Here is a 363,674-nt window from a genome sequence, read left to right as displayed (position 1 = left end):
TTTATCTTTTTAAATCAGTAAATTAATCTAGCTCGACCTAAAAGTGCGGTCAAAATTTCGATTTATTTTACAATAAAATGGTTGAAAGATCTCCCCAAATGGATCAAAAAAATCACTTGAGATTTTTGCTAAAAAACGTATAATTTGGCACGCTTTTATGGCATAAATTCAGCTGAATGACAAAAAATGTAAAATAATTGTCTGATTTTAGCTATTCTGATTTGACGAATGCTGATTTTATAAGTAAAATCCGCTTCCTTATTTTGAATAACCTTGTTTTCAAGTAATTTGTGTTTTGTTCGCTTTTGCCACTCGCATTTGTGAATAAAGCGATCAATAAACAATTTTGATTTAGGTAGATTTAATATGAAACGTACATTTCAACCTTCTGTATTAAAACGCAGTCGTACTCACGGTTTCCGTGCACGTATGGCAACTAAAAACGGCCGCCAAGTTTTAGCTCGTCGTCGTGCTAAAGGTCGTAAAAGTTTATCAGCTTAATTTTTAACACCTTGTGTGATTAAGCTAAACTTTTCTAGGGAGTTACGTTTGCTAACTCCCGAACATTTCAAATACGTCTTCCAACAGCCGCAACGCGCTTCCACGCCTGAAGTAACAATTCTTGCTCGACAAAATAGCCTAGATTATCCTCGTTTGGGATTAACTGTTGCTAAAAAACATTTAAAAAGAGCACATGATCGTAATCGTATTAAACGTTTGTGTCGTGAGAGTTTCCGTACTCTACAACATGAATTACCTCATTGTGATTTTGTTATTGTTGCTAAAGCAGGGATCCATAAATTAGATAATCAAACCTTTACCCAGAATTTGAGTAAATTATGGCAACGTCATATTCGTTTAGCGAAAAAATCCTTATCCGATTAATTCGTTTTTATCAAATTGTTATTAGTCCATTGATTGGACCACGTTGTCGCTTTGTGCCAACCTGCTCTTGTTATGGTTTAGAAGCAATAAAAGTGCATGGAGCTGCAAAAGGTAGTTGGCTTACGCTTAAACGTATATTAAAATGTCATCCTTTGAATGCTGGTGGATTCGATCCTGTTCCGCCAAAAACTAATAACCATAACTACAAAGAGAACAACAAATGAATTCTAGTCGTAGCTTATTAGCGCTTGCGTTACTTTTTATTTCTTTTCTTGTGTATCAACAGTGGGAAATTGATAAAAATCCAAAACCAGTAGTGCAACAAACTGCCGTATCACAACAAACAGATACACCAACAAGTTCTAGCTCTACTGCGACTGTCGATAATCAAACTCAAGGTCGTATTATTACCCTTAAAAATGATGTATTTAGCTTAAAAGTAGATACATTAGGCGGTGATGTGGTTGAAAGTAGTTTACTGAATTACGCTGCAGAATTAGATAGCGAAGCGCGTTTTTCTTTATTACAAAATCAAGCAGATAAAACTTATGTCGCGCAAAGTGGTTTAGTGGGTAAAGACGGTATTGATAGTGCAGCAGGTCGTGCAGCTTATCAAGTGGATGGAGATCATTTTGCTTTAGCCGAAGGTCAAAATGAATTACGAGTACCATTAACATTTGAAAAAGATGGCGTGATTTTCCGCAAAGTATTTGTATTAAAACCAGGTGCTTATGATGTAGAAGTCAATTATGAAGTACAAAACCAAAGCGCATCAGCGATTGAAGTACAGCCTTATGGTCAATTAAAGCATACTTTAGTTGAAAGCTCTGGTAGCATGGCAATGCCAACCTATACTGGTGGTGCTTACTCATCTTCTGAAACAAACTATAAAAAATATAGCTTTGATGATATGCAAAAAGATAATTTATCTATTGCAACAAAAGCTGGCTGGGTAGCCATTTTACAACATTATTTTGCATCAGCTTGGATCCCTAATCCAGATATGGATAACCAACTTTATACTAGCACCAACAATGGCATGGGATTCATCGGTTATCGTGGTCCAGTAATTACGGTACCTGCTGGTGCAACAGAAACTATCAAAAGCACACTTTGGACAGGTCCTAAATTACAAAATAAAATGGCAACTGTAGCTAACCACCTAGACTTAACAGTTGACTATGGCTGGGCTTGGTTTATTGCGAAACCATTATTTAAATTACTTACCTTTATCCAAAGTTTAGTACACAACTGGGGTCTAGCGATTATTGGTGTAACCTTAGTGGTTAAAGCGATTTTATATCCATTAACCAAAGCACAATATACCTCAATGGCAAAAATGCGTATGTTGCAACCAAAACTTCAAGAAATGCGTGAACGTTTTGGTGATGATCGTCAACGTATGAGCCAAGAAATGATGAAATTGTATAAAGAAGAGAAAGTAAACCCATTAGGCGGTTGTTTACCAATCTTAATTCAAATGCCTATTTTCATCGCATTGTATTGGACATTTATGGAGGCGGTTGAATTACGTCACGCTCCATTCTTTGGCTGGATTCAAGACTTATCTGCACAAGATCCATACTATATCCTGCCATTATTAATGGGTGGATCGATGTTCTTATTACAGAAAATGTCGCCAACGCCAATGACCGACCCAATGCAACAAAAAGTAATGAACTTTATGCCTGTTATGTTTACAGTGTTCTTCTTATGGTTCCCAGCAGGCTTAGTGTTATATTGGTTAGTGTCTAACTTAATTACGATTGTTCAACAACAATTAATTTATCGCGGTTTAGAGAAGAAAGGATTACATTCTCGTAAATAGTTGATTAAATAAAAGGAAAAGGTATCAGTAAAATGATACCTTTTATTTTATGTGAAAATAAAATATTGTAATTTCTTGTTTCATGGTTACAATCTGATCTTGTAAAGATTTTGCTGTTGAGTGTATTTTTATATCCAACTAAGGAGATCTAATATGAAACTAAAAACATCTTTAGCCGTTATTATGTTATCCACCGTTGCTTTTAGCCAAATGGCTTCTGCAGAAGCAGCTGAGAAGAAAGAATACGATCGTAGCATCCAGCTTTACAAGAAAGCTGAACTTGCCACATGGGATCGAGAAAATGCGGGTGGCGGAGAAGGTCCTTTATTAGGTAAATTTGCTTATACTCGTCATGATACTGGTAGCCAAGATGCGTTCCAAGAAGTAGGTTGGTTAACTTTACCTAAAGGCGCTTCGATTGGTAAACATAAACACAATGATAATGAAGACGTATATATCATTGTTTCCGGAAAAGGCTTGTTCGTCGATAGTAATGGCAAAGAGTCCATTGTTGAAGCTGGCGATATTACTATTGCACGCCCAGGGCAATCTCATGGTTTAAAAAATATTGGTGATGATCCGTTAATTTTCATTAATACCGTTGCTAAACGAGATCAAACAACCAAATAGGTAAAACTATATTAAAATCAATGAATAAAAGGTATCATATTGATACCTTTTATTTTGGGAGCAAAATATGGATTTAAATGACCGCACTTTTTCCTCAATCAGCAATTCAGAAAGTGGCGAAGTGAATGGAAACACATTCTTCTATTATCATCAAGATAATCGATTGATTTGGGCAGAATATGAAGGTGGTGAAATTATAAAAGGTTTTCTAATTGGCAAATTTATTGCGGAAAATAAAATTGCATTTACTTATCAACATGTTAATCAATCATTAGAAAATCGCCTTGGTAAATGTGTAAGCCAAATTGAAGTGCTGCCGAATGGGAAATTACGTTTACATGAAAATTGGCAGTGGTTGGATGGCGAGCAAAAAGCTGGACAATCCATTATTGAAGAAATTTAGTAAAAATTGACCGCACTTTGATCAAAAAGCGCGGTGCATTTTAGGAATATTTTATGACAAAAGAAACAATAGTCGCTCAAGCAACGCCGATTGGTCGAGGTGGCGTGGGAATTTTACGTGTATCTGGACCTTTAGCACAGGACGTCGCGCAAGAAGTGCTAGGCAAGACCTTATCTCCACGTATGGCAAATTACTTGCCTTTCAAAGATGTAGATGGCTCGGTATTGGATCAAGGCATTGCCTTATTTTTCAAAGGTCCCAACTCTTTTACGGGTGAAGATGTCTTAGAGTTTCAAGGACATGGCGGACAAATTGTATTGGATCTGTTATTGAAACGCATTTTGAAAGTAAAAGGCATTCGTTTAGCAAAGCCGGGCGAATTTTCAGAGCAGGCATTTTTGAATGATAAATTGGATTTAGCACAGGCGGAAGCTATTGCGGATTTAATTGATGCAACTTCAGAACAAGCGGCACGTTCCGCATTGAAATCGCTGCAAGGCGAATTCTCTAACAAAGTGAATCAGTTAGTTGATTCCGTCATCTATTTGCGAACCTATGTGGAAGCAGCAATTGATTTCCCAGATGAAGAAATTGATTTTTTGGCTGATGGCAAAATTGAAAACCATTTGGTTGATATTATCCGTCAATTAGAGCAAGTGAAGGCAGAAGCAAAACAGGGATCGATTTTACGCGAAGGAATGAAAGTGGTGATTGCAGGTCGCCCTAATGCAGGTAAATCTAGCTTACTCAATGCCCTTGCCGGACGAGAAGCGGCGATTGTAACGGATATTGCAGGAACAACCCGAGATGTCTTGAGTGAGCATATCCACATTGATGGCATGCCATTGCATATTATTGATACGGCAGGTTTGAGGGAAGCAACGGACGAAGTAGAACGTATCGGGATTACGAGGGCTTGGAACGAAATTGAACAAGCAGATCGTATTTTATTAATGTTAGATAGCACAGATCCTGACAGCCAAGATATGCAAAAAGTGCGGTCAGAATTTTTACAGAAATTACCAGAGAATTTACCTGTTACGCTAATTCGTAATAAAACTGATTTAAGCCAAGAAGGTGAATCTATCTTAGAAGAAAATGGTTATACTACGATTCGTTTGTCTGCGCAGACCCATAAGGGTATTTCATTATTGCGTGAACATTTAAAACAGTCCATGGGATACCAAACAAGTACGGAAGGCGGCTTTTTAGCTCGTCGTCGCCATTTAGAAGCATTAGAAAAAGCAGCAGAACATTTACAACTAGGTTATGTGCAATTAACAGAATTCTATGCAGGCGAACTGTTAGCGGAAGAACTGCGTTTAGTCCAAACCCATTTGAGTGAAATCACAGGCCAATTCACTTCTGATGATCTACTTGGCAATATCTTTAGTTCATTCTGTATCGGTAAATAACTAATAAAAAAGTGCGGTGTTTTTCACCGCACTTTTTGTTTCATTAAGTTGAATTACCAACCTTTTACTACACCGTCTTTAAAGAATTTGACGGCTTCTTGGTAAACTTCTTCAGTTTGATATGCTTTCACGAAGTTTTGTACTGCTGCACTGTCTTTGTTATCTTGACGAGCAACAATGATATTTACATAAGGACTGTCTTTGCTTTCAACAAATACACCATGCTCAGTTGTATTTAAACCAACTTGACCTGCATAAGTGTTGTTTACTACTGCTAAATCAACATCATCTAATGCACGAGCTGCAACTGCGGTATCAACTGGTGAAATTTGGAAGTTTTTCACATTCTCAACAATATCTAATGGCGTCGCTAATAAATTTGTATTGTCTTTTAATTTGATTAGACCTTGTTTTTCTAACAGAATTAACGCACGACCTTGGTTAGATGGATCGTTTGGTACAGCAATTTTGGCACCTTCTTTTAATTCTTCTACTTTCTTAATAGTTTTAGAATAACCAGCTAATGGGTATACGAATGTATTACCTACAATCACAAGATTAGTAATATTATTCGCTTGTGTATTGGTATCTAAATAAGGTTTATGTTGCATTGCATTGATGTCTAAGTCGCCTTTACTTACTGCTGGGTTTGGTAATGCATAATCGTTAAATTCAACGAATTCAACATTTAAGTTGTATTTTTCTTTTGCAATTTTTGCAGCAATTTCAGCAACTTGGTGTTCAGGACCTGACATTACACCCACTTTGATTGTTTGTGGTGCAGACGCTGCTGGTGCAGCTTCAGCTTTTTTCTCTTCCTTACAAGCTGTTAATGCAAATACAGATGCAAGTGCGGTAATAGTAAATAATTTTTTGAAATTCATGGAGCTTCCTTTTTTATTGATAATGATATTAACGATGATCGAAATGATCAGCGAGTTTGTTTCCGTACCTTTCGCAAATCATTACGATCAATACGATGATAATAGTTGCCACCCAAAGCACATAAGGCATATTGCGGTGTAAACCATAAGAAATCGCAGTGTTACCTAAACCACCGCCACCAACAGCACCAGCCATAGCGGAGTAGCCAATGAGTGTTACCAAGGTTAAAGTGGTTGCTTTAATCAGCATTGGTAAGGCTTCAGGTAAATAGAATTTTGTAATTAATTGCCATACGCTTGTTCCCATTGCTTTTGCGGTTTCCGTTAAGCCACTAGGAATATCACCCAATGCATTGGCTGTTAAGCGAGCAAAAAATGGCATGGCTGCAACGCCTAATGGAATAATAGAGGCGGTTGTACCCAATGTGGTTCCAACAAGGAAACGTGTTACAGGCATTAAATCGAATAATAAAATAATGAAAGGAATAGAACGTCCTACATTAATAAATGCTTCTAAAATGCGATTGATTCGGCGGTTTGCTAAGGTTTGACCTTGTTGAGTTAAAAATGTCCACACACCTAAAGGTAAGCCGAATACAACAGCAAATAGAGTAGCGGCAAAACTCATATAAATGGTTTCGTATGTACTTAAACCGATAAGTTGCCAAACTTGCGGTGTAATTTGAGCGTTGAAGCTAGTAATAAAATTATCCCACATAACCTAAAACCTCCACGCGGACATTATGTTCCATCAAATAAATTTTCGCTTGCGTTATGGCATCTTCATCACCTTCCATTTCGGCAATGACAAAACCAAATTTCACCCCGCCTGCATAGTCAATTTGCGATGTTAAAATACTTAAATCAATGCCAAACATTTTTGATGCTTGAGAGAGAACTGGCGCATCAACTGTGCGACCAGTAAATTCAAATTTCACAATCGGCCAAGAACGATTATGTTTTGGCGTGTCAGAAAGTTGTTCTAAATATTCTTCAGGCAAATTGATATGTAATGTTGAGCTGATGAATTTTTTTGCCAATTCGGTTTTTGGGTTTGAGAAAATGTCGCTGACAGACCCTTGTTCAACTAATTGGCCTTTATCAATCACCGCAACTTGATCACAAATACGTTTTACAACTTCCATTTCATGAGTAATCAATAAAATAGTAATGCCCAAACGTTGATTGATTTCTTTTAATAGTTTTAATATTGATTGTGTTGTAGCCGGATCTAAGGCACTGGTTGCTTCATCGCAAAGTAAAACATGCGGATCGCTTGCTAAAGCACGCGCAATGGCAACACGTTGTTTTTGACCACCAGAAAGATTTGCAGGATATACATCTTTTTTATCTGATAAGCCGACCAGCTCTAAAAGTGCGGTGACTTTTTGATGAATTTTCTCTTTTGCGGTTTTTTCTAATTCAAGTGGTAACGCAATATTGTCAAAAACAGTGCGCGAGCTCAGTAAATTAAAGTGTTGGAAAATCATCCCGATATTACGGCGTTCAGCAATCAGTTGCTTGTCACTCATCTCGGTTAATTCTTTTCCATCTACAATGACATGACCAGACGTTGGCCTTTCTAATAAATTGACACAACGAATTAATGTACTTTTACCTGCACCAGAAGCGCCTATGACGCCACAAATATGGCCAGCCGGCACCTCTAATGACACATTGTCAAGTGCGGTTAATTTTTTTCCAGAAATATCAAATATTTTAGTTATATTTTTTAGCTTAATCATATAAGCCCTTTGTTAAGTAAATAGTTGAGTAAATAAAAATGATTTCTTTCGTATTTTAGACGTCTATATGGCTATGTCAACAACTATTCGCTTTGTTTTTCATAATAAATAGGTAAAATTGCAAATGAATAACACCATAATTTGCGTTGTGATTGGGAGAGAATAAATGAAAAAAGCGATTTTTTTAGATCGAGATGGCACTATTAATATTGATCATGGGTATGTGCATCAAATAGATAATTTTCAATTTATAGAAGGGAGTATTGAAGCATTACAACAATTAAAAGCCATGGGCTATTTATTGGTGTTAGTCACAAATCAATCAGGAATTGCACGAGGTTATTTTTCAGAAGAGCAATTTTTGCAATTAACAGAATGGATGGATTGGTCGTTGGCGGATCGAGGTGTTGATTTCGATGGCATCTATTATTGTCCTCATCATCCACAAGGATTGGGTGAATATCAACAGGATTGTGATTGTCGTAAACCCAAATCCGGCATGTTGCTACAAGCCATCAAAGAGCTAAAAATTGATCCGACTAAATCTTTTATGGTCGGCGATAAAATAGAAGATATGCAAGCAGGTATCGGGGCGAATGTAAAATATAAAGTATTGGTAAAAACGGGTAAGCCCGTTACAAGCGAAGGAATGGCAAAAGCAGACTATACGATTGATTCAATTGTTGAATTACCGCGGTTGATAAAACAGTTAAAAATTTAACCGCAGTTTGTTGTGGTTTTCATCGTTAAGATTAAAAAAGCATCGCTTAACAAAAAAGTATAAAAAAATACGAAAAAAGACTTGCAAAGATTTGTTAAATCTCTATAATGCACCTCCACAACGACGCCGTTGTCAATTTTGTAAAAAGCAACCTGCGTCGTTCTTTTTTGCTCTTTAAAAAGATATCAGACAATCTGTGTGGGCACTTGTTGAAGATTTGTTTAGAAGAAATTAAATAAAGACTGAATAAGTGCTTAAACTAGAAATTCATTATAGTTTCGATGTGATAAAAATTATGTTGAAACGAATGTAAACTAAGCTAAGCAGTTTATTGAGCGATTAAACTTTTTAAATTGAAGAGTTTGATCATGGCTCAGATTGAACGCTGGCGGCAGGCTTAACACATGCAAGTCGGACGGTAACAGGAGAAAGCTTGCTTTCTTGCTGACGAGTGGCGGACGGGTGAGTAATGCTTGGGAATCTGGCTTATGGAGGGGGATAACTACGGGAAACTGTAGCTAATACCGCGTAATGTCTAAGGATTAAAGACTGGGAACTTCGGTCCAGTTGCCATAAGATGAGCCCAAGTGGGATTAGGTAGTTGGTAAGGTAACGGCTTACCAAGCCCGCGATCTCTAGCTGGTCTGAGAGGATGACCAGCCACACTGGGACTGAGACACGGCCCAGACTCCTACGGGAGGCAGCAGTGGGGAATATTGCGCAATGGGGGGAACCCTGACGCAGCCATGCCGCGTGAATGAAGAAGGCCTTCGGGTTGTAAAGTTCTTTCGGTAGCGAGGAAGGCGAGTTTGTTAATAGCAAGCTTGATTGACGTTAACTACAGAAGAAGCACCGGCTAACTCCGTGCCAGCAGCCGCGGTAATACGGAGGGTGCGAGCGTTAATCGGAATAACTGGGCGTAAAGGGCACGCAGGCGGTGATTTAAGTGAGATGTGAAATCCCTGGGCTTAACCTAGGAATTGCATTTCAGACTGGGTCGCTAGAGTACTTTAGGGAGGGGTAGAATTCCACGTGTAGCGGTGAAATGCGTAGAGATGTGGAGGAATACCGAAGGCGAAGGCAGCCCCTTGGGAATGTACTGACGCTCATGTGCGAAAGCGTGGGGAGCAAACAGGATTAGATACCCTGGTAGTCCACGCTGTAAACGCTGTCGATTTGGGGATTGGACTTTAAGTTTGGTGCCCGAAGCTAACGTGATAAATCGACCGCCTGGGGAGTACGGCCGCAAGGTTAAAACTCAAATGAATTGACGGGGGCCCGCACAAGCGGTGGAGCATGTGGTTTAATTCGATGCAACGCGAAGAACCTTACCTACTCTTGACATCCAGAGAAGCTTGCAGAGATGCGAGTGTGCCTTCGGGAGCTCTGAGACAGGTGCTGCATGGCTGTCGTCAGCTCGTGTTGTGAAATGTTGGGTTAAGTCCCGCAACGAGCGCAACCCTTATCCTTTGTTGCCAGCGATTCGGTCGGGAACTCAAAGGAGACTGCCAGTGATAAACTGGAGGAAGGTGGGGATGACGTCAAGTCATCATGGCCCTTACGAGTAGGGCTACACACGTGCTACAATGGTGCATACAGAGGGCGGCGAAAGGGCGACCTGGAGCGAATCTCAGAAAGTGCATCGTAGTCCGGATTGGAGTCTGCAACTCGACTCCATGAAGTCGGAATCGCTAGTAATCGCAAATCAGAATGTTGCGGTGAATACGTTCCCGGGCCTTGTACACACCGCCCGTCACACCATGGGAGTGGGTTGTACCAGAAGTAGATAGCTTAACCTTTTGGGGGGCGTTTACCACGGTATGATTCATGACTGGGGTGAAGTCGTAACAAGGTAACCGTAGGGGAACCTGCGGTTGGATCACCTCCTTACACAAAGACAAGCTTGATAAGTGCTCACACAGATTGTTTGATATGAAATAGAAGAAACCAACTCCTTTTGGGTCTGTAGCTCAGGTGGTTAGAGCGCACCCCTGATAAGGGTGAGGTCGGTGGTTCAAGTCCACTCAGACCCACCACTCGAGAGAGTGAAAGCTAAAAGGAAGTCATGATATGGGGATATAGCTCAGCTGGGAGAGCGCCTGCCTTGCACGCAGGAGGTCAGCGGTTCGATCCCGCTTATCTCCACCAACATCATGACAAAGTAAATTATAAGCAGTTTATTTTGTCATGATGTTTTATCGAAAGATGAATATCTTGAAAATTGTTCTTTAAAAACCAGGAAACAAGCTGAAAAACTGAGAGATTTTCGAAAGAAAGTCTGAGTAGAGAAAAAATCTTAGCTGAGAAAGGCAGCTAAGTGTTTAGTGATGAGACGTCTCAAGAATAATTGAGGTTGTATAGTTAAGTGACTAAGCGTACAAGGTGGATGCCTTGGCAATCAGAGGCGAAGAAGGACGTGCTAATCTGCGAAAAGCTTGGATGAGTCGATAAGAGGCGTTTAATCCGAGATATCCGAATGGGGAAACCCAGTAGATGAAGAATCTACTATCATTAACTGAATCCATAGGTTAATGAGGCAAACCGGGAGAACTGAAACATCTAAGTACCCCGAGGAAAAGAAATCAACCGAGATTCTGTGAGTAGCGGCGAGCGAAAGTGGAAGAGCCAGTAAGTGATATCAGCGATGACAGAGGAATGTGCTGGGAAGCACAATCACAGAGGGTGATAATCCCGTACTCGAAGTCATGGTTGAAGTACTAAGCTTACGATAAGTAGGGCGGGACACGTGATATCCTGTTTGAAGATGGGGGGACCATCCTCCAAGGCTAAATACTCCTGATTGACCGATAGTGAACCAGTACTGTGAAGGAAAGGCGAAAAGAACCCCGGTGAGGGGAGTGAAATAGAACCTGAAACCTTGTACGTACAAGCAGTGGGAGCCCTTATGGGTGACTGCGTACCTTTTGTATAATGGGTCAGCGACTTATATTTTGTAGCGAGGTTAACTGAATAAGGGAGCCGAAGGGAAACCGAGTCTTAACTGGGCGATTAGTTGCAAGGTATAGACCCGAAACCCGGTGATCTAGCCATGGGCAGGTTGAAGATTGGGTAACACTAATTGGAGGACCGAACCGACTAATGTTGAAAAATTAGCGGATGACTTGTGGCTGGGGGTGAAAGGCCAATCAAACCGGGAGATAGCTGGTTCTCCCCGAAATCTATTTAGGTAGAGCCTTATGTGAATACCTTCGGGGGTAGAGCACTGTTTCGGCTAGGGGTCCATCCCGGATTACCAACCCGATGCAAACTGCGAATACCGAAGAGTAATGCATAGGAGACACACGGTGGGTGCTAACGTTCATCGTGGAGAGGGAAACAACCCAGACCGCCAGCTAAGGTCCCAAAGTACTAGTTAAGTGGGAAACGAAGTGGGAAGGCTTAGACAGCTAGGATGTTGGCTTAGAAGCAGCCATCATTTAAAGAAAGCGTAATAGCTCACTAGTCGAGTCGGCCTGCGCGGAAGATGTAACGGGGCTAAATTAGTCACCGAAGCTGCGGCATCAATGGAAACATTGTTGGGTAGGGGAGCGTTGTGTAAGCGGAAGAAGGTGAATCGAGAGGTTTGCTGGACGTATCACAAGTGCGAATGCTGACATAAGTAACGACAAAACGAGTGAAAAACTCGTTCGCCGGAAGACCAAGGGTTCCTGTCCAACGTTAATCGGGGCAGGGTGAGTCGGCCCCTAAGGCGAGGCTGAAAAGCGTAGTCGATGGGAAACGGGTTAATATTCCCGTACTTGGATAAACTGCGATGTGGGGACGGAGAAGGTTAGGTTAGCAGACTGTTGGATGTCTGTTTAAGGCGGTAGGTGGAGAGTTTAGGCAAATCCGGACTCTCTTAACACCGAGAACTGATGACGAGGTGCTACGGCACTGAAGTAACTGATACCACGCTTCCAGGAAAAGCCACTAAGCTTCAGGTTTATCTAAACCGTACTGAAAACCGACACAGGTGGTCAGGTAGAGAATACTCAGGCGCTTGAGAGAACTCGGGTGAAGGAACTAGGCAAAATAGCACCGTAACTTCGGGAGAAGGTGCGCCGGCGTAGCTTGTAGTCCCTTGCGGACGAAGGGTGAACCGGTCGAAGATACCAGCTGGCTGCAACTGTTTATTAAAAACACAGCACTCTGCAAACACGAAAGTGGACGTATAGGGTGTGATGCCTGCCCGGTGCTGGAAGGTTAATTGATGGTGTTATCGAAAGAGAAGCTCCTGATCGAAGCCCCAGTAAACGGCGGCCGTAACTATAACGGTCCTAAGGTAGCGAAATTCCTTGTCGGGTAAGTTCCGACCTGCACGAATGGCATAATGATGGCCAGGCTGTCTCCACCCGAGACTCAGTGAAATTGAAATCGCCGTGAAGATGCGGTGTACCCGCGGCTAGACGGAAAGACCCCGTGAACCTTTACTATAGCTTGACACTGAACATTGAATTTTGATGTGTAGGATAGGTGGGAGCCTAAGAAGCAGTCACGCCAGTGATTGTGGAGGCGTCCTTGAAATACCACCCTTTAACGTTTGATGTTCTAACGAAGGACGTGGAACGCGTTCTCGGACAGTGTCTGGTGGGTAGTTTGACTGGGGCGGTCTCCTCCCAAAGAGTAACGGAGGAGCACGAAGGTTTGCTAATGACGGTCGGACATCGTCAGGTTAGTGCAATGGTATAAGCAAGCTTAACTGCGAGACAGACAAGTCGAGCAGGTGCGAAAGCAGGTCATAGTGATCCGGTGGTTCTGAATGGAAGGGCCATCGCTCAACGGATAAAAGGTACTCCGGGGATAACAGGCTGATACCGCCCAAGAGTTCATATCGACGGCGGTGTTTGGCACCTCGATGTCGGCTCATCACATCCTGGGGCTGAAGTAGGTCCCAAGGGTATGGCTGTTCGCCATTTAAAGTGGTACGCGAGCTGGGTTTAGAACGTCGTGAGACAGTTCGGTCCCTATCTGCCGTGGGCGTTGGATGATTGAGAGGGGCTGCTCCTAGTACGAGAGGACCGGAGTGGACGCATCACTGGTGTTCCAGTTGTCTCGCCAGAGGCATTGCTGGGTAGCTAAATGCGGAAGAGATAAGTGCTGAAAGCATCTAAGCACGAAACTTGCCTCAAGATGAGTCATCCCCGACTTTAAGTTGGTAAGGGTTGTTGTAGACTACGACGTAGATAGGTGGGATGTGTAAGCGTTGCGAGACGTTGAGCTAACCCATACTAATTGCCCGAGAGGCTTAACTATACAACCTGAATTGTTTTTGGGTTGGACTTAGACGAGAGAGAAGAGATTGAAAGTTTGAGGCTTGTTTTTGGTTTTTGATAAAGAATGATAGAAAAGAACGATAAATAGATAGATAAAGACATCGAAGGAATAATCTTGGCGGCGATAGTGCAGTGGACCCACCTAATCCATGCCGAACTTAGAAGTGAAACGCTGTAACGCCGATGGTAGTGTGGGGTTTCCCCATGTGAGAGTAGGACACCGCCAGGTTTTTATTTAGTTAGTTTATTCAATGAGTAAATTAACTAAATAAAAATTATTTTGGCAGCAACAGTGCAGTAGCACCACCTGATCCCATGCCGAACTCAGAAGTGAAATGCTGTAACGCCGATGGTAGTGTGGGGCTTCCCCATGTGAGAGTAGGACACTGCCAAATATCAAATTTAGCGGAGTGGTAGTTCAGCTGGTTAGAATACCTGCCTGTCACGCAGGGGGTCGCGGGTTCGAGTCCCGTCCATTCCGCCAATCTTTTCCATACCAATAGGGGCGTAGTTCAATTGGTAGAGCACCGGTCTCCAAAACCGGGTGTTGGGAGTTCGAGCCTCTCCGCCCCTGCCATTTAATTCTTTCTTTATCATTTCCCCAAATTTATTTTTTATAAAATTATTCAATTTTACACCGCACTTTTATTATTTTTCTCCTCTATAAATTAAGTAAAAATAACAACTTATTTTTTTACATTGATATATGTCAATTTTATGCCATTTTTTTGCCTTGAATTATTAAAATCATCTATATATAGTGCCTTATCTTTTTAATGATACTATATATGGTGTTTTATGTCCTTTAATGTGATTAAGCGTGATGGCTATAAAGTTTGTTTTGATTTGCAACGAATTATCAATGCGATGAAAAAAGCTGCTCAGGCAGTTGATATTGAAGATGAACGTTATTTTTATTCTCTTGGTCAGCAAATTTGTGAGGTAATTTTTTCTCAACACCAACAAGAGATTGATATTAACCAGATCCAACACATCGTTGAAAATCATTTGATGAAAAGCAAATACCCACAGGTTGCAAGGGCTTATATTGAATATCGTCATGATCGTGATTTAGCAAGGGAAAAACGTAGCCACTTAACTCAAGAAATTGAGGGACTGATAGAACAGAGCAATGTGGCATTACTGAATGAAAATGCAAATAAAGATGCCAAAGTTATACCTACTCAGCGTGACTTATTAGCAGGCATTGTGGCAAAACATTATGCTAAGCGCTATATTTTGCCTAAAGATGTTGTAGAAGCCCATGAAAAAGGCGAAATTCATTATCATGATTTGGATTATGCTCCTTTCTTCCCGATGTTTAATTGCATGTTAGTTGATCTAAAAGGCATGCTAACGCGAGGCTTCAAAATGGGGAATGCGGAGATTGAACCACCTAAATCCATTGGTACTGCAACAGCGGTTACTGCACAAATTATTGCCCAAGTCGCTAGCCATATTTATGGCGGAACAACGATTAATCGTATTGATGAAGTACTTGCTCCTTATGTTCAACTTAGCTATGAGAAACATCTCAAAACTGCACAACAATGGCATATTGCTGCAGTAGAAGATTATGCTCGCGCTTTAACAGAGAAAGATTGCTTTGATGCTTTTCAATCTTTAGAGTATGAAGTGAACACGCTACATACATCTAATGGGCAAACGCCTTTTGTTACTTTTGGTTTTGGTTTAGGGACTTCTTGGCAAGAGCGATTAATTCAACAATCTATTCTTAAAAATCGTATTCGTGGGCTGGGTAAAAACCACAAGACGCCTGTTTTTCCTAAATTAGTGTTTACTCTTAAAAGAGGCGTTAATCAGTCTAAAAGTGATCCAAATTACGATATTAAACAATTAGCGTTAGAATGCGCTTCTAAACGAATGTATCCAGATATTCTCAATTATGATCAAGTTATTCAAGTAACGGGATCCTTTAAAGCCCCAATGGGATGTCGTAGCTTCCTTGGTGCTTATGAAGAAAATGGCGAATTAATACATGATGGGCGCAATAATTTAGGCGTTATTAGCTTAAATCTGCCCCGTATCGCCTTAGAAGCTAAAGGATGTGAAGATAAATTCTATCAATTATTGGATGCCCGTTTAAACATCGCTAAAAAGGCCTTGATGACTCGCATTGCTCGCTTAGAAAATACAAAAGCACGTGTCGCCCCTATTTTATATATGGAAGGCGCTTGCGGTGCACGTCTAAAAGCAGAAGATAATGTCGCCCAAATTTTTAAAAATGGGCGGGCTTCAATTTCTCTTGGATATATTGGCATACATGAAACTATTAATGCGCTATATGGGCAACATATTTATGATAGTGATAACTTACGTCAAAAAGGCATTGATATTGTTCGATATTTAAGTGAAGCCGTACAACGATGGAAGCAAGAAACGGGCTATGCATTTAGCTTATATTCCACACCAAGCGAGAATCTTTGCGATCGTTTTTGTCGTTTAGATACCAAATTATTTGGTGTGATTGAAGGGGTAACTGACAAAGGTTATTACACTAATAGCTATCATTTAGATGTGGAAAAGAAAGTTAATCCTTACGATAAATTGGATTTTGAAATGCCATACCCGTCTTTAGCTAATGGTGGTTTTATTTGTTATGGCGAATATCCAAATATTCAGCACAATCTCAAAGCATTAGAAGATGTATGGGATTATAGCTATGATCGCGTACCTTACTATGGCACCAATACACCGATTGATGAGTGCTATGAATGTGGGTTTACTGGCGAATTTAAATGTACCAGCAAAGGTTTTGTTTGCCCTAAATGCGGTAACCATGATAGTGATAAAGTATCTGTTACAAGACGTGTCTGCGGCTATTTAGGCAGTCCAGACGCACGCCCGTTTAATGCAGGCAAACAAGAAGAAGTGAAACGTCGAGTAAAACATTTATAAAATTAACCGCACTTTAGATAAATGAACTATCTTCAATATTATCCAGTGGATGTTGTGAATGGCGAAGGAACGCGTTGCACCTTGTTTGTGAGTGGCTGCACACATGCTTGCAAAGGTTGCTATAACCAAAAAAGTTGGTCTTTTACAGCTGGTGTTCTTTTTGATCAAGTGATGGAACAACAGATTATTAATGATCTCAAGGATACGCGGATTAAGCGTCAAGGCTTAACCCTAACAGGAGGTGATCCGCTTCATCCACAGAATCTTGAAATGCTTTTACCTTTTGTTCAACGCGTTAAAGCTGAATGTCCAGATAAAGATATTTGGGTTTGGACAGGCTATAAATTATCGGAGTTAGATGATTTCCAACAAAAAATTCTACCTTACATTGATGTGCTTATTGATGGTAAATTTGAACAAGAAAAAGCCGATCCAAGCTTAATTTGGCGAGGATCGGCGAATCAGGTGATTTATCGACTAAAAGAGTAAAACTGTTAGTTCAAAGTGCGGTTTATTCCATTAATGTTTTGAAATTATCATAAGGTAACCCCAATTGACTGCGAGCATCTCTCGCTTGTGGACAAGGGTAATAATTTGAAACCGCCTCTCTTTCTTTATATTTCTTCCAGTTATCGCCGATTTCAGCTAAACGTTTTACGCATTGATTATAATCTTGCTTTAAGCCATCATAATTTTGTACATAAGCGTTAATAATCTCTTTTCCTTTTTGCTTTTTTACTTTTTCAAAAATATGACATGCGGCTAATCTTCGACCATCATAAACACAAAATTTATCGTTTATTTTCTCTAGCTCTTGGAAAGGAATTGCATCGAAATGTGATTTACCCACTTCTGTGATCGCTTCTTCCCACACTGAGCAAGCGGAGAATTTACGTTGATCTCGCCCACAGTATTGTTTTTCTTGCCCAAGCAAGTCTGCAAACGTCAATTTTGTTAATTCCGCTTTAGCTTTTGACGTTTTTTCATCGTAGATCGATTTTAATGCACGACAAGGATAGTCGTCCTCACGAATATAATTTGTCGCACATTGAGTATTAACAAATTGACGAGTAAATTCTTGCCAATCTAACTGCCCAAATTCTTGATCTAATTTTTGTCTTGCTTCCTCAATAGCGGCTTTTTCTTTCGCTTCTTTCTCTAAACGTTCTTGTTCTTCCTTTTGCTTACGCAATTCTATGATTGCTTCTCTGCTTGCTTTACATTCAGGATCCTTCTCCGTTTTTTCAAAAGAGGATTTATCATTGCTCATAAAAGCATTGTCCATTGCTTTTCTACATTGCTGCCATTTTTGTTCAGCTTTATCTGGATTAGCTAAATAGTATTCTTTGTTCTTTTCTGAACAAGCAACCACTCCAAAGCATAAAATAAAGAGTATGATTTTTTTCATTTTTTATTCCTTTTAAATTATTGTGCTAAGCCATACTACCTAAACCAATCGCTGCCAATAGAATTGGAGAAGTAAATAAACCGACGAGAATTAAAACCCATGCCAAAATATTGACACCAATGCCTGCTAAGTTTTTATTTTTAAAAGCAATGATAGATCCTATTAATGCAGTGATCGCAGCAAGTGGGACAAATACAATGCCTAGGAATAAGATACCAAGTACCGCGAGAACACAAGCAATGATGCCTGCGACCATACCTGATTTAGCGTTGTTTTCCATTTTATTTTCTCCTCTGTATATTGTTGGCAAACCTAAAACAGGTTCAATTATATCTTGCACCTAAAATAGGTGCAATGACAAATTTAAGACTATCCATTCATTCAGAGCAACATATTTGGTTAAGGCAGCGCTTAATTAACCGACGTGTCGAGCTTAATCTTTCTCAACGTGCATTGTGTGAAAAAATGGGCGTGGTATCTTCTTTTGTAGGAAAAGTTGAAACTGGCGATCGGCGTTTGGATTTATTTGAATTTGTGGCTTATTGCAAGGGATTGGAACTTGATCCGATAGCGATTTTACGCGAAATCGAGCAGAGATTTGGTTAAAACATGAAAAAAATCCACCGCACTTGTAGAAAAAAGTGCGGTGGATTTTTGTTGAGTTTTAGAGTTTTTCGACTAATTGAACCGCGGCACCAATGTAGGTTGCAGGGGTTAATTGTTGTAAACGTACTTTTTCCTCTGCAGGAATATCTAGTTTTTCGATAAACTCACGCATTGCTTGTTCATCTACACGTTTACCACGCGTTAACTCTTTTAATTTTTCGTATGGTTTTTCAATGCCATAGCGACGCATTACGGTTTGAATTGGTTCAGCCAACACTTCCCAGTTTTGATTTAATTCATCACGTAAATGTTGCTCATTGACTTCTAATTTGCTGATACCTTTACGGGTTGCTGCATAGGCGATTAAGCAATAACCTAAACCAACGCCGAGGTTACGTAATACGGTTGAGTCGGTTAAATCACGTTGCCAGCGAGAAATTGGTAATTTTTGACCTAAATGTGTCATCACTGCATTCGCAACGCCTAAGTTACCTTCTGAATTTTCGAAGTCGATTGGGTTAACTTTATGGGGCATTGTGCTTGAGCCAATTTCCCCTGCAATTGTGCGTTGTTTGAAATGGTTTAACGCAATGTAGCCCCATAAATCGCGGTCAAAATCAATAATGATTGTATTGAAACGTACTACGCAATCAAAGAACTCTGCAATATAGTCGTGTGGTTCAATTTGAGTGGTGTATGGGTTCCAGGTGACGCCTAATGAAGTCACGAATTCTTGGCTGAATTTGTGCCAGTCGAGATCGGGATAGGCTGATAAGTGTGCGTTATAGTTACCCACTGCACCATTGATTTTACCAAGAATATCAATCTGTTGTAATTGTTTGTATTGGCGACGTAAACGATAGACCACGTTCGCCATTTCTTTACCCATTGTGGTCGGCGAAGCGGGTTGACCATGAGTACGAGAAAGGAGCGGAATTTCTTTATATTCGTTTGCCAGGCGAGTAATTTCATCAATTAATTTTTGCCATTCAGGTAAAATCACTTCTTCGCGTGCTGTTTTGAGCATTAAAGCATGGGATAAATTGTTGATGTCTTCTGAAGTACAAGCAAAGTGAATAAATTCACTGACAGCTTCAAGCTCAGGAAGTGCGGTGCTTTTTTCCTTTAAAAAATATTCTACAGCTTTTACGTCGTGGTTTGTGGTGCGCTCAATTTCTTTAATACGCTCCGCATCTGCCAAGCTGAAATTGGCAACGATTTGGTCGAGGTAATCGTTTGCTTCTTTTGATAAAGCTTTGACTTCTTCAATTTGTGTAGTTGCTGCTAATTTTTGTAACCAACGAACTTCAACGGTTACGCGGAATTTTAATAAACCAAATTCGCTAAAAATGCTGCGTAATGCAGTCGTTTTATCTTGATAGCGACCATCAATAGGGGAAAGTGCTGTTAACGCATTGAGTTGCATATAAATTTTACTCCGTTAAAGTGAATCGTAAATTTGTTGTGCCGCATCAGCGATTTTGCGGCGAGAGAAAAGTAATTGCCATTTTGAGCCACCAAGTTGCTGCCATAAAATCGCAGAACGAATACCTGCTAACAAACAGGCTCGAATACGATTTTGTATACTTGATTGCTGTAAATAAAGGGACGATCCCATGATTTGTAATCGTTTACCTAGCGGACTAATTATATCGGTATACATCATTGCCAGCTTTTCTAACATTTCATCATCAAATAAATGGAAATGTTCAAGCTGAGTAGGTAAATATTGAATACGACGCGCTAGTTCTGCTTTATTTTGTGGCTGTTTCTCAAGTTTGGCAGCCAAGCCCAAAAGCCCCAGCCAATAGCGTGCTAGCTCAGGATTTTGCGCATTAAGTTGTTCTAATAGTGTGCTGAGACCTAATTTTAAGTTTTTTTCTGTCCCGCCATAGATAGACAATACATTTTCAGGTTGTGTTTGTAGCAAGCTGTAAAGGCTTGTTTCTAATGCCTCTGTATCAGCTTGTCCATTATGAGCAAATTGTTGAACTAATTTTGCACTTTGACATACGCCAGCCAGCGCTAAAGTAATATCGTAGTAATTCGTCGCCATTATTGGTATTAAATGCCTTTAAAATAGGCGCTTAATATAGCATTTATCTATTTTTTTTTAAAGTTAAACTCTAGTTATAATGTCGTCTAGTATTTAGCATGATAAAACAATGCGGTTATTGAGTGCTTAATGTTCATTAATGGCGCCTAATTTTTTATCTAATTATCTATTTCTTGATTTATCTCATATTTTTCTACTTATATCTGCATTGACCTTGAAGTTACTTCATATTTTATTATCACAATCACCAATAATTTGTTTAACAAGGAGAATGACAATGAAAAAAATGGCTGTTGTTTTAACCGCACTTTTTGCAAGTGCTATGGCGAGTGCACACAATGTATGGCTTGAACCAGTGAAAGGGGAAGCGGATCAATATGTTGTAAAATTTGGGCATGAGGAAACTGAAAGCTATCCAGAAAGCAAGTTAAAAGCAGTTAAATTGTTGGATGCGATGGGTAAAGTAACACCTGCTAGTGTACAATTTAAACAAGGTGAAGCTTATTTTGCTGCACCAAAAACATCAATTGTATTTGTGAAGTTTGACAATGGTGTTTGGTCGAAATTACCAAGTGGTAAGTACGTAGAAAAAACGAAAAAAGAAGAACCTACAGCGGTGCTTAGCATTAATCCTGTGAAATTTGGTAAAGCTATTTTAGCTTGGGATGATTTAGCTTATAAAGCACATCAAATGAAATATGAGTTAGTTCCTCAAGCAATGCCAAAAGCAGGTCAACCAATGGATATTTTGGTGTTAGTTGATGGTAAACCAGCGAAAGATATTAAAGTGGGTTTAGGTGAAGATCATCCTTATAATCTCACTAACGAAAAAGGTATTGCACAATTCACACCAACTGCGGGTTACAACAAAGTGTGGGCTGAATTCGAAGAAAAAGTGGCAGAGAATCCAGACTACAACGAACGTAGTATTGAATATATGTTAACTTTTGATGTGAAATAAATGAAAAAAGTTTTAATTATTTTAACCGCACTTTTGGCTGTTTTCAGCCAAAGTGCGTTATCACATAGTTTGTATGTGATCGCCCAATATGATGGCAAACAAATTACGGGTAAAGCCTATTATTCTGATATGACACCCGCTGCGGAAACCTATGTAGAAGCTTATCCTCAAGGTCAGCAAGATAACATAGTGAGTGGCAAAACAGATGAAACGGGTCGCTTTAGCTTACAGGCTTCGGGTGAACATCTGTTTAAAGTCGTGGTTGAAGGAGAAGAAGGCCATCGAGCTACTGTGATCGCTAACCGTATTCATCAGCAAGCGGCAAATAATGATAACGCTTTGATTTTATTACGCGAAGATATTGCTCAATTAAGAGATAAAATTTATTGGCGTGATGTGATCGGCGGTATCGGCTATATTGTTGGCATCATTGGTTTATGGGCGTTGTGGCAGTCACGCCGCACATTAACCTCAGGCAAGAGAGACTAATATGCATTTATCTGAAGGTGTATTACATACCCCAACATTGATCACTGGTGCTGTACTTGCAGCTGTTGGTGTATTTGTTGGTTTACGCCAAATTAAAGCAGAACAATTTTCCTTAACTGCGTTGTTTTCTGCCGCTTTTTTTGTTGCTAGTACAATACATATTCCAGTGGGGATTGGCAGTGTTCATTTAATTTTAAATGGCATGGCGGGATTATTTCTCGGTTGGGCTGTGTTTCCTGCATTTTTAATCGCCCTATTATTACAAGCATTATTTTTCTCATTCGGTGGTTTGGCTGTATTAGGTGTGAACTTGTGCATTATGGCTTTTCCTGCCGTCTTAGTGTTCTATTTATGTCGCCCTTTGGTAAAGATAGAAAGTTCTCGTCAGCAGAAAATGATAGCCGGCATTTTAGCGGGTATTCTTGGTGTGGGTGGTGCTGCACTTTTTGCTTCTCTTGTGCTGACCTTTGATGGTGGAAAAGCGTATTACGATTTAATTGTGCTGCTACTGGTTTCCCATTTACCTGTATTTATTGTGGATAGCATAATTAGTCTTGTAGTGATTTTATTATTAGCCAAAATGTCGCCTGCAATTTTCTGTACGAACCAATGAAATTTCCTTTTTTTCAACCGCACTTTCGCTTAATTTATGCTTTTTTGTTAAGCTTGCTCATAAGTGCGGTGCAACATATTCCACTTTTAGTGGCACTCAATGGAGTGGCACTAGTTCTGTTTATTTCATTGATTTTTTATTTCCGTAAATCATTAATGACTTATGTGAAATTGTGGTCAAAATTACATATTTTTACTCTCTTACTTTGGCTGACATTAAGTTGGAAAATTAGCCCACAAGGTATCATCCTCAATCCAAAAGGTATCAATCTCGCGTTATTAATGAGCTTGCGTATTAATTTAATTCTGATCTTATTGTGGACTTTGTTGCTCAACATCAATGACAGCATTTTACTGCAAGCTATTCAACGGCTTCCTCTACCAAGAAAATTGGTTTATTTATTCGTTTTAACCGTTCGTTATATTGCGGTATTTAAAGAATTACATCAAAATATGGATATGGCAATGCGAGCGAGAGGTTTCCAAGCGAAATTTAACGCTCGCACATTTTATGTCAGTGCGCAGCGAGTGGCGTTATTACTCATTCATGCCATGATGAGAGTGGAACGGACGGAAATGGCATTGAAAGCGCGTGGCTTCCAACTTCAGCAAATAACAAAAAAGAATGGCTAATATTTTACAAGTAAATCAACTTCATCTTCATCGCAATGGACGAGCGATAATTTCTGATTTAAGTTTTTCATTAACCTCACAACAATGCCTGTTTTTGCAAGGCGAAATTGGTTGTGGTAAATCCACTTTATTACATGCATTATTGGGATTTTTACCTATTTCTCAGGGCGAAATTCAGTGGTTTGGTAATCATTGCCAGAAAGAAGCTGATTTTGTACCGCTAAGAGGCAAAATTGGCATTTGTTTTCAAAATGCTAGTGAACAATTATTTGGACCAACCGTATTAGATGATGTGGCTTTTGGCCCTTTAAATCAGGGAATGGATAAGCAACAAGCCTATGATATTGCATTACAACAATTAGAACGACTTGATATTACTAGATTGAAAGATCGCTCAGTGAATACGCTATCGGGCGGTGAGCAGAATTTCACTGCTTTAGCTGGCGTATTGGCAATGCAACCGCAAGTATTGCTGTTGGATGAGCCGACAAATGGTTTGGATAGCAAAAATATCCAAAAATTGACCGCACTTTTGAAGCAATTACATCTTCCTATGATTATTGCTTCACATGATCTTAATTTTACCGATCAGCTGGCGGATAGCCGATTGTATTTCACAAGAGAAGATTAAATGATAAAAAAGCGACTTAAGTCGCTTTTCTTATGTGAGTTTCTCGAAAAAGTGCGGTGAAAAATCAGATCTTTTTGACCGCACTTGAAACAGATTATTTAATTTGTGATTCGATAATCCCACCGCCAAGACAAATCTCGCCTTGATAGAATACTGCTGATTGCCCTGGTGTAACCGCAATTTGAGGCTCATCAAAACGGACTTCAATGCAATCATCATCAATCGGCGTAATTTGGCAAGGAATATCTGTCTGACGATAGCGAGTTTTTACCGTACAACGTAAGGGCTCACGAATAGGTTGACGATTAACCCAATGTAATTGTTGTGCAATCAAACCTTGAGAAAGCAATGCCGAATTATCTTGCCCTTGGGCAACGATCAGTTCGTTATTGATCAAATCTTTTTCCACAACATACCATGCGTTCTCGCTCATTCCTTTAATTCCGCCGATACCAAGCCCTTTGCGCTGCCCTAATGTGTGATACATTAAGCCATCATGACGACCAATAATCTGTCCATCAATGGTACGAATATTGCCTGATTGTGCAGGTAAATAACGCGCTAAGAAGTCTTTAAATTTACGCTCGCCAATAAAGCAAATACCGGTTGAATCTTTTTTCTTTGCAGTTACTAAGCCGAGATCTTCCGCGATGGCGCGCACAACTGGTTTTTCTATTTCACCTACAGGGAATAAACTTTGCGCTATCTGTGTTTTACTTAACGTATAAAGAAAGTAGCTTTGATCTTTATTATTATCTAAACCGCGTAATAATTGACATTCGCCATTTTGTTCGCCACGACGCACATAATGACCCGTCGCAATATAATCTGCACCTAAATCTTCCGCTGCATATTCTAAGAAAGCTTTAAATTTAATTTCTTTATTACAGAGAATATCAGGATTTGGCGTGCGACCTGCTTTGTATTCAGCAAGAAAATGCTCAAACACATTGTCCCAATATTCCGCTGCAAAGTTGATTTTATGCAGTTTAATGCCTAATTTATCACATACAGCTTGAGCATCAGCTAAATCAGCTGCCGCAGTGCAATAATCCGTATCATCATCTTCTTCCCAATTCTTCATAAACAAGCCTTCCACTTGGTAGCCTTGTTGTTGAAGAATAAAAGCAGACACTGAAGAATCCACGCCGCCTGACATACCACAAATAACTTTCTTTTTGGCATTTTCTGCCAACTCAAGTGCGGTTAATTTTGGAAAATTTTTTTCGTAGGTTTTTGACTTCATTATTATTCTCGCAAATATCGTTTTGCTAATTGATTAGATAATTCTTCTATCTTATCTTTCTTAGCTAACTGCTCGATCCACTCTTTTGGGATTTCATTAAAACCATATAATAGAGCTGCTAATCCACCCGTTACTGCTGCGGTTGTATCTGTATCTTCACCCAAATTCACGGCTTTTAACACTGCTTCTTTATAGTTGTTTGTGGTCAGTAAACACCAAATACTTGCTTCTAAAGTGTGCATCACATAACCACTGCTGTAAATGTCGTCTGAAGAGAATTTCCAGATGTCATCGCTTAATAAACGAGAGAAATGTGTAAGTTCTTTTGTGGCTCCAATGTGATGGATAAACGCTTGAATTGGATTTTTTAACTGTTGGTAAATTTCAAATTTATCTTTTCCATCAAGCAGGAATCTAGCAAACTCAATGTAGTATAAACAAGCCAGGTGGCTACGAATATGCCCGTGAGTAAATCCCCCAACATCACAAACCTTGGTGAATGTGTCATCTAAAGATGTGTTTTTGACTTCAAACACCAATGGTAAAATTCGCATCAATGATCCGTTGCCATTATCTGTTTCTGCTTGACCACCCGAATCTCTAGGAGAAATGCCTTTATCTAATTTCATTAATGCTTGCAATGTGCCTCTACCAATATCGAAAACCTCTTCATATGGTGTCCAATAAGCTTCATTCATCCATTTAAATGAAGTTCGGGCAATATCATCTAAATCATATCCTTTAGAAAGGGACTCTGCTAAGCAAAAAGTCATTGAACTATCATCAGACCAAGTGCCTTTGGGCTGATGATAAGTGCCATATTCCAACATTTTCGTCACAGGGTTTGACTGTAAATACTCACGGCTTTCAAATTCAACAGGCACACCTAAAGCATCCGCCACAGCAACACCAAATAATACAGCTTTCGTTTGTTCGAAAAGAGAATGTTCTGAATTCATATCGATTCTTGCTCTGTCAGTTATTTCACTTCATAAAACTGCGGTTGTTTTTTAGCGAATTTTTCTTCGTATTCTGCTTTTGCTGCTTCATCGCCTGCGTCTAATTTGGCTTTAAGATTATCGCAAGGTTCATCGCAATCGCAGACTTTCTTCATACCTAATGCTGAGATACCGCCACAGCTACCTGCAATTTTTTTCTTCTGGAAAATATAGCCGATTGCCATACCAAGAATAACAAAGATAAAGATAGCAAATGTGATTAAAAAAAGTTTCATAATCTGACCTTATTGTTGATTAATTAATTGACTAAATGCGGATGACATTTTGTTTTCAAATCCTTTTTCTGTTTTGACGGTTAAGTAGATTGGGATTTTGTGCTGTTCTGCCACTTGCAATGCTTTTTCTGCGCCTAAGACATAAAGTCCTGTGGATAAGCCGTCTGCTGTCATAGAGCGGTTTGCCAATACGGTAATAGAGGCTAAATTATGTTGAATTGGCCGGCAAGTGTTTGGATCTATTTCATGTGAGAAACGTTGCCCGTTATCTTCAAAATAGTTACGATAATCGCCAGAGGTTGCCATGGCAAAATCTTTTAATCCAATCACTTGAGAAACGCTGCGTGAGCCATCAAAATTTGGTTTTTCGATCGCAATTTGCCAATCTTTTCCTTCCGTATTTTTGCCATGAGCACGAATTTCGCCACCAATTTCAACCAGATAGTTTTCGGCTCCCATGGACTGAATATAATCAGCAACGAGATCGACGCCAAAACCTTTGGCAATAGATGACAGATCAATATAAAGTTGTGGCACCGATTTTGTGAGGAAAAACTTGCCGTTCTGTTCGGTGAGCTTGACTTTATCAATACCTACCCAAGCCTTACGTTCTGCAATTTGCTCCGCTGTTGGTGCTTTTTCTACACGTTTTTCAGGACCAAATCCCCATAAATTCACGATAGGGCCCACAGTTACATCCAATGCGCCTTGTGTCACCGTATTTAATTCAATAGCTTCCGCGACAACTCGAGCTAAATCCGCGGATACCTCAATGGGTTGATTGGTTAAGGGATTTTTATTAAATAAGCTCAGCTCTGAGTCGGGAATATAGGTAGACATTTTGGCATTCACATCTTTCAAAATTGCTTCAATGCCTTGGTGCATTTGTTCTGCATTTTGTTTTAATTGGGGATTATCCATATATTTTATATGGTAAGTTGTGCCCATGGTTTTGCCTTCAAGGGCAATTTGTTGTGCTGGTTTTTCGCAAGCAATTAATAATAAGCTGAGAAGGCTTGCGTAAATCCAATGGGGTATCTTTCTCATGTTCACTGAGACTCCTTAAAAACTAAGAAAATAAATGAAAAGATAGGGAATACATTTTCATTTATTTTCTAACGTGGAATACAAGCGGTCAGATTCTGCAAAACTTTACAAAATCTGACCGCACTTTTTTAGATGTTATGAGGGATTAACCACCGAAATCATCTAATAAGATGTTTTCATCTTCAACGCCTAAATCTTTTAACATATTGATTACCGCGGCGTTCATCACTGGTGGTCCACACATATAGTATTCACAATCTTCTGGCGCTTCATGATTTTTCAGGTAGTTTTCATAAAGGACGTTGTGAATAAAGCCTGTGTAACCATCCCAATTATCTTCTGGAAGTGGATCAGAAAGCGCCACATGCCATACGAAGTTGTCATTTTCAGCTTGTAAGCCGTCAAAGTCTTCGACATAGAACATTTCACGTTTAGAACGTGCACCATACCAGAATGACATTTTACGTTTTGATTTCAAACGTTTTAACTGGTCAAATATATGTGAACGCATTGGCGCCATACCTGCACCACCACCGATAAATACCATTTCATTGTCTGTTTCTTTGGCGAAGAATTCACCGAATGGACCAGAAATAGTGACTTTATCGCCTGCTTTTAATGACCAAATATATGAAGACATTTGACCTGGCGGTACATCTGGATTACGTGGTGGTGGCGTTGCAATACGCACGTTTAGCATAATGATACCTTTCTCTTCTGGGTATGATGCCATTGAGTAAGCACGCACAATATGCTCGTCCACTTTTGATGTATAACGCCATAAATCAAATTTATCCCAGTCTTCATGATATTCTTGTGGAATATCGAAGTCTTTGTAATGCACTGTGTGTGGGTCAGCTTCAATTTGAATATAACCACCCGCGCGGAATGGTACTTCCTCGCCTTCAGGAATGGCCAATTTAAGCTCTTTGATGAAGGTTGCTTTGTTGTCGTTAGAAATAACAGTACATTGCCATTTTTTTACACCAAAGATTTCTTCTGGTAATTCAATATCCATGCTGCTTTTCACGTTTACTTGGCAAGCAAGGCGATAGCCTTCTTTCGCTTCACGTTTAGTAATGTGTGAAAGTTCTGTTGGTAGGATTTCACCGCCGCCAGATTTTACTTTAACGATACATTGACCACATGAGCCACCGCCACCACAAGCAGATGAAACAAAAATCCCTTTGCTTGCTAATGCGCCTAATAATTTGCCGCCAGCAGGTAAAGTAATAGCTTTTTCTGGATCTTCGTTGATCGAGATAGTGATATCGCCAGAGTCCACTAATTTAGATTTAGCGAATAAGATAACTACCGCAAGTACCAATACAAGGGCAGTAAATACGCCAATACCGAAAATAAAATTACTATCCACGATATGCTCCTTATAATTGAATACCTGAGAATGACATGAAACCTAATGCCATTAAGCCTACGGTGATAAAGGTAATACCTAAACCGCGTAAACCAGCTGGTACATCAGAATATTTCATTTTTTCTGTTAAACCAGCTAATGAAACGATAGCTAGCATCCAACCTGTACCGGCACCGATACCGTAAACAACAGATTCAACGAAATTGTATTCACGTTGCACCATGAAAGATACGCCACCGAAAATTGCACAGTTTACTGTAATCAATGGTAAGAAGATCCCTAATGCACTGTATAAAGCAGGGAAGAACTTATCCAAGATCATTTCAAGGATTTGTACTAATGCAGCAATAACACCGATGAATGTAATAAAGCGTAAGAAGGTTAAATCAATACCTTCAACAAGTGCGCCATCTTTTAAAATATGGGTATAAACAAGTTGGTTTACAGGCACAGCAATACCGAGAACAACAATTACTGCAATCCCTAAACCAAATGAGGTGGATACTTTCTTTGATACCGCTAGGAATGTACACATACCTAGGAAGAAAGAAAGAGCCATATTTTCAATAAAGATAGACTTTACAAAAATACTTAATAAATGTTCCATGGATTATTTCTCCACCTGTTCAGGTTTCCAAGTTCTTAGGCCCCAGATTAAAAAGCCGATAATAAAGAACGCACTTGGTGCTAATAAGAATAAGCCGTTTGCTTGATACCAACCACCATCTTGAACAGTTTGGAATACGGTAATACCGAAAATCTTACCTGAACCAATCAGTTCACGTAAGAATGCCACAATGACTAAGATCACACCGTAGCCGATACCATTACCTAAACCATCAACAAAGCTGGCTGCTGGTGGCTCTTTCATTGCAAAAGCTTCTGCACGTCCCATTACGATACAGTTAGTAATAATTAAGCCAACGAATACCGATAATTGCTTAGAAAGTTCGTAAGCAAAAGCCTGTAATACTTGGTCAACAAGTGTTACTAATGAAGCAATGATAGCCATTTGAACAATAATTCGAATGCTATTTGGAATATAGTTACGAATAATTGAGATAAAGCAGCTAGAAAATGCGGTTACTAAACTTACCGCAATTGCCATTACCACTGCGGTCTCAAGTTTGGTTGTTACTGCAAGTGCTGAACAAATACCCAAAATTTGTAACGCAATTGGGTTACTATCCGCGATAGGCGATAGTAATAATTTTTTCATATTTGAATTAGCCATTAGTTTGCCCCCGCTTTAATTTTGGCAAAATATGGACCAAAGCCGTTTGGACCAAACCAATAATCAAATGAACCTTGAACACCATTTGTGGTTAAAGTTGCACCTGAAAGACCATCAATACCGTGTTCTGCATCTGCTGAAGCATTTTTACCGATTTTGATCGCCACTTGGTTTTGTGCGTCGTAAAGTTTTTTACCCACAAAGTATTTTTGCCAGTTAGGGTTAGCAATTTCACCACCTAAACCCGCGGTTTCACCTTGTTCATAGTAGGTAATCCCTTTTACAGTGTTTAGATCTGGTTCAACTGCAACAAATCCGTACATCACAGACCATAAACCGTTGCCATACATTGGTAATACATATTGAGTTACTTCGCCTTGATCATTTTTCACTAAATACACTTCAGCAAAATTTGCACGTTTTTTAATACCTGCTTTATCATCAGCTGGTGCAATATCAATATGTTGTCCTGCAACTTTAACTGCATTTTTTGCGTCAAAGTTAGTTACATTGTCCAAATATTCACCTGTGGCTAAATCAACGATTTTAGGTTCAATATTTTTAGCATAGATTGCTTTAATATCTGTACTTTTTGCTTTAGCTGGTAATAGACCTGTAACACTTAAAATATTTTTTTGCTTATCTAGCAACTTTTGCTCATCTTGAGTCGATTTTAAACCTACTGCAGTAGCAGCTACGATAATAGAGCAAACTAAGCTGACAAGCACAACTACGAGAATTGTACCGCCAACACTATCTTTATTGAATTTAGCCATTGCGTGCTCTCCGACGTTTGATATTTGCTTGAACCACTAAGTAGTCGAAAATTGGAGCAAATAAGTTTGCGAATAAGATAGCTAACATCATCCCTTCTGGATATGCTGGGTTTACAACACGAATTAATACCGCCATAAAACCAATTAATAAGCCATACCACCATTTACCTGTATTGGTGAATGAAGCTGATACAGGGTCGGTTGCCATAAAGAACATACCGATTGCAAAACCACCTAATACAAGATGCCAATGCCATGGCATAGAGAATAATGGGTTTGTAGCTGAGCCAATTAAGTTAAATAGGGTAGAAGTTAATACCATACCTAAGAATACGCCAGCAATGATACGCCAAGAAGCAATGCGAGCAAAGACGATGATTGCACCACCAATGATTAATGCTAAAGTTGATACTTCACCCATAGAGCCAGGGATATTACCTAAGAACGCATCCATCCAAGTGATTGGTTGACCCGTTGCAACGTGTTTTAATGCTGCTTCGCCACCTTGTGCCCATTGTGAAAGTGCGGTTGCGCCAGAGAAACCATCTGCAGCCGTCCAAACAATATCACCAGAAATTTGACCTGGATAAGCAAAGAATAGGAATGCACGGCCTGCTAATGCTGGGTTCATGAAATTTTTGCCTACACCACCAAACACTTCTTTTGCTACAACTAAACCAAAGGTAATACCTAAAGCCGCCTGCCATAATGGTAATGTTGGCGGAACGATAAGAGCAAAAAGAATAGTAGTAACGAATAAACCTTCGTTTACTTCATGGCCACGAACAACGGCAAACACAACTTCAATTAATGAACCTAATGCAAAAACTGTGAGGTAAATCGGTAAAAAGAATACCGCACCTAATGCCATTTTGCTGCCAATGCCTGCTGTTGTCGAAACATCAATACCTAACAATTGCACAAGTGCATAGTGCCAGTCATTTGTTGCTAATGCCTCAACTGTTGTACCTAAATGTGCAATGGCATTAATAGATTGTTGACCTACGTTATACATACCATAGAAAACTGCTGGGAATAATGCTAACCAAACAGTAATCATCATACGTTTTGAGTCAATCGCATCACGCACGTGAGTGGTGTTTTTAGTGACTGTCCCTGGTGTATAAACTAATGTAAACATTGCCTCAAATAGAGGGTAAAGTTTCGCATATTTGCCACCAGGTAAAAACGCGGGTTCCATTTTTTCAAAAAGATGTTTTAAACCCATTTTTAACCTTCCTTCTCAATCTTATCTAATGCTTGACGTAAGAGTGAACCGTAGTCGGTTTTACCCGGACAAACAAAAGTACAGAGTGCTAAATCTTCTTCTTCTAACTCTAAACAACCGAGTGCTTGAGCTGAGTCTGTATCGCCCGCAGCAAGATCACGTAATAATAAAGTTGGTAAGATATCTAATGGCATAACACGCTCATAAGAGCCAATTGGTACCATTGCACGATCGCCACCATTAACTGCGGTGGTAAAATTGAATAATTTACGACCAAAGTGACCTAAAACGGTACGTGTAATTGAGTACTTACTTGCTTGTGGTGTAATCCAACCCATAAATTCTTTGTCGCTACCTTCTGCAATAACAGAAACTTGTAATGCATAACGACCTAAATAGTTATGTGGACCTTCCGCTTTCTTACCATGTAATACAGAACCAGAGATAATACGATTTTGTCCTTCATTTAATTCATTTTCTGTTAATTGAGAAAGATTCGCACCAAGGTGTGTATGAATTAAACGAGGCGATTTGACTTGTGGACCTGCTAATGAAATAACACGTGTTGTATAGATCTCACCAGTGGTGAACAATTTACCGAATGCGATGACATCTTGATAGTTTAAATGCCATACCTGTTTAGTTACGCTAACAGGATCGATAAAGTGAATGTGAGTACCCACTAAACCCGCTGGATGTGGACCGCCAAAATCATGAATTGCAAGGTTTTCAATATCTGCTGTTGGGATATTTGTGTCGCCAGCTTTACATAAATGGATTTTGCCATTTGGATGTAGGCGGCTTAACACAGTCAAACCATACACAAAATCTTGCCAATGTTCTTTTAGGACTACTTCTGGGTTTGCTGATAATGGATTGGTATCCATTGCATTTACGAAGATTGACGCAGGAACTGCATCAACTGCGGGTACTTTACCAAATGGGCGCGTACGTAATGCTGTCCATAAGCCAGAGGCTTGTAAATTTTGACGCACTTGTGTTTCGCTTAATTGGCTCAATGCAGCAACATCGTATTTATCGAAAGTAACTTGTTCATTACCTTCAACACGAATTACCACAGATTGTAATACTCGCTTAGCACCGCGATTAATCGCAGAAATAGTACCGCTAGCAGGGGCAGTAAATACAACGCCAGGATTCTTTTTATCTTCAAAAAGTACCTGACCTTTTTTCACTACATCACCTTCACGTACCTTCATTGAAGGACGCATACCTACATATTCTTCGCCAAGCAAGGCAACTTCAGTAACGGCATTGCCGCTACGGATTACTTGTTCTGGTTTCCCTGCAATAGGAAGATCCAAGCCTTTTTTAATCGTAATCATTGTTTGCACTACTTTTCGTTAGGTTTAAAAATTAAGCCACTATTTATAAAAAATTAAAAATAATGACCACACATTGAGTAATGGTTTTGTAAAACCATAAAAATAAAAACTCAAATTCTGTATTTGCCCCAAAATAAAGACAAAAATAACAACCTATTCTAACTAAAAATCGACATTTCTTCTACTTTAACACCGTATTTTTAGTGATATTTGGCTAAAAAATGAGAGTTTTTGCAAAAATACTTCTAAAGAGTTATACGCCAATTCCAGTACAATTTGGTGATTGTGGATATTGTTGGCCTAACGCTTGCCATTCTGCTAGCGTATAAGTATGTAAAGCAAGGGCGTGTATGCCATTTTCGAGATCTGCGGAAAGAAATTGATAAATTAAACGATGGCGCGCCACTTTGCTGATATGATCGAATTTATCGCTTACTAGGACAATTTTGAAATGTGAATCACCGCCGCGTCCTGAACGGTGCATGTGGCTTTCATTCTCTACATGAACAAAGTGCGGTGTAAATTCTTGCGTTAATCTATCGATCAGCTCTTGTTGTTTGGTCATTTGATTCTCCATGAATAAAAAATTTGCTAAGAAGGCTATACATTATAAAGTAAGTTTGCAAGAATAATGCGACGATTATTTTACATTGAGGACATATTATGAAATTACGCAAACCATTTTCGTTGGTAGCACTGGTGGCAAGTAGTGTTTTATTGGCTGCTTGTGCTGATAAACCGAGCAATACGCTTCATTTTTCGCCAGCATCGCCAACAGCAACCGTTGCATTTAACACAATGAATCAAAAAGCCATTGTTAATGTGGTCACAAAAGATGAGCGTGCGCAGCCGGAAATATCTAGTTACACATCTTCTGGTTCATTATTAAAATTATCTGCTTCGCCAGAAGTGGCTAAACTATTTCAACAGGTGGTACAACAAGATTTAAATGCGAAAGGCTTCCGCTTAGCTAGTGCAGAAGCGAATACGCAATTGTTAGTACGAGTAAAAGAGTTTTACGCTCAGGTTGATGAAGGCAATCTTCGTCATAAAATCTCTTCACGCGTACAATTAGAAATTCATGTGCAAGGCGTGAAAGGCAATTTCACCAAAAATATTGGTGCAAGTCGTGTCGATGAAGGTGTGCTAGGTGTGAATAATCTCGATATCCAAAAAAGTTTGACCTTAACCTTACAGGATGTGGTGAGAGGATTGCACAAAGACAGAGAAATTGCTGATGCGATTTATCGTTATAGTAATTAATGAAACCTAAAAAGAAAAATGGACGCTTAACGTCCATTTTTTTATTACAAAAACTGTTTTATTTTACACCGCGGTTTTGTAGGCTAGGTTGAACAAAATATTGCTTATCTTCCCAACGAAGTAACGTCATTCGATTGCCCCAAGCACAGCCTGTGTCTAACGCATAAATATTATTTGGAACAGGCGTATCCACTAAACTTGCCCAATGTCCAAAAATAATCTGCTCTTGTTTAAATAATGGATTATCTAAGTTGAACCAAGGGCTGAGATAGTCTGGGGCTTGTGAAACAGGCGATTTACATTCAAAATCCAAACGATGATCGCTATAGCAAAAACGCATACGCGTGAACACATTGATGATATAACGTAAACGAGAAATGCCTTGTAAATCCGTTTGCCAGCGATCTGGTTGGCTATCGTACATTTGAGCTAACAAATCAGGGTATTGCTCTGAACTGAGCACTTGTTCAACTTCTTTTGCGCAATCCATCGTAGTTTGCAAATCCCAATCAGGTGAAATACCCGCATGAGCAAGACAGAACCCTAATTGTTGTTGATGAATAAATAGTGACTGGCGGCGTAACCAATCCATTAATTCTTCGAAATCTTCCGCAGCGAAAATCGCATCGACTTTATCCCAAGGTTTGACTTTTTTTATACCAAGTGCGGTGGAAAGTAAGTGTAAATCATGGTTGCCAAGCACTGTTTGTGCTGCATTACCCAAGGATTTAACAAAGCGTAAACATTCCAAAGATTTATCGCCTCTTGCCACTAAATCACCAGTTAAGTAGAGATGATCTTTTAGAGGATCAAATTGGACTTTTTCTAATAAAAGTTGCAATTCGTCATAGCAACCATGTAAATCACCAACAATATAATTCGCCATAATTAGTCTTCGGAGTCAATTATTTCTGCATTGTCCATTTCGGGAGGATTATCATATAACCAATTTGCTAAGCGTGCATAATCTGCAATGCTGAGATTTTCTGCTCGTGCATTCAAATCAATATTAAGTGCGGTTAAATTTTCCGCAGAAATTAAACCAGATAACGCATTACGTAAGGTTTTTCGTCTTTGGTTAAAAGCTTGGCTGGTTACACGATTAAGCCAATATAAATCCTTAACAGGATGAGGTAAGGTTTCATGTGGAATTAAGCGCACAACCGCAGAATCCACTTTGGGTGCAGGTTTAAACGCTGTTGGTGGCACTTCTAATACAGGCATCACTTGGCAAAAATATTGCGCCATAATCGTTAAGCGGCCATATGCTTTGCTATTTGGCGCTGCACATAAGCGTTTTACCACTTCTTTCTGCAACATAAAGTGCATATCTTGAATTTTGTCGTGGAACTTAAATAAATGGAACATCAATGGTGTAGAAATATTATAGGGGAGGTTACCAAAGATTCTTAATTTCAGTCCTTTCCCTTGACATTCTTCTTTCTCGTAAAGTGAGCCAAAATCAAATTGCATCGCATCCGTTTCAATTACGGTTAATTTTTGATGTAAGAAAGGATGATGGCGTAATCGCTCAGCAAGATCGCGGTCCAATTCGACAACGGTTAAATGATCAATTTGATCCGCAACTGGTTCGGTTAAAGCACCTAAACCGGGACCGATTTCAACTAAAAATTGATTTTTTTGTGGATAAATGGCAGCAACAATGCCCTGTATGACATTGTCATCATGTAAGAAGTTTTGCCCAAATCGTTTACGGGCGGTATGACCTAAATGTTTTTTGGAATTCATAATAATGTATGTATAAAAATAAAAAGGGTGGGCATTGCCCACCGAAAAATTATCTTACTAGATATTTGATTTCAGCACCTTTACGTAAGGCTTTAACCCAATCTTTTGCTTCATCTTGAAGTTGCTGATTAACTAAGGTTTCATAGGCTTTTTGGCGGAATGCATTTTCGCTTACCTCGCCATCACGACTATCCATTACTTCTAAAATATGCCAACCAAACTCGGTTTTAAAAGGCGCAGAAATCTGTCCTTTTTTGGTTTTTCTAATGGTATTGGCAAATTCAGGTACATAGCTATCTGGTGCTGTAAAACCTAAGTCACCGCCATTTGCACCTGATAAGTAATCTTTTGAATAATCTTTCGCTGCTGCAGCAAAAGTTGTTTTACCCGCAAGGATATCAGAACGAATTTCAGTTAATTTTGCTTTAGCTTGTGCGTCATTTAACATTGGATTTAATTTTAACAAAATATGGCGCACTTGGTAATGCGTTGTTGTTAACGCTTTTGTATTACCACTATTTTTTGCATTTTCCCACATTTGTTTGCTGAGTGCTTCAACGTCTTCTCGGCTAACATCAATGTGTTTGCCAATGCTACGGTTACGCACTTCAGACATTAAAATTTGGTTACGAATGTTGCTACGGAATTTTTGTAATGAAATACCTTGGTAGTCTAAAACATCAAGGAATTGTCCATAGGTTAAGCCATTTTGTGCGGCAATATTACGCACAATTTGATCAATTTTTGCCGCGCTGACATTAACGCCAGATTCTTTAATAGCTTTTTGTAACAGCATATCATCAATAATGCTGTCCAATGCTTTCATTCGGTTTTCTTCTGTATTTGCACGTTTTCCTAAAGCACGTTTTAGTTGGCTTTCTAAGATTGGTGCGCCATCAACGGTGGCCACCACTTGTTCTACCGCTTGTGCAGAGGTTGAAATAGCAAAGGCACTGATCGCCACTACAAAAATTGATTTTAAAGACATAAGTTTCATATTTATCCGTTGGTACAGTTAATTAAAGACAATGGGTTAGATTATGTACTTCAAGAAAAGTTCCTTATTTTGACAATAAAGCCACTTCATAGCAACTGTCAAATTTCATGGTACGAACTTGAACTTTCTCACTGCGACTGGTGGGTACATTTTTACCCACATAGTCAGCTCGAATTGGCAATTCACGATGACCTCGGTCAACAAAAATCACTAATTCTACCTTTGCAGCACGCCCAAAATCCGCTAAAGCATCTAATGCTGCGCGAATGGTGCGACCGGTAAAAAGTACATCATCAATTAAGATTACCGTTTTATTTTGCACGCTAATATAGTCAGAAGAACCATGATAAATTGGTGCTTGGCTTGGTTCTGCATACTCTAAATCATCACGATAAAAGGTGATATCTAAATCAATAGAGGGCAATTCTTTCTGTGTTAAATCGGTAATTTTACGCTTGATCAATTCGGCAATTTCAGCACCGCGACGCTTAATGCCAACGATCACAATATCGTCTAAATTTTGATGTTTTTCGATGATTTCATGTGAAATTCGCGAAATAGTGCGAATAAATTGGTCTTCATCAATAATGATCTTTTCCATAAAACCCTTCTTTATTGGCGAGGAAAATTAAATTGGTGTTACTATAACAAAAATTAGTAAAAAATGACCGCACTTTCATTAAAAAACTTTATAATAATGCCAATTTAGCCAAGAAATAAGGAAAAATAAATCTTATGAAACAAAAAATTGTGCTTGCGACCGGCAATAAGGGGAAAGTCAAAGAGATGTCCGATGTGTTAGCAGAATTCGGCTGGGAAGTTATTGCACAAACAGATTTGAATATTGAAAGCCCAGAAGAGACAGGTTTAACTTTCGTGGAAAATGCCATTTTAAAAGCAAGATATGCTAGCAAAATGTCAGGTTTGCCAGCAATTGCTGACGACTCAGGTTTGGTTGTAGATGCATTGAATGGTGAGCCCGGCTTATATTCTGCGCGCTATGCGGGTGTTGATGGCGACGAGGCAGACGCCAAAAATCGTCAGAAGCTGCTGGAAAAATTACAAGGCGTAAGTGCGGAACAGCGTAAAGCAAAATTCGTGAGCTGCATTGTGTTATTGCAACATGAAAAGGATCCGTCCCCAATTATTGCTGAGGGGGAATGTTTTGGTGAAATTGGTTTTGCAGAAAAGGGCAGTAATGGCTTTGGTTATGATAGCTTATTTTTTAGTCCTGAAGTGAATTGCACCTTTGCTGAACTTGAATTAGCGGAAAAGAAAAAGATCTCTCATCGCGCCAGAGCATTGGCGATCTTAAAAGCCAAGTTAACCGCTTAAAACTTCGTAAAAACACACCGCACTTTTAGGAGAAAGTAGATGATTGTGACGACAACCCCCAATATTGAGGGAAAACAAATTATTGAATATAAACAAATGGTTTTTGGCGAAGTGGTCGCGGGCGCTAACTTTATTCGTGATTTCTTGGCAAGTGTAACGGATGTTTTCGGTGGGCGTGCTGGCGCTTATGAATCAAAAATTACACGTGGGCGCTTAGATGCTATTGAAGAAATGAAGCAGCACGCACAAAAATTAGGTGCGAATGCGATTGTTGGGGTGGAAGTGAATTATGCCTCTATTGATGGTGGCAAAAGTATGTTTATGATTGTTGCTAGTGGCACAGCGGTTGTGGTGCGTTAATGGCTCAACTTGTTTTACCACCACTTAGTTTGTATGTGCATATTCCTTGGTGTGTGCAGAAATGCCCTTATTGTGATTTTAATTCGCACGCACAAAAAGGCATGATTCCTGAACAAGATTATGTTGACCATCTACTAAAAGATTTAACGCAAGACTTGCAACGTTTTACGGACAGCGTAAAAGATCGTCCATTACATTCCATTTTTATTGGCGGTGGTACGCCGAGCTTATTTTCTGCTTCCAGCATTGAGCAGTTATTACAAGGCATCCAAGCACAAATTCCCTTTTCACAACATATTGAAATTACTTTGGAAGCCAATCCGGGAACAGTGGAAGCCTCACGTTTTAAAGGCTATGTTGAAGCGGGCGTAACCCGTATTTCTATGGGAATCCAAAGTTTTGATGATGATAAATTGCAGCGCTTAGGGCGAATTCATAATGCTGAGGAAGCCAAAAGTGCGGTGAATTTAGCGCAAGTTTCTGGTTTGAACAGTTTTAATTTGGATTTAATGCATGGTCTGCCAGAGCAGCGTTTAGAACAAGCTTTGAATGACTTACGCCAAGCCATAGCGCTTAATCCGCCTCATTTGTCTTGGTATCAATTAACTATTGAGCCAAACACTATGTTTGCTTATCGTCCACCTCAATTGCCTGATGATGACGAACTTTGGGATATTTTCGAACAAGGGCATTTGTTGCTTACTGAAGCAGGTTACCAACAATATGAAACTTCCGCCTATGCGAAACCGAACTTCCAATGTCAGCATAATTTAAATTATTGGCGCTTTGGCGATTATTTAGCCATTGGTTGTGGTGCACATGGTAAGCTGAGTTTTGAAAATGGCGATATTATTCGGTATAGCAAAACCAAACATCCTAAAGGCTATATGCGCGGAGAATACCTATACGAACAAAAAAATGTCGAAGCAATAGACCGCCCATTTGAATTTTTTATGAATCGTTTTCGTTTGTTGGAACCAGTGCCTAAAATTGAATTTGAGCAATTGACTGGTTTACCCCAAAGTGCGGTGCAAAAACCAATAAATTGGGCATTAGAAAAAGGTTATATTCAACAGACAGATCAGTATTGGCAAGTGACGGAACAAGGCAAGTTATTTTTAAATGAATTGTTAACGGAATTTTTAGCAAAATAACTTGATTTCTGCTCAGTATTGGGATTAAAGTAGTCGTTTATTGCGCAAACGTTTACCTAAATAAAACAAAGGGATAAAAATGAATCAACTCGAAATGAAAAAAATGGCAGCCCAAGCTGCATTAAAATATGTTAAACCAGATACGATTGTTGGCGTGGGTAGTGGTTCAACAGTCAATTGTTTTATTGAAGCATTAGGTACAATTAAAGATCAAATTCAAGGCGCAGTTGCTGCGTCCAAAGCATCGGAAGAATTGCTACGCCAACAAGGCATTGAAGTTTTTAGCGCTAACGATGTTTCTAGTTTAGATATTTATGTTGATGGTGCAGATGAAATCAATCCACAAAAAATGATGATTAAAGGTGGTGGCGCGGCGTTGACGCGTGAAAAAATTGTGGCTTCATTAACCAAAAAATTCATTTGTATTGTGGATAGCTCCAAACAAGTGGATGTATTAGGATCAACCTTTCCGTTGCCAGTTGAAGTGATCCCAATGGCGCGTTCGCAAGTGGCACGTAAATTAGTGGCATTAGGCGGATCACCTGAATGGCGTGAAGGCGTGGTAACGGATAATGGCAATGTAATTTTGGATGTACATAATTTTAAAATTATGAATCCAGTGGAAATGGAAAAAGAATTAAATAACGTTGCTGGTGTGGTGACGAATGGGATTTTTGCCTTAAATGCTGCCAATATTGTGATTGTTGGTACGCCGGAAGGGGCAAAAATTATTGAATAATCCACCGCACTTTTAGCCGAATTTATAATATACAAAAGGAAAGCAAATATGACTAAGGTATCTCTTGATAAATCAAAAATTAAATTTCTCTTGTTAGAAGGCGTTCACCAAAGTGCGCTTGAAGTATTACGTGCAGCGGGTTATACCAATATTGAATATCATAAAAAGGCGCTAGATGGCGAAGAATTAAAAAATGCCATTAAGGACGCGCACTTTGTAGGTATTCGTTCTCGTACCTTTTTAACGGAAGAAGTTTTAGCTTGTGCGCCAAAATTAATCGCCATTGGTTGTTTCTGTATTGGTACGAACCAAGTGGATTTAAAAGCGGCTGAAATGCGTGGTATCCCTGTGTTTAACGCGCCTTTCTCCAATACGCGTTCTGTGGCTGAATTAGTGCTAGGCGAAATTTTGTTATTAATGCGTAATGTGCCACAGGCGAATGCAGATGTGCATCGTGGCTTATGGAATAAATCAGCAGACGGTTCTCATGAAGTGCGTGGTAAAAAATTGGGGATTATTGGTTATGGTCATATCGGTTCGCAATTAAGCGTTATTGCCGAATCTTTAGGCATGAGAGTGTACTTTTATGACATCGAAAATAAATTACCACTAGGTAATGCACAGCAAATTCGTAGCTTAAATGATTTATTGTCATCATGTGATGTTGTTTCATTACACGTGCCAGAAAATTCCTCAACGAAAAATCTGATGAATGCGGAACGTATTGCTCAGTTAAAACAAGGTGCTATTTTAATTAACGCTGCTCGTGGTACGGTTGTGGATATTGATGCACTTGCAAGCGCATTAGAAAGCGGACGTGTTCGTGGCGCTGCATTAGACGTGTTCCCAGAAGAGCCAGCTTCGATACAAGAAGAATTTAAATCACCATTGCGTAAATTTGATAATGTGATTTTAACCCCGCATATTGGTGGCTCAACCTCTGAAGCACAAGAAAATATTGGTGCGGAAGTATCAGGTAAATTTGTGAAATATTCCGATAATGGTTCAACCTTATCTGCGGTGAATTTCCCAGAAGTTTCATTGCCTGAACACAGTGGTGCAAACCGTTTATTACATATTCACCATAACCGCCCAGGTATTTTGAACAAAATCAACAAAGTGTTTGTGGACGCTAACGTGAATATTGCTGCGCAATATTTACAAACCAACCCAAATATTGGTTATGTGGTCATTGATGTTGAATCGGATGACACCTTAGAGTTGTTGCATCAATTAAAAGAAATTGAAGGGACTATTCGCGCGCGCGTGTTGTTCTAAAAAACTAGTCGAAAAAAAACCGCACTTTTATCAGTGCGGTTTTTTTATAGTTGTAAAATTTCTTTCACAAAAGGGATCGTCAACTTGCGTTGTGCTTGTAATGAGGCTTTGTTGAGTTTTGCCAATGTCATAAAAAGTGTTCGCATATCGCGATCTAAGCGTTTAATCAGGAAATGCGCTGTTTCTTCGGGTAATTCCATTCCCAATTGATGTGCGTTTTGTTGTAAGGCGGCGATTTTTTGTTGATCATTGAGTGGATGTAATTGATAGATTTCACCCCAACGTAAGCGAGAGGCAAGATCTGGCAATTTAATTGGCAAAGCATTAGGTGATTGATTCGCACTGATCAATAATAAGCAGTCGCCTTTTTCTTTTACCCGATTAAATAAATCAAAAATCGCTAATTCCCATTCACGATCGCCAGCTACCGCTTGTAAATCGTCTAAACAAATCACTTCTTGTTGTTCTAAATCAGTTAAGACTTCCGTTGAAAAATGAGCTTGTTTGTTTAATGGTACATAAATACAACTACGGTATTGGTGAAACAAATGGTTCGCAACGGCTTTGAGTAAATGGCTTTTTCCACTTCCTTGTTCTCCCCAGATATAGAAAAATGGCTGTTGTAGTTGGTGGAAATTCTTGTGCAACGAATCCAATAGCAATAAATTATTATTACCATAGAAATTCTCAAAAGTATCATCATCAAGTTGATGGATGGGTAATGATAGTTGTTGCAAAGCAATCCCTTAGTTTGAAAAAGTGCGGTTAAGCATAGCGGAAAAAAAGTGGGTTAGGCAAGACCTAACCCATTTTATTTTTAATCTTCGAGGTTATTTACAGCTTTAGGTAGAACTAAATTGAGGATAATAGCAACGATAGCACAAAGGCTGATGCCTTTTACAGAAAGCTCGCCCACATTGACGAACATACCGCCGATACCGAAAGTCATTACCACAGAAATAATACATAGATTGCGAGCTTCTGTGACATCAACTTTCGCGCGGATTAAAGTGCTCATGCCCACCACTGCAATTGAGCCGAATACTAACATCATAATACCGCCCATTACGATAGTTGGAATGGTCGCTAAGAATGCACCGACTTTTCCACAAAATGAAATCGCAATTGCCCAAATTGCCGCCCAAGTCATAATGTTCGGATTGAAGTTGCGAGTTAGCATTACCGCACCAGTTACTTCTGCATATGTGGTATTTGGTGGCCCACCCAATAATGATGCAGTAGTTGTAGCAACACCATCACCAAGTAAAGTGCGGTGTAATCCAGGATTTTTTAAGAAATCTTTTCCTGTTACAGAACTGATTGCCATAATGCCGCCTAAATGTTCTACAGCAGGTGCAATGGCAATGGGTAATAAGTAGAGGATGGCTTCAAGTTTAAACTCTGGCGTAGTTAGTTTTGGTAAGCTAAACCAAGGTGCATCTATTACGGGTTGGAAATTGATTAATCCTAAGAATAAACATAAGACATAGCCCACTGCGATACCAAACATAATTGGGATCAATTTCATAATGCCTTTTGAGAATACCGCAACACAGAGCGTGGTTAATAAGGTAATCAATGACACTAAAATTGCTTGGCTATATTCATAAACTTGGGCGTCACCTTGTTTACCTACTGCCATGCTCACTGCAACTGGTGCTAGTCCCATACCAATGATAATTATTACTGGACCTACAACAACTGGCGGAAAAAGGCGTTCTAATATGCCGACACCACGTAATTTTACTAGGGTGCTTAATGCTAAATATACTAAGCCAGTACAGGCTAAGCCGCCCATAGTGGTGGAAATACCCCAAGTTTGGACGCCATATTGAATAGGTGCAATAAAAGCGAAAGAAGAAGCAAGGAAGATAGGGACTTGTTTACCAGTACAAAGTTGGAATAATAATGTACCTATACCCGCAGTAAGCAATGCAGTATTGGAATCTAAGCCAGTGATAAGTGGTACCAGCACCAATGCACCAAAGGCAACGAATAACATTTGTAAACCAACAAAAGCTTGTTTAAATGTGCTTTGGTTGGTGTCTGTTGGAAGCGATTGTTTCGTCATAAAAGTTTCATCTCTCAGTCTGAATTAACTTAAAAGTGCGGTGAAAAAACAACAAGTTTTTCCGCAGATTTCATAAAAATCCCTTTACTTTGTTGTAAAGGGATAAGGATTATTTTGTACCAAAGATTTTATCGCCAGCGTCACCTAAACCTGGAATGATATAACCATGCTCGTTTAAATGACTATCAATAGAGGCAGTATAAAGTTCGATATCAGGGTGTGCGGCTTCTAATGCTTTGATACCTTCAGGCGCTGCAACTAATACTAATACTTTAATATGTTTACAGCCTTTTTGTTTTAATAAATCGATAGTAGCAATCATTGAGCCACCTGTTGCTAACATAGGATCGACTACAATGGCGAGTCGTTCTTCTAAATCACTCGCTAATTTTTGGAAATAAGCAACAGGTTCAAGAGTAGTTTCATCTCTATACATCCCAACAACACTAATGCGTGCGCTTGGAATATGTTCAAGAACACCATCCATCATACCTAAGCCCGCACGTAAAATAGGCACGACAGTTACTTTCTTCCCTTTTATTCTATCGACCTGTACAGGCCCACACCAACCGTCAATGGTTACGTTTTCTACTTCTAAATCTGCTGTTGCTTCGTAAGTTAGTAGGCTGCCGACTTCGGTAGCTAATTCTCGGAAATGTTTAGTACTGATATCAGCCATACGCATTAAGCCGATTTTGTGTTTTACAAGTGGATGTTTAACTTCAATAATTTTCATAGAATCCTCACTTAAAGTTGGCAATATAGTAGGACAAAATCAATGTTGCGAATTTTAAAACAGATTGCGTTTGATTAACAGTATTAACTTTGAGTTTAATCATTCTTTTTTTTATAAAAAAGTATTAGAATTGACCGCAGTTTAGTTGAGAGAGGAAAAATGATGTCCTTATTACTTGTTGATGATGATAAAGAGATCCGTTCCCTACTGGTCGATTTACTTTCATTGGAAGGATTTGAAACAGATGAAGCTGAAAACGGCAAAGAAGCCTTATTCAAGTTGGCTAAGCAAAAATATAGTTTGATTCTGTTAGATGTGATGATGCCGGTAATGGATGGAATTGCTACATTGAAAGAAGTTCGTCGTCATTATGATACGCCTATTTTAATGTTAACAGCACGTGGCGATGATTTGGATCGTGTGCAAGGTTTGGAGTTAGGCGCAGATGATTATTTAGCCAAGCCTTTTAATGATCGTGAACTTATTGCGCGTATTCGTGCGATTTTGCGCCGTACGGAACAAAGTTCCCCATCCTCAAAAGGTAATAATGATCATAATCTTTTGCAATTTGAGGATTTTGTTTTAAATAAAGTGAGCAAGCAAGCTTACTATAAAGGTGAATCCTTGGGATTAACCATAACGGAATTCGGTTGTTTGGAATTGATTATTTCGCAAGTGAATAATGTGGTGACTAGGGATGAGCTAAGTATCAAGGTGCTAGGAAAACCGCTTTCGCCTTATGATCGCTCTGTTGATGTGCATATGTCTAACTTGCGTAAGAAATTGCCTGAACGAGGCAATGAACATTTATGGTTTAAAACCTTGCGTGGACGTGGCTATATTATGATTTCGACGGATTATTTAGATTCTAGTCTGCATGATATGCATATTTAAATGATAATTTGGATTGCTTATGTCTAAGTCAGTGATTAGCTCGCTTTCAGCTAAAATTTTCGTCTTATTTTGGCTTATTTTAGGCGGTCTATTATTAATTGCATTTTTTATTCCTCAGCTGGATTCGCGTACATACAGAGAATTGTCTTCCTCTGAAATTAAGTTCTATCACAATGAACTTATCACAGCGATGAAAGACCGAAAGTTTATCCGCGTGTTGTTGCTACCTCGTGATGTTTCTGCTGAATATATCAAGTTGCCTCATCCTATCTTGGTTGATCAACAAAACAACATTATTGGTGCAAGCAAGGAAGAACTGCCATTTGTACAAGAATTTATTAAATTCGCTAACGATCCGCTAAACCCTCAAACTAAACTGTTTAATCATTTTTCGTTGGCTGGGCCTTTTACCATCCATTTAAATGACGATAATGGACAAGCGGTTTTTTCAAGTTATTTTATCGATAATGCTGACCCACAAACACGCGTGATCAGTTATATATTCGATCATCCTCTGTTGTTGATGTTTGTTGTGTTATTCCTATCAACGCCTTTGCTTGCCTTTGTTGCTTATAGTTTAGCCAAGCCTATTCAACAACTAAATAATGCCGCAAATGCGGTTGCATTGGGTGATTTTACCGTTAATAAAGCATTAGAAACCAAAGGTATTGCGGAATTACGTCAAGTGGGCAAAAGTTTTAACCATATGTCGCAATCTTTGGGGGATTTGATTACACATCAACGCAAATGGCTATCCGCTATTTCTCACGAATTGCGCACGCCATTAACACGTTTACAATTATCGGCGGCGTTAATACGGCGTAAAATGGGCGATAGTGTTGAATTGGAACGCATTGATAATGAAATCCTTAAATTAAATAAAATGATTGAAGAGCTGCTGATTGTTTCGCGTAATCAAATGATGAATACGGTGTCCTATTCGGATATTTGTTTGCCAGCCATTTGGGACAGCATACTGGAAAGTGCTCGTTTTGAAGCAGAACAAATGAAGCTGGAGATGACAGTCAATAATCATATTCAGAAACCCGATACTTATCGGGTTAAAGGAAACCTAAATCAGCTTGAAAGTGCGGTGGAAAACATCATTAGAAATGCGATGAAATATACCCATTCCGCATTGGAAATTAATTTATCCCTGAAAGATAAAAAGGTAATGATTTCGGTGGATGATAATGGGGCCGGCTTGCCAGAAGCTGAATATAGCCGTATTTTTACGCCATTTTATCGTGTTGATGAAGACAGAACGCGAGAAAAAGGCGGCGTGGGGTTAGGTTTAGCTATCGTGCAAAGTACGATTCAGTCACATAAAGGACAAGTTTGGGCAGAAAAAAGTCATTTAGGTGGCTTAAGAGTGGTGATTCAATTGCCTTTATGGGAAACTTGATTAACATAAAAAAACAAAGCCTCTCATCGTTGAGAGGCTTTTTATTTTAATAATAACTTAATTAAGGTTTCGGTTCTTCATCCTTATTTTCATTAAAATCTTCGCTTTTTTCCACCGCACTTTGAATGGTCATATTAATTTCTGTGGAAATTAAACGGGCGAATAAGTCGGAAAGTTCTCTTAATTTATTGATGTCCGCATTGCCATCTTCAGCAAAGTAACCATTGTCTTTTAAGCTATTTACAAAGCCTGTAAATATGGCTTTATCAAAGAATTCTGGCGCGTTAATGCCATGTAATACGGATAAACGTTGCGCAATGGACTGACTTTCTTTTTCTAAATTTGCACGCGACATAGCTGGCTCATTGCGGAGTAGGCTGACAGAAATTTGATAGCGTTGCAAAATTTCTCTTATGCTAGCCGCCCAAATTTGTAAACCTCTGACTTTAGGGCGATTAATACTCACCAAATTGTCGTTGTATTTAATCAGTTGTTGTCGAGCAAGTTCTTGGATAATTTGTTCCACTTGATGTGGTAATTCTTCCTCGCTGAAATGTAAAAATAACTCATTGCGTAGGAACGGATAAATTTTTCTTACCCCTTCAAGCACTAAATCTTTTTGCGTTGCTTCATAATGCAGAGCAATGCTCGCGACTAATGATGGCAGCACGAATAAATGCTGAATGTTATTACGATAATAGGTCATTAATACCGCAGAATTACGTTCTAAACGGATGATTTCGCCAAAATTATCTTTTTCTACTAAAATGCCAACACGATCTAAACTCAGCACATGATTTAGCATGTTTTCTGCACTTTCAGCAGGAATAATGGCATCTTGTGAATAAGGCACATTTTGTAAGAATTGTTGATAGCTTTCCAACTGTTCTAACAATTGTTCTTTGGTTAATGCACGTTGGCGAGAAGACAGCAATGCCATACCTGTTAAGTTCATCGCGTTCACCGCGGCGGCGTTATTAATGTTCACCATCACTTGTTTTGCAACCTGATCTACAGCTTGGTTAAACCAAGTTGGGCGTTCTTCGTTGGTTTGCTTCCATTCAGGATAATGTTGGTTTAAGTAATTATTTAATGCGATAGGCTCACCAAAATTCACATAGCCTTTGCCAAGATTACGCAATTTCTTAATCACTCGTAACACTAGGCCTGCATTTTCTTTCTCTTTGGTTGCGCCGCGTAGTTCTTTGGCGTAGGTGTCCACTTCAAGAACGTGTTCATAACCCACATACACAGGCACAATAGAAATCGGGCGACTTAATCCTTGTTGTAAGGCTTGTAAGGTCATGGAAACCATGCCTGTTTTCGGTGCTAATAATCGACCTGTGCGAGAACGTCCCCCTTCAATGAAGAATTCAACTGAATAACCGCGGTGGAATAATTCGGCTAAATATTCGCGGAAAATGGTGGAATAAAGGCGATTACCTTTGAATGTACGGCGGATGAAAAAAGCACCGCCACGACGGAATAATCCACCCACAGGCCAAAAGTTGAGGTTAATCCCTGCGGCAATGTGTGGTGTCACTAAACCTTGATGATAGAGCACATAAGAGAGTAATAAATAGTCAATATGGCTACGGTGGCAAGGAATATAGACAATTTCATGTCCGTCCAATGCTAATTTGCGCACGCGATCAGCATTCTGCACATCAATCCCTTGATATAATTTATTCCATAACCAACGTAAGAAGCGATCGGCAACGCGCAAGCCTTCGTAGCTTACATTAGCTGCAATTTCTTCTAAAATTTTATGTGCTTCTTTGGTTGCTTTTTCGTGGCTGATATTTTTGCTTTTTACTTCATCTTCAATGGCTTGCAAAATAGCAGGGGATTGCAACAATTTGTTAAACATTGCTTGGCGATTCGGTAAACGCGGACCCGTTGCAGAAATACGTTGTTTAGCAAAATGCATTTTGGCAACACGCGCCAATTTTTGTGCAATTTTTTCATCTGAACCATGTTGGTTAACCATATAACGTAATGACACCGCTTGGGAAAAACGCACAAAGGTGTCTCGACCAAACCAAATCGCAGCAAAGGTTTTTTGAATACCATTGAGTAAACGTAATTTAGGCAAGCCATTTTTATCTTCTTTGCCCGGTGCGCGTCCCCAGAGGATAGAAACGGGGATTAATTGCACATTTAATTCAGGTAAAGTGCGGTGTAATTCTAGGTAGTTATAGAACACTTTTTCCGTTTCTTTTTTTGCCCCTTTCGATTTAAAAAAACTATGTCCTTCATCTAAAAAAACATAGCGAGGGAGCTTTGTACCATTGATTTCATTTGCTTCCAGCGGATCTGGCAAACCGACATGTAAACAATTACGCTGAAAGATGACTAAGTCCGTTTGTGATGTATAAGGTAAAACATACATCATCGGTTGTTCGGTATTTAAACCTAATTCTTCGATAGGGTTTTGTGGAATAGGATTATTTTTAACTAAAAAAGAGAGCGGAAAATGAAGAATTTTTCGATATAAATTAGCGAGACCTGACATAAATAAGTCCTAATTATTGATATTTTATAAATTTTGCTTAGTTTAGCATAGCAAGCGAAAACCTTCCAAAAATACTTATTGTTAACCCCAAGAAAGCATATTATTATGCATAAGACTATAATAAAAAATGAGCAAAACAATATAATAACAAGGACTTGAGTATGAGAGATTTCTTACAAAATTATCAAAAGCATGTGGATGAACGTGCAGCGTTAAATGTCGTACCAAAACCTTTGGATGCCGAGCAAACCGCACAATTAATTGAATTATTGAAAAATCCACCTGCTGGACAGGAAGACTACTTATTAGATTTATTTGAAAATCGTATTCCAGCTGGGGTGGATGAAGCGGCTTATGTTAAAGCCTCATTTTTAGCCGCTGTAGCCAAACAGGATGTCACTTCTCCGTTGATTTCCCCTCAGAAATCGGTGCAAATTTTAGGCACAATGCAAGGGGGCTACAATATTGAACCGTTGTTAAGTGCGTTGGATAATGATGCGCTGGCGCCTATTGCCGCGAATGCCCTTTCTCACACCTTATTAATGTTTGACAATTTCCATGATGTGGCAGAACGTGCCAAAGCAGGCAGTGCCTCTGCACAGCAAGTGTTGCAATCTTGGGCAGATGCGGAATGGTTTTTATCTCGTCCGAAACTGGCTGAAAAATTAACCGTTACCGTGTTTAAAGTCACGGGGGAAACCAACACGGATGACCTTTCGCCTGCACAAGATGCATGGTCTCGTCCCGATATTCCTTTGCACGCATTAGCAATGTTGAAAAATGCCCGTGATGGTATTGAACCTGATGACGTAGGCAATGTGGGACCGATTAAACAATTGGAAAAATTAAAAGAAAAAGGCTTTCCATTAGCCTATGTGGGCGATGTGGTGGGAACGGGGTCTTCTCGTAAATCCGCCACCAACTCAGTGCTTTGGTTTATGGGCGAAGATATTCCGCATATTCCGAATAAACGTGCAGGCGGCGTGGTGCTAGGGGGCAAAATTGCACCGATTTTCTTTAACACCATGGAAGATGCGGGCTCGCTTCCCATTGAAGTGGATGTCAGTGCATTAAATATGGGCGATGTCATTGATATTTACCCTTACCAAGGCAAAATTTGTCGCTATAATTCAGATGACGTGTTGGCAGAATTTAGCCTAAAAACCCATGTACTTTTAGATGAGGTGCGTGCTGGTGGACGTATTCCTTTAATTATTGGACGTGGATTAACCCACAAAGCCCGTTGCGAACTGGGCTTGCCAGAAAGTGATGTGTTTGCCAAACCGCAAAGTGCGGTGGAAAATCAAAAAGGTTTTACCCTTGCACAAAAAATGGTGGGACGTGCCTGTGGCGTGGATGGCATTCGTCCAGGGCAATATTGTGAGCCTCGAATGACCTCTGTGGGTTCGCAAGATACCACAGGACCAATGACCCGTGATGAGCTAAAAGATCTTGCTTGCCTTGGTTTCTCCGCCGATCTGGTGATGCAATCTTTCTGCCACACGGCGGCGTATCCAAAGTCTGTCGATGTGGTAACACACCACACCCTACCTGATTTTATTATGAATCGAGGCGGTGTATCCTTACGTCCGGGCGATGGCGTGATTCACTCTTGGCTTAACCGTATGTTACTGCCAGACACTGTGGGAACAGGGGGCGATTCTCATACCCGTTTCCCGATTGGGATTTCTTTCCCAGCAGGTTCTGGCTTAGTGGCGTTTGCTGCCGCCACAGGCGTTATGCCATTGGATATGCCCGAATCTGTGTTGGTGCGTTTTAAAGGGGAAATGCAACCTGGCATTACCTTGCGTGATTTAGTGCACGCCATTCCTTACTATGCCATTAAGCAAGGCTTGCTCACCGTTGAGAAAAAAGGCAAGAAAAACATTTTCTCTGGTCGCATTTTAGAAATTGAAGGTTTAGAACACTTAAAAGTGGAACAAGCCTTTGAGCTGTCCGATGCCTCAGCAGAACGTTCTGCAGCGGCTTGTACCATTAAACTTGCCAAAGAGCCGATCATTGAATATCTCAATTCCAATATTGTGTTATTGAAATATATGATCGCAGAGGGCTACGGTGACGCCAGAACCCTTGAGCGTCGAATTAAGGGCATGGAACAATGGCTAGCTGATCCGCAATTAATGGAAGCAGATCCTGATGCAGAATATGCCGCAGTGATTGACATTGATTTAGCGGAAATTAAAGAGCCGATTTTATGTGCACCGAACGATCCTGATGATGCCCGTTTATTGTCTGAAGTTCAGGGCGATAAAATTGATGAAGTCTTTATCGGATCTTGTATGACAAACATTGGGCATTTCCGTGCCGCAGGGAAATTACTCGCCAAATTCAAAGGCATGATCCCGACTCGTTTATGGATCGCCCCACCGACCAAAATGGATGCTGCCTTATTAAGCGAAGAAGGTTATTACAGCATTTACGGCAAAAGCGGTGCTCGCATTGAAGTGCCGGGTTGCTCATTGTGTATGGGTAACCAAGCACGTGTTGCCGATGGTGCTAGTGTGGTGTCCACCTCCACCCGTAACTTCCCGAACCGTTTAGGGCAAGGGGCAAACGTCTATTTAGCCTCCGCTGAATTAGCCGCTGTGTCTGCGATTCTCGGTAAGCTCCCGACACTGGAAGAATATCTTGCCTTTGCACAAGATCTGCAACAGGATAAAGACGATACCTACCGCTATATGAACTTTGACCAAATTAACAGCTACACCAAAAAAGCCGATAACGTGATTTTTCAAAGTGCGGTGTAATTTAAGATAAATTTTAGCCCTCTGTATTGAGGGCTTATTTTTGAGGATAATCAAGTTGGAATTTCGTTATTATGTGATTTTCACTGTGGTGGCATTGTCATTACAATTGTTATTATGGATTTTTCACCGCACTTTGCGTTGGTTATTCGCTGATAAATGGCAAAAAAATGGTGGTTGGATTCTTTCAGCCTTAATTGTTGTCGGAGCAAATACCATTGTGTTATTAACTGTTTTCCGAATTTATCCTCAATTCAGATTGAGTGCAGGATTATTAGTATTCCTTCTTTATGCAGCTTATAGCAGCGCGATTGTCTGGTTTATTCAATTCATTTTGAAAAAATATGGTAAAAACTCGGTGAAATTACACCGCAGTTTACGCATTTTTTATCCTTTCCTACTATCCACATTCTTTGGCTTGAGTTTATATAATGCTTATGTTCCTCAAGTTATTCATTATCAAATTCAATTGGATAAGCCGACAACGCCTTTCCGCATTGGTATGGCGAGCGATTTTCATTTGGGTAAATTCTTTGGGGCCTCGCAATTGGATCGCTTGGCTCACATTTTTGAGCAACAAAAAGTAGATGTGATTTTGCTGCCTGGCGATATTATGGATGATAACGTCAATGCTTATTTAGCCGAAAAAATGCAGCCACATTTGGCAAAATTAAAAGCACCACTAGGTGTTTATGCTACTTTGGGTAATCATGATTTATTTGGTGATGAAGTCCGCATTGAAAATGAAATTCGCCGAGCGGGCATTATTCCTTTGGATAATAAAGTACAGAATATTGCTAACCGTTTTATATTAATTGGACGTAATGATGATTTGGATCGTAATCGTCCAACAACGGAAGTCTTATTACAACAAGTGAATAGCGATTTGCCTGTTATCTTGCTAGATCATCGGCCAACAGATATTGAGCAACATGCAAAATTGCCTATTGATATTCAGGTGTCTGGTCATACCCATAAAGGACAAATTTTCCCTGCGAATTTGATAACCAAATTGACTTATTTTTTCGACTATGGCTATAAAAAAATAGGCAATGGGCATTTTTTCGTGACTTCAGGCTATGGCTTTTGGGGCGTACCTTTCCGTTTAGGTTCACAATCAGAAGTGGTTATCATTGATGTGAAATAAGGGAAATTTCTCTTTTATTCGAGAAAATACGCTGTCATTTTTTGATGCAGTTCACAAATTTGAAAAAAAATTGATTACATTGCGCCTTTCTTTGTCAATTACGCATAAAATTTTCTTAGTAGATTTTTATGGTAATTAAAATAAAAGGTAACAACATGAAGAAAAGTGCGGTGTTAAATGCACCATTATCTCAAGTTATCGCAACCTTGGGGCATACCGATAGCCTCACTATTTGTGATGCAGGTTTACCCATTCCTTCCTCTGTCAAACGCATTGATTTAGCCTTAACTGCAGGTGTGCCGACATTTTTGCAAACTTTAGAAACCGTTTTAACGGAAATGTTTGTGGAGCGTGTGATCATTGCTGAAGAAATCAAACAAAAAAATCCGCAAATTTTGACCGCACTTTTAGCTCAATTTTCCCGTTTGGAACAAGAGCAAGGAAATAAAATTCAAGTGGAATATGTGAGCCATCAAGTATTTAAGCAATACACACATTCAAGCAAAGCCATTGTGCGAACTGGAGAATGTTCGGCTTATGCTAATGTGATTTTATATTCTGGCGTACCTTTTTAATTATAGGTAATGGCTGTTGAATTTTATAATGAGGCTGATATGAAAAAATTAACTGTATTAGGAAGTGTAAATGCGGACCATGTGATTTCGGTTCCACATTTTGCTAAGCCCGGCGAAACTTTAATGGGCAACCATTATCATATTGCTTATGGTGGCAAAGGGGCAAATCAAGCGGTGGCTGCCGCCCGTTTAGGTGCCAATATTGATTTTATTGCCTGCATTGGCGATGATGATATTGGCCGGGCAATGAAAGCGACTTTTGCTAAAGAAGGAATAAATACCGAAGCTGTGGTTGAAATTGAGCAAACCATGACAGGAATTGCGATGATCCAAGTTGCACAGAGTGGTGAAAATAGCATTGTGATTTCAGCTGGCGCAAATGCCGCGTTAAATGAAGAAGTTGTTACAACTTTTGCGGATAAAATTACGCAGTCTGATGCCTTATTAATGCAACTTGAAACGCCTTTAAATGCGGTGATTTTGGCTGCGAAATTAGCGAAAAAGTCGGGAACAAAAGTGGTGTTAAATCCTGCGCCAGCTCAGGCATTGCCCGACGAGTTATTAAGCCAAGTTGATATGATTACCCCGAATGAAACCGAAACAGAAATCTTAACGGGAATAAAAGTAATTGATGAAAAAAGTGCGGTCAATGCAGCAACAGTTTTTCATAATAAGGGCATTGAAACAGTATTGATTACCTTGGGTTCAAAAGGTGTTTATGTCAGCCAACGAGGACAAAATGGGCAAATTGTGGCGGGTTTTCGTGTCGATGCGAAAGACACTACCGCAGCAGGCGATACCTTTAATGGTGCACTAATGACTGCGCTTTTAGAAGATAAATCTCTTGCGGACGCAATTCGTTTTGCACACGCAGCGGCGGCAATAAGTGTCACTCGTCAAGGTGCGCAACCTTCCATTCCAACTCGAGAGGAAACTCTTGCGTTTTTAGCAGAACAGAGATAAGTAAAAATCCACCTTCATAGAAGGTGGCTTTGAATGACGCCCCATAGGGGCGTTTCTAAATTCCGATTCTGAGAATCCGAATTTTACATTGAAGATAGCTTTAACTGCTTATCTTCCAATTCATGTTTCTCTTGATATTTCACATATCTACGTATCATTTCTGCATTGACACCTACGGTGTCTACGCAGTAACCTCTCGCCCAAAAATGATTGCCCCATAATTTATGTTTTCTTAAATACGGAAACTTATTGAACAATCTTATCGCTGTTCGACCTTTTAGGTGACCCATCACATCTGATACCGATAATTTCGGGGGGATCTTTACTAAAAGATGAACATGATCTTGCTGAACATTCAGTTCAACTATCTCTATTTTCAGCTGCTCACAAAGGATTCTCAGCTGTATATACACTTCTCGACCTACTTTATCTTTCAAAATCCGAAAGCGACATTTCGGTGTCCAAACTAAATGATATTGACAATGCCAAATCACATGCGATGATTTCTTAAATCGACTCATTGTTTTTTCCTTATGTTGGTTATGGGGATAACTTCCACAAGGATTTTCTATGAGTCGATTTTTTCAGGCAAAGCCTTTTTAGCCGATAACCACCTTCAGAGAAGGTGGTTTTTAGTTAGCAATAAAATGCCAGTCAATACTGGCATTTTTTATGTTTATTTCGTTAGCACTACCATATCATCACGATGAACAGCGGCAGCGCCATATTCATAGCCCAATATCTGTTCGATTTCTTGCGATTTTTTACCTTGAATCTGTAATAGAGCATCGCTATTGTAACGAGGCATACCGAGCGCAATATCTTTACCTGATTGTGTGCGGATTTTTACCACTTCTCCGCGAGAAAAACGCCCTTCCACTTTGCTAATTCCAGCAGGCAATAAGGATTTATGCTGAATAAGCACCGCACTTTCTGCGCCTTCATCAATGGTTAATATACCAGCAGATGGCGCGGCAAATAACCATTGTTTACGACTTTCCAGATGATCTTTGGCGATAGTAAATTTGGTGCCAATGGTTTTTCCATAAGCTAAATCAACAATCACATTTTGTTGATTGCCAGGAGCAATGATGGTTTCAATGCCGGAACGAGTCGCCACATCGGCTGCGGCAATTTTAGTGGACATACCGCCGGTGCCTAAATTTGTGCCACTACCACCTGCAATGCTACGAATATGATCGGTAATTTGTTCCACCACAGGAATTAATTTTGCTTCAGGATTTTTGCGAGGATCACTGTCAAATAAGCCTTGCTGATCGGTCAATAAATAGAGCTGATCTGCTTGGACGAGAATGGCGGCTAAGGCGGATAAATTGTCATTATCACCTACTTTAATTTCTGCAGTCGCCACAGCATCATTTTCATTAATAACAGGAATAATGCGGTTGTCGAGTAAGGCTTGTAAAGTGTCGCGTGCGTTTAAAAAGCGTTCACGATCTTCAATATCAGCACGCGTTAATAAAATTTGCCCAATATGAATATCATAAATGGCGAAAAGCTGTTCCCAAGTTTGAATTAACTGACTTTGTCCTACTGCAGCCAGTAATTGCTTTGAGGCAATAGTGGGTGGTAATTGCGGATGATTTAAATAATCACGACCCGCAGCAATAGCACCAGAGGTAACAATGACAATACGAAAGCCTGCTTGGTGAAGTTGTGATAATTGGCGCACAATTTCAATCATGTGGGGGCGATTAAGTTTTGGTGAACCTTGCGTAAGGGTGCTAGTCCCAAATTTAACAACAATAGTTTTATCCATTATTTTATTGTTTTGCATAGAAAATCTCAGTTAATGTTAAATGAGAATTAAATTAGCATTAAAACGTGAAAAAATCATTAAATTTGTACCGCACTTTTTGTTGATTTAAGACAAATTATGAGCAGCTTAATGGGTATATAATCATCAACCTGATTAAAATTTGTATAAGCAGGACATGAATGATGATGGAACCCGATGAAAACCAGCGCGAAATGACAAGGCTGTGTATGCTGGTGGCGCAGCTTTTGCTGCAACATGGCGTCGAAAGTAGTGTAGTGGTGCAAAGTGCGGTGCGTTTAGGCAAAGCTTTGGGCGCGGAAAATGTACAATGCGGTTTGACTTCAAGTGCAATTATGATCACGACGATTCAAAATGGGCATTGCATAACGACAATTCGCCAAAATGCTGATAAAGGCATTAATATGCAAGTGGTGACCGAAGTGCAGCGTATTGTCGTTGCTGCTGAACATCGCATTTATGATATGCAATTGGTGCGAGAGAAGTTAGAAAAAATTAAAGCACTGAAATACAATCGCTGGTTAGTGGTGTTTATGATTGGATTATCTTGTGCTTGTTTCGCTCATTTGGCAGGCGGCGATCATGTGATTTTTATGCTGACATTTCTGGCTTCTAGCGTGGCAATGTGGGTGCGACAAGAATTGGGGAAACGGCATTTTAATCCGATGATTGTGTTTTGTGTAACGGCATTTGTGGCTTCTTTGATCTCAGGCTTAGCTTTGACCTTTAATTTAGGCAATCATCCGCAAATTGCACAAGCTTCTAGCGTTTTGTTATTGGTACCGGGATTTCCACTCGTCAATGCCTTAGCAGACTGCTTAAAAGGCTATATCAGCATGGGCATTGCGCGCTGGACATTAGCCACTTCACTGACATTTGCTGCTTGTTTAGGCATTGTTCTCGCCTTGAATGTCTTACACTTGGGGCATTGGGGAGGTTGATATGGAATTATTAGGTTTATTATTGGATGACATGATTTTTGCAGCGATTCCAGCGGTGGGATTTGCCCTAATCTTCAATGTACCGCCAAAAGCGTTGATTTATTGCGCAATTTTGGCTGCATTGGGTCATGGTTTGCGCACGCTATTGTTGCATTACCATTATTCCCTTGTACTTTCTACATTATTGGCTTCTTCTTTAATTGGATTTATTGGAGTGCATATTTCACAACGATTTTTAGCACATCCCAAAGTTTTTACGGTTGCGGCAATTATTCCTATGATTCCGGGAATTTATGCTTACAAAGCCATGCTTGCCATTGTTGAAATTCATAATGAAGGTTATTCGGCGGCGCTTGCGGAACAAATGGTCAGCAACTTTTTACAAACAACCTTTATTTTAGGCGCTTTGGTGCTGGGTTTAGCTTTGCCACGTTTGTTGTTCTATCGTAATCAGCCAGTGGTGTAGTGCCATAAAAACAGTATTAATTTTGACCGCACTTTTCTTAAAAAATGGAAAAGTGCGGTTATTTTATTAACCATTTCCAAAGGAAATAACAAATGCACCCCGACAATGGAGGTAGAACCGCTAATATCAATACGCCATAGGTTGTGCCGCCTCCTAATGTTTCGCCTAGTTGGGTGAGGTAGCCAATAAATTGGTCATTAGGCAAGGTAAAGCTAAAGTAGGCGATGAGCGCAAGTACGATTGCACAGGTAATCCCTGCTACACGCATAGCTGAAATCTCGTTTTTCATATTAATTGTCCATAATTGAATTTAAATCTGTCATTGCCCAACGCGGTTTCACCTCAATAGCTAAATCCGATTGTTCGCCATGTTTAAGGCGTAAAAAACCAGTATAAGCGATCATGGCACCGTTGTCGGTGCAAAATTGCGGCGCAGGATAAAATACCTCGCCTTTTAGCTCTTGCATGAGCTCAGCTAAACTTTGGCGTAATTGCTGGTTAGCACTCACACCGCCAGCAATTACCAGTCGATTGTAGCCTGTTTCTTTTAATGCTCGTTTACATTTAATTGCGAGGGTTTCCACTACCGCAGTTTGGAAGGCTAAAGCAATATCCGCTTTAGTTTGTTCTGTTAATTCGCCTTCTTGTTGGATCGCTCGGTTGATTGTATTGGCGGCAAAGGTTTTTAATCCTGAGAAACTAAAATCTAATCCTGGGCGATCTGTCATGGGTTTAGGAAAAGTAAAACGTCCTTTTTGTCCTTGTTGTGCCAAGCGTGCTAGTGCTGCACCGCCTGGATAATCTAAGCCCAATAATTTCGCTGTTTTATCAAATGCCTCGCCAGCCGCGTCATCAATGCTTTCGCCCAATAATTGGTAGTTGCCCACATTTTTTACTTGCACTAATTGCGTGTGTCCACCAGAAACTAGTAAGGCAACGAAAGGAAACTGCGGTCTATTTTCAGCAAGTTCTAACATTGGTGCGAGTAAATGCCCTTCCATATGGTGAACACCAATGGCAGGAATATGCCAAGCATAAGCTAATGAGCGAGCGATCGTCGCACCTACTAATAATGCTCCTACCAAGCCGGGACCAGATGTATAGGCTATCCCGTCAATGTCTTCAGGTTTAAGTTGAGCTTCTTGTAATGCTTGTAGAATGAGCGGAAGTGTTTTGCGAATATGATCACGTGACGCTAATTCAGGTACGACACCGCCATAATCGGCATGCAATGCAATTTGTGTATAAAGCTGATTTGCGATTAAGCCTTGTTTCTCATCATAAATTGCCACACCAGTTTCATCACAGGAGGTTTCAATCCCTAAAATCTTCATTTTATTCTCTTTTATCTGACTATTTCTAAAAAATTGAGCCAGATTTTACCGCACTTTGCGCATTTTGCACAGAAAAGATCAAAATGAGGCTTTACTTTTGGGGCGAAGTTAGATTAAAATTGCGACCCTTATTGAGTAAGTTACTCAGTAATTTTGCAAAATTAACTTAAACTTATTTATTCAATTTTATTAGAGGTGATGGCTTATGCCAGTAATTAAAGTTCGTGAAAACGAATCATTTGACGTAGCATTACGTCGTTTCAAACGCTCTTGTGAAAAAGCAGGTATCTTAGCTGAAGTGCGTGCGCGTGAATTCTATGAAAAACCAACAACTATTCGCAAACGTGAAAATGCAACTCGTGCAAAACGTCACGCTAAACGCGTTGCTCGTGAAAATGCGCGTAATACACGCTTATATTAATTAGAGCTTATTCTGATTAAAACTCGAGTTAAACAAACCGTGAAACCTTTTGGAATCACGGTTTTGTTCATTCTGTTCTGATCTTCGTATAAGGACGCATTATGTCAGGTATGATTCCTCGTTCATTTATTAACGATATTATTGCGAAAGCGGATATTGTTGATGTGGTGAGTTCTCGTATCAAATTGAAAAAAGCAGGTACTCATAATTACCAAGCGTGCTGTCCTTTTCATCATGAAAAAACACCTTCATTTTCCGTAAGTAAAAACAAACAATTTTATCATTGCTTCGGTTGCGGTGCCCATGGCAACGCAATAGGTTTCTTAATGGAATACGATAAATTGGAATTTGTTGAAGCGGTGGAAGAATTAGCTTCCATGCTCGGTTTAGATGTACCAAGAGAAGAAAGTCGCAAAGATGGTAAACCCGCTATTAGTTATCAAACTAAGCGTGATTTATACCAATTAATGCAGGAAATCACCGCACTTTATCAAGCGCAATTACCTAAATATCCAGAGGCACAAGCTTATTTACAACAACGTGGTTTATCATCAGAAATTATTCAGCGTTTTGCTATTGGTTTTGTCCCTGATCGTTTTGATTTAGTTTTACGACAATTTGGACAAAATCAAGAAGAACAAACGCGTTTATTTGCCCTTGGTATGCTAAAACGTAGCGAGCGTGGCAAAGCCTACGATACTTTTCGTCACCGTATTATGTTTCCTATTCGTGATAAACGAGGCCGTGTCATTGCCTTTGGGGGACGAGTTATTGGTGAAGGTACACCAAAATATTTGAATTCATCAGAAACCGTGACTTATCATAAAGGAAATGAGCTTTACGGTTTATTTGAAGTCTTACAATGTAATGATGAACCAGAAAAGTTATTGGTAGTTGAAGGATATATGGATGTGGTGGCTTTGGCGCAATTTGGTGTTGATTATGCGGTTGCTGCTTTGGGAACGGCTACAACACCTGAACAAATTAACCAAATGTTTCGAGTGACAGAACAAGTTGTGTGTTGTTATGATGGCGATAATGCGGGTAGAGCAGCGGCTTGGCGTGCATTAGAAAATGCTTTGCCTTATTTAGAAGATGGGCGACAGTTGAAATTTGTCTTTTTGCCTGATGGGGAAGATCCAGATACTTATATTCGTCAATATGGTAAGCAACAATTTGAAGAATATTTAGAGAATGCGCAATCTTTAAGTGATTTTTTATTTGAACATCTATTATTAGATGTCAAATTGGATAGTAAAGAAGGGAAAACGAAGCTAGCTGCTCTAGCAATTCCTTTAATTTCCCGTATTCCAGGCGAAATGTTACGCATTTATTTACGCAATATTTTGGCAAATAAATTAGGCTTGATCGATCCAAATATGATTGATTCATTATTGCCAAAAGCGCAAGAAACAAAAAGTGCGATTAAAAAAATGCCAGAAGTTAAACGCACACCAATGCGAATTCTGATTGCATTATTATTACAAAAACCCGCATTAGCCAATTTAGAATATGACGTGTCGATTTTCAGTAGTTTAAATGAGCCTGGCTTGGAATTATTTGATAATTTGACCGCACTTTGTCGTGAAAATTTAGGGATAAGCTTAGGGCAGATATTAGAATATTTTCGAGATTCTGAATATTACCAGCCTCTTGAAATTCTTGCGACTTGGGATCATTTAATCAGTGAACAAAATATTGATGAAACCTTTTCTGAAACACTCGCATTTTTGTTTGCCAAAATTGTCAATACCAGAGTGGAGCAATTAATTGCAAAACAGCGAGAACAAGGTTTAGATGAAACAGAAAAATTAGAGCTTGTTCAATTATTAAAGAATCTTCCAAATAAATAATTAGTGAAACTATCACAACAATGATAAAATCCACAAAATTTTATTTTCTATTTTAACGAATTTAATACAAGTAAAGGCGGAGCCATTATGGAGCAAAATCCACAATCACAATTAAAATTGTTAATCGCCCAAGGGAAAGAGCAAGGCTATTTAACCTTTGCTGAAGTAAATGACCATTTGCCAGAAGATTTGGTCGATACGGATCAAATTGAAGATATCATTCAAATGATCAACGACATGGGGATTCAGGTTTTAGATGTCGCCCCAGACGCAGATGATTTGATTTTAAATGAAAATCTTGAAAATATTACGGATGATGATGTTGTAGAAGAAGCGACCCAAGTGCTTTCAAGTGTAGAATCTGAGCTTGGACGTACAACAGATCCTGTGCGTATGTATATGCGTGAAATGGGGAGTGTGGAGTTACTCACACGCGAAGGCGAAATTGATATTGCTAAACGTATTGAAGATGGTATCAATGAAGTGCAAAGTGCAGTTGCAGAATATCCAGAGGCGTTGGTTCATTTACTTGAGCAGTATGAACAAGTGGAAGCAGGTGCAGTACGTTTAGCTGATTTAATTACTGGTTTCGTTGATCCTAATGTGATAGCAGAAGAAGAACTTTCTGATATTGAAGAAATGGAAGATGATGATGAAGAAAGTGATAGCGAGGTTGAATTAGAAGACGATGACGAAAATGAAGAGAGTGAAGAAAGCGAATCTAGCTCTGATGATAGTGATAATGCCATCGATCCTGAAGTTGCTCGTGAGAAATTTACTTTATTAAAAGAACAACATAAAAAAACAACAATTGTTATTGAGAAACATGGACGTACTAATAAAAAAGCGCGTGCAGAAATTCAAGCATTGTCTGATATTTTCACTCAATTCCGTTTAGTTCCTCGTCAATTTGATTTATTGGTGATCTCTATTCGCGATATGATGAAGCGGGTTAGAACAGAAGAACGTAAAATTCAACGTTGGGCAACAGATTATGCAAAAATGCCTAAAGACGATTTTTTGAAAGCTTTTACTGGTAAAGAAACAACAGATAGTTGGTTGGTTAAAATTTTAGATGGCAAGAAACCTTATGCTGAAAAACTAGCGGATTATGCTGATGATATCAGATTATCTATTGCGCGATTACAACAAACGGAAGTAGATACGAAATTAACTATTGCACAAATTCGCGAAATTGGTGAACGTGTTGCACAAGGTGAATTAAAAGCTCGTCGTGCGAAAAAAGAAATGGTCGAAGCCAACTTACGTTTAGTGATCTCAATTGCTAAGAAATACACGAATCGTGGTTTACAATTTCTTGACTTAATTCAAGAAGGTAATATTGGTTTAATGAAAGCGGTGGATAAATTTGAATATCGCCGCGGATATAAATTCTCTACTTATGCAACTTGGTGGATTCGACAAGCTATTACACGTTCTATTGCGGATCAGGCGCGTACTATTCGTATCCCTGTGCATATGATTGAAACTATTAATAAATTAAACCGTATATCACGCCAAATGCTACAAGAAATGGGACGAGAGGCGTCACCTGAAGAATTAGCAGAACGCATGGGTATGCCAGAAGATAAAATTCGTAAAGTGTTAAAAATTGCTAAAGAGCCGATTTCAATGGAAACACCGATTGGCGATGATGATGATTCACATTTAGGAGATTTCATTGAAGATAGCACATTAGAATTGCCATTAGATTCTGCTACGGCACAAAGTTTACGTGCAGCAACGCATGAAGTTTTGGAAGGACTAACTCCTCGCGAAGCGAAAGTATTACGTATGCGTTTTGGTATTGATATGAATACAGATCATACTTTAGAGGAAGTGGGTAAACAATTTGATGTAACTCGTGAGCGTATTCGTCAAATTGAAGCAAAAGCATTGCGTAAGTTACGCCATCCGAGTCGTTCAGAAACATTGCGTAGTTTCTTGGACGAATAATTGCTTAAATTTTATGAAAGAAGTATCAATAAATGTAAAAGCCCTGTATAATAGCGGGGCTTTTTTGTATCCCGTTTTAGCGTGCGGCTATCAAAAGTGTTTTGAAGTAAGCTAAAAGTGCGGTCAAAATTTAGAACATTTTTGCTAGTCGCAAATTGGACGCAAAAAAGAAATGAAATCATTTAGTTAGAAAAGGAAAACATTGTGAATCCAATTGTAAAACAGTTTAAATACGGTCAACATACCGTAACATTAGAAACCGGTGCTATTGCTCGTCAAGCGACAGCTGCAGTTATGGCAAGTATGGATGATACAACGGTATTTGTTACTGTTGTTGCTAAAAAAGATGTGAAAGAAGGTCAAGATTTCTTTCCATTGACAGTTGATTATCAAGAACGTACTTATGCAGCAGGTCGTATCCCAGGCGGTTTCTTTAAACGTGAAGGTCGTCCTTCTGAAGGTGAAACCTTAATTGCGCGTTTAATTGACCGTCCTATTCGCCCATTATTCCCAGAAGGTTTCTTGAACGAAATTCAAATTATTGCCACCGTGGTGTCTGTTAATCCACAAATCAGTCCTGATTTAGTTGCAATGATCGGTGCTTCTGCTGCCCTTTCTTTATCGGGCGTACCATTTAATGGTCCTATTGCTGCAGCACGAGTTGGTTTTATTGATAACCAATTTGTATTAAATCCAACGATGTCAGAACAAAAACTAAGCCGTTTGGACTTAGTGGTTGCTGGTACAGACAAAGCTGTATTAATGGTTGAATCTGAAGCAGATATTTTAAGCGAAGAGCAAATGCTTGCGGCGGTAGTATTTGGTCATCAACAACAACAAGTAGTGATCGAAGCCATTAAAGAATTTGCTGCAGAAGCAGGTAAACCACGTTGGGATTGGGTTGCGCCAGAACCTGATACAGCTTTAATTGGAAAAGTAAAATCAATCGCAGAAACACGTTTAGGTGACGCTTATCGTATCACTGAAAAACAAGTGCGTTATGAGCAAATTGATGCAATTAAAGCCGATGTGATTGCGCAAATTACTGCTGAAAACGAAGAAGTCAGTGAAGGAAAAATTATTGATATTTTCACCGCACTTGAAAGCCAAATTGTACGTGGACGTATTATCGCAGGTGAGCCTCGTATTGATGGCCGTACGGTTGATACAGTGCGTGCATTAGATATTTGCACTGGCGTATTACCTCGTACCCATGGTTCTGCGATTTTCACTCGTGGTGAAACCCAAGCATTAGCCGTTGCAACATTAGGTACTGAGCGTGATGCACAAATTATTGATGAATTAACTGGCGAAAAAGCGGATCATTTCTTATTCCATTATAATTTCCCTCCATATTCTGTGGGCGAAACTGGTCGTATTGGTTCACCAAAACGTCGTGAAATTGGTCACGGTCGCTTAGCTAAACGTGGTGTGGCTGCAGTTATGCCAAGTATCACTGAGTTCCCTTATGTGGTACGTGTGGTGTCTGAAATTACTGAATCAAATGGTTCTTCATCAATGGCATCAGTATGTGGTGCGTCACTTGCATTAATGGATGCTGGTGTACCAATTAAAGCAGCGGTTGCAGGTATTGCAATGGGCTTAGTGAAAGAAGAAGAGAAATTTGTGGTGCTTTCCGATATTTTAGGTGATGAAGATCACTTAGGTGATATGGACTTCAAAGTGGCTGGTACACGTGAAGGGGTAACAGCATTACAAATGGATATCAAAATTGAAGGTATTACACCAGAAATTATGCAAATCGCATTAAATCAAGCTAAAAGCGCACGTATGCATATTTTAGGTGTGATGGAACAAGCAATTGCCGCGCCTCGTGCAGAAATTTCTGATTTTGCACCTCGCATTTACACGATGAAGATTGATCCGAAGAAAATCAAAGATGTAATTGGTAAAGGTGGCGCAGTAATTCGTGCATTAACAGAAGAAACTGGCACATCAATTGATATTGATGATGATGGTACAGTGAAAATTGCTGCTGTTGATGGTAACGCAGTAAAAGCAGTAATGGCTCGTATTGAAGATATTACTGCAGAAGTAGAAGCTGGTGCTATTTATAAAGGTAAAGTAACTCGTTTAGCTGATTTTGGTGCTTTTGTTTCTATCGTTGGCGGCAAAGAAGGTTTAGTTCATATTTCTCAAATTGCTGAAGAACGTGTTGAAAAAGTGAATGATTACCTTGCAGTAGGACAAGAAGTTCAAGTGAAAGTAGTGGAAATTGATCGCCAAGGTCGTATCCGTTTAACCATGAAAGAGCTTGTAGCAAAAGAAAATACTGCACCAGCAACAGAAGAAGTTGCTGAACAAAACGTATTTGTTGAATAAACATAATTTGTAGAAAAAAGACCGCACTTTGTTGTTCTTAAGCAAAGTGCGGTTAATTTGTGGCAAATTATAAAGGTCTAATAAAGGCATTATAGGCAATGATACCGTTAAACTGGTTGATTAGATTAGGTAAATTTGGCTCGGGTTTATTTTTTATTTTATTTTTATCTGGCTGCGTCAGTAGCAATGGGTTTGTGTCTAAAAATAAAATTACCTTAGCCGAACAGTATCCGAATGTGCATTTTGATCAAGAAGTGATGATTGCACGTTTGAGCCAAATGTTAATTATTGGGCAATTGTCAAAAGAAGAACGCGCGAGTTTACATTTTGAACGTGGCGTTCTCTATGACAGTTTAGGGCTTTGGGCATTGGCACGCTACGATTTTACCCAAGCTCTGTCACTGCAGCCGAAAATGGCGGCGGTGTACAATTATTTAGGTTTATATTCATTATTGGATGAAAACTATGATAGTGCATTAGAAGCATTTAATGTGGTGTTTGAATTAGATCCGAATTATGAATATGCGCATTTAAATCGTGGGTTGAATTTTTATTACACTGCTCGCTATGCAGTTGCACAACAGGATTTTATGCAGTTTTATCAAGCAGATAAACAAGATCCTTATCGTGTAATTTGGTTGTATTTAAATGAGCTTAAATTTAAACCCAATGAAGCAGAACAGAATTTAGTGCAGAGAGCCGAAGGGCTTTCCACTGAATATTGGGGCACTTTTGTTGCTCAATATTATTTGGGCAAATTATCACTGCAAGATTTATTAGACAAAGCGAAAAACTTTGTGGATCCGCAATCTCCTCAGTATGCAGAGATTTTAACAGAAACCTATTTTTATCTAGCAAAACAACAACTCAATCAGGATAATTTGGCTGAAGCGGAAACGCTATTCAAATTGGCTGTGGCAAATCAGGTGTATAATTTCGTTGAGTATCGTTTTGCATTGTTTGAGTTAGCAAAATTGAAAAATATTGACGCTAATGATCAAACGGAAGTGGCGAAGCAGCAAGAATAACCCAAATTATTGGGCGTATCGCATAAAAGTGCGGTGTATTTTTGCATAATTATACAACTGGAAGCGATTGAGCTTTCCTTATTTACAATTCGAGTATTTTAATGACTGAAACAAAAATGACTTTTGGCGACTTAGGCTTGCCAGAATTTATCCTTTCTGCTGTTGCAGAAATGGGATTTGAAACCCCTTCTCCAATCCAACAAGCTTGTATTCCCCATTTATTAAATGGACGTGATGTGCTGGGTATGGCGCAAACGGGAAGTGGTAAAACTGCGGCGTTTTCATTGCCTTTATTGGCGCAAATTGATGCCGAAGAAAAATATCCGCAAATGTTGGTCATGGCACCAACACGTGAATTAGCCATTCAGGTGGCAGACGCTTGTGAACAATTTAGTAAAAATGCCAAAGGCATGCGTATTGTGACCTTATATGGTGGTCAACGTTACGACATCCAATTGCGCGCTTTACGTCAAGGTGCACAAGTGGTTGTTGGCACACCAGGACGTATTTTAGATCATATTAATCGTGGAACCTTAGATCTTTCTGCGTTGAAATTTATCGTGCTTGATGAAGCAGATGAAATGTTGCGTATGGGCTTTATCGAAGACGTAGAAACCGTAATGGCTGAGCTACCAGAACAGCATCAAACGGCATTATTCTCGGCAACAATGCCAGAGCCAATTCGTCGCATTACCAAGCGTTTTATGACCGATCCACAAGAGGTAAAAATCCAATCAACTCAGCGCACTAACCCAGACATTAGCCAAAGTTGTTGGTATGTGCGCGGTTTCCGTAAAAATGATGCCTTATTACGTTTCTTAGAAGTAGAAGATTTTGATGCGGCAATCGTGTTTACTCGTACCAAAACAGGCACATTAGATATTACCGAATTATTAGAAAAACATGGCTTCCGAGCGGCAGCATTGAATGGTGATATGACACAACAAGCGCGCGAACAAACGTTAGATCGCTTACGCAATGGTAGCTTGGATATTCTTGTGGCAACAGATGTGGCAGCACGTGGTTTAGATGTTGAGCGTATCAGCTTAGTGGTGAACTATGATATTCCGTTAGATGCGGAAAGCTATGTACACCGCATTGGACGTACGGGACGGGCAGGTCGTTCAGGAAGTGCGATTTTATTTGTTGAGCCAAGAGAACGCCGTTTATTAAGCAATATTGAACGCTTAATGAAAAAGCCAATTGATGAAGTGGATTTACCAAATCATGAACAATTGCAAGAATGTCGTCGTACTAAATTTGTGCGCAACATTACTAAGCAATTAGAACATCATGATTTGGAACAATATCGTGGTTTGATTGAAGATCTTTTCACCGCAGATCAAGATTTAGAAGATATTGCCGCGGCAATGTTAATGTTATTGCAAGGCAAACAAAAACTGATCCTTCCGCCAGATCCTCCAATGGAAAAATCAAGTCGTCGTGAGCGTGGAGAACGTCGTGGTGATAGACGTGAGCGTCGTGAAGAACGTCGTGGCTATGGCAACCCAATTCCAATGGATTTATACCGTATTGAAGTAGGACGTGCAGATGGCGTGGACGTGCGTCACATTGTTGGTGCAATCGCTAACGAAGGTAACATTGACAGCCGCAATATTGGTCATATTAAATTGTATGATGATTATTCCACTATTGAGTTGCCAAAAGGCATGCCGAAAGAGCTATTACAGGTATTCAACAAAACACGTGTTCTAAATAAACAAATTCGTATGACATTTGTAAGTGATGGCGGAGAACGCAGTGGTCGTGGTCGCGATGATCGTCGAAGCGGACGTCGTAATGAGGGTGATTTTAAGGGCGGACGCAAAAACTCCTCAAAAAATGACCGCACTTTTAAAGAAAATGGACGTCGAGAGTTTCGTGAAGACTCGAAAGGAAAACGTCGTAGATAATAAATAAAATAGGCACTGTTTAGTGCCTATTTTTGTTTTAGATTAAAGAATATCTAACAATTCTACTTCAAATACTAATACGCTAAATGGTGGGATTGAGGCGCCTGCGCCACGTTCGCCATAGGCAAGGTTGTGTGGAATGGTTAAGCGCCATTTTGAACCCACTGGCATAAGTTGTAAGGCTTCTGTCCAGCCTGCAATAACGCCACTCACTGGGAATTCAGCTGGTACGCCACGTACAACCGAGCTATCAAATGTCGTACCATCAGTTAATGTACCAGTGTAATGTACGCGTACTTTATCTTGCTTAGTTGGTTTTGCACCGTTTCCTTCCACTAGAACTTCGTATTGTAAGCCGCTTTCAGTCACTTTTACGTTATCTTTTTTCGCATTTTCAACTAAGAAATTTCTGCCTTCTTCTTCAATTTGTTTAAATTTGGCTTGTGCAGCTTCTTCCGCTTTTTGTTGTAATTGTTGTAATGCTTGAGAAACTTCGTTTAAGTCTAAAGCTGGTGGATTTTGGTTTAAGACATCATAGATACCTTTTGCTACCGCTTCAGCTGAAACGCCAAGCCCACTATCAGCAAGCTGTTGACCGATTTGTAAACCGATACCGTAGCCGCCTTTCTGTTCTGTACTTTCTAATTTGATTGAATCAAAAATTGACATAATGTTTCCTTTTATTTTTTATAAGCTAAAATTTCGCCAACACGCGTTTCGCTATCGACAGTTAAATCCTGTGGGAATGTCACACGATCTTGTTGGAACAAGTTGATCACAGTCGAACCCAATTGGAATGCGCCCATTTCTTGTCCTTTGCTCAATTTGATTGAGCCATCGTAATGCCATGTTTGTACGCTATTTGGACGTGGCGGATTGATAACCCCCGCCCAAGCGGTGCTAATACTTGCCGTAATGGTTGCTCCAACTAGAATTTGTACCATTTGACCAAATTCAGTATCGAAGACACAGATAACGCGTTCATTACGCGCCAGTAAATTTGGGATATGTTCATTTAAAAATGGGTTAACGGAGAACAAATCGCCGGGTACATAAATCATTTTGCGTAAGGTCGCATCACAAGGCATGTGTACGCGATGATAATCGCGCGGCGATAAGTATATAGTGGCGAAGTCTCCATTTTTAAAGGCCTGTGTTAATTCTTCGTCGCCAGCTAGCAAATCTTTTAGGCTAAAACTATGCTCTTTGGCTTGTAGCATGGTCTCATCAAAAATATGGCCACATTGGCTGATTTTCCCATCAGCAGGGAAGCAAAGTGCGGTGGAATCTTCATTAATTTTTCGTACACCTTCTTTTAACGGGCGAATAAAAAATTCGTTAAAGGTGGCGTAATCACTAAATTCTGGCTTCGCTGCTTCTTGCATATTAATTTGATATTTTTTAGCAAATAATTTAATGATGAAATGTGTCACAACACCCCATTGCTGTTTTGCCAGCCAACCTGCTGCTTGCGTGAGGTATTTTTGTGGCATAACATATTGAAAGGCAATTTTGACACGCTTCCAATAGCTGAGATTTAAGGTTTTTTCTAATAAATTCATCATGTTCCTTTATTTTGTAATATGAATTGATGGGCGATTATAGCAAGTTATGCTAGGGTTTTTAATAAAGATTTTTCATTTTAGGTCAATTTTAGTGTAAAAAATGATAATTTCCTTTGACTATTTTACTCGCAAAAGGTAATATTGCCGCCCTATGCAAAAGGTAAAACTACCCCTCACTGTTGACCCAGTAAAAGACGCTCAGCGTAGATTAGATTATGAAGGCTATTATGCCGCTGATCAGCTTAAGCGTTTATCTGCGTTAGTAGTAAAAGTGCTCAGCGATGCACAGGTAACATTATCGTTTTTCATTGATCCACAAAAATTAGTTGTGATGAAAGGACGAGCTGTTGTCGATGTTGAACTTGAATGTCAACGTTGTAATCAACCTTTTATTCAAACCTTGGAATGTGAATTTAGTTACAGCCCAGTGGCTAATTTAGATAAGATTGATGAATTGCCAGAAATTTATGAACCCATTGAATTTAATGAATTTGGGGAAATAGATTTAATTGGTACGATTGAAGATGAACTAATTTTATGTTTGCCGATTGTGCCGATGCATGATTCTGAACACTGTGAAGTGTCCGTGGCTGAACAGGTTTTTGGCGAATTGCCAGACGATTTGGCAAAAAAACCGAACCCGTTCGCTGTATTAGCTAGTTTAAAGCAAAAATAACTTAAATTTAGGAGTATAGCCAATGGCTGTTCAACAAAATAAAAAATCTCGTTCACGTCGTGATATGCGTCGTTCACATGATGCGTTAACTACTGCTGCTGTATCTGTAGATAAAGCAAGTGGTGAAACCCATTTACGTCACCACGTTACTGCTGACGGTTTCTACCGCGGTCGTAAAGTGATCAACAAGTAATTCCGATTATAAGGAAATAACTTGAGCCGTCTAACCCTAGCGTTAGATGTGATGGGCGGGGACTTTGGTCCCCGTATTACTATCCCCGCATCCATTCAAGCGTTGGAAAATGATCCAATGCTCACTTTGCTTTTATTCGGCGATAGCCAGCAAATTAATCCCTTACTTGATTCCCTACTGAAAAAGAAATCTCACTTAAAAGAACGTTTAGTGATTTGCCATTGTTCTCGCGTGATTGGTAATGATCAAATGCTTTCCTCTGCTTTACGTCATAGTAAAGGTTCTTCCATGCGTTTAACTATTGAGGCAGTGCAACGTGGTGAAGCTCAAGGTTGTGTAAGCGCAGGCAATACAGGTGCATTAATGGGATTGGCAAAGGTAATTTTACAGCCATTAAAAGGCATTGAACGCCCAGCGTTAATTGCGCTATTGCCTTCTCTGAATGGCGGAAATAGTGTTATGTTGGATTTAGGGGCAAACATTGAATGTAGCGCAGAAAATCTTTATCAATTTGCGTTAATGGGTGCAATTTTTGCAGAAAATCGGCTAAACTTAGTTTATCCTAAAATTGCCTTGCTCAACATTGGCGTAGAAGAGATTAAGGGGCATCAATCTATTCGTGATGCGGCGAAAATGTTAACAAAAGACACCGCACTTAATTATATCGGCTTTATTGAAGGCAATTATTTATTAAATAATAAAGCGGATGTGATTGTAAGTGATGGATTTGCTGGAAATGTGGCGTTAAAAACCTTAGAAGGTGCTGCAATTAATGTGATTAGCCTACTAAAAGGAAAGTCACGCAATTATTTGTTGAAACCTTTGTTTAGTTGGCTAATTCGTCGATTATTTAAGGACAGTTACCAACGGTTAAGAGAAATTAATCCAGATCAATACAATGGTGCATCTTTAATTGGATTGACTGCTGTGGTTGTTAAAAGTCATGGTAGTGCCAATATTGAAGCCTTTGCTAATGCAATTAAAGATGCTGCATTACAAGCCCGTCAGCAGATTCCACAAAAGATTTTGGACGGTTTACAGCGATATTAGAATTTACTGAATTGAATGAAGACGAGAAAGATATGTATAGCAGAATTTTAGCCACAGGAAGTTATTTACCAAGTCAAATTCGTACGAATGCTGATTTGGAAAACATGGTTGATACCTCTGATGAGTGGATTTTTACCCGTTCAGGTATGAAGGAAAGACGCATTGCTGCTCAGGATGAAACTGTTGCAACAATGGGTGCCAATGCTGCGCAAAAAGCCTTACAAATGGCCAATATTGATGCAAATGATATTGATCTCATTGTGGTAGGTACAACTACAAATTCCCATGCTTATCCAAGTGCAGCTTGTCAAATTCAAGGGATTTTAGGCATTAAAGATGCGATAGCTTTCGATGTAGCTGCAGCTTGTACTGGTTTTATTTATGCTCTTTCTGTTGCGGATCAATTTGTGCGTAATGGTCAAGCGAAAAAAGCGCTTGTTGTTGGCTCAGACTTAAATTCTCGTTATTTAGATGAAACCGATCGTAGTACCGTAGTGCTATTTGGTGATGGTGCTGGTGCCGTTATTCTTGAAGCGAGCGAACAACAAGGTATCCTTTCAACACATCTCCATGCTTCCGCTGATATGGACAATATGCTGTCTTTACCACAACAAAAGCGCGGTCAAGAACGTTCAGGTTTTATTGAAATGCAAGGCAATGCCACTTTTAAACTTGCGGTTCGCCAATTATCTAGCGTGGTTGAAGAAACCCTTGAAGCCAATCAGTTACAAAAATCAGATTTGGATTGGTTAGTTCCTCATCAAGCGAATTTACGTATTATTAGTGCAACAGCACAAAAATTAGAAATGGATATGTCACAGGTTGTGATTACTCTTGATCGCTACGGTAATAATAGTGCAGCAACTGTGCCAGTAGCGTTGGATGAAGCTGTTCGTGATGGACGAATTCAACGAGGACAATTATTATTGCTTGAAGCCTTTGGTGGTGGTTGGACTTGGGGTTCAGCATTGGTACGTTTCTAACAAATTAGTTATAATCTTCAAAATTGGTGCGGTAACGCACCATTTTCATCATTAAAAAGGATCAAATATGAAAAAATTTGCAATGGTTTTTCCAGGACAGGGTTCACAAGCAGTTGGTATGTTAGCTGAACTGGCAGATCAATATCCAGTTGTTATTGAGACGTTTAAACAGGCTTCTGATGTATTAGGTTATGATTTATGGGCATTAGTACAACAAGGACCAGCTGAAGAACTCAATAAAACTTGGCAAACTCAACCCGCACTTTTAGCAGCCTCTGTAGCGATTTATCGTGTATGGCAACAAAAATATCCAGAGTTAACACCTTCAATGATGGCAGGCCATAGCTTAGGTGAATATTCTGCGTTAGTTTGTGCGGGTGTATTAGATTTCCAAGATGCAATTAAATTAGTAGAATTACGTGGAAAACTTATGCAGCAAGCGGTACCAGAAGGTACGGGTGCAATGTATGCGATTATTGGTTTAGATAATGATGCTATTATCAAAGCTTGTGCTGAAGCAGAGCAAGGTGAAGTGGTATCTGCAGTGAACTTTAACTCGCCAGGACAAGTGGTTATTGCAGGTGCGAAAGCGGCTGTTGAACGAGCAGCAACAGCTTGTAAAGAAGCGGGTGCAAAACGTGCATTACCACTAGCAGTAAGCGTACCTTCTCATTGTGCGTTAATGAAACCAGCAGCAGATCAATTAGCAGTATCTTTAGAAAATATTGTGATTAAAGCACCTGCATTTGATGTGATCAATAATGTGGATGTGAAAGCGGAAACAGAAAATACTGAAATTCGCACCGCACTTGTACGCCAACTTTATAGCCCAGTTCGTTGGACTGAAACTGTAGAAAAAATGGCAGCGAATGGCGTTGAAGTTTTAGTGGAAATGGGACCGAATAAAGTATTAACTGGTTTAACAAGCCGCATAGTGAAAGAGCTTTCAGCTGTGGCAGTGAATGATATTAAATCATTAGATAATGCACAAGAAGCGTTATCTTAATAGGGCGAAAGAAACAACGATTTAATTTTAAGGACAACATAAGATGAAAGGTAAAATTGCATTAGTAACGGGCGCGACTCGTGGTATTGGCCGAGCAATCGCGGAAGAATTAGCAGCTAAAGGCGCATTTGTTATTGGTACTGCCACTTCTGAAAAAGGAGCAGAAAGCATTTCGGCTTATTTGGCAGAACAGGGCAAAGGTCTTGTATTAAATGTTTCAGATCATGCCTCAATTGAAGCAGTGTTAGAGCAAATTAAGCAAGATCATGGCGATATTGATATTTTAGTTAACAATGCGGGTATTACTCGCGATAACTTATTAATGCGCATGAAAGATGAAGAATGGTTTGATATTCTACAAACTAATTTAACTTCTGTTTTCTATCTTTCAAAAGCTATGTTACGTTCAATGATGAAAAAACGTGCTGGTCGCATTATTACAATTGGCTCTGTTGTTGGTTCAATGGGTAACCCAGGACAATCAAACTATTGTGCAGCTAAAGCAGGCTTAATTGGTTTCAGCAAAGCATTGGCCAAAGAAGTAGCTTCACGTGGAATTACTGTCAACGTAGTGGCGCCAGGTTTTATTGCTACTGATATGACGAATGCATTAACAGAAGAGCAAAAAGCCGCAACCTTGTCAGCTGTACCTGCAGGTCGCTTAGGTGAGCCAAAGGATATCGCAAAAGCAGTGGCATTTTTAGCCTCTGATGATGCAGGATATATTACTGGTACAACATTACATGTTAATGGCGGTATGTATATGGCTTAATCCTTAGGGATAAAGCTAGCCAAAATAAATATGAAGTGTTAGAATTCCAATTACTATGTAACTCAAAGCTGACTTAAGGTTATGTAGTTGGGAACACATAGCAGTATTTTTAATATGTGTTGTTTACAAAAGTGCGGTGTATTTTTTCATAATTTGAGGTTTGACCTTGTGAGAAAACACTTGCAACTTTTATAAAAATACATACACTTATAGCCCTAACCCTTTGGGCAAACTACAATAGGAAACAAACATGAGCATTGAAGAACGCGTAAAAAAAATCATTGTTGAGCAACTAGGTGTTAAAGAAGAAGAAGTAAAATCTGAAGCTTCATTCATTGAAGATTTAGGTGCTGACTCTTTAGATACAGTTGAATTAGTAATGGCTTTAGAAGAAGAATTCGATATCGAAATTCCTGATGAAGAAGCTGAGAAAATTACAACAGTTCAATCAGCGATTGATTACGTTCAAAATAATCAATAATTTCATAATTAGGCGGTGGATTCACCGCCTAATTTTTTATTGAATTAATTTTCCTTTCGGATTAAGTAAATTCCTGTCTTTTTGGCGACTTTTCTCAAATTCTTTGAGGGATTGTCCCTGTTTCAAAATATGTGGTGTGACAAAAATCACTAATTCCCGTTTTTTGTGTTTTTCAATTTCTTTACTAAATAGTTTTTTCACCACTGGGATATCACCGAGTAGAGGGACTTTATCAATGCCTTTTGTCATACTGTCTTGAAATACACCACCTAACACAATGGTTTCCCCATCTTTTGCGAAAACTTGTGTATTAATTTCTTGTTTATCAATGGTAAGTATTTCACCTTCTCCTGAATGAACAAATGGTCCAGGGGAATTTTGACTAACAATCAGATCCAATAAGATCGAATTATCTTGTGAAATATGCGGGGTAACTTCAAGTCCTAAAACCGCTTCACGAAATTCCACACTTTGCGAGCCGCTCTTTTCATTAATTGAAATATAAGGAATTTCAGTACCTTGCTTAATACTGGCGGATTTTTTATTGGTTGTCAGTAATTTAGGACTTGCAATGATTTTGACATTATTTTCTCTTTCGAGTGCTGTCAGTTCTAAATCCAACAATCGACCATTGATTTTAGCTACCTGTAATGCGATAGACCCAGCTGGCGTATTGACAGCACCAAAGTTCACATTCAAATTCTCTGCTATTTGATTAAAGCCATTAGCTACTAAGCCGCCTGATACCTTATGGGCTTGTTCAGTTGGGGTAAATAACCCCCAACGAACACCTAATTCTTGCAAGCTCTCATCGGAAATTGTCACTATTCTTGCTTCAATGGCAATTTGTTCTATGGGTTGATCTAATTGTTTGATAAGTTTACGAATATGCTGGAGTGATGAGAGTTCGTCTTTAATAATAAGCAGATTGCTTCTATCATCAAAAGCGATACTGCCATTAGCGGTCAGTAATGAGCCGTTGCCTGTAGTTAAAGATTTCATCACTTCTGAGGCTTTAGCAAAATGAAGTTTGATGGTTTCTGTTTTCAGATTCGGTTCTGTAGATAAAGGATTCAAAGGGATATTTGGATCGGATGATACTATGGCACTCGATGTCGTGGCGCTTAAATAATAAATACCATTTTCCTTATTCAGTTCCAGATTTTTTATTTTGGCGACTGATTTTAATAATTGCTGCAAGTTCGTTTTTTCTAGCTGCAAGGACAATGTGCCTGTTAGCTCATCATCAATGATCAGATTTGTATTATAATCAGACGCAAGTTGTTGCAATGTTGCCACTAATGGTGCTTGTTTTAATCGAATGGAGAAGCTGTCTTGATCTGATGATTGCGCAGCAAAGGCATAGGTAAAAATACAGAAAAATACACCGCACTTTTTTATAACATTTTTCCACTTCATTGTTTTCTCCTATAATTTTAATTTCATTATTTCGCTATTGATGCAATCTTTTTTCCAGACTTTAAATTGCGCCTCATTTTTATCAATTTTTGCTAACTGATAGCCTTCTGAACCGATAAAATCCTCTATTGTTGCTGTCGTGATAACCTGTTGGTCGTTTAATAATAAAATATGTGATTTCTCCGCTATTAAAATGCCTATCATTTTGAGTTGCTTAAAGTTGGTATCTGCCAACAATGTGTTTTTATCCTGATGGCATTGAGACACAACCTGTGTTTTGACAGTATTTATTGTTGCAGGTAAATCCCTACTATTTTTGTCAAAAGGATCATTGGCGTGCGCTACGAAGGGCAAGAGAGTTAATAGCAAAATACGTATTTTCATTGTGATTCCTTGTTTGGTTGTAGTTGTAATAAGATGTCACTTTCAATTGAATATTCTTTCTCTTCTGTTTGCTGAATTTGTAGAGAAATTAGGCGTAAATTCGGATGTTGAGCTAAAAGTGCGGTCAAAAAATCGCGTAAATTGGGAAAATTACTTTCAATATTCAGCACAAGCTGTGGTGTTTTATCGAAAAACCATTGGTTTGTGTTCAAATGAATTGAAGCGGAGAGTTGTTGTATTGACTGATTAATTGGCAATAATAACTGTGTTAGTTGCGGTGTAATTTGATGTTGTTCCGCTTGTTGTTTAAGGCTTTGTAGTAAGCGTTGCTTATGTTCTAATTCTGAACGAAGTTGTTGCTCATGTCGTTGAGTTTGTTCTGCTGTTTGATAGTTTTTCCAAGCTGTTTTTGCAGGCATATAGCAAATGATCAGGCTTAGCAACAATAATAGACCAATCTGTTTCGCAAGAGAAAGGGCTACCCATTTTCCCCAATGGTTATCTGGATTATTCAATATCGTCTGATTCATCATTCGGCTCCATACCAGTTAAACGTAATTTAAATTCAAAAAGTAAGCTTTCGTTTGTTTGTGGCGAAAACTGAGCCAATTGTAAATGGGGGATACTGGGTTGCTCTTTTAAATAATGGTGAATTTGCTCGAATTCAGTTTGGTTACTTGCCATACCAATCAATGATAATTCCTTTGCAGTAAAGTTTAATGTTGTTAATTCCCCTTGTTGTATTGGAAGGGAAGAGAGTAATTGAAAATGTTGACTGACTACATCAGATGCTATTGCTACGCTATCTTGCGTTTGTTTATGTTGTAAGCGTTGTTGTAACTGTTTTAATTTTTGTTCAGTTTGAGTTAGTTGTTGTGTGAGATTTTGTTGTATTTGTCCTTGGGTTTGTTGCGCTGAAAAATGATGTGAGATTGTCGTGAGTACAAACCAACTGCAGCCCCATATTATGCAGAATAGGAAGAATAAAATGATGCTATGACGACTACGTTTTTTATGTAAACTAAGACGCCAAGGTAAAAGGTTAACTGAGGTTTTCATTCTGAATAACATCCTTCTGCCATAATGCTGCACCTAAAGCGATCAGAGGAAATTTGGTCTCAATGACTTGATAATCTTGTTGCAAATCAATTGGCGTTTGTTGGGTTTGATAAAGTAATATATGACCAATATCTTCTTGATAACGTTGAATAAATTGATGATAAAGTGCGGTTAAATCTGCGTTAGTTTTGTGCATAATTTGCCATTCATAAGATTGATTGCGTGCGATTATACAGTGTTGTTGATCAGAATAAATCACTAGGGATGGTGTGCCTGATTGTTCCAGCTGCAAATAGTGAATGGCTTTAAAGAGACAATGAATAGCTGTATCTAACACCTCAATTTCTAAGGGCGCAAATAGAGCTAAATGCTGTTGTGCAATTTGAATTCTTATGGCGAAGATATCCAATCGCAATCCTTGTTTTAATGGTGTGGTGGTGTAATCAAACCATAATTCATCTAAGGGAACGGGCAACTCTTTTTCTAAGCTATAACGACATTGATGTTCACATTCTTGCTCATTTAGATGATGGGGCAAAATCAGTGACTTTTGCCAAATTTGATGAGGCAGAAGGGCGGTAACAAAGCATAATTTTATTGGCAAGTTGGTAGATAAAGAGGATTGTACTTTTTCAATGATAATTGCTGCAATTCCCTGTTCAATATGCTTATTCAGTAGGCAAAAGTGCGGTTGATTTTTGTCATTAAACCAAACAAATTCAAAATTATCCTCCGTCAACCAAACGCCAACTTGGATTTTTATGAGTTTCTTTATCTTTTTGAGCATGGCTATTCCTCTTGATGTTTTTGCTTTTTTTGCTTTCGCTCAACGCCATTAGTCTTTATACTTATTGCACAGAAAGAAGTATTCCCGAGAATGTTAATTAACACATTTATTTAGAGAGCGTTTTGGAATGAAGATCGCAAAATTGATATTAAGTACCTTACTCACATTGGTTGTGGTAGGATGCGTTGCTGTTGGTTTGTTTTATATGCATATCAAATCTAGCTTGCCAGATGTGGAAAGCTTAAAAACCGTTGAATTACAACAACCTATGCAGATTTTTACTGCTGATGAGAAACTTATTGGTGAAGTGGGGGAACAACGCCGTATTCCAGTCAAATTACAGGATGTGCCGCAACAATTAATTAATGCCATTATTGCAACAGAAGATAGCCGTTTTTATGAACATCATGGTTTAGATCCTGTGGGCATTGCACGAGCTGTGACCGTAGCGATTAGTAATCGAGGTGCTTCACAAGGGGCAAGTACGATAACGCAACAATTGGCACGTAATTTCTTCTTAACACCAGAGAAAACATTGATCCGTAAAGCAAAAGAAGCTTTTTTAGCGGTTGAAATTGAAAATACATTAACAAAAGATGAAATTTTAGAACTCTATCTAAATAAAATCTATTTAGGCTATCGTTCTTATGGTGTTGCAGCTGCAGCGAAAACTTATTTTGGTAAGAATTTACATGATCTTTCGTTATCAGAAATCGCAATTATTGCAGGCTTACCAAAAGCACCATCAACAATGAACCCGTTATATTCTGTAAAACGAGCAGAGAGTCGTCGTAATGTGGTTTTAGGACGTATGTTAGAAATGAAGTTTATTAGCCAAGCGGATTATGATTTGGCGACTAAAGAACCTGTAGTGGCACGCTATCATGGCGCTGCATTGGAATTTAGAGCGGATTATGTAACAGAAATGGTACGTCAAGAAATGGTTCGCCGTTATGGTGAAGATGTGTCTTATAACCGCGGCTATCGTGTTTATACAACTGTACTTTCCAAGGATCAATATGAAGCACAAAAAGCTGTGCGCGATAATATCATTGCCTATGATGTACGCCATGGTTATCGTGGTGGTACGGCATTATGGTCACCATCTGAGAAAGCTTGGGATAGTGAAAAAATTATTGATGAATTGCGTAAGTTACCCAATTCATATCCATTTATTCCAGCAGCAGTGCTAGAGGTTGGAAAAAGTGGTGCTCAATTACTATTAAATAATGGTGAAAATGTCACTTTATCTCATCAAGCAATGGCTTGGGCGGGTAAAAAAGGTGTCAAAAAAGGTGAGCAAATTTGGATTAGAAAAAGAGATAATGGCGAATGGACTTTAGGGCAAATACCAGAAGTTAATTCAGCGTTAGTTTCTCTAAATAGTGATAATGGTGCCATTGAAGCATTGGTTGGTGGTTTTAGTTTTGAACAAAGTAAATTTAATCGCGCAACTCAATCACTGGTACAAGTGGGCTCAACAATTAAGCCATTTATTTATGCGGCTGCTTTAGAAAAAGGTTTAACCTTATCTAGTGTTTTACAAGATTCTCAAATTATCATTAAAAAGCCAGGTCAACCAGAATGGCGACCTAAAAACTCACCTAATGTTTTTGAAGGTGCTATGCGATTACGTGTGGGGTTAGGCAAATCTAAGAATATGATTGCAATTCGTGCAATTCAAATGGCAGGGATTCCTTTTACTGCAGAATTTTTAGAACGTTTTGGCTTTAAACGCGATCAGTATTTTGCCAGTGAAGCTTTAGCATTAGGTGCAGCATCCTTTACACCGCTCGAAATGGCAAGAGCTTATGCGGTATTTGATAATGGTGGTTTCTTAATTGAGCCTTATTTGATTGAGAAAATCTTAGATAATACGGGCAAAGTTATTTTTGAGGCAAATCCAAAAATTGCTTGTATCACTTGTCATGACATCCCAACTATTTATAGCGAAACGGATGAAAAAATTGATGGTTTTGCAGAAAATACCAAGATTGTTGAAAGTGGTGATGTCGCTGTTAACAAAAGTGCGAATATAGAGGAAGAAGTCGAAGCGCTGAACGATGATAACCCGGAATTAAGTGGTAAAGATGGTCAATTAAAAGCAGAAGATCTTAGCGTAATTACCGCAAACAAAATTGAAAATTCAGATGTAATCTATGCACCTCGAGTAATATCTGGTGAGCTTGCTTTTTTAATTCGCAGTGCGTTGAATACGGCTGTCTTCGGTGAAAAAGGTTTGGATTGGAAAGGCACTAGCTGGCGTATGGCGAAAGAATTTAAACGTCGTGATATTGGTGGAAAAACAGGGACAACCAATAATTCAAAAGTCGCTTGGTATGCGGGCTATGGCGCGAATTTAACTACAGCGGTCTATATTGGCTTTGATGATAATAAACGTAACCTAGGTAAAGGTGAAAATGGGGCGAAAAGTGCAATGCCAGCTTGGATTACTTATATGAAAGCCAGTTTAAGTGATTTGCCTGAACGTCAATTAGAGTTACCACCAAATATTGTGGAAAAAAGCATTGATATTGGTTCAGGATTATTATCTTCAGGTGGCAGAGTAGAGTATTTCATCAAAGGCACTGAACCGAAACGGGCATTTGTTCAAGAGAAAGGTTACTATGTGCCACCAGGTTTACCTTCTAGTAGCCCAACACATAGAGAGGAATTATTCTAATGGGATAGAAAGTAAAAAAGTTAGCAGATAAGCTAACTTTTTTATTAATACCTAATAGCTAGGTCAGTCGATTGGATAGAAAAAGTGCGGTAAATTTTACCGCACTTTTTGTTTGAATTAATTGAATAAACGACGTTGTTTTTTAATTCTGCCACCGAAAATTTGGCTTAGTAAAATAATCACTAATAACACAGAATACACAGCGAAAATAAAAACAAGCCACTGTACCATAGTGAAATCTAAAAAACGCCAGCCAATTTCAGTACATAAACCTGTTGGATGAAATACATCAGGTAACCATTTATCCAATGGTAAAGTAGCAGGAAAATCAACGGTAACTGGACACTGATCCCATGGTTTTGGATCTAATTGATATCCAACATGTTTTGTTGATAACAAGAAACCTTGAATAGCACCCCATAATCCTAATGCTAATGCGATAAGTCGCATAATTAGATATCGAGGTGCGATCAATCCCCAAATGCCAGCGATTCCAACGCCAAATAAGGCGACACGTTCATAAATGCACATGACGCAAGGTCTTAATCCCATTCCATGCTGGAAATAAAGTGCGGTAGCTTCTAGGCAAATTACTGAAAAAAGTAATAAGAGCCAAGTTCCACGTTTAGTTGAAAGCACTTTAATTGAGTTGAACATTTGGTTTCCTTTTCTTGTTTTGTTATGCACCTTAATGCGCTACAGTACCAACTGCATTGAGCGGAATATGAGGTTCACTAACCAAACCTAATTCCATGAGCCATTGTGTTACACCAGGTAGAAAATATTCCACTGCTAGCAAGCCAACGATAGATAATACGATAGTATAAGGCAATGCCATATATACCATTCTGCCGTAGGATAAACGAATTAATGGTGCAAGTGAAGAGGTTAATAGGAACAAGAACGCGGCTTGACCGTTTGGCGTTGCAACTGAAGGTAAGTTTGTCCCAGTGTTAATTGCTACTGCTAAAAGTTCAAACTGCTGTGCTGAAATACTGTTGTTGATTAATGCTTGTTTTGCTTCATTAATATAAACCGTTGCAACGAATACGTTATCTGAAATGGCAGAAAGTACACCATTGAAAATATAGAATAACAATAATTGTACGTTTTCCGCTGCATCTAATACGTAAGTAATAATTGGTGCAAATAAATGTTGATCAATAATTACCGCTACCACCGAGAAGAAGACAACGAGTAATGCAGTGAATGGTAAGGATTCTTGGAATGCTTTACCTAATTCATGTTCGCTAGTTACACCACAATAAGCAGTTGTTAAAATGATGACACTTAAACCAATTAAACCAACTGCGGCAAGATGGAATGCTAAACCAATAATTAACCAAACACCCACAAACACCTGTACTAAGAGTTTGACGCGATCTTGGTTTGTCATCTTCATTTCGTTGTTATGATCATATTTGGCTAAGATTGACCAAACTTCACGCGGTAATTTAGCGCCATAACCGAATAAGTGGAATTTTTCTACGACGATACAAGTGAGCAAACCACAAACCAATGTTGGTAAGGTCACAGGCAACATACGTAAGAAGAACTCTTTAAATCCCCAGTTTGCTTGCTCTGCAATAATCAGGTTTTGCGGTTCACCAACTAATGTCATTACGCCGCCTAACGCTGTACCTACAGCCGCGTGCATTAATAAACTACGTAAAAATGCGCGGAACTCTTCCAAAGTTTGTGCATTATTTTTAATTTTGTCATCATTAGTAATATCGGATGGATCTTCAAAGGTTCCACCTGATGCCACCTTATGATAAACACCGTAGAAACCCATACCAACGCTAATAATAACTGCAATCACTGTTAACGCATCTAAGAAAGCAGAAAGGAATGCAGCGCTTAAACAAAATGAAATGGAAAGGACGAGTTTAGAATGGATTTTAAGTAATAATTTGGTAAAGACATAAAGCAATAATTGCTTCATAAAGTAAATACCGGCAACCATGAACATTAATAACAGGATAACTTCAAAGTTTGCCATGATTTCAGCTTTTACGTGTTCTGGGCTGGTCATGCCAATGGTGACTGCTTCAATGGCCAGCATACCACCTGGTTGTAGTGGATAGCATTTTAACGCCATAGCTAATGTAAAAATAAACTCGACGACTAATAACCAACCTGCAATAAAAGGATTCATCCAGAAAATAACAGGGTTGATTAATAAAAATGCAACAATAGTTACTTTGTACCAATTTGGACTTTTACCCAAAAAGTTGTTCATAAATGCTTGAATATAGCTCATATTAATTTACATCCTTAATATATGTTTTGCATATCTATTATTTTAAAGTGATAATATCTTGCTATTTTCACTTGTAAATGAAAAAATTGCCAGCGTATTCACTCATTTTGAGTATTTTTTTGATCTAAATTAAAGAAAAATAAAGATGACAAACCAACAAATTTTGTTAAAAGCACAAAGTCCAGCCGCTTTAGCGGAAGAATATATTGTTCAATGTATTTGGAATAATCATTTCCCAGCAGGCTCTGATTTGCCTGCGGAACGTGAGCTGGCGGATAAAATTGGTGTCACTCGCACAACCTTAAGAGAAGTATTACAACGTTTAGCAAGAGAGGGTTGGTTAAATATTCAACATGGTAAGCCAACTAAAGTGAATCAGATTTGGGAAACGGGTGGCCCAAATATTATTAGTACCCTTATCCAACTTGATCGTAGCCTGATGCCAACCATTATTTCGAATGTGGTGTCGTTGCGTACCAGAATGGCGGAATACTATATTCCAGAAGCGATTCGCACCAATCCTGAGGCTTCGCTGAAATTATTTGAAAATTTGACCGCACTTGAGGACGACGCTCAAGCTTATGCCGAGTTCGATTATCAATTATTCCGTCAATTCACCTTTGTGGGTAACAAACCTGTTTATGGCTTAATTTTAAATAGCTTTAAAGCGATGTATCATCAAGTGGCGAAGTTGTTCTTTTCTAATCCAAAATCACGCCAGCTTACCATGGCTTTTTATCTGTCATTGCTCCAAGCTTGCGAGGCAAAAGATTATGAAAAAGCAGCGGTTTGTATGGCGACAAATCGTGAGAGTAGTACGGCAATATGGCAAGAAATGCTGAAACATTTACCAGATGATTTTGGTTTATAATTCAAAACTAAGATGAAAGACACCGCACTTATTGACTTATTTCTCAATGAACTTTGGTTAGAAAAAGGCTTATCAGATAATACGATTCAGTCTTATCGCCTTGATTTAACCGCGTTGTCTGATTGGTCTGCGCAACAAACCTTAACCTTACTAGAATTAGATAGCATCCATTTACAGCATTTTTTAGGCGAACGTGTAGAAAAAGGCTACAAAGCAACCAGTACCGCGCGTTTATTAAGTGCGATGAGAAAGCTCTTTCAATATTTGTACCGAGAGCAATATCGTCAGGATGATCCCAGTGCTATATTAAGCTCGCCTAAATTGCCTAGTCGTTTACCTAAATATTTGAGCGAAGAACAAGTAGGGGATTTGCTGAATTGCCCCTGCACCGATGAGCCTTTAGAACTGCGTGATAAAGCCATGTTGGAATTATTGTATGCGACAGGGCTGCGCGTCACAGAATTGGTATCTTTAACCATGGACAGTATCAGCTTGCAACAAGGGGTTGTTCGCGTCATTGGTAAAGGTAATAAAGAACGCATTGTGCCTATGGGCGAAGAAGCAGCCTATTGGGTTAATCAGTTCGTTTTATATGGTCGCCCTATTTTATTGAATGGGCAAAGTTCAGATGTGGTTTTCCCTAGCAAGCGCGCAGTACAAATGACAAGGCAAACTTTTTGGCATCGCATAAAACATTATGCCATTTTGGCAGATATTGATAGCGACAGCCTTTCTCCTCACGTACTACGTCATGCATTTGCCACCCATTTAGTCAATCATGGTGCTGATTTGCGAGTTGTGCAAATGTTGTTGGGGCATAGTGATTTATCAACGACACAAATTTATACCCATGTCGCCAAAGAACGATTAAAGCGTTTACACGAAAAATTTCATCCCCGCGGTTAACAAAGTGCGGTGGAATTTGTCTAAGTTTTCGTATTTGGCAGTTTATGCATAAAAATACGGAAAATATTTCCCTTTTAGGTTGAAAAACAGGGCAATTTATTGCGATAATCTCGCAGTTTAGGAGATCTCATTTTATTGAGCTTTGTTGAAGCGATAAGAGATCACATTTTTACTCGAAGAATTTAAAAAAGATAATTAACAATGGCAGAAAAACGTAATATTTTCTTAATTGGACCAATGGGGGCTGGAAAAAGTACCATTGGCCGTCAATTAGCACAACAACTCAGCATGGAATTTATTGATTCTGATACTGAAATTGAAACACGCGCGGGTGCTGATATCAGTTGGATTTTTGATTTAGAAGGCGAAGAAGGATTTCGTAAGCGCGAAGAGCGTATTCTTAATGAGTTGACGCAAAAGCAGGGTATTGTACTTTCAACTGGTGGCGGTGCAGTTGTTTCCAAAGATGCACGTAATTATTTATCTGCACGTGGTATTGTTATTTATTTACAAACAACAGTAGATAAACAATATGAGCGTACTTTGCGTGACAAAAAACGTCCTTTATTGCAAGGCGTGGAAGATACACGTCAAGTATTAGAAGATTTAGCAAAAGTACGTAACCCATTATATGAAGAAATTGCAGACATCACATTACCAACGGATGAGCAAAGTGCAAAAGTGATGGCTAACCAGATTATTGATCTTATTGATAATTTTCATGGCTAATTAAGGATAAAGGTGCCGATAATGCAGTGTGTAAAGGTTGAGTTAAAAGAACGTAGTTATCCAATTTATATTGGTGAGAACTTGCTGACTGATACTTCAGTTTATCCACTGAAATCTGGTGATAAAGTGATGATCGTCACTAACCAGACCATTGCACCTTTATACTTAGAAACTGTTACTCATACCTTGCAACAAATTGGTTGTCAGGTAAGTCATGTGTTGCTTTCTGATGGGGAAAAATATAAAAGTCTTCAATCATTAGAGCAAATTTACACCGCACTTTTAACTGAAAATCATGGACGTGATACCACTATTATTGCTTTAGGTGGTGGTGTTATTGGCGATATAGCAGGTTATGCAGCGGCAAGTTATCAGCGTGGTGTTCGCTTTATTCAAATTCCAACCACATTATTAGCACAAGTAGATTCATCGGTAGGCGGTAAGACAGCAGTAAATCATCCATTAGGTAAAAATATGATTGGTGCTTTCTATCAGCCAGCAGCAGTGATTATTGATACTTTAACGCTTAATAGCTTGGCTAAACGTGAAGTCAATTCGGGACTAGCTGAAGTGATTAAATATGGTGCTATTTTAGATGTGGATTTTTTCCAATGGTTAGAGCAGCATATTGATAGCTTAGTTGCACTAGAACAAACTTCGTTACAATATTGTATTGCCCGCTGTTGCCAAATTAAAGCGGATGTTGTGGCTCGAGATGAAACTGAAAAAGGCGATCGCGCTTTGTTAAATTTAGGTCATACCTTCGGTCATGCCATTGAAACACATCTTGGTTATGGCAATTGGTTGCATGGTGAAGCCATTGCGGCTGGGATGATGATGGCTGCTGCGCTATCGGAAAAATTAGGTCATATTTCTATTGCAGATGTTGGACGCTTAGAAAAATTATTGGCGCGAGCGAATTTGCCAACAGTTAGCCCTGATACCATGCAACCTGAAGATTACTTACCTCATATGATGCGCGATAAAAAAGTATTGGCGGGTAAGTTACGCTTAGTTTTATTACAATCGTTGGGACAAGCTTATGTAGCAACAGACACAGATAAAAACTTGGTGTTAGCCGCTATTGAAGCTTGTTCTCAATTAGATTAGCCCTTATTCAAATGCCAAAATCAGTTAAAGGGAAGGATGTACCAATCGTTAAAAAACATCGCTCATTTTTGAAGTGGGCTGGTGGAAAATTCCGTTTAACTGATGACATTAATCGTTTATTGCCCAAACATAAAAAATGCCTTGTTGAACCTTTTGTTGGCGCAGGTTCTGTTTTTTTAAATAGTCAATTTGAACGCTATGTGCTCGCGGATATCAATCCTGATTTGATCCATCTTTTTAATACGGTTAAACAAGACGTGGATCGCTATATTGACGCATTAAGTCCCATCTTTTTTCATAGCAATGCGAATACAGCGAGCTATTATTACGCGAAAAGAGATGAATTTAATCAATCAACCGATCCTTTCTGGCGTTCTGTATTATTTGTGTATCTCAATCGATTTGGTTTTAATGGGCTTTGTCGTTATAACGCCAAAAATGAATTTAATGTGCCTTTTGGTTCCTATGCAACACATTATTTTCCTGAAAAAGAATTGCGTTTCTTTGCGGAAAAGGCACAAAGTGCGGTGTTTATTTGTGCAGATTTCCACCATACTTTCGCTTTGGCGGATGAAGATTCTGTTATTTATTGTGACCCTCCTTATGCGCCTTTAGAGCAAGATTCCAATTTTACGCAATATTCAGGTCATGATTTTGGCTTACATCACCAGCGAGCATTAGCGGAATTAGCCAAACAAACTCAACAAGAACGCCATATTCCTGTGTTTATATCTAACCATGATACTTCCTTTACGCGTGAGATTTATCGCGATGCTTATTTGCGTAAAATCAGAGTGCAACGCTCAATTAGTCAACGTTCCGATAAACGTATTAAAGTTGGGGAATTGATTGCATGTTTTAAAGTGAAGTAAATGTTACAAATTTTCATTCTATTTTGATTAAAGTTTACACTTTGTGATATATAGCTTTCATTTTTTCTGAAAACTGTTACACTTTCCAAAAAATTATCGATGATAAGGAAAGTGACTATGCAACATAACCCTTCTTCTGCACCTTATGCATTATCTGCAACTGCAATGCCTATTTTGCTATGCGATTTTTATAAAGTTTCTCATCGTGAGCAATATCCTGAACAATCACAGGTTATTTATAGCACCTTCACGCCACGCAGCAATAAACTTGCGCCTCATATTGATCGTGTTGTTTGTTTTGGTTTTCAAGGCTTTATTATTAAGTATCTCATCAATTATTTTAACCAGAACTTTTTTGCTCGCCCTTTAGATGAAATTCTCAATGAATATATTGATTTTATTGACCGCACTTTAGGCATGAAAACAACGGGAGAGCATATTGCCCAATTGCACAAGCTTGGTTATTTGCCTTTGCGCATTAAAGCTATTCCTGAAGGGCAATCTGTGGCGTTAAAAGTGCCAGTAATGACCATTGAAAATACGCATAAAGATTTCTTCTGGTTGACCAACTATATTGAAACGATGATCAATGTTTCTTTATGGCAACCAATGACATCGGCTTCAATTGCCCGTCTTTACCGCAAAACATTATTACAATATGCGCAAGAAACCTGTGATAACCAAGATCATATTCCTTTTCAATCCCATGATTTTTCTATGCGTGGAATGAGTTCGTTAGAAACCACGGAAAGTTCTGGCGCTGCACATTTAACTGCGTTCTTAGGCACTGATACCATTCCTGCGATTTCTTATGTTGAATATTATTATGGCTCAAAAGAACTGATTGGTACTTCCATTCCTGCTAGCGAACATTCTGTGATGAGTTCGCATGGCGTGGATGAATTGCCAACTTTCCGTTATTTAATGAAAAAATTCCCTAACAATATGCTATCGATTGTGGCTGATACAACGGATTTTTGGCATAACATTGGCGTCAATCTCCCTATTTTGAAAGATGAAATTATGGCGCGTCCAGACATGGCAAAAATTGTTATCCGCCCTGATAGTGGTGATGCCATGGATATTTTATGTGGTAATCTCAATGCAGAAACAGAAATTGAACGCAAAGGTTTGATCGAAAGCCTATGGGATATTTTTGGTGGCGTGGTGAATAGCAAAGGCTACAAAGTATTAGATCCACATATCGGTGTTATTTATGGCGACGGTGTGAATTTCGAGAAAATGATCAATATTCTCAATGGACTGAAAACAAAAGGTTTTGCTTCAAGTAATATCGTATTTGGCGTAGGTTCTCGGACTTATCAAAGCAATACGCGAGATACCTTAGGTTTTGCAGTAAAAGCCACTTCCATTATTATTGATGGCAAAGAAAAAGCCATTTTCAAAGCACCAAAAACCGACGATGGTTTGAAAAAATCGCAAAAAGGTCGCGTCAAAGTCTTGGATTGGGATCATTATATTGATGGACTTACCGCAGATGATGATTTCAGTGATGACAAGCTGCAACTCATTTTTGAAAACGGTATGCTACATAATCTCACAGACTTTGACCAAATTCGTCAACGCGTATTCGCTCAATGTTAAAAGTTATACAAAAAGTGCGGTGAAAAAGACCGCACTTTTTTATTGGCAATAGGAACTTTCCTATGTACGAAAAACTCTAAGTGAACGCTTTTTATATGCTTTTATTTTGGAGTTTAGCTATGAAATTGAAAAGACCTGCTGTGTCCTCTTCAATATTAATATTTTGGGTATCACTTTATTTTACTGTGGTACTAAATTATGCCTTTTACCGCAAAGTATTATCAGTCAATCCGCTAACAAATAGTCCAACGGATTATTTTATTTATACCATGCCCTTAGTGATTTTTGTCATTCTTAATGCGGCATTTCAGCTTATTGCAATCCCTGTTCTGCACAAAGTTATCATTCCTTGTTTAATTGTGATTAGCGCTGTTGTTGCTTATAACATGGTCTTTTTCGATATTTACTTTGATGCCACGATGTTGACGAATGTATTGCAAACAAATGCCGCGAAAAGTTTAAGGTTGGTTACCACGAATTTTGTGGTTTGGGTTGTGGGTTTAGGTATTATTCCTGCATTGCTCTATTGCTGGGTGAAAGTGCGCTATCGCCTTTGGTGGAAAGAAAGTGCGGTGCGTTTAGGCTTAATTTTATTATCCGTATTAGTGTTTGCGGGCGTTGCTAAAGTGTTTTATCAAGATTATGCCGCTTTTTTCCGTAACAATAAAAGCATAACCCATTTACTTGTACCTTCTAACTTTATTGGCGCAACCATTAAAAAGAGCAAAGAATGGCGTGAAAACAATATGCCTTATTTGCAACAAGATTTAGCAGTCGCACAAGATAAACCTGATCATTATCGCCATGTTACAGTTCTCATTGTTGGCGAAACGACAAGATCGCAAAACTGGGGATTAAATGGTTATGCTCGTCAAACCACCCCATTGTTAGCGAAACGAGGCGATCAAATCATTAATTTCAAAGATGTATCAAGTTGTGGTACCGCAACCGCGATTTCGGTGCCTTGTATGTTTTCCACATTGGATCGTAAAGATTTTTCTAATACACAAGCAGATCATCAAGACAATTTATTAGATGTGTTGCAACGTGCAAATGTTGATGTGATGTGGTTAGAAAATGATTCGGGTTGTAAAGGCGTGTGTAAGAACGTGCCTAATATGGATGTCACAGAATTAAATTTAGCGGAGTTTTGCCATAATGGCGAATGTTTAGACAATGTTCTATTGACGAAATTTGATGAAATTGTCAATAAAAGCCAACGCGATCTTTTATTAGTGTTACATACGATTGGTAGTCATGGACCAACTTATTATGAGCGTTATTCTCCGGAATATCGCCAGTTTACGCCAACTTGTGATACTAATGAAATTAACAAATGTTCAAATCAAGAGCTTGTCAATACATATGATAATGGAATTTTGTATATTGATCAGTTCATTGACAAAGTTATTGCTAAATTAGAAAAACGTGATGAATGGGAAAGTGCGGTGCTTTATGTGTCAGATCATGGTGAATCCTTGGGCGAAGATGGCGTTTATTTACATTCTGCACCTTATGCGATTGCACCGAAAGAGCAAACAAGCGTTCCTATGGTTATGTGGTTTTCACCAACTTGGCAAAAATATGAAGGCGTTGATTTAGCATGTTTACGTAAAAATGCAGCGGAAAAATCCTATTCTCACGATAATATTTTCAGCACCGTTTTTGGTTTGATGGATATGTCGCATATTAGTGATACTTATCGTCCTGATATGGATATTATTAAGGCTTGCAAGAAATAAAGTAGAAACAAAAAGTGCGGTGAAAAAGACCGCACTTTTTAGCTTAAAGCAGGGTTGATTTTAAACTGGAGGTGTTGGATATGGGGATGACTTTGCTGAATTTGTGTGAGCAATACTTTTTGTTGGAATAAAAAGGCTTGGCGTACCATGGCATTGGCGACTTCAAAATGCAATGTGTCTTCTGTGAAATTAGCAACACGATATAACCCTTTGAATTGACTTGGGAAAACTTTTTGGATATGTTGGTCAAAAGCATAAATTTGTAATCCTTTTTGCATGAGTTGTGCGAAATCGGATTTTTCTAACAACTGTTTCACATTGACTGTTTTTTGATATCTTTTTATGCTCATCGCTTGTTTTCTCGCCAATCATCCCAATATTTAACGACATTGTAACGAATTTTCGCTATAATTTAATTCAATTTTTTTAGGATCCGTAATTTTAATGATGTTAACAAAGGGTAAGCATAGTTTTTGGTCGCAATTATTTATTAGTATGATTGCGATTTTTGCTTTGCCTGATGTGCAAGCCGTTGATAGAACGGAACACTTAAATACCTATCAAAATCAGTCTATTCAGCAACAAACGCTACGAACTATTTATCAAGTTCATCAAGAAAAAGCGCAAGCTGCGCAAATTCAGCAGAGCGGTGTTGTTGCGGTAAAACTCACCGAATTTCAACCGCACTTTGTGGCGGCAATTCATTTCGCACACGCGCCAATTCGTGGTAGCCCTTTGGCATAATTCATCTCATTTTTATCCTTGTGCAATTGCACATTTTATTTTTTATTCAACAGAGAACAGAATTATGTTAAGAACTATTGTGACCAAAATTTTTGGTAGCCGTAACGATCGTATTTTACGTCGTTTAAATAAACAAGTTAAAAAAATCAATGCCTTAGAACCAACTTTTGAAGCATTAAGTGATGAAGAACTGCGGTCAAAAACAGCCGAGTTTCGTGAGCGTTTACAAAATGGCGAAGCCTTAGAGCAGCTCTTGCCAGAAGCTTTTGCGACCGTTAGAGAGGCGAGTAAGCGTACTCTCGGTATGCGCCATTTTGACGTGCAGTTAGTAGGCGGCATGGTGTTGACGCAACGTAACATTGCCGAAATGCGTACTGGTGAAGGGAAAACCTTAACCGCAACCTTGCCTTGTTATTTGAATGCTTTAACAGGTAAAGGTGTTCATGTAGTAACAGTGAATGATTACTTAGCGCGTCGCGATGCGGAAACAAACCGTCCGTTATTTGAATTTTTAGGCATGAGTGTGGCGGTGAACGTGCCAGGCTTGCCACATGATGTGAAACGTGAAGCTTATCAAGCAGATATTACCTATGCGACAAACAGTGAGCTTGGTTTTGACTATTTGCGTGATAATTTGGCACATTCTGCGGCTGAGCGTTTCCAACGTCCGTTACATTATGCCTTAGTGGATGAAGTGGATTCGATTTTGATCGATGAAGCGCGTACCCCGTTGATTATTTCAGGTCCTGCTGAAGACAGTTCAGAATTATATATTGCGATCAATAAATTAATTCCGCTTTTGGTAGAACAAGAGAAAGAAGATAGTGAAGAATTCCAAGGTGAAGGCGACTATTCACTTGATTTAAAACATAAACAAGCGCATATGACAGAACGCGGTCAGGAAAAATGCGAAAAATGGTTAGTTGAACAAGGTTTAATGGGTGAAGATGAAAGCTTGTATTCCCCACAACGTTTAGGCTTGGTGCATCATATTAATGCGGCTTTGCGCGCGCATACCTTATTCCAAAAAGATGTGGATTATGTGGTTAAAGATGGCGAAATCGTGATCGTTGATGAACATACTGGTCGTACAATGGCGGGGCGTCGTTGGTCAGATGGTTTACACCAAGCCATTGAGGCCAAAGAAGGTGTGGAAATTCAAGGTGAAAACCAAACTGTTGCCTCTATTACTTATCAAAACTATTTCCGTTTATACGAGAAATTAGCGGGTATGACGGGGACAGCGGATACGGAAGCTTTTGAATTCCAACAAATTTATGGTTTAGAAACCGTTGTTATTCCAACCAATTTGCCGATGATTCGTGATGATCGCACTGATGTGATGTTTGAAACCGAACAATACAAGTTTGATGCGATTATTGAAGACATCAAAGACTGCGTTGCTCGTCAACAGCCAGTCTTAGTTGGGACCATTTCCATTGAAAAATCGGAATTACTTTCAAATGAATTGAAGAAAGCAGGGATTGCACATAATGTACTGAATGCGAAATTCCATGCGCAAGAAGCAGAAATTGTGGCTAATGCAGGTTATCCAGGTGCAGTAACTATCGCAACTAATATGGCGGGTCGTGGTACGGATATTGTATTGGGTGGTAACTGGCGCGCTGAAATTGCTAAGTTTGAAAATCCAACCGAAGAACAGATCGCACAAATTAAAGCGGACTGGGAAAAACGTCATGAGATCGTAAAACAAGCGGGTGGTTTACATATTATTGGTACGGAACGCCATGAATCTCGTCGTATCGATAACCAGCTACGTGGACGTTCAGGCCGTCAAGGTGACCCAGGTTCTTCTCGTTTCTATCTGTCATTAGATGATGCTTTAATGCGTATTTACTTAAATGAAGGCAAACTAAACATGATGAGAAAAGCCTTCAGTACGCCAGGCGAAGCGATGGAATCTAAGCTATTAGCGAAGGTTATTGCTTCTGCACAAGCAAAAGTAGAAGCGCATAACTTTGATGGTCGTAAAAATCTACTTCAATATGATGATGTGGCGAATGATCAACGTCATGCCATTTATGCTCAACGTAATGAATTATTGGATAATGGCGATGTATCAGAAGCGATCCAGGCTATTCGTGAAGATGTATTTAATGCAGTGATTGATGAATATGTTCCACCACAATCGTTGGAAGAACAATGGGATATCCCAGGATTGACATTGCGCCTACAACAAGATTTTGCGCTTGATTTACCGCTTCAACATTGGTTAGAAGAAGATAACCAATTTGATGAATACAAATTACGTGATCGTATTTTAGAATCAGCGGTAAGTGAATACCAACGTAAAGAACAAATGGTTGGCGAAGAAACCATGCGTAATTTCGAGAAAGGTATTATGTTGCAAACTCTTGATGAATTATGGAAAGAACATTTGGCTTCAATGGATCGCTTACGTCAGGGAATTCATTTGCGTAGCTATGCGCAAAAAGATCCAAGACAAGAATATAAGAAAGAATCTTTTGCCATGTTCACCAATATGTTAGATGCGTTGAAATTTAGTGTGATTAGAACATTAAGTCGTGTTCAGGTTCGTACGCCAGAAGAAGTTGAACAAGCGGAACGTGCTTATCAAGAAGCAGCAGAGCGTCAAGCACAGGCTATGCAATATAATGGTGCTACTGAAGAGCAAAATGAACAAGTCGCCATCGCTGAAAATGAACGCAAGATTGGTCGTAATGAACCTTGTCCTTGTGGTTCGGGCAAAAAATATAAACATTGCCATGGCAATCGCGCGAGAGTATAAAAAAGTGCGGTAGAAAATACCGCACTTTTACTCACAGGATCTAATATGAAGAAAAAAATCGTTCAAGTTGCCGCAGGCATTATTCGTAATGAATTTGGGCAAATTTATCTTACGCAGCGTTTAGAAGGGCAAGATTTTGCACAAGCCTTGGAATTTCCGGGGGGGAAAGTTAATGCTAATGAAACGCCTGAACAAGCGCTAAAACGCGAGTTGGAAGAAGAGATTGGTATCCATGTGATAAGTGCGGTGCTTTTTGAACAATTTTTATTTGAATATCCCAACAAGGTTCTCCATTTTTATTTTTATCTGGTTGAACAATGGGTGGGTGAACCTTTCGGACGAGAAGGACAATCAGGCTTTTGGTTAGATCAAACGGAATTGGACGCAGGGCAATTCCCGCCAGCGAACGCCAAATTAATTCAACGCTTATTAGCAGAAAAAGTGCAGTAAAATCCACTGCACTTTATGCAAAAAATATCCTTAACAAAAGTACGCCAAGGCGTACTTTTGTTTATATGGCTTTAATAGCTTGCAAGGTTTTTTCCATTTCGGACTTTGAGCCAATGGTAATTCTAATACAATTTGCTAATCCTAATGCTTTATGCTGATTGCGTAAGATAATGCCTTGCTCCCAAAGCGTATTGAAGACTTTTTCCCCATCTTTGAATTTCACTAATATGTAATTGCCATCACTGCGATAAACTTTTTCCACAATTGGTAGTACTTCCAGTTGTTCAATAAGTGCGGTGCGATTTTGTAAAATTTCTTCTACTCGCTGTTGCATTGCCTCAATCCCAGCCGATTGCAAGGCTTGGGTGGCAATATCTGCCACTGGCACGGGCAAAGGGTAAGGGGCGATGACTTTTTGTAGCACGTTGATCAACGCTGGGTTAGCAAGGGTAAAACCACAACGCAAACCAGCCAAGGCAAAGGCTTTGGACAGGGTGCGGATAATAGCGAGATGCGGATAATGTTTCAGCTCCGTTGCCATTGTTGCTTGGGGGCAGAATTCGATATAGGCTTCATCCACCACCACAATGGCTTTGTTTTTCGTCATTTCTAATAAGGCTAACAAATCTGCTCGATTGACGAGGGTGCCTGTTGGGTTATTGGGGCTACACACAAACACCACTTTCACGTCCGCCAAATTGCGTTCGATTTCGGCTAAATTCAGTTGGAAATCCGCAGTCAGCGGCACGGTTTTTGAGGTGATACTGCAGGTTTCCGCACTCACGGCATACATTCCGTAGGTTGGTGGGCAATACAGCACGCTGTCGTCGGCCTCACAAAAGGCACGAATAATTAGCTCGATACTTTCATCGCCCCCACGGCTCACCAACACATTGTCCACGCTAACGCCAGCGTATTTGGCATACCCCTCAATCACCGCTTGCGGCTGTGGTTCAGGGTAGCGGTTAAAGGTTCGTTGGGTTAAATCAAAATCTGGCGAGGTTGGATATTCATTGGCATTTAACCAAATATCTCCCTTTCCCCCTAATCGCCGAGCCGATTGATAGGGCGTTAAGGCTTGAATATTTTTGCGTGAAAGTGATGAAATTGACATCAATTACTCCTGTTCCAATTTGGTTAAACGAATTGCCACGGCTTGCTTGTGAGCTTCTAACTGCTCGGCTTCTGCCATTAACATTACGGTTTCTGCAAGGTTTTTAAAGCCTTGTGGCGTGAGTTCTTGCACCGTCATTCGTTTGCTGAAATCGGCTAAACCTAAACTTGAATGAGTGCGGGTGTAGCCGTAGGTCGGCAGAACGTGATTAGTACCGCTGGCGTAGTCGCCCATACTTTCAGGGGAATACGCCCCTAAGAAAATCGAGCCTGCGTTATCTAAAAAAGGCAGTAAATTGCGTGGATTTTCGATTTGCACCACCAAGTGTTCAGGGGCGTAGGCATTGCTAATTCGGGCAGATTGTTGCAAATCATCAGAAATAAAAATGCGACTATGCTCAAGGGCTTTGCGAGCGGTCTCTTGGCGTGGGAGCAAGGCAAGTTGGCGTTCAATCGCTTGTTCGGTTTGCTGGGCAAGGGCTAAGCTGTCCGTCACTAAAATCACTTGGCTATCTGCCCCGTGTTCCGCTTGAGAGAGCAGATCGCTTGCTACAAAATCAGGATCCGAAAATTCATCGGCAATCACTAGCACTTCGGAAGGGCCTGCAGGCATATCAATCGCCGTGCCATTCATCATCACTTGGCGTTTGGCTTCGGTAACAAACGCATTGCCCGGCCCGAAAATTTTATCCACTTTTTGCACTGTTTCAGTACCATTTGCCATCGCAAAAATAGCTTGGGCACCACCAATGGTATAAATGGTTTCTACCCCACATAAATGAGCGGTATAAAGAATTTCATCGGCAATCGGTGGCGGCGAGCACAGCACAATTTGTTTGCAACCTGCAATTTTGGCAGGCACGGCAAGCATCAACACCGTCGAAAAGAGCGGAGCAGAGCCACCTGGGATATACAAGCCCACTTTTTCAATTGGGCGAGTTAGCACTTGGCAACGCACGCCTGCTTGGGTTTCAATATCCACTTCTTGATTTTTCTGCGCTTGGTGGAAGCGTTCAATATTGCCTTTGGCGGTTTGAATCGCTTTGCACAATGTTGGCGAGATCCGCCCCCTTGCAGCGGCAATTTGCTCTTCAGAAATGACAAGGCTGTTCAGTTTTACCTTATCGAAGGTTTCCGTCAGTTCAAACAACGCTTTATCGCCATTCGCCAGCACATTGGCTTTGATCTCATTCACTGCCACGGTAATTTGGTTGCCCACTGTTTGTGCAGGGCGTGAAAGTGCGGTTTGTTTTTCGGTTTCTGTTAAGTTATTCCAAATCAGTGTTTGCATTTTTTAACCCTAAGTTTTTATAACGATCTTTAGAATTTATTTTCCCTTCTGAGTTGCCCGCTTGTGATGAAATTTTTAGGTTAATTTTGAGTGTTTGAGCCAACGGAGTTGGCGAGTTGCAAAATTAGCCGTTAAAAAATTTCATCTAAGAGCGGAATAGCAACGAAGTAGGGTTGCCTTTCTTTTGGTTACTTTTACTCGCCTTGCTCGCCCTTCGGGCTGTTGCCTAAAGGCAACATTCAAATGTTTTCACATTTGTCTTTGGCAACGCAAAGACAAAATCCGTAGGATTTTGAACGTTGGTTTCGCCAACGGCACGTAGTGCGAACTTGTGAGTAAAAGTAACAAGCTATTCCATCATTTTCTCAATCGGCAGTACCAAAATAGAACTTGCCCCAATCTCTTTTAATTTCTCCATTGTCTCCCAAAACAGATTTTCTTGGCTGACAACGTGCATTGCGACTTTTTGCTCGTCTTGGGCTAGCGGTAAAATCGTTGGATTTTCTGCCCCTGGCAGAAGTGCGGTAATTTCCGCTAATTTGTCTTTTGGGGCGTGGAGCATAATGTATTTCGATTCTGCCGCTTGTTGTACCCCTTGAATGCGAGTGAGCAATTTATCCACAAGGGCTTGTTTTTCGGTATCTAAAGCGGTTGCTCGTTGAATTAAGCAAGATTTTGAACGATAAATCACTTCCACTTCTTTTAAACCGTTAGCTTCTAAGGTTGCACCTGAAGACACCAAATCACAAATGGCATCGGCAAGCCCTGCTCGTGGTGCGACTTCCACTGATCCTGTCAGCGAACAGGTTTTAAAATTTACTCCTTGCTGTTGCATATAACGTTTGAGCAAATTCGGGTACGATGTAGCAATACGGGCATTTTGTAAGTCGTTGATATTACGATAATGATCATCTTGTGGCACGGCGATAGACAAACGGCAACCGCCGAAGTCTAAACGGCGGAGCAGTTTATATTCCACCGTTTCGCCACTGGCTTGGCGATCTAATTGTGCTTCTTCCAACACGTTTTCGCCCACAATCCCAAGATCGACCACGCCGTCAAACACTAAACCTGGGATATCATCATCACGCACTCGCAAAATATCGATCGGCATATTTTCTGCGTAAGCGATAAGGCGTTGTTCTTGTAGATTAATTTTGACCCCACATTGTTTGAGTAAGGCTTGGGATTCTTGGCTTAAACGCCCTGATTTTTGCATTGCAATGCGTAATCTTGTTGTATTTGTCATATTTTATCCCTTGTATTATTGTAATTTTAGTTAATAAAAAACCTCTCGAAATCACTTCCGAGAGGTTGATGAATTGGGTTTGCCGCACACTCGGAAGAATTTTATCTTCCAAGCATTACAAAGCGCCTGAAAGATAAATCAGGTTTTGTAATGATGATGAAAAGCGCGGTTAAAAATCATGTTGTTTTCCTAATTGGTTAATTGCTATTCAACTTACTGCAAAAAAATGAGCTTGGCAAGAATTTTTTTGTCTTTTTATTAGTCGTTAAAATTAAAAACGAAAATAAAATAGCTAAGTTGTTCTTTTTTTTGACATTATGTTAGAGTTAAAGAAGTTTGAATTTAAGGAGAACAGTATGAAACTTGTACGAAGTCTAATGATATTTAGCATTATGTGGTATGTGATGTTTGAACTTGGCCTTTATGAAACGTTGGAAAATGCCACTTTTCTAGGTAAATGGTTGCCGATTCTCATCATTGCTATGTTTGGACTTTATGTCGTTTTTCAAGCCATTTGGGCGATTATGAAGAAAGTCATGGAAAATTCAGATGTGAAAGTGCCTTTCCAAATACTGTATACAAAAACGCCAAAATTACTTATCAATAGTGCTAACGAAGAAAAAGCTGTTTTAGCGAGCGTTTTATACGAATCTAGTGATATCGCAATTACGGATAATAAAAATCTTAAAAAATTAGCAGAGAATCCTTATTTTCAACCAGAGCATCGCGTTAAAGCTGGAGAATTCTTCTATATTAATGCGTTAGAGTATGCGACAGATCCATTGCAAAGTGGTGGTTTAAAGGATAGCTTTGAATTATCTTGGGAAATTAAAGATAGTGAATCAGCGATTGAAACTATTGAGGGGCTGTGGGAAGCTGTAAATGATGATCTAAAAGTAATGTTAGCGTCTGCTGATATTGAGGAAATCGATAATCTTATCACTGAATTTGGAATGAATTTTACTCCAAAGGCGAAACAAACCAATGCAGCTGCTTTCCATTTAATCAGATTAATTTGGGTAGCAAGAGCAAGCTATGCCTGTGGATATCTTGATGAAGATGAATTACGAAAACTATTAGCTACAACGGGAGAATGTATCGATGCCAATTATGCTAGCTGGCAAGAATTAGCTTACTCTTATTTAGTTTCTTTTGTGTCTTGGGCGATATCGGCGGAACAAGAAAAATATTTTATAAGAGAAAGAGTACTTTGCGTAAAAGAATGTTTAGAAAATCGAGTTAGTCCATTAGTGAAACATCCGTTCTAAACGCCTCATTAAAATAACCCATTGGATACAATTAGTTATTTTTTCTTTGCTTTCACAAATAATAAAACAGGGCGATGTTGCAGATCCCTAAATTCATTATGCCATTCAGGTTGATCTGCCAACATCGGCTCGACGATTTGTTCAATTTGGAACCCTGTTTGTATCAACTGATTAATAATCGTTGCCATGGTGCGATGATAAGTTTTAAAGGGTTGCTTAAACCAACTGCGATCGCGTTCGCCTTCTTCGCGATAGAAATTCAAACGATAAGCAACTTGTTGTTTATTCTCATCTTTTTCCCAGCGTTCTCCTCCTTGATAAGCGGTCACAATTGGATGTTCTTGGGAAAAAATTAAATATCCATTGGCGGATAATTTTTGATAAATATCCTGCAATAAGGTGGCAAAATCCGGCACATAATGGAAAGCAAAAGAACTTGTGATTAAATCAAACTGATTTTCATCAAGCTGAGAAAGTCTTTCCATTGGCAACTGCTGTAATGCAAAGTGCGGTTGAAAATCGGCAAGATTTTTTTCAGCTTGTTGTAGCATGGATTCTGATAGATCTATGCCCATGACAAATTTTGCTTTTCTTTGCAAATAAAGCTGTAAATGTTCGCCTGTACCACACCCTAAATCGAGCACTTTTTTACCTTGTAAATCAGGCAGTAAGGATAGCATTGTGGGTTTCTCCACAATGTTATTTAAGCTAATGGGATTGGCCCGCAATTTTTGATAAAGCGCAAAGAAATTTTCGCTATCATAAACCGATTTTTGCTGATTATTCATAAATTAAAGGCGCTCTTTTTCACCACCAAAGGCGTCTAATAGATTCTCTGTAAGTTGTGTTAATTCGCTGGTCATTAATAAAAAGTCAGCATCAAAACGTTGGGCGATATCTTCTTTTAAAATATCGTCATTCTTTTCACGAATTTGATCGGCAAATTTTAAGCGTTTTAGACAGCCGTCTTCCGACAATACCACACTTAAATGCTCATCCCAGTCTAGCAATAATTTCGTGACGAATTTTCCTTTTTCCAAGTGAGAAAGGATCTCTTCACTGTCTAAAGGCTGATTTTTACAACGAATAACACTTTGATTGTCCGCTGCTTTTAATTCAGCTTCTTCAAGTGCGGTGAAATAAGGCGGTAAATTGTCTTCACTAAGCCAATTTGTCATAACAACAGCAGGATCATTAGAGAAACTTAATGGCACTACTGGCAAAGAACCGAGGGATTTCCGCAATAATGCCAAAGCATCCTCTGCGCGTTTTGTTGAAGCACTATCCACATAAAGAAGATTTGTTTCTGTGTTGATCCAAATCGCAGTGCATTGATTTTTACTAAATGCACGAGGGAGTAACACTGCAACTACATCATCTTTCAGCGCCTGTTTTTCAGTTTTCTTTAATTTGCGATTTTCTTGCTGTTCAATTTGATTAATACGTTGATCTAATTCCGCTTTTATTACATGGCTAGGCAATATTTTTTCTTCTTTATGTGCGGTTAATAATATTTGTTTTCCATTGTTGAAATAAAGCGCTTCGCTGGTTTTTAATGGTGCTGCCCAACCAAATTTACTCATGTCTGATTGTTGGCAAGGGTGATATTCATGGGCGGCAAGAGCTTGTTGTAAATGTTGTTCTGACCAATCAAGCTGCTTAGTTAAACGGTAAATAAGCGCATTTTTAAACCACATAAAGAATCCTTATAAAATGTTATGAAAGTGCGGTCAATTTTAGCATAGTTTTATGAAAATCATGGTGAATTAATCAAAGTGACGTATAATCAACCACATTGTGTTTTTAGGAACGGGGAAAGTATGGAATATAAATCAATTTGTTTTATTGGCGGCGGCAATATGGCACAAGCGATTGTACTTGGTTTGTTGGCAAAAGGTTATCCATCAAACTTGATTACAGTTTGTGATCCTAACGAAGAAAAGCGTCAATTTTTTGCACAGAAAGGGGTGAATATCAGCGTTGATAATCGGACAGCTGTTGAACAAGCAGAAGTAATGGTATTAGCAGTGAAGCCTCAGGCAGCAGCGGAAGTTTGTTCTTTGTTGGCCGGATTGAATGTTGAGCATAAATTAATTATCTCAATTATGGCAGCGATTTCTGTTCAGCGTTTAACTGCGTTGTTGCCTTCTGCTCAGCATATTGTGCGAGTTATGCCAAATACGCCAGCTTTAGTATCGGAAGGTATGTCAGGATTATATGCTTCGCCACAAACTAGGGTTGAATATAAACAGTTCGCACAGGACTTATTGAATGCGGTAGGGCAAAGTTGTTGGGTGGACGATGAGCAAGATATGCATATTGTTACTGCCGCTTCAGGATCGAGTCCTGCTTATTTTTTCTTGTTTATGCAGGCGATGCAGCAAGCTTTACAAAATATGGATTTTACGGAACAACAAGCACGTTTATTAGTTCAGCAGTCGGCTTTAGGTGCGGCCAAGATGGTGGTGGAGAATCCACAGTTGTCTTTAGTTCAGTTGAGAGAAAATGTGACCTCTAAAGGTGGCACCACCGCTGCCGCCATTGCTGAATTTAACCAGCACCAACTGGATAAAATCGTTGAACAAGCGATGCAAGCTTGCATTGCGCGTTCAAAAGAAATGGAAAAATTGTTTTAGGCTAAGTAAACAAAAGGCACCTTCTGGTGCCTTTCTTTTTATTGACGATAATTTTCTAAGAATCTGGCGAGTTTGTTTAGCGCCTCTTCTATGGTAGAAATATGTGGTAAGGTCACAATACGGAAATGATCTGGGCTATGCCAGTTAAATCCGCGTCCATGCACTAATAAGACTTTTTCTTGACGTAATAAATCTAATACCATTTTTTCATCATCATAGATATTGAATTTTTTTACATCAAGTTTAGGGAACATATAAAGCGCACCTTTGGGTTTCACACAGCTTACACCTGGGATTTGATTAATCAATTCAAAGGCTTTATCTCGTTGCTCCAATAAACGTCCACCTGGCAAAATAAATTCATTAATGCTTTGATAGCCGCCTAATGCTGTTTGAATGGCATGTTGCATTGGATGGTTCGCACATAAACGCATCGAAGCCAGCATATCTAAACCTTCAATATAACCTTTTGCATGATTTTTTGGACCATTCAAAATCATCCAACCTTGGCGGAAACCGGCAACACGATAGGCTTTTGATAATCCATTAAACGTAATAGTTAATAAATCAGGCGCTAATGCCGCAAGATGATGATGTTCTGAGCCATCGTATAAAATTTTGTCGTAAATTTCATCAGCAAAAATAATTAACCCATGTTGACGAGCAACTTCAACGATGTCTTGTAATACTTGTTTGCTGTAAACCGCTCCCGTTGGGTTATTGGGATTAATTACCACGATTGCTTTTGTACGAGAAGTGATTTTACTTTTAATATCTTCTACATCTGGGAACCAATCGGATGATTCATCACAAAGATAGTGAACTGCTTTACCGCCTGCTAAAGTCGCTGCCGCTGTCCATAATGGATAATCAGGCATAGGAATTAAGACTTCATCGCCATTATTTAACAATGCTTGCAATGACATGGTTATTAATTCAGAGACGCCATTGCCAATATACACATCATTAACCGTCGCACCGCGAATATTTTTAGATTGGTAATATTGCACAATCGCTTTGCGTGCAGAATAAATACCTTTTGAATCACAATAGCCTTGTGCAGAAGGTAAGTTGCGCAAAATATCCACAAGCACTTCATCAGGGGCTTCAAAGCCAAATGGGGCAGGATTACCGATGTTGAGTTTTAAGATTTTATGCCCTTCTTCTTCAAGGCGTAGGGCTTCTTTATGTACCGGCCCACGAATGTCATAGCAAACGTGTTCTAATTTGTCAGATTTTGGGAAAAACTCCATACATCGTCCTCAGAAAATAGAAAAAACATAACCGCACTTTACCCCGATTTTTAAGAGAATAAAAGATTTACTAAAAAAATTTTTTTATTTGGGTTAAAATAATTTCATTTTAATTCATCATTTTTATATAAAATTCAATGGAAAATTTGTGTTCGAGCTTAATTGCACAGCTTAAGGATCATCAATTTCAACAAACTACCAGTGGTGTGACGCAATTCCAATCGGAATGTCAAATGTCAGCGCACTTATTATCTTGGTTGAAAGCGCAATCCTTGTATCCACAGTTTTATTTGAATTTCCGCCAATCCGCATTGCGCATGGCGACTATTGGAAAAGTGCGGTCATTTTTTGATGAGAAATCTGCACAAGCCTTTGTGCAAGCACAAAATTTGCAATTAGTTGGCGGCCTAACCTTTGATAAACAAGTGAATTTCTGGTTGCCGAGACTTGTGTTAACACAAGAGGGCGATAAAGTTATCGCTACTTTATATATTGATAATGAAAAAAATATTGTGGCAGAACAAGAAGCCGCATTGACAGCACTAAAAAATATCGCAAAATTCACCGCACTTGAGCCTATCCAACAAAAAGTCCGCTGGATAGGGCAAAAAGCGAATCAACAAACTTGGTGTCATTGGGTCGAACAGGCATTAGATGAGATTGAAAAAGGCACTTTTACTAAAGTTGTGCTGGCAAATGAAAATCAATTTGAAACTGTTCAACCTCTTGATGCAAAAGATTTTATTGCAGAAAGTGAGCAACAAAATACCGGTTGTTATCATTTTTTATTGGCACTCGATGAGCATCAAAGTTTTGTGGGATCAACTCCAGAGCGTTTATACCAACGTCATGGTACAGAACTGAATACTGAAGCATTGGCAGGGACGGCGATGGTGAGTGAAGATCCGCTTCAAACTCAGCAACAAGCCGATTGGTTACTGAATGATCCTAAAAATGATCATGAAAATTTATTAGTGGTGAAAGATATTTGCGATAACTTGGCAAATTATGTTGAGGATATTCATGTTGCACCTGTGGAAGTGAAACGCTTACGCCGAGTTCAACATTTACGACGTGCCATTCAAGGGCAATTAAAGTCTGATTTCAGTGATGTCGCTTGTTTAACTGCAATACATCCTACCGCAGCAGTATCGGGATTGCCACAACAAAGTGCGGTGCAATTTTTACAAAAAACAGAAAATTTTGACCGCAGTTGGTATGCAGGCACGCTTGGCGTAATGAGCCAGTTACAATCTGAGTTTTGTGTCACCATTCGGTCCGCATTTATTGAACAAAATAAAATTCGCGTTTTTGCGGGCGCTGGCATTGTGGCGGGGTCGGTTCCCTTGTTAGAATGGAACGAAATTGAAAGAAAAGCTTCAGGTTTGGTCAGCTTGTTAGCGGTAGAAAAAGAATAATAGAGGGCAGCTTAAGGCTGCCTTCAAGAAATTGGAGAGCAATATGTCATCAGTAAGTACCTTCAACCGTTGTTGGTCAAAAGTGATTTTGGAAAGCCTGATACGTTTCGGTGTAGAGCATATTTGTATTGCGCCGGGTTCTCGTTCAACGCCTTTAACTTTAGAAGCAGTGCGTTTACAAGAACAAGGGAAAGCGCATTGCCATACGCATTTTGATGAACGTGGTTTAGGCTTTTTTGCATTGGGTTTAGCGAAATCCACTTCATCGCCAGTGGCGGTTATTGTTACGTCTGGTACCGCAGCAGCGAATTTGTATCCAGCGATTATTGAAGCGCGCCAAACCGGTGTGAAACTAATGATATTAACGGCAGATCGTCCAATTGAATTATTAGAGTGCGGTGCAAATCAAGCGATTTTACAGGAAAATATGTTCTCTCATTATCCTGTGGCAACCTTGAACTTGCCGCGTCCTAGCCAAGAATACCCAGTGAAATGGTTGGTGTCGAGTTTGGATCAAGTTTGTTTCCAACAAAATCAAAAACCGGGTGTTGTTCATATTAATGTGCCTTTCGCTGAGCCTTTGTATGATGCTCAAGTAGAGGAAATAGATCGCCATCCTTGGCTCGCGCCTGTGCAACGTTGGCTTTCTAAAACGAGCACTTGGGCAAATCATCAAAATGCGCAACATGAAGTGATGACGCATGAACATTGGGATGATTGGCGCACTAAGCGTGGGATTGTTGTGGTTGGACAGCTAACACAGCGACAAGCTATGGGGATGAAACAATGGGCGGATACGTTAGGCTGGGTGCTGATTACTGATATTCAATCAAATGTGGAACCAAGTCTGCCTTATGCTGATATTTGGTTGGCGAATAAAATCGTACGCGATAAATTATTACAAGCAGATATCGTCATCCAATTTGGCACGCGTTTCGTGAGCAAACGCATTAATCAATTTTTGGCGAGTTTTAAAGGCGAATATTGGGTTGTGGATGAAAGCGATCAACGTTTAGATCCTGAACATCATCAACAGACTCGTTATCATGTAAAACCACATCATTGGTTACGTGCCCATCCGCCATTACGCCAGAAAGCTTGGTTGGTTGAGCCTTTAGCATTATCTAATTTTTGCGCAGGATTTATTGAGCAAGCGGTTGGTGGCGGATTGAATGAAGCCTCATTGGCACATCATATCGATCGTATTTTACCGAAGAATTGTACGTTATTCTTAGGCAATAGCTTATTTGTTCGTTTGGTGGATGCTTTAGCCAAATTAACCAATAATTATCCTGTTTATACCAATCGTGGTGCTAGTGGCATTGATGGACTGTTAGCTACGGCTGCTGGCGTGGGTATTGGTTCAAATCAACCTATGGCGATTTTATTAGGGGATTTATCTGCGCTTTATGATATTAATTCGTTGGCATTATTTAAGAAAGTCTCTCAACCAACCATTATTTTTGTGATTAATAATAATGGCGGGGCGATTTTTGATATGCTACCAGTCGATAACCAAGTGAAAAATGCTTTCTATCGATTACCTCATCAAGCAGAATTTTCACAGGCAGCAGCCATGTTTGATTTGAAATATGCGAGACCTTATACATGGGCGGATCTTAGTTCGGTACTAAAACAAGCCTATTCTCGTAAAGAAACGACGGTTATTGAGATAAAAGTCAGTCCAAATGATGGGAGCAATTTGTATAAATATTTACTCGAACAAATTCGAGATGCAATGATTGGTACCAATTCTTGATTCGTGTTGAATAAAAAAGTGCGGTGGAAAATACCGCACTTTTTTGTTATTTTTACATCCAAGCATTGTTGCGGATAATACCTACTGCAATGCCTTCAACTTCAAATACTTCTTCACGTAAATTCACAACGATAGGTTCAAACTCTTCATTCTCTGCATGGAGATAAACAATATCGCCTTTGCGTTCTAAACGTTTTACGGTAACCTCATCTTCAATTCTTGCCACAATGACTTGTCCATTACGCACATCTTTGGTGCTGTGTACCGCAAGTAAATCGCCATCCAGAATACCAATATCTTTCATTGATTGGCCATCAACTTTTAATAAGAAATCAGCCTGTGGTTTAAACATTTCAGGATCCACTTTATAGGTGCCTTCAATATGTTGCTCTGCCAAAATTGGTTCACCCGCAGCAACGCGACCAATAAGTGGTAAACCTTCATATTCCTCTTCTTGTTCTGGTGAGGATAATAATAAGCGAATACCTCGAGACATACCAGGCACCATCTCAATTGCCCCTTTACGCGCAAGGGCTTTTAAATGTTCTTCCGCGGCATTAGGAGAACGAAATCCTAATTCTTGGGAAATTTCAGCTCGAGTCGGGGGAACGCCTGCGGTTTCAATATGATGTTTAAGAAAATCATATACTTGCTGTTGACGAGCGGTTAAGCTCTTACTCAATACTTTCATCGGTATTCCTCTTTTTTATTTGTTTTTCTGTACAGTTTGTATATGAAATTATATACAGACTGTTGAAAGTTGCAATAAAAAAGTGGATAAACATTGTCATTTATACAGTTATAGATGATTTTTACTGAAATATGAATAAATCTTTGTTAAAATTTACTCAAATTTTTAGTTATTGATAGAGGAAATATTATGTCTGTTTTAGGGCGTATTCACTCATTTGAGTCCTGCGGTACCGTTGATGGTCCAGGGATTCGTTTTATCCTATTTATGCAAGGCTGTTTAATGCGTTGTAAATATTGCCATAACCGCGATACTTGGGATCTTGATGGTGGTCGAGAAATCAGTGTTGATGAATTAATGAAAGAAGTGGTGACTTACAAGCATTTTATGAACGCGACTGGTGGCGGTGTAACAGCGTCGGGTGGAGAAGCGATTTTGCAAGCTGAATTTGTGCGTGATTGGTTCAGATCTTGTAAAGCGGAAGGTATTAATACTTGTTTAGATACCAATGGTTTTGTGCGTGCTTATACGCCAGTTATTGATGAATTATTAGATGTCACAGATTTAGTGTTGTTGGATTTAAAACAATTAAATGACAAAATCCATCAGAATTTAATTGGGGTACCTAATAAGCGTACACTTGAATTTGCTAAATATTTACATAAACGTAATCAACGCACGTGGATTCGCTATGTTGTTGTTCCAGGTCATACTGACGCGGATGAAGATATTCATTTGTTAGGCAAATTTATTGAAGGTATGACGAATATCGAAAAAGTGGAATTATTACCTTATCATCGTTTAGGTGCACATAAATGGAAAACCTTAGGTTTAGATTATGAGCTAGAAGATGTGGCACCACCAACTAGAGAAAGCTTAGAACATATTAAGCAAATTTTAGAAAGTTATGGTCATGATATAAAATTCTAATCGAAAAATACCGAGTTTATACTCGGTATTTTATTTTTCGATAAAACTAGAATTTTGTTTGAATACATCAAGGAATAGCCCTAATGGTGGACGCTCAGAAGATATTTTCTGATAACTGTGATCATATTTTTGATAATTCCCTTTGTTATCAATATGATACTGGGTTCCATTTGGTGTAATGATTACATTCCAACGGTGGTTGGAGGCCAATACCCATTCTGTCGCTCGTTCTTGTGAGAGCAGATTATGCCCTTGGCTATAATCAGTTTCCGCATTTTGAATGCCAAATAGCTGACTCATTAAAGTTGGTATAACATCAGCATGGCTGGTCAATCTATTTTCAACCTGAGGCTTGAGGTCTTTCCAATGAATGATCATCGGCACTTTTACCATTTCAGGCGCAAAATAATTCTCTAATTCCTTATCCTTGATATCAAAGGAATAGCCTTGTTCGCCTGTGATAATAAATAATGTATTGTCTAGGCTATTTGTTTCAGTTAGTGTATTGATAACATCCTTTAATAATTTGTCTAACTTGGTAACTTTTTGTAAATAAATGTTTTTTTCTTCATCAGATGATGAATTCTTCTCTACTAGGTTTTCTGTTGCATCTAAGTTTAGGTAACTGAACCAAGGTTGATGAGTTGGCTTTTGCTTAAACCAAACTTGCCATTTTTGCACCGCACTTTCATTGCCTAACGTTTGTTTATTAAGCTTGAATGGCTTGAATAATGCCTGCTTAAAAATACTTTCTTTAAAATTATTGGCAGAGAATAAACCAAATTGGTAGCTTTCTTGGCGTAATTTATCAATGAGAACAGAGGTTTTCTTATTATTTAATAAGCTATCGCTGTAATTTGCATTTAACCCATAGAATAAGCCAGTAATTGCGGCTTTAGTTGTATTTCCCGTTGTGTAATGGTTAGTAAATTGTGTAGATTGCTGAGCAAATTGGCTGAGCAATGGCATTGTTTCTGTTTGAACAGCATCTTGACGTAAACCTGATACGGTAATAATGAAAATATTGGTTAAATTATCCATTTTCATATAGCTAAGCGATTGTTTCGGATAATTAATAATCGGGGTTTCAGGACGTCCTTCTTGATTTAATTTATTAGCATATTCTTCTTTATCCAATAATCCATGTTTTTCTAAGAAGGTGCGCGCCGTCATTGGATAGGACAACGGAAAATTTGATTTTTGCATAGTGATAGGACGATAAATATAAGCATCCGCCCATGCATAAACTAAGTGGGTTGCCACAAATAAACAAGTAAACAAAATCCCTACTGGGCGTAACCATTTTTGGCGCTCTAGGCTACGTAATTTATACCAAGACCAGCGTGAAAACAGCATTTGTGCCAATAGCATCAACGGCATTGGAGCAAAGAAAATTTGCCAATCTCTTGATAACTCACCATTTTCTGGATTCACTAACAAATTCCATACGACACTGGAGAGATGTAAATTAAAGCGGGAGAAAACTTCTGTATCGACTAATAATAAGGTGCTACCAATAGTTGCAATAATCACAGTTACGCCACGAAAAGTGCGTTCATTTTTAATGATAAAACTCAGTGGGAAAATTAATAGTAAATAGGCAGCAAAACAGATGAAACTGAAATGGCCAAGTAGGCTGACGAAGAAATAGGATCTGCCTAATAGAGTATGAGGCCAATCAATTAAGAAAGCGTATCGAGAGCCAATGATGATTGCCCATAGAATATTAAAAAAAGCAAACCAATGCCCCCACGAAATTTTTTGCGAGGTCTGTTCTCGATATTGTCTGCCATTTTTAATCCAAAACATAATGCAGTCTTATTTTTCCACTGAATCCATTAACGCATCCGAAAATGCTTGAGCTAAAGCGATTTGTTGACTCTTGCCAACACTGCTGATCAGTAAATTTGACACCATATTTCCTAAAACAATCAGCGAAAGTTCGGTTGATGCTTGATGTTTTTCTAAAACGGCGATGATGTCGTTAGAAATGACATCAATTTGTTTATCTTGATATTTTGAATTGCTAGCCATAGATGAGAATAGTTTTGTATTTAATTTTTGAATACTACCACATTTTTACTTAAAGTGCGGTTATAATTAACCAGATTTTAAATTTTTGAAAATAGATGTGTAGAAAAAATGAGCATTACTGTTAATCAAGTTGTATTACACCAATTAATTAAACAAACAGATGAAGAAAATAACGTGCGATTAAGCACATTGTTGCGTGAAAATTTGCTAGAAATTAGCAATGATGTGGAACAATTGATGTTGGAATTACATCAAGCTTATCAAACAAAAGCCAAAGGCTATGGCATATTTCAAGAGCATTCCCTTTTTGCTCAGAATTTGAATCGTCTATTAGAAAATGAAACAGAATTTTTGCCGTTTAGTTATGATTCAGCGAAGTTATTGGCAACAGAGTTAGGCAAATATCCTTTTGCCGACAGTGGCACATTTGTTTTGTGTAAATATAATTTTCTGGCGACAGATTATTTGTTTATTTCGTTATTGGATAATCGTGCCAGCATGTTAGTGGATGAAAAATTAGAGATTCAACGTACCCAGTATTTGAATATTAATCAATTTGACATTGCTGCGCGTATCAATTTGACGGAATTACAACTTAACGCAAACTCAAATCGCTATTTGACTTTTATTAAGGGCAGAGTAGGACGCAAAATTGGTGATTTCTTTATGGATTTCTTAGGTGCTGAAGAAGGGTTAAACCCTCGAGTACAGAATCAATGTTTATTGCAAGCGGTGAGTGATTATTGTGATCAAGGCGAATTAGATCAAGTTCAAACCCAAGCAGTGAAAAAGCAAGTGTTTGAATATTGCAAAGGGCAAATTAATCAAGGTGAAGAGATAGCCTTGACGGAACTTTCTGCCGAATTACCTACTCTAAACGAAAGTCCTTTTATTGATTTTGTGCAACAACAAGATTATGCGTTGGAAGACAGTATTCCTCCCGTTAGCACAACATTAAAATCCTTGACGAAATTTTCCGGTTCTGGAAAAGGGGTAACCATTAGTTTTGATGCAGAATTGTTGAATCAGCGTATTATATGGGATGAAAATTCTGACAGTTTGATCATTAAAGGGTTACCTGCAAATTTACGTGACCAATTACAGCGTAATACAAAAAATCAGAATTAATTTGGAAATTTGTTCAACTTTAGGTATTATCACAACAGTTTCGACAGAATAGAAAGGTAGAAAAATGCAATTAAAACCTGTTATGGCAGTAATCGCACTTGCGTTAAGTGTGTCAGCTTGTTCTAGTGTGAACAAAATTGTTTATCGTATTGATGTGCCTCAGGGTAACTATTTGGAAGCCGCTAGCGTACAAAAAGTACAACCAGGTATGAATCATCAGCAAGTACAATATTTATTAGGTACGCCTGTATTAATTGATCCTTTTAGCAGACAAACTTGGTACTATGTGTATTTACAACAACATGCGTACGAAGATCCTGTACAACATACTTTCATTGTTAATTTTGATAACAATGGAATTGTGACTAGTACGGATTTAGATAAACCGCTGCCAGATGTAGAAAAACAAGAAGTCAACAATGCCATTATTGAGGCACCAGAAGCAACAAAATCTTGGTGGAAATTCTGGTAAAACAAATCATAAAAATACCCTGATGATTCAGGGTATTTTTCATTATTCACTTTTAATTTTTTCTAAGGCTTGATGTAATGAGGCCATTCTTTCGTCGGCGATAGCAAATCTTTCATTGCTATATTTTTCATTTACAATAAAGGTTCTCACATTTGCTGCTTTGGCGGCGATTAATCCCGTTACACTATCCTCGATAATAATACATTCTTTAGGAGTCGCTTTTAAGGCTTTGATCGCACTTAAATAAACCGCTGGATGCGGTTTAGCTAATTCTTCATCAGCAGCAGAGCATTGAATTGGGAAATAATCCCAGAGATTTAATCGATCAAATACCGCTTTAATCACTTGTCTATTGGAAGAGGTTGCTAGTGCGGTTGAAATTTGCTGAGTTTTTAGAAAATCGAGCAACTCAAATAAGCCTGGCATAGCTTGGCCTTGCTGACTGATCTTAGTGCAAACATTTTCTAAAATTTGCTGTTTTAATATCGCATTATCAACATCAATTTGGAACATATCGATCCAAATTTGCACCAATTCTTCTATTCTTGTTCCTCTGGTGTATTTTTCACAATCCGGCTCAGTGATGCTGACGCCATATTGCGCTAAACTTTCTATTTGAGCAGCAGCCCAAAAAGGCTCACTATCAATGAGAACGCCATCCATATCAAAAATAACGTTTTTTATTGCCATATCTTAATCCTTCTTCATTAAACTAAAATAATAATGCCAGTCAAAATATTGACCGGGATCGATTTTCCTGCCTGGTGATATATCTGAATGTCCAACAATATTGGCTAAAGTGATGGCAGGATATTCAGCCCTAATTTGATCTGTTACTTTGGCTAAAGTTTCATATTGTAATAGGGTAAAAGGTTTATTATTACTGCCTTCTAATTCAATGCCAATAGAAAAATCATTGCATTTTTCGCGTCCTTGAAAGCAAGATAAACCCGCATGCCAAGCACGATCATTGAAATTAACATATTGTGTAATTTCGCCATTTCGATTGATTAAACAATGGGCGGAAACACGAAGGTGTTGAATCTCTTGGAAATAAGGGTGCGCATTAGGATCTAATTTTCCTAAGAAAAAATCATCAATAAAATGTTGTCCAAACTGTTCGGGCGGCAAGCTAATGTAGTGAATTACTAATAGCGATATATCTTGCACATCAGGGCGCTGATCATAATGAGGTGAAGGGCATATTCGAGCCTGCTCGAGCCATCCAGAAGGTTTTTGGGTTGATGATTTTGTCATAAAAAATCTGTGTTTTGTGATGTTAATTCCAAAAATAAATGCATATTTTTGACGCTATAAGTTTCTTCCCACAAAGTAATCACAGTTTTTACTACTTGAGGAAAATAGGATGAAATTTAACCGCACTTCTTTATCTATTGTTGTTCAAAAAGGTTTCACTTTAATTGAACTGATGATTGTGATTGCCATCATTGCTATTTTAGCAACCATTGCCATTCCGTCTTATCAAAATTATACCAAAAAGGCTGCTGTATCAGAATTACTGCAAGCGTCCGCACCTTATCGTTCCGATGTGGAACTTTGTGTTTATAATCTTGGTGCTGTTACTGATTGTACGGCAGGTCAAAATGGGATTCAAGGAAATATCACTAGCCAAACGGGTAAATATGTGAAGTCAGTTAATGTGGCTTCTGGTGTAATTACCGTACAGGGTGCTGGTGCATTAGATGGCGTAAGTTATACCTTAACTGCATCAGGCACTGCGAAAACGGGGGTAACTTGGGCAGCGGCTTGTGGAACAAATGCGGATTTATTCCCTGCGGGTTTTTGTAGTGCTAGTAAGTAATTATGATGTCAGAGCAGAACTACTCAGTGGTTGCTGTTGATGGAAAAGTCTTTGAAATTCCACCGCACTTATGGTTGCAAAATCAACAGCAGCAAGCCTTATTACTGCGTTATTTAGCTTGTCCTTTGCAAGAAAATGAGCAGCAGTTATGGCTAGGTATTGATAATCTCAACAATTTGGCAGCCTGTGAAACCTTCTCTTTTTTAACTGGAAAAGTGATTGAGCCCATATTGTTGCAAACGGAAGCGTTGAAATCCTTATTGCAGCAATTATCTCCACAAGCGAATCAAATTGAAGAAAATGCCTTTATGTATTCAAGGTTGCCACATACGGAGAATACACAGGATACGGATATTGCCCAAAAAAGTGATGAGCCCATTATTCAATTGCTTGATAATATTTTTGAACAAGCATTAGTTTTAAAAGCCTCTGATATTCACTTTGAACCTCAGCCACAATGCTTGCAAGTGCGTTTTCGCATTGATGGTGTGTTACAAGTACAGCCATCAATTTCCTCTCGCTTTGCTAATCGGGTAGTTTCTCGTTTGAAACTCTTAGCTAAATTGGATATTAGCGAAACGCGTTTGCCTCAAGATGGGCGATTTCATTTTAAGACCACTTTTTCGGATCTATTAGATCTTCGTCTTTCAACCTTACCCACACCTTTGGGCGAAAAAGCGGTATTGCGTGTGCAACAAAATAAGCCCGTACAATTTTCTTTTGCCGAGTTGGGTATGAATGAGCGACAACTGCATCATTTTGAAAATGCCCTTAATCAACCGCAAGGATTAATTCTGGTTACAGGTCCAACGGGGAGTGGAAAAAGTATCTCACTTTACACCGCACTTTCTTATTTAAATCGCCCTGAAAAGCACATTATGACCGCAGAAGATCCTATCGAAATTGAATTGTCCGGCATTATTCAAACGCAAATTAATCCTCATATTGGCTTAGACTTCAGTCGTTTATTAAGAACATTTTTACGACAAGATCCCGATATTATTATGCTCGGCGAAATTCGTGATGAAGAGAGTGCCGAAATGGCACTACGCGCAGCACAAACAGGACATTTGGTGCTTTCAACTCTACATACCAATGATGCGCCTTCTGCAATTTCACGTTTATTGCAATTAGGCATCAAGCAACATGAAATTGATCATTCCTTATTATTAGTGATAGCTCAACGTTTAGTGCGGAAATGTTGCACTAAGTGCGGTGCAAAAAACGAGAGTTTTTGTGATTGTTATCAAGGTTATCGGGGACGGATTGGTTTATATCAATTCTTACGTCCAATAAAACAGGATGAAACTTGGCATTATGAATTGGACTTTCAAACCTTACACCAAGCGGGTTTAGAAAAAGTGCGGCAGGGGATAACAGATTTAGAAGAAGTGGAACGTGTATTGGGGCGGGAGGAATAATGACATTGAAAATGTATCGCTGGAAAGGTGTTAATTCATTCCAACAAGCTCAAAAAGGCATTTTAATTGGTGAAAATGAACATATTGTTAGACAACAATTGCTACAAAAAGGAATAAAACAACTTAAAATTCAACAGAATTGGCAATTGTCAACCAGGCCTCGTTCTAAGGAAATCTATGAGTTGTTATTACAGCTTTCTATTTTGCTCAAATCCTCACTTCCATTAAAGAATAGTTTATTAATATTATTAGAGAATTGTCATAATTTACAATTAAATCAATGGATAAGGAATTTATTACAAAGCATAGAAGCAGGGTTGTCTTTGTCTCAGGCTACGGAGCATTACCCGCAATTTTTGTCTTTTCAGGAAAGACAATTGATTTATGTGGGTGAGTTGAGTGGGAAACTAGTTGATGTGATGGCACAGATCGCGGCAAATCGTCAAAAGAGCATTGAGTTACAACAAAAGCTACAAAAAATTATGCTTTATCCCGCTATGGTGCTAGTCGTTTCTTTGTCGTTAACAGTGTTGCTATTGATTTTCGTGGTACCACAATTTGCCGAAATGTATGCCAATAATCAAGCAGAATTGCCATTTTTTACTCAAGTTTTATTAACTGCTTCTGATATTTTACGCCATTATTTTATTTTTATGTTTTTCTGCGTATTCATTTTTTTCATTGGCTTGAAATATCTGATGAATTCTTCTCCATGGCTCTATAAACAAAAAATTAAATTAAGCCAGCGTATGCCTGTATTAGGAAATGTAGTGTTTTTAGCAAGATTAGTGAATTTTAGTCGTGGATTACATGTCATGTTGTATTCTGGGGTTCCTTTAAATCAGGCATTGCAATCCTTTATTCCGCAAAAGAAAAGTTGGCAAAAGAAAACGAAGCAACAAGGCGATCCCGTATTAATTCAAGAAGTTCAGCAAATGCTACATTGGCTTACGCAAGGTTATCCTTTTTCTGTTGCAGTGGGCGCGACTTTATTTCCTGTACAAGCTCAACAAATGTTGCAAGTTGGCGAACAATCTGGGCAACTGACACAAATGCTCAAATACATTGAAGAAACTTATCAGCAACAGCTAGAGCATAAAATTGACTTACTTTCCCAAATGCTTGAGCCAATGTTAATGGTTATTATCGGTGGATTAATTGGCTTAATTATGCTTGGGATGTATATGCCAATTTTTAATATGGGAGCAGTGATTCAATGATTTGGGTGCTTGGGGCTATTTTGTCAGGTATTGGAGCGGTTGCTATTCGTTTCTATTTATTGCATTTTTCAAAAAATCTTGAGCAACAGGTTTATCACAATTTCTGTGAAATTTTCCCTCAAAATGCACCGCACTTTGCGCAGCTTCAATCCAGTTTGCAGCCTATAAAGTGCGGTCATTTTTCTTATTATTTTGTTGCTGGCGCATTTTATACGCTGCTTTGTTGTTATCTCATTGCTGATCCCACACTATTATTTTATTGGCTTTTGGTTAGTGGATTATTATTAGTTATTGCGAAAATCGACTGGCATTATCAACTGATTCCAATGGAATGTTGTCAGCTACTCTGCGCTTGTGGTGTTGCAAGCGCCTATTTCCAACTTTCTTCTCTTTCCTTGCCACAAAGTTTACAAAGTGCTTGCTGCGGTTTTATTGTCTTTTGGTTGATTTTTCAATTAGCAAAATATTATTACCGGCAAGAAGCGTTGGGGCGTGGCGATTATTGGCTAGTAGGCGCATTAGCCAGTTTTCATCCTTGGCAACGTTTGCCCTTAATGATTTTTTTAGCTTGTTTAAGTGCGCTAATTTTTACTTCCTTTCAGTATAAGAACAAACCTAAAATGTTGCCATTTGGCCCTTTTTTAATTATCGGACATATTTCGACTTTTATGTTAAACGTGCTAGCATAACGCCATAACCCATAGAATGAAGATAAATTATGACTTATGTTGTCGGTTTAACTGGTGGAATTGGCAGTGGTAAAAGCACAGTTGCCAATTTATTTGCCGAATTAGGCGTGCCTATTGTTGATGCGGATCTTGTCGCGCGTGAAGTGGTTGAAAAAGGTTCGCCATTACTTGAAAAAATCGCCGAACATTTTGGCAAGCAGATATTGAATGAAAGCGGAGAATTAAATCGAGCAGCCTTACGAGAAAAAGTGTTTAATCAAAAAGAAGAGAAAGCTTGGTTAGACGCTTTGCTCCATCCAGCCATTCGCGAAAGAATGTTAGCGCAACTTCATAAACAAACTGCACCTTACACTTTATTTGTCGTTCCCTTACTTATTGAAAACAACCTCACCACACTTTGTGATCGCATTTTGGTGGTGGATGTTTTACCAAAAACTCAATTATTACGTGCTAGTCAGCGTGATAGTAATAAAATTGAATTAATTCAACAGATTATGAATAACCAAGTGAGTCGAGAGCAACGTTTAGCTGCTGCGGATGATGTTATTAATAATGATCAAGATTTTAGTCAAAATTTAGTTGAACTGCGTGAAAAAGTGTTAAAATTGCACCGCACTTATTTAATGCTGAGTGAGAAAAAATATGAGTGAAATTTTTAGTGTTGCTTGCCCAACTTGCCAAAAAACAGTGGTTTGGTCGCCAGAAAGTCCATTTCGTCCTTTTTGTTGTGAACGCTGTAAATTAATTGATCTAGGCGAATGGGCAGCTGAAGAAAAAGCCATTCCTTGTGAAACTGCCGATTTTGCACAGGATCCTTTATTAGCAGAAGATTGGAGCCGTTAACATCATGAATATTCAACATCAACAAGATGAACATCAAGGTGAATTTTTTATTTTGGATGAAACAGGTAATAAAATTGCCAAATTAACCTACTTTTTTGTGGATGAAAATACCATTAATGCCAATCATACCTATGTTTCTGAAACTCTGAGAGGTCAAGGCGTGGCGGATAAACTGTATCAAGCCCTAGTTGAGTTAATTAAACAGCATAATCTCAAACTTATTCCAAGTTGTAGCTATATTGAAAGAAAATGGCAACGTAGTGGCATGTAATATATTAAAAAGTGCGGTTGAATTTTCATAAAACTTTGTTAAAATTGACCGCACTTTTTATCTGTATTTTATTATAAAAAGTCAAGTTCGGTTGAAGCTAGTTGGAGAATGGGGAATTGACTCCATACCGACGAGGTAAAATCTTTCAGGTGCAGAGCTAATCTGCGAGGACTGCTAGTGGACGAACCCTTGGAGAGATCCAATACATCATGTAATTGGACGCCGAAGGCGAAAGAGCGAGAAATTCGCTTCAAACGCTCAGGCAAAAGGACAGGGGCAGGGAGCATATTCGGTTTACGCTTTTGGCGTATTTTTCTTTTTTCCGTAACTCTTTTCGCCTCCTTGTAAATTTTATGTATTACGAGGAATCAATATGTCATTAACGGCAATTTTATCATCAATCGATTCGTTTATTTGGGGCCCGCCACTTCTTATTTTGTTATCGGGAACTGGATTATATTTAACTATTCGTCTTGGATTTATTCAATTTGCGCATTTGCCTTTGGCGTTACGCTATATGTTCAAACGTGAACAAAGCAATGGTCAAATGGGCGATGTATCAGCTTTTGCAGCACTTTGTACCGCACTTTCCGCAACCATTGGTACGGGGAATATTGTTGGGGTGGCGACAGCTATTCAAGCAGGCGGTCCTGGAGCGATGTTCTGGATGTGGCTTGTTGCGTTATTAGGAATGGCGACCAAATATGCTGAAGGCTTGCTTGCGGTCAAATACCGCGTTCGCGATAAAAACGGCTTTATGGCTGGTGGGCCAATGTACTATATCGAGCGAGGTTTAGGCATTAAATGGCTAGCCAAATTATTTGCTATCTTTGGTATTTTAGTGGCTTTCTTTGGTATTGGTACCTTTCCACAAATTAACGCTATTACGCAAGCTATGCACGATACATTCAATGTGCCAGTAATGATTTCTGCAGCAGTGGTCACCATTTTAGTAGCAGCGATTGTATTGGGTGGTGTAAAACGTATTGCGACGGTGTCCACATTTATTGTGCCTTTCATGGCTGTGTTATATGTGCTTACTTCTGCCATTATTTTATTATTAAATTTCGACAAAGTGCCTGCCGCGGTGGTGTTGATTGTGCATAGTGCTTTTGATCCGCAAGCCGCATTAGGTGGTGCTTTGGGGATTGGTGTGATGAAAGCCATTCAATCAGGTGTCGCTCGAGGCATTTTCTCTAATGAATCAGGTTTGGGTTCAGCGCCAATCGCAGCGGCTGCTGCACAAACGAAAGAGCCTGTTCGCCAAGGTTTAATCTCAATGACGGGGACGTTCCTAGATACTATTATCGTTTGTTCTATGACGGGATTAGTGCTTGTGATTACAGGCGTTTGGAGCGGTCCAGAAACGGGTGCTGCCGCAACAAACTTAGCATTTTCGCAAGGTTTAGGCACTAGCTTAGGGGCAACCATTGTTACCGTTGGGTTATTATTTTTCGCGTTTACCACCATTTTAGGTTGGTGCTATTATGGCGAGCGTTGTTTTGTTTACCTCTTTGATATTCGTGGCATTAAATTATACCGTAGCATTTTCATTCTGCTTGTCGCTTGTGGATCTTTCTTAAAATTAGATTTAATTTGGATTTTAGCGGATATTGTGAATGGTTTAATGGCTTTCCCAAATCTCGTTGCCTTAGTGGGATTACGTCACATTATTCTTAATGAAACGCGCGATTATTTCGCTCGTTTACGCAATGGCGAATTAGATGCTGACGAGGCAGAACATCGTCAAAGTGCGGTGAAATAATCATTAATTTTTACCTTAAACCACGCTATGATAGGCGTGGTTTTTTTATGGAGTGTATATGCCTATTTTGATTTTTTTACATGGCTTGCTAGGTACAAAAAATGATTGGCTAAAAGTCATGGAAAAATTACCGCACTTTAATTGTGTGGCGATTGATTTACCTTTTCATGGCGAAAATAAAGCGCTTTCAGTAGAGGATTTTTCGCAGACGACGCAATATCTGTCGCAAAAAATAGCAGAAATTACTAATGATAATCCCTATATTTTGATTGGCTATTCGCTGGGTGGGCGTTTGGCTTTGCACTATGCATTATCGCAACATGTGCGCAAAGGCAAGCTACAACGCCTGATTTTAGAAGGAGCCAATTTAGGATTGCAAACCGAGCAAGAACGACAACAGCGTTGGCAGAATGATTTACAATGGGCGCAGCGTTTTGCTAATGAAGATATTGAAAATGTGTTGCAAGATTGGTATCGCCAGCCGGTATTCTCTCATCTTTCACAACAACAAACAGCTGAGATCATTGCTCAACGTTCGTTAAATAGTGGGGAAAGTGTGGCTAAAATGTTGCTGGCCACTTCTTTAGCAAAACAACCTGATTTCCGCCCGTTGCTTGCACAGAATAAAGTGCCGATTGATTATGTCGTGGGCGAAAAAGATAAAAAATTTACCGCAATGGCAAAGCAATCCGCACTGAATTTTTACCAAATCGCTAACGCAGGGCATAATGCGCATAATGAAAACCCTGAGTCATTTGCCGAACTATTGGCGCAGATTTGTGTTTAAAAGTGGGAAAGCGCAAAAACTTTCGTTATAATGACCGCACTTTTTGCTTATTTGAAGGAATTTATCATGCAAAATCCAAAAGATGATGTACTTTATGCCCCAGTTGAATGGGCAGATCATAGCGCAGGCTATACGGATATTCTTTACCATAAATCTGCTGACGGCATTGCTAAAATTACCATTAACCGTCCAGAAGTGAGAAATGCCTTCCGTCCACAAACGGTAAAAGAAATGATCCAAGCTTTTTCAGATGCGCGTTTTGATGAAAAAATCGGCGTGATCGTGCTAACAGGACAAGGTGAAAAAGCCTTCTGTTCAGGTGGTGACCAAAAAGTGCGCGGTGATTACGGTGGCTATAAAGATGAAAGCGGTGTTCATCACTTAAATGTATTGGATTTCCAACGTGATATTCGCAGCTGTCCAAAACCTGTAGTGGCAATGGTGGCAGGTTATGCGATTGGTGGTGGTCATGTTCTTCATATGTTATGTGACTTAACCATTGCGGCAGAAAATGCGATTTTTGGTCAAACAGGTCCAAAAGTAGGCTCATTTGATGGTGGCTGGGGCGCAAGCTACATGGCTCGTATTGTTGGTCAGAAAAAAGCGCGCGAAATTTGGTTCCTATGTCGCCAATATGATGCTAAAGAAGCATTAGAAATGGGCTTAGTGAATACAGTTGTGCCTTATGCAGATTTAGAAAAAGAAACGGTACGTTGGTGTCGTGAAATGTTACGCAACAGTCCAATTGCATTACGTTGTTTGAAAGCAGCGTTAAATGCGGATTGTGATGGCCAAGCGGGTTTGCAAGAACTTGCAGGTAACGCGACCATGTTGTTCTATATGACAGAGGAAGGGCAGGAAGGTCGCAATGCGTTCAACGAAAAACGCGCACCAGACTTCAGCAAATTTAAGCGTAACCCTTAATTAATCAATTAAAGTGCGGTTAAAATCATAAAAGTTTTCACCGCACTTTTCATTTCTATAAGGACATTGTGATGATATCTTGGAAAAAGGGATTTATGGGTTTTCTGATGGTTTTACTGCTCATCACATTAATTTTATGTGCCGCTGTCTTTTTTATTTTTGATGCCAAAGATACCTGTTTAGATTATGGTGGCAGCTATAATGAAATCACCCAACAATGTGAAAAATAGCGATGACAATAAGAACCTTTCATTTATATCAATATAGTATTCCTGTCGATAGCCAATTGATTTTGCGTAATCGTTTTTTGAAAAAACGAGAAGGTCTTTTGGTGCAAATTCGTTGTGGTGAATCTGAAGGTTGGGGCGAAATTGCCCCTTTACCTGAGTTTAGTCAAGAAACCCTAGAACAAGCGAAAGAACAAGCAATAGCGTGGCTACAACAATGGGATGTGACACGCGCGCAAAATAAAAAGCTCAGTTTAGATGGGCTTTATCCATCTGTTGCTTTTGGTTTAAGTTGTGCTTTTGCTGAAATGAAAGGATTACTTGGAGAACAAGGTAATTATCAAGTTGCGCCCTTGTGTTATGGCGATCCTGATGAACTTTATGAGCCTTTAAGCCAAATGCAAGGCGAAAAAGTGGCCAAAATTAAAGTAGGCATGTACGAAGCTAATCGTGATGGCCTGATTGCTGATATGCTATTAGAAGCCATTCCTGATTTGCAGTTACGTCTTGACGCAAACCGTAGTTGGTCGCTTGAAAAAGCAGCTATGTTTGCTAAATATGTGAAACCAGAACATCGCGCTCGAATTCAATTTTTAGAAGAACCTTGCAAAACACCAGAACAAAGCTTGCAGTTTGCACAAGAAACCGAAATTGCAATTGCTTGGGATGAAACTGTTAGAGATGCGGGTTTTCAAGTTCAGCAACAACCGCATTTAGCAGCAATTGTCATTAAGCCAACACTAGTGGGCTCATTAGAAAAATGTGTGGATTTAATTCAGCAAGCCCATCAACTTGGTTTGAAGGCGGTGATTAGTTCTTCTATTGAAAGTAGTTTTGGACTGACACAATTAGCGCGTATTGCTCAACAATATACGCCGAATACGGTGCCAGGTTTGGATACCTTAGATTTGATGGATTATCAGGTTGTTCGTGCTTGGCAAGGTTCCTCATTGCCAATTGCGGAGTTAGATTCTGAATTTATTCAGCAAATTCGTTAATGGTTAGACCACCCATAAATTTAAAATACCGCATAATAGCGAGCCAAAAGGATAGCCTATGAAAATATTGCTTTTGAATGGTCCAAATCTCAATATGCTTGGCGCTCGTGAGCCTAAGCATTATGGCAGTTTGACCTTAGCAGAAATTGAGAAAAATTTAACCGCACTTGCAAGCCAAAAAGGGATAAAGTTAACTTGTTTCCAATCCAATAGCGAAGAAAAATTAATTGATAAAATTCATCAAAGTTTTCAACAAGTTGATTTTATTATTATCAATCCCGGAGCATTCACACATACGAGTGTCGCTTTGCGCGATGCTTTGCTTGCTGTGGCGATTCCCTTTGTTGAAGTGCATTTGTCTAATGTGCATAAACGTGAGCCATTTCGTCACCATTCGTATTTTAGTGATGTTGCTGAAGGGGTAATTTGTGGTTTTGGTGCAAAAGGCTATGAATATGCGTTAGATTTTGCACAACAATATTTAGCTAAATAGACGAAAAAGCATAAATTTGTATCAATTTTGCATAAAATTATCGCCAAAACACTGTTTTTCGGGTAATCTTGTGCAAACTTAAAAAATCCATTTTTTTAACCGCACTTTTGTGTAAATTTGTCGTCTAATAAAGTGTGATCTCATCTTTACTATTTAGGAAAACCAAATTATGGCAATGGATATTCGTAAAATTAAAAAACTTATCGAATTAGTTGAAGAATCAGGCATTATGGAATTAGAAATTTCTGAAGGAGAAGAGTCTGTTCGCATTAGTCGTGGTTCTGCAGCACCTAGTTCTGTTCAATATAATATTCCAGCAGCACCTGCGCCAGTTCAAGTTGCTGCTCCAGTTGCAACACCAGCAGCTGCGCCTGCTGCTCCTGCGCCAGCAGCTGATGATTTATCGGGACATGTGATTCGTTCGCCAATGGTTGGTACGTTCTACCGTAGTCCAAGCCCTGATGCAAAAGCGTTCGTTGAAGTTGGCCAATCCGTTAAAGTAGGCGATGCCCTTTGTATTGTTGAAGCAATGAAAATGATGAACCGCATTGAAGCAGATAAAGCTGGCGTTGTTAAAGCAATTTTAATCAACGATGGTAATGCGGTAGAGTTTGATGAACCATTAATTATCATCGAATAATTTGTTTCTATTTTGTAGTGGGGAATTTTCCCCACTCTTTCTATCTTATTAAATTGCAAAAAATTGGAATAATCTTATGTTAGAAAAAGTGGTTATTGCTAACCGAGGCGAAATTGCATTGCGTATTTTACGCGCTTGTAAAGAGCTTGGCATTAAAACCGTTGCCGTACATTCCACCGCAGATCGTGAATTGAAACACGTTTTATTAGCGGATGAAACCATTTGTATTGGTCCTGCACCTTCCGCAAAAAGTTATTTAAACATCCCTGCTATTATTGCAGCTGCAGAAGTAACTGGTGCTGATGCTATTCATCCTGGTTATGGCTTTTTATCTGAAAATGCAGATTTTGCGGAGCAAGTTGAACGTTCAGGTTTTATCTTTATTGGGCCTACTGCTGATGTTATTCGTTTAATGGGTGATAAAGTTTCAGCAATCCATGCAATGAAGAAAGCGGGAGTACCCTGTGTACCAGGTTCTGATGGTCCATTGGGCTCAGATATGGCGAAAAATAAAGAAATCGCAAAACGCATCGGTTTCCCTGTATTAATTAAAGCTTCAGGCGGCGGCGGTGGTCGTGGTATGCGTGTTGTGCGTAATGTTGAGACTTTAGAAGATAGCATTGCGATGACAAAAGCCGAAGCAAAAGCTGCTTTTAATAATGATATGGTGTATATGGAAAAATATTTGGAGAATCCACGTCATGTGGAGATCCAAGTATTAGCGGATACGCATGGTAATGCAGTTTATCTAGCAGAGCGTGATTGTTCTATGCAACGTCGTCACCAAAAAGTTGTCGAGGAAGCGCCTGCACCGGGAATTACTGAAGAAGTGCGTCGTGATATCGGTGAACGCTGTGCCAAAGCCTGTGTAGAAATTGGTTATCGTGGCGCGGGTACATTTGAATTCCTCTATGAAAATGGTGAATTCTACTTTATTGAAATGAATACACGTATTCAAGTTGAACACCCAATCACAGAAATGATTACAGGTGTTGACTTAGTAAAAGAGCAGTTACGTATTGCAGCGGGTTTACCGCTTTCAATTAAACAAGAAGATATTAAAGTGAAAGGTCATGCTATTGAATGTCGTATTAACGCAGAAGATCCTAAAACTTTCTTACCTTCTCCTGGAAAAGTGAGTCATTTACATTCTCCGGGTGGGTTAGGTGTTCGTTGGGATTCCCATGTTTACGCGGGCTATACAGTACCTCCACATTATGATTCTATGATTGCGAAATTAATTACCTATGCTGACAATCGTGAAGGGGCTATTCGTCGTATGCAAAATGCATTATCTGAGACGATTATTGATGGCATTAAGACCAACATACCATTGCATAATCTGATCTTGGAAGACGAAAATTTCCAAAAAGGCGGAACCAATATCCATTATTTAGAGAAAAAATTGGGTATCAGTTAATAGCCAAAAATCAAAATTTAAAGTGGATGATTATAATCCACTTTTTTTATAACTTTACTCGGAGGCTTATATGAACTTACAACAACGCTATAAACAAGCGACGAAAGAAGCGCGCTGGGCTTTGGGACTTACCATTCTATATATGCTCGGCTGGGCGATCTGCGCTTATTTACCAAAAGACAGCGTGGGTCCACTCGGTTTCCCACTTTGGTTTGAACTATCTTGTATTTATTTGCCAATCCTTTTTATCGTGGTGGCTTATTGGCTTATAAAAATTGTTTTTCAGGATATTGATTTGAATACAAAGTAGGAGTTGTAACATGAACCTTGGTATTTTAGTTCCCTTAGTTATTTATTTAGTCTTTGTTTTTGGTGCTGCTTTTTATGCCTACACTAAACGTCAAAAAGGTGATTTCCTCACTGAATACTATGTAGGTAATCGCTCAATGACGGGGTTTGTGCTAGCAATGACAACGGCAGCAACCTATGCTAGTGCTAGCTCTTTTGTGGGCGGTCCTGGTGCTGCTTATAAATTTGGATTAGGCTGGGTATTGTTAGCCATGATCCAAGTGCCAGCAGTTTGGTTAGCATTAGGGGCGTTAGGTAAAAAATTCGCCTTGCTTTCTCGTGAAAGTAAAGCTTTAACTATCAATGATTTATTGTTACATCGTTACAAAAATAAATATTTGGTTTGGATCGCCAGTATCGCATTATTAATCGCCTTTTTTGCCGCCATGATGACACAATTTATTGGTGGCGCGCGTTTATTAGAAACCACCATTGGCATTTCTTATACCAAAGCCTTATTAATTTTTGCAGTAACCGTAGGAATTTACACCTTCATCGGAGGCTTCAGAGCAGTGGTCTTGACAGATACCATCCAAGGAACTGTTATGATGATTGGTACGGTAATCCTACTAGGTGGCGTTATTTATGCGGCTGGCGGTGTTGAAAGTGCGGTGCAAAAACTCACAGAAATTGATCCGCACTTAGTGAGTCCGTACGGTCCTAATGATATGTTAGGTTTTCAATTTATGGCATCTTTCTGGGTGTTGGTTTGTTTTGGCGTAGTTGGTTTGCCGCACACCGCAGTACGTTGCATGGCATTCAAAGATACCAAAGCGCTGCATAGAGGTATGTTAATCGGTACGGTTATTTTAACAGTTGTTATGCTTGGCATGCATTTATCTGGTGCTTTAGGTCGCGCCATTTTACCAACCTTAACGGTACCAGATCAGGTCATTCCAACCTTAATGTTACAAGTGCTACCGCCAATTGTTGCAGGGATTTTCTTAGCTGCACCAATGTCAGCGATTATGTCGACTATCGATGCGCAGCTCATTCAATCTTCCTCTATTTTTGTGAAAGATTTGTACTTGTCAGTCAAACCAGAAATGGCAGATAACCAAAAGAAAATTAGTCTATTTTCATCCTTAATTACCCTGATTATTACTGTACTTTTAATTTGGGCAGCATTGAATCCACCGGATATGATCATTTGGCTTAATCTATTTGCTTTTGGTGGTTTAGAAGCGGCTTTCCTTTGGGTCATTGTGTTGGGTATTTATTGGGATAAAGCCAATGCTTATGGTGCAATCAGCTCAATGCTCGTTGGTTTAGGCTGCTATATTTTCCTTGTACAAATGAAAGGCGTTGATTTAAATACCTTAGCGCAACCGCTCAATTATTTGGTACAAACAGTTAAATTATTTAGCAAATTCCATGAAATTGTACCTTCATTAGTATGGGGATTAATCGCCTTTTTAGTCGGAAATAAATTTGGCGAAAAGGCGTAATTGAAGTCTTGTCTTAATATAAAAAGTGCGGTGAAAAATACCGCACTTTTTTTGCATTGAATTTGCTACGCAAACGTTTTCGTTTTCTGCTGATTTCCTTTATAATAAGCGCATTCATTTTCCCTATTTTTATTAAACAAGGTAGAATTCAATGTTACAAACTTTCCGTGGCTCACCTGCCCTTTCTGACTTCCGTTTATCTCAATTTCAACAAAAATTCGAACAAAATCAATTACCTGTTAAATCAGTCTATGCCGAATATGTGCATTTTATTGACCTAAACGCGGCTCTTTCAGCCGATCAAGAAAGCAAATTAAAAGAGCTTTTACATTATGGTCCAACCCTTGCGGAACACGATCCAGTGGGCTTTTGCTTAATAGTCACACCACGCCTTGGCACCATTTCTTCTTGGTCATCTAAAGCGACAGACATCGCCCACAACTGCGGTTTGAACGAAGTGAACCGCATTGAGCGTGGTTTGGCGTATTACTTTGAGTTTTCTGCCGAATTAACCGCTGAGCAATTAGCGACACTCAAAGGCTTATTGCACGACAGAATGTTAGAAACCGTATTAGATAATGCGGAGCAAGCCGATAAATTATTCGCTCAACAGGATCCGAAAGAATTTACCGTGGTGGACGTACTAGGTGGCGGTCGTAAAGCGTTAGAAGTCGCAAACGTGGAGTTAGGCTTGGCATTGGCGGAAGATGAAATCGACTATTTGGTGGAAAATTTCACCGCACTTGGTCGCAATCCGCACGATATTGAGTTGTATATGTTCGCCCAAGCGAACTCAGAACACTGTCGTCATAAAATTTTCAACGCCGACTGGACGATTGATGGCGAAAAACAGGACAAATCCTTGTTTAAAATGATCAAAAACACCTTCGAGAAAACCCCTGATTACGTGCTTTCTGCTTATAAAGATAATGCAGCGGTAATGGTGGGGTCTGAAGTGGGGCGTTTCTTCCCAGACCAAGACGGGCAATATCGCTATCACCAAGAAGATGCCCACATTTTAATGAAAGTGGAAACCCACAACCACCCGACTGCCATTTCGCCATTCCCTGGGGCGGCAACGGGTTCAGGCGGTGAAATCCGTGACGAAGGGGCAACAGGACGTGGGGCAAAACCAAAAGCAGGTTTAACGGGCTTTTCCGTGTCGAACTTGGTGATTCCGAACTTTGAACAGCCTTGGGAAAATCCACTTTCTAAGCCAAACCGTATTGCCTCGGCGTTAGATATTATGATTGAAGGCCCTCTCGGCGGTGCAGCGTTTAATAACGAATTTGGTCGCCCTGCGTTGTTGGGTTATTTCCGTACTTATGAAGAAAAAGTAAACAGTTTTGCAGGCGTCGAGACCCGTGGTTACCACAAACCGATTATGTTGGCAGGCGGTATCGGTAACATTCGTGGCGAACACGTGCAAAAAGGCGAAATTCCAGTGGGAGCTAAGTTGATCGTGCTGGGTGGCCCTGCGATGAACATCGGTTTGGGGGGCGGTGCGGCATCGTCAATGGCATCAGGCAAATCGAAAGAAGATTTGGATTTTGCCTCCGTTCAACGTGAAAACCCAGAAATGGAACGCCGTTGCCAAGAAGTGATCGACCGTTGCTGGCAGTTGGGCGAAGAGAACCCAATTTTATTTATTCACGACGTGGGGGCTGGCGGTTTATCGAACGCAATGCCTGAATTGGTACACGACGGTGACCGTGGCGGTAAGTTCGATTTGCGTTCGATTTTGTGCGATGAAAAAGGAATGTCCCCCCTTGAGATTTGGTGTAACGAATCGCAAGAGCGTTATGTGTTAGCGGTTGCACCTGAAAAACTCGAATTATTCACCGCACTTTGTGAGCGTGAGCGCGCACCGTTTGCGGTAATCGGTGAAGCCACCGAAGAGAAACATTTAACCTTGCACGACAGCCATTTCGACAATAACCCAATCGACTTGCCGATGAACGTGTTGCTCGGCAAAACCCCGAAAATGAGTCGCAATGCGGTGTCAAAAACCGTACAAAACCCACCGCTTGCCCAAGACGGCATTGAGTTAAAAGAAGCCTTGCACCGTGTGCTTCGCTTGCCAGCGGTTGCAGAAAAAACCTTCTTAATTACCATTGGCGACCGCTCGGTAACCGCAATGGTGGCGCGTGATCAAATGGTCGGCCCGTGGCAAATTCCTGTGGCTGACTGTGCGGTGACCACTGCAAGTTTAGACAGCTACCACGGCGAAGCGATGTCAATGGGCGAACGCACCCCAACTGCGTTATTAGATTTCGGGGCATCTGCTCGCTTGGCTGTTGCCGAAGCCATTACCAACATCGCCGCCACCGACATCGGCGACATCAAACGCATTAAACTGTCTGCCAACTGGATGTCCGCAGCCGGTCACGAAGGCGAAGACGCAGGCTTGTACGAAGCGGTGAAAGCCGTGGGCGAAGAACTCTGCCCAGCCTTAGGTATCACCATTCCAGTGGGCAAAGACTCAATGTCAATGAAAACCACTTGGGACGAAAATGGCGAACAAAAAACCGTTACCGCACCGCTTTCCTTGATTATTTCAGCCTTTGCTCGTGTGGAAGATGTTCGCAAAACCGTGACCCCACAACTTCGCACCGACAAAGGTCACTCACGCTTATTGCTTATCGACTTAGGCGAAGGCAAAAATCGCTTGGGGGCAACCGCACTGGCTCAAGTTTACAAACAACTGGGCGACAAACCAGCAGACGTTGTAAACGTTGAACAGTTGAAAAATTTCTTCAACGCAATGCAAGCCCTTGTTTCACAAGGAAAATTGTTGGCGTACCACGACCGTTCAGACGGTGGTTTAATCACGACCTTGGCGGAAATGGCGTTTGCAGGAAACTGTGGCGTGAACGTGGACATCAGTGCCTTGGGCGACAACGATTTAGCGGTGTTGTTCAACGAAGAATTGGGTGCAGTGATCCAAGTTGCCGACAGCGATTTCAACCAAGTGCGTGACATCTTAAACGCTCACGGCTTGCTCGGCTTAACCAAAGAACTTGGCTCTGTGGTGGACGGCGATTTATTTGAAATCAGCCGTGGCACACGCAAATTGCTCAGCGAAAAACGCTCTGAATTGCGTGGTATTTGGGCAGAACTCACACATCAAATCCAACGTTTGCGTGACAACCCAGCCTGTGCCGATCAAGAGTTTGAAACTAAAAAAGATCCAAATAACAAAGGCTTATCGGTTCATTTAACTTACGACATCAACGAAGACATCGCCGCACCGTTCATCAACAAAGGCGTGAAACCGAGTGTTGCTATCTTGCGTGAACAAGGCGTAAACAGCCATTACGAAATGGCGGCAGCCTTCGACCGTGCAGGCTTCAACGCCATTGACGTGCATATGAGTGATTTAATGTCAGGTCGCAGAAACTTGAAAGATTTCAATGCCTTAGTGGCGTGTGGCGGCTTCTCTTACGGTGACGTATTAGGTGCAGGCGGCGGCTGGGCGAAATCGATCCTATTCAACCCAATGTTGCGTGATCAATTCAGCCAATTCTTCGCCAACCCGAATACTCTCGCCCTTGGTGTGTGTAACGGTTGCCAAATGGTCTCTAACTTAGCGGAAATTATCCCAGGCACTGAAAACTGGCCTCGTTTCGTTCGCAACAAATCCGAACGCTTTGAAGCCCGTGTAGGCTTGGTGAAAATCAACGACACCAACAACCACTGGTTCGCTGGAATGGCAGGCTCTCATATGCCGATTGCCGTTTCCCACGGCGAAGGACAAGCGGAGTTCAAGGGGGCAGATCAGCTCCAAAATCTGCAAAATCAGAATTTGGTGATTGTTCAATACATCGACAACAACCTGCAACCAACGGAAGTCTACCCAGCCAACCCGAACGGCTCCCCATTTGGCATCACAGCTATCGGCAACGCCGACGGACGTGTGGCGATTATGATGCCACACCCAGAGCGTGTATTCCGAGCTGTCAGCAACTCGTGGTATCCAGAAGAGTGGCAAGAAGACGGCGCTTGGATGAGAATGTTTAGGAATGCACGTGTTACGTTGAAATAATTTAATACTCGCTTTAACTAAAGGCACTTGTATGAACACAAGTGCCTTTCTCATATCTCATTCAGTAAAGTGCTCATCATAGATGAGAGCTATCCTTTATTTTGGTTCTTAAAATTTTTATTTTTGTGAACTGTATCGAGAAATAAAATAAGATAACTATACAACTCAATATTTTTTGCTAAAGCCTCTTTATTTTCAGGCAAGAGAAATAAGATGAGCTGAAAATATAAAATGAATAATCTTGGTGGTGCTTATTTTGTGAGCTTTACAACGGTTTACTGGATAGATGTTTTTACACAAGAAATCTATTTTGAATCAATAATTCAATCTTTAGCATTTTGTCGTAAAGAAAAAGGAAAGGCAGGTATAGGGGGATATTATATTAATAGCGTCAATCCTTGACATATATTTAAATCACTCCAGAATTAAACGTGAATTCGCTATACCTGCGCAGTCAGTCTATAAAATAGATAAATATTTTTCAAGTTATTTAGATATTGAAGATATTTACCTTTAGTCCAATATTCCTATTTCTCTTAGAAGATAAAACCAGATCAACTTTGGTCTGAAATAAGGGCTGTATTTAACTATAAAAAAATCTGCTCCCCAATGAGTTGGTTGTTTAGTCCAACTTTGGGGTGGCAGATCACAGATAAGACTTTTTATTTGTTAAATGTTATGAACGTTTCATCACTTCAAAAAATTCTTCATTGGTTTTCGCAACCATTAATTTATCAATGAGGAATTCCATGGCTTCCACTTCGCCCATTGGGTTGAGGATTTTACGTAAAATCCACATTTTCTGTAGCTCGTCTGGCGTGGTGAGTAAGTCTTCTTTACGTGTACCAGAACGGTTAAAGTCAATGGCTGGGAACACGCGGCGTTCTGCAATTTTACGTGAAAGATGAAGTTCCATATTACCGGTACCTTTGAATTCCTCAAAAATAACTTCATCCATTTTTGATCCCGTATCCACAAGGGCTGTGGCGATGATGGTTAAGCTACCGCCTTCTTCTACGTTACGGGCTGCACCGAAGAAGCGTTTTGGACGATGTAATGCATTGGCGTCCACACCACCAGAAAGAATTTTACCTGAGGCAGGTGTCACCGTATTGTAAGCACGTGCTAAACGCGTAATAGAATCTAATAAAATCACGACGTCTTTTTTGTGTTCTACTAAACGTTTTGCTTTTTCAATAACCATTTCTGCCACTTGAACATGGCGTGTTGCTGGCTCATCAAATGTAGAAGCAATTACTTCGCCACGTACGGTACGTTGCATTTCCGTTACTTCTTCAGGGCGTTCATCAATTAAGAGAACAATGAGTTCACATTCTGGATAGTTATAAGTAATGCTTTGTGCAATATTTTGTAATAAAACCGTTTTCCCCGCTTTTGGTGGTGCGACGATCAAACCACGCTGTCCTTTACCAATTGGTGAGGCTAAATCAAGAATACGTGCAGTTAAATCTTCGGTTGAGCCATTGCCACGTTCCATACGTAAACGAGAGTTGGCATGTAATGGAGTTAAGTTTTCGAAAAGAATTTTACTGCGGGAAACTTCAGGACGGTCGTCATTGACTTGATCTACTTTTAATAAAGCAAAATAGCGTTCGCCTTCTTTTGGTGGTCGAATCTTGCCTTCTACTTTGTCCCCTGTTTGTAAGTTAAAACGACGAATTTGGCTTGGTGAAACATAAATATCGTCAGGGCCGGCTAAATAAGAACTATCTGCGGAACGTAAGAAGCCGAAACCATCAGGTAGAATTTCTAATACGCCGCCGCCGAAAATGTCTTCACCGCTTTTGGCGTGCTGTTTAAGAATAGCAAATACAATGTCTTGTTTACGCAAACGAGCAAGATTTTCTAAGCCCATTTGACCTTCGCCAAGCTCAACTAAGGTTGATACAGGCGTGTTTTTCAGTTCTGTTAAATGCATAGTTTATTTAGATTGGATAAATGAATTGTTAGACGTTGACTTGTGGTCTTTAGAATGGGCGTAAAGTTACCATTAATCCAAGGCTTTGTCTAGTTTTTGCTTGAAAAACCTTATAAAGTGCGGTGGATTTTTGGAAATTTTTCAGATTATGGTATGCTAAGCTGAATTTTATTAATAATGATCAATATATGAGCAATAACCATTTATCTCAGCAACGTTTTGCTGATCTTCCGCTTAATCCCAAAGTTTTATCTGCCTTACAAAGCAAAGGCTTTGAATATTGCACGCCGATTCAAGCGCTTTCCTTACCTATTTCTTTGCAAGGAAAAGATGTAGCGGGGCAAGCGCAAACTGGCACAGGGAAAACGATGGCGTTTTTAACGGCAACTTTTCATCATTTATTAGAGTATCCTCGTCCATTTGCCCATAATCAACCGCGCGCCTTAATTTTAGCGCCTACGCGAGAACTGGCGGTGCAAATTGCAAAAGATGCGGACATGCTCGTAAAAACAACGGGATTACGCACCGCACTTGCTTATGGTGGCGATGGTTATGATAAACAAATTAAAGCTATTGAGGCGGGTGTTGATATTCTTATTGGCACCACAGGGCGTGTGATTGATTATGTTAAGCAAAATGTGATTAATTTAAATGCGATTCAAGTTGTGGTGTTAGACGAAGCGGATCGCATGTTTGATTTAGGCTTTATCAAGGATATTCGTTATTTACTACGCAAATCGCCAAGTCCACAACAGCGCTTAACTATGCTATTTTCCGCTACTTTATCTTATAAAGTGCGAGAGCTTGCTTTTGAGGATATGAATGATCCTGAATATGTGGAAATTGAGCCTTTGCAAAAAACAGGGCACCGCATTAAAGAAGAATTATTTTACCCCTCCAATCAAGATAAAATGGCATTATTGCTGACATTATTGGAAGAAGAATGGCCAGAACGTTGCATTGTATTTGCTAATACGAAACATAAATGCGAAGAAATTTGGGGATATTTAGCTGCAGATGGACATCGTGTCGGCTTATTGACTGGCGATGTGGCTCAGAAAAAACGTCTTGCGTTATTGAAGCAATTCACTGATGGTGATCTTGATATTTTGGTTGCTACGGATGTTGCGGCACGAGGGTTACATATCTCAGACGTAACACATGTTTTTAACTATGATTTACCGGATGATCGTGAAGACTATGTACATCGTATTGGACGTACAGGGCGAGCTGGCGAAAGTGGTGTTTCCATTAGCTTTGCTTGTGAGCAATACGCGATGAATTTACCTGCTATTGAAGAATATATTGGTCATAGTATTCCGGTAAGCCAATATGATCCGAATGCATTAATAGATGAATTACCGAAACCAATGCGATTAAAAAACACCAATTTACACGCACAACGAACAACGCGTAAACCTTTTAAAAAAGCATATTAATTCAATTATCGAGGCGCAATTTGCGCCTTTAATTTTTTCTGCGTAGCGCCAGAATACAGCCTAAAACTACAATGATTGCGCCAATAGCTTGGCTGAAATTGATGGTTTCGCCTAATGTAAAATAGCCAATAACTGCGGTGGATAATGGCACAATTAATTGAATCAAATTAAACACAACAACGCCCTGTTTTTGCACAATATAGAACGCCATTAACATTCCCGTTAACATACCGTAAATACCCGCTAATGCTAAGCCAAAGAGTAAATTCAATTCAATATGTTGAAGTTGTGTGATTTTCCCTGTATAGCAAGCCAAGCTTAAATAGAGAATCCCAGATAGAGTAGCTGTAGAAGCACTAATCACAATGGCGTGCAATTTTTGTGCCACTTTTTTAACGATAAGATTTTGAATCGATTGGATAAAAATAGCGATAAATAAGAAAAAGGCACCTATTAAAAAATGGTCACTACCACTTGACTTATCACTATATAAAACGAACATTAAGGAACCAATAATCGCTAATAAACTGCCTAGGTAGAAATGTTTTTGTGTCGCTTTTGCTCTTTCATCAGGGAAGAAAATCGCCGCCATAATAACAGCCAGAGGCATAGCTAATATGCCAAAAATACTGCCAGCAAGTGCCGAAGTATATTGTAATCCCTTGATAAAGAAGTACATATTTACTGTCATAAATATGGCAAGGACAAGTAAATAAACCAGAAGCTGAGGCTCTGCGATAATTTTTTGTACTTCTGTTCTATATTTAATGGCACAAATTAAAATAAATAACAAACCTCCAGAAATAAAACGCACTGCATTATTATTTAGCGTTTCAAAGTGTAAACTCATAAAACGCATAATAGGAAATCCAAATCCCATCAATAATACATAGAGAATACGCGTGATTAATTCATTGTTCATTTCTATCGAAGAAAAGGTTGGTTAGCATTCAATAATGATACAAGAACTGTGATGAAAAGGAATAAAAAGTTGAAAAACTAAGGATGGCGGTGAGAGGGGGATTCGAACCCCCGATGCAGTTTCCCACATACACGCTTTCCAGGCGTGCTCCTTCAACCACTCGGACATCTCACCAACTTGATAAATGTATTGTACAATTTATCGACAATTGCTTTCCAGTTTGGAAAGTGGGCGTGATTATAAGAATTAACTTGCTTTTCGTCTAGTCTTTTTTCTATTTAATTGCGAAAACGCAAAGTATTTTGCCAAAATTCTATTTAAAATAACCGCACTTTTGTTTTCTAAGATCGATTTGAGTTATTGATATGTTAAATAAATGGTTTTTGACCAAACATGCTTTACTTGCTGTAAAACCTTTTAGCGCGTTGAAAGACAGTTTCCGTTTAGGTTATAGCAAGCAGCATTTGTTAAAAGATATTATTTCTGGTTTAACCGTTGGGATGATTGCCATTCCGCTTTCTATGGCTTTGGCCATTGCAAGTGGTGTTGCGCCCCAACATGGTTTATATACTGCGATTATTGCGGGCATTGTGATTGCATTGACGGGCGGTTCTCGTTTTAATATTTCAGGACCAACTGCCGCTTTTGTGGTGATTTTATATCCCGTTACCCAGCAGTTTGGTTTAAGCGGTTTGTTGATGGCGACCTTATTATCAGGATTGATCTTGGTTTTAATGGCGTTTTGCCGTTTAGGTCGTTTGATTGAATACATTCCTTTGCCCGTAACGCTAGGCTTCACTTGCGGTATTGGCATTACGATTGCTACTTTGCAGATTAAAGATTTCTTCGGCTTGCAAATTGAACAAATGCCAGCGCATTTCCTCGACAAAATTCAAGTGATTTTCACTGCACTTCCGACTGCAAACTGGGCTGATACCTTAGTTGGTGTAGTGACTTTAGTTGTGTTGTCGCAATGGTATCGTTTACGTTTGCCTTTTCCGGGTCATTTACCTGCGGTGATGATAGGCACTTTGCTTTCTTTATTGTTAATTCAGTTCGACTATTCAGTGCAGACAATTGGTTCTGCCTTTCAATATGCATTGCCTGATGGAAGTATAGGTCAGGGGATTCCCAATATTTTGCCTGAATTTGTGTTGCCTTGGACTTTGCTTGATGCCCAAGGGCATACATTGTCGTGGGATTTTGAAACCTTACGCGCGCTATTGCCAGCGGCTTTTTCTATGGCAATGTTAGGCGCAATTGAATCTTTATTATGTGCGGTGGTGTTGGATAATATGACTAACACAAAGCACCATTCAAATAATGAATTATTAGCACAAGGTTTAGGGAATATTATTGCACCGTTCTTTGGGGGGATTACCGCGACAGCAGCGATTGCACGTTCTGCAGCGAATGTTAAATCAGGGGCAGTTTCGCCTATTTCAAGTGTGGTGCATGGTCTTTTAGTGCTTTGTGCCTTGCTTTTCTTTGCAGGAATTTTGTCCTATTTGCCTCTTGCTTCCATGGCAGCATTGCTCTTTATGGTGGCATGGAATATGCTTGATTTACATAACATTATTTCCCTTGTGCGTCGTTCGGGTAAAAATGAAATCGCGGTGTTAATTACCTGTATTTTATTAACAGTGATTTTTGATATGGTGATTGCTATTACCGTTGGTGTGTTATTAGCGAGTTTGTTGTTTATCCGAACAATTGCGGAAATGACCAAGTCTATTGAACAATCTCATCCGGCAGATTTAGATGATGTCTTAGTGTATCGCATTAGCGGACCGCTATTCTTTGCTGCGGCAGATAATGTGTTTGCGGAGCTGCATGATAAAACTGTGCATACAGATCATGAAATTAAACATATTGTCTTACAATGCGATACGGTCACTGTGTTAGACACTGGGGGAATTCATGCTTTAACGCGTTTTGTACAGCATATGTTGCCTCATCAACAACTCTATATGTGCAATATGCAATTTCAGCCTTTGCGCATGATTGTCAAATCAAATGCTGTACCAGAATTGAAAAAAATTAATTTTAGTTCTGATCTTGAAGATGTTTATCACAAAATTCGCCATTTCCAACAGGTTTCAACCAATTAATAGTTGAATTTTAATCATTTTATTGCTAAAAAGTAAACGATTGCCTAGGTAAATGCCTAGGCAAAGTTTTCAGAATCTCGCCCAAAATCCACCGCACTTTTTTCGCAATGGAGATGATTATGCAACCAACCCTTTTTATCGACCGTGACGGCACTTTAATTGACGAACCGAAGACGGATTTTCAAATCGACAGCTTAGAAAAATTGCAATTTGAACCGAATGTGATCCCCGCATTGTTGAAACTCAAACCCTTTTACCGCTTTGTGATGGTCAGTAACCAAGATGGCTTGGGCACGCCATCTTTTCCGCAAGAAGATTTTGACAAACCGCACAATGCGATGATGGCATTATTTAAGTCACAGGGCATTGAGTTTGACGAAGTGTTAATTTGCCCACACAAACCCGAAGACGAGTGCGATTGCCGTAAGCCGAAAATCAAATTATTGAAAAAATACATTGATAAAAAATTGTTCGATCCTGACACCAGTTTTGTGATTGGCGATCGTGCCACTGATGTGCAACTGGCAGAAAATCTCGGCATTCGAGCCTTGCAATACGACCGAGAAAAACTTAACTGGGATCTGATTGCGGAAAAATTATTGCCAAAACAGACCGCACTTTTAGACCGTAAACCACGCTATGCGGAAGTGGTTCGCACCACCAAAGAAACGGACATTAAAGTGCAAGTGTGGCTAGACGAAACAGGGATGAATGACATCAAAACGGGGGTGGGCTTTTTCGATCATATGCTCGATCAAATCGCTACCCACGGCGGTTTTAGAATGAATGTGTACTGCAAAGGCGATTTGTGGATCGACGAACACCACACCGTGGAAGACACCGCCCTTGCCCTCGGCACTGCATTAAAACAAGCCCTCGGCGACAAACGGGGCATTCAACGCTTCGGCTTTGTGTTGCCGATGGACGAGTGCAAAGCAGAATGCACAATGGATTTATCGGGTCGCCCCTATTTCAAATTCAAAGCCAAATTTAAACGTGAAAAAGTGGGCGATTTCAGCACCGAAATGACGGAGCATTTTTTCCAATCACTCGCCTACACGCTCATGGCAACGCTACACCTGAAAACTAAAGGCGACAACGACCACCACAAAATCGAAAGCCTGTTTAAAGTGTTTGGACGGACGTTGAGACAGTGTATTAAAGTGGAAGGGAATGAATTGCCGAGTTCGAAAGGGGTGTTGTAACGATTATGTTTACATAACAAAGAGCGGTTGGATTTTGCTATTTTTTTGCGAAATGTAACCGATTGAAAATAAGGAGATAAAGAATGCAGATTTTCCATAAAAATAAAACGCATTTAACGAGTTTAACTGAAATTCCATTTAAATTAGAGCGAGATATACAACGTTTATTGGAAAATAATCTCACACTTACCACGGGATTAGTGTTGGTGAAATCTGAATTTTCCGTACAAAATCAACGAATTGATACGCTGGCGTTTGATCCTGAAAATAATGCCTTTGTGATTATTGAATATAAACGAAATCATAATTACAGTGTATTTGATCAAGGCGTGAGTTATTTAAATACGCTATTAAAACATAAAGCAGATTTTGTGCTGGAATATAATGAACAATTAGGTCGAAACCTGAGAAAGAACGAGGTGGATTGGTCTCAAAGCAAAGTGGTGTTTGTTGCACCTGTTTTTAACCAAACACAGAAACAAGCCGTTGATTTTAAAGATCTGAATATTGAACTTTGGGAAATAAAACAATTTGAAAAAGACATTATTGTGATCAACGGATTAAAAAAATCTGCTTATCAACCAAGTATTAAATATGCAGATGAAAAACAGAATGAAAATTTATCTGAAATCACCAAAATAATTAAAACCTACAGTGAAGAAGATCATTTAGCAGGTAAATCTGACGAAATCATAGAGCTTTATCAAGCCTTTAAATTGGCATTGTTAAACTTAAGCCCAGAAATTAGTTGTACTGCTAAAAAATTATATGTTTCATTTAAATTAAATCGCACAATTGCGGATATTGAAATTCAGAAATCAGGTTTGAAAATTGGGATCAATTTAAGAAAAGGACAACTTGATGATCCTAAAAATTTAACGAAAGATGTTTCTCAATTAGGGCATTGGGGAAATGGGGATTATCAAATTATTGTGAAAGATACTCAACATTTGGAATATATAATGAGCCTGATTAAACAAGCCCTATAAATAGGAAAATAAATGACCAACTTAATCATCATCAACACAGGCTGTGCAAACCTGTCATCTGTAAAATTTGCATTCGACCGTTTGGGCGTTCAGGCGGAAATTAGCCGTGATTTAGACCAAATTCAGTCCGCCGATAAGCTGATTTTACCCGGTGTGGGTACAGCGAGTGCGGCGATGAAAAATCTGGCGGAGTTAGGGTTAATCGACACCATTCGTAACCTGAAACAGCCTGTGTTAGGCATCTGTTTGGGTATGCAGCTGATGACTGAGTATTCCGAAGAAGGCAATGTGGAGCTACTGAAATTGATGTCGGGCAGAACAGAAAAACTGCCTGTGTGCGATTTGCCGTTGCCACATATGGGCTGGAATAAGGTGCATTATGCCGCCGATCACCCGTTATTTTCAGGCATTGAGCAAGATAGCTATTTCTATTTTGTGCATAGCTACGGTGTATTGCCCAATCCGCACACCGTCGCCACCTGCGATTACGGCGTGCCATTTTCCGCAGTCATTCAGCATAACAACTTCTACGGCGTACAATTCCACCCCGAGCGTTCTGGCAAGGCTGGAGAAAAGTTGTTGCGGAATTTTGTGGAGAATATTTAGTGCAGGCTGAAATTTTAGTGATCAAAATCGGCGGAATTGAAACTTTAACCTTTAACGACGGATCTATGTTAGAAACTGCCATACGCAAAAAGCCGGTGCCAATGGTAAAAGTGAATCAACTTGGTGCTGAAGGTAATGACGTGAGCTTAAAAGCGCATCATGGTGGCATAGATAAGGCATTATTTTTTATGTCCGATAAATCTTTCCAAAAATTAACCGCACTTATTGGCAAAGAATTTGATTATCAAGGCATTGCTACTTATGGGGAAAATTTTATTGTGTCTGGTTGGGATGAAAATAATGTTTGCGTAGGAGATCGTTATCAAATTGGCACTGCAATTGTGGAAGTTTCCCAGCCTCGTAAGCCTTGCGATCGCTTATCGAAAAATACAGGCAATAAAGATACCCATCATATTGTGCGACATTCAGGGTTATCTGGCTGGTATGTGCGAGTCATCAAAGAAGGGGTGATTCACGTTAAAGATTCAGTGCAACGGATTCAATGCCCTTATCCACAATTAACGATTCATCATTTAAATAGGCTACTTGCGAGTTCTGCAGAAGATCTCACGCAAGAGGTATTAGAAGCTGCAATCTGCTGTGATGCCTTAGCAGAGGCATTTAAACGCAGTTTGCGAAGTCAGTTACAACGGATTGCGAAAGTGCAAAAACCGTGATTTTTAACCGCACTTTTAACATAAATAATAGGAAACACTATGCAAACCTCTCAAATTATCCCTGCCCTTGATCTGATTGACGGTCAAGTGGTGCGTCTTTATCAAGGCGATTACGGCCAGAAAACCCTTTATTCCGACAACCCCATTGCACAATTTCAAGAGTATGTGGCACAGGGGGCGAAGCAGTTACACTTGGTGGATCTCACGGGGGCGAAAGATCCGAATAAACGCCAAACCCAACTGATTGGGGAGATGATTCGTGGGGTGAATTGCCCAGTTCAAGTGGGCGGTGGCATTCGTTGCGAGCAAGATGTGGCGGATTTATTGGCGGTGGGGGCAAATCGTGTGGTGATTGGTTCCACTGCGGTCAAACAGCCTGAAATGCTGAAAGGTTGGTTTAACAAATACGGTGCGGAAAAATTTGTGCTGGCATTAGATGTGAATATCAATGCACAAGGTGAAAAACACATTGCCATCAGTGGCTGGCAAGAAACTAGCTCCGTGACTTTAGAGCAAGTACTACAATCTTTCGAAACCGTCGGCTTACAACACGTTTTATGTACCGACATTTCCAAAGACGGCACTTTACAAGGCTCGAATGTGGCGTTGTATCAAGAAATATGCATCCAATTCCCAACCATTCAGTTCCAATCATCAGGCGGCATCGGCTCGCTTTCGGATATTCAAGCCTTAAAAGGCTCTGGCGTGGCTGGCGTGATTGTGGGGCGAGCATTGTTAGAAGGCAAATTTAACGTAGCGGAGGCGATCGAATGTTGGCAAAACGGATAATTCCTTGCTTAGACGTGCGAGACGGACAAGTAGTTAAAGGCGTGCAATTTCGCAATCACGAAATTATCGGCGACATCGTACCGCTTGCGGCACGTTATGCCCAAGAGGGGGCGGATGAACTGGTGTTCTACGATATTACGGCGTCCTCTGACGGCAGAACCATTGATAAAAGCTGGGTGGAACGTGTAGCACAAGTGATCGATATTCCATTCTGTGTGGCAGGCGGCATTAAAAGCGTGGAAGATGCGGAAAAATTGTTCGCTTTTGGGGCAGATAAAATCTCGATCAATTCCCCTGCCCTTGCGGATCCGAATTTAATCAATCGCTTAGCAGATCGCTTTGGCGTGCAAGCTATCGTGGTGGGCATAGATAGTTGGTTTGAAAAAGAAACAGGCAAATATTGGGTCAATCAATATACAGGCGATGAAAGCCGCACTCGCCAAACCAACTGGCAATTACTTGACTGGGTGGAAGAAGTGCAACGTCGTGGTGCGGGCGAAATTGTTCTGAATATGATGAACCAAGACGGCGTTCGTCAAGGCTACGACATCGCCCAATTAAAGCTCGTGCGTGAAGTGTGCAAGTTACCATTGATTGCCTCGGGTGGCGCAGGAGAAATGGTGCATTTCAGAGATGCTTTTGCTGAAGCTAATGTGGATGGCGCGTTAGCTGCTAGCGTGTTCCATAAACGGATCATTGATATTGGTGAATTAAAAGTCTACTTAAAACAAGAAAATATTGAGGTGAGATTGTGATACAACTAACCCAAATCAACTGGCAAAAAGTGGATAATTTACTGCCTGTGATTATTCAAAATGCAAGTACTTGCGAAGTGTTAATGCTGGGTTATATGAACCAAGAAGCCCTTGAAAAAACCGTAGCGGAAAAACGTGTGACCTTTTTTTCTCGCACCAAAAAACGCTTGTGGACGAAAGGCGAAACGTCGGGACATTTTTTAAACGTGGTGGATATGAGTCTGGATTGCGATAATGACACTTTGCTTATTTTAGCGAATCCCATTGGTGAAACTTGTCATACGGGAGCAGAAAGCTGTTTTCATCAATTTGAATATAATACTGAGCCTGATTGGATTTTCTTTAGTAAATTAGAACGCTTGATTGCAAATCGTAAAGGTGCAGATCCACAAAGTTCTTACACTGCAAAATTGTATGCTCAGGGAACAAAACGTATTGCACAAAAAGTGGGAGAAGAAGGGGTAGAAACAGTTTTAGCTGCAATGGCAAAGGATTCAGAAGAATTAGTTTCGGAGGCTGCTGACTTACTTTATCATTTAGGTGTGCTATTGCATGATGCGGATTTAGGTTGGTCTGACGTCATCGAAAAATTAAAGTTACGTCATCAAGGCATTGGGTTGCATCCAGAGGGTTCCAATAAGAAGTAATAGATATAAAAAAGTGCGGTGAAATTCACCGCACTTTTTTTACTGTTCCGTTTTCTTAAATAATAAGGCTAGGATATAACCTAATACTAACCCACCCAGAGCGAATGGCGCCCATTCCATTGAATAATCTTTTAATGGTAGGCCTGACATCGATTCTAAACCTAACACAGACAGAATGGATACAACGGTTACTAATGCTACTGAAATGCGTTGAGCAAGTAGTGGTAGTTTGACAAATAAATTCACTAATAAAAGGAAAATAATCGTCATTGAAATTGGATAAAGGACTAATAAAACAGGAACTGATTTACTGATTACCGCCCCTAAACCTTGGTTTGCGATCGCAAAACTAATGATGATAAATAAGAATACATAAGTTTTGTACGCAATTTTAGGGAAAATTTCATTGAAATATTCGCTGACAGATACGGCAAGACCAACAGTAGTGGTTAGACAAGCTAAGGATACGATTAAGCCTAATACAATGCGACCAGCTTCACCAAAGAATTGGCGTGTTGCATCGTTTAGAATGTAAGTACCGATATTTTGTCCTTTTGCATTGAGGTCTGCTAGTGTTTCAGGTGTAATCGGTAAATTATTACCAATCCAACCTAATGCAACATAGATCAGCCCTAATGCAATAGCTGCTACGAATCCAGCAAGGATGGTTTCTTTGATTAACGCAGATTGTTGTTTTACTTTGGATTTGATCGCATTTAACACAATAACTGAGAATGCAAGAGAGGCGAGAGCATCCATGGTTAAATAACCTTCCAAGATACCATTCACAAAGTAGTTTTTACTTGTATCAATTTGTTGATGAACTGGATTATCTGAGAGTGTGAAGTAAGCTGAAATAACCAATGCCGCAATAGCGATTAGCAATGCAGGTGTGAGAATTGAGCCAATACGGTCAACCATTTTGGACGGATTTAAGCTTAACCATAGTGCGATAGAAAAATAAATAGCAGTGAAAATTAATAAAGATAAGCTACTTGATTCATCTAAAAACGGTACGATTGCCATTTCATAAGCGGTTGCGCCTGTACGTGGACCCGCAAAGAAAGGACCGATAGCAAGATAAATCACCATTAAAAAGATCACAGAAAACCAAGGATGAATACGATTTAATGCCTGTTTATAACCGCCTTCATAGAAAGAGGCGACGATAATACCTAATAATGGCAATCCAACGCCGGTAACCACAAAGCCTGAAATTGCAGACCAGAATTCTGTTCCACTGTCTAAGCCTAATTTCGGTGGGAAAATGAGGTTTCCTGCGCCAAAAAAGATAGCAAATAGCATAAAGCCAACAATAAAAGTGTTTTTATTCATTATTATTTTTTTCCTTGATGAAATAAAAAGTTAAAGTTTATTTGAGTAAGTCTTCATTTTTAGCATGATTCCATTTGCCACGTTTTTTATCCATATATTGAAAATATTCATTTGTGAAGGAGCCTTGAATACAAGTGAGTTTATCTGATCTTGTATTTACCGTTTTGCCTTCAAGGGCTCTATTTAAACAAACAGGGCCTGTTAATGTGAATACTCCTTGATCAACCCGACGTTGTTCAATGTTATCAATGATGATATCTAATGTATCCTGTAGAAATTGATTGCCTTTTTCCGAGGCTAAGAAGAAGTTGGTATATAAATTGCGACGAGTAATAACGACTTCGCTATCTTCAGGTTGAATAATATGAGATAAATTCCATACGATATGCCCGTCAATATCAAGGTAAACACCGCCTTCATTATATAGGGTGAAAATGCGCCAAAAATCTGCTTGTGCAGCACCATCTGTTAATTGGCTGTAGGCTTTGAATGTACGTTCATCCGCATGTGTTTTGATATATTCTTCGCGTTGTTCTGTACTGACATAACGATAATTATATTCAGGGGAAAGCAGTCTATTGACTAAGTAATTACAGTACACAGGCAAGGTAACAAGATTACTATAATTAGTTTGCCAAATAGTGCGGTTAATTTTTTGATTGTTTTGGGCTACTTTCCTTGCTGGACTAAATTCAGGAATAACAAAGCGCTTTTTAGGGAAAATAGCATGGAATGGGTAACTTAAGGTTTTGACGATATTGCCAGTCAAACGTAATAAAATGACAGATAGTTTAATAAGTATTGGACTATTCATAATAAATTTTTACAAAAATGAAAACCGGACATACTCTACCATTTTATTTGTTAAGAATAAAATAGAATTAATCATTTAATTGATGAAAGTGGTGGGCGATACCGGTCTCGAACCAGTGACCCCCTCCTTGTAAGGGAGGTGCTCTCCCAACTGAGCTAATCGCCCTACGATACAGTATTAACTGTTTGTAGATTGGGTTGTTTAAGTGGTGGGCGATACCGGTCTCGAACCAGTGACCCCCTCCTTGTAAGGGAGGTGCTCTCCCAACTGAGCTAATCGCCCACTTAAACAATAGGAGAACACATAAACGAGGACAAGATACTTATCAATGTTGAAAAGTGGTGGGCGATACCGGTCTCGAACCAGTGACCCCCTCCTTGTAAGGGAGGTGCTCTCCCAACTGAGCTAATCGCCCTTGTCATCGCTGTTTGCGTTGTGGAGTGCATTATAATTATTCTTCTCTTTCAGTCAACTTATTTTTGCAAAAATAAACTTGATTGGTCTAAAAATAAGCATAAAAAGGAAAATTTAGTTAAGAAAAAGCAGAAAAAAAGGTACAATGGAGCACAATTTTTTGTGATAGAGAAAAGGTTATCCGATGAAAATCGATGCATTATTTAATTTAGATCCTAATGTTAAAGTTCGTACGCGTTTTGCACCTAGCCCAACAGGTTATTTACATGTGGGAGGCGCGAGAACAGCCTTATATTCTTGGTTATATGCAAAACATAATCAAGGCGAATTTGTGTTACGTATTGAAGATACAGATTTAGAACGTTCCACGCCAGAAGCGACACAAGCTATTTTAGAAGGAATGGAATGGTTAAATTTAGCTTGGGAACATGGCCCTTATTTCCAAACCAAACGTTTCGATCGTTATAATCAAGTGATTGATCAAATGATTGAGCAAGGTTTGGCTTATCGTTGTTATTGTTCAAAAGAACGCTTAGAAGAACTACGTCATACACAAGAACAAAATAAAGAAAAACCACGCTATGATCGCCATTGTTTACATCATCATGATCATACGCCAGACCAACCTCATGTTGTACGTTTTAAAAATCCAACAGAAGGTTCAGTTGTATTTGATGATGCGGTGCGTGGTCGAATTGAAATCAGTAATAGCGAATTAGATGATTTAATTATTCGCCGTACAGATGGTTCTCCTACTTATAATTTCTGTGTAGTGGTGGATGACTGGGATATGGGCATTACGCATGTGGTGCGTGGCGAAGATCACATTAATAACACTCCTCGTCAAATTAATATCTTAAAAGCACTTGGTGCGCCGATTCCTGAATATGCTCATGTGTCTATGATTAATGGTGATGATGGTCAGAAATTATCTAAACGTCATGGTGCAGTAAGTGTGATGCAATATCGTGATGATGGTTATTTACCTGAAGCATTAATTAATTATTTAGTGCGTCTAGGCTGGGGGCATGGCGACCAAGAAATTTTCTCACGTGAAGAAATGATTGAATTATTTGATATTCATTCAGTAAGTAAGTCAGCGAGTGCATTTAATACGGATAAATTGCAATGGTTGAACCAACATTATATCCGTACGTTGCCAGCAAGCCATGTAGCCAAATATCTTGACTGGCATATGAAAGACCAAGGCATTGATTATAGCCAAGGGCCTTCATTAGAAGAGATTATTCCTGTTTTAGGTGAACGAGCTAAAACCTTGAAAGAACTTGCGGCTCAAAGTCGTTATTTTTATGAAGAATTTAGTGGTTACGATGAAAAAGCGGCAGCTAAAAATTTCAAAGTGGAAGCGGCTGAACCATTAGCAAAATTATTAGAAAAATTAACCGCACTTTCTGATTGGTCTGTGGAAAATATTCATGATGCGATGAATCAAACTGCCGCTGATCTTGAAATTGGTATGGGTAAAGTGGGCATGCCTTTCCGTTTGGCTGTCACTGGTTCAGGGCAATCACCATCAATGGATATTACTGCTAAATTAGTGGGTAAAACACGCACTTTAGCACGTATTGAAAAAGCCATTGCATTTATTAAAGCGCAAGCCTAAGCAAAAGTGCGGTAATTTTCACCGCACTTTTATGTCGGCTAAATAATTACTTGACAGCTAATTTTGCTGAATTTATTATAGCCAACGCAAACGGGGATATAGCTCAGTTGGGAGAGCGCTTGAATGGCATTCAAGAGGTCGTCGGTTCGATCCCGATTATCTCCACCAAATTTATTAGCCTTATCAATCAGTTAGTGATTGGTAAGGCTTTCTTGTTTTTGGTGTTGTGCCAATTTTGTGCCAAATAATTGCACATTGTCAGCATAAGTTTTGAGGTGTTTAGATGATAAGTGAGCATATTTGCGGACGGTGTCTGCCTTGCTCCATCCTCCAAGCTCTTGTAACACATATAAAGGCGTGTCAGACATTACGTGTCTTGTAGCCCAAGTGTGCCGCAAGTCGTGAAAGCGGAAGTTTTCAATTCCGGCTCTTTTTAATGCCGATCTAAATTCCCTTTTTGTTTTCTTAGATTGGATTAATCTAATTAAATTCTGATCTATCTCAATTAATTTCTTATCACCAAGATATTTACCCAGTCAATGTAGGCCATATATCATCACAAAATAAAAGCTGATGCTCTATCCTTATAAATTTATCATCCATAGTAAACGAAGCAAAAAATTCACAAACTCAGTTTGCTTAAAATTGAGAAGGAAGTATTATTTAAATCAAATATTCAATTTTGCATACTTGAGCGTAAATAGGTGAACAATGAAATCCACATTACGATGGAGGAAATTTAAAATGCCAGATCTTATAAACCCTTATGCAGATCTAGGGAGACCACTAACTAAGATAGAGGTTGTTGAAGGGTGGTTATGGGAACTGAAACATAATCCTGCAACTGAAGCTGTAATGTATCGAATCAGAAAACGTTACGGTCAAGATTGCACAACAAAGGAACAAGGTCTTGCCAAACTTGAACAAGAACTTGAAAAACTTAAAAAAGAGGAATAAGGAACCCAAAAATGACAATGCGATACGATCGCCTTGAATTTAAGGCAAAGAAAGATCAAAACGGGTTTATTCGTGATACCCCTGTTCTAACAAGAACGGGGGTTTTTATTTATCAGCAACCTGATGGCACATCAAGACGTGAATATCGTCCACCTGATGAGGTGTTTAAAGCGGACAGTTTGAATGCGTTTAAGGGCATTCCGATTACCGATGAACATCATGGCAAAATTAGTGGTAATACAACCCAAACCATTATATTTAATGGCTCAAATCAAAAAGAATGAAGAGGTAGGTGGTTGTATTTTATAGTTTTTGAAAAATCCATCAAATATAGCATTCAAGAGGTCGTCGGTTCGATCCCGATTATCTCCACCAAATCTTCTTTTAAGCTCCAAAATTTGGAGCTTTATTTTTTATATAAAAAATAAAGCTTTTCATTGTATTTTATTTAAATATAGCAAAATTATTTGTGTTTTCTTTTATAAAATATTGTGAAAAGCTGGCTGTTTATCTATTATTTCTGACCTAATTTAAACATTTGATGTATTCATGGAGAATTGCAATGCAATTTAGAGAAATTAATCCTTCCCCTCGTTTATTAATGTGTCCTGGTCCAACAGATGCTGATCCGCGCGTATTACGTGCGATGTCTGCTCCAATTTTAGGACAGTTTGATCCTGAGTTTACTTCTTTAATGAATGAAACCATGGAAATGGAACGTCGCTTATTCCAAACTAAAAATGAGCAAACCTATATTGTTGATACGACTTCTCGTGGTGGTATTGAAACTGTTTTAACTGCGGCAATTTGCCCTGGTGATAAAGTACTTATTCCTGCTTTTGGTCGTTTTGGTTATTTATTAAATGAAATTCTATCTCGTAGTGGTGCAGAAATTGTGTTACTTGAGAGAGAATGGGGAACTGTTTTTGAGCCAGAAGAAATCGAAGCGGAATTGAAAAAAGGTGGCTATAAAGCCGTTGCGATTATTCATGGTGAAACCTCAACATCAATGATGCAGCCATTAGATGAAATTGGCAAAATCTGTAAACAATATGATGCGATGTTGTTAGTGGATACTGTTGCAACACTTGGTGGTGTTGATATTCGTGTTGATGAGTGGGGAATTGATGCTTGTATCGCTGGTACACAAAAATGTATTTCTGCGCCTTCAGGCTCAGCCTTAATTACTTATAATAAACGCATTGAAGATATTATTGCCAAACGTAAACGCGTAGAGAAAGGTATTCGTGCAGAGTCTGATGTAGATGGTTTATTACCACCAATTCCAAGTAACTATTTGGATTTAGCCCAGTTACAAGACTATTGGAGTCCACGTCGTTTAAATCACCATACAGAAGCTACAAGCAACCAATATGGTGTGCACGAAGCATTACGTTGCATCCTTATGGAAGGATTAGAAAATCGTTTTGCTCGTCATATTTTGAACGATAAAGCGCTTTGTGCTGGTTTAGAAGCAATGGGACTATCTATTTTTGGTGATAGAAAACATAAAGCGCCAGTTGTGACTGCATTTAATATTCCACAAGGCGTATCAGGCCCTGCATTAAGAAGTGATTTATTAAATGACTTTGGTATTGAATTGGCAACTTCATTTGGTCCGTTAGATGGTAAAGTTATCCGTATTGGTAATATGGGTTATTCAAGTCAGAAACGTAACGTGTTGTTAACCTTAGGTGCATTAGAAGCCGTATTATTACAACATGGCGTCAAATTACCTGCCGGTGATGCGGTTGCAGCTGCATTAGCTGTTTATAAAGAAGCGGGTAAATAATTTATTCCATATAAATAAAAAAACTGCGGTAGAAAATGCCGCAGTTTTTTTATTATGTGCTATTTATTCATCTAATAATGCTTCAGCAAGTTCCAATTGTAATACGGCTGCTTTGGCAAAATAATGATATTCTGTAAATTCTACTGGCGTATGGCTGCGTCCATCTTTACTTGGTACGAAAATCATCACGGTTGGAATTTTCTGACCAATTTCTAATGAGTCATGACCTGCGCCACTTGGTAAACGTTTATAGCTGAAATGATGTGTTTTTGTTGAGTTTTCTAAAATGTTTAGCATTTTTTCAGAAAGCGCAACAGGTTGAATAATCAACTTGGTTTCTTTATCAAATTTAGAGCCAATTTTACTGGTTTCTTCAATGAGCGCCGCTTCAATTTTTGCAGCAATATCTTCAATGTTTGCCATATTTAATGAACGCACATCAACACTGAATTCGACTTTTTCTGCCACGATATTAATGCCACCTGGTTCCACATTCATAAAGCCTACAGTAGCAACGGTACCATCGCCTTTTTCACGTGCCCAATCTGGAATTTTTGAAATTACTTTGGTTGCAGCATCCACTGCGTCTAAACGCATATCCATTGGTGTTGTACCCGCGTGATCTGCACGGCCATAAACGGTAAACATATAACGGTGTAAACCAACAATACCAGTGACTAAGCCAATTTCAAGGCCTAAAGTATCTAACACTGGACCTTGCTCAATATGTGTTTCAATGAAGTGACCAATTGAGCCGTCAGCCCATTTTGCATTTTCAATTTTTTCTGGATTTAATCCATAAGATTTCATTGCATCGTAGATCGAAATATTGTCTTTATCTTTGAATTTACGGCAATATTCAGGTGTACGCAGACCTAACATTGCGCCTGAACCGAAATAACCAGTGCCAAAACGCATTCCTTCTTCATCATTGAAACCAGCTACAACAAAGTTGCGTTTAAATTTTTTGCCAGTTTGTTTTAATAAACGTGCAGTTTCTAAAGCAACGATAACGCCAGCGATACCATCGTAGTTACCACCATGTAGCACGCTGTCGTAATGTGAACCTGACATTACGCAAGGTAAGTTGGCATCTTCACCAGCTAAGGTACCAAAAATATTACCCGCTTCATCTTCATGTACAGTTAAACCTGCTTCAACCATTAAATCTCTTAAATAATTCACCGCACTTCTTGCTTCTTTAGAGAACGGAAGGCGAGTGCAACCATTGCCGGGCGTAGCGGTAAATTGTTTTAAATGTTCTAAATTTTGCGTAATGCGTTGTGTAATTTTTTCCATGATTATGTCCTATTTTTTCTTTTTACTTAGGATAAATACATCAATTGGTGAATAGAGCATTGCGGCAACCATTAATGTAAAACCAATATAAATTAAACCATTGCTCACTTGTGATATGCCGAGCATGATACAAGCAAAAGCAATCATAATTACAATAAAAGCAAGCGTCATTTTTCCAGCTTTTGTTTTAAAAAAAGAATTTTCCATTCGCTCACCTTATAACGAAGCAAAGTAAGAAACAATACCAATTAATAGGGTTGGTAAAAGAGTAATGAAAATAATGGTTTTTAATACATCCCCTTCTTTACCTAAAATATTGGCGGTTGTTGTACCTAAAATGATTTTACTTGGGCTAATAGCGCTACCAATTGCACCACCTGTTGTTTGTGCGCCAAGGATAGCTGCCGAGTTCGCATTGAGTAATTTAGCGGTTGTCATTTGGAAGTCACCAAATAGAATATTCGAACTCATGTTGCTCCCCGTCATAAATGATCCTAGCAAACCAATAAATGGCGCTAAAATTACATAGGTTTTGCCAAGAACAGCGGCCATGCCATCAGCAAGAACTGCGGTTTGTCCTGTTCCGCCCATGATTTTGGACATAATGACTAATCCCACAACCGCAATGCCTGAAGGCATGGTCATGGCTATTGATTTTGCAAAAATGGTTTTGGTGCCACCTTTTGCGATCCAACCTTTGCTTTGGTAGTAGAATAAGCCAATGATCGAAGAAATGAACAAGAACATGCTTGCATGTGTAAAGAGCGCGATAGGGGAGTAAGAGCTATAAGCTTTATTGACAAATCCATATCCAGTCACAGTTTCAGGGAAAGCAAAACCAATCTTAAATTGTGATAAGAACTGATTGACTGGGGAGATGACAAGAATTCCCAAAGTCAACACTGATAAAACAATATAAGGAATGAAAGCTTGAAGTAAACTCATATTTGGTAAGCTTTCATTGCTTGAGGTCGTTTTACTTCTATCCATAATTGGACTATCTTCAATTCGCCAAACATCCTTATACATTTTCATTTTGCTCATAAAGATGATAGCAATAATTGAAATACAAGCAGGAATAAAGGCGGCAATGGTTGTATTAATTTGGCTAAGGATTAGCTCGCCACCACCTTGAATAGTCGCAATGATGAGGGTAGCGATAAGCCCTTTTTTCAATGCTTTACCTCGACCATAGAACCAAGAGATCGCTAGGCCTGTTACCACAATCCACATCCAAAGGAATGCTGAAGTCCAAAGTGCGGTTAAAAAATAATGAGAACTGCCCACTTCAATGCCTGCTGATCCTGCAAGTGCATCCCAAGCTGCCGCCAGAGTACCAAATGTGTTCCCCCAAGCTTGTCCTAATAAAGGTAATACGACGGCCCATAATGGACGAACACCGATTCCGATCAACAACGGGGCGCCTACGGCAACGGGCACACCAAAACCAGTGATCCCTTGTAGGAAACTTTCAAAAATCCATCCCATTGTCATGACAAGTAATAATTCATTTGGGAATAATTTACTCATGCCTTCGCGGATCACTAAGAATGCGCGAGCGCCTTCACTCACTTGGTACATTAATACTGCGGTCCAAACAATGAGTAAAATCACAATTGCATACCAAATACCTTTAGCAGATTCAATTGCGATCAAAGAAATGTCGGCTTTATAGAAAAATAAGCCGGTAAATATAGCGATAAGCAATCCAACTGGTGCGGCTTCTGTTGCACCCCATTTGAATTTCACCATCAAAATGACTAATGCGATAATTGGCAAAAATGCCATGATCCACATGAAAAAATTAACTGGAATTTCCATTTTTACACCTTAAGAAAGCCGAAAACAGAGAATAGAACGAGATTTCTCTTCTGACCCTTAAATTGATTATAAGGTAGAAGTGGGCTTTATAGCCCACTTTTAACCCAAACTAAGAGTGAATGACAGTACCGGTTTCCCCTGCAATACCTTCTGCTGCTTTATCCAATAACGTAATTAATGCTTTGCGCCCTTTGCCGCTTTCTGCAAATCGCAATGCTGCCTCAACTTTTGGTAACATTGAGCCTTTGGCAAATTGTTCTTCGGCAATATATTGACGAGCTTGTTCTGTACTTAAATCTGATAACCATTCTTGGTTTGGTTTACCAAAATTAATGGCGACTTTTTCCACCGCAGTTAAGATGACTAGATAATCAGCATTTAATTTTTCAGCCAATAATGCACTAGCATTATCTTTATCGATAACCGCATTAGTACCCACTAAGCGACCTTGCTCATCAGAAATAACAGGGATACCGCCACCACCACAAGTGATCACGATATGACCCGCATTAACAAGAGTTCTAATGGTTTCTAATTCGCGAATACGTTTTGGTTTTGGAGATGGAACCACGATACGATAACCACGTCCTGCATCTTCCATGCAACGAATACCTTTTGCTTCCAACACACCAGCTTCTTCTTTCGTCATAAAACGACCAATTGGTTTGTCTGGATTTTGGAAAGCTTGATCGGCAGGATCGACTTCAACTTGCGATAAGATGGTGCTGACTTTTTGATCAACGAGACCGCGTTTTACTAATTCGTATTTGATCGCATTTTGTAAATCAATGCCAATGTATCCTTGGCTCATCGCTACACTAGTAGGTAAAGGGATTTCATCGCCAGTACTTTTTGCAAAGTCATCCATTGCACGTTGAATCATACCTACTTGAGGGCCATTACCATGGGTAATAACAATATTTTTACCCTGTAATAAAATATCAACAATCACCTGTGCAGTTTTAGCAACAGCTTCACGTTGTTCTTTTAAATTGTTGCCAAGGGCGTTTCCACCCAAGGCAAGTACAATAGTTTCTTTTGTCATTTATTTCAATCCTTATTATGCGTCAAAACCTAATTTCTTCGCATAAGCGAGAATCGCTTTCTCAAAACAAGCAGCAGGTGGACGAACTGTACCTGCACCAATTTGACCAAAGCCAGCCACTTTATGTGCAATACCTGTGTTGATTACTGGTGTAATACCTTTTTCAACAACAAGGCGAGCGTCGATACCCAAACAAGCACCTTGGAAGTTCCAGTTTGGCACAATGTAATTTGGGTTACGATCGATACAGATTTCCATCATATCGTTACTGGTACGTAATGCATCTTCATAACCACCCGCACCAACAAAACGTGTTACCGCTGGTGCGGCAATCATTGCCATACCACCAACGCCCATGGTTTCTGTAATTGCTGAGTCACCAATATCAGGGCAAGCGTCTTCACCGTCATAACCTGTGAAGTATAAACCTTGAGGGGTATTAACAGGACCTACAAACCACTCATCGCCCATACCTGCAATACGGATACCAAAATGTACACCATTACGACACATAGCTGTAACAATGGTACCCTCTGTTAATGTTCTGGCGCCATCCATGATTGCTTTACCTGTTGCCATCATGATATTTAGGAAGAACTGATCGGTATCAGCTAAGAATTTCATGACAGAATAACGATCTTCTTCGCTGAGATCTTTCATGTCTGTAATAATTGGAGCGACTTCTTTAAAGAACGCTAAAGAAGCAGCGATATTACGTTGGTGGAATTCATCGCCCATTGCGATTGCTTTAGCAACTAAAGGATTAACCGCTAAACCATTTTCCATTGAACGAATGGCTTTACCTAATGTTGGACCTAATACATCACGCATCCATTCAAGGCGTTTCACTACTTCATCAGAGTAGGCACCGAAGCGTAATACCTTACCGATACCTTCATTCATTGTACAGTAAGCAAAATTACCATCAGTTGCATTTTCAACCACCCAAACTGGCATATTAGCCGTTGTGATACCACCCATTGGACCCACTGCACGTACATGGTGGCAAGGAATGAATTTGATTTCGCCTGATTCCAATAATTGACGCGCTGAAGCTTCATCTTCGGCCCATTTTTCAAATAACACTGCACCTACACAAGAGCCTTGTACGGTATTTGGCATATCTTTATATTGAATTGGTGGTCCCGCGTGTAAAATGACTTTGCCTTCATTTAATTCTTTAATAACAGTTTTTGCAGGCACATTATCACGAATGATAGGTGCAGCAGCCACAACTTTAGCAATCACTTTACGGTTTGCTTCATCAATATCAAAGCCTTCGTAATTTCTTAAGAAGTTTAATACTTTGATTAACTGTACGTTTCCTCCAGCAGGTGGTGTCCAGTCATATTGCACCACATCGCAGCCAAATTTTTCAGCCACTTCAGCAAAACTTTTCAAACCAATATTGATGATGGTTGGTTTTTCTGACAGTAAACGAAGTAATTGTGCTGAAGGTTGATGTTTTTCTGTTGGTAAAACAGTTTTCGCTTTTACCGGTTTAACTTGTTCTACAAAATCTAAACCAATGGCGTTCATTGCAACTTTTACGGCGATTTTGTTTGTTTCACAGACAATCACACCCGCATCAGTTAATTTCTGTACTGCAGCATCATAGCTTTGGAAATCTTTGCGTGTGCCACATACTGTTGCTACAAAGAATACTTTACGATTTTCTGCTTCGGCTTTTGCTTTTAATGTGTTAATGGTTGGAATGAGCGCGCTTGCCATATCTTCATGTGAGCCATAACCTAATACCACATCAAATAAGATCGCACCAGTTGTGGCATCATCAACAGCTTCTTGCATACATTCAATACGTTTTGCAGGGTCGATCATTGGGTGAGGTTTACCCTGTGTATACACGTCGTCCCCTAAGTCCACTACAATATGGCCATCTTGTTTGAACATAAATCCATCTGCTTTGGCGCCTGAACCACTAATTGCTAATCCATCTTTTAATAGCATTGCCGCTTCGCCAGCTAAGGTTCCGCCAGAGTAGTAAGCTTTTAAGGTTTTGCCATCTGCTTTGTTGTAGAATTGGCTTGCGTCAACAGAAAAGTGCGGTACATTTTCTAATGATTTTTCGATATTTTCACCACGAACAAGTGCCACAGCTAAACGCGCAGCTTCATCTAATGTATAAGCATGGTAGAACCCTTCTTCATGGAATTCAGGTTTTTCGCCTAAGAACAAGGTAATCACAGGTTTGCTGAAATTACTTAAACGTGCTGAAATTTTCTCGCGTACTGCTTTTGCTGGTGGTTTAGAAATAACAATTAATACTTTCACGTTGTCATTTTGTTCCATGCCTTCAATGGCATCCAACATGGTCACGCCGCCGATATCTTCATAAAGGTCACGACCACCCGTACCAATTGCATTTTCTACACCTTCGCCTAAACGGTCGATGATTGTAGTTAGTTCTTGAATACCTGTACCTGAAGCACCGATAATACCGATTGAACCTGGGGTTACACTATTGGTGAAAGCTACTGGTACACCTTGGATAATGCCCGTACCGCAGTCAGGACCCATCACAACTAAGCCTTTTTCATGTGCTTTTTGTTTTAAGTGACATTCATCTTCAACACTCACGTTATCACTAAACATAAAGACGTTTAAGCCTTCATCTAAGGCACGTTCTGCTTCTAATGCAGCATAAGCACCAGGAATAGAGATAACAGCTAGGTTTGCTTCTGGTAATTTTGTTAATGCTTTATCCCAAGATTTTACGGATTCTGCACCAGCTTTAGCTGAGCTTGCTTGTGCTTTTTGTTTGAGGAATTTTTCGACTTCTTCCATAATCACATCAAGCAATTCTTCTTTTTCAATATCTGCAACCACCACCATATCATTGGCACTTGCTTCTAATAATTCAGGTGTGTCTAATCCACTTTGTGCAAAAATATCTTTATTCGCTGGTGTTGCCATCATAATAGACACTTTTTTCACGCCTTCTAAGCCTGAAATGGCGTTAGTTAATAGCATGAGAACAACGGAATCATGATAGCTTCCTTTTTTTACAACAGTCTTCAACATATTGTTCTTTTCCTTGTATTAATAGAGGGTGTATTTGGTACACCCTTTAATGAGATTATGTAGTTGATTAGTCTGCAAATCGGTTTTTGTGATCATAACGATCAAAGTGAATATCATCGCTAATTAAATATTCATAAACTGAATCTGCAATATCAATACCGCCTGTTGCATATTGTTCTTCTTTACGAATTTCTGCTCGTTCACCTGGATAGTAAACACGATCAAAACCATCGGCTGGTTTCATACCAACTAATTCATTAATTGATTGTGTCATATTTTTACGGAATTCTTCAGTACCACAGAAACGAGCTGGATCAATAACAATATGCATTTGGCCTAATCGACGACCTTCAGATAAATCGTGATACATTGATGAAACATGTTTACCAAATGGGACACCTAATAAAATACCAGAGAAAACATCCACCATCATCATTAAACCGTAACCTTTAGCACCAGAAATTGGTACTAATGCATTTACTTTATGCGGATCTGTCACTGGGTTACCATTCACATCTACAGCCCAAGTGTCAGGAATACTTTGACCACGAGAACGTTTATCTAAAATTTTGCCCCAAGCTTGAACTGTTGTAGCCATATCAAATACCACATTGCGTTCATCTGCTGGTGCGGCGAAAGAAATTGGGTTTGTACCATAATAAGGTTCAGAACCGCCGTATGGTACAGCCATTGGGTCAGATTGACAGAATGAAATAGCTAATAAGCCTTTTTGTGCAGCCATTTCTGTGTAGTAGCCAATTGCACCACTGTGAGAAATGTTGCGGATACCTACAACGGCAATACCTGATTTTTGTGCCATTTCAATGGCTTTTTCCATCGCTTCTGTTGCAGCGACATAACCACAACCGTTATCGCCTTCAAAAATAGCTGAAGCAGGGCCAGTTTCTTTCCACTCAAATTTAGGATCGTGTGTGATACCACCTTTAAAGATACGCTCACAGTAGTATTCCATACGAACTGCACCATGAGAATGGTAACCGCGTTCATCAGACCAAGTTAAAATTTCTGCCGTAATGTCAGCATGTTTTTCATTTAAACCTGCTTTCATTAATTTATTCTTCATTAAACCTTTTAGTTCTTCTCTTGTTAATTTCATTCGTTTTCTCCTTTTTTATAATTAAAGTTCAATATCGCGATTACATTCTTTTGAATAAATGTAAACAAAATCTTCGTCGCCAACAGCATAACAAGCTTGTGGGCAATAAGAATCCATAAAGACGTAGTCGTCTTTTTTCACTGGAATCCATTCATCATCTAAACGGTACATACCTTTACCTGATAAGAATAACATACCATGTTCTTGGAAATGGGTTTCAATGTAACCATGAGATGCACCTGGTTTGAAAAGCAAAATGTGCATATTCATATCAAAACCAAAGTCTTGTGCAGCAGGTAATAAATCTTTGATTAAGCAAGTTTCCATACCTTCATATTGAACATATTCAATCTCATTTACATTACCCACAACTGTTTTGGCTTTTTGATCTTTAAGTGGGGTGTAACGGCGACGATGAATATAAATTTTTGTATCTTCAGATGAATTATTCACAAAACTTAAAACTTGATCTGCAGTTGAGAAAATATAGCCGCCAGTCGTTAATTCCGCTTGTGTTTCTTGGTTTTTAACGGAAAGTTGACCTTTTACACAATACACAAACACTTCAATGCCATCGCCACCTACTTGCGTGCAACCGCCTGTAGGATGAACAACAGCAATATAATCAGCAAAAGATGCGCCTAAAGCTGGTGACGATAAAAAGCTAATATCACAATTATGGTAATAAGGAATACTATTTCTTACTAAACCATCAGTTTCTAAGATAACAAAATTATTTTTACGGATGACAGAACGAGTTGTGAGCAAATCTTCTCTATAACCCAACTGTCCATTTAAATAACCCATAATAACCTCCATAGTGACATGAATTTGTATTTATACGATTAGGCTTTATAATGAGCCTCTTTTTTAATTCTTAATAAGTTGGTGATATGTTACAAACAACCCATATTTTAATTGATACGATACAAGTTGTGAACTCAACATTACCGATTTACGCAACCCATTATATTGACGATAAAGTGCCACCTAAAGCCACCTTGGTTTATTTACATGGCGGTGGTTTGTTGTGCGGCTCTCGCCAAGATTTACCTGACTTGCATAAAACTTTTTTTACCCAAGCAGGTATTCAAATTATTGCATTAGATTATCCACTGGCACCTCATGCTCAAGTGGAGCAAATTTTATCAACAGTGGTTCATTCCCTAAAACTATTAAAAAAACAACCGCACTTTAAGGATTTGCCTTATTTTTTATGGGGCAGATCTGCGGGCGCGTATTTGGCTTTATTAACTGCCTCAATCATTAAAGCAGATGAAACATTGCCTCAGCCAAAAGGCGTATTGTCTTTTTATGGTTATGGTTTTCTTACTGATGATTGGTATGATAAGCCGAGTGCCTATTATACCAAATTACCAATCGTTGATGAATGCACATTCCGTCAACTGACTGAACAACCCATGGTAACGGCTGAAAGTCAATATTTTGGCGTGTATATTTATGCTCGCCAAACAGGATTGTGGAAATCATTAATTTATCAAGGACGAGATAAATTCTTTTACCTTGATTATAGCTTGCGAGCGAAAGACTTAACCTTGCCTTTATTTTTCGCGCATTCTACGGGAGATTCTGATGTGCCTTTCGCTGAGTTCAATGCCCTTTGTGCAAAATATCCAGCGGAACGTTTTGTTGCTGCGATTGATGCACATGATTTTGACCGCGATGAACAATCTAATACAACCCAAGAATTATTACATGCCAGTCTTAACTTTATTCAAAAAGTTAATGATTAATCAATCGAAAGTGCGGTGTAAAAATCCTTCGTTTTTCACCGCGCTTTTTGCGATTATTTGTCTTCTAAAATAGTTCCTTCTCTGAAGCGTTTGCTTGAAGGTAAGAATTTCATACCAAAATAGTAAACCAAACCAGTTGGAATGGTTGCAGTTAAGAATGAAATATCGGCGTTGAATAAACCGATGATCGCACCCACTACAATCGCAAGGATCGCCGCCCAGTTCACACCGTTGCGATTACCTTTCTCATCATATAATTCGTCCACATTGATTTTTTGTTTACGTAAAATGTAGTAATCAACCACTAACACCGCAAAGATTGGACCGAAGAATACAGTGTAAATTAGCACGAATAAGTCAACGCCAGCAGAAGATTCATCTGAAGTGATTAACCATGGGCAAGTAGCAATGGCAACAAGACCGATTAATACGACCGCTGTTTTATGCTTGATTTTGAAAGCATCCATTAAAGCATAAGCTGGTGGTACCACATTACTTGCAAGGTTTGTTGTCATTTGTGCAAATAAGATGAAGATTAATGTGATGATCACTAAGAATTGGTTGTCAGCCGCTTGTGCGAACGCATTGATTGGGTTGGCGATGCCTGTTGCAGAAGAAATCATTAAGCCGATTAAACCCATGAATACCGTTGTTGGCACCATTGCTAAGAAGTAAACCACACTGCGTTTTGCGGTAGAATAGCCCGGTTTTAATTCACGTACATAGTCGCCCACGTTAAGCATAACTAATACGTTTACGCCAAAGAATGCCACGATTGCACTAATAAATGGCACGCCCCAAGTTCCTTCCTTGTCGATTAAGTTGGTGTGAATTTCACCACCAAATTTTGTCATACAAATATAGAACATATATACAAGAGAAGCCATGATGACACAGGCACCGATATTTTCTAACCATTTTAAGCCATGGAAACCTGTGGTTGAGATCCAAATTTGTAATGCTTGGAATAATAAGAAGAAGAGTACCGTATTGCTATAATCGAATAATGAAATTGAAATTTGGTTAATCGCCGAACCACCTAACCAACTTTGTACACCGTACCATACAATCGCTGGCAACCCACGCAACATGGCAGGTAAAATGTTACCTTTTGTACCGAATGCACTTTTTAGTTGTACGGCATAAGGGATACCCGTTTTATAGCTAAGTTGGTCATTGATACCTAGACATAAAATAAGTAGTAAGGAACCAATTACCATGGCTGTAAAAGCTTGAGTGAGGTTTAAGCCTTTTTCTAATTGACCAGATCCCAAGGCGAATGTACCGATAGATACGCAGCCGCCAAGCCACAAGAATAAATATGAGGTTAATCCCATAATCCGTTTATTTTCTGGGATAGGTTGTAAGTTTGTTTTTTCAGACATATGGTTCTCCTATGTTGAGAATTTTATTATTGTTTTTAGTAAATTGTTTAAGGTTTTACTGGACGAATAAAGGCACCGTGTCCCACCGCATCTTGTTTATACATACCATTTTCAGCCACTAAACGACCACGTATAAAGGTATGTGTTGGTGCCCCTTTTCCTTCTAGTCCATTAAAACAAGTAACATGACCTTTGGTAAATAATTTTTCTTGTTCCACTTTCCAAGGTTTATTTGGATCAACAATGACAATATCTGCATCAAATCCAATTTCAAATGCCCCTTTGCGTCCATATAAACCAAATAATTTCGCTGGATTAATGCCCATTACTTTCGCAATCAGGCTTGGGCTGAGATTACGTTGATGAACAACCATGTTGAACATCATCGGGAAGAAAAATTGAATACAGTTTAAACCACCCCAAGCTTCCCAAATATCTTTTGTTTGGTTATCTTTTTCATGATCAGCCGCAGGCGAGTGGTCACTACCTACACAAGAAAGAGTACCGTCAAGGACATAATCCCATAATTTTTCCATGTCTTCTTTTTTACGTAGTGGTGGTGTGCATTTTGCTGGACCACCTTTTTCAAACACGAAATCTTCTGTAAAACCTAAATAATGCGCACAGGTTTCACCAGATACAGGCAAACCTTCATAAATCGCGTCTTTTACCAATTGTGCAACCATTGGGTGCGTAACATGACAAATATGCACTCGACCACCAGTTGCGCGAGACATATCAATCATATTTTTAGTTGCAACATATTCAACCCATACATCGTGCGCATCTAAGAATTCACGAATTTTTTGTTGATTGGTTAACCCTGTTTTTGCTTTTGCTTCTTTTACACGTTCTTTTACTTGACCATATTCTTCACAATGGAAACCTGAAAGGGCGTTATATGGTTTGAGAATTTCTAATGCTTTACGCACATTGCCTAAATTAACGGTTGGGAATAGTTCACCATTTGGACAAGTAAAGCCTTTGAACGCAGCAACGCCACATTCTTGTAATCCCACTAATTCATTGGAATTGGATTTAATTGAATCAAGACTGTCATCGTAATCTCCAACAATACCGCCCCATAGCGCAAAGTCCACATAAGAATGTTGGCTGATACGATCATGTTTTAAGTTGAAAATTTCTTTGTTAATGAGTGACGGATCATTATTCAATGGCATATCAATAAGGGTTGTACAACCTGCCACAACTGCTGCTCTTGAACCTGTTTCAAAGTCTTCTCGGTAATCGAAACCTGGTTCATTTAAATGCGCATGGCAGTCAATAATGCCTGGAAAAATAAGATGACCTTTAGCGTCCACTATTTCTTTTGCTTCAGCTTCTGCTTCAGGCGATAAAAATGCGGCAAATTTGCCATCTTTTACCGCAACCGTTGCAGGATAGATACGATCAGGAGTCACTAACTGTCCATTTTTTACAATTAAATCATACATAGAAATACTCTCTTATTGACAGATAACGGAACTAAATGGAAAAATTCGATCTTGGATGAAAAGGGAATTTTTCCTTAAATTCTAATACATAGTTACTTTTAAGTAAAAAGATAACTAGGATAAATAACACTTCTTATAGGTGATAGATTCATGAAAATATCGCTAGTTGGGACATCGGACTATGTTACAACATTTTTAAATTCGCCTACAATAGCTCAAGTACATAGTATTTTTGCTAAAACGGTTAACCTCTCATTTTTGAAAAAAATTTTTGCATTACAAACAAAAAATAGTTATTTGTCTCCTTTGAGTTTGTTGACGAATTATACAGAAGAGGAATTACAGCAATTAGCTCAGCAGTGGAATGGGGATAAACATGGCGTGGTGAAGATTGAATTTGACCTATCACAAGCCCATATTTATGACTCAAGGCTAACCAGTGTGCCTTTTGAACTCTCCATTTGCAAATATTATAGACAACTGGCAGTGCAGCTATTAAATCAATCCAATAAAGCTGGATTGCGCCATTTGTTGTTATGGGATAAAGCAGATGATTTTGTTTTCCAATCTGTAGGGAAAGTGTTAGCACAAGCAAAATGTGCATTTTTACAACAAAATGAACGAGAATTTGCGCATTATTTGGCAAAATTAATAGGAGTCGGCATAGGATTGACGCCAAGTGGTGATGATTTTTTATCTGGTGTTTTAGCGCTGCTACATAAAATTGGGCTAAAACAGACCGCACTTTTTGCTGAACTTCAATTGGCGATTCAACAAAATTTAGCCAGAACCAATGAGATTAGCGCGGCATTTTTAACCTGTGCATTGGAAAATCATTTCTCGCAACCTGTGATTCATTTTTTTGAACAAAATTCTCCGCAAAATTCCACCGCACTTTTTCAGGAATTTGACCAAATTGGTCATTCGTCGGGAATGGATACCATATGCGGCATTTATTTTATGTCCAAGCTATTAGCGGAAACCACTCTTGATTTAAAATCATAAACAGATTGTGACATAGCTCTCAATAATGAAAATACTTGATTGATTTGATGAAATTAATTAAATATACTCAACCCGATTTGTGCTTAGGTATGACTTTGTACAATTTAACTCACTTATTTTAATATTTCTAAGGAGATCTAGAGATGTATGATCTAGTATTAAAAAATGGAAAAATAGTGTTATCTGATGCTGTATTTGAAGGAACTATTGCCGTTAATAATGGAAAAATTGCAGCAATATTAGACGAATATTCAGAAGTGGATGCGAAAGAAGTTATTGATGTAAAAGGAAATTATATTTTCCCTGGTGCGATTGACACTCATGCACACTTAAATGATCCAGGTTATGAATGGCGTGAAGATTATGCACATGGAACCGCTGCAGCAGCTGTAGGTGGCTATACAACAATTATTGATATGCCATTACAAAATGAACCTGCACTGACAACCGCTGCTATTTTTGATAAGAAAATTGCCAAAGTATCGCCAAGCGCTTATGTAGATTATTGTTTCTGGGGCGGTTTAGTGCCAGATAATTTTGATCATTTAGCTGATTTAGATAAAAAAGGCTGCGTAGCACTTAAATCATTTATTGGTCCTGTTTCGCCTGATTATGCTTCTTTAAACTATGGTCAAACTTATGAAGCCATGCAACGTATCCAAAAATTTGGTGGACGTGCAGGCTTCCATTGTGAAGATTTCTCTACCATTAAATGGCAAGAACAGCGCATGAAAAATGAAGGTCGTTTAGACTGGAAAGCTTTCCTTGATTCTCGCCCGCTTATCGCAGAACTGCTTGCAACCGTTGATATTATTGAAATTGCCAAAGCAACAGGGTGTAAAGCGCATATTTGTCATGTAAGCCATCCTGATGTGGCACAAAAAATTAAAGAAGCACAACAAGAAGGCTATGATATTACCGCTGAAACCTGCGCGCATTATTTAGTGTTTACCGAAGATGACGTGATTGAAAAAGGGCCATTATTTAAATGTGCACCGCCATTACGTTCTAAAGCTGATGTGGATCGTTTGTGGGAATATGTGATTGATGGTACCTTTAGCGGTATTGGTAGTGACCATTCACCTTGTACCTATGAGGAAAAACACACTGAAATTCTTGGTCAAAAAATTGAAAATGTATTTGATGTATGGGGCGGTATCAGCGGTATTCAAAGCTGTGTTCAAGTTGCCTTCTCTGAGGGTTGTGTAAAACGTGGTATCTGCCCAACTGTATTAGCAAACTCAATGGCGAAATTACCAGCAAAAGCTTTCGGCATTTATGGACAAAAAGGGGATATTCGCGTTGGATTTGATGCAGATTTCACTATTATCGATCCTAACCAAGAATGGGAAATCAAAGCAGAAGATTTACAATATGTGAATAAAATGTCTGCTTATGTTGGATTAAAAGGTAAAGGTCTACCTGTTTGCACCATTGTTCGTGGTCAAGTGGTTGCTCAAGATGGAAAAGTTGTCGGAACCAAAGGTTTCGGTAAATTTGTTATGAAAGGAGAATAAAAATGATTGATAACAAAGTACTTAGCCCAGAGTTGGCGAAAGGGATCAATGAAGATCTGCAGCCAACCAAAACACGTATTATGGATAACTTCTCTTATTGGGCAAGTTTCTTAGGTGGCTGTGTGTCTATTGGTACATTCTCAATGGGCGCAAGCTTAATTGGTGCTTTAACTGTGACGCAAGCCATTTTGGCTATGTCAATTGGTTGTGTTGTTATTGCTATTGGCTTAGTGTTAATTGGTAATATGGGGCACAAATATGGTGTGCCATTCACCGTTCAATTGAGAAGTAGCTTTGGTACGACTGGCGTTAAGATCCCGGGGATTTTACGTGGTGTGCCTGCAATCGTATGGTTCGGCTTCCAAAGCTGGGTGGGCGCTGGCGCGATCAATATGTGTTTAAAACTTTTGTTTGGTTTTGATAATTTACCAATTGTTTATGTGCTATTCACTTTATTACAAGTTGGTTTATCAATCGGTGGCTTTAAAGGTATTAAATGGTTAGAAAACGTTTCTTGCGTATTCTTGATTGGTATCTTGGCTTATATGCTTTATGTGGTAAACACACAATTCTCTACAGAAATTGGTAACCGTTTCTCAAGCATTGAAGGTTCTTGGGGGATGCCATTCTGGGCTGCAACCACAGCATTCCTTGGTATTTACTCAACAATGATCTTAAACGCCTCTGACTATTCTCGTCATGTGAAAGAAAAAACAAGTGGCGTGACAACAGGTGTGATCTATGTGCTTTCAATTTTACCTGTTACCTTATTTATGGGATTAATCGGTTTATTAGTGACTGCAGCAACAGGTAATAGTGATCCAATCGAAGTATTTGCTACTGCAATGGATAACAAAGCATTAACTATCATCACATTATTATTTATTGCTTTCGCTCAAGTAACTACTAACGTATTAAACAACATTGTTCCACCATCTTACATTTTAATGGACTCATTCAAAATGAAATGGTCACACGCAACAATTTTGGTGGGTTTACTTTCAATGTGTGTAATGCCTTGGAAACTGGTTACCGCAGAATCAGCAGAAGGTTTATCATTATTCATTAAAATCTACTCTGCATTCTTAGGTCCTATCTTCGCTGTAATGGTAGTTGATTACTATATTTTAAGAAAACAAACCATTAACGTGAATGATATCTATGACAAACAAGGTATCTTCAAAGGCGTTAACTGGGCAGGTATCATTGCCATTGGTGTTGGTTCACTTTGCTCATTAATCGTTGTTGATTTATCTTGGTATGTGAGTTTAATTCCATCTGGTTTAACTTACTTCATTTTAATGAAAGCCCTGCCAAGCTCGGCAAACTTCCGTAAAGGAACGACCTTTGAATAATTAACAAAAAGTGCGGTGTAAAAACAATAAGTTTTGCACCGCACTTTTTTTATCACTCATGTTACATAGGAGCGTTTTATGAAGATAAAAGGTAATACCACATTACAAATTTTTCTTGCGATGGTTTTAGGGATTATTGCTGGATTTATATTCCCTAAATTACTGGTGGAATTTAAATTTATTGGTGATATTTTCTTACGATTAATCCAAATGGGGATTATCTTGCTTGTCATGGGCTCAGTAATTGAAGCTGTTGGTTCATTAAAACGTCAAGAAATAGGCTCTCTTGGCTTGAAAGCGGTCATTGGCTTTGCTATTACGACAACTGTTGCAGCTGTTGTTGGCATTGTGATTGGCAATTTAATTCAACCGGGTGTTGGCATTGATATGTCAAGAGAATTGGTTTCTAGTATCAAGGGAACGGATAAAACAATTACACAAATCATCGTTGACTTTTTCCCAACAAATTTAATCGCTTCTATTTCTTCAGGTAATACAATTCAAGTTATTGTATTTGCGATCTTAGCTGGTGTGGCGGCAAGTATTATTTCGGAAAGTAAGACAGATAATAACTTTTTGCTTTCCATAAAAAGCTTTAATGAAGTGCTATTAGGTGTGATCAAATTGATCATGAAAATTGCCCCATTAGGTATCTTCTGTTTACTTGGCTGGGTAATTGGTAACTATGGGGTGGAAATTATTATCCCACTAGTGAAATTTTTAGCAGCATTTGCGGTATCTACCATCATTATTCTAACGATTTTTATTTCACTAACTTGTGCGATTGTAAAAGTCAGCCCTGCTAAATTAATCCGTAAATTGTTACGCATGGGGATCATGGCATTTACAACGACCTCATCCGCAGTAACTTTACCAGTGAAAATGGAAGATGCAGAAAAGCGTATTGGGGTAAGTAAACGAGTTTCTCGCTTAATCAACCCGTTAGGTATGTCATTAAATAGTGATGGTTTAGCTATTTATTTAGCCTTAGCTTGCATTACTGTTGCGCAATTCTTTGGGGTTGATATGTCCATTAAACAACAATTTATTGTTGTTATTATGTCAACCCTAGCCACATTAGGGACAGTAACTGTACCAGGTGGCGGTTTAGTGGCATTAGCCATTGTCCTACCAACAGTAGGTTTACCAATTGAAGGTGTTGCGTTACTGGCAGGGATTGACTGGTTCTCTGGTATGTTCAGAACTGTATTAAATGTTGTTGATGATGCATTAGTGGCGACAGTTGTTGCTCATACAGAGGGAGAACTTGATCGTAACATTTTTGATAATACACCTTAATTATTTGTAAAAGTGAAAAACGCAGCCTTGAGCTGCGTTTTTTTATAAAGTGCGGTGTATTTTTGCTTTATTTTAATGGATCTAAGCCTAACACTTTACGCCCGTTAATACTTGCAATGTTCACCATTTCTTCTAAATTAGGGAAACGGCAGCCCGCTGCTAATAAACTCAACTCTTGCCACATATCGCCTTCACATAATGGCACCATATAGTCACAGATGTTATCTGTTCCAATTGCCACCGTAATGCCTTCAGGAATCATTTCATCCGCTGGTGTTAAGGCATTGTGGAATGGCATAAGCTCTTCTTTACGGTTACTATCAATCCATGCCATAGGGCAGGCGATCATCATTAATTGCGCTTCACGCATTTTTTTATACAAATTGTAACGATATTCTTTAGAATGTGCACCGATAGAAATACCATGGATCGCCACAACGCGTCCTTGCATGCCATGCTCAATAATTTTGTCGCATAATTGCTCGGTTTCTTTTTCTTTTGGCGTGTTAAATTGGTCAACATGCACATGACACATAATGCCTAGGGACTTGGCTTTATCTAATAAAATATCCATTGCTTCAAGACCACGTCCAAAATCCAACTCATCACGATAAGGCAAGCCACCAATCATATCCACCATTTCAGAACCAATATCAAACCATTTTTTGGCGGTTGGCTCGATAACGCCTTTTAATGTTTGGTTAGCAAATTTCAGTACAATATCACTTTTATAAATTTCACGCGCTTTATGTGCAGCAATGATAGCGCGGTCTTCACAAACAGGGTCAATATCCACAAATGTACCAAATGCCGTAACCCCTTGAGAAATCATTAACTCAATAGCTTGGCAAAAACGCGCATAATAGTCTTCCACAGTAGATGTACGTTTTACTTCATCCACTAAATCCCATTTTTGTTGTAGGTTACAGTTTTGATAAATACTGATTTTCTCTGGTGTCATTGTGAAAGCGCGGTCAGCATGAGCATGCGCATTTACCCAGCCCCCTTTCTTAATAATTTCATCTCGAATAAAGGTTTTAAAACTACGAACGTGGTTTTTCATAAGTGCTCCATAATGATTGAATAGGTGCGGATAGAATGAGCAAGTTTGAATACATGCCTAATAGGGACGTGGTATTAATAGAAAATACGAATGGAATCAATGAGAAAGCATTGATTGATTGAGTTGACATGTTATAAAAAATTCGCTGATTTTTCATTAATAACATTGCTGTCTAGTCCGAGTTGATACTAGAGGCATAGTATAAAACTTTCAGTTTGAAAAGACTAGTCTATCAATAGAAAAAGTGCGGTGAAAATACACCGCACTTTTTGTGTTTACCTCAAAAACGCAGGAATATTTTTTTCGTATTCCGCGATTTTATCTTCATGTTGTAAGGTTAAGCCGATGTTATCCAAGCCGTTTAATAGGCAGTGGCGACGGAATTCATCGAGTTCAAAATGATAGACTTTGTCGCCTGTGGTGACGGTCATTTTTTCTAAATCCACATGAATTTGTTTTCCTTCATTTGCCCAAACCCATTGGAAGATTTCTTCCACTTCTTCTTCGCTTAAACGAATAGGCAACATATGGTTGTTGAGGCTGTTGTTGTAGAAAATATCTGCAAAACTTGGGGCGATCATGACTTTGAAACCATAATCAGCTAACGCCCAAGGCGCGTGTTCACGAGAAGAACCACAACCTAAATTTTTACGTGCTAACAAAATAGTTGCGCCTTGGTATTGAGGATAATTCAACACAAAATTAGGATTTTCCTGTGTGCCTTCTGCGTCGGAATATCGCCATTCGTGGAATAAATGCTTACCAAACCCTACGCGCGTGATAGCTTGCAAAAATTGTTTTGGAATGATGGCATCTGTGTCCACATTTGCCACATCAAGAGGCACCACTAAGCCTGAATGTTGTTTAAAACCTGCCATGTGTTCCTCCTAATTTAATTCTACTTGGCGAATATCAACAAATTTACCAAACATCGCAGCAGCGGCTGCCATCGCTGGGCTGACAAGATGGGTACGTCCATTTCGACCTTGGCGACCTTCAAAATTACGGTTAGATGTAGAGGCGCAGCGTTCCCATTCGCCTAATTGGTCATCGTTCATACCTAAGCACATTGAGCAACCTGGGTTACGCCATTCTGCGCCAGCTTCGATGAAAATTTTATCCAAGCCTTCTTTTTCGGCTTGTTCTTTTACTAATCCAGAGCCGGGCACCACTAAAATGCGTTTTACATTAGCGGCTTTTTTACGGCCTTTCATCACCGCAGCGGCAGCACGTAAATCTTCAATGCGAGAGTTGGTGCAAGATCCAATAAAGACTTGATCAACAGGGATTTCTTTCAGATCTGTATTCGCTTCTAAACCGATATAGGCAAGGGCTTTTTCTGCTGAGGCGCGCACAACAGGATCGACCATTTCTGCTGGATTTGGTACAAGTTGGTCAATGCCGATCACTTGACCTGGATTGGTTCCCCAAGTGACTTGTGGCGCAATATCTTTAGCTTCTAATACAACGACGGTATCGAAATGCGCGCCTTCGTCAGTTTGTAAAGTTTTCCAATATTCCACCGCACTTTCCCAATCCTTACCTTTTGGTGCATGAGGTTTGTCTTTTAAATAAGCAAAAGTGGTTTCATCTGGCGCGATTAAACCGGCTTTAGCGCCAAGTTCAATTGCCATATTACATACTGTCATGCGTCCTTCCATTGAAAGATCGCGAATAGCTTCACCACAGAATTCCACAACATGTCCTGTTCCGCCTGCCATGGTGGTTTTGCCGATAATGGCTAACACAATATCTTTAGCAGTAATACCTGGGTTGACTTTGCCACGCACTTCAATTTTCATATTTTTTGCACGAGCTTGTTTTAATGTTTGCGTGGCAAGAACGTGTTCTACTTCGGAGGTACCGATCCCGAATGCTAACGCGCCAAATGCCCCATGGGTAGCAGTGTGTGAGTCACCACAAACAATGGTCATGCCAGGGAGTGTCAAGCCTTGTTCGGGTCCCATAACATGAACAATACCTTGTTCTTTACTGTTCATATCAAACAAGGAAATCCCCGTTGCTTTACAGTTTTTATCCAACTCAAGTACTTGGATTTTTGCTCGTCCTTGTAATTGTTCTACATCACGCACTTGAGTAGAAATACTATGGTCCATTGTACCGAATGTTTTACCCACTTGGCGTACTTGGCGACCTGCAACTCGCAAACCATCAAAGGCTTGTGGTGAAGTCACTTCATGAATAAGGTGACGGTTGATGTATAAAATTGGGGTTTCACCGTCTGCTTCGTGGACGATGTGGGAGTCGAAGAGTTTTTCGTAGAGGGTTCGTTTCATGGTAGTTACCTGAGTAATTAAGTAGGGACGCGATGTTCGCGTCCGTATCAGTGTTAAAATAATCGTTTTATATGTTTGTTATAAGAATAGCTTTGGTTTCAAAGTAGGCGCCAGCGTGGCGCCTCTACATTCATATTTTTATTCGATTGCTTGAGCGATTAGGTTGCCCATTTCTGCGGTTGAAATTGGTTTTCCTTCATCTGCTAAGTCGGCGGTGCGGTGTCCTTCGGCTAGCACTTTTCTTACTGCATTTTCGATAGCATTAGCAGCGTCGTTTAAGTTGAAACTGTGACGTAGCATCATTGCAGCTGATAAAATTTGGGCAATTGGGTTGGCGATGCCTTTGCCTGCAATATCAGGTGCTGATCCGCCAGCAGGTTCGTATAGACCAAAGCCTTTTTCGTTTAAGCTCGCAGAAGGTAGCATGCCCATTGAACCAGTGATCATTGCACATTCGTCGGAAATGATGTCACCAAAAATATTAGAACAAAGCAACACGTCAAAGAATTCAGGTTGTTTAATAAGCTGCATGGTAGCATTGTCAATGTAAATGTGATCTAATTTCACTTCTGGATAATCTTTTGCCACTTCGCATACTACTTCACGCCATAAAACAGAACTGATTAATACGTTGGCTTTGTCCACAGAGGTAACGTGCTTATTACGTTTCATTGCGGTTTCAAAAGCAACTTTAGCAATACGTTCAATTTCGTAGCGATGATAGACTTCGGTATCGAATGCTTTTTCATTGGCACCTTCGCCTTCACGACCTTTCGGCTGACCAAAATAAATACCACCAGTGAGTTCTCGTACGGTTACCATATCAAAGCCTTTGGCGGAAATGTCTGAACGCAATGGACAGAATTTTTCTAGGCCTTTATAAAGGGTTGCAGGGCGTAAGTTACAAAACAAAGCGAAATGTTTGCGTAAAGGAAGCAATGCACCTCGTTCAGGTTGTTGAGCTGGAGGTAAATTTTCCCATTTTGGTCCTCCCACTGAGCCAAATAGGATCGCATCACTTTCTTCACAGCCTTTTAAGGTGCTTTCTGGTAATGGTGTTCCATGGTTGTCAATTGCAATGCCACCTACATCAAAAGTGCGATAGTTTAATTTGAATTGATATTTTTGTTGTACAACATCTAAAACTTTGATGGCTTCCGCCATAATTTCAGGACCGATGCCGTCACCACTGAGAACTGCGATATTATATGTTTGCATTGTTTTTCCTTTTAAATATTTATTAAATTCTATTTTGTTACTTGCTTACCACATAAAAGTGCGGTGCGTTTTTTGCAAGTTTTATACGCCAGTAATTTTATGTAATTTTAAATCGGCCACTTTTTGTGAACGATAAATGGCGTTTATCGCATGGATCAAGGCTCTTGCCGAAGATTCCACAATATCTGTTGCTAAACCAACACCATGGAAACGTCTGCCTTCGTGCTCGACTACAATATCCACCTGTCCTAATGCTTCCGCACCTTCGCCTTTAGCGGTTAAGTTGTAGTTTAACATTTGAACTTGCATGCCTGTAATAGATAAAATCGCACTATAAACAGCATCTACCGGGCCATTACCACTACTTGCCACTTGGCTGATTTTTTTGTTGTCCAATTCCACTTGCACGAAAGCGGAGGCGGGTAAATGGCTGATACATTGAGACGTAATCACATCTAAGGCTAAGCGATCTTCATCGCCTTGCTGCATATCAATAAAGGCAAGGGCTTCTAAATCATAATCGAAAACTTGTCCTTTTTTATCGGCAAGTTTCAAGAAGGCGGTATAAAGTTTATCCAAATCATAATCTGCTTCGGTATAACCCATATCGTTCATATGCCCTTTCACTGCTGCGCGTCCAGAACGTGCGGTTAAATTCAATTTTTCTTTTTTCAAGCCAATACTTTCTGGTGACATGATTTCATAGGTATTTTTATTTTTTAACACGCCGTCTTGGTGAATACCAGAAGAATGAGCAAAGGCATTTGATCCCACAATAGCTTTGTTTGGTTGAATTGGCATATTACAAAGTTGGCTGACCATTTGGCTAACACGATGAATTTCTTGTGTATTAATACGCGTATCCAAACCATTAAACATATCTTGGCGCGTTTTAATTGCCATTACGACTTCTTCCAATGCAGTGTTACCAGCTCGTTCGCCAATACCATTAATGGTACATTCAATTTGTCTTGCACCATTTAAAACCGCGGTTAAAGAATTTGCTGTTGCCATGCCCAAATCATTGTGGCAATGCACAGATATAATGGCTTTATCAATATTTGGTACGCGGTTGACGACGTCTGCAATAATGCTGCCATATTGAGTTGGCAAGCAGTAACCTACGGTGTCAGGGATATTTACTGTTGTCGCTCCTGCATTGATAGCGGCTTCTACAATTCGGCAAATATTGTCAATCCCTGTGCGGCCTGCATCTTCACAAGAAAATTCTACATCATCTGTATAGCCTCTGGCGCGTTTTACTGCAGCAACAGCCATTTCAACCACATCATCAAAACTACGTTTTAATTTGGCTTCAACATGTAATGCAGAACTAGCAATAAAGGTGTGGATGCGGAAAGCTTCAGCCACTTTGAGCGCTTCATAAGCAGCATCAATATCTTTGTCAACAGCACGAGACAGGGCGCAAACACGACTATTTTTTATATTTTCAGCAATGGTACGAACAGATAAAAAGTCGCCCTCTGAGGAAATAGGAAAACCGACTTCCATAACATCTACGCCTAATCGCTCTAAAGCAAAAGCAATTTGTAATTTTTCTTTTACAGTTAAGCTCGCTTTTAAAGCCTGTTCGCCGTCGCGCAATGTGGTATCGAAGATAATAATGTTGTTTGCCATATGATTGTCCTTTCAAAAGCAGTTAGACGTTAATATTAAGGTTCATTAGGTATAAAAAAACCCGAACTTTGTTATAAAGTGCGGGTTTATGAATTTTATGCTTTTTCTTTCATCCACAACTTAACCGCACAAGGAATGTGATAATCGTAAGTTGAGGAGAAGAGAAATAAAGTTAAACATAAAAATCAGCTAATAAAATAAATGAAGTGGTTTTTATATTACTGGTAAAAATATTGCTGTCAAATGTTTTTTTAGATAAATATCTTGGTTTTTGTTGCTTGAGTTTGCCTTAAATTATACATAAATCTATTTTGTTTGTTTATTTTGGTATTTTATTTTGTGATTTGTTGTTGTTTAATTTTTATGTTTTATGATTTTATCAAATTCAAGTATCTGATTTTTTTTTCACGTTAATGTTAAAAACTTGTGCTAAATCAATAAACACTATAATCCACCTCTAAAGAGGTATGCTTTGCGAGGCGATAGAATTATACGTTACGCAAGGCTTATGATAGAATTGCGACGCTTAATTAATGTTAGGGACAGTAAAATGGTGAATAGCCTAGAAATTGAACAACTTGCTTGCCAACGTGGTAGTCAAATTCTTTTTACCGATTTGACATTGCGCTTTCAATCAGGCGATTTTGTGCAAATAGAAGGGCATAATGGTATTGGTAAAACCAGTTTACTGCGTATTTTAACGGGATTGGCTCAGCCTTTGGCCGGAAAAGTGCGGTGGAATTCTGAACAGATTTCCCATTGTCGAGAAGAATATTATCATCAATTATTGTATTTGGGCCATTCCGCTGGGGTGAAACCTGAATTAACCGCTTGGGAAAATTTGAAATTTTATCAAGGGGTTAGTCATTGTCATCAAGGTGATGAGATTGTATGGCAAGTCTTAGAAAAAGTAGGATTACTAGGACGAGATGATATTGTGGCAAGTCAGCTTTCCGCAGGGCAACAAAAACGCATTGCCTTAGCAAGATTATGGCTTTCTAAAGCGCCACTATGGATTTTGGACGAACCTTTTAATGCTATTGATAAAAATGGTGTTAAGACATTAACAGAATATTTTGAACAACACTGCGAACAGGGTGGAATGGTGATTTTAACCAGCCATCAAGAAGTGCCGAGCGATAAATTACAAAAAGTGCGGTTAGATTTATATAAGTTTTTAGAACAATGATATTTATTGAAATAATCCAACGCGAATTGCGTATCGCAATGAGAAAACAGGCAGAGATTTTAAATCCGCTTTGGTTTTTTTTAATTGTTATTACGCTTTTTCCGTTAGTGATTGGCCCAGATCCGAAATTATTAGCGAAAATTGCACCAGGAGTGGCTTGGGTGGCTGCGTTGCTTTCTGCATTGTTGTCATTTGAACGTTTGTTTCGTGATGATTTTGTAGATGGTTCCTTAGAGCAACTATTGTTATTAGCGCAGCCGTTGCCTTTAACGGCTTTAGCGAAAGTGATTGCTCATTGGTTATTAACGGGGCTGCCTTTGATTTTATTATCACCTATTGCTGCCTTATTATTATCTTTGGAGCAGCATATTTGGTGGGCATTGGTACTAACCTTATTGATTGGTACGCCAGTGTTGAGCTGTTTAGGGGCGATTGGTGTTGCCTTAACCGTTGGGTTGCGTAAAGGCGGTGTGTTACTGAGCCTTATCGTATTACCTTTATTTATCCCAGTATTAATTTTTTCTGCCGCAGTATTAGATGCGGCAACCTTGAATTTACCCTATGATGGTCAATTGGCTATTTTAGGGGCAATTTTAGCGGTAGCAGTAACATTATCACCTTTTGCCATTGCTGCGGCGTTACGTATTAGTTTAGATCAATAATAAAAGGAACTTGAGTATGTGGAAGTGGTTACACCCTTACGCTAAACCTGAAACACAATATCATTTATGTGGCAAATTTGTTCCCTTTTTTGCGTTCTTAACCCTTGTGTTATTAGGTGTTGGTACGGTTTGGGGATTGGCTTATGCGCCAGCAGATTACCAGCAAGGTAATAGTTTCCGCATTATGTATATCCATGTGCCAGCAGCGATTTGGTCCATGAGTTTATATGTATCCATGGCGATTGCTGGGGTTATCGGTTTGGTATGGCAAATTAAACAAGCGCATTTGTCAATCATCGCCATGGCGCCGATTGGAGCAGTATTTAACTTTTTAGCCTTAGCAACAGGTGCCATTTGGGGTAAACCAATGTGGGGAACTTGGTGGGTTTGGGATGCTCGCTTAACCTCGTCGTTAATTTTATTCTTCCTTTATTTAGGTGTTATGGCACTTTATTCCGCTTTCCAAGATCGTAGCACAGGTATGAAAGCTGCAGCGATTTTAAGCATTGTTGGTGTGATCAATATTCCAATTATTCACTTCTCAGTGGAATGGTGGAATACCTTGCACCAAGGCGCAAGCATCACAAAATTTGAGAAACCTTCTATTGCGACACCTATGTTAATTCCGCTGATTTTCAATATTTTTGGTTTTATGGCAATGAGTATTTGGTTGACTCTAGTACGCTATCGCAATGCCTTATTGCAAGAAGATATGAAACGCCCTTGGGTAAAAGATTTGGCGAAATAAAAGGTAAAAGTGCGGTGAAAATTTGAATCGTTTTTGGAGATAAAAATGTTTTTTGAAACTTGGGCAGATTTTTTAGATATGGGGGGCTACGGTTTTTACGTGTGGTTATCCTATGGCATTTCTTTTGTTGCTATCGCATTTTTGGCGGTGCAAAGTTATCGTGGGAAAAATGCAATTTTACGTGAAGTTCGTCGTGAACAAGCACGTGAACAGCGTTTACAATCAAATAAAAGTGGGAGTGGATTATGAACCCAAGACGTAAATCAAGATTAACTGTTATTTTATTTGTGCTTTTTGGCGTAGCGATTGCGACAGGATTAGTAACCTATGCTTTACGTTCAAATATTGACTTATTCTATACGCCTTCTGAAATTGTAAATGGTAAAAATGATGATCCAAGCCAAAAACCAGAAGTGGGACAACGTATTCGTGTTGGCGGTATGGTTGTGGAAGGAACGGTTGAACGTGATGCGAAAAGTTTGAAAGTTAAATTTGACTTAAATGATGTTGGTCCTTCCATTACTGTTGAATATGAAGGCATTTTGCCGGATTTATTCCGCGAAGGGCAAGGCATTGTGGCGCAAGGCGTGTTAAAAGCTCCTACTTTGCTGGAAGCAACAGAAGTGTTAGCAAAACATGATGAAAATTATGTGCCGCCTGAACTAGGTGATCAAATGAAAAAAGCACATCAACCTATGGGCATTTCAGATGCGGATCTGAAAGGTGAAAGCGATCGCGATAGAAATGATAAAGCGATGCAAGAGGGTAACAAATGATTCCTGAACTAGGTAATTATGCTTTAGCCTTAAGTTTAGCTGTAGCAATCTTACTTGCGATTTTTCCATTATGGGGCGCAGAAAAAGGTCACACACAATTAATGTCTTTGGCTCGTCCAATGACGTATGCCTTATTTATTGCATTAACTGTGGCATTTTTAGCCTTATTTTATGCTTTTGCTGTCAATGATTTTACAGTGCAATATGTGGTAAATAACTCTAATAGCCAATTGCCTTTGCGTTATCGTTTGTCTGCGGTTTGGGGATCTCATGAAGGTTCTCTCTTGTTGTGGATTTGGTTATTAACTTTTTGGGGTGCTGCAGTTGCTGCTTTCAGTAAACAATTACCACAAGAGGCTGTTGCTCGTGTATTGGGTATTATGGGCATTGTGAGTATCGGCTTTCTTGTTTTTGTGCTCTTTACCTCAAATCCATTTACCCGTACTTTCCCTAATTTCCCCGTCGATGGACGTGAACTTAATCCTTTATTACAAGATGTAGGCTTAATTTTCCATCCGCCTTTACTGTACATGGGCTATGTGGGTTTTTCAGTGTCTTTTGCCTTTTCTATTGCTTCTTTAATGACAGGAAAATTAGATACAGCTTGGGCGCGTTGGTCACGTCCTTGGACAATGGCTGCTTGGGTATTCTTAACTCTTGGTATTGTATTAGGCTCTTGGTGGGCATATTACGAACTCGGCTGGGGTGGCTGGTGGTTCTGGGATCCCGTTGAAAATGCTTCATTAATGCCTTGGCTTGCTGGTACCGCATTATTACATAGCTTAGCGGTCACTGAAAAACGTGGTTCTTTCAAAGCTTGGACGGTTTTATTATCCATTCTTGCTTTTTCCTTATGTTTATTAGGCACATTCTTAGTGCGTTCAGGCATTTTAGTATCGGTGCATGCTTTTGCTTCTGATCCTACGCGTGGTTTATATATTTTAGCGTACTTAATTGTCGTAATTGGTGGCTCTTTAACGTTATATGCGATTAAAGGTAGCCAAATTCGTTCGCGAGATAATGCTGAACGTTATTCACGCGAAACCATGTTACTTCTAAATAATATCTTATTAATGACCGCACTTGCGGTGGTATTTTTAGGCACGCTATTACCATTAGTGCATAAGCAATTAGGTCTGGGCTCAATTTCTATTGGAGCACCATTTTTTGATCAAATGTTTTTGATTATTTGTACGCCATTTGCTTTATTATTGGGTATCGGCCCTTTAGTTAAATGGCGCAGAGATCAATTTTCAGCTATTCGCATGCCCGTAGTGATTAGTGTCATCCTGATGGCAATCGCTGGATTTGTATTGCCGCTGTTGTTGCAAGATAAACTCACTGTGAGTGCAATTCTTGGTGTCATGATGTCAGTAATTATCTGCGTTTTAGCATTATATGAATTGAAATTACGCACAACGGAACGTCATTCATTCTTTGTGGGAATCAGCAAATTATCTCGTTCTCAATGGGGCATGACGTTGGCGCATTTAGGTGTTGCCATGACAATCTGGGGCATTGCATTCAGCCAAAATTACAGCATTGAACGTGATGTGCGCATGAATGTGGGCGATAGTGTTCAAATTGAAGATTATCGATTCCAATTCCAAGGCATCAGCGATGCCAATGGTCCAAACTATGCGGGCGGTAAAGCACAAGTGGATATCTATTTGCATGATAAATTGGAAACAACCTTATATGCAGAGAAACGTTTTTATACTGTCAGCAAAATGACTATGACTGAAGCTGCAATTGATTGGGGATTTAGTCGAGATCTCTATGTGGCTTTAGGCGAAAGTCTTGGTGATGGTTCTTGGGCATTACGCTTATATTACAAACCTTTTATTCGTTGGATTTGGTTTGGTGGTTTATTTATGGCATTAGGTGGCTTGCTCTGTATGTTCGATCGCCGTTATCGTTTTAGTAAACTCATTAAAGCGTAAGGCTGACAATTGGCTTACATATTGATAATTGGATATGAATGAGTATGAATAAAAAATTATATCTTCCTCTTATTATTTTCTTTGGATTGATTATTGCTTTCTTTGTGCAGTTACAACGCAATGCACAAGGTGAAGATCCTAAGGCTTTGGAAAGTGCGTTAATCGGTAAAACGGTGCCAAGTAAAACGCTGTACGATTTATTTGAGAATAAAGCGGTGGGCAATGAGATTTTTCAACAAGGTCAACCTATTTTATTAAATGTATGGGCGACTTGGTGCCCAACTTGTTATGCGGAACATCAATACTTAAATCAACTTGCACAACAAGGCATTGTGATTATTGGTTTAGATTATAAAGATAACAATGAAAAAGCGATTAAATGGTTGAAAGACTTAAAAAATCCGTACCAAATCGTACTAAAAGATGAAAAAGGCTCTTTTGGTTTGGATTTAGGTGTCTATGGTGCGCCAGAAACCTTCATTATTGATGGAAAAGGCGTTATTCATTATCGTCATGCTGGTGATGTGAACGAAAAAGTCTGGAACAATGTCTTAAAACCGATTTATGACAAATTGGCGGAGCAAAAATAATGAAAAAATGGACCGCACTTTTTACTTTGTTTATTAGTGTTTCTGCTTTTTCGGCCATTGATGCGCTAAATTTCCAATCTACGCAGCAAGAGGAAGACTATCATTCATTAACTCAGCAGTTACGTTGTCCACAATGTCAAAACAATAATATTGCGGATAGTAATGCCACGATCGCTGTTGATATGCGTGGCAAGGTGTTTGAATTATTGCAGGAAGGGAAAAGCAAACAAGATATTGTGGATTACATGGTTGAGCGCTATGGCAATTTTGTCACCTATAATCCACCGATTACGGCTGCCAGCATTTTGTTATGGATTGTGCCTGCTATTTTAGTGTTATTGGGTTTGTTTATGGTATTGCGCCGTCAGCCTAAAAAACGTAATGCTAATATCCAAACAGATACTTCCTTAAGCGAGAGTGAAAGTCAACGCTTACAATCCATTTTAAATGATAAGGAATCATTATGATGTTATGGTTAAGTATTGGATTACTGACCTTAGTAATTGCCTTAATTTGTTTCTATCCTTTGTTGAGAAAGGCACAGCCACAGCAACAAACAGAGCGTGATCAACTCAACAAAGCGTTTTATTTAGATCGTTTAAAAGAAATTGAACGAGATCAACAACAGGGTTTAATTGAAAATAGCGAGCAGATCAAAACGGAATTGCAGCAAACCTTATTGCAAGATATTCCTGCTCAATCTGAACTGAAAAATGCCACAAAATCAGTGAGTAAGCTTTGGTTTGTTACAGGATTATTTAGCCTAGCCATTATCGCGGGCGTGACCTATTTCAAATTAGGCGCTTGGCAAGCGCAAGATATGTTGGCGAAATCCTACGAAAAATTGCCTTATTTTTATGAGCGAGTGAAGGAAGAAGAAACAAATCCACTTTCTGAACAAGAAATGCAGCAATTTTCCACCGCACTTCGTATGAAAGTGCAAAAAGAGCCAAATGATGCGAAAAGTTGGTTTTTATTGGGACAACTTGGCATGGCAATGGATAATGGCCAATTGGCATTGGACAGCTACGCAAAGGCACATCGCTTAGATCAAGAAAATACCCAATATAAATTGGCTTATGCTCGAATTTTAATGTTTTCTACTGATGAAAGTGAACGTAGTCAGGGGGAAGAATTGCTCAAACAAGTAATTCGTCAGGATCATACCAATATGGATGCTTTAAGCTTGCTGGCGTTTCGTTATTTTGAGCAAGAAGATTACAAAATGGCGATTGTTAGTTGGGCGATGATGTTGAAATTTATGCCAGAAGATGATCGCCGACGTGCATTAATCGAGAAATCTATTCGTTCAGCACGTGATGCCTTAGAAGAGCAGCAAGAAGAAAAGAAAAAAACGATCACACCACAATAGTTTTGTGATCAACATTCCAAAAAGTGCGGTGTATTTTTGCATTATTTTGTGAAATTGATAGATTAAAAGGGCGGAAATCGGTAGAATGTCGCCCTTTTATTATGTATAAACAATGCCGTAAGGTGTAATAACGGGGCAAAAATGTCAGACAAAATTAACTTAATGAATCTCACTCGCCAACAAATGCGCGAGTTTTTTAAAGAATTAGGCGAAAAACCGTTTCGTGCAGACCAATTAGTCAAATGGATTTATCATTTTGGTGAAGATAATTTCGATAATATGACTAATTTAAACAAACAGTTACGCGAAAAATTGAAATCTGTGGCGGAAATTGTTGCGCCAGAAGTTGCGGTAGAACAGCGTTCTTCTGATGGTACGATCAAATGGGCAATGCAAGTGGGTAACCAACAGGTTGAAACTGTGTATATTCCAGAAGGCGATCGTGCGACTTTATGTGTTTCTTCACAAGTGGGCTGTGCATTGGCTTGTACTTTCTGTTCAACGGCACAACAAGGATTTAACCGAAACTTAACGGTCTCTGAAATTATTGGTCAAGTATGGCGTGCGTCTAAGATTCTAGGTAATTTTGGTGTGACAGGCGTAAGACCGATTACTAATGTTGTTATGATGGGAATGGGCGAGCCATTACTCAATGTGGCGAACGTCGTGCCTGCAATGGAATTAATGTTAGATGATTTTGCTTATGGTTTATCAAAACGTCGTGTCACTTTATCTACGTCAGGAGTTGTGCCTGCGCTAGATAAATTAAGTGAAATGATTGATGTGGCATTAGCGATTTCATTACATGCACCAAATGATGAACTGCGTGATGTGTTAGTACCAATTAACAAAAAATACAACATTAAAATGTTAATTGATAGCGTAAATCGTTATTTAAGTGTTTCTAATGCGAATCATGGCAAGGTAACCATTGAATATGTTTTGCTCGATCATGTGAATGATGGAACGGAACATGCGCATCAGTTAGCAGAAGTGCTTAAAAATACTCCTTGTAAAATTAACTTGATTCCTTGGAATCCGTTCCCTGAAGCGCCTTATGCAAAAAGTTCTAACTCTCGTATTGATCGCTTCCAAAAAACATTGATGGAATATGGTTTAACTGTGATTGTTCGCAAAACGCGTGGTGATGATATTGACGCAGCTTGTGGGCAATTAGCGGGCGATGTGATTGATAGAACAAAACGTACTGCTGCTAAGAAACAGTTTGGTGAAAGTATTGATATAAAGGTTCAATAAACCCAGAATGAAGGCGGTTTATTGAGTTATTCACTCCATTTAAAGTAGAGAAAATAATGAAATTTAGACCGCACTTTTTATGCTCATTTCTATTGCTTGGCTGTGTATCACAGGTGCCACAAGTGGACTTTGATACGCAACAAGCGGCAAAAGCTCGAGTGGAATTAGCCTTAGGTTATTTAGCTCAACATCATTATGAACAAGCCAAACAGAACTTGGACAAAGCCCTTAACTATGCACCAAATTATTACTTAGTGCATTCCGCATTAGCGTATTTTTATCAACAACAAGGGAATATTCAGCAAGCGAGAGCTTCTTATATTAAAGCCATTGATTTAGATGACAAGCAAGGCGATGTGCATAATAATTATGGGGCTTTTTTATGTTCTCAAGCAGAATTTCAAGAGGCATATCAACAATTTGAATTGGCATTAAATTCACCAAATTATTATCGCCAAGCCGATAGTTATGAAAATAAGGCATTATGTGCTTTAGCGGCAAAAGACCAAGCCCTTTATCAACAAAGTTTATCGGAACTTGCTAGAATTGATCCGAAAAGAGCAGATAAAATTAGACAGTAGCCTAGTTGAACTAGGCTATTTTTTTATAAGCTCAGATCGGTATTAGATCGAGGAATGATATCTTTCCCCTGACTACCATTGATTTCCGTTGAAACTGCGGTGGAATTTTGAGTTGTTTTTGTGTTTCTTTGATATAGCGTTGGGCGGTAAGTTTCGACCCACATTGCTGTTGCACCGCAAACAGCAATAGGAATTACCACTAAATTGATAATGGGGACAAGGGTGCAAAGCGAAACCAAGCCGCCAAAGGTTAAACTTTGAATTCGGTTTTCTTTTAATTTTGCGTGCATGGTCGGAAAAGCAATTTTGTGGTTATCAAAGGGATAGTCACAATATTGAATTGCCATCATCCAAGCGGCAAATACGAAGCCTAAAATGGGAACGATTGTTTGTCCTAAAATCGGCATAAAACCAAATAAAAAAAGCGCAATATAGATCGGTAAACTATAAAGTAATTTTTGCCATTCTCGTTTCAACATTCTAGGAATATCTCGGACAAAATCCGCCATAGTGACATCAGCGAGATTTTCGCCTGTGAGCATTTTTTCTACTTTTTCTGCTAATAAGCCGTTAAAAGGTGCAGCAATAAAGCCGGATAGCATGGTAAATGAAAAATAGAAAAACACGAGAATCATGCCTAAGGACATGATAAACATAATGGAACTAAGCCATTCCAACCAAGAAGGTAAAAATCCCATTACCCAATCGATCATGCCACTGATTTGAGTGATGAATAGCCAAAATAAGCCAATCATTAATAGGATATTCAGCAGAATCGGCATAATGACGAATCGGCGTAGCCCTTTTTGTTTAATCAAATTGTAGCCCATTAGAAAATAATGAACTCCCGATTTGATTTGCTGTTGATCTAACATAAGTGTCCTTTTCAATAAATGCGAAGATGACTTATAAAGTGCGGTTAAAAAAAGCAAATTTCAAGATCCATAACATGAATAAATATGGTAAGCTAACGATTATTTTAGCTGCAATGAAGTAGGGCATTTTGCAATGGATCTTAATACAATTTTAATTATCTTAGGTATTTTGGCGTTAATCGGGTTAGTCGCACATGGTATTTGGGCGAATCGTCGAGAAAAATCGCAATATTTTGATAATGCAAATAATTTTAATCGTGGCAATGTGCCTGCTCAAGCTACCGCAACACCTGATTTTCCTGTTAAGGAAGAAGTTCAGCCGGTTCAATCTATGCCTTTTCAGCAACCAGAAGTTGCGTCTCAACCATCTCCGATGCCTGTTGCTGAGTCTGCAGATCAAATAAAAATTACGTTGCCTAAGGCAGATCATAATACAAGAAGCCAAGCAACAGAGACCTATGTGTACGAGCCAGAAATTAAGAAGCCATCGGCAAATATTGCAGAACGAACCTTAGCAGAAATGGCAGAATATGCGGACTCTGAAGAAGGTATTGATATGTCTAATGAACAGTTGCGCGTTGAATTAAGGGAGTCCTCGCAATCAATGTCTTCGCCTATTTCGAATGCCAAATTACAACAACCCGTTGAAAATGAATGGTCTGTGCAACAGGAAGAACCTGTACAAGAAACCGTAGCGAAAGAGTTTATTATGCTGTATGTGGTGGCGGCAGAAAATAGCCAATTCCAAGGCCATACTCTTGCTCATTGTTTAGATAATTTTGGCTTTGTGTTTGGTAAAGGTGATTTGTATCATCGTCATGTGGATACGGTGGCAAGTCCCGTTATTTTTAGTGTAGCAAATATTAATCAGCCAGGTACTTTCAATCCTTATGGTATGCAAGATTTTACCACAGTGGGCATTGCGCTATTTATGCAAGTGCCTTCATTGGTTGGAGATGAACGCACGAATTTACGCATGATGATTCAAACAGCGAAGAATCTTGCTGCTGAGTTAGGTGGCTTTGTCTTAACGGAGCAACAAGAATTATTAGATGAAAGTGCAGAACAACTTTATTTATCTCGTGTTTAATTCGCGATAAAATAAGCCAAAATTTAACCGCACTTTAATTTAAAGTGCGGTTTATTTATTCAAGTTTAGGAAAAAGAATGACAGATATAGCTCAACAAATTGCTTCATTGCGTGAACAACTTCGTTATCATGAATATCAATACCATGTTTTAGATGATCCTAAAATTCCTGATAGCGAGTATGATCGACTTTTCCATCAATTAAAGCATTTAGAACAACAACATCCTGAATTAATTACGGAAAATTCGCCTACGCAACGAGTTGGTGCCAAACCATTAACGAACTTTGCACAAATCACCCATGAAATTCCCATGCTTTCTTTAGACAATGCGTTTTCTGATGAAGATTTCCATGCTTTCGTGAAACGTATTCAGGAGCGTTTGTCGGGGCAAACTAAAACATTAGCATTTTGTTGTGAGCCAAAATTAGATGGTTTGGCTGTAAGTATTTTATATGTTAATGGTATTTTAACTCAGGCAGCAACGAGGGGAGATGGTACGACTGGAGAAGATATTACTGCTAATATTCGTACGATCCGCAATATTCCATTACAGCTTCTCACCGATAATCCGCCTATACGTTTAGAGGTGCGGGGCGAGGTCTTTATGCCGCAGGCTGGGTTTGAAAAATTAAACCAACAAGCCTTAAGTAAAGGGGAAAAAACATTTGCGAATCCGCGTAATGCAGCAGCAGGATCATTACGTCAGTTAGACCCTCGCATTACCAGTCTGCGTCCATTACAATTAAATGCTTACAGTATTGGTGTAGCGGAAGGGGTTGAATTGCCAAATACCCAGTATGAGCGTTTGCAGTGGTTAAAATCATTAGGAATTCCTGTAAATAACGAAATTCAATTGTGTGATGGTGTTGAAAATGTCTTGAATTTCTACCGCACTATTCAGCAAAAACGCCCAACGTTAGGTTATGACATTGATGGTACGGTGTTAAAAATCAATGATATTGCGTTACAACAGGAATTGGGATTTATTTCAAAAGCGCCACGTTGGGCTATTGCCTACAAATTCCCTGCGCAGGAGGAAATGACTGTACTAAATGACGTTGAATTCCAAGTGGGACGAACAGGGGCAATAACGCCAGTGGCGAAATTAGAGCCTGTTTTTGTTGCGGGTGTAACTGTAAGCAATGCAACCTTACATAATGGCGATGAAATTGAGCGTTTGGATATTGCCATTGGCGATACGGTCATTATTCGTCGAGCTGGCGATGTGATTCCTCAAATTGTTGGTGTTGTGCATGAACGTCGCCCCGCGGATGCGAAAAAAATCCAATTCCCAACCCATTGCCCTGTTTGTGATTCCGCTGTTGTGCGTATTGAAGGAGAAGCCGTTGCGCGTTGTACTGGCGGTTTATTTTGTGATGCGCAACGTAAAGAATCTCTCAAGCATTTTGTTTCTCGTAAAGCTATGGATATTGATGGTGTGGGCGCCAAATTGATTGAACAATTAGTAGAGCGAGAACTTATTCACACGCCTGCAGATTTATTCAAATTGGATTTGTTTGCCCTTATGCGTTTGGAACGGATGGGGCAAAAATCAGCACAAAATGCCTTGGATAGTTTGGATAAATCGAAGAAAACTACGCTTGCTCGTTTTATTTTTGCTTTAGGTATTCGTGAAGTTGGCGAAGCAACCGCATTGAATTTAGCGAATTTCTTCAAAAATTTAACCGCGCTTCAGCAGGCTGATATTGAACAATTACAAGCGGTGCCAGACGTTGGGCAAGTTGTTGCAAATCATATTTATGTCTTCTGGCGTGAGGAACATAATTTAGCGGTGGTGAATGATCTCATTGCGCAAGGGGTGCATTGGGATGATGTGGAAGTCAAAGAAACGCAGCAAAATCCATTGTTAAATAAAACCGTTGTTTTAACGGGAACCTTAACAAAAATGGGGCGTTCTGAAGCGAAAGAATTATTGCAATCTTTTGGTTGTAAAGTGAGCGGTAGTGTATCTGCGAAAACAGATTTAGTGATTGCTGGTGAGGCTGCCGGTTCAAAATTAAGTAAAGCACAAGAATTAGGGATCGAAGTGTGGGATGAAGGGCGTTTCTTAGACTTTGTTCAACAATATTCTGCCTAAAGTGCGGTGAAAATTAGGATATTTTTATGGGATTATTTGAAGCAATTTTAATTATTTTCGGACTAATTGTTATTAGTGCGGTGATTTCTTCTGCGGAAATTTCCTTGGCGGGTGCGCGTAAAATAAAGTTACAAACCTTAGCTAATGAAGGAAATCAGAAAGCGGAAGAGGTGCTGAAGTTACAACAAAAACCAGGGCGTTTTATTACTGTAGTGCAAATTGGCTTAAATATGGTGGCGATCCTCGGTGGTATGATTGGGGAAAGTGCGATTAATCCTTATTTATCGCAATTCTTGCAACAATATTGGCAAGCGGATTGGGTTGATAGTGCAGCGTCTTGGTTAGCATTTACTGTCGTGACTTTCCTTTTTATTTTGGTGGCGGATCTTATTCCTAAACGCTTAGCCATGACCTATCCAGAGAAGATTGCGATTAAAACTGTTAGCATTATGCAATTCTGTATTTTTATTTTTAAACCATTGGTGTGGTTTATTGATAGCATTGCAAATTTAGTTTTTCGTTTATTCCGCATTTCTACGGTACGAGAAGAAAATATGACTTCGGAAGATATTGTGGCGTTAGTTGAGGCTGGTGCTGAATCTGGTGTGTTGAAGGCACAAGAGCAATATCTTATCGAAAATATTTTTGATATGCAGTCCAGAACTGTCACTTCTACCATGACGACGCGTGAAAATATCGTATTTTTAGACCGCACTTTTTCGCGTCAGGATGTATTAAATACTTTAGTGCAAGATTCTCATTCCAAATTACCAATTTGTGATGGTGGCTTGGATAAAATCTTAGGTTATGTGGAATCTCATACTTTGTTGACTTGCTATTTAAACGGCAACGATGTATCGCTAACGGATAACCGTTTATTACGCAAGGCCTTGTTTGTGCCAGATACGTTGTCTTTGTATGAAGTGTTAGAACTTTTTAAATCCACAGGGGAAGATTTTGCCTTAATCATCAATGAATATGCGTTAGTTGTAGGGATTGTCACCTTAAATGATGTGATGAGCATTGTGATGGGCGAATTGGTTTCCAATGAAGAAGAACAAATTGTACGTCGAGATGAAGATTCTTGGTTAATCGACGGTATTACGCCTCTAGAAGATGTGATGCGCGCCTTAGATATTGTGGAATTCCCCGCAGCAGAAAATTATGAGACTATCGGTGGTTTTATGATGTATATGTTGCGAAAAATTCCGAAGAAAACCGATTTTGTGTTATATGATAAATACAAATTTGAGATCATTGATACAGAGAATTTCAAAATTGATCAGTTGATGGTTTCTCTGCGTAAAGATTTGAAAGAGGATTAACAAAAAAGCAGGTTTAACCTGCTTTTTCTATTTTTCTTTGCGTGTCAAAATTAAGAAACGGCAGTCGTAAGCATTATTCTCGTCCGCAGGGCGATATTGCTCAAATTCAATTTGCCATTCATCCCAATTTAATTCAGGAAAAAAAGTATCGCCGTCAATTTCTGTTTGAATTTGCGTGAAATAAAGCTTGCTTGCCTGTGGTAAATATTGTTTGAACAGCTGACCGCCGCCAATAAGCATAATTTCTGCAGAATCTTTGACAAAATTGACCGCACTTTCAAAATCAGGCTGCCAAATAACCCCTTCATGTACAAATTCTTGGCGTGATAGCACAATATTTGTGCGTTTTGGCAATGGGCGACCAATACTTTCAAAAGTCTTTCTGCCCATAATCACTGGTTTGCCTTGAGTGTTTTGTCTAAACCAAGCTAAGTCAGCAGGCAAATGCCATGGCATTTGATTATCTTTGCCAATAACCCAATTTTTCGTTGCTGCAACAATTATGCTAAACGACATGGTTAAGCCTCGCTATCAAACCAACCGCGAATAAATTGGATTGATAAAAATAGGGTAATCAATCCTAAGAAATAGAAAATATAACTTAGAACAGGGTGCGATTTCTCATCTGGTGAGGCAATTTCTTTGATCGACACAACATTGCGGAATTCATCAAACATGGTTAAGCGCCAGCCATAATATTTCATTTCGACCCAGCTTTGACGTTCAGCAAAATCTTGCGCTTTGGCTTGTAAATTGGCTGATTCAAATTTGAAATAGAATGGAAAACCCCAGCGTGTATCTTCATTGCGATACACCATCGGTTGCGTTTCTTCTGGGCGTTTGGTGTTAATAAAGTAAACATCTCTTGTGGTGAGATTGTCAGCAGGGTTGGCTTTTGTAATTAATCCATCTTTATCCATACGTTTAACGTCAGTGTTGATGACTTTAGTTACTTCATATTGCGGAAAAATAAAGTTAATGCCAGCAAAGAGAACGGTATGGAATGCAAATACGATAAATAATAAAAAATATTTGATAATTTTGCGCATAATTTGTCCTTTTAAATCTAGTTTGCCCGATTATAGCACGTTAATTTTAAATAAACGCTCAAAATTTTGGCTGCTGATTTGTGCAAATTCTTCTAATGACAATCCTTTCAAGCTAGCAACATATTCACAAACTTCACGCGTATATGCTGGTTGATTTTGTTTGCCACGATAAGGTACGGGCGCTAAATAAGGGCTATCTGTTTCAACAAGCAAACGATCTAGCGGCACATAGCGAGCCACTTCACGAATTTCTTCGGCATTTTTGAACGTCACAATGCCGGAAAAAGAAATATAAAAATCTAAGTCTAAGGCTTTTTTTGCGAATTCCATGGTTTCCGTAAAACAATGAATCACTCCACCGCACTTTTCAGCCTGATTATCTTGCAAAATCTGAATAGTATCATCGCCAGCAGCTCTTGTGTGGATAATGACAGGTTTATTTAATTGATTTGCCACATCAATTTGGCTGGCAAAAATCTGTTGCTGCAGCTCTTTATTATCTGCACTGTAATAATAATCCAAACCAATTTCGCCAATGGAAACGACTTTAGGATGTTGTGCCAATTTGATTAAGCGGGCTTGATCATAGGGTTCATCTTCTAAATCAAGAGGATGAACGCCACAAGCAAAGGAAATATCTTGGCGATGTGCAAGAGCATCTCGCTGTTTTTCAAATCGGCTGAGGGTAACGCCAATGGTGAGCAAATGTTGAACGTCGCGCGCTTTGGCTTTTTCAACAACATCATCTATATCTTTGTGTAGATTGTCGTAATCTAGAGCATCTAAATGACAATGACTGTCAACGATAAACATAAAATTCCTTTATAAAATAATTAATTAGTTTTGAGTGAAAACCTCGGTGATGAGACGCGTTAATCCATCAAGCAAGATTAATTCTTGGTTGACGGCATTAATTTCGCTTAAATCAGACCGCACTTTTTGCATAATTTGATTGGCTTTTAATAAGCTTTCTGCTTGCTGTTTCTGGCTGAATTGTTGGACGCCTTTGATGAGATCCGCATTAATCCAACCCGTTTGAATTCCCAGTTTGTCTTTTAAAGCGTCACTAATAAAAGAGGCAATCCAATCAATTTGATGAAAGATTAACGTTTTATCAAATAATGGTAACAGCTCCAATGGCGATTTACGTTGGTAATATAACCAAAAAGCACGCATAAATTCGCGTCTTTTTTCTAGTAAACCTTGTTCTAAACAATTTAGCGCTAATAAGGGACGTCCATAGTTAATACAAAGTGCGGTTGAAATTTGTTCTGTTTCTGCTTGATATTGTGATTGCAACCATTCCATTGCAACATCGGTATCAGGCGAAGGAATGACTCGCACTTGGCAACGGCTATAAATTGTCGGCATGAGAGCTGAAGTTAAATCTGCTTGTAGTAAAAAATAGGTTTGAGGGCGAGGCTCTTCTAATGTCTTTAATAGTGCGTTTGAGGCAGCTTCAGTAAGGCGTTCAACGCCTTGGATAAACACTACTTTGTTGCCATTTTGTTGAGCAAATTGCTGTACTTTTTCATTAATATCACGCACTTGATCAACACCGATATCCTTGTTATCAATAGGTGCAAGCACATGATAATCAGGATGATTGCCTGATTTAGCTAAGTTGCAACTATGACAATTGTCGCAAGGTGCATGGGGTTCGGTACAAAGTAGGAACTGGCTAAGTGCGCTGATTAACTGTTCAATGCCTAATCCTTGCTCCGTCCGAAACAGCAACGCATGATGACCATGCCCTTGTGCAAAAGCGGAGGTTACTTGCTGATAAATAGGAGTAAGCCAAGGATAAAGCATTGCCATTATGTTAACTTTCCTGTTGAGAAATCACGAATTTTTGCACCGCACTTTTTATATCTGCAGTGACTTGTTCAATTGGCTGCTCTGCATTGATGATGGCAGCTTTGGGATTGTTTTCCACTAATTCAAGATAACGTTGACGAGTGCGGTGGAAAAAATCTAAGTTTTGTTGCTCAATGCGATCCAATTCGCCACGTCCTCTGGCTCGAGCTAATCCAATTGCAGGATCGATATCTAAATAAAGGGTAAAATCGGGTTCAAACTCGCCAAGTACCGTTTGTTTTAGATTATTCAATAATGCCAAATCGAGCTGACGACCACCGCCTTGGTAAGCTTGGGATGACATATCATGTCTATCACCGATAACCCATTTCCCTTCAGCAAGTGCAGGCTTGATCACATTTTCAACCAATTGAATACGTGCTGCGTAAAGCATTAATAATTCTGCTTTGTCGCTAACGGGTTCTTCCATTTCATGCTTAATTAATTGGCGCAATTTTTCTGCTAAGGGCGTGCCACCAGGCTCGCGAGTAAATACTAAATTCGTAATGCCAAGTTGATGTAATTGTTCAATAACAGCTTCGCGAGCAGTGGTTTTGCCAGCACCTTCTAAGCCTTCTAAGACGATAAATTTTCCGTTCATATTATTTTTTCTTATTGTTTTCGCGGTACCAACGTAAATATTCTTGCACTGCTTTATTATGTTCATTTAGGGTGCGACTAAATTTGTGTCCACCCGTACCATCTGCCACAAAATAAATAAAATCATGTTTTTCAGGGTGTGCCACCGCTAAAATTGCACTCTCGCTTGGATTGGCAATCGGCGTTGGCGGTAATCCATCAATAATATAAGTATTATATGGTGTTGGTGTTTCTAAATCTTTTTTACGAATATTGCCATTATAATTATCGCCCATGCCATAAATCACTGTTGGATCCGTTTGTAGTTTAATTTTAGCTTTTAAGCGATTAACAAATACGCCAGCAATACGGCTGCGTTCTGCTTGTAAAGCGCTTTCTTTCTCTACAATAGAAGCCAAAATGAGCATTTCATAGGGATTATTTAATGGCAGATCTTTATCTCTATTTTGCCAAGCATTTTCTAGGACTTTGCTTGTACGCTCGATAGCTCGTTTAAGGAGCGCCTTGTCGCTAGAATTTGGCGTGTAATGATAGGTATCAGGATAAACCCAGCCATCAATATTCTGATATTCCGCGATAGATTTACTGAAGGCAGGAATCAGTTTATCCGTATTAGAAAAGTATTCAAGCACGTTGGCATTCATGCGTGATGATTGATAATCAAATTCGTGCTTTAAGTGCGGTGCATTTTCAAGGGATTTTTGTACTTGTTGCCAAGTTTCACCTTCGCCAAAACGAATGGCAAATTGTGCTTCTTTGCCTTCATTAAGCACTTTCAACAAATCACTCAGTGTTTGCACATTGTTTAAAGCGTAAGTACCCGCTTTAATTTTATTGAGTTGAGGATTTAATTTTAGCGCCCATGGTAACCAGTTAGCTTGCTGAATTTGAAATTCCTGTTGCAATAATGTCACCAGTTTTTGCCCAGTTGTACCTCGTTCAATGGTAATTAATTGATCTTGTTTTACTTCAATAGACTGTGCAATAACCTGCTGAATTTGTTGATAACCCCAAAATCCAACTGCTGCACAAATAATTAAAATGATTGCAAAAAAAGAGAGTAGTTTCTTCATGGTAATTTCTTAAATTTCGACCAAACTTTGTCTTCTTGGCCACGCCATAAGCGTTGAATATTTGAATGGTGGCGATAAATCAATAAACAGCACACTAATGCTACCGGGAAAGTAAACTCAGGTTTAAACCACCATACATAAAATGGTGTGAGCAATGCAGCAACAACGGCGCTTAATGAGGAATAACCGCTGATTAAAAAAACAATCAACCAAGTACCAACCATTGTACCAGCAACCCCCCAAGCAATAGGTGCGATAGCACCAAAGGCAGTTGCTACGCCTTTTCCGCCCCGGAATTTAAAAAATACAGGGAAGATGTGACCTAAACAAGCCGCTAATGCAACCATGCCAAGTTGAAAATGGGTTAAGCCTAAATAATAACCAATCCAAACGGGCGCCATGCCTTTGATAATATCAAACAGTAGCACAAATAAGGCTGCCCAGCGTCCACCAAGGCGTAAAACATTTGTCGCACCTGGGTTTTGTGAACCTTCTTCACGAGGATCTGGGAGACCTTTTAAGCGACAAATGACAATTGCACCAGAGATAGAACCTAATAAATAGGTGAGCAACATATAAAAAAGGGAAAATAAGCTCATTGTGCATCTCTCAATAAAAAACTATGACTATTCTACCTAAACTTGATAGGATTAAGCCAATAGTATTTTATTAAAAAGGGATGGAAAATGACTGATCGGATTTTTATTGAAGGATTAACGGTATTTGCACAAATTGGCGTTTATGATTGGGAGCAACAAATTAAACAAAAGTTAATATTTGATATTGAAATGGCGTGGGATTGCGAACAAGCGGCACGCAGCGATGATGTAAAATATTGTTTAAATTATGCTGAAGTCAGCCAATTTATTATTGATTATGTGCAGTCTCAACCGTTTTTATTAATTGAACGTGTGGCTTATGAAGTGGCTGATCAGCTACAAAACCAATTTAAGTTGCAAGCTTTGCGCCTAAAACTAAGCAAACCAACTGCAGTACCACAAGCAAAAAATGTGGGTGTCATTGTGCAACGTGGTGATTTATAAAACGCGTGAAAAATTCACCGCACTTTGAGATAAAAATAAAAATCCCCAATTTTCTTAATATAAAATTGGGGATTTTTTCAACTTATTCGTTTCTTAATTAAAAGTATTACATTGTGCTGGATTGCCTGTTTGTAATCCGCGACGGAACCATTCTAAACGCTGAGCAGAGGTGCCATGGGTAAAACTGTCAGGGACTGCATAACCTTGGCTGCGTTTTTGTAAACGGTCATCACCAACCGCTTCTGCCGCATTAAAGGCTTCTTCAAGATCACCTTGTTCAAATAATCCTTGTTTTGAAGCTTGATGCCCCCAAACGCCAGCGAAGCAGTCAGCTTGTAATTCAGCTCGAACAGATAACTGGTTGGCTTGCGCGCGGTTTTGTTGTTGTAACATATGTACTTTAGGCAAAATGCCCATCAAATTTTGGACGTGGTGCCCCACTTCATGCGCAATCACATAAGCAAAAGCGGTATCACCGGCTGCCCCCAATTTATTTTTCATATCCGCATAGAAAGACAGATCTAAATACACTTTGTTATCACTCGGGCAGTAAAATGGTCCCATTGCCGCTAATCCATTACCACAAGCGGTACGAGTGGAGCCCGTATAAAGCACCATTGTTGGTGCTATATAACGTTGTCCTTGTTGGGCAAAGTAATTTTGCCAAGTGACTTCAGTATCGCGCAATACTACGCGAGAAAGCTCATTCAGCATTTGTTCATCTTTTTCTGAAAGTTTGGACGAGGATTGTGTCACAGAACTAAACCCCGGCAATTCTCCGCCCACTAAGCCTGAGAGGTCAACCCCATAATAAGCGCCTACCAATAATATAATAAAGCCAAGGATACCTGTTTTACGTCCTCCGCCCATTCGCATACCACCGGAAGAACGACGATCTTCCACATTTGAACTCTGTTGTCTGCCTTGCCAACGCATAATTTTTTTCCTTTATGTGATGTAATAAATTTGTTGCCTATTGTACTCGAAAATTGCAAAAAGTGCGGTGAAATTTTTACAAGATTTTATAGACATTGTGATGATATTTCGTTATTTTAGACCCAGTTTATTAGCAATGATAAACTGGTTCATATTTTGATTCATCTTTTAAAAGGAAAAAACAAATGGGTTTATTTGATTTTGTGGGTAGTATTGGCAGAAAATTATTTGGTAAGGATGATGATCCTTCAAAAGCAATAACAAAACATATTGCTGAAGACAATCCAGGTATCGAAAATGTATCTGTAACTGTTGAAAATGGTGTAGCAAAAATTAGTGGTACAGCAGCTTCTGCACAAGCGCTAGAAAAAGCAATTTTAATGGCGGGTAATGTTGAAGGTGTTGAAAGCGTAAATGTTGATGCAGTAACCATTGCAAATGGTGAAACCTTAGCAACGGAAGAAGAATTCTACGTGATTCAAAAAGGCGATACTTTATGGGCGATTGCTGAGAAAGCATATGGTAACGGTACTAAATACAAAGCTATCGTTGAAGCAAATAAAGAAGTGATCAAAGACGAAAATAAAATTTTCCCTGGTCAAAAAATTCGTTTACCGAAAGCACTTTAATTTTTCGTTTTATATTAAAAATCCCGTATTCAGCGGGATTTTTTATCGCTAAAATTTTCCTCGACTGAATTATAATCTTTCGCTATAATTTGCCAGTTTATTTTTATCTAAATTCAGCGTTTGCTGGGTTTTTCATTCAATATTAAAGGAAAAGAACAATGTCAACTATTGAAACAACTCAAGGTTTAGAGCGTCGTGTTAGCATTACTGTCCCAGCAGAAACAGTAACAACTGCAGTGCGTGAAGAATTAAAACGTGCAGCAAAAAATGTACGCGTTGATGGTTTCCGTAAAGGTAAAGTGCCTGCGCAAATCGTAGAAAAACGCTTTGGTGCATCAATTCGTCAAGATGTGTTAAATGATTTATTACCTCGCCATTTCTTTGATTTAATGTTCAAAGAAAAAGTAAATTTAGCGGGTCGTCCAACATTTGCGGTTGAAAGCTTTGAAGATGGTAAAGATTTAGTATTTACCGCAACATTTGAAGTTTATCCAGAAGTTAAATTACAAGGTTTAGAAAACATTAAAGTTGAGAAACCAGTTGTTGAAATTACAGATGCTGATGTTGATAACATGGTAAATGTATTACGTAAACAACAATCAACTTGGGCTGAAACTCAAGAAGCTGCAAAAGCAGATGATCGTGTAACTATTGACTTTGTTGGTTCAGTAGATGGCGAAGAATTTGAAGGTGGTAAAGCGACTGACTTCGCATTAGCGATGGGACAAGGTCGTATGATTCCTGGTTTTGAAGAAGGTATCGTTGGTCATAAAGCTGGCGAACAATTTGATATTGATGTGACTTTCCCTGCTGAATATCATTCTGAAAACTTAAAAGGTAAAGCAGCTAAATTTGCTATTACCTTGAAAAAAGTTGAAAACCAAGTGTTACCTGAATTAACAGATGAATTTGTAGCAAAATTTGGTCCAAATACAAAAACAGTTGAAGATTTACGTGTAGAAATTCGTAAAAATATGCAACGTGAATTGAAAAACGCTCTTGTTGCACGTGTGAAGCAACAAGTTATTGAAGGCTTAATCGCTGAAAACCAAATTGATGTACCAACAGCTGCAGTAGAACAAGAAATTGAAGTATTACGTGGTCAAGCTGCACAACGTTTTGGTGGTAATGCTCAACAAGCTGCACAATTACCACGCGAATTATTTGAAGAGCAAGCGAAACGTCGCGTATTAGTTGGCTTGTTATTCTCTGAAGTCATTGCATCAAATGAATTAAAAGCAGATGAAGATCGCGTTAAAGCAATGATCGAAGAAATCGCTTCAGCTTATGAGCAACCTGCAGAAGTTGTTGAATACTATGGTAAAAACAACGAGTTAATGAATAATCTTCGTAACGTTGTATTAGAAGAGCAAGCGGTTGAAGCTGTACTTGCAAAAGCGCAAGTTACAGAAAAAGCTTCATCTTTCGATGAGATCATGAATCCACAAGCTTAATCTTTTATTTATTAACATTAAAGTGCGGTTATATTTTGCGATGTTTTAAAACTCGCCCAAAATAGACCGCACTTTTGTTTTATATTTAGGTAAAACCTGAGTTTTCGGGTAGAATAGCTCGGTTATGATGAAAATGAATTTATGGGGGGACATTATGTCAGTCATTCCTATGGTCGTAGAACAGACTTCAAGAGGGGAGCGTTCTTATGACATTTATTCACGTTTATTAAAAGAGCGTGTGATCTTTTTAAGCGGTGAAGTTGAAGACCGTATGGCAAATTTAATTGTTGCGCAGTTATTATTCCTTGAGTCTGAAAATCCAGATAAAGACATTAATATTTATATTAATAGCCCTGGTGGTTCAGTAACTGCGGGCATGGCGATTTATGACACCATGCAATTTATTAAACCTGATGTGCGTACGCTTTGTATTGGTCAAGCTTGTTCAATGGGCGCTTTTTTATTAGCGGGTGGTACAGCAGGTAAACGTGCAGCATTGCCTCATGCGCGCGTGATGATTCATCAACCATTAGGCGGTTTTCGTGGTCAAGCATCAGATATCCAAATTCATGCGCAAGAAATTCTAAAAATCAAACAGACATTAAATGAACGCTTAGCCTTCCATACAGGACAAGCGATTGAGCGAATTGAACGTGATACGGATAGAGATAATTTTATGTCTGCAGAAGAAGCGAAAAATTACGGTTTAGTCGATAGCGTATTAGTGAAACGCTAATCAGAAATGGGAAGATAAAATGGCGAATGAAAACGAAACCCATTGTTCATTTTGTGGTAAATCACAGGATGAAGTGGGGAAATTAATTGCAGGAACATCAGGTTATATTTGTGGTGATTGTATTGAGCTTTGCCATAGCTTATTACAACAAGAAGCGGAAGAAGTAGAAGAAACGGAAGCAGAGGTTGTTGAGACAAAATTACCTACACCACATGAAATTCGCGCGAATTTAGATGATTATGTAATTGGTCAAGATTATGCGAAAAAGGTGATGGCAGTTGCCTTATATAACCATTACAAACGCTTACGTTCAAATCATCAAACCGATGAAGTGGAATTAAGTAAAAGTAATGTGTTATTAATTGGTCCAACAGGAAGCGGTAAAACCCTTTTAGCACAGACTTTGGCAAGAATGTTGAATGTTCCTTTTGCAATGGCGGATGCGACTACATTAACAGAAGCTGGCTATGTGGGTGAAGACGTTGAGAATGTCATTCAGAAATTATTGCAAAATTGTGATTACGATACCGAAAAAGCAGAGCAAGGCATTATTTACATTGATGAAATTGATAAGATTACGCGTAAATCTGAAAATCCATCGATTACGCGTGATGTATCAGGTGAAGGTGTTCAGCAAGCTTTATTAAAATTAATTGAAGGTACCGTTGCTTCTGTACCTCCGCAAGGTGGACGCAAACATCCACAACAAGATATGTTACGTGTTGATACATCGAAAATTTTATTTATTTGCGGTGGTGCTTTCGCCGGCTTAGATAAAATTGTACAAAAACGCGTTCATGTTGGTAGTGGAATTGGTTTCGATGCGGAAGTTAAAGGCGAACAGGATGAATTAAGCTTAACTGAATTATTCAAACAAATTGAAACAGAAGATTTGATTAAATTCGGTATGATTCCTGAGTTTGTTGGTCGTTTGCCTGTAGTGGCACCATTGAGTGAATTGGATGAAGAGGCATTGATTCAGATTTTAACAGAGCCAAAAAATGCGTTAATTAAACAATATCAAGCCTTATTTAGTTTAGAAGACGTGGAGCTGGAATTTACGCCAGAAGCATTGCAAGCAATGGCGAAAAAAGCACTTGCTCGCAAAACAGGTGCTCGTGGTTTACGTTCGATTGTTGAGTCAGTATTGTTAGACACCATGTATGATTTACCTTCTATTGAAAATTTAGCCAAAGTGGTGGTGGATGAGAAGGTTATCAACGAAGATAAAGCCCCGACTTTGTTGTATAAATAAATGAGTAAAACAAAGTGCGGTTAAATTAACCGCACTTTTGGTTTCTAGGCTTGAAGTTTAGTTTTTTGCCTATATATTGGCTAGTATTATCCCGAATTTGTAATGATAGAGAAAGAAAATGAGTGTAAAAAAAAGCGAAACACATGAAATCCCCGTCTTGCCATTGCGAGATGTGGTTGTTTTTCCTTACATGGTCATGCCATTGTTTGTTGGTCGTGATAAATCAATTCGTAGCTTAGATGCGGCGATGGAAAATGGAAAGCAATTATTACTCGTTGCTCAAAAACAAGCTGATATTGAAGAACCTCAGGTTGAAGATCTCTTTTCAGTGGGTACGCTGGTCAATATTATTCAGTTATTAAAACTGCCAGATGGCACAGTAAAAGTGCTAGTGGAAGGTCAACAACGTGTCAATGTGAAACATATCACTGATGAAGGCTATTTCTCTGCAACAGTCGATTTAATTGAAACGACTTATGCGGATGAAAAAGAAATGTTGGTTCTGCGTGATATGACGTTGAAAGAATTTGATAATTTTGCCAAACAGAATAAGAAAGTTCAGCCTGAAATTTATAAAGCATTGGAGGCTATTTTAGAGCCTGATCGTTTTGCTGATACTTTGGCAGCTCATTTACCGCTAGCTTTACGTCACAAACAAGAAGTGTTAGAACGTGCGAATGTGTCTGACAGACTTGAATATTTACTTGGTGCAATGGAAAGTGAAAATGACTTATTGCAGGTGGAAAAACGTATTCGCGCGAAAGTCAAAGAGCAAATGGAAAAAACGCAGCGTGATTATTACCTCAATGAGCAAATGAAAGCGATTCGTAAAGAATTGGGGCATCAAGATGAGAATCCAGATGAAAATGAAATTGATCAATTATATAAAAAGTTAGAAGAAGCAAAATTACCGCAAGAAGCTAAAGAAAAAGTTGAATCAGAACTGAAAAAACTCAAAATGATGTCCCCAATGTCTTCAGAAGCGACAGTGGTGCGTGGTTACATTGATTGGATGTTGCAGATTCCTTGGCATAAAACTACCAAGGTGAAGAAAGATTTAGCCAAGGCTCAGGTTGTTTTGGATGCAGATCATTATGGTTTAGAACGCGTTAAAGAACGTATTTTGGAATATCTCGCGGTACAAAATCGTCTAAATAAAATTAAAGGACCTATTTTGTGCTTAGTTGGACCGCCAGGCGTGGGTAAAACGTCTTTGGGACAATCTATCGCCAATGCAACAGGACGTAAATACGTGCGTATGGCATTAGGTGGGGTACGAGATGAAGCTGAAATCAGAGGTCATCGTAAAACCTATATCGGTTCATTACCGGGTAAATTAATTCAGAAAATGGCAAAAGTAGGTGTCAAAAACCCACTATTCTTGCTAGATGAAATTGACAAAATGGCGATGGATCATCGAGGAGACCCGGCTTCTGCCCTATTAGAAGTGCTTGATCCTGAACAAAATACGAAGTTCAACGACCATTATTTAGAAGTGGATTATGATTTGTCTGATGTGATGTTTGTGGCGACTTCAAATTCCATGAATATTCCAGGGCCGTTGCTTGATCGTATGGAAGTGATTCGTCTTGCTGGTTATACCGAAGATGAGAAATTAAATATCGCTACTCAGCATTTGTTGAACAAACAAATTGAACGTAATGGTTTAAAAGCGGGTGAATTAACCATCGAAGAAAACGCGATTTTAGATATTATCCGTTATTATACGCGTGAAGCCGGTGTGCGTGGATTAGAACGTGAAATTTCTAAAATTTGCCGTAAAGCAGTAAAAAATCTGCTGCTCAATAAGAAATTGAAAGCTATTGTGGTCAATTCCGCGAACTTACAAGAATATTTGGGCGTGAAACGTTTTGATTTCGGCTTGGCGGATACCCAAAATCGAGTTGGTGAAGTTACCGGCTTAGCTTGGACTGAAGTAGGCGGTGATTTACTGACTATTGAAACCGCTTCTGTTATCGGTAAAGGTAAATTAACCTATACTGGCTCATTGGGTGATGTCATGAAAGAAAGTATCCAAGCCGCGATGACAGTTGTTCGTTCTCGTGCGGAGAAATTGGGTATTGCTTCTGATTTCCATGAAAAGCGAGATATTCACATTCATGTGCCTGATGGAGCAACACCAAAAGATGGTCCGAGTGCTGGTATTGCAATGTGTACAGCCCTTGTTTCTTGTTTAACTGGAAACCCAGTTCGTGCGGATGTGGCTATGACGGGTGAGATTAGTTTACGAGGAAAAGTGCTGCCAATTGGTGGTTTAAAAGAAAAACTATTGGCCGCTTATCGTGGTGGTATTAAAACGGTGTTAATTCCAAAAGATAATGTGAAAGATTTGGAAGAAATTCCAGATAATGCCAAAGCGGGTCTAGCGATTCATGCAGTTGAAACCATTGATGAGGTACTCAGTCTTGCTTTAGAAAATCCACCTGAAGGTGTGGAAATGGTGAAGATGACACCGGTCAATGCAGTTAAAGTAGTGAGAGCTCGTAAAAGCCGTAAAATTGCGCCAACAGTGAATTAATCATCAATATTAAGTGCGGTGGAAAAAACGGAAGTTTTAAAAACTTGCTGATTTTTCACCGCACTTTCGTTTATAATTTGCAAAATTTTTAGATTTATAGATTAGGAATGTGCCCATGTTTATGGAAAAAATGCACCACGCATCAAATAGTGGTATTGCCAAAGCCGTCTTAGCATTAATCGGGGTATCCTTTGTGATTACGGGGATGTATGGTTATTTAGGCCGTAGCGCAGATACCTTTGCTGTTAAGATTAATGGTGAGGAAGTCTCTCAAGCGGAATTTCAGCAACAATACAACAATGAATATCAGCGTAGTAGCCAGTTATTAGGGGCAAAATTTGCAGAGGTAGCTAATACACCTGAATTTACAAAAGGTATTCGTGCTTCTGTATTAAATCGCATGATTGAACAAAAATTGCTGACTCAATATATTACCGATTTAAAATTGGGTGTCAGTGATGAACGTATTAAGCAAGAAATTGTTAGAACGCCAATGTTCCAAATGGATGGCAAATTTAGTAATGAAGCTTATCAGCAAGTGTTGCGCAATAATAATATGACTGCGGATATGTATGCGGCTTATGTGCGTGAAGCCTTGCGTTTTGAGCAATTACAATCGGGTTTGAATAATTCCGTCTTTCTATTACCAACAAGCCAAGAGGAATTTGCTAAGTTATTTTTCCAACAACGCAAAGTGCGCTTTGCTCAATTGCCTTTAGCAGATGAAATCGCAAAACAGCAAGTGTCAGAACAGGAAATCAAAGCCTATTATGATGCCAATAGCAATGCTTTCATTGTGCCTGAATTGGTAAAAGTACAATATCTTGATTTAAATAAAGAAATCGTTAATAAATCGATTACAGTCGATGACACGAAAATTCAGCAATATTATCAAGATAATAAGAGCCAATTTATGTCTAAAGGGCAACAAAATATTGCACATATTCAGTTTGCAAATGAAACTGATGCTTTAGATGCTTATCAAGCCTTACAAAATGGTGCAGATTTCGCTGAATTAGCGAAAACGAAATCTACTGATAAGCTATCAGGAGATAAAGGTGGTGAATTAGGTTGGTTTAGCAATGGTGATTTACCAAAAGATTTTGAAGACGCCGCAATTTTAGTGGAAGTGGGAAAATTTAGCACACCAGTAAAAATTGATGGCAGTTACCATATTATTTTAGTGAAAGATCGTAAAGGGGCAACAGTCTTGCCATTTGAACAAGTGAAAACGCAAATTGCGCAACAAGTTCGTCAAGATTTAACCCATACGCAGTTCTATACTATTGAGAAAAAAGCGGCAGAAAAAGCATTTGAAGATCAATCTTCATTAAAAGCAGCGGCAGATGCAGCAGGTGTGGAAGTGAAAGAAACGGGGTATTTCTCTCGTGATGACATTCCGGTTGAACTGAATTTCCCAAATGTAGTACATGCTATGTTTGATGGCGATGTATCACAAGGCAATATGAATTCAGAGCCAATGAATGTGGAAGAACAACATTCAATTGTGGTGCGTGTTCTAGAGCATAAGCCGCAAGCGAAGAAAACATTAGATGAAGCTAAAGCGGAAATTGAAACGTTACTCAAACGCCAAAAAGCAGAAGTGGCTGTGTTAGCAAAAGCCAACGAGTTGGCGAAATCATTGGCTTCAAATAAAGAAGCGAAAGTCGATGGGGTTAATTTCGGTAAGCAAGAAACTTGGGTTTATGCGCAAAATAAAGATCCTGTGTTAAATAACGTGATTTTTGCTATGAAACCTGAGCAAGATCATCATGTTTACCAAGTTGCGCAGACCAACAGCGGTGATGTAGTTATTATTGCTTTGGATGGTATTGAAAATGTGGCTGTTGAACAAGCCGCGAAAGAGCAATTTGCAGCGAAGATTATGCAAGGTAAAGCCTTTGATTTACAAGCGAATTTATTGAAATCATTACGCGCTAAAGCGAAAATTGAAGTGAATGATGAATTTATGAATCAAAGTGCAGAATAATTGTTGATCTAAATTTGCTAAGCCCGCGTAAATCGCGGGTTTAGTTTTTTGGTAAAAAATAAAAAATTAGCTAGTTTTTAACCGCACTTTATGGTATAAAATGCCCCGTTATTTTGTCTTAGCAGAATAACAATTTTTTATTTATTAACAACACACACATATCATAAAAGTAAATCGGGGTGCCAAACGGTCGGTTTGCTGGTATGTGGAGGCTCAACCCCAATTAAAAGGAAAATATTATGGCACAAGTTTCAATGCGCGACATGATTAATGCAGGCGTACATTTCGGTCACCAAACTCGTTACTGGAACCCAAAAATGAAACCATTCATTTTCGGTGCTCGTAACGGTGTTCATATCGTTAACTTAGAAAAAACGCTTCCATTATTCAATGAAGCATTAGCTGAATTAACTCGTATCGCAAGTAACAACGGTAAAATCTTATTCGTTGGTACAAAACGTGCAGCTTCAGAAGCAGTTAAAGCAGCAGCATTAGATTGTCAACAATATTATGTAAATCACCGTTGGTTAGGTGGTATGTTGACTAACTGGAAAACAGTTCGTCAATCAATCAAACGTTTAAAAGATTTTGAAGTTCAATCTCAAGACGGTACATTTGATAAATTAACCAAAAAAGAAGCATTAGATCGTACTCGTGAAATGCAAAAACTTGAATTAAGCCTTGGCGGTATCAAAGATATGGCAGGTCTTCCAGATGCGATTTTCGTTATCGGTGCAGATTACGAACACATTGCAGTAAAAGAAGCAAACAATCTAGGTATTCCAGTATTTGCAGTAGTTGATACTAACGCTAGCCCAGATGGCGTTGATTTCTTAATCCCTGGTAACGATGATGCAACTCGCGCGATTCAATTATATTTAACAGCTGCAGCAGCGGCAGTTAAAGAAGGTCGCCAAGCTGAAGTGGCTGTAGAAGAAAAATTCGCAGCAGAATCTGCTGAGTAATCAGGTTGAATAAGGCGAAAGCCCTATTATCAGCAGGGGGCAAATTGTTCCCTGCTTTTATATCAAATTCCCAAAAGTGCGGTGTTTTTTTATTAAATTTTGAAACAGCGTATTTCCATTCAAGAATATTAGAGGACAACAAAAATGGCTGAAATCACAGCAGCATTAGTAAAAGAACTTCGTGAGCGTACTGGCGCAGGCATGATGGAATGTAAAAAAGCGTTAGTTGAAGCAAACGGTGATATTGAATTAGCAATCGACAATATGCGTAAATCAGGTCAAGCGAAAGCGGCTAAAAAAGCGGGTCGTATTGCGGCAGAAGGTGTTATCCTTGCTCGTATTGGTGCAGGTTTTGGCGTATTAGTTGAAATGAACTGCGAAACTGACTTCGTAGCGAAAGATGCAGGTTTCTTAGGTTTAGCAAATGAAGTTGCTGACTATGCATTAGCAAACAAAGGCACCACAATTGAAACATTAGCAGCACAATTTGAAGAAAAACGTGCAGCATTAGTTGCTAAAATCGGTGAAAACATGACAATCCGTCGTGTTCAATACTTAGATGGTCAAGTGATTGCACAATACTTACATGGTGCGAAAATCGGTGTGTTAGTTGCAGGTGCTGGTTCAGAAGATGAACTTAAAAAAGTAGCAATGCACGTTGCAGCATCTAAACCAGAATTCGTAAACCCAGAAGATGTTTCTGCTGAAGTTGTTGCTCATGAGCGTCAAATTCAAATCGACATCGCAATCAACTCTGGTAAACCAAAAGAAATCGCAGAGAAAATGGTTGAAGGTCGTATGAAGAAATTCACTGGTGAAGTATCATTAACGGGTCAAGCATTCGTTATGGATCCTTCACAAACTGTGGGTGACTACTTAAAATCAGTAGGTACTTCAGTTTCTAACTTTATCCGTTTAGAAGTGGGTGAAGGTATCGAGAAAGTGGAAGAAGATTTCGCAGCAGAAGTTGCTAAAATCACTGGTAATGCTTAATTATCTAAACTGATTGATTTAAAAAACACCTACAAGAAATTGTAGGTGTTTTTTTTGTTTTATGGTTTAAATGGAATGACTACTGCAGGATCTTCTTCTGAAGGAATAGTCTTAATTTTCTCAGCTAATCCGTAATCATCAGGATCATTTTCAGGACTGAATAAATCTTCGTTTTTTAATAATGGGTTATGAATTCCTATCCAATGTGCAATGCCCGCAGTGAAATTTAGCCCTGACTTGAAGGCTTGATATTCTTTCCGTTCATTATCATCACTAGAAATTTTAAATAGTGGAACATTGAAATGTAATTTACTTTGTTTGCTGTTCATAATATGGATTGTTTTATCATCCATTTCATGTTTCAAACCATGATCAGAAAAATAAACCATTGAAAAAGTGCGGTGTGTTTTTTCATAGTTTTTTACTAAACGCTGATGCACTTGTTGTAGTAACTCATCGGTTTTTTTAATGGAAGAAATATAGCAATTCACATTGAAATATTTATTATCAATTTGGTTGTCGTCAAAAATTTTCGGATAATCATCCAGTCGATCACAGCTTATTGGATGGGAGCCATAAAGGTGTAACACAATAAATCGCTTGCTTGAGAATGGCTGTTCGATAACTTGATCAAATTTAGGTAATAATTTGAAATCACTGACATTAGTATTCAGCGAGTCGCCATATTTTAAAAAGATTTTTTCATCACTTTTATTGGCGATTGCTGAAATTGGTGTGTCAAAATCGCCCAAGTAACCTTGGTTAGAAATCCAATAGATTTTTATTCCTGCTGATTTTATTAAATCCACCAAATTTAAACTGTAATCACCTTCCCAATTTTGCGTATCAGGCTGCGTGAGCATTAATTTTAAGGAGGCGATTGTGTTTGTACCGCCAGAGGCTAAGCCATTAATTAATGTGCCTTTTGCTGTTGACATAAAAGGCGTATTTTCTATTGGATAGCCATACGCATGATGATAATCACGTCGAGCGCTTTCACCAATAATCAACACATAATCATCATATTGGCTGTGATTGAGTGTCGATTTCCCCCAACGGCTTTCAATGCTGAACCCATTAAGACGTGATAATTCTTGTTGTACTTTTAGAATGGATTGACTGCCTTCCTGAATAAATTTGAGTGCGGGGGTATTGAGTAACATGATAGTCGCAGAAAGTGCTAAAAACACTTTATTTTTATGAAAATGCAGGGCAAATTTTTGTGTTACAAATCGGAAGACTAGTATTAAGCCGATGATAGCAAAACCATAAGCAATATGACTGAAAGAAAGTTGAGCCAAGAATTCTTTACTTTCTTGTAAGTCCGTTGCAAAGATTGAGGCGACATATTGATAAGAGGGCGGCCCAAATACTAATCCAACGGGTGCATATAATGCTTGCATGCTCACAAAGGGCAAAAGCACCCAATAAAACAGTTTTTTTGAGGCAGTAAAGAAAATGATCAATAAGGATAATGAAAAAATGGCTTGCTGTTCAGGCTGTGGGAAAAAACCGCTCGCAGCCAATAACCCTTGGCTTGCAAAGTAAAGGCATATCAATGAGATAACCATTGCGACGATTTGTTTTATACCGAATTTGTGGGATTTCATTACGTCTTCCATATTGCGTTATAAAAAGTGCGGTGAAATTTTACCTAATTTTAAATTGATCTGCTATGCCTATTTCCTGTTGAAAAATGTTGGATTATAATACGATGGATTTTATGTCAACACTTCAAGGGGAAACGAGATGAGCAAACCAATTTATAAACGTATTTTATTAAAATTGAGCGGTGAAGCTTTACAAGGCGATGAAGGTTTTGGTATTGATCCAACGATTTTGGATCGAATGGCATTAGAAATTAAAGATGTTTTAGCAATGGGTGTTGAAGTTGGGGTCGTTCTTGGTGGTGGTAATTTATTCCGCGGTGCAAAATTAGCCAAAGCGGGAATGAATCGTGTTGTTGGTGACCATATGGGGATGTTAGCGACAGTAATGAATGGTTTAGCTATGCGTGATGCATTACACCGAGCGGATGTGAATGCCAAACTTATGTCTGCGTTTCAACTTAATGGGATTTGCGATACGTATAACTGGTCAGAAGCGATCAAAATGTTGCGTGAAGGTCGCGTAGTGATTTTCTCTGCAGGGACGGGGAGTCCTTTCTTTACTACTGATTCTGCAGCTTGTTTACGTGGTATTGAAATTGAAGCAGATGTTGTTTTAAAAGCAACGAAAGTGGATGGCGTGTACGATTGCGATCCGGCTAAAAACCCGGATGCAAAATTATATAACAAATTAACCTTTGCAGAAGTGATTGAAAAAGAATTACAAGTGATGGATTTAGCCGCATTTACGCTTGCGCGTGACCATGGTATTCCAATTCGTGTATTTAATATGGGTAAACCTGGCGCATTACGCAATGTGATTTTAGGTGAAGCGGAAGGCACAACAATTGTTGGTTAATCATCAGAGGTAAGGTTGACACCTTACCTTTCTTTTTATCTTTTTCTTTTAGTTTGGATTGATAACTAAATCTTTTATTTAAAAAAATGTAAAAATCCAGTACAATTCCATTGTTTTTATCTCAACATAGATTAAAGGATACACGAATGATTAATGAAATTAGAAAAGATGCACAAGATCGTATGGAAAAAAGTCTTGAGGCGTTAAAAGGTCATATTTCTAAGATCCGCACAGGTCGTGCACAACCTTCATTATTAGATGCTATTCAAGTGGATTATTATGGTGCTGCAACTCCATTACGCCAATTAGCGAACGTAGTCGCTGAAGATGCACGCACATTAGCGGTAACTGTTTTTGATCGTAGCCTAATTGGTGCGGTAGAAAAAGCCATTTTAACTTCTGATTTAGGTTTAAACCCGTCTTCAGCAGGGACAACCATTCGTGTTCCATTACCACCATTAACAGAAGAACGTCGTCGTGATCTAATTAAATTAGTGAAAGCCGAAGGCGAGCAAGGTAAAGTGGCGGTCCGTAACGTACGTCGTGATGCTAATGACAAAATTAAACAATTATTAAAAGACAAAGAAATTAGCGAAAACGAGCAACACAAAGCGGAAGCTGAAATTCAAAAAATCACAGATGATTTTGTGAAGAAAGTGGATGCAGTATTGGCGGAAAAAGAAAAAGAATTATTGGATTTCTAATTGAAGTGTACTCGCTGTAGTATAGTGATTTAATAAAAACATTGGAGAATAGCTTCATTTCAAATACTGAACAATTACCTAAAAATCCTAAATTAGCTATTCTTATGAGCATCATTATTGGCTGCGCAATGCTCTATGGGGCTTTCTATATTTATCAAGATATTCTTGAATGGGAAGCAATGGGTGGTACAAAACGTATGCATTGGATGATTTATATGGCTTACGAATTATTAGGTGCTATAGGTGTTTCAGCATTAGTTGCGATAGTCGGATTATTCTTTTTCTATCATGCGTACCGTTTATATGGAAAGCTGAAAGGCTAATCTTTATTTAGGGCGTCAAACGCCCTATTTTTATATGTATTTAAAATGAAAAAACAAAAACTTGTCATTCTTGGTTCTACGGGTTCTATTGGAACCAGCACCTTATCTGTTATTGAACACAATCCAAAACAATATGAAGCCTTTGCCCTTGTAGGTGGGCGCAATGTGGATTTAATGTTCGAACAATGTGTCAAATTTCAGCCTCAATTTGTGGCATTAGCAGATGAAACTGCTGCTCAGAAATTACGTGAAAAATTAACCGCACTTCATAGCAAAACACAGGTTCTAAGTGGTCAACAAGCAATTTGTGAATTAGCTGCTCATCCTGATGTAGATCAAGTGATGGCTGCAATTGTGGGCGCAGCGGGTTTATTACCAACCCTTGCGGCGATTAAAGCTGGCAAGCGTATTTTGTTGGCTAACAAAGAAGCATTGGTGACTTGTGGTCAGCTATTTCTTGATGAAGTGCGTAAAAATAAAGCGCAACTTTTGCCCGTCGATAGTGAACATAATGCGATTTTTCAATCCTTACCGCCACAGGCACAACAACAAATCGGTTTCTGTCCACTTGCTGAATTGGGTATTAGTAAAATTGTATTAACAGGATCGGGCGGGCCTTTCCGTTACACTGATTTAAGCGAATTCGAACATATTACGCCTGCGCAAGCTGTTGCTCATCCTAATTGGTCAATGGGGAAAAAGATCTCTGTGGATTCAGCGACCATGATGAACAAAGGTTTAGAATATATTGAAGCGCGTTGGTTATTTAATGCCAGTGAAGATGAAATGGAAGTGATCATTCATCCTCAATCAATTATTCATTCCATGGTGCGTTATATTGATGGTTCAGTGATTGCCCAAATGGGCAATCCAGATATGCGTACGCCAATTGCAGAAACCATGGCTTATCCACAACGTATTTTTGCGGGTGTTGCTCCATTAGATTTCTATCAACTTAATGGTTTGACGTTCTTACAACCCGATTATCAGCGTTATCCTTGCTTAAAATTGGCTATTGATGCTTTCGCTGCAGGGCAATATGCGACAACCGCTTTAAATGCAGCCAATGAAATTGCAGTAGAAGCCTTTTTAAATGAGCAAATTAAATTTACGGATATTGCGAAGGTGAATTTGGCTGTGGTCGAAAAAATGCCATCACAACAGATTATTTGTGTTGAAGATGTGTTGGAAGTGGATCGTAAAGCAAGAGAATTGGCATTGCAGTTAATTTCATCAAAATAACACCGCACTTTTAGCCTAGAATAAAAGCTCATAGCGCAAGTTAGTGAGTTATGCTATATTCAGGCACAAATTTAGATGAAGCAATAATATTGATTTTTAATGAAAGAATTAGATCCAAATAATATTCCTCAACATATTGCAATTATTATGGATGGCAATGGCCGTTGGGCAAAACAGAAAGGCAAAATGCGTGTGTTTGGACATACCAATGGCGTAAAGGCTGTACGTCGTTCCGTCGCCTATGCGAGAGAAATTGGGGTGAAATCCTTAACGCTTTATGCCTTTAGTAGCGAAAATTGGAATCGTCCAGCAGAAGAAGTATCAGCTTTAATGAGTTTATTTATGCAAGCGCTTGATCGAGAAGTGAAAAAATTGCATAAAAATAATATCAAACTCAATATCTTAGGGGATGTTTCTAAATTCAGCCCAAGTTTACAAGCAAAGATTGCTGCCGCAGAAAAAACAACCGAAAATAACACCGCACTTACTCTCAATATTGCTGCCAATTATGGTGGCTGTTGGGATATTGTGCAGGCAACGCAACAGATTGCAACTCAGGTGAAACAAGGGGATTTGTTAATTGAACAGATTAATGAAGAACTTTTCCAACAAAATTTGGTCACAAAACAGCAGCCGCCAGTAGATTTATTGATTCGTACCAGTGGCGAGCAACGCATTAGTAATTTCTTATTATGGCAAATCGCTTATGCGGAATTATTTTTTTCCGAAGTGTTATGGCCTGATTTTGATGAACAAGAATTTAATCGTGCCATTTGGGCATATCAACAACGTGAGCGCCGCTTTGGCGGTTCAGAATAGAGGTAAAAAAACGTGCTTAAAGAACGAGTTATTTCAGCTATTTTTATGATTGCCATTGTTTGTGTTGCGTTACTTTTCTTTTCTCCTTTCTATTTTACTTTAGCGCTTGGCGTTGTTGTAACCCTTGGCATATGGGAATGGACACAGTTTCCTAAATTAAAATTCGTTTGGCGTTTTGTGGTTACTGCATTAGCAGCCGCTTTTTTATTTTTATGGATTTTTACTTACGCCGATTATTTAAATGCGGGGCGTGTGTTTGAAGATTATGCAGAGCCGTTATTGTTAGTGTCTGTTATTTGGTGGTTGGCGGCAACAGGACTCGTGATGAGTTATCCAAATTCTGCAAAATTATGGAGTAAATCTTTAATTCTTCAGTTGATTTTTGCGTTTAATACGTTAGTCCCTTTCTTAGTTGCTGTTGCTAGCTTACGTTTAGAAAACTATGTTGTCGATTCAATTCATGGCGTTCAGTTATTGCTTTATGTCTTTATTCTAGTTTGGGCGGCAGATAGTGGTGCTTATTTTGCTGGACGTAAATTCGGTAAACATAAATTAGCACCCAAAGTGTCACCTGGAAAAACATGGCAAGGTGTGATTGGCGGCGTGATTTCTGCTGGTGTGCTGGCGATGCTCTTTATTCATTTTGCCGGCGAAAGTTTGTTTATGCATGGCAATCTGCTTTCTTTAACCCTATTATCTGTTGCAACCATCGTTATTTCAGTATTGGGCGATTTAACCGAAAGTATGTTCAAGCGTGAAAGTGGTATTAAAGACAGTAGCAATTTGATTCCAGGACATGGTGGCATTTTAGATCGTATTGATAGCTTAACCGCTGCAACCCCGTTTTTTGCCTATTTTTACTTTTTCTGGCTATAGGAATTTTGAATGTCGTTTTTGTGGTCATTAGCTTCTTTTATTGTTGTTATTGGTATCTTGGTTTCCGTACATGAATTTGGGCATTTCTGGGCGGCGAGAAAGTGCGGTATAAAAGTTCATCGTTTTTCTATTGGCTTTGGCAAAGTTTTGTGGTCAAAAAAGGATAAAAAAGGAACGGAATTTGCGGTTTCAGTTATTCCGCTTGGCGGCTATGTGAAAATGCTGGATGAACGTAATGAAGAAGTGCCTGCACATTTACGATCAGAAAGTTTTAATCATAAAACTGTATTACAACGCGCTTTTGTCATTGTCGCAGGGCCTTTAGCTAATTTTATTTTTGCTATTTTCGCATATTGGGTTATTTTTTCTGTTGGTATTCCAAGTGTTAAACCGGTAATTGCAGACGTGAAAACGGATAGCATTGCTGCATTAGCGGGTATTCAACCTGATAGTCAAATTTTAGCTATTGATGGTACGGATACTGCAGATTGGGAAAGCATCAATATGCTATTGGCAACCAAATTAGGTAATCAGCAAGTCGCCATAACTGTTACGCCTTTTGGCGAAGACCGTCCACAACAAAAAACATTGGATATTTCTGGTTGGTCTTTTGAACCGGATAAACAAACGGCATTCCGTTCTTTAGGAATTTCGCCTGTAAGCAATCAAATTGAGATGAAAATTTCAAAGGTTGCAGAAAATTCGCCTGCTGAAAAAGCGGGTTTGCAAGTTGGTGATGAAATTTATCAATTAAATCAGCAATCTTTTGTTTGGCAAGATTTTGTCAGCGAAGTACAAAGAGGACAAGCTTTGCACCTAACAGTATTACGCAATGGAGAAATGTTTACTTTACAGGTGATGCCAGAGCAAAAAGAGGGGCGTTATTTTGTGGGGATTTCACCAACCGTTAAGCCACTAGCTGAGCAGTATCGCACAGAATTAAAATATGATATGCTTGATGCTCTGTGGAAAGGCGTAGAGAAAACTGGTCAATTGGCTTGGTTAACAATCAAAGTTATTGGAAAATTGTTTACCGGCGATCTTTCCCTGAATAATTTAAGTGGTCCAATTTCCATTGCACAGGGGGCTGGCGTATCTTCCCAAATTGGATTTATTTATTATTTGAGCTTTATGGCATTAATTAGTGTCAATTTGGGCATTATGAATTTATTTCCGTTGCCAGTATTAGATGGTGGTCATCTTGTTTTCTTGGCGGCGGAAGGCATTCGAGGCAAACCTATTTCTGAACGAATCCAACATATTTGTTATCGAGTAGGTGCAGTGTTGTTATTAACCCTAACTGCTTTCGCTTTATTTAATGATTTTTTACGTTTATAAAACGTTGTAAAATTTAACCGCACTTTAATTTAATAAGGTCATCAGAAAATGAAAAAACTTTTAATTGCTAGTTTATTATTTGGCTCTGCTAGCGTTTATGCTGCACCATTTGTGGTGAAGGATGTTCGCGTTGACGGCGTTCAAGCTGGGGCAGAAGGAAATGTATTAGCGGGTTTACCTATAAATGTGGGTAAAACCATTACTGATAATCAGATCGCGCATATTGTAAAAACACTCTATGCAAGAGGCTATGATGACGTAAGAGCTGGTCGTGAAGGAAACACATTAGTGATTTCTGTATTTCAACAACCAGTCATCACAGAAGTAACATTAGATGGTAACAGCACCATTCCAGATGAAGCTTTAAAAGCAAATTTAGAAAGTAATGGCTTTAAAAGCGGTGAAGTTCTTAATCGTGAAAAATTAGAAGCTTTCCGTCAAAGTTTATTAGACCATTATCAAAATACAGGTCGTTATAATGCGAAAGTGGAAGCTATCGTAAATAATTTGCCGAATAACCGCGCGGAAGTGAAGTTACAGATTAAAGAAGATGATGTTGCTTTATTAAAAGGCATTACTTTTGAAGGTAATAATCATATTGATAGTGACACTTTACAAGAGCAAATGGAATTACAACCAGATGCATGGTGGAAATTATTTGGTAATAAATTTGCACCAGACCAATTTGGTAAAGATATCAATGCGATTCAAGATTATTATGCAGAAAATGGTTATGCCAAGGCACGAGTAACAGGCACTGATGTTCAGTTAAATGAAGCAAAAACAGAAGCGCAAGTGAAAGTGATGGTTGATGAAGGCGATGTGTATACCGTTAATCATGCTCGAATTATCGGGGATGTGGGTGGTATGCAAGACGAATTAGCGCCTTTATTGAAAGGTATTCGTTTAAATGATGAATTCCGCCGTAGCGAAATTTCAGCAGTTGAAAATGATATTAAAGCGAAATTAGCTGAACAAGGCTATGCGACTGCACAGGTAAATATTCACCCAGAATTTGATGAAACCAATAAAACCATTGCAATTACTTACATTGTTGAAGCTGGACGTCGTTATTCTGTTCGCCAAATTCGTTTTGAAGGAAACACAGTAAGTGCAGATAGCACATTACGTCAAGAAATGCGTCAACAAGAAGGTACTTGGTTATCTTCCCAATTAGTTGAATTGGGTAAAATTCGCTTAGAGCGTACAGGTTTCTTTGAAACAGTTGAACAACGCAATGAAGTGGTTCCAGGAACAGATGACCTTTTAGATGTTGTTTATAATGTGAAAGAGCGTAATACAGGGAGTATTAACTTCGGTATTGGTTATGGTACAGAAAGTGGTTTTAGCTACCAATCAAGTATTAAGCAAGATAACTTCTTAGGAACAGGCGCTGCAGTTAGCCTTGGTGGTCGAAAAGATAAGTATTCCACAAGTATTAATTTAGGTTATACCGAACCTTACTTCACAAAAGATGGTGTAAGCCTAGGTGGAAATGTCTTCTATGAAAAATATGACAACTCAGATGATAAGAATGCAGCAAGTTTCTCTCGTACTACTTATGGTGCCGATGTAACCTTAGGTTTCCCTGTGAACGAGAACAACTCTTATTATTTAGGTTTAGGCTATGCTTACAATAAATTGAAAAATGTGGCACCTGAATATTCACGCCAAAAATATTTGGATTCAATGAAATATGAAGGTCGTTCATTCAAGTCAAATGACTTCTTCTTTAAAGCTGGCTGGAACTACAATAGTTTAAACCGCGGTTATTTCCCAACTAAAGGTGTGAAAGCAGGTATTGGTGGTTCTGTTACTATTCCGGGATCTGATAATAAATTCTATGCATTAACAGCGGATTTTGCAGGTTTCTATCCATTAGATCGTGATCATGCTTGGGTTATTTCGGCGAAAGCTGGAGCGGCTTATGCGAATGGGTTTGGTGGAAAACGTGTTCCGTTCTACCGTAACTATAGCGCTGGTGGTATCGGTTCATTACGCGGCTTTGCTTCAGGTGCGATTGGACCAAATGCGATATATGCAACAAACAAACCAGGACAGTATCAGCCAAGTACCGATATTATCGGTGGTAATGCAATGGTTAATGCAAGTTTAGAATTAATCGTACCTACACCATTTGTTGCAGAAAAAAATCAACACAGCGTAAGAACATCTGTATTCTTTGATGCTGCGAGTGTATGGGATACAAAATGGAAAAAAGAAGGTAAGAAAGACTTCCCGTCATTACCTGATTATGGTGATCCAACTCGAGTACGTACCTCTGCTGGCGTAGCATTCCAATGGCAATCGCCAATTGGACCATTGGTATTCTCTTATGCAAAACCAATCAAAAAATATAAAAATGATGATGTTGAGCGTTTCCAATTTAGCATTGGTGGTACATTCTAATATTATTTAATGAACTAATTCTGAGTTTGCAAGTCTAAGCCTAGGCTTGCACTCAGAAATATCTGAGTTCTTTGAAAAATGATTAATTACAAGGAAATTAAACAAATGAAAAAAATCGTAAAAGTAACCGCACTTTCTTTAGCTTTAGGTTTTGCTTCTGCTGCAATGGCTGCTGAAAATATTGCATTTATCAATGCGGGTTTCTTATTCCAACATCATCCAGAACGTGAAGCAATTGCACAAAAATTAGATAAAGAATTTAAAGGCAAAGCAGATCAATTAGCGGCAGCTAAGAAAAAAATTGAAGGTAAAATTGCTGCATTGAAAAAAGAAGCGCCAAATTTACGTAGTGCTGATATTAAGAAACGTGAAGATGAAATTAATAAATTAATGAAAGATCACGATGCGCAAGCACAAAAATTCCAACAAAATGCACAAGCATTGGAAAATGAAGAACGTGCTAAATTATTAGAATCAATCCAAACTGCAACAAATAATTTAGCAAAAGAAAAAGGTTATACTTACGTGCTTGATGCAAATTCTGTAGTTTTCGCTGTTGATGGTAAAGATATTACTGAAGATGTCTTAAAAGCAATGGGTGGTAAATTACCAGAAGCGCCAAAAGCGGAAGAAAAACCAGCAGAACCAGCGAAAAAATAATTCCTGAATAGGTAAATAAATAATGCGTTCTTATACATTAAAAGAATTAGCAGAACATATCGGCGGTGCCATTCGTGGCAACGCCGATGTTATTGTTACGGCTATTGCGCCTTTAGATAAAGCAACTAGTCAACAACTCACCTTCATTTCAAACGTTAAATATCGTCCTTATCTTGCTTTATCCCAAGCAGGAATTTTAGTTGTCTCTGAGGCAGATGTTGAGTTTTGTGCCGCTGATGCTAACTTATTGATCGTTAAAAATCCTTATGTGGCTTATGCTTTATTAGCGCAATATATGGATGGCACGCCTAAAGCAGCTTATGATATTGCTTCAAGTGCGGTGATTTCTAGCACAGTTTCTTTAGGGCAAAATGTTTCTATTGGTGCAAATGCGGTTGTTGAAGATGGCGCTGTCATTGGTGATAACGCGATTATTGGCTCGGGTTGTTTTATTGGTAAAAATGCCACTATTGGTGCCAATACACAACTTTGGGCAAATGTGTCGATTTATCATGATGTTCAGATTGGCGAGCATTGTTTAATTCAATCTGGTGCAGTGATTGGCAGTGATGGTTTCGGTTACGCTAATGAGCGTGGTCGTTGGATTAAAATTCCTCAAACGGGTTCTGTGATTATTGGTAATCATGTTGAAATTGGTGCTTGCACTTGTATTGACCGTGGTGCTTTAGATAATACAGTGATTGAAGATAATGTGATTATCGATAACCTATGCCAAATTGCACATAATGTACACATTGGTACAGGCACAGCGGTTGCAGGTGGCGTGATTATGGCAGGAAGTCTAAAAGTAGGACGTTATTGCCAAATTGGTGGCGCAAGTGTGATCAATGGTCATATGGAAATTTGTGATCAAGCAGTGATTACTGGGATGGGTATGGTCATGCGTCCAATTACTGAGCCGGGTATTTATTCTTCAGGTATTCCATTGCAAACTAATAAACAATGGCGCAAAACAGCGGCATTAACAATGGATATTGATAATATGAATAAACGTCTCAAAGCATTAGAAAAGAAATTAGCTGAGTAATAAAAAGGCCTACGAAAGTAGGCTTTATTTATTTTGGCATTTATCTTGTCTAACCTCAATAGACTGTAAATTTTGATCCAAATAACGTATAATTAGCTAAAATTAATTTAGTATAAGTTAAAAGATAAGGTACTTATTGTGACAACGGAAAGAACTCCTCGTATCATTGAAGCAAGTGAAATCATGACATTATTGCCACACCGCTATCCTTTTTTATTAGTGGATCGCGTAGTGGATTATCAAGAAGGCGAATGGTTAAAAGCCGTAAAAAATATTAGCGTGAACGAGCCTTGTTTTACTGGTCATTTCCCTGAAAATCCAGTGTTTCCAGGCGTGTTAATTTTAGAAGCGATGGCACAAGCAACAGGCGTGTTAGCTTGTAAAACCTATCGTCCGTTAGAGAATGAACTCTATTATTTCGCGGCGATTGACAGCGCTCGTTTCCGTCGCCCTGTTTTACCTGGCGATCGTATGGAATTAGAAGTTCGCTTTGTTGCGGAACGTCGTGGTGTAACTAAATTTACAGGCGTTGCTACAGTAGATGGCAAAGTCGTCTGTGAAGCAGAATTGATGTGCGCACGCAGAGCCGCATCATAAGGAGAAATTATGACTCAGCACGATAATAAAAATATTCATCCAACGGCGAAAATTCACCCAACTTCTATTGTGGAACAAGGCGCAAAAATTGGCGAAAATGTGGTGATTGGTCCGTTTTGTGTGATTGGCGCTCAAGTTGAGATTGGTAAAGGAACTGTGCTTCATTCTCATGTTGTGGTAAATGGTGTCACGACTATCGGGGAAGATAACCAAATTTTCCAAGGGGCAAGTATTGGTGAAGTCAATCAAGATTTAAAATATCAGGGTGAGCCAACAAAAACTATTATTGGTGATCGCAACCGTATTCGTGAGAATGTAACCATCCATCGTGGAACAGTACAAGGTGGTGGTGTTACTCGTGTTGGTAGCGATAACTTATTCATGGTAAATGCTCATATTGCCCATGACTGTCGCATTAAAAACCGCTGTATTTTAGCCAATAATGCAACCCTAGCAGGACATGTTGAGCTGGATGATTTTGTGATCGTGGGTGGAATGTCAGCTATTCATCAATTTGTTATTGTTGGTGCTCATGTTATGCTGGGTGGCGGTTCTATGGTCAGCCAAGATGTACCACCTTATGTGATGGCGCAAGGCAATCATGCACGTCCATTTGGTGTCAACATTGAAGGATTAAAACGTCGTGGGTTTGATAAACCAACACTGCATGCCATTCGCAATGTTTATAAATTAATTTATCGTAGTGATAAAACTTTAGAAGAAGTGATGCCAGAAATTGAACATTATGCCAAAACAGAAACCGCAATTAGTTTCTTTTTAGAATTCTTTAAACGCTCCACGCGTGGCATTATTCGTTAATTAAAAACTCACTAAAAATAGACCGCACTTTTTAAGTGCGGTTATTTTTCATTAAGGATTGTGAAATGGAACAAAATAATCCAACTATTGCAATTGTAGCAGGGGAAGTTTCCGGTGATATTTTAGGCGCTGGTCTTATCCGCAGTTTGAAAATTCGTTATCCAAATGCTCGTTTTGTTGGCATTGCAGGGGATAGAATGATTGCTGAAGGCTGCGAAACCTTAGTGGATATGGAAGAAATTGCGGTAATGGGGTTAGCCGAAATTGTGAAGCATTTACCTCGTTTATTGCGAATTCGTAAAAATACGGTTCAGCAGTTATTGGCGCTAAAACCAGATATTTTTATTGGTATTGATTCGCCAGAATTTAATTTGTATGTAGAAGAAAAGCTTAAAGCACAGGGTATCAAAACCATTCATTATGTCAGCCCTTCTGTTTGGGCTTGGCGGCAAAATCGTATTCATCAAATTGCCAATGCAGTGGATTTGGTTTTAGCATTTTTACCTTTTGAGAAAGCCTTTTATGATCGTTTTAATGTGCCTTGCCGTTTTATTGGGCATACCATGGCGGATCAAATTGCCTTAAAACCAAATCGTTCAGAAGCCTGTCAATTACTTAATATTGATCCGAACCAACGCTATGTAGCGATTCTAGTTGGTAGCCGAGGTTCAGAAGTGGAATTCTTAGCGGAACCTTTTTTACAAACAGCACAAAAACTTAAACAACAATTCCCTGATGTGCAATTTTTGTTGCCTTTAATTAACCGCAAACGCCGAGAGCAATTTGAGCAAATCAAAGCGCAGGTTGCCCCTGAATTAGAAATGATCTTATTAGATGGTCAAGCTAGACAAGCGATGATTGCAGCAGAAGCCACTTTATTAGCTTCCGGAACTGCCGCATTAGAATGTATGCTCTGCAAATCACCAATGGTAGTGGGTTATCGAATGAAAAGCACCACTTATTTCCTTGCCAAACGCTTGGTGAAAACGGATTATATTGCTTTGCCTAATTTATTAGCCAATGAAATGCTGGTGCCAGAAATGATTCAGCAAGATTGCACAGCGGAGAAACTGGCTGAGAAATTGAGTTTGTATTTAGAACAAACGGAAAGTGCGGTGCAAAATCGTTATGTTTTAATTCAACGCTTTATGGATTTACACAAGCAAATTCAATGCGATGCAGATAAACAAGCGGCTGAAGCAGTGATTGAGTTACTTGAAACGAGATAATAGAACAATGGCATTTATTTATCCAGATGTAGATTTGATTGCTGGCGTTGATGAAGTGGGGCGTGGACCTTTAGTGGGCGCGGTCGTAACTGCAGCAGTCATTTTAGATCCAAACAATCCTATCCAAGGGTTAGCGGATAGTAAAAAATTATCTGAAAAGAAACGTTTGTTATTAGCGGAAGAAATTAAGCAAAAAGCGCTCGCTTGGGCATTAGGACGCGCAGAGCCGGAAGAAATAAATCAATTAAATATTTTGTACGCAACCATGTTAGCGATGCAACGAGCTGTAAAAAATCTGAAAATTCAACCGCACTTTGTGCTGGTGGATGGCAATCGCATTCCTGATTTAGCTATGCCTGCCCAGGCTGTTGTGAAAGGGGATAGTTTAGTAGCTGAAATTAGTGCCGCATCGATTTTAGCGAAGGTTGCTCGCGATCAAGAAATGGCGGAATTAGATCTGTTACATCCTGAATATGCATTTGCACAGCATAAAGGTTATCCAACTAAACTGCATTTAGAAAAATTAGCACAATTTGGACCTTTGCCCCAACATCGCCGCAGTTTTGCTCCGGTTAAAAAACTATTAACTAATAGATAAATGGACTTGAATGAGGAGAATTCACCAATGGATAAACTGACGATGCTTGAATTTCAATCCCCGCTGTTATGGACGGTGGGATTGCTTGTTATCGCCGTTTTTTTGTTTATTCAAAACAAATTACGCATGGATGTCATTGCGTTATTAGTGATGTTAGCTTTTTGTTTAACAGGGATTCTCAGTGTACAAGAAGTATTTGCGGGATTTAGTGATCCCAATATCATTTTGATCGCACTACTTTTTATTGTAGGAGAAGCACTTGTCCGGACTGGCGTGGCTTATCAAGTGAGCGAATGGCTAATGAAAGCGGCAAAAAATAGTGAAACGCGAGTGCTTATTTTGCTGATGTTAGCGGTCGCTGGCTTAGGTTCATTTATGAGTTCTACGGGCGTTGTGGCTATTTTCATTCCTGTGGTGTTAGTAATTTGTCAGCAAATGAATATTTCACCTAAGCGTTTAATGATGCCACTCAGTGTTGCAGGTTTAATTAGTGGTATGATGACATTAATTGCGACAGCGCCAAACCTAGTAGTGAATGCGGAATTAGTGCGTACATCAGCAGGTCGTTTTAGTTTCTTCTCTTTTACGCCTATTGGTTTAATTGTTTTGGTCATTGGCATTTTGTATATGTTGATTGCACGCCGTTGGCTTGCAAATGCTGATGAGCAATATACACAATTGGCGGATCGCCATTCCATTAAAGATCTAATTGAAAGCTATCAATTAAATCATCGAATTAAACGTTTTGTTGTCTTAGCTGATTCGGATTTTATTGGTAGTAGCGTGGCGGATTTGAATTTGCGTTCTACTTATGGCTTTAATATTTTAGCAATTGAACGTTGGAAGCGCTTTCGCCCTATGTTTATGGCAGTGTATTTGGGAAAATTAGAGATTAGAGCCAAAGATATCCTTATGATTGATATTGGTGATCCGGATCTTGATCTCACAGACTTTTGTTTACAACATCATTTAGAACCTACGGAAATTCGTGAAAAGAGTTTTAATGAACAAACGAAATCCATTGGTATGGCAGAAATAACGCCGATCCCTGATGCAAGCGCGGTAGGAAAAAGTGCGGTGGAATTACACTTTAGATCCAATTATGGTTTGAATATCATTGGTATTAAACGCAACGGTGAATTACTCAAAGGACCTATTGCTGAAGAAGCGTTAAAAGTGGGCGACTTGTTGTTGGTTGTGGGCGATTGGAAACTCTTGCACCAATTACGCGAACGAACAAAATCCTTTTTCTTATTAAATTATCCTAGCGAAGTGGAAAAGGCAGTGCCCGCTCGAAGCCAAGCCATACATGCCATATTATCCATTGCAGTGATGGTTGCTCTAATGGTTAGTGGAGTCGTTCCCAATGTGATTGCCGCATTAATCGCTTGTTTAATGCTTGGTAAATTCCGTTGTATTGATGCTAAAAGTGCTTATAGTAGCATTCATTGGTCAAGTCTCATTTTGATTATCGGTATGATGCCATTTTCTATTGCATTACAAAAAACGGGTGGTGTTTCTTTAGTAGTTGATTTTATGATTCATACCGTCGGTACCATGGGTAAACATTGGATGCTCATTAGTTTATTCTTATTGTGTGCAGTGGTAGGGCTTTTTATTTCCAATACGGCAACCGCAATTTTAATGGCACCTATTGCAATTACTATGGCACAACAGTTACATTTATCCCCAATGCCATTTGCAATGACGGTTGCGATTGCTTCATCCGCCGCATTTATGACACCAATTTCTTCGCCAGTGAATACGATGGTATTAGGTCCAGGTGGCTATAAATTTGCTGATTTTGTCAAAATAGGCGTTCCTTTTACCTTATTGGTAATGTTAGCGACTATTTTCTGTATTCCCGTATTATTCCCATTCTAAAGCGCGGTGAAAAAATGCCGAGTTTTAGTGGGAAAACACTAAATAAAATAAGGAAAAATATGACCGCACTTTTAGATGATTTTTTAAAAATTGGTTTAGTTTCTGTTTCCGATCGTGCTTCAGCAGGCGTGTATCAGGATCAAGGTATTCCTGAATTACAAGCTTGGTTAGAAAAAGCACTAATTGCGCCTTTTTCAATAGAAACACGTTTAATTCCTGATGAACAGAAACATATTGAGCAAACCTTAATTGAATTGGTGGATCAACATAAATGCCACCTGATTTTGACTACGGGCGGAACGGGGCCAGCTAAACGAGATGTGACACCTGATGCAACGCTTGCGATTGCAGAACGAGAGCTTCCTGGTTTTGGCGAACAAATGCGTCGCGTGAGTTTGCATTTTGTACCAACCGCGATTTTATCTCGTCAAGTTGCAGTAACTCGTCATGAAAGTTTGATTTTAAATTTACCCGGTCAACCTAAATCCATTAAACAAACATTGGAAGGGGTAAAAGATGAAAAAGGAAATGCAATCGTAGATGGTGTATTTGCCGCAGTACCTTATTGTTTGCAGTTACTCAGTGGTATTTATATTGATACACATCCAGAAGTTGTAAAAAGTTTTAGACCTGCCGCAGCAAAAAGAGAATAACCCCTATGTTTTTATCTTTTATCATTATCGCTTTATGTGCGGGTGCAGCGTTGGCAATTCAGTCGGCAATTAATAGCCAGTTAGCTGGTGCCATGGGGGGACAACCTGTTGTTGCGGCTTTTATTTCTTTCTTTACTGGGGCGGTCGTATTATTTAGCATTTGTTTATGGAAAGCGGATCTCGGGATTGCATGGCAACATTTGCCCAAGCAACCTTGGTGGCGTTTTATTGGCGGTGCACTAGGTGCATTGGTGGTTTATACCACGATTTTCCTCGCGCCTAAAATTGGTATTACCAATATGCTGTTTTTTATTATTGTTGGGCAGCTTATTACTGCTGCAATTATTGATCATTTTGGTTTGCTTGGTATGGCAGAGCGGCCTACCCATATTTGGCAATTAATTGGTTTTGTGATTATCGCTTGTGGATTAACAATTTTCTTTTTTGGCAAAAAATTATTTGGTTAGAAGGATAAAAAATGAAAAAAATAGAAGCCATTATTAAACCTTTTAAATTAGATGATGTGCGTGAAGCGTTGTCTGATATTGGTATTGCTGGTATGACAGTGACTGAAGTGAGAGGCTTTGGACGACAAAAAGGGCATACGGAATTATATCGTGGTGCCGAGTATGCAGTCGATTTCCTTCCTAAAGTAAAAATTGAATTAATTGTGCCAGCGGACTTGGTTGAACAATGTATTGAAGCCATTATGGATACCGCACAAACAGGCAAAATTGGTGATGGCAAGATTTTTGTTTACGATGTGGAGCGAGTTATTCGTATTCGTACAGGTGAAGAGAACGAAGACGCCATTTAAAGTGCGGTGTATTTTATGACAAAAAGAATTTCTTTAACCCAAGCTCTTGTGGTATTAGCCGCTTTGGTCGTGATTTTTGCAGGGATAAAATTAGCATCAGAGATTGTGGTGCCTTTTCTACTTTCTCTATTTATCGCTATTATTTGTTCGCCGCTGATTCGATTTATGACTAACCGAAAAGTACCACATTGGTTGGCTATTACAGGATTATTTCTGCTGATTTTATTGGTCTTTTTCTTTTTAATTGGATTGATTAATAGCTCAGTGCGTGAGTTTTCACATTCTATGCCGCAATATCGAGAGCTATTGACTCAACGTATCAATGATATTCAGCTAGTGGCAGCAAAATGGAATATTCCTTTAACAATCAAACGAGAAGCTGTGTTAGAACATTTCGACCCGAATTCAATTATGAATTTTGTCAGCAGCTTATTACTCAACTTTTCTAACGTAGTTTCCAATGCTTTTGTGTTAATTTTAGTTGTTGTCTTTATGTTGTTAGAAGCACCTTACGCAAAACGTAAATTTGCTATCGCCTTTAGTCATAATTTGCAAGAACAAGGACAAGAAGAGCGCCATCTTGATTTAGTACTACAAAGTATTATTAGTTATTTAGGTATTAAAACCACAGTGAGCTTAATGACGGGGATCGCAGTTTGGCTTCTATTAGAAATTGCTGGTGTGCAATATTCTGTTTTGTGGGCAACGTTGAGTTTTCTTTTTAACTATATCCCTAACATTGGATCTGTCATTGCCGCAGTACCTATTGTTATACAAACTCTCTTATTAAACGGTTTCCCAACAGGGTTTGGCGTGGCTATTGGCGTGATTATGATAAATGTCATCATTGGTAATGTGATTGAGCCTAAAATGATGGGACAGCGTTTAGGATTATCCACTTTAGTGATTTTCCTTTCACTTTTATTTTGGGGATGGTTATTAGGAACTGTGGGTATGCTACTATCTGTTCCATTAACAATGGCGTTAAAAATTGCACTAGAATCCAGCCCAAGTACAGCACGCTATGCCGTATTATTGAGTGATCGATTACCTAATAAATACCAATAAATAATTTTTAATTCTATTTCGTTATAAAATAGAAGAAATGGCTATTTTTACTACAAATATAAATAGGTTTAAAATAACGCTATTGAAAAGCCATAGTTAAGGAGATAACAATGACAATTTTTGCAGATAATGCTTATTCTATCGGTAATACACCATTAGTGCGTTTAAAGCATTTTGGTCAGAATGGAAATGTTGTAGTTAAAATTGAAGGACGTAACCCAAGTTTTAGCGTGAAATGTCGTATCGGCGCCAATATGATTTGGCAAGCGGAAAAAGATGGATTATTACAAAAGGGTAAAGAAATCGTTGATGCGACAAGTGGAAATACTGGAATTGCTTTAGCCTATGTTGCTGCAGCGAGAGGATATAAACTGATTTTAACCATGCCTGAAACTATGAGTGCTGAGCGTAAGCGTTTATTACGTGGATTAGGTGTGAATTTAGTATTGACAGAAGGCGCAAAAGGCATGAAAGGCGCTATTGCTAAGGCTGAGGAAATCGTCGCGAGTGATCCAAATCGTTACATTATGTTAAAACAGTTTGAAAATCCAGCAAACCCAGCAATTCATCAACAAACAACAGGCCCTGAAATTTGGAAAGATACGGAAGGAAAAGTGGATGTTATTGTTGCGGGCGTGGGTACTGGCGGTACAATCACAGGGATTAGTCGTTACTTAAAACAGGATCAAGGAAAAGCAATTATTTCTGTTGCTGTTGAGCCAGAAGAAAGTCCGGTTATTACTCAAACATTAAATGGTGAAGAAATTAAGCCTGCACCACATAAAATTCAAGGTATTGGAGCCGGATTTATTCCTAAAAATTTAGATTTAAGCTTAATTGACCGAGTGGAAAAAGTAGATAGTGAAACGGCAATTGCTACTGCCAAACGACTTATGGCAGAGGAAGGTATTTTAGGCGGTATTTCATCGGGTGCCGCAGTAGCTGCAGCAGATCGTATTGCAAAATTACCTGAATTTAAGGATAAATTAATTGTTGCGATTTTACCTTCTGCTTCAGAGCGTTATTTAAGTACCGCCCTGTTTGAAGGGATTGAACCTTAATCACACACATAAAAGCCAATCTTTGATTGGCTTTTTTACTATTTGACTTAAAGTGCGGTGAAATTTTACTGAGTTTTAAATGAGCTGAAGTAACTCATCTATATGATGAATTTCTAATGTAGGATGGGTTGCGGATTGAGGTAGCTTGTCATTAAAACAATTGAACCATACTGACTGACAGCCCGCTTGAATAGCACCTTCTACATCCGTAATCAGATGATCGCCAATATGCAAAATTTGTTGGGACGAAACCTGATATTGCTTAGCGACTTGATGAAATAAATCACAATGCGGTTTTGCTCTGCCTTGCTCTCCACCTCGTAATATTAACTCAAACTGATTTAAGCCAATTCTCATAGGATCTACATTTCCATTAGTAATTGCGACTAAAGGAAAATGCGATTTGAGCTGATTTAATACAGTTATCGTTGAAGATGGTACTTCAATTTTATGTCGCCACAACACAAATTCCTGCATAACGATTTGACTAATTTGTTGAATTTGTAGTGCATTTTTACCTTGATCTTGTAAATATTGCTCAATTGTACGAATACGCCAAGCCACCACATCTTCACAAAAAATCGGATCTTGCTGCTGAACTTGTTGTTTATAAGCTTGCCATTGCTCAGGTTGAATATTGCATTGACTTGTTTTCTGTAAGCAGGATAAAAATTGCTGTTCTGCGAGGTTTATGACTTCTCGGTTATCATATAGGGTGTCATCCAAATCGAAACTTAGAAGTTTAAAAGGCTGTAAAGTGCGGTGAAATTTCATGTATTTTCTCTATTTTTTACGTTTGGCTCTTGGATGCGCTGCATCATATACTTCCGCCAAATGTTGAAAATTTAAATGCGTATATATCTGCGTGGTGGAAAGATTGCTATGCCCCAATAATTCTTGCACAGCCCGTAGATCAGAGCTGGCTTCTAACATATGGGTTGCAAAAGAATGACGTAATTTATGTGGATTTAAATGCGCATTTAAACCTTGGCGAATTCCCCATGTTTCCATGCGTTTTTGGATAGATCGGTGAGACATACGATTCCCCAAGGAACTTACAAATAATGCCTCATCTTTTGGGTTAAATAATAACCGCACTTTTAACCAATCTTGTAAGGCATGATGGGCGTGATGGCCAAAAGGCAAAATACGTTCTTTATTACCTTTCCCTAACACTCTAACTTCTTTTGTGCGCATATTTAGGCTATTCAAACTCAGCCCTTGTAGTTCTGATAAACGTAATCCTGAACTATACATCAGCTCTAACATGGCACGATCTCGAATATCGATGGGCTCTTGGCTCTGATTATTGAGTAGCTTGCTGACTTGTTCCTGATCCATATTTTTCGGCAAATGTTTACCCTGTTTAGGCGCAGAAATGCCCACTGCTGGATTGACTTTGAGTTCACCTTGAACCACTAAATAATGCAGAAATTGACGTAGGGCAGAGAGACGTAATGCGAGGCTTTTTTCATTTAGGCCTGCTTTTTTGCTGCTCGCTAGCACAAAACGTACCATGCTTGGACTAATTTGTTTCCAATCATGCACGCCTTGCTGTTGCAAGAGTTCAACAACAGCAGATAATTGTCGCTGGTAATTTGTCAGCGTATGAGGGCTGAGTTGCCGTTCGATACGCAAGTAGTCGTAGTATTTTTGAAGTAAATTCAGCATAAAATGTTATTAAAAAGCACCGCACTTTATGGATAACAATCCGTTATTTTTGATAAGCCAATAGCCAGCGGTGTAAGTGAATATCAACTATATTGACTAAATGTTTTAAAAAAGCGGTGTCTTGTCCATTGTGGAAGTGTAGAGTATCGTGGGCAGCGAAAATCAACAACGCTTGACCTTGTTGCTGTGATTTTCCTCCTACTAAACAGCAAGCAACTGAGCCTATCGGGAATTCTTCAGGCAAAAAGAGTAAGGATTTTTCACGATTAGTCAGCTCGCCTAAATAAAAACGTCGCAAACCAAAGCGTTCTAAGCGGATTAATTCAAAGCCTTTTCGATCTAACCAAAAATTTTCGGATAAATGCGGAATATGGTTCCATTTATCTCGAAAAAGCAGCAATTTAGCTTGTTGCAACTCAAATTTCTTCGCCCATTGGTTGAGCACTGCAATGCCTTGTTCAAGATTTTCAACCGTTGAAAGCTGTTTTTGTAATGGCATAAGAGCTAAGAAAATATCTTGTTCCTGATGAACAAGTTGCTGCAAGAGGGCGAGTTCTTGTTCCAAGCTTTTAATGCGTTCACGCTGACTTTCTAGTTGCATCTCAACTAAGGATAAGGTGCCTTTCTGGCTATGGGGAATGGTTAAATGATTTAATAATTCTAAATGTTGAGCAAAAAAGTGCGGTGAATTTTGCAAGAATTTTACTACCTGTTCTTCGGTTAACTCATTGTTTGAATTATTCATTTTAACCACCGCAAGACCTTATAATTTAATTACACCATCGTAAATATGAGTGGCATCGCCTGTCATATAAAGTGGGCTCTCACCACCTTTCCATTCAATGATTAAACTACCGCCGGGAAGATCAACCTGTACTCGTTGATCCAGCAGCCCTTGCATAATCCCGACAGCAACCGCTGCACAAGCACCACTACCGCAAGCTTGGGTTTCGCCCGCACCTCTTTCGTAGACGCGCAATTTGATGTGTCCACGATGCATAACTTGCATAAATCCGACATTCACTCTTTCAGGGAAACGCTCATGGCTTTCGAGTAGTGGTCCTAATTGATCGACATTGGCGGTTTGGATATTGTCAACTTGCACCACACAATGTGGATTTCCCATTGAAACAGCACCACATAATACAGTTTGGATTGGGGTGCGCAGAATATAATTTTTTTCAAATTTGTTCGCGGTAAATGGGATTTTTGCCGGTTCCCAAATGGGTTTACCCATATTGACGCGAATCATGCCATCGTCTTTAATGGTTAAAATCATTTTTCCATTTTGCGTACTAACGGCAATCTCTTTTTTATTGGTTAAGCCTTTTAATGTAACAAAACGGGCAAAACAACGCGCACCATTGCCACATTGAGCTACTTCGCTACCATCTGCGTTAAAAATGCGATAATGAAAATCAAGATCAGGATCATAAGGTGGCTCAACTACTAATAGTTGATCAAAGCCAATACCGCGGTGTCGATCCGCCAGTTTTTTAATGATTTCTTCTGGGAAATAGGCATTTTGCGTCACCGTATCGACAACAACGAAATCATTTCCTAATCCATGCATTTTGGAAAATTGCATTTTTCCATCCTTAAAACGATATCTCATTGTTGGCATTATAATTGGCAAAGGTCATTGAGTAAATCATACAAATTTAATTTAACATAATACTTGAAATTTTATTTTTGAGAGCCATATTAAAATCACGAAAGATAGAAAGAACAACCGTTCAAAACTTATTTTGTGAGAGATAAAACATGAATATTGAAAAATTTACAACTAAATTCCAACAAGCCCTTGCTGAAGCACAGTCTTTGGCAATTGGCAAAGATAATCAATTTATTGAACCTACGCATTTATTAACCGCACTTTTAAACCAACAAGATGGCTCAATTATGCCAATCTTGACAAGTAGCGGCGCCAATATTAGTCAATTACGCCAAGCATTAAATGCGGAATTAAATAAATTACCGCAAGTATCAGGCAAGGGTGGCGATGTGCAGATTTCTCGCCAATTACTAAGCCTGTTGAATTTATGCGATAAAATAGCACAACGTCAGAATGATAAATTTATTTCTTCGGAAGTCTTTTTATTAGCCGCCTTAGAGGAAAAAAGTGCATTAGGCGATTTGTTAATAAAGTGCGGTGTAAATAAAGCAAGTTTACAGCAGGCAATTCAGAAACTTCGAGGAGGGGAGAGTGTGAACGATCAAAATCAAGAAGAAAGCCGTCAAGCGTTAGAAAAATATACGATTGATTTAACCGCGCGGGCGGAAAGTGGCAAATTGGATCCTGTCATTGGACGTGATGAAGAAATCCGTCGTGCCATTCAGGTGTTACAACGCCGTACCAAAAACAACCCTGTGTTAATTGGTGAACCGGGTGTAGGGAAAACGGCGATTGTGGAAGGCTTGGCACAACGTATTGTTAACGGTGAAGTACCTGAAGGCTTGAAAAATAAACGGGTGCTTTCCCTTGATATGGGGGCGTTGATTGCAGGGGCGAAATACCGTGGGGAATTTGAAGAACGTTTAAAAGCGGTATTAAATGAATTGGCGAAAGAAGAAGGTCGAGTGATTTTATTCATCGACGAAATTCACACCATGGTGGGGGCAGGCAAAACTGATGGGGCGATGGATGCAGGTAATCTGCTTAAACCAAGTTTGGCTCGTGGGGAATTGCACTGCGTTGGCGCCACCACCCTTGATGAATATCGCCAATATATTGAGAAAGATGCCGCACTTGAACGTCGCTTCCAAAAAGTGTTTGTAGGCGAGCCAACAGTGGAAGACACCATTGCCATTTTGCGTGGTTTGAAAGAACGTTATGAAATTCACCACCATGTGCAAATTACCGACCCCGCCATTGTGGCGGCGGCGACCCTGTCTCATCGCTATATTTCCGATCGTCAATTGCCAGATAAAGCCATTGACTTGATTGATGAGGCGGCGTCAAGTATTCGTATGGAAATTGATTCCAAACCACAACCTTTGGATCGGTTAGAACGTCGTATTATCCAATTAAAATTGGAACAACAAGCTTTACAAAAAGAAGACGATGACGCCAGCCGCAAACGTTTAGAGATGCTGGAAAAAGAATTAAGCGACAAAGAACGTGAATATGCGGAATTAGAAGAGGTGTGGAAAGCGGAAAAAGCCGCCCTTTCAGGCACGCAACATATTAAGGCAGAATTAGACAGTGCGAAAACCCAAATGGAACAAGCACGCCGTGTGAGTGATTTTGCCAAAATGTCTGAGTTGCAATACGGGGTGATTCCTGCCCTTGAAAAACAATTAGCCCAAGCGGAATCGGCGGAAGGTAAAGAAATGACCTTACTTCGCTATCGTGTAACCGATGAAGAAATCGCTGAAGTGCTTTCTCGTGCAACGGGGATCCCTGTGGCGAAAATGATGGAAGGGGAAAAAGAAAAACTCTTGCGTATGGAAGAGGAATTACACAAACGGGTCATCGGGCAAAATGAGGCCATTGAAGCGGTGGCAAATGCCATTCGTCGTAGCCGAGCGGGGTTATCCGATCCAAATCGTCCAATTGGTTCTTTCTTATTCTTAGGACCGACTGGGGTAGGGAAAACCGAATTGTGTAAAACCCTTGCTAACTTCCTGTTTGACGATGAAAACGCCATGGTGCGTATTGATATGTCAGAATTTATGGAAAAACACAGTGTGTCTCGTTTAGTGGGGGCACCTCCGGGCTATGTGGGCTATGAAGAGGGTGGTTATTTAACGGAAGCGGTACGTCGTCGTCCTTATTCTGTGATTTTGTTAGATGAAGTGGAAAAAGCACATCATGATGTGTTTAACATTTTGTTACAAGTGTTAGATGACGGTCGTTTAACGGATGGTCAGGGGCGCACTGTAGATTTCCGCAATACGGTAGTGATTATGACCTCAAATTTGGGATCACACTTAATCCAAGAAAACCAAAGCGCCGATTACGACAGCATGAAAGCCTTGGTGATGACGGTGGTGGGACAACATTTCCGCCCAGAATTTATCAACCGTATTGATGAAACCGTGGTCTTCCACCCATTAGGTAAAGAAAATATTCGTGCCATTGCGACGATTCAGTTACAACGTTTAATCAAACGCATGGAAAGTCATGGTTATCAATTACACTTTACCGATGCTTGCTTAGATTTTATTGGCGAGGTGGGTTACGATCCTGTGTATGGTGCACGTCCGTTAAAACGTGCTATTCAACAAGAAATCGAAAACCCATTGGCACAACAAATTCTGTCAGGAAAATTGTTGCCAGATCAGTTGGTGACCATTGATTATGTAGATGGAAACATCGTGGCGAAACAATAGAAAACTAAGCAAAAACTGCGGTGAAATTCACCGCAGTTTTTTTGTCTTTCTTGTCTACTTTCAATTTATTTAAATTTATTTTCCTCTTTTTTATCCTTAGGGCTTTTGCTAGAATTGTTCTCTTTGATATTAATTCTCAATTAGATTGACACTTAAGGATTTTATATGCTAGCGTTGTTTCATTTTTTAAAACAGTATAGTGATTATATTATTATTGGTTTGCTCTGTTTTATGAGCTTTATTATGCTGTGGTTTGTTATTGAACGTTATTTATTTTTAGGTCGTGTTAAAGTTTCGCAATATAGTAATATTCATGAATTAGATATTGATCTTAACCGCCATTTAACCATTATTTCTACTATTGGTGCAAACGCGCCTTATATTGGTTTATTGGGAACCGTTATTGGTATCTTATTAACTTTCTATGATTTAGGGAATTCTTCCGGTGACATTGATGCTGCTTCTATTATGCTTCATCTTTCTCTTGCTTTAAAAGCAACAGCTGTGGGGATTTTGGTAGCGATTCCATCTATGGTGTTTTACAGTGCATTAGGACGTAAAGTTGAAGTGAATCGTTTGAAATGGAAGGCCTTAAATAGTGAGAAAAATGTTGGGGCCTAATTCATGAAAAAATTTGATGAAATCAATATTATCCCCTTTATTGACATTATGTTAGTGCTATTGGCGATTGTTTTGATTACGGCTTCTTTTATTTCACAGGGCAAGATTCAAGTCAATGTACCAAAAGCCTCTCAAACAGTAGCATTTAAGTCGGATGATTTAGCTAAATTATTAACTGTGACAGAAAATGGTGAGGTTTTCTTGAATGATAAACCCATTGATATGGTTAATTTGGAGCAAGAGATTTCTAGCTGGGATAAAGCGCAAAAAGTCACATTAAAAGTAGATGCGAAAGCCTCTTTCCAAGACTTTGTTTCGATCACTGATTTAATGGCAAAAAATCAAATTACGAATGTTGCGATTGTAACAATGAAAGACAAAGGCAAGTAGTATGCCGAAAAATTCATGGTTAGGTTTTACAGGATCCTTCGTTTTTCATTTGGGATTGGCTGCACTTATTATTTTTGGATTGAGAGACGATAATAGTGCTAGTACTCAATCGAATGAGTTGGCTAATACGGCAATTTCTATGCAAATGATGATGGCGACAATGGTTGAACAAGCTTCAGAGCCAGAACCTGAAGTGGAAAGTGAGCAACCTGTCATCGAGGAAAAAAAGGAAATTGTTGCGGATCCAATGATAAAAAAAATAGAGGAAAAACCAAAAGAGAAGCCGAAAGAAAAACCTAAGGAAAAACCAAAGAAAAAAGAAAAGCCAAAGGTTAAAACAGAAATCAAAGCTAAAGCTGTAGAACAAAAAGATGCGGTAAAAGCAGATCAAGTGAGAGAAGGTAACTCAAATGTCAATTCTCAAGCAAGTTCGGTAAAAGGAAATACGAATGCTGCAAATTTAGCAGGAAATGGTACAAACACATCAGAAATTAGTGCATATAAAAGCGCATTACGTCGTGAAATTGAACGGCATAAAAAATATTCACAGCGTGCTAAAATGATGCGTAAACAAGGGATGGTAATTGTTAAATTTAATCTTGCTGCTGATGGTTCGATTAATAGTGCGAGTATTAGCAAATCCTCTGGTAGTGATGATTTAGATAACTCGGCATTGCAAGCAGTACAAAGCGCAAGATCTGTTGGTGCAAGACCAATAGGAATGCCGGCTTCTTTAGAAGTGCCAATTCAGTTTAGGTTACAATAAGGGTATAATAAAGTGCGGTGGAAAATATGAGCGTTTTCACCGCACTTTTAATTTTTAGATGACGTATTTATAAGGAAGTGATCGATATTATATGAGAGCAGTTTATATTTTATTGGCTTTTTTCAGTATAGGATTGGGTATTATAGGAATTCCAACACCAGGTTTACCGACAACGCCTTTCTTGCTATTAGCACTTTATTTCTTTGGTAAAAGCTCACCAAGGTTGAAACATTGGTTTATGACTACACAATTATACGACAAATATTTGAAAGACTATGATCAACATAAATCAATGACAATGAAGCAAAAAATCAGCATTTTGGCAATTTCGGCACCTTTTTGCTTGTTAGCCTTTTTTATGCTACCAAATATTTGGGGAAAACTGACGTTAGGTTTGGTTATTGTTGCTCAATATTATTATTTCTTCTTTAAAATTAAAACCTTACCTAAATAATCTTCTCTATTATTCTTATAACAAAATATATAATCAGAAGCTGATTTTTCGATTGAGATCACATTTTTGTAAATTAGTTGCGGGTTTCGTTATAAATGACTTGAAATGTTTGGCTGAAGGGCATATTTTGTAGTTAAGATGTAAACAAGAGTAATCAAACTCACTAACAAAAGAGGTAAATGCTATGACACTTAATATTGCAAGTAAACAAATGGACATTACACCGGCAATTCGTGCTCACATTGAGGATAGACTCGCTAAATTAGAGAAATGGCAAACCCAGTTAATTAATCCGCATTTTATATTAAATAAGGTGCCACAAGGTTTTTCCGTCGAGGCATCAATTGGTACACCTCATGGTAATTTGTTCGCAAGTGCTGAAGCCGATGATATGTACAAAGCCATTAATGAGGTTGAGGAAAAACTCGAACGTCAATTAAATAAACTTCAGCATAAAGGCGAAGCGCGTCGTGCTGATGAACGATTGAAAGATTCATTTCAATAATAAAGAATAGCAATTTATATTCCTGCCCCAGATAATATCGTCTGGGGTATTTTTTGTATAAAATTGAGAAAAATAGCACTTCACTTATTTAGACGAAATATGGTAATAATTTTGTTTATTTAGGTAAGATAGATAAATAATAAATAAGTTAAATGTTTATAAGTTGTTAAATTATGTAATTAAAATGTTAATAAGTGATTTTATTTAAGTGCTTTTATGTGACCTAAGTCAAGTTTAAGTAAAATTTGTACGATTTTCTCTTGATAAATGTCAAATATTGTTGAAATCATCAAATTTTTTGATAAAATTTCGCACAATTCAAACCAATTAATAACCGCCAATTATAGGAGGCAGAAAAATGATTAAAGGTATTCAAATTACCCAAGCAGCAAACGACAATTTATTAAATTCATTCTGGTTATTAGACAGCGACAAAGGTGAAGCGCGTTGTTTATGTGCAAAAGGTGAATTCGTGGAAGATCAAATCGTTGCAATCAACGAATTAGGTCAAATCGAATATCGTGAATTACCAGTTGATGTTGCACCAACAGTAAAAGTTGAAGGTGGTCAACACTTAAACGTAAACGTTTTACGTCGTGAAACTTTAGAAGATGCAGTAAAAAATCCAGAAAAATACCCACAATTAACAATTCGTGTTTCTGGTTATGCTGTACGTTTCAACTCATTAACGCCAGAACAACAACGTGATGTAATCACTCGTACTTTCACTGAAAGCCTATAATTTGTTGTTTTAGTATAAAAGAAAACCCTGAGTTTCACTCAGGGTTTTTTATTGCCAGTAAATAAGATGTTGTGAAAAGTTTGTGAATTTTCACCGCACTTTGCTTTTGTTCGTATAGCGGTCTGTTGGAATTTCAGGTACAATTGCACGATTTATATTGATTTACTTTTTATTATTACAACAGATTATTATTTTTATGAAGAATATTCGTAACTTTTCAATTATTGCTCATATTGACCATGGGAAATCGACTTTATCGGATCGTTTAATTCAAACCTGTGGTGGTTTATCGGATCGTGAAATGGAAGCGCAAGTGTTGGATTCAATGGATCTTGAACGTGAGCGTGGTATTACCATTAAAGCACAAAGTGTGACTTTAAATTATAAAGCAAAAGACGGCGAAACCTATCAATTAAACTTTATCGATACGCCAGGACATGTGGATTTTTCTTATGAAGTATCTCGTTCATTAGCGGCTTGTGAAGGTGCATTATTGGTGGTGGACGCAGGACAAGGCGTGGAAGCACAAACCCTTGCTAACTGTTACACCGCGATTGAAATGAATTTAGAAGTGGTGCCAATTTTAAACAAAATTGACTTGCCAGCAGCCGATCCAGAACGTGTCGCAGAAGAAATTGAAGATATTGTTGGTATTGACGCGATGGAAGCCGTGCGTTGTTCAGCGAAAACAGGCGTGGGGATTGATGAGGTATTAGAAGAAATTGTTCATAAAATCCCTGCACCAGAAGGCGATCCTGAAGCGCCATTACAAGCCTTAATTATTGACTCTTGGTTCGATAATTATTTGGGTGTGGTATCTTTAGTGCGTATTAAAAATGGTACTTTACGTAAAGGCGATAAGATCAAAGTGATGTCCACAGGGCAATCTTATAACGTGGATCGTCTTGGTATTTTTACACCAAAACAAGTGGATACAACTGTACTCAATTGTGGTGAAGTAGGTTGGGTAGTTTGTGCTATTAAAGACATTTTAGGTGCGCCAGTGGGCGATACCTTAACTTCTCACCATAATCCAGCTACATCGGTTTTACCAGGCTTTAAAAAAGTGAAGCCGCAAGTTTATGCAGGGTTGTTCCCGATTAGTTCTGATGATTATGAGGCGTTCAGGGATGCTTTAGGTAAATTAAGCCTCAATGATGCTTCTCTTTTCTATGAGCCTGAAAATTCCACCGCTCTTGGCTTTGGTTTCCGTTGTGGTTTCCTTGGCTTGTTGCACATGGAGATTATTCAAGAGCGTTTAGAGCGTGAATATGACTTAGATCTCATCACAACTGCGCCAACAGTAGTTTATGAAGTAGAACAAACCAACGGTGAAGTGATCTATGTAGATAGCCCGTCAAAATTACCGCCGTTAAGCAACATTGCAGAAATTCGTGAGCCGATTGCAGAATGTAATATGTTATTGCCACAAAGCTATTTAGGTAATGTTATCACCCTTTGCGTGGAGAAGCGCGGTGTTCAAACCAATATGGTTTACCATGGTAATCAAGTGGCGCTGACTTATGAAATTCCAATGGGCGAAGTAGTGTTAGACTTCTTTGACCGTTTGAAATCAACTTCTCGTGGTTATGCTTCATTAGATTATGGATTCAAACGTTTCCAAGCAGCAGATATGGTGCGTGTGGATATTATGATTAATGGGGAACGAGTGGACGCACTTGCATTAATTGTTCATAAAGACAATGCGCAATATCGTGGTCGTGAGCTTGTGGAAAAAATGCGTGAACTCATTCCACGCCAACAATTTGATATTGCTATTCAAGCGGCGATTGGTAACCACATTATTGCTCGTTCTACGGTAAAACAATTGCGTAAAAACGTATTGGCGAAATGTTACGGTGGTGACGTGAGCCGTAAGAAAAAACTATTACAAAAACAAAAAGAAGGTAAAAAACGTATGAAATCCTTAGGTAATGTTGAAGTACCACAAGAAGCGTTTTTAGCCATTTTGCATGTTGGTAAAGATAAATAAGGAATATTATGTCAAAACTCTTTTTACCTATTTTATTTGCGGTAGGATTTGGTGTTTGGAAAGTGCTAGATCATTTGCAGTTACCAAATACATTCTCAATTTTATTAATTTTATTCACCGCACTTTCAGGTATTTTATGGTGCTACCATCGTTTTTCTGTTCAGCCACGCCGCCAACGACAAATTGCACGAACAGAACAACGTAGTGGCCAAACATTAACGGATGAAGAAAAAAGTAAAATTGAACCTATTGGCGAAGGCGAAGAATTTATTGCTTCGTTGTTTCCTGTATTAGCCTTTGTGTTGATTTTACGTTCTTTTGTGATTGAACCATTCCAAATTCCTTCTCAGTCAATGGAGCCAACATTAAGAGTGGGCGATTTTATTGTGGTGGAAAAATATGCGTATGGCATTAAAGATCCTGTATTTCAGAATAAATTAATTGAAACAGGCAATGTACAGCGTGGTGATGTAGTTGTGTTTAAGGCTCCGCCAGCACCAAGCATTGATTATATTAAACGTGTCATTGGTATCGGTGGCGATCGTGTTATTTATAACGAACTTGATCGTAAATTAACAGTGATTTATGGACAAGATGGAAAAGCGTGCGAAAATAATTGTTCGGTGAAAACCTTTGATTATTCAGATCCACAAATTAACGATGAATTTAGAGCAATTATTGGTAAAAATCCAGATGGTAGCTTTAGATATGGTCCAAGTATGTTGGAATTAGTGGAAAAAGGTGATGTAGAGCACAAAATCCATTGGTTTCCTGAGCCCATTTCTGAAGGTTTCCGCTATAAAGATTATGCACGTCAAGAATATTACACAACGGAATGGATTGTACCCGCTGGGCATTATTTTATGATGGGCGATAACCGTAATATGAGCGAAGATAGTCGTTTCTGGGGATTCGTACCAGAGAAAAATATTGTCGGTAAAGCGACTTATATTTGGTTGAGCTTAGATAAGAAACCAGGCGAATGGCCAACAGGTATTCGTACTAAACGTCTATTTACAAAAATTCAGTAATATGAATGATTTAAATCGATTACAACGCCATATTGGTTATCAATTTAATCAAGTGGCGCTTTTACAGCAAGCATTAACACATCGCAGTGCAGCAAAAATTCATAATGAACGATTGGAATTTTTGGGCGATGCGATCCTGAATTTAACTATTGCCGAAGCACTATATCAACAGTTTCCTAATTGCAATGAAGGTGAATTGAGCCGTATGCGTGCTTCTTTAGTGCGTGAGCAAACCTTAGCGGAATTAGCGCGTAAATTTGAGTTAGGCGATTATATGGCATTAGGGGCTGGTGAGCTAAAAAGTGGTGGTTTCCGTCGAGCATCTATTTTGGCTGATTGTGTTGAGGCGATTATTGGCGCGATGTCCTTAGATCGAGATTTAGCACAAACCATGACTATTGTTCGTCAATGGTATCAAGATTATTTGCAAGCCATTAAGCCGGGCGAAAATCAAAAAGATCCTAAAACACGTTTGCAAGAATATTTACAGAGTAAACGTTTAGAATTGCCAACTTATAATGTTACTCATATTCAAGGGGAAGCGCATTGTCAGACTTTTACGGTGGAATGTAATGTATCAAATTTAGACCGCACTTTTATTGGGGTGGCAAGCAGCCGTCGTAAAGCTGAGCAAATAGCAGCTGAACAAGTATTAAAAGAATTGGATATTTAATTATGACAGAAGAGATTTTATCAGAGGATATGGGCGAAACCTATTGTGGATTTATTGCCATTGTAGGTCGTCCAAATGTAGGGAAATCCACCTTGCTCAACAAAATATTAGGGCAAAAGATTTCCATTACTTCACGAAAAGCACAAACCACACGTCACCGCATTGTAGGTATTCATACGGAAGGGGCTTACCAAGCTGTCTATGTGGATACGCCAGGATTACATATTGAAGAAAAACGTGCCATTAACCGTTTAATGAATCGTGCGGCAAGTAGTGCAATTGGCGATGTAGATTTAATTATTTTTGTGGTGGACGGCACTCATTGGAACGATGATGATGAAATGGTATTAAACAAATTGCGCCAAGCCAAAGCACCGGTTGTGTTGGCTATCAATAAAATCGACAATGTAAAAAATAAAGAAGAAATACTGCCTTTTATCACAGAATTAAGTGCAAAATTTAATTTCAAAGACATTGTGCCAATTTCTGCACAACGTGGCAACAACGTACATATTTTGCAAAAAATCGTACGCGAATCATTGAAGAAAGGTGTTCACCATTTCCCTGAAGATTATGTAACGGATCGCTCACAACGTTTTATGGCGTCGGAAATTATTCGTGAAAAATTAATGCGTTTTATGGGTGAAGAATTACCTTATTCTGTGACGGTTGAAATTGAACAATTTAAGCTAAACGAACGTGGTACCTATGAAATTAATGGTTTAATTTTGGTTGAACGTGATGGTCAGAAAAAAATGGTGATTGGTAGCAAAGGACAAAAAATCAAAACTATTGGAATGGAAGCTCGAGCCGATATGGAAAGACTTTTTGATAACAAAGTGCATTTGGAACTTTGGGTAAAAGTGAAATCAGGCTGGGCGGATGATGAAAGGGCATTACGCAGCCTTGGTTATATGGAAGATTATTAATCTTTTCTGATTAAAAGTGCGGTGGAAAATTTGACAGTTTTTCACCGCACTTTTTTATGTTTTTTTCTATGCTGTTTTTTTATGCAAAAAAGTTATTAGGCTGTGATCCCTCTCACAGAATAAAGATCGGAGGATTTCCTTAGCCATTAAAATATGATCTAATGTTAATCCATTATTAAATAGGAGTTAAATATGAGCAAAAAATTTTCGCTTTCGCTAACAAACCAAATTTTGTTAGCGACCGTTATTGGTTTGATTCTTGGTGCTGTTGTTGGGCCTCAAATTGAGCCTATTGGCAGCTTGGGTACGATTTTCTTGAACCTTGTGATGATGGGGGTACCTATTGTCATCTTAGGGGCTGTAACTGAAGCGGTTGGACAATTATCACCAAGTCAGTTAGGGAAAATGGGCGCTCGTTTGTTTACCATGTTCTTTTTATCGACAGTGATTGCAGCAGTGATTGGCGTATTCTTTGCTTTAGTTATTCAGCCTGGTGTTGGTGTGAATGTGGAAGCCGCCAATGTAAACATCAGCGGACATGGTAAATCCTTTACAGATATTATCACTTCATTCTTCCCGAAAAATATTATTTCGGCATTAAGTCGTGGCGATATGATGCAAGTGATCATTTTCGCTCTATTCTTTGGGGTGGCAACCAGTGTTTACTTAGATAAAACTGGTGATGACAAAGTATTAGAATTTGTTAAATCATTAAATAAAACTATTTTAATTTTAATTGGTTTTGTAATGAAAATTGCGCCAATCGGTGTGGGTGCATTAATGGCTAAAGTTGCAGGTGCTACCGGATTAGCTGTATTGTTACCATTGGCGAAGTACTTATTTACTTTATTCATTGCTACCGCATTGATTATGCTTATTTATGTGTTAATTACGGCTTTTTATGTTAAGGTCTCTCCAATTAAATTGACTCAAAAAGTTATCCCTATGTCAATTATGGCGGCAACAACAACCTCTAGTGCTATGTCTTTACCAATCAAAATGAAAGATTCTGAGGAAAAATTAGGGGTAAGCCACCGTATTTCTAATTTAGTAAATCCATTAGGCATGGTGTTAAATAGTGCAGGTCAAGCGGTTTTCTTATCAATTGCCTCAATCTTTATTATTCAAATTTATAATATCGATATTCCATTTACAGGTATTATTCAAATTGTTGCGTTATCAACCTTAGCTTGTATGGGAACGCTTTCTGTGCCGGGCGGTGCATTAGTGATTTTCGCCAGTTTAATGCCAAGCTTAGGCTTACCTGCTGAAGGTGTTGCCTTTATTGCTGGTATTGACTGGTTCCGCGGCATGATTACAACGATCCCTAATGTAACTGGTGATGCTTTAATTGCGACTATTATTGCAAAACAAGAAGGTGAGTTTAATCGCGATATTTTTGATGGCAAAGTAGTTCATGTGAAAGAAGATGTTTAGGAGAAAGCATGGATAAGTATAAAATTTCATCAACCGGTAATTCGATTAACTATTTGCCACAATATATTGCGGAAAAATTAGGTTTCTTTAAAGAGCAAGATTTGGATGTGGAAACCCATATTCCAGCCAATTGGACACAATGTTTATCTGATATTGATTCTGGCGAATATCATGCAGTATGTGGTGGTATTTGGGTACCGAATATGTATCAACTACATAATGTAAATAAATATTTGTCTTTTGCGAAAATTTCCTCTAAATGTCCTTTTAAATTAGTGGCGAGAGAAAATAAACCATTTAATTGGAAAGATGTTGAAGGCAAAACCATTTTAGTGCCTTGTGATGGGGGAGCGAGTGGATATATTTTCTTGGTCGGAACGCTGAAAAAATATGGTGTTGATGTTTCTAAAGTGAGATTTATTCATGATTTCGTCAATCACATGTTAGTTGAAACCTTCTCAAAAGGGACTTTTGGTGATTATATTTGCACGCAAGCGGTTTGGGCGGATGAATTGCAAGATCAAGGGCATGGCTATATTGTTTCCGAAATGGCAAAAGATGGCGATACTATTCCTTGGAGTGTTTATTATACTAACTTAGCCGTTGCGCAAGATCCAAAAGCATTAAACAAACGCTTTGCCTTAGGATTGCAAAAAGGTATTGATTGGTTATTAGCACATTATCAGACAGATCCTGATGGCGTTATCAGCCATATTCTAGCGGAGCGTTGGGGTGAGTTAAATGTGCAAACAGGCAAAGCCACAGTAGCTCGATTTGTTGAAGAAGGCATGTGGTCTCCATCAATTGAAATAACAAAATCCGAATTTGAAACCTATCTTGAATATCAGTTGGATGCCGGCATTATTGACCGCTTGGTTTCCGCGGAAGAAATGGTGGATTATGACGTATTAGATTTTGTGAATCAGCACAAATAAAAGTGCGGTGAAAAAAATCCCCTTTTTATAAGGGGATTTTTGTTTATTTGTCTGGCGAATAATAGAGTTTACCAATTTCAATGCGCTGGCGGCCATTTTCTAAGCGCCATTTATTTGTGTCACGCAATGAATAAACACAACCGCAGTATTCTTGTTGATAGAAACGTTCACGTTTACTTATTTCAATCATTCGAGCCGTTCCACCGCCTTTACGCCAGTTGTAATCCCAGTAGACCACATCCTCATAAGGTGCTGCCGCGCGATGACCGCAATTGTTAATTTGGTTCATATCTTTCCAGCGCGAAATACCTAAGCAACTGGTAAAAACAGGAAAACCATTTTCATGGGCGTATTGCGCCGCTTTTTCAAATCGCATATCAAAGCACATTGTGCAACGAACTCCGCGCTCGGGTTCCCACTCCATGCCTTCTGCGCGTTTAAACCAGGTTTTGCGATCATTTTCATAATCATCATCCACATCAATAAATGGAATATTATGTTTCTCTGCAAAGCGGATATTCTCTTCTTTACGAATTAAATATTCTTTTAATGGATGAATATTCGGGTTGTAAAAATAAATGGTGAACTCAATACCAGAAGCTAAAATCGCTTCCATCACTTCGCCCGAGCAAGGAGCACAGCAAGAATGAAGCAATAATTTATTGTGCCCATCTGGTAATTCTAATTTAGGGCGTACAAAAGGGGCATTGGGATCTTTTCGCTCTTTTTTCTTTCTATTTTTAGGTTCAAAGTGCGGTGTATTTTGTGGAAGTTTTGTTTGTTCTGTCATGGAAAAAACTCAAAATAAAATGACCGCACTTTTATGCGGTCTTCATGTTTAATCGTTAGTAAGACCGATCGACTGATAAATAAGCCAATGAGATTAAGGCTTGTTTATATTCACTATCTGGTAGGATGTCTATAGCATCTACCGCTTTTTGTGCTTCTTGCTTGGCTCGCTGCATTGCATAATCAAGGGATTGATGTTCAGCCATAATTGCAAGCACATCCTCAATAATCTCTCGTTGTCCACCTTGTTGAATGGCGTTGCGAATGAGTTCAGCTTGTTGTGGATTGCCATGACGCATCGCATGGAGCAATGGTAATGTCGGTTTACCTTCCGCTAAGTCATCGCCCACATTCTTACCTAAAGCTGCAGCATTGGCGCTGTAATCTAAAATATCATCGACAAGTTGGAATGCGGTACCTAAATAGCGACCATAAAGTTGTAAGGCAGTTTCAATTTCTTCACTTGCATTGGCAACAACAGCAGCGGATTGCGTTGATACTTCAAATAAGCGTGCAGTTTTACGGTAGATTACTTGCATATAGCTTTCTTCAGTTGTATCGGGATCATTCACATTCATTAATTGTTGGACTTCACCTTCGGCTAATACATTGGTTGCATCTGACATAATACGCAACATTTTTAATGAATTGAGCTTCGCCATAAGCTGAAAAGCACGTGTGTAAATGAAATCGCCCACTAATACACTTGCTGCATTACCAAACTCGGCATTCGCAGTTGGATTCCCGCGGCGTAAATCAGATTCATCAACTACATCATCATGCAATAAGCTTGCGGTATGAATAAATTCGATAAAGGCTGCACACGTCGGCATATGTTCACCTTGATAATTTAGGGCTTTGGCAGCAAGTAGTGCGATCATTGGGCGAATACGTTTTCCACCACTTTGAATAATATAAAAGCCTAATTGATTGATCAAAGAAACATCTGAATTAAGCTGAGCAAGAATTTCCTCATTGACGAGTTGCATATCTTTCTCAATTAATGCTTGTATGCTATTAATATCCATTAAATTTGTAGTTGTCATCGCAAATAATCTGAATTAAAACTATAAGTGCGGTGGATTTTACCTGATTTTTCACAATTTCTAAAATGAAACCACCTTATTTCAGACTTTTTTTATTTTATTTCAAATAAACGCTTGCTATATGAAGTAATTTTACGTAGAATTTGCGACCTATTTATATGAATTTAATGTGCTAAAAATGAAATGACATTATAAGCACAATATTAGCGGAGTATTTATGTACGCAGTTTTCCAAAGTGGCGGTAAACAACATCGTGTAAGCGAAGGTCAAGTTGTTCGTTTAGAAAAACTTGAATTAGCAACAGGTGCAACTGTTGAATTCGATTCAGTGTTGATGGTCGTTAATGGTGAAGATGTAAAAATCGGCGCTCCAGTTGTTGCTGGTGCAAAAGTAGTGGCTGAAGTTGTGGCTCAAGGTCGTGGCGATAAAGTGAAAATCGTTAAGTTCCGTCGTCGTAAACACAGCCGTAAACAACAAGGTCATCGTCAGTGGTTCACAGAAGTGAAAATCACTGGGATTCAAGCATAATTTCAGAGGAGATCAAGTAGATGGCAACTAAAAAAGCTGGTGGTTCAACTCGTAACGGTCGTGATTCTGAAGCTAAACGCCTTGGTGTTAAACGTTTCGGTGGCGAGTCTGTTTTAGCAGGTAGCATTATCGTTCGTCAACGTGGTACTAAATTCCACGCAGGTTCAAATGTAGGTATGGGTAAAGACCACACTTTATTTGCAACTGCAGACGGAAAAGTTAAATTTGAAGTTAAAGGCGAAAAAAGCCGTAAATACGTAAGTATTGTAACTGAGTAATTTCAAATTAGCAGAATAAAATGCCTCGCTTTCAATTGCGAGGCATTTTTGTTTTAAGGCTTCAAGTATCAGTATGAAACAGCAAAGACCTCTTCTCGGATTTTTATTAGCCCTGACAACAGCAATGGCTTGGGGATCGCTTTCTATTGCTTTAAAACAAGTTGTTACGGTTATGCAAGCGACAACGATCGTTTGGTATCGTTTTGTTGTGGCATCTATTGCTTTATTTCTTATTCTTGCTTGTGCTAAAAAATTGCCGAAAAGATCACAATTTAATCGTTATTATTTTATTTGGGCGATTATAGGTGTGTTGGGACTTGCAGGTAATTTCGTTTTATTTAATTCTTCCTTAAATTATGTAGAACCTGCTGTTACACAAATTTTTATTCATTTGTCCTCTTTCGCTATGTTGCTTATTGGCGTGCTTGTTTTTAAAGAGCGTTTGGGGTTACATCAGAAAATTGGGTTAGCTTTATTAGTGATAGGTTTGAGTTTATTTTTTAATGATAAGCTCGAGCTTTTCCTAAATCTGAATGTGTATTCAATTGGTGTGATATTGAGTATTCTTTCCGCTTTAGTTTGGGTCGGCTATGGCGTTGCACAAAAATTAATGTTAAGACAGTTTTCCAGCCAGCAAATTTTATTGCTTATGTATATTGGTTGTGTCATCGTCTTTATGCCTTTTGCTGAATTTAAACAAATTGAAAATCTGAATTTTTTTACTTGGTGTTGCTTTATTTATTGTTGCTTGAATACGGTTATTGCTTATGGTGCTTATGCTGAGTCGTTAAATCATTGGGATGTGTCTAAAATTAGCGTTGTATTGACTTCTGTTCCTTTATTTACCATTTTATTCTCTCACATTTTACATCATATCGCGCCAACGACTTTTGCTGCACCTGAATTGAATTCATTAAGTTATATTGGCGCCTTTGTGGTAGTATTAGGGGCAATGTTATCCTCTATTGGACATAAATTATTTAAGAAAAACGTACAAAATAAATCAAGGTAGGGAATAATCCTTATCTTACGGAGAAATTATAATGAAATTTATTGATGAAGCCTTAATTCGTGTGGAAGCGGGAGATGGTGGTAATGGCTGTGTCAGTTTCCGTCGCGAGAAATTTATTCCTAAGGGTGGTCCTGATGGTGGTGATGGTGGCGATGGCGGTGATGTTTATTTAGTAGCGGATGAAAATCTTAATACATTAATTGATTACCGCTTTGAGAAACGTTTTGCCGCACAGCGCGGTGAAAATGGACGCAGTTCTGATTGCACAGGTAAACGAGGCCAAGATATTGTCTTACGTGTGCCAGTAGGAACGAGAGCAACGGATAATGATACGAAAGAAGTATTGGGCGATTTAACTAAACATGGCGCTAAAATGTTAGTCGCGAAAGGCGGTTATCATGGTTTAGGTAATACCCGTTTTAAATCTTCAGTCAATCGTGCGCCACGTCAAAAAACCATGGGAACTCCGGGCGAAAAACGAGACTTACAACTTGAATTAATGCTATTGGCCGATGTAGGTATGCTTGGGTTACCAAATGCGGGTAAATCAACCTTTATTCGAGCAGTTTCTGCTGCAAAACCTAAAGTTGCGGATTATCCTTTCACAACCTTAGTGCCAAGTTTAGGTGTGGCTCGAATTGGCGCTGATCGTAGCTTTGTGGTGGCTGATATCCCAGGGTTAATTGAAAATGCCTCTGAAGGTGCAGGACTTGGTATTCGTTTCTTAAAACATTTAGAACGTTGTCGTGTTTTGATTCATTTGGTGGATATTGATCCAATTGATCAATCTGATCCAGCGGATAATATTGCGATTATTGAAAATGAGTTATTCCAATATAGTGAAAAATTAGCAGATAAACCGCGCTGGTTAGTGTTCAATAAGATTGACACTATGAGCGAGGAGGAGGCATTAGAAAAAGCGCAAGAGATCACAGAACGCCTTGGCTATGATGAAGATTATTTCCTCATTTCTGCCGCGACAGGTAAAAATGTGTCGGATTTAACGCGCGAAATTATGGATTTCATTGAAGCCAACCCGCGTGAAGTTGAGGAAGAACAAAAAGCAGAGGAAGAAGTGAAATTCAAATGGGACGATTATCACCAACAAGCCATGGAAAATGCGGTTGAAGAAGATGATTTCTGGGATGATTGGTCTGAGGAAGATGAAGAAGGCGTAGAAATTATTTACGAACGCTAAATAAACAGAAAAGCGCGGTTAAAAATATGAAAATTTTAACCGCGCTTTTTTTATAAATTAATTAAAAGCCAATAAAACCTTTTAATTTTTCTAATGTTGCTTCGCCAATACCTGAAACATTAGATAATTCTTTTAAGTCCTTGATTTTTCCTACTTTATTACGATAATCAATGATCGCTTGCGCTTTCACTGGACCAATGCCATTAAGCTGTTGCAAAGTCGCTAAATCAGCTGTGTTGACATTGACTTTTCCCATTGAGCTGAGCTTTTCTTTTGCCTTATCCGCTTTTTCTTTAACCGAATCCATTTGTTCTTTAGCTTTATGTGCTTTTCCTTTCACATTGTCTGCTTGCTCTTTCACTTTTGACATTTTCTCTTTTGCAGCATCCATTTTTTCATTTGCCATGGATTTTGCAGAATCAACAGATTTTTTGCTCTCAGTGACTTGTTTTTGTGCAGTTTCTTTTGCGTTATTAACTTTGCTTTCCACTTTGGCTTTCGCCGTTTCTTTTAGTTCAGCTACTTTATTTTCAGTTTTTGATTTCATTGCATCTTTTGCTGACGCCATATTATTTGTGCTCTCAGTCACTTTATTTTTAGCCGCTTCCTTAACTGAATTGAATTTATCGCTAGCCATTGATTTCACTGAATCTTTTGCAGCTTTAGTAGTATGTTTAACTGCTTCTACTTGTTGATTTGCCACTTGCTTGGCTGAATTCAACGCTGCGCTATTGTCTGCCAATACGGATGTTGAAATAAGTGCAGCTGTTAAAGTTAATACTGTTTTTAATGCTTTCATTTGTTTTCCTTCATAATAATTAAACCAGATAAATTTCGGTATCATTGGTTTTACTGCTATAAACAATAAATCATGATGTCACTTGGGCAATTGATTTTTGAATTTGTTCCCAATAAGAAGATAAATTTATTTTAGAACTGCTATTTACTTTACGTTCAAACAATTAATTACTATTGCTTAAATAGTCCAAAATCAGTTGATGGTGTTCGCTGGTTTTGAATTTATCAAAAACATGCTCAATTTTTCCGTTCTCATCAATTAAAAAACTAATGCGATGAATACCATCGTAGGTTTTGCCCATAAATTTCTTTTCCCCCCATACACCGAATTGTTCTGCAACTTGATGATCAGGATCAGATAATAAAGGAAAGTTAAGGGCTTTTTTCTCAACAAATTTGGCGAGCTTTTCTGGACTGTCAGGGCTAATGCCTAGAATGATTAATCCTAATTGCTCTAATTCCGATTTGCTATCTCGTAATCCACAAGCTTGGGTGGTACAACCGGGCGTTAATGCTTTGGGATAAAAATAGACTAATACTTTCTGCCCAGAGAATTGTTGGAGTGAAACAGATTGATTTTCATGGTTTTTTAGCACAAAGTGCGGTGCATTTTCACCAATTTTTAATGGGGACATTGAATATTTCCTTATAATTTGGATTTTTCTTTATAAAATGAAAAAAATTGCTTGCAAATTTTGACTATTTTAGCAATGCTAAAGGAAAATTACCAAGCAAACATCAACAAGATATTATGAGAGGTTTTTATGTCTTCAAATCCTTTATTTTTCGGTAGTATCGTCGCATTAATTACTCCAATGGATAGCCATGGCGAAGTTGATTATAACGAACTGAAGAAATTAGTTGATTTCCATGTCGCTTCAGGTACGCATGGCATTGTGTCTGTGGGAACTACTGGTGAAGCAGCAACATTAAGTATTGAAGAAAATGTGAAGACTATTCTCAAGACCTTGGAATTTGCTGATGGTCGAATTCCAGTGATTGCAGGCGCTGGAGCAAATGCTACAAGTGAAGCGATTACCATGACCAAATTACTTACTGGTAGTGGTGTTGCAGGTTGTTTATCTGTTGTGCCTTATTACAATAAACCAACGCAAGAAGGTATGTATCAACATTTTAAAGCGATTGCAGAATGTACGGATTTGCCACAAATTTTATATAATGTGCCAGGCAGAACGGGTAGTGATATGAAACCGGAAACCGTTGGTCGTTTAGCGGAAATTGCCAATATTGTGGGTATCAAAGAAGCAAGTGGCGATGTAAGTCGTGTACGTCAAATTAAAGATTGTGCTGGCGAAGATTTTATTTTCTTAAGTGGTGATGATGCCACTGGATTGGAAAGTATCAAATTAGGTGGACAGGGCGTTATTTCTGTTACCAATAATTTAGCCGCAGCGGATATGGCAAAAATGTGCGAATATGCATTAGCAGGTAAATTTGCGGAAGCTGATGAAATTAATGATCGTTTAATGACTTTGCACCGTAATTTATTCGTCGAAGGCAACCCAATTCCAGTTAAATGGGCTGCATATAAATTGGGACTTATTGCCAACCCAACCTTACGTTTACCATTAACAACATTAAGTGAAGCTGCACAACCTAAGGTGTTAGAAGCATTGCAGATCGCAAAACTCTTATAATTTTAACCGCACTTTTAGGGCTGTGTATGCAGCCCTAAAACTTTTCAGCAAATTTATTGTCTATGCAGAGAGTAAATAGAAATTTCAGTCAATCTTAAGGGACAAATTATGAAAAAATGGCTTGTATCGTTTAGTATTTTAGCAACATTAACCGCTTGTTCTACAAGTAATGAAAGCAAACAATCTGCTAACGATAGCTATGAACGTCAAGGTGCTACGCCTGTTTTTACTAAATTAGAAACTGGTGGTGTCACTATTTTAGGACAAGACAATACTTATCAGTTGCCAACGGATGTTGTGGCGAAAACGGATGGTATTGATATTCGTCCACCATCTACACCAATGGCGATTATTACCCATTCAGTTGCGCAATTTGATGGCGAGCGTTCATTGATCGCCTATCCGTTAGAAAAACAACAGGTTTATAATTTGCAACAAATTGAACGCTTATTGACTGAACAAAATATTGCTTATAAAACAGAAGGTAATCGTATTCAAACTGATTGGACTTCAACAGGTCGGGCAGATGATATTGGTAACACACAAATTCGTTATATCATCGAAGAATTAAGTGATCATCAAGCGAGCGCGTTAACTGTGACAATTGCGGAAATGAAACGTGATGATATTATTTTTACCCCAAGTGTGAAAGATAAAGAACGTTATACGTCAGATCGCTTAAACCAATTAGTCGGCGAGTTGAATCGTGCGTACCGTACGCAACAACAGCAAGTAGCGTTAGAAAATGCCGGTCCTGTGCAATCGGCCTTGATTACGGATAATAACCAACATTTAGCTTTAGCTATGAATGTAAATTTCCGTCAAGCTTGGAATAAATTAGGTGATGCATTACCACAATTAGGCTTTAATATCGAAGAAGAAGTTGCAGGACGTGGTTATCGTGTGTTGAAATATAAAGCACTTGATGCAACGGAATGGGCGCGTTTTGGTGTGACTCAACCTGATTTAGAGCGTGGCGAATACTATATGCAACTTAATGCTTATGGCAATGAAAGTGCAGTTGTGATGAGTAATGAAGATAAAGAAGCTTTAGCAGGCGAAGCTGGACAGGCAGTTTACCAAGCCCTACAAGCAATTCTTGCCAAATAGTTGATGATTAGAAAGTAAAATGGAAAAGTGATTGTTCACTTTTCCATTTTTTATTGTCTGTATTACACATTAATACCAAATTGAGCTTGGCTAAAGGCTTGGAAATCTGTGCAACCGCCAATTGGTTTGCCATCAATGGTTACCTGTGGTACGGTTTGCACTTCATCTACACCAATCAACTCAGCAATATCATCTTTTGTGAGATTCTGTGCGATCATATCAATAAATTCATAGCTAAAATCAGCCACTTCAGCTGTTAATTTTTCTGCTAAATTTTTTGCTCTAACGCAATATGGGCAGCTCATGCGACCATAGATTTTTACAAACATAATATTTCCTTTTCTGTGTTATGGTTTGCTCATTCTAGCGGATTTTTTAATAAAGTATAAATGATTTCAATCATTGATCTGATTGAGGTAATATTAGCGCAATGAAAACTGATGAGTAAGATGGTATCAAATGAAATTTCTAATGCTATGCCGAGAGCCTAGATTATACAGTTGCCAGCGTTTAAAAGAGGCAGCTGAACAATGTGGTCATCAAATGGATATTTTGGATCCAAACCGTTTTTTATTAAAACTTGAACAAAACGCACCGCACTTTAATTTATATTATCAAGAGAATTATAAAGCTACGCCTTATCCTGTGCCAGATTATGATGCGGTGTTGCCACGTTTTGGTTCTGCCAGTACCAAAATGGGCTGTGCTGTTTTACGTCATTTTCGGGCGAAGTCGGTACCTTGTTTAAACGACGATATTGCTTTCTCACAAGCCAGAGATAAATGGCAAAGTTTGCAACTTTTACAGCAAGAAGGGATTGCAGTGCCGAATACTTTACTGGCGGGTTGTGAATGTGAAGTAGGGGAAAGCATAAATTATATTGCAGAGCCATTAATCATCAAAACGTTATCGGGATCGCAAGGTATTGGCGTGATTCTGGCAGATAAAAAGCAGCGAGCAGTCAGTATTTTAGAAACCTTAAAAGATGCGAGTGTGCCAGTGCTATTACAGGATTTTATTGAAGAAGCTAATAATGCCGATATTCGTTGTTTTGTGATTGGTGATAGCGTTGTAGCAAGTATGCAACGACAAGGGCAAAATGGAGAATTTCGTGCCAATTTTCATCGTGGTGGCAGTGCAGATACCTTACAACTCAATGAAACGGAAAAAGCAATTGCTATCAAGGCGACTAAAGCATTAGGTTTAGATGTTGCAGGCGTGGATCTTATTCGATCTCAACATGGATTGCTCGTTCTTGAAGTTAATGCCAGCCCAGGTTTAGAAATGATAGAGAAGACCAGTGGCATTGATATTGCACTGCAAATGATTATTTATTTAGAGAAGAAATTAATGAGATAAAGATAAGCCCAGCATTTAGCTGGGCTTTATTTATGAAACGCGTTTATCAGGATTCTGTATTTGATATTCTGGTGGCAATTGAGGATTGATTTCTTCCTCATGTAATGGCACCGCGTCTTGTGTAGGTTTCGTTGGCGCATCTTGTAGATCATTTTTTGATTTATCAATTAAATTTGCACGCATTTTGGGGTGCTTTGTTTGTGGAGATAGCCAAATATCAATAAATGCCTGATTAAATTGCTGATCAAATTCGTAATCTAACACTGTATCATTAAGTACAAAATAGCCCTTATCCTCAAGAGCAATATAGCTTAACTTATCATTAGGTGAGAAATCAGGAAAAATACGTTGTAATTCCTTTAACCAGCCCTCAGTATCAGCTTCGATTTTAAAATTCTCTAATTCTTTAATTAAGCTAACGGCAAAATTCTTCCCTTCTACTTGTTTGTCATAAGTAAAAGTTAACATTAATGGGCGCTCATTTTCTTGATAATTGCCTGTTTCAGTGTGCAAAGCGATGGTATAAACTAAAAAAGGTCCCCAGTTATAATCTGTTTTACCAACAGGTTGCCATTGTGCCCATAGCATTGTCGGCAAGAGTAGTAATGAAAGTACAACGGATTTAAATGTCATAGCCTATATATTAGAGGAAAAAATTAGCTAAATTATAGCAATAATTTTTAGATGAAAATATAGTATTTTGTGAAATTACAAAAAATAACACCGTACTTTTATATGAGAAAGTGCGGTGTGTTTTTCAATTATTTTCTATTGTTTGGTTGCGCCGATAACTCCCCAATATTTCTCATGTTTTACTTCACCTACAATGTGTTTATTTTCCACTTTATCTTTGCCGTTTACAAAGTGGAGTTCTGCAACTGCACGGTCAGGTGAATCCTTTGATACGACTAATGGTTCAGATAAATTATCTAATTGTGTTGTTTCAGGTTTGAAAACAACACTTCTTGGATCGCCCGGGTTGCTTTTTAAAGAAAACAATTCAGTTCCAGTGTATTTACCAATAACTTTACCAGTTGCTTCCCCCGCTTTATAAGAAAGTTCTAAGTTAGCTGGTGTAACAATTTCAGTATTTACAGTTGTAGTATATAAAAATTGTCCTTTATAGTTTGCAGTTAGGTGGCTTAAGTCGCCAGTGTTTTCAGATCCTTCTTCAATAGAATATACATAATTATTACGTACTTTCATGAAATCTACCGTATCACGATAGTAACCATAATAAACGTTATCATCTAGTAGGTAAAAATCATAATGAGGGCCAGCTTCATTATCTGTATTTTTTCCAGGTTTTAATTGAATTACGCCTTCTTTTACTTCTTTGATATGTTTATCTGTGCTATAGGTATATTTTTCATTTGGGACAATATATTTTACTGGCACGGCATCTTTACTATGTGCAAAGTTGCCATTCCATTTTTTTTCTGGCTCAGGTTGTTTTTGAGGCTCAGGTTGTTTTTGAGGCTCAGGTTGTTTTTGAGGCTCAGGTTGTTTTTGAGGCTCAGGTTGTTTTTGAGGCTCAGGCTGTTTTTGAGTTTCAGATTGTTTAGTTGTTGTATTCGTAGCTGATTCTTTTGATTTGTCTTTGTGTGTGCTATTTCCATTCTTATTTGATTGTGCATTTGTTTGAGAATGGTTTGGATTAACTGCTGATGGTGCTGTATGACTAGCACCTCCGCCACCTCCACTACAAGCGACAATTAATCCTGATAACATTGTTAGTGTGAAAGTTTTTGTTAGTTTCATAAAAATCCTTAAATAAAATAGAAATAAAAAAATAATTAAAAAGTTTTACTGAACGTCATATAAATCCGTTGACGATCATATTCAGCAAACGGATTATTGCTTTTTGTTTTTTGGAAAAAAGCAGAAATTCTAGGTGTTATACCAAAAAAATGCAAGTCTCTTTTCCAGAGGTCCAATCTGATAGCGTATTCTTTGTTCTGTTGTCTTACTTTAAAAAAGCTAGGTGCAAAAATATCTTCGCTTGATGCTGAAGCAGCTTTATATTGGCGTTGTGCATAACTAAGTTGTAGTGAAGTAGAAATGCCTTTTAGCCATTCCTGTGCCCAGCCTACAGATACTGCGTAACGTTGAAAGGCGTTAGCTTTCAATGTCGCGTTTTTACGATAATAATCTAAACCTAAAGACCATACTTGCTTACTATTTGGAATATATTGAATTTGATGAGATAGGGAATAGTAATTACCATTCGCATGATGTTGTTCTGGCTGATGATGGCGTTGTTCTGCATATCTCATTTCAGTTGATAATTTCCAGTTTGAATTTAACCAAGTTTTATAACTTAAGGCTAAACCAACTTGTTTTTCATAGGGCTTTAATTTTGTAGTGGTTGATTTTTCACCACCTGCATACCAAAGTCTTTCTATATAAGGGGCAATTTTGATTTCATGGTTAAGATTGCGATAACCGAATCCCCATTGTCCTTGTAATGAGAGTTCATTATATTTACGATTATCCCAATAATATTTACCATTAATATCCACATCAATATCGGTAAAGAAACCTTTTGCTAAAGACCAATTTTTATGCATATTAGCAAAATATCCTACACCTGTTGCTCGTTCTGGTTCACTTGATGGTGTAAAACCTTCTACTTTTAATCCAGATTTAGGTGCATTATTCACATTGGATTCTTGTAAATAATTCGCACTAAAATAAAATTGCACCTGATCTTGTTTATTTAATTCTGTTAAATAAGTATCAATTAAATGGATTAATGGTGTAGGCAGAGGCTCTGAGCGTAATTTGGTAAATTCCCATTGTGCCGCTTCATTTTGTTTATTTTTAAAAAGTGCAATTGCTAATTGTAAACGAATTGCTTGTTGATCGGGATCTTTAGCCAATAAGGCTCGATATAAATCAATAGAATGACTAAGATTCCCTTTATGATAGGCGATTAATGCTCCAGCCCATTGTAATAATTCTTGATCAGGTTGCGGAGTTCGTTGATAAATTTCTGTTAATAGCTCTACTTGTACGATATCGTTATTTTTTAATGCATTAACAAGAAGCTGTAATGTTAACTCGGGTTGTTGCTCCAGTTGGGCTTTTGTTAATACCTGTGCTTCTTGTTTATTTATGCTTGAGGTTGGTTCTATATCTTGGATAGAACGTGTAGGTCTAGTCGCCGTTGTTTGCATAAATTTTTCATCAGGGCGATGATTATCTACATTAATAATTCGATCATTATTTGCCCAAGTGAGTTGGCAAATAGTTGTCAAAAAAGTGAGGGCTGTAATTTTATATTTCATCTTCATTCTCTGTTACTTTATTTAAAAGCGGGCGAGTGTATCAGTAACATGCCCATATGTAAATTAAATAGGTGTTATTTTATTCAATTTATAAGATAAAAAATACCACGATTTCACAGAAAATTGCTTCGATTTTATACCTATAACGAAGAAAATTATAATTATCGTGGTATTAGTATTACATTGAGAAATATTATGATTATTACCCACCATATTTATATGATATGGTGGGTAACTTTTTCTTACTCTGACGGGGTTAACTACAGTAAATCCTGCGTTTGATGATAAATCTCACCGCCTTTTTCGCGGAATTTTTCTGCCATTTCACGCAATCCTTCTGCTTGAGTTTGGACATCGTCTGTCACGTTCACCACTTCAATGCTTTCCAAGCTTTTCGCATAATCACGCACTTCTTGGGTGATTTTCATGGAGCAGAATTTTGGCCCACACATCGAGCAGAAATGGGCGACTTTGCCTGATTCCTGTGGCAAGGTTTCATCGTGGTAGGCACGAGCGGTTTCAGGATCGAGAGAAAGGTTAAACTGATCTTCCCAACGGAATTCAAAACGGGCTTTTGACATGGCATTATCACGAATTTGTGCCGCTGGGTGTCCTTTGGCTAAATCTGCAGCGTGGGCAGCGATTTTGTAGGTAATTAGCCCTTGTTTAACATCTTCTTTGTCAGGCAAGCCTAAATGCTCTTTCGGCGTTACATAACACAGCATGGCACAGCCAAACCAGCCGATCATCGCTGCCCCAATGCCTGAAGTGAAATGATCATAGCCCGGGGCAATATCGGTAGTCAGTGGTCCTAAGGTATAGAAAGGCGCTTCGTGGCAATGTTCAAGTTCTTCGGTCATATTGCGTTGGATCATATGCATCGGAATATGCCCTGGCCCTTCGATCATCACTTGCACATCATATTCCCACGCAATTTTGGTGAGTTCGCCTAAGGTGTAAAGCTCAGAAAATTGCGCTTCATCATTAGCATCTTGAATAGAACCTGGGCGTAAGCCATCGCCTAAAGACAGTGACACATCATAGCTGGCACAAATTTCACAGATTTCACGGAAATGTTCATACAAGAAATTTTCCTGATGATGCGACAAGCACCATTTCGCCATAATGGAACCGCCACGAGAAACAATGCCCGTTAAGCGTTTGGCAGTCATCGGCACATAACGCAACAAGGTGCCAGCGTGAATGGTGAAATAATCCACCCCTTGCTCCGCTTGTTCAATAATGGTGTCTTTGAAAATTTCCCAAGTGAGATTTTCCGCCACGCCATTGACCTTTTCTAAGGCTTGATAAAGCGGCACCGTGCCAATTGGCACAGGGCTGTTGCGAATAATCCATTCCCGTGTTTCGTGGATATTCCGTCCTGTGGACAAGTCCATCACTGTATCCGCACCCCAACGGGTTGCCCACACCAGTTTTTCCACTTCTTCTTCAATAGATGAGGTCACTGCAGAGTTACCAATATTGGCATTGACTTTCACTAAGAAATTACGCCCAATGATCATCGGTTCTAATTCAGGGTGATTGATATTACAAGGAATAATCGCACGCCCTGCCGCCACTTCTTGTCGCACAAATTCAGGGGTGATTTTATCAGGAATATTTGCACCAAACGCCTGCCCCAAATGTTGTTGCAAAAGCACCGCACTTTTCACTCGCTCACGCCCCATATTTTCACGCAGAGCGATAAATTCCATTTCAGGGGTGATAATGCCTTGTTTGGCATAATGCATTTGCGTCACACATTTGCCCGATTTGGCACGTCGCACTTGATGTTTCAGTTGAAAACGCAGTTCGTCCAAAGTGCGGTCATTTTGGCGTAAATTCGCATAATCGGAACTCAACGCCGACAATTGCTCCGTGTCATCACGTTCAATGATCCAATTTTCACGACAAGCAGGAATGCCTTTGGTGACATCAATCTCTTTTTGCTCATCACCATAGACGCCAGCGGTATCATAAATAGGAATGGATTCGTTCGGCTCATATTGCGGATTATTTTTATCGCCGCCCACCAAAGTTGGACTTAAATGAATTTCTCGCATCGGCACTTGAATATCTGCCCGAGAACCTTGCAAATAAAAGCGAGAAGAATTGGGGTGTTGATGCCCTTTTAAATTATGAATAAAGGCTTGTGCCGCTTCACGTTTTTCACGGCGAGTAGTAACTTTTGACATAAGCAAATACCTTTTTTAATGGAAGAAAGTAAATTGCTTGTTGAAGTGAGGGGTAAATCATCGTATAACGTCTGTTTTGCAAAAATGCAGGCGACATACACAAAAGTGCGGTTTAATTTTGATGAGTTTTACTTGTTTCCCTACGCGGGTGTTAGCCCAACAGGTTCGACGGATCCCAATATGGTCTCAGCTCGAAAGCACTCCGACAAGATTGAAAAAGTATAAATTAAAATAGCTTAAAAAGCGATCAAAAAATCCTCGTGATAATAACACGAGGATTTTGATGATGTGCTTGACTAGCGAGTTAGCTTAAATTACGCCAATTCTGCACGTAATTTTTTGGTCACTGCCACCATTACTTCTAATTGAGCAATGGTTTCTGTCCAGCCACGGGTTTTTAAACCACAGTCTGGGTTGACCCATAAACGCTCTTTTGGCACCACTTTCAACGCTTTGCGGAGTAAGTGTTCAATTTCTTCCGCTTTTGGCACGCGTGGACTGTGAATGTCGTACACGCCTGGGCCGATGTCGTTCGGGTATTTGAAATCGCCGAATGCGGTTAATAATTCCATATCTGAACGTGACGTTTCAATCGTGATTACGTCGGCATCTAAACCGGCAATGGCTGGTAAGATGTCGTTAAATTCAGAGTAACACATATGGGTGTGGATTTGCGTGTCATCTTGTACTCCCATATAGCTTAAGCGGAACGCTTCGCCTGCCCATTGTAAGTACGCATCCCAGTCGGCGCGTTTGAGCGGTAAACCTTCACGGATTGCTGGCTCGTCGATTTGGATCACTTTGATGCCTGCTTTTTCTAAGTCTAATACTTCGTCAGATAACGCCACACCGATTTGTTTACATACGGTTGAACGTGGAATATCGTTACGCACGAATGACCATTGTAAAATGGTGACAGGACCCGTTAGCATCCCTTTCATCACTTTTTTGGTTAAGCTTTGTGCATATTGTGACCAACGCACAGTCATTGGCTCTGGACGAACCACATCACCGTAAATTACTGGTGGTTTTACGCAGCGTGAACCGTAGCTTTGTACCCAACCGAATTTGGTAAACGCAAAACCGTCTAATAATTCACCGAAGTATTCCACCATATCGTTACGCTCTGCTTCACCGTGAACAAGCACATCAAGGTCAAGTTCTTCTTGGCGACGCACCACATATTCGATCTCTTTCTTCATTGCTGCTTCATAATCAGCAAGGCTTAAATCGCCTTTTTTGAAGCTCGCACGAGCGTGGCGGATTTCCGTGGTTTGTGGGAATGAACCGATGTTGGTAGTCGGTAGAAGCGGTAAGTTCAACCACGCATTTTGCTTCTCGATACGCTCTGCAAATGGTGACTTGCGTTGGTCAGCATTCGCTGGCAAGTTTGCTAAACGCTCTGCCACTTCAGGGCGGTGAATTTCTTTAGAATTTGCACGCGCGTCCGCAGCCGCTTGGCTTGCATCTAATTCTGCTTTAATGGCATCACGACCTTTTTCAAGCGCAGTTTTTAATACGTTTAACTCTTGTACTTTTTGTAATGTGAAGGCTAACCAGCTGTAAAGTGCAGGGTTTTTCTCTTGTAATTGAGTTTCAACGCTTAAATCAAATGGCGTGTGAAGTAATGAACAGCTTGGTGCAATCCATAAGCGTTCGCCTAATTTTGCCTTTAACGGCTCAACCACATCTAATACTTTGTTTAGGTTCGCACGCCAAATGTTACGACCTTCGATCACACCCGCTGAAAGTACTTTGCTGTAATCTTCAAAGGCAGCAAGTTGCTCTGGGGAACGGATTAAATCTAAGTGTAAACCGTCTACGGGTAAGTCTTTTAACAGCGCAGCGTGTTCTGCCACTGAACCAAAGTAAGTCGCTAATAATAATTTTGCTTTCACTTGGTCTGCAAAGGTTGCGTAAACTGCTTTGTAGGCTTCTACCCATTCTTTTGGTAAGTCTAAGGCAAGGGCTGGCTCGTCGATTTGGATCCATTCAGCACCTTCAGCCACTAAGGCATTTAAGATTTCTACATAAACTGGCACTAATTTGTTTAATAAGTCAAAACGGTTGAAGGCTTCGCCTTTTTCTTTCCCTAACCAAAGGAATGTTAATGGACCGACGATGACTGGTTTGAATTTGTGGCCTGCCGCTTTTGCTTCACGAATTTGTTGTACATAGTGAGCTGGGTTGGCTTTGAATTCGGTTGTTTTTTGGAATTCTGGTACAAGGTAGTGATAGTTAGTGTCGAACCATTTGGTCATTTCGATCGCAAATTGCTCTTTGTTACCACGAGCTAATTGGAAGTATTGATCAAGGGTTAAATTTTGGCTATCGAACCCAAAACGAGCTGGGATCGCACCTGTTGCCACTTGTAAATCTAAAATGTGATCGTAGAACGTGAAATCGCCCACTGCCACGAAATCAGCATTTGCATCCGCTTGGTGTTTCCAGTTTTTCTCACGCAACGCTTTGGCTAAATCTAATAAATCTTGCTCACTTAATTCTTTACGCCAGTAACGTTCTTGGGCAAATTTTAATTCACGCTTTGCACCGACACGTGGAAAACCTAAAACGTGGAATGTTGTCATAGTAATATCTCCTATCTTTTGATTAATGATTTAGACGTCTAAACATCTGTTTGATAGGATAATGCGCTAAAATTACTATTTAATCAAATTCATATTTTTCATTTTATTTATGAATAATTTTAATGATGTAGTTTAAAAAAGTGCGGTGAAAATTTATGATTTTTTCACCGCGCTTGTGATGTTAGAAAGTGTGCCAATCGCCGTTTACTGCGGTACCAATAACTTTAAATTGGTTAGTAAATGCCGTTAAGTTAGCAATTTTTCCTACTTCAATGGATCCTAAATGATCATCTACTTTGATGGCTTTAGCAGGGTAGTAGTTGCACATTCTTAAGGTTTCATCAAGCGGAATGCCTACGTGCTGAACAACATTGCGAATTGACTCGATCATTGTGATTGCTGAACCACCGAGCGTGCCATTTTCATCGACGCATTTACCATCACGCACATAAACGGTTTTGCCAACGAAAATAAATTTGTCAATGTTTGCGCCAGCTGGTGCAACAGCATCAGTAACTAAGCACAGTTTTTCGCCTTTTGCTAATTTATCAATACGAATATTGCCGAAAGTTACATGCAAACCATCTGCAATAATGCCTGCATAAACTTCTTCAGAATCCAAAACTGCGCCTACAACGCCCATATCGCGTCCAGAGCTAATTGGAGACATTGCATTATGCAAATGAGTTGCAAAGGTCGCACCTTTCGCGATGGCTTCTTTGGCGACGTCATAGCTTGCATTGGAATGGCCAATGGAAACGATAATACCTTTTTCTACAAATTCAGGAATATATTGTGCCGTTGGATTTTCGGCTGCCATAGTGATTTTAGTAATCACATCAGCGTTATCAAGCAAAAAGGTTTTCATTTCTTGGCTGATTTCACGAATATATTCTTCTCGGTGAACGCCTTTTTTTGCCAAACTTAAATAAGGTCCTTCTAAATGCAGCCCCAATGCTTGATTTTTATGGGTTGCTAAATAATCTCGCATTGTTTTGACCGCACTTTTTATATCTTCATCTGGTGACGTAATTAAAGTTGGCAAGTAGCTAGTTGTCCCTGATTTTAAGTTGGTTTTTTGCATAATCTCAAGGGTTTCGATGGTTGGTTCTGTATTGAAGGTAACGCCACCACAACCATTGAGTTGTAAATCAATAAAGCCAGCAGTGAGATTTGCTCCTTGAAGATCGATACGTTGAATCGATTGGTTGAGTTCTTTTTCGGGCAAAATGGCTTGAATTTTATCTTGTTCGACAACCACGCAATGTTCATATAATACTGATTTTGCAGTATAAATTACACAATTAGTGAGTGCGTATGTCATAGTTATTCTCCTGAATAAAAAAGGATGTATGCACATCCTTTTCTTTATTTTTAGATAACAGAATGGATGGCGTTTGCCTCTAATTCTGTGAAATATTTGACTGTTTTTACTTTAAGTTCTTGAGTTGCTGGTTCATCACAAACCATAATGCAGTGACGATGTAGTTGTAATGCACTAATAGTCCATAAATGATTTACAGGACCTTCCACGCCAGCTTGTAATGCAAGCGCTTTTTGATGACCTGTGACAAGCAGTAACACTTCTTCTGAGTCCAATAAAGTACCAACACCAATGGTTAACGCATATTTTGGTACTTGATTAATGTCGTTGTTGAAGAAGCGAGAGTTAGCAATTAACGTATCTGGTGTTAATGTTTTGATACGTGTTCTGGAATTTAATGATGAAGCGGGTTCATTGAACGCAATATGTCCATCATTACCTACGCCGCCCATAAATAAATGAATTTTTCCGTAAGATTTAATTTTCTCTTCATAACGGCGACATTCTTCATCATGGTTATCGGTATTTCCATTTAAAATATTGACGTTTTCATGTGGAATATCAATATGATTAAAGAAATTATTAAACATGAAAGAATGATAGCTTTCAGGGTGCTCTTTTGGTAAATCAACATATTCATCCATGTTAAATGTCACAACATGTTTGAAACTGACTTCGCCTGCTTGATAGAGTTTAATTAATTCTTTGTAGGTTTTTAATGGTGTGCCGCCGGTTGGTAAACCTAACACAAAAGGACGTTCTGCTGTTGGTTTAAATTGATTGATTCGATCTGCAATATAGCGAGCCGACCATTTACTTACTTGTTCATCATTTTGTAATGGAATTAAACGCATAAAATTACCCCCAAACTGACCGCACTTTTTAAAAGTGCGGTCTATTTTTTCCTACTTTTTATAAAAATTTTGCTTTAAGTTCTTTAGCCACTGCCAGTTGTTGTTCTGATGCTTTCGCTGTCATCGGTTCACGACAATAGCCTGCATCAACACCATCTAATTTCAACAATTCTTTAATGGTTAAATATAAGCCATTTGCTAAGATACCTTCGATTAAATCATTGGTAACATGTTGAATTGCAAGTGCTTCTTTTAATTTACCCGCTTGAGTTAATTCAAAAATTTGACGAGCACGAACACCATTGACGTTGAATGTTGAACCAATTGCACCATCTACACCTAATGAAGCCGCAGGTAACATCATTTCATCAAAACCAGCCCAGATTAAGTGGTTTGGATAGGCTTTTTTCAAGCGCTCTAATAAATAGAAATCGCCGGCAGTGAATTTAACACCGATAACTTTCGGATTTTTATATAATTCGCCAAATTGCTCAATACCCATGTTTACGCCTGTTAAGAATGGAATAGAGTAAACAATCATATTGTTGCCAGTGGCTTCGATAATGCTATCGTAATAATGTTTGATTTCTGCAAAGCTGAATTTGTAATAGAATGGGGTAACGGCTGATAAGCTGTCATAGCCTAATTCTGTTGCGTATTTACCTAATTCGATGGCTTCTTTTAAGTTTACGCTACCAACTTGTGCGATAAGTGCGATTTGATCTTTTGCTTCGTCTTTTGCAATGCGGAAAATTTCTTTTTTCTCCTCAGTGGAAAGCATGAAGTTTTCACCTGTTGAACCACCAACATATAAACCATCCACTTTCATCTTGTCGATGTTGTAGCGAACAATTTCACGTAAGCCTTTTTCGTTTACAGAGCCATCAGCATTGAAAGATACTAATAAAGCACTGAAAATACCTTTTAAGTTTTTCATAGAACGTTCTCCTATTTTTGACGTTGTTCTAAAATAACATTGAGTGTTTTTTGTTTTGCTGAAATTGATTTTTCTTCTTCTGCTTGAACTAATAATGCGTAAATTAGATCAAGAATGAATAATTGAGTGATTTTTGTTCCAATGGAATCTCCTTGCAGCAACCCTTGGCGGTTACCATTTTGCAGAACATAATCCGATACCTTTGTCACTGGTGAACGTGCGTTATGGGTAATAGCAACGATTTTTGCACCTGATTTTCTAGCGATAGATAAGGCTTGAGTGATTTCTTGAGAATGACCTGAATGACTAATGCCTATGACTACATCACCTTTTTTCATTAATGCGGCTTGCATATACATAAAATGGTTATTGCTGGTGGCATCAACTTGCAAGCCGATACGCATAAATTTATTTTTGGCATCTTCGGCTGTAATGCCAGAAGAACCAACACCAAATAAGAAAATGCGCCTTGCAACACGTAATTCATTCACCACATTTTCTAATACCGTAAAGTCCAATAATTTAATAGTTTCCTCAATAACATTATTGAGTACGGCTTGCATTTTATCTGCGATTAAATTGGGGCTATCATCAGGGGTAATCTGGGTATCAAGTAAGTTGCTTGAACGTTGTTCTTGGGTGGCCAATTCAATGGCAAATTCCATTTTGAAGTCACTAAACCCTTTAAACCCTAATGTTCGACAAAAGCGAATGAAGGTTGCCTCGCCAACTTCAAGGCTGGTTGCGACTTCAGATAAAGAGGAATAGGTTAAGAAATCAGGCATTTGCAAAATACGTTCTGCAATCCGTTTTTCTGTTTTAGTGAAACTGGAACGTAAGCCCGCAATTCGTTCTAAAATATTGAGATTTCCCATCGCTTATTCCTCTTATGTTGTAAAGAAAACTACAACAATGAAACTGGCACTTTGACCACTAATTTTTTCAATTTGATGACTTCGCCATTGATATTGCAACAAGGTTTATGTGGCTCAAATGGGTAGTAAACGACAAATTGATGTGGCTGTACAACAATCCAATTCTTATCAGCAATTGGTTTATCCGTTACCTGATAATCATCAGCTTCATTGTAGGCTTCATATAAAGCTAAATCAGGGTAAGCAACACCATATTCCATGCCATCAGCACCAGAAATAATGAGTTGTAAATCAATATATTTATGGTGTAATTCTGTTTTCTTATTTTCCGCAGCATCGCTTGTTGGCGTCATCACATTCATGTAGATTTCATCATTAATATCATGACGACCATTTTCTAATTGTTGTAAATCTAAGGTTTTTAGATAATCGCAAATATCTGCTAATACTTTTGGTAAATCACGACGATAGTCGTTACGATTGAGATCACCAATATACATATGCTTTTTCCTCGTATTATGGTTTGAGTTGTGATAATCCCCAAGCTGCTGCACCGATAAGTCCAGCGTCACCTGCATATTGTGCTTTAGCTATGTCACAATGATAAAAGTGCGGTAGATTTTCTAAATGTTTTTTAACCAATGGCAGATAGCCTTCTGCCAGTCCAACGCTGCCGCCTAAAATAATTTTTTGTGTATCTAAACTGATACGCAAGTCAGCAATTAAATTAGCAATCGCTTTTGCAGAACGTTCAATTAATGCAGTGGCTTTGGCATCACCTTGGCGGAATAACTCAAAGGCTTGTTTTGGTGTGCAAGGTGGATTCCACTGACTTGATACCGCTTCAATTGCTCTGCCGGAAGCAACTGCTTCAACACAACCTCTGCGACCACAGCCGCAAACAACTTCATTGGGATCTGCAAGGGTATGGCCAATATGGCCCGCAATACCATGAGGTCCAGTCAGTAATGCGCCATTTTGAATAATGCCGCCACCGACACCCGTTGAAACGGTAATAAATACCAAATTTTTCACCGCACTTTGATCTTCATGCTGATATTCTGCAATGGCTGCGGCTTGCACGTCATTGAGTAAGAAAACTGGTTTGTCTGTATTGGCTTCAATGCTCGCTTTTAAAGGGAATTCCGCTAATCCGCCTAAATTTTTCGGATTAAGTGCGGTTAAAATACCTTGATTTATAATGCCTGTTGAAGCAACGGCAATATAATCAAATTGCCCTTGATATTGGGAAACCAAATCTGCTAAGCAACGATGCATTGCATTGCCCGCATTTTCTTGTGGTGTTGTGACTTGTTGGCGTTGAGTTAAGGTGTTATTTTCAACCAATGCGGTAGCGATTTTGGTGCCACCAATATCAATTGCTAAACAACGCATAATATATTCCTTAAATAGAATGAATAGTATAGGCAGATATACCGCCTATCATATTTTATTTTTGAGCAGATTTTACTGAATCAGCAAACCAACTTACGATATGTTCTAAGCGAGTTAATGCTGAACCAACAGTGACAGAATCCGCACCAATTTCAATAGCAACTTTGGCTAATTCAGGACTGTTATAACGACCTTCAGCCATGACAAAACAACCGGCAGCTTTTAAATCTTTTACCAATTGATAATCAGGTTCTTCTGGTACTTCACCGCCAGTATAACCAGACATGGTGCTACCAATAATGTCATAACCTAATTGTTGACAATATAAACCTTCTTCTAAATTAGAGCAGTCTGCCATGGCTAGACAACCTAATTCATGAATTTTTTTCACCGCACTTTCACGATCCACTGGGCGAACACGATCTGTGCCATCTACTGCGATGATATTTGCACCTGCCGCTGCTAAATCTTCAATATCTTGTAAGAATGGGGTGATACGAATTGGGCTATCAGGTAAATCGCGTTTTACGATACCAATAATTGGTAGAGATACGGTAGGTCTTGTCGCTTTTAAATTTTCAATACCTTCAATACGAAGACCAGCAGCACCACCAACAACTGAAGCTTGCGCCATGGCGGCAACAATTTCAGGTTTGTCCATTGGACCATCATCGACAGGTTGGCAAGAGGCAATTAATCCATATTGAATTTGGTTGAGTACATGATGAAGAGGTGTTGACATAATTACTCCCAAAAATGTAGTGATTTGATAAAATATGTTTAGATGACTTTTTAAAGTTGGCTCATTATATAGAAATTACAATAAGAATGGTATTAAAAATGGAGTTTTTTTTCATAAAAAAATGTCAGAATTGTGATGAAGGTCACAAATCTGATAAAAATACTCCAAAAATAACAAATTTACCTTAAGAAAATAGTTTTATTGTTTTAGAATGTGTGCGTAGTTTAGTTATACGGGTAATAAATTTATTTGTTATCTAAAGTTTCATTTCTAATCATCTACTATTTAATAGGAGAATTTTCTATGAGTTTTAAAAAATTAGCTCTTGCAGCACTTGTAGCTTGTGCATCATCTTCTGTATTCGCAGCTGACTATGACCTTAAATTTGGTTTGGTAGCAGGCACAAGTTCAAATGAATATAAAGCAGTGGAATTCTTTGCAAAAGAAGTTAAAGATAAATCTGCTGGCAAAATTGAAGTTGCAATTTTCCCTGCTGCACAATTAGGTGATGACCGTGCAATGTTAAAACAATTGAAAGATGGTGCGTTAGATTTCACATTAGGTGAAAGTGCTCGTTTCCAAATTTTCTATCCTGAAGCAGAAATTTTTGCTTTACCTTATATGGTGCCTAACTTCGAGTTCTCTAAAAAAGCATTATTAGAAACTGAATTTGGTAAAGATTTATTAGCTAAAATAGATAAAGAGCTTGGCGTAAAAATGTTAGGTGTTGCTTACAATGGTACACGTCAAACAACGTCTAACCGTCCAATTAATAGCATTGAGGATATGAAAGGCTTAAAACTTCGTGTTCCAAATGCAGCAACTAACTTAGCATTTGCTAAATATATTGGTGCAGCTCCAACTCCAATGGCGTTCTCTGAAGTTTATCTTGCATTACAAACTAACTCTGTAGATGGTCAAGAAAACCCATTACCAACTATCCAAGCGCAAAAATTCTACGAAGTACAGAAAAACTTAGCTTTAACCAACCACATCCTTAATGACCAACTTTACTTAGTTAGTAATGAAACGTTAAATGAGTTACCAGAAGACTTACAAAAAGTGGTTAAAGATGCGGCGATGGCAACAGCGGAATACCACACAAAATTATTTAAAGAAGGTGAAGAAAATTTAATTACCTTCTTTAAAGAAAAAGGTATGAACGTTACTCAACCTGATTTGAAACCATTCAAAGAAGCGTTAAAACCATATTATGATGATTATTTACAGCGTACTGGCGAAGCTGGTAAGAAAGCAATGGAATCATTGTCTAAATTAGCTCAATAATCATTTAATCTAATTTCTAGGGCATTGAAAGATGCCCTAGAATATATCTAATCACCTTAATGAAGAAGCCTGATATTTTGGAGGCGCTATGAAGTTCTTCAATAAGTTAGAAGAATGGATTGGTGGTTCTTTACTACTGATCATTTTTTTAATTTTACTTGCTCAAATTATTGCTCGTCAGGTGTTTCAATCACCGATCATCTGGAGTGAGGAATTAGCTCGTTTATTATTTGTGTATGCGGGATTACTGGGGATCAGTATGGCGGTGCGCAGTCAACAGCACGTTTATATTGATTTTATTACCAATAGAATGTCCCCACCGATAAAAAGAGCAGTAAATTCATTTATACAGATTTTAATTTTTGTTTCTATTATTCTTTTTCTCCATTTAGGATTAAAAACTTGGCTAGACGCTAATTTCAAAATTGTGTCATTAGATATCTCGGAAAAATGGCTTTACGCAGGGTTACCTTTCATTTCCATTTTGATGTTCTATCGCTTTTTAGAAGTACAAGTGGAATGCTACAAAAATAAAACCAGTTATCTCCCTGCGTTATTCTTTGTTATAAGTGCGGTGATTATTCTTGCCATTTTATTTTTACAACCTGATTGGTTTAAAGTCTTACGCATTTCTAATTATGTGAAGTTTGGTAGTTCAGCAGTATATGTATCCCTCGGTGTGTGGCTCATTATCATGTTCCTTGGTACGCCAGTAGGTTGGTCATTGTTTATTACAACCATTGTGTATTTCTCAATGACGCGCTGGAATATCGTAAACTCTGCAGCAAGTAAATTAGTGGATAGTTTAAATAGCTTCCCATTGTTAAGTGTACCATTCTTTATTTTAACTGGTATCTTGATGAATACTGGGGGGATTACGACGAAGATCTTTGATTTCGCTAAAAATTTATTAGGTCACTATACCGGTGGTATGGGACATGTAAATATCGGTGCAAGTTTGATTTTCTCTGGTATGTCAGGTTCTGCACTTGCTGATGCGGGTGGTTTAGGTCAGTTAGAGATCAAAGCAATGCGTGATGCCGGCTATGACGATGATATTTGTGGTGGGATTACAGCAGCTTCTTGCATTATTGGCCCTTTAGTGCCACCAAGTATCGCAATGATTATCTACGGTGTTATTGCTAACGAAAGTATTGCAAAACTTTTCGTTGCTGGTTTTGTGCCGGGTGTAATTGTTACCGCAGCATTAATGGCGATGAACTACTTCGTATCGAAAAAACGTGGCTATCCTAAGACACCAAAAGCTACGCGTGAGCAGTTATGCAAATCATTCAAAGAAAGTATTTGGGCAATCTTAACGCCAGTTTTAATTATCACCGGTATTTTCTCAGGTTTATTTACACCAACTGAAGCTGCGGTATTTGCGGCAACCTATTCTGTTATTGTAGGTAAATTCGTCTATAAAGAATTAACATTAGCGGCATTATTCAGAAGTTGTGTTGAAGCCATTTCTATTACGGGTGTAACAGCATTAATGGTGATGACCGTTACATTCTTTGGCGATATGATTGCGCGTGAACAGGTAGCAATCCGCATTGCTGATGCGTTCATGGCATTCGCTGATAGTCAAATCATGGTGTTAGTAATGATCAATTTACTTCTCTTATTCTTAGGGATGTTTATTGATGCGCTGGCATTGCAATTCTTAGTTTTACCAATGTTAATTCCAATTGCGGTGCATTTTGGTATTGACCTTGTGTTCTTTGGTGTGATGACCACATTAAATATGATGATTGGTATTTTAACTCCACCAATGGGAATGGCGTTATTTGTGGTGGCTCGTGTAGGTAATATGTCTGTATCCACCGTAACCAAAGGAATATTACCGTTCTTAGTACCAATTTTCTTAACCTTGGTATTAATTACAATCTTCCCACAAATTATTACATTTATACCGAACTTATTAATGCCTTAAAGTGCGGTGAAAAAAAGCAACGTTTTTATAACAGGGAATTTATTTATGAATAAGTAAATTCCCACTCATACAATCTCTTAATGAAGGAGCTATCTTATGAAATTTACAAAATCTTTATTAGCTGTATCAGTATTTGGTTTAATGGCGTTTAATGCAAATGCGGCACAATACCCAGATCTTCCAGTTGGAATCAAAAGCGGTACTGGCGCATTAATGGGCGATACAGTTTATGTTGGTTTAGGTTCTGGTGGCGATAAATTCTTCGCATTGAACTTAAAAGAAAAAGATGGTCAATGGAAAGAGTTACCTGCATTCCCAGGTGGTGCACGTAATCAACCTGTTTCTGCAGTAGTTGATGGTAAATTGTATGTGTTTGGTGGTATGCAAAATACAGATGTAGCTGCAAACCAAATCATTAATGATGTACATGTTTACAACCCAGCAGATAAAACATGGACAAAATTACAAACTCGCTCACCTCGTTCAGCCTCAGTTGGTGCAAGTGCGGTGGCTAAAGATGGCAAAATTTATTTCATCGGTGGTGTAAACCATGAAATCTGGAATGGTTTATTCCAAGATGCAAAAGCAGCAGTGGGTACAAAAGAAGGTGATGAGAAAAAAGCTGCGGAAAAACCAATTTTCGATGCTTACTTTAATTTACGTCATCAAGACTTCTTATTTAACGCGGATGTCTTAAGCTATGAGCCAGCAACTAATACATGGCGTAATGAAGGTCATTTCCCATATTCAGGTCGTGCGGGTGCTGCAATTGCAGTGAAAGGCGATAAATTACTGGTTGTGAATGGTGAAATCAAAGCAGGTCTTCGTACTGATACAACAGAAATTGGTACTATTGGCAAAAATGGCATTACATGGAAACAATTAGGTAAATTACCTGCACCAAAAGGTTTTGCGCAACAAGATGGTTTAGCTGGTGGTATGGGTGGCTACACAAATGGTAACTACATCGTAACTGGTGGTGCAAACTTCCCAGGTGCACGTGCAAACTACGCGAAAGGTATCAACGATGCACACCGTACTGGCGGCTTGAAGAAAACATTCCATAATGCAGTTTATGCATTAAATGAAAAAATGGGTACATGGAAAATTGTTGGTGAATACCCAATTAACATTGCCTATGGTGTTGCATTACCATACAACAACAAAGTGTTAATGGTTGGTGGTGAAACAGATGGCGGTAAAGCGCTAACTGAAGTGAAAACCATGAGCTTTGATGGCAAAAAACTTGTTGTTGAATAAGAAACTCGACTAAATTTAACCGCACTTTAATTTTTTATTAAAGTTGCGGTTATTTTTTTGTAAAATACGATTCATTATATTGATTGTTTTAATGAATTATTCTCATGAAACCCACTTTTCTTGAACTTCGTCATTTGAAAACTTTATTAGCACTGAAGGAAACAGGCTCTGTTTCTCTTGCTGCTAAGCGTGTTTATTTGACCCAATCCGCCCTTTCTCACCAGATTAAATTATTGGAAGAACAATATGGATTGCCTTTGTTTGAGCGTAAAACATCACCTTTACGTTTTACTGCAGCAGGCGAGCGCTTGATTAAATTAGCCAATGATATTATGCCGAAGGTAGCAGAAGCGGAGCGAGATCTTTCTCGCGTGAAGCAAGGAGAAGCGGGGGAATTGCGGATTGCAGTAGAATGCCATACTTGCTTTGATTGGCTAATGCCTGCGATGGATAGTTTCCGTACGCATTGGCCTTTAGTAGAATTAGATATTGTATCTGGTTTCCATACGGATCCCGTCGGTTTATTGCTCACACATCGAGCTGATTGGGCAGTGGTTTCTGAAGCGGAGGAGACGGAAGGAATTATCTATCAGCCTTTATTCTCCTATGAAATGGTTGGTTTATGCGCAAAAGATCATCCTCTCGCGCAAAAAGAAATTTGGCTGGCCAAGGATTTTGAGGATCAAACCTTGATTACTTATCCCGTTCCCGATGATATGCTCGATTTATTACGTAAAGTGCTAAAACCTGAAGGCATTAATCCAGCGCGTCGCACCAGTGAATTAACCATCGCTATTATTCAGCTTGTTGCCAGTAAAAGAGGCATTGCGGCATTACCTTTTTGGGCGGCGAAACCTTATTTGGATCGCGGTTATATTGTGGCAAGAAAAATTACGCCAAAGGGTTTATATAGCAATTTATACGCAGCCTATCGAGAATTTGATGTGGAAAGTGCGTTCATTAATGATTTTTATGAAACGGTGAAATCACAAAGTTTTTCAACATTACAAGGTTTATCTGTGCTTGAATGATCTAAGTTCTTGTGATCTTGTATTAGGATTGCAGACCTAATAAAAAACTCGCTTAAGCGAGTTTTTTTATGTGGTTTTCAATTTGTTTAAGCCCATTTAATCGGGTTTCGCTGAGTCGTTGTGCAATGCCTAACTCATTGAAAAATGCGGTAATATCTAATGTGAGTAGGGATTCAATAGGCTGATGGTTATACTCTTGTATCAGCAACCATAATAAACCATTCATAATACGTGCTTCGCTATAAGCTTGTAGCTGCAAAGTGCGGTCAATATTTAGTGACATTTTTAGCCATAATTTTGCTTCACAGCCATCAATATTTGTCCATTTTTGCAATTCCCGCTCAGAAGGTTGGGGCAAGTTTTTTCCTGCTTGAATAAGCAAGCGGTAGCGTTCTTCCCAACTTTTTGCCAGTTTAATTTGTTGTTGAATGCTCATGTTTATTCCGTTAGTAATGAAAGTGCTTTGTCTAAAGCACTAAAAAATGCATCTATATCTTGCTGATTATTATAAGGCGCCAAGCTTAAACGTAAGGTACTGTGGACGCCTAAACGTTGTAAATAGGGCATGGCACAATGCGCACCTGAGCGTAAAGCGATATGTTGTTCTGCGAGCAAGGTGGCTAAATCTGAATTAGCAATGCCTTTAAAGGTAAAACTAATGATACTGCTTGGATGTGGTGCGCAGAATAATTGGCAATTCTCATAATTTTTTAACCGCGCTTTTGCTTGCTCTGCGAGAGAGAGACAATATTGCTCGGTGGAGGATAAATCCCATTGTGTTAACCAATGTAAAACTTGATTAAAACCAATCACTGCAGCAATATTTGGCGTGCCAGCTTCTAATCGATAGGGCAATTCCGAATAGTCGCTTTTTTCGGCGGATACATAGGACACCATTTTTCCGCCATATTGTAAGGGTTGCAGTAATTCTAGGGAAGAGAGTTTGCCACTTAATACGCCTAAACCTGTTGGTCCATAAAGTTTATGCGCTGAAAAGGCAATGAAATCTGCGTCTAATTGTTGCAAATCTAATTTGATATGGCTAATCGCTTGAGCGGCATCCAATAAAATCAAGGCATTGCTTTTAGCGCGTATTAAGCGAATAAGATCTTCTATGGGCTGCTGTGTGCCTGTTACATTTGACATCACATTGATCGCGACAAGCTTTGTCTGTGCATTGAGTTTCTCTAACAAAATATTGGTATCAATAAGCCAGTTATCTTGTAATGGTAAAATATGTAATTTTGCACCGCACTTTTGCGCCACTTGCTGCCAAGTCACAAAATTGGCATGATGATCCGCTTGGCTAATGATTATTTCATCGTTCGGTTCAAAAGCTGGAATCAATCCATTTGCCACCATATTAATTGCTTGCGTCGTGCCCGATGTCCAAATCACTGCGCGTTCTGTTTCTGAGTTGATTAATTGTTGCACTTGCTTTCTGGCTTGCTCATAACAAGCTGTTTGCTCAGCATCATATTGGCTGCGATGAACAGAGCCAGCGGATTGGTAAAATGCTGTTGTGGCTTCAATTAAACATTCTGGTTTAAGTGCCGTTGCTGCACTGTCTAAATAAATGGTGGCATTAGGTTGTTTAAAATAAGGAAATGCAGAACGGAACATATGATTGTTAAACATTAGTGATTGCCTCGCGCTTTTTGTTTGCGAAATACATGAGGAGGAATAGGCTGAGGATCTTGCCAAAGACCAATTCGCTGTTGTTGCGCTTGATGTTGTGCCTGAAGATATTGTGGATCTCGCATATATTTTTCAAATGCCCAAGCCATTCCAAGTTGCACCATGCGTAAATTAATGTTTTCTTTATTGTTTGTGTAAAGCGTGGCTAAAACGCGTTGATAGCGATCATAACCTGAGATGGCAAGCTGTATCTGTTTTTTATGGACTAACGCGGCTAAGGTTTGGCGTGCACGACGACCAAACGCTTGTTTTTTTTCAGGTGCATCAATTTCTTGGAGGCGAACTTTTAGCTGCTTACGATTTTCCAATAAGCAAGTAATGGTATCGCCATCGCTCACACCGACGACATAACAATTCATCCAACGAACTTGAGAAAAAGCTTGGCAAGAACAAAAAAGAAGAAAAAGTGCGGTTAAAAAAGTCGTAATTTTGTGCATATTTTGTATTTATATCAAAACATTGAGTATATTTTACTGAAAAAAAGCGTAAAAATGAAAAAATAAGCGTAAAATAATCAGGAATAATATTTGGATGATAAGGTTATGAAAAAGAAAGTTATTGATTTATTAAGAAGTTTTGCCATTTTATATGTGCTGCTCTATATCGGAGAGGGTATTGCCTATTTAGTTCCGGTGGGGATTCCAGGGAGCATTTTCGGATTATTATTGCTATTTTTCGGCTTAACGACACAAACCATTAAATTGGAATGGATTTATTCTGGCGCAAATTTGCTGTTGAGCTATATGGCATTGCTTTTTGTACCAGCCAGTGTTGGTATTATGAAATATTTTGATTTGTTAATTTCACAGGCGAAAGCCTTTGTGATTCCTAATGTGGTGAGTTCGCTTTTGACGCTGGTTGTGTTTGGTGTGTTGGCGGATTATTTATTTTTACGTCGTTCATTTTCTCGACTTCGCCATAAAGTATTACAACGTCGAATTAAGGAAGGAAAATGATTTATCTTTTTACTTTATTAACGCTGGTTTGCTTTTCTATCGCATTGAAAATTAATAAAAAATTGAAATCAGTGGTATTTAACACATTGGTACTGAGCGTGTTAATGTTAGTGGCTATATTAGTGAGCTTTGATGTGACTTATGATACTTATATGGCAGGTAATGCGCCTTTAAATAATTTACTTAATCTGAGCTTAGTTGCATTAGCGTTACCTTTGTATCAGCAGTTAAAACAAATTATGGCTTTTTGGAAAAGTATTTTATTAATTACCACATTAGCTTCTATTTTTTCTATGGCAACAGGTGCTGGATTAGCAATATGGTTAGGGGCGAATAAGGAAATTGTGGCTTCGGTCATTTCTAAATCAGTGACAACCCCTATTGCGATGGCTGTTAGTGATAATTTGGGCGGTATTCCTGCCATTGCTGCGGTAGGCGTGATTTTAGCAGGATTGCAAGGTGCAATTTTGGGCTATGTGATATTAAAAAAATTAGGTTTAAAAAGTTCAGAGGGAATTGGTTTGGCGATAGGTTCCATGTCACATGCCTTAGGTACTGTTATTGTTATTGAAAAAGATCCAAAAGCGGGTTCTTATAGCTCAATTGCATTAGTACTATGTGGCATTATTAGCTCCATTCTTGCGCCACTTGTGTTTAAATTAATTTATATGGTGGCATAAATGTTAAGAAATAATCTGAAATCGGCTTGGTTAGAACGATTTGTCAGTAATAAACCGAGAGAAAAAGATCATCGTCCGCCATTCAGACGCGATCGTGCTCGCATTTTGCATAGCGCGTCATTCCGTTGCTTACAAGCTAAAACGCAAATTCATGCGGTTGGTGAGAATGATTTTTTTCGTACCCGTTTAACGCATTCTTTGGAAGTGGCGCAAATTGGTAGCAGCCTCACATCTCAGCTGAAATTTGTGGATTCTTATACTAAATTGGCGGAACAATTAAACATTGATAAAGCGGAACTACAAAAAGAGCTGAAACCATTGCTACCTACCAATGATTTGATAGAAAGTCTTTGTTTTGCCCATGATATTGGGCATCCTCCTTTTGGTCATGGTGGCGAAACTGCATTAAATTCCATGATGCGAGATAGCGGTGGTTTTGAAGGCAATGCACAAACGTTCCGCTTGTTGACCAAGTTAGAGCCCTATACGCAAAATGCGGGAATGAATTTAACGCGTCGCACACTTCTCGGTATAGTGAAATATCCTGCCATTTTAGATGAAACTTCACCGCAATATGCGCAATTGGATTTACCCTCATTTCATGAGCAACATACTTTACGAAAAATCGATTGGCGACCGGGCAAAGGGGTTTTTCGCGATGATCTAGCGATGTTTGATTGGTTATTAGAGCCACTCACAGCAGAAGATAAAAGCTTGTTTATGAAATTGCAAAAAGTGCGGTCAAATCCGCAAGAGTTTTTGAAAACGTGCTTTAAATCCTTAGATTGCAGCATTATGGAATTGGCGGATGACATTGCTTATGGCGTGCATGATTTGGAAGATGCCATTGTGGTTGGCATGGTAGATCGCAATTTATGGCAGAATGCATTACAAAAGCTAAAACAATGTTGTTCTGATTGGGTTCGACAACATATTGATGATCTAACCGAAAAATTGTTTTCCGATTATCATTATGAACGCAAAAATGCCATTGGTGCATTAGTTAACTATTTTATTACCAATGTCCGCTGGAAACTGACAGCCGAATTTGATGAGCCTTTGCTACGTTACAATGCTGAATTGCCACAAGAAGTGGAGCAAGTACTGAATATTTTTAAAGAATTTGTGTTTGAATTTGTGATCAGAGATGTGGAAACGCAGCGCATTGAATACCGAGGACAACGCATTTTAACTGAAATGTTCCAAATTTTTGAGAGTGATCCTGAACGTTTATTGCCTCGTAATACAGCAAATCGTTGGCGTAATGCTGATGAAAATGGCAAAAAGCGAATTATCTGTGATTATATGGCGGGTATGTCGGATGCTTATGCATTAAAAGTATATCGACAATTGTCATCTTCGGTTAATTTTTAATAAAAGTGCGGTGTAATTTTTACAAGTTTTAGGAGTCGATAATGAAAATTGTCATAGCGCCAGATTCATATAAAGAAAGCCTTTCTGCTTTACAAGTAGCGGAAACCATTGAAAAGGGTTTTAAACAAATATTTCCAACAGCAACCTATATTAAAGTGCCCGTTGCGGATGGCGGGGAAGGCACTGTTGATACTATGGTCGAAGTGACAAATGGACGTAAAATTGAATTAAATGTGACCGATGCTTTAGGTTGTCAGTTAAAAGGTTTCTTTGGAGTTTCCGAAGATCAAAGCGTGGCATTTATTGAAGTCGCTGCCGCTTGTGGACTTGAACAAGTACCAATGGATAAACGTAATCCGTTGTTTACAACAACTTATGGTGTGGGTGAATTAATTTTAGCTGCATTAGATCTAGGTGTTCGCCATTTCATTATTGGATTAGGTGGTAGCGCCACAAATGATGGCGGGGCAGGCATGTTACAAGCTCTGGGAGCAAAACTGCTTGATAAAGAACATAAAGCTATTGGATATGGCGGGGCAGAATTGATCCGTTTAGCTCATATTGATATATCCAATATGGATCCTCGCCTAAAAGAATGTTGCTTTGAAATTGCCTGTGATGTAACAAATCCATTGGTAGGAGAAAAGGGGGCATCTGCGATTTTTGGTCCTCAAAAAGGTGCGACCCCAGAAATGGTCAAACAGCTAGATAAGGCATTAAATCATTATGGTGATATTATCTGGCAAGATCTCCAAGTTGAAGTAAAACACCTGTCTGGTGCGGGAGCCGCTGGTGGACTTGGCGCAGCTTTTGCTGGATTTTTAGGTGCAGAATTAAAAAGTGGCATTAAAATTATCACGACATTACTTCAGTTAGAACAAAAGATGGAAGGCGCTAATTTAGTGATTACAGGCGAGGGGCGCATTGATCATCAAAGTATTAATGGTAAAGTTCCTGTTGGTGTTGCAGCAGTCGCTAAAAAATTTAATATTCCAGTGATTTGTATTGCAGGTAGTTTAGGTCAAGATATTCATGTGGTTTATGAACATGGAATAGACGCGGTATTCAGTATTTTAAACCGTACTTGTAACCTAGAAGAAGCTTTTGCAGAGGCTGAACAAAACTTAGAAATTACTGCAAGAAATGTTGCGGCTACCTTACATATGACAATGAATTAAAAACAGTTAAAAATTTAACCGCAGTTTGTTGTGGTTTTCATCGTTAAGCTTAAAAAATCATCGCTTAACAAAAAAGTATAAAAAAATACGAAAAAAGACTTGCAAAGATTTGTTAAATCTCTATAATGCACCTCCACAACGACGCCGTTGTCAATTTTGTAAAAAGCAACCTGCGTCGTTCTTTTTTGCTCTTTAAAAAGATATCAGACAATCTGTGTGGGCACTTGTTGAAGATTTGTTTAGAAGAAATTAAATAAAGACTGAATAAGTGCTTAAACTAGAAATTCATTATAGTTTCGATGTGATAAAAATTATGTTGAAACGAATGTAAACTAAGCTAAGCAGTTTATTGAGCGATTAAACTTTTTAAATTGAAGAGTTTGATCATGGCTCAGATTGAACGCTGGCGGCAGGCTTAACACATGCAAGTCGGACGGTAACAGGAGAAAGCTTGCTTTCTTGCTGACGAGTGGCGGACGGGTGAGTAATGCTTGGGAATCTGGCTTATGGAGGGGGATAACTACGGGAAACTGTAGCTAATACCGCGTAATGTCTAAGGATTAAAGACTGGGAACTTCGGTCCAGTTGCCATAAGATGAGCCCAAGTGGGATTAGGTAGTTGGTAAGGTAACGGCTTACCAAGCCCGCGATCTCTAGCTGGTCTGAGAGGATGACCAGCCACACTGGGACTGAGACACGGCCCAGACTCCTACGGGAGGCAGCAGTGGGGAATATTGCGCAATGGGGGGAACCCTGACGCAGCCATGCCGCGTGAATGAAGAAGGCCTTCGGGTTGTAAAGTTCTTTCGGTAGCGAGGAAGGCGAGTTTGTTAATAGCAAGCTTGATTGACGTTAACTACAGAAGAAGCACCGGCTAACTCCGTGCCAGCAGCCGCGGTAATACGGAGGGTGCGAGCGTTAATCGGAATAACTGGGCGTAAAGGGCACGCAGGCGGTGATTTAAGTGAGATGTGAAATCCCTGGGCTTAACCTAGGAATTGCATTTCAGACTGGGTCGCTAGAGTACTTTAGGGAGGGGTAGAATTCCACGTGTAGCGGTGAAATGCGTAGAGATGTGGAGGAATACCGAAGGCGAAGGCAGCCCCTTGGGAATGTACTGACGCTCATGTGCGAAAGCGTGGGGAGCAAACAGGATTAGATACCCTGGTAGTCCACGCTGTAAACGCTGTCGATTTGGGGATTGGACTTTAAGTTTGGTGCCCGAAGCTAACGTGATAAATCGACCGCCTGGGGAGTACGGCCGCAAGGTTAAAACTCAAATGAATTGACGGGGGCCCGCACAAGCGGTGGAGCATGTGGTTTAATTCGATGCAACGCGAAGAACCTTACCTACTCTTGACATCCAGAGAAGCTTGCAGAGATGCGAGTGTGCCTTCGGGAGCTCTGAGACAGGTGCTGCATGGCTGTCGTCAGCTCGTGTTGTGAAATGTTGGGTTAAGTCCCGCAACGAGCGCAACCCTTATCCTTTGTTGCCAGCGATTCGGTCGGGAACTCAAAGGAGACTGCCAGTGATAAACTGGAGGAAGGTGGGGATGACGTCAAGTCATCATGGCCCTTACGAGTAGGGCTACACACGTGCTACAATGGTGCATACAGAGGGCGGCGAAAGGGCGACCTGGAGCGAATCTCAGAAAGTGCATCGTAGTCCGGATTGGAGTCTGCAACTCGACTCCATGAAGTCGGAATCGCTAGTAATCGCAAATCAGAATGTTGCGGTGAATACGTTCCCGGGCCTTGTACACACCGCCCGTCACACCATGGGAGTGGGTTGTACCAGAAGTAGATAGCTTAACCTTTTGGGGGGCGTTTACCACGGTATGATTCATGACTGGGGTGAAGTCGTAACAAGGTAACCGTAGGGGAACCTGCGGTTGGATCACCTCCTTACACAAAGACAAGCTTGATAAGTGCTCACACAGATTGTTTGATATGAAATAGAAGAAACCAACTCCTTTTGGGTCTGTAGCTCAGGTGGTTAGAGCGCACCCCTGATAAGGGTGAGGTCGGTGGTTCAAGTCCACTCAGACCCACCACTCGAGAGAGTGAAAGCTAAAAGGAAGTCATGATATGGGGATATAGCTCAGCTGGGAGAGCGCCTGCCTTGCACGCAGGAGGTCAGCGGTTCGATCCCGCTTATCTCCACCAACATCATGACAAAGTAAATTATAAGCAGTTTATTTTGTCATGATGTTTTATCGAAAGATGAATATCTTGAAAATTGTTCTTTAAAAACCAGGAAACAAGCTGAAAAACTGAGAGATTTTCGAAAGAAAGTCTGAGTAGAGAAAAAATCTTAGCTGAGAAAGGCAGCTAAGTGTTTAGTGATGAGACGTCTCAAGAATAATTGAGGTTGTATAGTTAAGTGACTAAGCGTACAAGGTGGATGCCTTGGCAATCAGAGGCGAAGAAGGACGTGCTAATCTGCGAAAAGCTTGGATGAGTCGATAAGAGGCGTTTAATCCGAGATATCCGAATGGGGAAACCCAGTAGATGAAGAATCTACTATCATTAACTGAATCCATAGGTTAATGAGGCAAACCGGGAGAACTGAAACATCTAAGTACCCCGAGGAAAAGAAATCAACCGAGATTCTGTGAGTAGCGGCGAGCGAAAGTGGAAGAGCCAGTAAGTGATATCAGCGATGACAGAGGAATGTGCTGGGAAGCACAATCACAGAGGGTGATAATCCCGTACTCGAAGTCATGGTTGAAGTACTAAGCTTACGATAAGTAGGGCGGGACACGTGATATCCTGTTTGAAGATGGGGGGACCATCCTCCAAGGCTAAATACTCCTGATTGACCGATAGTGAACCAGTACTGTGAAGGAAAGGCGAAAAGAACCCCGGTGAGGGGAGTGAAATAGAACCTGAAACCTTGTACGTACAAGCAGTGGGAGCCCTTATGGGTGACTGCGTACCTTTTGTATAATGGGTCAGCGACTTATATTTTGTAGCGAGGTTAACTGAATAAGGGAGCCGAAGGGAAACCGAGTCTTAACTGGGCGATTAGTTGCAAGGTATAGACCCGAAACCCGGTGATCTAGCCATGGGCAGGTTGAAGATTGGGTAACACTAATTGGAGGACCGAACCGACTAATGTTGAAAAATTAGCGGATGACTTGTGGCTGGGGGTGAAAGGCCAATCAAACCGGGAGATAGCTGGTTCTCCCCGAAATCTATTTAGGTAGAGCCTTATGTGAATACCTTCGGGGGTAGAGCACTGTTTCGGCTAGGGGTCCATCCCGGATTACCAACCCGATGCAAACTGCGAATACCGAAGAGTAATGCATAGGAGACACACGGTGGGTGCTAACGTTCATCGTGGAGAGGGAAACAACCCAGACCGCCAGCTAAGGTCCCAAAGTACTAGTTAAGTGGGAAACGAAGTGGGAAGGCTTAGACAGCTAGGATGTTGGCTTAGAAGCAGCCATCATTTAAAGAAAGCGTAATAGCTCACTAGTCGAGTCGGCCTGCGCGGAAGATGTAACGGGGCTAAATTAGTCACCGAAGCTGCGGCATCAATGGAAACATTGTTGGGTAGGGGAGCGTTGTGTAAGCGGAAGAAGGTGAATCGAGAGGTTTGCTGGACGTATCACAAGTGCGAATGCTGACATAAGTAACGACAAAACGAGTGAAAAACTCGTTCGCCGGAAGACCAAGGGTTCCTGTCCAACGTTAATCGGGGCAGGGTGAGTCGGCCCCTAAGGCGAGGCTGAAAAGCGTAGTCGATGGGAAACGGGTTAATATTCCCGTACTTGGATAAACTGCGATGTGGGGACGGAGAAGGTTAGGTTAGCAGACTGTTGGATGTCTGTTTAAGGCGGTAGGTGGAGAGTTTAGGCAAATCCGGACTCTCTTAACACCGAGAACTGATGACGAGGTGCTACGGCACTGAAGTAACTGATACCACGCTTCCAGGAAAAGCCACTAAGCTTCAGGTTTATCTAAACCGTACTGAAAACCGACACAGGTGGTCAGGTAGAGAATACTCAGGCGCTTGAGAGAACTCGGGTGAAGGAACTAGGCAAAATAGCACCGTAACTTCGGGAGAAGGTGCGCCGGCGTAGCTTGTAGTCCCTTGCGGACGAAGGGTGAACCGGTCGAAGATACCAGCTGGCTGCAACTGTTTATTAAAAACACAGCACTCTGCAAACACGAAAGTGGACGTATAGGGTGTGATGCCTGCCCGGTGCTGGAAGGTTAATTGATGGTGTTATCGAAAGAGAAGCTCCTGATCGAAGCCCCAGTAAACGGCGGCCGTAACTATAACGGTCCTAAGGTAGCGAAATTCCTTGTCGGGTAAGTTCCGACCTGCACGAATGGCATAATGATGGCCAGGCTGTCTCCACCCGAGACTCAGTGAAATTGAAATCGCCGTGAAGATGCGGTGTACCCGCGGCTAGACGGAAAGACCCCGTGAACCTTTACTATAGCTTGACACTGAACATTGAATTTTGATGTGTAGGATAGGTGGGAGCCTAAGAAGCAGTCACGCCAGTGATTGTGGAGGCGTCCTTGAAATACCACCCTTTAACGTTTGATGTTCTAACGAAGGACGTGGAACGCGTTCTCGGACAGTGTCTGGTGGGTAGTTTGACTGGGGCGGTCTCCTCCCAAAGAGTAACGGAGGAGCACGAAGGTTTGCTAATGACGGTCGGACATCGTCAGGTTAGTGCAATGGTATAAGCAAGCTTAACTGCGAGACAGACAAGTCGAGCAGGTGCGAAAGCAGGTCATAGTGATCCGGTGGTTCTGAATGGAAGGGCCATCGCTCAACGGATAAAAGGTACTCCGGGGATAACAGGCTGATACCGCCCAAGAGTTCATATCGACGGCGGTGTTTGGCACCTCGATGTCGGCTCATCACATCCTGGGGCTGAAGTAGGTCCCAAGGGTATGGCTGTTCGCCATTTAAAGTGGTACGCGAGCTGGGTTTAGAACGTCGTGAGACAGTTCGGTCCCTATCTGCCGTGGGCGTTGGATGATTGAGAGGGGCTGCTCCTAGTACGAGAGGACCGGAGTGGACGCATCACTGGTGTTCCAGTTGTCTCGCCAGAGGCATTGCTGGGTAGCTAAATGCGGAAGAGATAAGTGCTGAAAGCATCTAAGCACGAAACTTGCCTCAAGATGAGTCATCCCCGACTTTAAGTTGGTAAGGGTTGTTGTAGACTACGACGTAGATAGGTGGGATGTGTAAGCGTTGCGAGACGTTGAGCTAACCCATACTAATTGCCCGAGAGGCTTAACTATACAACCTGAATTGTTTTTGGGTTGGACTTAGACGAGAGAGAAGAGATTGAAAGTTTGAGGCTTGTTTTTGGTTTTTGATAAAGAATGATAGAAAAGAACGATAAATAGATAGATAAAGACATCGAAGGAATAATCTTGGCGGCGATAGTGCAGTGGACCCACCTAATCCATGCCGAACTTAGAAGTGAAACGCTGTAACGCCGATGGTAGTGTGGGGCTTCCCCATGTGAGAGTAGGACACCGCCAGGTTTTGAATAAGAGAGAAAGAGAATCCCAGTCAGAGATGGCTGGGATTTTTTGTATGTTGAAAAAGCAGAAACAAAAAACAGAAAAAAGTGCGGTGGGAAATTTTAACGTTTTTACTGTGTTTCATTGCTTGTTATAAGCTGTTTCGCTAGAATTAAGTGGATATTTTATTTGTGAATTTATTATGTTACTTCTAACCCTTTATATTATAGGAATCACTGCAGAGGCAATAACAGGTGCTTTAGCAGCTGGTCGTGAAAAAATGGATATTTTTGGTGTCATCATTATAGCTTCAATGACAGCTATTGGTGGGGGGACGGTTAGAGATGTCCTATTGGGGCATTATCCTTTGGGATGGGTTAAGCATCCAGAATATTTTTTAATTGTTGCGACCGCAGCTGTATTAACAGTATTTATAGCTCCTCTTATTCGCCATTTTATGCGCTATTTTCGTACCATCTTTTTAGTTTTGGATGCCTTAGGGCTGATTGTCTTTTCAATTATTGGTGCAGAAGTCGCTTTAGAAATGGGGCATGGTTATACTATTGCGATTATTGCTGCGATTATTACAGGTGCATTTGGCGGAGTGCTACGTGATTTACTTTGTAACCGTATTCCTCTCGTGTTTCAAAAAGAACTGTATGCTAGTGTGGCTTTATTAGCGACTTGTATCTACATTTGTTTGAAAGAATTTGCTGTGCCTGATGATATTGTTATTATTGTTACTTTATTGAGTGGATTTATCATTCGCTTGCTCGCTATTTATTTTGAATGGGGATTACCTGTATTTGATTTTCAAGAAAAAGAAGAAAATACCCTAAATGATCAATTACCTAAAAAGCGTTTATAAATAATTTATGTCAGAGTCATTACAAATCATACCTTTAGAAGAATCTGATTTTGAACAGATTTTTGCAATAGAACAGGCTGCTCATGAAGTGCCTTGGTCGATAGGGACATTAAAAAATAATCAAGGCGAACGTTATCATAATTTAAAAGTATTATTGGATGAGAAAATTGTTGGTTTCGCTATTTGCCAAGTGGTGTTAGATGAAGCAACTTTATTCAATATTGCAATTGATCCTAAGTATCAGGGCAGAAAGTTTGGCGCTAAGCTGCTTTTGGCTCTCATTGAGCAGCTCAAGCAGAGAGGCATTGCAACGCTTTGGCTTGAAGTAAGAGAAAGTAACCAGAAAGCAATTGCTTTATATGATAGCTGCCAGTTCAACCAAGTAGATATTCGTAAGAATTATTATCCGACAAAAGAAGGTAAACGCGAGAATGCGATTGTGATGGCGGCATATCTTTTCTAGCTTTTCTATTTGGATTTCTTATTTTCTGCTTCTTTGGCTTGTTGTTCTGCGCGTTGGCGACGAATCTCTTTAGGATCTGCAAGTAACGGGCGATATATTTCTATGCGATCGCCATCTGAAACAATGTCCGTTAATTTTACTGGGCGGCTAAAAATACCAATTTTATTCTTACGAAGATCAATCTCAGCATATTGTTGTAATATGCCCGATTGTAAAATTGCCGCTTGCACAGTGGTTTGCTGCTCTACAATAAGTTTCTTTAGAAAGTATTTATCTGGATAAGCGTAAGCTATTTCAATATTAATTGATGTTGTCATGTTATTTTTCTTTTATTTGTTAAATATATCCGACCAAATCTTCTGAATTATTGACCGCACTTTTATGAATTCATCCGCATTGACTTCGGAATTTAAGCCAATTAAATTCAAATGATGAATATGATTTCTTAAATCAGTATAACAACCTTTAAGCTGTTCGGCTTGTTCAAGTGAAATCACATTATTGGTTGCCATCACTTCAAATATGCGTACATTATCAGACCAATAAGCTAAGTCAGGATTATTAGGCGAATAAGCTAAGACCAAGTATTGTGCTATAAATTCGATATCAATGATACCCCCCATATCCTTTTTTATATTAAATTTATGTGGGTCAGAAGATTGTTGGGATTGATACATTTTATTACGCATTTCAATGACATCTATTTTTAATTGCGCAATATTTTTGGGGCGAGCAAGAATAGATTGGCGAATATGGTTAAAATGATTTTGCAATTGTTGATCGCCATATATAACGCGAGAGCGTACTAATGCTTGATGTTCCCATGTCCAAGCTTCATTTGCTTGATATTGTTCAAAAGCTGAAATTGAGTTACAAATTAAACCAGCCTCACCAGCGGGGCGTAAACGAAGATCTACATCATAAAGCACGCCTGCGCTAGTATTCATACTAAAAATACTAACAATTTTCTGTGCTAAACGAAGGTAGAATTGAAAATTATCGACACTTTTCTTTCCACCTGTGGTCTGCCCTTGTACGCCATCATAGAGAAAGACTAAATCTAAATCAGACTTATAGCCGAGTTCAATTCCACCTAATTTGCCGTACCCGATAATTAAGAATCCTTTTTCATTTGGTTCTAAATGAGGTGGTACACCAAAACGAGCAGTAACCTGTTGCCATGCTAATTCAACGACAGAATTAATGATGGCTTCAGCTAAATACGTTAAGTGATCACTCACTTTCATTACGGGGAGTACGCCCAAAATGTCTGCAGCAGCAATATGCAATAAGGTTGCTTGTTTAAATTGACGTAATCCGTTAATGAATTGTTCTTCATCATCTTGAGGTAGACGAAGTAAGTATTGATGTAGTTCAGAGGGATATTGCTCAAAAGAAATCGGATTATAGAGATTTTTCTGATCCAATAGCTCATCCAATAAAATTGGGTGCTTGGCAACTTGCTCTGCAATCATGTCTGATTTTGAGCAAAGAGCAACTAATTGGGTTAAAACTTGTGGGTTTTCAAGTAATAGTTCTAAATAAGTGGTACGAGTGAGAATTTTCTCTACGATATTGAGCATTCTTGGCAATAGCGTCAAATAATCGGCATGAGCGAAAATTTGGCTAAATAATTGTGGGAGAAGTTTATTTAATGCTTCTCTTCCCCTTGGACCAATTGATTTATGTTGTAATTCATAACGGAATGAATTTAATTTATCTGAAATAACCTCAAAGTGTTGTTCATCAATTTGATTCTCTCTTAGCAATTCAGTTAATTCTTCCTGATCAATGTCCAGAAAATCTTGCCAAACATTTTCTTCTATTGGATCTTTGTCGTTCTCATCACCGATTAATTGATTAAAAATGTGTTGAACATTGTTTTGATGGTACTGTAATTGGCTAGAAAAACTTTCCCAATCTTTAATAGGATAGTTAATGTTTATCACTTGTTGCTGTGCGTTTAATTGTGTAAATTCAGCACAAGCGGCAATTAATCTCTGTTGGTCTATTGGATTAGCAGGGAGTTCTTGCGTTTGTTTATCATCGATAGCTTGTAAACTGTTTTCTACTCGTCTTAAAAAGAGATAAGCTTGGCGTAACTGCTCGCTCTGTTCAGTGCTAATTAAGGAAAGGCAGCTTAACTCTGGCAGTAATTTTAACAATTGCTGTTGTTGTAACGTGATTTCTCTCCCTCCACGCATCAGTTGAAATACTTGCACAATAAATTCAATTTCGCGAATTCCTCCAGGACCGAGTTTTATATTATTTGCTAAACCTCGGCGGCGAATCTCTCGTGAAATTTTGCCTTTCATTTCTCTTAAAGACTGAATAACGCTGAAATCAATATAGCGTCGATATACAAAAGGTCGCAGTAATTGTTGTAAATGCTTAGCATGTTGATCTTCTGGATCTAGCCCAAGTATTCGCCCTTTGATCATGGCATATCTTTCCCAATCACGCCCTTGTTCTTGGTAATAGCTTTCCATGGCATTAAAACTTAGCGCTAATGCACAGCTGTCACCGAATGGTCGCAAACGCATATCCGTTCGATATACAAAACCATCTTCAGTAAGTTGATCTAATGCATTGATTAATCGTTGTCCTAGACGAGTAAAGAATTTTTGATGATCAACAGAGCGTCTTGCGCCAACTGTTTCTCCGTTGGAAGGATAGGTAAAAATCAAGTCAATATCCGATGAAAAATTAAGCTCAAATCCACCTAATTTCCCCATGCCTAAAATATAAAGTTGTTGTGGTTTTCCTCGCTCATCTAATGGTGTGCCCATTTCCTGACACGCTTTTTCATAGAGCCAATTGCGAGCAAAAATAATCAAGCTCTCAGCTAGCTGTGATAATCGGACAAAAATTTGTTCTACGCTAGCCAAATTTAAACTTTGGCAGATACTCAGCCTTGCCATTTCTTGATGACGGTATTGGCGTAGTGCTTTGTAAAATTGTTCTTCACTTTCAATTTCATCAAAAACTTGCTGTAATTGTTGTGTATAAAAGGATTGCGAAGGGAGTTGAAGTGGTTTTTGTAAACATTCTGCAAAAAAGTGCGGTTGTTTTTGGAAGACTTTTTTCACAAAATCAGACATACCAATGGCATAGCTCAATTGTTCAATCCGATTATTATCTGAACAATATATCTGAATAAAATCCGCCGAAAAATGCGGAGAATGTTGTTCAACATGGTATTCAATTAAAGCAAAAAGTGGAGATGTGTCAGATAAATGTAATTTCATAACAAGGATGCGAGAATAGAATAACTACTGTTATTATCAATGATATTCGCATTTTTGGGAAGTTGGATTTTGCTTATAATGAAAAAGCCTAGCGATAAAGCTAGGCTATAAAGAATATGATAAAAATTAGTCTTTGTTTTTATCAAGATGACTTAATTTTGCTAAACCTTGGTCACAACTCTTAATTTGTGTTGCCACTTCCATTTGTAAAATTTGTTTTTTACTTTGGTTTAATTTATTTTGAATTTTGCTTAGTTGTGTATGTGTGCCAGGTTGGCGCTGTGCTTCAACAAGCAATTTATCCGTTTCTTTGAATAATTGTTGACACTGAACAGGAATAGCTTGTTGATCATTTTTCTCCACTGAAAAAGCAGAGAAACTCATAAAAATAAATGTAAAAAGTGCGGTTAATTTTATAGTTATTTTAGCCGGCATAATTAGTTTTCCTTTTAAGCTTTTAATTTTTAAAAGCATATTTTCTTTTTTATAAAATATTGCTTGGCGAACATATCAGAATTTTATATATAAGTCTAGCTTTTTTACGACTTTTATCTAGCTTTATATTTATTACCAAAATGATGTTTTAGTTGCAAAAATGTTAATAAAATCTATAATTTGCGACAGATCAAATATCATGGATATGGTAATTTTGATTTATTTTTGATTTAAATTCGAAAATGTGATCGATGTAGCATTTTTTCTGTTTTTTATCCTTATAAAAAGTAGTAGAATGCTACCGATCTTGGGTTATTTTGATAATGTTTTCTACAAAGTAGTGAATGTTGTGAAAATAATTTGTGCAAAAGATTACTTATGATGTAATGTCAAAAGTGAAATTTGGGGTGATTACTTATTGGAAGTAATCGGATGTAATCTTGTAGAAAATTTACAAGGAGTTGCGAGATGTTAGACGTTGTTGAACTCTCTCGTTTGCAGTTTGCATTAACTGCGTTATATCACTTCTTGTTTGTACCATTAACATTAGGTCTTTCTTTCCTTGTTGCTATCATGGAAACGGTCTATGTGATGACAGGCAAACAAGTGTATAAAGATATGACAAAATTCTGGGGTAAGTTATTTGCTATTAACTTTGCTCTTGGGGTAACAACTGGTATCACAATGGAATTCCAATTTGGTACTAACTGGTCATATTATTCTCACTATGTAGGCGATATCTTCGGTGCACCATTAGCAATCGAAGCATTATTAGCTTTCTTCTTAGAATCAACCTTCGTTGGTTTATTCTTATTCGGTTGGGATCGTTTATCAAAAGCAAAACATCTACTTGCAACTTACTGTGTCGCGATTGGTTCAAACCTATCAGCAATGTGGATTTTAGTTGCTAACGGTTGGATGCAATACCCTGCAGGTTCAGAATTTAATTTTGAAACCATGCGAATGGAAATGACAAGTTTCCTTGATTTATGGTTAAACCCAACGGCTCAAGCAAAATTCTTACATACCTTATCATCTGGTTATGTTGCAGCTTCAATGTTTGTATTAGCAATTAGCGCGTTCTATATTTTAAAAGGACGTGATATTGGTTTTGCAAAACGTTCTTTCGCTATTGCATCCGCATTTGGTATCGTTGCAACGGGTGGTGTAGTAATTTTAGGTGACGAATCAGCTTATGATATCGTAAAAACTCAGCCGGTTAAATTTGCTGCGATGGAAGCAGAATGGCATACTCAACCTGCACCAGCATCTTGGAATTTATTAGCAATGCCAAATCAAGCTGAACGTAAAAATGATATGGAAATTTCAATTCCAATGATGGGCGGTCTTATTGCCACTCGTTCATTTGATGGTCAATATCCAGGTTTGATTGAATTAGAAGCACGTAATGAAAATCGTGTTCGTAATGGTATGCTTGCTTATGGTTTACTAGAAGAATTACGAGCGCAGAAAAAAGCGGGTCAACTTGATGAGCAAACTAAAGCGAAATTCTTAGAAGTCCGTCAAGATTTAGGCTATGGCTTATTATTAAAACGCTATACAGATAAAGTTGTAGATGCAACTGAATCTCAAATTAAATCTGCTGCACAAGACAGTATTCCTAATGTTGCACCATTGTTCTGGTCTTTCCGTATCATGGCAGGCTTAGCTGGTGTGATTGGTTTATTAATCCTTGGCGCATTCTTATTAGCACTACGTGATAAAGCACATAAAACGCCATTATTACTTAAAGCGTTATTATGGAGTTTACCATTACCATGGATTGCGATTGAGTCAGGTTGGTTCTTAGCGGAATATGGTCGTCAACCATGGGCAATCACAGATGTGTTACCTGTTGGTGTTGCAGCTTCAGATTTAGGCACTGGTGATCTTTGGTTCTCTATTATCCTAATCTGTGCGCTTTACACCGTATTCTTAGTGGCTGAAATGTATTTAATGTTCAAATATGGTCGCTTAGGACCAAGCTCATTAAAAACAGGTCGTTACTATTTTGAGCAATCAACTAAATAAGTAGGAGTTGGAAGATGATTGATTATGAAATTCTACGCTTTATTTGGTGGGTGCTTGTTATTGTCTTGTTAATCGGTTTTTCGGTTACAGATGGTTTCGATATGGGTGTTTTAACTTTATTACCATTTACAGGTAAAAAAGAAGTTGAAAAACGTATTATGCTTAACACCATCGCACCTCACTGGGATGGTAACCAAGTATGGTTATTAACCGCAGGTGGTGCTATGTTTGCTGCATGGCCAATGGTATATGCAGTATCTTTCTCAGGTTTTTACATCGCAATGATTTTGGTTTTAGCTGCCTTATTCTTCCGTCCTGTCGGTTTAGAGTATCGCGCTAAAATTGAAAGCCCAACATGGCGTAAAGCATGGGATATTGGTTTATTTGTTGGTGGTTTTGTTCCTTCACTTGTGTTTGGTGTAGCATTTGGTAACTTATTACAGGGTGTACCATTTGAATTTAACGATATTATGCAAGTGAAATATACTGGTTCATTCTTTGAATTATTAAATCCATTTGCATTACTTTGTGGTTTAATTAGTTTATCTATGTTAACAACACAGGGTGCAGCATGGTTACAAATGAAGACCACAGCAGATTTACGTAAACGAGCAAGATCTGTTAGCCAAGTTGGTGCATTAGCGACATTAGTCACTTTTGTATTAGCGGGCGTATGGTTGTTCTTCAAAGATGGTTTCGTTGTAACAAGTGTTATTGATCACAATGCAGTCTCTTCACCATTAGGTAAAACGGTGGCGATTGAATCTGGTGCATGGTTCAAAAATTACAATGAAATGCCAGTATTATACGTGTTCCCTGCGTTAGCGGTTGTGTCTGCATTGTTAAATATGGCGGCTTCAAAAGCAGATCGTTCAGGTTTTGCATTCTTATTCTCATCATTAACAATGGTAGGTATCATTGTAACCTGCGGCGTAGCGATGTTCCCGTTTGTAATGCCATCAATTACTTATCCAGAAATGAGTTTGTTAATGTGGGATTCAACATCTAGCCAATTAACACTTCAATTAATGTTAATTTTTGCGTTAGTGTTTACCGTTATCTCATTGTCATACACAATTTGGTCATACATGAAAATGTTTGGTCGTATTGATGAAAGCTTCATTGAAGAAAACAAAAACTCATTATACTAAGGAGACGAATGATGTTTTATGCAATTTGGATAGTGGGTGTTATGTTCGCCATCTGGCTTAGTGTCAAAGTTGTCACTGGCTTAGAAAATAAAGGTAAATTTGACGAATAAGTCAAAGACTAAAGTAAAAATCCACCTTCATAGAAGGTGGCTTTGAATGACGCCCCATAGGGGCGTTTCTAAATTCCGATTCTGAGAATCCGAATTTTACATTGAAGATAGCTTTAACTGCTTATCTTCCAATTCATGTTTCTCTTGATATTTCACATATCTACGTATCATTTCTGCATTGACACCTACGGTGTCTACGCAGTAACCTCTCGCCCAAAAATGATTGCCCCATAATTTATGTTTTCTTAAATACGGAAACTTATTGAACAATCTTATCGCTGTTCGACCTTTTAGGTGACCCATCACATCTGATACCGATAATTTCGGGGGGATCTTTACTAAAAGATGAACATGATCTTGCTGAACATTCAGTTCAACTATCTCTATTTTCAGCTGCTCACAAAGGATTCTCAGCTGTATATACACTTCTCGACCTACTTTATCTTTCAAAATCCGAAAGCGACATTTCGGTGTCCAAACTAAATGATATTGACAATGCCAAATCACATGCGATGATTTCTTAAATCGACTCATTGTTTTTTCCTTATGTTGGTTATGGGGATAACTTCCACAAGGATTTTCTATGAGTCGATTTTTTCAGGCAAAGCCTTTTTAGCCGATAACCACCTTCAGAGAAGGTGGTTTTTAGTTAGCAATAAAAACGCTGAATGAGATATCATTCAGCGTTTTGTTATTCAGTATTTAAATTTCATATTGCCGAATTGGTGGTGGCGTATATTCTGCGATAAATTGTTCAATTTCCTGAAGATTATCTGAAAATAGCGTGTTATTTTGATCCGATTGACTTAAAAAGCCTTGAGCAACCATATGATTTAAAAAGTGTTTTAACGGCTGATAATAACCATCGCTATCAAATAAAATACAAGGATTATTATTTTGTCCAATTCTAGCCCAAGATATCACTTCACTGATTTCCTCTAAGGTTCCAAGACCACCAGCTAAAGCAATATAAGCGTCACCTAATTCAATCATTTTGAGTTTACGCTCTGACATTGAATTAACAATAACTAACTCGTTGAGACCATTGTGTGCTAATTCACGTTCTTGTAAGAATGTAGGTATAATCCCAATCACTTTACCACCATGTTCCAACACAGAATCTGCCAACAATCCCATTAATCCCGCTTTTCCTCCGCCATAAACCAACGTATGATTTTGCTCTGCAATCCATGTACCCAATGCCTTGGTTTTCTGTTGATGAATCGGATTATTACCTAAATTTGCACCGCAATAGACCGTAATATGCATTTTATTTCCTTCTTTGAGTTAAAGTAGCGCTCATATTAGCAAATCAACTAAGGGAATAAAAATGCATTTTTCCGATTATCAGCAATGGGTTCGCAACGCTATAGCAGTAATGAAAAGTAAAAGTGCGGTGCTTTTTTAGCTCATTTTACTTTTGTTGGGCAGCAATAACCGCTTGCCCTAAGCTTAAACCACCATCGTTCATTGGGAATTTATGACCAGTTAGCACATTAAAATCAGATAATTGCTGTTTTAATAAGCGGCGTAGTAGCTGGTTGTGCATCACACCGCCTGAGAACACGATTGTATCGCAGTCGTGGATTTCAGCTTGTTGTCTAGCAAGCGAAGCAAAGCCTTGAGCAAGTGCATAATGAAATATATAGGCTTTATCTGCAGGCTCGGCTTGTTCCTTTAACCAAGATTGCCAAAATACAGCTAAATCTAATTGATTATCTTTAATCGGCATTTTAACTTTAAAAATAGGCTGATTTTCCACCGCACTTTGATGACAAAATTGAGATTGGCTCGCTAATGCTTCCAATTGACAAGCAGCTTCACCTTCCCAAGAGAGATGTGTCGGTGCAATACCTAAACCATAAGCGACTGCGTCAAATAAGCGTCCAGTAGAGGAAATTAACGGTGAATTAATGCCTTTTTCTATCGCTTTACTGAGAGGCTCCCAAGGTAAATCAGCACAACTTTGTTGCATGATTTCTTGCCAATGAGGCACAAATTGTTGCAAATGAGCAAGCCAGTTACGCCATGGTTGTTTAGCTGCCAAATCGCCGCCTGCAATAGCAACTGCAGGCAATCCACCTAAATGTTTACACTCGGTTGTTGTGGCGAATAGACATTCTCCGCCCCATAGTTGCCCATTTTCCCCCATGCCAATTCCGTCCATCACAATGCCGATGACTTTGTTGTCACAATGATGTTCTGCCATTACTGCGACAATATGAGCATGATGATGTAATATTTCTATCTGTGGAATTTGATATTGTTGTGCCAATTGTTTGCCTAATTGGCTAGAAAAATAGCTTGCATGCTTATCAATGGCAATTTTATCTGCTTTGAATTGATAAATTTGTTCAAAGAGAGCGATATTTTGTTGTAATTGTTGTTGAATTTGTTCATTTGCTGTATCGCCAATATGCTGAGCAACGGTCGCTTTGTTCTGTCTTAACAAACAGAACGTATTTTTTAAGTCTGAGCCCATTGCTAGCACTGCATCTTCACTCATTTGTGAAAGTTGAATTTCATCAGGTACAAAACCTCTAGCTCGACGTATCGTTTCTAAACCATCAAAGGCAACACGCAAGATACTGTCATCAGCGCGTTGTAAAATATCTCGGTTATGACAAAGATAAAAATCAGCTAAATGTGCTAGATTTTTCACCGCACTTTGATTATCTAATTCGGGTGGTTGACCACTCGCATTGGCAGAAGTCATCACTAAGGGGATATTTATCTCGGCTAGCAACAAATGTTGCAATGGATTACTTGGTAACATCACACCAATTTCACGTAAGTTAGGCGCAATTTCATCACAAATAGACCGCACTTTATGTTTGGCTAACAAGACAATGGGGGCTGCTGAGCTTGTGAGTTGTTGCGTTTCTTCTGGCGTTAATTGCTGCAAAAAATGGTGATTTGGCACCATAATCGCTAAGGGTTTTGTGGGGCGATGTTTACGTTGGCGTAATAATTTCACCGCTTCTGAATTACTCGCATCACAGGCTAAATGAAATCCGCCCAATCCTTTAATGGCAACGATTTTTCCTTGTTGCAATAAAAGTGCGGTCTGTTTTAGTGCATTTTTTTGTGTGGCAATCTGATGTTCCTTATCTTGTAACCAAATTTGTGGGCCACACTGTGGACAAGCGTTGGGTTGCGCATGGAAACGGCGATCTGCTGGATTGTCATATTCTTGTTTACATTTTGTGCACAAAGGAAAATTTGCCATTGATGTGTTAAGGCGATCATAAGGAATGGCTTTTATAATGGTAAAACGTGGACCGCAATGGGTGCAATTTATAAAAGGATAGTAATAACGTGGGTTTTGTGGATCAAATAATTCCTTCAAACAATCGGGACAAGTCGCAGCATCAGGTACAATCTGCGTATTCATAACACTTTGTTCACTGTCTCGAATAATGAATGTATTCGTTGAAATTTGCGAAAATTGCACCGCACTTTGAATAACCTCATCAATAGTCGCTAGAGGAGGAAGGGTTGTTGTCAGCTCATTTAAAAACTGTTGTAAATGAGAAATATTAGGTTGATACAGTCGAATTAATACGCCTTGTCCGTCATTACAAACATCGCCATGAAACTGATATTTATTGGCTAATAGCCAAACAAAAGGGCGAAATCCAACCCCTTGAACTTTCCCTTTAATGCGTAATTCTATCCCTTGCATATCCTTGTTTTTCCTGTAAATAAAATAATAATTATTTTTATCTAAAACATTTTTTTTACATTAATAACGTTATTTTAACTTAATGATATTAAAAGAAAATTTCAATTTTGTTAAAAAAATATGAAAAGTAATTTTTTCATGATCTTAATCAAGGAAAAATAATTTTTCCGGTGAAATTTGGTAAATATTGGTAGTATCCTTACAAAAAAAGTGGACACTTGCGGTCAAACTTTTTTTGAATTTTATCACTAATTTTTAGTAGGGGGAAAACTATATGAACCGTTTTGTTATAGGCGATCCCAAAGACTGCATTGGCTGTAATACTTGTATGGCAGCTTGTAGTGAAGTGCATAAAGCCTTTGGATTGCAATCTTTTCCACGTCTTCAAGTGATGCGTAATGATGATGTGACTGTACCAATTTTATGTCGCCACTGTGATGATTCACCTTGTGAGACAGTTTGTCCAGTTCATGCAATTACGCACGAAGGAGATACTATTCAATTAAATGAAGGTCTATGTATCGGCTGTAAACTTTGTGGTATTGCTTGTCCGTTTGGTGCAATTACACAGCATGGTAGTGGTCCAATTGATGCACCGACCTATTACGAACATTTTACTTTTACTGATGCAGTAAAACGTGATGTTCGTGTTTCTCCAGATAATTCCAATGTTGGTAATATGTTAGCATGGCAGCCGGGTGTAAAAGCCATTGCGGTAAAATGTGACCTTTGTTACTTCCGTCCAGAAGGACCAGCTTGTGTACAAACTTGTCCAACGAAGACGCTATTTATTATTAGCGACGAAAGTATTGAAGAAGCTAATAAACGTAAACGTGAAATGGCAATGACCAGTTCGCCTGTAATTCCACGTTAATTGTTTCCAACTTTAATCAATGGAGTGACCTTATGAGTACCATAATTTTGCTCATCACTGCCTTGTTGATTTATGTCATCGGCGCGTTCATTTCTTTGTATATGAGTAAAAATGAACAGCTTTCGATCAATATATCTGGCGTGACCAGTATTTTGGGCGGAGTGTTAGGCATCTTAGCCGCAGCCCCTGTACTTATCAGCAACGAAACGGCAACCATGCTGTTTGAAACACCATTTTCTTTTGCGCCTTATTCTATCCGAGTGGATGGTTTAGCTGCATTTATGGTGTGTGTGATTTCCTTACTCGTCATTGTTACTGCGATTTATTCCTTCTCCTATGTACAAGAATATAAAGGGAAAGGTGCAGGAACAATGGGCTTTTTTATGAATATGTTTATTGCGTCAATGGTGGGATTGGCGACAACAGACAATGCATTCTTTTTCTTAGTCTTTTTTGAAATGATGTCGCTTGCTTCTTACTTCTTAGTATTAACAGAGCAAGATGATAATGCAACCAATGCAGGTTTATTATACTTCTTCATTGCCCATGCCGGTTCAGTGTTGATTATGATAGCCTTCTTTATTTTCTACTGCTACGCAGGTAGCTTTGAATTTGAAGCATTCCGTCAAACAAAACTTTCCCCAGTACTTAGTTTCATTGTCTTTATGCTTGCTTTCCTCGGTTTCGGTGCAAAAGCAGGTATGATTCCGTTACATGGCTGGTTACCAAAAGCTCACCCAGCAGCGCCTTCTCATGCGTCTGCATTAATGTCCGGTGTGATGGTTAAAATCGGTATTTTCGGTATCATTAAAGTAGGCATTGATTTACTTGGTGCAGATAACCTTTGGTTTGGTGTGATTGTTCTTGGTTTTGGTGCTGTGTCCTCTGTGTTAGGGGTACTTTACGCACTTGCAGAACATGATATCAAACGCTTACTTGCATACCATACAGTTGAAAACATCGGTATTATTATGATGGGTGTGGGTGTTGGTATGATTGGTATCGCAATTCAAAATCCAATTCTTGCAACTGTTGGTTTGTTGGGTGGTTTATATCACTTATTAAACCATGCGGTGTTTAAAGGTTTATTATTCCTTGGCGCAGGTTCTGTGATGTATCGCTTACATACTAAAGATATGGATTTAATGGGTGGCTTAGGCAAATTGATGCCTTACACCGCACTTTGCTTCCTAATTGGTACTATGGCGATTTCCGCATTACCACCATTTAATGGTTTTGTCAGTGAATGGTTTACCTATCAATCATTATTTACTTTAAGCCAAACTGATTCAGTGGTGCTCAAAATTGCAGGCCCCGTGGCAATTATTATGCTAGCGTTAACTGGTGCATTAGCGGCATTATGTTTCGTTAAAGTATATGGTATTAGCTTCGGTGGTGCGCCTCGTAGTGAAAAAGCCGCGCAAGCAAGAGAAGTCCCTCGCCCAATGTTAATCGCTATGGCGGTGCTTGCTGTATGCTGTGTGTTGTTAGGTATCGGTGCTTCAGTTATTACACCTGTAATTGCAAAAATTTCAACCGCACTTTCAGGTCTAAATGGTTTCCCTCTTGCAGAAAATGGTACTGTTGTTTCAAGTCCAGAACCATACACCGCACTTTCTACTCCTATGGTGGCTATTATGCTTATCGCGTTCTTCGCGGTACCTTTCGCGTTATATAGCTTCACCAAAGATAAACGTTTATCTGATAGTGCAAAAGGCAATCCTTGGGCTTGTGGTTATGCATATGAAGCCGAAATGGCAAGTTCAGCTGGCGGTTTCACCCGTCCATTAAGAACGATGTTTAAACCACTTTACACAATTCGTAAAACCTTTGACCCTGCACCATTAAGCCAAAAAGGTATTGATGCAGTGATTAAAGGTGCGACTCAAGCAGAGCCATTCTGGGAAGATAAAGTCACAATGCCAATTGCCCATTTTATTCCTCGTATAGCGTCTAAAATCCAAGGGCTACAAGGAGGTGACTTCCGTGTATATTGCGTTTATTTCGTAGTTGCACTGGTAATTTTATTGGCTGTAGCCGCATCTATGTAGGGGAGGGAGGATTATGATTAATTTACCTTCAGAAATTGCTACATCAGGTGGAATGTTTATTTTAGGATTAATTCAAGCGCTCATTTTGTTAGCCTTAGCGCCATTGTTTTCGGGTATTTCTCGAATGATTAGAGCTAGAATTCAATCCCGTCGTGGTCCTGGCGTATTACAAGATTATCGTGATATTGTTAAGTTGATGAAACGACAAAACATTTATCCTGAAAATGCAAGTTTAGTTTCAAAAGTAATGCCTTATGTTTTAATCAGTACTGTACTTGTAGTAGCAATGAGTTTGCCTATGTTTACTCACGCTTCTCCTTTTGGTGCTGGTGGCGACTTGATTACGGCTATTTATCTCTTTGCATTATTCCGTTTCTTCTTTTCTATTGCAGGGTTAGATAGCAACAGCTCTTTCTCTAATATTGGTGCAAGTCGTGAAGTTACTTTAGGTGTTCTTGTTGAGCCTATCTTAATGTTGTCTTTATTAGTTATCGCATTAGTTGCTGGTTCAACTAACTTTGGTGTGATTTCTACTGTATTAGGCACACAAACTTGGGGTTATCCAGGTGCAACTGTTGTTGCTCTTGTAGCCGCTGCCTTTGCTATCTTTATTGAGATGGGAAAAATTCCATTCGATTTAGCAGAAGCGGAGCAAGAGTTACAAGAAGGTCCTTTAACAGAATATTCAGGTCCAGCGTTTGCACTGATTAAAGTGGGTCTAAGCCTTAAATCAATGGTTGTTGCGTCAATCTTTGTGAGCGTATTACTTCCATTCGGTGCAGCTGAACAAATTACCATTAGCGGCGTATTTTTAGGTGCGATAGCTTTCTTCTTAAAATTAATCGTTGCTTTTGTATTGGCTTGTATATTTGAAAATACCCTTGCTCGTACACGTTTTATGTTAGCAGGACGTTTAACCATCATTGGCTTTAGCGTTTCCGTACTGGCATTTGTTTTCTATTTGATTGGATTGTAAGGAGGAAAAAATGGAAAATTTAGCTCTATTTACAATCATTCTTCCATTTATCGGTGCTTTTATCGTTGGATTGGTTAAAAATGAAAAACTTTTCCCTCGTCTAGCCGTTATTTTCTCTGCAATAGCAACGTTGGGGACTGTTATCTTAGCGTGCTTATGGAAAGGCGCTGCAACAAGCACCTTATCTATTGATGTATTGAAATTTGGCGATACAACTGTATGGGGTTTTACCTTTGATGCAGTGAGTACCTTAATTGGTTTTGTTGTGGTTGGTCTTGGGTTCTTAATTGTCCTTTATTCTTGTGGTTACTTAACAACTTTGAATAAAGAACATGCTCATGCACCAATGCCTCGCTTCTATGCTTTCTTGCTCATCTTCATCGGGGCAATGGCTGGATTGGTTTATTCATCAACTTTAATTGGTCAATTATTGTTCTTTGAAATTACCGGTGCTTGTTCTTGGTCATTAATCAGTTATTACCAAACACCAAAAGCGCAAGCTTCAGCGATGAAAGCGTTAATTATTACTCACGTCGGGGCAATTGGTTTATATATCGCAGCGGCCTTCTTGTTTAGCAAAACAGGCACATTCTCTATTATGGCGTTGGAGCAACTTGATCCAAGTGCGAAAACCATCGTCTTATTTGGTGTGATGTTTGCGGCTTGGGGTAAATCAGCACAATTACCAATGCAAATTTGGTTACCAAATGCGATGGAAGCACCAACACCTGTGAGTGCATATTTGCACGCTGCTTCTATGGTTAAAGTTGGGGTGTATATTTTTGCTCGCGCATTGATGTCAGCTGGTGATGTACCTGAAATCGTTGGTAATGTCGGTTTAATCATGGCAATGATTACCTTAATTTACGGTTTCTTAATGTACTTACCGCAAACCGATTTAAAACGCTTATTAGCTTATTCAACTATTACACAACTTTCTTATATCTTCATTGGGTTATCGCTTTTCGCCTTAGGTTCAAAATTAGCGTTGATTGCCGCAATTGCTTACATTTTCAACCATGCGTTCGCAAAAAGCTTATTCTTCCTTGTTGCAGGTTCTTTAGCTTATGCAACAGGTACACGCTCAATGCCAAGATTAAAAGGTATTATGCAAAAAATGCCATTAGTTGGTACGGGTTTTGGGATTGCCGCATTAGCAATTTCTGGGGTGCCGCCATTTAACGGATTCTTCAGTAAATTCCCATTATTCGCTGCCGGTTTTGAATTAGGTTCAGCACATAGTTGGATTGCATTCTTAATGGTGTTAGCACTCATTGAAAGTACAGCCACTTTTGTTTGGTTATTGTATAAATTTGGTCAATGTGTGGTAGGCAAACCGTCAGAAGAAGTAGAAAACGCACAGCCATTAACAACAACAATGAATATTGTATTAGTGGTATTAATGGTAATGTCTGTTTGCTCAAGCTTCATCGCGGCTTATTGGTTAGAAACCCCTTGGTTGAATTAAGGAGCGGATTATGTTGATGATAAATACGTTAGCTGGTTTGTTGATCCTGACTTCTCTTGCCGTCATTATGGAAAAAACGACGAAAAAAGCTACCGCACTTTATATGGCACAGTCTTTAGTGCTTGTGGGGACGTTTGTATTCCTAGCCGCAGAGATGGATGCCCATGAACTTTACATGTGGTCAATCAGTGCTTTTGTAACTAAAGTATTGATTGTACCAGCAATTTTATACTACACAGCGAAGAAAGTAGATGAAAGCACAGTTCCTACACTTTCATTGAATGCAGCATGGTTGTTACCAATTACAGCAGCAATTATTGTGCTATCTTACTTGGCAACAACTTCGGTTGAGCTCCCTTTGGCTGATAGTTTGAAACCTGCGTTGTCTGTATCATTGAGCCACTTTTTGATCGGTTTAATGTGCATTGTGAGCCAACGTAGCATTCTCAAACAGGTATTTGGCTATTGCTTAATGGAAAATGGTTCACATTTAACATTGGCATTATTAGCTAACAAAGCGCCTGAATTAGTCGAAATTGGTATTGCGACAGATGCCTTATTTGCTGTGGTTATTATGGCGATGTTAGTGCTTAAAATTTACCGTACTTTGCATACATTAGATGCAAAACAATTAACGGAATTACGGGGGTAACGCTATGTTGGAATGGATTAATGCGTTATTAATTATTCCCTTTTTAGTGGGATTGGCATTTTTCTTTGTTGCCAAAACAAAAAGTCATGTAATTTGTACCGCACTTCATATTACAGGATTAGGCTTAATGTTCATTTGTTCGCTCAAAGTGGTCTTTGGGGTGTTAAATGAACAAGTCCTTATCGCTTGGGGAAATTGGGTTTATATTGATAGTTTATCTGCATTGTTTGTCGGCATTATTGGTGTCGTTGGAACTTTAGCTGGTGTTTATTCTATCGGTTATATGAATACCGAATTGGAAGAAGGACATATTGATTTTAGAACCTATTCTTACTATTACGGTTTCTTGCATCTGTTCTTCGGTACTATGTTACTTGCAGTAACAACGAATAACATCATTTTAATGTGGGTGGCTATTGAGGCGACAACCTTAACTTCTGCTTTCTTAGTGGGTATCTATAACCAAAGAACTTCATTAGAAGCATCATGGAAATACATCATGATTTGTTCTGTTGGGGTAGCATTTGGTTTATACGGCACATTGTTGACTTATTCTAATGCAACGAACTTACTAACAGATCCAAGTCAGGCCATTTTCTGGTCTTCCATTAATACACAAGCTCAAGGCTTAAATCCTAACTTAATGTATTTAGCCTTTGCCTTTGTATTAGTTGGCTTTGGTACGAAATGTGGTTTATTCCCAATGCATACTTGGTTATCAGATGCACACAGTGAAGCGCCAAGCCCTGTGAGTGCGATTCTGTCAGGTATTTTACTAAACTGTGCAATGCTCGTTGTATTACGTTATTACACCATTATCTCTAAAACAGTTGGCTTTACTTATCCGCAAATGCTCATGCTTGTATTTGGCTTGCTTTCAGTGGCAATTGCGGCATTGTTTATTATCGTTCAATCAGATATTAAACGCTTATTAGCTTACTCAAGTATTGAAAATATGGGGTTAATTAGCTTTGCTTTTGGTTTAGGTGGTCCATTAGGTATCTTAGCAGGCTTATTGCATACAATTAACCATAGTTTAGCAAAAACCTTATTATTCTGTACTTCAGGGAATATCTTGTTGAAATATAAAACGCGAGATATGAACAAGATTAGAGGATTATGGAAAGTATCACCAATTACAGCCATTTTATTTGCTGCTGGCGCCTTAGCATTAGGTGGTATTCCGCCGTTTAATGTATTCGTTAGTGAATTTAGTATTGTGGTTGCGGGTATTTCGACTGAACATTTTTGGCTAATTACAATTTGTTTGATCTTGCTCACTATCGTATTGGCTGGTCTTGCTAGAATGGTACTGAAAACAGTATTAGGTAAACCAGATGATACTGTTGTTGTGGGGGATGGGAATAAGGCCTCTTTAGTTGCAATGGCATTGTTGTTATTAATCATGTTTATTATGGGCTTGCATATTGCAGAACCTATTTTACAACTTGTCAAAAACTCAGTAGGCATCATTCTTGGTCAAGATAATGTTTCTTTCGGTGATATGTTGGTATTGCCTTGGCAAGCATTAGGCAAATAACGCCGTAGGAGGAAAAAATGGAGTTAACAAAAAATAATTCAGTCAATTTGAGCCGCGCATTAGGTAAAAATTATATTGAAGCCATAAACCAAAAATTCCCAAATACTATTCTTGATGAAGAATGGTCTACGGAAAATCAAGTAACAGTTACAATTAAAACAAATATGTTACCTGATGTGGTGGAGTATTTATATTATCAGCATGAAGGTTGGTTGCCACTTGCTTTTGCTAATGATGAACGTTCTATTAACGGTCATTTTGCAGTGTACTATGTGCTTTCAATGGAAGGCATTGTAAAAAGCTTTGTTACAATAAAAGCATTAGTTGATCCCGTTAGCCTTGAGTTTCCATCTGTTACACCTCGTGTTAAAGCCGCGGTATGGGCAGAGCGTGAAATGTTCGATATGTTTGGCTTAAGAGCAGTAGGCTTACCAGACCAACGTCGTCTAGTGTTACCAGATGATTGGCCAGATGATCTTTATCCATTACGTAAAGATTCTATGGACTATCGTTTACGCCCAGATCCAACAACGGCAACAGAAACCTATGAGTTCGTCAATGATAAAGGCGAAGCTCGAGTTGTTCCTATTGGTCCATTACATATTACCTCTGATGAACCAGGGCACTTTAGATTATTTGTCGATGGTGAAGACATTGTTGATGCGGACTATCGTTTGTTCTATGTTCATCGTGGTATGGAAAAACTGGCAGAAACCAGAATGGACTACGATCAGGTTACTTTCTTAGCTGACCGCGTATGTGGTATCTGTGGTTTTACGCACAGTGTTGCTTATGCGAACTCAGTTGAAAATGCCTTAGGTATTGAAGTGCCAATTCGTGCTCAATGGATCCGCGCTATTTTATTAGAAGTTGAGCGCTTACACAGTCACTTGCTTAACCTAGGTCTTTCAAGCCACTTTACTGGGTTTGATACTGGATTCATGCAATTCTTCCGCGTACGTGAAAAATCCATGACATTAGCAGAAGTATTGACGGGAGCAAGAAAAACCTATGGTATCAACTTAATTGGTGGTATCCGTCGCGATATGTTGAAACATCAACGTGAGCAATGTCGTAAACTCATTGCTGAAATGCGTGTAGAAATTCAACAACTTTGCGATATTTTATTGAATACACCAAATATCGATCAAAGAACGAAAGGTGTTGGTATCTTAGATCGCCAAGTTGCTCGTGATTATAGCCCTGTTGGTCCAATGGTTCGTGGTAGTGGATTTGCACGCGATGTGCGTCGTGTCCATCCATTCTCAGGTTACGGCGATGTGCCATTTAATATCTTCACTGAAGAAAATGGTGATGTATTTAGTCGCGTAGCTGTACGTATCAACGAAACATTTGAAACCATGAACATCATTGATTATATGGTGGATAATTTACCATCAGGTGAATTATTGGTTGAAGGCTTCAACTATACACCGGGTCGTTTTGGTTTAGGTATCACAGAAGCACCACGTGGTGAGGATATTCACTGGTCAATGTTAGGGGATAACCAAAAATTATTCCGCTGGCGTTGTCGTGCGGCAACCTATGCGAACTGGCCAGTTTTACGCTACATGTTGCGTGGTAACACAGTTTCAGATGCACCATTAATTATTGGTAGTGTTGACCCTTGCTATTCTTGTACTGACCGCGTAACTGTTGTTGATGTGCGTAAACGTAAAGCTAAAACGGTTGATTATAAAGAAATTGAGCGTTACGGCATTGAACGTAAAAATTCGCCATTGAAATAGGGAGAGTGGATTATGTTTAAGTTATTAAAAACCGTCTTTAAAACAGGCGATGCTACAACAAAATATCCATTTAAACCATATGAAGTGGATCCTGATTTTCGTGGTAAACCTGAATTAAATTCCGATCAATGTATTGTTTGTGGTGCTTGTACTATTGCTTGCCCTGCAAATGCGTTAACGATGCGGACGAATCCAGAACAGGGTGATCGCACTTGGTCACTCTTTTTAGGACGTTGCATCTTCTGTGGTCGTTGCGAAGAAGTTTGCCCGACTAAAGCAATTCGTTTGACGCAAGAGTTTGAGCTTTCAGTGAAAAACAAACAAGATTTGTTCCAAGAAACAACTTTTGCAACGACAACTTGCCAACAATGTCATCAGCCATTTACTTCTTATAAAGAATTAAACTATGCAATTGACTTGTTGAAACAGCAAGCAGATAGTCCAGAGCAAATCAATCAAAAACTACATGTATTGCATACTTGCCCTGACTGTAAACGCCAAAATAGCTTGGAAAAAACAGCTAATATGGAACAAAAAATGAATGCAAAACTTATTGATTACAGTCATCAAAATATGTCGTTAGATTTGACCGCGCTTAAAGTAAAAGAAGCTGAATTAGTAGGGGGGGCAGAATAATGAATACGCAAATCCCAATGCCTGTAAATGGTATTTCTACGCCCTTTACCATTGATGAAAGCATTGCAAAAATGAAAGAAACATTGCTGAAAGATATTCAACGTTCAGCTTATGTTTATCGTGTGGACTGTGGTGGTTGTAACGGTTGTGAAATTGAAATTTTTAGTACAATCACACCAACCTTTGATGCGGAGCGTTTCGGTATTAAAGTGGTTGCGTCACCTCGTCATGCGGATATTTTATTGTTCACAGGTGCGGTAACTCGTGCAATGAGAACACCTGCAATGCGTGCTTATCAAGCAGCTCCAGATCCTAAAATTTGTATTTCTTACGGTGCTTGCGGTTGTGGCGGTGGTATTTTCCACGATCTTTATTGTGTATGGGGTGGATCAGATCAAATCGTACCAATTGATGTGTATATTCCTGGTTGTCCTCCAACGCCAACTGCAACAATTTATGGTTTTGCAATGGCGCTTGGTTTGCTCGATCAAAAATTAAAAGGTAAGCAAGAAATTGCTGATCCTTCAGCGGAAGCTAAAATTCGTTTCCCTGAAATTCCACATGATTTACGTGTTACCCTTGAACGTGAAGCTCGCCGTTTAGCTGGCTATCGTCAAGGTGGCGATATTGCTGATAAATTTATGGCAATGATGGTGGAAAAAGATCCTGTACCTTTTGGTGTGCGTATTGGTGAATTCTTAGAAAGAGAAGCTGATCCGCGTTTGAGCGAGATTATCAACCGCTTACATCGTATTAGCCAACCATTCTCAGGCTAGACACATAAATAATAGGTCATACTCAATAGCCCTTACTTGGTAAGGGCTATTTGAAAAGGTAAATAAAGACCAAAGCTGTATGTTAAGGAGTTCCAACTATGTCAAGCGATGTAATTTTTTATCTATTAAACCAACGTTTTGTTGAAAATGATGATCAAATGCCAACCGCAGCTCAAGAGGTGATGTATTACTCATTAGCCATCGGGCATCATGTTGGCGTTATTGATTGCTTTAAAAAATTGATTGTTGCTGATTATCAAGATTATCAACAATTTGTTGAAAGTTTCCCTGAAGGTGAAGCTCGCCGTAAATTAACCGGGTTAATAAAATTTGGGGAAATTGTCATTGATAGCAGCCATGTTAATTTATTAGCAAAAGCGTTAGATGAAAATAAGCAAAATTTCACCGCACTTCATTCTCAATGGGCTGAAATTTTGTTGGATACATTAGCTTCAATTCAACGTGAACCAGTGATGTATATCATGGTTAAACGTCGTGATAAATAGAGGGAACCGCAATGGATAATCTATTATTAGCCGTTGGTAATTCTATGATGGGCGATGATGCGGCAGGTCCTTATTTATTTCAATTAATGCAAGAGGATCCTATTGAAAATTGGGCTATTTTAGATGGTGGTTCTGCACCTGAAAATCATGCTCATACCGTTCGAGCAATGAAGCCAAAGCGTTTATTAATTGTGGATGCCACAGATATGGAGCAGGAGGTTGGAGCTATTCGAGTGATTGACAAGGAATTAATCGCCGATATGTTTTTTATGAGTACACATAATATGCCACTGAATTTTCTTATTGAACAATTAGAAGATGATATTGAAGAAGTGGTGTTTGTCGGTATTCAGCCGGATGTAGTGTCTTTCATGTTTCCTTTAACGGATAAAGTAAAAAGTGCGGTGAAAAATTTATACGTTTTAATCAAGGAAAATCAACTCGACAAAATAGAAAAATTATAGAAAAACTGTTTTGAATCAATAAAACCTTATTTTTTATGAGTGAATATAGTTAAAATTAGCGTATGATGTATTCGTAAGCTAAGCATTATTTGAGTGATTAACTTATTCTTTTATTTTTCGTTTAACAAGGGACAAGATTATGAAAAAAGTAATAACTGTCTGTCCGTATTGCGCTTCAGGTTGTAAGATCAATTTATTGGTCGAAAACAATAAAATTGTGGGTGCTGAAGGTGCAAACGGAAAAACCAATGAGGGTGAACTTTGCCTCAAAGGTTATTATGGATGGGATTTCGTCCATGATACAAAAATCCTAACTCCTCGTCTTACTCAACCAATGATTCGTTATAAACGTGGTGAACCGTTTACACCAGTAACTTGGGAAGAAGCCATTTCTTACTCAGCGAATCGTTTAAAAGAGATTCAACAAAAATACGGTAAAGAGTCGATTATGGTAACGGGTTCATCTCGTGGACCTGGTAACGAAGTAAACTACGTTATGCAAAAATTCGCTCGTGCTGTATTAGGAAATAACAACGTTGACTGTTGTGCGCGCGTTTGACATGGCCCATCTGTAGCAGGTCTGCTCAAGTCGGTCGGTAACGGCGCAATGTCCAACTCAATTGTTGAAATTGAAGATACAAAATGTCTCTTTATCTTTGGTTATAATGCTTCAACCTCACATCCAATTGTGGCGAGACGTATTAACCACGCGAAAGAAAAAGGCGCAAAAGTCATTGTTTGTGACCCTCGTAAAATTGAAACTGCTCGTATTGCGGATATTTATGCTCCGTTGGCGAACGGTAGTAACGTTGCATTCTTAAATGCAATGATGAACGTGATTTTAGAAGAAGGTTTACACGATCAAAAATTCATTGACGAACATACAGAGAACTTCGATTCTTTCTATGAAGTCGTTAAAAATTACACACCAGAAAGTACACAACATATCACAGGTATTGAGCCTGAAATGTTGCGTGAAATTGCCCGCACTTATGCTAAAGCTGAAACCGCAACTATCCTTTGGGGTATGGGGGTTTGTCAGTTCCGTCAAGGTGTTGAAACCGTACGTGCATTAGCAAGCTTGGCAATGTTAACTGGTAACTTAGGTAAACCAAATGTAGGCGTAAACCCTGTTCGTGGTCAAAACAACGTACAAGGCGCTTGTGATATGGGTGCGTTATATAACACATTACCTGGTTATCAAAGCTTAAGTGACCCAGAAGCGATGGCGAAATTTGCGAAAGCTTGGGGCGTGCCTGAATTAAATCCTAAACCAGGTGTGCCACTGAGTGAAGTACCACATGCGGTTCACGAAGGCAAATTAAAAGCATTCTATATTATGGGTGAAGACACCTTGCAAACTGAGCCAGATCTCAATGCAATGAAACAAACATTCAAAGATCTTGAATTCATCATTGTACAAGATATCTTTATGACTCAGACTGCAGCGGAAGCTGATGTTATTTTCCCAGCTACATCTTGCGCGGAACACGAAGGTGTTTATAGTGCAGCAGATCGCGGTTTCCAACGCTTCTATAAAGCAGTTGAACCAGTTGGCGATGTGAAAGATGACTGGCAAATTATTAGTGAAATGGCAACCGCAATGGGTTACCCAATGCACTATAATAACACCAAAGAAATTTGGGACGAATTACGTGAGTTATGTCCAATCTATAAAGGGGCGACTTACGAAAAAATGGAAGGCATGGGTTATATCCAATGGCCTTGCTATGATGAAGGTCCTGAAGATCAAGGTACACAATACTTGTATAAAGGCCAAGTGTTTGACCGTCCAAACGGTAAAGCGGATTTCTTTGCTTGTGATTGGGAACCACCAATGGAAGAAGTATCAGAAGAATTCCCTCTTGTACTTTCTACGGTTCGTGAAGTAGGTCACTATTCTTGCCGTTCAATGACTGGTAACTGCCGCGCATTAGCTGCATTAGCTGATGAACCAGGCTTTGTTCAAATGAATGATCAAGATGCGAAAGAACTCGGCATTAAGAACAATGACTTAGTTTGGATTGCCTCATCACGTGGTAAAGTTATTTCTCGTGCAGATGTAAGTACTCGTACTAACAGAGGCGCTTGCTACATGACTTACCAATGGTGGATCGGAAAATGTAACGAATTAACTGCAGAACATTTAAACCCAGGTTCAAGAACACCAGAGTATAAATATAGTGCAGTGAGAATCGAGAAAATTGAAGATCAAAACTGGGCAGAACATTATGTGGTAACTGAATACAGCAAACTGAAAGGTCGCTTAAAAGAAACCGCATTAGTGGCTTAATATAAAAATTATTAAAAATAGCACCGCACTTTTATTCAAGTGCGGTGTTTTTTGGTGAAGTTTTTTTAAGTATATTGTGTTAAAAAATTGTTTTTTTTTGTAAAGAATTATAATTTATTGCCTATTTGCTATCCTAAATAGGATGGAATTTTTTTATTTTTTATACAGGTTTGAATTTATGACATTTAATAAAACATCCGTAGCGATATTAGTTGCTACTATGCTTTCATCCTCAGTGCTTTATGCAAGTCCATTTACAACAGCTGAAGTGGATGAAATTAAGACATCTAACGTTTCAGAAGTAGATTTTCCTCATCCAGAGCATTATTTAAACTTCCCTCAATTTATTATTCCAGTATTAAGTGGTGATGGAAAAACCTTATTAATTAATACCCTTGGAAATGGGGAAGCTGAAGGGGCTATTTTTTACGGGGAAGGTTATTCTAACAAGCATAAAATAGGTGCTGGCGCCTTTGGCGTGCTAATGCCGAGTATTAGCGAAGATGGAAGTATTGCTATTGCGGATGAAGTAAGATTTAATAAATTTGAAAATGGTCAATGGAATGAACATCAGCTACAAAATGGTGATCTCATTATTGGCGTTGCTGGTAATGGTGCAATATATTCATCATCAGATAACCCTCTTGGCTCTCTTCCGAGAGACCCTTCTATTATCTATCGCTTAAGAGATCCTCAAAACCCAGATAATATTATTCGAGAAATAAATGCAGGCACAGCTTCTCTTACTCAAGTAAATCATGATGGCTCTGTTTGGTTATTTAATAACAATAATACACAATATAACAGTGATAGTGCGTTGGTTTATTATGGTAATAATTTAGCTTCAAATGTGGTATTAGACTTTTCTGAAGTAGTTGATCCTGAACATTTTTTTCCTAGTCTTTCTTATCCATTAGAAGCTAATGCTTTAATGAGTCCAGATGGAAAAGTTGTATATAAAGGTGGTTGGGGTAAAGCGATTCTTTATTCTGGTCAAGATTATGGTGTGAAATCTGAAATTTCAGGTCATGGTAAGAACGTATTTTTATATGCTTCAAACTATGATGGTTCTGTGTTAGGTGGTGCTATTGGTCGTGGTTGGGCAAATACATATCCCCGTATAGGCTTTAATGGGGAAGAGTTGGATTCTCTAGGTTTCCCGCTTGTTGATATGCGCCCAATAATTTGGTATGGCACAAACTGGCAACAAAGCAAAGATGTAGGAACTTTAGGTGGAAAAGTAAGTGATGGCGGCGTGATTTATTCAATGAGCTATGATGGTTCAGTCATGTCCGGTATGTCTGCTAACGCGGAAGGTAAATATGTACCAACCCTGTGGCGTGTAATCAAAAATCCAAAACCAGAGCCAGTACCTCAGCCAGAGCCAACTCCAGAAATAAAACCTGAAGAGCCATCGGTAATTATTTTAGATCCAAATAAAACCAAAGAAACAATTGCAAAAGTTGGTTTGGATAGTTTCAAAGCAATGGAGTTCCAACGTTATGGTTTAATCAGCCTGTTGAAAGGCTGTGATGTTGAACAAGGCGAAGGGCATTATTGTGTGTCTTTACGTTCAGGTTTAAGCGGTCAGGGCAAGTCACGTGATGTGCGAGTAGGGGTGAGCGCAGCTTATAAATTTACAGATAACCTTTCGGCAGGATTTGTTGTTGAACATTCTGTTTATAATCGTTTACAAGCAAGCTATGGACGTGCACATAACAATATTGGCGTAGGATTATATGCCGAATGGAAACATAAAGCGGATAACAGTGAATTCTATATTCGTCCAGCAGTAAGTTTCAGCCGCTATAATATGGATGTGCAACGTCAAGCCTTGGTTGGTACTGAATTTGCTGAAGGCAATACTAAATTAAAAGGTCGTATGTTATCTTTAACTTTGGGTCAAGAGCACAAGTTGAATGAGGACAAACTCGGTTGGTTCTTAGGTGTTCGTCATGGAAAAATTGCACAAAAAGGCTTTAGTGATAATGCGCAGGGTTTCCCAATTAGTTATGACAAAATGACTTATAAAGACACCGCACTTTTCGCAGGCGTGAACTATAATAAGGCAGTAACTGATAAATTAAATTGGTTAAGTTCTATTGAAGTGGAACAGCGTATTCACCAAGATAACCCAACTTTCCGCGCTTATAATCCTTATTTAGGTGAAGTGAAGTTGGATCACAAAATGCCAAAAACTGCTTTAACATTGGCTTCAGGCGTGGAGTATAAAATGAATGATACTTTCCGCGTATCTTTAATGCCAAGTATTACAAAAGCCTATTCAAGTCAATTATATTGGAATGTGGGTTTGAATTTAACCGGTCAATTCTAATTGTAAAACGAAGTAAAATAAAACCGCACTTTGATGAAAGTGCGGTTTTTTTATGCTTAGTTTTATTATTCGACAGCAATTTCTTTGATGCGTAATTCATTGCCTGTTTGAGCTTGTAAATGTGATGAGTTACAAATCGGGCAGCTATCATGATGTGCTTTAATTTCTACTAATTTAGCACATTGCCAACAATAAGCTTGAGCAGAAATGGGAATAAAATGTAGCTGGCAATTTTCCATTATGGTGCCTTGAGTGCTGACTTCAAAGCAAAATTCAATTGCATTTGGTTCAACACAAGAAAGTGGTCCGATTTCGAGCCAAATATCAGTCACTTTATTGGCATGATTTTCTTTACATTGTTGTTCAACAATTTCAATGATGTTTTGAGTAAGAGAGAGTTCGTGCATAGAATTCCTAGAAAATGAAATAAGATTGTGTTGATAGTATATATTAAATTCTTAATGCAATGTACAGTATGGTTAGCTTAAACTAAGCTCGTTTAAATTTTGTATTTGTGTTTTATTCAGAGGAGTATGATGAGACTTGTTAGATATTTGCTTGTTAGCTTGTGCCTTTCTATTTTTACATCTCAGTTTGTGATCGCAGCTACTGATAAAGAACAGATTGATCAAGGTAATGCCGCTTATCAGGATCAGGATTATCTTAAAGCATTAAAATTTTGGCAACCCTTGGCGGATAAAGGAATGAGTGTTGCTCAACATAATATTGGATTGCTGTACGATAGGGGAGAGGGTATCGAGCAGAATGATCAAAAAGCGATGTTATGGTATCAAAAGGCGGCAGAGCAAGGATACAGTATGTCTCAATATAATTTGGCTCTACTTTATGAAAAAGTAAAGAAAGATAGTTCAAAAGCAGCATATTGGTACCAAAAAGCAGCAGAGCAAGATTTCGCAATGGCGCAATATAATTTAGGGACAATGTATATTGAAGGAGATGGTGTTAAGAAAGACTATCTTGCTGCGGAGAAATGGTTTAGAAAAGCCGCTGAACATGGTATTCCAATGGCGCAACATAATTTAGCCGTTATGTATAAGAATGGAGTTGGTGTGAAACAGGATTTTCAACAGGCTATATTATGGTTTACAAAATCAGCTAACAACGGATTCGCAAATGCTCAGTATCAATTGGCGTTGATGTATGATGAGGGTGTTGGAGTTAAAAAAGATGTTCAACAGGCATTTCAATGGTATCAAAAAGCCGCTAAACAAGGAGTACCGTTGGCGCAATATAATTTAGCAATGTCCTATCTTTCAGGTGAAGGTGTAAAGCAAGATTATCTTGCTGCAGAGGAATGGTTCAGAAAAGCCGCGAAGCAAGGTGTCGTGATGGCTCAGCATAATTTAGCTTTTATGCTTGAGCAAGGATTAGGTGTCAACCAAGATTATCAAGAAGCTGCTGAATGGTATTACAAAGCCGCAGAACAGGGGCATACTAAAGCTCAGGTTAATTTGGGCATGATGTATAAAGCAGGTCAAGGTGTTAAACAAGATTATAAACAAGCGTTAAGTTGGTTTGAAAAAGCTGCGAGCCAAAATGATCCGAAAGGTTTAAAATTAGTTGGTATTGCTTATTTTTATGGTGAGGGAACGGACAAACAGATTCCATTAGCCAAAGATTATTTAAGACGTTCTTGTAAGGCGGGCGACGAATCGAGTTGTAAAGCACTTGAAATGATAGAAAGGAAAGGGATTAAATAACGTGAAGCTATTTTCTATTATTTCAAATAGATACTAATGAAATTAGTAACTGACCGAGGGTTAAATAAAAGGGCTGAATTATTTAATTCAGCCCTTAAAAGTGCGGTCAATTTTATTATGATTTATGTTTCATCGCTGGGAATAAAATCACATCGCGGATTGACGCGGCATTAGCAAATAACATTGCTAAGCGGTCAATACCTAAGCCTTCGCCTGCTGTTGGTGGTAAACCATGTTCTAATGCAACAACAAAGTCATCATCTTTAAACATGGCTTCATCATCGCCCGCATCTTTTGCGGCTACTTGTGCGTCAAAGCGTTCAGCTTGATCTTCAGCGTCATTTAATTCTGAGAAACCATTACCAATTTCACGACCGCCAATAAATAATTCAAAACGATCGGTCACTTCTGGATTTTCATCATTACGGCGCGCTAATGGCGAAATTTCAGCTGGATGAGCCATTAAGAATGTTGGTTGAATTAAGTGATGTTCAGCTACTTCTTCAAAAATCGCATTTACAATTGAGCCTAATCCCCAAGATTTTTGAACTTCGATTCCCAATTTATTTGCCAATGTTTTTGCACGATCCATATCATAAAGATCATCTTTTACAATGCCTTTATCTGCACCATATTTCAAGATCGCATCATGCATTGTGATACGCTCAAATGGTTTACCAAAATCAAATTCTAAATCGCCATAAGGCACAATGGTTGTACCTAAAATATCAATGGCTAATTTGCGTAATAATTCTTCAGTATTATCCATTAAATCATGATAATCCGCATAAGCTTGATAGTATTCTATCATAGTAAACTCAGGGTTATGGCGAACAGAAACCCCTTCGTTACGGAAATTACGGTTTAACTCAAACACACGCTCGAAACCACCAACTACTAAGCGTTTTAGGTAAAGCTCTGGGGCGATACGTAAATACATATCAATATCTAAAGCATTATGATGGGTAACGAATGGACGAGCTGCGGCACCACCTGGAATCACCTGTAACATTGGGGTTTCAACTTCAATAAAGCCTTTATTGATGAAATATTCACGAATACCTGCAATCACTTTTGAACGAATCACAAAAGTGCGGCGTGAATTTTCATTAGAAATCAAGTCTAAATAGCGTTGACGATAGCGGGTTTCTTGATCGCTTAAACCATGGAATTTATCTGGTAATGGACGTAATGCTTTTGTGAGCAATTCCACTTCGCTCACTTTTACTGTCAGCTCATTGGTTTTTGTTTTAAATAACGTACCTTTAACACCGACAATATCGCCTAAATCCCAGTTACCAACATCTTCAGCATAAACACCTTCTGCTAAATTATCACGTGCAACATAAAGTTGAATACGTCCACTCATATCTTGAATGGTGATGAAAGTTGCTTTACCCATAATACGACGGGTCATAATACGTCCAGCCACTGCAACTTCAATATGTTGTTCTTTTAATTGTTCGCCATCAGCTTCGTCATATTCAGTATGTAATTGTTGAGCTAATGCATCACGACGAAATGTATTTGGAAATGGATTGCCTTTTTGGCGTAACGCTTTTAATTTCTCTCTGCGTACCAACATTTCCCCATGAAAGTCTAATTCTTGATTTTGTTCTGTCATATTATTTCCTAATTTATAAAGCACAAATATTGTGCAAATTGATTATAATCCTGCTTTTAAACTGGCTTCGATAAAGCGATCTAAATCGCCATCCAATACAGCTTGCGTATTGCGATTTTCAACTCCAGTTCGTAAATCTTTAATACGTGAATCATCCAACACATAAGAGCGAATTTGGCTTCCCCAACCAATGTCAGACTTGCTGTCTTCCATCGCTTGTTTATCCGCATTTTTCTTTTGTAATTCAAGCTCATAAAGTTTTGCTTTAAGTTGCTTCATCGCTTGATCTTTGTTTTTGTGCTGTGAACGATCGTTTTGGCATTGCACGACAATTCCGCTTGGAATATGGGTAATTCGCACCGCACTTTCCGTTTTATTCACGTGCTGACCGCCTGCGCCTGAAGCACGATAGACATCAATACGTAAATCCGCTGGGTTGATTTCAATATCAATATCATCCTCAATTTCAGGATAGATAAATGCTGCAGCAAATGATGTGTGGCGACGGTTATTGCTATCAAATGGACTTTTTCGCACTAGACGGTGAATACCTGTTTCTGTGCGTAACCAACCAAATGCATATTCCCCTGAAACGCGAATAGTCGCAGATTTCAAACCTGCAACATCACCGTCAGAAACTTCCATTAATTCAGTTTTAAAGCCTTTGCTTTCTGCCCAACGTAAGTACATTCGCAATAACATTTCTGTCCAATCTTGCGCTTCTGTACCGCCAGAGCCCGCTTGTAAATCCACATAGCAATCGCAGGTGTCATGTTGACCACTAAACATACGACGGAATTCTAGCAATGCCAGCTTTTGTTCAAGTTCATCTAATTCTGCAACGGCTTCATCAAAAGTTTGTTGATCTTCGCCTTCAATGGCTAATTCTAATAAACCATCCACATCTTCTAAACCTTGCACAAGTTGCTTAATGGTATTGACTACCGCTTCTAAGCTTGCCCGTTCTTTGCCTAATGCTTGTGCTTTTTCAGGTTCATTCCATACATCAGGTTGTTCTAATTCTGCGTTGACTTCTTCTAAACGTTCAACTTTGCTATCGAAGTCAAAGATACCCCCTCAGTACGTGCGTACGCTCACTGAGATCGGCAATTTTATTTTTTATGGGATTAATTTCAAACATAAATTTGATTGAGTTTACATTGTAAAAATAAGGCGCAATTATAGGCTATTTCTGCCTTTTTTGCCACTAAGATTGTAGATGAATAGGGGGATATTTTGTGTTTTTTGCTTGCACTCTCACTTAATCATTCTATAATTCAACGTTTATACATTGATTTTATTAGGAACAAAGATGAAAAAAACAAGCAAAATATTGACCGCACTTTTTGTGGCAGCAGCTTCTAGCGCAGTTTTTGCTAATGATGCAGCGATCACCTCAAGCTTGAAAAAACTAGGTGCAACAGAGGTTGAAGTGATTGCATCGCCAGTAAAAGGTTTGAAAACGGTGATTACAAATGATGGCATTTTATATGCGAGCGAAGATGGCAGATATGTTTTGCAAGGTAAATTATTTGAATTAACAGACAAAGGCCCTGTTGATATTACAGCTAAGGCATTGATGTCAACCTTAGAAAGCTATAAAAACGAAATGATTGTTTATCCTGCGAAAAAGGAAAAACATGTGGTGACCGTATTTATGGATATCACTTGCCATTATTGTCATAAATTTCATGAACAAATTAAAGAATACAATGATTTAGGCATTACGGTGCGTTATTTAGCTTTCCCTCGTCGCGGTATGGATAAAACCGCTCAACAAATGGAAGCAATTTTTACTGCGGATGATAAAGCTCATGCATTAAACGAAGCAGAAAAAGGTAATTTACCAAAACAATTGAAAACACCTCATATTGTGGCGAAACATTATCAATTAGGTTTACAATTTGGTGTACAAGGCACACCAAGTATTATTACTGAAAATGGTGAAGTGATTGGCGGTTATTTAGCACCGAAATCTTTACTTGCCGCATTAGAAAATAATTAATTTATCGGGCGTGTTATCACGCCCAATTTGTATTTCCTCAACTTAATTCTTTGTGATTGTGAATAAAATAATTCAACGTCGAGAAGTGCCAACCGGCGATCCCTTATCTGATAATCCCTTATTAGACAGATTGTATCGCGCGCGCCATATCAAAAACACGCAACAATTAGACCGCACTTTACAGTCTATGTTATCGCCACATTTATTGCATGGCATTGAAAGTGCGGTGCAATTATTGGCAGATTCTCGCGATAAAAAAATTGTGATCGTGGGCGATTTTGATGCTGATGGGGCAACCAGTACCGCATTAGCCGTTTCAGCACTTCGTCAGTTAGGATTTACAGATGTAAATTATTTAATTCCTAATCGCTTTGAGCAAGGTTATGGCTTAAGTATTGCGGTAGCGGAAATCGCGATTCAACAAGGCGTGGAACTGTTAATTACTGTTGATAACGGCATTTCCTCATTGGAAGGCGTGGACTATTTGAAACAACGCAATGTGGCGGTGCTGATTACAGATCATCACTTAGCCCCTGAGCAATTACCGAATGCGGATGCGATTATCAATCCTAATTTGCCGCAATGCCAATTCCCTTCGAAATCTTTGGCTGGAGTGGGCGTAACATTTTATGTGATGTTAGCTTTACGTGCTAAATTGCGTGAATTAGGCGTATTTACCCCAGAAAACCAACCGAATTTTACTCAATTACTTGATTTAGTGGCATTGGGCACCATCGCAGATGTGGTGCCTTTAGATCAAAATAATCGCATTCTTGCACATCAAGGATTATTACGCATCAAGGCTGGCTATTGCTGTCATGGAATTCGTGCTTTAGCCGAAGTCGCAAACAAAGAACTCAACCGTTTGGAAGCCAGTGATCTAGGTTTTTCTATTGCACCACGTTTAAATGCCGCAGGACGTTTGGATAATATGTCTATTGGTGTGGAATTATTATTAGCCGATACTATTGAGCAGGCGCGTGCATTAGCATTAGATCTTGATAGTTTAAATCAAACGCGGAAAGAAATTGAACAAGGCATGAAGCTTGAGGCATTAGAAATTTGCCGAAATTTAACCGCACTTAAAAGCGAATTACCGCTCGGCGTGGCATTATATCAAGCGGATTGGCATCAGGGCGTACTGGGGATTTTAGCTTCTCGCATTAAAGATCAATTTCATCGTCCCATTGTGGCATTTGCGCAAGAAAGTAACGAAGTATTAAAAGGATCGGCGCGCTCTGTTGAAGGCTTGCATATGCGTGATTTATTGGAACGCATACATCAACGCTATCCTGACATGATATTAAAATTTGGTGGTCATGCCATGGCGGCGGGATTAAGTATTAAGGCGGATAAGTTTGAATTATTCCAAAAAGCCTTTAATCAAGCAGTGACCGACTGGATTGGCGATGATGAGTTAAAAGGCATTATTTGGACGGATGGCGAATTATCGCCTGCATTGTTAAATATCCAAACAGCTGAACAACTAAAACAGGCAGGTCCTTGGGGACAAGCTTTTCCTGAGCCTATGTTTGATGGTGAATTTAATGTGTTAGAACAACGTTTAGTTGCTAAACGTCATCTGAAAATGACGCTTATTTCTAAACAAGGTGGTGGATTAGTGGATGCTATTGCTTTTAATGTGGATACCCGTTATTACCCTGATCTATCAATAAAATCAGTAAGATTAGTGTATAAGCTCGCGATCAACGAATACCAAGGTGCACAACATATTCAATTATTAGTGGATTATATTGAACCTACGTCATAGAAAATGCGATATTTAGTGATTTTATGTCTCTTTTGGTCTGCTCAACTTTGGGCGTTAGAAGAGCAAGCAAATAAAACTGAATTTGAAGATGGCAAAGACTATTTTTCTTATAGCTCGCCGTTAAATGTGCCTTTGCCACAAGGAAAGGTATTGATTCAGTCTTTTTTTGATTACGATTGCCGCGTTTGTAGTAACACTCAAGATATTTTAACCTTGTATCGCGATCTTAACCCAAATAAAGTGGTGCTTGAAGAATTTCCCGTTGCCACCAAGGAATCTTATTTTTCTGCTCAAGTTTTTTCCACATTACAACATTTGAAACATAATGAGATCGCAGGATTACTATTATTTGAAACGGCTAATGTTGAGCAATTTAAGCATTTGTCCAAATTAGAAAATTTACATGCTTGGCTGGCAGAACATAAAGTTGACCCATTATCATTCGATAATGTTTTTCATTCTGAGCCTGTGACAAAAGAGGTTAACGCAAGTATTACAAGAACGGAAAAATATGGGGTGTTTACTTATCCTTTTGTGGTGATCAATGGGCAATATGTGTTGACGAATAGCACCTTGTATAATGATGATTATAGTTTTGCGGTATTAGATTATTTAGTGAATAAATTAACAATAAAGAGTAAATAATGAAAATTGGAATTGTTGGTGCAATGGCACAAGAAGTTGAAATGTTATTAAATTTAATGACAGAAAAAACACAAACTACAGTGGGAAGTGCGGTGATTTTTGAAGGAAAAATTGCGGGTAAATCTGTGGCTTTATTACAATCGGGAATTGGTAAAGTGGCCGCTGCAATTGGTACAACTGCGTTATTGCATTTAACTAAACCTGATGTAGTGATTAATACTGGTTCGGCTGGTGGTGTTGCGGAAGGACTGAATATGGGCGATATAGTGATTTCAACTCATACGGCTTACCATGATGCTGATGTGACTGCTTTTGGCTATGCTAAAGGTCAGCTGCCGAATTGCCCAGCTCGTTTTGCCTCTGATCCTCATTTAATTGAAGTAGCCGAAAAAATTGCTAAGCAGCAAGGACATCATGTCAAATTAGGTTTGATTTGTTCTGGAGATAGTTTTATTTCTTCGGAGCAAACATTGCTCCAAATCAAAACGGACTTCCCTGATGTCACAGCAGTAGAAATGGAAGCGGCTGCAATTGCCCAAGTCTGCCATTCTTTTGCTGTGCCTTTTGTGGTTGTACGTGCAATTTCAGATTCAGGCAATGGCGAAGCGAGTCTTTCGTTTGAAGAATTTTTACCTTTAGCTGCCAAAATGTCATCTCAAATGGTGGTGGGGATCCTAGAAACATTATAATTCAAAAAAGTGCGGTTAAAATTTCCCTTATTTTAATCGCACAAATCTACTGTGTTTCAATAGCGTACTCATAGCATTTTGTCCTTCAGCCTCTAAGCATTTTCTTTTTAATTCAATCAATTCCATACGCAAATGATCTAATTCATGAATCCGTTTCGCAATATCCTTGATATGTCTATCAAGTAATAGATTTATTTCTTGGGTTTGCTCAGCCGTGGCGTTATCCAAACTGAGTAATTGACGGATTTCAGCTAAAGAAATATCCAAAGTACGACAATAACAAATAAATGCAAGACGTTGTAAATGTTCGTTCGTATAGGTGCGGTAATTATTGCTGCTGCGCTGTGCTGGTTGGAGCAGTCCTTGTTTTTCATAAAAACGGATGGTTTCCACTGTGCAACCAGTGGTTTTGGCGAGTTGTCCAATTCTCATATTTTGTTAAATCATCATGATGAGCAAGAGTTGATCAATATGCCTATTAGACTATAATTTATGAAATAATTGCAATGGAACTTGCGTAAATAATATGAGGAAAAGAATGAAAAAACAGGCATTAGCGACCACTTTAGTTCATGCTGGACGACATAAACGTGTCACTCAAGGTAGTGTCAACCCTGTTGTGCAACGCGCTTCTTCTTTAGTATTCGACAGTATAGAGGATAAAAAGCAAGCAACAATCAAACGTGCGCAGCAAGCATTGTTTTATGGGCGTAGAGGTACATTAACACATTTTGCTTTGCAAGATTTAATGTGCGAAATGGAAGAGGGGGCTGGTTGCTATTTATATCCTTGTGGTGCTGCAGCTGTTACAAATAGCATTTTAGCTTTCGTCAAAACAGGTGATCATGTTCTTATGTCGGGAGCAGCTTATGAGCCAACACAGGATTTTTGCAATCATGTATTGAAACGTATGGGCGTGGAAGTGACTTATTATGATCCTATGTCGGGAGCGGATATTGCAAAATTGATGCAAAAAAATACTGCAGTTGTGTTTTTAGAAACACCTAGTTCGTTAACAATGGAAGTGCCTGATGTTCCGGCTATTGTGCAAGCAGTGAGACAGATTAATCCTGAAGTGGTGATTATGGCGGATAACACTTGGAGTGCGGGAGTTTTATTTAAGGCATTATCTTTTGGCATAGATATTTCTATCCAAGCAGGAACCAAATATTTGGTGGGGCATTCTGATGCCATGATTGGTACTGCAGTAGCGAATGCACGTTGCTGGGATCAGCTTCGAGAAAATAGTTATTTAATGGGACAAATGGTTGATGCTGATACAGCTTATACGACGGCGCGCGGTATTCGTACTTTATCTGTACGACTTAAACAACATCAAGAAAGCAGCATTGTCATTGCAAATTGGTTAGCCGAGCAACCAGAAGTAAAAGCGGTCTATCATCCTGCTTTAGTGTCTTGTCCTGGACATGAATTCTTTGTTCGAGATTTTAGTGGATGCTCAGGTTTATTTTCTTTTGAATTGAAACAAAAATTAACAACTGAACAACTTTCCGCATTTATGGACAATTTCCAATTGTTCTCTATGGCATATTCTTGGGGTGGTTTTGAAAGTTTAATTTTATATAATCAACCTGAAGAAATTGCTAAAATCCGTCCGAATATTGACCGCACTTTAACCGGCACCCTGATTCGATTACACATTGGTTTTGAAGCGGTCGATGAATTAATTGCAGATTTGAAAGCTGGATTGGCACGATTAAATTTATAAAAATATTATGAAAATGTTAAAATTTGATTATTAATTGCTCAATCTACCTCTTTTTATTTGTTTTTTTGAATTTTGGCGTGCTTCAATTTCATTAATGACTTAGAATATAACAAGTTAAAGGCTTATTTAAACTGAGTAAGCTTTAGTCTTTGAAACCTAAAATAGAGGATTTATTATGTACTCAAAAGATGTTGAAATTACAGCTCCTAGCGGTTTACACACTCGTCCAGCAGCACAATTTGTAAAGGAAGCAAAAGCATTTGCATCTGATATTACTGTGACTTCTGCTGGTAAAAGTGCTAGTGCGAAAAGCTTATTTAAGTTACAAACTTTAGGTTTAACCCAAGGTACAGTAATTACTATTTCTGCTGAAGGTGAAGATGAGCAAGCCGCTGTAGAGCACTTAGTTGCATTAGTACCTACTTTAGAATAACTATTCTCTAACCATAAAGCGCAATTTTGATCATATATATGACGAAAGCGGTGTTTTATGGTTATTTATTTTTTGTACCCCATTCAATTTAGAAGGTGAATTATGATTTCAGGAATTCTAGCTTCTCCAGGCATCGTTTTAGGTAAAGCACTTGTTCTTAAAGAAGAAAAAATTGTGCTTGATACAAGCAAAATCACAGATGAACAAGTTGATACAGAAATTGCTCGTTTTTATGATGGACGTAAAGCAGCAGTTGAACAATTAAGCTCAATTCGCGATCGTGCATTAAAAACATTAGGTGAAGACAAAGCGGAAATCTTTGAAGGTCACTTAATGATTTTAGAAGATGAAGAATTAGAAGAAGAAATTATTGATTATCTTCGTACCCATAAAGTGAATGCTGCCGTCGCTGCAAGCAAAATTATTGATCAGCAAGTTGCTGTTTTATCAGATATTGATGATGAATATTTAAAAGAACGTGCCGGTGATATTCGTGATATTGGTAATCGTCTAGTCAAAAATATTTTAGGTATGAATATTATTGATTTAGGGGATATTAATGAGGAAGTGATTTTAGTTGCTTACGATTTAACACCATCTGAAACTGCACAATTAAATTTAGATAAAGTGCTTGGTTTTGTGACAGATATTGGCGGTCGTACATCCCATACTTCTATCATGGCGCGTTCATTAGAGTTACCAGCAATTGTTGGTACAAATAATGTTACTGAATTAGTAAAATCAGGTGATATGTTGATTTTAGATGCGGTTAATAATGAAGTTCATATTAATCCAAGTGAAGAAAAAATCACCGCACTTAAAGTAGCTCAAGAAAAATTAGCACAAGAAAAAGCTGAATTAGCGAAATTAAAAGATTTACCTGCGGTAACAACTGATGGTCATCAAGTTGATGTGGTAGCGAATGTTGGGACGATTCGTGATTGCGATGGTGCGCATCGTAATGGAGCTGAAGGTATTGGTTTATATCGTACAGAATTTTTATTCATGGATCGCGATGCGTTACCAACTGAAGAAGAACAATTCTTAGCTTATAAAGAAGTTGTTGAAGCAATGAATGGTCGTATCGTTATTTTACGTACCATGGATATTGGTGGTGACAAAGAATTACCATATTTAAATTTACCAAAAGAAATGAACCCATTCTTAGGATGGCGTGCAATTCGTATTGCTTTAGATCGTCGAGAAATCTTAAATGCACAATTAAGAGCAGTATTGAGAGCGTCAGCCTTTGGTAAATTGGCAATGATGTTCCCGATGATTATTTCTGTAGAAGAGATTCGCCAATTGAAAGAAATTCTTGAAACCTTGAAGCAAGAATTACGTAACGAAGGCAAAGCATTTGATGAAAATATTCAAATTGGTGTAATGGTGGAAACCCCATCTGCTGCAGTAAATGCAAAATTCTTAGCGAAAGAAGTGGATTTCTTCAGTATTGGTACCAATGACTTAACACAATATACTTTAGCAGTGGATCGCGGCAACGAAATGATTTCACATTTATATAATCCGTTATCTCCTTCAGTGTTAAATTTAATTAAACAAGTGATTGATGCTTCACATTCTGAAGGTAAATGGACTGGTATGTGTGGTGAATTAGCCGGTGATGAACGTGCAACTGTTTTACTGCTTGGTATGGGCTTGAATGAGTTTAGTATGAGTGCGATGTCTATACCTCGTATTAAGAAAATCATTCGTAATGTAACTTATCAAGAAGCAAAAGAATTAGCAGAAAAAGCGTTGCAATTACCAACTGCTTCAGAAATTGCTCAATTAGTTGACGATTTTTTACACCAAAAAGCATTTAATTAAATACAAGGCAGAAATTTTACGTTAGAATACGTAAGATTTCTGTTTATCATTTTTAGGAGAGTAAAAATGGGATTTTTTGATAAATTATTTGGTGCTAAAGAAAGCAAGGCAGTTGAAGTGAAAATTTATGCACCACTTTCAGGGGAAATTGTTGATATTGAAGATGTACCAGATGTGGTTTTCTCTGAAAAAATCGTTGGAGATGGTGTTGCTATTCGTCCAAATGGCAATAAAATTGTCGCTCCTATTGATGGTGTGATTGGCAAAATTTTTGAAACTAACCATGCTTTTTCAATGGAATCCAAAGAAGGTGTTGAGTTATTTGTTCACTTTGGTATTGATACAGTTGAATTAAAAGGTGAAGGTTTCACAAGAGTAGCCCAGGAAGGACAAGAAGTTAAATGCGGTGATACAGTTCTTGAATTCGATTTGTCTTTATTAGAACAAAAAGCGAAATCTGTATTAACACCAATTGTCATTTCAAATATGGATGAAATTAGTAACATTACTAAGCATACAGGTGAAGTTGTTGCTGGTGAATCTGTCGTCTTAGTATTGAAAAAATAATGATTTTATAAAAAGCTCGCTTTGGCGAGCTTTTTTATTCTTTTTAATTTAATTTTCTGAATTTGTCGTTATACCAGTTAGTATTTTTAGTCAAAATACAGCACTTTATAGTAAAAGTGCGGTCAAAATTTTAGACAAAATCAGGAAAAGTAAAAATAATGTTAATTTTTCCTATCTTTGACTAAAAAAATCTAATAAAATTTACAGAATTTGTTTGTGTGGCTGGAAGTAAGTCTTTCATTCATTCAACAGTATAAGAATTTAGTTATCAATTCGTTGTTTAACCTAAGGTTAAACGTATTTTATTCATTTACTAAATAAGGAAAAGACTATGTCAGATATCGTGAAGAATGACGTAGATCCAATCGAAACTCAAGATTGGCTATTAGCTATTGATTCAATTATTCGTGAAGAAGGAACTGAGCGTGCGCAATTTATTATCGAGCAGTTAATGCAGCATGCACGTACTCAAGCTGTTTCATTACCAATGGGGATTACAACTGATTATGTAAATACTATCCCTGTTTCTGAACAACCGACTTATCCGGGTGATAAAGCTATTGAGCGTCGTATTCGTTCTGCGGTACGTTGGAATGCAATTGCAATGGTTCTACGTAGTCAGAAAAAAGATCTTGATCTTGGCGGACATATTTCAACTTTCCAAGCAGCAGCAACGATGTATGAAGTTTGTTATAACCACTTCTTCAAGGCTGCAACAGAAAAAGATGGCGGTGACTTAATTTATTCTCAAGGTCATGCTGCACCAGGACTTTATGCTCGTGCTTATCTTGAGGGCCGTTTAACAGAAGAACAAATGGATAATTTCCGCCAAGAAGCGTTTGTTGATGGTTTATCTTCTTACCCGCATCCAAAATTAATGCCTGAATTCTGGCAATTTTCAACCGTATCTATGGGGTTAGGTCCTGTAAATGCGATTTATCAAGCCCGTTTCTTAAAATATTTACATAACCGCGGTATTAAAGATACAACAGGTCAAAAAGTGTATGCTTTCTTAGGCGATGGTGAGATGGATGAAATCGAGTCTAAAGGTGGATTACTTTTAGCTTCTCGTGAAAATTTAGATAACTTAATTTTCGTAATTAGTTGTAACCTGCAACGTTTAGATGGCCCAGTAAATGGTAACGGTAAAATTGTTCAAGAATTAGAAGGTTTATTTACTGGTGCTGGTTGGGAAGTTATCAAAGTACTATGGGGTAGCAACTGGGATAAATTATTTGCTAAAGATACAACAGGTAAATTAGCTCAATTGATGATGGAAGTGGTTGATGGTGACTACTTAACATTTAAATCCAAAAATGGTGCTTATGTTCGTGAACATTTCTTTGGTCGTTATCCAGAAACCTCAGCATTAGTTGCAGATATGACTGATGATGAAATTTGGGCATTACGTCGTGGTGGTCATGATAGCGAGAAAATGTTTGCTGCATTTGAACGTGCACAGAAATCAAACAAACCAGTTGTTATCTTAGCTCAATTAATTAAAGGTTATAAGATTCCTGAAGCGGAAAGTAAAAACATTGCTCACCAATCTAAGAAAATGTCATTAGAGAGCTTAAAAGGTTTCCGCGATCATTTCCATTTACCATTAACAGACGAGCAAGTTGAGAACTTAGAATATATCAAATTTGCAGAAGGATCTGATGAATACAACTATATTCATGGTCATCGTAAAGCATTAAATGGTTACGTTCCTGCTCGTAAGCCTAAGTTTACTGTTGAATATAAAGTGCCTGCATTGTCTGAGTTCCAAGCATTATTAGAGGAACAACCTCGTGGTATTTCAACAACAATGGCGTTCTCTCGTGTGTTAAATACGCTATTAAAAGATAAAAATATTGGTAAAACCATCGTACCTATTATTGCGGATGAAGCTCGTACTTTCGGTATGGAAGGTTTATTCCGTCAAATTGGTATTTACAATCCACATGGTCAAAACTATGTACCTTCAGATCGTGATTTAGTTGCTTACTACCGCGAAGCGATTGATGGGCAAGTTTTACAAGAAGGTATCAATGAGTTAGGTGCAACTTCATCTTGGGTTGCTGCTGCAACTTCATACTCAGTGAATAACCAACCGATGATCCCATTCTTTATTTACTACTCAATGTTTGGTTTCCAACGTGTAGGCGATATGATGTGGTTAGCGGGCGACCAATTAGCACGTGGCTTTATGATTGGTGGTACTTCTGGTCGTACAACATTAAATGGTGAAGGTTTACAACACGAAGATGGTCACAGCCATATCCAAGCGGGTGTTATTCCTAACTGTGTAACCTATGATCCAGCATTTGCTTATGAAGTTGCAGTTGTTGTTCAAGATGGTATTGAGCGTATGTATGGTGAGAAACAAGAAGACGTGTTCTACTACATTACGACCTTGAATGAAATTACAGAACAACCAGCAATGCCTGCAGGTGCAGAAGAGGGTATTCGTAAAGGTTTATACAAATTCGAAACCGTTGAAGGTAAAGGTAAAGGTCATGTTCAGTTATTAGGTTCTGGTGCAATTATGCGTCATGTTCGTGCAGCAGCTCAAATTTTAGCGAATGATTATGGCGTAACCGCAGATGTATTCTCTGCGCCGTCTTTCAATGAATTAGCGCGTGATGGTCATGATGCTGCTCGTTGGAATTTATTACACCCAACTGAAACGCCACGAGTTCCTTATGTTGCTCAAGTATTAGCGGATTTACCAACAGTTGCTTCTACTGACTATATGAAACTTTATGCAGATCAAATTCGCGCATTTGTACCAAGCAAACATTACCATGTATTAGGAACTGATGGCTTTGGTCGTTCAGATAGTCGTGATAACTTACGCGAACACTTTGAAGTGAACGAATATTATGTGGTTGTAGCGGCATTATCTCAATTAGCGAAAGAAGGTGTTGTGTCAACACAGGTTGTTGCTGATGCGATTGCTAAATTTGGCTTAAATGTAGATCGTATTAATCCGTTATACGCATAATTTAAGTGAAATCATCGAACACAGTTGTTCGATAATAAAGAAGTGGGTGCATAAACGCACCCCTAACCTGATTTCAAAGAAAGGATAATTAAAATGTCAAAACAAATTCAAGTGCCAGATATCGGTAGTGATGAAGTTACAGTAACCGAAGTGATGGTCAAAGTCGGTGATACTGTTTCAGTAGATCAATCAATTATCAATGTAGAAGGTGATAAAGCTTCAATGGAAGTTCCTTCACCAGAAGCGGGTGTTGTTGAGCAAATCTTAGTAAAAGTGGGCGATAAAGTATCTACAGGCACGCCAATGTTTGTATTAGCCGCAGCAGGCGCAGCGCCAGCTGCTGAGCCGGCAAAAGTTGAAGCTGCTCCAGCAGCCGTTGCTTCAGCTGTAGTAGAAGTGAATGTGCCAGATATCGGTTCTGATGAAGTGAATGTAACCGAAATTATGGTTAAAGTAGGCGATAAAGTTGAAGTTGATCAATCAATTATCAATGTAGAAGGTGATAAAGCTTCAATGGAAGTACCTGCCCCTGTTGCTGGTATTGTTAAAGAGATCTTAATCAATGTTGGCGATAAAGTCGCTACAGGCAAATTGATTATGAAATTTGAAACAGCAAGTGCAGCACCTGTAGCTGCTGCTCCTGCTACACAACAAGCTGCACCAGCTCAAAGTGCGGTTAAAGATGTGAATGTTCCAGATATCGGTGGCGATGAAGTTAATGTTACTGAAATTATGGTTAAAGTTGGTGATAGTGTAGCAGAAGAGCAATCATTAATTACAGTTGAAGGTGATAAAGCTTCAATGGAAGTACCTGCGCCGTTTGCTGGTGTAGTAAAAGAAATTTTAGTGAAATCAGGCGATAAAGTATCTACAGGTTCACTCATTATGCGCTTTGAAGTTGAAGGTGCCGCACCTGTAGCTGCGTCAGCACCAGCAGCGCAACCTGCATCAGCTCCGGCTCCAGCCGCAGCGCCAGCACAATCATTAGCGCCAGTTAATCAAGATGCGGTAACTTCAAGTTCAACCTTCGCTCATGCAACTCCTGTAGTTCGTCGCTTAGCACGTGAATTTGGCGTGAACTTAGATAAAGTGAAAGGTACAGGACGTAAAGGTCGTATCTTAAAAGAAGACGTTCAAGAATACGTGAAGAATGCCTTAAAAGCATTAGAAAGCGGTGCAGCTTCTACTGGTGCGGCAAATGGAGCTGGTCTAGGTCTATTACCATGGCCAAAAGTTGATTTCAGCAAATTTGGTGAAACAGAAGAAGTTGAATTAGGTCGTATTCAAAAAATCTCTGGTGCAAACTTACATCGCAACTGGGTAATGATTCCACATGTTACTCAATGGGATAAAGCGGACATTACTGATTTAGAACAATTCCGTAAAGAACAAAATGCGTTATTAGAGAAAACGAAACAAGATGTTAAAGTAACGCCATTAGTGTTTATTATGAAAGCGGTAGCGAAAGCATTAGAAGCATATCCTCGTTTTAACAGTTCAATCTCAGAAGATGCACAACGTTTAACATTGAAAAAATATATCAACATTGGTGTTGCAGTTGATACGCCAAATGGGTTGGTTGTGCCAGTATTCAAAGATGTGAATAAGAAAGGCATTATTGAACTTTCTCGTGAGTTGGCTGAAGTATCGAAAAAAGCACGCGCTGGTAAATTAACCGCTTCTGATATGCAAGGTGGTTGTTTCACAATTTCAAGTTTAGGCGGTATTGGTGGTACCCACTTTACTCCTATCGTGAATGCGCCAGAAGTTGCAATTTTAGGTGTATCTAAATCTGAAATGACACCAGTTTGGAATGGTAAAGAATTTACACCACGCTTAATGCTTCCATTGTCATTATCTTATGATCACCGCGTCATTGACGGTGCAGATGGTGCACGTTTCATTACGTTTATTAATGGTGTATTGTCTGATCTACGTCGTTTAGTGATGTAATATATTCCGCAAAGTGCGGTGAAAAATCCGCACATTTTTGAGAAGGAAAAGAAATGAGCAAAGAAATTAAAACGCAAGTTGTGGTACTAGGTGCTGGTCCTGCTGGTTATTCTGCCGCATTCCGTTGCGCTGATTTAGGTTTAGAAACCGTTTTAGTGGAACGTTACTCTACATTAGGTGGTGTTTGTTTAAACGTAGGTTGTATCCCTTCAAAAGCTTTATTGCACGTTGCTAAAGTGATTGAAGATGCAAAACATGTTGAACATCATGGCGTGGTATTTGGCGAGCCAACCATTGACTTGGATAAAATTCGTGAAGGTAAAGAAGGTGTTATTAACCGCTTAACAACAGGTTTAGCGGGTATGGCGAAAATGCGTAAAGTGACTGTTGTGGAAGGTTTAGCTAAATTTACTGACAGTCATACAATGGTCGCTAAAGATCGCGAAGGTAACCCAACAACAATTAAATTTGATAATGCTATTATTGCAGCGGGTTCACGCCCAATTCAATTACCATTTATTCCACATGAAGATCCTCGTGTATGGGACTCAACTGATGCATTAGCGTTACGTGAAATTCCAGAACGTTTATTAGTGATGGGCGGTGGTATTATCGGGTTGGAAATGGGAACCGTATATAGTGCGTTAGGTTCTGAAATTGATGTAGTTGAAATGTTCGACCAAGTTATTCCAGCTGCGGATAAAGATATTGTTAAAATCTATACTAAGCAAATTGAGAAAAACTTTAATCTTTTATTAGAAACCAAAGTGACAGCTGTTGAAGCGAAAGAAGATGGCATCCATGTTTCTATGGAAGGTAAGGGCGCAAACGAAACTCGCGTTTATGATGCAGTATTAGTTGCTATTGGTCGTACGCCAAATGGTAAATTAATTGATGCTCACTTAGCGGGTGTTGAAGTTGATGAGCGTGGATTTATCCGTACCGATAAACAAATGCGTACAAATGTACCGCACATTTTTGCTATCGGCGATATTGTTGGTCAACCAATGTTAGCGCATAAAGGGGTTCATGAAGGTCATGTTGCAGCTGAAGTTATTGCCGGCAAAAAACATTATTTCGATCCGAAAGTGATTCCATCAATTGCTTATACTGAGCCTGAAGTTGCTTGGGTGGGTAAAACTGAGAAAGAATGTAAAGCTGAGAATCTCAATTATGAAGTAGCAACATTCCCTTGGGCTGCTTCAGGTCGAGCAATTGCATCTGATTGTGCTGAAGGTATGACTAAATTGATTTTCGATAAAGACAGTCATCGCATTTTAGGTGGTGCTATTGTTGGTACTAACGCAGGTGAATTATTAGGTGAAATTGGTTTAGCCATTGAAATGGGATGTGATGCAGAAGATATCGCATTAACAATTCATGCTCACCCAACCTTACATGAATCTGTTGGCTTAGCCGCAGAGGTATTTGAAGGCTCAATCACTGATTTACCAAATCCAAAGGCGAAGAAAAAATAATTCTTCGCATGGTTTATGTAAGCCTCTCTGAGTTAAGGGAGGCATTTTTATTGCATAAAAATGCGATTTTTATCACAAAATTTGCATAAAATGACAATAAAACTGGTAATTATGCAAAAACTCAGGTAGGATGACTGGGTTTTTAATTTGTAGTAATAATGAATATGTTAAAAAAGATTTTTATTTTAGCAGGCGCAATTTTATTAACTGCCTGTGCACATAGTCCCAGGAATGTTCAAACGTTGGGAATAACAGCAAAAGATGATACACAATTAACCGCATTGATTGGTAGTTTAAAAACGAATAAACCTCAGATGACGGTATTAAAGGGATCTTCAAATTCATCTGTTGAATACAAAAAGTTAATGAATTTATATAATCAATGGGCGGGAACTCGTTATCGTTTAGGTGGGACAGGATCTCGTGGAATTGATTGCTCCGCATTAATGCAAGAAGTGTTCGAGCAAGCCTATGGTATTTCATTGCCTCGCTCAACTTCTGAACAAAAATCAGTTGGAAGACAAATTAATAAGCATCAATTAAAAGAGGGCGATTTGGTTTTCTTTAGAGGAAATCGTCATGTGGGTGTTTATTTAGGAAATGGTCGCTTCATGCATGCGAGTTCTAGTCAAGGGGTCACGATTAGTTATTTGAGTGAAAACTATTGGGCAAGAACCTATACTCAAGCAAGACGAATTTTATAATTATTCAGTGATTAAAAGTGCGGTTAAAACTTTAGTTGTTTTGACCGCACTTTGTATTTTAAGCCGCAAATCTCATGGTATTTGCACGAGATTTAATTTGATGAATAGTATTTGTTACTGTTCCGATGATATCTAATTTTGTCCAATCTCTTGTTTTAATATTTTGTGCCTTGGAGCTAAGTGGAAAGAAAATAAATTCATCATTGCTATGGGTAATAAATTCATAGATTTCCATTGTGCCTTCATTATCAATTACAACTAAATCCCCAATACTTAAATTATCTTGCTTTTCAACAACTAACATATCATCTTTTTCAATTCCCCATGCTAGCATATCAGGATTAGTTACCCGAATAAAACAAGTTTGCTGTGGGCGCTTAATGCAATATAAATTAAGATCAAGTTTGCGACTGTAATTCAATGTCGTCGATTGACGATCTTCAAAATACGGCATTGGGTGGTAAGAGAAATCATTACAGATAATTGCATCATTGTTAAATTGAGTTGAGTTGATTGCATAGTTCATAATAATTTACCTTATATACATGATTATTTTTATAGCTGTATAATACTGTAAATAAAAATAGTGTGTCAACAGTATTTTTAGATATTTTTTAATTATTGTAATAAAAATATGATTTTTTCTTGTCTGTATATTTCTTTTCGTTGCAATTTCAGATATCTTTACTCGGCATAGTTGGATCTTCAGATCTGTGTGATTAACAGGGCAGGCAATCGCTTGCGTAATATAGTGAATTATTATGAAAACATCTCCTTTATTGTCATTTTTTTTCCAAGGAAGTCTGGTTAAACGCATTTCTATCGGTTTGCTCCTTGGTATTATTGTTGCAGTGATTTCACCTAGCTTGGAACCAACGTTAGGTATGAACTTAGCAGAACAATTCAATATTTTAGGTACACTTTTTGTACGCGCATTGCGTGCGGTTGCACCAATTCTTGTATTTGTATTAGTGGTTTCAGCTATTGCAAATCGTAGTATTGGTACCAAAAGTAATATGTCAACCATTATTCTGCTTTATGTTTTAGGTACTTTCCTTGCAGCTTGTACAGCGGTAATTGCAAGCTTTATGTTCCCTGTTGAAATTCCATTAACAACGGCTGAGAATTCATTAACACCTCCAGGATCAATCAGTGAAGTATTAACAACTGTTATTCTTAATATTTTTGATAACCCAATTGTAGCTTTATCAAAAGGTAACTTCATCGGCATCTTAGCTTGGGCGATTGCATTAGGTTTAGTATTACGTCACGCGAGAGAAAATACTAAAAGCGTATTTAATGATATTTCAGATGCGATTTCTAAAATTGTGCATTTAGTTATTAATTTAGCGCCATTTGGTGTGTTTGGCTTAGTTACTTCAACCCTAGCTGATAAAGGCTTAGGCGCTTTATGGGATTATGCACGTTTACTAGCGGTATTACTTGGCGCAATGGCCTTTGTGGCATTTGTGATTAATCCAATTATGGTGTATTGGAAAATTCGTCGTAACCCATATCCATTAGTTTGGGAATGTATCCGCGTGAGTGGTTTAACCGCATTCTTTACTCGTAGTTCAGCAGCAAATATTCCAGTAAATATGGAATTAGCAAAACGTTTAGAACTCGATGAAGAAACCTATTCTGTATCTATTCCATTAGGTGCAACCATCAACATGGCGGGTGCTGCAATTACTATCACTGTATTAGCTTTAGCAGCGGTAAATACTTTGAATATTGAAGTGTCTATCCCAACATCTATCTTATTAAGCGTGGTAGCGAGTGTTTGTGCTTGTGGTGCTTCAGGTGTTGCTGGTGGTTCATTATTATTAATTCCATTAGCTTGTAGCTTATTCGGTATTTCAGAAGATGTGGCTGCTCAAGTGATTGCGGTAGGTTTCGTTATTGGTGTGTTACAAGACTCAGCGGAAACTGCATTAAACTCATCAACTGACGTATTATTTACTGCGGCAGCTTGTTTAGCAAAAGATGCTAAATAATCGAGATTAAATATAAAAAAGCGACCAATTCGGTCGCTTTTTTTGTAAAAGTGCGGTGAAAAATTAGGCTTTCTTCTTTGCCAGCATTGTAACAAATTTCATCTTAATGCGATTGCCATTTTCATCGGTTTTATGCAATTCACCCATTTCTTCATTGTATTTTAATAGTTCCCAATCGGCATAATATTGCTTCAACTCATTTTCTTTAAAGGTAAATGAAAAAGGAATTGGACAAGGTACATCATCAGTATCCATTGCAGAAACAATTAAATTGTAGCCTCCTTTATTGGTATGCGACTGCATATTTTGAATGATATGAGGCACCGCTTCTCGTTTTAAGAACATAAACACAACGGTAGAAAGGATAAAGTCGTAATTCTCTTGAATATTGGCGCTGTTAATATCATAAAGTGCGGTGTTCATTTCGAGATTTTCTTTTTCCTTGGTTTCATTTAAGAAAGCCAAACTATTTTGATTATGATCCCAAGAGGTGACATCATAGCCTAATAAGCTTAAGAACAAAGAGTTCCGACCTTGCCCACAGCCTAAATCAAGCACTTTACAAGGTGAAATACTTTCTACGGCCGATTTCACTTCTGAATGTGTGGCGGTCATATTATATTTTTTAGAAAAGTAATCTTCTTTTTTACAATAAAATTCTAAGTAACATTCTAAATCATCAGATATAGCTTCGATTTTATGCCAAACTTGCGGCTCGATAAAAGTGGTATCGTTGCTGCTAAAAACAGACTCGCTAAGAATATCGCCATTTTCATCCAGCTCATAAAAATTAAGCTGACCTTTTAGAATAGTTAATTTTCCCCAAGTGCCCACCTTAGTATTATGCTTTTGCTGGAACATTTGCGGTAAACTTTCTTTTGTCCAAATAGGCATACGTTTATAACAAATTAATTCGTTTTTCATCCGTCTCATCCTTTGCTTTATAAAGTTGAGTTTGATACTAGGGTATTTGTATTTTCTATGCAATAAAAAAGGCTCAAAAATTTGAGCCTTGTCATAATTTAGTTAATTATTTTAATGAACCGACCATATCTTCCGGTCTTACCCATTCATCAAATTGTTCAGCAGTCACTAAGCCCAAGTTGATTGCTTCTTCTTTTAATGTTGTGCCATTTTTATGGGCTGTTTTAGCGATTTTCGCTGCATTTTCATAACCGATATGGGTATTAAGTGCGGTTACTAACATTAAAGAATCATCCAATTGTTTCTTAATGCGAGGGTAGTTAGGTTCAATACCTACAGCACAATGTTCATCGAATGATACGCAAACATCTGCTAATAATTGTGCTGATTGTAAGAAGTTGGCTGCCATAACAGGTTTAAACACATTTAATTGGAAATGACCTTGTGTTCCCGCAAAAGAAATCGTGGTGTCATTACCTAATACTTGTGCACAAACCATGGTCATTGCTTCGCATTGGGTTGGGTTTACTTTACCTGGCATGATTGATGAACCTGGTTCATTTTCAGGGATTAAAATTTCACCGATACCAGAACGAGGACCTGATGCTAATAAACGAATGTCATTGGCGATTTTGTATAAAGAAACCGCTAATTGTTTTAATGCGCCATGAGTTTCAACAACTGCATCATGAGTTGCTAAAGCTTCAAATTTATTTTCTGCGGTCACAAATGGTAAGCCAGTGAATTTTGCAATGTAATCTGCTACTTTTACATCATAGCCTTTTGGTGTATTTAAACCCGTACCTACCGCAGTACCACCTAAAGCTAATTGTGCTAAATGTGGTAAGGTATTTTTCAATGCACGTAAGCCAAAATCTAATTGTGCAGCATAAGCGCTGAATTCTTGACCTAATGTTAATGGTGTTGCGTCCATTAAATGAGTACGACCAATTTTCACTACATCTTTAAAGGCTTCTGCTTTTTGTGCGAAGGTTTTTTGTAAACGCTCTACGCAAGGAATGGTCACTTCAACTACTTTTTTATAAGCCGCAATGTGCATTGCAGTTGGGTAGGTGTCATTTGAAGATTGGGACTTATTCACATCATCATTTGGGTGAATAATAGATTTCTCGCCAAGTTTTCCACCATTTAACACATGTGCGCGATTTGAAATCACTTCGTTAAGGTTCATGTTTGATTGTGTACCAGAACCTGTTTGCCAAATGACAAGTGGGAATTGATCATCTAATTTGTTTGCTAGAATTTCATCACAAGCTTGTGCAATTAAATCACGTTTTTCGACTGCTAACACACCTAATTCATGGTTGGCATAAGCCGCTGCTTTTTTCAAATAACCAAAAGCTTCAATAATTTCTTTTGGCATAGAGGCTTCAGGACCAATTTTGAAATTATTACGAGAACGTTCAGTTTGTGCTGCCCAGTATTTATCTGCTGGTACTTGAACTTCGCCCATGGTGTCTTTTTCAATACGAAATGCTGTCATAGAAATAATCCTCATGAATATAAATAAACTACATGGAGTTTACCACTTGCGAGGTAGGAAGTGAATGTTAGAAGAAGGTTAAATTTCCGTTTTGTGATTTAGATCATAATAAAAGTGCGGTGTATTTTTATCGATTTTTATAACGATTAAAAATACACCGCATTTTAATTTTAACAACTGGTTTTATGTTACTCAGAACAGTCGATTATTCTTCCGAATTTTCCACCGCGCTTTCACCATCAAATTCATCTTCTTCTGGTTCAGCTACGCGTTCTAAGCTAACAACTTGTTCGTTTTCTGCAGTACGAATTAAGCGAACACCTTGCGTGTTACGTCCAATAATATTGACTTCACTCACACGAGTGCGCACAAGCGTTCCCGCGTCTGTAATCAACATAATTTGGTCTGTTTCTTCCACTTGTGTTGCAGCAACTACTTTGCCATTGCGTTCGCTTACTTTAATGGAAATAACACCTTTGGTATTACGTGATTTCGTCGGATATTCTTCTAATTTTGTACGTTTACCATAACCGTTTTGAGTTGCAGTCAGAATTTCGCCATTATTTTTTGGTACCACAAGGGAAACCACTTTGTCGATATTTAAATCTAAACTGTCTTCTACGTTATCGTCAGAAACGTCTTCAATTTCCACCGCACTTTCATCATCAGACATCTCTAAGGTAAGCGCAAGTTTGATTCCACGAACACCTGTTGCGGTTCTCCCCATTGCTCGAACAGCATTTTCACTGAATCTGACCACGCGACCTTGAGCAGAGAACAACATGATTTCATTGCTACCATCGGTGATATCTACGCCAATTAACTCATCTTCATCACGTAAATTTAATGCAATGATACCATTTGAACGTGGGCGACTAAATTCGGTGAGGGCAGTTTTCTTCACAATACCGCCAGCGGTTGCCATCACCACGAATTTATCTTCATCGTAGTTGGCTACTGGTAAAATAGCGGTAATACGTTCATTTTCTTCTAATGGTAGAATATTCACAATTGGACGTCCACGTGAACCGCGGCTTGCTTGTGGTAATTGGTAGACTTTCAACCAATAGAGGCGACCGCGACTTGAGAAGCATAAAATAGTGTCATGAGTATTTGCCACTAATAAACGCTCAATGAAATCTTCTTCTTTCATTTTGGTCGCAGATTTTCCTTTACCACCGCGACGCTGTGCTTCATAGTCAGTTAATGGCTGATATTTCACATAGCCTTCGTGAGAAAGGGTAACAACCACATCTTCCTGTGCGATGAGATCTTCTAAATTAATATCGCCAGAAGCAGCAGTAATTTCTGTTCGACGAGCGTCATTGAAATTTTGTTTAACTAATTCTAATTCTTCGCGAATCACTTCACGCAAACGATCTGTGCTGGTCAGAATGTGTAATAATTCGCCAATTTGAACTAAGATTTCTTTATACTCATCAACAATTTTTTCATGTTCTAAACCGGTTAAACGGTGTAGACGTAATTCTAAAATTGCACGAGCTTGCGCATCTGAAAGATAGTATTCGCCATTGTGAATACCACATTCTTTTGGTAAGTCGTCAGGACGTGAAGCGTCAACGCCTGCGGCTTCTAACATTGGCGCAACATTACCTAATTGCCAAGGTTGTGCTAATAAGCCTTCACGAGCTTCTTCTGCTGTTTTTGAGGCACGAATTAAATTGATAACAGGATCAATATTAGCGAGAGCAATTGCTAAACCTTCTAAAATATGTGCGCGCTCGCGAGCTTTGCGTAATTCAAACACTGTGCGGCGAGTAACGACTTCACGACGATGTTTGACGAAGGCTTCAATAATTTGTTTTAAGTTGAATAAACGCGGTTGACCATGATCTAAAGCGACCATATTGATACCGAAGGTGACTTGCATTTGTGTCAGCGCGTAAAGATGATTTAAGACCACTTCGCCGACCGCATCGCGTTTAATATCAATTTCGAGGCGGATCCCTTCTTTACTTGAGAGATCAAGCACATTAGCGATACCTTCAATTTTCTTTTCACGCACTAATTCAGCAATTTTTTCTACTAATTTTGCTTTATTGACTTGATAAGGAATTTCGGTAATAACAATTTGCTCACGTCCTTTATCATTTACTTCAACTGTCGCTTTCGCACGAACGTAAACTTTACCGCGGCCTGTTTTATATGCTTCTTCAATACCTCGACGACCATTAATCAGTGCAGCAGTTGGAAAGTCAGGACCTGGAATAAATTGCATGAGTTCATCAATGCTGATATCTTCGTTATCAATGTAAGCAAGACAGCCATCCATCACCTCGCCTAAATTATGCGGAGGAATATTGGTTGCCATACCCACAGCAATACCTGATGAACCATTGACTAAAAGTGCTGGAATCTTCGTTGGTAACACATCAGGAATCATTTCTTTGCCATCGTAGTTTGGCGAGAAATCAACGGTTTCTTTGTCTAAATCAGTTAATAATTCCTGTGTGATTTTTTGCATACGTACTTCGGTATAACGCATTGCAGCCGGCGCATCGCCATCAATTGAACCGAAGTTACCTTGACCATCCACAAGCATATAGCGTAAAGAAAAGGGCTGAGCCATACGCACAATGGTGTCATAAACCGCACTATCGCCATGTGGGTGGTATTTACCGATAACATCGCCCACAACACGCGCCGATTTTACATAGGATTTATTATGTGTATTGCCGCTTTGATCCATTGAAAAAAGAACGCGTCGGTGTACAGGTTTTAAACCATCGCGCACATCGGGTAACGCACGTCCAACAATGACCGACATGGCATAGTCAAGATAAGAAGATTTTAGTTCTTCTTCAATGCTCACAGGGATAATATCTTGTGTTAATTCAGACATTGATAATTTCCTAATCTGTATAAAAAAATTAGCGAAATTATAGCATAAAAAGGGCAATTTCGCCTAAAGGTAATTGGCTTTTTTAGGCAAAAAATAAGAAAAAAGTGCGGTGTTTTTCACCGCACTTTTGGGAGGAATTTATTTCTCACATTTGTTAATATCAGTACATTTTCCATAGAGATATAAACTGTGGTTTTCCAGTTGAATACCATGTTCTTTGCTGATCGCTTTTTGGCGTTCTTCAATGATAGTATCATTGAATTCAAAGACTTTTCCGCAATCCACACAAATGATGTGATCATGGTGTTCTGTCGGGGCTAATTCAAAGATCGATTTGTTGCCTTCAAAGTTATGACGAACCAAAATTTTTGCTTCATCAAATTGGTTTAATACACGATAAACGGTCGCTAAACCAATTTCTTCACCTTTCTCTAACAACATTTTGTATACATCTTCAGCAGAGAAATGTTCCATCTTATGCTCTTGCATAAGGGCTAAAATGGTTAAGCGAGGCTCAGTGATCTTTAACCCAGCTTTTTTTAATAGTTTGATATTTTCTTCGGACATATTAACATTCCTTATGCTAATTCAGCTAAACACATTTCATCGTAAACTTGTTTAACCCAGGTTTCAACACGAGCGGCAGTTAATTCCGGTTGACGATCTTCATCAATACATAAACCTACAAAGGTATTTTCATCTAATAATGCACGTGAAGATTCGAAACTATATCCCTCTGTTGACCAATGACCTACCACGATTGCGCCATGTGGTTCGATAATTTCACGAACAGTACCCATGGCATCGCAGAAATAATCTGCATAATCTTCTTGGTCACCACAACCGAAAATCGCGACTAATTTGTCTGTGAAATCAATTTCTTCTAAAGTTGGGAAGAAATCATCCCAATCACATTGTGCTTCGCCATAATACCAAGTCGGAATACCGAACATTAAAAAATCATATTTTTCAATGTCTTCTTTGCTACTTTTGGCGATGTCACGAATATCAACTAATTCGCTGCCTAGTTGCTTTTGGATCATTTTCGCAATATTTTCTGTGTTGCCTGTGTCACTACCGTAAAATAAACCAACAATAGCCATGTTATTTACCTATTTCCTTGAATATTGAAGTAATCTTGTAAGATGTTTTCGATCATTTCAGATCGACTTATATTATTAATTGAAGCGAGTTCTTCTAATTGCTGCACTAATTCGAGGTGTAATTTTAATTCGACACGTTTTAAACCACTTGAGCGATCGCGGCGAAGTTGATTACGTTTATTTACCCGAATTTGTTGTTCACGACTAAGTGGATTTGTTCTTGGTCTTCCTACTCGACGTTGATCAGCAAAGAGATCTAATGTAATGCAATCTGCATCTTGCTTTGCCATGTTTTAATTCACTGTTTAATTTCATACTAACAATCATGCCATTAATAATGAGAATGATTGACTACTAGAGAAAATTTGTTGAACTATACCATAATTCCACAATAAATTAAATGTTAAAAACGATTAATCTGATTGTAAAAAACGTTGAATTGCTCGAATGACAAACTCCGGTTTTTCTGCATGCACCCAATGTCCCGCGCCATTAATGGTAAATGAGGTGGCAAGAGGAAATTGCGCAAGAACAGCATTTGTATCTTGCTCTGAAATGTAGTTGGATAAACCACCTTTAATAAAGAGTGTTTTTACTTTTGTGGCAACTTGATTATCCCAGCCCATAATCTCATCATAATGCTGATAAAGTGCGGTGAAATTAAAGCGAAATTTTTGTGTAGAATTGATATCAAAAGATTTCAGCATAAATTGCTGTACGCTTTCATCTTCAATATATTTTGCCAAAATTGGTTTTGCTTGTTGGCGTGTTTCTGCGTTGCTTTCAGCGACCGCAAACAATCCTGCAAACACCTTATCATGCCAGCGATGAGAGTAAGCCACAGGCGCAATATCAATTACAACTAACTTTTCTATGAGTTCAGGAATTAGCGTCGCCACTTTCATTGCGGTTTTTCCGCCCATGGAATGACCAATCAAAATCAGCTTATCTAATTGTAAATGTTCAACTAATTTCACGATATCTTGTGCCATTGCCTCATAGTTCATTTCATCGCTATGAAAACTCTGTCCATGATTGCGCAAATCAACCCGCAAAATAGGGTAGTGATCGCTAAAAGCTCGCGCAAGCACGCCGAGATTATTCATATCGCCGAATAATCCATGAATAAAGACTAAGGTAGGTTGTTTGCTGTTTTCACAAGGTGTAAATTGGTAGTGAAGTAATTGTTGAATTGACATTATTTTTTACATGGAGAATTTACAAAGATGCGGGTATAATGCGAGAAATCCTTATTTGAATCAAGTTTTGTGAGAAGCATAAATGAAAATTATTGAAGTTGATGAAGAATTATACCAATACATTGCTAGTCATACCCAATCTATTGGCGAAAGCGCCTCCGATATTTTACGTCGTTTATTACATTTATCTTCTTCAAGTGTGAGTTCTACTGCGTTAGAAGTGACACCTGTTGTTGAGCCTGAACCCGTTCCAACTCAAACGGAAGTCAAACCTGTTGAGCAAATGGAAATGCGCTTGGAAAGTGCGGTGCAAAATCAACAAGATTTAGGTAACGACAAGGTATTATCTGATCAAAATACCTTAAATCCTATTTTGCAATTATTGGCATCAGAAGCTTTCAAACAAGAGAGTAAAGGCGTGTTACGTTTCCTTTCACTTTTAACTGCACTTTATCAAATCAACCCAACAGCCTTTGCTAATGCTATTGCTTCTGAAAATGTGCAAGGAAGAACGCGTCTTTATTTTGCGCAAGATGAGAAAACATTATTACAAGCGGGCAATCATACCAAACCGAAAGCGATTCCTAACACGCCTTATTGGGTGATTACCAATAATAATAGCGGTCGTAAAATGATCATGTTAGAAGCTGTTATGCGCGAAATGAAATTGCCACATGAAGTGATTGAAGAGGTTAAAAACGCATTCGTTGGCGGTTAATCGTGACAGATTTGTTCCCTTGGCAACAATATGCCAGCACATATCCACATAAGATTGCCTTGCGAGATTTTTCGCAGGGCATTGCTTTTACTTGGTCAGCACTGAATGAGCAAATTGCGCAAAAAGTCGCTATTCTAAAGCAATTGCCTGATTCAACTGGCTTTGCTATTGCAATTTCAGGCAAAAATAGTTTCGCCTTGTTGAGTTATTATCTCGCAGCATTGCAATGCGAAATGCCCGTATTATTGCTTAATCCTGCCTTTCCTCAAGCTAAAATCGCTACATTATGTGAGCAGAATGGCATCCGCTATTGGATCGATTGTCAATCCGATCGTATTATTCAACAATGGAACAATCCTCAATTTTCAGCGCAAAGTTTAACTTTAACGCTGACTTCAGGATCAACAGGCACCCCAAAAGCTATTATTCATCTTATGCAAAACCATTTGGATAATGCGAAAGGCGTGTGTGAGTTAATGCACTTTAGCACTGAAGACAGTTGGTTGTTTTCTTTGCCTTTATATCATGTGTCAGGACAGGGCATTGTGTGGCGTTGGTTGTTACAAGGGGCTGAGCTGATTTTGCCTAGTGATAATTTTTATGCAGATTTATTCCGCTCAACTCATGCATCTTTAGTACCAACCCAAGCGCAGCGTTTATTGGATTATTGGCAGCAACATCCGCAAAGTGCGGTGCAAATTCGCTCAGTTTTATTGGGGGGCTCACATATTCCCGCAGAATTAACGCAAAATTTAACCGCACTTGGTATCCAAGCTTATTGTGGTTATGGCATGACAGAAATGGCTTCTACAGTATTTGCAAAAAAATGTGATTCGACTTCTGGTGTGGGAAATTTATTGCAAGGGAGAGAGTTCCAAATTGTTGATAATGAAATTTGGTTAAAAGGTGCGGGATTAGGTTTGGGGTATTATGCTCAAGGAAAAATTCAACCATTAACGAATTCGCAAGGCTGGTTACAGACTAAAGACAAAGGTTATTGGAACGGTGAGGAACTTTATATCCAAGGTCGTTTGGATAATATGTTTATTTCTGGTGGTGAAAATATTCAACCAGAAGAAATTGAAAACCTCATTTTGTGTCATCCTCAAGTGAAGCAGGTATTTATTTTACCTAAAGCTGATGAAGAATTTGGTTATCGCCCAGTAGCTTTTATTGTTTTTTCCACTGAATTTTCCACCGCACTTGTAGATGAACTCAAATTATGGTTAAGTAATAGAATTGAAAAATTTAAACAACCAGTTTGTTATCTTCCGCTGCCACAACAAGTAGGTGAACAGGGCGCAATTAAAATATCAAGGGCTGCTTTAGCCAAGGAATTAACACGTTTATTAGGATAATTTTATGAATAAATTTTTAACAATCCGCCAGTTATTTTTACTCTTTACGGTGTTTATGGCATTGCCAAGCATCAGTTTTGCTGATTTGCCAACGGAGGCGGATATTCAGTCGCAGTTGAAAACTGCACAATCGGCAGATCAAAATGATCCTAATAATAAAATTGTGGTGCAAAATTTAGAAGAAACGCTGAATTTTTTAACTAGAATTAGTCAACAAAAAGCAGAAATTAAACAGCTTGAAGATAAAATTAATAATGCTCCTAGCCTAACGCTTAAAACGCAGCAGCATTTAGATAGTTTAAAGAAGACAGTTGCGACTTCTGTAGATTTGACGAAACTCAGCACAGCTGAAATGCAAGCTAAGTTAACCTCGGCACAGCAAGAATTGCAGCAAATTCAAAATGTGCTTACCACATTAAATTCTGATCTTACGATGATTAGAACTGCGCCTGAACGAGCGCAAGCCACATTAAATGCCAACTTAACGCGTACACAAGAAATTAATAAAGCCTTAGCGAATAGCACGCTCACTTCAGCCGAGAAAGTGCGGTTAGAAACAGAGCTCGTTTTTATTGAACTGCAAAACAACTTCAATAAATTGGCTTTACAAGGAAATAATGCCATCACCTCCCTTTATTCTATCCAATTAGAAGATAAAAATTTGGAGCAAACTCAGTTACAAGCGCAAGTTGCAGCGTTACAGGATGCGATTAACCAAAAATATCTTGATGAATCTAAACTGCAAGCGGATCAGCTGACCAAACAACAAGACAAAACAGATGTGAGTAATCCTTTGCTTGCGGAACAGTTAGAGCTGAATGTGAAGCTAAGCCAAGAATTAGTTCAGCAAACCACATTAATGAATACTTTATCGCAAGATAATATCCGTATTAAAAATGTGTTAGATAATTTACAGCAAACACAGCGCAACATTGATGATCAAATTAGTGCATTACAAGGCACATTGGTGTTATCTCGCATTATCAATAAGCAAAAAAATTTATTGCCGCAAGATCAAATGATTAGCGGTTTATCTAAACGTATTACCGATTTACGCGTGAAAATTTTTGATGTAACGGAAGAGCGCGATAATCTTTATGATATCCAAACTTATATTGCGAATTTAGAAGCAAAAAGTAAAACGACCTTTACTACAGCAGAAAAAACACAGTTAGGCCCAGTATTACAAGAGCGTCGTAAACTCTTATCAGATATTGTGAATTCGTTAAATAATCAATTAAATTTAGCGATTACCATTGAATTAAACCAAAAACAAGTGACAGCAATTAGTGATGAATTGCAGGGTAAATTACAACAACAGAGTTTCTGGGTAAGAAGTAATGCGCCTATTGATTTAGATTGGTTTGCTAATTTTTTGCCTGCGCTACAGCTTGAATTAACTGAAATTGTTAAATTAATTGATTTTTCCAATTGGCGTAATGATTTTATTTCAACCGGTGCATTAATTGTGGTGCTATTGGCGGTGGCATTCTTTATTCGCTCACAAAAACAAAAGATTGGTAAACATTTGCAAGAAATTGCTAAACGAGTGAATACACTTAATTCTGATAGCCATTGGAACACGCCTAAAGCCATTGCATTGGTGCTTATATTATGCTTACCAAGCACTTTATTTTTTATAGCCAGTTTATTCTTTGCCGCTTATGTGTGTTTAAAAGATCCATTCGTGGTTTTCCCTTGGATTCTGCAAATGGGGATCTATTGGTGGTTCTTCGCTTTTATGCTCGCCATGTTACATCCTGATGGCATTGCTTATCGTCATTTCAATATGCCGAAAGAAAGTGTAGAAACCTTCCATAAAGTACTTAAACGTTCAGTATGGATCTCTGCATTATGGATTAATGCTTCAATTTTCACTCATTTAGAAACAGGGATTCCAAATGATGTGATTGGTCAGGTAATGACGATCTCAGTCTTGATCATTTCGTTATTTATCATTGGGTTGCGTATGCAAAGTGCGGTGAAATCTTATGGTAATTCGGCGAAGGCACAAGAAAGCAAAACAATCCATTGGATATTCCATATTATTCGCATTTTATTAGTGATTTCGCCGATTGTACTCACTGTACTGGTAGCAATGGGCTATTATTACACCGCGCTTAATTTGATGGATCATCTGATGTCCTCTTATTTCGTGTGCGTGATTTGGTTAGTATTACGTAATGTGATTTATCGCGGTTTAGGCGTTTCTTCTCGTCGTTTAACCTATCAACGTTTTAAAGAAAAACGTGAGCAACAAGCTTTAGCGCGATCTGAATCGGAGGAAGAATTAGGCTTAAGTGTTGATTTACAACAAAATGAAAGCTTAGGCATCGCACAGGTGAAAGATCAAATCTTACGTATGACAGATTTGATTTTAATGGTCGTTCTATTTGCGATGTTATATTGGGTTTGGGCCGATTTAATTGGCGTTGCTTATTATTTACAAGGCGTGACACTTTGGCAGCAAGCCGTCGTAACGGAAACTGGCACCGTTTTAGAATCCATCACCTTACTTAATCTGCTACTGGCGATTATTATTGTGATGGTAACTTATGCCTTAGTGCGTAATATTGGCGGTATTTTGGAAATTTTAATTTTCTCTCGCTTTGATTTTTCACAGGGAACGCCTTATACCATCACCACATTATTAACCTATTTTATTATTGCATTTGGTGCGAGTTTAGCCTTTTCGACCTTGGGAATGTCTTGGTCAAAATTACAATGGCTTTTCGCTGCACTTTCTGTTGGTTTAGGTTTCGGTTTACAAGCGATTTTTGCGAATTTTGTTTCGGGCATTATTATCTTATTTGAACGTCCCGTCCGAGTCGGGGACGTAGTGACCATTGGCGAATACTCAGGTACCATTTCAAAAATTCGTATTCGTTCAACCACTATTATTGATTTTGATCGTAAGGAAGTGATTATTCCTAACCAGTCTTTCGTTACAGATCGCATTGTGAACTGGGCATTAAATGATTCAGTAACTCGAGTGGTTATTCAAGTGGGGGTCGCTTATGGCTCCGATTTGGAATTAACTAAGCAACTTTTATTACAGGCGGCAAGTGAATGTGATCGTGTACTCAAAGATCCAGAACCTGTCGTGTATTTCTTAACCTTTGGGGCAAGCACCTTAGATCACGAATTGCGTTTATATGTGGGTAAGTTAAGTGATCGTAACCCGACGGTTGATTTCTTAAATCGTCGTGTGAATGAGTTATTTAACCAAAATAATATTGATATTGCCTTTAATCAGTTGGATGTCTTTATTAAAAACAATACAACGAATGAAGAAATTAAAGTATCAGAAACCAAATTAACATTACCAAATTAAGGGAATAATATGGCAGGAAATAGTATTGGGCAGTTGTTTCGTGTAACGACTTTTGGTGAATCGCATGGTATTGCATTGGGCTGTATCGTTGACGGTGTGCCACCGGGAATGAGCCTTTCTGAAGCAGATATTCAACCCGATTTAGATCGTCGTAAGCCGGGAACATCTCGTTATACCACACCGCGTCGTGAGGATGACGAAGTGCAGATTTTGTCTGGTGTGTTTGAAGGTAAAACCACTGGCACCAGTATTGGTATGTTAATCAAAAATGGGGATCAGCGTTCGCAAGATTATGGCGAAATTAAAGATCGTTTCCGCCCAGGGCATGCTGATTTTACTTACCAACAAAAATACGGTTTGCGTGATTATCGTGGTGGTGGTCGTTCTTCTGCTCGAGAAACTGCAATGCGTGTGGCAGCAGGCGCCATTGCTAAAAAATATTTGCGTGAACAATTTGGTATTCAAATTCGTGGCTTTTTATCTCAAATTGGCGATATTCAAATTGAGCAACAGCAGTTAGAGAAAATTGATTGGAATTATGTAAATAGTAATCCCTTCTTCTGTCCGGATCAAAGTGCGGTGGAAAAATTCGATGAATTGATCCGCACTTTGAAAAAAGAAGGCGATTCAATTGGGGCGAAACTTACCGTTGTAGCAGAGAATGTGCCAGTGGGGTTAGGCGAACCTGTTTTTGACCGCCTTGATGCGGATCTTGCCCATGCATTAATGGGGATTAATGCAGTGAAAGCAGTTGAAATTGGCGATGGTTTTGCTGTGGTGGCACAACGAGGTTCAGAACATCGCGATGAAATGACACCACAAGGCTTTTTGTCAAATCATGCAGGAGGCATTTTAGGGGGGATTAGCTCGGGTCAACCGATAATTGCAACCATCGCATTAAAACCGACTTCCAGTATTACTATCCCTGGGCGCTCAGTAAATCTGAATAATGAAGAAGTTGAAGTGGTGACCAAAGGCCGTCATGATCCTTGTGTGGGCATTCGAGCAGTACCTATCGCAGAAGCGATGGTCGCAATTGTGTTATTGGATCATTTGTTACGTTTTAAAGCACAATGTAAATAATGAATAACTTATTTAAACTGGTATAAAATGAAAAAATTATATAAAACCTCTCTTTTTTTAACCGCACTTTTAGCAGCAACAATGGTATCTGCCTCACCAGTGGACTGGCAACGCGTAAAACGTCCTATTCCTACTGAAAATGGAAAAGCAGAACCAGTGGGAACTTATACCAATGGTTGTATTATTGGTGCGCAAGCATTGCCTTATAAAGGCGATGGCTATCAGGTGATCCGTATGAATAAAAACCGTTATTATGGTCATCCTGATATGATTCAATATTTACAACGCCTAGGTAAACGTGTGAAAAATGCGGGCTTGCCAAAAATGTTGGTGGGCGATATTGCTATGCCAGGTGGTGGACGTTTTTTAACGGGGCATGCTAGTCATCAAATGGGATTGGATGCAGATATTTGGTTACGCATGGGCGAAATGTCGGACTCTGACGCTTTAAATTCTGATGGTAAAGGGTTACTGGTTGTTAATCGTGCAGCGCAACGAGTGGATGAGAATATTTGGAATCAAAACCATTTTACTTTAATTAAATTAGCGGCTCAGGATCCCAAAGTGACGCGTATTTTCGTTAACCCAGCGATTAAAGTGAAACTTTGTCAGTCTGAACGAGCAGAGCGCGGTTGGTTACAAAAAATTCGTCCTTGGTATGGACATGATAGCCATTTCCATGTGCGTTTAGCTTGTCCACAGGGGGCAGCTTATTGTGAAGATCAAGCTGCGGTTCCTGCTGGCGATGGTTGTGGTGCGGAGCTTTATTCATGGTTTGAACCGAAAAAGCCATCCACTGCGTCAACTAAACCAAAAGTAACGCCACCTGAACCATTTTTATGTCAACAAATTTTAAATTCGCCAAAACGTAGCGAGTGGTTGGAATAATAGGAAAGTGCGGTGGAAATTGCTTTAGAATTAATAGCGCTTTTATTTGCAGTGGCATTTATTGCCGGCTTCATTGATGCAATTGCTGGGGGCGGAGGTTTAATTACCATTCCTGCATTATTAATGCTGGGAATTCCGCCTGCGATAGCATTAGGCACGAATAAGCTGCAGGCTTGCGGTGGTTCTTTTTCCGCTAGCTTGTATTTTATTCGTCAGAAAGCCATTAATGTAAAAGAAGTTTGGCTATTGATTGTGATGACATTTATTGGATCGTTATTAGGCAGTATTTTGATCCAACTTATTGATAGTTCGGTGATAAAAAAAGTCTTACCTTTTTTAATTCTCACCATTGGTCTGTATTTTTTATTCACTCCAACATTGGGGGAAAACGACAGACAAAAACGTATTTCTTATTCCGCTTTTGCTTTTACTATTGGCTTTGGCGTCGGATTTTATGATGGTTTTTTTGGACCTGGAACAGGATCCATTTTTAGTTTAGCCTTTGTAATGTTGCTTGGTTTTAACTTAACTAAAGCCACAGCTCATGCGAAAGTGATGAATTTTACATCAAATATTGCTTCTTTATTGGCATTTTTAGCCAGTGGGAAAATTTTATGGACGGTGGGTTTTGCCATGATGGCAGGGCAAATTATCGGCGCAAATTTAGGTGCAAAAATGGTGCTAAGTAAGGGAAAAGCCCTCATTCGTCCAATGGTTGTGCTTATGTCTTTTATCATGACGATTAAAATGGCGTTTGATCAAGGTTGGTTTAGTTAATGGATACACAACAAAATGTGCGATTAACTGCACGTGTGGGCTATGAGCCACAATTTTCATGGTCTTATTTAAAACCAAAATATTGGGGAATTTGGTTGGGAATGGCGTTCTTGGCGCTATTGGCTTTTATTCCTTATAAATTACGCGATAAATTGGCGGCTAAAATCGGTGTCATTGTAGCGCGTAAAGCGAAAAAACAAGCACACCGAGCTAGAGTAAACTTGCAATATTGTTTTCCTCAGTGGACTGAGCAATATCGCGAACAAGTGATTAATGAGATGTTTGTTACTTTAGCGCAAGTCATGCTTGGTATTGGCGAAATCGCATTAAGATCTAAAGCGCATTTACATCGTCGTAGTGAATTTATTGGTTTAGAATATATCCAACAAGCAAAGCAAGCAGGGCATAATATTATTCTGATGGTGCCACACAGTTGGGCAATTGATGCATCGGGTATTATTCTGCATACCCATGGTATGCCAATGACCTCTATGTATAATCCCCATCGTAATCCGTTGGTGGATTGGTTATGGACTGCGGTTCGTGAGCGTTTTGGCGGCAAAATGCACGCAAGACAAAATGGCATTAAACCTTTTCTTGCTGCGATTAAAAAAGGCGAAATGGGTTATTATTTGCCTGATGAAGATTTTGGTGCTGAAGCCAGCGAATTTGTGGACTTTTTTGCCACCTATAAGGCGACTTTGCCGGGTTTAAATAAAATGGCGAAGTTAAGTAAATCTGTGGTTATTCCAATGTTTCCACGCTACAACGCGCAGCTCGGCAAATATCAAATGGAAATTCATCCTTGCATGGAACTGAGTGATGATCCTCAGCAATCCGCTCGTGCCATGAATGAAGAAATTGAACGTTTTGTTACGCCAAGTCCTGAACAATATGCATGGATTTTGCAACTATTAAGAACGCGTAAAAACGACGAGAATATTTATAAATCATAATAACAATAAATCGTAAAATTTATCCGCATTTTTTGTTTTTTCTATGATACTATTTCTCCGCTGATTAATCCTAAGTTAAAATTCGCTTAATTTTAACCGCACTTTTTAAGATGACTAGTTATGAACGAATTACAACAACTCATTAAATCTTCCATTAAATCAATTCCCAACTATCCAAAAGAAGGAATTATTTTCCGCGATATCACCAGTTTAACCGAAGTGCCTGCTGCATTTTCTGCCACAATTAATTTAATTGCAGAAAAATTTAAACAGAGTGGTATTACTAAAATTATCGGCACTGAATCGCGAGGTTTTATTTTTGGTGCGCCTGTTGCTGTGGCTTTAGGATTACCTTTTATTTTAGTGCGCAAGCCAGGCAAATTACCACGTGAAGTGATCTCACAAAACTATCAATTAGAATATGGTGAAGATACGCTAGAAATCCATTCCGATTCGATCCAAGCAGGCGATAAAGTATTAATTATCGATGATTTATTAGCCACAGGCGGCACAGTAGAAGCTTGCGTTAAATTGGTACAACGCTTAGGTGGCGAAGTGAAGCATGCCGCTTTTGTGATTAGCTTGCCAGATTTAGGCGGAGAAGAACGCTTACGCCAATTGGGTGTTGAGCCTTTCACTTTAGTGGATTTTGAAGGTCATTAATTTTTATCAGGAATAAGCATGAGTTACCAAGTTTTAGCACGTAAGTGGCGACCAAAAACATTTAGTGAAGTGGTTGGGCAACAGCACGTTTTGGCTGCGCTGTCCAATGGTTTGCAACAAAACCGCTTACATCATGCTTATTTATTTTCTGGTACGCGTGGTGTGGGTAAAACCTCCATTGCTCGCTTATTTGCAAAGGGGTTAAATTGCATTAAAGGCGTAAGCGCGGATCCTTGTGGCGAATGTGAACATTGTAAAGCCATTGAAGAAGGGCATTTTATCGATTTAATTGAAATTGATGCCGCTTCTCGTACTAAAGTCGAAGATACTCGCGAGCTTCTTGATAATGTGCAATACAAACCAGTACAAGGCAAGTATAAAGTCTATCTTATCGACGAAGTGCATATGCTCTCGCGCCATTCCTTTAATGCCTTATTGAAAACTTTAGAAGAACCGCCAGAATATGTGAAATTTCTACTGGCGACGACGGATCCGCAAAAATTGCCTGTAACGATTTTATCCCGTTGTATGCAATTTCATTTAAAAGCATTAGAGCCGCAGCAAATTAGTCATCATTTAGCTGAAATTTTAGAGGCGGAAAAAATTCCTTATGAATTAACCGCACTTGATAAGCTCGGCAAAGCAGCGCAGGGCAGTATTCGTGATAGTTTAAGTTTGACTGACCAAGCAATTGCGTTATCCAATGGCAATGTGAGCGTTGATGTAGTTAATGCGATGTTAGGTTTGCTTGATGACAACCAACCTATTGAATTGTTATATGCTTTGCAGCAAGGCAATGGCGAACGCTTAATGCAAGTGGTACAAGCGGTGGCTGAAAAAGGGGCGGATTGGGAACAATTGCTTATTGAGCTAGCCGATTTGTTACATCAAATCGCAATGAAACAATTGCTACCAAATCAAGCCAATGATGAAAGCCAAATAAGCTTTTTAGCCAAACATATTGCGCCAGAAGATGTACAATTTTTCTATCAAACCATATTAATGGGACGCAAAGAACTCGCTCTTGCGCCAAATCGTCGTGTTGGCGTGGAAATGACTTTGTTACGAGCCCTTGCTTTTCATCCTAAATTAAGTGTTAGCCAAGCTTCTGCTTCAACACAAAACGAAGTATCTCAAAGTGCGGTGCAAAAAACAGAAAAATTGGTTGATATGCCAGTGGTGTCGCAATCGATTAAATCAAGTTATGTGGCACAGCATCAGCAACATAGCTCAACATCTGATGTGGCGAATAATGTGCCAACGAGCCCTGCGTTGAAAGCTTTACAACAAATGGGCAAATTAAAAGCTAATACTCATTCCTCGCAAGAAATCGAAAAAAAAAACAATAGCGTAGTAGCGCCCGAAAAACCTGCATTAGAATTACCTGTGGTGGATCTTGCAGCAAAAAAGCCATTACAGGCGGCAGCTAAATCAGAAACAATTGTTGAAAAATCTGCTAATTATATAACACCAAAGGAACCACAGCCCCAACGCATACAACCAACTTCATCAAATGAAACCACAAGTGCGGTGCAAAATCAGCAAGATTTTTCTGATAATAATGAGGCAACGCAAGAGGACGAAGAATATCGTTGGACTTGGCTCAACCCTGATCTTGAAGAACAAAACAATATTGTTCGTCCTTCCGAAATTAAGCAAGCGATTTTAGCCAACCGAACCGAAGAATTAGATCGCAAAATTACCCAACTTGCCGCAGAACGCGATCCTTGGGCGAAATTAATTGAACAATTAGATTTAAACGGTTCTCATTTAACCAAATTGTTCGCTTTAAATACGACAATTTTGGAGCAAACAGAAAATAAGCTTGTTTTAGCATTAGATAATACTCACCAACATTTAGCACGTGATAATGCCGTTAAGCTTTTAGCTGAGCGCTTAAGCCAATATTTTCAACAAACAATGAAATTACACATTGAGTTGAAGGATACACACTCCGAACTCACTCCATTTGCTCATCAGCAGCAAATTTATCATCAATTAGCGCAACAAGCACAACAAGATTTATTGGAAGATCAACAACTTAATATGTTAAAAGACAGCTTTCATGCGCATTTAGATTTAGACAGTATCCGTCCCGTTTAACAAATGTTTGGTTAAAAAATAGTCATCTTTGTTGAAAAAATGTGATCTACATCATCATTTCGAAAATTTCTTATCTTTTGTATTTGACCGTTCTCTTTTTCTTTGGCAATATTGCCTTGCTTTTAGTAAAGCGAGCTTTGACTATTCATTTTACGAATAGTTCAATTCTTGATTGTTATAATAATAGATTTCTAATAAGGAATTAACTATGAAAAAGACATTAGTAGCATTAGCAGTTGCAGCAGTAGCAGCAACTTCAGCAAACGCGGCAGTGGTTTATAACCAAGACGGTACTAAAGTAGAAGTGGGTGGTTCAGCACGCTTAACTTTAACTAAATATACAGATGAAAGAACAGATTTAAAAGATCAAGGTTCTCGTTTAGTAGTTAGAGGTACTCAAGACTTAGGCGAAGGTTTAAGTGCACTTGCGAATTTAGAAGTTCGTTTTACCAAAGGTGGTAACGTAGGTAATGAAATTCATACTAAGCGTTTATTCGCAGGGTTCAATTTAGAAGATGTTGGTATGTTAACATTTGGTCGCCAATTAACTGTTGGTGATGAAGTGGGCTTAGCTAACTACACTTATGAATTAAATGGCATTAACAAAATGGTTGATGCTGGTGACAAAGTAGTTCATTTCCGTTCTGCAACTTGGAATGGTTTCGGTTTTGGTGTTGACTATGTATTCGGTTCTGCTGATAAAGATATGGTTAACCAAAATGCTTGGGTTGTTGGCGCATTCTATGCACAACAATTTGGCGATGTAGGTTTCAAAGCTGAAGCTGGTTATAGCCAATTAAAAATTGTAGATAACGTACATCGTAAAGCATTTACAGTAGCTGGTGAATTAAGCTATGGTCCAGTAGCATTCGCGGTAGATTATTCACAAGCTAAAACAGCTTCAATTAAAGAAAAAGCTGTATTATTCGGTTTGAAATACCAAGCAACAGATGCTACTAAACTATATGCAACTTATGAGCTTCATAAAGTAGGTGATCTTAAAGCTAACGCGTTTGCATTAGGTGTTGGTCACCAAGTACATAAAAATGTTGAAGTATTCTTAGAAGGCGAAAGAGCGCGTATTAAAGGTGGCGATAAAGGATATCGTACACACTTAGGTTTCCGCGTACACTTCTAATCTAACGATATAGAATATTGATATAAAACCAGTATTTCGTCAGAAATACTGGTTTTTTATTGACAGCCAGTTCTTTTTTTGTCAATATCAGGCTGTTTCTTAAAGAAACTGAGTTTGGACAAATTGTTTTTAACAAAGTTCAAGTTACATTACATAATAATTAATTCTGAAAGGAATGAAACTATGAAAAAGACATTAGTAGCATTAGCAGTAGCGGTAGCCGCTACTTCAGCAAGCGCAGCAACAGTTTATAACCAAAACGGTGCAAAAGTTGATATCGACGGTTCTGTTCGTGTTTTCTTAGGTAAAGAAGGTAAAGAACAACGTGGTGATTTACGTAACGACGGTTCTCGTCTTATCGTAAATGCAAGCCAAGACTTAGGTAATGGCTTCGGCGCATTAGCAGGTTTACAACTTCGTTTTGATGAAACAAAAGACAAAAACAAAAATACTTTCGGTGATGTACGTGTAGAAGATTTATTCGCTGGTTTCAGCTATGAAAATCTCGGTACATTAACTTTCGGTCGCCAAGCAACTAATAGCGATGATGTTCAATTAGTTGACTATACTTATCGTTTCGGTGGCAATAATAACTTAACAGACCATGCTGATAAATCAGTGAAATTCCGTTCTGCAGAATGGAGTGGCTTCAGCTTCGGTGTTGACTATTTATTTGGTAACGCTGATAAGAAAGCAGAAGGTGGCAAATATGGTTATGGTGTAGCAGCATTCTATACTCGTGATTTAGCAGAAGGTTTAACATTCAATCTTAACGCTGGTTACACAGTAGATAGAGAAGAATCAGTTGGCTCATCAAAAACAACAGCTAAAACTGAAGGCTGGCGTGTAGCTTCAGAAGTGGTTTATGGTCCATTCTCTTTCGGTGCAGAATATGGTCAATCTCGTGAGAAAGAAGGTCATGATGTTGTTGGTAAATCACGCTTCGTTGAAGTGGGTGCGAAATACCAAGTTACTGAGCCATCTGCAGTTTACTTACAATGGCAACGTAATGAAGATGTGAAAGACTCAGTTCAAAATGTTTACATTGCAGGCGTAGATTACAAATTCAACAAAAACGTTGTAACCTATGTTGAATATGCTCATGCAAAAACTCATGAATATGTACCGAATGCAGAACCAAACAAATCTAAAGAAAATAAATTTGGTGTTGGTTTACGCGTATTCTTCTAATCTTTGGATTAGTTAATAAAAACCCGAACGATTGTTCGGGTTTTTTCTTTGTGGATATTTAAAAAACTGCGGTAGAAAATACCGCAGTTTTTATAGTTTGGTTAAATAATTCAAACCTAAATTATCCATTTGATCCATAATCCAAGCTTGCTTTTTTCGCGTGTGTAAATTGGGTTTGTCAACCTTATAAATAAGCGGATTCGGTAACACTGAAGTTAATAAGGCAGCTTCGCTTTTGCTCAGTTGTTTTGCTGATTTTTTAAAGTAATGTTGGCTTGCGGCTTCCACGCCAAAAATTCCCTCGCCAAATTCCGCAATATTGAGATAGACCTCTAAAATACGTTGTTTCGACCATAATAATTCCAAGCTGAAAGTAACGGGAATTTCTATGCCTTTGCGAAGCCAACTTTGTCCATGCCATAAATAGAGGTTTTTTGCGGTTTGCTGCGTAATGGTTGATGCACCACGAATTCGTTTGGATTTTTGATTATGTTCCAAGGCTTTCTCAATGGCATCTAAATCAAGCCCATAATGTTGTGCGAAACGTTGGTCTTCACTAGCAATAACCGCAAGCTGCATATATGGTGAGATTTTATCTAAACTCACCCATTGATATTTTGTGTCGTAAGCAAAATCAAGCTGAAACAAATGCGCTATTTTCTCTTGTACCATATAAGCAGAGAAGGGCACAGGAATAAATCGAAGAGATAGGGTTACTAAGAAATATATCAGTAAAAAAACACGAAAAAATCGACCGCACTTTTTGAGCAAAGTGCGGTTGAATTTGGGGAAGTATTTATTTATTTTGTTGATGTTCATCTACTTGTGATTTTACCCAACCTAAAAATTCAGGATCCATCAATTTCAACATATTTGATCCCCTTGTAATTGTCGCAGCACTGGTATTTAAGTTCTGCTGAATTTCTCGTTGAGGGATATTTTTATTAAGTAGCTGAGCCACAATTTGTAGGCGTAAACCTAAGGCATCTCGTTCATCTGCAGTGAGCAATAACATGAGGTAATCTTGCTCTTTACCTTGTTCAAAGGCGACACGTAAGGTATCAACAAATTGAGTCCATTGCGCCATATCACGACTAATATACATATCGGCTCCCTATGTGAAATACTATTAAACTAGTGTTATCTAGTATAAACGATCTTTTTCCGATTTTGAAAATAAAAGTTGGGGTTGTTGCTGCAAAATTTGGTAATAAGCGTCGTAAGCCAATACATTTTGCACATAATTACGGGTTTCATAAAATGGAATACTGGCAATAAATTCCGCCATATTTAGCTTACCTTGGCTTTTAGCAAGCCATTTATCCACACGATGAGGCCCCGCATTATAAGCCGCTGCAATTAGAATACGATTATCACCATATTTATCATAAAGTTGCTGTAAATGCGCTGTGCCTAACATAATGTTGTAGAACGGATCAAACAATTGGCTTTCGTTGCGATAGGGAAGCTTGGCTTGAGTGGCCGTTTGTTGCGCTGTTTGTGGTAATAATTGCATTAAACCACGCGCATTGGCATGGGATTTCACGTTAGCTCGCCATGCACTTTCTTGACGTGCGATTGCCATTGCAAAAGTGCGGTTAATTTTGAGATTGTTTAGGTGCAAATCAAACCATCGTGGATAGGCATTAGGCAAGCGTAATCTGACATAGCTCCAGGCTTTCGCTTGAATAGTCGCTTCTACAGCTAAATCGTACCAATTTTGTTTTAAAGCATAATCAGCAAGCACGAGCTTTTGCCCAAAATCTACTTGTTTGAGCACATTAAACCATTCGCTATTTGCATAATCCGTTGCATTGAGCGCCTTTAATTCGTGAATTCTTGCTAACGGTTGTGCAAAAACTTCTTCAACTTTTGCTTCTGGTATTTTTTCTTTGCTATCGCTGGCAATAGGCGTTTCTGCTTTATTCTCCAAATCATCCATTATGGGTTGATAAGGCACATTTAATTGGCTAGCCGCTAATAAACCATAAAAGCTTCGCGTTTGGCTTAACTGCTTTAATTTGCCTTGGGCGATTTCCTTTTTTTCATATTGCGCTGTCCAATATTGCCATTCTTCTTTTTGTAAGGCTTTTTCGGACAACAAGGCTAACCAAGGTTGTAAAGGTTGTTTTTCTCGGATTGCCATGCGAATTCGGCGTTCTGTTAATTTATCTGATTTAAGCAGTTGTAATTGCTGATCACGCCAATGTTGAAAATCGCTATTTTCCACATCAAAAAAATGGCTTAGATAATCCTGTTTCCATTGATTGAGTTGCTCAGACGACGATTTCCACTCTGTTGCCCATTGTTCAAATTGGGCAATATCTTCCATGAATTTCCAGTTATCACCTGCTTTAAGCGTTTTTATGTAGGCTGGCATAATATGATGGAGAATTCGCCCTTCTAATAAGTTTTTCTCGGTTTCTGAGGTTGATTGTTCTGAAATATAATCCGTTAATTTTTGCGGTGAATTCAATAGCTCAATTAACATTTGCGTGAGCTTAAGGGATTGTTGTTCTAACGGATATTGCAACAAATCATTCAGCGCCGAGCGGTTATTTTGCTCAAAGGCAAGAATAGCCCGTTGTTGCATTAATTCAGCACTGATTCCAGTTTGTTCTTGCCAAATGTTGAATAGCTGATTACAGGCTGGAGCAAAATTATTGCCCGTTAACCAAAGTTGTTCAAGCTGTTGTTGCGGTAAAAGTGCGGTGGATTTTTGCGTTGTTTTTTCTTGTTCCCATTGCGCTAATAAAAGTAAGCACTGATTCGCTTTTGTATTGGGAATCTGGTTTGCCTGTTGCAAAATGGCTTGCCAATTCTGTTGATTAAATTGTAGGCGTAACCAATTTTCTTTGAGGCGTTCGGCAAAGGGCAAATCCGCATTTTGTTGTTGATAATTTAAAATTTGTTCAAAGCTAAGATTGGCAATATCCTGATTAAGCACCCAATATTGCGCATAAGGATAAAGTGGATAGCCTTCAATCTGCGCTAACATTTGCTTTGCAAGTTTTGTTGTGGCTTCGGACTGAGAAAGCACAGTGATCTCTTGTATTTTCTGATAAGTGGTGCGTTGTGCTGGCAAATCCAAGCTATAACTAGAAAAGCTGCACAACAGACCAAGCAATGCAATTTTAAGCCGATGTAATCTCATTTTTGTGTTCCATTTTTTGTTGGCTTGCAACATAAAGTGCAGGCAGCAATTGACTGATTAAAAAGAGTTGCTGCATTGGCATATAGAATGTCGCATTGCTTTCATTTTTGTCATCATTTTGCTGAAGGCGTTGTTTAATTTGTTGGAAAATATGGTTGAATTCTGTTTCACTCAGCTGGTGAATATGCTCTAACAAATACACCATTTTTTTCGCAATTGGATAGAATTCAGCTAGGGAATGATGTTCTTTGATTGCATCTTGAATATGGTGGCGATAAGCGCCCAGCGCGGAAATATAGCCTAAAAGTGCGGTGTTTAATCGTAATAATTCAAATCCTTGCTGCAAGTAAGGTGCGTATTTGACTGGTTCATTATTCATATTGGTCATGGTTGAGCAAAGTGCTGTGGCACTGTCTTGTGCATTATTGCGTGCAATACGGTATTTGAAATTATCCCCTTTCCCAAATTCAATGTAGGCGATGATATGCAATAAATAACGAGCGTCATGTGCAATGGCTCTGCGAATTACTTTGCTAAGCTGCAAATATTTCCAATCAGGCCATAAGAAACTAACAGCAAACCATGCAAGAATAATGCCAATTATGGTGTCCATTAAACGCGGTAAGGTCGCATCATAAATATTGAAGCCCATAATATCGAAAGTGGCAAGCACTTGGATAGTAATGAAAAAAGTAGAGAAGCTATAATTGTTGACGCGGAAGAAATAAAACAATGTACTTGTGATGACCACCACTCCTAATTTCATTTCTACTGTAGGAGCGATATAAGGCAGGCATGAGCCGACCAACACGCCAAGTACGGTGCCAATCATTCGTTGTTTTAATCGTTGTTTAGTAGCGGAATAGTTAGGCTGACAAACAAAGATGACAGTTAATAAAATCCAATAGCCACGTTCTGATTGAAGCTGGAAAATCTCAACCATGCAACAACAAATAAACACCATAATTGATAAGCGTACAGCATGGCGGAATAATTGCGATTGTAAGGTGAAATTGCTAGTAATGGCTTCAATTATGCGTTTAATACCTTTGGTATCCTCAAGGTTATTTTCTAACTGATCAACCTGTTGTGGTAAGGTGGACTGTTGCGACAGGGATTGCAATTGCCAATGGGTGTTTTTCAAATTATCAATCAGTGTTTTGACATTTGAACGCACTCTGGCGTTATGGTTGTGCTGACAAAATAACTCGAAAGATTGCGTAATGCCGCTGATGGCGCGCTCTAAGCGACTATTGGTTTGGAAATCACGCTTTTGTTGCAAACATTGGGCAATATCTCGGCAAGCTTGGGCTTGCAATTCTAATAGACGTAACACGCGGAAAATTAAATCGGTATTTTTTAGATGTGAATTTAATAATTGATAGTCAAAATGGCTTGAATTGGCGCGTTCGTGAATATCTTGTGCAGCAAAAAAATAGCGGCTCATTTGTGTGGTGTAAGAATGACGATTATTGCCTCGCATACGATAAAATAATGCGGTGCGACAATCATTAAATGCGCTGATTAATTGCCCACTTTTGAGGGCTAAATTGAGTTGTTTTTGTTCAATTTGTTCAACATCATCAGGATCAAAGAATGCAGCTTTGGCATCTAAATAATCCGCTAATAGCATAAAAGAACGGCTAACACGTTCTTGTACTGGGCGATTAGGGAAAAATAAATGCACAATGATGGTTACAAAGCTATATAGCAAGGTGCCTGATAAAATCATCAATGGATTGAAAAACCAAGGCATTGATGGGAAATAGGTCAGGGTGGTATACAGGGATACTGTCAGCGCACCGAAAGCAATAGTGCTATAACGTTGCCCAATCGCACCAATCATAGTAAAGAGGAAGGTCATTCCTGTCATTGACAAGATGAAAAGTGCTCCCCGTTCCAGAAAATATTGTGTGGTAATGGAAGAAATAGAAAAAGCAATTAAGGTATAGAAAATATGTTTTAACCGTCCTGATAGGCGATTATCTTGGTCCACTAATCCCGCAGCAATAATACCCAAAAATAAAGGGGTGCTTTCTACGACAAT

337 protein-coding genes, 11 tRNA genes, 7 rRNA genes, 2 riboswitches and 1 other annotated feature (1 of these 358 running past the window's edge) are annotated in these 363,674 nt (G+C 38.9%); of the genes, 225 read left to right on the top strand and 130 right to left on the bottom strand.

Annotation, left to right across the window (positions count from 1 at the left end; translation table 11 throughout):
• The first annotated feature begins 366 nt into the window (after positions 1–366).
• The 7 genes from rpmH (at position 367) to mnmE (ending at position 5,161) form a co-directional block, all read left to right on the top strand.
• A complete protein-coding gene (gene rpmH, locus ACUXZ4_RS09995; protein ID WP_005539760.1) occupies positions 367–501 on the top strand; it encodes a 50S ribosomal protein L34 in 135 nt (44 codons plus the stop codon).
• 15 nt (positions 502–516) lie between these two features.
• A complete protein-coding gene (gene rnpA, locus ACUXZ4_RS09990) occupies positions 517–885 on the top strand; it encodes a ribonuclease P protein component (protein ID WP_464973041.1) in 369 nt (122 codons plus the stop codon).
• The gene (gene yidD / locus ACUXZ4_RS09985) at positions 840–1,109 is read left to right on the top strand and encodes a membrane protein insertion efficiency factor YidD (protein ID WP_464973040.1); all 270 of its coding nucleotides are present in this window, start codon (positions 840–842) and stop codon (positions 1,107–1,109) included. Before rnpA ends, yidD begins: the two co-directional genes overlap by 46 nt.
• Positions 1,106–2,713, top strand: a complete 1,608-nt coding sequence (gene yidC / locus ACUXZ4_RS09980; protein WP_464973039.1) for a membrane protein insertase YidC — start codon at positions 1,106–1,108, stop codon at positions 2,711–2,713. Before yidD ends, yidC begins: the two co-directional genes overlap by 4 nt.
• A 153-nt stretch (positions 2,714–2,866) precedes the next feature.
• Entirely contained in the window at positions 2,867–3,343 is a 477-nt protein-coding gene (locus ACUXZ4_RS09975) for a cupin domain-containing protein (RefSeq protein WP_464973038.1), read from the top strand.
• Between the two features lie 67 nt (positions 3,344–3,410).
• Entirely contained in the window at positions 3,411–3,746 is a 336-nt protein-coding gene (locus ACUXZ4_RS09970) for a n-acetylglutamate synthase (RefSeq protein ID WP_464973037.1), read from the top strand.
• Between the two features lie 53 nt (positions 3,747–3,799).
• Complete coding sequence (gene mnmE / locus ACUXZ4_RS09965) at positions 3,800–5,161, top strand: tRNA uridine-5-carboxymethylaminomethyl(34) synthesis GTPase MnmE (RefSeq protein ID WP_464973036.1); 1,362 nt, start codon at positions 3,800–3,802, stop codon at positions 5,159–5,161.
• 53 nt (positions 5,162–5,214) lie between these two features.
• On the opposite strand, the gene ACUXZ4_RS09960 is transcribed toward mnmE, so the two are convergent.
• Genes ACUXZ4_RS09960 through metN form a run of 3 tightly spaced genes read right to left on the bottom strand, consistent with a single transcriptional unit; the run spans position 5,215 to position 7,790 of the window.
• Positions 5,215–6,045: a MetQ/NlpA family lipoprotein gene (locus ACUXZ4_RS09960; RefSeq protein WP_464973035.1), complete on the bottom strand. Its 831-nt coding sequence runs from the start codon at positions 6,043–6,045 to the stop codon at positions 5,215–5,217.
• 28 nt (positions 6,046–6,073) lie between these two features.
• Positions 6,074–6,763, bottom strand: a complete 690-nt coding sequence (locus tag ACUXZ4_RS09955; RefSeq protein WP_464973034.1) for a methionine ABC transporter permease — start codon at positions 6,761–6,763, stop codon at positions 6,074–6,076.
• Positions 6,753–7,790, bottom strand: a complete 1,038-nt coding sequence (gene metN, locus ACUXZ4_RS09950) for a methionine ABC transporter ATP-binding protein MetN (RefSeq protein ID WP_464973033.1) — start codon at positions 7,788–7,790, stop codon at positions 6,753–6,755. The genes ACUXZ4_RS09955 and metN overlap by 11 nt, the downstream gene beginning before the upstream one ends.
• Positions 7,791–7,956: 166 nt before the next feature.
• Here metN and gmhB point away from each other — a divergent pair, with 166 nt between their 5' ends.
• From gmhB to nrdG, 11 genes are all read left to right on the top strand, one after another.
• A complete protein-coding gene (gene gmhB, locus ACUXZ4_RS09945) occupies positions 7,957–8,511 on the top strand; it encodes a D-glycero-beta-D-manno-heptose 1,7-bisphosphate 7-phosphatase (protein WP_464973032.1) in 555 nt (184 codons plus the stop codon).
• A gap of 350 nt (positions 8,512–8,861) precedes the next feature.
• Positions 8,862–10,401 (top strand): 16S ribosomal RNA (locus ACUXZ4_RS09940).
• Between the two features lie 69 nt (positions 10,402–10,470).
• Positions 10,471–10,547, top strand: a tRNA-Ile gene (locus tag ACUXZ4_RS09935).
• 36 nt (positions 10,548–10,583) lie between these two features.
• A tRNA-Ala gene (locus tag ACUXZ4_RS09930) sits at positions 10,584–10,659 on the top strand.
• A gap of 211 nt (positions 10,660–10,870) precedes the next feature.
• Positions 10,871–13,764, top strand: a 23S ribosomal RNA gene (locus ACUXZ4_RS09925).
• A 134-nt stretch (positions 13,765–13,898) separates the two neighbouring features.
• Positions 13,899–14,013: ribosomal RNA gene (rrf, locus tag ACUXZ4_RS09920) — 5S ribosomal RNA — on the top strand.
• A gap of 50 nt (positions 14,014–14,063) precedes the next feature.
• Positions 14,064–14,179 (top strand): 5S ribosomal RNA (rrf, locus tag ACUXZ4_RS09915).
• The 16S, 23S and 5S rRNA genes sit together here with 4 tRNA genes alongside, the layout of an rRNA operon.
• Positions 14,180–14,191: 12 nt before the next feature.
• Positions 14,192–14,268: transfer RNA gene (locus ACUXZ4_RS09910), tRNA-Asp, on the top strand.
• A gap of 17 nt (positions 14,269–14,285) precedes the next feature.
• Positions 14,286–14,361: transfer RNA gene (locus ACUXZ4_RS09905), tRNA-Trp, on the top strand.
• A gap of 221 nt (positions 14,362–14,582) precedes the next feature.
• Positions 14,583–16,703 (top strand): anaerobic ribonucleoside-triphosphate reductase, encoded by a 2,121-nt coding sequence (gene nrdD / locus ACUXZ4_RS09900; RefSeq protein WP_464973031.1) that lies wholly within the window; start codon positions 14,583–14,585, stop codon positions 16,701–16,703.
• Between the two features lie 21 nt (positions 16,704–16,724).
• A complete protein-coding gene (nrdG, locus tag ACUXZ4_RS09895; RefSeq protein WP_464973030.1) occupies positions 16,725–17,192 on the top strand; it encodes an anaerobic ribonucleoside-triphosphate reductase-activating protein in 468 nt (155 codons plus the stop codon).
• A 22-nt stretch (positions 17,193–17,214) separates the two neighbouring features.
• Here the strand turns inward: nrdG and ACUXZ4_RS09890 are convergent, their stop codons facing one another.
• A complete protein-coding gene (locus ACUXZ4_RS09890; RefSeq protein ID WP_464973029.1) occupies positions 17,215–18,111 on the bottom strand; it encodes an EexN family lipoprotein in 897 nt (298 codons plus the stop codon).
• 25 nt (positions 18,112–18,136) lie between these two features.
• A complete protein-coding gene (locus ACUXZ4_RS09885; RefSeq protein WP_464973028.1) occupies positions 18,137–18,391 on the bottom strand; it encodes a hypothetical protein in 255 nt (84 codons plus the stop codon).
• Positions 18,392–18,465: 74 nt separating this feature from the next.
• On the opposite strand from ACUXZ4_RS09885, the gene ACUXZ4_RS09880 reads away from it, so the two are divergent.
• Complete coding sequence (locus ACUXZ4_RS09880) at positions 18,466–18,717, top strand: helix-turn-helix domain-containing protein (RefSeq protein WP_464973027.1); 252 nt, start codon at positions 18,466–18,468, stop codon at positions 18,715–18,717.
• A 58-nt stretch (positions 18,718–18,775) separates the two neighbouring features.
• Here ACUXZ4_RS09880 and purB read toward each other — a convergent pair whose 3' ends face one another.
• Positions 18,776–20,143 carry an adenylosuccinate lyase gene (gene purB / locus ACUXZ4_RS09875; protein ID WP_464973026.1) on the bottom strand — a complete coding sequence of 456 codons (1,368 nt, stop codon included), beginning with the start codon at positions 20,141–20,143 and terminating at the stop codon, positions 18,776–18,778.
• Between the two features lie 15 nt (positions 20,144–20,158).
• Positions 20,159–20,773, bottom strand: coding sequence for a high frequency lysogenization protein HflD (hflD, locus tag ACUXZ4_RS09870; protein ID WP_464973025.1), 615 nt, complete (start codon positions 20,771–20,773; stop codon positions 20,159–20,161).
• Between the two features lie 271 nt (positions 20,774–21,044).
• Here hflD and ACUXZ4_RS09865 point away from each other — a divergent pair, with 271 nt between their 5' ends.
• The 5 genes from ACUXZ4_RS09865 to ACUXZ4_RS09845 are packed head-to-tail and all read left to right on the top strand — an operon-like array spanning position 21,045 to position 24,099.
• On the top strand, positions 21,045–21,734 hold the full coding sequence (locus tag ACUXZ4_RS09865; protein ID WP_464973024.1) for a DUF4198 domain-containing protein: 690 nt from the start codon (positions 21,045–21,047) through the stop codon (positions 21,732–21,734).
• Positions 21,735–22,223, top strand: a complete 489-nt coding sequence (locus tag ACUXZ4_RS09860; RefSeq protein ID WP_464973023.1) for a carboxypeptidase regulatory-like domain-containing protein — start codon at positions 21,735–21,737, stop codon at positions 22,221–22,223.
• Between the two features lies 1 nt (position 22,224).
• A complete protein-coding gene (gene cbiM, locus ACUXZ4_RS09855; protein WP_464973022.1) occupies positions 22,225–22,836 on the top strand; it encodes a cobalt transporter CbiM in 612 nt (203 codons plus the stop codon).
• Complete coding sequence (locus ACUXZ4_RS09850; RefSeq protein WP_464973021.1) at positions 22,833–23,468, top strand: energy-coupling factor transporter transmembrane component T family protein; 636 nt, start codon at positions 22,833–22,835, stop codon at positions 23,466–23,468. Before cbiM ends, ACUXZ4_RS09850 begins: the two co-directional genes overlap by 4 nt.
• Position 23,469: 1 nt before the next feature.
• Positions 23,470–24,099: an energy-coupling factor ABC transporter ATP-binding protein gene (locus ACUXZ4_RS09845; RefSeq protein WP_464974032.1), complete on the top strand. Its 630-nt coding sequence runs from the start codon at positions 23,470–23,472 to the stop codon at positions 24,097–24,099.
• Positions 24,100–24,193: 94 nt separating this feature from the next.
• Here ACUXZ4_RS09845 and mnmA read toward each other — a convergent pair whose 3' ends face one another.
• The 11 genes from mnmA to ACUXZ4_RS09790 all read right to left on the bottom strand — a co-directional run bounded on the left by mnmA (position 24,194) and on the right by ACUXZ4_RS09790 (position 34,150).
• Entirely contained in the window at positions 24,194–25,345 is a 1,152-nt protein-coding gene (mnmA, locus tag ACUXZ4_RS09840; protein ID WP_464973020.1) for a tRNA 2-thiouridine(34) synthase MnmA, read from the bottom strand.
• A gap of 2 nt (positions 25,346–25,347) precedes the next feature.
• The gene (locus ACUXZ4_RS09835; RefSeq protein ID WP_464973019.1) at positions 25,348–26,304 is read right to left on the bottom strand and encodes an ADP-ribosylglycohydrolase family protein; all 957 of its coding nucleotides are present in this window, start codon (positions 26,302–26,304) and stop codon (positions 25,348–25,350) included.
• A gap of 20 nt (positions 26,305–26,324) precedes the next feature.
• Positions 26,325–26,579 (bottom strand): (Na+)-NQR maturation NqrM, encoded by a 255-nt coding sequence (gene nqrM / locus ACUXZ4_RS09830; protein WP_464973018.1) that lies wholly within the window; start codon positions 26,577–26,579, stop codon positions 26,325–26,327.
• A gap of 9 nt (positions 26,580–26,588) precedes the next feature.
• A complete protein-coding gene (locus tag ACUXZ4_RS09825; RefSeq protein ID WP_464973017.1) occupies positions 26,589–27,626 on the bottom strand; it encodes an FAD:protein FMN transferase in 1,038 nt (345 codons plus the stop codon).
• Between the two features lie 145 nt (positions 27,627–27,771).
• Positions 27,772–29,001: an NADH:ubiquinone reductase (Na(+)-transporting) subunit F gene (nqrF, locus tag ACUXZ4_RS09820; RefSeq protein WP_464973016.1), complete on the bottom strand. Its 1,230-nt coding sequence runs from the start codon at positions 28,999–29,001 to the stop codon at positions 27,772–27,774.
• Positions 29,002–29,011: 10 nt separating this feature from the next.
• A complete protein-coding gene (gene nqrE, locus ACUXZ4_RS09815; RefSeq protein WP_464973015.1) occupies positions 29,012–29,608 on the bottom strand; it encodes an NADH:ubiquinone reductase (Na(+)-transporting) subunit E in 597 nt (198 codons plus the stop codon).
• Between the two features lie 3 nt (positions 29,609–29,611).
• Positions 29,612–30,235 (bottom strand): NADH:ubiquinone reductase (Na(+)-transporting) subunit D, encoded by a 624-nt coding sequence (locus ACUXZ4_RS09810; protein ID WP_464973014.1) that lies wholly within the window; start codon positions 30,233–30,235, stop codon positions 29,612–29,614.
• Positions 30,235–31,011: a Na(+)-translocating NADH-quinone reductase subunit C gene (locus ACUXZ4_RS09805; RefSeq protein ID WP_464973013.1), complete on the bottom strand. Its 777-nt coding sequence runs from the start codon at positions 31,009–31,011 to the stop codon at positions 30,235–30,237. Before ACUXZ4_RS09805 ends, ACUXZ4_RS09810 begins: the two co-directional genes overlap by 1 nt.
• Positions 31,004–32,239, bottom strand: a complete 1,236-nt coding sequence (locus tag ACUXZ4_RS09800; RefSeq protein ID WP_464973012.1) for an NADH:ubiquinone reductase (Na(+)-transporting) subunit B — start codon at positions 32,237–32,239, stop codon at positions 31,004–31,006. The genes ACUXZ4_RS09805 and ACUXZ4_RS09800 overlap by 8 nt, the downstream gene beginning before the upstream one ends.
• A gap of 2 nt (positions 32,240–32,241) precedes the next feature.
• A complete protein-coding gene (locus ACUXZ4_RS09795) occupies positions 32,242–33,585 on the bottom strand; it encodes a Na(+)-translocating NADH-quinone reductase subunit A (protein ID WP_464973011.1) in 1,344 nt (447 codons plus the stop codon).
• 253 nt (positions 33,586–33,838) lie between these two features.
• Entirely contained in the window at positions 33,839–34,150 is a 312-nt protein-coding gene (locus tag ACUXZ4_RS09790; protein ID WP_464973010.1) for a BolA family protein, read from the bottom strand.
• A gap of 98 nt (positions 34,151–34,248) precedes the next feature.
• Here ACUXZ4_RS09790 and ACUXZ4_RS09785 point away from each other — a divergent pair, with 98 nt between their 5' ends.
• Positions 34,249–34,848, top strand: coding sequence for a YajG family lipoprotein (locus ACUXZ4_RS09785; protein ID WP_464973009.1), 600 nt, complete (start codon positions 34,249–34,251; stop codon positions 34,846–34,848).
• A 58-nt stretch (positions 34,849–34,906) separates the two neighbouring features.
• Here the strand turns inward: ACUXZ4_RS09785 and apaH are convergent, their stop codons facing one another.
• The 4 genes from apaH to pyrR form a co-directional block, all read right to left on the bottom strand.
• Positions 34,907–35,734 carry a bis(5'-nucleosyl)-tetraphosphatase (symmetrical) ApaH gene (gene apaH, locus ACUXZ4_RS09780; RefSeq protein ID WP_464973008.1) on the bottom strand — a complete coding sequence of 276 codons (828 nt, stop codon included), beginning with the start codon at positions 35,732–35,734 and terminating at the stop codon, positions 34,907–34,909.
• A gap of 2 nt (positions 35,735–35,736) precedes the next feature.
• On the bottom strand, positions 35,737–36,597 hold the full coding sequence (gene rsmA, locus ACUXZ4_RS09775) for a 16S rRNA (adenine(1518)-N(6)/adenine(1519)-N(6))-dimethyltransferase RsmA (RefSeq protein ID WP_464973007.1): 861 nt from the start codon (positions 36,595–36,597) through the stop codon (positions 35,737–35,739).
• A 49-nt stretch (positions 36,598–36,646) separates the two neighbouring features.
• A complete protein-coding gene (locus ACUXZ4_RS09770) occupies positions 36,647–37,594 on the bottom strand; it encodes a peptidylprolyl isomerase (protein ID WP_464973006.1) in 948 nt (315 codons plus the stop codon).
• 64 nt (positions 37,595–37,658) lie between these two features.
• Entirely contained in the window at positions 37,659–38,195 is a 537-nt protein-coding gene (pyrR, locus tag ACUXZ4_RS09765) for a bifunctional pyr operon transcriptional regulator/uracil phosphoribosyltransferase PyrR (RefSeq protein ID WP_464973005.1), read from the bottom strand.
• A gap of 134 nt (positions 38,196–38,329) precedes the next feature.
• On the opposite strand from pyrR, the gene rdgB reads away from it, so the two are divergent.
• The 5 genes from rdgB (at position 38,330) to serA (ending at position 42,460) form a co-directional block, all read left to right on the top strand.
• A complete protein-coding gene (rdgB, locus tag ACUXZ4_RS09760) occupies positions 38,330–38,929 on the top strand; it encodes an RdgB/HAM1 family non-canonical purine NTP pyrophosphatase (RefSeq protein ID WP_464973004.1) in 600 nt (199 codons plus the stop codon).
• A gap of 39 nt (positions 38,930–38,968) precedes the next feature.
• Positions 38,969–39,289: a YbjQ family protein gene (locus ACUXZ4_RS09755; RefSeq protein WP_464973003.1), complete on the top strand. Its 321-nt coding sequence runs from the start codon at positions 38,969–38,971 to the stop codon at positions 39,287–39,289.
• Entirely contained in the window at positions 39,289–40,443 is a 1,155-nt protein-coding gene (gene hemW, locus ACUXZ4_RS09750) for a radical SAM family heme chaperone HemW (RefSeq protein ID WP_464973002.1), read from the top strand. The genes ACUXZ4_RS09755 and hemW overlap by 1 nt, the downstream gene beginning before the upstream one ends.
• A gap of 79 nt (positions 40,444–40,522) precedes the next feature.
• Positions 40,523–41,182 carry a ribose-5-phosphate isomerase RpiA gene (gene rpiA, locus ACUXZ4_RS09745; RefSeq protein ID WP_464973001.1) on the top strand — a complete coding sequence of 220 codons (660 nt, stop codon included), beginning with the start codon at positions 40,523–40,525 and terminating at the stop codon, positions 41,180–41,182.
• A gap of 48 nt (positions 41,183–41,230) precedes the next feature.
• A complete protein-coding gene (gene serA / locus ACUXZ4_RS09740; RefSeq protein WP_464973000.1) occupies positions 41,231–42,460 on the top strand; it encodes a phosphoglycerate dehydrogenase in 1,230 nt (409 codons plus the stop codon).
• 44 nt (positions 42,461–42,504) lie between these two features.
• On the opposite strand, the gene hda is transcribed toward serA, so the two are convergent.
• From hda to upp, 3 genes are all read right to left on the bottom strand, one after another.
• Positions 42,505–43,197: a DnaA inactivator Hda gene (gene hda, locus ACUXZ4_RS09735; RefSeq protein WP_464972999.1), complete on the bottom strand. Its 693-nt coding sequence runs from the start codon at positions 43,195–43,197 to the stop codon at positions 42,505–42,507.
• 80 nt (positions 43,198–43,277) lie between these two features.
• Positions 43,278–44,531, bottom strand: coding sequence for a nucleobase:cation symporter-2 family protein (locus ACUXZ4_RS09730; protein WP_464972998.1), 1,254 nt, complete (start codon positions 44,529–44,531; stop codon positions 43,278–43,280).
• A 109-nt stretch (positions 44,532–44,640) separates the two neighbouring features.
• On the bottom strand, positions 44,641–45,267 hold the full coding sequence (gene upp / locus ACUXZ4_RS09725; RefSeq protein ID WP_464972997.1) for a uracil phosphoribosyltransferase: 627 nt from the start codon (positions 45,265–45,267) through the stop codon (positions 44,641–44,643).
• A 159-nt stretch (positions 45,268–45,426) separates the two neighbouring features.
• On the opposite strand from upp, the gene ACUXZ4_RS09720 reads away from it, so the two are divergent.
• Together ACUXZ4_RS09720 and cpxA are read left to right on the top strand one after the other, a co-directional pair.
• Positions 45,427–46,161: a response regulator gene (locus ACUXZ4_RS09720; RefSeq protein WP_464972996.1), complete on the top strand. Its 735-nt coding sequence runs from the start codon at positions 45,427–45,429 to the stop codon at positions 46,159–46,161.
• Between the two features lie 19 nt (positions 46,162–46,180).
• A complete protein-coding gene (gene cpxA, locus ACUXZ4_RS09715; protein WP_464972995.1) occupies positions 46,181–47,566 on the top strand; it encodes an envelope stress sensor histidine kinase CpxA in 1,386 nt (461 codons plus the stop codon).
• Between the two features lie 61 nt (positions 47,567–47,627).
• Here the strand turns inward: cpxA and plsB are convergent, their stop codons facing one another.
• Positions 47,628–50,081: a glycerol-3-phosphate 1-O-acyltransferase PlsB gene (gene plsB / locus ACUXZ4_RS09710; protein ID WP_464972994.1), complete on the bottom strand. Its 2,454-nt coding sequence runs from the start codon at positions 50,079–50,081 to the stop codon at positions 47,628–47,630.
• A 161-nt stretch (positions 50,082–50,242) separates the two neighbouring features.
• Here plsB and acnB point away from each other — a divergent pair, with 161 nt between their 5' ends.
• From acnB to rbsK, 4 genes are all read left to right on the top strand, one after another.
• Positions 50,243–52,849, top strand: coding sequence for a bifunctional aconitate hydratase 2/2-methylisocitrate dehydratase (gene acnB, locus ACUXZ4_RS09705; protein WP_464972993.1), 2,607 nt, complete (start codon positions 50,243–50,245; stop codon positions 52,847–52,849).
• A 55-nt stretch (positions 52,850–52,904) separates the two neighbouring features.
• Positions 52,905–53,993 (top strand): metallophosphoesterase, encoded by a 1,089-nt coding sequence (locus ACUXZ4_RS09700; RefSeq protein ID WP_464972992.1) that lies wholly within the window; start codon positions 52,905–52,907, stop codon positions 53,991–53,993.
• A gap of 155 nt (positions 53,994–54,148) precedes the next feature.
• Positions 54,149–54,568 carry a D-ribose pyranase gene (gene rbsD, locus ACUXZ4_RS09695; RefSeq protein WP_464974031.1) on the top strand — a complete coding sequence of 140 codons (420 nt, stop codon included), beginning with the start codon at positions 54,149–54,151 and terminating at the stop codon, positions 54,566–54,568.
• 39 nt (positions 54,569–54,607) lie between these two features.
• Positions 54,608–55,531 (top strand): ribokinase, encoded by a 924-nt coding sequence (rbsK, locus tag ACUXZ4_RS09690; protein ID WP_464972991.1) that lies wholly within the window; start codon positions 54,608–54,610, stop codon positions 55,529–55,531.
• 83 nt (positions 55,532–55,614) lie between these two features.
• Here the strand turns inward: rbsK and tnpA (ACUXZ4_RS09685) are convergent, their stop codons facing one another.
• On the bottom strand, positions 55,615–56,052 hold the full coding sequence (tnpA, locus tag ACUXZ4_RS09685) for an IS200/IS605 family transposase (protein WP_464972197.1): 438 nt from the start codon (positions 56,050–56,052) through the stop codon (positions 55,615–55,617).
• A gap of 155 nt (positions 56,053–56,207) precedes the next feature.
• The gene (gene proB / locus ACUXZ4_RS09680) at positions 56,208–57,329 is read right to left on the bottom strand and encodes a glutamate 5-kinase (RefSeq protein ID WP_464972990.1); all 1,122 of its coding nucleotides are present in this window, start codon (positions 57,327–57,329) and stop codon (positions 56,208–56,210) included.
• 161 nt (positions 57,330–57,490) lie between these two features.
• On the opposite strand from proB, the gene ACUXZ4_RS09675 reads away from it, so the two are divergent.
• Both ACUXZ4_RS09675 and ACUXZ4_RS09670 read left to right on the top strand, forming a co-directional pair.
• Entirely contained in the window at positions 57,491–58,270 is a 780-nt protein-coding gene (locus ACUXZ4_RS09675; RefSeq protein ID WP_464972989.1) for a threonine/serine exporter family protein, read from the top strand.
• Between the two features lies 1 nt (position 58,271).
• Positions 58,272–58,736, top strand: a complete 465-nt coding sequence (locus ACUXZ4_RS09670) for a threonine/serine exporter family protein (protein WP_464972988.1) — start codon at positions 58,272–58,274, stop codon at positions 58,734–58,736.
• A gap of 58 nt (positions 58,737–58,794) precedes the next feature.
• Here the strand turns inward: ACUXZ4_RS09670 and ACUXZ4_RS09665 are convergent, their stop codons facing one another.
• Positions 58,795–59,025, bottom strand: coding sequence for a hypothetical protein (locus tag ACUXZ4_RS09665; RefSeq protein ID WP_464972987.1), 231 nt, complete (start codon positions 59,023–59,025; stop codon positions 58,795–58,797).
• A gap of 1 nt (position 59,026) precedes the next feature.
• Positions 59,027–60,070 carry a tRNA (adenosine(37)-N6)-threonylcarbamoyltransferase complex transferase subunit TsaD gene (gene tsaD, locus ACUXZ4_RS09660; RefSeq protein WP_464972986.1) on the bottom strand — a complete coding sequence of 348 codons (1,044 nt, stop codon included), beginning with the start codon at positions 60,068–60,070 and terminating at the stop codon, positions 59,027–59,029.
• 205 nt (positions 60,071–60,275) lie between these two features.
• Here tsaD and rpsU point away from each other — a divergent pair, with 205 nt between their 5' ends.
• From rpsU to ACUXZ4_RS09630, 6 genes are all read left to right on the top strand, one after another.
• The gene (rpsU, locus tag ACUXZ4_RS09655) at positions 60,276–60,491 is read left to right on the top strand and encodes a 30S ribosomal protein S21 (RefSeq protein ID WP_005701713.1); all 216 of its coding nucleotides are present in this window, start codon (positions 60,276–60,278) and stop codon (positions 60,489–60,491) included.
• A 101-nt stretch (positions 60,492–60,592) separates the two neighbouring features.
• A complete protein-coding gene (gene dnaG, locus ACUXZ4_RS09650) occupies positions 60,593–62,344 on the top strand; it encodes a DNA primase (protein ID WP_464972985.1) in 1,752 nt (583 codons plus the stop codon).
• 87 nt (positions 62,345–62,431) lie between these two features.
• Positions 62,432–64,300, top strand: coding sequence for an RNA polymerase sigma factor RpoD (gene rpoD / locus ACUXZ4_RS09645; RefSeq protein ID WP_464972984.1), 1,869 nt, complete (start codon positions 62,432–62,434; stop codon positions 64,298–64,300).
• A gap of 204 nt (positions 64,301–64,504) precedes the next feature.
• Positions 64,505–66,643 (top strand): polyribonucleotide nucleotidyltransferase, encoded by a 2,139-nt coding sequence (gene pnp / locus ACUXZ4_RS09640; RefSeq protein WP_464972983.1) that lies wholly within the window; start codon positions 64,505–64,507, stop codon positions 66,641–66,643.
• A gap of 98 nt (positions 66,644–66,741) precedes the next feature.
• The gene (gene nlpI / locus ACUXZ4_RS09635; protein WP_464972982.1) at positions 66,742–67,671 is read left to right on the top strand and encodes a lipoprotein NlpI; all 930 of its coding nucleotides are present in this window, start codon (positions 66,742–66,744) and stop codon (positions 67,669–67,671) included.
• 101 nt (positions 67,672–67,772) lie between these two features.
• Entirely contained in the window at positions 67,773–69,584 is a 1,812-nt protein-coding gene (locus tag ACUXZ4_RS09630; RefSeq protein WP_464972981.1) for a DEAD/DEAH box helicase, read from the top strand.
• 42 nt (positions 69,585–69,626) lie between these two features.
• Here the strand turns inward: ACUXZ4_RS09630 and ACUXZ4_RS09625 are convergent, their stop codons facing one another.
• Both ACUXZ4_RS09625 and asd read right to left on the bottom strand, forming a co-directional pair.
• A complete protein-coding gene (locus tag ACUXZ4_RS09625) occupies positions 69,627–70,253 on the bottom strand; it encodes an FKBP-type peptidyl-prolyl cis-trans isomerase (RefSeq protein WP_464972980.1) in 627 nt (208 codons plus the stop codon).
• 11 nt (positions 70,254–70,264) lie between these two features.
• Complete coding sequence (asd, locus tag ACUXZ4_RS09620; protein ID WP_464974030.1) at positions 70,265–71,146, bottom strand: archaetidylserine decarboxylase; 882 nt, start codon at positions 71,144–71,146, stop codon at positions 70,265–70,267.
• Between the two features lie 154 nt (positions 71,147–71,300).
• Between asd and yceD the strand changes: the two genes are divergently transcribed.
• The 7 genes from yceD to acpP all read left to right on the top strand — a co-directional run bounded on the left by yceD (position 71,301) and on the right by acpP (position 76,310).
• On the top strand, positions 71,301–71,825 hold the full coding sequence (gene yceD, locus ACUXZ4_RS09615) for a 23S rRNA accumulation protein YceD (protein WP_464972979.1): 525 nt from the start codon (positions 71,301–71,303) through the stop codon (positions 71,823–71,825).
• A gap of 22 nt (positions 71,826–71,847) precedes the next feature.
• Positions 71,848–72,018 (top strand): 50S ribosomal protein L32, encoded by a 171-nt coding sequence (rpmF, locus tag ACUXZ4_RS09610; RefSeq protein WP_132302023.1) that lies wholly within the window; start codon positions 71,848–71,850, stop codon positions 72,016–72,018.
• Positions 72,019–72,039: 21 nt separating this feature from the next.
• Positions 72,040–73,068, top strand: coding sequence for a phosphate acyltransferase PlsX (gene plsX, locus ACUXZ4_RS09605; protein ID WP_464972978.1), 1,029 nt, complete (start codon positions 72,040–72,042; stop codon positions 73,066–73,068).
• 32 nt (positions 73,069–73,100) lie between these two features.
• Complete coding sequence (locus ACUXZ4_RS09600) at positions 73,101–74,051, top strand: beta-ketoacyl-ACP synthase III (RefSeq protein ID WP_464972977.1); 951 nt, start codon at positions 73,101–73,103, stop codon at positions 74,049–74,051.
• Between the two features lie 67 nt (positions 74,052–74,118).
• Positions 74,119–75,057, top strand: a complete 939-nt coding sequence (gene fabD / locus ACUXZ4_RS09595) for an ACP S-malonyltransferase (RefSeq protein ID WP_464972976.1) — start codon at positions 74,119–74,121, stop codon at positions 75,055–75,057.
• A gap of 43 nt (positions 75,058–75,100) precedes the next feature.
• Entirely contained in the window at positions 75,101–75,829 is a 729-nt protein-coding gene (fabG, locus tag ACUXZ4_RS09590) for a 3-oxoacyl-ACP reductase FabG (protein WP_464972975.1), read from the top strand.
• A gap of 250 nt (positions 75,830–76,079) precedes the next feature.
• The gene (gene acpP, locus ACUXZ4_RS09585; protein ID WP_115637124.1) at positions 76,080–76,310 is read left to right on the top strand and encodes an acyl carrier protein; all 231 of its coding nucleotides are present in this window, start codon (positions 76,080–76,082) and stop codon (positions 76,308–76,310) included.
• Between the two features lie 36 nt (positions 76,311–76,346).
• Here acpP and ACUXZ4_RS09580 read toward each other — a convergent pair whose 3' ends face one another.
• From ACUXZ4_RS09580 to ACUXZ4_RS09560, 5 genes are read right to left on the bottom strand one after another with little or no spacing between them, the layout of a single operon-like run.
• A complete protein-coding gene (locus ACUXZ4_RS09580; protein ID WP_464972974.1) occupies positions 76,347–77,729 on the bottom strand; it encodes a type IV pilus secretin PilQ in 1,383 nt (460 codons plus the stop codon).
• Between the two features lie 9 nt (positions 77,730–77,738).
• The gene (locus ACUXZ4_RS09575; protein WP_464972973.1) at positions 77,739–78,113 is read right to left on the bottom strand and encodes a hypothetical protein; all 375 of its coding nucleotides are present in this window, start codon (positions 78,111–78,113) and stop codon (positions 77,739–77,741) included.
• Positions 78,110–78,646 carry a hypothetical protein gene (locus ACUXZ4_RS09570; RefSeq protein ID WP_464972972.1) on the bottom strand — a complete coding sequence of 179 codons (537 nt, stop codon included), beginning with the start codon at positions 78,644–78,646 and terminating at the stop codon, positions 78,110–78,112. The genes ACUXZ4_RS09575 and ACUXZ4_RS09570 overlap by 4 nt, the downstream gene beginning before the upstream one ends.
• Complete coding sequence (locus ACUXZ4_RS09565; RefSeq protein ID WP_464972971.1) at positions 78,621–79,172, bottom strand: hypothetical protein; 552 nt, start codon at positions 79,170–79,172, stop codon at positions 78,621–78,623. Before ACUXZ4_RS09565 ends, ACUXZ4_RS09570 begins: the two co-directional genes overlap by 26 nt.
• Positions 79,156–79,959, bottom strand: coding sequence for a competence protein ComA (locus tag ACUXZ4_RS09560; RefSeq protein ID WP_464972970.1), 804 nt, complete (start codon positions 79,957–79,959; stop codon positions 79,156–79,158). Before ACUXZ4_RS09560 ends, ACUXZ4_RS09565 begins: the two co-directional genes overlap by 17 nt.
• A gap of 127 nt (positions 79,960–80,086) precedes the next feature.
• Here ACUXZ4_RS09560 and ACUXZ4_RS09555 point away from each other — a divergent pair, with 127 nt between their 5' ends.
• Entirely contained in the window at positions 80,087–82,642 is a 2,556-nt protein-coding gene (locus tag ACUXZ4_RS09555; protein ID WP_464972969.1) for a penicillin-binding protein 1A, read from the top strand.
• Between the two features lie 117 nt (positions 82,643–82,759).
• On the opposite strand, the gene dsbB is transcribed toward ACUXZ4_RS09555, so the two are convergent.
• Together dsbB and nhaB are read right to left on the bottom strand one after the other, a co-directional pair.
• Positions 82,760–83,299: a disulfide bond formation protein DsbB gene (gene dsbB, locus ACUXZ4_RS09550; protein ID WP_464972968.1), complete on the bottom strand. Its 540-nt coding sequence runs from the start codon at positions 83,297–83,299 to the stop codon at positions 82,760–82,762.
• A gap of 31 nt (positions 83,300–83,330) precedes the next feature.
• Positions 83,331–84,905: a sodium/proton antiporter NhaB gene (gene nhaB, locus ACUXZ4_RS09545; protein ID WP_464972967.1), complete on the bottom strand. Its 1,575-nt coding sequence runs from the start codon at positions 84,903–84,905 to the stop codon at positions 83,331–83,333.
• A 145-nt stretch (positions 84,906–85,050) separates the two neighbouring features.
• Between nhaB and fadR the strand changes: the two genes are divergently transcribed.
• From fadR to ACUXZ4_RS09510, 7 genes are all read left to right on the top strand, one after another.
• Positions 85,051–85,776, top strand: coding sequence for a fatty acid metabolism transcriptional regulator FadR (gene fadR, locus ACUXZ4_RS09540; RefSeq protein WP_464972966.1), 726 nt, complete (start codon positions 85,051–85,053; stop codon positions 85,774–85,776).
• A gap of 12 nt (positions 85,777–85,788) precedes the next feature.
• A complete protein-coding gene (gene xerD, locus ACUXZ4_RS09535; protein ID WP_464972965.1) occupies positions 85,789–86,682 on the top strand; it encodes a site-specific tyrosine recombinase XerD in 894 nt (297 codons plus the stop codon).
• A gap of 201 nt (positions 86,683–86,883) precedes the next feature.
• Positions 86,884–87,411 carry a shikimate kinase AroK gene (gene aroK, locus ACUXZ4_RS09530; protein ID WP_464972964.1) on the top strand — a complete coding sequence of 176 codons (528 nt, stop codon included), beginning with the start codon at positions 86,884–86,886 and terminating at the stop codon, positions 87,409–87,411.
• A 21-nt stretch (positions 87,412–87,432) separates the two neighbouring features.
• The gene (gene aroB, locus ACUXZ4_RS09525) at positions 87,433–88,521 is read left to right on the top strand and encodes a 3-dehydroquinate synthase (RefSeq protein WP_464972963.1); all 1,089 of its coding nucleotides are present in this window, start codon (positions 87,433–87,435) and stop codon (positions 88,519–88,521) included.
• An 11-nt stretch (positions 88,522–88,532) separates the two neighbouring features.
• Positions 88,533–89,393, top strand: coding sequence for a Dam family site-specific DNA-(adenine-N6)-methyltransferase (locus ACUXZ4_RS09520; RefSeq protein ID WP_464972962.1), 861 nt, complete (start codon positions 88,533–88,535; stop codon positions 89,391–89,393).
• Positions 89,394–89,510: 117 nt separating this feature from the next.
• Positions 89,511–90,998 (top strand): nicotinate phosphoribosyltransferase, encoded by a 1,488-nt coding sequence (locus tag ACUXZ4_RS09515; RefSeq protein ID WP_464972961.1) that lies wholly within the window; start codon positions 89,511–89,513, stop codon positions 90,996–90,998.
• Between the two features lie 119 nt (positions 90,999–91,117).
• Positions 91,118–92,740, top strand: a complete 1,623-nt coding sequence (locus ACUXZ4_RS09510; RefSeq protein WP_464972960.1) for a phosphoethanolamine transferase — start codon at positions 91,118–91,120, stop codon at positions 92,738–92,740.
• Positions 92,741–92,778: 38 nt separating this feature from the next.
• Here the strand turns inward: ACUXZ4_RS09510 and ACUXZ4_RS09505 are convergent, their stop codons facing one another.
• Positions 92,779–93,090 (bottom strand): DciA family protein, encoded by a 312-nt coding sequence (locus tag ACUXZ4_RS09505; protein ID WP_464972959.1) that lies wholly within the window; start codon positions 93,088–93,090, stop codon positions 92,779–92,781.
• 94 nt (positions 93,091–93,184) lie between these two features.
• Here ACUXZ4_RS09505 and secM point away from each other — a divergent pair, with 94 nt between their 5' ends.
• From secM to mutT, 3 genes are all read left to right on the top strand, one after another.
• Complete coding sequence (secM, locus tag ACUXZ4_RS09500) at positions 93,185–93,484, top strand: secA translation cis-regulator SecM (RefSeq protein WP_464972958.1); 300 nt, start codon at positions 93,185–93,187, stop codon at positions 93,482–93,484.
• 64 nt (positions 93,485–93,548) lie between these two features.
• Positions 93,549–96,254, top strand: a complete 2,706-nt coding sequence (secA, locus tag ACUXZ4_RS09495) for a preprotein translocase subunit SecA (RefSeq protein WP_464972957.1) — start codon at positions 93,549–93,551, stop codon at positions 96,252–96,254.
• A gap of 45 nt (positions 96,255–96,299) precedes the next feature.
• Positions 96,300–96,704 (top strand): 8-oxo-dGTP diphosphatase MutT, encoded by a 405-nt coding sequence (gene mutT / locus ACUXZ4_RS09490; protein WP_464972956.1) that lies wholly within the window; start codon positions 96,300–96,302, stop codon positions 96,702–96,704.
• 61 nt (positions 96,705–96,765) lie between these two features.
• Here mutT and hisC read toward each other — a convergent pair whose 3' ends face one another.
• The 3 genes from hisC to hisG all read right to left on the bottom strand — a co-directional run bounded on the left by hisC (position 96,766) and on the right by hisG (position 100,357).
• Entirely contained in the window at positions 96,766–97,818 is a 1,053-nt protein-coding gene (gene hisC, locus ACUXZ4_RS09485) for a histidinol-phosphate transaminase (protein ID WP_464972955.1), read from the bottom strand.
• 3 nt (positions 97,819–97,821) lie between these two features.
• Positions 97,822–99,108, bottom strand: a complete 1,287-nt coding sequence (gene hisD / locus ACUXZ4_RS09480) for a histidinol dehydrogenase (RefSeq protein WP_464972954.1) — start codon at positions 99,106–99,108, stop codon at positions 97,822–97,824.
• 349 nt (positions 99,109–99,457) lie between these two features.
• Positions 99,458–100,357 (bottom strand): ATP phosphoribosyltransferase, encoded by a 900-nt coding sequence (gene hisG, locus ACUXZ4_RS09475; protein ID WP_464972953.1) that lies wholly within the window; start codon positions 100,355–100,357, stop codon positions 99,458–99,460.
• Positions 100,358–100,390: 33 nt separating this feature from the next.
• Positions 100,391–100,517: a sequence feature (His leader region), on the bottom strand.
• 196 nt (positions 100,518–100,713) lie between these two features.
• On the opposite strand from hisG, the gene ACUXZ4_RS09470 reads away from it, so the two are divergent.
• Positions 100,714–101,625 (top strand): DUF1266 domain-containing protein, encoded by a 912-nt coding sequence (locus tag ACUXZ4_RS09470; protein WP_464972952.1) that lies wholly within the window; start codon positions 100,714–100,716, stop codon positions 101,623–101,625.
• A 35-nt stretch (positions 101,626–101,660) separates the two neighbouring features.
• Here the strand turns inward: ACUXZ4_RS09470 and ACUXZ4_RS09465 are convergent, their stop codons facing one another.
• Together ACUXZ4_RS09465 and rdgC are read right to left on the bottom strand one after the other, a co-directional pair.
• The gene (locus tag ACUXZ4_RS09465; RefSeq protein WP_464972951.1) at positions 101,661–102,413 is read right to left on the bottom strand and encodes a class I SAM-dependent methyltransferase; all 753 of its coding nucleotides are present in this window, start codon (positions 102,411–102,413) and stop codon (positions 101,661–101,663) included.
• Between the two features lie 3 nt (positions 102,414–102,416).
• Positions 102,417–103,322 carry a recombination-associated protein RdgC gene (rdgC, locus tag ACUXZ4_RS09460; protein WP_464972950.1) on the bottom strand — a complete coding sequence of 302 codons (906 nt, stop codon included), beginning with the start codon at positions 103,320–103,322 and terminating at the stop codon, positions 102,417–102,419.
• A 123-nt stretch (positions 103,323–103,445) separates the two neighbouring features.
• Between rdgC and proC the strand changes: the two genes are divergently transcribed.
• On the top strand, positions 103,446–104,261 hold the full coding sequence (gene proC / locus ACUXZ4_RS09455; RefSeq protein WP_464972949.1) for a pyrroline-5-carboxylate reductase: 816 nt from the start codon (positions 103,446–103,448) through the stop codon (positions 104,259–104,261).
• A 38-nt stretch (positions 104,262–104,299) separates the two neighbouring features.
• On the opposite strand, the gene ACUXZ4_RS09450 is transcribed toward proC, so the two are convergent.
• Entirely contained in the window at positions 104,300–105,514 is a 1,215-nt protein-coding gene (locus tag ACUXZ4_RS09450; RefSeq protein WP_464972948.1) for a pyridoxal phosphate-dependent aminotransferase, read from the bottom strand.
• Positions 105,515–105,651: 137 nt separating this feature from the next.
• Here ACUXZ4_RS09450 and ACUXZ4_RS09445 point away from each other — a divergent pair, with 137 nt between their 5' ends.
• Positions 105,652–106,932: an isochorismate synthase gene (locus ACUXZ4_RS09445; RefSeq protein ID WP_464972947.1), complete on the top strand. Its 1,281-nt coding sequence runs from the start codon at positions 105,652–105,654 to the stop codon at positions 106,930–106,932.
• 43 nt (positions 106,933–106,975) lie between these two features.
• Positions 106,976–108,691, top strand: a complete 1,716-nt coding sequence (gene menD, locus ACUXZ4_RS09440; protein ID WP_464972946.1) for a 2-succinyl-5-enolpyruvyl-6-hydroxy-3-cyclohexene-1-carboxylic-acid synthase — start codon at positions 106,976–106,978, stop codon at positions 108,689–108,691.
• A 52-nt stretch (positions 108,692–108,743) separates the two neighbouring features.
• On the opposite strand, the gene lexA is transcribed toward menD, so the two are convergent.
• Positions 108,744–109,382 (bottom strand): transcriptional repressor LexA, encoded by a 639-nt coding sequence (gene lexA / locus ACUXZ4_RS09435; RefSeq protein ID WP_464972945.1) that lies wholly within the window; start codon positions 109,380–109,382, stop codon positions 108,744–108,746.
• A 189-nt stretch (positions 109,383–109,571) separates the two neighbouring features.
• On the opposite strand from lexA, the gene pflA reads away from it, so the two are divergent.
• The gene (gene pflA, locus ACUXZ4_RS09430; protein WP_464972944.1) at positions 109,572–110,312 is read left to right on the top strand and encodes a pyruvate formate lyase 1-activating protein; all 741 of its coding nucleotides are present in this window, start codon (positions 109,572–109,574) and stop codon (positions 110,310–110,312) included.
• A 30-nt stretch (positions 110,313–110,342) separates the two neighbouring features.
• Here the strand turns inward: pflA and ACUXZ4_RS09425 are convergent, their stop codons facing one another.
• On the bottom strand, positions 110,343–112,121 hold the full coding sequence (locus tag ACUXZ4_RS09425) for a DUF3413 domain-containing protein (RefSeq protein ID WP_464972943.1): 1,779 nt from the start codon (positions 112,119–112,121) through the stop codon (positions 110,343–110,345).
• Positions 112,122–112,130: 9 nt separating this feature from the next.
• The gene (locus ACUXZ4_RS09420; protein ID WP_464972942.1) at positions 112,131–112,346 is read right to left on the bottom strand and encodes a DUF1414 domain-containing protein; all 216 of its coding nucleotides are present in this window, start codon (positions 112,344–112,346) and stop codon (positions 112,131–112,133) included.
• Positions 112,347–112,454: 108 nt separating this feature from the next.
• Here ACUXZ4_RS09420 and yejK point away from each other — a divergent pair, with 108 nt between their 5' ends.
• Together yejK and bamE are read left to right on the top strand one after the other, a co-directional pair.
• Positions 112,455–113,474: a nucleoid-associated protein YejK gene (yejK, locus tag ACUXZ4_RS09415; protein ID WP_464972941.1), complete on the top strand. Its 1,020-nt coding sequence runs from the start codon at positions 112,455–112,457 to the stop codon at positions 113,472–113,474.
• A gap of 64 nt (positions 113,475–113,538) precedes the next feature.
• Positions 113,539–113,946 (top strand): outer membrane protein assembly factor BamE, encoded by a 408-nt coding sequence (gene bamE, locus ACUXZ4_RS09410; RefSeq protein ID WP_464972940.1) that lies wholly within the window; start codon positions 113,539–113,541, stop codon positions 113,944–113,946.
• 42 nt (positions 113,947–113,988) lie between these two features.
• Here the strand turns inward: bamE and hxpB are convergent, their stop codons facing one another.
• Both hxpB and ampD read right to left on the bottom strand, forming a co-directional pair.
• Positions 113,989–114,636 (bottom strand): hexitol phosphatase HxpB, encoded by a 648-nt coding sequence (gene hxpB / locus ACUXZ4_RS09405; RefSeq protein WP_464972939.1) that lies wholly within the window; start codon positions 114,634–114,636, stop codon positions 113,989–113,991.
• 3 nt (positions 114,637–114,639) lie between these two features.
• The gene (ampD, locus tag ACUXZ4_RS09400) at positions 114,640–115,203 is read right to left on the bottom strand and encodes a 1,6-anhydro-N-acetylmuramyl-L-alanine amidase AmpD (protein ID WP_464972938.1); all 564 of its coding nucleotides are present in this window, start codon (positions 115,201–115,203) and stop codon (positions 114,640–114,642) included.
• Between the two features lie 109 nt (positions 115,204–115,312).
• Between ampD and ppdD the strand changes: the two genes are divergently transcribed.
• From ppdD to ACUXZ4_RS09305, 19 genes are all read left to right on the top strand, one after another.
• The gene (gene ppdD / locus ACUXZ4_RS09395; RefSeq protein WP_464972937.1) at positions 115,313–115,768 is read left to right on the top strand and encodes a prepilin peptidase-dependent pilin; all 456 of its coding nucleotides are present in this window, start codon (positions 115,313–115,315) and stop codon (positions 115,766–115,768) included.
• Between the two features lie 2 nt (positions 115,769–115,770).
• Positions 115,771–117,189 carry a GspE/PulE family protein gene (locus ACUXZ4_RS09390; RefSeq protein ID WP_464972936.1) on the top strand — a complete coding sequence of 473 codons (1,419 nt, stop codon included), beginning with the start codon at positions 115,771–115,773 and terminating at the stop codon, positions 117,187–117,189.
• Positions 117,189–118,409, top strand: coding sequence for a type II secretion system F family protein (locus ACUXZ4_RS09385; RefSeq protein WP_464972935.1), 1,221 nt, complete (start codon positions 117,189–117,191; stop codon positions 118,407–118,409). The genes ACUXZ4_RS09390 and ACUXZ4_RS09385 overlap by 1 nt, the downstream gene beginning before the upstream one ends.
• Positions 118,406–119,098, top strand: coding sequence for a prepilin peptidase (locus ACUXZ4_RS09380; RefSeq protein WP_464972934.1), 693 nt, complete (start codon positions 118,406–118,408; stop codon positions 119,096–119,098). The genes ACUXZ4_RS09385 and ACUXZ4_RS09380 overlap by 4 nt, the downstream gene beginning before the upstream one ends.
• A gap of 29 nt (positions 119,099–119,127) precedes the next feature.
• The gene (gene coaE / locus ACUXZ4_RS09375) at positions 119,128–119,748 is read left to right on the top strand and encodes a dephospho-CoA kinase (protein WP_464972933.1); all 621 of its coding nucleotides are present in this window, start codon (positions 119,128–119,130) and stop codon (positions 119,746–119,748) included.
• On the top strand, positions 119,741–119,941 hold the full coding sequence (gene yacG, locus ACUXZ4_RS09370) for a DNA gyrase inhibitor YacG (RefSeq protein ID WP_464972932.1): 201 nt from the start codon (positions 119,741–119,743) through the stop codon (positions 119,939–119,941). Before coaE ends, yacG begins: the two co-directional genes overlap by 8 nt.
• Positions 119,942–119,945: 4 nt before the next feature.
• Positions 119,946–120,212: a GNAT family N-acetyltransferase gene (locus ACUXZ4_RS09365; RefSeq protein ID WP_464972931.1), complete on the top strand. Its 267-nt coding sequence runs from the start codon at positions 119,946–119,948 to the stop codon at positions 120,210–120,212.
• 179 nt (positions 120,213–120,391) lie between these two features.
• A riboswitch (glycine riboswitch) is annotated at positions 120,392–120,496 on the top strand.
• An 89-nt stretch (positions 120,497–120,585) separates the two neighbouring features.
• On the top strand, positions 120,586–121,977 hold the full coding sequence (locus ACUXZ4_RS09360) for an alanine/glycine:cation symporter family protein (RefSeq protein ID WP_464972930.1): 1,392 nt from the start codon (positions 120,586–120,588) through the stop codon (positions 121,975–121,977).
• 58 nt (positions 121,978–122,035) lie between these two features.
• Positions 122,036–122,764, top strand: coding sequence for a 2-succinyl-6-hydroxy-2,4-cyclohexadiene-1-carboxylate synthase (gene menH, locus ACUXZ4_RS09355; protein ID WP_464972929.1), 729 nt, complete (start codon positions 122,036–122,038; stop codon positions 122,762–122,764).
• A 66-nt stretch (positions 122,765–122,830) separates the two neighbouring features.
• Entirely contained in the window at positions 122,831–123,688 is an 858-nt protein-coding gene (menB, locus tag ACUXZ4_RS09350) for a 1,4-dihydroxy-2-naphthoyl-CoA synthase (protein WP_464972928.1), read from the top strand.
• A 71-nt stretch (positions 123,689–123,759) separates the two neighbouring features.
• On the top strand, positions 123,760–123,918 hold the full coding sequence (locus ACUXZ4_RS09345) for a hypothetical protein (protein WP_464972927.1): 159 nt from the start codon (positions 123,760–123,762) through the stop codon (positions 123,916–123,918).
• 2 nt (positions 123,919–123,920) lie between these two features.
• Entirely contained in the window at positions 123,921–124,913 is a 993-nt protein-coding gene (gene menC / locus ACUXZ4_RS09340; protein WP_464972926.1) for an o-succinylbenzoate synthase, read from the top strand.
• Between the two features lie 58 nt (positions 124,914–124,971).
• Positions 124,972–125,406 (top strand): type II 3-dehydroquinate dehydratase, encoded by a 435-nt coding sequence (aroQ, locus tag ACUXZ4_RS09335; protein ID WP_464972925.1) that lies wholly within the window; start codon positions 124,972–124,974, stop codon positions 125,404–125,406.
• 175 nt (positions 125,407–125,581) lie between these two features.
• Positions 125,582–126,046 carry an acetyl-CoA carboxylase biotin carboxyl carrier protein gene (gene accB, locus ACUXZ4_RS09330; RefSeq protein WP_464974029.1) on the top strand — a complete coding sequence of 155 codons (465 nt, stop codon included), beginning with the start codon at positions 125,582–125,584 and terminating at the stop codon, positions 126,044–126,046.
• 76 nt (positions 126,047–126,122) lie between these two features.
• Positions 126,123–127,466 (top strand): acetyl-CoA carboxylase biotin carboxylase subunit, encoded by a 1,344-nt coding sequence (gene accC / locus ACUXZ4_RS09325; RefSeq protein ID WP_464972924.1) that lies wholly within the window; start codon positions 126,123–126,125, stop codon positions 127,464–127,466.
• 70 nt (positions 127,467–127,536) lie between these two features.
• Entirely contained in the window at positions 127,537–127,776 is a 240-nt protein-coding gene (locus ACUXZ4_RS09320; protein WP_464972923.1) for a YhdT family protein, read from the top strand.
• Between the two features lie 10 nt (positions 127,777–127,786).
• The gene (panF, locus tag ACUXZ4_RS09315) at positions 127,787–129,262 is read left to right on the top strand and encodes a sodium/pantothenate symporter (RefSeq protein ID WP_464972922.1); all 1,476 of its coding nucleotides are present in this window, start codon (positions 127,787–127,789) and stop codon (positions 129,260–129,262) included.
• A gap of 151 nt (positions 129,263–129,413) precedes the next feature.
• Positions 129,414–133,307 (top strand): phosphoribosylformylglycinamidine synthase, encoded by a 3,894-nt coding sequence (purL, locus tag ACUXZ4_RS09310; RefSeq protein ID WP_464972921.1) that lies wholly within the window; start codon positions 129,414–129,416, stop codon positions 133,305–133,307.
• Positions 133,308–133,538: 231 nt separating this feature from the next.
• Positions 133,539–133,709 carry a hypothetical protein gene (locus ACUXZ4_RS09305; RefSeq protein WP_464972920.1) on the top strand — a complete coding sequence of 57 codons (171 nt, stop codon included), beginning with the start codon at positions 133,539–133,541 and terminating at the stop codon, positions 133,707–133,709.
• Between the two features lie 274 nt (positions 133,710–133,983).
• Here the strand turns inward: ACUXZ4_RS09305 and rho are convergent, their stop codons facing one another.
• Positions 133,984–135,246, bottom strand: a complete 1,263-nt coding sequence (rho, locus tag ACUXZ4_RS09300; RefSeq protein WP_464972919.1) for a transcription termination factor Rho — start codon at positions 135,244–135,246, stop codon at positions 133,984–133,986.
• 188 nt (positions 135,247–135,434) lie between these two features.
• On the opposite strand from rho, the gene rhlB reads away from it, so the two are divergent.
• Positions 135,435–136,685 carry an ATP-dependent RNA helicase RhlB gene (rhlB, locus tag ACUXZ4_RS09295; protein WP_464972918.1) on the top strand — a complete coding sequence of 417 codons (1,251 nt, stop codon included), beginning with the start codon at positions 135,435–135,437 and terminating at the stop codon, positions 136,683–136,685.
• A gap of 28 nt (positions 136,686–136,713) precedes the next feature.
• Here rhlB and ACUXZ4_RS09290 read toward each other — a convergent pair whose 3' ends face one another.
• A complete protein-coding gene (locus ACUXZ4_RS09290) occupies positions 136,714–137,607 on the bottom strand; it encodes a DMT family transporter (protein WP_464972917.1) in 894 nt (297 codons plus the stop codon).
• Between the two features lie 84 nt (positions 137,608–137,691).
• A tRNA-Ser gene (locus ACUXZ4_RS09285) sits at positions 137,692–137,781 on the bottom strand.
• Positions 137,782–137,972: 191 nt separating this feature from the next.
• On the opposite strand from ACUXZ4_RS09285, the gene dauA reads away from it, so the two are divergent.
• From dauA to hisIE, 8 genes are all read left to right on the top strand, one after another.
• The gene (dauA, locus tag ACUXZ4_RS09280) at positions 137,973–139,718 is read left to right on the top strand and encodes a C4-dicarboxylic acid transporter DauA (protein ID WP_464972916.1); all 1,746 of its coding nucleotides are present in this window, start codon (positions 137,973–137,975) and stop codon (positions 139,716–139,718) included.
• Between the two features lie 113 nt (positions 139,719–139,831).
• Positions 139,832–140,923 carry a bifunctional histidinol-phosphatase/imidazoleglycerol-phosphate dehydratase HisB gene (gene hisB, locus ACUXZ4_RS09275; protein WP_464972915.1) on the top strand — a complete coding sequence of 364 codons (1,092 nt, stop codon included), beginning with the start codon at positions 139,832–139,834 and terminating at the stop codon, positions 140,921–140,923.
• A gap of 83 nt (positions 140,924–141,006) precedes the next feature.
• Positions 141,007–141,912, top strand: coding sequence for a DUF5655 domain-containing protein (locus ACUXZ4_RS09270; RefSeq protein WP_464972914.1), 906 nt, complete (start codon positions 141,007–141,009; stop codon positions 141,910–141,912).
• Between the two features lie 12 nt (positions 141,913–141,924).
• The gene (gene hisH, locus ACUXZ4_RS09265) at positions 141,925–142,518 is read left to right on the top strand and encodes an imidazole glycerol phosphate synthase subunit HisH (RefSeq protein WP_464972913.1); all 594 of its coding nucleotides are present in this window, start codon (positions 141,925–141,927) and stop codon (positions 142,516–142,518) included.
• Positions 142,518–143,195: an MOSC domain-containing protein gene (locus ACUXZ4_RS09260; RefSeq protein WP_464972912.1), complete on the top strand. Its 678-nt coding sequence runs from the start codon at positions 142,518–142,520 to the stop codon at positions 143,193–143,195. Before hisH ends, ACUXZ4_RS09260 begins: the two co-directional genes overlap by 1 nt.
• A 39-nt stretch (positions 143,196–143,234) precedes the next feature.
• The gene (gene hisA / locus ACUXZ4_RS09255) at positions 143,235–143,984 is read left to right on the top strand and encodes a 1-(5-phosphoribosyl)-5-[(5-phosphoribosylamino)methylideneamino]imidazole-4-carboxamide isomerase (protein WP_464972911.1); all 750 of its coding nucleotides are present in this window, start codon (positions 143,235–143,237) and stop codon (positions 143,982–143,984) included.
• Positions 143,966–144,739 (top strand): imidazole glycerol phosphate synthase subunit HisF, encoded by a 774-nt coding sequence (hisF, locus tag ACUXZ4_RS09250; RefSeq protein WP_464972910.1) that lies wholly within the window; start codon positions 143,966–143,968, stop codon positions 144,737–144,739. Before hisA ends, hisF begins: the two co-directional genes overlap by 19 nt.
• Entirely contained in the window at positions 144,736–145,386 is a 651-nt protein-coding gene (hisIE, locus tag ACUXZ4_RS09245; protein ID WP_464972909.1) for a bifunctional phosphoribosyl-AMP cyclohydrolase/phosphoribosyl-ATP diphosphatase HisIE, read from the top strand. Before hisF ends, hisIE begins: the two co-directional genes overlap by 4 nt.
• A 39-nt stretch (positions 145,387–145,425) precedes the next feature.
• On the opposite strand, the gene brnQ is transcribed toward hisIE, so the two are convergent.
• From brnQ to ACUXZ4_RS09220, 5 genes are all read right to left on the bottom strand, one after another.
• Positions 145,426–146,721 carry a branched-chain amino acid transport system II carrier protein gene (gene brnQ / locus ACUXZ4_RS09240; RefSeq protein WP_464972908.1) on the bottom strand — a complete coding sequence of 432 codons (1,296 nt, stop codon included), beginning with the start codon at positions 146,719–146,721 and terminating at the stop codon, positions 145,426–145,428.
• A 37-nt stretch (positions 146,722–146,758) separates the two neighbouring features.
• Entirely contained in the window at positions 146,759–147,535 is a 777-nt protein-coding gene (locus ACUXZ4_RS09235; protein ID WP_464972907.1) for a glycosyltransferase family 32 protein, read from the bottom strand.
• Positions 147,536–147,624: 89 nt separating this feature from the next.
• Positions 147,625–147,700, bottom strand: a tRNA-Val gene (locus ACUXZ4_RS09230).
• A 41-nt stretch (positions 147,701–147,741) separates the two neighbouring features.
• Positions 147,742–147,817, bottom strand: a tRNA-Val gene (locus tag ACUXZ4_RS09225).
• 57 nt (positions 147,818–147,874) lie between these two features.
• Positions 147,875–147,950: transfer RNA gene (locus tag ACUXZ4_RS09220), tRNA-Val, on the bottom strand.
• Between the two features lie 183 nt (positions 147,951–148,133).
• Here ACUXZ4_RS09220 and gltX point away from each other — a divergent pair.
• Both gltX and ACUXZ4_RS09210 read left to right on the top strand, forming a co-directional pair.
• Complete coding sequence (gene gltX, locus ACUXZ4_RS09215; RefSeq protein WP_464972906.1) at positions 148,134–149,573, top strand: glutamate--tRNA ligase; 1,440 nt, start codon at positions 148,134–148,136, stop codon at positions 149,571–149,573.
• Between the two features lie 92 nt (positions 149,574–149,665).
• Positions 149,666–149,741, top strand: a tRNA-Ala gene (locus tag ACUXZ4_RS09210).
• A 23-nt stretch (positions 149,742–149,764) separates the two neighbouring features.
• On the opposite strand, the gene ACUXZ4_RS09205 is transcribed toward ACUXZ4_RS09210, so the two are convergent.
• Positions 149,765–149,995, bottom strand: a complete 231-nt coding sequence (locus ACUXZ4_RS09205) for a tyrosine-type recombinase/integrase (RefSeq protein WP_464974028.1) — start codon at positions 149,993–149,995, stop codon at positions 149,765–149,767.
• A 322-nt stretch (positions 149,996–150,317) separates the two neighbouring features.
• On the opposite strand from ACUXZ4_RS09205, the gene ACUXZ4_RS09200 reads away from it, so the two are divergent.
• The 3 genes from ACUXZ4_RS09200 (at position 150,318) to ACUXZ4_RS09190 (ending at position 152,322) form a co-directional block, all read left to right on the top strand.
• Positions 150,318–150,530 carry a hypothetical protein gene (locus ACUXZ4_RS09200; protein ID WP_464972905.1) on the top strand — a complete coding sequence of 71 codons (213 nt, stop codon included), beginning with the start codon at positions 150,318–150,320 and terminating at the stop codon, positions 150,528–150,530.
• Positions 150,531–150,541: 11 nt separating this feature from the next.
• On the top strand, positions 150,542–150,814 hold the full coding sequence (locus ACUXZ4_RS09195) for a DUF2213 domain-containing protein (RefSeq protein ID WP_464972904.1): 273 nt from the start codon (positions 150,542–150,544) through the stop codon (positions 150,812–150,814).
• A 278-nt stretch (positions 150,815–151,092) separates the two neighbouring features.
• Positions 151,093–152,322 carry a pyridoxal-phosphate-dependent aminotransferase family protein gene (locus tag ACUXZ4_RS09190; RefSeq protein ID WP_464972903.1) on the top strand — a complete coding sequence of 410 codons (1,230 nt, stop codon included), beginning with the start codon at positions 151,093–151,095 and terminating at the stop codon, positions 152,320–152,322.
• Between the two features lie 63 nt (positions 152,323–152,385).
• Here ACUXZ4_RS09190 and ACUXZ4_RS09185 read toward each other — a convergent pair whose 3' ends face one another.
• From ACUXZ4_RS09185 to allE, 7 genes are all read right to left on the bottom strand, one after another.
• Positions 152,386–153,621: a M20 family metallo-hydrolase gene (locus ACUXZ4_RS09185; RefSeq protein ID WP_464972902.1), complete on the bottom strand. Its 1,236-nt coding sequence runs from the start codon at positions 153,619–153,621 to the stop codon at positions 152,386–152,388.
• A 9-nt stretch (positions 153,622–153,630) separates the two neighbouring features.
• Positions 153,631–153,828: a hypothetical protein gene (locus ACUXZ4_RS09180; protein WP_464972901.1), complete on the bottom strand. Its 198-nt coding sequence runs from the start codon at positions 153,826–153,828 to the stop codon at positions 153,631–153,633.
• A 9-nt stretch (positions 153,829–153,837) separates the two neighbouring features.
• Entirely contained in the window at positions 153,838–155,442 is a 1,605-nt protein-coding gene (locus tag ACUXZ4_RS09175) for an L-lactate permease (RefSeq protein ID WP_464972900.1), read from the bottom strand.
• A gap of 109 nt (positions 155,443–155,551) precedes the next feature.
• Positions 155,552–156,487, bottom strand: coding sequence for a carbamate kinase (gene arcC / locus ACUXZ4_RS09170; protein WP_464972899.1), 936 nt, complete (start codon positions 156,485–156,487; stop codon positions 155,552–155,554).
• A gap of 15 nt (positions 156,488–156,502) precedes the next feature.
• Positions 156,503–159,529 carry a bifunctional FdrA/YlbE family protein gene (locus ACUXZ4_RS09165; RefSeq protein WP_464972898.1) on the bottom strand — a complete coding sequence of 1,009 codons (3,027 nt, stop codon included), beginning with the start codon at positions 159,527–159,529 and terminating at the stop codon, positions 156,503–156,505.
• A gap of 67 nt (positions 159,530–159,596) precedes the next feature.
• Positions 159,597–160,646 carry an ureidoglycolate dehydrogenase gene (allD, locus tag ACUXZ4_RS09160; RefSeq protein ID WP_464972897.1) on the bottom strand — a complete coding sequence of 350 codons (1,050 nt, stop codon included), beginning with the start codon at positions 160,644–160,646 and terminating at the stop codon, positions 159,597–159,599.
• Between the two features lie 21 nt (positions 160,647–160,667).
• Positions 160,668–161,453: a (S)-ureidoglycine aminohydrolase gene (gene allE, locus ACUXZ4_RS09155; RefSeq protein WP_464972896.1), complete on the bottom strand. Its 786-nt coding sequence runs from the start codon at positions 161,451–161,453 to the stop codon at positions 160,668–160,670.
• An 86-nt stretch (positions 161,454–161,539) separates the two neighbouring features.
• Here allE and ACUXZ4_RS09150 point away from each other — a divergent pair, with 86 nt between their 5' ends.
• A complete protein-coding gene (locus tag ACUXZ4_RS09150) occupies positions 161,540–162,400 on the top strand; it encodes an alpha/beta hydrolase fold domain-containing protein (protein WP_464972895.1) in 861 nt (286 codons plus the stop codon).
• A gap of 53 nt (positions 162,401–162,453) precedes the next feature.
• Here ACUXZ4_RS09150 and ACUXZ4_RS09145 read toward each other — a convergent pair whose 3' ends face one another.
• Positions 162,454–163,785, bottom strand: a complete 1,332-nt coding sequence (locus tag ACUXZ4_RS09145) for an NCS1 family transporter (protein ID WP_464972894.1) — start codon at positions 163,783–163,785, stop codon at positions 162,454–162,456.
• Positions 163,786–163,832: 47 nt separating this feature from the next.
• Positions 163,833–165,239: an allantoinase AllB gene (allB, locus tag ACUXZ4_RS09140; RefSeq protein WP_464972893.1), complete on the bottom strand. Its 1,407-nt coding sequence runs from the start codon at positions 165,237–165,239 to the stop codon at positions 163,833–163,835.
• A 258-nt stretch (positions 165,240–165,497) separates the two neighbouring features.
• On the opposite strand from allB (ACUXZ4_RS09140), the gene ACUXZ4_RS09135 reads away from it, so the two are divergent.
• The 4 genes from ACUXZ4_RS09135 to ACUXZ4_RS09120 all read left to right on the top strand — a co-directional run bounded on the left by ACUXZ4_RS09135 (position 165,498) and on the right by ACUXZ4_RS09120 (position 170,415).
• Positions 165,498–166,244 carry an oxamate carbamoyltransferase subunit AllH family protein gene (locus tag ACUXZ4_RS09135; RefSeq protein ID WP_464972892.1) on the top strand — a complete coding sequence of 249 codons (747 nt, stop codon included), beginning with the start codon at positions 165,498–165,500 and terminating at the stop codon, positions 166,242–166,244.
• 143 nt (positions 166,245–166,387) lie between these two features.
• Positions 166,388–167,761 carry an allantoinase AllB gene (allB, locus tag ACUXZ4_RS09130; RefSeq protein ID WP_464972891.1) on the top strand — a complete coding sequence of 458 codons (1,374 nt, stop codon included), beginning with the start codon at positions 166,388–166,390 and terminating at the stop codon, positions 167,759–167,761.
• A 2-nt stretch (positions 167,762–167,763) separates the two neighbouring features.
• Positions 167,764–169,116 (top strand): NCS1 family transporter, encoded by a 1,353-nt coding sequence (locus ACUXZ4_RS09125; RefSeq protein ID WP_464972890.1) that lies wholly within the window; start codon positions 167,764–167,766, stop codon positions 169,114–169,116.
• A 78-nt stretch (positions 169,117–169,194) separates the two neighbouring features.
• Positions 169,195–170,415 carry a dicarboxylate/amino acid:cation symporter gene (locus ACUXZ4_RS09120; RefSeq protein WP_464972889.1) on the top strand — a complete coding sequence of 407 codons (1,221 nt, stop codon included), beginning with the start codon at positions 169,195–169,197 and terminating at the stop codon, positions 170,413–170,415.
• 67 nt (positions 170,416–170,482) lie between these two features.
• On the opposite strand, the gene ACUXZ4_RS09115 is transcribed toward ACUXZ4_RS09120, so the two are convergent.
• From ACUXZ4_RS09115 to leuA, 5 genes are all read right to left on the bottom strand, one after another.
• Positions 170,483–171,478 carry an amidohydrolase family protein gene (locus tag ACUXZ4_RS09115; RefSeq protein ID WP_464972888.1) on the bottom strand — a complete coding sequence of 332 codons (996 nt, stop codon included), beginning with the start codon at positions 171,476–171,478 and terminating at the stop codon, positions 170,483–170,485.
• 275 nt (positions 171,479–171,753) lie between these two features.
• On the bottom strand, positions 171,754–172,356 hold the full coding sequence (gene leuD / locus ACUXZ4_RS09110) for a 3-isopropylmalate dehydratase small subunit (RefSeq protein ID WP_464972887.1): 603 nt from the start codon (positions 172,354–172,356) through the stop codon (positions 171,754–171,756).
• Between the two features lie 9 nt (positions 172,357–172,365).
• A complete protein-coding gene (gene leuC, locus ACUXZ4_RS09105) occupies positions 172,366–173,775 on the bottom strand; it encodes a 3-isopropylmalate dehydratase large subunit (RefSeq protein ID WP_464972886.1) in 1,410 nt (469 codons plus the stop codon).
• A 138-nt stretch (positions 173,776–173,913) separates the two neighbouring features.
• Positions 173,914–174,993, bottom strand: coding sequence for a 3-isopropylmalate dehydrogenase (leuB, locus tag ACUXZ4_RS09100; RefSeq protein ID WP_464972885.1), 1,080 nt, complete (start codon positions 174,991–174,993; stop codon positions 173,914–173,916).
• Between the two features lie 81 nt (positions 174,994–175,074).
• A complete protein-coding gene (gene leuA / locus ACUXZ4_RS09095; protein ID WP_464972884.1) occupies positions 175,075–176,631 on the bottom strand; it encodes a 2-isopropylmalate synthase in 1,557 nt (518 codons plus the stop codon).
• A 550-nt stretch (positions 176,632–177,181) separates the two neighbouring features.
• Between leuA and ccmA the strand changes: the two genes are divergently transcribed.
• The 11 genes from ccmA (at position 177,182) to pilW (ending at position 185,749) form a co-directional block, all read left to right on the top strand.
• Entirely contained in the window at positions 177,182–177,820 is a 639-nt protein-coding gene (gene ccmA / locus ACUXZ4_RS09090) for a cytochrome c biogenesis heme-transporting ATPase CcmA (RefSeq protein WP_464974027.1), read from the top strand.
• Positions 177,817–178,482, top strand: a complete 666-nt coding sequence (gene ccmB, locus ACUXZ4_RS09085; RefSeq protein ID WP_464972883.1) for a heme exporter protein CcmB — start codon at positions 177,817–177,819, stop codon at positions 178,480–178,482. The genes ccmA and ccmB overlap by 4 nt, the downstream gene beginning before the upstream one ends.
• Positions 178,483–178,498: 16 nt before the next feature.
• The gene (locus ACUXZ4_RS09080) at positions 178,499–179,230 is read left to right on the top strand and encodes a heme ABC transporter permease (RefSeq protein WP_464972882.1); all 732 of its coding nucleotides are present in this window, start codon (positions 178,499–178,501) and stop codon (positions 179,228–179,230) included.
• Positions 179,231–179,275: 45 nt separating this feature from the next.
• Positions 179,276–179,479, top strand: coding sequence for a heme exporter protein CcmD (gene ccmD / locus ACUXZ4_RS09075; protein ID WP_464972881.1), 204 nt, complete (start codon positions 179,276–179,278; stop codon positions 179,477–179,479).
• Complete coding sequence (ccmE, locus tag ACUXZ4_RS09070; RefSeq protein ID WP_464972880.1) at positions 179,476–180,006, top strand: cytochrome c maturation protein CcmE; 531 nt, start codon at positions 179,476–179,478, stop codon at positions 180,004–180,006. Before ccmD ends, ccmE begins: the two co-directional genes overlap by 4 nt.
• Positions 180,003–181,949 carry a heme lyase CcmF/NrfE family subunit gene (locus ACUXZ4_RS09065; protein ID WP_464972879.1) on the top strand — a complete coding sequence of 649 codons (1,947 nt, stop codon included), beginning with the start codon at positions 180,003–180,005 and terminating at the stop codon, positions 181,947–181,949. The genes ccmE and ACUXZ4_RS09065 overlap by 4 nt, the downstream gene beginning before the upstream one ends.
• A 44-nt stretch (positions 181,950–181,993) precedes the next feature.
• Positions 181,994–182,539, top strand: coding sequence for a DsbE family thiol:disulfide interchange protein (locus tag ACUXZ4_RS09060; RefSeq protein ID WP_464972878.1), 546 nt, complete (start codon positions 181,994–181,996; stop codon positions 182,537–182,539).
• Positions 182,539–183,006, top strand: coding sequence for a cytochrome c-type biogenesis protein (locus ACUXZ4_RS09055; protein WP_464972877.1), 468 nt, complete (start codon positions 182,539–182,541; stop codon positions 183,004–183,006). The genes ACUXZ4_RS09060 and ACUXZ4_RS09055 overlap by 1 nt, the downstream gene beginning before the upstream one ends.
• A complete protein-coding gene (gene ccmI / locus ACUXZ4_RS09050; protein WP_464972876.1) occupies positions 183,003–183,911 on the top strand; it encodes a c-type cytochrome biogenesis protein CcmI in 909 nt (302 codons plus the stop codon). The genes ACUXZ4_RS09055 and ccmI overlap by 4 nt, the downstream gene beginning before the upstream one ends.
• A 141-nt stretch (positions 183,912–184,052) precedes the next feature.
• Positions 184,053–185,168: a dual-specificity RNA methyltransferase RlmN gene (rlmN, locus tag ACUXZ4_RS09045; protein ID WP_464972875.1), complete on the top strand. Its 1,116-nt coding sequence runs from the start codon at positions 184,053–184,055 to the stop codon at positions 185,166–185,168.
• A 53-nt stretch (positions 185,169–185,221) separates the two neighbouring features.
• On the top strand, positions 185,222–185,749 hold the full coding sequence (gene pilW, locus ACUXZ4_RS09040; protein WP_464974026.1) for a type IV pilus biogenesis/stability protein PilW: 528 nt from the start codon (positions 185,222–185,224) through the stop codon (positions 185,747–185,749).
• 23 nt (positions 185,750–185,772) lie between these two features.
• Here pilW and cysZ read toward each other — a convergent pair whose 3' ends face one another.
• Positions 185,773–186,624 carry a sulfate transporter CysZ gene (gene cysZ, locus ACUXZ4_RS09035; protein ID WP_464972874.1) on the bottom strand — a complete coding sequence of 284 codons (852 nt, stop codon included), beginning with the start codon at positions 186,622–186,624 and terminating at the stop codon, positions 185,773–185,775.
• A 133-nt stretch (positions 186,625–186,757) separates the two neighbouring features.
• On the opposite strand from cysZ, the gene zipA reads away from it, so the two are divergent.
• The 3 genes from zipA to paeA all read left to right on the top strand — a co-directional run bounded on the left by zipA (position 186,758) and on the right by paeA (position 191,138).
• Positions 186,758–187,714, top strand: coding sequence for a cell division protein ZipA (zipA, locus tag ACUXZ4_RS09030; RefSeq protein ID WP_464972873.1), 957 nt, complete (start codon positions 186,758–186,760; stop codon positions 187,712–187,714).
• 77 nt (positions 187,715–187,791) lie between these two features.
• Entirely contained in the window at positions 187,792–189,813 is a 2,022-nt protein-coding gene (gene ligA / locus ACUXZ4_RS09025; protein ID WP_464972872.1) for an NAD-dependent DNA ligase LigA, read from the top strand.
• A gap of 26 nt (positions 189,814–189,839) precedes the next feature.
• Positions 189,840–191,138, top strand: a complete 1,299-nt coding sequence (paeA, locus tag ACUXZ4_RS09020; protein ID WP_464972871.1) for a polyamine export protein PaeA — start codon at positions 189,840–189,842, stop codon at positions 191,136–191,138.
• A gap of 27 nt (positions 191,139–191,165) precedes the next feature.
• On the opposite strand, the gene folA is transcribed toward paeA, so the two are convergent.
• The 7 genes from folA to plsY are packed head-to-tail and all read right to left on the bottom strand — an operon-like array spanning position 191,166 to position 196,316.
• The gene (folA, locus tag ACUXZ4_RS09015; RefSeq protein WP_464972870.1) at positions 191,166–191,654 is read right to left on the bottom strand and encodes a type 3 dihydrofolate reductase; all 489 of its coding nucleotides are present in this window, start codon (positions 191,652–191,654) and stop codon (positions 191,166–191,168) included.
• Between the two features lie 2 nt (positions 191,655–191,656).
• Positions 191,657–192,187: a DUF1523 family protein gene (locus ACUXZ4_RS09010; protein WP_464972869.1), complete on the bottom strand. Its 531-nt coding sequence runs from the start codon at positions 192,185–192,187 to the stop codon at positions 191,657–191,659.
• Between the two features lie 30 nt (positions 192,188–192,217).
• Positions 192,218–193,000, bottom strand: a complete 783-nt coding sequence (locus ACUXZ4_RS09005) for a TatD family hydrolase (protein WP_464972868.1) — start codon at positions 192,998–193,000, stop codon at positions 192,218–192,220.
• Between the two features lie 24 nt (positions 193,001–193,024).
• Positions 193,025–194,005, bottom strand: coding sequence for a DNA polymerase III subunit delta' (locus tag ACUXZ4_RS09000; RefSeq protein WP_464972867.1), 981 nt, complete (start codon positions 194,003–194,005; stop codon positions 193,025–193,027).
• A 4-nt stretch (positions 194,006–194,009) separates the two neighbouring features.
• The gene (gene tmk, locus ACUXZ4_RS08995) at positions 194,010–194,645 is read right to left on the bottom strand and encodes a dTMP kinase (RefSeq protein WP_464972866.1); all 636 of its coding nucleotides are present in this window, start codon (positions 194,643–194,645) and stop codon (positions 194,010–194,012) included.
• A gap of 1 nt (position 194,646) precedes the next feature.
• Positions 194,647–195,717, bottom strand: a complete 1,071-nt coding sequence (gene mltG / locus ACUXZ4_RS08990; RefSeq protein WP_464972865.1) for an endolytic transglycosylase MltG — start codon at positions 195,715–195,717, stop codon at positions 194,647–194,649.
• Positions 195,714–196,316 (bottom strand): glycerol-3-phosphate 1-O-acyltransferase PlsY, encoded by a 603-nt coding sequence (gene plsY / locus ACUXZ4_RS08985; RefSeq protein ID WP_464972864.1) that lies wholly within the window; start codon positions 196,314–196,316, stop codon positions 195,714–195,716. The genes mltG and plsY overlap by 4 nt, the downstream gene beginning before the upstream one ends.
• An 87-nt stretch (positions 196,317–196,403) precedes the next feature.
• Between plsY and folB the strand changes: the two genes are divergently transcribed.
• Positions 196,404–196,760, top strand: a complete 357-nt coding sequence (folB, locus tag ACUXZ4_RS08980; RefSeq protein WP_464972863.1) for a dihydroneopterin aldolase — start codon at positions 196,404–196,406, stop codon at positions 196,758–196,760.
• A 93-nt stretch (positions 196,761–196,853) separates the two neighbouring features.
• Here the strand turns inward: folB and ypfJ are convergent, their stop codons facing one another.
• A complete protein-coding gene (gene ypfJ / locus ACUXZ4_RS08975) occupies positions 196,854–197,696 on the bottom strand; it encodes a KPN_02809 family neutral zinc metallopeptidase (protein ID WP_464972862.1) in 843 nt (280 codons plus the stop codon).
• A 185-nt stretch (positions 197,697–197,881) separates the two neighbouring features.
• Here ypfJ and lysM point away from each other — a divergent pair, with 185 nt between their 5' ends.
• The 8 genes from lysM (at position 197,882) to tsf (ending at position 208,257) form a co-directional block, all read left to right on the top strand.
• Entirely contained in the window at positions 197,882–198,325 is a 444-nt protein-coding gene (lysM, locus tag ACUXZ4_RS08970; protein WP_464972861.1) for a peptidoglycan-binding protein LysM, read from the top strand.
• 158 nt (positions 198,326–198,483) lie between these two features.
• The gene (gene tig, locus ACUXZ4_RS08965) at positions 198,484–199,779 is read left to right on the top strand and encodes a trigger factor (protein ID WP_464972860.1); all 1,296 of its coding nucleotides are present in this window, start codon (positions 198,484–198,486) and stop codon (positions 199,777–199,779) included.
• 154 nt (positions 199,780–199,933) lie between these two features.
• The gene (gene clpP / locus ACUXZ4_RS08960) at positions 199,934–200,515 is read left to right on the top strand and encodes an ATP-dependent Clp endopeptidase proteolytic subunit ClpP (RefSeq protein WP_464972859.1); all 582 of its coding nucleotides are present in this window, start codon (positions 199,934–199,936) and stop codon (positions 200,513–200,515) included.
• 19 nt (positions 200,516–200,534) lie between these two features.
• On the top strand, positions 200,535–201,770 hold the full coding sequence (gene clpX, locus ACUXZ4_RS08955; protein WP_464972858.1) for an ATP-dependent protease ATP-binding subunit ClpX: 1,236 nt from the start codon (positions 200,535–200,537) through the stop codon (positions 201,768–201,770).
• Between the two features lie 118 nt (positions 201,771–201,888).
• Positions 201,889–204,309 (top strand): endopeptidase La, encoded by a 2,421-nt coding sequence (lon, locus tag ACUXZ4_RS08950; protein WP_464972857.1) that lies wholly within the window; start codon positions 201,889–201,891, stop codon positions 204,307–204,309.
• Between the two features lie 115 nt (positions 204,310–204,424).
• The gene (gene ppiD, locus ACUXZ4_RS08945; protein WP_464972856.1) at positions 204,425–206,299 is read left to right on the top strand and encodes a peptidylprolyl isomerase; all 1,875 of its coding nucleotides are present in this window, start codon (positions 204,425–204,427) and stop codon (positions 206,297–206,299) included.
• Between the two features lie 239 nt (positions 206,300–206,538).
• Positions 206,539–207,264, top strand: coding sequence for a 30S ribosomal protein S2 (gene rpsB, locus ACUXZ4_RS08940; RefSeq protein WP_464972855.1), 726 nt, complete (start codon positions 206,539–206,541; stop codon positions 207,262–207,264).
• A gap of 144 nt (positions 207,265–207,408) precedes the next feature.
• The gene (tsf, locus tag ACUXZ4_RS08935; RefSeq protein WP_464972854.1) at positions 207,409–208,257 is read left to right on the top strand and encodes a translation elongation factor Ts; all 849 of its coding nucleotides are present in this window, start codon (positions 207,409–207,411) and stop codon (positions 208,255–208,257) included.
• 59 nt (positions 208,258–208,316) lie between these two features.
• Here the strand turns inward: tsf and ACUXZ4_RS08930 are convergent, their stop codons facing one another.
• Positions 208,317–209,867: a phosphoethanolamine transferase gene (locus ACUXZ4_RS08930; RefSeq protein ID WP_464972853.1), complete on the bottom strand. Its 1,551-nt coding sequence runs from the start codon at positions 209,865–209,867 to the stop codon at positions 208,317–208,319.
• Positions 209,868–210,006: 139 nt separating this feature from the next.
• Between ACUXZ4_RS08930 and pyrH the strand changes: the two genes are divergently transcribed.
• From pyrH to cysK, 20 genes are all read left to right on the top strand, one after another.
• Positions 210,007–210,723, top strand: coding sequence for a UMP kinase (pyrH, locus tag ACUXZ4_RS08925; protein ID WP_464972852.1), 717 nt, complete (start codon positions 210,007–210,009; stop codon positions 210,721–210,723).
• 146 nt (positions 210,724–210,869) lie between these two features.
• Positions 210,870–211,427: a ribosome recycling factor gene (gene frr, locus ACUXZ4_RS08920; RefSeq protein WP_464972851.1), complete on the top strand. Its 558-nt coding sequence runs from the start codon at positions 210,870–210,872 to the stop codon at positions 211,425–211,427.
• Between the two features lie 104 nt (positions 211,428–211,531).
• A complete protein-coding gene (locus ACUXZ4_RS08915; protein WP_464972850.1) occupies positions 211,532–211,750 on the top strand; it encodes a hypothetical protein in 219 nt (72 codons plus the stop codon).
• A gap of 45 nt (positions 211,751–211,795) precedes the next feature.
• On the top strand, positions 211,796–212,992 hold the full coding sequence (gene ispC, locus ACUXZ4_RS08910) for a 1-deoxy-D-xylulose-5-phosphate reductoisomerase (RefSeq protein WP_464972849.1): 1,197 nt from the start codon (positions 211,796–211,798) through the stop codon (positions 212,990–212,992).
• Between the two features lie 99 nt (positions 212,993–213,091).
• Positions 213,092–213,811, top strand: coding sequence for a polyprenyl diphosphate synthase (gene uppS, locus ACUXZ4_RS08905; protein ID WP_464972848.1), 720 nt, complete (start codon positions 213,092–213,094; stop codon positions 213,809–213,811).
• A gap of 12 nt (positions 213,812–213,823) precedes the next feature.
• Entirely contained in the window at positions 213,824–214,687 is an 864-nt protein-coding gene (locus ACUXZ4_RS08900; protein WP_464972847.1) for a phosphatidate cytidylyltransferase, read from the top strand.
• Between the two features lie 9 nt (positions 214,688–214,696).
• Complete coding sequence (rseP, locus tag ACUXZ4_RS08895) at positions 214,697–216,025, top strand: sigma E protease regulator RseP (protein WP_464972846.1); 1,329 nt, start codon at positions 214,697–214,699, stop codon at positions 216,023–216,025.
• Positions 216,026–216,073: 48 nt separating this feature from the next.
• Complete coding sequence (gene bamA / locus ACUXZ4_RS08890) at positions 216,074–218,434, top strand: outer membrane protein assembly factor BamA (protein ID WP_464972845.1); 2,361 nt, start codon at positions 216,074–216,076, stop codon at positions 218,432–218,434.
• 105 nt (positions 218,435–218,539) lie between these two features.
• Complete coding sequence (locus ACUXZ4_RS08885) at positions 218,540–219,094, top strand: OmpH/Skp family outer membrane protein (protein ID WP_464972844.1); 555 nt, start codon at positions 218,540–218,542, stop codon at positions 219,092–219,094.
• Positions 219,095–219,116: 22 nt separating this feature from the next.
• Positions 219,117–220,142, top strand: coding sequence for a UDP-3-O-(3-hydroxymyristoyl)glucosamine N-acyltransferase (lpxD, locus tag ACUXZ4_RS08880; RefSeq protein ID WP_464972843.1), 1,026 nt, complete (start codon positions 219,117–219,119; stop codon positions 220,140–220,142).
• Positions 220,143–220,277: 135 nt separating this feature from the next.
• Positions 220,278–220,739 (top strand): 3-hydroxyacyl-ACP dehydratase FabZ, encoded by a 462-nt coding sequence (fabZ, locus tag ACUXZ4_RS08875; protein WP_464974025.1) that lies wholly within the window; start codon positions 220,278–220,280, stop codon positions 220,737–220,739.
• A gap of 9 nt (positions 220,740–220,748) precedes the next feature.
• Entirely contained in the window at positions 220,749–221,558 is an 810-nt protein-coding gene (gene lpxA / locus ACUXZ4_RS08870) for an acyl-ACP--UDP-N-acetylglucosamine O-acyltransferase (protein ID WP_464972842.1), read from the top strand.
• A gap of 65 nt (positions 221,559–221,623) precedes the next feature.
• A complete protein-coding gene (gene lpxB / locus ACUXZ4_RS08865) occupies positions 221,624–222,787 on the top strand; it encodes a lipid-A-disaccharide synthase (RefSeq protein ID WP_464972841.1) in 1,164 nt (387 codons plus the stop codon).
• A gap of 7 nt (positions 222,788–222,794) precedes the next feature.
• Positions 222,795–223,385: a ribonuclease HII gene (gene rnhB, locus ACUXZ4_RS08860; RefSeq protein ID WP_464972840.1), complete on the top strand. Its 591-nt coding sequence runs from the start codon at positions 222,795–222,797 to the stop codon at positions 223,383–223,385.
• A 27-nt stretch (positions 223,386–223,412) separates the two neighbouring features.
• The gene (locus tag ACUXZ4_RS08855; protein WP_464972839.1) at positions 223,413–225,269 is read left to right on the top strand and encodes an SLC13 family permease; all 1,857 of its coding nucleotides are present in this window, start codon (positions 223,413–223,415) and stop codon (positions 225,267–225,269) included.
• A gap of 59 nt (positions 225,270–225,328) precedes the next feature.
• Positions 225,329–225,922 (top strand): molybdopterin adenylyltransferase, encoded by a 594-nt coding sequence (gene mog, locus ACUXZ4_RS08850; protein ID WP_464972838.1) that lies wholly within the window; start codon positions 225,329–225,331, stop codon positions 225,920–225,922.
• 5 nt (positions 225,923–225,927) lie between these two features.
• Positions 225,928–226,389 carry a DMT family transporter gene (locus tag ACUXZ4_RS08845; protein WP_464972837.1) on the top strand — a complete coding sequence of 154 codons (462 nt, stop codon included), beginning with the start codon at positions 225,928–225,930 and terminating at the stop codon, positions 226,387–226,389.
• 11 nt (positions 226,390–226,400) lie between these two features.
• A complete protein-coding gene (gene glnB / locus ACUXZ4_RS08840; protein WP_464972836.1) occupies positions 226,401–226,739 on the top strand; it encodes a nitrogen regulatory protein P-II in 339 nt (112 codons plus the stop codon).
• Positions 226,740–226,754: 15 nt separating this feature from the next.
• Complete coding sequence (locus ACUXZ4_RS08835; RefSeq protein WP_464972835.1) at positions 226,755–227,807, top strand: AI-2E family transporter; 1,053 nt, start codon at positions 226,755–226,757, stop codon at positions 227,805–227,807.
• 110 nt (positions 227,808–227,917) lie between these two features.
• Positions 227,918–228,868, top strand: coding sequence for a cysteine synthase A (gene cysK / locus ACUXZ4_RS08830; RefSeq protein ID WP_464972834.1), 951 nt, complete (start codon positions 227,918–227,920; stop codon positions 228,866–228,868).
• Positions 228,869–228,943: 75 nt separating this feature from the next.
• Here the strand turns inward: cysK and ACUXZ4_RS08825 are convergent, their stop codons facing one another.
• The 4 genes from ACUXZ4_RS08825 to dapF are packed head-to-tail and all read right to left on the bottom strand — an operon-like array spanning position 228,944 to position 232,127.
• Entirely contained in the window at positions 228,944–229,642 is a 699-nt protein-coding gene (locus tag ACUXZ4_RS08825; protein ID WP_464972833.1) for an HAD-IA family hydrolase, read from the bottom strand.
• 9 nt (positions 229,643–229,651) lie between these two features.
• Complete coding sequence (xerC, locus tag ACUXZ4_RS08820; RefSeq protein WP_464972832.1) at positions 229,652–230,539, bottom strand: tyrosine recombinase XerC; 888 nt, start codon at positions 230,537–230,539, stop codon at positions 229,652–229,654.
• Between the two features lie 43 nt (positions 230,540–230,582).
• Positions 230,583–231,284, bottom strand: a complete 702-nt coding sequence (locus tag ACUXZ4_RS08815) for a DUF484 family protein (RefSeq protein ID WP_464972831.1) — start codon at positions 231,282–231,284, stop codon at positions 230,583–230,585.
• 18 nt (positions 231,285–231,302) lie between these two features.
• Positions 231,303–232,127 (bottom strand): diaminopimelate epimerase, encoded by an 825-nt coding sequence (gene dapF, locus ACUXZ4_RS08810; RefSeq protein ID WP_464972830.1) that lies wholly within the window; start codon positions 232,125–232,127, stop codon positions 231,303–231,305.
• Positions 232,128–232,303: 176 nt separating this feature from the next.
• On the opposite strand from dapF, the gene clpB reads away from it, so the two are divergent.
• The 13 genes from clpB (at position 232,304) to ACUXZ4_RS08745 (ending at position 245,350) form a co-directional block, all read left to right on the top strand.
• Positions 232,304–234,874, top strand: a complete 2,571-nt coding sequence (gene clpB, locus ACUXZ4_RS08805; protein WP_464972829.1) for an ATP-dependent chaperone ClpB — start codon at positions 232,304–232,306, stop codon at positions 234,872–234,874.
• Positions 234,875–235,039: 165 nt separating this feature from the next.
• Entirely contained in the window at positions 235,040–235,495 is a 456-nt protein-coding gene (gene exbB / locus ACUXZ4_RS08800) for a TonB-system energizer ExbB (protein ID WP_464972828.1), read from the top strand.
• A 3-nt stretch (positions 235,496–235,498) separates the two neighbouring features.
• A complete protein-coding gene (exbD, locus tag ACUXZ4_RS08795; RefSeq protein WP_464972827.1) occupies positions 235,499–235,885 on the top strand; it encodes a TonB system transport protein ExbD in 387 nt (128 codons plus the stop codon).
• Between the two features lies 1 nt (position 235,886).
• A complete protein-coding gene (locus ACUXZ4_RS08790) occupies positions 235,887–236,651 on the top strand; it encodes an energy transducer TonB family protein (protein ID WP_464972826.1) in 765 nt (254 codons plus the stop codon).
• Between the two features lie 91 nt (positions 236,652–236,742).
• Positions 236,743–237,105, top strand: coding sequence for a YbaN family protein (locus ACUXZ4_RS08785; RefSeq protein ID WP_464972825.1), 363 nt, complete (start codon positions 236,743–236,745; stop codon positions 237,103–237,105).
• Positions 237,106–237,289: 184 nt separating this feature from the next.
• Complete coding sequence (gene raiA, locus ACUXZ4_RS08780) at positions 237,290–237,610, top strand: ribosome-associated translation inhibitor RaiA (protein ID WP_464972824.1); 321 nt, start codon at positions 237,290–237,292, stop codon at positions 237,608–237,610.
• Between the two features lie 358 nt (positions 237,611–237,968).
• A complete protein-coding gene (grcA, locus tag ACUXZ4_RS08775; protein ID WP_464972823.1) occupies positions 237,969–238,352 on the top strand; it encodes an autonomous glycyl radical cofactor GrcA in 384 nt (127 codons plus the stop codon).
• Positions 238,353–238,548: 196 nt separating this feature from the next.
• Entirely contained in the window at positions 238,549–240,345 is a 1,797-nt protein-coding gene (gene lepA / locus ACUXZ4_RS08770) for a translation elongation factor 4 (protein ID WP_464972822.1), read from the top strand.
• 8 nt (positions 240,346–240,353) lie between these two features.
• On the top strand, positions 240,354–241,376 hold the full coding sequence (lepB, locus tag ACUXZ4_RS08765; RefSeq protein ID WP_464972821.1) for a signal peptidase I: 1,023 nt from the start codon (positions 240,354–240,356) through the stop codon (positions 241,374–241,376).
• A 1-nt stretch (position 241,377) separates the two neighbouring features.
• Positions 241,378–242,049 (top strand): ribonuclease III, encoded by a 672-nt coding sequence (gene rnc / locus ACUXZ4_RS08760; RefSeq protein WP_464972820.1) that lies wholly within the window; start codon positions 241,378–241,380, stop codon positions 242,047–242,049.
• A gap of 2 nt (positions 242,050–242,051) precedes the next feature.
• Positions 242,052–242,978, top strand: a complete 927-nt coding sequence (era, locus tag ACUXZ4_RS08755) for a GTPase Era (protein ID WP_464972819.1) — start codon at positions 242,052–242,054, stop codon at positions 242,976–242,978.
• Between the two features lie 192 nt (positions 242,979–243,170).
• The gene (locus ACUXZ4_RS08750; protein WP_464972818.1) at positions 243,171–244,415 is read left to right on the top strand and encodes a dicarboxylate/amino acid:cation symporter; all 1,245 of its coding nucleotides are present in this window, start codon (positions 243,171–243,173) and stop codon (positions 244,413–244,415) included.
• Between the two features lie 8 nt (positions 244,416–244,423).
• The gene (locus ACUXZ4_RS08745; RefSeq protein ID WP_464972817.1) at positions 244,424–245,350 is read left to right on the top strand and encodes an ABC transporter substrate-binding protein; all 927 of its coding nucleotides are present in this window, start codon (positions 244,424–244,426) and stop codon (positions 245,348–245,350) included.
• Positions 245,351–245,393: 43 nt separating this feature from the next.
• Here the strand turns inward: ACUXZ4_RS08745 and ACUXZ4_RS08740 are convergent, their stop codons facing one another.
• A complete protein-coding gene (locus ACUXZ4_RS08740; RefSeq protein WP_464972816.1) occupies positions 245,394–246,140 on the bottom strand; it encodes an epoxyqueuosine reductase QueH in 747 nt (248 codons plus the stop codon).
• A 55-nt stretch (positions 246,141–246,195) separates the two neighbouring features.
• Complete coding sequence (gene ispB / locus ACUXZ4_RS08735) at positions 246,196–247,167, bottom strand: octaprenyl diphosphate synthase (protein WP_464974024.1); 972 nt, start codon at positions 247,165–247,167, stop codon at positions 246,196–246,198.
• A gap of 235 nt (positions 247,168–247,402) precedes the next feature.
• Between ispB and rplU the strand changes: the two genes are divergently transcribed.
• The 4 genes from rplU to cgtA all read left to right on the top strand — a co-directional run bounded on the left by rplU (position 247,403) and on the right by cgtA (position 250,202).
• Positions 247,403–247,714, top strand: a complete 312-nt coding sequence (gene rplU, locus ACUXZ4_RS08730; RefSeq protein WP_005695431.1) for a 50S ribosomal protein L21 — start codon at positions 247,403–247,405, stop codon at positions 247,712–247,714.
• A gap of 20 nt (positions 247,715–247,734) precedes the next feature.
• Positions 247,735–247,992 carry a 50S ribosomal protein L27 gene (gene rpmA / locus ACUXZ4_RS08725; RefSeq protein WP_005626413.1) on the top strand — a complete coding sequence of 86 codons (258 nt, stop codon included), beginning with the start codon at positions 247,735–247,737 and terminating at the stop codon, positions 247,990–247,992.
• Positions 247,993–248,065: 73 nt separating this feature from the next.
• Positions 248,066–249,004 carry a DMT family transporter gene (locus ACUXZ4_RS08720; protein ID WP_464972815.1) on the top strand — a complete coding sequence of 313 codons (939 nt, stop codon included), beginning with the start codon at positions 248,066–248,068 and terminating at the stop codon, positions 249,002–249,004.
• 31 nt (positions 249,005–249,035) lie between these two features.
• Positions 249,036–250,202 carry an Obg family GTPase CgtA gene (gene cgtA / locus ACUXZ4_RS08715; protein ID WP_464972814.1) on the top strand — a complete coding sequence of 389 codons (1,167 nt, stop codon included), beginning with the start codon at positions 249,036–249,038 and terminating at the stop codon, positions 250,200–250,202.
• Between the two features lie 61 nt (positions 250,203–250,263).
• Here the strand turns inward: cgtA and ACUXZ4_RS08710 are convergent, their stop codons facing one another.
• Both ACUXZ4_RS08710 and bcp read right to left on the bottom strand, forming a co-directional pair.
• Positions 250,264–251,001: a ComEA family DNA-binding protein gene (locus tag ACUXZ4_RS08710; RefSeq protein WP_464972813.1), complete on the bottom strand. Its 738-nt coding sequence runs from the start codon at positions 250,999–251,001 to the stop codon at positions 250,264–250,266.
• 163 nt (positions 251,002–251,164) lie between these two features.
• A complete protein-coding gene (gene bcp / locus ACUXZ4_RS08705; protein ID WP_464972812.1) occupies positions 251,165–251,635 on the bottom strand; it encodes a thioredoxin-dependent thiol peroxidase in 471 nt (156 codons plus the stop codon).
• A gap of 129 nt (positions 251,636–251,764) precedes the next feature.
• Between bcp and dapA the strand changes: the two genes are divergently transcribed.
• Entirely contained in the window at positions 251,765–252,658 is an 894-nt protein-coding gene (gene dapA / locus ACUXZ4_RS08700; RefSeq protein ID WP_464972811.1) for a 4-hydroxy-tetrahydrodipicolinate synthase, read from the top strand.
• Positions 252,659–252,766: 108 nt separating this feature from the next.
• Complete coding sequence (gene bamC / locus ACUXZ4_RS08695; RefSeq protein WP_464972810.1) at positions 252,767–253,768, top strand: outer membrane protein assembly factor BamC; 1,002 nt, start codon at positions 252,767–252,769, stop codon at positions 253,766–253,768.
• Between the two features lie 62 nt (positions 253,769–253,830).
• Here bamC and ACUXZ4_RS08690 read toward each other — a convergent pair whose 3' ends face one another.
• The gene (locus tag ACUXZ4_RS08690; protein ID WP_464972809.1) at positions 253,831–254,097 is read right to left on the bottom strand and encodes a GrxA family glutaredoxin; all 267 of its coding nucleotides are present in this window, start codon (positions 254,095–254,097) and stop codon (positions 253,831–253,833) included.
• A 130-nt stretch (positions 254,098–254,227) separates the two neighbouring features.
• Here ACUXZ4_RS08690 and ACUXZ4_RS08685 point away from each other — a divergent pair, with 130 nt between their 5' ends.
• The gene (locus ACUXZ4_RS08685) at positions 254,228–255,127 is read left to right on the top strand and encodes a RimK family alpha-L-glutamate ligase (RefSeq protein WP_464972808.1); all 900 of its coding nucleotides are present in this window, start codon (positions 254,228–254,230) and stop codon (positions 255,125–255,127) included.
• A 30-nt stretch (positions 255,128–255,157) separates the two neighbouring features.
• Here ACUXZ4_RS08685 and ACUXZ4_RS08680 read toward each other — a convergent pair whose 3' ends face one another.
• From ACUXZ4_RS08680 to ACUXZ4_RS08625, 12 genes are all read right to left on the bottom strand, one after another.
• On the bottom strand, positions 255,158–255,760 hold the full coding sequence (locus tag ACUXZ4_RS08680) for a hypothetical protein (protein ID WP_464972807.1): 603 nt from the start codon (positions 255,758–255,760) through the stop codon (positions 255,158–255,160).
• 135 nt (positions 255,761–255,895) lie between these two features.
• On the bottom strand, positions 255,896–256,888 hold the full coding sequence (locus tag ACUXZ4_RS08675; protein ID WP_464972806.1) for a hypothetical protein: 993 nt from the start codon (positions 256,886–256,888) through the stop codon (positions 255,896–255,898).
• A gap of 35 nt (positions 256,889–256,923) precedes the next feature.
• Complete coding sequence (locus tag ACUXZ4_RS08670; RefSeq protein WP_464972805.1) at positions 256,924–258,423, bottom strand: surface lipoprotein assembly modifier; 1,500 nt, start codon at positions 258,421–258,423, stop codon at positions 256,924–256,926.
• Between the two features lie 254 nt (positions 258,424–258,677).
• A complete protein-coding gene (gene thiC / locus ACUXZ4_RS08665) occupies positions 258,678–260,612 on the bottom strand; it encodes a phosphomethylpyrimidine synthase ThiC (protein ID WP_464972804.1) in 1,935 nt (644 codons plus the stop codon).
• A gap of 119 nt (positions 260,613–260,731) precedes the next feature.
• Positions 260,732–260,827: riboswitch (TPP riboswitch) on the bottom strand.
• Between the two features lie 99 nt (positions 260,828–260,926).
• A complete protein-coding gene (gene metE, locus ACUXZ4_RS08660; RefSeq protein ID WP_464972803.1) occupies positions 260,927–263,200 on the bottom strand; it encodes a 5-methyltetrahydropteroyltriglutamate--homocysteine S-methyltransferase in 2,274 nt (757 codons plus the stop codon).
• A gap of 181 nt (positions 263,201–263,381) precedes the next feature.
• The gene (gene nagA, locus ACUXZ4_RS08655) at positions 263,382–264,524 is read right to left on the bottom strand and encodes an N-acetylglucosamine-6-phosphate deacetylase (protein ID WP_464972802.1); all 1,143 of its coding nucleotides are present in this window, start codon (positions 264,522–264,524) and stop codon (positions 263,382–263,384) included.
• 50 nt (positions 264,525–264,574) lie between these two features.
• Complete coding sequence (gene nagB, locus ACUXZ4_RS08650) at positions 264,575–265,378, bottom strand: glucosamine-6-phosphate deaminase (RefSeq protein ID WP_464972801.1); 804 nt, start codon at positions 265,376–265,378, stop codon at positions 264,575–264,577.
• Positions 265,379–265,436: 58 nt separating this feature from the next.
• Positions 265,437–266,315, bottom strand: a complete 879-nt coding sequence (nanA, locus tag ACUXZ4_RS08645) for an N-acetylneuraminate lyase (RefSeq protein ID WP_464972800.1) — start codon at positions 266,313–266,315, stop codon at positions 265,437–265,439.
• An 11-nt stretch (positions 266,316–266,326) separates the two neighbouring features.
• Positions 266,327–267,190, bottom strand: a complete 864-nt coding sequence (locus ACUXZ4_RS08640) for a MurR/RpiR family transcriptional regulator (protein ID WP_464972799.1) — start codon at positions 267,188–267,190, stop codon at positions 266,327–266,329.
• Between the two features lie 29 nt (positions 267,191–267,219).
• On the bottom strand, positions 267,220–267,690 hold the full coding sequence (gene nanQ / locus ACUXZ4_RS08635; RefSeq protein ID WP_464972798.1) for an N-acetylneuraminate anomerase: 471 nt from the start codon (positions 267,688–267,690) through the stop codon (positions 267,220–267,222).
• Between the two features lie 16 nt (positions 267,691–267,706).
• The gene (locus ACUXZ4_RS08630; protein WP_464972797.1) at positions 267,707–268,585 is read right to left on the bottom strand and encodes an N-acetylmannosamine kinase; all 879 of its coding nucleotides are present in this window, start codon (positions 268,583–268,585) and stop codon (positions 267,707–267,709) included.
• A 55-nt stretch (positions 268,586–268,640) separates the two neighbouring features.
• Positions 268,641–269,327 carry an N-acetylmannosamine-6-phosphate 2-epimerase gene (locus tag ACUXZ4_RS08625; RefSeq protein ID WP_464972796.1) on the bottom strand — a complete coding sequence of 229 codons (687 nt, stop codon included), beginning with the start codon at positions 269,325–269,327 and terminating at the stop codon, positions 268,641–268,643.
• Between the two features lie 303 nt (positions 269,328–269,630).
• Between ACUXZ4_RS08625 and ACUXZ4_RS08620 the strand changes: the two genes are divergently transcribed.
• The 4 genes from ACUXZ4_RS08620 (at position 269,631) to ACUXZ4_RS08605 (ending at position 274,841) form a co-directional block, all read left to right on the top strand.
• Positions 269,631–270,614, top strand: a complete 984-nt coding sequence (locus ACUXZ4_RS08620; RefSeq protein WP_464972795.1) for a sialic acid TRAP transporter substrate-binding protein SiaP — start codon at positions 269,631–269,633, stop codon at positions 270,612–270,614.
• 88 nt (positions 270,615–270,702) lie between these two features.
• Positions 270,703–272,550: a TRAP transporter large permease subunit gene (locus ACUXZ4_RS08615; protein ID WP_464972794.1), complete on the top strand. Its 1,848-nt coding sequence runs from the start codon at positions 270,703–270,705 to the stop codon at positions 272,548–272,550.
• Positions 272,551–272,646: 96 nt separating this feature from the next.
• On the top strand, positions 272,647–273,810 hold the full coding sequence (locus tag ACUXZ4_RS08610; RefSeq protein ID WP_464972793.1) for an N-acetylneuraminate epimerase: 1,164 nt from the start codon (positions 272,647–272,649) through the stop codon (positions 273,808–273,810).
• A 104-nt stretch (positions 273,811–273,914) separates the two neighbouring features.
• Complete coding sequence (locus ACUXZ4_RS08605) at positions 273,915–274,841, top strand: LysR family transcriptional regulator (protein ID WP_464972792.1); 927 nt, start codon at positions 273,915–273,917, stop codon at positions 274,839–274,841.
• 52 nt (positions 274,842–274,893) lie between these two features.
• Here the strand turns inward: ACUXZ4_RS08605 and ACUXZ4_RS08600 are convergent, their stop codons facing one another.
• Genes ACUXZ4_RS08600 through ACUXZ4_RS08590 form a run of 3 tightly spaced genes read right to left on the bottom strand, consistent with a single transcriptional unit; the run spans position 274,894 to position 276,976 of the window.
• A complete protein-coding gene (locus ACUXZ4_RS08600; RefSeq protein ID WP_464972791.1) occupies positions 274,894–275,277 on the bottom strand; it encodes a SufE family protein in 384 nt (127 codons plus the stop codon).
• A gap of 2 nt (positions 275,278–275,279) precedes the next feature.
• Complete coding sequence (locus ACUXZ4_RS08595; protein WP_464972790.1) at positions 275,280–276,479, bottom strand: aminotransferase class V-fold PLP-dependent enzyme; 1,200 nt, start codon at positions 276,477–276,479, stop codon at positions 275,280–275,282.
• Positions 276,479–276,976: a thermonuclease family protein gene (locus ACUXZ4_RS08590; protein WP_464972789.1), complete on the bottom strand. Its 498-nt coding sequence runs from the start codon at positions 276,974–276,976 to the stop codon at positions 276,479–276,481. The genes ACUXZ4_RS08595 and ACUXZ4_RS08590 overlap by 1 nt, the downstream gene beginning before the upstream one ends.
• 105 nt (positions 276,977–277,081) lie before the next feature.
• Between ACUXZ4_RS08590 and ACUXZ4_RS08585 the strand changes: the two genes are divergently transcribed.
• The 11 genes from ACUXZ4_RS08585 (at position 277,082) to rimI (ending at position 287,557) form a co-directional block, all read left to right on the top strand.
• Positions 277,082–277,495: a CidA/LrgA family protein gene (locus tag ACUXZ4_RS08585; RefSeq protein WP_464972788.1), complete on the top strand. Its 414-nt coding sequence runs from the start codon at positions 277,082–277,084 to the stop codon at positions 277,493–277,495.
• Positions 277,492–278,175 carry a CidB/LrgB family autolysis modulator gene (locus ACUXZ4_RS08580; protein WP_464972787.1) on the top strand — a complete coding sequence of 228 codons (684 nt, stop codon included), beginning with the start codon at positions 277,492–277,494 and terminating at the stop codon, positions 278,173–278,175. The genes ACUXZ4_RS08585 and ACUXZ4_RS08580 overlap by 4 nt, the downstream gene beginning before the upstream one ends.
• Complete coding sequence (locus ACUXZ4_RS08575; RefSeq protein WP_464972786.1) at positions 278,176–279,549, top strand: anti-phage deoxyguanosine triphosphatase; 1,374 nt, start codon at positions 278,176–278,178, stop codon at positions 279,547–279,549. It abuts the gene before it with no gap.
• 41 nt (positions 279,550–279,590) lie between these two features.
• The gene (locus ACUXZ4_RS08570; protein WP_464972785.1) at positions 279,591–280,727 is read left to right on the top strand and encodes a glycerate kinase; all 1,137 of its coding nucleotides are present in this window, start codon (positions 279,591–279,593) and stop codon (positions 280,725–280,727) included.
• A 368-nt stretch (positions 280,728–281,095) separates the two neighbouring features.
• Positions 281,096–282,635, top strand: a 16S ribosomal RNA gene (locus ACUXZ4_RS08565).
• Positions 282,636–282,704: 69 nt separating this feature from the next.
• Positions 282,705–282,781 (top strand) — tRNA-Ile (locus ACUXZ4_RS08560).
• Positions 282,782–282,817: 36 nt separating this feature from the next.
• Positions 282,818–282,893: transfer RNA gene (locus ACUXZ4_RS08555), tRNA-Ala, on the top strand.
• A gap of 211 nt (positions 282,894–283,104) precedes the next feature.
• Positions 283,105–285,998, top strand: a 23S ribosomal RNA gene (locus tag ACUXZ4_RS08550).
• Between the two features lie 134 nt (positions 285,999–286,132).
• A 5S ribosomal RNA gene (gene rrf / locus ACUXZ4_RS08545) occupies positions 286,133–286,247 on the top strand.
• A gap of 181 nt (positions 286,248–286,428) precedes the next feature.
• A complete protein-coding gene (locus ACUXZ4_RS08540) occupies positions 286,429–287,094 on the top strand; it encodes a trimeric intracellular cation channel family protein (RefSeq protein WP_464972784.1) in 666 nt (221 codons plus the stop codon).
• A 7-nt stretch (positions 287,095–287,101) separates the two neighbouring features.
• Positions 287,102–287,557: a ribosomal protein S18-alanine N-acetyltransferase gene (gene rimI, locus ACUXZ4_RS08535; RefSeq protein WP_464972783.1), complete on the top strand. Its 456-nt coding sequence runs from the start codon at positions 287,102–287,104 to the stop codon at positions 287,555–287,557.
• A 5-nt stretch (positions 287,558–287,562) separates the two neighbouring features.
• Here rimI and ACUXZ4_RS08530 read toward each other — a convergent pair whose 3' ends face one another.
• The 3 genes from ACUXZ4_RS08530 to ACUXZ4_RS08520 all read right to left on the bottom strand — a co-directional run bounded on the left by ACUXZ4_RS08530 (position 287,563) and on the right by ACUXZ4_RS08520 (position 291,240).
• Complete coding sequence (locus tag ACUXZ4_RS08530) at positions 287,563–287,874, bottom strand: RnfH family protein (protein WP_464972782.1); 312 nt, start codon at positions 287,872–287,874, stop codon at positions 287,563–287,565.
• Positions 287,875–287,886: 12 nt separating this feature from the next.
• Positions 287,887–290,805 (bottom strand): bifunctional [glutamate--ammonia ligase]-adenylyl-L-tyrosine phosphorylase/[glutamate--ammonia-ligase] adenylyltransferase, encoded by a 2,919-nt coding sequence (gene glnE / locus ACUXZ4_RS08525; RefSeq protein ID WP_464972781.1) that lies wholly within the window; start codon positions 290,803–290,805, stop codon positions 287,887–287,889.
• Between the two features lie 126 nt (positions 290,806–290,931).
• A complete protein-coding gene (locus ACUXZ4_RS08520) occupies positions 290,932–291,240 on the bottom strand; it encodes a DUF5339 domain-containing protein (protein ID WP_464972780.1) in 309 nt (102 codons plus the stop codon).
• A gap of 468 nt (positions 291,241–291,708) precedes the next feature.
• On the opposite strand from ACUXZ4_RS08520, the gene ACUXZ4_RS08515 reads away from it, so the two are divergent.
• Both ACUXZ4_RS08515 and cydB read left to right on the top strand, forming a co-directional pair.
• Positions 291,709–293,271, top strand: coding sequence for a cytochrome ubiquinol oxidase subunit I (locus ACUXZ4_RS08515; protein ID WP_464972779.1), 1,563 nt, complete (start codon positions 291,709–291,711; stop codon positions 293,269–293,271).
• Between the two features lie 14 nt (positions 293,272–293,285).
• Entirely contained in the window at positions 293,286–294,422 is a 1,137-nt protein-coding gene (gene cydB / locus ACUXZ4_RS08510; protein WP_464972778.1) for a cytochrome d ubiquinol oxidase subunit II, read from the top strand.
• Positions 294,423–294,628: 206 nt separating this feature from the next.
• Here cydB and tnpA (ACUXZ4_RS08505) read toward each other — a convergent pair whose 3' ends face one another.
• The 3 genes from tnpA (ACUXZ4_RS08505) to hypF form a co-directional block, all read right to left on the bottom strand.
• On the bottom strand, positions 294,629–295,066 hold the full coding sequence (tnpA, locus tag ACUXZ4_RS08505) for an IS200/IS605 family transposase (protein ID WP_464972197.1): 438 nt from the start codon (positions 295,064–295,066) through the stop codon (positions 294,629–294,631).
• 168 nt (positions 295,067–295,234) lie between these two features.
• A complete protein-coding gene (locus ACUXZ4_RS08500) occupies positions 295,235–295,801 on the bottom strand; it encodes an LOG family protein (RefSeq protein WP_464972777.1) in 567 nt (188 codons plus the stop codon).
• Between the two features lie 145 nt (positions 295,802–295,946).
• Positions 295,947–298,217, bottom strand: coding sequence for a carbamoyltransferase HypF (gene hypF / locus ACUXZ4_RS08495; protein WP_464972776.1), 2,271 nt, complete (start codon positions 298,215–298,217; stop codon positions 295,947–295,949).
• Between the two features lie 274 nt (positions 298,218–298,491).
• On the opposite strand from hypF, the gene ACUXZ4_RS08490 reads away from it, so the two are divergent.
• The 13 genes from ACUXZ4_RS08490 to ACUXZ4_RS08430 all read left to right on the top strand — a co-directional run bounded on the left by ACUXZ4_RS08490 (position 298,492) and on the right by ACUXZ4_RS08430 (position 314,536).
• A complete protein-coding gene (locus tag ACUXZ4_RS08490) occupies positions 298,492–299,091 on the top strand; it encodes a 4Fe-4S dicluster domain-containing protein (RefSeq protein WP_464972775.1) in 600 nt (199 codons plus the stop codon).
• 32 nt (positions 299,092–299,123) lie between these two features.
• Positions 299,124–301,142 carry a hydrogenase 4 subunit B gene (gene hyfB / locus ACUXZ4_RS08485; protein ID WP_464972774.1) on the top strand — a complete coding sequence of 673 codons (2,019 nt, stop codon included), beginning with the start codon at positions 299,124–299,126 and terminating at the stop codon, positions 301,140–301,142.
• A 13-nt stretch (positions 301,143–301,155) separates the two neighbouring features.
• A complete protein-coding gene (locus tag ACUXZ4_RS08480; RefSeq protein WP_464972773.1) occupies positions 301,156–302,118 on the top strand; it encodes a respiratory chain complex I subunit 1 family protein in 963 nt (320 codons plus the stop codon).
• Positions 302,119–302,128: 10 nt separating this feature from the next.
• Positions 302,129–303,586 (top strand): hydrogenase 4 subunit D, encoded by a 1,458-nt coding sequence (locus ACUXZ4_RS08475; protein WP_464972772.1) that lies wholly within the window; start codon positions 302,129–302,131, stop codon positions 303,584–303,586.
• A gap of 10 nt (positions 303,587–303,596) precedes the next feature.
• Positions 303,597–304,238 (top strand): hydrogenase 4 membrane subunit, encoded by a 642-nt coding sequence (gene hyfE / locus ACUXZ4_RS08470; RefSeq protein WP_464972771.1) that lies wholly within the window; start codon positions 303,597–303,599, stop codon positions 304,236–304,238.
• Positions 304,239–304,242: 4 nt separating this feature from the next.
• A complete protein-coding gene (locus ACUXZ4_RS08465; protein ID WP_464972770.1) occupies positions 304,243–305,778 on the top strand; it encodes a hydrogenase 4 subunit F in 1,536 nt (511 codons plus the stop codon).
• Between the two features lie 17 nt (positions 305,779–305,795).
• Complete coding sequence (locus tag ACUXZ4_RS08460; RefSeq protein ID WP_464972769.1) at positions 305,796–307,526, top strand: hydrogenase large subunit; 1,731 nt, start codon at positions 305,796–305,798, stop codon at positions 307,524–307,526.
• Positions 307,527–307,538: 12 nt separating this feature from the next.
• Complete coding sequence (locus tag ACUXZ4_RS08455) at positions 307,539–308,162, top strand: formate hydrogenlyase complex iron-sulfur subunit (RefSeq protein ID WP_464972768.1); 624 nt, start codon at positions 307,539–307,541, stop codon at positions 308,160–308,162.
• The gene (locus ACUXZ4_RS08450; protein WP_464972767.1) at positions 308,162–308,938 is read left to right on the top strand and encodes an NADH-quinone oxidoreductase subunit B family protein; all 777 of its coding nucleotides are present in this window, start codon (positions 308,162–308,164) and stop codon (positions 308,936–308,938) included. The genes ACUXZ4_RS08455 and ACUXZ4_RS08450 overlap by 1 nt, the downstream gene beginning before the upstream one ends.
• Before the next feature lie 98 nt (positions 308,939–309,036).
• A complete protein-coding gene (locus ACUXZ4_RS08445; RefSeq protein WP_464972766.1) occupies positions 309,037–309,444 on the top strand; it encodes a formate hydrogenlyase maturation HycH family protein in 408 nt (135 codons plus the stop codon).
• An 11-nt stretch (positions 309,445–309,455) separates the two neighbouring features.
• Positions 309,456–309,908 carry a hydrogenase maturation peptidase HycI gene (hycI, locus tag ACUXZ4_RS08440; protein ID WP_464972765.1) on the top strand — a complete coding sequence of 151 codons (453 nt, stop codon included), beginning with the start codon at positions 309,456–309,458 and terminating at the stop codon, positions 309,906–309,908.
• Positions 309,909–310,047: 139 nt separating this feature from the next.
• Positions 310,048–312,201 (top strand): formate dehydrogenase subunit alpha, encoded by a 2,154-nt coding sequence (gene fdhF, locus ACUXZ4_RS08435; RefSeq protein ID WP_464974023.1) that lies wholly within the window; start codon positions 310,048–310,050, stop codon positions 312,199–312,201.
• Between the two features lie 178 nt (positions 312,202–312,379).
• Entirely contained in the window at positions 312,380–314,536 is a 2,157-nt protein-coding gene (locus ACUXZ4_RS08430; RefSeq protein WP_464972764.1) for an autotransporter outer membrane beta-barrel domain-containing protein, read from the top strand.
• Between the two features lie 65 nt (positions 314,537–314,601).
• Here the strand turns inward: ACUXZ4_RS08430 and hypA are convergent, their stop codons facing one another.
• The gene (hypA, locus tag ACUXZ4_RS08425; protein WP_464972763.1) at positions 314,602–314,943 is read right to left on the bottom strand and encodes a hydrogenase maturation nickel metallochaperone HypA; all 342 of its coding nucleotides are present in this window, start codon (positions 314,941–314,943) and stop codon (positions 314,602–314,604) included.
• Positions 314,944–315,069: 126 nt separating this feature from the next.
• Between hypA and ACUXZ4_RS08420 the strand changes: the two genes are divergently transcribed.
• Complete coding sequence (locus tag ACUXZ4_RS08420) at positions 315,070–316,257, top strand: SEL1-like repeat protein (protein ID WP_464972762.1); 1,188 nt, start codon at positions 315,070–315,072, stop codon at positions 316,255–316,257.
• Between the two features lie 115 nt (positions 316,258–316,372).
• On the opposite strand, the gene lysS is transcribed toward ACUXZ4_RS08420, so the two are convergent.
• Both lysS and prfB read right to left on the bottom strand, forming a co-directional pair.
• The gene (gene lysS, locus ACUXZ4_RS08415; RefSeq protein WP_464972761.1) at positions 316,373–317,881 is read right to left on the bottom strand and encodes a lysine--tRNA ligase; all 1,509 of its coding nucleotides are present in this window, start codon (positions 317,879–317,881) and stop codon (positions 316,373–316,375) included.
• Positions 317,882–317,923: 42 nt separating this feature from the next.
• Positions 317,924–319,022, bottom strand: a protein-coding gene (prfB, locus tag ACUXZ4_RS08410) for a peptide chain release factor 2 (RefSeq protein WP_464972760.1) whose coding sequence is annotated in 2 segments (ribosomal slippage) — positions 317,924–318,946 and positions 318,948–319,022 — 1,098 coding nt in all. Because the reading frame shifts where the segments join, the coding sequence is not laid out codon by codon here.
• A 171-nt stretch (positions 319,023–319,193) separates the two neighbouring features.
• Here prfB and dsbC point away from each other — a divergent pair.
• Genes dsbC through ACUXZ4_RS08390 form a run of 4 tightly spaced genes read left to right on the top strand, consistent with a single transcriptional unit; the run spans position 319,194 to position 322,991 of the window.
• Positions 319,194–319,886 (top strand): bifunctional protein-disulfide isomerase/oxidoreductase DsbC, encoded by a 693-nt coding sequence (dsbC, locus tag ACUXZ4_RS08405; RefSeq protein WP_464972759.1) that lies wholly within the window; start codon positions 319,194–319,196, stop codon positions 319,884–319,886.
• A gap of 58 nt (positions 319,887–319,944) precedes the next feature.
• Positions 319,945–321,657, top strand: coding sequence for a single-stranded-DNA-specific exonuclease RecJ (recJ, locus tag ACUXZ4_RS08400; protein WP_464972758.1), 1,713 nt, complete (start codon positions 319,945–319,947; stop codon positions 321,655–321,657).
• A 3-nt stretch (positions 321,658–321,660) separates the two neighbouring features.
• Entirely contained in the window at positions 321,661–322,302 is a 642-nt protein-coding gene (locus ACUXZ4_RS08395; protein ID WP_464972757.1) for a thiol:disulfide interchange protein DsbA/DsbL, read from the top strand.
• Positions 322,302–322,991: a 5'-methylthioadenosine/adenosylhomocysteine nucleosidase gene (locus ACUXZ4_RS08390; RefSeq protein ID WP_464972756.1), complete on the top strand. Its 690-nt coding sequence runs from the start codon at positions 322,302–322,304 to the stop codon at positions 322,989–322,991. The genes ACUXZ4_RS08395 and ACUXZ4_RS08390 overlap by 1 nt, the downstream gene beginning before the upstream one ends.
• 27 nt (positions 322,992–323,018) lie before the next feature.
• Here the strand turns inward: ACUXZ4_RS08390 and ACUXZ4_RS08385 are convergent, their stop codons facing one another.
• The gene (locus ACUXZ4_RS08385) at positions 323,019–323,423 is read right to left on the bottom strand and encodes a Cd(II)/Pb(II)-responsive transcriptional regulator (protein WP_464972755.1); all 405 of its coding nucleotides are present in this window, start codon (positions 323,421–323,423) and stop codon (positions 323,019–323,021) included.
• A 106-nt stretch (positions 323,424–323,529) separates the two neighbouring features.
• On the opposite strand from ACUXZ4_RS08385, the gene metC reads away from it, so the two are divergent.
• From metC to ACUXZ4_RS08345, 8 genes are all read left to right on the top strand, one after another.
• The gene (gene metC / locus ACUXZ4_RS08380) at positions 323,530–324,720 is read left to right on the top strand and encodes a cystathionine beta-lyase (protein WP_464972754.1); all 1,191 of its coding nucleotides are present in this window, start codon (positions 323,530–323,532) and stop codon (positions 324,718–324,720) included.
• Positions 324,721–324,895: 175 nt separating this feature from the next.
• A complete protein-coding gene (gene ptsH / locus ACUXZ4_RS08375; protein ID WP_464972753.1) occupies positions 324,896–325,153 on the top strand; it encodes a phosphocarrier protein Hpr in 258 nt (85 codons plus the stop codon).
• A gap of 102 nt (positions 325,154–325,255) precedes the next feature.
• A complete protein-coding gene (ptsI, locus tag ACUXZ4_RS08370) occupies positions 325,256–326,983 on the top strand; it encodes a phosphoenolpyruvate-protein phosphotransferase PtsI (RefSeq protein ID WP_464972752.1) in 1,728 nt (575 codons plus the stop codon).
• Positions 326,984–327,049: 66 nt separating this feature from the next.
• Positions 327,050–327,550 (top strand): PTS glucose transporter subunit IIA, encoded by a 501-nt coding sequence (gene crr, locus ACUXZ4_RS08365; RefSeq protein ID WP_464972751.1) that lies wholly within the window; start codon positions 327,050–327,052, stop codon positions 327,548–327,550.
• A 331-nt stretch (positions 327,551–327,881) separates the two neighbouring features.
• Positions 327,882–330,539, top strand: a complete 2,658-nt coding sequence (gene aceE, locus ACUXZ4_RS08360) for a pyruvate dehydrogenase (acetyl-transferring), homodimeric type (RefSeq protein ID WP_464972750.1) — start codon at positions 327,882–327,884, stop codon at positions 330,537–330,539.
• A gap of 93 nt (positions 330,540–330,632) precedes the next feature.
• Complete coding sequence (gene aceF, locus ACUXZ4_RS08355) at positions 330,633–332,492, top strand: pyruvate dehydrogenase complex dihydrolipoyllysine-residue acetyltransferase (protein ID WP_464972749.1); 1,860 nt, start codon at positions 330,633–330,635, stop codon at positions 332,490–332,492.
• A 53-nt stretch (positions 332,493–332,545) separates the two neighbouring features.
• The gene (lpdA, locus tag ACUXZ4_RS08350) at positions 332,546–333,970 is read left to right on the top strand and encodes a dihydrolipoyl dehydrogenase (RefSeq protein WP_464972748.1); all 1,425 of its coding nucleotides are present in this window, start codon (positions 332,546–332,548) and stop codon (positions 333,968–333,970) included.
• A gap of 164 nt (positions 333,971–334,134) precedes the next feature.
• Positions 334,135–334,674, top strand: a complete 540-nt coding sequence (locus tag ACUXZ4_RS08345; RefSeq protein ID WP_464972747.1) for an NlpC/P60 family protein — start codon at positions 334,135–334,137, stop codon at positions 334,672–334,674.
• Between the two features lie 58 nt (positions 334,675–334,732).
• Here the strand turns inward: ACUXZ4_RS08345 and ACUXZ4_RS08340 are convergent, their stop codons facing one another.
• Complete coding sequence (locus ACUXZ4_RS08340) at positions 334,733–335,200, bottom strand: LexA family protein (protein WP_464972746.1); 468 nt, start codon at positions 335,198–335,200, stop codon at positions 334,733–334,735.
• A gap of 235 nt (positions 335,201–335,435) precedes the next feature.
• Between ACUXZ4_RS08340 and sstT the strand changes: the two genes are divergently transcribed.
• On the top strand, positions 335,436–336,671 hold the full coding sequence (gene sstT, locus ACUXZ4_RS08335; RefSeq protein ID WP_464972745.1) for a serine/threonine transporter SstT: 1,236 nt from the start codon (positions 335,436–335,438) through the stop codon (positions 336,669–336,671).
• A gap of 63 nt (positions 336,672–336,734) precedes the next feature.
• Here sstT and tehB read toward each other — a convergent pair whose 3' ends face one another.
• The 7 genes from tehB to ACUXZ4_RS08300 all read right to left on the bottom strand — a co-directional run bounded on the left by tehB (position 336,735) and on the right by ACUXZ4_RS08300 (position 344,264).
• The gene (gene tehB / locus ACUXZ4_RS08330; protein ID WP_464972744.1) at positions 336,735–337,595 is read right to left on the bottom strand and encodes an SAM-dependent methyltransferase TehB; all 861 of its coding nucleotides are present in this window, start codon (positions 337,593–337,595) and stop codon (positions 336,735–336,737) included.
• Between the two features lie 106 nt (positions 337,596–337,701).
• On the bottom strand, positions 337,702–339,099 hold the full coding sequence (fumC, locus tag ACUXZ4_RS08325) for a class II fumarate hydratase (RefSeq protein WP_464972743.1): 1,398 nt from the start codon (positions 339,097–339,099) through the stop codon (positions 337,702–337,704).
• Between the two features lie 205 nt (positions 339,100–339,304).
• Positions 339,305–341,962: a DNA topoisomerase (ATP-hydrolyzing) subunit A gene (gene gyrA, locus ACUXZ4_RS08320; protein ID WP_464972742.1), complete on the bottom strand. Its 2,658-nt coding sequence runs from the start codon at positions 341,960–341,962 to the stop codon at positions 339,305–339,307.
• Positions 341,963–342,100: 138 nt separating this feature from the next.
• Positions 342,101–342,529: a ferric iron uptake transcriptional regulator gene (gene fur, locus ACUXZ4_RS08315; RefSeq protein ID WP_464972741.1), complete on the bottom strand. Its 429-nt coding sequence runs from the start codon at positions 342,527–342,529 to the stop codon at positions 342,101–342,103.
• 11 nt (positions 342,530–342,540) lie between these two features.
• On the bottom strand, positions 342,541–343,065 hold the full coding sequence (fldA, locus tag ACUXZ4_RS08310) for a flavodoxin FldA (protein WP_464972740.1): 525 nt from the start codon (positions 343,063–343,065) through the stop codon (positions 342,541–342,543).
• 5 nt (positions 343,066–343,070) lie between these two features.
• The gene (ybfE, locus tag ACUXZ4_RS08305) at positions 343,071–343,355 is read right to left on the bottom strand and encodes a LexA regulated protein (RefSeq protein WP_464972739.1); all 285 of its coding nucleotides are present in this window, start codon (positions 343,353–343,355) and stop codon (positions 343,071–343,073) included.
• 123 nt (positions 343,356–343,478) lie between these two features.
• Positions 343,479–344,264, bottom strand: a complete 786-nt coding sequence (locus tag ACUXZ4_RS08300; protein ID WP_464972738.1) for an alpha/beta fold hydrolase — start codon at positions 344,262–344,264, stop codon at positions 343,479–343,481.
• Positions 344,265–344,346: 82 nt separating this feature from the next.
• On the opposite strand from ACUXZ4_RS08300, the gene seqA reads away from it, so the two are divergent.
• From seqA to ACUXZ4_RS08245, 11 genes are all read left to right on the top strand, one after another.
• On the top strand, positions 344,347–344,982 hold the full coding sequence (seqA, locus tag ACUXZ4_RS08295) for a replication initiation negative regulator SeqA (RefSeq protein ID WP_464972737.1): 636 nt from the start codon (positions 344,347–344,349) through the stop codon (positions 344,980–344,982).
• Positions 344,983–344,993: 11 nt separating this feature from the next.
• Complete coding sequence (menE, locus tag ACUXZ4_RS08290; RefSeq protein WP_464974022.1) at positions 344,994–346,340, top strand: o-succinylbenzoate--CoA ligase; 1,347 nt, start codon at positions 344,994–344,996, stop codon at positions 346,338–346,340.
• 4 nt (positions 346,341–346,344) lie between these two features.
• The gene (gene mscK / locus ACUXZ4_RS08285; protein WP_464972736.1) at positions 346,345–349,674 is read left to right on the top strand and encodes a mechanosensitive channel MscK; all 3,330 of its coding nucleotides are present in this window, start codon (positions 346,345–346,347) and stop codon (positions 349,672–349,674) included.
• Positions 349,675–349,683: 9 nt separating this feature from the next.
• Positions 349,684–350,757 carry a chorismate synthase gene (gene aroC / locus ACUXZ4_RS08280; RefSeq protein WP_464972735.1) on the top strand — a complete coding sequence of 358 codons (1,074 nt, stop codon included), beginning with the start codon at positions 349,684–349,686 and terminating at the stop codon, positions 350,755–350,757.
• Positions 350,758–350,838: 81 nt separating this feature from the next.
• Positions 350,839–351,645, top strand: coding sequence for a penicillin-insensitive murein endopeptidase (gene mepA, locus ACUXZ4_RS08275; protein ID WP_464974021.1), 807 nt, complete (start codon positions 350,839–350,841; stop codon positions 351,643–351,645).
• Between the two features lie 12 nt (positions 351,646–351,657).
• The gene (locus ACUXZ4_RS08270; protein WP_464972734.1) at positions 351,658–352,422 is read left to right on the top strand and encodes a TSUP family transporter; all 765 of its coding nucleotides are present in this window, start codon (positions 351,658–351,660) and stop codon (positions 352,420–352,422) included.
• Positions 352,422–353,378 carry a lauroyl-Kdo(2)-lipid IV(A) myristoyltransferase gene (gene lpxM, locus ACUXZ4_RS08265; protein WP_464972733.1) on the top strand — a complete coding sequence of 319 codons (957 nt, stop codon included), beginning with the start codon at positions 352,422–352,424 and terminating at the stop codon, positions 353,376–353,378. Before ACUXZ4_RS08270 ends, lpxM begins: the two co-directional genes overlap by 1 nt.
• Before the next feature lie 120 nt (positions 353,379–353,498).
• Positions 353,499–354,041 carry an adenine phosphoribosyltransferase gene (apt, locus tag ACUXZ4_RS08260; RefSeq protein WP_464972732.1) on the top strand — a complete coding sequence of 181 codons (543 nt, stop codon included), beginning with the start codon at positions 353,499–353,501 and terminating at the stop codon, positions 354,039–354,041.
• An 18-nt stretch (positions 354,042–354,059) separates the two neighbouring features.
• Positions 354,060–356,144, top strand: coding sequence for a DNA polymerase III subunit gamma/tau (gene dnaX, locus ACUXZ4_RS08255; RefSeq protein ID WP_464972731.1), 2,085 nt, complete (start codon positions 354,060–354,062; stop codon positions 356,142–356,144).
• Positions 356,145–356,352: 208 nt separating this feature from the next.
• Complete coding sequence (locus ACUXZ4_RS08250; protein WP_464972730.1) at positions 356,353–357,282, top strand: porin; 930 nt, start codon at positions 356,353–356,355, stop codon at positions 357,280–357,282.
• A gap of 183 nt (positions 357,283–357,465) precedes the next feature.
• Positions 357,466–358,473, top strand: a complete 1,008-nt coding sequence (locus ACUXZ4_RS08245) for a porin (protein ID WP_464972729.1) — start codon at positions 357,466–357,468, stop codon at positions 358,471–358,473.
• Between the two features lie 90 nt (positions 358,474–358,563).
• Here the strand turns inward: ACUXZ4_RS08245 and mtgA are convergent, their stop codons facing one another.
• The 4 genes in view from mtgA to yccS are tightly spaced (at most 39 nt apart) and all read right to left on the bottom strand, a layout consistent with a single transcriptional unit that may run on beyond the window.
• On the bottom strand, positions 358,564–359,286 hold the full coding sequence (gene mtgA, locus ACUXZ4_RS08240; RefSeq protein WP_464974020.1) for a monofunctional biosynthetic peptidoglycan transglycosylase: 723 nt from the start codon (positions 359,284–359,286) through the stop codon (positions 358,564–358,566).
• On the bottom strand, positions 359,270–359,578 hold the full coding sequence (gene trpR, locus ACUXZ4_RS08235; protein ID WP_464972728.1) for a trp operon repressor: 309 nt from the start codon (positions 359,576–359,578) through the stop codon (positions 359,270–359,272). Before trpR ends, mtgA begins: the two co-directional genes overlap by 17 nt.
• 39 nt (positions 359,579–359,617) lie before the next feature.
• The gene (locus ACUXZ4_RS08230) at positions 359,618–361,627 is read right to left on the bottom strand and encodes a transglycosylase SLT domain-containing protein (protein WP_464972727.1); all 2,010 of its coding nucleotides are present in this window, start codon (positions 361,625–361,627) and stop codon (positions 359,618–359,620) included.
• Positions 361,608–363,674 carry the 3' portion of a YccS family putative transporter gene (yccS, locus tag ACUXZ4_RS08225; RefSeq protein WP_464972726.1) on the bottom strand. The gene runs 90 nt beyond the window's last position, so only the last 2,067 of its 2,157 coding nucleotides appear in the window; its start codon lies off the right edge, out of view — the gene reads right to left on this strand; the stop codon is at positions 361,608–361,610. The genes ACUXZ4_RS08230 and yccS overlap by 20 nt, the downstream gene beginning before the upstream one ends.

It is taken from the genome of Reella acinonychis (assembly GCF_052828705.1).
The sequence above is the reverse complement of the archived record's forward strand: the minus strand, read 5'-3'. Positions and strand labels throughout refer to the sequence as shown.

What these genes read in the sequence shown, in the direction of transcription:
- rpmH (WP_005539760.1), top strand. Translation starts at nt 367, where the DNA reads ATGAAACGTACATTTCAACCTTCTGTATTAAAACGCAGTCGTACTCAC.
- yidD (WP_464973040.1), top strand. Translation starts at nt 840, where the DNA reads ATGGCAACGTCATATTCGTTTAGCGAAAAAATCCTTATCCGATTAATT.
- yidC (WP_464973039.1), top strand. Translation starts at nt 1,106, where the DNA reads ATGAATTCTAGTCGTAGCTTATTAGCGCTTGCGTTACTTTTTATTTCT.
- ACUXZ4_RS09975 (WP_464973038.1), top strand. Translation starts at nt 2,867, where the DNA reads ATGAAACTAAAAACATCTTTAGCCGTTATTATGTTATCCACCGTTGCT.
- ACUXZ4_RS09970 (WP_464973037.1), top strand. Translation starts at nt 3,411, where the DNA reads ATGGATTTAAATGACCGCACTTTTTCCTCAATCAGCAATTCAGAAAGT.
- mnmE (WP_464973036.1), top strand. Translation starts at nt 3,800, where the DNA reads ATGACAAAAGAAACAATAGTCGCTCAAGCAACGCCGATTGGTCGAGGT.
- ACUXZ4_RS09960 (WP_464973035.1), bottom strand. Translation starts at nt 6,045, where the DNA reads ATGAATTTCAAAAAATTATTTACTATTACCGCACTTGCATCTGTATTT.
- ACUXZ4_RS09955 (WP_464973034.1), bottom strand. Translation starts at nt 6,763, where the DNA reads ATGTGGGATAATTTTATTACTAGCTTCAACGCTCAAATTACACCGCAA.
- metN (WP_464973033.1), bottom strand. Translation starts at nt 7,790, where the DNA reads ATGATTAAGCTAAAAAATATAACTAAAATATTTGATATTTCTGGAAAA.
- gmhB (WP_464973032.1), top strand. Translation starts at nt 7,957, where the DNA reads ATGAAAAAAGCGATTTTTTTAGATCGAGATGGCACTATTAATATTGAT.
- nrdD (WP_464973031.1), top strand. Translation starts at nt 14,583, where the DNA reads ATGTCCTTTAATGTGATTAAGCGTGATGGCTATAAAGTTTGTTTTGAT.
- nrdG (WP_464973030.1), top strand. Translation starts at nt 16,725, where the DNA reads ATGAACTATCTTCAATATTATCCAGTGGATGTTGTGAATGGCGAAGGA.
- ACUXZ4_RS09890 (WP_464973029.1), bottom strand. Translation starts at nt 18,111, where the DNA reads ATGAAAAAAATCATACTCTTTATTTTATGCTTTGGAGTGGTTGCTTGT.
- ACUXZ4_RS09885 (WP_464973028.1), bottom strand. Translation starts at nt 18,391, where the DNA reads ATGGAAAACAACGCTAAATCAGGTATGGTCGCAGGCATCATTGCTTGT.
- ACUXZ4_RS09880 (WP_464973027.1), top strand. Translation starts at nt 18,466, where the DNA reads ATGACAAATTTAAGACTATCCATTCATTCAGAGCAACATATTTGGTTA.
- purB (WP_464973026.1), bottom strand. Translation starts at nt 20,143, where the DNA reads ATGCAACTCAATGCGTTAACAGCACTTTCCCCTATTGATGGTCGCTAT.
- hflD (WP_464973025.1), bottom strand. Translation starts at nt 20,773, where the DNA reads ATGGCGACGAATTACTACGATATTACTTTAGCGCTGGCTGGCGTATGT.
- ACUXZ4_RS09865 (WP_464973024.1), top strand. Translation starts at nt 21,045, where the DNA reads ATGACAATGAAAAAAATGGCTGTTGTTTTAACCGCACTTTTTGCAAGT.
- ACUXZ4_RS09860 (WP_464973023.1), top strand. Translation starts at nt 21,735, where the DNA reads ATGAAAAAAGTTTTAATTATTTTAACCGCACTTTTGGCTGTTTTCAGC.
- cbiM (WP_464973022.1), top strand. Translation starts at nt 22,225, where the DNA reads ATGCATTTATCTGAAGGTGTATTACATACCCCAACATTGATCACTGGT.
- ACUXZ4_RS09850 (WP_464973021.1), top strand. Translation starts at nt 22,833, where the DNA reads ATGAAATTTCCTTTTTTTCAACCGCACTTTCGCTTAATTTATGCTTTT.
- mnmA (WP_464973020.1), bottom strand. Translation starts at nt 25,345, where the DNA reads ATGAAGTCAAAAACCTACGAAAAAAATTTTCCAAAATTAACCGCACTT.
- ACUXZ4_RS09835 (WP_464973019.1), bottom strand. Translation starts at nt 26,304, where the DNA reads ATGAATTCAGAACATTCTCTTTTCGAACAAACGAAAGCTGTATTATTT.
- nqrM (WP_464973018.1), bottom strand. Translation starts at nt 26,579, where the DNA reads ATGAAACTTTTTTTAATCACATTTGCTATCTTTATCTTTGTTATTCTT.
- ACUXZ4_RS09825 (WP_464973017.1), bottom strand. Translation starts at nt 27,626, where the DNA reads ATGAGAAAGATACCCCATTGGATTTACGCAAGCCTTCTCAGCTTATTA.
- nqrE (WP_464973015.1), bottom strand. Translation starts at nt 29,608, where the DNA reads ATGGAACATTTATTAAGTATTTTTGTAAAGTCTATCTTTATTGAAAAT.
- ACUXZ4_RS09810 (WP_464973014.1), bottom strand. Translation starts at nt 30,235, where the DNA reads ATGGCTAATTCAAATATGAAAAAATTATTACTATCGCCTATCGCGGAT.
- ACUXZ4_RS09805 (WP_464973013.1), bottom strand. Translation starts at nt 31,011, where the DNA reads ATGGCTAAATTCAATAAAGATAGTGTTGGCGGTACAATTCTCGTAGTT.
- ACUXZ4_RS09800 (WP_464973012.1), bottom strand. Translation starts at nt 32,239, where the DNA reads ATGGGTTTAAAACATCTTTTTGAAAAAATGGAACCCGCGTTTTTACCT.
- ACUXZ4_RS09795 (WP_464973011.1), bottom strand. Translation starts at nt 33,585, where the DNA reads ATGATTACGATTAAAAAAGGCTTGGATCTTCCTATTGCAGGGAAACCA.
- ACUXZ4_RS09790 (WP_464973010.1), bottom strand. Translation starts at nt 34,150, where the DNA reads ATGACCAAACAACAAGAGCTGATCGATAGATTAACGCAAGAATTTACA.
- ACUXZ4_RS09785 (WP_464973009.1), top strand. Translation starts at nt 34,249, where the DNA reads ATGAAATTACGCAAACCATTTTCGTTGGTAGCACTGGTGGCAAGTAGT.
- apaH (WP_464973008.1), bottom strand. Translation starts at nt 35,734, where the DNA reads ATGGCGAATTATATTGTTGGTGATTTACATGGTTGCTATGACGAATTG.
- rsmA (WP_464973007.1), bottom strand. Translation starts at nt 36,597, where the DNA reads ATGAATTCCAAAAAACATTTAGGTCATACCGCCCGTAAACGATTTGGG.
- ACUXZ4_RS09770 (WP_464973006.1), bottom strand. Translation starts at nt 37,594, where the DNA reads ATGAAACTTATGTCTTTAAAATCAATTTTTGTAGTGGCGATCAGTGCC.
- pyrR (WP_464973005.1), bottom strand. Translation starts at nt 38,195, where the DNA reads ATGGAAAAGATCATTATTGATGAAGACCAATTTATTCGCACTATTTCG.
- rdgB (WP_464973004.1), top strand. Translation starts at nt 38,330, where the DNA reads ATGAAACAAAAAATTGTGCTTGCGACCGGCAATAAGGGGAAAGTCAAA.
- ACUXZ4_RS09755 (WP_464973003.1), top strand. Translation starts at nt 38,969, where the DNA reads ATGATTGTGACGACAACCCCCAATATTGAGGGAAAACAAATTATTGAA.
- hemW (WP_464973002.1), top strand. Translation starts at nt 39,289, where the DNA reads ATGGCTCAACTTGTTTTACCACCACTTAGTTTGTATGTGCATATTCCT.
- rpiA (WP_464973001.1), top strand. Translation starts at nt 40,523, where the DNA reads ATGAATCAACTCGAAATGAAAAAAATGGCAGCCCAAGCTGCATTAAAA.
- serA (WP_464973000.1), top strand. Translation starts at nt 41,231, where the DNA reads ATGACTAAGGTATCTCTTGATAAATCAAAAATTAAATTTCTCTTGTTA.
- ACUXZ4_RS09730 (WP_464972998.1), bottom strand. Translation starts at nt 44,531, where the DNA reads ATGACGAAACAATCGCTTCCAACAGACACCAACCAAAGCACATTTAAA.
- upp (WP_464972997.1), bottom strand. Translation starts at nt 45,267, where the DNA reads ATGAAAATTATTGAAGTTAAACATCCACTTGTAAAACACAAAATCGGC.
- ACUXZ4_RS09720 (WP_464972996.1), top strand. Translation starts at nt 45,427, where the DNA reads ATGATGTCCTTATTACTTGTTGATGATGATAAAGAGATCCGTTCCCTA.
- cpxA (WP_464972995.1), top strand. Translation starts at nt 46,181, where the DNA reads ATGTCTAAGTCAGTGATTAGCTCGCTTTCAGCTAAAATTTTCGTCTTA.
- plsB (WP_464972994.1), bottom strand. Translation starts at nt 50,081, where the DNA reads ATGTCAGGTCTCGCTAATTTATATCGAAAAATTCTTCATTTTCCGCTC.
- acnB (WP_464972993.1), top strand. Translation starts at nt 50,243, where the DNA reads ATGAGAGATTTCTTACAAAATTATCAAAAGCATGTGGATGAACGTGCA.
- rbsD (WP_464974031.1), top strand. Translation starts at nt 54,149, where the DNA reads ATGAAGAAAAGTGCGGTGTTAAATGCACCATTATCTCAAGTTATCGCA.
- rbsK (WP_464972991.1), top strand. Translation starts at nt 54,608, where the DNA reads ATGAAAAAATTAACTGTATTAGGAAGTGTAAATGCGGACCATGTGATT.
- tnpA (WP_464972197.1), bottom strand. Translation starts at nt 56,052, where the DNA reads ATGAGTCGATTTAAGAAATCATCGCATGTGATTTGGCATTGTCAATAT.
- proB (WP_464972990.1), bottom strand. Translation starts at nt 57,329, where the DNA reads ATGCAAAACAATAAAATAATGGATAAAACTATTGTTGTTAAATTTGGG.
- ACUXZ4_RS09675 (WP_464972989.1), top strand. Translation starts at nt 57,491, where the DNA reads ATGATGATGGAACCCGATGAAAACCAGCGCGAAATGACAAGGCTGTGT.
- ACUXZ4_RS09670 (WP_464972988.1), top strand. Translation starts at nt 58,272, where the DNA reads ATGGAATTATTAGGTTTATTATTGGATGACATGATTTTTGCAGCGATT.
- ACUXZ4_RS09665 (WP_464972987.1), bottom strand. Translation starts at nt 59,025, where the DNA reads ATGAAAAACGAGATTTCAGCTATGCGTGTAGCAGGGATTACCTGTGCA.
- tsaD (WP_464972986.1), bottom strand. Translation starts at nt 60,070, where the DNA reads ATGAAGATTTTAGGGATTGAAACCTCCTGTGATGAAACTGGTGTGGCA.
- rpsU (WP_005701713.1), top strand. Translation starts at nt 60,276, where the DNA reads ATGCCAGTAATTAAAGTTCGTGAAAACGAATCATTTGACGTAGCATTA.
- dnaG (WP_464972985.1), top strand. Translation starts at nt 60,593, where the DNA reads ATGTCAGGTATGATTCCTCGTTCATTTATTAACGATATTATTGCGAAA.
- rpoD (WP_464972984.1), top strand. Translation starts at nt 62,432, where the DNA reads ATGGAGCAAAATCCACAATCACAATTAAAATTGTTAATCGCCCAAGGG.
- nlpI (WP_464972982.1), top strand. Translation starts at nt 66,742, where the DNA reads ATGATACCGTTAAACTGGTTGATTAGATTAGGTAAATTTGGCTCGGGT.
- ACUXZ4_RS09630 (WP_464972981.1), top strand. Translation starts at nt 67,773, where the DNA reads ATGACTGAAACAAAAATGACTTTTGGCGACTTAGGCTTGCCAGAATTT.
- ACUXZ4_RS09625 (WP_464972980.1), bottom strand. Translation starts at nt 70,253, where the DNA reads ATGTCAATTTTTGATTCAATCAAATTAGAAAGTACAGAACAGAAAGGC.
- asd (WP_464974030.1), bottom strand. Translation starts at nt 71,146, where the DNA reads ATGAATTTATTAGAAAAAACCTTAAATCTCAGCTATTGGAAGCGTGTC.
- yceD (WP_464972979.1), top strand. Translation starts at nt 71,301, where the DNA reads ATGCAAAAGGTAAAACTACCCCTCACTGTTGACCCAGTAAAAGACGCT.
- rpmF (WP_132302023.1), top strand. Translation starts at nt 71,848, where the DNA reads ATGGCTGTTCAACAAAATAAAAAATCTCGTTCACGTCGTGATATGCGT.
- ACUXZ4_RS09600 (WP_464972977.1), top strand. Translation starts at nt 73,101, where the DNA reads ATGTATAGCAGAATTTTAGCCACAGGAAGTTATTTACCAAGTCAAATT.
- fabD (WP_464972976.1), top strand. Translation starts at nt 74,119, where the DNA reads ATGAAAAAATTTGCAATGGTTTTTCCAGGACAGGGTTCACAAGCAGTT.
- fabG (WP_464972975.1), top strand. Translation starts at nt 75,101, where the DNA reads ATGAAAGGTAAAATTGCATTAGTAACGGGCGCGACTCGTGGTATTGGC.
- acpP (WP_115637124.1), top strand. Translation starts at nt 76,080, where the DNA reads ATGAGCATTGAAGAACGCGTAAAAAAAATCATTGTTGAGCAACTAGGT.
- ACUXZ4_RS09580 (WP_464972974.1), bottom strand. Translation starts at nt 77,729, where the DNA reads ATGAAGTGGAAAAATGTTATAAAAAAGTGCGGTGTATTTTTCTGTATT.
- ACUXZ4_RS09575 (WP_464972973.1), bottom strand. Translation starts at nt 78,113, where the DNA reads ATGAAAATACGTATTTTGCTATTAACTCTCTTGCCCTTCGTAGCGCAC.
- ACUXZ4_RS09570 (WP_464972972.1), bottom strand. Translation starts at nt 78,646, where the DNA reads ATGATGAATCAGACGATATTGAATAATCCAGATAACCATTGGGGAAAA.
- ACUXZ4_RS09565 (WP_464972971.1), bottom strand. Translation starts at nt 79,172, where the DNA reads ATGAAAACCTCAGTTAACCTTTTACCTTGGCGTCTTAGTTTACATAAA.
- ACUXZ4_RS09560 (WP_464972970.1), bottom strand. Translation starts at nt 79,959, where the DNA reads ATGCTCAAAAAGATAAAGAAACTCATAAAAATCCAAGTTGGCGTTTGG.
- ACUXZ4_RS09555 (WP_464972969.1), top strand. Translation starts at nt 80,087, where the DNA reads ATGAAGATCGCAAAATTGATATTAAGTACCTTACTCACATTGGTTGTG.
- dsbB (WP_464972968.1), bottom strand. Translation starts at nt 83,299, where the DNA reads ATGTTCAACTCAATTAAAGTGCTTTCAACTAAACGTGGAACTTGGCTC.
- nhaB (WP_464972967.1), bottom strand. Translation starts at nt 84,905, where the DNA reads ATGAGCTATATTCAAGCATTTATGAACAACTTTTTGGGTAAAAGTCCA.
- fadR (WP_464972966.1), top strand. Translation starts at nt 85,051, where the DNA reads ATGACAAACCAACAAATTTTGTTAAAAGCACAAAGTCCAGCCGCTTTA.
- xerD (WP_464972965.1), top strand. Translation starts at nt 85,789, where the DNA reads ATGAAAGACACCGCACTTATTGACTTATTTCTCAATGAACTTTGGTTA.
- aroK (WP_464972964.1), top strand. Translation starts at nt 86,884, where the DNA reads ATGGCAGAAAAACGTAATATTTTCTTAATTGGACCAATGGGGGCTGGA.
- aroB (WP_464972963.1), top strand. Translation starts at nt 87,433, where the DNA reads ATGCAGTGTGTAAAGGTTGAGTTAAAAGAACGTAGTTATCCAATTTAT.
- ACUXZ4_RS09520 (WP_464972962.1), top strand. Translation starts at nt 88,533, where the DNA reads ATGCCAAAATCAGTTAAAGGGAAGGATGTACCAATCGTTAAAAAACAT.
- ACUXZ4_RS09515 (WP_464972961.1), top strand. Translation starts at nt 89,511, where the DNA reads ATGCAACATAACCCTTCTTCTGCACCTTATGCATTATCTGCAACTGCA.
- ACUXZ4_RS09510 (WP_464972960.1), top strand. Translation starts at nt 91,118, where the DNA reads ATGAAATTGAAAAGACCTGCTGTGTCCTCTTCAATATTAATATTTTGG.
- ACUXZ4_RS09505 (WP_464972959.1), bottom strand. Translation starts at nt 93,090, where the DNA reads ATGAGCATAAAAAGATATCAAAAAACAGTCAATGTGAAACAGTTGTTA.
- secM (WP_464972958.1), top strand. Translation starts at nt 93,185, where the DNA reads ATGATGTTAACAAAGGGTAAGCATAGTTTTTGGTCGCAATTATTTATT.
- secA (WP_464972957.1), top strand. Translation starts at nt 93,549, where the DNA reads ATGTTAAGAACTATTGTGACCAAAATTTTTGGTAGCCGTAACGATCGT.
- mutT (WP_464972956.1), top strand. Translation starts at nt 96,300, where the DNA reads ATGAAGAAAAAAATCGTTCAAGTTGCCGCAGGCATTATTCGTAATGAA.
- hisC (WP_464972955.1), bottom strand. Translation starts at nt 97,818, where the DNA reads ATGTCAATTTCATCACTTTCACGCAAAAATATTCAAGCCTTAACGCCC.
- hisD (WP_464972954.1), bottom strand. Translation starts at nt 99,108, where the DNA reads ATGCAAACACTGATTTGGAATAACTTAACAGAAACCGAAAAACAAACC.
- hisG (WP_464972953.1), bottom strand. Translation starts at nt 100,357, where the DNA reads ATGACAAATACAACAAGATTACGCATTGCAATGCAAAAATCAGGGCGT.
- ACUXZ4_RS09470 (WP_464972952.1), top strand. Translation starts at nt 100,714, where the DNA reads ATGAAACTTGTACGAAGTCTAATGATATTTAGCATTATGTGGTATGTG.
- ACUXZ4_RS09465 (WP_464972951.1), bottom strand. Translation starts at nt 102,413, where the DNA reads ATGAATAATCAGCAAAAATCGGTTTATGATAGCGAAAATTTCTTTGCG.
- rdgC (WP_464972950.1), bottom strand. Translation starts at nt 103,322, where the DNA reads ATGTGGTTTAAAAATGCGCTTATTTACCGTTTAACTAAGCAGCTTGAT.
- proC (WP_464972949.1), top strand. Translation starts at nt 103,446, where the DNA reads ATGGAATATAAATCAATTTGTTTTATTGGCGGCGGCAATATGGCACAA.
- ACUXZ4_RS09450 (WP_464972948.1), bottom strand. Translation starts at nt 105,514, where the DNA reads ATGGAGTTTTTCCCAAAATCTGACAAATTAGAACACGTTTGCTATGAC.
- ACUXZ4_RS09445 (WP_464972947.1), top strand. Translation starts at nt 105,652, where the DNA reads ATGGAAAATTTGTGTTCGAGCTTAATTGCACAGCTTAAGGATCATCAA.
- menD (WP_464972946.1), top strand. Translation starts at nt 106,976, where the DNA reads ATGTCATCAGTAAGTACCTTCAACCGTTGTTGGTCAAAAGTGATTTTG.
- lexA (WP_464972945.1), bottom strand. Translation starts at nt 109,382, where the DNA reads ATGAAAGTATTGAGTAAGAGCTTAACCGCTCGTCAACAGCAAGTATAT.
- pflA (WP_464972944.1), top strand. Translation starts at nt 109,572, where the DNA reads ATGTCTGTTTTAGGGCGTATTCACTCATTTGAGTCCTGCGGTACCGTT.
- ACUXZ4_RS09425 (WP_464972943.1), bottom strand. Translation starts at nt 112,121, where the DNA reads ATGTTTTGGATTAAAAATGGCAGACAATATCGAGAACAGACCTCGCAA.
- ACUXZ4_RS09420 (WP_464972942.1), bottom strand. Translation starts at nt 112,346, where the DNA reads ATGGCTAGCAATTCAAAATATCAAGATAAACAAATTGATGTCATTTCT.
- yejK (WP_464972941.1), top strand. Translation starts at nt 112,455, where the DNA reads ATGAGCATTACTGTTAATCAAGTTGTATTACACCAATTAATTAAACAA.
- bamE (WP_464972940.1), top strand. Translation starts at nt 113,539, where the DNA reads ATGCAATTAAAACCTGTTATGGCAGTAATCGCACTTGCGTTAAGTGTG.
- hxpB (WP_464972939.1), bottom strand. Translation starts at nt 114,636, where the DNA reads ATGGCAATAAAAAACGTTATTTTTGATATGGATGGCGTTCTCATTGAT.
- ampD (WP_464972938.1), bottom strand. Translation starts at nt 115,203, where the DNA reads ATGACAAAATCATCAACCCAAAAACCTTCTGGATGGCTCGAGCAGGCT.
- ppdD (WP_464972937.1), top strand. Translation starts at nt 115,313, where the DNA reads ATGAAATTTAACCGCACTTCTTTATCTATTGTTGTTCAAAAAGGTTTC.
- ACUXZ4_RS09390 (WP_464972936.1), top strand. Translation starts at nt 115,771, where the DNA reads ATGATGTCAGAGCAGAACTACTCAGTGGTTGCTGTTGATGGAAAAGTC.
- ACUXZ4_RS09385 (WP_464972935.1), top strand. Translation starts at nt 117,189, where the DNA reads ATGACATTGAAAATGTATCGCTGGAAAGGTGTTAATTCATTCCAACAA.
- ACUXZ4_RS09380 (WP_464972934.1), top strand. Translation starts at nt 118,406, where the DNA reads ATGATTTGGGTGCTTGGGGCTATTTTGTCAGGTATTGGAGCGGTTGCT.
- coaE (WP_464972933.1), top strand. Translation starts at nt 119,128, where the DNA reads ATGACTTATGTTGTCGGTTTAACTGGTGGAATTGGCAGTGGTAAAAGC.
- yacG (WP_464972932.1), top strand. Translation starts at nt 119,741, where the DNA reads ATGAGTGAAATTTTTAGTGTTGCTTGCCCAACTTGCCAAAAAACAGTG.
- ACUXZ4_RS09365 (WP_464972931.1), top strand. Translation starts at nt 119,946, where the DNA reads ATGAATATTCAACATCAACAAGATGAACATCAAGGTGAATTTTTTATT.
- ACUXZ4_RS09360 (WP_464972930.1), top strand. Translation starts at nt 120,586, where the DNA reads ATGTCATTAACGGCAATTTTATCATCAATCGATTCGTTTATTTGGGGC.
- menH (WP_464972929.1), top strand. Translation starts at nt 122,036, where the DNA reads ATGCCTATTTTGATTTTTTTACATGGCTTGCTAGGTACAAAAAATGAT.
- menB (WP_464972928.1), top strand. Translation starts at nt 122,831, where the DNA reads ATGCAAAATCCAAAAGATGATGTACTTTATGCCCCAGTTGAATGGGCA.
- ACUXZ4_RS09345 (WP_464972927.1), top strand. Translation starts at nt 123,760, where the DNA reads ATGATATCTTGGAAAAAGGGATTTATGGGTTTTCTGATGGTTTTACTG.
- menC (WP_464972926.1), top strand. Translation starts at nt 123,921, where the DNA reads ATGACAATAAGAACCTTTCATTTATATCAATATAGTATTCCTGTCGAT.
- aroQ (WP_464972925.1), top strand. Translation starts at nt 124,972, where the DNA reads ATGAAAATATTGCTTTTGAATGGTCCAAATCTCAATATGCTTGGCGCT.
- accB (WP_464974029.1), top strand. Translation starts at nt 125,582, where the DNA reads ATGGATATTCGTAAAATTAAAAAACTTATCGAATTAGTTGAAGAATCA.
- accC (WP_464972924.1), top strand. Translation starts at nt 126,123, where the DNA reads ATGTTAGAAAAAGTGGTTATTGCTAACCGAGGCGAAATTGCATTGCGT.
- ACUXZ4_RS09320 (WP_464972923.1), top strand. Translation starts at nt 127,537, where the DNA reads ATGAACTTACAACAACGCTATAAACAAGCGACGAAAGAAGCGCGCTGG.
- panF (WP_464972922.1), top strand. Translation starts at nt 127,787, where the DNA reads ATGAACCTTGGTATTTTAGTTCCCTTAGTTATTTATTTAGTCTTTGTT.
- purL (WP_464972921.1), top strand. Translation starts at nt 129,414, where the DNA reads ATGTTACAAACTTTCCGTGGCTCACCTGCCCTTTCTGACTTCCGTTTA.
- ACUXZ4_RS09305 (WP_464972920.1), top strand. Translation starts at nt 133,539, where the DNA reads ATGAATAATCTTGGTGGTGCTTATTTTGTGAGCTTTACAACGGTTTAC.
- rho (WP_464972919.1), bottom strand. Translation starts at nt 135,246, where the DNA reads ATGCATTTAACAGAACTGAAAAACACGCCTGTATCAACCTTAGTTGAG.
- rhlB (WP_464972918.1), top strand. Translation starts at nt 135,435, where the DNA reads ATGAGCAATAACCATTTATCTCAGCAACGTTTTGCTGATCTTCCGCTT.
- ACUXZ4_RS09290 (WP_464972917.1), bottom strand. Translation starts at nt 137,607, where the DNA reads ATGAACAATGAATTAATCACGCGTATTCTCTATGTATTATTGATGGGA.
- dauA (WP_464972916.1), top strand. Translation starts at nt 137,973, where the DNA reads ATGTTAAATAAATGGTTTTTGACCAAACATGCTTTACTTGCTGTAAAA.
- hisB (WP_464972915.1), top strand. Translation starts at nt 139,832, where the DNA reads ATGATTATGCAACCAACCCTTTTTATCGACCGTGACGGCACTTTAATT.
- ACUXZ4_RS09270 (WP_464972914.1), top strand. Translation starts at nt 141,007, where the DNA reads ATGCAGATTTTCCATAAAAATAAAACGCATTTAACGAGTTTAACTGAA.
- hisH (WP_464972913.1), top strand. Translation starts at nt 141,925, where the DNA reads ATGACCAACTTAATCATCATCAACACAGGCTGTGCAAACCTGTCATCT.
- hisA (WP_464972911.1), top strand. Translation starts at nt 143,235, where the DNA reads ATGCAAACCTCTCAAATTATCCCTGCCCTTGATCTGATTGACGGTCAA.
- hisF (WP_464972910.1), top strand. Translation starts at nt 143,966, where the DNA reads ATGTTGGCAAAACGGATAATTCCTTGCTTAGACGTGCGAGACGGACAA.
- brnQ (WP_464972908.1), bottom strand. Translation starts at nt 146,721, where the DNA reads ATGAATAAAAACACTTTTATTGTTGGCTTTATGCTATTTGCTATCTTT.
- ACUXZ4_RS09235 (WP_464972907.1), bottom strand. Translation starts at nt 147,535, where the DNA reads ATGAATAGTCCAATACTTATTAAACTATCTGTCATTTTATTACGTTTG.
- gltX (WP_464972906.1), top strand. Translation starts at nt 148,134, where the DNA reads ATGAAAATCGATGCATTATTTAATTTAGATCCTAATGTTAAAGTTCGT.
- ACUXZ4_RS09200 (WP_464972905.1), top strand. Translation starts at nt 150,318, where the DNA reads ATGCCAGATCTTATAAACCCTTATGCAGATCTAGGGAGACCACTAACT.
- ACUXZ4_RS09195 (WP_464972904.1), top strand. Translation starts at nt 150,542, where the DNA reads ATGACAATGCGATACGATCGCCTTGAATTTAAGGCAAAGAAAGATCAA.
- ACUXZ4_RS09190 (WP_464972903.1), top strand. Translation starts at nt 151,093, where the DNA reads ATGCAATTTAGAGAAATTAATCCTTCCCCTCGTTTATTAATGTGTCCT.
- ACUXZ4_RS09185 (WP_464972902.1), bottom strand. Translation starts at nt 153,621, where the DNA reads ATGGAAAAAATTACACAACGCATTACGCAAAATTTAGAACATTTAAAA.
- ACUXZ4_RS09180 (WP_464972901.1), bottom strand. Translation starts at nt 153,828, where the DNA reads ATGGAAAATTCTTTTTTTAAAACAAAAGCTGGAAAAATGACGCTTGCT.
- ACUXZ4_RS09175 (WP_464972900.1), bottom strand. Translation starts at nt 155,442, where the DNA reads ATGGAAATTCCAGTTAATTTTTTCATGTGGATCATGGCATTTTTGCCA.
- arcC (WP_464972899.1), bottom strand. Translation starts at nt 156,487, where the DNA reads ATGACAAAAGAAACTATTGTACTTGCCTTGGGTGGAAACGCCCTTGGC.
- ACUXZ4_RS09165 (WP_464972898.1), bottom strand. Translation starts at nt 159,529, where the DNA reads ATGTTGAAGACTGTTGTAAAAAAAGGAAGCTATCATGATTCCGTTGTT.
- allD (WP_464972897.1), bottom strand. Translation starts at nt 160,646, where the DNA reads ATGAAATTAACAAGAGAAGAACTAAAAGGTTTAATGAAGAATAAATTA.
- allE (WP_464972896.1), bottom strand. Translation starts at nt 161,453, where the DNA reads ATGGGTTATTTAAATGGACAGTTGGGTTATAGAGAAGATTTGCTCACA.
- ACUXZ4_RS09150 (WP_464972895.1), top strand. Translation starts at nt 161,540, where the DNA reads ATGTTACAAACAACCCATATTTTAATTGATACGATACAAGTTGTGAAC.
- ACUXZ4_RS09145 (WP_464972894.1), bottom strand. Translation starts at nt 163,785, where the DNA reads ATGTCTGAAAAAACAAACTTACAACCTATCCCAGAAAATAAACGGATT.
- allB (WP_464972893.1), bottom strand. Translation starts at nt 165,239, where the DNA reads ATGTATGATTTAATTGTAAAAAATGGACAGTTAGTGACTCCTGATCGT.
- allB (WP_464972891.1), top strand. Translation starts at nt 166,388, where the DNA reads ATGTATGATCTAGTATTAAAAAATGGAAAAATAGTGTTATCTGATGCT.
- ACUXZ4_RS09125 (WP_464972890.1), top strand. Translation starts at nt 167,764, where the DNA reads ATGATTGATAACAAAGTACTTAGCCCAGAGTTGGCGAAAGGGATCAAT.
- ACUXZ4_RS09120 (WP_464972889.1), top strand. Translation starts at nt 169,195, where the DNA reads ATGAAGATAAAAGGTAATACCACATTACAAATTTTTCTTGCGATGGTT.
- ACUXZ4_RS09115 (WP_464972888.1), bottom strand. Translation starts at nt 171,478, where the DNA reads ATGAAAAACCACGTTCGTAGTTTTAAAACCTTTATTCGAGATGAAATT.
- leuD (WP_464972887.1), bottom strand. Translation starts at nt 172,356, where the DNA reads ATGGCAGGTTTTAAACAACATTCAGGCTTAGTGGTGCCTCTTGATGTG.
- leuC (WP_464972886.1), bottom strand. Translation starts at nt 173,775, where the DNA reads ATGAAACGAACCCTCTACGAAAAACTCTTCGACTCCCACATCGTCCAC.
- leuB (WP_464972885.1), bottom strand. Translation starts at nt 174,993, where the DNA reads ATGCAAACATATAATATCGCAGTTCTCAGTGGTGACGGCATCGGTCCT.
- leuA (WP_464972884.1), bottom strand. Translation starts at nt 176,631, where the DNA reads ATGGCAAACAACATTATTATCTTCGATACCACATTGCGCGACGGCGAA.
- ccmA (WP_464974027.1), top strand. Translation starts at nt 177,182, where the DNA reads ATGGTGAATAGCCTAGAAATTGAACAACTTGCTTGCCAACGTGGTAGT.
- ccmB (WP_464972883.1), top strand. Translation starts at nt 177,817, where the DNA reads ATGATATTTATTGAAATAATCCAACGCGAATTGCGTATCGCAATGAGA.
- ACUXZ4_RS09080 (WP_464972882.1), top strand. Translation starts at nt 178,499, where the DNA reads ATGTGGAAGTGGTTACACCCTTACGCTAAACCTGAAACACAATATCAT.
- ccmD (WP_464972881.1), top strand. Translation starts at nt 179,276, where the DNA reads ATGTTTTTTGAAACTTGGGCAGATTTTTTAGATATGGGGGGCTACGGT.
- ccmE (WP_464972880.1), top strand. Translation starts at nt 179,476, where the DNA reads ATGAACCCAAGACGTAAATCAAGATTAACTGTTATTTTATTTGTGCTT.
- ACUXZ4_RS09065 (WP_464972879.1), top strand. Translation starts at nt 180,003, where the DNA reads ATGATTCCTGAACTAGGTAATTATGCTTTAGCCTTAAGTTTAGCTGTA.
- ACUXZ4_RS09060 (WP_464972878.1), top strand. Translation starts at nt 181,994, where the DNA reads ATGAATAAAAAATTATATCTTCCTCTTATTATTTTCTTTGGATTGATT.
- ACUXZ4_RS09055 (WP_464972877.1), top strand. Translation starts at nt 182,539, where the DNA reads ATGAAAAAATGGACCGCACTTTTTACTTTGTTTATTAGTGTTTCTGCT.
- ccmI (WP_464972876.1), top strand. Translation starts at nt 183,003, where the DNA reads ATGATGTTATGGTTAAGTATTGGATTACTGACCTTAGTAATTGCCTTA.
- rlmN (WP_464972875.1), top strand. Translation starts at nt 184,053, where the DNA reads ATGTCAGACAAAATTAACTTAATGAATCTCACTCGCCAACAAATGCGC.
- cysZ (WP_464972874.1), bottom strand. Translation starts at nt 186,624, where the DNA reads ATGTTAGATCAACAGCAAATCAAATCGGGAGTTCATTATTTTCTAATG.
- zipA (WP_464972873.1), top strand. Translation starts at nt 186,758, where the DNA reads ATGGATCTTAATACAATTTTAATTATCTTAGGTATTTTGGCGTTAATC.
- ligA (WP_464972872.1), top strand. Translation starts at nt 187,792, where the DNA reads ATGACAGATATAGCTCAACAAATTGCTTCATTGCGTGAACAACTTCGT.
- paeA (WP_464972871.1), top strand. Translation starts at nt 189,840, where the DNA reads ATGGGATTATTTGAAGCAATTTTAATTATTTTCGGACTAATTGTTATT.
- folA (WP_464972870.1), bottom strand. Translation starts at nt 191,654, where the DNA reads ATGTCGTTTAGCATAATTGTTGCAGCAACGAAAAATTGGGTTATTGGC.
- ACUXZ4_RS09010 (WP_464972869.1), bottom strand. Translation starts at nt 192,187, where the DNA reads ATGCGCAAAATTATCAAATATTTTTTATTATTTATCGTATTTGCATTC.
- ACUXZ4_RS09005 (WP_464972868.1), bottom strand. Translation starts at nt 193,000, where the DNA reads ATGTTTATCGTTGACAGTCATTGTCATTTAGATGCTCTAGATTACGAC.
- ACUXZ4_RS09000 (WP_464972867.1), bottom strand. Translation starts at nt 194,005, where the DNA reads ATGGCAATGCTTTATCCTTGGCTTACTCCTATTTATCAGCAAGTAACC.
- tmk (WP_464972866.1), bottom strand. Translation starts at nt 194,645, where the DNA reads ATGAACGGAAAATTTATCGTCTTAGAAGGCTTAGAAGGTGCTGGCAAA.
- mltG (WP_464972865.1), bottom strand. Translation starts at nt 195,717, where the DNA reads ATGAAGAAACTACTCTCTTTTTTTGCAATCATTTTAATTATTTGTGCA.
- plsY (WP_464972864.1), bottom strand. Translation starts at nt 196,316, where the DNA reads ATGAGCTTATTTTCCCTTTTTTATATGTTGCTCACCTATTTATTAGGT.
- folB (WP_464972863.1), top strand. Translation starts at nt 196,404, where the DNA reads ATGACTGATCGGATTTTTATTGAAGGATTAACGGTATTTGCACAAATT.
- ypfJ (WP_464972862.1), bottom strand. Translation starts at nt 197,696, where the DNA reads ATGCGTTGGCAAGGCAGACAACAGAGTTCAAATGTGGAAGATCGTCGT.
- lysM (WP_464972861.1), top strand. Translation starts at nt 197,882, where the DNA reads ATGGGTTTATTTGATTTTGTGGGTAGTATTGGCAGAAAATTATTTGGT.
- tig (WP_464972860.1), top strand. Translation starts at nt 198,484, where the DNA reads ATGTCAACTATTGAAACAACTCAAGGTTTAGAGCGTCGTGTTAGCATT.
- clpP (WP_464972859.1), top strand. Translation starts at nt 199,934, where the DNA reads ATGTCAGTCATTCCTATGGTCGTAGAACAGACTTCAAGAGGGGAGCGT.
- clpX (WP_464972858.1), top strand. Translation starts at nt 200,535, where the DNA reads ATGGCGAATGAAAACGAAACCCATTGTTCATTTTGTGGTAAATCACAG.
- lon (WP_464972857.1), top strand. Translation starts at nt 201,889, where the DNA reads ATGAGTGTAAAAAAAAGCGAAACACATGAAATCCCCGTCTTGCCATTG.
- ppiD (WP_464972856.1), top strand. Translation starts at nt 204,425, where the DNA reads ATGTTTATGGAAAAAATGCACCACGCATCAAATAGTGGTATTGCCAAA.
- rpsB (WP_464972855.1), top strand. Translation starts at nt 206,539, where the DNA reads ATGGCACAAGTTTCAATGCGCGACATGATTAATGCAGGCGTACATTTC.
- tsf (WP_464972854.1), top strand. Translation starts at nt 207,409, where the DNA reads ATGGCTGAAATCACAGCAGCATTAGTAAAAGAACTTCGTGAGCGTACT.
- ACUXZ4_RS08930 (WP_464972853.1), bottom strand. Translation starts at nt 209,867, where the DNA reads ATGAAATCCCACAAATTCGGTATAAAACAAATCGTCGCAATGGTTATC.
- pyrH (WP_464972852.1), top strand. Translation starts at nt 210,007, where the DNA reads ATGAGCAAACCAATTTATAAACGTATTTTATTAAAATTGAGCGGTGAA.
- frr (WP_464972851.1), top strand. Translation starts at nt 210,870, where the DNA reads ATGATTAATGAAATTAGAAAAGATGCACAAGATCGTATGGAAAAAAGT.
- ACUXZ4_RS08915 (WP_464972850.1), top strand. Translation starts at nt 211,532, where the DNA reads ATGAGCATCATTATTGGCTGCGCAATGCTCTATGGGGCTTTCTATATT.
- ispC (WP_464972849.1), top strand. Translation starts at nt 211,796, where the DNA reads ATGAAAAAACAAAAACTTGTCATTCTTGGTTCTACGGGTTCTATTGGA.
- uppS (WP_464972848.1), top strand. Translation starts at nt 213,092, where the DNA reads ATGAAAGAATTAGATCCAAATAATATTCCTCAACATATTGCAATTATT.
- rseP (WP_464972846.1), top strand. Translation starts at nt 214,697, where the DNA reads ATGTCGTTTTTGTGGTCATTAGCTTCTTTTATTGTTGTTATTGGTATC.
- bamA (WP_464972845.1), top strand. Translation starts at nt 216,074, where the DNA reads ATGAAAAAACTTTTAATTGCTAGTTTATTATTTGGCTCTGCTAGCGTT.
- ACUXZ4_RS08885 (WP_464972844.1), top strand. Translation starts at nt 218,540, where the DNA reads ATGAAAAAAATCGTAAAAGTAACCGCACTTTCTTTAGCTTTAGGTTTT.
- lpxD (WP_464972843.1), top strand. Translation starts at nt 219,117, where the DNA reads ATGCGTTCTTATACATTAAAAGAATTAGCAGAACATATCGGCGGTGCC.
- lpxA (WP_464972842.1), top strand. Translation starts at nt 220,749, where the DNA reads ATGACTCAGCACGATAATAAAAATATTCATCCAACGGCGAAAATTCAC.
- lpxB (WP_464972841.1), top strand. Translation starts at nt 221,624, where the DNA reads ATGGAACAAAATAATCCAACTATTGCAATTGTAGCAGGGGAAGTTTCC.
- rnhB (WP_464972840.1), top strand. Translation starts at nt 222,795, where the DNA reads ATGGCATTTATTTATCCAGATGTAGATTTGATTGCTGGCGTTGATGAA.
- ACUXZ4_RS08855 (WP_464972839.1), top strand. Translation starts at nt 223,413, where the DNA reads ATGGATAAACTGACGATGCTTGAATTTCAATCCCCGCTGTTATGGACG.
- mog (WP_464972838.1), top strand. Translation starts at nt 225,329, where the DNA reads ATGACCGCACTTTTAGATGATTTTTTAAAAATTGGTTTAGTTTCTGTT.
- ACUXZ4_RS08845 (WP_464972837.1), top strand. Translation starts at nt 225,928, where the DNA reads ATGTTTTTATCTTTTATCATTATCGCTTTATGTGCGGGTGCAGCGTTG.
- glnB (WP_464972836.1), top strand. Translation starts at nt 226,401, where the DNA reads ATGAAAAAAATAGAAGCCATTATTAAACCTTTTAAATTAGATGATGTG.
- ACUXZ4_RS08835 (WP_464972835.1), top strand. Translation starts at nt 226,755, where the DNA reads ATGACAAAAAGAATTTCTTTAACCCAAGCTCTTGTGGTATTAGCCGCT.
- cysK (WP_464972834.1), top strand. Translation starts at nt 227,918, where the DNA reads ATGACAATTTTTGCAGATAATGCTTATTCTATCGGTAATACACCATTA.
- ACUXZ4_RS08825 (WP_464972833.1), bottom strand. Translation starts at nt 229,642, where the DNA reads ATGAAATTTCACCGCACTTTACAGCCTTTTAAACTTCTAAGTTTCGAT.
- xerC (WP_464972832.1), bottom strand. Translation starts at nt 230,539, where the DNA reads ATGCTGAATTTACTTCAAAAATACTACGACTACTTGCGTATCGAACGG.
- ACUXZ4_RS08815 (WP_464972831.1), bottom strand. Translation starts at nt 231,284, where the DNA reads ATGAATAATTCAAACAATGAGTTAACCGAAGAACAGGTAGTAAAATTC.
- dapF (WP_464972830.1), bottom strand. Translation starts at nt 232,127, where the DNA reads ATGCAATTTTCCAAAATGCATGGATTAGGAAATGATTTCGTTGTTGTC.
- clpB (WP_464972829.1), top strand. Translation starts at nt 232,304, where the DNA reads ATGAATATTGAAAAATTTACAACTAAATTCCAACAAGCCCTTGCTGAA.
- exbB (WP_464972828.1), top strand. Translation starts at nt 235,040, where the DNA reads ATGCTAGCGTTGTTTCATTTTTTAAAACAGTATAGTGATTATATTATT.
- exbD (WP_464972827.1), top strand. Translation starts at nt 235,499, where the DNA reads ATGAAAAAATTTGATGAAATCAATATTATCCCCTTTATTGACATTATG.
- ACUXZ4_RS08790 (WP_464972826.1), top strand. Translation starts at nt 235,887, where the DNA reads ATGCCGAAAAATTCATGGTTAGGTTTTACAGGATCCTTCGTTTTTCAT.
- ACUXZ4_RS08785 (WP_464972825.1), top strand. Translation starts at nt 236,743, where the DNA reads ATGAGAGCAGTTTATATTTTATTGGCTTTTTTCAGTATAGGATTGGGT.
- raiA (WP_464972824.1), top strand. Translation starts at nt 237,290, where the DNA reads ATGACACTTAATATTGCAAGTAAACAAATGGACATTACACCGGCAATT.
- grcA (WP_464972823.1), top strand. Translation starts at nt 237,969, where the DNA reads ATGATTAAAGGTATTCAAATTACCCAAGCAGCAAACGACAATTTATTA.
- lepA (WP_464972822.1), top strand. Translation starts at nt 238,549, where the DNA reads ATGAAGAATATTCGTAACTTTTCAATTATTGCTCATATTGACCATGGG.
- lepB (WP_464972821.1), top strand. Translation starts at nt 240,354, where the DNA reads ATGTCAAAACTCTTTTTACCTATTTTATTTGCGGTAGGATTTGGTGTT.
- rnc (WP_464972820.1), top strand. Translation starts at nt 241,378, where the DNA reads ATGAATGATTTAAATCGATTACAACGCCATATTGGTTATCAATTTAAT.
- era (WP_464972819.1), top strand. Translation starts at nt 242,052, where the DNA reads ATGACAGAAGAGATTTTATCAGAGGATATGGGCGAAACCTATTGTGGA.
- ACUXZ4_RS08750 (WP_464972818.1), top strand. Translation starts at nt 243,171, where the DNA reads ATGAGCAAAAAATTTTCGCTTTCGCTAACAAACCAAATTTTGTTAGCG.
- ACUXZ4_RS08745 (WP_464972817.1), top strand. Translation starts at nt 244,424, where the DNA reads ATGGATAAGTATAAAATTTCATCAACCGGTAATTCGATTAACTATTTG.
- ACUXZ4_RS08740 (WP_464972816.1), bottom strand. Translation starts at nt 246,140, where the DNA reads ATGACAGAACAAACAAAACTTCCACAAAATACACCGCACTTTGAACCT.
- ispB (WP_464974024.1), bottom strand. Translation starts at nt 247,167, where the DNA reads ATGGATATTAATAGCATACAAGCATTAATTGAGAAAGATATGCAACTC.
- rplU (WP_005695431.1), top strand. Translation starts at nt 247,403, where the DNA reads ATGTACGCAGTTTTCCAAAGTGGCGGTAAACAACATCGTGTAAGCGAA.
- rpmA (WP_005626413.1), top strand. Translation starts at nt 247,735, where the DNA reads ATGGCAACTAAAAAAGCTGGTGGTTCAACTCGTAACGGTCGTGATTCT.
- ACUXZ4_RS08720 (WP_464972815.1), top strand. Translation starts at nt 248,066, where the DNA reads ATGAAACAGCAAAGACCTCTTCTCGGATTTTTATTAGCCCTGACAACA.
- cgtA (WP_464972814.1), top strand. Translation starts at nt 249,036, where the DNA reads ATGAAATTTATTGATGAAGCCTTAATTCGTGTGGAAGCGGGAGATGGT.
- ACUXZ4_RS08710 (WP_464972813.1), bottom strand. Translation starts at nt 251,001, where the DNA reads ATGAAAGCATTAAAAACAGTATTAACTTTAACAGCTGCACTTATTTCA.
- bcp (WP_464972812.1), bottom strand. Translation starts at nt 251,635, where the DNA reads ATGTCCCCATTAAAAATTGGTGAAAATGCACCGCACTTTGTGCTAAAA.
- dapA (WP_464972811.1), top strand. Translation starts at nt 251,765, where the DNA reads ATGTCTTCAAATCCTTTATTTTTCGGTAGTATCGTCGCATTAATTACT.
- bamC (WP_464972810.1), top strand. Translation starts at nt 252,767, where the DNA reads ATGAAAAAATGGCTTGTATCGTTTAGTATTTTAGCAACATTAACCGCT.
- ACUXZ4_RS08690 (WP_464972809.1), bottom strand. Translation starts at nt 254,097, where the DNA reads ATGTTTGTAAAAATCTATGGTCGCATGAGCTGCCCATATTGCGTTAGA.
- ACUXZ4_RS08685 (WP_464972808.1), top strand. Translation starts at nt 254,228, where the DNA reads ATGAAATTTCTAATGCTATGCCGAGAGCCTAGATTATACAGTTGCCAG.
- ACUXZ4_RS08680 (WP_464972807.1), bottom strand. Translation starts at nt 255,760, where the DNA reads ATGACATTTAAATCCGTTGTACTTTCATTACTACTCTTGCCGACAATG.
- ACUXZ4_RS08675 (WP_464972806.1), bottom strand. Translation starts at nt 256,888, where the DNA reads ATGAAACTAACAAAAACTTTCACACTAACAATGTTATCAGGATTAATT.
- ACUXZ4_RS08670 (WP_464972805.1), bottom strand. Translation starts at nt 258,423, where the DNA reads ATGAAGATGAAATATAAAATTACAGCCCTCACTTTTTTGACAACTATT.
- thiC (WP_464972804.1), bottom strand. Translation starts at nt 260,612, where the DNA reads ATGTCAAAAGTTACTACTCGCCGTGAAAAACGTGAAGCGGCACAAGCC.
- metE (WP_464972803.1), bottom strand. Translation starts at nt 263,200, where the DNA reads ATGACAACATTCCACGTTTTAGGTTTTCCACGTGTCGGTGCAAAGCGT.
- nagA (WP_464972802.1), bottom strand. Translation starts at nt 264,524, where the DNA reads ATGACATACGCACTCACTAATTGTGTAATTTATACTGCAAAATCAGTA.
- nagB (WP_464972801.1), bottom strand. Translation starts at nt 265,378, where the DNA reads ATGCGTTTAATTCCATTACAAAATGATGAACAAGTAAGTAAATGGTCG.
- nanA (WP_464972800.1), bottom strand. Translation starts at nt 266,315, where the DNA reads ATGAAAAACTTAAAAGGTATTTTCAGTGCTTTATTAGTATCTTTCAAT.
- ACUXZ4_RS08640 (WP_464972799.1), bottom strand. Translation starts at nt 267,190, where the DNA reads ATGGGAAATCTCAATATTTTAGAACGAATTGCGGGCTTACGTTCCAGT.
- nanQ (WP_464972798.1), bottom strand. Translation starts at nt 267,690, where the DNA reads ATGTATATTGGTGATCTCAATCGTAACGACTATCGTCGTGATTTACCA.
- ACUXZ4_RS08630 (WP_464972797.1), bottom strand. Translation starts at nt 268,585, where the DNA reads ATGCGTTGTTTAGCAATTGATATTGGTGGCACCAAAATCGCTACCGCA.
- ACUXZ4_RS08625 (WP_464972796.1), bottom strand. Translation starts at nt 269,327, where the DNA reads ATGTCAACACCTCTTCATCATGTACTCAACCAAATTCAATATGGATTA.
- ACUXZ4_RS08620 (WP_464972795.1), top strand. Translation starts at nt 269,631, where the DNA reads ATGAGTTTTAAAAAATTAGCTCTTGCAGCACTTGTAGCTTGTGCATCA.
- ACUXZ4_RS08615 (WP_464972794.1), top strand. Translation starts at nt 270,703, where the DNA reads ATGAAGTTCTTCAATAAGTTAGAAGAATGGATTGGTGGTTCTTTACTA.
- ACUXZ4_RS08610 (WP_464972793.1), top strand. Translation starts at nt 272,647, where the DNA reads ATGAAATTTACAAAATCTTTATTAGCTGTATCAGTATTTGGTTTAATG.
- ACUXZ4_RS08605 (WP_464972792.1), top strand. Translation starts at nt 273,915, where the DNA reads ATGAAACCCACTTTTCTTGAACTTCGTCATTTGAAAACTTTATTAGCA.
- ACUXZ4_RS08600 (WP_464972791.1), bottom strand. Translation starts at nt 275,277, where the DNA reads ATGAGCATTCAACAACAAATTAAACTGGCAAAAAGTTGGGAAGAACGC.
- ACUXZ4_RS08595 (WP_464972790.1), bottom strand. Translation starts at nt 276,479, where the DNA reads ATGTTTAACAATCATATGTTCCGTTCTGCATTTCCTTATTTTAAACAA.
- ACUXZ4_RS08590 (WP_464972789.1), bottom strand. Translation starts at nt 276,976, where the DNA reads ATGCACAAAATTACGACTTTTTTAACCGCACTTTTTCTTCTTTTTTGT.
- ACUXZ4_RS08585 (WP_464972788.1), top strand. Translation starts at nt 277,082, where the DNA reads ATGAAAAAGAAAGTTATTGATTTATTAAGAAGTTTTGCCATTTTATAT.
- ACUXZ4_RS08580 (WP_464972787.1), top strand. Translation starts at nt 277,492, where the DNA reads ATGATTTATCTTTTTACTTTATTAACGCTGGTTTGCTTTTCTATCGCA.
- ACUXZ4_RS08575 (WP_464972786.1), top strand. Translation starts at nt 278,176, where the DNA reads ATGTTAAGAAATAATCTGAAATCGGCTTGGTTAGAACGATTTGTCAGT.
- ACUXZ4_RS08570 (WP_464972785.1), top strand. Translation starts at nt 279,591, where the DNA reads ATGAAAATTGTCATAGCGCCAGATTCATATAAAGAAAGCCTTTCTGCT.
- ACUXZ4_RS08540 (WP_464972784.1), top strand. Translation starts at nt 286,429, where the DNA reads ATGTTACTTCTAACCCTTTATATTATAGGAATCACTGCAGAGGCAATA.
- rimI (WP_464972783.1), top strand. Translation starts at nt 287,102, where the DNA reads ATGTCAGAGTCATTACAAATCATACCTTTAGAAGAATCTGATTTTGAA.
- ACUXZ4_RS08530 (WP_464972782.1), bottom strand. Translation starts at nt 287,874, where the DNA reads ATGACAACATCAATTAATATTGAAATAGCTTACGCTTATCCAGATAAA.
- glnE (WP_464972781.1), bottom strand. Translation starts at nt 290,805, where the DNA reads ATGAAATTACATTTATCTGACACATCTCCACTTTTTGCTTTAATTGAA.
- ACUXZ4_RS08520 (WP_464972780.1), bottom strand. Translation starts at nt 291,240, where the DNA reads ATGCCGGCTAAAATAACTATAAAATTAACCGCACTTTTTACATTTATT.
- ACUXZ4_RS08515 (WP_464972779.1), top strand. Translation starts at nt 291,709, where the DNA reads ATGTTAGACGTTGTTGAACTCTCTCGTTTGCAGTTTGCATTAACTGCG.
- cydB (WP_464972778.1), top strand. Translation starts at nt 293,286, where the DNA reads ATGATTGATTATGAAATTCTACGCTTTATTTGGTGGGTGCTTGTTATT.
- tnpA (WP_464972197.1), bottom strand. Translation starts at nt 295,066, where the DNA reads ATGAGTCGATTTAAGAAATCATCGCATGTGATTTGGCATTGTCAATAT.
- ACUXZ4_RS08500 (WP_464972777.1), bottom strand. Translation starts at nt 295,801, where the DNA reads ATGCATATTACGGTCTATTGCGGTGCAAATTTAGGTAATAATCCGATT.
- hypF (WP_464972776.1), bottom strand. Translation starts at nt 298,217, where the DNA reads ATGCAAGGGATAGAATTACGCATTAAAGGGAAAGTTCAAGGGGTTGGA.
- ACUXZ4_RS08490 (WP_464972775.1), top strand. Translation starts at nt 298,492, where the DNA reads ATGAACCGTTTTGTTATAGGCGATCCCAAAGACTGCATTGGCTGTAAT.
- hyfB (WP_464972774.1), top strand. Translation starts at nt 299,124, where the DNA reads ATGAGTACCATAATTTTGCTCATCACTGCCTTGTTGATTTATGTCATC.
- ACUXZ4_RS08480 (WP_464972773.1), top strand. Translation starts at nt 301,156, where the DNA reads ATGATTAATTTACCTTCAGAAATTGCTACATCAGGTGGAATGTTTATT.
- ACUXZ4_RS08475 (WP_464972772.1), top strand. Translation starts at nt 302,129, where the DNA reads ATGGAAAATTTAGCTCTATTTACAATCATTCTTCCATTTATCGGTGCT.
- hyfE (WP_464972771.1), top strand. Translation starts at nt 303,597, where the DNA reads ATGTTGATGATAAATACGTTAGCTGGTTTGTTGATCCTGACTTCTCTT.
- ACUXZ4_RS08465 (WP_464972770.1), top strand. Translation starts at nt 304,243, where the DNA reads ATGTTGGAATGGATTAATGCGTTATTAATTATTCCCTTTTTAGTGGGA.
- ACUXZ4_RS08460 (WP_464972769.1), top strand. Translation starts at nt 305,796, where the DNA reads ATGGAGTTAACAAAAAATAATTCAGTCAATTTGAGCCGCGCATTAGGT.
- ACUXZ4_RS08455 (WP_464972768.1), top strand. Translation starts at nt 307,539, where the DNA reads ATGTTTAAGTTATTAAAAACCGTCTTTAAAACAGGCGATGCTACAACA.
- ACUXZ4_RS08450 (WP_464972767.1), top strand. Translation starts at nt 308,162, where the DNA reads ATGAATACGCAAATCCCAATGCCTGTAAATGGTATTTCTACGCCCTTT.
- ACUXZ4_RS08445 (WP_464972766.1), top strand. Translation starts at nt 309,037, where the DNA reads ATGTCAAGCGATGTAATTTTTTATCTATTAAACCAACGTTTTGTTGAA.
- hycI (WP_464972765.1), top strand. Translation starts at nt 309,456, where the DNA reads ATGGATAATCTATTATTAGCCGTTGGTAATTCTATGATGGGCGATGAT.
- ACUXZ4_RS08430 (WP_464972764.1), top strand. Translation starts at nt 312,380, where the DNA reads ATGACATTTAATAAAACATCCGTAGCGATATTAGTTGCTACTATGCTT.
- hypA (WP_464972763.1), bottom strand. Translation starts at nt 314,943, where the DNA reads ATGCACGAACTCTCTCTTACTCAAAACATCATTGAAATTGTTGAACAA.
- ACUXZ4_RS08420 (WP_464972762.1), top strand. Translation starts at nt 315,070, where the DNA reads ATGATGAGACTTGTTAGATATTTGCTTGTTAGCTTGTGCCTTTCTATT.
- lysS (WP_464972761.1), bottom strand. Translation starts at nt 317,881, where the DNA reads ATGACAGAACAAAATCAAGAATTAGACTTTCATGGGGAAATGTTGGTA.
- dsbC (WP_464972759.1), top strand. Translation starts at nt 319,194, where the DNA reads ATGAAAAAAACAAGCAAAATATTGACCGCACTTTTTGTGGCAGCAGCT.
- ACUXZ4_RS08395 (WP_464972757.1), top strand. Translation starts at nt 321,661, where the DNA reads ATGCGATATTTAGTGATTTTATGTCTCTTTTGGTCTGCTCAACTTTGG.
- ACUXZ4_RS08390 (WP_464972756.1), top strand. Translation starts at nt 322,302, where the DNA reads ATGAAAATTGGAATTGTTGGTGCAATGGCACAAGAAGTTGAAATGTTA.
- ACUXZ4_RS08385 (WP_464972755.1), bottom strand. Translation starts at nt 323,423, where the DNA reads ATGAGAATTGGACAACTCGCCAAAACCACTGGTTGCACAGTGGAAACC.
- metC (WP_464972754.1), top strand. Translation starts at nt 323,530, where the DNA reads ATGAAAAAACAGGCATTAGCGACCACTTTAGTTCATGCTGGACGACAT.
- ptsH (WP_464972753.1), top strand. Translation starts at nt 324,896, where the DNA reads ATGTACTCAAAAGATGTTGAAATTACAGCTCCTAGCGGTTTACACACT.
- ptsI (WP_464972752.1), top strand. Translation starts at nt 325,256, where the DNA reads ATGATTTCAGGAATTCTAGCTTCTCCAGGCATCGTTTTAGGTAAAGCA.
- crr (WP_464972751.1), top strand. Translation starts at nt 327,050, where the DNA reads ATGGGATTTTTTGATAAATTATTTGGTGCTAAAGAAAGCAAGGCAGTT.
- aceE (WP_464972750.1), top strand. Translation starts at nt 327,882, where the DNA reads ATGTCAGATATCGTGAAGAATGACGTAGATCCAATCGAAACTCAAGAT.
- aceF (WP_464972749.1), top strand. Translation starts at nt 330,633, where the DNA reads ATGTCAAAACAAATTCAAGTGCCAGATATCGGTAGTGATGAAGTTACA.
- lpdA (WP_464972748.1), top strand. Translation starts at nt 332,546, where the DNA reads ATGAGCAAAGAAATTAAAACGCAAGTTGTGGTACTAGGTGCTGGTCCT.
- ACUXZ4_RS08345 (WP_464972747.1), top strand. Translation starts at nt 334,135, where the DNA reads ATGTTAAAAAAGATTTTTATTTTAGCAGGCGCAATTTTATTAACTGCC.
- ACUXZ4_RS08340 (WP_464972746.1), bottom strand. Translation starts at nt 335,200, where the DNA reads ATGAACTATGCAATCAACTCAACTCAATTTAACAATGATGCAATTATC.
- sstT (WP_464972745.1), top strand. Translation starts at nt 335,436, where the DNA reads ATGAAAACATCTCCTTTATTGTCATTTTTTTTCCAAGGAAGTCTGGTT.
- tehB (WP_464972744.1), bottom strand. Translation starts at nt 337,595, where the DNA reads ATGAAAAACGAATTAATTTGTTATAAACGTATGCCTATTTGGACAAAA.
- fumC (WP_464972743.1), bottom strand. Translation starts at nt 339,099, where the DNA reads ATGACAGCATTTCGTATTGAAAAAGACACCATGGGCGAAGTTCAAGTA.
- gyrA (WP_464972742.1), bottom strand. Translation starts at nt 341,962, where the DNA reads ATGTCTGAATTAACACAAGATATTATCCCTGTGAGCATTGAAGAAGAA.
- fur (WP_464972741.1), bottom strand. Translation starts at nt 342,529, where the DNA reads ATGTCCGAAGAAAATATCAAACTATTAAAAAAAGCTGGGTTAAAGATC.
- fldA (WP_464972740.1), bottom strand. Translation starts at nt 343,065, where the DNA reads ATGGCTATTGTTGGTTTATTTTACGGTAGTGACACAGGCAACACAGAA.
- ybfE (WP_464972739.1), bottom strand. Translation starts at nt 343,355, where the DNA reads ATGGCAAAGCAAGATGCAGATTGCATTACATTAGATCTCTTTGCTGAT.
- ACUXZ4_RS08300 (WP_464972738.1), bottom strand. Translation starts at nt 344,264, where the DNA reads ATGTCAATTCAACAATTACTTCACTACCAATTTACACCTTGTGAAAAC.
- seqA (WP_464972737.1), top strand. Translation starts at nt 344,347, where the DNA reads ATGAAAATTATTGAAGTTGATGAAGAATTATACCAATACATTGCTAGT.
- mscK (WP_464972736.1), top strand. Translation starts at nt 346,345, where the DNA reads ATGAATAAATTTTTAACAATCCGCCAGTTATTTTTACTCTTTACGGTG.
- aroC (WP_464972735.1), top strand. Translation starts at nt 349,684, where the DNA reads ATGGCAGGAAATAGTATTGGGCAGTTGTTTCGTGTAACGACTTTTGGT.
- mepA (WP_464974021.1), top strand. Translation starts at nt 350,839, where the DNA reads ATGGTATCTGCCTCACCAGTGGACTGGCAACGCGTAAAACGTCCTATT.
- lpxM (WP_464972733.1), top strand. Translation starts at nt 352,422, where the DNA reads ATGGATACACAACAAAATGTGCGATTAACTGCACGTGTGGGCTATGAG.
- apt (WP_464972732.1), top strand. Translation starts at nt 353,499, where the DNA reads ATGAACGAATTACAACAACTCATTAAATCTTCCATTAAATCAATTCCC.
- dnaX (WP_464972731.1), top strand. Translation starts at nt 354,060, where the DNA reads ATGAGTTACCAAGTTTTAGCACGTAAGTGGCGACCAAAAACATTTAGT.
- ACUXZ4_RS08250 (WP_464972730.1), top strand. Translation starts at nt 356,353, where the DNA reads ATGAAAAAGACATTAGTAGCATTAGCAGTTGCAGCAGTAGCAGCAACT.
- ACUXZ4_RS08245 (WP_464972729.1), top strand. Translation starts at nt 357,466, where the DNA reads ATGAAAAAGACATTAGTAGCATTAGCAGTAGCGGTAGCCGCTACTTCA.
- trpR (WP_464972728.1), bottom strand. Translation starts at nt 359,578, where the DNA reads ATGTATATTAGTCGTGATATGGCGCAATGGACTCAATTTGTTGATACC.
- ACUXZ4_RS08230 (WP_464972727.1), bottom strand. Translation starts at nt 361,627, where the DNA reads ATGAGATTACATCGGCTTAAAATTGCATTGCTTGGTCTGTTGTGCAGC.